Consider the following 437964-nt stretch of genomic DNA (forward strand, 5'->3'; position numbering starts at 1 on the left):
CGGCGATGTCGACGATCAGGTAGCGCAACGCACGCAGTCCCAGCAGGCATTGGCTTCCCACGGTTTCCAGCGCCGCGCGGGGGTGGCGGTCGACGTAGCCGCGCGTCCACTGCGTGATCTCACCGACTGGTGAGATCACCGCCTCGTGCCGCTGTGTCGCTTCGTGCCGCGTCATCGTCGAACTTCCCGCTCGGACCCGAACTGTTACTGCCAGGTGGGGCGGTCGGCGGGCGGCTGTACCGGTATCGCGCCGAAGCGGCGCCGGAACACCTCACCCGTGCGCTGTTCCCGCCCGTACCGCTCCACGCTCGCACGCAGCACCTCGATCCTCTGCTCGCACGCCTCGATGCGGGCGGCGTCGTCGTCGCGGCGCGCCTGTGCGAGCAACTCCTGCTCCTCGGCGACGCGTTCGGAGAGCCGGGCCGCGACTTCGCCGAAGGTCAGCAGGTCGTAGTCGTCGGTGTCCGGGCGTTCGGTCATCTGTCCGCGCCGAAGTGGAGCAACTCGCGGGCGTTGAGTTCGACGATGCGGTGCGCATCGTGGTCGTCGACCTCGCGCAGGTTCTCGGCGATGCGTTTGCGGCTGTTGGGCCAGTTCGAGTCCGAGTGCGGGTAGTCCACCTCGATCAGGATGTTCTCGACACCGATCACGTCCCGCGCCCCGACACCGTGCACATCGTCGATGAAACATCCCCAGATGTGTTTGCGGAACAGGTCGGACGGGCGGTCGGTGCGGCTGATGTTCTGATACCAGCGGTGCCGCTCCCACGTGTAGTCCAGCCGTTCCAGGATGTACGGGATCCAGCCGATCCCGCCCTCGGAGAGCATGAACTTGATGTTCGGGTGGCGCTGCAGCATCCCGGAGAACACGAGGTCGGCGGTGGTCCACATCAGGTTCGTCGAGAACGTCGCGATCGCGACCGCGAACGGCGCCATGTCGGCCGGATTCGGGTTGGCGAACGAGAAGCCGGGGACGTAGCCGCCCGCGCCGAAGTGCAGGCAGATCGGCATGTCGGCGCGTTCCACCGCGTCCCAGAGCACCTCCCAGTGGCTGGGGTGGTGAAAGGACTGCAGCCCCAACGGAACCGGGCTGTCCGGGAAGGACACCGCGCGGGTGCCGAGCTGCGCGAGCCGGTCCACCTCGTCGGCTGCCAGCTGCGCATCCCAGGTCGGCAGGATCCCGAGCGGGATCAACCGGTCCGGCGCCGCGGCGCACCACTCGTCGACCTGAAAGTCGTTCCAGGCGCGCACGCACGCGAGCGCGAGGTCCTTGTCCTTGGCCCGGTGGAAGACCCCACCACCGAATCCGGGGAACGACGGGAAGGACAGCGCGGCGTGCACACCGTCGATGTCCATGTCCTTGACGCGCTCGACCGGGTCGTAGCAGCCCGGGATCATCTGGTCGTAGCGCACGGGTTCCATCCCGTACTCCGACGGCGGCTTGCCCGCCACCGCGTTCAATCCGATCTGCGGGTACAGCTGACCTTCGTAGCGCCAGACATGATGGCCCTCAGCGGTTTCGATGATCTGGGGGCCGTCGGCGCGCATCCGTTCCGGAAGTCTGTCCTGCCACACCTGCGGGTGCTCGATGACGTGGTCGTCCACCGAGATGATCTTCATCCAGTCCTGTAACGGCACTGCATCCTCCGGATCTTCGTGGGGTTCAGGTCAGGTCAACCGCGGGGAAGACCGAGTGCGCGTTCGGCGATCATGTTGCGCAGTACCTCGTTGGTGCCGCCCGCGATCGTGAACGCGCGCGCGTACAGGAACCCGTCCTGCCACCAGCCGTCGTCGGCGACCTCGGGGTCACCTTCGACGCGGATACCGTCCTGGCCCTGCAGACTGAAGCCGAACTCGTGCAAGCCGAGATTGACCTCGCTGAACATGATCTTCGAGGCCGGGGCGTCGGCGATGTCACCGGAGCCGTGCAGAGCGCGGCTTTCCCCGTACGCCGACACCAGCGCGTTGACATGGACTTCGGCGGCCAGGCGGCCGATCGTCTGGCGGATGTCGTCGCAGTCGATGGCGGGCACACCGTCGCGGTCGACATCGCAGGCGAGGCGGACCAGGCGGTCCAGCGCGGCGAACAGCGACGCGCCGCCACCCGCACCCGCCCGTTCCTGCGCCAGGCTGGCGGTGGTCACCGCCCAGCCCCGGTTCACTTCACCGATCACCCGCTCGGCCGGGATCCGCACTCCGTCGAAGAAGACCTCGTTGAAGTCGGAGGTCCCGGTGATCTCGCGCAACGGGCGCACGGTCACCCCCGGGGTGGACATGTCGAGGGCGAACGCGGTGATACCCGCGTGCTTGGGCGCCTCGGAATCGGTGCGCGCCAGCAGATATCCCCAATCGGCGTGCTGGCCGTTGGTGGTCCACACCTTCTGACCGTCGACGACGAACTCGTCGCCGTCGCGCCGCGCCCTGGTCCGTAGGCTCGCCAGGTCGCTGCCCGCGTCGGGTTCGCTGAACAGCTGGCACCAGATGTGCTCGCCGGACCGGATGCGCGGAAGGAAGTACTCCTTCTGCTCGGCGGTCCCCGATGAGATGATCGCCGCGGCGGCCAGCAGGCCACCGCCGACCGGACCCGGTGCGCCCGCCCGAACGAGTTCGGTGAGCACCACCGACTCGTGCAGCGGGTGCGGATCGACCAGGCCGCCGAACTCGACCGGCCAGTTCACGCCCAGCAACTGTTCAGCGAACAACAGCCCGGTCCATCTCCGCAGCGCGGGGATGTCCTCGGCCTCGGGCGCGCGCACGCCGGTGCGCGCCTGCCGCGGCGGTGCGTGACGGGCTGCGAGGTCGCGAACACGCTGCCGCAGTTCGTCGAGTCCCGCGTCCTGCCTGAGTTGCAAAGCACCCTCCGCATCCGATCCACCAAGCGCAATTTAGCTTAATCAGTATCCTGTATGTTTGGGAAGGTTTTCGAGTATCTCCCGCGAGCAATCCCCCTCAGCTAAGGAGCAGGCGTGGACTTCGAGCTCACCGACGAACAACGGGGCCTGATCGACTCCACCCGGTCGCTTCTGACGCGGCGGGCATCGGTCGAGCGCGCACGCCAACTCGTCGACGCCACCGAAGGTTTCGATGCCGACCTGTGGAAGGATGGAACACATTTGGGGTGGCCCGCACTCGGGATCGCCGAACGCGACGGCGGGCTGGGCCAACAGGTCGTCGACCTCGCATTGGTCTGCGCCGAACTCGCACACGGCCTGGCCGCCACCCCGTTCATCCCGGTCTCGGTGGCCGCCGATGCAATCGCCACGTCTGCGGCGGAGGACAAATCCAAACTGCTGCAGTTGATCTCCGAAGGATCGCTGATCGCGGGATGGGCTTTCGCCGAATTCGGCAGGCCCTGGGGGACGGCGGGCATCGGCACGGTCGCGGCGCGTCAGGGCGACGGCTACCGGCTGTCCGGCACCAAGGTCAACGTCCAGGACGCCGACGCGGCCCAGCTCCTCGTCGTCGACGCGCTACTCGACGGCGCACCGGCACGTTTCCTCGTGCCCACCGACACCCCCGGCGTGCAGATCGCGCGCCAGCAGACCCTCGACGTGACCCGCAGTTACTGCGACGTCCGGTTCGACCACGTCCGCATCGACGGGTCCGCGCTGGGCGCGACCGGCGCCGACGCGGCCGCGGCGATCACACGGTCCATGCACCTGCACACCGTGCTGGTGTGCGCCGAGCTGGTAGGTGTCGGGCAGCGTCTGCTGGCGATGACGGTCGACTACGTCACGGAGAGGGTCCAGTTCGGCCGACCGGTCGGCAGCTTCCAGGCCGTGAAACACAAATGCGCGGACATGCGGATCTGGTTACAGGGCAGCACCGCCGCCACGTACCACGCGGCGATGGTGCTCGACGCCGACCCCGCGGACGCCGAGCGGGCGGTCAGTGTCGCGAAGGCATACGCCTCAGACGCCGCGGGCCGGATCGCGGGCGAAGCACTGCAGCTCCACGGCGGCATCGGCTTCACCTGGGAGCACGACCTGCACCTGTACCTGCGGCGCGCACGCTGCGGCGCGCTGCTGTCCGGCGACGCCCGTTTCCACCGCGAGACGCTGTGTCGTCTGATGGAGTCCGCGTCGGTCTGACCGCGCGCTACTTGGGCGCGTTGAGTTCGTCGAGGGCGAGTTCGGCGCCGCGGTTCAGCGGTACCGGCGCGGTCTCGCGCGCGTGCTCAAGGCTGATGCCCTTGGCGGCGCTGACCACGTCGGCGAGCTCGGGCTGCTTCTCGAACAGCGTCTTGGTCAGCACGCACGCGAGGTTCGCGTCGAGGTCGTCACGGACCAGCAGCACGTTGGGCACGACGATGGTCGGCACCGCAGAGGGCAGACCGTAGGTCTCGGCGGGGATGAGGCCCTGTTCGTAGGCGATGCTGATCTCGGCCAGCGGACCGAGCTGCGGCGTCACGTCGATGAACCTGACGTTGTCACGCTCGGAGGTGAACAGGTCGGTGATTCCCGGCGTCGGCAACCCGCCGGACCAGAACATCGCGTCGATGGCACCGTCCTTCATGCCGTCGACGGTCTTGGTCAGGTCGAGACGCTGTGCGGCGACGTCGGTTTGGGGATTCAAACCGGCGGCCTCCAGCAGCCGGTTGGCGATCACCTCGGTTCCGGAACCCGGCGATCCGGTCGACACCCGTTTGCCCCGCATGTCGCCGACGGAGGCGATACCGCTGTCGGCGCGCACGATCACCTGCGTGTAGTTCGGATAGATCCGGGACAGCGCCTGGATCGGTTGCTCGTCGCCGTCGAAGCTGCCCTTCCCGTCGACCGCGTCGGCGGCGGTGTCGGCGAGGGAGAACGCGACCTGGTAGCTGCCGCCGACGAGCTGCTGGATGTTCTGCACCGACGCACCCGTCTCCGCGGCGGTGGCCTTGAGCTTTCCACCGGTGGCGGCCGAAAGTTGTTCGGCGAAGGCGTTTCCGAGCGAAAAGTACACCCCCGTCGAATTCCCGGTCGCGATGCTGACCCGGGTGTCGGAGCCGATCTCGCAGGTGATCTCGCCTCCGGAGTCCGCGGCAGGCGCATCCTGGCGCCCGCCGCATCCCGATATCGCGGCCGCGGCGAGCATCAGCGTCGCGAACGTCGTCACCGTGCGCTTCATGTCCGACTCCTCATGTTGGTGGTGAAGGTGAGCGCGACTGCGCCGAGCAGACACGCCGATCCCGCCGCGATCGAGACGGGATGCAGGAACAACAGCAGCAGCGCCGCGATCGCGCTGAGTATCCGTGCCGGGCGCCGCATCGGCCCGGCGCCGAGCGCCCACCCGCCCGCGGCGAACGACAGGGCGACGATGCCGAGGCACGCGACCGCGAACACCCACGCCACGCCGCCCACCGGACCACGGCCCAGCAGGTACTCCCCCGGGTCGGTCAGCACGAACGCGATGGGCACCAAGAAGGCGGGCGCGGCGTAGCGCAGCGCCTGCCACATCGTCGGGATGGCGCGGCCGCCGGTTACCGCGGACGCGCCGACCGCCGCCAGCGCGGTCGGCGGCGTCACCTCGGACAGCACCGAGTAGTAGAAGACGAACATCGCCGCCGCGGGGGCGGGAACGCCGAGTGCGAGTAGGGCGGGCCCAATGATGACCCAGCCGATGACGAACGACGCGGTGACCGGGATCGCCAGGCCCAGCAGCGCCAGCGCGATCGCGGCGAACACCGCCGTCAGCGCCAGCATCACGGTGCGGTTGTCGGTGACCGCGTCCACGCCACCCACCAGTACGGACGAGAACTGGGCGCCCAGACCGGTTTTGGTGGTCGTCGCGGTGATCACCCCCGCCGCCGCGCACACCGCGACGACGGGCAGCACCCCGCGCACGCCGGCGCTCAACGCGTCGTAGAGTCGGCGCGGCGTGAGCCGGTGGCGCCGGTCGGCGAACGACAGCACGAACGCCAGCGCGGTCGCGTAGACCACCGCCCTGGTCGCCGACATCCCGACGGCCAGGAACACCACGATCGCGATCAGCGACGAGAAGTGATAGCCGAAGCGGCCCAGCAGTTTCCACGGCGACACCGCGTCGAAGTGTGCGGCTTTCATCCCGAACCGGCGGGCATCGATCTCCACGGCCAGCAGGATGCCCAGGTAGTACAGGACGGTCGGGATCATCGCCCAGCCCAACACCGTCAGGTAGGACACCTCGAGGTACTCGGCGACGATGAACGCGGCGGCCCCGAGCGTCGGCGGCGACAGCAGCGCACCGACGCCCGCGGCCGCCAGCACCCCGCCCGCACGTTCGGGGGTGTAGCCCGCCCGCCGCATGATGGGCCATGTCACCGCACCCACCGTGACCGCGGTGGCCGTCCCCGATCCCGACACGGTGCCGAGCAGGAACCCCGACGCGACCGCGGTACGCCCCGCGGCACTCCGCGAGCGTCGGAACGCGGCGACCGACAGGTCGACGAAGAACCGGGCACCGCCGGAGAGCTCGAGGACCGCGCCGTAGATGGTGAACAGCACGATGTAGGTGGCCGCGACGTCCAGCGGCGTGCCGAAGAAACCGCTTCCCGAGTTGTACAGCGCATCGATGATCTGGGCGAAATCGAGCCCGGCATGCCCGATCGCCCAGCCCTGAGGCAGCAAGCCCCCGTAATAGCCGTAGGCCAGGAACACCGCGCACACCACCGGCAACGCCCAACCGGTGGTGCGCCTGCACGCCTCGATGATGAGCACCAGCAGCAGCGCACCCATCACCACGTCGAGCGGTGCGAGCATGCCTTGGCGATCCAGGAACGCGTTGTATCCGCCGCCGGCCTGCCCGACGCGCAGCGGCAGCACCGGATACAGGCAGACCACCAACGTCACGGCCGCCAGCACCCAGTCCAGGACGGCGGGCCGGTCCGGGTGGTCCAGCCGGCCCCAGCCCGACCGATAAACCAGGTAGACCAGCGGCAGCGTGCCGGCCAGGAACACGATCAGGTAGTACTGGCTGCCCTGTGACAGCGGCCGGAACACCTGCCAGATGGTCAGCACCGCGACGGCGAACGCGACACCGGTGACCAGATTCCGGGTCCAGCCGGTCAGTTCGCGGCCCGGCTTCTCCTGATCGTCGGTCTGCGGGAGGGCGGTGGATCCGGCCGGGGCCTCCGCCATCGACGGTGATGCGGGCGCGGCGGCGACCGCCGACGGGGCGTCGCCCGGCTGGTCCGATGGGCTCCGGTCCATAGGGCGTCCCACGTTAGGCGGCGCGGGTGCTGCTCGCGGCGGAATCCGCACTTCGTTACCGAGCCGATGGCACGGACGACGGCGCAGGGTGGCAGCGCCATCCCCCGCGTGTCCTGAGCCGCCGTGCCTACGCTGGTGCGGTGGGGAGCAGCGAACAGCGCGCCGGCGTCGATCTGACCAACCTCGATGCGCTGCTGTTCGAGGACGCGGCCGCCACCAAGCGCGATCTGCTCGACTACCTCGAGGCGGTCGCCGACCGGTTCGTGCCGGTGCTGGCGGGACGACCGCTCACCGTGCTGCGGGTGTTGCGCGGACGCGCCCCGTTCATGCAGAAGAACGTGCCCAAGTACACCCCGGAATGGGTACGCACCGTGCCGATCTGGGCTGACGCGTCCAAACGCGAGATCCACTACGCCGTCTGCGACGACCTCCGCACCCTGCTGTGGCTGGGCAACCAGCGCGCCATCGAATTCCACCCGGCGCTGGGCCCGGCCACCGACATCTACCGCCCCACCCACCTGATCCTCGACCTCGATCCGCCCGACGGCGCCGACTTCGCCGCGGTCGTCGCGGTCGCACGGCTGGTGCGTCAAGCTCTGCAGGACTGCGGACTCTCGGGCGCGGTGAAGACCAGCGGCTCCCGCGGCCTGCACATCTTCGTGCCGATCGACGACAGCGCCCCGGTCGACGACGTCGCTGCCGCGACCCGCGCGCTGGCGGCCCGGGCGGCGGCGCTCGACCCCGGCATCGCGACCACCGCGTTCATCGTCGAGGACCGTGCGGGCAAGGTGTTCGTCGACGCCACGCGGGCCGGAGGCGCCACGGTCGCCGCGGCCTACAGCCCGCGGTTGCGCCCCGGAACCCCGGTTTCGTTCCCGGTGGCCTGGTCCGACCTCGACCGGGTGCGGCCGTCCGATTTCACGGTGCGCACCGCGATCGACGTGCTGGCGGGTCGGGATCCGTGGGCGGAGGCGATGCCGGCGCCCCAGCAGCTGCCTGCCGAGGTCATCGAACACGGCCGCACCATCCCGGTCGCGCGGGTGGCGGCGATGCACGAGGGAAAGCGCCGGGCCCGCCAAAGGCGCGAGCAATCGGGCGACCGCGAGCAATCGGACTAGAGCGCAGGTGCCGGCTTCACCGTCACGACGTCGGTCAGGCCGCTGATCGTCAGGACGGGTAACAGCAGCGGGTTGACCACGAGGTCGATGGAATCGGCATGCTCGAAGAGCACGTTGATCGTTCCGCTGTCCAGGTACTCGATCGCGCTGAGGTCGACGTGCAATACGGCGCCGTCGCCCGTGGGGGCGGCCTCTCGGATCGCCGCGGCGAACAGGTGCACATTGCTCAGGTCGAGCTCACCGGCGGCGACCAGCACCGGCTCACCGTCATCACGACGGTCGGTGCGCAACTGCAACCGGGTGGGCATCAGGCGATCCTTGCGTTCATGTGCACGGTGGTGCCGGTGGGGGCCGATTCGATGGACACATCCTGCATCAGCGCTCGCATCAGAGCGATGCCGCGTCCCCGGTGCGGCGGCGGTACCTCGTCGGGTGTCTTCCAGGATCCGGAGTCGATCACCGTCAGGTGCAGCTGGTCGGCCGTCGCGACCGCGCGCAACCGCACGCGTCCCCCCGGATCGTCGCGGTGACCGTGCTCGATCGCGTTGGCGAGGGCTTCGCCAGCGGCGATGAGGATGTCGAGCGCCTGGTCGGCGGGCACCCCGGCGCTGTCGAGCCAGCCCCGCAGGGCCGTGCGGCTGCCCGCGAGCTGTGCGACGTCGGCCGGGAAGTCAAGGTCCAGCGGGGCTGGTTGGCGGTAGAGAAGTAAAGCCACGTCGTCGTGATACCCATCTGCCGGGGCCAACCGCGCCATGATGATGTCGGCCAGTTCGTCCAGTCCTGTCATCCGGTTGTCCTGCACGACATCGGTGGCGCGCGCGATGCCGTCGTCGATCGATTCCCGCCGGCGTTCCACCAGGCCGTCGGTGTAGAGCAGCAGCGTCGACCGCGGCGGCATCGTCAGACGGGCCTCGACCCGGTGTGGTGTGTCCCTGAGCCCGAGCGGAGTGGCCCGCGCCTCGGCGAGCAGCCGCGTCGAGCGGTCCGCGAGCACCAGGATCGGTGGCGGATGCCCGGCGCACGAGTAGACGAGGTCGCCGGTGCCGGGGTCGAGTACCGCGCAGAACGCCGTGGTGCAGCGCGCGCCGGGCAGGTGCGCGGCGAACCTGTCGAGCGCCGACAGCGCGGCCGCGGGGCTGGGATGTTCGAGCAGCAATGCCCGGCACGCGCTTCGCAGCTGCCCCATCACCGTGGCCGCGTCCAGCCCGTGCCCGACGCAGTCGCCGACCACCAGTCCGATGCGGCCACCGTCGAGATCGACGACGTCATACCAGTCGCCGCCGACCTGCAGCGGTTTGGTGGCCGGCTGGTAGCGCACGGCGAACCCGTTGGACAGCGACGGGCCGAGGATCGCGTGCTGCAGCGCCAACGCCGTCTCCCGCTGCTGGTCGATCTGGTGCACCCGCTGCAACCCCTGACCGAGGCGTCCCGCGAGCACCGCGAGCAGCGTGTTGTCCTCGGCGGTGAACAGGCGCTCCTCGAACAGCTCGATGCAGAACACCAGCACGCCGCGCGGGTGGCGCAGCGCGATCCCCGCGGTGCCCGGGATCGACGTGTGCGGATCCAGCAGCACGTCGTCGCGCACCGTGACGATGAACTGCCGAGTGACCGGCGGCAGTTCCTCCCAGCGGTGGACCGGCTCGCCGACGGCGCTGATCTCCGGTCCGGCGGATTCGTCCTCGGCGTCCTGGGGCCACGTCACCGCGACGACGCGGCGGGCCTGCCAGATGGACCAGAACTCGTGCGCGGCGGCCAGCACCGCATCGTCGAGAGTGTCGGCCTGACCCAGCTTCTCGTTCAGTGCCGCCAGCGCGGATTCGCGCTGCACGATATAGCGCTCGGCGGTGACGTCGCGCAGTGTGCCGACGACGATGTCGCGGCCGGAGTCCGGATCGGCGACGTGGCTGAAGGTCACCGTCACATAGAGCCGGTGACCGTCGGCGTGGGTGACCGGCAGCTCCGGGATCGTGCCGTGCGGTTCGTGGAGCAACGCGCTGAACGCCTCGCCGACGCGGCGGTGCGCGTCAGCGTCGCTGTCGGCCGACGGCCACCACGGGTGCAGCACCCGGTACGGCAACCCGGTGGCGGCGTAGCCGAGGATGTCGGTGAACGCCTGGTTGATCTCGACGACGGCGCCGTCCTCGTCGCAGACGAAGAACGCCTCCTGCAGCGAGTCGAGAAGCGCGGTGCGCCACCGCGCGTGGCCGTCCCGCAACCGCGCGAGCTCGACGTTGGCACGCACCCGGGCGAGCAGTTCGGCGGCGGCGAACGGTTTGACGAGGTAGTCGTCGGCGCCCGCACGCAGCCCGCTGATCGACGCCTCCTGCCCCGCACGCGCCGACAGCAACAGCACCGGCACCGCCGCGGTGCGCCGATCGGCCCGCAGTTCGGCGACCAGTTCGAGGCCGTCGAGACCCGGCATCATCACGTCGCTGATGACGATGTCGGGTGCGTCGGCGCGGATCGACTCCAGCGCCTGTCTGCCGTCGACGACCGCCTCCACCTGGTAGCCGTCCGACCGCAGCAGCCTGGTGAGGTACTCCCGCATATCGGCGTTGTCGTCGGCGACGAGCACCCGCGCCGCCGTCGTGGCTCCCGTCGCGGATCCTTCGGTAATGCCGGACATGCCCACGCTCTGGGCCACGTACTCGCCGAGGTCGGCGGGGATCCACCGAAGCACCTCTTCGACATAGGCGTCCGCCGATCCGCCCGCCGGCCTGCCCGAGCCGCCGTCGGTGACGACCGCATCGGCGGGCAGGTGTGCCGACCCGAGTGGCAACCGAATCGTGAACGTCGTGCCGCGGCCCTCGGCGCTGTCCGCGTCGATCGTGCCGCCGTGCAGCCCGACGAGTTCCTTGACCAGTGCCAACCCGATACCGCTGCCCTCGTGGGATCGGGCCCTGGCGTTTTCGACTCTGCGGAATCGTTCGAACAGGTGCGGCATCTCGGCCGCGGGCACGCCGGTACCGGTGTCCGCGATCAGCACCACCGCATCCGTTCCGTCGCGGTGCACCCGGACCGAGATGCTGCCCTCGAAGGTGAACTTCAGTGCGTTCGACAGCAGGTTGAAGACGACCTTCTCCCACATGTCGCCGTCGACGTAGACGTCCTCGCCCAGTGATTTGCAGTCGACGAGGAACGTCAGACCCGCCCGTTCCACCGCGGAGCGGAACACACTGGCCAGCTCCGCGGTCAGCCCGCCGAGGTCCACCGGCCGGTATTGGGCCTGCGCGCGCCCGGCCTCTATCCGGGAGAAGTCCAGCAGCGTGTTGACGAGCTTGGTCAGACGTAAGCCGTTGCGCCACACCACATCGAGCTCACGACGCGCGTCGTCGCCGACGCTGCCGTCGCGGCGCAACTCCGAGACGGGGTCGAGGATCAGCGTGAGCGGGGTGCGGAACTCGTGGCTGATGTTGGAGAAGAACGTGGTCTTGGCGCGGTCGAGCTCGGCGAGTTCCTCGGCGCGCCGTTCCTGCGCGCGGTAACTGCGCGACAGCCCGATGCCCGCGGCGATGTGGCCGGCGACCAGCGTGACGAATCCTCGGTAGGCGTCGTCGAGCAACCGGTACCGGTTGAGTCCGGCGACCAGGAAACCGACCGGCGACGCACCCTGTTGCAGCAGCGGAACGATCAGGGCCTGCCGCGGAGGTTCACGCCAATCCCCGTGCGGCAGATCGGGATACGCCGGGTTGTCCAGGTCGACGAGCAGCGATTCACTTTCGGCGGGGGCGGCCGGCGGCCACACCTCGCCGTCGGCGCCGGTCAGCAGCGCGGGCGCCAGCGGATGTCCGGCCCGGAAACCGCTGCGGCCCACCAGATGTGCCGCACCGTCGTCGTCGAACAGGTAGGTCAGCGTGAAGGGCAGATCCCGAAGGTTGTGGCCGAGTTGCTGATCGACGAAGCGCAGGATCTCCGCCTCGGTGCGCACGACGCTCGGATCGGATCCGAGGTCTCGCAGCGTCGCCATCCGGCGCTCGCCGATGACCTGGAGGGTGTCCTCACTGACCACGCACAGCATGCCGACCACGGTGCCGTCGTCGTCGCGCAGCGGACTGTAGGAGAAGGTGTGGTAGGACTCCTCGGTGTAGCCCGCGCGCTCCAGGAACAGCAGCAGCGAGGTGTCCCAGGTGGCCTCGCCGGTGGACAGCACCCGTTCGATCCTGGGGCCGATGTCGTCCCAGATCTCCGCCCACACCTCGCCGGCCGGCCGGCCCAGCGCCCACGGGTACTTGCGGCCCAGCGTGACCCGCCGGTACGCGTCATTGCAGAAGAACGTCAGCTGCGGACCCCACGCCATCCACATCGGGAACCGCGACGACAGCAGGATGCTCACCGCCGTCTGCAGGCTCTGCGGCCAGTGCTGCGGCGGGCCCAGCGGGGTGGACGCCCAGTCGACCCGGGAGTGGTCTCGGCCGACCTCGCCGCCGTCGGCGAACACCTCTGCCGGGAATGCGCCACCCACCGCGGTCACCGTCGCTCTTCCGGGGCCGCGACGGCGTCGTCCAGGCTCGGGTACGGCCGCAGCACCGAGTCCAGCCGGGTGACCTCGATCGGCCGCAGCACCTCGGGGGTGGTGGCCACCAGGCGCACCGCGACTCCCTTGGCGTCGCCGAGCTCACAGCACGTGAGCAGCGCGTTGAGCCCCGCGCTGCCGAAGTAGACGATGCCGTCCAGCTCCAGTACGACGAGTCGGGCGGGATGCGCGGCCGCCTCGACCACGGCGTTCTCCAATGCGCCGGTGAGGTCGCCGGCGGTGCTGGTGTCGACTTCCCCGTGGGCGCGCACGACGACAGCGGCGTCGCGAACGTCCTGCTCGATGTCCAAGAGTCCCATGCGTTCCGGGGCCGTCACCGGGCGCGCTGATGAGCGGTCAGCAGGAGGTGGTCGAACTGCCGGCGCAGATCTCCGCGCGGCGCCTGCACGGTGTGGAAGTCCGCGACGATCCTCTCGGCCAGTGTGCGCAGCTTGGTGTTGGTCTGCTGCGAGCGCCACTGCAGAAGCTCGAACGCCTGATCCGCCTCGATGCCGTACACGAGCATCAGTGCGCCCTTGGCCTGTTCGATCGCGGCACGCGCGGCGAACAGATCGGGAAGCGTCTGATTGAGCACGTCGCGGCGGGCCTCGTCGAGCGTGTCGGTCAGCTCGACGTAATAGCCCTCCGTTCCCACCACGGCGCCGCTGCCGTCTTCCATCCGGTCGGCGACGACGAGGACGGTGTGTTCGCGCCCGGCGGTGTCGAGGAAGCGGTGCCTGCTGGAGAACGAACCGCCCGAGTGCAGCGCCTGATCGAGGAGTTCCTGGACGTGCCGCCGATCCTCGGGATGCTTGTGGGCGAGCAGCAGCTCGGTGGTCGGGGTGACGCTGCCCGGTTCGTAGCCATGCATGCGCGCGACCTCGTCCGACCACTCCCACCGCTGCCCGACGAACCAGAAGCGGAAGGTTCCTACGCGGAGGTTGCCATTCGACCGGAGCAGTGTGGCCAACTCGGGTCCCGGCGCCCGGTCAGTGTGCGGCATTTCCGCATTATTCCACCTGACAGGGCGGTGCAAACCGGTTCACACGCGGAGGCGCGCGGTGTGCGGCCCGAACTCGTTGGCGACGACCGACACCACGGTTGCTGGGAAACCCCCGCGCCGGGCGTGCTCGCGGATCGCGTCTTCGTCGTCGGCCTCGTGCACGCAGTACACCTTGTCGCCGGCGACATAGCTGGTGATCCAGCGGTACGGCACGCCGAGCGATTCCATTGCCGCGATCGACTTCTCGGCGATCTCGGCGAGCTGGGTCTCGGTCAGCCCGGACGCGCCGGGGATGTCTCGTTCGATGAGGAAACGGGGCATGACGCCCTCCTGTTCGGCGATGGGTCGATGGCCGGTTCGGCCATCGACCGACAGTGCGCCTGCCGCGCCGCCGCGGTCATCGGCAATAGTCACCCAGATACCGCCGACCACCCGAAAGAACCCTCGTTTCCGCTGGTGAGAGCATCCGCGCGGAGATACGATTCGGCCGTGACGCTCACCGGGCGCGACCACGAGCTGAGCGAGCTCGCAAGGTGGGAGACCGACGCGCGCGCCGGCCGGGGTGGCGCGGTGCTGGTGTGCGGCGAGTCCGGGGCAGGCAAGACCTCGTTCGTCGAGTCGTTCGTCGCCGGCCTGCCCGAAGGCACCGCCGTGCTGTGGGGCGCATGCGACCCGCTGTCCACGCCGCGGCCTCTCGGCCCGCTGCACGACCTGGCGGGCAGGTTCGGCGACCGGACCCGGCGACACCTGAGCGCAGGCGGGCAGCCACACGACATCTTCGTGTCGGTGTTCGCCGACCTGCGGGACCGACCGTCGGTCCTCGTCCTCGACGATCTGCACTGGGCCGATCAGGGCACCATCGACCTGTTCCGGTTCCTGGTGCGGCGCGCCCGCCAGTCGCACCTGCTGGCCGTCGGGATCATGCGCGAGGACGAGGTCGGTGTCACGCATCCGCTCCGTGCCCTGCTCGGCGACATCGCACGATCCCCGCACGCTCAGCTGATGACGCTGCCGCCGCTGACCCTGGAGGCGATCGCGACGCTGATCGGTGACCGCGACGTCGACGCGCACCGGCTGCACGAAGTGACCGGCGGCAACGCGTTCTTCGTCTGCGAGATGCTCGACCACCACAGCACGGACCTGCCCGCGACGGTGCGCGACGCGATCCTGGCGCGCACGGCCGAGCTGGACGCCCAAGCGTGGGATCTGCTGCACCTGCTGAGTTGCGCACCCGGCGCCATCGGCGACAACCTGCTGGCCCCGCTGGGAGTGAGCCTGCCTGCCCTGCGCGCCCTGCATCAGGCCAAGCTGATCCGCCGGGACACCCGCGGGGTCGCCTTCCGCCACGACCTGTGCAGGCGCGCGATCGCCGGGGTGATCCCGCCGGGCGCTGAGCCCGGGCTGCACCGCCGGTTCCTCGAAGCTCATCGCGCCGCCGCCGACCTGGACCCGGCGGTGCTGACCCACCACGCCCTCGGCGGCGGCGACAAGGCGCTCATCACCGCGGCCTCGGCCGATGCCGGTCGCACGGCCGCGCGTTCGGGGGCGCATACGCAGGCGTGCGAGTTCTTCGAGATCGCGCTGGAGCGCGGCGGACTGCTCGATGCCGTAGAGGAAGCCGAACTGCTCGAGCACCTGGCCGACGAGTACTACCTGACCGACCGCCTCGACGACGCGATCGGTGCCTGCCGGCGGGCGATGCGGATCCGGCAGGATCTCGCGGATCCGGTGGCCGTCAGCGCCGACCACCACGCCCTGGCCGTCTACGAGTGGTACAACGGCAACCGAGCCCAGGCCGACGAGCACGTCGCCGCCGCAATCGCGGCACTGGACACCGAAGCGGCGCAACACTATCCGGGCCATCTCAGCCGGCTGGGCCACGCGTTGGCGATGCAGGCATTCCTCGCCATGCAGTCCAGCCGCCTCGGCACCGCCGCCGAGACGCTCACCCGGGTGCGCCAGATCGCCACCGACGCAGACGATCCGCATCTGGCGGTGCGGCTGAGGCTCGTCGGTTACTACTGCGACATCCTGTCCGGCAGCACCGCGGTCCGCGATGACCTGCTGTCGGAGCTGGCGTCGGGACCGCGGCACATCGACGAAACCTATTCAGGCGGCTACACGAACCTCACCTACTTCGATGTGGAGCAGCGGCGGCTGCCCGCCGCGGCAGCACTGCTGGACGCCAGCATCCCGCTGATGATCGAACACGATCTTCCGATCTGCCGGATGGTGCAACTCGGCTCACGCAGCCGGATGAACCTGCTGATCGGCGATTGGGACGACGCGCTCGCCGACGCCGCCTCGGTGCTGGAGAACCCGAGCGCACCGCTGGCACGGACCTGGCCGCTGCTGATCCGCGGCCTGGTCGCGCTGCGGCGCGACGGCGACGATTGCGGCTTCATCGACCAGGCATGGGAATTGGCCTGCCGCTACGGCGAACTCGTCCGGATGCTGCCCGCGGCGTCGGCCATCGTCGAGCGCGCCTGGCTGACCGGCCGACCCGATCCGCGCGTGCAGGCGTGTCTGCCGCTGCTGCGCACGGCGCCGGCGGCGGGGCTGGAGTGGGCGCGCGGCGAGCTGGGGATGTGGCTGCGCCGCATTCACCTGACACCCGACCTGGATCCGGCCGAGGTCGCCGAGCCGTATGCGGTGCTGCTGCGGGGCCGATTCGACGATGCCGCCGTGGCGTTCCACCGACTGTCGACCCCGTACGACGCGGCGCTGGCGCTGGCCGACTCCGGTGAGCCCGACGCGATCCGGCGCGCCCTCGACATCCTCGACCGCCTCGGCGCCGACGCCGTCGCGGGGAAAGTCCGCGCCGACCTGCGCGCGACCGGCGTGTCGACGGTGCCGGGGCCGCGCCGCGCGTCAACGCTGGCCAATCCCGCGGGGCTGACCACCCGGCAGGTGGAGGTACTGCGCCTGATCGGGGACGGGCTGACCAACGCCGAACTCGCCGAACGGCTGTTCCTGTCGGTCAAGACCGTCGACCATCACGTGTCGGCGATCCTCACCAAGCTCGACGTCACCAGGCGTCGCGATGCCGTGCGCCGAGCCAGGGAGGTCGGGATCCTGTCCTGAGGGCGCCGAAAATAGGTAGCCATCACCGATACGCCGCGCATCCGCCGACGGTCATCGTTGCGGTACCACCTCAACGGACCGACAGGGAACGACATGACTTCAGCGAAGACCGCTGCGGAATCCACCACCGACGCGGACGCCGACCGCCTGCTCAAGGCCAAACACCGGGCGCTGTGGGCGTCGGGCGACTATGCGGCGGTGGCCGCCGACCTGATTCCCGAATTGGGGCCGCGTTTGGTCGACGCGTGCGGGATCCGGCCGGGGCAGCGCGTACTCGACGTCGCGGCGGGCACCGGCAACGCGGCGATCCCGGCCGCCGCCGCGGGTGCGAGCGTCGTCGCCGGCGACCTGACCCCGGAACTGTTCGACGCCGGACGATCGAGCGCCGACCGGCACGGTGTGCACGTGACGTGGGTGGAGGCCGACGCCGAGGCGATGCCCTTCGGGGACGGCGAATTCGACGTCACCATGTCGTGCGTCGGAGCGATGTTCGCCCCGCACCACCAGGCCGCCGCCGATGAGATCGTGCGCGTGACGCGCCCCGGCGGGACGATCGGGATGATCAACTGGACGCCAGAGGGATTCATCGGCCGTCTCTTCGCGACGATGAAGCCCTACGCTCCCCCGCCACCGCCGGGCGCCTCACCCGCACCGCTGTGGGGCAGCGAGGAGCACGTGCGAGAGTTGTTCGGCGACAGGGTCAGCGGACTGACGATGAGCCGTCAGACCGTGACGTTCGACGTGTGCGCGACTCCGTTGGAGTTCCGCGAGTTCTGGAAGACCAACTACGGACCGACCATCGCGGCCTACCGGTTCAACGCCGGGGACCCGGATCGGGTGGCAGCGCTCGACCGTGACTTCCTGGCCTTCCTGGAGCAGACCGACGAGTCACCGGAGCCGGGCCGGACCGCCTACCACGCCGAGTACCTGTTGGTGACCGCGACCAAGAGGTGACAGCGCGGCGCGCGCCGGCCCGTGTCTACTCGGAGGTGTGCGCGCCGACCGAATCCTCGGTATCCCCAGGCGTTCCCGGGCTTTCGGTGGTTTCGGAGCCGAATCGCCTCGCCAGCAGGTAGAGCACCACCCCGACGGCGAGCAGCGCCCCGGCCAGCAGCCACACCTGCGCGCTCTGCTGGCTGAGCAACAGCACGCAGGAGGCGATGCCGAGCACCGGCACGAACGTCCACACCCGGAAGTGGTCGTGCTCGACCCGATCCCGGCGCAGCACCAGCACCGACACGTTCGCCGACAAGAACACGAACAACAGCAGCAACACCACGGTTTCGGCGAGCATCGACAGGTCACCGATCAGGGTCAGCGCCATCGCGACCGCGGTGGTGGCCAGGATCGCCACCCACGGGGTGCGGCGCTTCGGCAGCACGCGCGCGAAAACGCCCGGCAGCAGCCCCTGTTCGGACATGCCGAACGTGAGCCGGCTCGACATGATCATCGTCAGCAGCGCGCCGTTGGCGACCGCGATCAGCGCGACGAGGCTGAACAGCCAGTCGGGCACGCCCACCCCGGATGCGGCGACGACGTCGAGCAGCGGCCCGGAGGACTGGGACAGTTCCTCGGTGGGCAGCGCGATCGCACTCGCCAGACCGACCAGTGCGTACACCACGCCTGCGGTGATGAGCGCGCCGAACAGCGCGCTCGGATACACCCGGCGCGGATCCTTGATCTCCTCGACCACGTTGGCCGAGGTCTCGAAGCCGACGAACGAGTAGTACGCCAGGATCGCGCCGGCGAGGATCGCCAGGCCCGGTGCGGTGCCGTCCGGGAACTCGGTGACTCGCCCGATGTCACCGTCGCCGCGGCCCATCATCACCGCGACGACGGCCACGACGAGGATCAGACCCGACAGCTCGATCGCGGTCATCACGACGTTCGTCTTGAGCGACTCGCTGATCCCGCGTGCGTTCAGGCACGCCACCAGCGCCAGGAACACCAGCGCGGCCACCGTGGTCGGCACGTCGATGAACGTCGCGAGGTAGTCGCCCGAAAAGGCCAGCGCCAGACCGGCGGCGCTCGTCACGCCCGCGGCGAGCATGCTGAACCCGACCAGGAACGAGATCACCGGCTTGCCGAACGCGCGCTCAGCGAACACGGCCGCGCCGCCGGCGCGGGGATATTTCGTCACCAGCTCGGCGTAGGAGCCCGCCGTGAGCAAGGCGAGCAGCAGGGCCACCAACAGCGGCGCCCACAGCACCCCGCCGGCCTCGGCGGACAACTCGCCCATCAGTGCGTACACCCCGGCGCCGAGAACATCGCCGAGGATGAACAGGAACAGCAGCGGGCCGGTGATCCGCCGCGCCAGTTTCGTCGGCGCGGACGTCGAGGAGGCGGCGTCTACGGGCATGCCGCGCAGATACCCCGATCCGGGCGGGTCGATACCTGTGATCAGGCCCCGGTTGACGACCGGGACAGGGCTTTCAGCTCGGCGAACGCGTCGCGCACCGTGTCCCCGAAACCCCCTCCGTCGGTGCGGGCGACCCAGGTGCCGAATGCCACCTTGAAGACCGCGAGCCCGGCCTCGGCGGTCAGCCGCGCGGTCACCGGTTCGACACCGTGGGCACGCAGGGCCTGTGCGAGAACAGCCGAGGTGGTGGCGAGCTTGCCGAGTTCGCGCTCACGCAGGGCGGGGGTCGCGTCGATGACGTGCTGGCGTCGGCGGGCGCGATCTGCGCGGTGGTCGAAGAACGACCCGAGCGCGGCGAACCCGGCGGCGACGGCGTCGAGCGGATTCATCCGAGAACCCGCCCCCTGCGTCAGTGTCGCGTCGAGGGCGGTGGTGATCGTCTCGACGAACTCGTCCTGCCCGGAGAACAGCACCTCCCTTTTATCGGCGAAGTATCGGAAGAAGGTCCGCTCGGTCAGTCCCGCGCGCCGGGCGATGTCGTCGACCGTCGTGTCGTCGAAACCCCGCTCGGCGTAGAGCTGCAGCGCCGCATCTTCGAGGCGTTCCCGGGCGTTCGGCTGCCACCGGCTCATCGGCTGATGGTAACGGGAATGTCAGCGACTGACATCAGCGTTACCTCCGATGACAGTCACTGACATGGAAAGGAACTGCCATGAAGATCTTCGTCACCGGAGCCTCGGGTTTCATCGGATCGGCCGTCGTCGCCGAGTTGCTCGCGCACGGTCATGAGGTCACCGGCCTGGCCCGCTCCGAGTCCGCCGCGCACCGCATCACCTCGGCGGGGGCCCGGGCGGTCCCGGGCGATCTCGGCGACCCAGCGAGCCTCTCCCGCGCCGCATCGGAGGCCGACGCCGTCATCCACCTGGCCTTTCATCACGACTTCACCGATTACGCGCGCGGTGCGCACTGGGATCGGCAGGCGATCGAGACCATCGGCGACGCACTCGCCGGCTCCGACCGGGCCTTCGTGGTCGCCTCGGGTATGGCCGGAATCGGGCAGGGCCGCGTACTGACCGAAGACGACGTGGTCGCACCGGACTCGCCGCGCGTCTCCGAGCCGACGTTGTTCGCCCTGGCCGATCGCGGTATTCGCGCATCGGCCGTGCGGCTCGCACCGACCGTGCACGGCGACGGTGACCACGCGTTCATCCCGGCGCTCATCGCCGACGCCCGCGCCGCGGGTATCTCGGCGTATCCGGGCGACGGCACCAACCGCTGGCCGGCCGTGCACCGCCTCGATGCCGCGGCGCTCTTCCGGCTCGCGGTCGAGCAAGCGCCGTCAGGCACCGTCCTGCACGGCGTCGACGAGGAAGGGATCCCGGTCCGCACCATCGCCGACGCCATCGGCAAGGGGCTGGGAGTTCCCACCGAGTCCGCCACCGCGGAGGAACTCGCCGCGCGCTCCGGGTTCATCGGTGCCGTGTTCGCGATGGACATCCCGGCGTCGAGTGCGCTGACCCGGCAGCGATTCGGCTGGCGACCCACCCACCCCGGGCTGCTCGCCGATCTCGCCCAGGGCCACTACTTCACTCCGGTGGCGGCCTGAGCGAAACCGTCCTGCGGGACCCCGGTGCCACGCAGAATGGCCAGATGCGCTTCGGAAATTTCATGGCCCCGTTCCACCCCGCCGGCCAGAACCCGACTCTGGCCCTGGAACGCGATCTCGACCTGATCGTGGCCATGGACCGGCTCGGATTCCACGAGGCGTGGGTCGGCGAGCACCACTCGGCCGGCTTCGAGATCATCGCCTCACCGGAGGTGTTCCTCGGGATCGCGGCCGAACGCACCAAGCACATCAAGCTCGGCACCGGGGTCAGCTCGCTGCCGTATCACCACCCGCTGATGCTCGCGGACCGGATGGTGCTGCTCGATCACCTGACCCGCGGGCGCGTGATGCTCGGCTGCGGCCCCGGCCAGCTGACCTCCGACGCCCACATGCTCGGCATTCCCGCCGACCAGCAGCGGCCCCGGATGGAGGAATGTCTGGACGCGATCGTGCGGCTGCTGCGCGGCGAAACCGTCACCATGCACACCGACGGGTTCACCCTGCAGGACGCCCGCCTGCAACTCGCGCCCTACAGCGACCCGTGCTTCGACATCGCCGTCGCCGCGTCGTTCTCCCCGACCGGTCCCCGCGGGGCGGGAAAGCACGGGATCGGCATGCTGTCGATCGCCGCCACCGCCAAGCAGGGCATGGATCTTCTTGCCCAGCACTGGGATACGTGGGAGGAGGTGGCACGCGAGCACGGGCACGTCGCCGACCGGTCGAAATGGCGGCTGGTCGGACCGATGCACCTGGCCGAGACGCGAGAACAGGCCGAGCGTGACGTCGAATACGGCATCGCGGAGTTCTCCCGCTACTTCAGCCACATCCTGCCCGCCGGCCCGGTGCAGGGTGACACCCCGGCCGAGATCATCGCGAACAACCGGCAGTCCGGATTCGCGGTGATCGGCACCCCCGAGGACGCGATCGCCAAGATCGAGGAGTTGGTCGAGGCCAGCGACGGCGGTTTCGGTGCGTTCCTGTTGTTCGACCACGACTGGGCCCCGCCCGCGGCGAAACTGCGCAGCTACGAACTGTTCGCGCAGTACGTGATCCCGCATTTCACCGGGCAGCTCGCGGGACCCATCGCCTCGCGCGACTGGGTCACCGGAGCCGGACGCACCTTCGTCGACCAGGCCGTCCACGCGATCGGCAAGGCCATCGAGGACCACGCGGCCGAGCAGCAGTCGAAGCAGGCGGCGGCCCCCAATTGAGCTGTGCGCGAACCTGACTCGATGAAGGCCGTCCAGGAGCTGGTCGACGCGTGGGCGCTGCGACCCGACGGCGAGCCCCACCGCAGTCCCCGCGCCGATGTGCTCCCGGTGCGGACCGCCGACGGGGTGGCCGCGGTGCTGAAGGTCGCCGCACCTGACGAGGCGGGCGAGCACGCCCACCTCGTGCTGCGCCGCTGGGGCGGTGACGGTGCGGTGCGCCTGCTGCGCGCCGATCCGCACCGCCACGCGGTGCTGCTGGAACGCGCCTGCACCGCCGACCTGTCCACCGTGTCGGACGAGGCCGCATGCGGGGTCGTCGCCGACCTGTTCCGGCGCCTGCATGTGCCGGCGATGCCGCAGTTGCGTTCGCTCACCGCCGATGTCGCGGCATCGGCGCGTGAGCTCGACATGCTGCCGCGGGGCAGCGCGATCCCGCACCGGCTGGTCGAACACGCGGCGGCGCTGGCCCGGGAACTGAGCGCCGACGCCCCCCACGAGGTGGTGTTGCACGGCAACCTGCATCACGCGAACGTGCTGGCCGCCCGACGCGTCCCATGGCTGGCGATCTCCCCGCAGCCGTGCAACGGGGATCCGCATTACGAACTGGCCCCGATGTTGTGGCACGGGTGGGACGCGTTTGCGGGCAACATCCGCGACGGGATCCGCGGCCGGCTCTGGATGCTGGTGGAACACACCGGTCTCGACGAGGACCGCGCGCGGGCGTGGACCCTGGTGCGGGTGGTGCTCGCCGCGGTCCGCGAATTATCGGGTGGCGGCGAGGAACTCACCCGATATGTGGCGCTCGCCAAGGCGATCCAGGACTGAAGGACGGTATTGCGATGACCCCACCCGAGGAACTGCTGCAGGAGATGCTCGACGAACATCAGCTGCGCCGGCTCGTCCACCGCTACTGCCGCGCGGTCGACCGCGGTGACGTCGAGGAACTTCGGCGGTTGTACCACCCCGACGCCGCCGACAACCACGGCGGCTTCTCCTCCGGATCCGCGCACACCTTCATCGACCAGATCGCGGCGACCCGACCGTATCTGCGCTCGATGCAACACCACGTGACCACCGTCGAGTTCGCGATCCGCGGGGAAGCGGCCGAGGGCGAGGTCTACACGATCGCCACCCACACCTTCAGCGCCGGTGGCCGCGACGTGGACGTCATCGTCGGCGGCCGGTATCTGGACAGATACGAAAAGCGATCCGGGGAGTGGAGATTCACCGAGCGCGCCATCGTCACCGACACCGCGTTCGTCAACAACCCGTCCGCGGCGACCTTCGAGCACCCGGTCACCAAGGGCACGCCGGCCGGCTCCCCCGGCGACGACGACCCGTCGCACCGGTTCTTCACGCTGCTGCGCACCGGCCGGGATCAGTAACCCAATTCGCGCAGCCTCGCGTGGTAGGCCTCGACGTTGGCGAGTTTGATGCCCTCGTATCCGCGCACCATGTCCGCCAGACCGGCCACCTCGACCGCGCGGTCGTAGGTGTGCGTGTCGAGTTCGGCGGCCAGCCTGCTCACCAGCGCGGCGTACTCGGCGAGTAGGTCACGCTCCACCCTGCGCACATGGGCATAACCGAACGGGTCGAACTTGGTCCCCCGCAACCGCTTACCCGCTGCGAGCGCGCGCAGTACGACGTGACTGCGCGGACCCAGACCGATCTTCTTCGTGCGGCCCAGCGACCGCAGCGTCGGCGGATGCAGCTTGTAGGTCAGCTTCTCGCCGTCCGGGAACTCCTGTGCCACCTGAGCCAGGAACTCCGGATCGGTCAGCAGCCGGGCGACCTCGTACTCGTCCTTGTACGCGGTGAACTTGTACAGCCCCTTGGCGACCGCCGCACTGAACTCGGTGCGCGGTCCCACGGCCCGCTCGGCCGTCCAGACCGACTGCATCACCGTCACGTAGTTCTGTGCGACCTTCTCACTCTGGTAGGCGACCAGATCGGCGGCGCGGCGGATGATCAGGTCACCCACCTGCCCGGAGAACGTGGCACCGGCCAGGACCCGGTCCGGAACTGCCGGCGCCGGGCGGGCCCGCATCGGCGCGACGACGTCGTGGAAGCGGGTGGGGTCGGCGATCGCGACCCGGCCCCACCGGAAGGCGGCGATGTTGGCCTTGACCGCGACACCGTTGATCTCGATGGCCTCTTCGATCGCCGCGGCCGGAATACCCAGCGCCCCCGCCTGATACGCGGCGCCGATCACCAGGAAGTTGGCCGCGGCGGTGTCGCCGAACAGCGCGTGCGCGGCGGCCAGCGCGTCGAAGGACTGCACGCTGCGCGACACCTGACCCAGCCGGTGCAGCAGGTACGCGGTCTCCGGGTACTCGACGGTCTTGTCGTAGACCATGTCCCCGGTCGGCGTCTTGCTCGTCGACGCGACCGTGACGGTCTTGGTGGGGTCCCCGTAGCCGAGGTTCTTGGTGTCGGCAGCCGCCAGCAGATCGAACGCGACGATGCAGTCCGCGCTGCCCGGGGTCAGCCGGTTGGCGGGGTCGAGCCGGCCGGCCGCGAAGCGCAGGTGCGACACCACCGGACCGGCCTTCTGGCTCAGCCCGATCTGGTCCAGGCTCTCGACGTCGTAGCCGGCCCGCAGCGCCGCCGTCGCGATGACCTGGTTGACGGTGACGATGCCGGTGCCGCCGATCCCGGCGAGGAACACGTTGTGCGTCGCGGTGATCGGTGGGGTCGGGAGGTCGGGCAGCACCGGCGGGACCGGCGCCGTCCGGGGCGCGCGTTTCCTGCCCGGGGCCACCTCGACGGTCACGAACGACGGGCAGTCCCCGTCGAGGCAGCTGTAGTCGGTGTTGCACGACGTCTGGTCGATACGGGTCTTGCGGCCGAATTCGGTGTCCACCGGTTGTACGGACAGGCAGTTCGACTTGACGCCGCAGTCGCCGCAGCCCTCGCAGACAGCCTCGTTGATCAGCACCCGGGTGGTCCGGACCGGCAGGGTGCCGCGCTTGCGCTGTCGGCGGGCATCGGCCGCGCAGTGCTGGTCGTAGATCAGCACGGTCACGCCGGACACGTCGCGCAGTCGTTTCTGGGCCTCGTCGAGGCGGTCGCGGTGCCACAGCAACGTCCCGTCGGCCAGCGCCCGCTTGCGGTACTTGCCGGGTTCGTCGGCGCAGATGATGATCTGCCGGACGCCTTCGGCTTTCAGCTTGTGGGTCAATGTGGTGACGGTGATCGCGCCTTCGGCGTGCTGGGCGCCCGTCATCGCCACGACGTCGTTGTAGAGCAGTTTGAACGTGATGTTCACCCCGGCGGCGACGCATGCCTGCACGGCGAGCTGGCCGGAGTGGAAGAACGTCCCGTCACCGATGTTCTGGAACAGGTGCTCGACGTCGGTGAAGGGCGCCTGGCCGATCCACTGACTGCCTTCGCCGCCCATCTGGGTCAGGCCGGTGACCGCGCTGTCCTTGCGGCCCGACATCGTCACCATCGTGTGGCAGCCGATGCCTCCGCCGGCCAGCGAGCCCTCGGGCACCGCCGTCGAGCGGTTGTGTGGGCAGCCGCTGCAGAAGTACGCCTTGCGTTGGGCGGGAAGCACTTCCAGTGTCAGGGCCGGCGGCGGTGGCTTGCGCAGCGGCACTCGGTCAGCGAGCGCGCGGCGCAGCGGTGCGAGCAGCCGGCCCGCGGTCAGTTCGCCGTCGGCAGGGATCAGCGGCCGTCCGGCGGCGTCTTTCTTACCGAGGATGCGCGGCGCATCCGGGCTGCCGTAGAGGATCTCGCGGATCTGGGTCTCGACGAACGCGGTCTTGTCCTCGACGACGAGCACCTCGTCGAGGCCGTCGGCGAACCGGAGCACGTTGTCCGCGCACAACGGGGTCGGCATCCCGATGCGCAACAGCCGCACCCCGGCACTGCGCAACGCGTCGTCGTCGGCGCCGAGATCGGCCAGCGCTTGGCGCATCGCATCGAACGCCGTTCCGGGCGCGGCGATCCCGATCCGTGCGCTCGGCGGGTCGATCTCGGTGACGTCGAGACGGTTGACGCCGGCGTACGCGCGGACGACCTCCGCACGAGGTCCGTACAGGTCGGCCTCGGCCAGCAGGCTGTCCGCCGGCGCGGCCATCGGCCGCTGTGTGTAGACGAAGGGCTTTCCGTCCCAGATGATCTCGGGGACCGAGATGTCGATGTCGACATCTCCGGCGTCGACCGACCATGCGCCGTCGGCGACGTCGGCGACGATCTTAAGCGCCACAACACATCCGGACGCGCGGGACAGCGCGATGCCGTGCTGGGCCATCGTGACGATTTCGCGCGCGTTGCGCGGGAACAACACCGGGATTCCGAGCGCGGCCAGGGACCGCTCGCTGACGGCGGGGACGGTGGACGATTTCGACGCCGGGTCGTCGCCGACCAGCAGCAGCATCCCGCCCCGGGCATTGGCCCCGTACATGTTGGCGTGCCGCAGCGCATCGGTGGCCCGGTCCAGGCCGGGCCCCTTGCCGTACCAGACCCCGACGACGCCGTCGTGGGTCCTGCCGCCCGGCAGGTCGGCCTGGCTGCCCCACACCGACGTCGCGGCCAGTTCCTCGTTGAGCCCCGGCACGAACACGATGTCGTGTGCGGCCAGCACGTCGGGCATGCCGGAGAGCATCCTGTCGACGCCGCCGAGCGGGCTGCCCTGATATCCGGAGACGAAGGTCGCGACCCGTCTGCCGGCGCGCGCATCGCGCTCGTGCTGTTCGACCAGCGCCCGCGCGATCGCCTGCACCCCGGTCAGCAGAACCGCCGCCGCACCGGACCGATACCGGTCGGAGAGGTCGTACGGACGCCGGTCCGGCCGGACGTCGAGTTCTGTCATCGGTGCTCACCACCTCGGCGATTGCTGGGCGTACTGCTGACCCAAGAGTGTCAGCGGTCACCAGAGTGAGCAAGCAATGCCACAGCTCTTGAGCATGTTGCCCAGAATTTGCGAAGTGTGACGTGGGATACTGCGCGACATGACGAAGTTGGACCGCACCGACGCCCGGTTGCTGCTGGCGTTGTGTGACGCACCGCGCGCCACCGGGGTGCAGTTGGCGGCCATGCTCAAACTGGCCCGCAACACCGTGCAGGCTCGGCTGGCGCGCTGGGACCAGGACAAGGTGCTCGCCCCGATCGACCGCTGTGTGTCGCCGCGCGACCTCGGCTATCCGCTGAAGGCGTTCATCACCGTGGTCGTCGACCAGCACCAGCTCGAAGACGTCATCGCCGAACTGGAGAAGGTCACCCAGGTCACCCAGGTGACCGGGCTGTCGGGGGCCGCCGACCTGCTGGTCGCGGTGGTGGCGACCGACGCCGACGACCTGTACCGCGTGGCCGGGCTGATCCTGGCCGTACCCGGCGTGCAGCGCACCACGATGTCGGTCGCGATGCACGAGGTGATCGCCTACCGCACGAGACCTCTGATCGAGAAGCTGGCGCGCGGCGAGTGAGCCGTCACAGCCGCGCGAAGCAGCGGTTGGTCTGCTCGTTCGGGATCGATGCGTCGCGGCTGGAGAACGTGCCGACCACCCCGGTTCCGGTCACCTCGACACTGTCGGCCTGAATGCCGAGCGGATAGTTGTCGTTCAGCTTCTTGGTCAGGTCGTTGAGCGCCGACTGCACGGTGTCCTTCGGGAACGGTCCGCTGACGTCGAGCACCTCGAGGTTCAGGTCACCGTCGGTGACGACCGGTCTGGCGGTGACGGCGGCACTGCCGGCGTCCAGCACGATCGTCCCGGCCGTGGGATCGGTGCGCACCGCGGTGATCAGTGCGCCCACCCCGGGCAGGTTCGCCGCGACGGTCTCCTTGATGCCGTCGGCGGTCCAGGTCAGGGTCGCGTCGAGTTTCCCGATGGTGCCCTTGGCATCCCCGGAGTCGTGCAGTCGCACGTCCTGGAGGGTGACCTCGGCGGTCATGCCGTCGGCCGACTGGACGCGGTCGCCGGCGGTGCGCACCGAGATGTTCGTGTAGTGGCCGGTGAGGTGCTGCCACAGGAACGGCGGGTTGACCCCGTAGGAGATCGACGCGCTGTCTTCGACGACGCATTCGGCGACGTCGACGAGGATGTCGTCGGCGCGGTGCCTGGCGTACAACTCCGCACCGGCCAGCCCACCCGCGAGTGCGGCGATCACGATCACGGCCAACAGCACGGTGGTCTGGCGGGTGAAAAACCCTGAGCGGCGGGGCTTGTCACCGGCCGGCGGCGGGGGCTGCGGTGGCGGGTTCTGCCGCGGGGTCTGCGGTGGCGGCCCGGCCGGCGGACGGCCGACGGGCGCAGCCCTGCGCAGCTTCTCGGTCGGTGCGGCGTCGGGCTGCCGGGCGCGGATCCGCTCGGTGCGCGCGTCCGGTCCGCCCGCCCGGGGTATCCGCCGGGTCGCGGGGTCCGGCGGCGGCGTTCCCCGACCGTGCCACCCTGGCGGCGGGCCCGGGCGGTGCGGCGGGTTGGTCATCTGCGCGATTCTGCCCCATCGCCGGGTTGCGGGGTCGAGTTAGGCGGCCGGCGTCGGCGAACTCAGCGTGTCGATGCCGGGCAGCGGGAGCCGGCAGATCCGGCGCGCTTCCTCTGGCGCCATTCCGAGCATCGTCAGAACCTTTTCGGTGACCTCGTCGGCCGCCTCGTCGGCGTCGCGGTCGGGCTCGTCTTTGAGCAGTTGGCCCAGTCCGAGCAGCGAGCCGCCCACGATGGCCAACGCCAGACCGAGGTCGTCGACGTGGAACCGGCCGGCCTCGACGGCGGCGGCGATGTCGCGGCGCGCCCTCGGCGCCACGCCGCGATCCGCCGACAGCAGGTTGAGCCCGTTGGTCAACAACACCCGACTCTCCTGCGGCCGGTGCCGAAACATCCGGCACGTCAGGCGGAAGCTACGCGCGAACGTCTCTGCCGGGTCATCCGTCGACCGGTTGAGTTCGTCGAGCAGCGCCCCGTGGCTGTCCAGCACCTCCGCAATGGCGGCGTCGAAAAGCTCTTCCTTGGTTGCGAAGTGGTTGTAGAACGACCCCATACCCACGTCGGCGGCCTGCGTGATCTCGAGGACCGGAACGTTGAGTCTGCCGTCGGCGATGAGCGATTGGGCGGCGGCGATCAGCGCAGCACGCGTCTTCTGTTTACGGCGCGCGAGGCGGTTCTGCGGCTCGGCGGCATGTGCCATCTGCACCAGCTCCTTCTCGGACGCGCATATCGTAGCCGATCCGTCACTGCTGAGGATTTCGTCAGAAACCCTTGACTGAGGATTACGTCGTATGTGACGATTTCGTCAGCAACTTAGGAGGCGGTAGATGGGCGGTCTCACCGACGCGCACCAAGGTCTGCACAGCGACCGCGCAGCCCGCCGCGGCGAGCACCCCGGTCGATCGCGGAATCCTCTGATCAAGGTCCATGACATCGCGTGGTTGGAGTTCGAGAAACCCGACCTGCGGCGCGCCGAGGCCTTCGCGCAGGCATTCGGGTTCTCCACTGCGCTACGCACCGACGACGAACTGCACCTGCGGGGAACCGATCCAGGTGCGCCGTGCCTGCTGGTGCGGCAGGGCCCACGGTCGAGGTTCGTCGGGGTGGCATTCACCGCACAGGACACGGTCGATGTCACGCGCCTGGCCGTCGGGGTCGGCGCCGCCACCACGAGACTCCCTGAAAGCATCGGCGGAATAGCAGTCGACCTCGCCGACCCGAGTGGAACGCCGGTACGGATCGTTGCCGACACCCGGGCCCTGCCCCCTCTGCCGCCGCATGAGCCGCTCGTTCTCAATGTCGGCCATCACGTGTTGCGCACCAATGCAACCCAGCGCCCGCCGAAGGCCCCCGCACGGGTGCAACGCCTCGGCCACGTTGTGCTCCAGAGCACCAGGTACCTCGAAGCGCTGAACTGGTACCTGGACCACCTCGGCATGATCGTCAGCGACTTCCTCTACTTCCCCGGCCAGCGGGACCTGGGGCCGACGATGAGCTTCATCCGGTGCGACCGCGGCGACACCCCCGCCGACCACCACACCCTCGCGCTGGCGCTCGGTCCGAGCAACCGCTACGTGCACTCGGCCTATCAGGTCTGCGATCTCGACGCGCTGGCCGCCGGTGGTGAGTACCTCCGGGAACGCGGCTACTACCGATCCTGGGGTATCGGCCGGCACATCCAGGGCAGTCAACTCTTCGACTACTGGCGCGATCCGGACGGTTTCCTTGTCGAGCACTATGCCGATGGCGACATGTTCGACAGCAGCCTGGAACCCGGATGGGCCCCGTTCACCGCGACCGGTCTGGCCCAGTGGGGACCGCCGGTCACCAAGGACTTCCTCGGCCTCGCCCCCGGCCGCGAATCACTGGAAGAGCTGCGCTCGATGCTGCGCGCGGTGCGCGACCACGACAACGAATTCACCCCCACCCGCCTGCGCGGCCTGCTGAAAGTTGCGAACTCATGACCACCACCGTCTTGCGAACCGCCGACGACTGGTTCGTCCGTACCGCCGCAGGCGCCGTGCGGATCGAGACCGCGGCCACCACCACCGCCGAACTGCTCCGCGACCGCTCCGCAGTCCACGCCGCACTCACCGGCACCGACACCGTCCCCGTGGAGTCGCTCACCCTGGTCTCTCCCGTGACGGCGCCGTGCCGCGTAGTGGCCCAGATGACGAACTTCGCGTCGCACGTCAAGGATGCCGGGATGGATCCGGCGACGGTGCCGCTGACGTTCTTTCGCAAAGCCTCTGGATCGATCACCGGACCAACCGCCGACATCGTCAAGCCCGGGCATGTCCGGTTCCTGGACTACGAGGTCGAAATCGGGCTCGTCATCGGCCGGGAGCTGCCCGTGGGCACCCCCCTCGGTGAGGCTGACCTGGCCCGGTACGTCGCCGGCCTCGTGGTCACCAACGATGTGTCGGCACGCGACATCCAGCTGCCGAAAACCCAGTTCTACGAGGCCAAGTCGTATCCGAGCTTCACCCCCGTCGGCCCGGCGCTGGTGCTGCTCGACGCCGATGAGCTGAAACGTTTCGACGATCTGCGCCTGCGACTTCGCGTCAACGGCGAACTACGTCAGGACTCGGTGGTCGGCGGGGACATGATCTACCGGCCGATCCGAGCCCTCCAGGAGCTGACTCGCTTCCAGCGCCTCGATGCCGGTGATCTGGTCCTCACCGGCACCCCGGCAGGAACCGCGCTCAGCGCCCCGCCGAAGCCGATCGAGATCCTCGGTAACCTGCTGCCGCCCGCGCTGAAATGGAAGGCGTTCTTCAAGAGTCAGTCGAAGAACTCGAAGTACCTCAAACCGGGCGACGTCATCGAGGCGGGCGTCCGGACCGACGACGGTGCTATCGAGCTGGGGACGCAGCGCACAGTGGTCCGATTCGCGTGAGCGTCGAGCACGTTCCGGTCGTCGTGATCGGAGCGGGGCCCACCGGCGTCACGGCGGCCACACTGCTGGCACAGTACGGCGTGGATTGCCTGATCCTGGACCGGTGGCCGCAGGTCTTCTCGCAACCCCGCGCCGTCCACCTCGATGACGAGGTCTTCCGCATCGTCGCCCGGCTCGGTGTCGCCGACCGTGTCGCCGAGATCTCCCGTCCGGCGCTCGGGCTGCGCCTCGTTGAGCGAAACATGAATGTCCTGGCCGAATTCCGCCGCGCCACTACGCTGAGCCGCAACGGCTTTCCCCAGGCGAACATGTTCGATCAGCCCGAGCTCGAGACGGTGCTGCGTGACAACCTTTCCCGCTTCCCCAGCATCACGCTGCGCAGCGGGGTCGAGGTCACCGACATCGACACCGACACCGAGTCCGTTGCCTTGACGTACTCCGACGACACCGGCGAGCACCTGGTGCGCGCCGCCTACCTCCTCGGATGCGACGGCGCGAACAGCCTGACCCGCAGGCGGATCGGCTCGACCATGGAGGACCTCGGCTTCCAGCAGCGTTGGCTCGTCGTCGACATCGCCACGGCGGCCGACCTCGGGCAGTGGGATGGCGTGCACCAGGTGTGCGACCCGGACCGGGCGGCCACCTACATGCGCATCGGCGACACCCGCCACCGGTGGGAGTTCCAGCTAGGGGACACCGAGACCGCCGAGCACTACTCGACCCTCGAGACGCTCGCACCCCTGCTGCGTCCGTGGCTCGGCGGGATATCCACGGATGCGCTGACGTTGGTGCGCGTCGCGGAGTACACGTTCAAGGCACAGATGGCCGACCGTTGGCGTGTGGGCCGGGTGTTCCTGCTGGGCGACGCGGCACACCTCACTCCCCCGTTCATCGGCCAGGGTATGGGCGCCGGCTTGCGCGACGCGATGAACCTGACCTGGAAGCTGGCAGGTGTTCTGCGGGGCGCACTGCCAGACGAGGTGCTGGACACCTACGTGCAGGAACGAAAACCGCACACCCGCAGCATGATCCGGCTCGCACTGGTTGTCGGCCGAGCCATGACCGCGGGCGGAGAGCTCGGCAGCCTGGCCCGCAGAGTCGGTCTTCCCGCGCTGCGCCGGGCTCCGGGTTTCTCCGCCAAGGTGGTCGGCGGAGAGACGCCGCCGCTGCGTCGTTCCTCGCTGGTGAAGCGGTCCGGTAAACCCCGGCAGCTCGCCGGGAGGCTATGCCCGAACCCGTTGGTGAGCGCGGGACGCCGGCTTGACACCGAACTGGGCAGTGGGTTCGCGATCGTCACCACCGACACTCCCAGCGCGGATCAGAGATCGCGGATCGCCCGGCGCGGTGTGACCCTCCATGTCACCGCAGCGGATTCCGCCCTCGGACAGTGGTTGCGCCGCGGCCGCGCCACCGCGGCACTGATCCGGCCCGACCGGACCGTCATGCACGCTTGCCGGGACCTCGATGCGCTGTGTGACTCGATACCGTGCCACCGGCCCCTCACTGAGACGAGTCGGCTCCGCCGATAGTTTGACCGCATGGATTCCGGACCGAACCCGTTCGTCAGCACCGTGCCGCGGCCGCACCCGGCGCGCCTGGATGCGGCGACCTATCCGGTGCACCGCCCCGTCGACACCCGCTTCGGCGACATGGACGCCAACGGGCACCTGAACAACGTCGCGCTGGAGTCGCTGCACGAAACCACCAGGGCCACACTGAACCGCCAGGTCTTCCCGGACGTCTACGACTGGACCGCGCGGGCGCTGCGCATCGTGACCTCCACGATCGTCGTGCATTACCTCCGGGAGGCGCCATGGCCGTCGGTGATCGACACCGCGATCGGCATCGGACACCTCGGCCGCACCTCATACGTCGCGTCGACGGCGCTGTTCCACGACGGCGCCTGCGTCAGCCTCTGCGACACCGTATTGGTGGTGCTCGGCGACGACGGCCCGATACCGATCCCCGACGACGCCCGCGAACACCTGAACTCGCTGGCACTGCACACCCCCGGCTGACGGACTACCTGCCAGCCGGTAGTGCGAATCAGGGGCACCTTCGATGACCGCGCTGCCCTGACGGAGCAGAGTCGGCTGCACAACCACCCGATCCGTCAGGAGATGCCCATGACGACGTCCGTCCGCCGCTCCAGCCACACCATGTCCCTGCACCACGGGGAGATCGTCGAGGAATCCGAGCTCGGGTCGATGCGCCGGGTCACCGCGGACAATCTGCCGATCCTTGCGAGGCTCTCGATCAAACGGGTGCTGCTCAATCCCGGTGCCATGCGAACCCCGCATTGGCATGCCAACGCCAACGAGCTGACCTACTGCGTGTCCGGCACCGCGCTCGTGTGCATCCTGGACGACCACAGCCGCTTCTCCGCGTTCATCGTCACCGCGGGCCAGATGTTCCATGCCGCGTCGGGGTCGCTGCACCACATCGAGAACATCGGTGACGACGTCGCCGAGTTCATCATCGCGTTCCGTCACGAGCGGCCAGAGGATTTCGGATTCGGCGCCACGATGGGCGCGTTCTCCGACGCGGTGCTGGGCAACACCTATGACCTGCCCGCCGCCGATCTCGCCCGGATCCGCCGCGACACCACCGACCGCAAGCTCGCCGCGCGCACCGGCACCCCCGACATCCCCCGGTCGGCGTACTTCGACGACCCCCACAAGTTCGACGTCGAAGCCCAGGCGCCTGGCCTGAACTACGTCAGCGGCAACGCCCGGTTCGCCCGCGATCAATTCTGGCCTGTGCTCAAAGACATCTCGATGTACTCACTGCGCGTCAGCGAGGACGGGATGCGCGAACCGCACTGGCACCCGGCGACCGCGGAGATGGGGTATGTGCGGCACGGCGACGCGCGGATGACGGTGATGAATCCCGACGGCACACTCGACACCTGGACGATGACCACCGGCGACATGTACTTCATCCCGCGCGCCTATCCGCACCACATCGAGAACATCGGCACCGACGAGTGGCATTTCCTGATCTTCTTCGACCAGCCTTTCCCGGCCGACATCGGTTACCGCGCATCCGCGAGCGCCTACTCACGCAAGGTCCTGGCCGCCGCATTCGACACCCACATCGAGGATCTGCCGCAGTTCCCGTTCACCCCGGCCGACCCGCTGATCGTGGCCCGCACCAACCCGGTCGATTGAAAGTTGGGATCGGTGGCGGCGCAGCACCGACAGGAATCGTTGCCGCGGGATCGATGGCCGGCGGAATCACGGTCGGCGGAAACGCATTCGGTCCGGCAAGCTCCCACGCCATCGACTGCCATCCCGTTCCGCGGATCGACGCTACACCCCGGCTGAGCAATTCGCTGGGAGATTTCGGGCAAACGACGACGGTGGATTGCCCGGATCCGGCGACCCCGGTGCCGGAGGCACCCGTGACGTTCACAGGTTCGTGACACGGCCGTTTCGGGCGTGCTCGACGCCGCCATCTGTGCCACCATCGAGGCGTGGGACTGACCGCTTCGCTGACCCGTGTCGGACGCCCCGCAGTGGCTCTGGCTTTCGCACTGTCGTATATCTCGACGGCAATTGCCCCGAATGCCGTTGCGCAACCACCGAACCCACCCGCGGTACCGCCCGCTCCGGGTCCCGTCGCTGTCGGACCCTCACCCGGTCCCCCGGCGGAGGTTCCGCTGGCGGCTCCCGCACCGGCCTGCCCCGATGTCGAGGTGGTGTTCGCCCGCGGCACGACGGAGGCGCCCGGACTCGGGGTGATGGGCCAGCAGTTCGTCGACGACCTGCAGTCCAAGCTCGCCGGTAAGTCGGTACGGGTCTATCCGGTCGACTATCCGGCCAGCCCCGATTTCCCGACCGCCGTCGCGGGCATCGCCGATGCGAGCACCCGCGTGCAGCAGACCGCGATGAACTGCCCGGACACCAAGCTGGTGCTCGGCGGCTACTCCCAGGGCGCGGCCGTGATGGGTTTTGTGACAACGGAATTGATTCCCGACGGAGTGTCGGCGTCCGAGGTGCCCGCACCGATGCCCGCCGACATCGCCGACCATGTCGCCGCGGTGACACTGCTCGGAACCCCGTCGGCACGGTTCATGGACGTGATCCAGCAACCTCCGGTGACGATCGGCGAGTTGTACCGGCCCAAGACACTCGACCTGTGCGTGCCGAACGACTTCGTCTGCTCCCCCGGCAACGACCTCGGCGCCCACGCCCGCTACATCTCCGACGGGCTGGTGCTGCAGGCCGCCGACTTCGCCGCGGCTCAGGTGGCGGCGGCCCCTGCCGAGGAGGACACCGAGAGCTGACCGGGCCGGCTCAGCCGATCGGCGGCGGCGTCGCCGCGGGCCCGAGCAGATCGGCGGCGGAGTTCGACGACGTCCGCCGCCACCGCCCGTAGAGCCGCAGCTCGCGCAGCGATGTCGCACCCGGCACCCACCCCCGCCGTGCGGCGAACCGCGCCACGGTGCGTAGGTAGCGATACGTCTCGGAGTACCAACGCCATTCGTACAGCCGGTCCGCCGACAGCACCCGCGCCAGTGCCTCGGATTCCACGCCCTGCAGATACGGCCGCACCCACGTCACCATCACCCAGGCCCGCTCGGCGGTGGCGGGCAGCGTCCACTCCAGGGCGGGGTCACCGGCGGTCATCGTGTGCCGCACCTCGGGTTGCGCCACAACGGATTCCGGCGACCCGAGCAGTTGCAGGGTGACGTTGTGGAAGATCCCGGGGCCGCCGACCTCGAACCGGATGCGGTGGCCGCCGTCGGCGAGTGCGTCGGCGCTGAACGCGACCAGCCCACCGACGGCGACGTAGCGGTGGAACACCCACTCGCTTCCCAGCGCGACGAGGTGGCGCACCGCGAGCAACACCGTGAACGTCGCGATCGTCACCGCGACGACGCTCCAAATCAGATCCACCCGCACAGACTGCCAGATACCGCCCCGGCATTCGGCGCCGAAAGCATCCGGAGCAGCGGCTACGCCCCGCGCTCGACCGGCAACCTGCCGCGCTCGACCGCGGCGACCAGCGCGGCGTGGTCGGCTTCGGTCTGATCGGCATAGCGGCGGGCGAACTTGCTGAACGCGTCGTCCACCTTCTCGGAGCGGCCCAGGTATCCGGCGATCATCGACGCACCGCTGGTGCGGGCATGCCCCTTGGCGAGCAACTGGCCGACGACACCGGTGTAGTCGATCAACGCCTTCGGGTCCATCGCGTCCAACGGGATCGTGCCCTTCATATTGCGGAACTGCCGCACGTAGAACTGCAACCCGTTGACCGTCGTCCAGCCCAGCAGCGGATCACTGACCGTCTGCAGCGCCTGCTGGTACTCGACCACCCGCTGGCCCTGGTGGGCGTGCCAGGCGGATTCGCCGTGCACGTAGCGGGCCAGCACCGAGCGGCGGGCCTGCTTGAGTTGCAGGAACACCACATCCTCGGGCGAGGAGCCTTCCAGCAGAGCCACATACGCGCGCAGGCCCACGCTGCCGACCCCGACCACCTTGTGCGCGACGTCGAGCAGGGTGTAGCCGCCGAGCACGCGTCGCCAGTGTGAGGCGAGCGTCGGCAGATATGCGTCGAGCGCCTCGGACAGCGCCTCGGCCTCGTCACCCGGTAACCGGGTGATCAGTGGCGGCTCCTCGACGATCCGGCGGACCCCGTCGACCTCCTCGGTGAAACGCGGCAGTGCGCGGTCACTGGTGCGGTTGCGGGCGCGCGCCGCCGACCGCCGCACCTCGTCGGCCAGCGGACCGGCCGTCTCCCCGGCGAGGCGGTCCACGTCCAGGCGGGTGAACGACCGGGAGAACAACGGCTCCTCAGCCAGCCGGCGGATCTCGGCGCGGTAGGCGGAGGTGCACGAGCGCACCGCCTCCTCGCAGTCCTGCTCGGACGCGCCGTTGTGACGGCCGGCGACCCAGATGCTGGCGACCAGTCGGCGCAGATCCCACTCCCAGCAGCCGGGGTGGGCCTCGTCGAAGTCGTTCAGGTCGATCACCAGGTCGCGTTCAGGGGACGCGTAGAACCCGAAGTTGCCCAGGTGCGAGTCACCACAGACGACCGGCATGATCCCGGTGGACGGCAGCCGGGCCACGTCGTCGGCCATCACCACCGCTGTGCCGCGCAGAAAACCATACGGCGAGGCGATCATCCGGCCCACCCGCACCGGGATCAGCCAGTCCAGCCGTCCGCGGTGGTTGGCCTCGATGAGCCGGATCGGGTCCGGTCGGTCCGGCGGCGGGGTCCAGTCGGCCAGCGAGCGCCGCGGTACGCGCTTGCGCAGGCTCTTGCCCAGTGCGTAGCGCTCGGCGCGGGTGACCGGCCGCCGGCGTAGCGAGTGGTAGGCCGAGCTGTCCGTCTCGGCCAGGACGGTATGTCGGATCGGTTCGTGACCCGGTGCGGCACTCATCGGTTCCATCGTGCGTGATGTGCGCCGTGGTGTGCGGGACCTCGGCGAATTCGCCGCGATACCGCGGGTGGACCGGCGGTCGGCTTAACTGAAGCCATGACGGATTCCGGTGCGGCCCGCGTCGCGGTATATCTCGACTTCGACAACATCGTGATCTCGCGGTACGACCAAGTCAACGGCCGTAACTCGTTTCAGCGCGACAAGGCCAAGGGGTTCGACGAGGTCCGCGACAAGCTGGACCGGGCCACCGTCGACGTCGGCGCCGTCATCGATTTCGCGTCGTCGTTCGGCACCTTGGTGCTCACCCGCGCGTACGCCGACTGGTCTGCGGAGATCAACGCCCGGTACCGCGGACAACTGGTCGGGCGCGCGGTGGACCTGGTGCAGTTGTTCCCCGCGGCGGCGTACGGCAAGAACGGAGCCGACATCCGGCTGGCCGTCGACGCCGTCGAGGACATGTTCCGCCTGCCCGACCTGACACACGTGGTGATCGTCGCCGGCGACTCGGACTACATCGCGCTGGCGCAGCGCTGCAAACGCCTCGGCCGCTACGTGGTCGGGATCGGGGTGGCCGGCTCTTCGAGCCGGATGCTGGCCGCGGCGTGCGATGAGTTCGTCACCTACGACGCACTACCCGGCGTGCCCGCACTGGAGCCGGCGCCGGTCACCGACGACAAGCCCGCGCCGAAGCGGCGGTCGACGCGCGCCAAGGCCGCCGCGGCGGACCCCGCCGAGGACCCGGAGCCGCCGGACCCGCAGGCCAGCGCGACCGGGTTGCTGACCCGCGCGCTGCGCATCGGGCTGGAGAAGGACGACGTGGAGTGGCTGCACAACTCGGCGGTGAAGGCCCAGATGAAGCGCATGGACCCGTCGTTCAGCGAGAAATCGTTGGGATTCCGGTCGTTCAGCGATTTCCTGCGCTCACGCTCCGACATCGTCGAACTCGACGAGAGCTCAACGATCCGGATGGTGCGCCTGCGCGACGGGGTGTGAACGTTGCGGCGACGAGTTCCCGATGAGTTCCGTGGGGCGGCGGGGTCTAGATGGTGACGATGAGGAGGCCCGATGAGCAGAACCAACCTGTCGATGTCCATCTCCGCCGACGGATACGTCGCCGGACCGCAGCAGAGTGAGCAACACCCGCTGGGCATCGGCGGCGAGCGGCTGCATCAGTGGCATATCGGGGCAGGTAGGGATCACCCGGTGAACCGTCAGGTCGCCGACGAGATGCTGGCCGGGATGAAGGCAACGATCATGGGGCGCAACATGTTCGGCCCGGTCCGCGGCGAGTGGGGTGACTCGGCGTGGCAGGGCTGGTGGGGTGACGAGCCGCCGTACCACTGCCCGGTATTCGTGCTCACCCACCATCGGCACGAGCCGATCGAACTCAAGGGCGGGACGACGTTCCACTTCGTCACCGACGGCATCATGGCCGCCTACGAGCAGGCCGCCGCGGTCGCCGATGGGGGCCCGATCTCGATCGCCGGCGGTGCGTTGTGTGCCCGCCAGGCGCTGGCGGCCGGCATCGTCGACGAGATCGACCTGCAGCTGAGTCCTGAGATCCTCGGCGCGGGTGAGCGGCTGTTCGACGGCTTCGAACCGGGTGCGCTGAACCTCGAGCTCGCCCGCGTGCTGGAGGCACCCGGCGTGGTGCACCTGCGCTACGACGTGCTCCGTTGAGGGCGCTGGATTCCATGAAAAAGGCCCCCCATTTCTGGGGGGCCTTTCTCTATCCGGTGGAGCTGCCGGGAATCGAACCCGGGTCCTACGGCATTCCCTCAAGGCTTCTCCGTGCGCAGTTCGCTATGTCTCTACTCGGATCTCCTGATCACGCGAACAAGTCAGGATGACGATCCCAGTCGCTGTTTGGTGTCCCGAGCAGTCCCGCGACCGGACTTCTCGGTTGATCCCTCTAGATGACGCCAGGATCCGGGTCGAGGGCTTTCCCGGGCTGACGGACCAGCTGTCGCTTAGGCAGCGAGAGCGTAGTCGCGCTGATTGGAATCGGCGCTTAATTGGTTACAACGACGCTTACGGTGGTCAGTTGTCTGCACCGGCACGCTTCCCTTGAATCGATGCGCGAAGTCGAAACCGTTCAGCCCCTCGCACACCCACCGACCGTCGGTGGGAGGTCCATACTACCGGCGATATCAACATCGGCCACCCGGTATTTACTCCCGCCGGTCAGCCCGGCTGCCCGACACCGCTGGTGTCGTTGCCGCGGCGATCCTCGGAGGTGTATTTGTCCCGGTCCAGCTCCTCGACCGGAACCGGCTTGCCGAACAGATGGCCTTGGGCGAACCTGCAGCCGGCCGCATAGACGGTATCGGCCTGCAATTTCGTCTCGATGCCTTCGGCGACGACGTCCATGCCGAGGTCGGTGCACAACCCGACGACGGAGCGGTACATCGCCAGATCCCGCTTCGGGTCCGCCCCGACGGCCAAGCTGCGGTCCAGCTTCACGATGTCCACCGGAAGCGCATGTAGGTAGGTCAACGTGTTGTAGCCCGCGCCGAAGTCGTCCAGCGCGATGCGCACCCCGATGTCGTTGAACCGCTCGATCTGGGCGGCGGCATAGGACAGGTCGACGATCGGGACGGTCTCGGTGATCTCCAGCACCAGCCGACTCGGCGCCATGCCGCATTCGTCGAACGTGCGGCGCACCTGTTCCTCGAAGGTCGGATTGCCGAGCCGTGCGGCGCCGACGTTGACGTGGATGTCGACGTCGAGGCCGGCGTCGCTGATCTCACGGCACGCAAGCCCGAGCACCATCGCATCGAGCGTCGCACCAAGCCCGGCCGCCTCGGCGACGGCGACGAACGTCTCCGGGGACACCACGATCCCGTTCGGCGCGGTCCACCGCGCCAGCGCCTCCAAAGCCACCGGTGTCTGACCGGGGAGTCGGACCACCGGCTGGTAGGCCATGCTGAACCCGGCGGGCACACCGCCCTTGGCTTCCCGCAGCACGGCCGGGAATTCGGCGCGCACCCCCGACGACGGCTGGTACACCACCGCGGTGTCCTTACCGATGCGCTTGCCCGCATACATCGAGACGTCGGCCTGCCGCAGCAGGTCGTCCGGGGTCTGCGCGCTGGCCCGTCCACCGGATCTGACCAGCCCCATGCTGGCGCTGACCCGCACCGAGGAGCCGTGGATCGGGAACGGCGCGCGCAGCGCCACCCGCAGCCGATCGGCGACCAGCTCGGGGATGTCGCGTACGCCGTCGACCAGAATGGCGAACTCGTCCCCGCCGATGCGGGCGAGGGTGTCGTTGCTGCGCACGTACCGGCTGAGCCGTTCCCCTACCGCGCACAGCAGCTCATCGCCACCCGCGTGCCCGAACCGGTCGTTGACCTCCTTGAAGTCGTCGAGGTCGACGAAGATCAGCACGAAGTCGCCGTGTTTGATCGCCTCGTCCAGCCGCTGTGCGAACATCACGCGGTTCGGCAGGCCGGTGAGCGGGTCGTGCAGCACCTGGTACCCGAGCCGCCGCTGCGCGTCGTACAACCTGTTGGTCAACTGACGCTGGGCGCCCATCGCGACGATCTGGCGGGCCGCCACCAGGATCACCATCACCAGGGTGGTCGCCACCACCAGCCGCCCCAGGACATGTCCGGTGAGCACGTGGTAGGACAACAGGTTCGTGATGCCGACGAATCCGGCGTAGGGCAGCGTCAGCTGGGCCCAGTCCATCGGTTGGAACCGACCGGTGCGTCGCACGAAGTCGTTTCGTTCACGGAACGACAACGCGATGAACAGGGGTCCGAGCACCACCCCGACACCTGCCCAGATGTGGGCCCCGGGCTCGTCGATGGAGTCGAAGTAGGCGACCACCCGGTCGGAGGCGATCACGACCACCAGACCGCACGCGAGCTGAAGGTAGTTCGGGCGGAACGGCCGGTCGGCGGGATACATAGTCGCGATCACCGCCGCCAGCACCACGACGACCAGCTCGGACACCGCGTAGGCGACGTCGACTGCGAAGACATCCGAGCGCGGCCAGGAGTACGCAGACGATGTGCCGTAGCTCCCCATCGCGACCAGGATCGCGAACGCGGCCGCCGCCACACCGCCGTCGAGCACCGTCACGACCGCGGCGTGACGCAGCGACCCATCGGCAGCCACCGCCATCCCCCGCCCGGCGATCGCGAGCACCACCACCGACGCCAGCCCGAAGACCAGGAACATCCAGTACGGGATCACCCACGACCACGCAGGCACGGCAGAGTTGTTCCACCATGCGGTCTCACCGGCGAGCAGGCTGACGAGGGCCGCGACGGCCAGCAGCCGCCACAGCCGGGATAAGCCGTAGACGCGGCGCGCCACCCACAGTCCGTAACCGATCGCACCGACGGTGATGCAGACCTGAAGGACTGCCTCCAGCCGCAGGGCCGCCGCCTCGCCCCACAGTGCGAACCCGTTGACGGTCACCAGCAGCGTGGCTGCGACCACCAGAGCCGCGCGAATGCGATAGCCCGTGACGATCCCCCACCCCCTCATCCCCGGTTGGCGCGATACGCCTGTCCTGTGCCCCGTCGAGATGGGGACTAACCGGACGCGATCATCGCGACGGCGGCGAGCGCGAGCACCATCCCGACGGCCTGCGACCTGGACACCCTCTCCCGCAGCACCGCGATCGCAAGGACCACCGTGGCCGCCGGATACAGCGCTATCAGCACGCCCGCCAGGGACAATAATGACGACTGCAGGGCCAGCAGCGTGGCGATATTGGCAACGGTGTCCAGCACACCGGCGAGGACGGCCAGCCGCATCGGTACGCCCCGCTCGATCACCAGGTTGGCGGTGAAGAAGGCCGCGAGCAGCACGATGACCACCGCCGCGAACCGCCCGAAGACCAGCGGCCACAGCTGCGCCTCCCGCGGGACCTGATGCAGGATCACGAAGTTCATCCCGAACGCGACGCCGGACCCGATGGTGAGCCAGGCGACCTTGGCGGTGAACCGGTGCGGCTTGACGTCTTCGTCGGAGGCCTCGCGACTGACCAGCACCACGGCCACCAACGCCAGCACGACCCCGATGCCGGCGATCACGCCCGGGCGTTCGCCCAGGATCAGGCCGGCCAGCACCGGGATGCCCGCGACCAGCACCGCGGTCAGCGGCGACACCACCGCGATCGGTCCCGATCCCAGCGCCGCGTAGAACCACCACACCCCGAACGCCTGCACCACCCCGGCCAGCAGGCCCCAGGCCAGCGCCGGCGTGCTGAACTGCCCGCCCAGCGGGACCGCCGCGGCGATGAGCAGGACCAGCGCGATCGGATAGGAGATGACGACGACCCGCAGCGCGGCGACCCGGCGCGACGCGACACCGCCCACGAAATCGCTGACGCCGTAGCCGAACGCGGCGACGAGTGCGCTGAGGATCCCCGTCAGGAGGGCATGCCTTTGACCCGGCGGCCGAGCTCGCGGGTGACCTCTCGCTGGGCGTCACGGCGCGCGATGTCCTGGCGCTTGTCGTGCGCCTGCTTGCCGCGCGCGAGCGCCAGCTCGACCTTGACCTTGCCGCCGGTGAAGTACAGCGACAGCGGGACCAGCGTGAGGTTGCCGTCGCGGATGCGGCCGACCAGGTTGTCGATCTGCTTGCGGTGCAGCAGAAGTTTGCGGTTGCGCCGCGGCGCGTGGTTGGTCCACGTGCCGTGGTGATACTCGGGGATGTGCAGGTTGCGCAGCCAGATCTCGCCGTCGTCGACGGTGGCGAACGCGTCCGCCAGCGACGCGGTGCCGTCGCGCAGGCTCTTGACCTCGGTACCCATCAACGCGACCCCGGCCTCGTAGGTCTCCAGGATCGAGTAGTTGTGCCGAGCCTTCCTGTTGGTCGCCACGACCTGGTTGTTGGTGTCCTTCGTGGTCTTGGCTTTCTTGGCCACCGCTACCTTCGTACGTAGAGCCGCAGCGTGACGTAGGCCGTGAGTCCGGACATCGCCAAGCCGAGGAACAGCATCCACGGCGCGCTGTAATAGAGAACGTCAGCGTAGTCGACCTTGGCAATCAAATTCGCCTGATAAAACTGGTCGAGCGCGTTCTCCAGGAACAGTGCCCGCACGGTGATCAGACCGACGATCGCTATCAGAACGCCGATCAGCGCGGCCAGCATCGCCTCCACCAGGAACGGCAACTGGGTGTACCACCGGGTCGCACCGACCAGGCGCATGATCCCGATCTCGGTGCGCCGGGTGTACGCCGCGACTTGGACCATGTTCGCGATCAACAGGACCGCGCCTATCGCCTGGACCAGAGCGACCGCGAACGCGGCCTTGCTGATGCCGTCGAGCACCGCGAAGAGTCTGTCTATCAGCTCTTTCTGGTTGAGCACGCTGAGTACGCCGGGTTGCCCGACCATCGCTTCGTCGAAGCTCTGGTGTTGTTCGGGGTCGGTGAGCTTGACGACGAACGACGCCGGGAACGCGTCCTTGCCCGCGACGTCCTTGTACTGCGGGAACTTCCGGATGGCGTCCTCGTAGGCCTCGTCACGGTTGAGGAAGCGCACCGACCGGACGTCGTCGCGGTCCTCGATCGTCTGGCGCAGCGCCTTGCACGGATCGTCGTCGCACGTCGGATCGTTGGCCGACACGTCTTCGGTCACGAAGACCTGGCTCTCGACGCGGTCGAGGTAGATGGCGCGCGACTGATCGGCGAGGCGGACCACCAGCAGCCCGCCACCGAACAGGCCGATGGAGATCGCGGTGGTCAGGATCATCGCGACCGTCATGGTCACGTTGCGGCGAAGCCCGGTGAGGACCTCGTTGACGAGAAAGCCGAAGCGCACTTAGCGATCCATTCCGTAGACGCCGCGCTGTTCGTCGCGAATCAGGCGGCCGAGTTCGAGTTCGACGACCCGTTGGCGCATCGAGTCGACGATGTGGTGGTCGTGGGTGGCCATGACCACCGTGGTACCCGTGCGGTTGATCCGCTCGAGCAGGTCCATGATGTCCTTGCTGGTGTCGGGGTCCAGGTTGCCGGTGGGCTCGTCGGCCAGCAACACCAGCGGCCGGTTCACGAATGCCCGCGCGATCGCGACGCGCTGCTGCTCCCCGCCGGACAACTCGGCGGGCAGCCGGTTGGCTTTGCCGGACAGGCCGACCATCTCGAGCACGTCAGGCACGACCCGGTTGATGGTGTCGGCCCGCTTGCCGATGACCTCCAGCGCGAAGGCCACGTTCTCGAACACCGTCTTCTGCTGCAGCAGCCGGAAGTCCTGGAACACGCATCCGATGACCTGCCGCAGACCGGGGATGTGCCGGCCCGACAGCTTGTTCACATGGAACTTGGAGACCCGGATGTCCCCGGACGAAGGGTGCTCCTCGGCGAGCAGCAGCCGCATGAACGTGGATTTGCCGGAACCCGATGGCCCGATGAGGAAGACGAACTCACCCTTGTCGATTTTGACCGAGACATTGTCGAGCGCCGGGCGGGCGGACGACTTGTACTGCTTTGACACACGGTCGAGGGTGATCATCACGGCACGCCAGTGTAGCGGTGCGAGGTGTTATCGCCCCGGCACTAGGGCGCCGGTGGCGTCGGCGTCGGAGCCTCGTCCGGCGGCGCGACGGTCGTCGGCGTCGGCGCCGCCGGTGCCTGGGTGAAGGTCTGCGGCGGCTGCGGACCGAACCCGTCGGGGTCGATGACGGTCGTGGACGGGCCGAACGGGATCAGCGGTCCCGGCGGGCCCTCGGTCGTCGTCTCCGACGGCGACGTCGTCGTCGGAGTCGTGGTCGGCGGGGGTGTCGTCGTGGTGGTCGTGGTCGTCGTGGTGGGCGGTGTGGTCGTCGTGTACTCCGGCACGCGGGTCTGGACGTTGGTGCGCGGCACCCAGGTGTAGTTCGGGTCGGGCACGAATCCCGGGGGCACCACCTGCTGTGCGGGGTCGACGGCCGGCGCCTGCGGCTCGGGCTGATAGTTCTGGTTCACCCAGAAAAGTGCGACGAACACCACGATCAGTCCCGCCGTGGAGGTCCGCATCCGTCCGCCGAACAGATAGTTCGGCCAACCTCGGTCCTCGGCGACCCTCTTGAACGAGAACCTCACGCGTCGGTCTCCGCCCGCTCGCCCTTGGGTTCGTGCTCGGCGGCCCTGGCGGGATGCGGAATCGCGGCCACCACCGGCGGCGCGAGCTCACCCGGGGCGACGATGCCGGCGACGCGCAGCGCGCGGACCACCAGCACCCGCATCCGACGGCCCACCTCGAACTGCTTGCCCGGCAGCGTGCGGGCCACCATCCGCAGGTTCACGGTGTCGAGTTCGATGCTCTCCACGCCCATCAGCTGTGGCGGGTCGAGCAGCAGATCCTTGAGCTGCGGGTCGTCGATGGCGTTGCTCGCGACCTCGTGCAGCACATCGTTGACCGCGTTGAGGTCCGCCGAGGTCGGCACCGGGATGTCGATGACGGCGCGGGCCCAATCCTTGGAGAGGTTGACCGTCTTGACGATCTGGCCGTTGGGGATGGTGAACATCTCGCCCTCCGACGAGCGCAGCTTGGTCACGCGCAGCGTGACGTCCTCGACGGTGCCCTCGGCGGGCAGCGCGATCCCGGAGACGGTGAGCGCGACGAGGTCACCGAACCCGTACTGCTTCTCGGTGATGATGAAGAATCCCGACAGCAGGTCCTGGACGAGGCGCTGCGCACCGAAACCGAGCGCGGCGCCGATCACCGCGGCCGGGGCGACCAGGGAGCCGATGGGGATCGCGAGGATGTCGGTGATCTGCACCGCGACCATCACGAACAGCAGCGCGACCGCCAGCCACGAGATCACCGATGCGACGGCCTGCCGGTGCTTGGCGCTCTCGGAGCGCACCAGCTGGTCGCTCTCCTGGTATTCGGCGTCGATGCGGCGCGTGACGCGCTGGGCCGCCCAGTTGATGAAGCGGGCCGCGAGCAGTCCGCCGATCATCAGCAGGGCGATCCGGACACCGCGGTCGAGGATCCAGACCCCGATGTCACCGCGCCAGAAGCCGTGCCAGCGCGAGGCCAGGTCGAATGCGAGCACGGTGGTGTTCAAGGTTATTCGTCGTCGTCTTTCTGGTTGCGCCACCGGATCCCTGCCTCCAGGAACCCGTCGATGTCGCCGTCCAGCACCGCGGCTGGGTTTCCGACCTCGTACTCGGTGCGCAGATCCTTGACCATCTGATAGGGGTGCAGAACGTAGGACCGCATCTGGTTACCCCAGGAACTGCCGCCGTCACCTTTCAGCGCGTCCATCTCGGCACGTTCCTCTAACCGCTTGCGTTCCAACAGCTTTGCCTGCAGCACGCGCATCGCGGAGACCTTGTTCTGCAGCTGACTCTTCTCGTTCTGGCACGTGACGACGATCCCGGTCGGGATGTGGGTCAGGCGCACCGCCGAGTCGGTGGTGTTCACCGACTGGCCACCGGGCCCACTGGAACGGTAGACGTCGACGCGGACGTCACCCTCGGGAATGTCGATGTGGTCGGTGGTCTCGGTGACCGGGAGGACCTCGACCTCGGCGAACGAGGTCTGACGCCGGCCCTGGTTGTCGAACGGGCTGATCCGCACCAGCCGGTGGGTGCCCTGTTCGACCGACAGCGTGCCGTAGGCGAACGGGGCGTGCACCGCGAAGGTGGCGCTCTTGATGCCGGCCTCTTCGGCGTAGGAGGTGTCGTAGACCTCCACGGGGTAGTCGTGCTGTTCGGCCCAGCGGATGTACATCCGCATCAGCATCTCGGCCCAGTCCGCGGCGTCCACTCCCCCGGCGCCGGAACGGATGTTGACCAGCGCCTCGCGCTCGTCGTACTCGCCCGACAGCAGGGTGCGGACCTCCATGGCCTCGATGTCCTCGCGCAGCTTCGCCAGTTCCGCGTCGGCCTCGGCGACCTCTTCCGGCCCGCCCTCTTCGGCGGCGAGCTCGTAGAGCACCGGCAGGTCGTTGAGCCGGCCGCGCAGGCCCTCGATGCGGCGCAGCTCGTTCTGGGCGTGCGACAGGTCGCTGGTCACCTTCTGGGCGCGCGCCTGGTCGTCCCACAGGTTGGGGTCGGACGCGTCGCTTTCGAGCTGTTTGATGCGACCGCGGAGGCCGTCGACGTCAACGACGCGCTCCACAGTGGTGAGCGTCGTGTCGAGGGCGGCGATGTCGGCTTGGCGGTCGGGATCCACGGGAGAACAGGTTACTCACTCCGGCGACGCTGCTGGCTGTCGATGCCCGGACCTGGAATTTCACACCCGCCGTCCCAGAATCCCGTCGAGGTCGATCTTGGCGTTCTAAAGTCGGGTTCGGACCCTCGCCCGGCCGCGTCGCGACAGCCCCTTGCGCGCGCCCGGGCAGCGACAGAAAGCGTGTGCATGCCCGAATTGCGGCCGTACTACGTGGCCATCGTCGGCTCGGGACCCTCCGGGTTCTTCGCCGCCGCCTCATTGTTGAAACACGGTGCCTCCGAAGGGAACCGCGACGTGCGCGTCGACATGCTGGAGATGCTGCCCACCCCGTGGGGGCTGGTGCGCTCCGGCGTCGCCCCCGACCACCCGAAGATCAAATCCATCAGCGCCCAGTTCGACAAGATCGCGCTCGACCCGCGATTCCGGTTCTTCGGCAACCTCGTCGTCGGCGACCATGTGCACCCGGCCGAGCTGGCCGAACGCTACGACGCGGTGGTCTACGCGATCGGCGCGCAGTCCGACCGCGCGCTCGGCATCCCGGGCGAGGATCTGCCGGGCAGCGTGGCCGCCGTCGACTTCGTCGGGTGGTACAACGCGCATCCGCACTTCCAGGAGATGTCGCCGGACGTCTCCGGCGGCCGCGCGGTGGTGGTCGGCAACGGCAACGTCGCCATCGATGTGGCGCGCATTCTGGTCAGCGATCCGGACATCCTCGGCGAGACCGACATCTCCGACCATGCGCTGGAGTCGCTGCAGACCCGTGGTGTGGAGGAAGTGCTGCTCATCGGCAGGCGCGGTCCGCTGCAGGCGCCGTTCACCACCCTGGAACTGCGTGAGCTCGGTGATCTGGAGGCGCTCGGCGACGTCGACGTGATCGTCGACCCGGCGGACTTCGCCGACATCACCGAGGAGGATCTGGAGGCGGCGGGCAAGACGGTCCGCAACAACATCAAGGTGTTACGCGGGTACGCCGAGACCACCCCGAAGGGAGCACGCCGGCGGATCGTGTTCCGGTTCTGCACCTCCCCGATCGAGATCAAGGGCGACGGCAAGGTCGAATCGATCGTGCTGGGCCGCAACGAGCTGGTCCGGGATGCCGACGGGCGGGTCAGCGCCAAGGACACCGGCGAGCGCGAGGAGGTGCCGGCGCAGCTGGTGGTGCGCGCCGTCGGCTACCGCGGCCTGCCGACGCCCGGGCTGCCGTTCGACGAGCGCTCCGGGACGATCCCGCACACCGACGGCCGGGTCGAGGGCAGCCGCAACGAGTACGTCGTGGGCTGGATCAAGCGCGGCCCCACCGGTGTGATCGGCAGCAACAAGAAGGACTCGGCGGACACGGTCGAGACGCTGCTGGCCGACCTCAGCGCCGGCGAGGTCGCCGAGCTCGGTGACGGACACCTGGAGCAGGTGGAGCGTTGGCTACTGGAGCGCCAGCCCAAGCTGGTGACGACCGAGCACTGGAAGCTGATCGACGAGCACGAACGCACGACCGGTCAGGGATCGGGCCGGCCGCGGGTGAAGTTGACGAGCGTGGCGGACCTGCTCCGGATCGGGCACGGCTGACGACGAAGCGGGCGAGGGACGAGCCCGTGAGGAGTCGGCCCATCCAGCACGGCTGACGATCGAGCACGCCTGACGACGAAGCGGGCGAGGGACGAGCCCGTCAGCTGTACGGCGCGGGCGGCGGCGGATCGGCCGGCGGCATCGGCTCGGGTCGCGAACCGAACGCCCACTTCTCCGGGTTGCGCGGGTTGTACATCACGTCGATGAGCTGACCCATCGTCGGCCAGGCGTTCACGTCGACGGCGAGCCGCGCGTAGACGGTGTACTCGTTGACGGTCGGTCCGTTGATCACGCCGGTGATGGTGACGAACTGCTCGCCGCTGACCCCGTCGGGGCGCGGGCTGACCCCGGTGACCAGCAGCGTGCCGGGCGCCCAGTCGGCGCCGGCGCCCCGTCCTCGTCGCAGCAGCGGCCGCGCCAGGAGCACCAGCGCGCCGACGAGCAGCAGGATCATTGCGAGTTCGAACACACGGCCATGGTAGGCATGCGCCTATGAGCACCATCGCCGACGACGTCGCCCTCGCGCTCCGACTGGCCGATCAGGCCGACACGTTGACCATGAACCGCTTCGGCGCGGTCGACCTTCGGGTCGAGACGAAACCGGACCTGACGCCGGCCACCGACGCCGATCTGGACACCGAGAAACTGCTGCGCGCGCAGCTGTCCGATCACCGTCCCGCGGATTCGGTCTTCGGCGAGGAGTTCGGCGGCACCAAGGAGTTCACCGGCAGGCAGTGGGTCCTCGATCCGATCGACGGCACCAAGAACTTCGTCCGCGGCGTGCCGGTGTGGTCGACGCTGATCGCGCTGCTCGACGATGGCGTGCCGGTGGTCGGCGTGGTCAGCGCCCCGGCGCTCGGGCGGCGATGGTGGGCCGGACACGGGCAGGGCGCGTTCACGTCGTTCGGCGACAGCACGCGGCAGATCTCGGTGTCCGGAGTCGGCGATCTCGACTCGGCGAGCCTGTCGTACTCGGATCTGACAACCGGCTGGGACGACAAACGGCCTCGGTTCGTTGAGTTGCTCGACACGGTGTGGCGAGTCCGGGGCTACGGCGACTTCTGGTCCTACTGCCTGGTCGCCGAAGGCGCGGTGGACGTGGCGGTGGAGCCGGAGGTGAAGCTCTGGGACCTCGCGCCGCTCGACATCCTGGTCCGCGAGGCCGGTGGCCGGTTCACGGATCTGTCGAACAACGTGGGCCCGCACGGCGGAAGCGCGGTGGCCACCAACGGATTGCTGCACGACGCGGTGCTCGCCGCGCTGGCGGACTGAGGCTGTTGCCCGCGGCCTTGTGAGTTCGGTAACAGAACGGCCTACCTTACTCATCAGTCAGTTCGCTTACCTTACTCTGGAGTCAGTTGCGCGATCGCGCATCACCGACTCACACGAGGGCCGTTGACAATGACGAACACCAGTCCGTCCAAACGGACCGACCGCGAGAGCGCCGTCGGCCTCCACAAGCACCGCCGGACCGCGGTCGACATCGGGATCGCGCTGCTCACCCCGCTCGTCGGGCAGGAGTTTCTGGACAAGCACAACCTGCGCGATCCGCTCAACCGCGGCATCAAGTACGGCGTCAAGCACGCGTTCTCCGCGGCTGGGGCCGCGACGCGCCAGTTCAAGCGGGTCCAGGGTCTCGGCAAGGCCCCGGTCCGGCTCAAGTCCAGCGGCGCCGACTACTTCGACCTGACCCCCGACGACGACCAGAAGATGATCGTCGAGACGGTCAGCGAGTTCGCCGAGGAGGTGCTGCGGCCCGCCGCCCACGACGCCGACGCCGCCGCGACCTATCCGGCGGACCTCATCGCCAAGGCCGCCGAACTCGGCATCACCGCGATCAACGTCCCCGAGGACTTCGAGGGCATCGCCGAGCATCGCGCCACCGTCACGAACGCACTCGTCGCCGAGGCGCTGGCGTACGGCGACATGGGTCTGGCGCTGCCCATCCTCGCGCCCGCCGGCGTCGCGTCGGCGCTGACGCACTGGGGCAGCGCCGACCAGCAGGCGACCTATCTGAGTGAGTTCGCCGGCGAACACGTCCCGCAGGCCAGCGTCGCGATCGCCGAACCGCATCCGCTGTTCGATCCGACGATGCTCAAGACGACCGCGGTCCGCACCCCCAGCGGGTACCGCCTCGACGGAGTGAAGTCGCTGGTGCCCGCGGCTGCCGATGCCGAGATGTTCATCGTCGGCGCGCAGCTCAACGGCAGGCCCACACTGTTCGTCGTCGAGGCGTCGACCTCCGGCGTGACGATCACGGCGGACCCCAGCATGGGCATCCGTGCGGCCGCGCTGGGCAAGGTCGAACTCCACAACGTCACCGTCCCGCTGAGCGCACGGCTCGGCGAGGACGTTTCCGAAGCCGAGCACGCCCAGACCTATTCGGAGGCCATCGCACTGTCCCGGCTCGGCTGGGCCGCGCTGGCGGTGGGCACCTCGCACGCGATGCTCGACTACGTCATCCCGTACATCAAGGAGCGCACCGCGTTCGGCGAACCCATCGCGCACCGGCAGTCGGTGGCGTTCATGGCCGCCAACATGGCCATCGAACTCGACGGCCTGCGGTTGATCACCTGGCGCGGCGCCGCCCGCGCCGAGCAGGGGCTGTCGTTCGCCCGCGAGGCCGCGCTGGCCAAGAAGCTGGGCACCGACAAGGGCATGCAGATCGGTCTCGACGGCGTGCAGTTGCTCGGCGGCCACGGCTACACCAAGGAACACCCGGTCGAGCGCTGGTACCGCGATCTGCGGGCCATCGGCGTCGCCGAGGGTGTCGTCGTTCTCTAGGAAGGTCTTTCGGACATGGCTATCAACTTGGAAATGCCCAAGAAGCTGCAGGCGGTCATCGAGAAGGGCCACCAGGGTGCCGCAGAGATGCTGCGGCCGATCTCGCGCAAGTACGACCTCGCCGAGCACGCCTACCCGGTCGAACTCGACACGCTGGCCGCGCTGTTCGAGGGCATCACGGACGCCAAGACGATCTCGTTCGCCGGCACCGACGCGTTCCGCGCCGGCGACGGCCCGAAGGAGAACGTCAACGGCGCCAACATGTCCGCGCTGCTGAACGCACTGGAGGTCAGCTGGGGTGACGTCGCCCTGCTGCTGTCGGTGCCGTATCAGGGGCTGGGCAACGCGGCGATGTCCGGGGTCGCCACCGAGGAACAGCTCGAGCGGCTCGGCAAGGTGTGGGCGGCGATGGCCATCACTGAGCCCAGCTTCGGCTCCGACTCGGCGGCGGTGTCGACCACCGCGACCCTCGACGGCGACGAGTACGTCATCAACGGCGAGAAGATCTTCGTCACCGCCGGTTCGCGGGCCAGCCATATCGTGGTGTGGGCGACGCTGGACAAGTCGAAGGGACGCGCGGCGATCAAGTCGTTCATCGTCCCGCGGGAGCATCCCGGCGTCACCGTCGAGCGCCTCGAGCACAAGCTCGGCATCAAGGCCTCCGACACCGCGGTGATCCGGTTCGACAACGCGCGCATCCCGAAGGACAACCTGCTGGGCAGCCCGGACATCGAGGTGGAGAAGGGCTTCGCCGGGGTCATGGAGACGTTCGACGCGACCCGTCCGGTGGTCGCCGCGATGGCCGTCGGAGTGGCCCGGGCAGCGCTCGAGGAGCTCCGCAAGATCCTCACCGACGCCGGCATCGAGATCGACTACGACAAGCCGGCACACGCCCAGAGCGCCGCCGCCGCCGAGTTCCTCCGGATGGAAGCCGACTGGGAGGCCGGTTACCTGCTGACCGTGCGCTCGGCGTGGCAGGCCGACAACCGCATCCCGAACTCCAAGGAAGCGTCGATGGGCAAGGCCAAGGCCGCCCGGGTCGGCAGCGACATCACGTTGAAAGCCGTCGAAATGGCCGGAACCACCGGTTATTCGGAGCAGACACTGTTGGAGAAGTGGGCGCGCGACTCGAAGATCCTCGACATCTTCGAGGGCACCCAGCAGATCCAGCAGCTGGTCGTCGCGCGGCGACTGCTTGGCCTGTCCTCGGCCGAACTGAAATAGACCCGCGTCGCCCCGTCGCCCGCACCGATGTGGGAGGATCGCCGGACGCCGACGTGTGAGGCGGTGCCGCTGGACGAATGAACGCCCGCCCGCCTCAGACGTGGTCGAGGGGGCACCATGGCCGGACCCAGCGGATTCGCCGTCGATCCCGCGCTGAGCGATCTGTACAAGGACCTGCACCGGCATCCCGAACTCGGATTCGGCGAGCACCGGACCGCGGCGATCGTGGCGGATCGGCTGCAGGCGGCCGGCGCCGAGGTGACCACCGGTGTCGGCGGCACCGGTGTCGTGGGTGTCCTCAAGAACGGGGACGGCCCGACGGCGCTGTTGCGGGCGGACATGGATGCACTGCCGATCAGGGAGCAGACCGGCCTCGACTACGCCAGCACCGCCACGGCCACCACAGCCGACGGCGCGACGGTGCCGGTGGCACACGCGTGCGGCCACGACATGCACACCACCTGCCTTCTCGGCGCCGCGACAGCTCTGGCCGCCGACCGGTCGCGCTGGTCGGGCACCGCCCTGCTGGTGTTCCAGCCCGCCGAGGAGCTGGGTGCCGGCGCCCAGGCCATGGTCGACGACGGACTGTTCGACCGGTTCGGACGGCCCGACGTGATCCTGGGCCAGCACGTCGCCCCGCTTCCGGCCGGCAAGATCGCCGGCCACCCCGGTCCGGCGTACGCGGCGTCGGACTCGTTGCGGGTGCGGTTCATCGGCCGCGGGGCGCACGGTTCGATGCCCGAGGCCTCGGTGGACCCGGTCGTGATGGCGTCGGCGGCGGTGATGCGCCTGCAGACGGTGATCTCCCGAGAGGTTCCCAGCATCGCGGTCGCCGTGCTCACGGTCGGGTCGATCCACGCCGGCGATGCCGCCAACGTGATTCCCGGGCACGCCGAGATCCAACTCAACATTCGCAGCTACGACACCGCGGTGCGGCAGCGCATCCTCGACGCCGTCCACCGCATCGTGCGCGCCGAAGCCGCCGCCGCAGGGGCACCCGAGGACCCCGAGATCACGTCGACCGAACACTTCCCCATCGTCACCAACAGCCCCGAGGCGTTGCACCGGACTCTCGACGCCTTCGCGCTGTGGCTGGGCAGGGACAACATCCTGGATCCCGGCGCGGGGGCGGGCAGTGAGGACGTCGGCGTGCTGGCCACCAGTTCCGGTGCGCCGCTGTCGTTCTGGCTTCTCGGTGGCGCCGACCCGGCCCTGTTCACCACCGGCGACCTGAGCGACCCGGCGTTGCTCCGCGTTCCGTCGAACCACTCACCCAAGTACGCGCCCGATCTGCCGCAGACCCTCCCGGTCGGGGTGGGAGCGCTGGTGACCGCGGCGCGGACCTGGTTGCCCGCGGCAGGCTGACAGCGCCGAACGGACCAAAAACCCGGGCAGCGCTTGTTACGGTGCGCTCGTGGAGCATCGCATCACGTGCCCCCTGTGTGAGGCGATGTGCGGCCTTCGGGTCACAGTCGAGCACGGCATCGCGACGTCCGTCCGAGGTAACGCCGACGACGTGTGGTCACGCGGACACCTGTGCCCCAAAGGCGCGTCCCTGCAACAGATCCACCACGATCCGAACCGGCTCCGGCAGCCGTTGGTGCGTACCGCCTCCGGCGAGCACGTGCCGGTGTCGTGGGAGGACGCATTCGCCGAGACCGAGCGGGTGCTGCGTCCTGTCCTCAACCGATACGGCGCCCGTGCGGTCACGGTGTACATCGGCAACCCGGTCGCGCACAACCTCGCATTGGAGACCTATGTCGGCGCGCTGATCGGCATGGCCGACGCTGCCGGGATGCCGGCCTACTACACGCCGGGCACCGTCGACCAGTGGCCGCTGAACGTGGTGAGCGCGCTGCTGTTCGGCGGGATGTGGAATTCGCCGGTTCCCGACCTGGACCGTACCGACCACCTGATGATGCTGGGCGCCAATCCATCTGCGTCGCAGGGATCGATGCTCTCGGCACCCGACATCATGGGACGCCTGGCCGCGATCGGTGCGCGCGGCGGCCGGGTGGTCGTCGTCGACCCGCGCCGGACCCAGACCGCACGACGCGCCTCGGAATGGGTTCCGGTGCGCCCCGGCACCGACGCGCTGCTGTTGTTCGCGATCCTGCACACGCTGGCCGAGCGCGGTGATATCCGCCGCCCGCCACACCTGCGGGGCATGGTCGACGGTCTCGACGACGTGATCGCGTTCGCGGCGGAGTTCTCCCCCGAGCGTGTCGCGGACACCACCGGGATCCCCGCGCCGACGATCCGGCGGCTGGCGGCGGACCTGTCCGCGGCCGAGCGTCCCGTGGTGTACAGCCGGATCGGCGCGTGCACGCAGGAATTCGGCACGCTGGCCACCTGGCTGGTCTTCGTCCTCAACGTGGCACTGGGCAGCGTGGACGCCCCCGGCGGCGCATTGTTCCCGAAAGCCGCGGTGTGGTCGCCGATGTTCATGAAACCGCCGGACCAGGACGGGCCCGGCTGGCGGTTCGGCCGCTTCCACAGCCGGGTGCGCCAGGCGCCCGAGGTGTTGGGCCAGTTCCCGATCAGCGCGCTGGCCGAGGAGATCGACACCCCAGGCGACGGGCAGATCCGTGGCCTGATCACCGTCGCGGGCAACCCGGCGGTCTCGGCACCCGGTGCCGGCCGCCTCGACGCGGCGCTCGGCGGGCTGGACGCGATGGTCTCCGTGGACAACTGGCTCAACGAGACGACCCGGCACGCCCACGTGATCCTGCCGGGCCTGTCCCCGTTGGAACGCCCGCACTGCGACGACCTGTACTGGATGTATTCCCTTGCGTCGTGCGTGAAGTGGTCGGATCCGGTGCTGCCCCCAGCACCGGATCGGCCCGCCGAGTGGGAGCTGATGCTGCGCCTGGCCGGTGCGATGCTCGGCACCCCGGTGCCGGTCGTGGACGTCGCCGCGATGGATGACCTGTACACCCAGGGCATCATCTACACCGCGTGTCAGGCCGCCGACACCCCGCTGTTCGGCCGCGACCCCGCCGAGGTGTTCGGATCACTGAAAGGTGTTGGGCCCGAACGGTTGATCGATCTGGGTATCCGGGTCGGACCGTGGGGCGACGACCTCGGCACCAAGCCTGACGGGCTGACACTCGAAGGCGTGCGCCGTCACCCCGACGGGCTGCGGCTCGGCGAACTCGAACCGGGCCGGCTCGCCGAGGCGCTGACCACGCCGTCGGGACGCATCGAGTTGATGCACTCTCTGCTCGCCGCCGACATCCCGCGGCTGGCAGCCCGGATCGACCGTGGCAGCGACGATCTGGTGTTGACCAGCCGCCGCCATCTGCGCTCCAACAACTCCTGGCTGCACAACGTGTCGTCGCTGATGCGGGGAAAAGACCGTTGCACATTGCTGATCCATCCCGGCGACGCCGAGCGTCTCGACGTCGCCGACGGCCAACCGGTGGAGGTCAGCACCAGCGAGGGGTCGCTCGTCGTCACGGCCGAGGTGAGCGACGAGATGATGCCCGGTGTCGTCTCGCTACCTCACGGATGGGGGCACGGGGTCGCAGGCACTCGGCTCGACGTCGCCAACGCCCACCCCGGGGTTAACAGCAACCTGCTCAATCCCGCTGAGTTGATCGATGTTCCGAGCAACACCCAGGTGGTCAACGGTGTCCCGTGCCGCCTCAGAAGCCGTCGTGCACAACCACCCGGGTCCGCCCGGTGACCCCGCCGCCGAGGATGGTGCCCAGTACGTCGTCGACCTCGCGCACCGACACGTCGCGGGTGATCCGCGCCAGATGCTTCGGCAGCAGCTCGGTTTCGATCTGCGCCCAGGTCTCCCGGCGCGCACCGATCGGCAGCAGAACCGAGTCGATGCCGGCCAGCGTGACGCCGCGCAGGATGAACGGCATGACGGTCGTCGGCAGGTCCGGCGAACCGGCCAGTCCGGAAATGGCCGCGACGCCACCGTATTTCAGCGTGCTCAGCGCATAGGCGAGGGTCTTGCCGCCGACGCAGTCCACGACACCGGCCCAGTGCGCCTTACCGAGCGGACGCAGCTTGTCGTCGGGATCGGGCACCCGGTCGATCACCTCGGCGGCACCGAGCTCACGGAGCAGGTCACGCTCCTGCGACTTGCCGGTGGACGCGACGACCTCGTAGCCCAGCGCGGCGAGCAGGTCCACGCTGATGGAGCCGACTCCGCCGGTCGCCCCAGTCACCAGCACCGGGCCATCTGACGGCGTGACGTCGTGGGTCCGCAGCGCGTTGACGCTCATCGCCGCGGTGAATCCGGCGGTGCCGATCGCGGCGGCGTCGGCCGTGCTCAGGGTCGAGAGCTTGACGAGATAGTCCGCCGGATATCGGGCGGTCTGCGCGTACCCGCCGGCCCGGCCGGTGCCGATGTCCTGCCCGTGCGCCACGACACGGTCACCGACCGTGAAATCCGGTGAGGAGCTCGCCGTCACCGTGCCGGCCACGTCGATCCCGGGAATCAGCGGATATGACCGTGCCACGCCGCCCTTCGGGGTGACCGCCAGCGCGTCTTTGTAGTTCACGCTGGAGTACTCGACGTGGATCTCGACGTCACCGTCGGGCAGCGCGGATTCGTCGAGGACTTCGTGGCGCAGCACGATGCCGCCCTCGGCGTCCTCGTGGGCCACCATCGCATTGAATTGCGTCATGACGGCCACAGTAGCGATCCGAAGCGCCCGCGGTGGCCGCCTGCACAGGACACAACCCTGACCAGGACACGACCCTGAACAAGACACAACAAAGCCCCCGACCGATTCGGCCGGGGGCTTCGTTGGTTCAGCTGTGTCAGCCGAGCAGGTGCGCCTGCAGGTCAGGCTTCATGGCCTGCAGCTCCCGGCCCCAGTACGCCCAGTTGTGCGTACCGTTGTTGGGGAAGTTGAACACACCGTTGCGGCCACCGGCGGCGATGTAGTTGTCCTGGAAGGTCCGGTTGGTGCGGATCGTCAGGCCTTCGAGGAAGGTCGCGGGCAGGTCGCCGCCACCGAGCTCGTTGGGCGTGCCGTTACCGCAGTAGACCCAGATCCGGCTGTTGTTGGCGACCAGGTTCGGGATCTGCACCATCGGGTCGTTGTACTGCCAGGCCGGGTCGGTCTCGGCCGGGCCCCACATGTCGTTGGCCTTGTAGCCGCCGGCGTCACCCATGGAGATGTTGATCAGGCCGGGCCACCAGCCTTCGGACGGGTTCAGGAAGCCCGACATCGAACCGGCGTAGGTGAACTGGCCGGGGTGGTGGGCAGCGAGCACGAGCGCGGAGCCACCGGCCATCGACAGGCCGACGGCGGCGTTGTTGGTGGAGCGGACCTCACGGTTGGCCGCCAGCCACCCGGGCAGCTCCTGGGTCAGGAAGGTCTCCCAGTTGTAGGTGAGGCAGCCGTTCTTGCCGCAGGCGGGCTTGTACCAGTTCGAGTAGAAGCTGGACTGACCGCCGACCGGCATGACCACCGAGATGCCGGAGTCGAGGTACCACTCGAAGGCCTGGGTGTTGATGTCCCAGCCGTTGAAGTCGTCCTGCGCGCGCAGGCCGTCGAGCAGGTACAGCGCCGGCGAGTTCGGGCCGCCGCTCTGGAACTGCACCTTGATGTCGCGCCCCATCGACGGGGACGGGACCATCAGGTACTCGACCGGCAGGCCCGGCCGCGAGAATGCTCCGGCGGTGACCGTTCCTCCGGTGAGGCCGACCAGACCTGGCAGCAGCACCGCGGCGAAGGCGGCGATGCCGAGTCGGCGCGCCCAAGGCCCGCGAATCCTGTCAAGAAGTCTCATACCGTCAATCCATCCATCTTCCGGTACCGCCTGGCGCGGCTTGTCCCTGCGAGCTCCCCGGGGCGACATCCACGCCACGACATCACAGCGATGTCTTCACCGCGCTGTCTCACCACTCCGAATCTGTCATATAGGTACGGAGAGGCCCGAGAAACTTCAGTTGTAGCGGTTGCAGTAAAGCACGCGACCACGTCCTGAGAAAGCCCGGCCACGCCAGAAAGTGCGTTTTCGTACCGAGAAGTTAATTTGACGATCCCGACGAACAACGCCGCGATCTGGCGAAAGAACAGGGCCTTCGAGCCCGGTCCGGGGGCGCACCGGACGCGGTGACGGGGGTCACGTCCACCTCCGGTTCAGTAGGCTCCGCGAATGGCGAAGGGGCGCGCGAGCGCAGGTCGGCTGTCGGTGGACGACTGGATTCAGGCTGGTTACGCGATCCTGGCCGACGACGGCCTGGAGGCCCTCAAGCTCGACCGACTGTGCGCCCGGTTGGGCGTGACGAAAGGCAGCTTCTACTGGCATTTCCGCGATATGGCCGGTTATCGCGCCGCCCTGGTGCAGGCCTGGGGTGAACTTCGCGATCGGGATCGCCGCGATTTCGGTGTGTTGGATCATTTGCCGCCACGGGACCGATTGGCGCGAATGATGTCTTCTTTGCTCGGGGAAAAACAATGGACGCTGGAACGTGCAATGCGTGAATGGGCGCGCACCGATCCGGCGGTGGCCGCAAGCGTGCACGCGGCCGATCTGCTGGTGTTGCGCGCGGTGCGCGAAGCGTTTCTGGCCGCCGGGTTCGACGAGGACGACGCCGAGGTCCGCGCCAATGCCACCTTCGCTGCCGGCATCGGCTTTCTGCATCTGTCCGACGGCCCGCCCGACGCACGGTTGACGGCCCAGCGAGAGCGATTCCTCGAGCTGATGCTCGCGCACTGACCTTTCCATACCAAAAGGTATGGTAATTTCCGGCCATGACCGTGACCTCGACATCGCCGTCCTCCGTCACCCCCGAGTTCGTCCGCCGCCTGGCCGAGCGGGCCGCCGAAGCCGAACATCTGCGCCGGCTCCCGGAGGACACCCTCACCGACGCGACCGCGGCGGGGTTGTTCGACCTGCTCGTGCCGAGCCGCTACGGCGGGCAGCAGGCGCCGTTTCCGGCTCTGCTCGATCCGGTGCGGCAGATGGCCCACGGATGCCCCTCGAGCGCCTGGACGCTGGGTTTCTACATCCTTCACAACTGGATGCTCGCGCTGTTCAGCGAACAGGCACAGGCTGAGGGCTTCGCGGACCGGCCGTTCTTGGCCCCCGCCCCGCTGGCCCCGACCGGCCACGGCGTGAACTGCGACGGCGGGATCCGGCTGACGGGGCGCTGGTCCTGGGCCACCGGTGTCATGCACGGCAACTGGATCATGGTCGGGGCGCTCTGTGAGCGCACGCCGGGCGATCCGAGTTCGATCTACCCTCTGCTGGCGCTGCTGCCGATCGGCGACGTGCGTGTCGAGGACGTCTGGCACACCGACGGGATGCGGGCCACGGGTTCCAACGACGTCGTCATCGAGGATGCGTTCGTCCCGGCACACCGACTGGTCGAGGTCGCTGACATCTATACCGGCACCGCGCCCGGTTCGGCGCTGCACGATGCGGACACCTACCGCTGGCCGATGGTTCCCGCACTCGCGCTGCTGGCCGCGATGCCGGCGCTCGGCGCCGCCGAACGCGCCACCGAGATCTTCACCGAACGGCTGTCGCAGCGGTTCCTCGCCTACGAGGGAGTGATGCAGAAGGACAAGCCGGCCGCGTCGATCCACCTGGGCGGCGCATCGGTGCGGCTGCGCGCGCTCAGCGGTCTGCTCGCCGACACGGTCGGGGAGATCGAGGGCATCATCGCCGCCGGCGATCCCGTCGAGCGTCCGGTGCGCGCCCGCGCGCGTCTGGCCGCGGCGCACATCGTGCACGAGTCGCGCGCGGTGATCGGCGACCTCCTCGGCGCCTCGGGGGCCAGCGCCCACTTCCTCGACAATCCGCTGCAGCGGCTCAAGCGCGACGTCGACGTGATCGTCGGGCACGTCGTCTTCGACTACGACACCGGACGGGAAGTTGCCGGGGCGCTGACAATAGGGGCGAAGATCCCGCGCACCGCCATGGTGTGAACCCGGAAGGACGATGATGGCTGACACCGCACGCGACCGGCTCACGAAGTTCTTCCAGAAGAACATCGCGAACCGGGTCACGCGACAGCTGCCGTTTCAGACGCTGCTGGAGACGACAGGACGGAAGTCCGGTCAGCCACGCACCACTCCCCTGGGCGGCCGCCGCGTCGGTGACGAGTTCTGGTTCGTGTCCGAGTTCGGCGACAGGTCTCAGTACGTCCGCAACATCATGGCCGACCCGAACGTCCGGCTGCGGTTGCACGGGCGCTGGCATCGAGGTGTCGCGCACCTTTTGCCCGACGACGACGCCCAGGCGCGGATGCGCATGCTGCCGCGCTACAACAACGTCGGCGTGCGCACCTTCGGCACCAACCTGCTGACGATCCGGGTCGATCTGATCGACTGAGCCGCACCGCCAGGCTGCCGACCGGCCCCGAGTGCACGCTCTCTGACGCGTTTTCGCGCGAATCGACGCAGAAGGCGTGCATTCGGGCGTCCCCAGTCTGTCCGAGTATGCCTGTCCTCAAACCGCCGACAGACCATTGACCGCCCCCAGAACTAAAAGTAATGTCAGTTTCACTTCTGACTGAGGAGATGACAGTGGAGTCTTTCGTCCATCTGCGAAAAGGCAAGACCCCGAAGCGGATTCACGCTGACCTTGACGGACTCAAGGACGACGAACTGGGCCGGGGCGGTTTCGTCGGACGCACCGCGAACATGTACCGACGCAACGATCCGACGGCCTTCCGCACCGTCGGGCCGCTGCGTCCCACCGACGTGCTGAGCTCCGAACTCAAACCCGGTGACGCCACCGACGCCCGCGGCGGTCCCCTGTTGATGTTCCACAACGACGACTGCCAGGTGCTGCTGTCGCGACGCAGCGAGGAGATGCCGTTCTTCGTCCGCTACGTCGACGGCGACCTGCTGTCGTTCGTGCATCGTGGATCCGGTTCGCTGGAAACCGAACTCGGCCCGCTGAACTACCGCCAGGGCGACTGGATCTACATCCCGAAGGCCTGCACCTGGCGGCAAATCCCCGATCCTGGCCCCGACGGGACCACGACGCTGCTGATGGTCCAGGCCACCGACGAGTTCCGCGTCCCGCCCGCAGGCACCCTGGGCCGGCATTTCCCGTTCGACCCGTCGCAGGCCGTGATCCCGGAGCCACTGCCCATCGACACCGGCGAGGGTCCGCAGGTCGACGGCGAGTACGAGGTCCGGCTGATCCACCGCGAGATAGCCGGAGTCGGGTCGACGTCGCTGTTCTACCAACACCATCCGCTCGACGTCGAAGGCTGGCGCGGCGACAACTTCCCGTTCACGTTCAACATCGACGACTACACGGTGATCACCTCGGACAGCGTCCACCTGCCCCCGACCGTGCACCTGTTCATGCAGGCGACCGGCGTCTACATCATGAACTTCCTGCCCAAGCCCGCCGAATCGGTCCCGGGCACCGAACGCACCCCGTGGTACCACCGCAACGTCGACTACGACGAGATCGCGTTCTTCCACGGCGGCTCGCTCTACGGAATCCCGATGCCGCCGGGATTGGTGTCGCACGCACCGCAGGGTGTGCACCACGGCGCGCCGGAGAAAGCGCGCGAGCGGGCCCGGCGCAAGTTCGACGAGTACGACCGGGTGGACTGGTCGGTGATCGCCGTCGACACCCGCAAGCGGCTCATCCCGTCTCCCGAAATTCTGGCCAACGATCTGGGGCAGCACTAAGTTGACCAAGTACGAGTACGACCGCATCCCGTATCTGGTTGCCTACCAGAACAACTCGGCCGTCCGCGACGTCTACGGCGGCGTCGCCGAGCTCGTCGTGCTGGAGAGCTACCTGCTCAAGCCCAAGGCCGTCGAATCCGATACCGTGCTGGTGTTCATGCACCCGATCGGCGGCGGCGCCTACCTGCCGATGATCAACGCGCTGGCCCGCGCCGGCCACCACGTCATCTACTGCAACAGCCGCTTCCGCGGTACCGACTCGGCGCTGCTGATGGAGAAGGTCGTCGAGGATCTCGGCGAGTGCATCAAGGACGCGAAGAACCGACTCGGCTACCAGAAGGTCGTCCTCGCCGGATGGAGCGGTGGCGGCTCACTGTCGGTGTTCTACCAACAGCAGGCCCAGAGGCCGACGGTCACGGCCAGCCCGTCCGGCGACGGCCCCGACCTGACCAAGCTGGACCTGATCCCCGCCGACGGCATCATGCTGCTCGCCGCCCACATCAGCAGGCACGGCACCATGACCGAGTGGATGGACGCGTCGATCCTCGATGAGTCCGACCCGACCAAACGCGACCCGGAACTGGATCTGTACAACCCGGACAATCCGAATCAGCCGCCGTACACACCGGAGTTCCTGGAGCGCTACCACCAGGCGCAGATCGCCCGGAACCGGCGGATCACCAAGTGGGTCAAGGACAAGCTGGCCGAGCTGAAGGCCGCGGGCCGCCCCGAGGACGAGTTCGCGTTCGTCGTCCACGGCACCATGGCCGACCCGCGCTGGCTCGATCCGACAGTCGATCCGAACGAACGCACCCCGGGCACGTGCTACCTGGGCGACCCCCAGGTCGTGAACATGAGCCCGGTCGGTCTCGCCCGGTTCTGCACGCTGCGCAGCTGGCTGTCGCAGTGGAGCTACGACGACGCCAACGGTGACGCCGTCAAGGCCGGACCGGACATCGCGATCCCCGCGCTGGTGATCGGCAACCTCGCCGACGATGCGTGCACACCGAGCCACACCCGCCGTATCTTCGAGGCCATCGGGTACGAAGATAAGGAGATGCACGAGATCGCCGGGGCGAACCACTACTACGCGGGACCGGATCAGCGCGACAAGCTGCGGCAAGCGGTCGGCATCGTGACCGACTGGCTGCAGCGCCACGACTTCGCGGGCGCGCTGTGACCACCGGTCCGCTCGACGGAATCCGGGTCATCGAGGTCGGCACGCTGATCTCGGGCCCGTTCGCCGGCCGCCTGCTCGGCGACATGGGCGCCGAGGTCGTCAAGATCGAACCGCCGGGCGCCCCGGATCCGCTGCGCACGTGGGGGCAGGCCGAACTCGACGGCCACCACTTCTTCTGGACCGTGCACGCGCGCAACAAGAAGGCGGTGACGCTGAACCTGCGGGTGCCCCAGGGCCGCGAACTGTTCCTCGACCTCGTCGAACGCAGCGACATCATCGTCGAGAACTTCCGGCCCGGCACGCTGGAGAAGTGGAACCTCGGTTATGACGTTCTGCGCGAACGCAACCGGGGCATCATTCTGGTGCGCGTCTCCGGATACGGCCAGACCGGGCCCGAGGCGCACAAGGCCGGCTACGCGTCGGTCGCCGAGGCCGCCAGCGGGCTTCGGCACATGAACGGCTTCCCCGGCGGACCTCCCCCGCGGCTGGCGCTCTCCCTCGGCGACAGCCTGGCGGGCATGTTCGCCGCCCAGGGAGCCCTCGCGGCGTTGTATCGGCGCACCGTCACCGGTGAGGGGCAGATCGTCGATGCCGCACTCACCGAGTCCTGCCTGGCGGTGCAGGAATCCACCATTCCCGACTACGACATCGGCGGGGTGGTGCGTGGCCCGTCCGGCACGCGTCTGGAAGGCATCGCGCCGTCGAACATCTACCCGACCGCCGACGGCAGCTGGGTGGTGATCGCGGCCAACCAGGACACGGTGTTCCGCCGATTGTGCGCCGCGATGGGACAGCCCGAGCTGGCCACCGACGAGAGATTCGTCGATCATCGTGCCCGCGGACGCAACCAGGATGAGCTGGACAAGATCATCGGCGACTGGGCGGCACAGCGTCAGCCCGCCGACATCATCGAAACCCTGTCGGAGGCGGGGGTGATCAGCGGTCCGATCAACACCGTCGCCGAGGTGGTCGAGGATGCCCAGCTGCAGGCTCGCGGGATGATCGCCGACCACTGGGATGAGCGGATCGGCCGCAATGTCAAGGGCCCCGGCGTGGTTCCGGTGCTCTCCGAGACGCCCGGCACCATCCGCAGCGCCGGGTCCGCGCGGCCCGGACAACACAACGACGAGATCTACGGTGAGCTGCTCGGGCGCAGCGCTGCCGAACTCGATGAGTTACGCGCGGAGGGTGTGCTGTGACCGAACTGCCGACCCACGTGGACATCCGGGACGTCACGTTGCGCGACGGACTGCAGATCGAGGATCCGATCCCGTTGTCGGCCAAGCTCGATCTACTCGCCGCCATCGCCGCGACCGGTGTCCGCGAGATGGAGGCGACGGCGTTCGTATCGCCGTCGAAGGTCCCCGCGCTTGCCGACGCCGCCGAACTCGCCGCAGAACTGCACAACTTTGCAGACATCGAGTTCTCGGCGCTGATCGCCAGTCCGAACGGGGCGAAGCGCGCCATCGCGGCCGGTCTGCACTCGATCGAATACGTGGTGTCGGCCGCCGACAGCCATAGCCGGGCCAACGTGGGCCGGTCCTCGGCCGAGTCGACGACGCTGATCCCCGAGATCGTCGCCATCGCCCACGACAGCGACGTCACCGTCGAAGTCATCATCGCGACCGCGTGGGACTGCCCGTTCGACGGACCCACCGATCCGCAGCGTGTGCTCGACATCGCCACTGCGGCAATCGATGCCGGCGTCGACAGGCTTGCCATCGCCGACACCATCGGCACCACCACCCCGCGGCGCGTGACCGACCTGATCGCGGCGGTCCGTCCGCTGATCGGCGACACGCCGCTGGGGGCTCACTTCCACAACACCCGCGGCGCCGGACTGGCCAGCGCGTACGCCGCGGTCAGCGCCGGGGTGACACGTCTGGACGCATCGGTCGGCGGGCTCGGCGGATGCCCGTTCGCCCCCGGCGCCAGCGGCAACATCGCCACCGAGGACCTGGTGTACCTGTTGCGCGACAGCGGCGTTCATACCGACGTCGATCTCGCGGCAGCCATCGCGGCGGCACGGGTGGCCCAGGACGCGGTGGGACACGAACTCCCCAGCTCCCTGCTGCGCGCCGGCGACCGGATCCTGGGGTAGCCGACCGTGCCCCCCGGACCGTCGGAGACACTGAGCGCCAAGGGCCGTCAAACCCGTGACGCCCTCGCCCAGGCGGCCCGGAAACTGTTCGCCGAGCGCGGATTCCACGGCACCACCCTCGGTGACATCACCGCAGCCGCGGGAAAATCACCGGCGGCGTTCTACCGGTACTTCACCGACAAAGAGGACCTGCTGGCCGCGCTGGCCGAGTCCTTCCTGCACGAGGTCGTCGCTCCGTCCGGGCTCAGCGTGCCGCTGCCGGAATCCCCCGACGACGACGCGTTCTTCACCTCGGTGGTCACCGGCTACTGGACGATGTTCAAACAGAACATCGGCATCATGATCGCGGTGGCGCAGCTCGCCGCCACCCAGCCACGATTTGCGCTCGTGCAGAACGAATTCCGTCGCTTCGGCATGGACATCGTGGCAGCATCGGTGCGCCGGGCCCAGGAACAGGGGTTCGGCACCGAGCTGAACCCGGAGCACACCGCGGCGGCGATCGCGCTGCTGTTCGAGAACTTCACCACCGTGTTCGTCGGGTCGTCGAGCCTCGGGGTGCAGATGACCGACCAGGACGCGATTGCGACACTGTCGCGGATCTGGAAGAAAACGCTGTACGGGTACTGATCGTTCAAAGGAGAACACGTGGATTTCACCCTGCCCGACCACCTGCCGGGTCTGCTCGCCGAGATGGACGCGTTCATCGAGGCGGAGATCAAGCCACTGGAGCGGGAGAACATTCAGTACTTCGACCACCGGCGTGAGCACGCACGCACCGACTGGGACAACGGCGGCGTCCCGCGGCGCGAGTGGGAGGAACTGCTCGACGAGATGCGCAGGCGCGCGGATGCGGCGGGGTGGCTGCGCTACGGCCTGCCGTCCCAGTTCGGCGGCCGGGACGGCACCAACCTGGACATGGCGGTGATCCGCGAGCACCTGGCGGCCAAGGGTCTGGGGCTGCACAACGACCTGCAGGACGAGTCGTCCATCGTCGGCAACTTCCCGCAGGTGATCATGATGGACCGGTTCGGCACCGAAGAGCAGAAGCGGGAGTGGACCGACGCGCTGATCACCGGGAAGCGCTCGATGGCGTTCGGGCTGACCGAACCCAACCACGGCTCGGATGCCACCTGGTTGGAGACCACCGCAGTCCAGGACGGCGACGAGTGGGTCATCAACGGCGCCAAGCGCTTCAACACCGGCGTGCACCGCGCCACGCACGACCTGGTGTTCGCCCGGACCTCCGGCGAGGCAGGTCAGGCCCGCGGCATCACCGCGTTCCTGGTGCCCTGCGACGCGCCCGGGTTCACGGTCCCGTACTACTGGTGGACGTTCAACATGCCCACCGACCACGGCGAGGTCCTGTTGGAGAACGTCCGCGTGCCGTCCGAGGCCATCCTCGGCGAGATCGACCGCGGCCTGGAGGTGGGCCAGACCTTCCTGCACGAGAACAGGATTCGGCAGGCGGCCAGCAGTCTCGGCGCGGCGCAGTACTGCATCGACCGGGCCGTCGTCTACGCCAACGAGCGCAAGGTGTTCGGCAAGCCGCTGGCCACTCATCAGGCTGTGCAGTGGCCGCTGGTGGAACTGCAGACCGAAGCCCAGATGGTGCGGCTGCTGGTGCGCTACGCGGCATCCGAACTGGACCGCAACCACCACATGGAGGTTTCGGACAAGGTGTCGATGGCCAACTACCGCGCCAACCGGCTGGTGTGCGAGGCGGCCGACCGCGCGATGCAGGTGTTCGGCGGCGTCGGGTACAGCAGGCACGAGCCGTTCGAGCACATCTACCGGCACCACCGTCGGTACCGCATCACCGAGGGCGCCGAGGAGATCCAGATCAGAAGGGTTGCGCAGCGGCTGTTCGGGTTCGGGCGGCGATGAGCGCTTGCGCGAAGAGCAGAAAGCGCATGAGCGCTTGCGCGAAGAGCAGAAAGCAGCGCAAGTGAGCGCCGACCTCGCGCACGCGCTGGAGGAGGTGCTGCGCCCAGTTCTCGGTGACACCACGGTCGAGGATCTGCAACGGTTGACCGGCGGCGCGAGCCGCACCACCTGGGCGTTCACCGCGACCGACGACGGGCGTGCGCGCAAGCTGATCCTGCGCACCGGCGCCCGCGACGACGTCCACGCGAGCATGGAACTCGAAGCCGCGGTGCAGCAGCGCGCCGCTGCCGCTGGCGCCCCGGTGCCGCACATCCTGGCGGCCGACAATTCGCCTGAGGCCGTGGGCAATCCGTATCTGATCTGCGATGAGATCGCGGGTGAGACCATTGTGCGGCGTATCTTCCGGGGGCTCGACGACGCGGGGCGCGCCCGTTTGCTGCAGCAGTGCGCGGAGGCGCTGGCCGCGATCCACCGCGCCGATCCCGACGGCGTCGGGCTCACCGCCCCGGACGATCTGGCGGAGTGGCGGGCCCGCCTCGACGAAATCGGGGACACCACACCGACGTTCGAGTGGACCTTTCGACGGCTCGCCGATCAGCGACCCGACCCGTCTCCGATGCGGCTGATCCACGGCGACTTCCGGATGGGCAATCTGATCGTCGACGATTCCGGGCTGGCGGCCGTGTTGGACTGGGAGCTGACCCATATCGGGGAGGTCTACGAAGATCTGGCCTGGTTCTGTATCCGGGCTTGGCGCTTCGGCGCGCCCGAAGCACTCGGCGCCGGAGGCCTCGGCAGTGTGGAGACGTTCCTGCAGGCGTACGAACAGGCCGCGGGCACCCCGTTGGACCGGGCGGCGTTCCGGTGGTGGCTGACGGTGGCGACGCTGCGCTGGGGAGTGATCTGCCGGTATCAGGCCGAGCGGCACCTGTCGGGTGAGAACCCGTCGGTCGAACTCGCCGCCATCGGACGCCGCGTCAGCGAGACGGAGTGGGATCTGTTGGACCTGCTGTCCGGGAAGGGACCGCGATGAGCGCTTGCGCGAAGAGCCGAGGACACCAATGAGTGCACGACCCACCGCCGCCGAACTGGTCGCCGCGGTCGCCGATTTCCTGGACAACGACGTACGCACCGTCGGCGGGCAGGTCGGGTTTCACGCCCGGGTCGCCACCAACGTGTTGCGGATCGTCGAACGCGAACTGCTCGACGACACCCCCGCCGCGGTGCGTGACGCGCTGGATGGCCTCGGGTGCTCCGATGAGGATGCGCTCGCCCGAGGGATCCGGGACGGCCGCCTCGACGACCGGCCGGACGAAGTGATGGCGTCGCTGCGCACGCTGGTTCGTCACCGTTTGGCCATCGATCACCCGGGTTATGCCGACGGTCCATGACCGTCACCTCGACCACGACGTTCGACCTCACCGAGCAACCCGATCCGTACGGCGTCGCCGCGACATCCGACGGCGCGGTATGGGTGACGCTGGTGCACAGCGGCGCGGTGGTGCGGCTGGGCCCCGACGGCAGGCGCGATCACCACCCCGTCGGACGGGACGACTGCCGGCCCTCGGTGCTGGCCGCCGACGGTGCCACGGCCTGGTTCACCCGCACCGGGGACGACGGCGTCACCGCGATCGACCGCCACGGCACGATGCGGACCCTCGAGCTGGAAACCGGCAGCGGACCGTACGGCATCTGTGTCGGTGGCGACGGCGCGGTGTGGTTCACCGAATCCAGCGCGGACCGGATCGGACGCCTCGATCGCGGCGGCGGCATCAGCCATGTGCCCTTGCCTTCCGGCTGTTTCCCGGCCGCGCTCACCTGCGACCCGGACGGCACGGTCTGGGCCACGCTGAATCGGGCCGATGCGGTGGCTCGGGTCGGTTCCGGCGGCGAGCTCACGATCGTCGAGCTGTCCGCGGGATCGGCCCCGGTCGGGATCACCTCCGGCGCCGACGCGGTCTGGCTGGTCGAGATCGGCGCCGGAAAGGTGGCCCGGCTGTCCGGCGACGGCCGGATCACCGAGTACCCGTTACCGGACCCCTCCTGCCGCCCGCACGCCATCGCCGCAGGCCCTGACGGCTGCTGGTTCACCGAGTGGGCGGCCGACAGGGTCGGGCACATCACCCGGGACGGCACCATCACCGAGTACGACCTGCCCGGCTCGGTCGCCGAACCGCACGGGATCGCCGTCGCCGCCGACGGCGCGGTCTGGGTGGCCGCCGAGAGCGGCGCTGTGGTCCGGCTCGCCCGCTACTGACCTCAGAGCCGCCGGATCCGCGCGAGCCACGCCGGCTCGTCGACGACCGTCCCGGCGTCGACCCCCATGGCCTGCGCCTGCGCTTCCAGGACGATGCCGCGGTAGATGGTGGTGGTCAGGACCTCGATGTCCCATCCCTGCCTGAACGCGCCGCGGATCGTCTGCTCGCTGACCTGCGGGCCGAATCCACGTCCGGCATCGGAGAGCGCCAGCAGGTGCACGACCGATCCGGGGTGGGTGGCGCCGTGCAGACTGCGCACGTAGCGGGCGCGGTCATCGTCGGCGAAGATGTGGAACAGCGCGCTGTCGATGATCGTGTCGTAGGTGTCCTCCCCGAGCGCCAGTGCGTCGGCGACCTCGAACCGGGCGGCTACGCCCCGCGCCTCAGCGGTCTGCCGGGCCTGCTCGACCGCGGTCGGCGCCCCGTCGACGCCGAGCACGTCGTATCCCGCGGCGGCCAGCAGCAGGGTGTGCTCGCCGGCACCGCAGCCGATGTCGAGGACCCGGCCGGAGATGAGCCCGGCGCGTTCCAGTTCGACCACCGCCGGCTGCGGTTCGCCGATCACCCAGGGCGGGTTCTCGTTCTCGTTGTTGTAGAACTCCTCGAACAGGGACAGTGCGGGGGTGGTATCCATGCAACCAGTGTTCAACCTGAACCCGAGTTGAGGTCAAGAGATGCCTGACGCACTGGCCGCGGCCGCCGACCGGCTGTTCGACGCGATCACCCGCGGCGACATCGATGCGGTGTCGCCGATGTTCAGCCCCGGGGTCGCGGTGTGGCACAGCGGCGACTCCCGCGACAGCGACCACCGCCGCGCCGTGAAGATCATCGACTGGTTCATCGCTGCCACGGTCGAGCGCAGGTACGAGGTGCTGGACCGGCGGTTCTTCGACGGCGGCTTCGTCCAGCAACACGTCCTGCATGCGCGCGCCCGCGCCGGGGAGACGATCGCGATGCGGGTGTGCATCGTGATCGTCGTCGGAGCGGACGGCCTGATCACCCGTATCGACGAGTACTTCGACCCGGCGGAGATGCAGCCGCTGCTGGCCGGCGGCTAGGCCACCGAGTTCGGCCTCACCGCAACAAATTCCGGTGACCGAAGGACACATCAACGGCTCCCCGCTACCATCGCGCCCATGGCTGTGCCGTCCCCTGAGTCGCGCGCGGCGCTGCGGATCCTGGTGTACAGCGACGACCCGCGAACCAGGGAGCAGGTGCAGCTGGCGCTGGGCCGGCGAATCCATCCCGAGCTGCCCGAGCTGACATATGACGAGGTCGCCACCGGAGCGATGGTGATCCGCCGGATGGACGAGGGCGGGTTCGATCTGGTGATCCTCGACGGTGAGGCCGCCCCGGTCGGCGGAATGGGAATCGCCAAGCAGCTCAAGGATGAGATCGCCGACTGTCCGCCGATCCTGGTCCTGACCGGGCGCCCGGACGACGCGTGGTTGGCGAGCTGGTCACGCGCCGAGGCCGCCGTGCCGCACCCGATCGACCCGATCCGACTCGCCGACGCGGTCGTGTCGCTGTTGCGCCCCGGCGCCTAGCGCCTATCGGACCCGAAAAACACTGCTGCGCTTGGCTGTTGAGCCCTGCCTGAGGCAGCGGGGCATCGCCGGACGGCGCCAGTAGCGATACTAACCAAAATGTGTGGCGCACATCCAAAACAGGGCTACGCTGTGGGATAGCTCACATCGACAGCCCCGAGGAGCTACTGCGCAGAATGAATCTGTACACGCCAATTCTGGTGCTCGGTGCGATAGCTGCTGTATTCGCCGTCGGATCGGTCGGCATCGCCCTCCTGATCGGCCCCCGCCGGTACAACCGCGCCAAGCTCGAGGCCTACGAGTGCGGGATCGAGCCGATGGACCCGGCCGATCCGGCGGTCGCGGCCACCGGCCAGCGGTTCCCGATTCGGTACTACCTGACGGCGATGTTGTTCATCGTCTTCGACATCGAGATCGTCTTCCTCTATCCGTGGGCGGTCGCGTTCGACAGCCTCGGCCTGTTCGCGCTGGTCGAGATGCTGCTGTTCATGGTCGTCGTGTTCGTGGCCTACACCTACGTGTGGCGCCGGGGAGGCCTGCAATGGGACTAGAGGAGAAGCTGCCCGGCGGCATCCTGCTGTCGACGGTCGAGAAGGTCGCCGGATACGTCCGTAAGGGCTCCCTGTGGCCGGCGACGTTCGGCCTGGCGTGCTGCGCGATCGAGATGATGGCCACGGCCGGGCCGCGTTTCGACATCTCGCGGTTCGGTATGGAGCGTTTCTCGGCGACCCCGCGCCAGGCGGACCTGATGATCGTCGCCGGCCGGGTCAGCCAGAAAATGGCGCCGGTGCTGCGCCAGATCTACGACCAGATGGCCGAACCGAAGTGGGTTCTGGCGATGGGGGTTTGTGCATCCTCGGGCGGCATGTTCAACAACTACGCGGTGGTGCAAGGCGTCGATCACGTCGTGCCGGTCGACATCTATCTGCCCGGCTGCCCACCCCGTCCGGAGATGCTGCTGCACGCAATCCTGAAACTGCACGACAAGATTCAGCAAATGCCGCTCGGGGTGAATCGCGAGGAAGCCATCCGTGAAGCCGAGCAGGCCGCACTCGCGGCAACCCCGACGATCGAGCTGAAGGGGCTGCTGCGGTGACCACAGACGACGCGGCCGATGCGGCCCCCGACGTCATCGGGGTACGCCGGGGCATGTTCGGCGCCAAGGGCTCTGGCGACACCTCCGGCTACGGACGGCTGGTACGGCCCGTCACGCTGCCCGGCGGCACCCCGCCGCCCTACGGTGGGTATTTCGACGACGTCGTCGCCGCATTGTCCGCTGCGCTCGGCGAGGACGGGTACGCCGAGTCGATCGAGCGGGTGGTGGTCTACCGCGACGAACTCACGCTGGAAGTGCACCGCGACCGGCTGGTCGACGTCGCGCTCACGCTGCGCAACGGCGCGGACCTGCGATTCGAGCTGTGCCTCGGGGTCAGCGGCGTGCACTACCCCGAGGACACCGGCCGTGAATTGCACGCCGTGTATCCACTGATGTCGATCACCCACAACCGCCGCATCCGCGTGGAAGTGGCCGTCCCGGACGGTGATCCGCACATCCCGTCACTGTTCGGCGTCTATCCGACCACCGACTGGCACGAACGCGAGACCTACGACTTCTTCGGCATCATCTTCGACGGACACCCGGCGCTGACGCGTATCGAGATGCCCGACGACTGGGTCGGGCATCCGCAGCGCAAGGACTATCCCCTGGGCGGGATCCCCGTCGAGTACCACGGAGCAGAGATCCCGCCGCCTGACCAGCGGAGGGCGTACAACTGATGACCGCATCGCAGGAACGCCCCGAGCGGGTGGTCGTCGTCGGCGGCCAGGATTGGGACCAGGTGGTCAGTGCGGCGCGGGAGAATGCCGCCGAGCACGCAGGCGAACGCATCGTGGTCAACATGGGCCCGCAGCATCCGTCCACCCACGGCGTGCTCCGGCTCATCCTCGAGATCGAGGGCGAGACCATCGTGGAGGCCCGATGCGGGATCGGCTATCTGCACACCGGCATCGAGAAGAACCTCGAGTACCGCACCTGGACTCAGGGCGTGACGTTCGTGACCCGGATGGACTACCTGTCACCGTTTTTCAACGAGACGGTGTACTGCCTCGGGGTCGAGAAGCTGCTCGGCGTCACCGACGACATCCCGGAGCGGGCATCGGTGATCCGGGTGATGATGATGGAGCTCAACCGGATCTCCAGCCATCTGGTGGCGTTGGCCACCGGTGGTATGGAACTGGGGGCGATGACGGCCATGTTCCTCGGTTTCCGGGAACGCGAGCTGATCCTGTCGGTCTTCGAGACCATCACCGGGCTGCGGATGAACAACGCCTACATCCGGCCCGGCGGGGTGGCCGCCGACCTCCCCGAGGAAGGCCTGCCGCAGGTGCGCGACCTGCTCACACTGCTTCCGAACCGGCTGCGCGACTTGGAGAATCTGCTCAACGAAAACTACATCTGGAAGGCCCGCACCGAAGGCGTCGGGTATCTGGACCTCACCGGGTGCATGGCGCTGGGGATCACCGGCCCCGTGCTGCGCTCCACCGGCCTACCGCACGACCTGCGCAAGGCGCAGCCGTACTGCGGTTACGAGACATACGATTTCGACGTCATCACCGACGACCAGTGCGATTCGTACGGCAGGTATCTGATCCGGGTCAAGGAGATGCGCGAATCGATCAGGATCGTCGAACAGTGCGTGGAGAGGCTGGAGCGCAGCACCGGCGAGCCGGTGATGATCACCGACAAGAAGCTGGCCTGGCCCGCCGATCTGAAGGTCGGGCCCGACGGGCTGGGCAACTCCCCCGAGCACATCGCCAAGATCATGGGCCATTCGATGGAAGGGCTGATCCACCACTTCAAGCTCGTGACCGAGGGGATCCGGGTCCCCCCGGGTCAGGTCTACGTCGCGGTCGAGTCGCCGCGCGGCGAGCTCGGGGTGCACATGGTCTCCGACGGCGGCACCCGCCCGTACCGGGTGCACTACCGGGACCCGTCGTTCACGAATCTGCAAGCGGTGGCCGCGATGTGCGAGGGCGGCATGGTCGCCGACGCGATCACCGCGGTGGCGTCGATCGATCCGGTGATGGGCGGGGTGGACAGGTGATGAGCGCTTGCGCGAAGAACAGAGCACTATGACTGTTTTCTTGGATCTCGGGCAGCGACCGGACGAACCGGGGCCACCGATCCACGGACCCGCGACCTATCCCGACGATGTCGTCGAGCGGTTGGCCGCCGACGCCGCGACGATCATCGCCCGCTACCCGCAGTCCAGGTCGGCATTGCTTCCGCTGCTGCACCTCGTGCAGGCCGAGGACGGCTGCCTGACCCCCGCCGGAATCGGCTTCTGTGCACGGCAATTGGATCTCACCGATGCCGAGGTCACCGCTGTCGCGACGTTCTACTCGATGTACCGGCGCAGCCCGACCGGGGACTATCTGGTCGGCGTGTGCACCAACACGCTGTGCGCGATCATGGGCGGCGACGCGATCCTGGAGAGCCTGCAAGCCCACCTCGACATCGCACCCGGACAGACGACCGCCGACGGCGCGATCACCCTGGAACACGTCGAATGCAATGCCGCCTGCGATTACGCCCCGGTGGTGATGGTCAACTGGGACTTCTTCGACAACCAGACGCCGACGTCGGCGCGTGACCTCGTCGACGCGCTGCGCTCCGGCGCGCCGCCGACCCCGTCGCGCAGCGGCGCTCTGTGCACGTTCAGGCAGACCGCGAGAACGCTTGCCGGACTGCCGGACCCGGACTCCCCCGGCGCGGGCCCGGTGGGTCCTGCCACCCTCGCCGGGCTGCGGTTCGCCCACGAACACGACATGGCCGCCCCGCGACCCGGCGCGCCGACCGACTCCACGTCAGGTGAGACACCGGAGCAGGCCGTCGCCGCGGAATCGGTCAAAGACGAACCGGCCCCGGCTCCGGAAGCACATGTGCCGACGCGGTCGTCGACAACCGAGACCGATCCGAGAGCGACCGACCCGGACACGGCGGACGAGTCATGACCGCACTGGCCCCCGTGCTCAGCCGGTTCTGGGACAACCCGCAGCCATGGACGCTGGACACCTACGTCCGGCACGGCGGTTACCAGGCGCTGGAGCGGGCTTTGGCGATGAGCCCGGACGACGTGATCGCCACCGTCAAGGACTCCGGGCTGCGCGGTCGCGGCGGCGCCGGCTTCCCGACGGGCACCAAGTGGTCGTTCATCCCGCAGGGCGACGAGGGCGCGGCGGCCAAACCGCACTACCTGGTCATCAACGCCGACGAGTCCGAACCCGGGACGTGCAAAGACATTCCGCTGATGCTGACCACGCCGCACTTCCTGGTCGAAGGCGCGATCATCGCGGCGTACGCGATCCGGGCCCACCACGCGTTCATCTACGTCCGCGGCGAGGTGGTGCCGGTGCTGAGGAGGCTGCAGGCCGCGGTTGCCGAGGCCTATGCGGCCGGGCATCTCGGCACGGACATCCACGGCACCGGATTCGATCTGGAGCTCATCGTGCACGCCGGTGCGGGCGCCTACATCTGCGGCGAGGAGACCGCGCTGCTGGATTCGCTGGAGGGCAGGCGGGGCCAGCCCCGGCTGCGGCCGCCGTTTCCCGCGGTCGCCGGCCTGTATGCCTGCCCGACGGTGGTCAACAACGTCGAGTCGATCGCCAGCGTGCCGCCGGTCCTGCTCCACGGTGTGGACTGGTTCCGCTCGATGGGTTCGGAGAAATCGCCGGGCTTCACGCTGTACTCGCTGTCGGGTCACGTCACCACCCCCGGGCAGTACGAGGCGCCGCTGGGCATCACGCTGCGCGAACTCCTCGACTACGCCGGCGGGGTGCGCGCCGGGCACGAACTGAAGTTCTGGACCCCCGGCGGCTCGTCGACCCCACTGCTGACCGCCGAACATCTCGACGTGCCACTGGATTACGAGGGCATGGCCGGGGTCGGGTCGATGCTGGGCACCAAGGCGCTGCAGATCTTCGACGAGACCACGTGCGTGGTGCGCGCGGTGCGGCGTTGGACGCAGTTCTACGCCCACGAATCCTGCGGTAAGTGCACGCCGTGCCGGGAGGGCACGTACTGGCTGGCGCAGATCTATGCGCGGCTGGAGACCGGCGCGGGTACCGAAGCTGACCTCGACAAGCTGCTCGACATCTCCGACAACATCTTCGGAAAGTCGTTCTGTGCGCTCGGCGACGGCGCGGCCAGCCCGATCGTGTCCTCGCTCAAGTACTTCCGCGACGAGTACGAGGCCCACCTGGCCGGTCCGTGCCCGTTCGACCCGTACGCCTCGATGCTGGCCGCACCGGAAGGAGTGGGGGCATGACGCTTGCCGAACGCGGACAGGACGCGCCGCCGGTCGAGATGGTGACGCTGACCATCGACGACCACCAGATCACAGTGCCGAAGGGCACTCTGGTGATCCGGGCGGCCGAATTGATGGGTGTGCAGATCCCCCGCTTCTGCGATCACCCGCTGCTCGACCCGGTCGGCGCCTGCAGGCAGTGCCTGGTCGAGGTCGAGGGTCAGCGCAAACCGCTGGCGTCGTGCACCACCACGGTGGCCGCCGACATGGTGGTGCGGACCCAGCACACGTCCGCGTCGGCCGACAAGGCCCAGCACGGGGTGATGGAACTGCTGCTGATCAACCACCCGCTGGACTGCCCGATCTGCGACAAGGGCGGCGAATGCCCGCTGCAGAACCAGGCGATGTCCCACGGCCGCACCGAAACCCGGTTCGAGGACGTCAAGCGCACGTTCCCGAAGCCGATCCACATCTCGTCTCAGGTGCTGCTGGACCGCGAGCGGTGTGTGCTGTGCGCGCGCTGCACCCGGTTCTCCGACCAGATCGCCGGTGACCGGTTCATCGACCTGCTGGAACGCGGTGCGCGCCAGCAGGTCGGCATCGCCCCGGGAGAGCCGTTCCAGTCGTACTTCTCGGGCAACACCGTGCAGATCTGCCCGGTCGGGGCGTTGACCGGGACGGCCTACCGGTTCCGGGCCCGGCCCTTCGACCTGGTGTCCAGTCCCAGCGTGTGTGAGCACTGCGCGTCGGGATGCGCCCAGCGCACCGACCACCGGCGCGGAAAGGTGATGCGCCGCCTGGCCGGTGACGACCCCGAGGTCAACGAGGAGTGGAACTGCGACAAGGGGCGCTGGGCGTTCACCTATGCGACGGTCGGCGACCGGATCACCACCCCGCTGGTCCGTGACGGCGACGCGTTGCGGCCGGCGTCGTGGTCGGAGGCACTCACCGTCGCGGCAGCCGGCCTGGCAGGCGCGGTCGGACGGGCCGGTGTGCTGGTCGGGGGCCGGTCGACCGTCGAGGAGGCCTACGCATACGCGAAGTTCGCCCGGATCGTGCTGTCCACCAACGACGTCGACTTCCGGTCCCGGCCGCACAGCCGCGAAGAGGCCGACTTCCTCGCCGCGCACGTCGCGGGGCGGCCGATGCACGTGACGTACTCCGATCTGGAGAACGCGCCCGCCGTGTTGCTGGCGGGGCTGGAACCCGAAGAGGAATCACCGATCGTCTTCCTTCGCCTGCGCAAGGCGGTCCGCAAGCGGGGCCTGCAGGTGCGCGCGGTCGCGCCGCTGGCGTCCCGCGGGCTCGACAAACTGTCCGGCCGGCTGATCAACACCGCGCCGGGTGGCGAGGCAGCCGCGCTGGACGACCTCGCCGGCGACGACCTGTTGACCATGCCGGGGGCGTTGATCCTCGTCGGCGAGCGGCTCGCGACGTCGCCGGGGGCGTTGTCGGCCGCGGGCCGGCTCGCCGAGGTTACGGGTGCGCGGCTGGCGTGGATCCCGCGCCGGGCCGGGGACCGCGGCGCGGTGGAGGCCGGTGCCCTGCCGAATCTGTTGCCGGGCGGGCGGCCGGTCGGCGACGACGCGGCCCGGACCCAGACCGCGCGCGACTGGCACGTCGACGAACTGCCCGATATCGCGGGGCGCGACACCGACGGCATCCTCGACGCGGCGCGTAGCGGCGCCCTCGGCGCGCTGCTGATCGGCGGCGTCGACCCCGCCGACCTGCCGGACCCCGACGCAGCCGTGGCCGCGATCGAGGCGGCACCGTTCGTCGTCAGCCTGGAGATCCGGCACAGCGCCGTGACCGAGCGGGCCGATGTGGTGTTCCCGGTCGCGCCGGTGGTGGAAAAGGGTGGCTCATACCTGAACTGGGAGGGCCGCGGCCGGCCCTTCGAGCCGTCGCTGCGCACCAACGCCGTCACCGATCTGCGCGTGTTGACGATGCTGGCCGACGAGATCGGCGTCGATCTGGGGTTGCCGTCGGTCCCGGCGGCCGCCGACGAGCGCGGCCGGCTCGGATTGTGGTCCGGCGGCCGCACCGCGGCTCCGGGGATCGACGCCGACCCGCCCGCCCTGGAAGCGGGACAGGCGGTGCTGGCCGGCTGGCGCATGCTCCTGGACGCGGGCCGCCTCCAGGACGGCGAACCGTATCTCGCCGGGACGGCCAAGACGCCGACCCTGCGGCTCTCCGCGGCCACCGCGGCCGAGATCGGCGCCCGCGACGGGGACCCGGTCACCGTGCGCAGTGCGCGGGGCGCGCTGACGCTGCCGCTGACCGTCACCGCGATGGCCGACCGGGTGGCGTGGTTGCCGCTGAACTCCCCCGGGTGCCACGTCCATCAGAGCCTCGGTGTGACCGCCGGGGCCCTGGTGTCGATCGAACCCGAGCAGGGGGTGCCGGCATGACCTATCCCGACCCGACCCTGTTCGGTCACGATCCGCTGTGGCTGATCATCGCGAAGGCCGTCGGGGTCTTCGGGTTCCTCGTGCTGACGGTGCTCACCGCGATCCTGCTCGAACGAAAGATCCTGGGCCGCATGCAGTTGCGGTTCGGTCCCAACCGCGTCGGGCCGCGCGGCCTGCTGCAGTCGCTGGCCGACGGCATCAAGCTCGCACTCAAGGAGGGACTGGTGCCGGCCGGGGTGGACAAGTGGATCTACCTGGCCGCACCGGTGATCTCGGTGATCCCGGCGTTCATGGCGTTCGCGGTGATTCCACTCGGCGGCGAGGTCTCGGTGTTCGGGCACCGCACCGCGCTGCAGTTGACCGACCTTCCGGTCGCGGTGCTCTACATCCTGGCGGTCACCTCGATCGGAGTGTACGGCATCGTGCTGGCCGGTTGGGCGTCGGGGTCGGTGTACCCGCTGCTCGGTGGTCTGCGATCGTCGGCGCAGGTGATCTCGTACGAGATCGCGATGGCCTTGTCGTTCGTGGCGGTGTTCATCTACGCGGGCACGATGTCCACCTCCGCCATCGTCGCCGCGCAGAACGACGTCTGGTACATCTTCCTGCTGCTGCCGTCGTTCCTGGTGTACGTGACCTCGATGGTCGGCGAAACCAACCGGGCGCCTTTCGATCTGCCCGAGGCCGAAGGCGAACTGGTCGGTGGTTTCCACACCGAGTACTCGTCGCTGAAGTTCGCGATGTTCATGCTCGCCGAGTACGTGAACATGACGACCGTATCGGCGCTGGCGACGACGCTGTTCCTCGGCGGCTGGCACGCCCCGTGGCCGATCTCGCTGTGGGAGGGCGCCAACAGCGGGTGGTGGCCGCTTCTGTGGTTCACCGCCAAGGTGTGGATGTTCCTGTTCGTCTTCATGTGGCTGCGCGCCACCCTGCCGCGGATGCGCTACGACCAGTTCATGGCGCTGGGCTGGAAGATCCTGATCCCGGTGTCGCTGGGCTGGATCGCGATCGTCGCGGTGACGCACTCGCTGCAGGAGCGGGGCCTGCAGGCGTGGGCGACCGCGACGCTCGGGTTGTTGATCGCGGCGGTCGTGCTGGCCGCACTGCTGATGTGGCGACGGTTGCGCAGCAGGAACACTCGCCGGACAACGCCGCCACCACCCACACCGCCCGCGGGCGACGGAGCGTTCCCGGTGCCGCCACTACCGGTGAAGGAGCATGCCGATGTCTAGGTTCCTGGACGCCATCGCGGGATTCGGCGTCACGTTCGGGTCGATGTTCAAAAAGCCGGTGACCGAGCAGTATCCGGAGAAGCCCGGCCCGGTCGCCAAGCGCTATCACGGCCGCCACCAGCTCAACCGGTACGCCGACGGGCTGGAGAAGTGCATCGGGTGCGAACTGTGCGCCTGGGCGTGCCCGGCCGACGCGATCTACGTCGAGGGCGCCGACAACACCGAAGCCGAGCGCTACTCGCCGGGTGAGCGGTACGGACGGGTGTATCAGATCAACTATCTGCGCTGCATCGGCTGCGGTCTGTGCATCGAGGCGTGCCCGACGCGGGCACTGACCATGACCAACGACTACGAGATGGCCGACGACAACCGCGCCGATCTGATCTACGACAAGGACAAACTGCTGGCCCCGCTGCAGCCCGGGATGCAACCACCCCCGCACGCGATGGCGCCCGGCAGCACCGACGAAGACTACTACCTCGGGAATGTGCTGGGCGGCATCAAATGACGGAGACCATCCTGTTCTGGGTCATGGCGGTGATCGCGGTCGCCGGCGCGCTCGGGGTGGTCGCCGCACCGAAGGCCGTCTACTCGGCGATGGCGTTGGCGACCACGATGATCTCGCTGGCCGTGCTCTACATCGCCCAGGGTGCCCCGTTCCTGGGGGTGGTGCAGATCGTGGTCTACACCGGCGCGGTGATGATGCTGTTCCTGTTCGTGCTGATGCTGATCGGCGTCGACTCGTCGGAGTCCCTGGTGGAAACCCTTCGCGGGCAACGGGTCGCGGCGATCGCCGTCGGTATCGGGTTCGGCGTCCTGCTGATCGCCGGAATCGGCACGGTGTCGGTGCACGGTTTCACCGGGATCGAGCAGGCCAACGCCGGCGGCAACGTCGAGGGACTGGCCGCGCTGATCTTCACCCGGTATCTGTGGGCGTTCGAGCTGACCGGCGCGCTGCTGATCACCGCGGCGCTCGGGGCGATGGTGCTCGCGCACCGAGAGCGTTTCCAGCGCCGCAAGACCCAGCGCGAACTCGCCGTGGAACGGTTCGCCCCCGGGATGCACGCGACGACTCTGCCCAACCCCGGCGTGTATGCCCGGCACAACGCCGTCGACGTGCCGGCCCGGCTGCCCGACGGGTCGGCCTCGGAGCTGTCGGTCAGCGCGATCCTGCAGGTCCGCACCATGCCGGAAGGTGCTGACGGGGGTGAGCATGAACCCCGATAACTACCTCTACCTGTCGGCGCTGCTGTTCACCATCGGAGCCGCCGGAGTTCTGCTGCGGCGCAACGCGATCGTGATGTTCATGTGTGTCGAGCTGATGCTCAACGCGGCGAACCTGGCGTTCGTCGCGTTCTCCCGCATCCAGGGCAACCTGGACGGCCAGATGGTCGCGTTCTTCACGATGGTCGTCGCCGCCTGCGAAGTGGTGATCGGCCTGGCCATCATCATGACGGTGTTCCGGACCCGGCGCTCGGCGAGCGTCGACGCGGCAAGCCTGCTGAAACACTAGGGGTTTCATGACACTACCGGTGTGGCTCTTGATCGCGCTCCCACTGGCGGGCGCGGCGGTCCTGCTGCTGGCGGGCCGGCGCACCGACCGGTGGGGTCACCTGGTCGGGACGTTGGCGGCGCTGGCCTCCTTCGCCTGCGCGGCGGTGCTGTTCGTGGACATGACCGGCCGCGACGCCGAGCACCGGGCCATCGGCGAGACGCTGTTCAGCTGGGTTCCGGTCGGCGAACTGCGCGTCGACTTCGGCCTGCAACTCGACCAGCTGTCCATGTGTTTCGTGTTGCTGATCACCGGTGTCGGATCGCTGATCCACATCTACTCGATCGGGTACATGGCGCACGATCCCGATCGGCGGCGGTTCTTCGGTTACCTCAACCTGTTCCTGGCGGCGATGCTGCTGCTGGTGCTCGCCGACAACTACCTCGGCCTTTACATGGGTTGGGAGGGCGTGGGTCTGGCGTCGTATCTGCTGATCGGTTTCTGGTCGTACAAGCCGTCGGCGGCGACGGCGGCCAAGAAGGCGTTCGTGGTCAACCGGGTCGGCGACATCGGGTTGGCGGTCGCGCTGATGGTGATGTTCGCCGCAGTCGGGGCGGTCGGATTCGGCGACATGTTCAGCGCCGCACCACAGCTCGGCGAGGGCACGCTGACCGCCATCGGGCTCGCACTGCTGCTGGCCGCGTGCGGGAAGTCCGCGCAGGTGCCACTGCAGTCCTGGCTCGGTGACGCGATGGAGGGCCCGACCCCGGTGTCGGCACTCATCCACGCCGCGACGATGGTCACCGCCGGGGTCTACCTGATCGTGCGGTCGGGCCCGGTGTTCGATCTGGCCCCGCACGCGCAGACCGCCGTCGTGGTGGTCGGCGCCGTCACGCTGCTGTTCGGCGCCGTGATCGGATGCGCGAAAGACGACATCAAGAAGGCATTGGCCGCATCGACGATGAGCCAGATCGGCTACATGGTGCTCGCCGCCGGTCTCGGACCGGCCGGATACGCGTTCGCGATCATGCACCTGCTCACCCACGGCTTCTTCAAGGCGGGGCTGTTCCTCGGGGCCGGGTCTGTGATGCACGCGATGGACGACGAGGTGAACATGCGCCGCTACGGCGGCCTGCGTCGCGCGCTGCCCGTCACGTTCGTCACGTTCGGCCTCGGTTACCTGGCGATCATCGGCATTCCGCCGCTGGCCGGGTTCTTCTCCAAGGACGGCATCATCGAGGCCGCGCTGGGCGCCGGCGGGCTCAAAGGTGTGGTGCTCGGCGGCGCAACGATTCTCGGCGCCGGGATCACCGCGTTCTACATGACGCGGGTGATGCTGATGACGTTCTTCGGCGAGAAGCGCTGGGCTTCCGGGGCGAGCGAAGCGACGGGGGAAAATTCAGGCGCGCATCCCCATGAGGCGCCCGCGGTGATGACGTGGCCGATGATCCTGCTCGCGATCGGCTCGGTCACCGCAGGCGGCGCGCTGGCCATCGGCGGCACGCTGGAGCACTGGCTCGAACCGGTGGTCGGCGCCCACGAGATCCACCACGTGCTGCCGGTGTGGGTGGTGACCGTCATCGTGTTGTCCGTCGTCGCGGTCGGTATCGCCGTCGCGTACCGCATGTACGGCAGTCGCGCGGTGCCCGAGGACGTGCCGGACGGATCGGCGCTGACCGTCGCCGCGCGGCGGGACCTCTACGGTGACGCGTTCAACGAAAGGGTGCTGATGCGGCCGGGTCTGGCATTCACCCGAGGTCTGGTCGAGATCGACGACGACGCGGTCGACGGAGCGGCCGGTGGGCTCGCGGCCGCGGTGTCGCGTCTTTCGGAAGGGTTGCGGCGGATGCAGACCGGGTTCGCCCGCTCGTACGCACTGTCCATGCTGGCGGGCGCGGCGGCCGTCGTCGCGATGATCCTGGCGGTGAACCTGTGGTGACCTCGATACCGGTGCTGACCGTACTGTGGGCGATCCCGATGCTCGGCGCGGTCCTGGTGCTGGTGCTGCCCGCCGCGGCGCGCCACCTCGCGAAATGGGTGGCGCTGGCGGTGTCCCTGGCCGTGCTGGTGGTGGCCGCTGTCATCGCGGTGAACTTCGATCCGGGCGGCGAACAGTTCCAGTTCGTCGAGAACTACCGGTGGATACCGTCTTTCGGCACCGGATACATCCTGGGTGTCGACGGGATCGCGCTGGCGTTGGTGGTGCTGACCGCGGTGCTGCTGCCGCTGCTGATCGTCGCCGGGTGGAACGACGCCCGTGACCGGGTCAGCTGGGGTGGCCGGTCCACCCACATCTATTTCGCGCTGACGCTGGCCGTCGAGGGCATGGTGCTGATCTCGCTGGTGTCGCTCGACATCCTGCTGTTCTACGTGTTCTTCGAGGCGATGCTGATCCCGATGTACTTCCTGATCGGCGGCTTCGGCGGTGAGCACCGCAGCAGAGCCGCGGTGAAGTTCCTGCTGTACAACCTTTTCGGCGGTCTGATCATGCTGGCCGCGGTGGTCGGGCTCTACGTCGCGACCGCCACCAGCGACGCGTTCACCGCGGGCACGTTCGACTTCCGCGCCATCGTCGCCGCGGTCACCTCCGGCGAGTTCGTCGTCAATCCCGCGGTGATGCACCTGCTGTTCGGGGGCTTCATGTTCGCGTTCGCGGTGAAGGCGCCATTGTGGCCGTTCCATCGCTGGCTGCCCGACGCGGCGGTCGAGGCCACCCCGGCCAGTGCGGTGCTGATGATGGCGATCATGGACAAGGTGGGCACGTTCGGCATGATCCGCTACTGCCTTCCGCTGTTCCCGGATTCGGCGGTCTGGTTCAGCCCGGCGATCATCACGCTGGCCGTGATCGGCATCGTGTACGGCGCCGTCGTCGCGATCGGCCAGACCGATGTGATGCGGTTGATCGCCTACACCTCGATCTCGCATTTCGGGTTCATCATCCTGGGCATCTTCGTGATGACCACCCAGGGCCAGTCCGGATCCACGCTTTACATGGTCAACCACGGCATCTCGACCGCGGCGCTGTTCCTGATCGCCGGCTTCCTGGTGTCTCAGCGCGGATCCCGGCTCATCAGCGCCTACGGCGGTGTGCAGAAGGTCGCGCCGATACTGGCCGGAACCTTCCTGGTCGCCGGCCTGGCCACGCTTTCGCTGCCCGGGCTGGCACCGTTCATCAGTGAATTCCTGGTCCTGATCGGCACATTCACCCGCTACCCGGTGCTGGCGGTGCTCGCGGCAAGCGCCCTGGTGCTGTCGGCGATCTACATCCTGTGGATGTACCAGCGGATGATGACCGGACCCGTCCCGGCGGCGCTGGAGCACGGCGAGCACAAGATCCGTGATCTGCTGCCCCGAGAACTCGCGGTCGTCGTCCCGCTGATCGCACTGCTGCTGGTGCTCGGCATCTATCCGAAACCGGCTCTCGACATCATCAACCCGGCGGTCACCCACACATTGACCACCGTCGACCAGAGCGACCCCGCACCCCGGATGGCGGAAGGCCCGGCCCGATGAACCTTTCGTTACCGACGCCGTCGGTCGAGTACTTCTTCCTGTCCCCGATGCTCATCGTGCTGGGCGCCGCGGTCCTCGGGGTACTCGTCGAGGCGTTCCTGCCACGCAATCGCCGCTACGGCGCACAGGTCTGGCTGAGCCTGGTCGCGTTGGTCGCCGCACTGGTCGCCGTCGTGCTGGTGGGCCGCGATCTGCGCGGCGGGGCGGGGGTGTCGGCGGTGATGGGGGCGGTCGCCGTCGACGGCCCCGCACTGCTCCTCCAGGGCACCATCCTGGTGGTCGGCGTGCTTGGCGTGCTGTTGATCGGCGAGCGCCAGCCCACCGCCGACGTCGAGGCCGACGGCATCCGGGGGCTGGACGCATTCACCCCGCAAGCGTCCGCGGTGGCCGGCAGCGTCGCCGAGAAGGTCGCCACCAGAATGGGTGTCGTCCAGACCGAGGTGTTCCCGCTGACCATGTTCGCCGTCGCCGGGATGTTGCTGTTCCCGGCCGCCGACGATCTGCTGACGATGTTCATCGCGCTGGAGGTGCTGTCGCTGCCGCTGTACCTGTTGTGCGGGCTGGCCCGGCGGCGCCGGTTGCTGTCGCAGGAGTCGTCGCTGAAATACTTTCTGCTGGGTGCGTTCTCGTCGGCGTTCTTCCTGTACGGCGCGGCCATGATGTACGGGTACGCGGGGACGCTGAAGCTGCAGGGCATCGCCGACGCGATCGCGGCGGGCGAGGGGCGCTCATCGCTGGCGCTGATCGGGATCGCGCTTCTGCTCGTCGGTGTGCTGTTCAAAGTCGGTGCGGTGCCGTTCCATTCGTGGATCCCGGACGTCTATCAGGGCGCTCCTACGCCGATCACCGCGTTCATGGCGGCCGCCACCAAGATCGCCGCGTTCGGCGCGATGCTGCGCCTGTTCTACGTCGCGCTGCCGGAACTGCGCGACGACTGGCGGCCGGTGCTGTGGGCGATCGCGATCCTGACGATGATCGTCGGCACCGTGACGGCGGTGACCCAGAACGACGTCAAACGCATGCTCGGATACTCGGCGGTGGCCCACAGCGGGTTCATCCTGACCGGCGTGATCGCCGGCAACGACGCGGGCGTGTCGTCGACGCTGTTCTATCTGTTCGCCTATGGCTTCTCCACCGTCGGCGCGTTCGCGGTGGTCGGGATGGTGCGCGACGCCGACGGGCACGAGGACAGCACGCTGGCGCGCTGGGCCGGGTTGGGCAGGCGGTATCCGTTGACCGGCATCGTGTTCTCGCTGTTCCTGCTCGCATTCGCCGGAATTCCGCTGACGAGCGGTTTCGTCAGCAAGTTCGCGGTGTTCAAGGCCGCCGGCGAGGGCGGGGCGATCCCGCTGGTCGTGGTCGGTGTCATCGCCAGCGCGATCGCGGCGTACTTCTACGTGCGGGTGATCGTGTTGATGTTCTTCACCGACCGGCCCGACGACGCGCCGACGGTCGTGGTGCCCAGCGCGCTGACGACGGCCGTGGTCACCGTCACCGCGGCGGTCACGTTCGCGCTCGGTGCGCTGCCGCAGCCGTTGCTGGACCTGGCCGACTCGGCCGACCGGTTCTTCTGATAGCAAGATAGCCATGTCCGCAGAGCCGGTGTTGACCGCCGATCACGACGACGTCCGGGTGATCACGCTGAACCGGCCGTCGGCCCGCAATGCGCTCGGCCGCGACCTGATCAGGGCCACGTACGCGGCACTGACCGCCGCCGACTCCGACGAGTCGGTGCGCGCCGTCGTGCTCACCGGCGCCGATCCGGCGTTCTGTGCCGGCGTCGACCTGAAAGAGGCTGCCCGCGACGGGCTGTCGTACTTCGAGGAGTTCCGCTCGCAGAGCTGCATCACCGCGGTGGCGAACATGCGCACCCCGGTGGTCGGCGCGATCAACGGCGCCACCTTCACCGGCGGGCTGGAGATGGCGCTCGGCTGCGACTTCATGATCGCATCGGAGCGTGCGGTGTTCGCCGACACGCATGCGCGGGTGGGCATCCTGCCGGGTGGCGGGATGACAGCGCGGCTGCCACAGCTCGTCGGCGCCGCGATGGCTCGGCGGCTGTCGATGACCGGTGAAGTGGTCGACGCCGCCCGCGCCGAACGCATCGGGCTGGTGACCGAGGTGGTGGCCCACGAGCGGTTGGTGGAGCGGGCGATCGAGCTGGCTCGCCAGATCGCCGAGGTGCCGCGCGCGACGATGCGCGGCCTGAAGGAGATCTACACGACCGGCGCGGCGGCGGTCGTCGACCCGGCGCTGGCCGCCGAGGAGACGATCGCGTTCGCCGCGCACCGTGACCTCGACGCCCTCGGCGACCGGTTCAGTGAGGTGTCGCAGCGCAACAAGGATCAGATCGCCCGGGGCTGAGTCGGCCTGCCGAGCGCGCGGTTCTGCACGCCGACACGCCGCACAGCACGGCAGCCACCGCGCGCTCGTCATCGCCGAACGCGCGTAGACGCCCACGGCAGGCGGTGTGTCGCCGGGCAGACACGCGCGCTCGCGGTGCAGGTGTCACGTCGCGACGCCGTGCAGCAGGATGTCGGTCGTCGTGTCCACCCACGACGGGTTCTCCAGCGCGCCGGGGGTCTGCAGCAGGGCCAGCAGCGTCGCGCCGCCGACCAGGCTGACCAGCCGGTCGGGATCGACGCCCTCCCGGACCTCGCCGCGTTCGACCGCGTCGTGCAGCCGGGCCCGCACGGCGGCGAACAGATCGGTGAACCTGGCCCCGATCCGGCCGGTGAGTTCGGCATTGGCCGACATGTCGGAGATCAGGCCGGGCAACGCGGCGCGCACGACTGGACTCAGGAACACCTCGCGGGTCACCTCGATCATCGCCCGCAGATCGGCGGCGATGTCCCCCGGCGGCAACTGCATCACCGTCGGCGTCGCCGGGAACGCGGCCTCGTGGACCAGTTCGGCCTTGCTCGACCATCGCCGGTACAACGCCGTCTTGGTCGTCCCGGCGCGCTCGGCGACGGCCGCCATCGTCACATTCGAATAGCCGATTTCGACAAGTAGATCCGCCGTCGCCGCCAATATGGCAGCGTCGATGCGCGGGTCCCGCGGGCGCCCGGCGCCCGTGGCCTTTACACCCGTGGACGGGTCTGTTTTCATATCGCTACTCACGGTATCGTATTAGCGGGCTGTGGGGTCCGAATCTCGACCGGAAGGACCAGTGCGGTGACCAGCGAACCAGCTGTCGACAACGTGGAGCGACTGCAGCGCTCCAGCCGGGACCTGACCGACGTGCCCGCGACGCTGTCGCGGTGGCTGTCGACGCTGATCCCGGACGTCACCCCGGACATCACTGTCGAAAGTGGTATCGACGCCAACGGAATGTCCTCCGAAACGATCCTGTTGAACGGGCGCTGGGCGCAGGGCGGCGAAGCCGTCGAGCACCGATGGGTCGCCCGGGTGGCGCCCACCGTGGCGGACATCCCCGTATTCGAACACTACCGTCTCGACCACCAGCACGAGGTGATGCGCAAGGTCGCCGAGCAGACCGATATCGCGGTACCACCGGTGCGCTGGCTGGAAACCTCCGGCGACGTGCTGGGCCGGCCCTTCTTCCTGATGGACCGCGTGGACGGCTTGGTCCCGCCCGACGTGATGCCCTACACCTTCGGCGACAACTGGCTCTTCGACGCGACCGCCGATCAGCAGCGCCTGCTGCAGGACCGCACCCTCGAGGTGCTGGCCGCGCTGCACTCGATCCCGGATGCGGCGCGCACCTTCGGCTTCCTGCAGGACATCGACCCGCCCGGCGAGACCGCGCTGCACCGCCACTTCGGCTGGCTCAAGGGCTGGTACGCGTTCTGCGTCCCCGGCATCGGTGCCTCGCCGCTCGTCGAACGTGCCCTGGCCTGGCTCGAGGACCACTTCCCCGACGACGTCGCGGCCACCGAACCCGTGCTGGTGTGGGGTGATTCGCGCATCGGCAACGTCATCTACCAAGACTTCACCCCGGTCGCCGTGCTGGACTGGGAGATGGCGACGGTCGGCCCGCGTGAGTTCGACGTGTCGTGGATCATCTTCGCCCACATGGTTTTCCAGGAACTGACGAAGCTGGCCGGCCTGCCCGGTATGCCGGACTTCCTGCGGGAGGACGACGTCCGCGCCACCTACCGGGAGCTGACCGGCGTCGAAATCGGCGATCTGAAGTGGTTCTATGTGTATTCGGCGGTGGTGTGGTGCTGCGTGTTCATGCGCACCGGGGCGCGCCGCGTGCACTTCGGCGAGATCGAGAAGCCCGCCGACATCGAAACGCTGTTCTACCACGCGTCACTGCTCAAACGACTGATCGGAGAGGCCGACTGATGCTCGGACCGATGGACGAATACCCGGTACACCAAATCCCGCAGCCGATCGCGTGGCCCGGTTCCTCGGATCGCAACTTCTACGACAGGTCGTACTTCAACGCCCACGACCGCACGGGCGACATCTTTGTCATCACCGGCCTCGGCTACTACCCGAACCTCGGTGTGAAGGACGCCTTCTTCCTGGTCTCCCGCCGCGGCAGCGGTAGATTCGGCGGAAGCGGTGACACGCAGACCGCGGTGCACCTGTCCGACGCGATCGACCAGGACCGGCTCAACCAGCACATCGGCAACTACCGCGTGGAGGTCATCGAGCCGCTGCGCAAGCTGCGCATCGTGCTCGACGAAACCGAGGGCATCGCAGCAGATCTCACCTGGGAGGGGCTCTTCGATGCCGTCCAGGAGCAGCCGCACATCATGCGGCGCGGCACCCGGGTGACCCTGGACGCACAGCGCTTCGCACAGGTCGGCTCGTGGAGCGGCCAGTTGTCCATCGACGGCACCGACATCGCCGTCGACCCCGACCGCTGGATCGGCACCCGCGACCGGTCGTGGGGTATCCGGCCGATCGGTGAGGCCGAACCGGCCGGGCGGCCCGACGATCCGCCGTTCGAGGGCATGTGGTGGCTCTACGTGCCGATGGCCTTCGACGATTTCGGCATCGTGATCATCATCCAGGAGGACCCGCAGGGATTCCGCTCCCTCAACGACTGCACCCGGATCTGGAAGGACGGCCGCGTCGAGCAGTTGGGTTGGCCGCGGGTCAAGATCCACTACCGCTCGGGCACGCGCATCCCGACCGGCGCGACGATCGAGGCGACGGCGCTGGACGGTAGCCCGGTCAGGTTCGACGTGGAATCCAAGCTGCCCGTCCCGATTCACGTCGGCGGCGGATACGGCGGTGACACGGACTGGCTGCACGGGGTGTGGAAGGGCGAGAACTTCACCGAACGCCTCACCTACGACATGACCGATCCCGCGATCACCGGCCGCGCCGGCTTCGGCGTCATCGACCACGTCGGCCGTGCCGTGTGCCGCGATGCGGACGGCACCGAGCGCGAGGGATGGGGCCTGTTCGAGCACGGGGCGCTGGGCCGTCACGACCCGTCCGGTTTCGCCGACTGGTTGACCGTCGCGCCGTGAGCTCCGGCGCGCCTCACGATCCGTCGCGGTAACGGATCGCCCACGACGCCGAGAAGACCTCGCCGGGGGCCAGCCACCGTAGCCCGTGCCCGCTGTTGAGCGCGTTCGCCTCGGCGGTCATGGGTTCGAGCGCGACGGCGGTCACGTCACCGTCGGCGGTCGGGAATGCCCGGGTGACGAACACGTGCGCGTACGCGAATCGCGGATCGGCCCACAGCGATACGGACCGTCCGTCGCCGGCGCGCAGCGTATGCGTGCTGCCGTCGGGGCCCGGCCGAACCACCCAGCAGTCATCGAGGTCGAGGTCGGCGACGGGCCGGCCGGCGCGCAGGTCCCACCGGGTGCCGTCCACCGCGCTCGTGCCGACCGGGATCAGCCGGTCGTCGACGTCGACGTGCTGTTCGCCCTCGACCGTGAGGATCAGGCGCTCGGCCGGGACGTCGCCGACGGTCAGGAACGGGTGTGCGCCGATCCCCACCGGCGCGTGCCGCTCCCCCGTGTTGCGGACCGCGTGCGTGGTGTGCAGGCCGTCGCGGGTCAGCCGGTAGGTGACCGAGGTGTCGAGCGAGAACGGGTAGCCGTCGCACGGAGTTACCGGCGCGGCAAGGGTTATCGACGACGAGGACCGCTGCGCGGTCCCGTAGGCGGTGGTGCACAGCAGGCCGTGCAGCGCGGTGTGGTGGACGGGGTCGGTGATCGGTAGCCGCTGCGTACGCCCGTCGAGGGACCACCGCCCGTCGGCGACCCGGTTGGGCCACGGCACCAACACCTTTCCGCAGAAGTACGGTGCCGCACCGGCGAGCGGTGCGGGCGTGACGGAGACACCGCCCACCGAGAGGCCGCGCAGTGCGGCCCCGACGCGCCCGATCACCGCGCGCACCGACCGGTCTGCGGTCTGCAGGACCAGGTCGTGGTCGACGTCGCCGCTCAGTTTCGTCGTCATCCGCCGGCACCCCGGCCCGGGTAGGTGCGCGAGATCGACGGCTCGGGATGACCGGCGCGCCGCGTCGCGGTGCGGACGGCGTCGGTGACCGTGTCGACGTCGACGGCGTCGACGAGGGCGATCACACAGCCACCGAATCCGCCGCCGGTCATGCGCGCACCCAGCGCACCGGCCCGCACCGCGGTGTCGGCGATCAGGTCGAGATGTTCTGTGGTGATCTCGAAATCGTCGCGCATCGACGCATGCGATTCGCTCAACAGCGCGCCGACGTCGTCCAGCCGGGACCGTTCGAGCGCGCGCACGGTGTCGAGCACCCGTCGGTTCTCGGTGAGGATGTGCCGGGCGCGCCGCCGGTCCGTGGCATCCGGCACGGCGTCGAGCACGGCGACCTCGGGGCCCTGCACGTCGCGCAGGGAGGACACCCCGAGCGCGGCGGCAGCCCGTTCGCACGACGCGCGCCGCGCCGCGTACTCGCCGCCGGCGTGGCGGTGCGGGGCGTGTGAGTTGATCAGCAGCAGCGCCGCACCGTGCGCGTCCGGGTCGAACACCACCGGCGCGGTGCTCAGATGCCGGAAATCGATCAGCTGCGCGCATCCCGGTTCGGCGAACAGGATCGCCAGTTGATCGAGCAGACCGGTTGGGGCACCGACGTATTCGTTCTCCGCGCGCCGGGCCAGGTGCGCCTGTTCCATCCGGTCCAGTGGCGGGCCGCCCGCGCCGAGGATCGCTCCGAGGACCGCGCACTCCAGCGCGGCCGAGGACGCCAGCCCCGAGCCCATCTCGACGCCGCCGGAGATCAGCAGCGTTCCGCCGGGCACCGGATGGCCGGCGGTGCGCAGCGCCCACACCACCCCGGCGACGTAGGCGGCCCACCCGGTGAGGTCCCCGGGTTGCGTCGTGACGGGGAAGGACACGGAGTTCTCGGCGCGGTCGCTGCGCACCACCAGCGTGTCGCCGCCGGCCGGATGGAACACCACGATGGTGCGCTCGGGCAGGGCGATCGGCAGCGCGAATCCGGCGTTGTAGTCGGTGTGTTCGCCGATCAGGTTGATCCGCCCCGGCGCCGAGTAGCGGACGATGTTCGCGGTCACGGTCACCGTCACAGCCGCCTGAGTGTCGCGGCGAGGGCCTCCGGGCTGACGTCGTTGATGAACGCGCCCATCACCGATTCCGAACTCGCCAGGTACTTCGTCTTCGCCGCGCTGCGCCGGGTCGAGATCACCTGCGCGTGGAAATATCCTTCCCGCTGCGCGTCGGTGTCGGCGTACTGATGCAACGCCGCCATGTACGGCAGCGGCGCGTCGTACATGCGGTCGAGCCGTCCCAGGACGTCCCGGTACAGGTCGGCGAAGTCGTCCAGCTCGGCGTCGTCGAGGTCGGCGAGGCTGTGCACGAACCGGTTCGGATAGATGTGCACTTCCACCGGCCAGCGCGCCGCGAACGGCACCAACGCGGTGAAAGCGCCGGTGCGGGCGACGATACGGCTTCCGTCGCGGATCTCGTGACCCAGGATGTCGCCGAACATGTTGGTGCCGGTCTTCGCGCGATACGTGTCGGCCTGCCGCAGCATCGTCGTGGTGCGCGGTGTCGTGAACGGATAGCCGTAGATCTGGCCGTGCGGATGGGTCAGGGTCACCCCGATCTCCTCGCCGCGGTTCTCGAAACAGAACACCTGCTCGATGGCGTCCTGGGCGAGCAGATCCCGTGTGCGATGCCGCCAGACGTCGACGACCAGGCGGGCGTGGGCCGGCGGGAGCGCCGCGAAGGATCCGCTGTGGTCGCTGGTGAAGCAGACGACCTCACAGCGGCCCCGGCCCGGCGCCGACACGAATTCCGTGGCGACCTCGTCGGCCGGCGCGGGCGTTCCGGCACCGGACAGGCTGGCGAACCGGTTCTCGAAGACCACGACGTCGTAGGCGGACGCCGGGATCTCGCTGGTCTGCCCGCTCGGTCCGGGGCACAGCGGGCACCGGTCGGCCGGCGGTTTGTAGGTGCGCTCCTGGCGGGCGGGGGCGATGATGACCCACTCCCCGGTGGTGTGGTCGAAACGCAGCTGCGACGGCGGCTGGGCGTCCGGTGTCAACGCCCGCCGGTCGGTGACAGGTTCGCTGTGGCGCCCCGGGAGGTCGAAGAACAACATCTCGCGTCCGTCGGCGAGCTGCCAGCGGGTGGGGGTCGTCGTCGGTATCACTGGGCGGATGCGCTGCGGCGCAACGCCAGCCACGGATGGCGCCGCTCGTATTCACGCTGGGCGATCTCGGCATCGATGATCTGGCGGTAGCGCTGGATCAACTGGTCCCGGGTCATCCCGAACTCCGGGAGCACCTCGTCGTCCGGTGGCCCGCCGTACGGGGCCCAACTGCGCATGAACGCGACGATGTCGTGCGCGAACCGGTCCGCCATCTCGCCCTCGGGCATCAGGAGCCGCCCTTCTTCTTGTTGTAGACGTCGAAGCCCACGGCCGCCAGCAGTACCAGCCCCTTGATCAGCTGCTGGACGTCGCTGCCGATGCCGATCAACGACATGCCGTTGTTGAGCACGCCGAGCACGAATCCCCCGATGATCGCACCGAACACGGTGCCGACACCGCCGTTGGCCGACGCGCCGCCGATGAATGCCGCGGCGATCGCTTCGAGCTCCATGCCGATACCGGCCTGCGGCGTCGCGGAGTTGAGCCGCGCGGCGAACAGCAGGCCGGCCAGCGCGGACAACAGCCCCATGTTGACGAACACCAGGAACGTGACCCGCTTGGTCTTCACCCCGGAAAGCCGGGCCGCCGCCCCGTTGCCGCCGACCGCGTAGACCTGCCTGCCGATCACGGTGGAGCGCATCACGAACGCGTACACCACGAACGCCAGCGCCAGGATGATGCCGACGACGGGGACGCCGCGGTAGCTGGCCAGCAGCAGGGTGAACGCCGCCAGGGCCGCGACGATCGCGGCGCACTTGGCGACGAACCAGCCGGTCGGAAGCACGTCGAACCCGTACTGCGCCTGGGCTCGTCGCTGCCGCAGTTGCTGCCAGACGGCGGCGACCATGACCAGCGCACCGAGGATGATGGTGGGCCAGTGGTAGATCGCGCCTTCGCCGATCTCGGGCAGGAACCCGCTGCTGACCTGACTGAAGGTGCGCGGGAACGGTGCGATGGACTGGCCCTCCAGCAGGTACTGGGTGGCGCCGCGGAACACCAGCATGCCGGCCAGCGTCACGATGAACGACGGGATCCCGACGTAGGCGATCCAGAAGCCCTGCCACGCACCGATCGCCGCGCCCAGCACGAGACACACCGTCACCGCGATCGGCCACGGCATCGAGTGGGAGATCATCAGCACCGCGGACATCGCCCCGATGAACCCGGCGATGGATCCGACCGACAGGTCGATGTGGCCGGAGATGATCACGATGACCATGCCGATGGCCAGGATCAGGATGTAGCCGTTCTGCTGGACGATGTTGGTGACGTTGAGGGGTTTGAGCAGGATCCCGTCGGTGAGCAACTGGAACAGCACGACGATCAGCACCAGGGCGACCACCATGCCGTACTGCCGGAAGTTGCCCCGCACCAGTGCCTTCAGCCGGCCTGTCGGGGTGTCCGGTGGCGAGGGCGGCGACGCGTCCGGCGTCGTGTCCACCGTGGGAGAGGCAGTCATTCGGTTCGTCCCTTCATCATGTAGCGCATCAACGTCTCCTGCGCGGCGTTCTCACGCGCGACCTCACCGGTCAGCCGCCCCTCGTTCAGCGTGTAGATGCGGTCGCACAACCCGATCAGCTCGGGAAGCTCGGAGGAGATCACGATCACCGCTTTGCCCTGGGCGGCAAGCGAGTTGATGATCGTGTAGATCTCGTACTTGGCACCGACGTCGATGCCTCTGGTGGGTTCGTCGAGGATCAGCACGTCGGGATCGGCGAAGATCCACTTGCTCAGCACCACCTTCTGCTGGTTGCCGCCGGACAGGTTGCCGGTGGTGGCCTTCACCGACTGGGCCTTGATGTGCATGTCCTTGCGGAAGCGTTCGCCGACCACCGATTCCAGGTGTTCGTTGATCACCGACATCTTGCTGACCTTCGGCAGCGATGCCAGCGTCACGCTCCTGGCGATGTCGTCCATCAGGTTCAGCCCGTAGTGCTTGCGGTCCTCGGTGGCGTACGCGATCTTGTGGGCGATCGCCTCGGCCACGGTTCGCGTCTGGATCTCCTTGCCGTCCTTGATGACCCGCCCGCCCGCCTTCTTGCCGTAGCTGCGGCCGAACACGCTCATCGCCAGTTCGGTGCGTCCGGCGCCCATGAGCCCGGCCAGGCCCACGACTTCGCCGCGGCGCACGTGCAGCGACACATCGTCGACGACCTTGCGGTGCTGATCCAGCGGGTGGTAGACGGTCCAGCCCTCGATCTCGAAGGTCACGTCGCCGATGGGATGCGGTTGCCTGGCGGGGAATCGGTCGACCATGTCGCGGCCGACCATGCCGCGGATGATGTGTTCCTCGGTGACGGTGTCGTCGACCGCGAGCGTCTCGATGGTCTGCCCGTCGCGCAGGATGGTGATGTTGTCGGCCACCCGCATCACCTCGTTGAGCTTGTGCGAGATGATGATGCACGTCAGCCCCTGCGCCCTGAGCTCACCGATGAGGTCGAGCAGGTGGCGGCTGTCCTCGTCGTTGAGCGCGGCGGTCGGCTCGTCGAGGATCAGCAGCTTCACCTTCTTCGACAGCGCTTTCGCGATCTCGACAAGCTGCTGTTTCCCGACCCCGATGTCGGAGATCCGGGTGCCGGGGCTCTCCCGCAGTCCGACGCGATCGAGGAGCCGCTGGGCGTGCCGGGTGGTCTCGTGCCAGCTGATCACCCCGGCGGACGCATGCTCGTTGCCCAGGAAGATGTTCTCGGCGATGGACAACACGGGCACCAGCGCGAGCTCCTGGTGGATGATCGCGATGCCGCGGCGTTCGCTGGACCTGATGTCCTTGAAATCGCCGGGGCGCCCGTCGAAGGTGATCTCACCGGAATACGTCCCGTGCGGATAGATGCCGCTGAGGACCTTCATCAGGGTCGACTTGCCCGCGCCGTTCTCCCCGCAGATCGCATGGATCTCGCCGGGGTACACCGTCAGGTTGACCTGGTGGAGCGCCGTGACGGGCCCGAATCGCTTGGTGATGTCGCGCATCTCGAGCAACGGCGCGGGGCGGCCCGTCATCAGGCCAGCTGCGCGGAGGTGTAGTAGCCGGAGTCGATGAGCGCCTGCTGGTAGTTGCTCTTGTCGACACTGACCGGCTCGAGCAGGTACGCGGGCACGACCTTGACACCGTTGTCGTAGGTGCTGGTGTCGTTGACCTCGGGCTCGCCGCCGGTCAGCAGCGAATCCGCCATCTGCACCGCGGATTTCGCCAGTTCGCGGGTGTCCTTGAACACGGTCTGGGTCTGCTCGCCGGCGATGATCGACTTGACCGACGCGAGCTCGGCGTCCTGACCGGTGACGATCGGCAGCGGGTTGACCGGTGTGCCGTAGCCGGCGCTCTTGAGCGCGGAGATGATGCCCAGCGACATTCCGTCATACGGCGAGAGCACCGCGTCGACGCGCCCGCTGGTGTAGGCCCGGCTGAGCAGGTTGTCCATCCGGGACTGAGCGAGCCCGCCGTCCCAGCGCAGGGTGGCCACCTGGTCGAACGAGGTCTGCCCGCTACGGACGATCAGCTTGCCGCTGTCGATGTAGGGCTGCAGCACGCTCATCGCGCCGTCGAAGAAGAAGGTGGCGTTGTTGTCGTCGGGCGAGCCGGCGAACAGTTCGATGTTGTACGGGCCGGCGTTCTGCTCCACGCCGAGTTTGTCGACGATGTACGTGGCCTGCTGCACACCGACCTTGAAATTGTCGAATGTCGCGTAGTAGTCCACGTTTTCGGATCCGCGGATCAGCCGGTCGTAGCTGACGACGGGGATGTCGGCGTCGGCGGCGCGCTGCAGGATGTCGGTCAGCGACGAACCGTCGATCGGTGCGATGACCAGAACCTTGACCCCCTTGGTGATCATGTTCTCGATCTGCGACACCTGGTTCTGCACGACGTCGTCGCCGTACTGCAGATCGGTGTCGTAGCCGAGCGACTGGAACTGCTCGGCCATGTTGTTCCCGTCGGCAACCCACCGTTCCGAGGATTTCGTCGGCATCGCGATGCCGACGGTGCCGGCCCCCTCGCCGCCGCCGGCGCTGTCGTCGCTCGTCGTGGACCGACCGCAACCGACACTCGCGAACATGGTGACCGCGGCGAGCGCGCCCACCATGCGAACAACATTTTTACGCATGGGAAGTCCTTCGATTGGCCGTGCTCAACACCGGGGCCGGGCAGTCCGGCGCCCACGATGTGAGCGTTCACACGCTGATCTTGTGACGGGGCTCACGCTTTGTCAAGGCTTCGAACCTGAGAATGTGAACGCTCACATTGACCGTCCGAAAGTATTGACGGCCGCTCGATGTGAGCGTTAACATCCCGTCAGAATGTAACGCCGGTCACGTTCGACGCGGACCGCTCTTCCCTCTCGAATCCACCCTGAGCTGGACAAACAGCATCCACACCGAGGAGTTGTCATGAAGAGTTTGCTCACCACGCTGCTGAGCGTCGCGTCGGCAGGCGTGCTGGCCGCGTGCGGCAGCGGGCCGGCCCAGGACGTCGGACCCGCGGGCGGTTCGACAGGCGGCGCGATCACCATGGGCTTCTCCCAGGTCGGCGCGGAAAGCGGATGGCGTACCGCCAACACCGTCTCCATCCAGGACGCGGCCAAGGCCGCCGACGTCGACCTCAAGTTCTCCGACGCCAACGGCGAGCAGGAGAACCAGATCGCCGCGATCCGGTCCTTCGTGCAACAGGGAGTCGACGTGATCGCGTTCAGCCCGGTGGTGCGCACCGGGTGGGACGCGGTGCTGCTGGAAGCCAAGAACGCGGGCATCCCGGTGATCCTGACCGACCGCGCCGTCGACACCGAGGAACCCGACGTCTACAAGACCTTCCTCGGCGCCGACTTCGTCCGGGAAGGTCAGTGGGCAGGCGAATGGGCCGTCAAGGAGTTCGCCGCGGCCCCGGCGCCGGTGAACATCGTCCAATTGGAGGGAACCACGGGGTCCGACCCCGCGCTGGAGCGCACGACGGGCTTCGCCGAGGCCATCGCCGCCGATCCGAAGCTCACCGTGATCGCCTCGCAGACAGGGGATTTCACCCGCTCCGGAGGCAAGCAGGTGATGGAGGCGTTCCTCAAGGCACACCCGAAGATCGACCTGGTGTTCGCCCAGAACGACGATATGGCACTCGGCGCTGTGGAGGCCATCGAAGCAGCGGGCAAGAAACCGGGACAGGACATCAAGATCGTCGCGATCGACGCCACCCGCGACGGGATGCAGGCACTGGCCGACGGCAAGTTCAACTATCTGGTCGAATGCAATCCTCTGCTGGGTCCCGAGCTGATGGACCTGGCGAAGAAGGTCGTCGCCGGTGAATCGGTGCCGGCGCGTGTGGTCACCGAGGACCAGACGTTCGATCAGCAGCAGGCCGCCGCGATCCTGCCCGAGCGCAAGTACTGATGACCTCCCCCGTCTCCGGGCCGGTCTCCGAGACCCCGGCCGCGGACCCAGCCGCACCCGTGGTCGAAATACGCGGGGCCACGATCGATTTCCCCGGCGTACGGGCGCTGGACGGGGTCGACTTCCGGCTGCTGCCCGGTGAGATCCACGCGCTGATGGGCGAGAACGGCGCCGGGAAGTCCACCTTGATCAAGGCGCTCACCGGGGTCTACGACATCGACGCGGGCGAGATCTGCGTGGCAGGCGCGCCCCGGCGGTTCACCAGCCCTCGGCACGCCCAGGATGCCGGCATCAGCACCGTGTATCAGGAGGTCAACCTCTGCACGAACCTGACCGTGGCGGAGAACATCCTGCTCGGCCGGGAGCCCCGCAGGCTCGGCCGCATCGACTACCGGGCGATGAACCGACGAGCGGCAGAGCTGCTCGGCGATCTCGACCTGTCCGTCGATCCCCGCTCGATGCTCGGCTCCCATCCGATCGCCCTGCAGCAGCTGGTGGCTATCGCGCGTGCGACGGCGGTGTCGGCGCAGGTGCTGATCCTCGACGAGCCGACGTCGAGTCTGGACGCCGACGAGGTGACCGAGCTGTTCCGGGTCATGCGCCGGCTGCGCGACGGCGGTACCGCGATCCTGTTCGTGACGCATTTCCTCGACCAGGTCTATGCGGTGTCGGATCGGATCACGGTGCTGCGCAACGGTCGTCGCGTCGCCGAACACCGCACCTGTGAACTCGACCGGGTCCGGCTGGTCGCCGAGATGCTCGGCCACGAACTCGACCTGCTGGAGGAGATCGCCGAGACCGCCACGGATCACCGCGCGGAGCGCGACACCGTGGTCAGCGCGCGCGATCTCGGACGCCTCCCCCGTGTGCACCCCACCGACATCGACGTCCGCCGCGGCGAGGTCGTCGGCCTGGCCGGGCTGTTGGGTTCGGGGCGAACGGAACTGGCCCGCCTGCTCTTCGGTGCCGACCGGGCCACCAGCGGCCGGATCATGGTCGGCGGCAAGCCGACCGGTGTGCGGTCGCCGCGCGCGGCGATCGCGAACAGGTTCGCGTTCAGCTCGGAGGACCGCAAGGCCGAGGGCATCATCGGGGACCTGACGGTGCGCGACAACCTCGTGCTGGCCCTGCAGGCCAAACGGGGGTTCGCGCGGCCACTGTCGGCCAAGGCCAAGGCCGACCTCGTCGACCGCTACATCCGCGCGCTGGACATCCGCCCGCCGAACCCGGACACGCTGGTGAAGAACCTCAGCGGCGGCAACCAGCAGAAGGTGCTGCTGGCCCGCTGGCTGATCACCGAGCCACAGCTGTTCATCCTCGACGAGCCGACCCGGGGCATCGACGTCGGCGCCAAGACGCAGATCCAGAAGCTGATCACGGACCTGGCCACCGACGGGATGGGCGTGCTCTTCATCTCCGCCGAACTCGACGAGGTGGCCCGCATCAGCGACCGGATCGCGGTGCTGCGCGACGGGCACTGCATCGCCCAGGTCGGATCGGATTGCACCGTAAGCGAACTCACGGCGCTGATCGCCGGGGGTGTCCAGTGAACACCAACAGGCTGGTCAACTCCCCGCTGCTGTGGCCGGTGTTGTCACTGGCCGCGCTGCTGGCCGTCAACGTGATGCTGACACCGGGGTTTCTGAGCATCCGGGTCCAGGACGGACACCTGTTCGGCAGCGTGATCGACATCCTGCGCAACGGCGCCCCGACGATGCTGGTCGCGCTCGGGATGACGCTGGTGATCGCCTCGCGGGGCATCGACCTGTCGGTCGGTGCCGTGGTCGCGGTCAGCGGTGCACTGGCCTGCGCGCACATCGCCGCATCCGCCGACCCGACCTCGGCGGGCACCGTGATCACCGCGATGGGCATCGCCCTCGGGGTGGCCGTGGGCCTCGGCCTGTGGAACGGCGTGCTGGTGTCGGTGTTCGGGGTGCAGCCGATCATCGCGACGCTGGTCCTGATGACCGCGGGCCGCGGCGTGGCGCTGTTCATCACCGACGGGCAGATCGTCACCGTCGGCAGCCCCGCGTTCCGCGAACTCGGTGCCGGATACCTGTTCGGGCTGCCGGTGGCGATCCTGGTGAGCCTGGCGATGTTCGTCGTCGTCGGGCTCGTGGTGCGCCGCACCGCGCTCGGCATGCTGCTGGAGTCGGTCGGTGTCAACCCCGAGGCGAGCCGGCTGGCCGGGGTCCGGCACCGGTCGATCGTGCTCGCCGTCTACGTGTTCAGCGCGGTGTGCGCCGGGGTCGCCGGCCTGATGATCGCCTCCAACATCTCGGCCGCCGACGCCAACAACGCCGGCCTGTGGATCGAGATGGACGCGATCCTGGCCGTGGTGATCGGCGGCACGTCGCTGCTGGGCGGGCGGTTCAGCCTGACCGGCACGATCCTGGGCGCGCTGATCATCCAGACGCTGACGACCACCGTCTACACCGCGGGGATCACGCCCGAGACCACGCTGGTGTTCAAGGCGCTCGTCGTGATCGCGGTGTGTCTGCTGCAGGCCCCGAAATTCCGCGCGCTGGCGCGGGGAGCCTTCCGGCCCCGCCGGCATGCGCCGAAATCCGTTGCCGCCACCGCGGCACCGCAGGTCCCGGACACCGTGGTGGGTACCGCCGAGGTCGACGAGATGAGCCGGCTGTGAGCGCGACGACGCCGGCGCTCGGCGCCCCGCGCCAGGACCGGTGGCAGGCGCTCACCGGCGAGGTGCTGGCCCGTGTCCGCGGCCGCTACCTGTCCCCTCTGGCCTCGCTGGGGCTGCTCGCGCTGATGTTCGGCGCGATCGTGGTGCGCTACGACTTCGCCAGTCCCGCCCAGGTGTTCCTGAATCTGTTCGTCGACAACGCCTACCTGATCGTGCTGGCCGTCGGGATGACCTTCGTGATCCTCAGCGGCGGAATCGATCTGTCCGTCGGGTCGACGGTGGCGCTGGCGACGGTCATCGTCGCCACCGCGCTGCAGCAGGGTTGGCCGATGCCGCTGGCGGTCGGCACCGTGCTGGTGGTCGGCCCGCTGCTGGGATGGCTGATGGGCCTGGTGATCGAGTACTTCGATGTGCAGCCCTTCATCGTGACCCTGGCCGGGATGTTCCTGGCCCGCGGGCTGTGTTACGTGATCAGCGTCGACACGTTGCCGATCAAGGATCCGGTGCTGCGCCGGATCGGGCTGAACTACGTGTACCTCTACGAGGACAAGTTCATCCGGTGGACGGTGGTGATCGCGGTCGCCGTCGTCGTGATCGCCGCGTTCACCCTGCACCAGACCCGGTACGGCCGAACCGTGTACGCGGTCGGCGGCAACCGGCAGTCGGCTCAGCTGATGGGGCTGGCCGCGGCCCGCGCCCGGGTGTCGGTGTACGCGGTCAGCGGTTTCTGCGCGGCCCTGGCCGGACTGCTGCTGGCGGTACAGAAGCTGTCGGGCTACAGCCTCAACGGCATCGGCATGGAGCTCGACGCCATCGCCGCCGCGGTGATCGGGGGCGTACTACTGTCCGGAGGAACAGGTTTCGTGTTCGGTTCGGTGATCGGCGTCCTGGTGCTCGGCACCATCCAGACGTTCGTCACCGCCGAGAACCTCGACTCGTACTGGACCCGCATCATGACCGGTGTCCTGCTACTGGTCTTCGTTCTCGTCCAGCGACTAGTGGTGAGGAAGCCCCGATGAACAGCCGCGTAACACCCACCAGCACAGCCAAACCGGTGATGGCCGATGTCGCGCGGCTGGCCGGCGTCAGCCACCAGACCGTGTCGCGGGTGATCAACGGCTCCCCCAGCATCCGGCCCGCGACCAAGGCCCGTGTGCAGCAGGCGATCGAGGAGCTCGGCTACCGGCCCAACACCGCCGCCCGGGCGCTGGTGACCCGCCGGTCCGGGATCATCGGGATCATCGGCACCAGCAGCGCGCTGTTCGGGCCCTCCAGCGTGCAGCGCTCGGTGCAGGAAGCCGCGCGCGCCGCGGGCTACTTCACCAGCATGGTGCCGCTGCCCGACGTCACCCCTGACGCGCTGCGCGACGCGCTGGAGCACCTCACCCGGCAATCCGTCGAGGCGATCGTGATGATCGCCGCCCAGGAGGACGCGCTCGCCGTCGCGCACGCCGCGGAGACGGGTGTGCCGATGATCGTCGTCGAAGGGGACCTGTCCGGCAGCGGCCTCAGCGTGGGGGTGGACCAGATCGCCGGGGCACGCCAGGCCACCACGCATCTGATCGACCTGGGCCACCGCGCGATCGACCACATCGCCGGCCCCACCACGTGGACCGAAGCCAAAGGTCGCCAGACGGGCTACGAGGAGGCGATGCGTGCCGCGGGCCTCACCCCGCGCGATCCGTGGCAGGGTGACTGGACCCCGGCCCGCGGCTACGACATCGGGCGCGAGATCGTGCGTCGCGGCACCACCACCGCGGTGTTCGTCGCCAACGACCAGATGGCCATCGGCTTCCTGCACGCGGTCGCCGAGGCGGGGCTGTCGGTTCCGCGCGACCTCAGCGTCGTCGGGTTCGACGACATCCCCGAGGCCCGCTACCTGATCCCGGCGCTGACCACGGTCCGTCAGGATTTCCACGCCGTCGGCAGGCAGGCCATCGAGCTGGTCGCCGCTGCGCTCGACGGGTCCGCCACCGACATCCCTTTGATCGCACCGGAATTGATCGTCCGGGACAGTACCGCCAGACGCGAGGAGCGTTGATGAGCAACGAGAAGTACACCGTCGGAGTCGACTTCGGGACCCTGTCGGCCCGCGCACTGGTGGTGCGGGTGTCCGACGGGCACGAGATGGCCGCCGCCGAGCATGCCTACGAACACCGCGTCGTCACCGACACGCTGCCCGGCACGGACATCGAGCTGCCCGCACTGTGGGCGCTTCAGGTACCCGCCGACTACGTCGATGCGCTGCGTCACACGGTTCCCGCCGCCGTCGCCGCCTCAGGGGTCGACCCGGCCGACATCGTCGGGATCGGTACGGATTTCACCTCCTGCACGATGGTGCCGGTGCGCGCCGATGGCACCCCGCTGTGCGAGTTGGCCGAGTTCGCCGACCGCCCGCACGCGTACGCGAAGCTGTGGCGCCACCATTCCCCGCAGCGGCAGGCCGACCGCATCAACGCGGTCGCGGCCCGGCGCGGAGAATCGTGGTTACCCCGGTACGGCGGGTTGATCTCCAGTGAGTGGGAGTTCGCCAAGGCGCTGGAGATTCTCGACGAGGACCCCGAGGTGTACGGGGCGATCGACAAGTTCGTGGAGGCCGCCGACTGGATCGTCTGGCAGCTCTGCGGAACCTATGTCAGGAACGCGTGCAGCGCCGGGTACAAGGGCATCCTGCAGGACGGCCGTTACCCGTCGCGCGAGTTCCTCGCCGACGTGCGGCCGGGATTCGAGGGATTCGTCACCGACAAGCTCGACCACCCGATCGGCCGGCTCGGCGACGCCGCCGGAGTCCTGACCGATCGTGCCGCGCAGTGGATCGGGCTGCCGCCGGGCATCCCGGTCGCCGTGGGCAACGTCGACGCCCACGTGACCGTGGCGGCTGCCGACGCGCTCGCGCCGGGACAGCTCGTCGCGATCATGGGTACCTCGACCTGCCATGTGATGAATTCCGATGTGCTGCGCGAAGTTCCGGGAATGTGCGGCGTCGTCGACGGCGGGATCTCCGACGGCAGCTGGGGATACGAGGCGGGCCAGTCCGGCGTCGGGGACATCTTCGGCTGGTTCGTCGACAACTGCGTCCCGGAGGGCTACCACGTCGAGGCGCGCCGCCGCGGTCAGACCCTGCACGAGCACCTGTCGGAGCTGGCGGCCGGCCAGCGCGTCGGCCAGCACGGCCTGATCGCACTGGACTGGCACAGCGGAAACCGGTCGGTGCTCGTCGATCACGAGCTGTCCGGGGTGATGATCGGCCAGACCCTGCACACCACGTGTGTGGACATGTACCGGGCATTGCTGGAGGCGACGGCATTCGGCACCCGGATGATCGTGCAGACGTTCGTCGACAGCGGGGTCCCGGTCGACGAGATCGTCGTCGCAGGCGGCCTGTTGAAGAACTCGCTGCTGATGCAGATCTACGCCGACGCGGTGGGACTGCCGCTGTCGGTGGTGCCGTCGACGCAGGCGCCCGCACTGGGCGCGGCCATCCACGCCGCCGCGGCCGCAGGCGTGTTCACCGACGTCGAGGCCGCCGCCAAACAGATGGGTGGCCGAAAGCGCAACGCCTACCGCCCGATTCCGGAGAACGTCGAGGTGTACGACGAGCTCTACCGCGAGTACGTCACCGCCCACGACTGGTTCGGGCGGACCGAGGACATGATGCACCGGCTGCGCCACATCGCGGCCGGGCAGCGACTGGGAGTTCCCGCATGACGATCACCTCCGACCTCAACCGTGTGATCACCGATCTACGTGCGCAGGTCTGTGAGTTGCACGCCCACCTGACCCGCTACGAGCTGGTGATCTGGACCGCCGGCAATGTGTCCGCGCGGGTCCCGGGACGCGATCTGATGGTGATCAAACCGTCCGGGGCCGACTACGCGACGATGACCGCCGACGAGATGGTGGTGTGTGACCTGCACGGCAACCTCGTCGACGGTGAGCTCAGCCCGTCGTCGGACACCGCCGCGCACGCCTACGTGTACCGCCACATGCCCGAGGTCGGCGGAGTGGTGCACACCCACTCGACCTATGCGACGGCGTGGGCCGCTCGCGGTGAACCGATACCGTGTGTGCTGACCATGATCGCCGACGAGTTCGGCGGCGACATCCCCGTCGGCCCGTTCGCGCTCATCGGCGACGACTCCATCGGCCGCGGCATCGTCGAGGTGCTGCGGGAGAGCCGATCCCCCGCGGTGCTGATGCGCAACCACGGTCCGTTCACCATCGGGCGCACAGCCCGCGACGCCGTCAAGGCGGCGGTGATGGTCGAGGACGTCGCGCGCACCGTCCACATCGCGCGCCAACTCGGCGTCCCCCCTCAATTGGACGCGGCCGACGTGGCCGCTCTGTTCGAGCGCTACCAGAACGTGTACGGCCAGTCCGGCCCGCACGCCGAGACCTCCGAGGAGATTCATCGATGATCGCGTCCCGCCTCGTCACCAGCCAGGTGTGGCTGATCACCGGCAGCCAGTCGCTGTACGGCCAGGACATCCTCGATCAGGTCGTCGACCATTCCCGCCAGATCGCCGAACGTCTCGACCGCAGCAGCGAGATCCCGGTGGAGGTGCGCTGCCTGCCGGTGGTGACCGACGCCGACGCGGTGGCCCGAGTCCTCAGCGAGGCGAACACCAGCGACGAATGCGTCGGTGTCATCGCCTGGATGCACACGTTCTCGCCGGCGAAGATGTGGATCCGAGGCCTGAAGAACCTGCGAAAGCCGTTGCTGCACCTGCACACCCAGTTCGACGTGGAGCTGCCGTGGCACAGCATCGACATGGACTACATGAACCTCAACCAGGCCGCGCACGGCGACCGCGAGTTCGGCTACATCCAGTCGCGGCTGTCGACGCCGCGCAAGACGGTCGCCGGACACACCGGTGAGCCGGAGACCCGCAGGCGCATCGGGTCCTGGGTGCGGGCCGCGCTCGGGCGCGCCGAGCTGTCGACGTTGAAGGTGGCCCGGTTCGGCGACAACATGCGCGGGGTGGCGGTCACCGAGGGCGACAAGGTGGAGGCCGAGGCACACTTCGGCGCCGCGGTGAACACCTACGGGGTCAACGACCTGGTGGACGCCGTCGAGCGGGTCCAGCCCGCCGACGTCGACAAACTGATCCAGGAATACCTGAACACCTACTCCGTCGCACCCGAATTGCACCCGGGCGCGACCCGGCATATGTCGCTGCGACACGGCGCCCAGATCGAGCTCGGACTGCGTAAGTTCCTGCAGGACGGTGGCTTCCACGCCTTCACCACGAACTTCGAGGATCTGGGCCGGCTGCGCCAGCTGCCGGGGCTGGCCGTCCAGCGCCTGATGGCCGACGGTTACGGGTTCGGCGCCGAGGGCGACTGGAAGACGGCGGTGATGTTGCGCGCGGTCAAGGTGATGGCCGACGGGCTGCCGGGCGGCACGTCGTTCATGGAGGACTACACCTACGATCTGACGCCCGGGCGGGAACGGATCCTCGGCGCACACATGCTGGAGGTGTGTCCCAGCATCGCTGCCGAGACGCCGTCGCTGGAGGTGCATCCGCTGGCCATCGGCGACCGCGACGACCCGGTGCGCCTGCGGTTCACCGCCGCCCCGGCCGACGCGGTGATCCTCGGCATCAGCGACATGGGTTCGCGGTTTCGGCTGGTCGCCAACGCGGTACGCGTCGTCGAGCCGACCGCCCCGCTGCCGAACCTTCCGGTGGCCTGCGCGGTTTGGGAGCCCATGCCGTCATGGGCCACCTCCACCGAGGCGTGGCTGATGGCCGGCGCACCCCATCACACGGTGATGACCACCGCGGTCGGTGTCGACACGATCGACGACTTCGCGGAGATGACGGGCACCGAGCTGCTCGTCATCGACGAGGACACCACGGTGCGCCAGTTCCGGAACGCGTTGCGGTGGAACGACGTCTACCACCACATCGCCGCGGGCCTGTAGAGGGTCAGCTCCCGACGTTGCGTTCAAGCAGCGGGGCGCCCGCGGCCTCGGTGGCGACCTGGGGCCGCGGCGCGACCCGCCCGAACACCATGGACTCGTCGATGCGGTCCAGCCGGGCGTCGATCGCGTCGAGGACGTAGTTGTGGCGCACGTTCCACGGTCGGTGTGTGCCGGACTTCGGCAGCACATGCGGGGAACGGTGCACGTACCCGGCGTTGATGTTCCAGGCCGGCTTCTCTTCCATCGGCGCCCCACCCAGATGCGGGTAGGCATGGGTGTAGCCGTGAGAATCCATGTACGCCAACAACTTCGCGACTGCACGCGCAGTCAGGTCGGCCCGCAGCGTCCACGACGCATTGATGTATCCGACGCACCAGGCCAGATTCGGCACGTCCTCGAGCAGGTGCTCCTTGTACACGAACCGGTCGGCCGGGCGCACCTGTTGACCGTCGACACTGATCGCGATGCCGCCCAGCGCCTGCAACTGCAGTCCGGTCGCGGTGACCAGCACGTCGGCGTCGATTCTGTTGCCCGACTTGAGCACGACACCGCGGGCGTCGACGTGGTCGATCTCGTCGGTCACCACCTCGGCGCGACCCTGGGCGATCGCCTCGTAGAAATCACCGGACAGGATCAGGCACAGCCGCTGATCCCACGGGTCGTACCGCGGCTTGAAATGGGTGTCCACCGGATAGCCCTTGGGCAGGTAGCCCTTGGCGACCGCGCGGATGAGCTTGCGGCTCAACCGCGGCGCTTTGCGGGCCACCGCGTAGGCGGTCACGATGAACAACACGTTGTAGAGCCACGCCAGCCGGTAGCCGAGCTTGCGCGGCGGCACCCGGCGCAGCAGGTTCACCACCGGGTTGATGCGCTGTCCCGACAGCAGGTAGGTCGGTGAGCGCTGCAGCATCGTGACGTGCCCGGCGTCGCGCGACAGTGCCGGGATCATGCTGATCGCGGTGGCGCCGCTACCGATGACCACGACTCTCTTGCCGGTGTAGTCCAGGTCCTCGGGCCAGTGCTGCGGGTGCACCACCGGGCCGTCGAAGGTGTCCAGGCCGGGGAACTCGGGACGGTACGGGTGGTCGTAGTCGTAGTAGCCGGTGCCGAAGAACAGGAACCGGGCTCGATAGGTGCGCGGCGTGCCGTTGTGTTCGGCCCTCACCGTCCAGGTGTCGGTGCCCGAATCCCAGTCCGCGGACGCCACCCGGGTGTCGAACACGATGTGCCGGTCGATGCCGTGCTTGCGCGCGGTCTCGGTCAGGTAGGTGCGGATGTCCTCGCCGTCGGCGACGTTCTCCGGGCGGTCCCACGGCTCCCACGGAAACGACAGCGTGAAGATGTCGCTGTCGGAACGGATTCCGGGGTATCGGTGCAGATCCCACGTCCCGCCGATGCGCGAGCGGCGCTCCAGCACCGTGTATTTGAGCTGCGGGTTGCGCTCCTGGATGCGGTAGGCGGCCCCGATCCCCGAGATCCCCGCGCCGATGATCAGTACGTCGGAGAACGCCGTCTCCGGATAGGGCTGCTCCACTCGCAACCTCCTTTGGTCCGCGTACGTACCACCCTAGACTCAGCCCCTCAGCGCGTCGACGATCTCGGCCAGCGAGTTCACCGCGATCGGCCCCGGCTGGTACAGGCAGACCCGGTCCGAGACGCCCTCGACCCGGTCCCGGATGTGTTTGGCGATATCGGCGGGGGTGCCACAGGCTGCGATGGTGTGCAGCACGTCGTCGTCGATGAGCCGGCCCATCTCCTCCCAGCGGCCCTGCTTGGACAGTGCGTTGAGCTCCGGCTGCAGATCACCCCAGCCGTGCACCTCCAGCACCGGCCGGTAGGCCGGTGTGGACCCGTAGAACGCGAGCAACCGGCGCGCCGACAGGTGGCCGGGGTCCTCGTCGGCGACCGACACGATGATCTCCGGCACGATGGCCAGCTGATCCCGGGTGCGCCCCGCGGCGGCCAGCCCGGCGGCGACATTCGGCAGCGTGACCTCGTCGAGAAAGCGTTTCGAACCGAACGGCATCACCAGCAGTCCGTCGGCGACCTCGGCGGTCATCCGCGTCAGCTTCGGGCCCAGCGCCCCGACGTAGATCGGGATCGGGTCGAACGGGGCGCGCGGGCGGAACGTCGGCGTCATCAACGTGTGCCGGTAGAAGTCGCCCTGGAAATTCAGCCGCTCGCCGGTGCTCCACGTCTGGAAGATCGCCCGCAGCGCGCCGACCAGCTCGCGCATCCGCGCCACCGGCTGGTCGAAGTCCGCGCCGAACCGTTTCTCGATCTGCGTGCGGATCTGGGTGCCCAACCCGAGGGTGAACCGCCCTCCGGACAGCAGCTGATGGTCCACGGCCTGGTGTGCCAGGTGAATCGGGTTGCGTGGAAACGCGATCGCGACGTTGGTCATCAGGTCCAGCCCGCCGACGGTGGTCGCCAGCGTCAACGGTGTGAACACGTCGTGGGGGCCTTCGAAGGTGAACACACCATCGGCACCGGCGTCGCGCAGCGCGCGCGCCCGATCGACGGCGTCCACGGGACTGAACAGCGCTGTCATCACCTGCACGAGGGGTGAGCCTAATGCGATTGCCGCGGGATAATCGTCGCTATCCGCACGTTTTCGCGCCAGAATCGCAACATGGCCGACGTCGTTGTCGTGGGAGCGGGTTTCGCCGGGCTGGCGGCGGCACGAGAGTTGACCGAGCTCGGGCACGACGTCCTCGTCGTCGAGGGCCGCGACCGGGTCGGCGGGCGCGCGTACACCGGCGCGGTGGCCGGGGTGCCGGTCGACTTCGGCGCGACGTTCGTCGGGCCGACCCAGGACGCGGTGCTGGCGCTGGCCGCCGAGCTCGGGGTCGACTCGACACCGACCTACGGGCGCGGCAAGAACCTGATCCGGTGGCGCGGACGGGTGCGTTCCTACCGCAGCACCGTCCCGCGGCTGTCGATCATCGAGCTGCTCGACGTGTCCCGGATCCAGTGGCGGTTCGACCGGCTGACCCGGCGCGTACCGATAGACCAGCCGTGGACCGCGCCGATCGCCGACGACCTCGACGCGATCTCCCTCGACGGGTGGCTGCGCTCGGTGCACGCCGGCGCGTCCACCCGCGATCTGATGGCGATCATGGCGCGGGTGACCTGGGGCGCCGAACCGGATGCGGTCTCGATGCTGCACGCGGTCCGCTACGTCAACGCGGCGGGCGGGCTGAACCGCATGCTCGACGTCGAGGGCGGAGCGCAGCAGGACCGCTTCCTGACCGGGACCCAGGAGATCGCCGTCCGGATGGCGGCCGAACTCGGCGATCGGGTGGTCCTGGGGAGCCCGGTGCGGCGCATCAGCAGGCAGCCGGACCGGACGCTGACCGTGTCCACCGCCGGCGCGAACCACACCGCCGCCGCGGTGATCGTGGCGGTGCCGCCCGAGCACCGCGAGGCGATCGAGTTCGATCCCCCGCTACCGCCGGAATACGGTGAGCTGAACCGGCATTGGCCGCAGGGACACCTGAGCAAGGCCTACGCCGCCTACGAATCCCCGTTCTGGCGCGCCGACGGCTACTCCGGCGAGGCGCTGTCGGACGAGGGTCCGGTGTTCATCACGTTCGACTGCAGCCCGGGTGACGGCGGCCCGGGGGTGCTGCTCGGGTTCACCGATGCGCGCACGTTCGATCCGCTGCCCGCCGCGCGGCGACGCGAGGTCGCGCTGAACGGATTCACCGCGCTGTTCGGCCCGGCCGCGGCGCGGCCGCTGGACTACGTCGACCACCGTTGGGGCGCCGAGACATTCGCTCCGGGCGGCCCGACAGCCGCGGTGCCACCGGGGGCGTGGACGACGCACGGCCGGTGGCTGCGCGCACCGGTGGACGGCATCTTCTGGGCAGGCACCGAGACCGCCGACCGCTGGACCGGCTTCCTCGACGGCGCGGTGCGCTCAGGTCTGCGTGCGGCCGAGCAGGTCCATCAGGAGCTCTCCCGGCGGGCATAGCCCCCGGTCGAGCGGGACGTCTCGATGAGCCAGCGCAGCTGCTGGTTGACCTCATCGGGCCGCTCCAGGATCGCGCAGTGTCCGCCGGCGAGTTCGACGAACCGCGCCAGGTTGGGCGCCGTCGACGCGATCCGCCGCGCCGAGGTCATCGGCAGCAGCCGGTCGTGGGTGCTGCCGATCACCAGCGCCGGCACGGTCAGGTTGTCCAAACTGATGTGGCGCGGCCCCATGTTGTCGACGAGCACCCGCGCCCAACCGCCGCGCCCCGCCGGCGGGGTGGCGTTGAACAGCTCGAACACGAAGTCGGTGATCTCCGGATCGGCGTCGCGGCCGACCGCGATCAATTTCACGAACCGCCGGCTCGGCGCGTCCGCGGCGCGCACCAGCGGCGCCCCGCCGAAGCGCCGGATCACCCCGCCCGCCGCGCGCACCCGGGCGTCGGCCAGTCGGGCCGGCACGGGCAGCAGGTTCACGTTGCGCAGCAGGTCCCCGGTGGTGGTGTTGATCAGCGCGACCGCCGCGGCACGCTGCGGCACCCGGTGCGGCAGGCGCTCCGACCAGGACGAGATCGCGATGCCGCCCATCGAGTGGCCGGCGATGACCGCCCGCTCCCCCGGCGCCAGTGTCGCGTCCAGCACCGCGTCGAGGTCGGCGGCGAGGTAGTCGAGGCTGTATCCGCCGCGCAGCGGGGGTACCGCGCTGCGGCCGTGGCCACGGTGGTCGTAGGCGATCACCCGGTAGTCGCGGGACAGGTCGGCGATCTGGTGGGCCCACACCCTGACCGCGCAGGTGATGCCGTGCGCCAGCACGACCGGGTAGCCGTCCTCGGGCCCGAACACCTCGGCGTGCAGCCGCACACCGTCGCGGGATCGGACGTCGACCACCCGTCCCGGAGGCAGGGCACGCGCCGGGGCAAATCCACTGCCGCGAGTTCTGGTGTAGGTGCCTCGTGCCATCGTGAGCGCTCCTCGGGGTCGGCAACGTCGCCGGGTACGTGACTGTACTCGCCGGCCACCACCGCCGGATCCCGGATCCGCCGGAGGGTTGAATGGGTGGGCGACCACTCCATCGACTTAGCGAGGCGACATATGCGTGCGATCCAGATAGCCGAGCTCGACGGTCCCCGGGCAGCGAAGCTCGTCGAGATCGACGAACCCGCGGCGGACGGGAACTCGGTGCTCGTCGAGGTCCACGCCGCGGGTGTCGCCTTCCCCGATGCGCTGCAGTCCCGCGGGCTCTATCAGTACAAGCCCGAGATGCCCTACACCCCGGGCGCCGAGGTCGCCGGCGTGGTGCGCTCGGCACCCGACGGCGCGCACGTACGGCCCGGCGACCGGGTGGCGGGGCTGACGATGCTGTGCGGCGCGATGGCCGAAGTGGTTGCGCTGCAACCGGAGCGGGTTTTCCCGCTACCCGACTCGGTGTCGTTCGAGGCGGGCGCGGGGATCCTGTTCAACGACCTCACGGTGCAGTTCGCGTTGTGCGAACGGGGCCGGCTCGCACCGGGCGAGACCGTGCTGGTGCACGGCGCCGCGGGCGGCATCGGAACCTCCACGTTGCGGCTGGCGCCCGCCTTCGGCGCCGGCCGGACGATCGCGGTGGTCAGCACCGAGGACAAGGCCGACGTGGCCCGCGCGGCCGGGGCGACCGACGTGGTGCTCGCCGACGGTTTCAAGGACGCGGTCAAGGAGCTCACGGGTGGGCGCGGCGTGGACATCGTCGTCGACCCGGTCGGTGGAGACCGGTTCACCGACTCGCTGCGATCACTGGCACCCGGCGGGCGATTGCTCGTCGTCGGCTTCACCGGTGGCGATATCCCGACGGTGAAAGTCAACCGGTTGCTGTTGAACAACGTCGACGCCGTCGGCGTCGGCTGGGGCGCCTGGACGATGACCCACCCCGGCTATCTGCAGCAGCAATGGGCCGAACTGGAGCCGCTGCTGGCCACGGGTAAGGTCGCGGCCCCTGAACCGGTCGTCTACCCGCTGGAACGCGCCGCCGAGGCGATCGCTTCGCTGGAGGACAGGTCGGCGCGGGGCAAGGTGGTCGTCGCGATCCGCTGAACGAGCAAAACTGTCGTTTTTCGGACCGGGAACGCCGGAAGTACTGCAGGACAGTTTGCCCGCTGCGATGATGTAGCGCGTGCCGAGGGCCAGCCGGGATGCCACCGCCGATGCGCGGATCGCCGGTTTCCTGCCCGCGGCAGCCGCCGAACCCACCGTGCTCGTCATCGAGGGCGAGGCCGGCATCGGCAAGACCACGTTGTGGCTGTCCCAGCTCCAGCGTGCGCGCGACGCCGGGTTCGAGGTCTTGACGGCACGCGTCGGGCAGGCCGAATCGGTGATGGCGTTCGCCGCGCTGGCCGACCTGCTCGGTGACATCGGAGACGAACATTTCGCGTCCCTGCCCGACCTGCAGCGCCTCGCGCTGGACCGGGTGTTGTTGCGCGCCGGCGACGGCGGTCCGGCCACCGACCAGCGTGCGGTGGCCGCCGCGTTCGTGGCGGTGCTGCAGGCACTCGAGAAGGCGGCGCCGGTGCTGCTTGCCGTCGACGACGCGCAGTGGCTCGACACGTCGAGTCGCACCGCGATCGAGTTCGCCGTGCGCCGGCTCCGGGGCCGGTTCGGAGTGCTCGCGACCGAGCGGTGCGCCCCCGGCGCGGGGACCGCGGCGCAATGGCTGAGGCCTACCCGGCCGGACGGGTTCGACCGGGTCAGCGTCGCACCGATGGACTCCGGCCGGCTACATACGCTGATCGCGGACCGGCTGGGGCGAAAGCTGCCCCGGCCCACCGTGTTACGCATCTCCGAGATCTCCGGCGGTAACCCGTTTTTCGCACTCGAGCTGGCCCGCGCCCACCTCGACGGCGGCTCGGGCACCGGTTCGCCGCTGCCCGCCACCCTCACCGACGTCGTGCGCCGCCGGATCGGCTCGCTCGACGAACCGGACCGCACGCTGCTGCTGAGCATCGCCTGCGTGGCCGACCCTTCGGTGGACCTGCTGGCCGCTGCCCACGTGGTGGACGCCGAAGCCCTGATGGCGCGCCTCGAACACCTTGACGGCGCGGGCATTCTCACCATCGACGGCAACCACGTCCGGTTCGCCCATCCCCTGTTGGCCGGGGGTGTCTACACCGACGCGACGCCCACCGCACGACGCGCGATGCACCGCACCATGGCGGCGCTGGAAACCCAGCCCGAGCTGCGGGCGCGACACCTGGCGCTGGCGTCGGCCGGCGGTGACGACGAGATCTTCACCGCATTGGACCGGGCCGCGGACTCCGCGCGGGCCCGTGGCGCTCCGGCGGCCGCCGCCGAACTGCTGGATCTGGCGATCTCCCTCGGCGGCAACGATCCGTGGCGGCGGATGAAGACCGCCGAGAACCATTTCCTGGCCGGGGACACGGCGAAGGCGGCGGCGGCACTCGGCGCCATCGACACGATCGAACCGGCGATCCTGCGTGCGATGGCCGCGATCCTGCTCGCGACCGTGCTGATGTACGACAACGAGCACATCCGCGCGGTGGAACTCTTGCGCAGCGCACTCGACGACGCCGCGGGCAATGTTCCCGTGCAGATCCAGGTGCTGCTGCGGCTGTCGTTCGCGCTGAACAACAGTGGCGAGCTCGACGATGCCCGCAGGCACGCCCGGGACGCGGTGAAGCTGTCCGAGGAGTTCGGTGTGCCCGGCGTCATCAGCGCCGCGCTGGCCTGGTCGGTGAACATCAATTTCCAGTGCGGGCGCGGTGTCGACGAGGATGCGCTGGCGCGGGCGATGAAGCTCTACGACAGCACCCTCGACGTGCCGATCATCTTCCGCGCACCGTTCGTGCACGCGCTCACGTTGTCGTGGACCGGCCGGCTGGAGCAGGCGCACCGCGAACTCACCGCGGTGCGCACCGTGTGCGTCGAACGCGGCGCGGAGAGCGACATGATGGCCGTCGCCGGCTTCCTCGCGATCAACCATCTGTGGCGGGGCCAGATCGCCGAGGCCGAGGCAGAGGCCGCCGAAACCGTGGAGCGCGCAGAACAACTCGGTGGCGACGACGTCCTGATCCTGCCGATGACGGTTCGCGCCGCGATCGCCGCGTACGCGGGCCGCATCGACGAAGCGCGCTCCGATGCCCGCTGGGTGCTCGGGGCGATCAGGAACCGGCAGGCCTCCCACATCGCGGACTGGCCGGGGATGACCCTGTGCTTTCTCGAGGAGTCGCTGGGCAACCATCGCGAAGCCCTCGACGCCCTGGATACATCGTTTCTGGAGGCCGGCCAGGCTCCGCCGACCGAGCTGATCCACGCCTGGCATCTGCCCGATGTGATCGAGGCGATGGTCGGGGTCGGACGCGTCGACGACGCCGAGATGCTGACCGGTGCCCTCGAACGCAACGGTGCCGAACACGACCGACGCTGGATGCGGGCCGTCGGTGCGCGCTGCCGGGCGATGCTGCTGGCCGCGCACGGCGATGTCGCCGCGGCCAAGGCGTCCGCGGATCGGGCGATGACCGAGCACGATCGTCTCCCGATGCCGTTCGAGCGGGCCAGAACTCAGCTGTTGCTGGGCCAGCTGCAACGCCGGTTACGTCAGAAGACCACGGCAGCAACGAATCTGACCGAGGCATTGGAGACGTTCGAGCGGCTGGGCGTGCCGCTGTGGGCGCAGCGCGCCCGCACCGAACTGTCCCGCGCGGTCATCACCCCGTCCGACAGCCTCAGCGGGCTCACCCCGTCCGAGCAGCGCGTCGCCGAGATGGCGGCCTCGGGGGCGACCAACAAGGACATCGCCGCGGCGATGTTCATCAGCGCCAAGACCGTCGAGCACAACCTGACCAGGATCTACCGCAAGCTCGGCATCAGCTCGCGTGCCGAACTGGGCAGGCGGATAGACCGGCCGGCCGGCCCTAGGTGATCCAGTCCGGCTGCTGGTCGACGTCGACGGCCGAGAAGTCCTTGTGCGCCAATCCCGCGATGGTTCCGCCGTCGACGACGAACTCGGCGCCGGTCGAGTAGCTCGACTCGTCACTGGCCAGGTACACCACCAGGTTGCTGACCTCGTGCGGTTGGGCGATCCGGCCCAGTGCGGACTGGAAGATGTCCTCGGGGACCCAGTCGGCCATCGGGGTTTTCACCAGGCCGGGATGCACCGAGTTGACCCGGATCCCGAATGGGCCCAGTTCCAGTGCGGTGGATTTGGTCAGGCCCCGGACGGCGAACTTCGTCGCGGTGTAGCCGTGGCAGCCGACGGTGCCGGCCATGCCCTCGATCGACGAGATGTTGATGATCGACCCGTGCCCGGCGGCCTTCATCGTCGGTGTGACAGCCCGGATGCCGAGGAACACCCCGGTCAGGTTGATGTCGAGGATGCGGTGCCATTCGGAGAGCTCGTAGTCCTCGACGGTGCCGATGTTCAGGATGCCCGCGTTGTTGACCAGGATGTCGACACCGCCGAACTCGGTGACGGCGGTGGTCACCGCGTGCTGCCAGTCCTCGGGGCGGGTGACGTCGAGACGGACGTAGCGCGCGGCGTCGCCGAGTTCGGCGGCCACCGCCTGCCCCTCGTCGTCGAGGATGTCACCGCATACCACCGTCGCGCCGTGGGCGACCATCGCTTTCGCATGCGAGGCGCCCATCCCCCTGGCGCCACCGCTGACCAGCGCGACCTTGCCGGCCAGCCGTCCCGTCATGAATCCTCCTGCAGCCGTGGCCCGCTGGAGGGCCGGGTGAAGTCGTAGTCGGCCGGATCGGGCCGGCGCGTCCATTTCCAGTAGTCCGCGATCCGCCACGCGAACAGCGTGGGCAGCTCGCCCGCCGAGTTCTTGTAGTAGCTGCTGACCGACGGGTGGGCGTACACCATCGTCTGCAACCGGGCCTGGCTGCGCCGGTCGTAGTCCCGGCACACCGCGGCCCGCGGCGCGGCGGCCCCGGCGCCGGAGGCGAGCACCATGTCGATGCAGCCGAGGATGTAGCGCATCTGGCACTCGGAGTTGTAGATGAGGCTGGCGCCGTTGACGGCATTGGTGCCCGGACCGAACATGCAGTAGAAGTTCGGGAAGTCGGACACCGTCACCCCGAGGTACGCGTACGCGGCGTCACCCCAGGTTTCGTTCAGGCCGGCACCGCCGACGCCGCGGATGTCGATCGGCCCGAGCTGGTGGTTGACGTCGAAACCGGTGGCCCACACCAGCACATCGGCGCGCCGGTGCACGCCGTCGGCGCCGGTGACACCGTCGGCGGTGATCGCGATGATGCCCCCGGTGATCAGTTCGACGTCGTCACGTTGCAGAGTGGTCAGCCAGGTCCCGTCGTCCTGCAGGGTGCGTTTGGCCATCGGCGGGTAGTTCGGCGTGACCTTCGCGAGCAGGTCCTCGTCGTCGGTGAACGCGCGCATCCACGCGGTGAACATGTCGCGGATGCCCTGGTTGCCCGCGCTGACCGACAACCCGCCGGTGTCCCATTCCGGATCGATGGTGATCTGCTCGTCGAGCGCATCGGCGATCGGCCACCACGACACGAAGCGCAGCCACCGGCCGTAGTACGGCAGATGCCGGGTCGCCCAGCGGGCGCCGTCGCCGACCCGCTCGTGGTAGTGGATGTTGGGCGCCATCCACTGCGGGGTGCGCTGATAGACGTCGACGTGCGCGGCGGTGCCCGCGATCGCCGGGACGAGCTGGAATCCGCTGGCGCCCGCACCGATCACCGCGACCCGCTTGCCCGTCAGGTCGAGGGTGTCGTCCCAATCCGCCGTGTGGCACATCGGACCGCGGAAGTCGTCGACGCCGGGCACGTCCGGGATGACCGGGGTGCTGAACTGGCCGACCGCGCAGATCAGGCCGCGGGCGCTGAGTTCCTCGACCGGTCCGTCGGCGGTGCCACCGGCGGGCCGCACCCGCACCCGCCACAGGCAGGCCGCATCGTCCCAGTCGGCGCCGAGCACCTCGGTGCCGAAGCGGGTGTGCTCGGCGATACCGTGCCGTGCCATCACGTCGTTCAGGTACGTCAGGATCTCCGGCTGGGTGGCGTAGTGGTGTTCCCAATGGTCGGTCGGTTCGAAGGAGTACGTGTAGTACTGGCTGGCGATGTCGACGCGGCAGCCCGGGTAGCGGTTGGCCAGCCAGGTGCCGCCGGCCCCGGACTGGCGTTCGACGATGGTGAACGGCACCCCGGCCTGTTTGAGCTTGATCCCGGCCAGGATCCCGGCCTCACCGCAGCCGATCACGACGACGGGGAACGCGGCGCGTTGCTCGCGGGTCGAGGACAGCGCGGGCCCGTCCTGGTCGGCGCCGGTGATCCGCAGGTCGGCGGCGATGTAGTCGACGAGATCGCCGCTGACCTGGCCGGCGGAGATCACGTCGAGCATCACCCGCAGTTGGTGTTCGTCGGGCACGAACGGCGGCGGGCAGCCGCGGTCGCGATAATCCCGGGCGATCTGGAATGCCCTGTCCCGCACCGTTTGTTTGTCGGGTTCGCTCATCGCGCCCTGCAGGTCCATCGCGATCAGCAGGAACGGCCGCGGCAGTTCGTCGAGGATGCTCAGATCCCCGGTCATGTGCACCATCGACATCAGCAGCGCGGGCACGCTGGCGTCGTCGATCGCCGCGCGCAGCACCTCGTCGCCATCGTCGAAGGGAAGTCCGGTCAACCGCATCAGCTCAGGACTGCGTACATCCGCGCCGGTCAGGTGAGGCACAGGCCGACCATACGCCGACGGGTCAGTGGATGGTCAGGGTTTCGCGACTTCGCGTTGCGAAAGGAAGTCGAGCACCGCGTCGGCGAAAAGGTCGTTGCGGTCGCCCGCGACCATGTGGCCGGCGCCCTCGACGTCGACGAAACCGACCTGCGGGAAACGCGCCAGGAACTGCGACGCGCGATCCTGGCTGACCAGATCGCTGACCTGACCGCGCACCAGCAGCATCGGCACGCCGTCGGCGACGATCCGGCCGACCGCGTCGTGCAGCCGCTCGGTGTCGGTGACCTCCAGCGGCGGGTTGGTCGCGGTACCGTCGATGAACTGCGGATCCCAATGCCAGTACCAGCGATCCCCCCTGCGGCGCAGGTTCTTTCGTAACCCGTCCAGGTCGGCCGGCCGCGGCCGGTGCGGGTTGTAGTCGGCGATCATGTCGGCGACCTCGTCGAGGGAGGCGAATCCGTCCGCCATCTTGTCTGCCATGAACGCGTGGATGCGCTCGGCCCCCGTCGGGTCCATATCGGGCACGATGTCGACGAGCACCACCGCCGCGGCGATCCCCCGGGCCAGTTCCCCGGCGAGCAGCATCGCGGTGATGCCGCCGAGCGAGGCGCCGACGAGCACCGGCCGCGGTGGCAGGTGCGCGAGGATCTCGCCGACGTCGGCGGCGAAGCTCGCGACGCGGTAGTCGCCGTCGGGCGACCAGTCGGATTCGCCGTGGCCGCGCAGGTCGACGGTGACGGCCTGCCACCCGCGCCGGGCCACCGCCGCCGCGGCCCGGTCCCAGGACCGGCGGGTCTGTCCGCCGCCATGCAGGAAGACCACCGCACGCGACGCGGGATCGCCGCGCCGGTCGGCGACGATGCGCACACCGCCGTACCCGTCGGCGACGAAGGGCTCCGGTGCCCCGATCGTCTCGGTCACCCCCGGATGGTAAGCCCCTCCCCCCACTCCGCGAGCGCGCATGTCTGTACCCGCCCGCGCGGCGTGTCGCGTGCTCCGGCGTGCACTCGCCGCCGCCGACTGCCGCCATACTGACCGCGTGAAAGGTCTGACCGGCAGAGGCGTTCTGGTGACCGGCGCGGCATCGGGGATCGGGGCGGCCACCGCGCGCCGACTGATCGACGAGGGCGCCACCGTCGTCGGCCTCGACCTCGCGCCGGAACCCCCCGGCGAATTCCCCTATCTGCAAGGCGATGTGCTCGACGCGGAGACGGTCGGGCGTGCGGCCGCCGCTGTCGTCGAACGGGCGGGTCGCCTCGACGGTGTCGTGCACTCGGCCGGGGTCGGCGGCGGCGGGCCGATCCACCTGGTGCCCGACGACGAGTGGGACCGCGTCGTCGACATCAACCTCAAAGGCACGTTCGTGGTGATGCGGGCCGCGCTGACCCAGATGCTCGACCAGCAGCGGGTCGACGGGCAACGCGGTTCGATCGTGACGCTGTCCAGCGTCGAGGGACTCGAGGGCACCGCGGGCGGCAGCGCCTACAACGCATCCAAGGGCGGCGTCGTGCTGTTGACCAAGAACGCCGCGATCGACTACGGCCCCAGTGGAATCCGCGCCAACGCGATCTGCCCCGGCTTCGTCGAGACGCCGCTGTTCGATTCGGTGATGGGCCTGCCCGGGATGGAGGGTCCGCGCGGCGAGCTGCGCCACGAGCACAAGCTGCGCCGGTTCGGCCGCCCCGAGGAGGTGGCCGCGGTCGCCGCGTTCCTGGTCTCTCCGGATGCGAGTTTCGTCAGCGGCCAGGCGATCGCGGTGGACGGCGGCTACACGGCAGGCCGCGACCACCACGTCACCGACCTGATGGGCCTCGGCGGGGACTGACTACCAGATGACGGCCAGCGCGGCCGCCGTGAACGCGAGCACCCCGGCCGCGACGAACATCGGCCGCGGCACCGCCTCGCCGGTGCGCTTCTGCCGCGCGCTGCCCATGCCGAGCAACGCACCGATGACGACCAGGATCACCAGCTTGATCCCGATCTTCGGGTAGTTGAGCTCGATGCCGGCCGGCCAGGGCGCCGCCAGCGCGAGACCGGTCAGCAGTGACACCAGCAGCCCGTAGTCCATCACCCGCGTCATGCGGAAGCGCCGCGCGGCCGCCTCGGCGACCCAAGCCCCGAACATCACGGCGAAGCCGACGATGTGCAGCAAGACAACTACAGACCGTAGTACTTCCATGCCGTGAGGTTACAACACCCGCGGCCGGAAACCGCGGATCAGTGTCAGATCGGCGGCGTGCCCGCGGGCACCTGATAGCAGTTGGTGCTGCCGATGCCGAACACGTAGATGGTGTCGCACCGGGTGAACGAGCCGTCCGGGCCCGGCGGGCTGTCGCAGCGCCCGCCGCCGTGTCCGGCGATCACGGTGCTGGGCCCGACGCACGGCTGGGCCGTTGCGGGGGCCGCGACCACCAGTGCCGCTGCCGGAAGCGCGATCGCGGCGCCCAGTCCGAAAATCTGTCGTGTTGTCATCTCGTCACTCCTTCCCCGCGTCCGCGGCCGGCGGACGCACCCCCGGGAGGCCAGATGAGCTGGAGACGGCACACCGGCCTCCGCTGGATACGGTTACCCGTTTCGGGTTCAGGGCAGGCAGTCGGTGGACGCCGACAGCTCGGCCTTCATGTTGCGTTCCATCATCGCCAGCGCGGCCTTGCCGAGATCGGCGTCGATGTGCGCGACCGCGTCCGGCGGCACCACCACGTCGTAATGGCGGACGTAGCCGTCGAGCGCGGAGTAGAGAATGCACTGCTCGGTGACCTGGCCGACCAGGATGATCCGCCGCGTCTCCAGGCGGGTGAGCAGATAGTCCAGCGACGTCGCGTAGAACGCGCTGTGCCGGACCTTGGTCAGGAAGCGTGCGTCGGGCCCCGGGACGACCGGCCGCACCAGATCCGGGCGGGCGCCTTCGACAGCGGCCTTGACGATGTCGGACGGTTCGGCGGCGAAGTCGCCGTAGTTGTCGTTGACGTAGACGACCGCGACATCGTCGCGCGCGGAGGCACGCGAGATCAGGTCGCTGACCGGCTCGACGATGCCGGCGACGTTGGTGGCGAGTTGCTCGGCGTCGGGATGGTCGTAGGTGTTGAACATATCGATGACAAGCAGCGCGGTCTCAGTCGTGGCGGTCTCACTCATGGGCTATTGATATCCACGCCGCGGCTGCTTAATCCACGACAGGACGATCCACGACGTCGCCATCGCGTACACCATCAGCCCGCGCGTTGTCCCGATCGGACATATGCGCCGGCGCCCGGCGTCCATACCCTTTTCCCATGACGACCTCCCTGGTCGGCGGTCCCGCGCTCGCGCAGACCCGCCGCATAGTCACCGAGATCCCCGGCCCGCGCTCTGTCGAGCTCGCGCAGCGCCGCGCCGCGGCCCTGCCCGCCGGGCTCAACAGCGCCGCCGGCGTGTTCCTCGCCGCCGCGGGCGGTGGCGTCGTGGTCGACGTGGACGGAAACTCGTTCATCGACCTCGGCAGCGGTATCGCCGTCACCACGGTGGGCAACTCCGCGCCATCGGTGGTCGGCCGTGCGGCCGAGCAGCTGGCCCGGTACACGCACACCTGCTACCTGAACATCCCCTACGAGCCGTACATCGAGGTCGCCGAGCGGCTCAACGCGCTGACACCGGGTGACCACGAGAAACGCACGGTGCTGTTCAGCACCGGCGCCGAGGCCGTCGAGAACGCCGTCAAGTACGCCCGCATCGCCACCGGGCGCGACGCGGTCGTGGTGTTCGACCACGCGTTCCACGGCCGGTCGCTGCTGACGATGACGATGACCGCCAAGGACCAGCCCTACAAGCACGGCTTCGGTCCGTTCGCGCCCGAGGTGTACCGGGCGCCGATGGCCTACCCGTTCCGCTGGCCGTCGGGCCCGCAGAACTGTGCTGCCGAGGCCTTCAGTCACTTCCAGACCCTGATCGACGCGCAACTCGGGGCCGACCAGGTCGCCTGCGTCGTCGTCGAACCGATCCAGGGTGAGGGCGGATTCATCGTCCCCGCCGAGGGCTTCCTGCGCTCGGTCGCCGACTTCTGCCGGGACCGGGGCATCCTGCTGGTCGCCGACGAGGTGCAGACCGGGATCGCCCGAACCGGCGCGTGGTTCGCATCCGAGCACGAAGGCCTGGTGCCCGACCTGATCACCACGGCCAAGGGCCTCGGCGGCGGATTGCCGCTGGCCGCGGTGACGGGCCGCGCCGACATCATGGACCGCGCGCACTCCGGCGGCATCGGCGGCACGTACGCGGGCAACCCCGTCGCATGTGCGGCCGCGCTCGGCGTGTTCGACGAGATCGCGCAGCACGATCTGATCGGGCGGGCCCGCGCCATCGGCGAGTTGATCACCCGCGAACTGCGCGGCATCGCCGCGAGCACCGACATCGTCGGGGAGATCCGCGGCCGCGGCGCCATGATCGCGGTCGAACTGGTCAAGCCGGGCAGCCGCGAACCCCATAAGGAGGCGGTGGCCGCCCTGGCCAAGCACTGCCACGACAACGGTGTGCTGGTGCTGACCGCGGGTACTTTCGGCAATGTGCTGCGCTTCCTGCCCCCGCTGGCGATCTCCGATGAGCTGCTCACCGAAGCCTTCGATGTCCTCCGCGACGGATTCGCGTCGCTGTAACCCACCTCGCTTGTAACCACGCCGCTCGTAACCATCAGGAGTAGACCCGATGTCGACCACCTCCGCCCCCGCCAAGAAATCCGTCTACGAACCGCTCGAGTTGTTCGACACGGCGCGGCTGCTCGATCAGGACGAGCGCGAAATCGCCGCCACCGTACGTAAATTCGTGGACAGCGAACTGAAGCCCAATGTCGAGGGCTGGTTCGAGTCGGCCACCCTGCCCAAGGAGCTCGGCAAGCGGTTCGGCGAACTCGGCCTGCTGGGCATGCACCTGCAGGGCTACGGCTGCGCGGGCACCAACGCGGTCAGCTACGGACTGGCGTGCATGGAACTCGAGGCCGGAGACAGCGGGTTCCGCAGCTTCGTCTCCGTGCAGGGCTCGCTGTCGATGTTCTCCATCTACCGGTACGGCTCCGAGGAGCAGAAGAACGAGTGGCTGCCGAGGCTGGCGTCCGGCGACGCGATCGGCTGCTTCGGCCTGACCGAACCCGATTTCGGGTCCAACCCCGCCGGCATGCGCACCCGCGCGAAGCGCGACGGTTCAGGAGAGAACGCCGACTGGGTGCTCAACGGCACCAAGATGTGGATCACCAACGGCAACCTGGCCGACGTCGCGACGGTGTGGGCGCAGACCGATGACGGTATCCGCGGGTTCCTGGTGCCCACCGACACACCGGGGTTCACCGCCAACGCGATCCACCGCAAGCTCTCGCTGCGGGCGTCGATCACCTCGGAACTCGTTCTCGACAACGTCCGGCTGCCCGCATCGGCGCAGCTCCCGGAGGCCGTCGGGTTGAGCGCCCCGCTGTCGTGCCTCAACGAGGCCCGGTTCGGCATCGTGTTCGGTGCGCTGGGCGCCGCGCGCGACAGCCTGGAGACGACGATCGCCTACACCCAGACCCGCGATGTGTTCGACCGTCCGCTGGCGAGCTATCAGCTGACACAGGAGAAGCTCGCGAACATGACCGTCGAGCTCGGCAAGGGCATGCTGCTGGCGATCCACCTCGGCCGCATCAAGGACGCCGAGGGTGTGCGTCCCGAACAGGTCAGCCTCGGCAAGCTCAACAACGTGCGGGAGGCCATCGCCATCGCACGCGAATGCCGAACCCTGTTGGGCGGCAGCGGGATCACGCTGGAGTACTCGCCGCTGCGACACGCCAACAACCTGGAGTCGGTGCTGACCTACGAGGGCACCTCCGAGATGCACCTGCTCTCCATCGGGAAGGCGCTCACCGGCCACGCGGCGTTCCGCGCATGACCGCGCCCGCACCGGTCCGGCACCTGATCGCCGGCCAGTGGCGGCAAGGCGCCGGTGACGCGCTGCGCAGCGTCAACCCGGCCCGCCCTGCCGTCGTGGTCGCCGAAGGATCCGCGGCGCTCGCCGCGGACGTCGACACGGCCGTCGGTGCGGCCGCCGCGGCCGCTCGGTCGTGGGCCGCGCTGGGCGTGCATCAGCGCGGCGCGCTGCTGACCGCCGCCGCGGCGATCGTCGAGCGCAACGCCGAGACTTGGGGCCGCGAGCTCGCGACCGAGGAGGGCAAGACCCGCGCGGAGGGCGTCGGGGAGGTTCGCCGCGCCGCGCAGATCCTGCGCTACTACGGCAACGAGGGCGACCGGCAGGCCGGCGAGATCTACGCCTCACCCCGCGCCGGTGAGCAGATCCTGATCACCCGCAAACCGCTCGGTGTCGTCGGCGTGATCACGCCGTTCAATTTCCCGATCGCGATTCCGGCCTGGAAGATCGCCCCCGCGCTGGTCTACGGCAACACCGTGGTGTGGAAGCCGGCCAGCACCGTTCCGCTGCTGGCGATCCGGCTCGCCGAGGCGCTGACCGAGGCGGGGCTGCCGCCGGGAGTGCTGAACCTGTTGATCGGCGGCTCCGACGTCGGCGACGCGCTGGTGAACCACCCGGGGCTGGACGGGATCACGTTCACCGGGTCGACGACCGTGGGCCGCCGCATCGCGGCCGCGGCGGCCGCACGAGGGGTGCCCGCACAAGCCGAGATGGGCGGCAAGAACGCCGCGGTGGTGCTCGACGACGCCGATCTCGAGCTCGCCGTCGAACAGGTGATGCTCGGCGCGTTCCGGTCCACCGGCCAGAAGTGCACCGCCACTTCCCGGTTGATCGTCACCGCCGGGATCGCCGACGCGTTCTGCGATGCGCTGCTCGCGCAGGCGCAGGCGTTGCGGGTGGGCGACCCGGTCGACGACGCGACCCAGATGGGTCCTGTGGTCAGCGATTCCGCGCAGCGGTCGATCACCGCGGGCATCGACACCGCGATGAGCCAGGGCGCCACGGTGCTGGCAGGGGGCCGGCCCTATCAGGACGGCCCGCTGGCGGACGGATACTTCGTCGCGCCGACGGTGCTGCAACTCGGGGCCGCACCGGCCGACGTGTGGACCGACGAACTGTTCGGCCCCGTGCTCGCGATCCGCCGCGCCGCCGACGCCGAGGAGGCCTTCGCGCTGGCCAACGACAGCGAATTCGGGCTGTCGGCAGCGGTTTTCACCCAGGACATGACCCGCGCACTGGAGGCGGTGGAGCGCATCGACGTCGGCGTGCTGCATGTCAACTCGGAGTCCGCCGGGGCCGATCCGCACGTGCCGTTCGGCGGTGCGAAGAAGAGCGGACTGGGCCCCAAGGAGCAGGGCGGCGCCGCGCGGGAATTCTTCACCCACACCACCACGGTGTATCTGCGCGGCGGGAGGCCGGGGGCGTGACCGGCGCGCTCGACGGGGTGGTGGTCGTCGACTTCAGCCGGGTGCTGGCCGGGCCGTACGCGACGATGATGCTGGGAGACTTCGGCGCCGAGGTCATCAAGGTCGAGCGTCCCGGCACCGGCGACGACACGCGTGCGTGGGGCCCGCCCTACGACGCGTCCGGCGTCGCGACCTATTTCAACGCCGTCAACCGCAACAAGCGCTCGGTGGTACTGGACCTGGCGGATCCCGACGGACGTCGACAGGCCCGCGAATTGGTCGCGGGCGCCGACGTCGTCGTCGAGAACTTCCGGCCGGGCACGATGGAGAGGCTCGGCCTCGGCTACGACGACCTGCGCGCGGTTCGTCCCGACCTGATCTACTGTGCGATCACCGGTTTCGGGCGCGGCGGCGGTGCGGCCCTGCCCGGCTACGACCTGCTGGTGCAGGCCGTCGGAGGGCTGATGAGCGTGACCGGCAGCGAACCCGGTGACCCGACCAAGGCCGGCGTCGCACTGGTGGACGTGCTGGCCGGACTGCATGCACTGTCCGGCATCTTGGCCGCACTGCATCATCGTGACCGCACCGGCGAGGGTCAGCGCGTCGACACCGATCTGATGTCGGTGCTGCTGTCCTCGATGGTCAATCAGGCGTCCGGCTTTCTCGGCGCGGGCGTGATTCCGGGCATGATGGGTAACCGTCATCCCAGTATCGCGCCGTATCAGACGTTCGACACCGCCGACCGGCCGATCGCCGTCGCGGTGGGCAACGACAAGCAGTTCCGGGCCTTCACCGCCGCGCTCGGGTTGGCCGAACTCGCCGACGACCCGCGGTTCGTCACCAATCCCGCCCGCGTTGCTCATCGAGATGACCTGTGCGCGTTGCTGATACCGGCTTTGAAAGCCCACGGCGCAGATCACTGGTATGCGCGGCTGAGCGCGGTCGGGGTGCCCGCCGGCCCGATCAACGATCTGGCGGAGGCGTTCGCGTTCGCCCGTGGACTGGGCATCGAGGCGACGGTGGCCGTGCCGGGCAGTCCCGCTCCGCAGGTCGCCAACCCCGTCACGATGTCGGCGACCCCGGTCAGCTATCGCTGTGGCCCGCCGCCGCTCGGCGGCTGCGCAACAGACGAAAAGCCCTGACCGCCAACCACAGTTGCGTCCGCGAATCCACCGAGGCCAGATCGTCGCCGAGCAGCTGACCGATGCGGCGCATCCGGCTGCGCAGCGTGTGGCGGTGGATCCGCAACTCGGCCGCGGCCGCCTCCATCTGGCCGTTGTGCCGCAGGAACGCCGTAAGCGTGCCGACGAGATCCTCGTCGGCGTCCGCCAGCGGGTCCAATACCGAGGCAAGCAACCGCAATTCACCGGTGGTGCGGCCGTCGAGCAGTGCGGCCAGCGGTCCGAGATCGGCGTACTCGGCGAACTGTCCGGCAGCCGTTTCCGCGGCGACCCGCGCCTGTTCCAGCCCTATGCCGATGTCGCCGATCGGTACCGGCCGGCTCGCTCCCCCACCGGGCGCATCCGGTCCACCGACCAGGGCGCGGATCTTGGCCCGGCTTCCGTCGGCGGGCAGCACGATGACGATCTCCCGGCCGGCCGCCGTCATCAGGTACGGTCCGGCGTCGGACAGCGGTCGGCCCAACTCCTCCTCGGCGGCCAGCAGCGGCCCGGTCCCGTGCAGGACGAGCACCACGACCTGTGCGCCGGGGGCGAAGCCGAAGTACCGGAGCAGGCTGTCGTCGACGGTCGCGCGGCCGCCGAGCAGTTCCCGCGTCACCGCCGCCCGCAGCCGCTGTTCGGCGTCCTGCACGCGCGCGGGTTTCTCCAGCGCGATCGAGATCAACGACACCGCGTGCGAGACAAGCAATCGCCCGGCGTCCGACAGCGGCCCCGTGGTGCGCACCACCAGGTGACCGCGTAGCGCCTGAGCGGCGCGGAGCCGCTGGATCGTCAGCAGCGAGTCACCGGCGGGTGTGACCGCCGCGCCGCGTTCGCGCGCCGCCCCGGCCGCCTCCGACAGCGCCGAGATGACGTCGCCGTCTGCCGTTCCGCCCGCGGCGAGCTCGCGGCCGTCGGCGGCGACGGCCACCACCACCGCATCCAGGCAGTCGGCCAGCGCCGTGACCACCCCGGGGATGCCGCCTCGCAGCGTCGCGCGGGTCAATACCTCCTGCTGATCGACGACGCGCTGCACCGAACGCAGCTGATCGGCCTTGACCGCGTCGATGACGACACGCGAGATCGCGATGAACGGCGTCGCCGCCGGCACCCGCAGGATCGGCACGCCGTGCTCGTCGCCGGCGGTGAGCACACCGGCGGGCACGGCGCTCAGCGTGGTACCGGTGTCGACAGCCAGCGCGGCCGTCCCGGCATCGGCGAGGCGGGCGACGTACGCCGCCTGCGCGGCCGCGTCGGGACCGATGTTGATCCCGGTGGTCATGACCAGTTCCCCGCCGGCCAGATACGGTGTCGGATCGGCTAATTCGATCGCGTGCGCCCACGCGATCGGGCGGTCGGCGGCCTGAGTGCCTGCGACCAGTGCCAGACCGAGATCCTCGACCTGGCACAGCCGACGGGCGGTGATCACCCCTGTGACGCTACCGCGCCGGCTTGCTCCCGCGCGCGCTCCGCGGCCGTCACAAACGCGTCGAACAGCCTCATCCGGTCGTCTACCGGGCCGTCCTCGTCCTCGGGATGCCACTGCACACCGAGATAGAACTTCTCGGGATCCTCGATGCCCTCGGTGATCCCGTCGAGCGCCCGCGCCGCGACCACCAGGCCCTCGCCCAGTCGGTCGACAGCCTGATGATGCCCGTTGCGGCCGGTCACCCGATCGGTGCCCAGGATCGACGCCAGCCGCGTCCCTGGAATGACGTCGATCGGTTCGTCGACGAACACCGGCTCCCCCGGTCCGCCGTGATGCAGCGTGAAGTCGGCGATGTCGGGGATCAGGGTGCCGCCGCGGGCGACGTTGAGCAGCTGCGAGCCGCGGCAGATACCGAAGACGGGTCGGCCGGCGGCCTCGGCCGCGGCGATCGCGGCGAACGCATCGTGGTCGGCGCGCATATCGACGCCGTATGCATTCGGGATGGGGGCGCCCAGGTTGTAGCAGGAGCCGTCGACGTCTCCACCCCCGAGCAACAGCAGACCGTCGAAATCCGCTGCGGCAGAGGGATCCTGCAGCGCGGTGGTGGTGTCCCACAGCTCATAGGTGGCGCCGAGCTCGGTCAGCGTCGCCAGCGCGACCCGGGTGAACCGCGTGACCAGCCCCGCGTCGTGTTCGTCGATGCCGGGGAAGTTCAGCGACGCCAGCACACACACGTGAGCACGCGGTGACGGCGGCGCGGGCAGGTTCGGGATGACGTCGTCACGACGTACCCGAATGGTCATCGCGATTCCTTTCTCTTGCGGGCCCTGTCGACCAGATCGGCGAACAGCGCGGCATCGGTGTCGGAGGTGGCATGCCTGTCCTCGGGGTGCCACTGGACCGCCACGAGGTCGGCATGGCGGTGTTCGACCGCCTCGATGACCCCGTCCGCGGCCAGCCCGCACACGACCAGGCCGGGGGCCAGCCTATCGATGGCCTGGTGATGGTAGGACGACACGTCGATGGTCTGGACGCCGACGATCGCGTGCAGCCGGGATCCGCGCTTGACGTGCACCGGGTGCACGGCGTTGTGATGCGCGGTGTCCGTCTCGACGACGTGTTGGACCAGGGTGCCGCCGAGCGCGACGTTGAGGATCTGCATACCCCGGCAGATCACCAGCGCGGGCAGGTCCTGGTCGATCACCGCGCGGGTGACCCCGAGGTCGAACTCGTCCTGGAACTCGACGACCCCGGAGGTCTCCGGCACCGGTGTCGCGCCGTAGCGGCCCGGATCGACGTCGGCGCCGCCGGGCAGCAGCACACCATCGAAACGGGCGATTCTGCCCGGCATCTCTGCCAGCGGATCGGCAGCGGGCCCGTGCAGGACCACCGGCTCGCCGCCGGCGGCCCACACGGCCTCGCAGATCGCCTCGGCGGCCAGCGTCGCCGAGAAGCGCAGGATCGGCACCTGCTCCGCCCGGCGTCCGATCACCGCGACCAGCGGTCTGACCACTCAGTCCCCCGCGAACGGGTAGTCGAGGGTCGGCAGCCACTGCTCCCACACCTTGCGCAGGCGCCCCGATTTGATCAGCCGGCCCAGCGCCCCGTCGATCTCGGCAAGAGTGTCGGGCCGGTCCTTGGACACCGCGATACCCCAACGGTTTCCGGTCTGCACCGTGAAGGCCAACTCGTAGTCCGGATGGGTGGCGCCCAGCGGCACGAACACGACGTCATCGTCGACCACCGCGTCGACCTCGCCGGCCAGCAGCGCCGCCAGCATGTCGGCGTACACGTCGTCGGAGCCGGCGCCGAACGCCACCGGCTGCGCACCGGTGAACGTCTGCGCCAGCGCCATATTGGTGCTGTTCTCGATCGCGGCGACCTTGCGGCCGACGAGATCCTCGGGTGACGAGATCCCGGACCCGCGGCGCACCAGCACACCTTCGTGGAAGATCGCATACGGCCGGGTGAAGTCGACCTGCGCCTGCCGTTCGGCGGTGATCCCCTGCCCGCACAGCACCGCGTCCGCGTCGCCGCGCTGGACCGCCGGGATCATGTCGACCCACGGCACCCTCACCCACTCGACGGGCCGGCCGAGCTCGGCTCCCAGGATCTCGGCGACGCCGGGTTCATAGCCCTGCCGACCGTCCTCCGGGGTCCACAGCGTGAACAGCGGCGGTGCCTCGGCGTCCAGGCAGGCCAGCCGCAGCGGGTCCGATGCCCCGGTCACGGCGTGTCGTTCCAATACATCTCGCGCTCCCATTCGGTGACGTGTCCACAGAAACGAGCCCACTCGTCGGCGTGATAGTCGACGAGTAGCGACGACAGTTCCGGTCCCAGAGCCTGATTGAGCACCTCGTCGGCACGGAACGCCCCGATCGCCTCGCCGAGGGTCAGCGGCAACGCCGGGAAGCGCCCGTCGATCGGAGCGTCGTAGGACGACCCCTGCGTCGGCTGACCGGGATCGGTCGCATTCTTCATCCCGTCCTCGCAGGCGGCGAGGATCACCGCGTGCGACAGATACGGGTTCACCGCGGCGTCGGGCAGCTTGTACTCCAGTCGCCCGACCGTCGACAGCCGGACGGTGCAGGTCTTGTTGTCCAGGCCCCAGTTGATCCGCGACGGCGCGAACTGGCCTGCGTCCCAATACCGTTTGTACGAGTTCACGGTGGAGCCGTTGATCAGCATGGCACCGGCGGAGTGGGCGAGCAGCCCGCCGAGCGCGTGCTTGCCCAGTTCGGACAGGTGCAGTTCGGTGCGGCCGGGTTCTGCCAGCACGTTGACGTCGTCGCGCCACAGGCTGAAGTTGTGATGGCAGCCGTTGCCCATCATCCCGGTGGCCGGTTTGGGCATGAAACTGGCCTCGATGCCGAGTTCGCGGGCGACCTGCCTGCAGATCTGCCGGTAGGTGGTCAGCCGGTCTGCGGTCAGGTCGGCCCGGTCGTACATGAAGTTCAGTTCGACCTGGAACTCGTCCTCGTAGTCGCCTTCGATCATGTCGAGGCCGAGCGCCTGCGCGTACTCGATGACCTTCTTGACGATCGGGCGATTCCGCTCGAGATGCTCGATGTGATAGGCCGGGCTGGATCCGGGACGGAACTGGGCTTCGAGTCCCTCGCCCCGCCAGGTCATCTCGGGTTCGCAGCCGGTGCGCAACTCCAGGCCCGTGCGGTCGGCGAATCCGGTCAGCATCCGGCGCAGCAATCCACGTGTGTCACATGCGAATTCGGCGCCGGCCCGCTCCAGAAGGTGGTCGGGCTCGTAGAGCCGGCAGAACACCCGCGCGAAGCTGGTGTCCCACGGCAGAACCGCGAACGTGTCGAGATCCGGGACCGCTGTGTATTCCGGAGCGTTCACCCCTCCGGCCAGAAGCACACCTTCCCGGGTCCCCTGCAGGTTCGCGACCGCGGTCTGGTGCTGCTGCACTCCGCGGATCGCCAGACGCTCGAAGTGTTTCGCGGGTGCGACCTTGCCGACCACCCGGCCGGTGATGGTGATCGCCTGGAAGTACACGTATTCGACGCCGCGCTCGGCGATCACCGACAGTGCTTCGGCGAGCTCCGGGCTGGATGCGTTGGCCTCGCGGTGCAGGTCGAGGGGTGTGATGGTCATCGCCGCTCAGTCCTTGATGAAGATGGCCTGGGCGGGGCAGACGTCGGCGGCGTCCTCGATGTAGCCGCGCTCCGAATCATCGGGATTCCCGTCGTATTCCAGATGTCCGTCGTCGTTGAGCCAGAAGACGGCGGGGGCGGCGATGGCACACTGGCCGTGGTCCTGACATTTCGTGAGATCTACGGTGACGTGCATGTTCGGCGTTCCTTTCAGGGGGCGGGCGTGAAGCCGATGGGCAGCGTGATCGGACCTGTGTTGCCCGAATCGGGCAACCAGGTCGCACCGGGCAGTTGGTGAGGGTCGCGCAGTCGGCGAGCCAGCAGTGGCAGTGCCTCGCTCATGTCCGAGCGGGCCACGAAGTGACCGAGGCAGTGATGCGCTCCGCCACCGAATCCGAAGTGCGGCTTGCGTTCCGCGGTGATGTCGAAGCCCGGTTCGAACACCCGGGGGTCGGTGCCCGCGGACTCGCTGTAGAGATGAACCGTGGTGCCCGCGGTCAGCATGACGCCCTCGTACTCGAAGTCCTCCAGCACCTCGCGGGTCACCCACCGCACCGTCGGGTTCACCCGCATCACCTCCTCGACGGCCTTGCCGCCGAGGTCGGGCCGCTCGGCGAGCAGGCGCCACTGATCGGGATGCTTCATGAAGCTCTGCATCGCCAGGCCGAGCTGGTTTCGGGTGGTGTCGAAACCGCCGAAGATCAACAGCACCATGGCATCTCGCAGTTCGGTGTCCGACAGCCGTCCATCCTCGGGGCGCGATGCGTTGACCAGCGTCGTGACGAAGTCGTCGCGCGGGTTGGCCTGACGGTCAGCGATCAGCTCGTCGCAGTACGCGTACAGCGTGGCCAGCGCCGCCTCGATCTTGGGCAGGTCCTCCTTGATCGTGATCCCGAGCGCGAGCCCGATCGTCGAGGACTCGGTGGAGATCACCTTCCACTCACTCTCGGGGATACCGAGCATGATCGCGATGACGCGGGCCGCATACGGTTCGGCGAACTCGCTGACGAACTCGCAGCGGTCCGGTTCGGCGAAATTGTCGATCAACTCCGTGGCCAGCGCCTGGAACCGCGGCACCAGGCCACCGATCAGCTTGTTGGAGAAGGCCGGATTCATGAGCCTGCGCAGCCGGTGGTGCTCCTCGCCCTCCTTGTTGAGGATCCAGCTGGCGAACCACTGGGCGAACGGCCCCTCGGTGACGCCGTTGTGTGCCGGCCACGCCGCGCTGCCCTGGCGCAGCTTCGGATGCTTGAGCAGCCGGTTGACCTGCTCGTACCGCAGCACCGCCAGGCCGTATTCGGTGGTCGCGTACCAGCTGAGCTCCCTCGCCGCATGCACCTGCTCCGAGGTGATCGAAAACGACGGATCCGACACCCGGAAGCTCGGAACAGAGCCGAGCGTGGTCGACGTCATCAGTGCTACCTCCGAGAGAGCGACCTAACAGTGCCTAAATACTCTAGAAGTAGATGCTTAATGTCAACAGCTGGAACGAGGTTCCTCGTTAACAGTCCGTAACGGCGCGCTAAGCCGGCGAATCCGGTGACGCCTGAGCGCTTTCGGGCCAGCCGATCGCTACCACCCAGCCCGTTCCGAGCGGCATCTCCGCGACCTGGCGGAAGGCGTGCGGGTCCGGCTGCGCGCTGACCGCGGGCACCGCGGCCAGGCGGGAGCCGACGACCCAGCGGGCGGTGTTGGCGGCGATGACGCGCCGCTCGGTGTTGACCACCACCGCGTCATCGTCGGTCTGGCGCAACACCTCCAGCAACGTGCGCTCGATTTCGCCGACCACCAGATCGGCGCCCGCCACCCCGAGGAAGGCGCCGTCGGCGACGACCGGGATCGTCGCGGTGATGGTGTACATGTCGGACCCGCTGTAGTCGACGTAGGGTCCGTAGGCGACCCGCGCCTGCCCCCGCTTCGCCAGCTGATACCAGTCCATCTGGAGGTAGTCGTAGACGTCGATGCTGGTCGGGTCGAAGTTCAGCCGCAGCCGGGCGACCCGGTCGTTGTTGTTGCGCTGCCACCACGCCAGATAGCGCTCCTGGTCTTCGACGACGAACGGCGCGGCGATGAATCCCATCCCCCAGACCGCGTGTTCGTCGTGTAGCCGGTCGGCGAGCCTGCGGTGCAGCCCGCTGAAGTGCGCCTCGGTCAGCGCCGCCCGCGGCGGCCGGATGCGCAGCACCTCGTCGGCGATCTCGCGGAGCATCTCGTACAGCGGCTCCAACTGCCGCGACGCTTCTTCGGCCAGATCGACGGCCGACGTGGTCGGGATCATGACGCCTCCCCCGTCGCGGTGAGATCGAGGTTCACCTGGGTCAAGCGGGCGAGTTGACCCATCACGTGGGCCTCCGCGAGCCGGCGCGCCTCCTCGGCGTTCTCGGCCGCGACCGCCGCGGCGATCGCATGCTGCTCCTCGACGTGAGCGGCGACGTCGATCTGCTGGCCGATCGGCAGCCAGACCAGGCCGGCGACCTCGGCCTGCAGGTTCGCCTCCCGGCGCGCGAGCCGTGCGGACTGCGACGCGATCGCGACCTGGATGTGGAAGCGGCTGTCGGCGCGGATCCGGTCACCTAGCGTCGCGGCGGCGCCGAGTTGGTCGGTCAGCGCGAACAACCGGCGCACGGCATAGGGTGCCGCTCGTTCGGCGGCGAGACGGGCCGCCTGCCCGGACACCGCGGTGTGCTCGTCGAACAGGTCCCTGATGTCCGAGGCACTCATCGCCGCGAGGCGAGCGGTCAGTTTGTCCACCGGCGGTCCCGCGGGACGCCGGACGAACGATCCGCCACTGCGTCCGCGGCGGGTTTCGACCAGCCCCTGTTCACGAAGCGTCGCCAGCGCCTCGCGCACCGTCATCGGCGCGACACCGAACTGCGCGGCGAGGTCGACCTCGACCGGGAGCCGCTCACCGTCGTCGAGAAGCCCGAGGTGGATCGCCTCGTTGATGCGCTGGACGATCTCGTCGGCGCGACCGACGGGCGCCTCGGCGGCCACGAGCGGCGACAACGACGACACCCGCGCTCCTTCCGCCATCCCGCGATGGACCCTGACCTGCCCTGCCGTCGGGGAATCTACCCGATTTTCGACCAATTCTTCCGTTCCTGTTGCCGGTTAAACAATAGGACTGTAGTTTTTCGCTCCATCGGATTCCTGCGTCCCTAACCACCGGCAGAAAGCAGGCCCATGTCCACCACACATTCCGGCGCCACCGGCAGCGACGCCGAGGGCTATTACGACTTCCACGACCAGAGCGATGCGGCGCACCTGCACGCGCTGGGCTACAAATCGGAGTTCAAACGGGACATGAGCCCGTGGGCGAACTTCTCGCTGGGCTTCACCTACCTGTCCCCCGTCGTCGGCATCTACACGCTGTTCGCGTTCGCACTGGCCACCGGCGGGCCGCCGATGATCTGGAGCCTGCTCATCGTCGGCGTCGGCCAGCTGCTGGTCGCGCTGGTGTTCTCCGAGATCGTCGCGCAGTACCCCGTCGCGGGAGGCGTCTATCCCTGGGCGCGTCGGCTGTGGGGACGCAAATACGCGTGGATGACCGGATGGGTGTATCTGGTGGCGCTGCTGGTCACCATCGCGTCGGTGACCTATGGCTCGGGGCCCTTTATCGCCGCCACCTTCGGTATCGAGGCCACCGTCAACAACGTCATCGTGTTCTCCCTGGTGCTGCTGGCACTGGCCACCGTGATCAACTTCATGGGCACGAAAGTGCTTGCCAAAGCAGCGATCATCGGCTTCAGCGCCGAGATCATCGGCGCGCTCGTCGTCGGCGGCTGGCTGCTGATCGCCCACCGCGAGCAGAACTTCGGCGTCATCTTCGACAGCATGGGCGCCGGCGGCGACGGAAACTACATGTGGGCGTTCGCCGCGGCGGCCCTGATCGGCCTGTACCAGTATTACGGCTTCGAAGCGTGCGGCGACGTCGCCGAGGAGGTCCGGGATCCGGGTCGGCTGATCCCGAAGGCCATGCGCCGCACCATCTATATCGGCGGTGCCGCAGCCACTTTCGTATGCCTGTCGCTGGTCCTCGCCGTCGCGGACATCCCCGCGGTGATCGCCGGAGAAGACACCGACCCGGTCAGCACCGTGCTCGGCGAGGCGTTCGGCCCGGTCGGCTCCAAGATCATCCTGGTGATCGTGCTGCTGTCGTTCCTGTCCTGCGCGATGAGCCTGCAGGCCGCTGCGAGCCGACTGGCCTACTCCTACGGCCGCGACGAGATGATCATGGGCCACACGCTTCTGAAGAAGTTCTCGGCGACCCGCCATGTTCCGCCATACGCGTTGCTGCTCGCCGCCGCCGTTCCCGCGGTGATCATCATCGGCTCGAAGTTCTCCACCGACGCGATCACGAAGATCATCAGCTTCGCCGCCCTCGGCATCTACATCGGATTCCAGATGGTGGTGCTGGCGGCACTGCGGGCCCGACTGAAGGGCTGGGTGCCCAGCGGCAAGTACTCGCTCGGCACGTGGGGTGTGCCCGTCAACATCGCCGCGCTGGTGTACGGCGTGATCGCGATGATCAACATGGCCTGGCCCCGCACGCCGGACGCCCCGTGGTACGACAATTGGATCGTGCCGCTGTCGGCTGCCGTGGTGATCGGAATCGGATTGATATACATGACGATCCACCCGCTGCACGACAAGAGCACGGCACCCTACGCCGATGCCATCCCCGCCGAGAAGTAGTAAGGACGCTCCGTGAGCCCCACGCAACCGCCGTACGCGACCGTCGACCCCGCCACCGGCCAGGTACTGAAGACGTTCGACACCGCGACCGACGACCAGATCGCCGCGGCCGTCGCGAAGGCCGACGATGCCTACCGGTCCTGGCGGGATCGACCGCTCAAAGACAGGGCCGAGGTCGTCCGTAACGTCGGTGAGCTGTTCCGTAAACGCGCAACGGATCTCGGGGAGCTGACCCGCACCGAGATGGGCAAGAAGCTCGACGAGGGCACCGGCGAGGTCGAGTTCTCGGCATCGATCTTCGAGTTCTACGCAGAACAGGCCGAGGCGCTGCTCGCCGATCAGCGGATCCCGTCCTTCTCCGGCGGGACCGCGGTGGTGCAGCGCCGCCCGGTCGGCGTGCTGCTCGGGGTGATGCCGTGGAACTTCCCGACGTATCAGGTGGCCCGCTTCGCGGCGCCGAATATCGTTCTCGGCAACACGATTCTGCTCAAACACGCCGAGTCGGTGCCGCAGTGCGCGCTCGCGATCGCCGACCTGATGCGTGACGCAGGCGTGCCGGAAGGCGTCTACACCAACCTGTTCGCATCCTTCGACCAGGTCGAGACCATCATCAACGACCCACGGGTGCAGGGGGTTTCGGTGACCGGCTCCGAGCGGGCCGGCGCCACGGTCGCCGCGACGGCCGGCCGCGCGTTGAAGAAGTGCCTGCTCGAGTTGGGCGGCTCCGACCCGTTCATCGTGCTCGACGGGGATGCGAGGGAACTCGCCCGCACGGCATGGGATTTCCGCACCTACAACATGGGGCAGGCCTGCAACTCCAACAAGCGGATGATCGTCGCCGACGATCTCTACGACGACTTCGTCGCCGAACTGGTGACACTGGCGAGCGGTCTCACCGCGGAGGACATCGCGCCGCTGTCGTCGCGGCGTGCGGCCGAGACCCTGGCCGCCCAGGTCTCCGACGCCGTCGACAAGGGCGCGACCCTGCACGTCGGCGGTGACCTCAGCGAGGCTCCGGCGGCGTTCTACACCCCGGCCGTGCTCACCGGCATCACACCGGAGATGCGCGCTTACACCGAGGAACTGTTCGGCCCGGTCGCCGTCGTCTACCGCGTCCGGGACGAGGACGAGGCCGTCGCACTGGCGAACTCGTCGGCCTACGGGCTCGGCGCATCGGTGTTCAGCACCGACACCGCACGCGCCGAGAAGGTGGCCCAGCGGCTCGAGGCCGGCATGGTCAACGTCAACACGCCCGCCGGTGAAGGGCCTGACATCCCGTTCGGCGGGGTGAAGCGCTCCGGCTTCGGCCGCGAGTTGGGCGCGCTCGGAATCGATGAGTTCGTCAACAAGCAGGTCTACTGCGTCGCGGACTGACGCGACCGGCGTCACGGCTGTGACGAAGGCAACGACTCGAAGGGCCTTCACCTGGACTGATGTCGCGTCAGGTCGGCTGCGCCGGTGTAATCTCTGCCCAGGTTCGTCGAGAAGCGGCGTCCGCTGGTGATGGAGGTTCGCTATGCGCACCACACCAGTTGCCTTGCTTTCCGAGGGCATGGCCGCGGATACACCCGACACCGAGTACGTCAATGGGATGGCCCGGCTCCTGCAGGCGGTCCAAGAGCTGTCCCTGGCCCGCAGCCTTCCCGAGATCCAGGAGATCGTCCGCCGATCCGCACGCGAACTGACCGGTTGCGACGGTGCGACGTTCGTCCTGCGCACCGACGATGAGTGCCTCTACCTCGACGAGGACGCCATCACGCCGCTGTGGAAGGGCAGCCGATTCCCGATCGAGGCCTGCATCAGCGGGTGGGCGATGCTCAACCGCAAGGCCGTTGTCGTCCCCGACATCTACGTCGACGACCGCATCCCGCGTGAGGCGTACCGCCCGACGTTCGTCAAGAGCCTGGTCATGGTGCCGATCCGCACGCTGGACCCGGTCGGTGCAATCGGCAACTACTGGGCGCAGCAACGCCAGCCCACGGCGCGGGAGGTGTCGCTGCTGCAGGCCCTGGCCGACGCGACGTCGATCGCGATGGAGAACGTGCGGCTCTACGCGGAGCTCGAAGAGCGGGTGCACGAGCGCACCGCCGCGCTGGAACGAGCCAACGAGGAGATCCGCCAGCTCTCGCTGACCGACGATCTGACCGGGCTCCACAATCGCCGGGGGTTCCACGTTCTCGCCAACGCGGCGCTGCTCACCGCGCGCACCCACGGCCACCACTGCGTGCTGGCATTCCTGGATGTCGACGGTCTCAAGAAGGTCAACGACGGTTCCGGGCACGACGCCGGAGACCGCCTCCTCGTCGACGTCGCCCACGTGCTCCGCACGACCACACAGGCCTCCGACATCGTCGCACGACTCGGCGGTGACGAGTTCTGTGTGCTGGTGCCCGAATCCCCGGACAGCGCCGTTGCGCTGAAGGCGCGCCTGAGGGATGTGTTCGGGCGGTTCAACGGCGAGGGCGCACGGCCGTATCAGGTGGCGGCGAGCATCGGTGCACTCGACATCCCGCCCACCGACATCCGCCCGCTGGACGCACTCATCGCGTGCGCAGACGAACTCATGTACACCGACAAGAAGACCAAGGCCGCGACCGAGATCGCCTGACCGGGATGCTCCCTCCCGCCGTCACCGCGCCGAGCTCACCGCACCGAGGTCACCGCCCGCTCACCCGGCGTGCCCCACGCAGAACCTCATCGACGAGATCGACTGCCCGCGAAGCGCTCTGCGCAGCACCTTCCATCGTGGTGGGCCAGTCGTTGTGCGTCCAGTCGCCGGCCAGCGCGAGGTTCGGCAACGCGGTGCGGTTGCCCGGCCTGATCGTCGACATCCCCACCCGCGAGGAGAACGTGGCTTTCGGCCACGGGATCACCGTGACATCGAGGACCTTCGCGTCGGCCGCCGCCGGATAACTGGCCCGCAGCGCGGCGACCAGCCGGTCGGCCACCTCCGAGTTCTTGAGCCCCATCAAGTCGTAGGCCGCGCAGGTCGTCAGCGCATACAGGTGGTTGCCGTCGGAGCGCGGCCCATGCATGTGATCCCGGTCGAACACCCAGCCGATATCGCTGTCGAGCAACGACTCCCACGGCGCCACCGTGCCCAGTGGGCGGTCCAGCAGCACGTAGGCGTTCATGATCGGGATCGGTTCGAGCTTCTTGGCCGACAACCGCGCATCCTCCGAATTGGGCACCTCGTCGAGCAACGACCGCAGATTCCACGATGGGACGGCGAGCACCACCGCATCGGCCTCGACGGCCGAACCGTCGCCGAGCGTGACACCGGTCGCGCGCGTCCCGTCGGTCGTCACCGTCACCGCGCGGGTGCGCAGCCGCACATCCACTCCGCGTTCGGCCATCACCCGCCGCGCGCCGGCGAGATAGAGGGTGTCGAGATCGACTGTCGGATAACCGATCCGCACCGCGCCGCTGCCGGACCGTCGGACCCGGTCGGCCCCGGTGCGCAGCAGCGCGGCAAACGCGTGCGCCGAGGCAAGATGCGGAAGCTCGTTGAGCAGACCGATCACCATCGAGTTCAGCAGGATGCGACGCACCTCTGGCGGGAAGCCCACCCGGTCGAACCACTCGTCGACGGTGATGTCGTCGAGGTCGTCGTCGAACCTGATCACGTCGCGCATCAACCGGGCCCAGGCGGGGGTGGCGCGCAACAGGATCGGGATCGACAGACCCCGCACCCGGCCCAGCAGCATGCGTCGCAGATTCCCCGGCCGGATCCCGAACCGCTCGACGTGCCCGCCGGGGTAGCGGACACCGAACTGGTCGGGGAACTCCAGAAGATCGCGGGTGCCAATGGAATCCAGATAGCGCAAGATGCACTCGTACGAGCCCGCCAGCACGTGCTGCCCGTTCTCGACGGCATCGCCGTGCCCGCTGGTCAAGCCGATGGTGCGCCCGCCCAGCGAACCGTTGCTCTCCAGCAGCGTCACCCGGTAGCCGAGTTCGGTCAGCCACACCGTCGACGCCAGCCCGGCCAGACCTGCGCCGACCACCACGACATGCTGTACCGGGGATGCGGTCATGCCGGAATCGTAGAGCGCGCCGCCAACCAGGGCGTTGCGCGCCGCCGCATCCCCAGTTACGTTACTCCTCGTAGCGTATTCACGGCCGGAAGGACAGCCATGCGCACCGTGGTCGTCGACAGCGCGCGCACCATCTCCGTCGTCAACCGTCCCGATCCGTGCCTTCCCGGGCCCGACGGGGCGATAGTCGAGGTCACGGCCACCGCGATCTGCGGATCCGACCTGCATTTCCTCGACGGCCACTACCCCATCGGCGAGCCCGTGTCGATCGGCCACGAAGCGGTCGGCATCGTCGCCGAGACAGGTCCGGAGGTCACCCGGTTCAAGAAGGGTGACGCGGTCCTGGTGTCCTCGGTGACCGGCTGCGGGCGCTGCCCGGGATGCGCGACGACGGATCCGATCCGCTGCGTCCACGGCCCGCAGATCTTCGGTTCCGGACTGCTCGGCGGAGCGCAGGCGGAGCTACTCGCGGTGCCCGCGGCCGATTTCCAGCTCCTCGCGATCCCCGACGGTCTGAACACCGAACAGGCGCTGCTGCTGACCGACAACCTCGCCACCGGGTGGGCCGCGGCCAAGCGCGCCGACATTCCGGTCGGCGGCACCGTCGCGGTCCTCGGCGCGGGCGCAGTTGGCCAGTGCGCCATCCGCAGCGCGTTCGTCCTGGGCGCCGCGACGGTGTTCGCGGTCGATCCGGTCGCCGCTCGCCGGGACCGCGCCGCGGCGGTCGGCGCGTCACCGCTGGATGCACCGGCGGCGCAGGCCATCCTGGAGGTCACCGGTGGTCTCGGTGCCGATTCGGTGATCGACGCCGTGGGCACCGACACCTCGATCGACGACGCGCTGGCTGGCGTCCGCACCGGAGGCACCGTGTCGGTCGTCGGAGTTCACGATCTCGCGCCGTACCCCCTGCCGGCACTCGTCTGCCTGTTGCGCAGCCTGACGATCCGGATGACCACCGCCCCCGTGCAGCAGACCTGGCCCGAGCTCATCCCGCTGCTGCGGGCAGGCCGGCTCGACGTCGACGGCATCTTCACCGGCACCATGCCGTTGGACGACGCCGCGCAGGCGTATGCGGCGGCATTCGCCCGGTCCGGCGAGCACCTCAAAGTGCAACTGCTGCCCTGATCTCGGCGACGACACCACAACGCCCCGGCCGAGAGGCCGGGCGTCAGGTCGATCAGAGCCCGGGGAGGTTACTCCGAAGCTCCTGGGGAGTCGGACGACGTCGCGTCCTTCGCCGCACCGGAATCCGCGGATCCGGAGGCGTCCCTGACGGGCTTGCCGGCCTTGCGCTCCGTGGAGCTGTCGGCGTCCTCGGCACCCTTGGTGTCAGCATCGGTCGCGTCGGCGGCTTCGTCCGCGGCGGCTTCGTCCGCGGCGGCTTTGCCCTCGGCGACTTTGTCCGCGACGGCTTCGTCCTCGACGACTTTGTCCTCGGCGACTTTGTCCGCGACGGCTTCGTCCTCGACGACTTTGTCCTCGGCGGCTTCGCTCGTGGAATCGGTCACGACATCGTCACCCGCGGTGTCGACGACGCTGTCCTCGGCAGCCTCAACCGCGGCGGTGTCCTCCACCGCGACAGCGGCTTTCGGGGTACGCAGCGACGCGGTGACGCTGCTGGGCATCTCCGCGACCGGTGCCGCGAGCGCGACAGGAGCAGCGGCGGCGACCAGCGCGTTCGGAGTCGCTTGCGCCACAACGTCGTTACGGCTGTAGCCCGCGTCGATCTTGGCCCTGAGCTCGGCCTCCCGCTTGGCCAGGGACGGGAACATCCGCACCAACGGCAACTTCTCGGTCGGAACCAGGTAGTGGGTGGTGGTTCCGCCCACGGAGTTGGTGTCGACCGAGATGTTCTGCGCCGGAACCTTCGACAGATCCGCATACATCACCGGGACGTGGACGTAGATCCCTCCGGCGATGGCGTTGGCGATGGCCAGCACGTTCCACCAGCGGTCCGGGAAGTCGGCCATGCCGTCGTACTCACCGGTCACGACGATGACGTCGTACTTGGTCTCCGGCGCCGGCTGGTAGGTGTAGTCGAAGTTGCTGTTGTAGCGCGCCTGGCTGATCACCTTCTGACGACTGGAGTCGGCGACGACCACGAATGTGATCTTGTCCTTGCCCGGCGCGTCGGCGCTGGCTTCGAGTTCGCGGAGCACCTCGTTCACGACGAGGGAGCCGGCCGACAGGCCGACCACGGTCACCTTCTCACCGTTGGCGACCTGACCGAGGGCGTTGTTGATCTGCGCGGTGAGGTTCGTCTTACCCTGCGCGATGGACGCACCGAGGGTCAGATCGCCCCGGCCCGTCATCGGGCCGGCCTGTGCGGGCCACTTGACGCTGACGCGCTGCTGATCCTTGAACTTGCCGCCGAGCAGTGGCGCCATCAGCGGATCGGTCAGGGACGGCGTCGAGATGCCGCCGATGATGAGGGCCGTGTTGGCCGCCATGCCCGGCGTGGCGGCGGACAGCGCCAGCGCAGCTGAGGCAAAGACCGTGCCGCATACGACACCTGATTTGCGCAGGCTGATTCCCATGAGTTCTCCCCGGAAAAGTAACGATGAAATGGTCGCCGAACGCCGGCGCCAGGGAAGCATATGAGCTACGAAGTCCTCCGGCACAGCAAAATCGGCAAAATTCTCATGACCGCAGTTTCGGCGAAACCTTTGCAATTCGCTGGCAATCGCTATAAGCCAACTTATTGACGTGATTACAGAATTATCGGCGCAATACCCGCCGCAATATACGTGCACTATAACCGCGAAGGAGTGCATCAATAATCACTCGAACCTCACCAATAACAATCTCGAACATATGCTTTAATCAATTGCCAGCATCGTGATTGCTAATAAAAGTTCGCGGATCCAAACGAGCGTCATGGCACACCATCGAGCCGCCTCGGACAAGCCGACGAGCTACCACCTCACCGACGCAGGCGGGGCGCCAGACGGCACCGCCACCCCCACCCGCCTTATTTACTTATAAGTGAATTTATGTGACATCGCAGCAAACCAACACGGGCGAATCGCGATGCGCGCCGGATCCAGCACGGCCTCGCGCGGAGAACGCACTCCGTCGATGGCTTTCCCGCCGCGGGGCGCGGAATGCCTGCGGAAGTGATTCCAAATGCCCTGTGGGACAAAGCTTGCCGGGCACTGCTTGGGGACGAACACGATCGACAGCGCGGCCGCCGGCCGGGACGGTCAGTGTCTGCGCAACGCGACGACGGTGACGTCGTCGTCGGTGAACGCGGAGGCCATCGTCATCCAGATCGCGTACGCCGACAGATCCGCATCGCCGCCGAGCGTTTCGGCCAGCCGGTCCATACCCTCGTCGATCACCTGACCGCGCCGCTCGACGAGGCCGTCGGAGTACAGCACCAGCCCGTGGCCGGGTTCGATGACGAAGGTCCCCTGTGTGTACGAGGCGCTGCTGACGCCGATCGGCGGGGACAGCGGTATCGGCGCGGCCACCGCCGTCGGCGCGGAGTTGGTCATATACGGCATCAGATGGCCGGCCGAGGTCGCCTCGACCACTCCCGAGTCGAGATCGATCCGCGCGACCAGCACGGTGGCGAACGCCGCGTCGAGCATGTGCAGACAGAAGTCGTTGAGCTGTTGCACCGCCTCGGCGGGTGATGCTCCGGCGAACAGGTGCGCCCGTAACGCATTGCGCAACTGTGCCATCGTGCCCGCCACGGTGACCCCGTGGCCCGCCACGTCACCGACCACGGTGATCAGTCGGCCGTCGCGCAACTCGAACGCGTCGTACCAGTCGCCGCCGACCCGGTCACCGGCCGCCGGCTCGTAGTGCGCTGTCAGCTGCCAGTTCTGCAGCTGCGGAATGGAATCGGGAATCAGGCTGCGCTGCACCATTTCCGCGACACGTAACGCGCCGCGGGTGCGGCGATACAGCGACTCGACGAGGTGGCGGCGCAGCGCATCGGCGGATTCGACCTCGGTCGGTGTCCAGGGTTCGCCACGGTCGCGGACCACCTCGCGCCACCGCTCGAACGACTTGCGGGGACTGAGCCTGACCTCGTCACTCTCACTGACGGCGATCGCCTTGTTCTCCGGGTCACCGCCCCAATCCACCGAGCGGAGCGCCTCCCGGCGGAACCAGGCGGCGAACTGGCCGTCGGGCAGATTGAGTACCAGCGCGCCCGCCGCCACCTGCGGATCGATGCCGGCCTCGGGCAACGTGCGGGGCAGGCTGTCGGTCCGCGCGACCTCGTCGTCGGCGCCACGCGCCCAGGCCACCACCGCAGCCACCACCTCAGCGGGCGGCACCGACCCGAGAGTCCGGCGGTGTCCTGCGATGTCGACGACGACACCGTCGGCGGCCACCAGGTCGAACAGGTCCGGGGCGCCGAGCAGCGCCGACACCATGGGTTTGGTGTCGTCCATCGTCGCGGCGGTGAGCTTCGTCAGCACCGCCTGTGCGTCGAGCCGCTTGTGCAGTTGGTCCTCTTCGAACTGGTCGACCAGCCGCAGCGACAGTGTCGAGCCGAGGAACTCCGCGGCGGCCCGGGTGCCGAACGGAGGCAGATGCGGTCCGGCGTAGTGATGGCAGGCGATCAGTCCCCACAGCCGGCCGTGCCGCAGCAGCGAAATGGACATCGACGCGTACACGCCCATGTTCTGCAGATACTCGATGTGGATCGGTGACACGCTGCGCAACGTCGCATGGGTCAGGTCCAGCGGCGTCCCGCTCGCGGGATCCTGTGCGGGGACCAGGGGCGCCGGGGTGTAACCGACATCGGAGATCAGGCGCAACCAGCTCTTCTCGTACAGTGCCCGCGCCTGGGCCGGGATGTCGGTCGCCGGATAGTGCAGCCCGAGAAACGAATTGAGGTCGTCACGCTTCGCCTCGGCGACCACCTCGCCGTTGTATTCGTCGTCGTACCGGTAGACCATCACGCGGTCGAAGCCGGTGAGGTTGCGGACCGCGCGGGCTGCGGTGTCGTACAGGTCGGTCATCGTCGCCGCGTGGTTGAGTTCCTCGACCCAGCCACGCACCGATTGGTAGGTGTTCGGGAAGGAGTACGGCCGCTCGCCGTAGGCGATCTCCAGTTCGACCAGCAGCACACCGGGGCCGCGATGCAGGATCGCGTCGAAATCGCGCGCCACCCCCGCGACGTCGAGGACGCATTCGACCGGATTGCGCCGGTGCAGATCCCCGACGATCGACGCGGCCTTCTCGACCAGGGCGGCCTGATCGGGCCCCATCAGCACGGACAGATGCTGCCCCAGCACCTCCTCGGCGGGCCGGCCGAGCATTTCGCCGACATTGGCGCTGATCTGGCGGATGTCGAAGTCCGGCTCGCCGACCACGACGAGCACACCTCGGGGCTGGATGCTGCCCGGGATGTGGATCGGTTCCCTGGCGCAGTTGTCGAGGTCGATCGGCGTTCCGGCGGGCAGCAGGTCGGCATCGGCCTCACCGCGCGCAGCCGGGCTCGGGGGCTGCCCAGGGGTTTCCCTGGATGGCTCACTTCGTCGCGCCCCGTGCATATGCCGTCAGTTGACTTTCTCGCCCCGCGGCACGCGTGCCGCTCCCCCGCCTCGACCATGCCAACCCCCGATGGCATTCATCCGAGCTCTACCGACACCCATCCAACCAGCCGCGCGGTCCGCGCACACGCCCGGCTCGCGCCGGGGCGGCACGGCGCGGGGGGTCACCGCTGCACCGCGTCGACGGTGACGAGCTCGGTGACCCCGCTGACGCGCATCGTGGAGAGCAGATAGGGATGGACGACGATCCTGTGGATCGCATCGGCATATGCGGACAGCACGTTGATGGCCGCGCTGTCCACATACTCGACCTCGGCCAGATCAACGACGAGTTCCGCACCGCTGCCGCCGATTTCGGCGACGGCATCTGCCAGCGCGGATTTCAGCTCGTCGACATTGCTCAGATCGATCTCGCCGCTGGCCTCCAGCCGCAGCCCCTCCCCGTGACCGGGACGGGCGGTGCGCAGACGCAGCTGGGTGGGCATCAGGCGATCCTCGCGTAGAGATGGATGGTGGTGCCGCCGGAGTCATGGGCGATGGTCACGTCCTCCATCAGCCCGCGCATGATGCCGATGCCGCGGCCGCGGTAGGTGTCCGGTGGCTGCGCCGGGGGTTTCCAGGTGCCGGTGTCGGTGATGATCAGTTCGACAAGATCGACCAGGGCGGTCGCTCGGACACTGACGGTGCCGGGCATGCCGTCTCGGTGGCCGTGTTCGATCGCGTTGGCGACTGCCTCACCCGCGGCGACCAACACCTCCATCACCCGGTCGGGTTCCACCCGGGCGCCGGAGAGCCAGCTCCGCAGCGCCGATCGGGTCGACGCCAGGTAGCTGGCGTCGGCCGGGAAGCTCAGTTCCAGCGGGGCGGGATGGCGGTAGAGCAGCAGCGCCACGTCGTCCTGGTATCCGTCGTCGGGAGCGAGCCCCGTCATGATGCCGTTGGCGAGCTCGTCCAGCGGCGCAGCGCGAAGCTCCTGGATCAGCGCGCTCGCCCGAGATATGCCTTGCTCCAACGGAACCCGGCGGCGCTCCACCAACCCGTCGGTGTAGAGCACCAGGGTCGAGCCGATCGGGATCCTCATGTGCGCTTCCGGGCGGGGCCAATCTTGGCGCAGGCCCAGTGCGATGGTGTGGGCGTCGTCGAGTTGCTGGGCGCTGCCGTCGGCGTGCACGAGCAACGGCGGTGGGTGTCCGGCGCTGGAGTACGAGATCTCCCCGGTGGCGGGGTCGAGCACCATCACCACCGCGGTGGTGCACTGCGCACCGGGCAGCCGGGCCGCGAAGCGGTCCATCCCGGCCAGGGCCGCGCCGGGGCTGGCGTTCTCCAGCAGCAGTGCCCGGCACGCGCTGCGGACCTGACCCATCACGGTGGCCGCGGCCAGGCCGTGCCCGACGCAGTCGCCGACGACAAGCGCGATGCGCCCGTCGTCGAGGTCCGCGACGTCGTACCAGTCGCCGCCGACCTGCAGCGGCCGGCTCGCGGCCTGATAGCGCACGGTGAATCCCGGCGGAAGGTCGGCCGGGCCGAGGATCGAGTGCTGCAGTGCGAGCGCGGTCTCGCGTTGTTGGTCGACTTGATACACCCGCTGTAGGCCTGCGCTGAGGCGGCCGGCAAGGACCGTCAGCAGCGTCTGGTCCTCCAGCGTGAACGACCGCTGATCGGTGAGCTCGATCCAGACCACCAGGATCCCCTCGGGGTGCTGGATGGCGATCCCCGCGGTTCCGGGCTGCGCGGTGTTCGGGGTGAGCAGGTCGTCGTCGGACAACGCGGCCAGGATCCGGCGCAGGTCGGCGGGAAGGTCGGTCCACTTCACGCTTTCGCCGGCGGCGACCAGGCTCGGCAGACCGTCGGCGGCGCCGGCGTGACGCGGGAAGGTCACCGCCAACACCCGGCGTGCCCGCCACAGCCTGCGCAACTCGTCGGCAGCACCCTGCAACGCATCGTCAAACGAATCTGCCTGCGCCAGTTGACGGTTCAGAGCATGCTCACGTCCAGCCGCGAGCGCCAGGGCGATCGCGGCGTGCCGGGCGAAGTCGGCGACGAGCTCGAGATAGGCCTCGTCGAACGGTGGCTGATGGGGACGCCGGGCCACCGCGATGACGCCGAGCACCGCACCGTCGGCGATCAACGGCATCACGATCGCGGAACGCTCACCGACGTCGGTGAACCCTTCGATCGGGTACTGGAACGAATCCGTGATCATCGGCAGGCCGCGACGGGCCACACCGCCGGTGGTGGAGCCGTCCATGGGCACCTGTCGGCCGATCACCTCGGAGGCATACTTACCCGCCGTCGCGGCGACGATCAGCGTGTCGACGTCCTCGGCGGCCACTTCGGATTCGCCCGGTACCAGCAGGATGGCCTGCTCCGCGTCGGCGAGCTCGAGCGCGCGGTTCACGATGAGCTGCAACGGGCCGGTCTGCGGATCCCCGGACAGCAGCGCCGTGGTGATCTCGCGGCTGGCCTTCGTCCATTTGGCGGACTCACGTTCACGCTCGAACAACCGGGCGTTGTCGATCGCGGCCGCCGCCGCGGTCGCCAGCGCGCGCACCGCGCTCTCCTGAGCATCGGTGAACACCCGGCCCGGACGGTCGTCGGCGAGGAACAGCGAGCCGAAGCGCGACGCGCGCACCGTGAGCGGGATCGCGAGCAGCGCCCGGATGGGCAGATTCAAGTCCCGCGACCCGGTGATGTCCGGATGCTGCTGCAGATCGTCGACGCGAAGACCGTCGCCGATGTCCATGTCGGCCAGACCCGACGCGTCGAACGCGTCGCCGGCGTCGACGAAGACGAGGCTGTTGTCGGCGGCGCGGATCCCGAGTCCCGCGTAGCGGGCGCCGCTCAGCTCCCGCGCCGCGGTGACGATGCGTTCCAGCGTGACGTCGAAGTGGAGATCCGAGCCGATCGCGACGATGGCCCGCACGAGGTGCTCCATCTGGTCGCGCGCGGCGACCAGCTCGTCGAAGTCGGCGCTCGTGTGACCGTCTCCTTCCGGGGAGCGACGACGAGGTGAGGACTCGTCGGGGTCGTCGGCCATTCCCCTACGCTAAACCGTCAGACCTGCAGATTCGCGCGGCCTGCCCTACGAATGCCCAGAGTGTCCCGCCGCGGTCCCGTCAAACCTGCGCCACTGGACCGCAAACGAAACCGAACTTCGCGTTTCGGCTCTCCGAGCCGCTTTTAGCCCACTTCCGGAAACCCCAAGCCGCCTTTTCCCTCGGCGGGATGAATGCGCACACGTCGGCGGGTTCGACCGGGCAGAGGACAACCGGAAGGAGCGACCATGACCGTAGACCGCATCGCCGCAGAAGGACTCGACGAGCTGGTGCCGTCGCGTTACGCCGTCCAGGTGGGCGACATCGAAGTGCTGGTGATCAGCGACGGGATACTCCCGATCACCGCGGGGACGTTGGCCACCAATGCCGACGCCGCCGAGTTCGGGCACTGGCTCGACGATCGGTTCCTGCCGCGCGATGTGCTCGACTGGCCGCTGAACGTGGTCGTGGTGCGCACCGGTGGGCGGACGATTCTCGTCGACGCCGGACTCGGGCTGGAGTTCCCCGATTTCCCGCGCTCGGGCCAGACGGTGCGCCGGCTGGAGGCGGCGGGAATCGACCTCGGCGCGGTGACCGACGTGGTGCTCACCCATCTGCACATGGACCATGTCGGCGGGCTGCTCACCGGAGGCGTGAAGGAGCGGTTGCGTCCAGACCTGCGCGTGCATGTGTCGGCCGCCGAGGCCGAATTCTGGGAGGCGCCGGACTTTTCGCACACCGAGATGCCCGCGCCGGTGCCTGACGCCCTGCGTTCGATCGCGGCGCGGTTCCTCGACGAGTACCGCGGCCGGATCCGCACCTTCGAATCCGAGTACGAGCCGGCTCCCGGGGTTCAGGTGGTCCGCACCGGTGGCCACACCCCGGGGCACAGCATCGTGCGGTTGGCCTCCGGCGGGCACGGTTTGACGTTCGCCGGGGACGCCGTGTTCGCACCGGGCTTCGACAACCCGCAGTGGCACAACGGGTTCGAGCACGACCCCGAGGAGTCCGTCCGAGTCCGGGTCCAGCTGCTGCGCGAGCTCGCGGCCACCGGAGAGTCACTGGTCGCCACCCACCTGCCGTTCCCGTCGGTCTGCCATGTGGCCACCGCCGGTGACGCGTTCCGCAGTGTCCCGGTGGACTGGGACTACTGATAGCGGCGGGGCACCGTCCAGCGGCTTCCGAATTCGGTGTCGAAGTACTCGGGATCGAACGGGCTGTTGCCGCCGGCAGGGAAGCTCGTCAGCTCACCGAAGACGATGCGACCGTCCACGTCGTACAGGTCGACCCTCACGAAATCGGTTCCCGCACCTAGTTTTTCGGCGACGGAGATCATCTCGTCCAGAGTGACGGGGTGGGCCGGAGCAGGGTCGGCCCACGGATATCCCCCACTCAGCGGAAGGTGTCGCCAGGTGGCGGTGAAGAAGTCCTGGGTGCGGCGGCCGAAGCGGGCGGCGTCGACCTCGATGTAGGCGCACCGCCCGTGGAACACGAACAGTTTGTAGTCGTCGGGGATCGTGCCGTCGGCGCGAAGCAGTAATTCCTCGACGAGGATTCGGCGCGGCACCTGTCCGTACACCCATTCGGCGTTCGGTCCCTCGCCGTACAGGTGCGCCAGCCAGGCCCGGCCGATCTCGACGATGTGCGCGCGGTCGGCGAACTCGGGGCGGATGTGGGTGTAGGACCAACTCCGTGCGACGGGCGGCAGCCGCGCGTCCGGCGGGGCGGTCGGCGACACGATGATCGCCGCACCGCTGCCGTGCGTCGGCTTGACGACGAACGTCTCGGGTAGCTCCGGCAGCACGGACGGGTCGTCGGACACGGCGTAGGCACGCGGCAGGTAGTGCGGCCCGACTGTCGCCGCCACGTACTCGCGCACGGCGGCCTTGTCGGCGAACGTGACCACCAACGGGCGACGGTCGCGCAGCATCTTGTACCGCACCTTCTGCCGGAAGGTCTGCGGGTCGCGGGTGCGCCACAGCCGCAGCGCGCGGACCAGTCTGCTCCGCTGCCGCCACACCGGCCGGGCGGGTTCCGGCGGGCGGTGCTCTAGCGGGGATCGGTCGGACACGCCGAACCTCGCCCGGTCGGCCACTCGTACTCGTCGGCCACCTGCCGCAACGCCTCGAGCTGCTCGCAGTAATGGCTGATCGACCGGGACGTGACCCCGCAGGTGACTGCCGAGGCGCCGAGATCGGCAACCTTGCCGAGCTGTACGGCGGTGCGTTCCGGCGCGCCGATGGGGTCGAGTCCACCGACGGGCAGCACGATGTCGAATCCGTCCGGAATCTCCTGGCGGGCAATCATTTCGGTGATCTCGCCGTACCGAAGGCCGAACGGCATCCACCCGTCGGCGAGCGTGACCGCCCGCCGCAGCGAGCGGCCCGTACGCCCCCCGACCCAGATCGGCACGCGGGGTTGGACGGCGCACGGCTCGACTACGACGTCGTCGAACCGGTAGAACGGGCCGTCGTAGCGAGGCCGGGTGGTCGACAGGCAGGCGCGCAGGGCGGCGATGGCGTCATCGGCGCGCGCACCCCGGTCCTCCCACCGGGCCTGCAGCATGTCGAACTCGGGGCGAAGTGACCCGACCCCGACGCCGAGGATCAACCGTCCGCCACTGAGTCGGTCGAGCGTCCCGTACCGCTTGGCCAGCTCCAGCGGGTGGTGGTAGCCGAGCACCACCACCGAGGTGGCCAGCCTGATGCGGGCGGTGCACGCCGCCAGATAGGACAGGGTGGCCACCGGGTCCCAGTAGGTGCCGCCGCGGGTCTCGGCGTCCTCGACGGGCACAAGCACGTGTTCGGAGCAGGTAAGGAAGTCGAAGCCGAGGCGATCCGCGGCCGCGGCGACCGCACGGAGGTCCTCGGCGTCGGCGGTCCGTTCCCACTCGGCGGCGACGCCGGGCATGTGGATGACCACCGGGGTCGAAAGTCCCAGACGCATGCTTAGGTCATAGCGCACCGGGTCCGGCGGTCACCGCGCGGCCTCGCCGATCGCCGCGCCTGCGGCTCCGGTTCTCGGAGCGGCACCGACGGTGGTGAGGTCGATGCCCCGGGTCTCCCGCACCCGCCAGACGGCGAGCACGGTGATCGCTCCGCAGCCCGCGGCCAACACCACCAGCGGGAGGTTGGTCACGTCGCCGACGAGCAGGCTGCTCGCGATCATCGGGGTGAACCCGGCACCGAGCAGCGCCGCCAGCTGGTATCCCATCGAGGCGCCGGTGTATCGCACCGTGGTGCCGAACATCTCGGAGTACAGCGCGCCCAGTGGCGCGTACATCGCCGACTGCACGATCTGCGCGAGCATCATCGCGATCGTCAGCCAGGCCACCGATCCGAGGTCCACCAGCGTGTAGAACGGCCATGCGTAACAGATGATCCCGAGCGCTCCGGCGAGTATGACGGGGCGCCGGCCGACCCGGTCGGACACCGCGGAGAACAGCGGGATCGCGATCAGGGCGGTGGCGGAGGTGAACACGAGTGCGGTCATCACGTCGGTGCGGTGATAGCCGATCGAGGTCGCGTAGCTGATCATGTGGGTGCTGATCAGCGCGGTGAGAGCGAACGGGCCGATGCCGACGGCGCACGCCAGGATCAGCGGGCGGGGCCGGCGCACCACCTCGACGAGCGGGATGCGGGCTGCCGCGGCCGCCTGCGGTTTCGCCTGCTCGAAGACCGGGCTCTCGGTGATCGACATCCGCACGTAGATGCCGATCGCCAGCAGCAGTACGCTCACCAGGAACGGGACCCGCCAGCCCCACGACAGGAACGCATCGTCGGGCAGCAGCGTGACGAGCGTGACGACGGTGACCGACAGCAACGATCCGATCGGTGAGCCCATCTGCATCACGCCGTTCCAGAAGCCGCGCCGGTGCGGCTCGGCGTGCTCGGTCACCATCAGCGTCGCGCCGCCCCACTCCCCTCCGATCGCGACGCCCTGGATCACGCGCAGCGCGACCAGCAGCAGCGGCGCGGCGACCCCGACCGCGGCGAATGTCGGGAGCAGCCCGATCAGGAAGCTCGCCGCCCCCATCAGCGACATGGTCAGCACGAGCATCTTCTTGCGACCGATGCGGTCGCCGAAGTGGCCGAACAGGATTCCGCCGAGCGGCCGGGCGACGTAGCCGGCCGCCAGGGTTCCGAACGCGGCGATGGTCGCGAGCGCGGGGTCCGAATCGGGGAAGAACACCCGCCCGAACACCAGAGCGCTCATGGTGCCGTAGACCAGAAAGTCGTAGTACTCGATGGCGGTGCCGAGCAGGCTGGACACCGCGACCCGGCGTAGCACGCCTGGGTCGGGCGGTGAGGGTCTGTCCACGGGTCTCCTCCCACTCAGCGAGTACGCCGAGTGTGGGGCGCGGGCCCCGGTGCGCAAGGGCGGGGTCTCGCCCACCGGAACGGTTTTTGCGGGGATTGTTCTTGAGGGATGTCGGTGTGTCGTCCCGCTGACCGGTGCGCCGGTTGCGATGGTGTGACGCCGTATGGGATCACAGAGTGTCGACGCAGGAGGGCCACCGCAGATGAACACCATCGATTACCACGACTCGTTGCGTGAGGTCGCGACACCGGCGGGGGTGCTGCGCTATCACGAGGCCGGTGACGGACCGCCGCTGCTGCTGTTGCACGGCTCGGGTCCCGGCGTGACCGGGTGGCGCAACTTCCGCGGCAACCTCGCCGTCTTCGCCGAGCACTTCCGGTGTCTCGTGCTGGAATTCCCGGGGTTCGGCGTCAGCGACGACTTCGGCGGTCATCCCATGCTGGACGCGCAGGGCTCGGTGGTCGCGTTCGTCGACGCGCTGGGCCTCGACCGCGTCGACATCGTCGGCAACTCGATGGGCGGCGGCGTCGGGATCAACTTCGCGGTCAATCACGGCGCCCGGATCGGGAAGCTGATCACCATCGGCGGGATCGGGACGAACATCTTCACCCCCGGGCCCAGCGAGGGCATCCGGCTGCTGCAGGAGTTCACCGAGGACCCGACGCGCCAGCGGCTCGTCGACTGGCTGCACTCGATGGTGTACGACCCGGCGCTGGTGACCGAGCAATTGATCGAGGAGCGTTGGCAACTCGCCACCGACCCAGAGACCCTGGCTGCCGCACGGCGGATGTACGGCAAGGCCGCGTTCGCGGCGATGATGGAGATGATGCGCAACGCCGACTTCCCGCTGCCGTGGGCGACCATGCACAAGGTGAAGGCGCCGACGCTGCTGACGTGGGGTCGCGACGACCGGGTCAGCCCGCTGGATATGGCGCTGGTGCCGATGCGCACGATCCCGAACGCGGAGTTCCACGTGTTCCCGAACTGCGGGCACTGGGTGATGATCGAAGCGAAGGCCGCGTTCGAGCGCACAGCGCTGTCGTTCCTGACCGACGGGAAGGTTGCCCGATGACCACAGTGCCCGCGATCGACGGGTGGTTTGCGACTGATGAGTCCGGTGCGACGCATTTGATCGGTGGTAAGTGCACCGGGTGTGGGACGTTTGTGTTCCCGCCACGGGAGAACAACTGCCCCAACCCCGGGTGTGCCAGTGACGAGTTGGCGTTGGTGCCGCTCTCGCGGCAGGGCACCCTGTGGTCCTACACCGAAAACCGCTACGCCCCACCCCCGCCGTACCCGTCCCCGGACCCGTTCGAACCGTTCGCCGTCGCGGCCGTGGAACTGGCCGACGAAGGCCTGATCGTGCTGGGCAAGGTCGTCGACGGCACCCTGGCCGCCGACCTGACCATCGGCATGACCATGGAACTGACCACCATGACCCTCTACACCGACGACAACGGTGTCGAACGCACCACCCACGCCTGGAGGATCGCCCAATGAGCCCGGACCCGGTCTACATCCTCGGCGCGGGCATGCACCCCTGGGGCAAATGGGGCCGCGACTTCACCGAATACGGCGTCGTGGCAGCCCGGGCCGCCCTGACCGAGGCCAACCTCGACTGGCAACAAATCCAACTCGTCGCCGGTGCCGACACCATCCGCAACGGCTACCCCGGCTTCGTCGCCGGAGCCACCTTCGCCCAAAAACTCGGCTGGAACGGCATCCCCGTCACCTCCAGTTACGCCGCCTGCGCCTCCGGCTCCCAAGCCCTGCAATCCGCACGCGCCCACATCCTGGCCGGCCTGTGCGACGTCGCCCTGGTCATCGGCGCCGACACCACCCCCAAAGGCTTCTTCGCCCCCGTCGGCGGCGAACGCCGCAACGACCCCGACTGGCAACGCTTCCACCTCATCGGGGCCACCAACACCGTCTACTTCGCCCTCCTCGCCCGCCGCCGCATGGACCTCTACGGCGCCACCGTCGACGACTTCGCCGCCGTCAAAGTCAAAAACGCCCGCCACGGCATCAACAACCCGTACGCCCGCTACCGCAAAGAAGCCACCATCGACGACGTCCTGGCCTCCCCCGTCGTCTCCGACCCCCTACGCCTGCTCGACATCTGCGCCACCAGCGATGGCGCCGCCGCACTCATCGTCGCCTCCAAAGACTTCACCGAAAAACACCTCGGCACCACCGCCGGAGTCCCCTCGGTGCGCGCAATCAGCCTGCAATCACCCCAATACCCCCAACACCTACCCGAACTACCCGACATCGCCACCGACTCCACCGCCGTCGTACCCGGCCCCGACCGCGTCTTCAAAGACCAAATCCTCGACGCCGCCTACACCGAAGCCGGCATCGGCCCCGAAGACCTGTCGATAGCCGAGGTCTACGACCTATCCACCGCCCTCGAACTCGACTGGTACGAACACCTCGGCCTCTGCGCCCGCGGCGAGGCCGAACACCTCCTACGCTCCGGAGCCACCACCCTCGGCGGCCGCATCCCCGTCAACCCCTCCGGCGGCCTCGCCAGCTTCGGCGAAGCCATCCCCGCCCAAGCCATCGCCCAAATCTGCGAACTCACCTGGCAACTCAAAGGCCAAGCCACCGGCCGCCAAGTCGAGGGCGCCACCGTCGGCATCACCGCCAACCAAGGACTCTTCGGCCACGGCAGCTCCGTCATCATCGCCCGCTGACTCCACACGCCGCACCCCAGCACCGCGAACGCGCGCGTCTGCACACCAACACACCGCACTTTTTGGCATGCACCGCGCGCTCGTCGCCGACTCAGCCGGGCATCACCGCCGATCGACAACGGCCCAGCGGCTCACTCACGTTGGCACAGTGGGCAATTGCGCACAATCGACAGCACCGAGCGCGCGTAGACCGCCAGAAGGAGCGGCGTGTCGGTGAGCAGACGCGCGCGCTCGCGGTGCTAACTCGCGGTGCCTCAGATCGGGTCGAAGGCAGAGACGAGCCAGGAATCGCCGACCTTGGACACGGTCACGACCACACTGTTGGCGGTCACCGCAGGCTCGGGCCGTTCGCGGCTGGCGGTCTGCTGTTTCAGGAACACCAGCACCTTGGCCTGATCTCGATGCAGCTCCATCAGCGCGGAGTCGATCACGTGGGCCTGCGCCTGGACCCCGCGGTCGCGCGCCGCCGGGGCCACCACGTCGGCGGTGAATTTCCCGTAGTAGGTGGCGAATTCGCCGGTCATCATCGACCGGGCGGCCTCCAGGTCGGAGTCGATGGTCTCCGGCGCGTACGACAACAGCGCCGTGGTCGCATTCGATGCGGCGGCGACCACCGCCTCCTGTGCGGCCGGTCCGGTCTGGCGGTCGGCACGGTACTGCGTGATGTACAGCGTCGTCAGGACCGCAGCCGACGCGATCAGCAGCACCGCAGCGGCGATCAGACCCCACCGGTGCACACGGCGACCGGACACACCGGCGTGCTCGACTGTCATTGCACGAAGTCCACTTCCGCCATCTTGATCCGGTCCCCGTCGCGGCGCAGGTCGAGCCTCAGCTGCCAGGTGCGCGGCGGTTCGGCCACCCCCTCGGCATCGGTCACCGTCGTGGTCGCGGCGACCAGGACCATCGCCGCATCCGCGGTCGCCGACTGCACCGCCGCGGCGTCGACCACGGCTTTGGTGGAGACCTTCGCGTCGGCGGTCAGCTTGACGAAATCGTCGCTGCTGTTCTGGAATTCGGTGCGGAACGGGTCGACCGCGTTATCCAGGATGCGCTGCATACCGGTCTGCGGGTCGGTGAAGTCGATCGACAACAAGGTGACGGCGACCTGTTTGGCGGCCGCGGCGAACTCGGCCCGGTTCTGCTGGTCCCGGACGGTGTCGCGGTGCCCCGACCAGATGAGCACGCTGAAAACCGCCATCGCGAGCGCGCACAGCACGGTGACGATGCCGACGACCGTCTGCCATCGCGGACCGCGTCGAAGACGGCGACGGGCAGCGGCGGCGCGCGACCGCGCCTGCGCCGCGGCGGTCTCCGCCGCGGCAGCCTCGGCCTCGGCCTGTTCGAGGACCCGGTCCACCTCCTGCGGCGTCAGTCCGGACAGGTCCTCGACACCGTCCGGCGGAGCCGTTGCGGGCTTCGACATCTACACAGTCCCTTCGTCGCCCGGTTGTGACGGCGACCAGCGCAACGGTAGGCGGTCGGCCACGGTCACGACGGGTGCTTTCCCGCCCAGTGGGCAGCGACTACCAGTGCCGCAGCGAGCACAACGCGCCGCGCGGCCCCTCGCCGGTCGCGACGACGACGCCGTCGACGGCCAGTTCACAGCGGAACCCCGGTTCGGCCGGCAGGCGCCCGCGCGTCGCCGACACCATCGCCCAGCGGTCCGGGTCGGCCAGCGCCACGGTGAGCACCCAGGGCTGTTGCGGTCCGATGTCGACAGTGGCCTTCGGGCTGAACTGGTACGGGTTGTGGCTGTAGTCCGCCCAGGTCGGCGGATCGACGTCGCGGTAGTAGATGTCGGCGCTGACCGGCTGCTGCGCGGTCACGGTATAGGTCACCTGATGTGCGGCCGCCGGTGCCGCCGCCGCGACCGGAGCCGGGATCACCGCCGCGACAAGGACTCCGGCGGCGAACAACCTACTTGTCATCGCCACGCCTCCACAGGGGTGCGCCGTCCTTGGACTGGCACGCCAGGAACAGCCCGTCGGGGCTCTGAGCGACCCAGTTCTCGTATCCCGCGCAGTTCGCCCCGAACTCCTTCACCCCGGCCATCGACGGGGACCGGAAGTAGCGCGGCTCGTAGCGGCGCGGCGATCCGCAGAACACCAGCCGGCCCCAGGACGTGGTGCCGAACACGAAGTTCGCGGTATCCGCGCACGGCGCGCCCAGGACGACACCGGGTCTGATCCCTGGCGTGCAGAACGGGTCGTCGCACGGCGCGGGTTGCGGGACCGCAGGCGCGGGTTGCGCGACCGCAGGCGCGGCACCGCACAGCCCGGCAACCAATGCCGACACGATCACGACGATTCCCCTGTGCACGGGGCCAGCATCCCAGCGGCTACGCCGCGGCGGTTGCGGAACGTCCGCTCAGCGGACACTCCCCCGAAGGCAGGGCGGTTCTCGGTGTTAGCCTCGTGCGCCGCCGACGCATGCCCGGCGGTCGCGTGAGGAGCAGGCGATGACCCGTGTATCCGCCCTGGCGAACACTGTTGCGGCGACCGCGATCTGCGGCGCGGCGTGGGGTGCACCCAGCGCAGCAGCCGAGAACCCGGACTGGGGACTCAACGGCACCTACATCGCCACCTCCAACGGTGAATGGGCCAGGAAGAACGAGGTCTTCACCGACCTTCCCAGCCTGCGCAGCACCTGGACGGTCCGCACCCAGTGCAGCTACCCCGGCGAGTGCACCGGCACCGTCGACAGCGAATGGGGCTGGAGCGCACCGATCTACGCCAAGAGCAGCGTGTGGTACGTCAAGCACACCATCGAGGACTGGGTGCCGTGCCCCGACGGCACCACCGCACCCGGGCTGCAGGTGTTCCGGTTCAAGGCGATGAACGCCGAAGGCGCGGTGGCCGATCCGACGTCGACCACGCTGGTCGGCGAGGACGTCACCACCAGCCCCAGCGGTGCCTGCGGGGTGAGCCGGCCGGTCTACATCAACATGCCGTTCAAACTCGTCAAGGTCGGCTGAGCGGGCTCTCCCGCACGGTCGCCCCACGCTCACCGCACACTTACCGCGGCAGCAGGTCCTGCCAGCTCTCCGGTTGTCCGGCAGCGATATCCGACTGGGTGAACACCGTTCCGTCCGGGGCCGCGACCTGACCGGTCTCCGGGTTGTACGTCGCGACCGCGACCGGCGCATCGCCTGTCACAGCGGCCGGTGCGGACGCCGGGGCGGCGGGGGCCGGGGCTGCGGGCGCGGGCGGGGCTGCGGGCGCGGGCGGCGGGGTGCCCTCGACCGGCCCGAAGATCTGATCGTTGAAGCTGACGCGGTCATCCGGGGCCACGCCCTGGGCGATCAGCGCCGGGTCGATCGGGTACGGGCCCAGCACGTGCTGGCGCATCGCGAGCGGCTCGAAAGGCCGGTCGCTCTCGCAGATCTCGACGGTCGGCGCCCGCTTGCCCGGGTTCTCCATGCACGGGAAGTTCCTGGTGCCGCGCACGCCGATCGGCGAATCCTGGGGCAGCTTGCAGTACAGGCCGTCCGGGGTGTCCACATCGGTCAGGTCGGCCGGTGAGCGCCACGACGACGGCGGCAGGAAGCCGACCGTGCACGCGGGCGGGTCACCGAGGGTGAGGCTGAACTCGGACAGCGCCATCCCGGTCGGGTTGTTCAACGACGATCCGTAGGACTGGGTGGCGGCCAGGTACGGCGGCAGCAGAACCAGCAGCTGCTCGAGTGACGGGTGGTAGGCGACCCCGACCTGACCGACGGTGGTCAGATTGGCCAGCAGCACGGGCAGCGTCGGCTTGAGGTCGGTGAGCAGCCGGGACGCCTCATCGGCCGCCCCGGGCCCGCTCTGCAGGATGGTCCGCACGGCGGGGTCGTCGTCGGCGATCTGGCCGCTGATCCCGGCCAGGCTGCGCGCCCATGTGGTGATCGCGTCGGACTTCTCGGCCTGCCCGTCGAGAAGGGGCCTGCCGTCCTCGATCAGGGTCCGGAACTTCTCGCCCGAGGCGTTGGCGTCGGCGGCCAGCTGCGACGACGCGTCGAACAACGCGCCGAGCTCGTAGCCGCTGCCGTTGAGCGCGTCGAAGGATTCGTCGAGCAGACCGCTGAGCGTGCCGGTGGGGATGCTGTCCACCAGCGCGCTCATCTGGTCGAGCATCGGACCGACCGGCTGCGGGATCGACGAGCCGTCGGCCACGATGACCGAGCCGTTCTGCAGGTAGGGCCCGTCGTCGGTGCGCGGTTCCAGGTCGACGTACTGCTCCCCCACCGCGGAGACGCTGCGCACGTGGGCCTTCAGGTCGGCGGGGATCTTCGACGCCGATTTCAGCGACATGGTGACGGTGACGCCGTCACGGTCGGGCGTGATGCCGGTGACCTTGCCGACCTCGATCCCGCGGTAGGTGACATTCGAGAACTGATAGAGCCCACCGGTATTCGGCAGTTTCAGGGTGACCGTCATCCGGCCTATGCCGAGCAGCACCGGGGCCTGCAGGTACACGAACACCATCGCACCCAACCCGACCACCGACGCGATGGTGAAGATGATCAGCTGGATCCGGACGAAGCGTGTCAGCATCAGTTGCCGCCTTCGATGGGTTGGTCGTTCGCCCCCGGCGCCGGGTCGATCAGTGGCGGCATCGTGGCCACGTCGGCGGGCACCGGTGTGATCGGCGCCTGCAGCGGGTCCAGCGTGTAGGACGAGTACCACGGGTCGCCCGGAGCGGGCACCAGCGACGCGCCGGGTTCGCCCCATCGGGTGCCGAGGAAGATGCCGCTCTTGAGGCGCGAGATCGTGAAGTCGAACACGATGAACTGGTTCATGTAGTCGCCGCGGATGCCGCGGTCGATGAACTCCTGAGTGTACGGATAGGTGGGCAGGTACGACAACGCCGTGGCCAGGTCGGGTCCGACGTCGGCCAGCGCCCGCACCGCCGGTTCCAGGTTGCTCAGGTTGCGGACGATGTCGTCGTGTGACTCGTCGATCAGATCGGTTGCGGTGTCGCTGAACTCGCCGAGTTTCTGCAACGCGGTCACGATCCGCGGGCGCTGCTGGTTGAGCACCTCGAGGGCCGCCGGGATCCGTTTCAGCGCGCCGGCGAGCACGTCGCGCTGGCCGGCGAAGGTCTCGCTGAGGCGGTTCAGCGCGTCGATGGTGGCGTTGATGTTGTCGCGCTGGTTGTCGAGGATGCCGATCACGTCGTTCATCCGGGTCAGCAGGCTCCGCACCTGGTCCTGCCTGCCGTCCAGCGCGGCGCTGAAATTGCCGATGATGTCGCCGATCTGGGTCAGCCCGCCGCCGTTGACGACGACCGACAGCGACGACAGGGTCTGCTCGGTGGACGGGTAGGTGGAGCTGCGGTTCAGCGGGATGTTCGCCCCAGGGTGCAGCCGCCCCGTCGGCTCTTCCCCGACGGGCGGATCCAGGGCCACGTGCATCGACCCGAGCAGGCTCGTCTGGCCGACGGTGGCGACCGCGTTCGCGGGCACCACCACGTCGGGCCGGACCGACACCGCCACGTTGGCGTGCCAGTTGTCGAACGTCATCTCGCGGACCGCGCCGATCACGACGTCGTTGAGCATCACCGGCGAATTGGATTCCAGGGTGCCGACATTGGCCAGCTGGAGGTGGAAGGTGTGCGCGTCGGCGCCGGTGCCGACGGTGCCGGGCAGCGGCAGGGAGTTCAGCCCGCGGAACTCGACGGCCGAACATCCCGTGGCGGTGACCGCGACGCAGCACGCCATCACCGTCCATCGGCGGGCCTGCCCGAGGAACGGACGTCCCATCACGGGTTCCCTCCTGAGGTCGGCGCTGCCTCGGCGGGCAGCAGCATGTCGGCGATGGTGGCGGGTTGCGCCGCGGGCGGCGCGGGCGGCAGGGGCGCCGCGGGCGGTGCGGGCGGCAGGGGCGCGCCCGGATACAGCGCCTGCGACGGATTCGCGGGCAGCCCGTGCGGAGCGAACGCTCCCGGCGGTTGCGGCGGATTCGACCATCCCGGTGGGGGCGGTACGTCGCCGGCCCCGGTGTAGGCCGAGACGGCGGGCGGGATCTCGGCGGGGGCGGGCGCGGTGCCGCCTCCGCCGGGGGCCAAGCCCGGATCGGAATAGATCACGTTCTGCGGCGCCGGCCCGAGGTAGGCGTTGAACGGCAGCGGCAGGTAGTTGAAGTTCATCAGCCGCAGTGCGGGTCCGAGGTATTCGGCGCACGCCTTACCGGACTGTTCGGCGGTGACGTTCTCCACCGCGGCGATCGCCGAGCAGATCAGAGACACCGGGTTGGCGAAGCCGTTCATCGCGAACGAGCCGCGCGGGCCGCCGGTGTCGGGGTTGTAGATGTTGTAGCCGTTGACGAGGGCGTTCGGCGCGGCGTGCAGGATGTTCTTGAGCACCATGCTGTCGTCGGCCAGCACCTGCGTCACCGAGGCGAGTCGCTGCACCTGTTCTGCGGTCTGGTTTCTCGACCCTTCGACGAATCGCCGGACCTCGCCGACCGCCTCGGAGAGTGTGGTGATCGCCGAGCCCAGCTCCGAGCGGCTGCCGTCGACGACCTGGGTGACGTCGGCGAGCCGGTCCTGGAACTGCACGATCTGCACGTTGCTGTCGCGCAGCGCGGTGACGAAAGTCTGCAGGTGCGTGAGGATCTCGACGATGTCGCCGCTGCCCTCGCCGAGGATGCGGCCGACACCGGACAGCTGGGCGATGGTCTCACGCAGCTTCTCACCGTTACCGTCCATCGCCGCGGCGGTGGTGTCGATGAACCGGCCCAGCGAGGTCTCCGAAACCCCGCCGCGCGGTCCGAGTTCGGTGGCCAACCGGGTGAGCTGGGTCTTGATCTCGTCCCATTCGACCGGCACCGCGGTGCGGTCCTGGTCGATCACGCCGCCGTCGGCCATGGTGGGTCCACTGGTCTCGGGGGTGGCGCCCCATGCCGGGGTCAATTGCACGTAGCGGGCCGACACCAGGTTCGGTGCGACGATGATCGCGTCGGCGTCGACGGGGATCGGGACATCGCGGTCGATGGCCATCGTCATCTTGGCCTGGGTGCCCACCGGTTCGATGGACTCGATCGTGCCGACCCGCACGCCGGCGACCCGCACCTCGTCGCCCGCGTAGATCGCCGTGGCGGTCCGGAAGTACGCGGTGATCCGATAGGGGCTGAAGAAGTGCTGGTAGGCCAGGATCCCGGCGCCGGCGAGCGCGAGCACCGCAAGGCCCGCCGCGAGCAGGGTCCGCGCCGACGTCTTGATTCGTTTCGTCATCGCGACCCTCCGGGGATGCCGTTGTACGGCCACGGGAACTCGGCGCGCGGCCCGGCGTTGTCCGGCGGCTGCCCGGCGTTCACGCCGCGGCGGAAGCCGAGCGCGTAGTCCAGGAACGGCTGAATCGCCGGTCCGGGAAGCAGATTCGATGCGAAGCCGTTGTAGAAGAACCCGTTGTTGACCGCCTCGCCCTGGGTGACCTGGTACTTCGCCAGACCCTTCAGTGACTCGGTGATGTTGTCCCGGTTGCGTTCGAGCATCTCCGAGACCGTGTTCAGCTTCTCCAGGGTGGGCGCGAGTTCGGCCTCGTTGTCGGCCACCATGCCGGTCAACTGTCGCGCGACCGCGGTGGTGCTGGAGAGCAGGTTCACGATCGCGTAGCGACGGTCCCGCAGCACCGCCAGCAGGTCGTTGGCGTTGAGCAGCAGCGTATTGACCTGGGCACTGCGCTCGGAGAGCACGCCGGTGACATCGGACGCGGCGTCGAGCAGCGCGCTCAGCGACTCGTTGCGGTTGTTCAGCGACTTCGACAGCCGGGACACCCCGTCGAAGGTCGGCGCGAGCTGCGGCGCGAGGCGTTCGATGGTGTCGGACAACGTGTCCAACGACTGGTTGATCGCGGCGGTGTCGGTGTCGGCGGTGTTGGTGGTGAAGTCCCCGACCGCGTCGGTCAGCGAGTACGGCGAGCCGGTGCGACTCAGCGGGATGACGCCCATCGAGCCGAGCCCCCGGCTGCCTGCCGGCTTGAGTACCAGCACGCGTTCGCCGAGCACCGTCGAGATCCCGACGGTGGCGGTGGTGTCGCTGCCCACCCGCACCCCGCTGTCGACGGAGAAGGTGACCAGCGCGGTGCCGCGGGCGAGTTCGACGTCGGAGACCGAGCCGACGGTCACCCCCGACACCTTCACGTCGTTGCCCGGTGCCAGCCCGCCGGCCTCGGCGAACACCGCCTGGTAGCGCACCGAGGTCGCCATCGCCCACAGCTGCTGTGGCTGCAGGCCCACCACGATCACCAGCGCGATGAGCACGGCGCCGATGAACCCGGCCCGCACGAGGGAGGATCCGCGATATTTCTGCATCAGGGCTCACCGCACCTTCCGGTGTTCTGGATGACCCACGGGAAGTGGGCGGTACGCCCCTGCAGGTCGGTGACCCGGATCGACACACCGCAGATGTACAGGTTCAGCCAGCTGCCGTATGAGCCGAGCCGCACCAGCTTCCGGTAGTTCTTCGGCGTCTTCTGCAGCGCGAGATCCAGCCGGGCCAGGTCGGTTTCGTTCGACAGCAGCGGGGCCAGCCGGTTGAGTTCGTCGACGGTTCCGGCCAGCGGCGGTCGGGCGTCGGTGAGCAGGCCGGCCAGCGACGCGGTGCCGGCGTCCAGCGCGGTGATCGCGTCACCGATCGGATCACGGTCGGCGGCAAGGCCGGTCGCGAGCCGCTCGAGTTGGTCGATGGCAGTCGAGAAGTTCTCGCCGTCGTCGGCGACCGTGGTGATGGTGTCGTTGAGGGTGTCGATGAGCCGCTCCACCGTCTCGCCGTTGTCCGCCAGCGCGTTGGTGAACGACGCCGTCCTGCTGAACAGCGACTCCAGGTTTCCGTCCTGACCCTGCAGGATCTGGATCAGTGAGCTCGTCAGCGCGTTGACGTCGTCGGGATTCAGTCCCCGGATGACGGGTTTGAGGCCGCCGAGCAGCAGGTCGAGGTTCAGCGCCGGCTCGGTGCGGTCGGTGCCGATGCGGGAACCCGCCGGCTGGATCGTCGCCGGACCCGGCTCGTCGAGCAGCTCGAGGTAGCGGTCGCCGACGAGATTGAGGTAGCGCACCGCCACCCGGGTGCTCTCGGTGAGCCTGACGTTGTCGTCGGCGTCGAAGTCGACGACGACGGTGGTGTCGTCGGCGAGCTTCACCGACCGGACTGTGCCGACCCGGATTCCGGCCGCCCGCACCGAATCTCCCGGCTGCAGGCTGGAGGAATCCTCGAACACCGCGGAGTACCTGTTGGCCGAACCCGACCGGTACTCACCGAAGATCATGAACAGCGCCGCTGTCAGCAGCACCATGACCGATCCGAACACGCCGAACTTCGTCGCGGCCCTTCCCACGTCCGTCATCCCGGCTGTCCGATCTGGCCGCCGTTGCGCGGCGGTCCGTCGATCGGGCCGAACAACATCTGTTTGAGTCCGTCGGAGTTCAAGATGATGCCCTGGTTTCCGTACTGCGCCGGGTTGGCGTTCACATCGGTGATCACGAACGGCGGGTGCTTCTGGAACGGCACCTTCGGCAGATCCGTGCACTGCGGGCCGCCCTTGGCCGCGACCTTCGGCAGGTTCTGCGGGTAGCGGTAGCGCTCCTGGCCCAGCACGATGGTCTGCAGCAACAGCCCGCCGGGGACCGGGGTGCCGGGCGCCTTGGCCAGATGCACCGCGCCGCCGAGGCCGCAGTTGAGCGCCTCGTGGTACTGGTTGAGCAGATCGGTGGTCGGCACCAGCAGATCCATCACCGTGCTGATCGCCTGCCGGTTACCGCCGATCACGTCGGTCCCGACATCGGACAGACCGATCACACTGACCAGCAGGGTGTCCAGATTGCCCTGTTCGGCGACGACGGTCTCGCTGATGGTGGTGGCGGCACCCATGGTGTCGACGAGGTCCTGCGCGACGTCGGCGTAGGTGCCGATGACCGTCGGTGCGACCGCCAGTTCGTGTTCCATCGTCGGCAGGCTCGGTTCGATGGTGCCGAGGAACGCGTCGAAATCGGCCATGGTCTGCCCGATCTGGTCACCACGGCCGTCCAGTGCGGTGGCCAGCGCACCCAGCGTCTGGTTCAGTTTGGCGGGCTCCACCTTTGCCAGCACCGCCGACAGCTGCTCGAACACCGTGTTGATCTCGACGGTGACGTGCTCGACGTCGAGGACCTGCCCCGGCCGCAGCGAATCCGCCGACGGCTGCGCGGGCGGCACCAGTTCGATGTACTTGGAGCCGAACACCGTCGAAGACGCGATGTCGACTCCGACGTCGGACGGGATGATGTCCATGTAGGCGGGGTCCATCGCCAGGTGGATCGCGGCCTTGCCGTCGGGCAGGGACTCGATGGCGTGCACCGAACCAACCTGTGCGCCATGCAGTTTCACCTTGGCATCGGGGTCCATCACCAGCCCGGCGCGCTGCGACACCACGGTCACCGGGACGGTGGTGGTGAAGCTTCCGCGGAACAGACCCACCGCGAGCGCGACCACCGCGGCCAGGACCACCACGGTGGCCAGACCGACCAGCGGCCGCCGGGCCGGCGTGTTCGTCGACATCGTTGCTCCCGCTATCCCGACAGATTGAAGTTGCCGTTGGCGCCATAGACCGCCAGTGAGACCAGCAGCGTCACCGAGATGACGACGATCAGCGACGTCCGCACCGCGTTGCCCACGGCAACCCCGACCCCCGACGGACCGCCGGTGGCGAAGTAGCCGAAGTAGGTGTGCACCAGCAGGATCGCGATCGCCATCAGGATCGCCTGCAGGAAGGACCACAGCAGGTCCTTCGGGTTCAGGAACGTGTTGAAGTAGTGGTTGTACAGGCCGGCCGACTGCCCGAACAGCACCACGGTGGTGAGCTTGCTCGCCGCGAACGACAGCATCACCGCGATCGAGTACAGCGGCGTGATCGCGACCATGCCGGCCACGATGCGCGTCGAGACCAGGTATTCGACCGGGCGGATCCCCATCGTCTCCAGCGCGTCGATCTCCTCGTTGATCCGCATCGCGCCCAGTTGCGCGGTGACCCCGGCGCCGAACGTCGCGGCCAGCCCGATCCCGGCGACCACCGGTGCGGAGATCCGCACGTTGATGAACGCGGCCAAGAACCCGGTCAGGGCCTCGATACCGATGTCACCGAGGGAGCTGTAGCCCTGCACCGCGAGCGTGCCGCCCGCCGCCAGGGTCAGGAATCCGACGATCACCACGGTGCCGCCGATCATCGCGAGAGTTCCCGCGCCCATGCTGATCTCGGCGACCAGACGGATGATCTCGCGCCGGTAGTGCACGGCCGCGTGCGGGACGCCGGCGATCGCCCGTCCGTAGAACGCGGTGTGGTCACCGATGCGTCCGAGAAGCTCGACGGGACGCCCGGCGTGCTCGACCAGGCGTGGGTGTAGTGCGCGTATCGCAGCCATCGCCGTCCCTAGCCCGACGTCATCTGGATGCCGATGGCCGTGACGACCACGTTGATCACGAACAGCGCCATGAACGCATACACCACCGTCTCGTTGACCGCGTTCCCGACCGCCTTGGCGCCGCCGCCGGTGATGCACAGCCCGCGATAGCACGCCACCAGCCCGGCGATCAGCCCGAACAACGCGGCCTTGATGCACGAGATGATCACCTCGGGCACCCCGGTCAGCAGCGTGATGCCCGCGGCGAACGCACCGGGGTTCACGCCCTGGACGAACACCGAGAAGAAGTAGCCGCCCAGGATGCCGATGATCACCACCAGGCTGTTGAGCAACAGCGCGACCAGACCCGAGGCCAGCATGCGTGGGGTGACCAGACGCTGGACGGGGTTGACGCCGAGCACCTCGAGGGCGTCGATCTCCTCCCGGATGGTCCGCGACCCCAGATCGGCGCACATCGCCGTGGCGCCCGCGCCGGCGACGATCAACACCGTCACCATCGGCCCCACCTGGGTCACCGCGCCGAACGCCGCACCCGCACCCGACAGATCCGCCGCACCGAGCTCACGCAGCAGGATGTTCAGCGTGAACGACACCAGCACCGTGAACGGGATCGCCACCAGCAGCGTCGGGGCCAGCGACACCCGCGCGACGAACCAGGACTGCAGCAGGAACTCCCTGGTCTGAAAAGGCCGACGGAACAGGAACTTCACCGCGTCGGCCGACATCGACAGCAGGCCGCCGACGCCCTGCATCGGGCCCGAGATCCCGCCGCGCAACGCAGGCAACGCGATGGACCCACGGTCCGCGGCCTTGTCCGCCATATGCCGCCGAACCCTTCTCGAAACCAACTGTAAGCGCCGCCACAGCAGCGAGACACACGTTGACAGCTGCGCTCGGCGCGATACACACGTCGTCCCATCCACCGGGAAGCACCCGGGCTCATCGCCGGGATCGGCCGTGAACGTGGAGAACCGGTGTCACACTCGACACCGACGTCTCGATCTGACAGGAGTTCTCCGTGTCCACCACCCCCGCCGGGTTGTCACCCCTGTTTCGTTACGCCGACCGCCGAGTGCTCATCACCGGTGGCGGTTCGGGCATCGGGCAGGCGTGTGTGCTGCGGGTGCTCGCCGAGGGCGGCCGGGTGGTCGCCGCCGACATCAGCGCCGACGGCCTGGCCGACACCGTGGGCAGGGCCGGTGACGCCGGCGCACGGCTGTCGACAGTGGTGATCGACGTCGGAGACGAGACGTCGGTGCGCACCGGGGTGGCCGAGGCGATCAGCACGCTCGGCGGGTTGGACACCCTGGTCAACGCCGCCGGGATCCTGCGCTCGGCCCATCTGACGGAGACCTCGCTGGCCGACTTCGAGCAGGTGCTGCGCATCAATCTGACCGGGACGTTCCTGATGACCCGGGAGGCGATCCCCGCGCTGCGCGACGGCAACGGCCCCGCGGTGGTCAATTTCAGCTCCACGTCGGCACACTTCGCCCACCCGTACATGTCGGCCTACGCCGCGTCCAAGGGCGGGGTGCTGTCGATGACCCATGCGTGGGCGCTGGAATTCGCCAAGGCCGGCATCCGGTTCAATTGCGTTCAGCCCGGGTCGATCTCGTCGGGGATGACCGATGGGACCGGCGCGTCGAAGCAGAGCGTCGGGCCCGGCCTGCCCGAGGACGCCGACTATGCGCTGTTCGGTAAGGTCGCACCGATGCTGCCGCTCGACGGCGGCGCGATCTTCGCCGCGCCGGACGCGGTCGCCGGGGTGGTCGCGATGCTCGGCAGCAACGATGCGTACTTCATCACCGGCACCGAGGTCCGCATCGACGGCGGCTCACACATGTAGTTCACCCGCGCCCTGTCAGGCCCAGGTCCCACCTTCCCGGAGCTCACCGATGAAAATGCGTACCGTCGCGACCGGCCTCCTGCTGGCCGCAGGCACTGTCGCGCCCGCCGCACCGGCACAGGCCGCCCCGTTCTTCGCGAACTACTCGCTGAACGTCGAAGGCCGCTACGACTTCCACACCTGGACGTGGGCGGTGACCTACTGCATCCCGGCCGCCCCGGACTGCGCGCACATCAAGGCGATCCCGATGCCGATCGCGAAGGCGTTCGAGTACAGCGGCGACGCCCGCCTGGCCGACGGCAGGTACACCATGACGGTGGATGTTCCCGACGGATTACGTTGCGGGAACGTGTATTACGGACCGATCATCCCGACCCGGGATGTGTACGAATGGGATGCCGAGACCCTGCGGGGGACGTTGACGTCCTCGTTCGCGGCGGGTTGTGACGGCGCACCGGGCGGAGCGTTCAGCTATCCGTTCTCGCTGGTGCGGCTGTAGACCACTTCTCCGGCGATCCCCACCCTGAGCAGTTCGTGTGCGTGCGCGTTGCCGTCGAGCACCCGGCTCATGCGCTCTACGATCTGCCAGCGGCCGTCGATCCGACCCAACCGGAAGTGGTTGGCGGCGGCTCGCCAGACGACGTAGCCCGGCGCTGGGAGATGATCACGCGTCGCGCCGCTTTCGCGTTCGGCGTATCCGTCCGCCGCGCGCAGCACGACCAGTGACTCACACACCGCGACTGCGTCGTCGCCTCTGACGGTCACCACGGCGGGGCCGAGGAAGTGCGAGCAGCCGTTCTCGACCAACCGTCGATGTCCGCCCGACCGCACCATCGCCGCGACCTCGTCGCGGCCCGACATCCGCCAACCCTCGACGTCGTAAACACCGTCGGCACTCCACAGTGCCGCGGCCGCAACCGCATCCGCGGCATCCACGCTCGGCCCATACGTCGCGATCAGGCGCGCGATGTCGCGTTCGTCCTCGACGACGCGTAGCCGGTTCTCCAGCTGCTCAAGACGCGTTTCGAGGTTGTCATGGTCACCCATCGGGTCTCCCTCCACCAGTAATGGTCTGCCCATCTGGTCGGCGGTCTCCGCGATCCGGACGATGAGCACCACACCGTTATAGCGCCAGGGATGTCGTGACCTGTCACGTCACGACGACGAGGACGCTTCGATCAGCTGGAAACCCTTGTAGCCGGCCGCGGCCACCTCGGCGCAGATGTCCAGGTAGGCGGCGAACCCGCCGATGAACAACATGAAAACCCGCGGTTTCCCAGGGACGTTCGCACCCATGTACCAGGAGTTCGCCCGCGGGAACAGAGTGGCTTCGGCGCGCCGATTGCATTCGGCGATCCAGTTGTCGACCGACTCGGGGGTGGCTTCCAGCGCCGCGTAACCGTGGTCGTCGAGGAAGCCGATCGCGTCGGCGATCCAGTCGATGTGGGCTTCGGCGTGCAGCACCATGTTCGCCAGCACCGCAGGGGCTCCGGGGCCGGACACCAGGAAAAGGTTCGGGAACCCGTCGACACCGAGCCCGAGATAGGTGCGAGGTCCGTCGGCCCAGTCCTCACGCAGACGCCGGCCGTCGCGGCCGACGATGTCGATCTTGTCCAGGGCACCCGTCATCGCGTCGAACCCGGTGGCCAGCACCAGCGCGTCGATGTCGTAGTGCGCCTCGGAGGTGGTGATACCGGTCGGGTCGATCGATTCGATCGGGGTGTTGCGGACACTGACCAGGGTCACGTTCGACCGGTTGAACGTCTGGAAGTAGTTGGTGTCGGTGCAGATTCGCTTCGTCCCGATCGGATGGTCGTTCGGGATGAGCAGATCGGCCAGCGCGGGGTCGTCGATGACGGCGCGCACCTTCTCCTCGTAGAACTTGCGGGCCTCCTCGTTGGCGGCCTCGTCGATCATCTGGTCGCTGAACGTCTTCGAGAACAGCACCCCGCCGAGATCCCAGCGCCGCTCGAAGGCCGCGCGGCGCTCCTCGGCGGACACCTCCATCGTCAGCTTCGGGTGCGCGATGTGCGGGGATCCGCCGCCGCTGCGCCAGGACAGCCTGCGCCGCTCGGCGTAGTTCGCCTTGATCTCGGCGACCTCCTCGGCCGTGAGCGGCCGATTACCCGCGGGCACACTGAAATTCGGTGTCCGCTGGAACACGTAGAGGTGCTCGGCCTGTTCGGCGATCAACGGGATGGACTGGATGCCCGAGGAGCCGGTGCCGATCACGGCGACGCGCTTGCCGGTGAAGTCGACGGGCTCGTGCGGCCAGTGGGCGGTGTGGTAGACCTCGCCGGCGAAGGTGTCCAGGCCGGGGAACGCGGGGGTCAGCGCCGCCGACAGCGGCCCGGTGGCCATCACCACGAACCGCGCCGTCACCGTCTCGCCGGTGTCGGTGACGACGGTCCAGCGCAGGGACTGCTCGTCGAGGGTCGCCGAGGTGACCCTGGTGTTGAACGTGATGCCGCCGCGCAGGTCCAGCCTGTCGGCGACCCAGTTCATGTAGCGCAGGATCTCGGCCTGCGTGGCGTACTTCTCGGTCCAGGTCCACTCCTGCTGGAGTTCCTCGGAAAACGAGTAGCAGTAGTCGACGCTCTCCACGTCGCAGCGGGCGCCCGGATAGCGGTTGAAGTACCAGGTGCCGCCGATCTCGGGGGCGGCCTCGAACACCCGCACCGACAGGCCCTGCGACCGGAATTTGTGGAGGGCGTACAGGCCGGCGAAACCGGCTCCGACCACGACCGCGTCGACGACGTCCACCTCTGCCGAATTGCTCACGGCGCCAACCGTAGAGGTTGGGCGTCTGGCCATCGCCCGGTTTCCCGGTGACCGGACGCCGGGTATCGGCGGCCATGCGGGCCCGGCACACTCGGACCCATGTCGTCTGCCGAACCCTTCCGCGATGCCGCCACCGTCCGCATCGACCTGGACGGTGCCGTGCACCGGTTGAGCTGGCCGCAGGACAAGACCCTGGTCGAGATCATGCTCGACGCGGGTATCGACGTTCCGTACTCGTGCCAGGAGGGCCGGTGCGGTTCCTGTGTGGTCACCGTGACCGATGGCCAGGTCTCGATGGACAGCTGCGAGATCCTCGACGAGGGCGATCTGGCGGACGGGCTCGTGCTGGGCTGCCAGGCCCGGCCGGTCACCGAAGACATCAGCGTCGAGTACTGAGCGACCCGCTGATCGGGACAATCCCGGGACTGCGGACCGCTCGGAGATAGACGATGGTCACACCCACACAGTGAGGACATCAAGAAGATGAGTGAGCGCGTACTCGACCGGCTGGCGGATCTGGCCGACCAGTTCAAGGAACAGGCCGTAGAGGCCGAGAAGATCGGCAAACTGCCCGACGCGACGGTCAAGAGCATGAAGGCGATCGGGTCGATCCGGCTGCTCCAGCCCAAGAAACACGGCGGCATGGAGGTCCATCCCCGGGAGTTCGCCGAGACGGTGATGGCCACCGCGGCACTCGACCCGGCCGCCGGCTGGATCAACGGCGTCGTCGGGGTGCATCCGTACCAGCTGGCGTACGCCGATCCGAAGGTGGGCGAGGAGATCTGGGCCGACGACATCGACACCTGGGTGGCTTCGCCGTACGCCCCGCAGGGCGTCGCGGTGCCCACCGACGGCGGTTACATCTTCACCGGCCGCTGGCAGTTCAGCTCCGGAACCGACGCGTGCGACTGGATCATCCTGGGCGCCATGGTCGGTGACAGTTCCGGCGCCCCCCTCATGCCGCCGCAGATGCTGCACATGATCCTGCCCCGGTCGGACTACCAGATCGTCGACGACTCCTGGGATGTCGTCGGGTTGCGCGGCACGGGTTCCAAGGACGTCATCGTCGACGGCGCGTTCGTGCCGTCCTACCGCACGATGGACGGCACAAAGGTGATGGACGGCACCGCCCAGCGCGAGGCCGGCATGACCGAGCCGCTGTACCTGATGCCGTGGTCGTCGATGTTCCCGCTCGGCATCAGCTCGGCCACCATCGGTATCGCCGAGGGGGCGCTGGCCGCCGCGCTCGACTACCAGCGCCAGCGCGTCGCCGCCAGCGGCGTCGCGGTCAAGGACGACCCGTACGTGATGTACGCGATCGGCGAGGCCGCCGCCGACATCAACGCCGCACGCCAGGAACTGCTGGCCAACGCCGACCGCATCTACGACATGGTGGCCGCGGGCAAGGAGGTGTCGTTCGAGGACCGCGCCGCCGGGCGGCGCACCCAGATCCGTGCGGTGTGGCGCGCGGTGTCGGCGGTCGACGAGATCTTCGCGCGCTGTGGCGGCAACGCCGCGCGCATGGACAAACCGCTGCAACGCTACTGGCGGGATGTGCACGTCGGGCAGGCGCACGCCATCCACGTTCCCGGCACCGTCTACCACGCCTCGGCGCTGAGCTCGCTGGGCGTCGACCCACAGGGCCCGCTGCGGGCGATGATCTAGGAGATTCGCACATGGCTGACATCAAGGGCCTCGGCTACGTCAAGGTGCAGGCCACCGATATGCCCCGGTGGCGCCGATTCGCGTTCGACGTACTGGGTTTCGCACAGGGCTCCGGCCCCGAGAACGATGCGTTGTATCTGCGGATGGACGAACGCGCGGCGCGCATCATCGTGGTGCCCGGCGATGTGGACCGCATCGTCACCGCGGGCTGGGAGGTCCGCGACCATCAGGGGCTGGAGGCGGTCAAGCGGGCGCTCGAGGTCGTCGGCACCCCGTACAAGGAACTCTCCCTGGCCGAGGCCGACGCCCGCCGCGTCGAAGAGGTGATCGCATTCACCGATCCCGCCGGAAACTCGCTGGAGGTGTTCCACGGCGCGGTGCTCGACCACTCCCCTGTCGTCACCCCGCACGGCGCCCGGTTCGTCACCGGCGCACAGGGTCTGGGCCATGTGGTGATCCCGGCCGTGGACGTCAACGGGCTGTTCGACTTCTACACCACGGTGCTGGGATTCCGGTCGCGTGGCGCGTTCCGGGTCCCCGCCCCGCCGGAGTTCGGACCGATCCGGGTGCGCTTCCTCGGGATCAACCAACGCCACCACAGCCTGGCCATCTGCCCGGCGGCGACCGTCCGCGACCCGAAGCTGATCCATCTGATGGTCGAGGTCGACTCGCTCGACGCGGTCGGCCAGGCGCTGGACCGGGTCAACAAGGACGGCTTCCAGCTGTCCTCGACGCTGGGCAGGCACACCAACGACAAGATGGTGTCGTTCTACGTGCGCGCCCCCGGCGACTGGGACATCGAGTTCGGCACCGCGGGCATGTTGGTCGACGACACGTACTACACCGCCGAGGAGATCACCGCCGACAGCTACTGGGGCCACGAGTGGGTCAGCGATCTGCCCAAGGCCATGAAGCCGTGACGGTGACGCCCGTTCCGGTGTCGTCGGTCCCGGCCTGGGACGACGAGGCCGACGTGGTGATCGCCGGCTACGGCATCGCCGGCGCCGCGGCGGCGGTCGAGGCGGCGCACAACGGTGCCGACGTGTTGGTGCTCGAACGCACCGGATCCTGGGGCGGGGCGGCCGCGATGGCCGGCGGCTTCATCTACCTGGGCGGCGGCACCGCGATCCAGAAGGCTTGCGGCTTCTCCGATTCCGTCGAGAACATGGCCGCGTTCCTGAACGCGGCCATGGGTCCGGGTGCCGACGAGAAACGCATCGCCGACTACTGCGAGCACAGCGTCGCGCACTTCGACTGGCTGGTCGAGTGCGGAGTGGTGTTCAAACCGGAGTTCTTCGCCGAGCCCGGCTGGGAACCGATGGGCGACCAGGGGCTGATGTACAGCGGCGGGGAGAACTCCTACCCGTTCAACACCATCGCGACCCCGGCCCCGCGCGGCCACGTCCCGCAGATGCAGGACAAGAAGCAGGGCGAGGCCAGCGCCGGCTTCATGTTGATGAAGCCGCTCGTCGACACGGCCACCGCCGCCGGCGCGCGGGCCCGCTACGACGTGCGGGCGCAGGCACTCGTCGTCGACGAGGGCCGGGTGGTCGGGATCCGCGCCCGCCAGTACGGCGCCGAGGTCTACATCAGAGCCCGTCGAGGAGTGGTGCTCGCGATGGGCAGCTTCGCCTACAACGAGGCGATGGTGGCCCAGTACGCACCGCGCATCGCCGGCAGACCCGCGGCGTCGGTGGAACAGCACGACGGCCAGGCGATCCGGATGGCGCAGTCGCTCGGCGCCGACCTGGCCCACATGGACGCCACCGAGGTCGCGATCTTCGTCGATCCCCAGCAACTGGTCCGCGGCATCCTGGTCAACGAGCGCGGGCAGCGCTACGTCGCCGAGGACACCTATCCCGGCCGGGTCGGGCAACTGACGCTGTATCACCAGAACAACACCGCGTACCTGATCATCGACGGCGACGCCCAGGACGAGGCGATGGCGTCGCTGTCGCCGCGGCTGATGATGCGGCCGGCGACGTGGGTGGCCGACAGCGTCGCGGACCTGGAGTCGGAGATCGGCCTGCCATCCGGCTCGTTGCAGTCCACCGTCGCGGCGTACAACGACGCCGCCGCTCGCGGCGAGGATCCGCTGCTGCACAAGAAGGCGCAGTGGATCAAACCCATCGGCACCCCGGTGGGGGCGATCGACCTACGCGAAAGCACCGGCGGCTTCACCTTGGGCGGCCTGCTGACCACGCTGGACGGCGAGGTCCTGCACGTCAGCGGCGAGCCGATCCCCGGCCTGTTCGCCGCCGGCCGCTGCACCGCCGGGCTGGCCGCCTGGGGTTACGCCAGTGGCGTCTCCCTCGGCGACGGCAGCTTCTACGGCCGCCGCGCGGGGCGTAGCGCGGCCCGCTAACTCGCCCGAGTCACCCGTCCCACCCAGCCCCGCCGGCCCTGCCGGTGGGGCCATCGGGCGTTGCGTGTCAGAAATGACGTTCCGGCGGTTCGTGTGACAGCGCGCACAAGCGTGTGATACAAACAGTCATATTACTAATAGTCATATAGCTGTTAGTACGAGTGCAGTCCGGAGGAACCAATGACGACAGCCGAAACCCCCAGCGCGGTCATCGATCGCGTGTCCCTTGTCCTGGATGCCTTCGACGGCCCCGGCCGCCTGACCCTCGCCCAGATCGTCCGGCGCACCGGACTGCCGCGTTCCTCGGCGCACCGCATCCTGGAGCGCCTGGTGCAGCTGCGCTGGTTGCGCCGCACCGGACGGGACTACGAGCTGGGGATGCGGCTGGTCGAGCTCGGTTCGCTTGCCGTGCACCAGGATCGGCTGCACCGCGCCGCCACCCCGCTGCTGCACGACCTGCATCGCGCGACCGGACTGGTTGTGCACCTCGCGGTGCTCGACGGTGCGGATGTGGTGTTCCTGGAGAAGATCGGCGACAGCATGACCGCGGCCATCCCGACCCGCGTCGGCGGCAGGCAGCCCGCGCACTGTACGGCGGTGGGCAAGGCGATGCTCGCCTTCAACGACGACGTCGACGTGGATCTGCAGATCCGCAAGACCAAGTACTCGGTCGGCACCGCGGCACAGCTGGCCACCCAGCTGGCGAAGGTGCGCGCGCACGGCGTGGCCTACGAGCGGGAGGAATCACTGCTCGGTTTCGGCTGTGTCGCCGCAGCCATCGGGCGCCCCGGCGAGGCGGTTGCCGCGGTCTCGGTGTGCGGACCGATGAACCGGATGGCGTTCGAGCGCCTGGCCGCCCCGGTGCGGGTGACCGCGATGGGAATCTGGCGCAACGCCGAGGACGGTCCCGCTCGGGTCACCCCGACCCTGCAACCGCTGCGCCCGCTGCGCGGTGGCCCCGCCGCACGCCCCGCCGCCCGCGAGAACGCCCTCCAGTACGCATGACGCTCGACCCCCAGATCGCCGGGCTGATCGACGCGCTCGACGGAGGCTTCCCCGCGGTGCACACGATGACGGGCGCGCAGGCGCGCGCGGCGATCCGGTCCCGGTTCGCCCCGGCGCCGCGGCCCGAACCGGTCGCCGCGGTGCAGGAGTTGCGGGTGCCCGTCGACGGCGCGTCGATCCGGGTCCGGTTGTACCGGCCCGCCGGTGAGGGGCCCGCTGCCGCTCTGGTGTTCGCCCACGGTGGCGGGTTCGTGTTCTGCGACCTGGAAAGCCACGACGGGCTGTGCCGCAACCTGACGAATCGGCTTGGCGCCGTGGTGGTCTCGGTGGACTACCGGCGCGCACCCGAGGACCGCTGGCCCACCGCGGCCGAGGACATGTACGCCGCCGTCCGGTGGGTGGCCGACAACGCGGCCGAACTCGGCATCGATGCCGACCGCATCGCGGTGGGCGGCGACAGCGCGGGCGGCAACCTCGCCGCGGTCACCGCACTGATGGCGCGCGACCGCGGCGGACCGTCGCTGCGCGCCCAGTTGCTGCTGTACCCGGTGATCGCCGCCGACTTCGACACCGAGTCCTACCGGCTGTTCGGCACGGGGTTCTACAATCCGGAACCCGCGCTGCGCTGGTACTGGGACCAGTACGTGCCTGAGCTTCCGGACCGCAGCCACCCCTATGCCGTCCCGCTGCACGGCGACCTGGCCGGCCTGCCGCCGGCGGTGCTGGTCACCACCGGCCACGATCCGCTACGCGACGAGGCGTTCGCCTACGCGCAGGCGCTCACCGATGCCGGCGTCGCGGCGACCCGATGCGACTTCGACGGCGCCGTACACGGTTTCATGACGATGCCGATGCTCGACATCTGTCACGAGGCGCGCCGCCGCTCAACCGAGGAGCTGGCCGCGCTGCTGCGCGGGTAGCGGCGGTGCGGGTAGCGGCTGAGCCGCGCCGTAACGCTGGTCCGGGTCGAGCACGCAATGCGTGCGGCCGAACACCGTGACCATGCACTTGTTGTTGTGGGTGCAGCGGCTGCGGGTCTGCGGATCGGCGGCGATCTTGTTGACCAGATCGGGTTCGCGCAGCAGTGCGCGGCCCATCGCGACGAAGTCGAACCCCTCCCGCAGGCCGGTGTCGATGTGGCTGCGGTCGGTGATGCCGCCCAGCAGGACGAGTTTGGTGTTGCGCATGACCGGGACGAACTGCCGTGCCGCGTCGAGCATGTACAGGTCCCGGTACGGATACACCCCCATCGTCTGCTTGCCGAACAGACGCACCGCGGGCCGCAGCGCCGGCGGCATCACGGTCGCGAACTCCCGCACCGGGACATCACCGCGGAACAGGTACATCGGCTTGTACACCGACGACCCCTGGGTCAACTCCAGCGCGTCGAGGGCACCGTCGGCGTCGAGCAGCGCCGCGGTGCGCAGCGCCTCGTCGATCCAGATGCTTCCCGGCAGGCCGTCGTCCATGTCGAGCTTGGCGATGACGGCGATCTGGTCACCGACGGTGGCGCGCACCCGTTCGGCGATCTCCCGGACCAGCCGGGACCGGTTGTCGATGGAGCCGCCGTAGGAATCCTTGCGGCGGTTGATCAGCGGGCTCAGGAACGAGCTCGGCAGGTACAGATGACCGAAATGCAGTTCCACCGCGTCGAATCCGGCGTCGACGGCGATCTGCGCCGCGGCGGCGAACTGGTCGATCACCGCGCTGATCTCCGCACGGGTGATCTCTCGGCAGTACGCGAACGACGTCGGGTTCACGAACCGGCTAGGCGCCAGCGCCGTGGCCCCGGTGAGCTTCTTGGGCGCCACCACTCCCGCGTGGCCGAGTTGCGCCGAGATCGCCGCACCGGCGTCGTGGACGGCGCCGGTGAGCCGTCGCAGCCCCGGCAGCGCGGCCTCGTTCATCACGATCTGGCCGGGGGCGCTGGCACCCTGCGGCGAGACGCAGCAGTAGGCCACCGTGGTCATCCCGACGCCGCCCTCGGCGAACGTCCGGTGGAAGTCGATCAGGTCGTCGGTGACCAGGCCCTGCGGGGAGCGGCCCTCCGAGGTGGCGGCCTTGATCACCCGATTCCGCAGGGTCACCGGGCCCAGTGAGACCGGCTGGAACGGATCGGGAAGATTCTGCGTCACCTCACCAGGCTGGTCCTGTCCCGCGGTCGGCGTCAATGGCGGTCTCCCGATGTCCGGGAACGCCGCCGCGGACGCCGCCGCGCTGCCCCTAACCTCGCGCCATGGCAGAGGTTTACGTCGTCGACCGGGTGGTGACCCGCCCCGGTTGTGCACGCAGTTTCGTCGACCGGTACCTGGCCGAGTACGCCCCGGGCGCCGTCACCCGCGGGATGCGGCTGCGCGACGTCCTCGTCAGTCCCCCGATCTGGTTCGAGGATCAGCCCAACACCGTGACGATCACCTGGGTGCTGCCCAGCCCGCAGGCGTGGTGGCAGATGACGTGGCAGGGACGCCCCGATCCGACGCTGGCCCAGTGGTGGGACAGCGTCGGCACGCTGGTCACCGACCGCACCCGCAACGTGGCCGCGGCCGCGGGCGACGTCGACGGGCTCTGCGATGTTTAGCGTCGTGCGCCTGCTCGACGTCGACGAGTGCGCGCGCGAACGCGTGCTGGCCGACGTCGACGCGGCGGCCGCCCGCACCGGGGCGCACCGCAGGCTGGTGGCGCCGACGCTGTCCGGATCCCGCAACGGCGGCGACATCCTGGTGCACCTGCGCTTCCCCGACGAAGACGGATGGCGCACTCACGCCGCAGCTTTCGAGGACACCCTGCGCGACGAGGCGATCACCCGGGTCAACGGCGCGGCGTATCCGGGACAGCCGCGCCAGGGCCACCCGGGACCGTCCGGCGTGTACCGGGCGTTGCTGCTGCGCGTGGCGCCGGGCACCGACGCGGAGTCGGTGAGCCGATTCGAGGACGAGCTGCGGCTGATGACGCGCTACGTCCGCACGATCACCGCGTGGCAGCTCAGCCGTGCGCTCGATCCGGTCGGCGATGTCGGCTGGACGCATGTGTTCGAGCAGCAGTTCACCGACGAGGCCGGGCTGATGGGCCCGTACCTGATGCACCCGATCCACTGGGCCGTGGTGGACCGGTGGTTCGATCCCGAGACCACCGACGTGATCATCCGGGACCGGGTCTGCCACAGCTTCTGCGAGCTGCCCGCCCCGATCCTGGACTGACCCGGCTACATCCCGGCGGGAAGGATGTTCGGGTTGGCGGCGGCCGGCGGCTCCAGCGGCGGCAGCACCGTGGTGCCGTCGAGCGAGTGCACCGGAAGCTTCTGCGACCACGGGTAGTGCAAGCTGAACGCGACCAGACCGGTGCGCTCGGCCGCCGGGCGGTGACACATCGCCAGCACCGTCTCGGCGAGGTACTCCACCGGCTCGGTCGGGAACGTGTCCGGGATCAGCGCCGACGCACCGGGGGTGCGTACCGCGCTGGACGGCCCCACCGCGTTCACCGCGATGTCGGCGTCGAGAAGTTCGGCGGCCACCCCTTGGGTGAAGCGGTGCAGCGCGGCCTTGCACGACGCGTAGATCACGTCGCCCGAGGACTTGTTGTATTCGCGGTAGGGCCGCGCCGGCGCCAGCCCGGTGACCGATCCGATGTTGACGATCCAGCCCTGCCCCTGGGCCCGCATGTGCGGGATCGCGGCCTGGGTCAGCACGAACGGGGTGCGCAGATAGTGCTCGACGGTGCGGTCGAAGGTCTGCATCGACATATCGGCCACCACCGAGTAATCCGCGAATCCGGCGTTGTTGACCAGGATGTCGATCCGCCCGGTGCGCTCGACGACCTGCTCGACGAGCGCGGCGCGCTGCTCGGCGTCCTCCAGATCGGCGGCCAGCCCGAAGGCTTTGCCCCCGGCCTGTTCGATCAGCGCGATCGTCTCGTCGATGGTGCCGGGCAGTGCCGTCGAGACCCCGGCCCGCACCGATGCGGACGGCTCGTACGCACGCGCGGTCACCGCGACGGTCGCACCCTCGGCGGCCAGCCGCTGGGCGATCGCCCGCCCGATCCCGCGGCTGCTGCCGGTCACCAGTGCGGTTCTGCCGTTCAGTTTTCCGGTCATCGCAGTACTCCGGTCATCTCAGTACTCCGGTCATCTCAGTACGAAGTCTTCCTCGATCGGTGCCCGGTGCTGCTGCCAGAGGTCGACCAGCCGGAACGGGGTGGCCACCACGACGCGGCCCGAGCCGGACCGGTAGTAGGTGTGGGCGTTCGGGGTGTGGCACCACACGGTGCGGCTCATCGCGTCGTCGATGCCCTCCACGTAGGACTCGAAGGCCTCGCGGGTCACCTCGATCGTCGTCGCATCCCGCAGCGCCATCAGCTGCAGGCACTCGATGATGTAGTGCGCCAGCACCTCCATCGAGAAGTTCGCTCCCGCACCGTGTCCCGGGCTGTAGTTCGGAGCGGACGTGATGAACAGGTTCGGGAACCCCGGCACGGTGCCGCCGCGGTATGCGCGGGGGCTGTCGCCCCACTCCTCGGCGAGCTTGCGGCCGTCGCGGCCGCGGATGTCCACGGTGGACAGAAAGTCGAGGTGGTAGCCGGTGGCGTAGATGATCACGTCGAGGTCGATCTGGCGTCCGTCGGCGGTGACGATGCCGCGGGCGTTGATCTCGGCCGGCTCGGCGGCCTCGACGTCGACATGATCGCGGGTCAGCGCCGCGTAGTAGCCGCCCGGATCACGGATGATCCGCTTGCCGTACGGGGCGAAGTCCGGCGTCACCTTCTTCGCCAGTTCGCTTCCGGCGCCGAACATCCGGTCGATGTAGCCCAGGCACAACTGCAGCAGCACGTCGTTGGCGGCAGAGATCGACAGGTGCTCGGCCGCCCACTCCGGATCCTGCAGGATCACCTTGTAGTTGTTGTCGGCGGTCCCCCAGTACGACTTCAGCCGGTGCCATTTCGCGTAGTACGGCAGGTGCGTGCCCAGGTAGCGGCGGTGGTCGGGGACATCGTCGGACAGCCGTTTGCGCGGCGCCACCCAGTGCGGCTGGCGCTGGAACACCGTCAGATGCTCGACCTCGTCGACGCAGGCGTCGACGATCTGCACCGCGGTGCAGCCCGCGCCGATCACCGCCACCTTCTTGCCCGCCAGATCCAGCGACGAATCCCATTGCGCGGAATGCACACTGACCCCGGCGAAGGTGTCGCGGCCCTTGACGTCGGGCCACCGGGGCCGGTTCAGGTAACCGGCCGCGGTGACGACGACACTGGCATGGCTGACCTCGCGCACGCCGTCACCGTCGACGGTGTGGATCTCCCACTGGTTGCGCGCCTCGTCCCACCACAGCGCCTCGACCTCGGTACGAAAGCGGATGTGGTCGCGCAGCCGGTGTTTGTCGGCCAGCGCGACGAGGTAGGACTGATATTCGGCGCCCTGCGGGTAGTAGTTCGTCCAGCCCGGGTTCACCTCACGGGACAGCGAGTAGTACGCCGACGGGGTGTCGACCCCGATCCCCGGATACGTCGTCGTCAGCCAGGTACCACCGACCTCGTCGTTGCGGTCGAAGATCTGAAACTTCACACCGGCCTCGGCGGCCGCCAGCGCGACCGCGATCCCGGCGATGCCCGCGCCGATGATCGCCATCGACGTGGTCTGCGGGATCGCCACGGTGCGCGGCAGTGTCGGCTGCGACGGGCGGAAGCCGCCCTGCTCCAGCAGCAGGTCGACCTGTTCGTCGTCGACCTCCGAACCGAGTCCCCAACGCAGCAGCTGCGCGAAGAAGTCGCGGTTCACCGCCTTTTCGGCGGCATCGGGCGACGGCGCGGCGAGTGCGGCGACGATCTCCTCGGCCAGCGCGGCGAGGGTTTCCGGATCGGTGACACCGACCTGCTCGGGCGGATCGGCGACGAACTCGATCTTGCGCCCGAACCGCTCGAGCACACCGGCGTCGCCGGTGAGCTGTGCCAGCACGCAGAGCAACACCCCCGCATCGGCCAGCATCAGGTTGGCGCGCAGTTCGGCCGGGTCGTAGCCCGGCCCGGAGGCCGTTTCGGTGACAGCGGTCATGGCACCGAGTATCGCCAGCGCACCACCGGGGCGGACATCGCGCTGTCTACTGAGCGGGAGAACACCGGCGCCGCGGGCACCGGCGGCCCCTACTCTTCGGGCATGCAGTCCGCAGAGCTCGCCGCTGTCGTCGCGCGCGCCCGCAGCCACAGCATCGGGGACATCCCCCGCCGGTCCGCCCGGCGCCAGCCGGACAAGACCGCGATCATCGATCAGGCCAACGGTGTCGAGCTGACCTTCGCCGAATTCGACCGGATGGTCGATCGTGCTGCTGCGGCGTTGGCCGACAAGGGCTTTCAGCCCGGTCACCGCATCGCGCTGTTGTCGCGCAACTGCTGGCAGTACGCGGTGCTGGCGTTCGCGACCGCACGCGCGGGAGTGGTCCTGGTACCGGTGAACTTCATGCTGACCGCCGAGGAGATCGCGTACATCCTGGGCCACAGCAAGGTCACCGGGTTCATCGTCGAGGACGAGCTGACGCCGACCGCCGAGGCGGCGATGCGCTCCGCGGGACCGCTGTCCGCGAAGGCGGCGCTGATCGCGCCGGGGGGCACCGCCCCCACCGGCTGGGACGACTTCGCCGCGTGGCTGGACACCGACTCCCCCGCCCCGCGGCCCGACATCGCCGATGATCAACTGCTGCGGCTGATGTACACCAGCGGGACAGAATCCCGGCCCAAGGGCGTGATGCACACCAGCCGCAGCCTGATGTGGCAGTACATCAGCACGATCGTCGCCGGGTCGATGTCCGGCGACGACGTCGAGATCCATTCCCTGCCGCTGTATCACTGCGCACAGCTCGACAACTTCCTGGCCACTGACATCTATCTCGGCGCCACCAGCATCATCCTGCCGCGCCCGGAACCCGAGCTGGTGCTGCGCACCATCGAGCGCTACTCGGTGACCAACTACTTCGCGCCGCCGACGGTGTGGATCAGCCTGCTGCGCAGCCCGGTGTTCGACACCGTCGACCTGTCCAGCCTCGGCAAGGGCTACTACGGGGCGTCCCCGATGCCCACCGAGATCCTGCTCGAGATGCGCGAGCGGCTCCCGAACCTGCGGCTGTGGAACTTCTACGGCCAGACCGAAATGGCTCCGCTGGCCTCGGCGCTGGCACCCGCCGAGCAGGACGCCCACGCCGGGGCGGCGGGGCGACCGGTCGTCAACGTCGAGACGGCGATCCTCGACGAGAACGACCTGCCGGTACCCACCGGGGTGGTCGGTGAGATCGCGCACCGCAGCCCACATCTGATGCTCGGCTACCTCGACGACCCGGACAAGACGGCGGAGGCGTTCCGCGGCGGCTGGTTCCATTCCGGTGATCTGGGCTTCTACGACGAGCACGGGTTATTGCACGTCGTCGACCGCAAGAAGGACATGATCAAGACCGGCGGCGAGAACGTCGCGAGCCGCGAGGTCGAGGAAGTCCTCTACCGCCACAACCGAATCCAAGAAGCAGCGGTGTTCGCGCTGACCGACCCGGTGTGGGTGGAGGCGGTCACCGCGGCCGTGGTGCTGCGCGACGGCGCCACCGTCACCGACACGGTCACCGAAGAAGACGTGCTGCGCCACTGCCGCGAGCACCTCGCCGGATTCAAGGTTCCCAAGCGGGTGTACTTCGTCGACTCGCTGCCGAAGAACCCCAGCGGAAAGCTCCTCAAACGCGATCTGCGTGAGCAGTTCAGCACCCCGGCTACCGAACACTGAAGGGAACACCTGTGTACACAGGCCGTATCGCGCGTTTCGACGCGCCCGGCACACCGTTTCAGATCGACACCGTCACCCTGCCCGAGATGGGGCCCGGTGAGATCCTGATCCGGGTCACCCGCACCAACATCTGCGGGTCCGACCTGCACGCGTGGCACGGCACGTTCGCCACCCGGGGTCTCGGCGGGCAACTGCCGACCGTGCTCGGTCACGAGATGGTCGGGTCGGTCGAGGCGCTCGGCGACGGAGTGTCCGCCGACTCCAACGGTGCCCCGCTGCAACACGGCACCCGGGTGGTGTTTCCGTACTTCTTCGCCTGCCACACCTGCCGCAACTGCCTGGCCGGGCGACGCAACGCGTGCCTGAAGCTGAAGATGGCGATGCTGGGCCGCGCCGACGAACCGCCGTACTTCGTCGGCGGCTACGGCGACTTCTTCCTGTTGCCCGCCGGTGCCGTCGTCTACACCGTGCCCGACAGCGTGTCCGATGCGATTGCCGCGGGCGCCAATTGTGCTCTCTCCCAGGTGATGTACGGCCTCGACCGCGTCCAGCAGAGCCTCGGCGAGACCGTGGTGGTCCAGGGTGCCGGCGCGCTGGGCCTCTACGCGATCGCCGTCGCCAAGGCGCGCGGTGCCGCCCAGGTGATCGCCGTCGACGGTGTCGCCGACCGCCTCGAGCTCGCGACCGCGTTCGGTGCCGACGCCGTCATCGACATCAACGAGGTCGGCACCGCGAAGGACCGCACCAAGGCGGTGCGCAAGCTGACCGGCGGCCACGGCGCCGACGTCGTCGTCGAGGTCGTCGGGCATCCGTCGGCGATCGACGAGGGTCTGCAGATGCTCGGCCAATTCGGCCGCTACGTCGAGATCGGCAACATCAACATCGGCAAGACCTTCGAGTTCGACCCGTCGCGGTTCGTGTTCTCGAACAAGACGATGGTCGGTGTCTCGCTCTACGATCCGGCGGTGCTGTCGCATGCGCTGAACTTCCTTGCCCAGCATCAGCATTCACTACCGCTGGACCGGCTGGCCGCCGCCCAGTACCGGCTGGAGGACATCAACGACGCGTTCGCCGCCGCCGAGGACAAACGCGACGTGCGCGCCAGCATCCTGCCCTGACGAAAGCAGACTCTCATGCACAACTATGACCGCACCGAACTGTTCATCGACGGGCAGTGGATCACCCCGAACGGGACCGGCACCGTCGAGGTGATCGACCCGGCCACCGAAGAGGTCTTCGGCGCAGTGCCGAGCGGAACCGCCGAGGACGTCGACGCGGCGGTCGCCGCGGCACGCCGGGCCTTCGATCCGCTCGTCTCGGTCGCCGAGCGCCGGGACCGACTAGCCAGGGTGATCGACGCGATGGCCAAGCGACTCCCCGACATCGCCGAAACCATCACCCGCGAGATGGGCGCGCCGGTGCGGATCGCCGGCAGCGTGCAGACCCAGGTCCCGATGGCCGTCGCCCGCGGCATCGCCGACGTGCTGGAGAAGTTCGAATTCGAAGAGCGCGTGGGCAATTCCCTGGTGGTCCGCGAGCCGTACGGTGTGGTCGCCGCGATCACGCCGTGGAACTACCCGCTCTATCAGGTGGTGGCCAAGGTCATCCCCGCGATCGCGGCCGGATGCCCGGTGGTGCTCAAGCCCAGTAACGAGGCACCGCTGTCGACGTTCGAGTTCGTCGAGGCGATCCAGGCCGCCGGCCTACCGCCCGGGTCGGTGAACCTGGTGACCGGTCCGGGCCGGGTGATCGGCGAGCACATGGCCGCCCATCCCGACGTCGACCTGGTGTCGTTCACCGGCTCCACCGACGTCGGCGCCCGGGTCGGCGAACTGGCAGGCAAGACCGTCAAGAAGGTCGCCCTGGAACTGGGCGGCAAGTCGGCCAACGTGATCCTCGACGGCGCCGATCTGGCGACCGCGGTCAAGGTCGGGGTCGGCAACGCGTTCCTCAACGGCGGCCAGACCTGCATGGCGTGGACCCGGATGCTGGTGCCGCAGTCACGCTACGCCGAGGCGTTGGAGATCGCGGCCGCCGCCGCGGCGCGTTACACCGTCGGCGACCCCTGGGATCCGGGCACCCGGATCGGCCCGTCGGCCTCCCGGTCGCAGTTCGAGACCGTGCTCGGCTACATCGAGCGCGCCCAACGCGACGGAGCCCGGCTGCTCACCGGCGGCGCCGAGAAGATCCGCGACACCGGCTATTTCGTCGCGCCGACGATCTTCGCCGACGCCGACCCGCTCTCCGAGCTCGGTCAGGAGGAGGTGTTCGGACCGGTGCTGGCGATCATCCCGTTCACCGACACCGACGACGCCCTGCGCATCGCCAATGCCACCCCATACGGGCTGTCGGGTGCGGTGTGGGCCGCCGACGACGACACCGCGATCGCGTTCGCCCGCAGGGTGCAGACCGGTCAGCTCGACATCAACGGCGGGCCCTACAACCCCCTCGCGCCGTTCGGCGGGTACAAGAAGTCCGGCATCGGGCGCGAACTCGGCCGGTACGGCTTCGAGGAGTATCTGCAGACGAAGGCGCTGCAGCTGCCGACGCCGAAGGCCTCGGCGTGAGCGGGCCCCTGGTCGTCACCGCGAACGGCCACATCCAGGTCTGGACCATCGACGTCCCGCATGCCGGCAACGCGATCACCGGATCCGACGTCATCACCGCGTTCGAGGACGCCGTCCGGGCCGCCAACGCCGCGTTCGACGGTCCCGACGGAGTCCGCGCGGTCATCCTCACCGGTGCGGGCAAGATCTTCTCCGCGGGCGGCAACGTCAAGGAGATGGCCGACGGCGCAGGCATGTTCGGGGTGGGTCCGCTCGCCCAGCGGCACGCCTACGCCGACGGCATCCAGCGCATCCCCCGGGCCCTGGGTCGGCTCGAAGTGCCGTTGATCGGTGCGATCAACGGTGCCGCGATCGGCGCCGGCTGTGACCTCGCGACGATGTGCGACATCCGGATCGCCTCCGAGAAGGCCTCGTTCGCCGAGAGTTTCGTCCAACTCGGGCTCATCCCGGGTGACGGCGGCAGCTGGTTCCTGCCCCGCGCGGTCGGCTACGAGCGCGCCGCCGAGATGACGTTCACCGGCGACCGCATCGACGCCGCGACCGCCGCCGAGTGGGGTCTGGTCAGCCGCGTCGTGCCGCACGAGGAGCTGCTGCCGGCGGCGCACGCGCTGGGCGAACGGATCGTCAAGAATCCGCCGCACGCGCTGCGGATGGCCAAACGGCTGCTGCAGGAATCCCGCACCGCGGCGCTGGAGACCACGCTGGCGATGGCCGCGGCGATGCAGCCGCTGGCGCACGGCGACCCTGAACACCAGGACCGCATCAGCCGGTGGCGCACCGCATGAGCGCGCCCCGTCTGGTGCCGCCCGCCAGCGTCGACCCCGAGGCGACCGCCGCCCTGCGCGACGAGGTGCGCGCGTTTCTCGCCGATCAGCGCGCCCGCGGCGCGTTCGAGCCGGCCGTGGATTCGTGGCTGACGGGCTGGGACGAGGAGTTCACCGCGGCACTGGCCGCGCGCGGCTGGCTGGGCATGACGGTTCCGGTGGAGTACGGCGGGCACGGCCGGTCGTTCCTGGAACGCTTCGTCGTCACCGAGGAACTGCTCGCCGCGGGCGCCCCCGTGGCCGCGCACTGGATCGCCGACCGCCAGATCGTGCCGTCGCTGTTGAAATACGGCACCGAAGCCCAGAAGCGGCGTTTCCTGCCGCGCATCGCCGCCGGTGAGTGCTTCTTCGGTATCGGGATGAGCGAACCCGACTCGGGCTCCGATCTGGCCAGTGTCCGCACCCGCGCCACCCAGAGCGACGGCGGCTGGACGCTGACCGGGACGAAGGTGTGGACCTCGGGGGCCCACCACTGCCATGCGTTCATCGTGCTGGCCCGGACCGCGCCGGTCGATCCTGCCCACCGGCACGCCGGCCTGAGCCAGTTCATCGTCGACCTGACGGCGCCGGGCGTGGACATCCGGCCCATCGTGTCGATGAACGGTTCGCACCACTTCAACGAGGTCATCCTCGACGACGTGTTCGTCCCCGACGACATGGTGTTCGGCACCATCGGGAACGGGTGGACACAGGTGACCTCGGAACTGAGTTTCGAACGCAGCGGTCCCGAACGCTTCCTGTCCACGTTTCCGCTGCTGCCGGCAGCCGTCGACGACAACGGCACGGCCGCAACGGATCCCGACCTCGGACGGTTGATCGGCCGGATCGCCGGCCTGCATCAGATGTCCAGTGCGGTCGCCGGGGCACTGGAACGGCACGAACCCGCCGATCTCCCGGCCGCCGTCGTGAAGGTGCTCGGCACCAGCACCGAGGGCGATGTCGCCGAGTTCGCCGACTATCACGCGGGCGGGCGCACCGATGCCGCAGAACTCGCCGCGCTGGCGGCCACCGCGGTCGATCAGCGGCCCGGTTTCACGCTGCGCGGCGGCACCAACGAAGTCCTGCGCGGCGTCATCGCGCGGGGATTGGGGATGCGATGACGAGCGCTGCTGGGATGAGCACGGTGGACGCCGATCTCGTCGAGATGATGGACGGCGTCTTCGCCGCGCACCGCGACACCCACCCACCGGCGGACGCCGCGCGGGTGGACCGCGCCTTGTGGTCGCGCCTCGACGACCTCGGGCTGGTGCGGCTCACCGGTGCCGAGCAGCACGGCGGCAGCGGAGCCGGCTGGTATGAAGCCGCGGCGTTGACCGCTGCCGCGGTCCACCACGCGGTGCGGATCCCGCTGGCCGAGCACGACCTGCTGGCGTGTTGGCTGTTGGAGGCGGTCGGCGTCGACCCCGCCCCGGGCGTGCGGACGGTCGCCGTGCTGGACGCCGACGGCGCCGCCGCGGCGGTCCCGTGGGCGAGCGAAGCGGACCGGATCACGGTGGTGTGGCCCACCGGCGACCATATCGGCCACCACATGGCCGCCGACGTCGAAGCCGCGGCGCTGCGAATCACGCCCGGTACCAATGCGATCGGTGAGCCGCGCGACACCGTGCACGCCGACGTCTCCACTCTGCGCGGCACCCCGGTGGCAGCGCACCTGGTCGAGGAGTTGCGACTCAAATCGGCATTGGTGCGGGCGATGCAGGTCAGCGCCGCGCTGGACCGTGTCCTCGGTCTGTCCGTCGAGCACACCCGCGACCGGGTGCAGTTCGGCCGCCCGCTGGCGAAGTTCCAGGCCATCCAGACCCTCGTCGCGGCCATCGCCGTCGAGGCCGCGCTGGCCCGCGCCACCGTCGAGAGCGCGGTCGCCGCGGCGAGCACGCACGGCTGGGCGGCACCGGAAGTCGCGTTCAAGGTGGCGGCGGCCCGCTCGACCGGCGGCCACGCCGCCGAAGTGGTGGTGCGCAACGCTCATCAGGTGCACGGCGCTATCGGCACCACCCGTGAGCACCGCCTGCACGAGTACACCCGCGCGGCTCTGGCGTGGCGGTCGGAGTTCGGGTCGGTGCGCTCCTGGGACGACGAACTGGCGCGGCTGGCCCGTGCCGCCGGCGGCGCGGGGCTGTGGGCACTGATCACCGGCTGAATCCCGGCGACCGGTGTTCCACTCATCGGACGCCGGTGTGTGCCAACCCACACCGGCACAGTTGACTCATCGTCATGAGCAACGAGATCACACTGTCGGAGGTTCAGGAGTTCATCGCCGCCTTCTGGTACCACTACGACCAGGGCCACTTCGCCGAACTCGCCACCCGCATCGGCGATGAGATGGAGTACCTGAGCCGGTCGGACTCGGGCAATTGCCCGTTCGAGGAGCTGCTGGCCGCCGAGCTGCACGGCGGTAAGGCCACCCTGGAGTGGCTGACCCAGCACCGCAACGAAAACCCGTACCCGCTGCGTCACCACGCCACCAACATCTTCCGCACCGGTGTCTCGGGTGAGGTCACCACCGCGCGCTTCTACCTCTACGTCAACCAGGTGACCAACAACGTGCCGTTCGACGTGTCCAGCGGTGTGGTCGACGTCGGTATCCGGCGCGGTGAGTCCGGTCTGGTGTTCACCTCCATGAGCGTGGTCCTCGACGCCGAGGACTCCATTCCGTTCGCCGAATACACCGCGAAGAACGCGGCGAACGCCTGACCACGGTGAGCGCACGCGACACCTTCGCAGGCGGCGTCGCCGTCATCACCGGGGCGGGCTCGGGCATCGGCGCCGGCCTGGCCCGGCACGCCGCCACGCTCGGTATGACGGTGGTGCTCGCCGACATCGACGCCACCGCGGCCGCGCGGCTTCGCGCAGAACTCGTCGCCGGCGGGGCCGAAGCGCTCGACGTGGTCTGCGACGTCCGCGATTCCGATGCGGTCGAGGCCCTCGCCCAGCGGGTCTACCGCGACGTGGGCCCGGTGCGGCTGCTGGTGAACAACGCCGGCATCGAACAGTTCGGATACCTGTGGGACACCCCGGTGGCGAATTGGAACCGCATCATGGACATCAACGTCGACGGTGTCTTCCACGGCGTCCGGGCGTTCCTGCCGCGGATGATCGCCGCGGGCACCCCGGCGTGGGTGTGGAACATGTCGTCGATCGGGGGGGTGGCCGTCGTGCCGCTGCAGGCGCCGTACATCGTCACCAAGCACGCGGTGCTGGCGTTGACCGAATGCCTGCGCCTGGAGGTCGACCACGCCGGCCACGATCACATCCGGGTACAGGCGGTGCTGCCCGGTGCGGTGGTGTCGAACATCTTCGAATCGGCGGGCGGCGTCGACCACCAGGACAGCGCGGCGCAGGCCGCCGCCGAGTCCCAGCGCAGCGCGATGCTCGACATCAAAGCCGCCGCAATGGATCCGGTCGAGGCGGCCGAGGTCGTGTTCGAGCAGGCGGTGGCCGGCGACGGCGACGCGTTCTATCTGCTGACCCAGCCCGAGTACGTCGGCTCCGCGATGACCGAACGTGCCCGGGTGCTCAGCAACCAGGAACCTCCGAGGCTGCGCACCAAACCACGTTTCGATCCGGCTAAGCATTGACAGGCACCGAAGTGTCTTCGCCTGCACTCGATCCCGACGCGGCCGCGCGGGCCGCGGCGTTCGGGGAGCTGCCACCGATGCGCACCCGCGGGTTGGCCGCGGTCCGTGCCGGCCTGGAGAGCGCACCGCTGCCCGAGCACATGCCGCCGATGGCGGCTGTCGACGACGCGACCGTCGGCGGTCCCGGCGGCCCGATCCCGGTCCGGATCTACCGCCCCACCCGTGCCGACGGCCCGGCACCGGTGTTGATGCACTTCCACGGCGGCGGTCTGGTGATGGGCTCGAACCACTCCTTCGAGCCGATGGCGCGCGAACTCGCGGCGGCCAGCGGTGCGGCGGTGGTGGCCGTCGACTACCGCCTCGCCCCGGAGTTTCCGCCGCCTGCGCAGTTCGACGACTGCTACGCGGCCACGGAGTGGGTGTCCCGCAACGCCTCCGAACTCGGTCTCGACGCAGGGCGGTTGGCCGTCGTCGGGGACAGCGCGGGCGGCTCCCTGGCCGCTGCCGTCGCGATCGCCGCCCGCGACCGCGGCGGCCCGCGGCTGACCGCACAGGTACTGCTCTATCCGGGGCTCGACCGTGACATGGCCGCCGAGTCGATCGTGTCCATGCCGGATGCGCCGATGCTGGCCCACGAGGACATTCTGTACATGCATGAGCTCGCCGACTGCGGTGCCGGGTCACCGCATCACCCGTATCAGGTGCCCGCCTACTGTGCGGATCTGCGCGGGCTGCCCCCGGCGATCGTCGCCACCGGAGGCTGCGACCCGATCCGGGACTGGGGTGAGCGTTATGCCGCACGCCTGCGCGACGCCGGTGTGCAGACCACGTTGACCCGCTATCCCGGTATCTATCACGGATTCATGATGCGGTCGGACACCACGGCGCGCGGCAGGCTGGCGATGGCCGAGACCGGCGCGCTGCTGCGTGCGAAATTCGCCTGTCCGCTGCCGTTCTGACTTTTCTCGGCGAGCAGACACGAACTCGCACGACACGCCCGCGCCGCGCCCGAGTATGCGTCTGCTCGTCGGGCGCACCGCGGTGCCTGCGCTCGGCGCGAAAGTTCGTCCCGATCAACGGTCATCGCCCCGTCGGGGTGCCGCCGCGGCTGCGACCATCGCCGCAACGCCATGAGACGTGCCAGGAAAAGGAGAACCCAAGATGCTGACCGACGAACGCCGCAAGGCGCTGTCCGATGTTCTGCGGCCCGTGGCGCCGCCCCGCGAGATCGACAACGTCTACACCGCCGATCAGAAGCGGCGGATGCTCGACGTGGTGCACGACCGCGGACCGTGGAAGCTGATCATCGCGCAGCACTTCGCGTCGGCCGACGAGTTGATGGCGACGATGAGCGGCATGTTCCCCGAGGGTTTCGAACCGTCGATGGACCTGTTCCTGACCCCGACGTTCCGCGGCTACCTCGCCAACTACGGCGCGGTGCTCTACCCCGAACTGCACGACTGCTTCTACAACGAGACGTTCTTGAACCATGCCAAGGACTACTGGGGTGCGCAGTACGCCAAGCCGGAGATGATGCTGTTCAACATCAACGGCCCGTGCGCGAATCGCGATCCGGGACACCTGGATTCGCCGAGCTTCCGCGGTGTGCGGCACGAGAACGCGCCGACCTGGCTGTGCAGCGTGATGGGCAAGTCCGGGCTGTTCGACGACTACCTGGTCAAGATGGCGCAGGTGATCACCTGGTTCTCCCTCGACGAGGGCAGCGGTTTCACCTACTGGCCGGACGGACCGCTGGAGGCACCGCAGCGGGTGCTCCCTCCGATCAACAACCGCGGCGTGGTGGTGCAGAACGAGATGATGGTGCACCGCGGCGAGGCCAACGGCCCGCTGGAGCAGCAGATGCCGGCCGGGCTGGCGTTCGACACCGTGTTCACCGGTGATCCCGCCGACCGCGATCAGTGGGTACTCAAGAACGGCGACGACGTGATCGCCCGCCACCACACCGACGAGCTGCGGTTCCTGGTGCACTGGTCGGCCGAGGTGTTCTCCGACTTCGACGAGCTGAAGAAGAACATGGACGGCTCCGACGACCTGACCATCGACAAGGCCATCGACATGCTGGTCGACAACCTGAACAAGCAGGGTGTCAAGCTCGACATCCCCGCCGAGCCGCTGCACGACGCCGCGTTCATCGGTGCGCTCAACGCCGCCTACGACATCGGCGGGCCCACCACCTACCCCGAGGAAGCGCCGCTGAGCGCGTTCCAGCTGGCCTGAGTCACGTATGCACCATGGCAGGCAGGTCGTCCTCGGCCTGCCTGCCGTGGTGTTCGTGGTGGTGTTCTGACGATATGACCGATTCCCCTGCATACGACGTCATCGTGGTCGGCTTCGGTGCCGCCGGCGCCGCCGCCGCGATCGAAGCCGCCGACCGCGGCGCCCGAGTCCTCGTCCTCGACCGTGGGTACGGCGGCGGTGCGACCGCGCTGTCCGGCGGGATCATCTACGCCGGCGGCGGTACCCAGGAGCAGCGCGACGGCGGCTACACCGACACTGTCGAGAACCTCCGCGCCTACCTCAAGCGGGAAGTCGGTGACGCGGTCGGCGACGAGACGCTGGACCGGTTCTGCGCGCAGAGTCCCCACCTGATCGAGTGGCTTAAGGATCAGGGCGTCGAGTTCCGCGGCGGCACAGTGTCGTCGTACAAGACCTCCTACCCCACCGACGATTTCTACCTGTACTACTCGGGTAACGAGAAGGCCCACCCCTACGTCGAGCACGCGGCGCCGGCCCCGCGCGGGCACCGCGTCCTGGCACGCGGCATGAAATCCGGCAAGGTGCTCTTCGAACGGCTCAGCGCGTCGGCGAAGGCCAAGGGCGTCACCGTGGTTCCGCTGGCGCGGGTGCACGAGTTGATCAAAGACGACGGCCGGGTCGTCGGCGTCCGGTACCGGGTGCTGGACCGGGCCCACCCGCACGCCACACGGCACGCGGCGCTGACGAGGGCGACCGCGAAGCTGGGCACCTGGATGCCACAGATGGTCAAGCCTGTCGTCGGCGAAACCGAACGGCTCTGGGCCGCAGGCGCTGTGGACTCCGAAGCCCACGCACCGTCGGTGATCCTGGCCGCGGGCGGGTTCATCTACAACCGCGACTGGGTGGCCTCACACGCACCGCAGTTCGAGAAGATCTCCCCGCTGGGCACCGCCGGCGACGACGGCGCCGGGATCGCGCTGGGCCTGGCGGCAGGCGGGAAGACCGACAAGATGGGCAACGTCGCGGCATGGCGCTTCCTGGCGCCGCCGAGCGCATTCCTGGAAGGCCTGACCGTCGGCGCCGACGGACGCCGGATCGCCAACGAGGACCTCTACGGCGCCACCCACAGCAATGTGCTGATGCGCCAGTTCGGCGGCACCGGGTGGGCGATCTACGATGCGGCGACCTGGCGGAAGATCAAGAGCCAGATCGTCACGCAGACACAGCTTTTCCAGCGTCTCCAGTTGATCTACCTGTTCACCACCGGACACCGGCGAAGCGCCACCCTGGATGGGCTGGCCCGCACCAACGGCATCGACCCGGCCGGGCTGCGGCGCACCGTCGACGAGTACAACGACGGTCTGGCGCGTGGCACGGGCGACCCTGCCCACAAGGACCGCGACCTGTGCGCGCCGATGCGGACCGGGCCGTTCTACTCGATCGACATCTCGGCCGCGTCGTCGATGTTCTACCCGGTCCCCGGACTCACCCTGGGTGGGCTCGTCGTCGACGAAGCCACCGGCGAGGTCGTCCACCGCGACGGCGGCACCATCGCGGGTCTTTACGCCGCCGGTCGCACCGCGGTCGGGATCTGTTCGAACAGCTATGTCAGCGGATTGTCGTTGTCCGACTGCATCTTCAGTGGCCGGCGGGCCGGCGCCCACGCGGCCGGCGACCGGTAGTCAGGTCCGCGCGGGCGCGCTGTCCACGATCGGCACCTCACCGTTGAGCACGGCGTCGGTGACCGAGTCCCGCAGGGCCGAGCACGCGAGGAACAGACCCTGCGCACCGTGCCCGGCCAACTGCTGCGCGTCGTGGCGCTCCTCGCAGCGCGCCGTCGCCGCGGCGTTCCACTGCACGCTCGTCTGATCCCAGGTGCTCTTTCGCACCAGCACCGCGGCGGCGCAGCGGTGGCACGTCACCGGAACCATCGGCGCGTCGGCGAGCCTGTTGTCCGGGCGCACCGCCATCAGGACGTCCCGGTGGCCAGTTTCGGCACGCGACCGGCGGCGATGTTCTCCTCCACCTCGCGCATCCACGACTCCCGCGGCCTCGTGGTGTCGATCTCGAATTCGAACCGGTCGGTCATATCCGGTGTCACGTCCTCGACGTCGACGTAGAACTGCTCGTACCACCGGCGCAGCTGATACACCGGACCGTCTTCCTCGACCAGCAGCGGGTTGTCGATCCTGGCCTTGTTGCGCCAGATCTGCACATCCTGCTCGAAACCCATCTTGACGAAGTCGCCGAGCGCGATCGCCGACTGCATGGCGACGTCCTCGGGTAGGTCGGCCGACTTCTGCACGATGATTCCGTACTGCAGCACAAAGGAATTCTTGTCGATCGGGTAATGGCAGTTGATCAGTACGGTGCGGGTGTCGCCGTGCTCGTAGTGGTAGGTCAGGTCGTCGATCATGAAGGACGGCCCGTGATACGAGGCCAGCGACGAGGTTCCGAGCAGCGTGACGCCGCCCTCGACCGAGCCGAGATCGGGCCGGCCGCCGCTGGTCATGAACTGGGTGGCGACGTGCCCCTCGAAGATGTTCTTGAACTGGGTCGGCAGTGACCCGTGGATGTAGAAGAAGTGCGCCATGTCGACGACGTTGTCGATGATCTCGCGGCAGTTGGTGTTCACAACGGTGCTGTACCAGTGCCAGTCGGTCCAGTCGTCACTGGCCGCACCCTCGATGCGCGGGATGGTGACGTCGTCCGGCGGCGGTTTGCGCTGCGGGTCGTTCCAGACGAACAGCATCCCGTCCTGCTGCAGGGTCGGCCAGGTCTGGGTGCGCGCGAGCCGCGGGACGCGACGCGCGTACGGGACGTTCTTACATCGGCCGTCGCCGCCCCAGCGCCAGTCGTGGAACGGGCAGGCGATCTCGTTGCCTTTGACCTCACCCTGGGACAGATCGCCACCCATGTGCCGGCAGTAGCTGTCGAGGACGTTGATCGCGCCGTCCTCGGAGCTGAACACCACGAGCTTCTGCCCGAACGCGTTGATCTGGTGTGGCTTACCGTCCGCGAAATCCCGGATCAGGCCCAGGCAGTGCCATCCGCGGGCGAATCGGGTCGGTGCGGCTTCGGCCTCGATCAGACGGACCTCGTCGACAGGGGGCTGCACAGTCATAACCCCGATTAGAGCCCCGCACGCCGCGCCTGCACCCCCGCTGTTCCACTCATCAGGAGGCCGATTACCGCCGCACTGTGGCGCGTTCTAGCGTCGACGCCGTGACCGCTGTTTCTGCGACAATCCCCGCCGGCCTTCCCGTCTCGGACACCACCGTCGACCTGCTGGTGGTCGGGTCCGGCACCGGCATGGCCGCCGCGCTCGCGGCCCACGAGGCCGGCCTGTCGGTGCTGATCGTCGAGAAGTCCGAATACGTCGGCGGTTCGACGGCCCGCTCCGGTGGGGCGCTGTGGCTGCCCGCCAGCCAGGTGCTCGACGCCGCCGGCGCCAACGACAGCGCCGAACGCGCCCAGACCTACCTGGACTCGGTGGTCGACGGCACCGCACCCACCGCGCGGTCGGCGGGATTCGTCAAGAACCTGACCGCGACCGTCGACATGCTGCGCCGCACCACGCCGATGAAGCTGTTCTGGGCTCGCGAGTACTCCGACTACCACCCCGAACACCCCGGCGGCAGCGCCGCGGGCCGCACCTGCGAGTGCCGTCCGCTCAACACCTCGATCCTCGGGGAGTACCTCCCCCGGCTGCGGCCGGGCGTGATGGAGGTGACGATCCCGATGCCGACCACCGGTGCGGACTACCGGTGGCTGAACCTGATGACCCGCGTGCCGCGTAAGGGACTGCCCACCATCGCCAAGCGGCTAGGCCAAGGTGTCGGCGGGTTGCTGTTGGGCCGGCGCTACGCCGCGGGCGGCCAGGCGCTGGCCGCGGGCCTGTTCGCCGGTGTGCTGCGTGCCGGAATCCCGGTGTGGACGCAGACCGCGCTGGAAGAACTCACCGGCGAGGACGACCGGGTCACCGGCGCCGTGGTCTCGCACGGTGGCAGGCAGATCACCGTCACCGCACGGCGCGGCGTGGTGCTCGCCGCCGGCGGATTCGACCACAACATGGACATGCGCCGGAAGTTCCAGTCCGAGTCCCTGGACACCGGGGTCAGCCTCGGCGCCGACACCAACACCGGTGACGGCATCCGCATCGCGCAGGACCGCGGCGCGGCAATCGGTTTGATGGACCAGTCGTGGTGGTTCCCGGCCGTGGCCCCGCTGCCGGGTAAGGCGCCCGCGGTGATGCTCGCCGAGCGCTCGCTGCCCGGCTCGCTGATCGTCGACCAGAACGGTGCCAGGTTCGCCAACGAGTCGGCCGACTACATGTCGTTCGGTCAGCGGATCCTGGAGTTGGAGCGCACCGGGCACCCGGTCGAGTCGATGTGGATCGTGTTCGACCAGAAGTACCGCAACAGCTATGTCTTCGCCGCAGAACTGTTCCCGCGGATGCCGATTCCGCAGAGCTGGTACGACGCGGGGATCGCCTGCCGCGCCGACGATCTGGGCACTTTGGCCGACCGCATGGGGGTGCCTCGCGACACCTTCACCGCGACGATGCGACGGTTCAACGAATCGGCAAGCGCGGGAATCGATTCGGACTTCCACCGCGGCGAGAGTGCGTACAACCGCTACTACGGCGATCCGACCGTGACTCCGAATCCGAACCTGCGCCCGCTGATCGACGGGCCGTTCTACGCGGTGAAGATGGTGCTCAGCGACCTCGGAACCTGCGGCGGCCTGCGCGCCGACGAGCGCGCCCGGGTGCTGCGCGAGGACGGCGCGGCGATCGAGGGCCTGTACGCGATCGGCAACTGTGCCGCCAACGCGTTCGGCGCGACGTACCCGGGCGCGGGCGCGACGATCGCGCAGGGGCTGGTGTACGGCTACGTCGCGGCGATGGACGCCGCCGGGCGTCCCGGTTAGTTCCGCGGGGCCCTTGCGCCGAGACTGGTGCCACGGTCGCGATCAAGGCATTGACCACGACCGTCAGCCCAGTCTCGGCGGCACTTCGGCCCATGAACCCTAGGCGTCGGGCTCGGCTTCGGCCTGCTTCTCGACTTCGTACCAGTACTCCGGTTTCGGCCATGCGACGGCGGCCTGACCGTCGGCACCGCGCGGGAACTCGGCCTCGGCGTCGTCGAGTTCCTTGATCATCTTCAGCGCCAGCTCGCGTTCGTTGGCGTAGTAACGCTCCGCCCAGCGCAGCGCGATCCGGGCATACGCCCACGTCGGGTCCGCGCCCGCGAGCCTCGCGTCCTTGGCCGCCTCACGCTCCATCTCGTCGGCGTAGGCGATGTGCTCCTGCAGCAGCTCCTTCAGCCGCGCGGGGGTGGACAGGTGCCCGAACGTCATCCGCAGCAACGGTCCGTGCTTCAGCGACGGCGGATCGAAGGACTCCTCGTTGGCCCAGCGAGTGACCTCCGCGAGCCCGGATGCGGTGATCTTGTACAGCCGTCTGCTGCGGGCGCCGCCGGTGTTCTCGACCCGGGAGGTCACCAGGCCCAGGTGCTCAAGTTTCTTGAGCTCGCTGTAGATCTGGCTGTAGGCGGGGCTTCCGTAATAGAACCGCATGGTCCAGCCGATCCACTTGCGGACGTCGTAGCCGGACAGCTCCTGCTCGTAGGACAGCAGGCCGAGAAGCGCATAACTGGTCGCAGCCAGGCCCGGCTTGCGCCCAGAATCGCTGTCGGTCACTGTCCAAGGTTAACAATGCGCAGGCCGGTGCACCGTGGCACCGACCGGTGGCCGGGACGGCGCCTTGTGCGCGGCCGGGCGGGGTCGGACGCTGAAGCGGACGCTGCGACCCACCTGGGAGACCCATGACCACCACTTCGGAACTGCTCCTGCCCGATCCCGCGACCATGCGCGCGGTGTTGGGACACTTCTGCACCGGGGTCGCGGTGATCACCGGCCATGACGGCACCCGGCCGCTGGGGTTCGCCTGCCAGTCGGTCACCTCGGTCTCGCTGGAGCCGCCGTATGTGTCGTTCTGCCCGGCGGCGACGTCGACCTCCTGGCCTCTGATCCGCAGCACCGGGCGGTTGGCGATCAACGTGCTGGCCGACGATCAGCGCGACGTCTGCATCCGGTTCGCCACCCGCGGCGGGGACAAGTTCGGAGACCTCGCATGGACTCCGGGACGCAACGGCTCCCCCGTTCTCGACGGGACGGTCGCCACCATCGAGGCCGAACTCGAATACGAGCACGGCGCCGGCGATCACACCATCGTGGTGGCCCACGTGACCGGACTGCGCGCGGACCGGGATGCCAAGCCGCTGCTGTTCTTTCAAGGCGGATACGGCGGATTCGACGCGGCGGACCGGTGAGCCACGATCCCGCCGCCGAGCTGGCCGAATCGGTGCGTCACCTCATCGACGCGACCATCCGCACCCTGGCCGACGAGCAGACGATCACCGCCGCGCGCCATGAGATCGACGCCATCACAACACGACTGACGGCGGATGCGATCCCGGGATCGTACGGCGTGCAGCACCGCGACGGCATGTCGCCGGCGGCGGGAAACGTGGTGATCGGCGCGCGGAACGCGATCGCGGTCCCGCTGACCGTCGAGCACCGCGAGGACGGCGGTGTGTTCACCGACTTCACGCTGGGCGCCGGATATGAGGGACCGGCCGGACACGTCCACGGTGGCATCTGCTCGCTGATTCTCGACCATGTTCTCGGTGCGGCCGTGCATCAGCCCGGCAGGCCGGCGGTGACGGGCACGTTGACGGTGCGGTACCGCCGCCCCACCCCGCTGGGCCGTCCACTTCACGCCGAGGCGAAGATCCGTGACAGCCAGGGCAGTAAGACCTTCGTCGAGGGGTCGATCTCCCACGGCGGCGACGTGACCGTCGAAGCCGACGGGATCTTCCTCTTCCCGAAGCGTTAGCCGCACCGGCATTTCCCGAACCCGTGACACAACGGAACGGACACGGTAAGCACTTAGCGTGGCTGCGGGGACGTATGTGGGTCGGGTCGGCGGGTTGGCGCTGGCCCTGGGTATCGGAGCGGGAATCCTGGCAGGTGCCGGCGCGGCGTTCGCCGACGACGGCGCGGGGTCCGGTCCGGGAACCGGTCCACAATCGTCGGCGTCGGACACCTCCGCGGCGAAACCGTCGAAGACCACCGAGGACGGCGATCGGGGCACCGGCGCCGACACGGAAACGGACACCGAGGTCGCCGACCGCGACCAGGACGACACCGGGGACGAGGCCGGCGAGGCTGAATCCGAGACCTCGCAGCGGCGGTCCGCGAAGCCGACCAGGATCTCGACGAGGATCTCCGACGACGCCGCGGCCGAGGCGGACCACGACACCGCCACCGAGAGCGACACCGACACCGAGGCGGCACCCTCGGACAGCGACGACAGCCCCGCTGTTCCCGGGGCGGTCGCGCTGTCCGCGGTGGCCACCGCGCGGGATAAGACCGACGACACCGTCGCCGCCGAGTACGAGATCCCTACCGACGTCGTGGTCACCGAGGTCACGGCGCCGCTGGAGTGGATGCAGTACGTCCCGGTGCTCGGGCGGTTCGTGGTGACCCCGATCGTGAACGTGATCCACGCGATCCCGTTCGTGTCCGAGATCCTGCACCCGCTGGTCGGATGGCCGGTTGACCACGACGCACCGCCGGGGGCGCCGCGGCCGCGCACCGTGCGGGTGAGGTCCTTCGATGGAGCCGAGATCTACGTGCACTTCATGCCCGCCACCGGGTTGCGGGACGGCGAGTCGGCCCCGACGGTGCTCAACGGTCCCGGCGTCGGGTTCCCCGGCTCGACGACACTCGGGCTCGACGTCGATCCGTTCCTGCCCGGCGACATCGTCGGGATCGGCATGTTGCGCAAGGCCGGCTACAACGTGGTCAGCTGGGATCCGCGCGGCGAATGGCGTTCGGGCGGGCGAATGCAACTGCAATCACCGGATTTCGAGGGCCGCGACGTCTCGCACATCATCAGCTGGCTGACGACGCTGGACGCGGTGGCCAAGGTCGACGGTGATCCGAAGATCGGCATGGTGGGCCTGTCCTACGGCGGCGGTATCCAGTTCTCGTCGGCGATCGTCGACCACCGTATCGACGCGATCGTGCCGACGATCGCGTGGAACAGCCTGGTGGACGCGATCTTCCCGCGCCAGGCGGTCAGCAGCGTGTGGGGGACGTTCCTCAGCGCGCTGCTCGTGATCACCGACGCGCGCCCGAACGAGCGGATCCTGCCCGCGGTGGTCGGCGCGGTGCTGACCGGTAAGGCCTCCCAGTCCGACATCGACCTGTTCAACAGCCGTATGTTCGCCGATCGGCTCGCCAAGATCACCGCACCGACGCTGCTGGTCCAGGGCACGGTCGACACACTGGTCCCGTTGTCGCACGCCGATCTGAACGCCCGCGCGCTGATCGAGGCGGGCACCACCACCAAGGTGGTGTGGTTCTGCGGCGGTCACGGCACCTGCCTGAGCAGTGTCAACGACGGGAAGGTGGTGTGGCGCGAAACGATGGAGTGGCTGGACCGCTACGTCAAGGGAGACGAATCCGTCGATCCCGGACCGCAATTCGAGTGGGTGGATCAGCACGGCGAGTGGCACTCCTCGCCGACCTATCCGGTCACCGCGGGCGAGTCGATCAGCGCAGAGCTGACGGGAACCGGCCAGGCGCTGGCGTTCGTGCCGTTCCTCGGTGGATCCGGACCGAACCCGCTGATCCTGACCCGCGGCCTCGTCCGCACCTTCGTCGGCATCCCGTCGGGGGCCAAGGCGTTCAACGCGGTAAACCTGCGCGTTCCGGATGCGACAGAGCTGACCCGTCTGGTCGGCGCCCCGGAGCTGACGCTGACCTACTCCGGTACGGGCAACGCGAAGCATGTGTACGCCCAGATCGTCGACGACGAGACCGGCCTGGTTCTGGGCAATCAGGTCACACCGATTCCCGTGGTACTGGACGGACAGTCACGCACCGTGACATTCACGATGGAGCAGATCGGCCATACCCTCAAGCCCGGGGAGTCGGTGACGGTGCAGCTGGTCACCTCCGCGTTCAGCTTCCTGAACTTCTACTCCTACGGGGGGATCAAGGTCGAGGGCATGTCGGTGAAGCTTCCGACACTTGCTGCCGCCCAGGTGATCACCACCGCCGCGTGACTCGTAGTGAAGGAGAACCGATGACCGACAACCGTGCCGAGGGCCTCAAAGTCTTCAAGGAGCTCCTTCCCGGGCTCGTCCCGGACGACGCGACCACGCTGCGCGACGACGGTTTCGCCGGCGAGATAGGCGAACTCGGCCTCGAGCATGTCTTCGGCGCGTTGTGGACCCGGCCGGGGCTGGATCGGCGCTCCCGCAGCCTCGTCACACTCGGTGCGCTGATCGCGCTGCGCGCGGACAACGAACTGAAGTTCCACTTCCCCATCGCGCTGCAGAACGGCCTGACCATCGAAGAGCTCGAGGAGGTGCTCTACCACCTCACCGGATACGTCGGGTATCCGGCGGTCAGCAGCGCACGAGCCGTCGGCCGCGAAGTGCTCCCGCCGCGCCGGCATCTGACGTGAGAGCCGGCCTACGGGCGCGCGAGTACGGAATCGCGTAACGCGGCGACGGACTGTGGACGGGCCAGGTGATACCCCTGCCCGTAGTGGATTCCGAGGTCGCGTAACAGCTGCATCTGCACATCGGTCTCGATGCCTTCGGCGACGGTCGCCGCGTCGATGTCGCCGGCGAAGTGCGACAGCGCCGCCGCCAACGCGCGCCTGGCCGGATCATTCTCGATGCCGATGGTCAGCTCGCGGTCGAGTTTGATGATGTCGGGCCGCAACCGCAGGATCGTGGTCAGCCCGGCGAACCCACTTCCGGCGTCGTCGATGGCCAATTTGATCCCGTGTCTGCGGACCGGCTCCAGGCTCACGCTGAGCAACTCGGGCGCGGGCTCGTGCTCGGTGAGTTCGACGACGAGCTTCTGCGGATAGGCCAGCATCACCTGCTGCACCTCGGCGTCGGCCAATGCCAGCGGGCTGAGGTTCACCGTGACCGAGTACCGGTCCGGGATCGCCAGCGCGGCGTCCAGCAGACCACGCAGTGCCTTCAACTCCATGTCGACTCCACGATTGACCTTGTGCGCCATCATCATCCACACATCGGGGGTCCGCACGGGTTCGCTGGCGAACCGGCTCAGGCCTTCGAAAGCCACGACCCGGCCGCTGGCGAGGTCGACGATCGGCTGGAACACCGGATCGATGCGCCCGTCCCGCAGAACCTCGTCGATGACCCGCTCCAGTTCGTCACGTTCGGAAAGCTCGGGAAGCACCACCGACGCGAGGAAATCGGCGGCCGCGCGGTTGTAGCTCGGCGCGGCCGTGGAGTGCAGCAGATTGTTCAGCAACGTGGCGAGCTGGGCGTTCGAGTTGATCAGCACTCCGAGGAACTCGGTGATCGACAAGATGGGTTCGACGTGGGCCAGATCGAACGCGTCGGGCATCGGAGCGACGACGGACAACGTGCCGATGGCCGCGCCGGCATTCATCAAAGGGATGGACAGACAACTGCGGACCCCGAGCCGCTCGCTGATCGCGCGCACCTGCGGGGTCAACCGGGGGTCGGTGGCGGTGTCGCCGATGATCTCGGACTTGCCCGACTCCAGGGGGTAGATCTGGAAGGTGTCCGCGACCGGCACCACCCGGCCCTGGATCGCACCCGTGTCGCCATGCGTGGCAAGGACTTCGAGGAACCCGCCTGACGTCCTCAGCGCGACCGAGGCGCCGGATGCGTTCGGGATCCGCGCGCACACCTGCTCGACGATCCGCTGCAGTAACGACTGCGGGTCTATGGAGGCGATGAGTTCGCGGACGAGGTCCCGCATGCGCTGGGACTCAGTCGCCGGCGCGTATCAGTGCGACATCGGACACCATGCGGATGTGGTCGGCCATCGCCTGGGCCGCACCGACGGAGTCCTGCCGGCGTACCGCCTCGGCGATGCGCTTGTGCCCTTCCAGCGATGCCCGCGGGCGGTCCTGTTGGGACAGCGATTCGATGCGCGTTTCCCTCACCAGACCGGAGATCTCGTGCATCAGCTTGGCCAGCAGCGACGAGTGCGCGGCCGCGGTGATCGCCTCGTGGAACATCTCGTCCCCGACCACCCCGCGGTCGCCGGCGTCGACCTCTTCCTCCATCTTCGCGATCGCCGCGTCGATGGCGGCCATTTCGGTGTCGCTGCGCCGCGCCGCAGCCAGGCCGGCCAGCTTGACCTCCAGTGCTTCGCGCGCCTCGATGATGTCCGGGATGCGGTCGGCGTGTTCGCGCAGCGCCTTGATCGCGCGCTTCTCGGTCGGCCTCCGGATCAGGATCGCGCCGTCGCCGTGGCGCACCGACAGCACCCCCTGGACCTCGAGCGCGACCAGCGCCTGACTCAGCGACGCCCGACTGACCCCGAGTTTCGCGGCGAGCTCACGCTCTGCGGGCAGCCGGTCGCCCGGATCCATCGCGTTGTCGGCGATGTACGCACACAGCTGCTCGACGATGACCTCGTAAAGGCGAGGCCGGGTCACCGGACGCAGTTGCTCAACCACTCACTCACCTACTCTCTGAGCCATTTTTGGTCAGCCTACCGCCGACCCCTGCGTAGGCCAGATCACACTCGCTGTTGACAGTGAGCCATCCCACTGGTGTACTGGCTAGGCCAGTAGTCCACTGGTGAGGACTCACGGATATCCGGAGACAGCCATGCCGCTTGAGCTCATACCAATCCTCGCCCTGATCGCGATGTTCATCTGCGCGACACTGCTGCCCATCAACATGGGCACCCTGGGCTTTGTCGCCGCCTTCCTGGTCGGCACCCTCGCCGTCGGGATGAGCACCGACGACATCATCGCCGGATTCCCCAGCGACCTGTTCCTGACCTTGGTCGGCGTCACGTACCTCTTCGCGATCGCGCAGAACAATGGCACGGTCGACCTGATGGTCCGCGGCGCCCTCCAGCTGGTCCGCGGACGGGTGGCGTTCATCCCGTGGGTGATGTTCGGCATCACCGCGGTACTGACCGCCCTGGGCGCACTCGGCCCGGCCGCGGTCGCGATCATCGCGCCCATCGCGCTGACCTTCGCCAAGCGATACAAGATCAACGCCCTGCTGATGGGCATGATGGTGATCCACGGCGCGCAGGCCGGCGGCTTCTCCCCGATCAGCATCTACGGCGTCACCGTCAACAACATCGCCGCCAAGGCGGGCCTGGTGAACAGTCCGTTGACCCTGTTCCTGGGCAGCCTGTTCTTCAACGCCGGGATCGGCATCCTGCTGTTCGCCTTCCTCGGCGGCCGCAAGCTGCTGGGGCGAACCACCCGAGACCACGTCGACGACGAGGGCGAGGACGGAGCCGACGGCGGCACCGGGCCCACTCCGCACGGCGCACACGGGCCGGGCGGAGCCCCGGTGTTCTCCGGCCACGGCACCGGCGCCTCGGCGGCCACCCTGGTGGCCCCGCCGAACACCGCACTGAGCCCGTTGCCCCGTCGCGCGGTGTCGTTCGACCAGGTCCTGACCCTCGTCGGACTTGCGGCGCTGGCACTGTTCTCCCTGATCCTCGACCTCGACATCGGCTTCGTGTCGATGACAGTGGCCGCGGTGCTGGCGCTGGCCTCCCCGAAGGCCCAGAAAGGTGCGGTCTCCCAAATCAGTTGGTCCACCGTCCTTCTCATCGGCGGGGTGCTCACATTCGTCGGGGTGCTACAGGAAGCGGGCAGCGTCGAGTGGGTCGGAAACGGGGTCGCCAGCATCGGCATGCCCCTGCTGGTCGCGCTGCTGCTGTGCTATCTCGGCGCGATCGTGTCGGCGTTCGCATCCTCGGTGGCCATCCTCGGTGCGACGATCCCGCTCGCGGTGCCGCTGCTGCTGGCCGGCGAAATCGGCCCGGTCGGTGTAATCGTCGCGCTCGCAATCGCTTCCACGATCGTCGACGTCAGCCCGTTCTCGACCAACGGGGCGCTGGTGCTGGCCAACGCCCAGGGGGTGGATCGCGACACGTTCTACAAACAGATCCTCAAGTACAGCGCGCTCGTCGTCGCCATCGGACCGCTGATCGCCTGGGCCGTGCTGGTGGCGCCCGGCTGGCTCTGACCACACTCGCACCTGTGGCACGCGCGGTCTGAGATCGCGCGTGCCACAGGCATTTTCACTCAAGTGCGCAGTGGCGTAGGTCACGCCTGAGAGATCGGTGTGAACCGTTGACATCCCCTCGGCCGTGCTGTTTTCCTAAATTGGCTAGGCCAGTAGTCCACCATTCCAATACGAGGTGATGACCATGACGATCCCGACGACGATCCCGACACACCACGTCCCTGCGCCCAACACCTCCGGCCCGCTCACGGGGCTGCTCGTGGTGGACCTGACCCGTGCTCTCGCCGGCCCGCACGCCGCGATGATGCTCGGCGACCTCGGCGCCGACGTGGTCAAGGTGGAGAACCCCGACGGCGGTGACGACACCCGCGGCTGGGGTCCGCCGTTCGTCGAACCCGACGACGGCGCAAGGGAGTCGACGTACTTTCTGTGCGCGAACCGCAACAAGAAGTCCGTCACACTCGACCTCAAGACCCTCGAGGGCAGAATCGCGCTGGCCCGTCTTCTCACGCGGGCGGACGTGCTGATGGAGAACTTCCGCCCGGGTGTCCTCGACCGGCTCGGGTTCTCCGCGTCGCGGCTGGAAGAACTGAACCCTCGGTTGGTGATGCTGTCGATCAGCGGGTTCGGCCACGACGGACCCGAGGCCGGACGCGCGGGATACGACCAGATCGCCCAAGGCGAAGCCGGGTTGATGTCGGTGACGGGCTCGGGTCCGCACGACATGCAGCGGGTCGGGGTGCCGATCGCCGATCTGCTCGCCGGGATGTACGGCGCGTTCGGCGTTCTGGCGGCGCTGCACGAACGGCAGCGCACCGGGCGCGGCCAGGTGGTCCGGGCGTCGCTGTTGGCCGCGGTCATCGGCGTGCACGCGTTCCAGGGCACCAAGTGGACGGTCGCCGGCCAGGTCGGTGAGCCCACCGGCAATCACCATCCGTCCATCAGCCCCTACGGCCTCTTCGACACCGCCGACGGCGCCGTGCAGATCGCGGTCGGCAGCGAGGGGTTGTGGCAGCGGTTCTGCACCGGCTTCGACCTCGACGCGACCGCGCCGGGGATGGCGACCAACCCGGACCGGGTCACGAATTCCAAGCAGGTCCGCGACCTCGTGCAGAGCGTCTTCAGCCTGTACAGCACCGAGGAACTGCTGTCCCGGCTCGACGAGATCGGGGTGCCGGCAGGCCGGATCCGTTCCGTCCGGGAGGTCTACGAGTGGGAGCAGACCCGGTCGCAGGGTCTGCTCATCCAGGTCGAGCACGACACCCTCGGACCGATCGAATTACCAGGTCCGCCTTTGCGGTTCTTCGACGCGGGCGGCACGGAACGTACCCGCACCGCGCATTCGGCTCCCCCGGTGCTGGGTGCCCACAACCACCTCCTCGCCGAGGCGGGGACGGTGCGGCGATGAGCGGCATCAGCGCTACGGCACTGCGGGAGGCGCTGATCGACCCGGGTTCGTGGGAGTCCTGGGACGCCCCTGTCGTCGATCCGGCCGGCGCCGGGCGCTACCACGAGGAACTCTGCAGGGCGCGCACGAGGACCGGATCCGACGAGGCGGTGCTGACCGGCGCCGCCGACATCCGCGGCCATCGGGCCGCTGTTCTGCTGTGCGACTTCGGTTTTCTCGGCGGCTCGATCGGCGTCGCGGCCGGCGACCGGATCGCCGCCGCGGTCCGGCGCGCGACCGCCGAGCGGCTGCCGCTGCTCGCGCTGCCGACCTCAGGTGGGACCCGGATGCAGGAGGGCACACCGGCGTTCCTGCAGATGGTCAAGATCACCGCGGCGGTGGTCGACCACAAGGCCGCTCATCTGCCCTACCTGGTGTACCTGCGCCATCCCACGACCGGCGGCGTGTTCGCATCGTGGGGATCCCTGGGCCACGTCACGTTCGCCGAACCCGGGGCACTCGTCGGCTTCCTCGGTCCGCGGGTGTATGAGGCGTTGTACGACAGCCCGTTCCCTTCCGAAGTGCAGACCGCGGAGAACCTGCACGACCACGGGATCGTTGATGCCGTGCTGGACGCGGCCGACCTCGCCGCCGCCGTCGATCGCGTCCTGGGCATCCTGGCTCCCGCGCCGCGGACGGACGACGCCGCGGGCGTCGCGGACGAAGCCCTCGACCTGCCGGCATGGCATTCGGTCGTCGCGTCGCGCCGCGCCGACCGGCCCGGTGTCCAGCAGCTGCTGCGGCACGCGACCGAGGATGCCGTGATGCTCAACGGAACCGGCCAGGGTGAGAAGGACGCGGGAATCGTGCTGGCAATGACGAGATTCGCCGGCCTGCCGTGCGTACTCGTCGGTCAGGACCGCGCCTGCCGCACCGGCCCACTCGGGCCCGCGGCGCTACGGCAGGCCCGCCGCGGGATGCGCCTGGCCGCCGGCCTGGCGGTGCCGCTGGTGACCGTCATCGACACGGCCGGCGCCGCACTGTCACGGGAGGCCGAGGAGGGTGCGCTCGCTGGAGAGATCGCCCGCTGCATCACCGACATGGTGGCGCTGGACGCACCGACCGTGTCGGTCCTTCTCGGTCAGGGCACCGGGGGCGGTGCGCTGGCTCTCCTTCCGGCCGACCGGATGCTCGCCGCCCAACACGGCTGGCTGTCCCCGCTGCCACCGGAGGGTGCCAGTGCGATCCTGTACCACGACACCGGACAAGCTCCGGAAATGGCTGCCGCACAGCAGATCCGCTCGACAGACCTGTACCGGTCCGGCGTCGTCGACCGGGTGATCCCCGAACTACCCGACGCGGCCGAAGAATCCGTGACGTTCTGCCACCGCGTCGGTGCGGCGCTGGGACAGACACTGCGCGAGTTGGCCGAACGCGACGATGCCGAGCGACGGATCGAACGCGCCCGCCGGTTCGACCGGTTGGGCGACGGCTCCCCGGTTCTCGCTCAGGCGGGATAGGCCGCACCTGGCCCGGGGCGCCCACGAATGTAGGCTTTCTGTACGCGAACTCGATAGATTCCGTACACAAGGCCCACACTCGCGCGTCCAGGGTTTCGGCGGATCACGGCCCGGGCGATCGCGGGTCAGTCCGTCAGGAAATCGGCGACCCGAGCGGCGATCTGCTGCGGGTACTCGCCGTTGATCGCATGCGATGCGTCGGGCCACACCTCGACCTGCCCGCGAGCCAACAGCCGCTCGGCCCGGGCCTTCGCATGCTGCGGGTCGAGCATCACGCTGCGTCCACCCAGCAAGGCCAGCACCGGCATCGACAGCGAGCGCAACTGGGCGTCGGTGAACATCCGGGGGACCGGGGTGCGCACCACGAAATCGCGCGCGGCGGCATCGATCAGGGTGGCCACCGCACCGTCCTTCTCGACGTCGACGCCGCCGGCGATCCAGCTCATCACGCCACGGCGCCACCTTTCCGGCGCACCGGGAGCCAGCATCACCACCGACGCCAGTACCGGGGCGAGCGTCAACCGCGCGAAGGTCTGCACCGGGTCCAACAGCGTAAGCGACGCGATCCGCCCGGGCCGGTGCACCGCGCAGTTCACCGCCGTCCACCCACCGAACGACACGCCCAGGAGATGCGCCGACTCCAGGCCCAGCCCCGCCAGCGCCTCGTCGAGCCACTGCGCCTGCTCGGCGGCGTTCGCGATCGGCGTGTGCTGCACCGACAGACCGGCCTCACCGAGCAGATCGATGCCGTACACGGTGCGCGACCGCAACAACGGTGCGAGGTTCGTCGCATACATCGGGGTGGTCGCACTGCGGCCCGGCAGCAGCACGACGGGCGGTCCGTGCCCGGGGCCGGCAAAGCGATAGGCCCGCACGCTACCGAAAGCGGTTGCTAGGTCGAAATACTCGAACGGAGGCAGCGCGGCCATCCCGTCGCGGTAGGCCGTCAGGAAGTGGTCGAATGCAGCCGCACCGACGAAGGCGCCGAGCCCGCCGCGGTCGAAGCGGCCGGCGATGTTGACACGCGGTACGGCAAGGTCCACCGCATCGAGGGTAACCAGAGCCTCACCAGCCAAGCGACGTCGATTCGGCGGCGCAGGGGTTGACGCGCATGACACCGTAGGAGCGTGCACGTCGAGAAGATGATTCGCCGAGGCGCCACGATCACCGCCGCCGTCGTGCTGACTTCGCTCTCCGGCGCAGTAGCCGGTGCCGAGCCGCCGCCCGGCGCAGACGTGATCGACGGCTACCCCGTCGCGGAAGGCTTCTTCCGCCCCGGCCCGCCGCCGAACTACCACGTGTACTTCCGCACGCCGGACGGCTTGTTTTGCGGTATCGGGCCCAACGGCGGGCCCATCGGCTGCGACGGCGTTCCGCTCGACGCGCCACCGGGCACCAACCAGACGTTCCTGACCAGTGGCGCCCCGGCCGAGTACCGCTACTCCCCCACGCCGACGTTCACCCAGGAGGGTGTCGACGTGCTGCCTGCCGGTCAACGGCTGGAGAACTGGGGCGCCAGTTGCGGTGTCGGGCATCAGGGCACCGTGATCTGCAAAACCTATGGCGGACACGGTTTCGCGATCTCCAGCGTCTACGGAGTTCTCTGGTAGTCGAAGCCAGGGACGCGCAGGCGCTCAGGCCCGGGCCAGGGGCAGCGCGGACGACGCGACCCAGTCCCGCACCGCCGGACCGAGCCAGCGCCGCAGATGCTGCCGTAATTCGTCGGGCGTGCGGGCCGGATCGCCCGGGTTGGTCAGGAACGACTGCACGATGCGCAATGCCCATTCCACGAGTTCGTCCAGGCCGGCCGGCTCGGTGGCGACCTGCGTCCAGTCGATCGAGGTGCTCTCCAACAGCATCCGGCGACCGATGTCGCGCGCGGCGTCGGAGGTGACGCTGCGCAGCAGGGTGTGGGACGGCTCCTCGAGCAGCAGCTGCAGATACGGCTCGTGTGGCACCGCGGCGACGGTTTGCACCACGCCCTCGATGATCGCGTCGGTGATGTCGTCGAAGGACTGCAACTCCTCACCCAGCCGGCCGAGGAAGCGTCGCGTCCCGTCTTCGGCTGCGGCTCGCAGCAGTGCGGTGGTGCTCGGAAAGTACCGGTAGACAGTGGCTCTGCTGACCCCGAGCGCGGTGGCGACATGCGCGATGCTGGTCTGGGCGCCGCGCTCGGCCACGCACCGGTGGGTGGCGGCGATGATGCGCGACACGGCTTCATCGTCTGTGGACGGCGGTTCGCCCTGCCAGCCGTGCGTGCGCATCCTGCGACTGTAGCGCCGTAACCCCTTTACCTCGGCGATACACCTCTGCTATGACTGTATTGTCGTTGTTTCGGTACGGCGTTCAGGCAAGGGGCGATCAGTGGATCCACGCACAGGCGAAACCCGATGACGGCGTTGCAGGTCCGGCGGATCCGATTCGACTTCGACGACGCCGTGCCGTTCAACTGGAACCCGGCCAACCCGGCATTCTCGACCTACATGAACATGGTGTCGATCATGGCGATCTGCTTCGAGAAGATGATCGTCGCGGCGGTGCGCGAGGCGATGCCGTTGATCACCGATCCGGCGGTCGCCGAGGAGGCCGAGGCGTTCCTGCGCCAGGAGGCCCAGCACGCCAATTCACACCGTCAGCATGTGCGCGCACTGATCCGCTCCTACCCCGGGCTCCAGGAGACGTTCGACGCGTCGAACGCCGCCTACGACCGGGTCACCGACACCACCCCGCTGCGCTACCGGTTGGCCTACATCGCCGACCTCGAGGCCACGTTCACACCGTTTTTCAAGATGCTGCTCGACTATGACGACACGCTGTTCCGCACCGGTGACGACCGGGTGGCCTCGCTGTTCGTGTGGCACTTCGTCGAGGAGGTCGAGCACCGCAGTTCGGCGCTGATCGTCTATGACGCGGTGGTGGGCAGCAAGAGCTATCGGATGCGGGCCCTGCCCGGGATCGTCAAACACCTGATCGAGGTCAGCTCGTTGATCATGGACGGCATCAACGAACATGTGCCGCTGGCCGAACGGGCGATCGACGTCAACACCATCAAACCGCTCAACGGCCTGATCGACGCGGTTCGCAGCCGGGCGACACGACAGCCCAGGGTGCCTGCGGCGTTTCACGCCATCCCGTGGAAACGTAAGATCCACACCGCATCTCGGGTACTGCTGAGTCAGACCCCGCTGCACAACCCAGCGCACGAGCCGACGCCGGAGTTCGCCGACCGGTGGTTCGCGCGTTTCGAACGCGGCGACGATGTCGCGCACTGGTACGCGAGCGCGCGTCAGCGTCGGTCGTCACGCGCCGTCGCGGATGACCAGTCCGGTGGCCAGCAGCCGGGTCGCGGACAGCCCGAACGTGGACTTGAACCGGTCCGCGAGGTGCGACGGGCTGGCGAACCCTGATTCGACTGCGGCGGTGGTGAGGTTCGCACCGGCGCCAACCATCCGGCCGGCGTGCAGCAGCCGACACCACTGCCGGTAGCGGCGCAGACTCGATCCCATCTGCTCGCGAAACAGGTGCAGGAAACGCGATTCGGATAAGCCGGCCGCGGCTGCCAAGTCGGCTGCCGACACCGCCGCCGCCGGATCATCCCGGATGCGTTTGGCGGCCAGCTCGATTCGCGGATCCATGCGGTGGACGTCCGACGGTGCCGCGGCGTCCAGCCAGCGCCGCGCTGCGGCGTCGTCAGCCGGGGGCTGCAGCAGATCCTGTTGCGCCGCATGGTCAAAGGCGATGCCGGATTCGATCTGTGCGAACTGCGCACGGCAGGTCGCCGCGCGCGCCGACGTCGGGTCCAGATAGCACGACATCAGCGGCCCCTTCATCCTCAGCTGGTGCACCAGCCGCGGCGGGACGAGGGCGCTACGCGCCGTGATCGTGCGTCCGTCGACGGAGATCGTCACCGGCGCGTCGACTCCCACCACCAGGCACCACACCGAACCCGAGTGTGCATTCAGCCCGAGCGCGGGACCGGAATACAGCGCCTGGCCCGGCCACAACCACACCGCCGGATAGCAGGTTTGCGGAAGCGGCGCAGTGCCCTTGCGCGACATGCTGAGCTCCTCATCGACGTGTTCAGGAGGCTACCGTGGTTCTGACCGTGATCGGCGTGATCGGGGTGTTCTTCCTCGGCATGGGGGTGTTCGCGCTGGCGGCGCCGGCGGTGATGCTGCGCCCGTTCGGATACGCGCTCACGACGGCGACCGCCCGCGCGGAGGCGCGCGGGGTCTATGGCGGTTTCGGGGTGGCGATCGCCGCGGTGTCGGGTTACGCGGCGTGGGCGCCGCCGGAGGTGCGCACCGGAATCCTGCTCACCGTCGCTGCCGTATTGGCCGGTATGGCGTTCGGGCGCGCGGTGTCCGCGCTGTTCGACGGACCGACGAAGTTCTACCCGAATTGGTTCTACTTCCTGGTGGAAGCCCTGGGCGCGGCGGCGTTGTTCTGGGCGGCGTTCTCCTAGCCTGGCGGGCGGGTCAGCTCGCGGAGGCGAGCGCCAGCACCTCGTCCACCGACCACTGGTCGTCCGCATGGCGTCCGTACTTGGCTGCCAGCACGGTGCCGTCCGGCGCGATCAGGAAATCGGCGGGCAATCCGAGTCGCCCGCCGGGCTGCCGTAGCGACGGCGCACGGAATCGGCCGGCGCTGGTCAGCGCGATACCGCGCACGATCGCTCTCCAACTCCGGGGATCCAGCAGGGCCCGCGCGCCCGCTTCGACGCCGAATCTGCGGTAGACGACCTTGTCCGGGTCGGCCACGGCCGCGAACGGCAGACCGGCGGTGTGCTCGGCCAATTCGTCGGCCGGCGAGTGGAAGAACACGACCTCCCGGATGGATGCGTTGTCGATCTCGTCGTGCCGGGATACGAACGACTGCAGGTGCAGGTTGCAGATGGGGCACCCGGCGAACCGGCGGAACTGAAGGTGGACCAGCCGCTGCGGGTCTGGGACCGCAATGAGTTCACCTGTGACGCTGCGGAACTCTGTCCTGTCGATGGCGGTTGGTGGCGACATGGCGACTCCTCCGGGGCACATAAGCGTGCGCTGTACGCTAACAACCACGGTAGGGAGTACGGCGTACGCTGTCAACCGTCATGCCTCGCCCACGCTCGCTGAACCTGCCGCAGATCGCCGCCGCCGCGCTGGACGTCGTCGACTCCGACGGCCTTGCCGCGCTGTCGATGCGCACGGTGGCGCGCCGGCTGGGTATCGGCACCATGTCGCTGTACCGCTACGTCGCCGACCGCGACGAGCTCGAGGCGATGGTGGTCGACCTGGTGCTGGACAAGGTCGACCTGCGGGTGCCGGAGGGTTCGGCACGGCAACGGGTTTCGGTGTTGGTCGAACGGGTGCGCGAGGCCGCCGCACAGCACCCCGCCGTGGTTCCGCTGGTCCTGGCCCACCGGCACCGCACGCCCGCGTCGATGCGCTGGGGTGAGGCGATGCTCGGAGTGCTCGCCGAGGCCGGCTTCGCGGGGACACGCCGGGTGTACGCGTTCCGCGCGTTGCTCGCCTACGTCTTCGGGGCGTTGGAGGTCGAGCACTACAGCGCGTTGACGGGGCCGGGTACGCGAGCGCTGGCCGAACTACCGGCCGGCGAGTTCCCGGTGCTGTCGGAGACCGCGACCGTCGCGCGCGGGATCACCGGCGCCGACGAGTTCGCGCAGGGCCTGCAGATCATGTTGCGAGGCCTCGAACTCTGACCCGCACCGCGGTTTCGGTCTTTTCCGCACCGTGCGCGTCGTACCGTGAGCAAACGCAACGGCGCGAGGAACGGAGTGGTGATGCGAGATCCACTGACACGTCGAGTTCGGACAGTCCTGATCGCGGCGCTGTCCGCCGTCCTCCTGGTTTTGATCTCGGCGATTCCGTCGTGGGCCATGACACTGACGTTCGTGCGTCACGCCGAATCACTGGCCAACGCGGCGGGGATCATCGACACCGAGGTGCCCGGCCCCGGACTGAGCGAAAAGGGTTGGGCGCAGGCCGATGCGGTCGCGCCCGTGCTGGCCGGCATGGGCTTCGACGGCGTCTACGTGTCGTCGATGCTGCGCACCCAGCAGACCGCCCAACCGATGCTCGCGCTGCTGCCCGGGTCCAGCTATCAGATCCTGCCCGGCCTGCGGGAGATTTCGGCGGGCATCTTCGAAGGCGCGTCCGAGGACGAGGGCCTGGGCCGGTTGGGCTACGCCCTGGCCCCGGTCACCTGGATGCTGGGCGCCCGCTTTCTGCCCGTGCCCGGCGGAGAGGACGGCAACGCGTTCGACGCCAGGGTCGACGATGCGGTCCGGCAGATCGCCGACAACGGCGATGAGAACGCGGTGGCCTTCGCGCACGGCGCCACGATCATGTTCTGGGTGATGATGAACGTCGACAATCCCGATCTCGGCCTGATGCTCCGCCATCAGCTGGACAACACCGAATCGGTGGTGATCGACGGCAGCCCCGAGGAGGGCTGGACGCTGGTCAGCTGGGCGGGTCAGCAGGTCTCCGCGGATCCGTCGCTGGCCACCAAACTGCTCGTCAATGTGCGGGACCTCGTGGTCGCGCCGCAGACCGCGCTGTACAACATCGGCAAGGCGTTCCAGTCGGGTGACTTCGAGGCGCTGGTGCGCGCGGTCCGCGACGGCGTGGTCGAGGTGACCCGCGCGGTGGTCAACTTCATCCCAGACACCGTGCGCGACATCGTCGACGAGTTCCGCCCGGCCGACGACACCGCCGACGCCGCCGTGACTCAACGTGTCGCCGCCACCGTCGCGCCGCAGCAGGGCGCCGAGGCGACGGAACCGGAGCGCATCACAGTCGCCGACACGAGCGAGGAGGCACCCGCTCCGAGCAAGGGCCGCGCGGACGCGCGCCGGGACGGGGCCACCGACGAGGACGACGCGGCGGAGGTCGCCGACGACGCGGTCGAGGCGGTCGAGGGCGACGCAGAGGACGTCAAGGAGGACGCCAAGGAATCCGACGAGGCGTCCGATGCCGGAACCGCGACGGACGCCGGGGCCGAAGACTCGGGTACCGCAGCGGACGACTCGCGGGACGCCGACAGGGAGTCGTCGAAGCCGGCGGCAGCGTAGCTCGTCGCTTCGGTCGGCATTGCCGACCGATGGTCACTTACTCAGCGAACGGACCCGGAGCGGCTTCCGGCCGACGGCGCCGGCCGTGGCGCGGATGCTTCAGGGCGGCTCCCCCGAACCGATGACTTTCGGCCCTGTTTGCGGCGCGCCTCGAAGACATAGCGTCGGTGCACGGAGATCGGAGATTCTCATGATCGAAGCACTTCAGGACCTGCCTGCCGGCGTCGTCGGCATCCGGGTGTCGGGCCGGGTCACCGCCGACGACTTCCATCAGTTCAAATCCACACTCGACACCATGCTCGACTCCGACGAGATCCGGTTCATCGAGGTAGTCGACGCCGATTACCAAGGTTTCGGGCCCGGCGGTCTGCTCGCCGACATCAAGCAGGGGTTCAGCACCGTCAGACACCTGGGCGCGTTCAAACGGACCGCGGTCGTCACCGACAAGGAATGGATCGGCCACGCCCTGCACGCGCTGGGCTGGATGATCCCCGGCGACGTGGCCTTGTTCGGTCTCGACCAACTCGACGACGCCAAACAATGGGTCGCGGCATGACACCCGAGCAGTGAGCCTCGGGGCGGTGCGTCGCTAGCCGGCGCAGTGGTCGCAGCTCTGCGGCTGATCCGGTGCTGCTTGTGGACCGTATGTGTCGTGCCAGGACCACCATTCGTAAGCCGCTGACTGCGGGTATCCGTGCGGCGAGTCCTCCCAGGTCTCCTGCCGGCCCAACGCCGTCATGTCCAGGAAGCTCCAGGTGTTGACGAACGCCTCGTCGCCGCGGTTGTCGATGAAATAGGTGCGGTACACGCGGTCACCGTCCTCACCCGGTCGGCGGATGAACGCGTTGGTGCCATGCCACTGGTCGACACCGAAATCGGTGTCGAACGCGCCTAACTCGTCGGGAACCATGGTGTACCACGGGTGGTGCCAGCCCATCCGCTCCTTGATGCGCGCGATCTCGGCCTGCGGCCCGCGGGACGCGTAGACCAGAGTGGTGTCCCTGGCGTTGAGGTGCGCCAGATTGCCGATGTGGTCGGCCATCAGGGAGCAGCCGACGCAGCCGTGATCGGGCCAGCCGTCCACGTCGGGATCCATGAACGCCCGGTACACGATCAACTGCTGACGGCCCGCGAAGAGGTCGAGCAGGCTCACCCTGCCCTCGGGTCCGTCGAACTGGTAGTCGGTGCGCACCGGGGTCCACGGCATTCGGCGGCGCATCGCGGCGAGCGCGTCGCGAGCCCGGGTCAGTTCCTTCTCTCTGACCAGCATGTCGGCCAGCGCGGCCTGCCATTCCTGCGCGGACACGATCGCGGGTGCCTGCATGGTCTCCCACCCTCCATAATGTTCAACCGACTTGTTGAATGTCTGGTCTCACCACACCATGCGGGCGCGTTATAGTCAACAAGATGGTTGAAGATTCGGTGCTGGATCGCGCCTACGCCGCGCTCGCCGATCCGACCCGCCGGCGCCTGCTCGAGGCACTGCGTGACGGTGACGCCCGGATCACGGATCTGGCCGAGCCATTGCCGATGTCGTTCGCCGGGGTGTCGCGCCACGTCGCCGTGCTGGAGGCTGCGGGCCTGGTCCAGCGCGAGGTGCGGGGCCGGGAGCACTGGTTGTCGCTGAGACCGGACGGGTTGACCGGCGCCCAGCGCTGGATCGACGAACAGGCTGAGTTCTGGTCCGCGCGCGCCGACGCACTCGCGGCGCGGTTGGCGAAGAAGCGCGCCCGGTGACCGCCGACCCTGTCGTTCGTGTCCGGCGACGGTTGCCCGCGCCGCCGCCGGAGGTCTTCGACGAGTGGCTCGATCCCGACGCCCTGATGGACTGGATGTGCCCGCGCCCGTCGCACTGCGTGGCGGTGCACGTGGACCCGCGCGTCGGAGGTCGCGTCCGCTTCGACGTCGACGACGCCGACGGAAAGCCCCTCACGATCATCACCGGCCAAATTCTCACCCTCGAACGGCCAAACCTGTTGCGGTTCACCTGGAGTCACTCGGGCTGGGTCGACCCGACGGCGACGAGCATCGTGGCGGTCACGTTCGAGCCCGTCGGCGACGCCGAGACGCTGATGTCCATCGAGCACACCCTGCTGCCGGCCGAGGCGTTCGACGACCACGATCACGGCTGGGCGGTGACCGCCGACCAGTTGGCGGCGCTGCTGCCGCGGCGATCGGAAGGGTTGCCGGGCAAGTGATTTCACAAGAAGTCCCTTTCTGATCGCTGGTTCGTCTCGGCGATGTGGGCCCTCTCAGCGTGAGAGGGGCCAGGTGTGTGGGGCAGCTCTTCGAAACCTGCTTGACGCATTCTCTGTGACCTGCGTAATGTCGGCGGGAGCGCCGAGTTCTTCGAGATAGGCTGCCGTGTCCTGCATCTCATGCGCGCGTCGCTCGGCATGAGTGCGGGTGCCGCTGTGCAGACGCTCCTGGTCAGTCCACAATTGCTCGCACTGCGCAGCGTCGAGGTAGCGGGACTCGGGCAGGCCGGCCGGCGCCGAGTAGCCGCGAGCAGTGGTCGACACGACGACCTAGCCGGACTCCTGGAACGTCGGCACGTCCGGCTGGAACGTGGACCGGATGACGCAGGGTTCAGAGTTGCGGATGCCGCTTGTTCCACGGCGTCGCAGCCTGGAAGGCGCCGACGATATCGACGAGCCGACGCTCGGTGAACGCGCTGCCGACCATCTGCAGGCCCACCGGGAACGGCAGGCCGGACTCTGTCGTCGTGAATCCGCCGGGGAAGGTGATGGTGGGCAGCTGCGAGAGGGTGAACGGCACGGTGAAGCGGTGCACGCCCGCGGTGGTCTCCTCGTCCATCCGGATCATCTTCTCCACCGGTGGCGCGATGAACGACATGGCCGGAATCAGCACCCCGTCCAGGGGAGCCAGTGCGGCTTCCATCTCGCCCTTGAACCTCAGGCGACGCTGCAGAAGCTCGTCGTATTCGATACCGGACATCGCGATGCCGCGCTCGATCAGCTCACGCAATGCGGGACCATAGGTATCCCGATGCTCGGGGAACACCGCCTGGTGCGCCCGCGCGGTCTGCACCGCACAGACCCCGAACCAGTCGGTGATGGCCTGGGCGGGATCAGGTAGATCGGTGTGCACCAGCTCGGCACCCAACTCCCGCAACATCTCTTCGGCGCCGCGGTGTGCCTGTTCCACATCGGAACTGACGTCTCGATAGCTCCATGACGGATCGACGCCGATTCGCACACCCCGCAACGACGCCGGCATCTCGGTACCGAACTCCGGTACCGGCTGCAGCGAAGCGGTCGGATCACGCGGATCGGCCCCGGCGATCGCCGCGAGGATCAACCCGGCGTCCCGCGCAGAACGGCAGATCGGCCCGACGTGGTCGAGCGTGGCGGCCAACTCGACGACACCGGCACGGCTGACCCGTGACCAGGTGGGCTTCAGACCGGTGGCGCCGTTGGAGGCCGACGGCATGCGGATGGAGCCGCCGGTATCCGAACCCAATGCGCCGTAGCATAATCCGGCAACCGGGGCTACTCCACTGCCACTCGAGGAGACCCCGACCCAGCGACTGGGGTCCCACGGATTCAGCGGCGCCCGGAATGGGGGCGTGTGCTCGGTGTACACCCCTTCGGTGGTGTGCACCTTGCCCACGATCACGGCGCCGGCCTCTTCGAGCCTGGTCACCACCGTAGCCGTGTCATTGGCCACCTGACCGGCGCGCAACGCCATACCGGCTTCGGTGCGCCACCCGGCTTTGTCGTAGATGTCCTTGATGGCCAACGGAATACCGTCCAATGGACCACGCGTGCCGCCGGCTCTGCGGCGCTCGTCGGATTCCTTCGCGCGCAGCAGGGCCTCGTCGGCGGCGACGAACGCAAACGACCCCAGGCGCTGGTCGACGGCGCCGATCCGTTCCAGTGTCATCTCGGTCAACTGCAAAGAGGTGACATCTCCGGCGGACAACAGCGGCACGAGTTCGCTGATCTCCCGGTAGTGCAGTGCCGGATCCGCCGTGTCGCTAACCCGGGTGTCGGTGTCGCTGTCGGTCATTTCTTCAATCCTTTTCAACACTTCTAGGCTCGCTCGCCGGCATCGACGGTCGTCGACGTCCGCTGGTCGGCCATGGGATCCTCGGACTCGGCGGCCGGCAGCCCGTATTGGGAACCCTTGCTCAGGATAGTCAACGGGACGTACACGATGGGCCCCACCAGCATCGCTGCGAACGAGGCGAAGTACAGCGGGTACACGCCGGCCACTCCGAGTGCACCGACCGCGATACCGGTTGCAAGAGCGGTCATTCCACAGTAGTTCCAGTTCTTCACCCTACCCTCGCGGAACTCGACCAGCGTGCTCGGGGCGAGTTTGAGCAACTTGCGGCAGATGAAGTAGTCGCTGAGAAGGATGAAAATCCAGGTGTTGGTCATGATGCCGGTGACTGCGAGGAACTTGTCGGTGTACTGCAACACGTTGATCGGGTACAGCGCGATTCCGAGGACGACCAGCAGCACCATCCACCACTGCCGTCCGACGCGCTTCGGCGAGAGCACATCCCAGGCATTCGACAGTGCCAGTGATCCCGAGTAGAGATTCATCACGTTGATCCGGACCTGGGTCAGGATCGCGAAGACGACGCCGAGCACTCCCATCACCACCGCGAAGATCAGCCCGGGGTCGGTGGCGGCCAGCTCGCGGGCAGAGCGCTCACCGTCGAAGTACTCGATCATCGTGAACCCGAGGAAAACGCCGAGCACCATGACGACCGAGATCATCAACAGTTCGATCAGCATGACCCCACCGGTGCCGACGTAGGACACCGAGCGCTTCACGAAACGTCCGTAGTCGGTGGCGATGAGCGCCTGGAACACCACCTGGCCATTGGCCAGGCTCAGGGCCTGCCACATCGCGGTTGCCGTCACACCGTCTTCGACAACCCATTCGCCCGGCCCGGCGAGCACATAACCGTTGGCCAGCATCACCATTCCGATGACGAAGAGGATCAGGAATATCGGCATACCGAAGCGCTGCAGGACATTCATCGAATGCATACCCCGCCACGAGTAGTACAGCGCGATCAACGCGACGACGGCGAAGACCACGCTGGCCGCTGCGGAATCGATGGATATCCCGAGGATCTCACTGAGCCCGTGGGAGACGATGCTGCCCTCGAAGATGAAGTAGAAGACGTAGTTCACGGCGTAGACGAAGGAGGCGATAGCCGAACCCCGTGCGCCGAAACCCAAGCCGCGGGAAAGCAGTGGCAGCGAGAGGCCCTGCTGGCTGGCGATCCGCATGATCAGCGCACCGACCACCGTCGCACCGATGACCATATAGGCGATAGGGACGAGCACTCCCGGCCAGCCGACCAGAAATCCCATCTGGCCGCCCAACGCAAACCAGAACATCGCGGTCACGTTGCCGGTGAGCACGAGCAGGATGGCAGGTCGACGCCAGCGCTGGCTGTCCGGCACCCGGGTGGTCGCATAACTTTCCACCTGGTCGTCCAAACTGGTGGCCGGACCGTGGAAGTAGCTTCTCAAACTCAAGGCGTGAGTCCTTTCCGACTCGAGATCTGCGCGGGGTTCGGGCGCGTTCGGTGACATCACGTGGGCGGGACCGACGCCGGAGTCGTTTACCCGTGATGTGAACTACATCTCATCGGCGGTGCGGGCCGAAGTCAATGGACATTACTGCACCTCGCCGTGCATAAATGCAGCTGATTCAGCAGGCCGCCGCTACTCTTCAATTAAATTGCAGCGCAACATTTTTCAAGTTCGCGGCGGTTAGGCCTGACGCTTGCCGAGGCTGAGGTCGGGATGCGCCTCGACCGTGTCGCGCAGGAATGCACACACCGTACGCACCCGCTCAAGACGCTCCAGCTCGCGCGGTACGACCAACCAGTACAACCTGCGCACACTGAAGGCATCCGGTAGCACCCGGACCAGGCGTTCATCACCGTTGGCGATGTAGGCGGGCAACGGGGCGACACCGAGTCCGCTTCGGGCCGCGAGCCAATGCCCGGTGATGTTCGATATCTGCGCGTCGACATTCTGGACATGGGGTAGCTCGTCGAGAATCCTGAGCGGTTCCACGTCCATCAACGCGTTGACGTACCAGATGAGGGTATGCGCCCGCAGATCGGCAACTTTCGCGATGGGCGGGTGGGAGTCCAGGTACTCGGCGGTCGCGTAGAGGCCGAGGTGATAGTGGCACAGCACCTCGGAGCGAACCGCGCGCGACGTCGGCCGCTCCAACGTGACGGCCACGTCGAAGTGCCGCTCGGACACAGCGTTGTGCACGGTGGCCGTAACAAGCTCGACGGTCAGACGCGGGTGCGCATCCTTCAACTCGACGAGGTGTGGCGCGATGATGAACGCACCGAAACCATCGGTTGCCGTGATACGGATCGACCCGGTGAGGACATCGGGCGTCGCACCCTGGACATCGTAGGCGGCCATCACCGCCGACTCGACGGCCTCCGCGCGGGGCATCATCCGCTTACCCGCCTCGGTCAGTCGCCATCCGCTCGGAGCCCGGTCGAACAGCCTCTCCCCCACCGAGCGCTCGAGCGCGGTGATGCGTCGCCCCACCGTGGTGTGGTCGACCTCCAATACGCGGGAGGCGTCGCTCAGCCGACCGGCCCGGGCCACTTCGAGAAAGTAGCGAAGATTGTCCGCGCTGAGCATGGGACCTCCGATCGTGCATTTTTGCAGTACCCGGAGCGTATTTACTCGTTGACTCGTGCGCAAATCTCACTTCCCATGGTGGGGTGACTCAGACCGCACCTCAGCCCTCGACCATCAGCCACTGGTCGAACAACCAACTCTTTCAAGGCTCTTCGGGTCAGACCGCTCCGGTGACGAATCCGGCCTCCGGCGCGGTGACCGGTCGGGTCGCGTTGGCCTCGGTCGCCGATGCCCAGGCCGTCATCGACGCCGCCGCCGCGGCGTTCCCGGCCTGGCGGGACACCTCGCTGGCCAAGCGCACCCAGATCCTGTTCCGCTTCCGCGAACTGCTCAACTCCCGCAAAGGCGAGCTGGCCGAAATCATCACCAGCGAGCACGGCAAGGTCGTCTCCGACGCCCTCGGCGAGGTCGCCCGCGGCCAGGAGGTCGTCGAGTTCGCCTGCGGCATCCCGCATCTGCTCAAGGGCGGCTTCACCGAGAACGCGTCGACCAAAATCGACGTCTACTCGGTACGCCAGCCGCTGGGCCCGGTCGCGATCATCTCGCCGTTCAACTTCCCCGCCATGGTCCCGATGTGGTTCTTCCCGGTCGCCATCGCCGCGGGCAACACCGTCGTGCTGAAGCCCTCGGAGAAGGACCCGTCGGCGTCGCTGTGGCTGGCCGAACTGTGGAAGGAAGCCGGCCTGCCCGAAGGCGTCTTCAACGTGCTCCAGGGCGACAAGACCGCCGTCGACGAGCTGCTCACCAACCCCAAGATCAAGAGCGTCAGCTTCGTCGGGTCCACCCCGATCGCGCAGTACGTGTACTCCACCGGCACCGCCGCGGGCAAGCGGGTCCAGGCCCTCGGTGGCGCCAAGAACCACGCCGTGATCCTGCCCGACGCCGACCTCGATCTGGCCGCCGACGCGATGGTCAACGCCGGCTTCGGTAGCGCCGGCGAGCGCTGCATGGCCATCAGCGCGTGTGTAGCCGTCGGACCCATCGCCGACGACCTGGTCGCCAAGATCCGCGAACGCACCACCGGCCTCAAGATCGGCGACGGCACCAAGAACACCGACATGGGTCCTCTGGTCACCAAGGCCCACCGCGACAAGGTCGCCTCCTACATCGACGCCGGCGAGGCTGCCGGCGCCAAGGTCGTCGTCGACGGACGCACCGTGCAGGCCGACGGTTCCGCTGACGGGTTCTGGCTGGGCCCCACCCTGCTCGACAACGTCACCCCCGACATGACCGTCTACACCGACGAGATCTTCGGCCCCGTCCTGTCGGTGGTCCGGGTGGACACCTACGACCAGGCGCTGGAACTGATCAACAGCAACCCCTACGGCAACGGCACCGCGATCTTCACCAACGACGGCGGCGCGGCCCGGCGGTTCCAGAACGAGGTCGAGGTCGGCATGGTCGGCATCAACGTGCCCATCCCCGTGCCGATGGCCTACTACAGCTTCGGCGGCTGGAAGGCCTCGCTGTTCGGTGACTCCCACGCCCACGGGATGGACGGCGTGCAGTTCTTCACCCGCCAGAAGGCCATCACGCAGCGCTGGCTGGACCCCTCGCACGGCGGCATCAACCTCGGCTTCCCCGAGAACGGATAATCCCATGTCTTACAACGTGACTCTTCCTCGACACAGCAAGATCGGCGCCGGTGCCGCGGCCGACCTCGGGACGCTGTGCGCACAGGTCGGCATCGCGCGTCCGGTCCTCGTGACCGACGGGTACCTCACCCAGACCGGCCAGGCGGACCGGTTGATGAGCATCCTGCGCCAGGCCGGTTGCGAGCCGGCACTGTTCTCCGAGACGGTGCCCGATCCGACATCGTCATCCCTGGCGCCCGGACTCGAGACCGTGCGGCGGCATCGGGCCGACGGTGTCATCGGATTCGGTGGCGGTAGCCCCATGGACACCGCGAAGGCGCTCGCCGTGCTGGCAGTCGCCGACGGCGACATCGCCTCCTTCAAGGCGCCGAACCTCTACGCCGGACCGGCACTGCCCATCATCGCGGTACCGACCACCGCCGGAAGTGGTTCGGAGGCCACACAGTTCACGGTGATCACCGATGACGACACCGATGAGAAAATGCTGTGCCCCGGCCTGTCGTTCCTTCCGGTCGCCACGGTCATCGACTTCGAGTTGACGATATCGATGCCGGCACGCCTGACCGCCGACACCGGTGTCGACGCGCTGACGCATGCCATCGAGGCCTTTGTGAGCCGTCGGGCGAATCCGTTCAGCGACGGGTTGGCGCTGGTGGCGATGCGCACCATCAGCGGCAACCTCAGGCGCGCGTACGCCGACGGCGAGGATCGTGCCGCGCGGGAAGCGATGATGCTGGCCTCCACGCAGGCCGGAATGGCGTTCTCCAATGCCAGCGTGGCCCTGGTGCACGGAATGAGCCGTCCCATCGGCGGGCATTTTCATGTCGCACATGGCCTGTCGAACGCGATGCTGCTGCCGGCCGTGACCAGATTCTCGGCACAGGCAGCCACGGCCCGGTATGCCGAGTGTGCGCGCGCGATGCGCCTCGCCGACGATTCCGCCAGTGATGCCGTGGCCGCGGGTGCGCTGGTCGATGAACTCGACGCACTGTGCGCCGATGTCTCGGTGCCATCGCCCGCGCAGTACGGCATCGACGCGACGGAGTGGGATTCGCGCCTTGAGGTGATGGCTACGCAGGCGCTGGCCTCCGGATCCCCGGGCAACAACCCGCGGGTTCCCGACGCCGACGAGGTGATCGAGCTGTATCAGGCGATCTACCAGTAAAACCGGGCCGGTTCCCGGTCCGTATCGTGGCCCGCGCAGGGCCGCCAGTGGGCAGTCCACCGGCATGACGCTGCCCGCGGTGGACCGGCTCAGTGGTGACCTCGCAGTCGCGACCGCGCTGACCTGTCCTGGCAGTCGCTGGTACTGACGGAGTCTCGTGGTGACACCGGTGCGGCTCGCGTCGTGCCGGTGTCGCCGACGGCTGTGCACATCGCCCGGGTTGCGGCCGTCATGCGACTGGCCGACACCGCCGAGGACGGCCCCGAGGGTCTGGATGCGTTATGCGGCGCACGCACCGAGGCGGTCTTGTCGCTTGTTGTCCCACCCGCGTTGATCGCCGGCCTATGCCATCGGGCCCGGTGCGCTTGCCGTCCTCTTCGTGCCGGCAGCCCCGTGGTCTGCCGGCGCCAACGAAGGCGCTGATTTCCGCTGACGATGACGTCGTCGAGGCCTACGGATCCGGTGCTGTTGGCTTAGGCGGTCACGGTCCGCCGTTTCATCGGTGCGGGATCGTCCCACTCGCCGTCGTGAACCATCGCACCGAGCCGAGACGGCATACTCACTTGCACTCGCCAAGCGCTGACATCGTCAGTCAGAAAGCCTGACATACACAAAACCCATGGAAACGGCCCCCGGAGTGTCCTCCGAGGGCCGTTTCACCTAGTAGCGGGGACAGGATTCGAACCTGCGACCTCTGGGTTATGAGCCCAGCGAGCTACCGAGCTGCTCCACCCCGCGACGGGCAGAAGCTAGGTTACCGGCGTGTAGCTGCGGCTCCAAATCGCCTGTTCAGGGCAGCGATCACCGCGATAACGGCCACCCCTGCCGGCGCACCCGGTCGCCTCCACGATGGGCTGCCGGATGTCCCGCTTCCGGCCGCCGCAGCGCGCCGCCGACTCGTTCGTCGCCTGGGCCGCCGATGCGTCGGACCGGCAGATGGAAGCGGACTTCTATTCGCGGGTGGACAAAACCCGACTGTTCGCCGACGGCTACATCGCCGGACGGTCGCGCCACGACTTGCCGCGTCGCGCGGCGACGTGCGCGGCCATGCGGACCGGGGCATCGGCGAGCGGACGGCCCCGGTAGTTGCCTCGCCGCTCGACGATCTCGAAGTACACCTGCGAGCCGATGACCGCGGTATAGGCATGCAGGTACTCGCCGTCGGCGCTGCGGTCGTAAAGGACGTTCAGCCGGCGGATCCGATCCACGAACTCGTCGGTGAGATCCAGCCGAGCCTGCAGATCGACGTAGTAGTTATCCGGGATACGCAAGATCGGGGCGTCCGCGGGTAACGCGCCCAAGGTGGACACGATGTCCTCGGTGAGGAACGCGATGTGCTGGGGTGTCTGGACACCCGGGGTCCACTTCCCCCGGCGGAGCAGTGGACCGTCCAGCGCCACACCGAATCCGGACGGCTGCCGCGCGCGGAGCAGATGACTGCGCACCAGCCCGTAGGGTCCCGGATACTCCGCCACCTCCTCGGTGCGCATTCCGAGTACGGAACGATAGAACAACACGCTTTCGTCGTACCGATCGAAGGGGGCGGTGACCGAGACGTGGTCGATATCGGTGATGCCGGCGTCTGCGACCGCACCGGTCGCAGATTCGACGTCGAAGTCGCGGCGCCAATCCCGTTCGGGCTCACCCGAAACGAAGAACACCGATACACCGTCCGGCGCCGCGACGGCAGGCAGATCTGCCTCTCCCGGATGCACCACGCGGGGAAGGGCAGCCACGTTGAGACCCTCAGCCGTGGCGGCGAAGCTCGCGGGATCCTCGGTGTCGAAACCGATCGCGGCGATCGCGGTGGAATCGTCCTCGGCTGCATCGGTGACCACGGTCACCAGGATGGTGACATCGTGTTGCGTCCACGCCGTCACCTTCTTCGTGCGGTGCGTCGCCGACTGCGTGAATCCCAGTGCGGACAACGCGTGTTCAGCGGTGGCGAGGCTGGTCGGCGTGACGCTCAGTTCGACGAACGCCACGTCGAACCGCTGCCGCGGCAGCGCGTCGTCGAGGCCGGCTTCGAGCGCGCCGAGCGACCGCACCGCGTCGATCGCCGTACGGACCGGCGAGGACTGCCGGAACACGTCGTTGAACACCTCCAACGACAGCGGACCCCGGTATCCGACGTCCAGTACGGCCGCGGTGAACGCGACGAGGTCGAACGCCCCCTCCCCCGGAAACAACCGGTAGTGCCTGCTCCACTGCAACACGTCCATGTCCTTGTGCGGTGCGTCAGCGAGCTGGAGGAAGAAGATCTTGTCGCCGGGCACGTCGGCGAGTTCGGACATCGTCGACGATCTCGACAGGATGTGGAAGCTGTCCAGACACAGGCCGACGGCGGGGTGGTCAGCACGGCGGACCGCATCCCAGGATTGCTGCCAGAGATCGACCGTGCGTCCCCAGGCCAAAGCCTCGTAGGCGATTCGCATGCCTCGGCGTGCGGCGGCCTCCCCTGCCGCACGCAATTGCGTTGCCAGCTCGTCGATGTCGGCCACAGCATCGCCTGAGGCATTGGAACAGACCAGAATCAAGTCGACGCCGAGCTCGGCCATGACGTCGAATTTTCGGTCAAGACGGATGAGGTTGCGCTCGAACTGCTCGCGGTCGGTGCTGTCGAGGTCCCGGAACGGTTGATACAGGACGATGGCCAACCCGAGTTCTTCACACCGCTTCCGAACCTCCGCCGGGCTGGATGTCGATGCGACGAGGTCGGGTTCGAACAGTTCGATCCCGTCGAACCCGGCATGGGCGGCGGCGACGAGCTTGTCGTCGAGCGTCCCGGACAGGCAGACCGTCGCGATGGTCTTGAGGTGCCGGTTGGAGGTGAGAGTCATGGTGAATCGCCTTCTTTCGGAACGAGGGTTGTCGGCACCGGTCACTCCTGCACGCGTTTGAGCGTGGGGTCCAGCTGCTTCTGGAGTTCGGCGAACGAGGTTCCGTAGGTCGCGATCACGCGGATCCCGTCCTTGCCGAGGGCGAACGTCGCCAGTTCGGTGTACACCCGGCTGACGCACGCCAAGCCCGTCAGCGGATACGTGCACTGCGGCACCAGTTTCGGTGTGCCGTCCTTGGCGAACAGAGTCATCATGACGAAGACGTCCTTGGCGCCGATCGCCAGGTCCATGGCGCCGCCGACCGCCGGGATCGCCCCGGGCGCCCCGGTGTGCCAGTTCGCCAGGTCCCCGCGTTCAGACACTTGGAACGCGCCGAGAACGCACACGTCGAGATGGCCGCCCCGCATCATCGCGAACGAGTCGGCATGGTGGAAGTACGCCGCGCCGGGCAGCTCGGTGACCGGGATCTTGCCGGCGTTGATCAGATCCGGGTCGATCTCGTCACCGACGGCCTCGCGCCCCATCCCCAGCATGCCGTTCTCGGTGTGCAGCACGATCCCGCTGTCGGGGGCCAGGTAGTCCGAGACTTTCGTGGGCTGTCCGATGCCGAGGTTGACGAACGACCCGGGTGGGATGTCGGCGGCGACGGCCCGCGCCATCTCGTCGCGCCCGAGCGGTGCCCGGTCGACGTTCTCGACGGTCTCCGACACGGTGAGGGCGATGGTCACGAGGCCTCCGATACCGAGGTGGTCGCCGCGCTGAGGTCCAGCACCCGATCGACGTAGATGGACGGCGTCACCACCACTTCCGGGTCGATGTCGCCGGTCTCGACGACCGCCGACACCTCGACGATGGTCAGGGCGGCGGCCGTCGCCATGACCGGTCCGAAGTTGCGTGCGGTCTTGCGGTAGACGAGGTTGCCCATCCGGTCGCTGCGATAGGCGCCGATGAGGGCCACGTCGCCGCGAATCGGATACTCCAGGACGTAGTCGCGGCCGTCGATCGTGCGCGTCTCACGCCCCTTCGCCAGGTCGGTGCCGAACCCGGTGGGACAGAAGAACGCGCCGATTCCGGCACCCGCGGCCCGCATCCGTTCGGCGAGGTTGCCCTGCGGCACCACCTCGAGATCGATCCGGCCCGCACGGTAGAGCTCGTCGAACACATGCGAATCGCTTTGCCGCGGAAACGAACAGATGATCCGGCGCACCCGCCCGGCGGCCAGCAGCGCGGCCAGACCGGTGTCGCCGTTGCCGGCGTTGTTGCTGACGATGGTCAGGTCGGTGGCGCCGTTGTCGATGAGCGCGTCGATCAGCACGGTGGGCATGCCGGCCATGCCGAAGCCGCCGACCAGAACGGTCGACCCGTCGCCGATGCCGGCCACCGCCTCCTGCGGGTCGCCGGTGATGAGCGTCATCGGGCATCGCCGCGGGTGTCGTAATCGGACAGCACGTCGGCGGCGATGCGGAACGCGGAGTTGGCGTCGGGGACACCGCAGTAGATCGCGGTCTGCATGATCAGCTCCTTGATGTCGTCGTTGGTCAGTCCGTTGCGGCGAGCGGCACGCAGGTGCATCGCGAATTCCTCGTGGTGGCCCCGCGCGATCAGGGCGGTCAACGTGATCATCGAGCGGCTGCGGCGGTCCAGCCCGGGTCGGGTCCAGATGCCGCCCCACGCGTACTCGGTGATCATGCGCTGGAAGTCCGCGGTCAGGTCGGTGGTGGCGGCGACGGCGCGGTCGACGTGGGAGTCGCCGAGCACCTCGCGACGGACGGCCATGCCGGCCCGGTAGACGTCGTCGACGGTGCCGGCGACCGGAGACGGCGACAGTCCGACGTGCTGCGCGATCAGTGCCGCGATCCGGTCGGGCGCCTCGGCGGGTGCGAGGTGGCCGACCCCGTCCAGCACGACAAGCTCGCCGTTCGATACGTCGGTCACGATGCGCTGCAACGACTCCGGTGGGGTGGGCACGTCGTCGCGGCCCGCGATCGCGAGGACGGGTAGGGCGATCTCAGGCAACTGTCGCGTGACGTCGAAGTCGGCCAGCGCCTCGCAAGTCGACGCGTAGGACTGCGGATCGGTGTGGCTCAGGCTGTCCATCAGTGCCGCCGCGACGCCGGGGCGGCGCTCGACGAAACCGGCTGCGAACCAGCGCTGCGGCGAGGCGGCAACCATCGGGGCGATGCCGTCGGCGCGTACGGTGGCGGCGCGCTCGCGCCAGCCATCTGGGGTGCCGATCACCGCGCCGGTGCACATCAGCGTCGCGGTGCTCATCCGGTTCGGCGCGTCGAGGGCCAACTGCAGGCCCACGGCACCACCCACGGAATCGCCTGCGTAGTGGAAACTCTGGGCACCGAGTCGGTCCGCGAGCGCGAGTACCGCAGCGGCGAGGTCGGCGATGGTGAATGCCGCGGCGGGGGCGCTGCGGCCGTGGCCGGGCAGGTCCCAGCCGACGAGACGGGCGCGGGTGACGAGCCGGTCGACGACCAAACCCCACAGCGTGGCCGCCGAGGTCCCCAGCGATGGACCGAGCAGGATGAGCGGCCCGTCGACAGGTCCGCCGAAGTCGACGGCGGCCAGCGTGGGAACGGTCACGAGGACTCCTCGAGGAAGCGGCGGGCACGGCTCAGCGTCGCGTCGACGATGCGATCCGCCGCACCGGTGTAGTCGGAAAATGCGGGCCGACCGGTCAATTCGGTCATCGTCCACTGTTCGGAAAGCACGCCCTCGACGGCGGCAAGGTTGGCGGCGGCGCGGGTCTCGTCGATTCGCAGCCCGCACACCAGGTCGGAGGTGTGCGCGGCGGCGACGACGGTACGCCGCGCGAGTGTCCGCAGCGTAGCCCATTCCGCGTGCCAGGCGCCGTCGGAACGTTCGTCGACGCTCTCAGCGGATGCGGCGTGCAGAATGGCGCCCAGCGGTCCCGCCGTGAGCGCCGCGCGCCGGATCAGCACGGCGCGCACGGGATTGTTCTTGTGCGGCATGGTCGACGATCCGCCTCCGCTGCCCTCGGCCAGCTCGCCGATTTCGGGACGACTGCCCGTCGTCACGTCGGCGGCGATGTGTCCCCATGCGTCGCAGCACGTCACCAGCGCGTCACCGATCCGGGTGAGCGGCGAACGTGTGGTGTGCCACGGCAGCGCGGGCGCCAGCATCAACTCATCGGCCAACGCATCGCTCAAGGCCAGTGCTGCGTCGACCGACCCGGCGAGTTCGGTGGTGGCGGCGAGCGTGCCCGCCGCGCCGCCGACCTGGACGGGCAGCGCTGTGCGCAGGCCGGTCAGCGGCTCGGCCGCGTCGAGCACGCCCCCGAGCCAGCGGGCGATCTTCACACCGAGGGTGCTCGGCAGCGCCGCCTGGGTCAGGGTGTGCGCCAACACCGGTGCACCACGGTGGGTTTCAATGAGATCGGACAGCGCGCGAACCTGCGCGGTGCACTCGGCGCCGACCCTGATGAGGACGTCACGCAGGCAGATGACCAGCGCCGTGTCGAGCACGTCCTGGCTGGTCAGGCCGCGGTGCAGCCACCGCGCCGTCTCCCCGTCCGAGCGGTCCCGGAGCAACGCGACCAGGGCGCTGACGGGGTTGCCGTCGACGTCGGCGCGCCGTGCGATCGTCTCGACGTCGCCGTCGGCGACGCGCAGATCCGCCCGGGCGTCCGACGGTGCGATGCCGGCGTCGACCAGACAGCCGAGCCATGCCTGCTCCACGCCGACCATCGCGGCGAGGAACGCGTCGTCGCTCATCAGGTCACCCGCGAGATGATCCCCCGGCCAGAAGAGATCGGTCACCGTCGCTGCCCGGGATAACGCAGGAAGACGGTCTCGGGCGCCCCTGGTGCGTCCTGCAATTGGACGTCGAAGTGCAGGCCGGCACGGTCGCGCCTGGCGATCAGGGTTCGACGGCGTTCAGGCGGCAGCGAGGCCAGTAGCGCATCGTCGGCCAGGTGGTCCCCCGGGACGTAGACGCGGGTGAACAGCCGGTTGAGCAGTCCGCGCGCGAACACGGTCATCAGGATGAACGGCGCCGCCCCTGGCCGGGCCGGGCCGGGGATCACGGTGGAGAACGAGTACCGGCCGTCGTCGCCGGTGCTCGCCCGACCCCATCCGGTGAAGGTGAAGCCGTCCCGGTGCAGTGACCCGGCGGACGTGGGAACCGCGCCGTCGGCGTCGGCCTGCCAGATCTCCAGCAGCGCGTCGGGTACCGGGCGACCGTCACCCGCGGCGACGATGCCCGACAGTTGAACGGCATTCGGCGAACCGGGGGGCACGAGTTCGTGGCACCGGTCGAACGGCAGAGCGTATCCGAAGAACGGGCCGACGGTCTGTCCCGGAGTCGCGGTCAGCAATGCACCCATCAGTGGTCGCCTCCCTGGTCGGCGCTCTCGGTCGGGGTGGATGTCGCGCCGCTGAGCACGATGTCCCAGCGGTACCCCGTCGCCCACTCGTGGGTGGTGACACCGTGGTCGTAGGTGGCAACCAACCGCTCCCGCGCCTTGCGGTCGGTGATGGCCTGATAAATCGGGTCCAGGCCGAACAGCGGATCATTGGGAAAGTACATCTGGGTGACCATCCGCTGCGTGAATTCCGTTCCGAACAGCGAGAAGTGGATGTGCGCGGGGCGCCAGGCATTGCGGTGGTTCTTCCACGGGTACGGTCCCGGCTTGATGGTGGTGAACCGGTAGGTGCCGTCGTCGTCGGTCAGGCAGCGGCCGACGCCCGTGAAGTTGGGGTCGATCGCCGCCGGATGCTGGTCACGCTTGTGGACGTAGCGCCCACCCGCATTGGCCTGCCAGATCTCGACGAGCTGGCGCCGCACGGGCCGCCCGTCGCCGTCGAGTACCCGACCGGTCACCACCATCCGCTCACCGATCGGTTCACCTCCGTGCTGGATGGTGAGATCGGCTTCGAGCGGGTCGACATCGCGTTCGGAGAAACACGGTGTCCACAGTTCGACTCCCTCGGGGTCCGCGTGGTGGAGGTCCTTGGTGGGATGGCGCAGCAGGCTACTGCGGTACGGCGGGTAGTCGAGCCGGGGCTGCGTCTCCTCGACCCCGGCGCGCTCGTAAGCCGTTGCGATCGCTGCCATCTGCGCGCTGATCGCCTGCTGGCTGGCGGTGGCGCTGTCGGAGTCGGCCGCGATCGGCATCGTGGCGTTCTGCACGGTCGTGTTCTGCACCGCTGCTCCTCAGTGGTCGACGAGTTCCCGCGCGGAGCCGGGCGCCCTGCCCAGCAACGCGGTCGGGACGTCCTTGGTTTCCTTCGCCGTCAGCGCGGCGCCGGCCGCGATGAGGCAGACCACTGCGGTGAAGATGGTGATGACCACCCAGCCACCCTCCTCTACGCCACCGAGTGCCGTCACGATCGCCGGCGCGAAGCCCGCGACGAGGAAGCCCAGCTGGGTTCCGATCGCCAACCCGGAGAATCGAACTCGGGTGGAGAACATCTCGCCGTAGAACGACGGCCACACCGCGTTCGCGGCGGCATAGCCGAACGAGAACGTGGCGATCGCCAACGCGAACATCAGCAGCGTGTTTCCACTACTCATCGAGAGCAGATAGAACGGCATGAGCACTGCCGAGGACAGCGCACCGTAGATGTAGACCGGCTTGCGGCCGATGCGATCGGCCAGCTTTCCGAAGAGTGGCTGTGTCCCCAGTGCCACGATGTTCGCGACCACGACCAGCCACAGCGTCACGTCCGAGTCCAGCCCCATCTTCTTGCCGTAGGCGATGGCCAGGTTGGCGAACACCGTTGACACCGCAGCGATGAAGGCGCACAAAATCACCCGCAAGACGTCGCGCCAGTGATTGCGCATCAGGGGCTTCAGCGGCATCCGGGCGATGGTTCCCTTGCTCTTGGCATCCTCGAATTCGGGTGTCTCGTGCAGCCGACGCCGGATGAAGTAGGCGACCACAACGACGAAGGCGCTCAGCCAGAACGGAACTCGCCAGCCCCAGGAGTACAGGTCTTCATCGGGCAGCGCGACGATCGGGATGACGACGAGCGAGGCCAGGATCAGCCCGCCCTGCGTTCCGGTCAGCGTCCACGACGTGAAGAAGGCGCGCTGGTTGTCGGGAGAATGTTCCAAGGTCAGCGAGCTGGCGCCGGCCTGCTCTCCGGCGGCCGAGAAGCCCTGCAACAGACGGCAAGTGACCAGCAGGATGGGCGCGAGCACCCCGGCCGTGTCGTACGTCGGAAGGCAACCGATCGCGAAGGTCGAGACACCCATGAGGATGAGAGTGAACATCAGCACGTTGCGGCGCCCGATCCGGTCACCGAAGTGACCGATCACGAAGGCGCCGACGGGCCTGGCGATGTAGGCGACGCCGAGTGTGGCGAACGACTGCGCCAACGCGACCGTGTCGTTGCCCTCGGGGAAGAAGACTTTCGGGAAAACCAGCGCGGCAACGAAACCGAAGACGAAGAAGTCGTAATACTCGACGGCGCTGCCCATGAAGCTGGCCAGCGCGGCCTTCTTCGGCGTCCGTTCGGGTGTGCCGGCGGGGCCGCTGTCTGACGGCCCGTGGTCCGGCGGGCCGCTGCCGGGTGGATTGCTGTCGATGATGCTCATGGGTTCCTCCTACATCCTCGGTGAAGTCACGGAGTGGCGAATTGCATTGCGAGCGTCCGGAAATGGCGTGACATGCGGTCGGGGTCCGGGACGATCCCGGTGATCAGCTCGAAGGCGATGGCCGCCTGATGTACCGCCATGTAGCCTCCGTCGAGCGTCCGGCAACCGGCCCGGCGAGCGGCGGTGAGCAGCGCGGTGTCCAAGGGCCGGTAGACGATGTCGGCCACCCACAGCCCGGGATGCAGCAGACCGACGTCGAACGGCAGTCCAGGGTGGTCGGCCATGCCCGTGGGCGTGCAGTGCACCACGCCATTGCTGGACGGCAGCAGGATCGCGAGCTTGTCGAACGGCGACGCGTCGACGTGCGCGTCGCGGTGGCGCGCGGCGAGTTCGCCGGCCAGGACGGTGGCGCGCTCGACGTCGAGGTCGACGATGGTCAGATGCGCGGCGCCCAGGTCGAGGAGCGCGTGCCCGACCGCTGCACCTGCTCCCCCGGCGCCGAGCAGCACCACGTGAGAGGTGGCGGCGCCGGGCAGACCTTCGGCGAATCCCCTGGCGAAGCCAGGAGCGTCGGTGTTGTAACCGACCGTGCTGCCATCGGTGACATCGCCGCCTCGTTCGACCGCTCGCCGGTCGAACACCACCGTGTTGACCGCACCGAGCGCAGCGGCACCTGCGTCAAGCCGGTCGAGGTGCGGAATCACCGACCGTTTGCACGGATACGTGACGTTGAGAGCGTCGAAGCCGAGGGCACGCGCCCAAGTGAGGATCTCACCGATCCGCTCGGGAGTGAGTCCGGCCGCATTCAGATCGATGGTGCGGTAGACGTAGTCGAGTCCGTGGGCCCGCGCCTCGGCCATGTGCAACGCCGGCGTGAGAGACGGTCCGACGCCTTGTCCGACGAGACCGACCAGGTACGGGCTGGGTGCCACTGCTTCACCGTTCTACTTAATGTACTAACTAGTACGTACGTTAAGTACAGCACTGTGGCGTGCGTCTCGTCAAGGATGGGCTGTGAGCTAAGTCGCTTCTCAGCGGGCGGTGAGCCAGCCGACCACGATGTCGCCGATCATCCGACGCAGGTGGGCGCGCTGCGCAGCCTCGGTGAAGTCCACGTCGAACAGGAACCCGAAGGTGTAGCGGTTTGCCACCTGGAACACGCAGTAGGAGCTGATCAGCAGATGCACGTCGAGCGCTTCGACGTCGGCACGGAACACCCCCTGCTCGTGACCGCGGGCGAGAATCTCGTCCAGCAGCGACGTCGCCGGCTTAGCCAGACTCCGCAGCGAGTCGAGGCGCCCGATGTACTCACCACGGTGGATGTTCTCGATCGCCACCAAGCGGATGAAGGCCTGATGGTCGAGATGGTGGTCGAAGGTGAGCTCGGCCAGCTTGCGCATCGCATCCACCGGATCGACGTGATCGACCTGCAGCCGCTGCTCCGCCTCACGGATCCCTCGGTAGGCGTTCTCCAGCACGGCCATGTACAGGCCCTCTTTGCCGCCGAAGTAGTAATAGATCATTCGCTTGGTGGTGCGGGTGCGCTCGGCGATCTCGTCGACCCGCGCGCCGGAATAGCCGGACTCCGCGAACACCTCGGTCGCGACGGCGAGAAGTTCGGCGCGGGTTCGCTCGGCATCGCGCTGAAGTTCGGGGCGTTGAAGTTCAGCGCGCTGCAGCTCAGGGCGGGGCTCGCCGGTCACGTCGCGAGCTTAACTGTCGACCGTGCCCGCCCCTGGCGCAGACATTCCCACGGCGAGCAACAGAGGGCTCGCCTGTGCCGTCTGACCGGTTCTCCAGCCGGCGACGGCCCGCGGACCGCTCTGCCCGCGGGCTTCCACGACGACTCCGCTCACCACGCGAGCTCCGACTCGATGTGAGATCGCGGTGGCGTCCGTCCCGCCTAGAACTGTTCCCCGATCGTGCGTGTCAGCCGGTCGGCGAGCAGACCGGCGAACCGCGCCGGATCCTCCAGCGCTCCACCCTCGGCGAGCAGTGCTGTGCCGTAGAGCAATTCGGCAGTACCGGCCAGTTCGTCGTCCGCGCCGCGGCTCTTGTGCGCATCCCTGAGACCGACGATCAGCGGATGGTTCGGATTGAGCTCCAGAATCCGCTTCTCGACCGGGACCGGCTGACCCGATGCCCGGTACATGCGGGCCAGCGCGGGAGTGATGCCGAAGGTATCGGTGATCAGGCACGCCGGGGAATCGGTCAGGCGGGTCGACAACCGCACCTCCTTGACGTGATCACCGAGCGTGTCCTTCAGCCAGGCGATCACGTCGGCGAACTCCTGCTCCCGCTCCTGACGTTCGGCTTCCTTGGCCTCCTTGTCGGCCTCGGAGTCGAGGTCCACCTCGCCCTTGGCCACCGACTGCAGCGGCTTACCGTCGAACTCGTGGACCGACTCCACCCAGACTTCGTCCACCGGATCGGTGAGCAGGAGCACCTCGTAGCCCTTGGCCTTGAACGCCTCCAGGTGCGGTGAGTTCAGCAGCTGCTGACGGGATTCGCCTGCGGCGTAGAAGATCTGAGTCTGCCCCTCCGGCATGCGGGCGATGTAGCCGGCCAGCGTCGTCGGCTCGTCGTCGCTGAACGTCGACGCGAACGAACACAGGCGCAGCAACGTGTCCTGGTTGTCGGTATCGGTCAGCAGACCCTCTTTGACGACCCTGCCGAACTGCGTCCAGAACGTGCGGTACTTCTCCGGCCGCTCCGTCTGCATCTCGGTGATCGTCGAGAGCACCTTCTTGGTGAGCCTGCGCCGGATCGCCCTGATCTGGCGGTCCTGCTGAAGAATCTCACGGGAGACGTTGAGCGACATGTCCTGCGCATCGACCACACCCTTGACGAAGCGCAGATAGGGCGGCATCAGCTGATCGCAGTCGCCCATGATGAAGACCCGCTTGACGTACAGCTGCACCCCGACCGCGGCGTTCTGATTGAACAGGTCGAACGGCGCGTGCGACGGGATGAACAGCAGCGCCTGGTATTCGAACGTGCCCTCGGCCTTCATCGCGATGATTTCCAGCGGCTCATCCCACGCATGCGCGATGTGCTTGTAGAACTCCGTGTACTCCTCGTCGGAGACCTCGTCGCGGGGCCTGGCCCACAGCGCCTTCATCGAGTTCAGCGTCTGGGTCTCGACGGTGACCGTGTCCTCGCCGCCCTCCTCGGCCGCCGGGGTGCGGCGCTCCACGTCCATCCGGACCGGCCAGGCGATGAAGTCCGAGTACTGCTTGACGAGCTCGCGGATCTTCCACTCCGACGTGTAGTCGTACAGCGCGTCCTCGCGGTCCTCGGGTTTGAGGTGCAGCGTGACCGAAGTCCCCACGGGCACTTCACCACCGGCCTGGTCCACGGTCTCGATGGTGTAGCTACCCTCGCCGGTGGACTCCCACCGGGTCGCCTCGCTCTCGCCCGCCTTGCGGGTGAGCAGCTCGACGCGGTCGGCCACCATGAAGCTGGCGTAGAAGCCGATGCCGAACTGGCCGATCAGTTCCTCGGAGGCGTTCGCGTCCTTGGCCTCCCGCAGCTGCTGGCGCAGCTCGGCGGTGCCCGACTTCGCCAGCGTGCCGATCAGGCGCACCACCTCGTCGCGCGACATGCCGATACCGTTGTCGCGCACGGTCAGCGTGCGCGCGTCCTTGTCGACGTCGATCTCGATGTGCAGATCCGAGGTGTCGACGTCGAGGTCCTTGTTGCGGAACGCTTCGAGCCGCAGCTTGTCCAGTGCGTCGGAGGCGTTCGAGATGAGCTCGCGCAGGAACGAGTCCTTGTTGCTGTAGACGGAGTGGATCATCAGGTCCAGCAGTTGCCGTGCCTCCGCCTGGAATTCGAGCTGCTCGAACTGCGGTGCCATGTGCCCTCTCCTTCGACAAAGCGATCTCAAATGCCGGGAGACAAATATTAGCGAGGCCGCCCTGCAGCGCTGATGGCCACCGAGGCGTCGTCAGATCAGCGTCCGGATCACCTGCCCGGTGGCCAGCACCCGGGCCGGGTCGTAGCGGTCGGCCAGGGCGGCCAGCCAGTGCAGCGTGTCCTCGCTGTACACCCGTGCCGGACGTGCCGGGTCGTAGGACGGCGCGAAGTTCGGCCACTGCCCGCCCGTGGACCACGCGGAAACGGCCTGGGTGACCGCGTGGGCGTGCTCGACGACGGCGCCGGCGACCTCGGGGGCGAGCGCACCGATGACCGTCATCGCGTAGGCGGCGTCACGATGGCAGAACGCGCTGCGGTGTTCGGGTTCGCGCGCCAGCGCACCGCCGAGCATCCGCAGCTCGACCAACGCCTGCGGCGACCCGGACTCCGGGCCGGCGGCCGCCAGTATTGCGTCGATCGCCTCGGCGGGCAGCTCCGACAGCAGGGCGTGGGCCTCGTTGCACGGCATCGGATCGACCGGGTCGGCGTGCACCGCACCGATCGCCGCGTACGGCATCACCGCGACCGCATCGATCAACGGCGTCGCCGGTGCGCGCATCGGGGCCAGCAGCCGCTCCCCCTCCGCGAGGTCGCCGACGGCCGTGTACCGCACCGCCACCGTCATCCGGCCGGCCAGCGGTTCGGGCACGCCGGGCAGCGGGGGCAGCTGCTGGATCGCGATCGAGGTGTTGGCCGTCTCCGGTAGCGTCGCGCTCCAGGCGCGCCAGGCATGCAGCACCGTCGCGGCCTCGGTCCCGTCGAAATACAGTGCACCGCCGTAGAACTCGGCGATGGTGGGCATCTCGATCTCGACCGCGGTGACGATGCCCAGCGTCGCCTTGCCCCCGCGAAGACCCCAGAACAGGTCCGCGTTCTCGTCGGGGGCGGCACGCAGCAACCGGCCGTCCCCGGTCACCAGCTCGAACGAGCGCACATGGTCCGAGGACAGCCCGACGGTGCGCACCAGCGGGCCGATCCCTCCCCCGGTCAGGTAGCCGACCACGCCGACGCCCGGCGACGATCCGCACAGCGGCGCGAGTCCGTGCGGGGTGGCGGCGTCGAGGACGTCCTGCCAGCGCGCCCCGGCCTGCACCCGCGCCGTGCCGTTGAGAGGGTCGACGCAGACGCGCTTCATCGCCGACGTCTGCACCAGGATGGTGTTCGGTCCGATCCCGACCGCGCCATGACCGGTCGCCTGCACCGTCACCGTGAACCCGTGGGCGGCGGCGAAGCGCACCGTTGCCGCGACGTCCTGCGGCGACGTCGCCAGCACCACGGCCGCCGGATTGACAGGTGCCGCCACGTTCCACGGCGCGCAGCGCTCGTAGCCGGGCTCACCGGGCAGCGCGACATGGGTGGTGACCTGATCGCGCAGGGTGCGCAGCGCCTCGTCGCGGCTCAGATCCGTCGGTGCGGTCATCGATAGGGTCCTTTCTCGGCTTCCTGGTGTTGCGCAGCAGCATCGCCGAGCGGTCTTGGCGGCCGCTTGGCGCCGGACACCAAGAAAAATCCAAGCGGAACCTACCGCGTGACCTGCGATTTTGCGCGCGCTCGGTGGCGACGAGCGCGCGCGGGAAGCCACACGGGGCGGCGTGTCGGCGGTCAGACACGCGCGCTCGCGGTGCAAACCCGGGGCGGCTACACCAGTTCGGGGACGCGCAGGTGGGCCAGTACCAGGTCGCAGTCGCAGGAGTCGAGTACCTCGGCGCCGGCGTCGCGCACGGTGATCAGCTCCAGTTCGTCGAGGGCCTCCCGGTTGTGGCGCAGCGCGTCGACGCTGTCGAACGTCACCGACGCGACGCCGAAGCCCGAATCGCGGTCCGCCATCAGGCTGGCGCTGCAGAAGCCGTCCAACTCCTCCAGCGCAGGGATCGTCCCCAGCCGGAACCCGTCGATGGCGTGGTCGACGTTCTCGGTCGCCACCCGCGCCCACGTGACCCGCACACAGGCCCCGGGGGACGACCGGTGGTCGCGATGCAGCGCCGCGATCTCCCACTCGTCGACGGTGGGGCTGCCGCCGAGGATCTGCGCCGCGCGGTCGCGATGCTGATCGGCGACGGGCCTGCTGGCGTGCATGGCCCGCTCCGATTCCCAGGCGGTCGTCGCGATGCAGCGGCCGGTCTGCCGGTCGACCAACAGCGACAGGCCGATGTAGCCGTCCAGTTCGGTCAGCGCCGGCCACACCGTGTCGTGGATGTAGGCGATCCCGCTCTCGACAGCCGAGGACCGCGCGTGGATGGTCGAACTACGCGCATACATATCTGCCTCCGTAGTACGTGGCAGCGTCCCAGCGGCGCCGCCCGGACGTCCTCATCGTCCTCCGCGGGACACCTCAGGGCAATGGCCGAACCGGCCGTTGCGGGCCGCTCAGGCCGCGCCGCCTCGCGAAACCGCCACCACGGTAGTGGCGACCGCGTGACTACTACCGTGGTGGCGGTCTCGCGAGACAGTAGGTCAGGTCAGCCGGGTCGCGGCGGCCGCGACCGCGGCCATCCCGACGTGGGCGGCCTCAGACGCCAGCGCGGCGGCGTCCGCGGAGCGCTGCGCCGACGGCCCCGCCAGCTCGCAGTCCAGCAGCCGGCACCGCAGCAGCGCCGGCACGCCGTCGGTTCGTTCGGCGATCGCGCGGGCGGTCGCGAGGTCCGCCCTCGCCCGTTCGGCATCGCCGCGCAGCGCATGCAGCCGGGCGGTCGCCAGCGCCACCGGTCCCGCCATCCCGACCTGCCCGATCACCGCGATCCGGTCGCGATACGGGTCCAGGTGCGCCAACAAGAGATCGGTGAACTCGGTGAGGCCGTGATCGGCGGCCAGATGCGCCAGCAGGGTGTGATGCCCCAGCGTCGTCCAGATATGGGAGCGGTCGGTGTCCTGTGCCCACCGCCGCAACGTCGCCAGCGCCTCGTCGTGCGCCTTCGGGCCGGTCAGCAGTGTCAGCACCCCGGTTCGCACCACGCCGACCATGCCGAGACCGCCGGACCCCTGCGCGTCCAGCGCCTCCCAGCTCGGCTCCACCGGTCCGCCGCGCTCACGCAGCAGCGTGGCCCGCGCCAGCAGGCCGCTGCCCGCCTCGTACAACTCGGTCTGCTCGTGGACGTGCGCGGCGATCGCGTGATGCCGCTCGGCTTCGGCGAAATCGCCGTGCCACACCGCCAGCACGGCCTCCATCCAGCGCAACTGTGCGCGCAGCACCGGCAACCGCAGTTCCTCGCTGCCCGCGATACCGGCCTGCACGTGACGGCCGGTGGCGGCGACATCGGCGAGGTTCATCGCGGCCATCGTCGCAACCGAATGCGCGATCACCGAGTCCTCACGAGACCTGCTGTGTCCCAACGAGTTCAGCCGGTCGACCCACTCCAGCGACTGTGCGCTCAGCGCCGCGACTCCGGAGAACGTGATCAGCCGGCCCACCAGGACGTCGGCGATCACGTCCGGATCCCCGCTGTCCTCGGCGAGCCGCTGCGCGCGGTCGAGCAGCCCGGGCGCGATCGCCGGATCCGGGTGGTAGCAATGCCCGACGGCCAACGCCGACAGCACCCGGGCCGCCGACGCCGGTTCCCCTTCCGAAAGCGTCGCCGCCCGCGTCAGCAGGGTCAGCAACTCCCCCGGATCGTTGCCCGGCGCCAGCCACGGCCATCCGCCGCTGGCCCGCAACAGCGCGCTGGCCACCCGGCCTGCACTCGCGGCCCGCCCGGTGCGCAGCGCCTCCCCGAGGTAGCGCTGCACGCTGTCGAGCACCAGTTGCCCGCGTCCGGCCCGCGAATGTGCTTCCAGCAGTTCGACGGTCAACGCATCCCGGACGGCGTCGTCGCGTTCGGACGCCGGCAGCCGGTCGTAGGCGTCCAGCGCGGCCTGCCACCAGCGCGCGGCGATGTCCGAACTCCATTGCTGCGTCGCCTCTTCGGCCGCCAGCCGGCAGGCCTGCACCACCACCGTCGGCTCCACCAACGGCTGCGCGGCGACGAGGTGCTGTGCACGCCAGGTCGGCGCGTCCGGCAGCGCGCTGTCGGCGAGCACATCGGCGACCTTGGCGTGCACGCGTTGCCTGCGCAGCGCGGGCATCCCGGTGAGCACCTGCTCACGCAGCAGCCCGTGGGCGAACACGTAGCCCTCACCGGTGTGCGAGGAGACGATGATGCGTTCGTCGGCTGCCTCGTCCAGATAGTCGGCCAAGGTGTCCAGATCCAGCGCCGTGGTCTTGGCCAGCAGCGGAATCGTGATCGAGTCGAGGACATCGGCGATCACCGCCGCGGCGCGCAGCACCTGCATCACCGCCGGATCCAGCGCGGCCAGGCGGCGGTCCAGCACCGAACGCACCGCGTGCGGGATCTCGTTGCCGGCGCGCTCTTCTCGGGGCAGCCGGGCGTATTCGGAGACGAAGAACGGGTTGCCGCCGGTGCGGTCGGCCAACTGGGCCGCCTCGTCGGCGGTGACGACCTCCTCGGCCACCTCGTTCGCCAGCACCGCGACGTCCTCCGACGACAGCGCGGGCACCTCGATGAGCCGGTTGTCCTTGCCGCGCGCCACCGTACTGAGCAGCCGCGCGACCTCGGGCGTGTGCTCCCCGTCGCGCACCGTGACGATCACCAGCACCGGGTGGTCGCGCAGCGCTCCGGCGATGTAGGCCAGGCACGCCGCGGAGGTGGTGTCCGACCACTGCACGTCGTCGACGATCACCGCGCGCAACCGCGGTGCGGACTCCAGCAGTCGCTGAATCCGTTCGTAGACGAGGAATCTCGCGGTGTCCGGGTCCGCGTGCGGCGGGATCGCGAGCACCTCGTCGGCGTCGGCGCCCAGCGCCCGGACCAGCTGCCGCATCGGCCACCACGGCGGGGTGCCGCGCTCATCGGGACAGTTGACCCAGACGACGTCGCCGCCCCCGCCGGTGACCAGCCCGGCGATCTCCTCGGCGAGCCGGGTCTTGCCGATACCCGGCGGCCCCGACAGCACCAGCCAGCGCGTCGCGCCTGCCCTGGTCCGCTCCAACAGCTCTGCCGCCGTGGCGAGTTCGCGCCTGCGGCCGATCAACGGCGCGCGGTGCGACGCCGGCTCGGGCGTCTCGGTCCGGACGGCGGCCACCTCGGCGGACACCACCGGCGCGGCGCCGGTCCACTCCGGCGAGCGGGGCCACCCCGACAGCTCGGGCGCCTGCCGCAACACGGCGGTCTGCAGATCGCGCAGCTCCGGTCCCGGTTCGAGGCCGAGTTCGTCGTCGAGCCGGCGCGCATACCGGCTGTAGGCCTCCAGCGCGTCGGCGGCGCGTCCGGCCCGGTAGAGCGCGAGCATCTGCAGTCGGCAACCCCGGTCGGCGAGCGGATCGAGTGCGCACAGCTGTGACACCGTCGTCAACGCCGCCGGGATCCTTCCCAGCGCCAGCAGCGAGATCACCTTGTCGGCAACGCATTCGGTGCGCATCTCGGCGATACGCGCCGCGTCCTCGCGGACCCAGTCGGCGTCGCCCATGTCTTCGAGCAGCTCGCCGCGGATCAGTCCGAGCGCCGCCTCGGACTCGGCGAGGGCCTCCGCCCAGCGTTCGGCCTCGATCGCCGCGGCCGCCCGCCCGCAGGCCGCGCCGAACACCGTGATGTCGAGGTCGTCGGGGCCGAGGTCGATGAAATACCCCGGCGGCCGGCGCACGATCGGTTGCGCCACCGACGCCGTCGGATCACCGGCACCGGTGCGCAGCGCCCGGCGCAGGTTGGAGATGTAGACCTGCAGGCTCGCCGTCGCGCTGGCCGGGACATCGTCGCCCCACACCGCGTCGACGAGCCGATCGGTCGACACCACCCGGCCCTGCGCCAGCAGCAACGCCGCCAGCACCGCCCGCTGCTTGCGCGGGCCGACATCGATCACACCCTCCCCGTGGACCACCTGCAGTGGCCCGAGCAACCGATATCGCACCGGCGGGGGTGACTACTCGGCGTCCTGGTACTTCGTCACCGCATCGTCGAGGCGTTGCAGCGCCTCGCCGAACTCCGCGAAGTTGCCGCCCTCCTGCGCACTGCGCAAGGCATCGAGCGCGGAGTTGACGTCCTGCAGCGCAGCGGCTTTCGCTGCCGACAGCTGCGTCGGACCCGACGGCGGCACCGCACCCGGAACCTCCGCCTGCTGCGGCGGCGGGGCCTGGCCGGGCCTGCCCGGCGGTTGCGCGGTGGGCGGCCGCTGCTGGGACTGACCCGCGGCGGGCGGTTCGGTCGTCGCGGGACCGGTCGCGGTCGCGTCGGCGCCGGGACCGAACAGATCGGTCAGCGCGTCCCGCACCGTCGGGCCGTAACCGATCTGGTCGTTGTACATCATCGCCACGCGGATCAGACGCGGGTACGTCGATGCGGCGTCGGTGTTACCCGGTGACGCGTAGATCGGTGCGACATAGAGCAATCCACCATCGCCCAGCGGCAGGGTCAGCAGGTTGCCCCACCTGATCCGGTTCTGGCCGTCGCGGCCGATCTGTCCCAGCTCGGTCGAGACCGCGGTGTCGGTGCTGATCGCGTTGAACGCCAGCTTCGGACCGTTGACCTGACCCGGAATCGTCAACACCGTGAGCCGGCCGTACGTCTCGGGATCGGAGCTGGCACTGATGTAGGCGGCCAGGAAGTCACGCCGGAACCGGTTCATCGCACTGGTCAGCTGGAACGACGTCGAACCGTTGTTCTCGGCGAGGTCCTTGGCCACGATGTAGTACGGCGGCTGGTAGCTGCTGGCCGTCGGGTTCGGGTCCAGCGGCACGTCCCAGAAGTCCGACGTCGAGAAGAACGTCACCGGATCGTCGACGTGATACTTGGCCAGCAGCGCGCGCTGCACCTTGAACAGGTCCTCGGGGTAGCGCAGATGCTCCTGCAGTTCCGGGGTGATGTCGCTCTTGGGCTTCACGCTGTCGGGGAACACCTTCATCCAGGCCTGCAGCACCGGATCCTGCTCGTCCTGGGCGTACAGCGTCACGGTGCCGTCGTAGGCATCGACGGTGGCCTTGACCGAGTTGCGGATGTAGGACACCTGCTTGTCGAGCTGCAGACGGTTCTGCGCCACCTCGTTCGAGTCGGTGGTCGCCGACGACAGCGACATCGAGTACGGGTAGTTGTCCAAGGTGGTGTAGCCGTCGACGATCCAGACGATCCGCTCGTTGACGATCGCCGGGTAGACCGTGGTGTCCGTGGTCAGCCACGGCGCCACCGCCTCGACACGCTTGGCCGGATCCCGGTTGAACAGGATCTTGCTGTTCTCACCGATCACGTTGGAGAACAAGAAGTTCCGTTCGGCGTACTTGGCCGCGAAGACGCTGCGGGTCAGCCAGTTGCCGATCGGCACGCCGCCACGGCCCGTGTAGGTGTAGTTGCGGGTGTCGGTGTTGGTCTCGTAGTCGTACTCGCGGGGCGGGCCGTTCTCGCCGACGATCGCGTAGTCGTCGGCGGTGCTGGCGATCACCGGGCCGTAGTAGATGCGGGGCTGCGCCAGCGGAGCGGGCCCGGGTGAAGTCACCTCACCGTTGGCGCCGACGACGCTGGCCAGGAACTCCGGATAGCCGCCGTTCTGGTTCGGGTCGTTGGCGATCCCGCGCACCGTGTTCGCCGGCGAGGCGATGAACCCGTTGCCGTGGGTGAACACGGAGTGCCGGTTGATCCAATCGCGCTGGTTGTCGATCAGCCGGTCGGGGTTGAGTTCACGGGCGGCGACGACGTAGTCGCGCAGGTTGCCGTCCTCGTCCCGGTACCGGTCCATGTTGAGCTGGTCGGGGAAGAAGTAGAAGTTTTTGCCCTGCTGGAACTGGGTGAACGCGGGGCTGACGATGTTCGGGTCGAGCACCCGGATGTTGGACGTCGTGGCCCGGTCGGCGGCCACCTGCTGCGCCGTCGCGGTCGCGTTGCCCGGGTAGTCGCGGTAGTTCACCACCTCGTCGGTGATGCCGTAGGCCTGCCGGGTCGCCGTGATGCTGCGGCTGATGTACTCGCTTTCCTTCTGCGCGGCGTTGGGGCGCACGCTGATCTGCTCGACCACCAGCGGCCAGCCCGCGCCGACCACCAGCGACGACAACAGCAGCAACACCACGCCGATCGCCGGGATCCGCAGGTCGCGCAGGAAGATCGCGGAGAACACCGCGACCGCGCAGATCACCGCGATCGCCATCAGGATGAGCTTGGCGGGCAGCACCGCGTTGATGTCGGTGTAGCCGGCGCCGGTGAACGGCTTGCCGCTGCGGGTGTGACTGAGCAATTCGTAGCGGTCGAGCCAGTACGCGACGGCCTTGAGTAGCATCAGGACGCCGACCAGCGTGATCAGCTGGATCCGCGCCGCGCGGCTCAGCGCGCCGTTGCGTCCGGCCAGCCGGATCCCGCCGAACAGGTAGTGGCCCAACAGGTTCGCGATGAAGCCCAGAAACGCCGCGACGAACAGATACGACAGCACGAGCCGGTAGAACGGCAGATCGAAGGCGTAAAAGCCGAGGTCGATCCCGAACTGCGGGTCGGTGACGCCGAAGTCGCCGCCGTGGAGGAACAGCTGCACCTGCTGCCAGTAACTCTGGGCGACGAACCCGGCGAGCACGCCGACGGCGACGGGCACGCCGATGCCGATCAGCCGCAGCCGGGTCATGACCGCGGTGCGGTACCGCGCGATCGGGTCGTTGGGCCCCGCCGTCGGGACGAACACCGGCCGGGTGCGGTAGGCCAGCGTCAGCGCCGCGAACACCACCGCGCCGAGCAGGATCGCCACCACGAAGAAGATGACCAGCCGGGTCACGATCTGGGTGGTGAACACCGACCGGTATCCCAGCTCGCCGAACCACAGCCAGTCGACATAGGTGTCGATGAACCGCGGTCCGAGCAGCAGTAACAGCACGGCCACCCCGGCGACTGCGATCAGAAACCGGCTTCGTTGCGTCAGCGTCGGCATTTTCGCCGCGGGGCGCATTCCCACTCGACTACTCCACTCTCGGAAATTCCCAGCAGATGTCCAGGAACGACTACTCCGCCCTAACTTTACGCACCCGCCCTAGCAAGCCCGCTCAGCAGCGTGGAGGTTCGCCACCAGCGGAAAGCGTCCGAAGGCCGTCGACCGCGTGCTCCAGGGTGTCCACCTTCAGCAGTTCGATGCCGTCCACGTCCGCGGTCTTGGCCTCGGCGCAGTTGTCGGCGGGCACCAGAAACGCCGTCGCGCCTGCTTCCTGGGCGGCCAGGATCTTGTGCGTGATGCCGCCGATGGAGCCGACCTTGCCGTCGCCGGAGATGGTGCCGGTGCCCGCGACGAACTTCCCGCCGTTGAGGTCGCCGGTGGTCAGCTTGTCCACCACGGCCAGGCTGAACATCAGACCGGCCGACGGCCCGCCGATGTTGGCGAGGTTGAACTCGATGGTGAACGGCGCCCACGGGGCGTCGAGCACGTTCACCCCGAGGATGCCCTGGTCGCGGTCCGGGTGCTTGCCGAGGGTGATCTCGGCCGAACCCATCGGCGCGTTCTTGCGGCGATAGTCGACGACGATGGTGTCGCCGGGCTTGTAGGCCTTGAGCAGCTCCTGGAACTGCTCAAGGTTGGCCACCGGGGTGTTGTTCACTCCGTCGATGGCGTCGCCGGCCTGCAGCTTGCCCTTCGACGGGCCCTCCTCGTCGATGCTCTCGATGGTGACGGCCATCGGATACTTCAGGTACTGCAGCGCGGCGTACTCGGCGCTGTCCTCCGATCGCCGGAAGTCCTGCGTGTTCGCCTCGTCGATCTCCTCGCGCGACTTGTCGGGGGGATACACCAGATCGCGCGGCAGCAACTGGTCGCGACCCGACGCCCAGAAGATCAGCGCCTGCCCGAGGGTCAGCCCGTCGCGCTGGGACACCGTGGTCATGTTCAGATGCCCGGAGGTCGGGTGAACGTCGGCGCCCTCGATCGCCACGACCTGCTTGCCGTCGACCTCTCCGAGCGTGTCGAAGGTCGGCCCGGGCCCCAGCGCGACATAGGGCACCGTCACCACCGACGCCAGGATCCCGAAGATCAGGATCGGCACCAGAGCGACGACCAAGGTGGAAATCCGCCTGTTCACGCCGCCCACAGTAAAGGTGTGAGCGGAGTTCACTGTCAGCGTGACCCGCGCACGCGCATGTCATCCCCACGGTGAGTACGGTTGAGGCATGGCTGACCTGCCTTTCGGCTTCTCTGCCGGGGACGACCCCGACCGCGACAAGCACAAGAAGGACAACCCCGGCCCGGGCTCGGGCGGGGATCCGTTCGGTGCCGGCTTCCCGGGTGGCGGCGAGTTCGACATGTCGCAGCTCGGGCAGATCTTCTCCAAGCTGGGCGAGATGTTCAGCGGCGCCGGGACCTCGATGGCCGGCGGCCAGTCGTCGGGACCGGTGAACTACGACCTGGCCCGCCAGCTCGCGTCGAGCTCGATCGGGTTCGTCGCGCCGGTGCCCGAACAGACCGCGACGGCGATCGCCGATGCGGTGCGGCTGGCCGAGACCTGGCTCGACGGGGTGACCCCGCTGCCGGCCGGCACCGTCCGGACCGCGGCGTGGACGCCGACCGACTGGATCGACAACACGATGGCCACCTGGAAGCGGTTGTGCGACCCGGTCGCAGAGCAGATCTCCACGGTGTGGGCGCAGGCGCTGCCCGAGGAGGCCAAGGCCATGGCCGGCCCGCTGCTGGCGATGATGTCGCAGATGGGCGGCATGGCGTTCGGCTCACAGCTCGGGCAGGCGCTGGGCACGCTGTCCAAGGAGGTGCTCACCTCCACCGACATCGGGCTTCCGTTGGGGCCCAAGGGTGTCGCGGCGCTGATGCCCGAGGCGGTCGAGTCGCTGTCCGAGGGGCTGGAGCAGCCGCGCAGCGAGGTCCTCACCTTCCTGGCCGCGCGCGAGGCCGCCCACCACCGACTGTTCAGCCATGTGCCGTGGCTGGCCAGCCAGCTGCTCAACGCCGTCGAGGCGTTCGCCCGCGGCACCAAGATCGACATGAGCGGCATCGAGGAGTTCGCCCGCGGCTTCAACCCGGCCTCGCTGACCGATCCGTCGGAGATGGAGCAGCTGCTCAACCAGGGCATCTTCGAGCCCAAGGCCACCCCGGAGCAGACCGCGGCCCTGGAGCGGCTGGAGACGCTGCTCGCGCTGATCGAGGGCTGGGTGCAGACCGTCGTCGTCGACGCGCTCGGTGACCGCATCCCCGGCACCATGGCGCTGGCCGAGATGCTGCGCAGGCGCCGCGCCACCGGAGGCCCCGCCGAGCAGACCTTCGCGACGCTCGTCGGCCTCGAACTGCGCCCCCGCAAGATGCGCGAAGCGGCCGACCTGTGGCGCAAGCTCACCGACGCCGTCGGCGCCGACGCCCGCGACGGGGTGTGGCAACACCCGGACCTGCTGCCCAGTGCTGCCGACCTCGACGAGCCGGCCGCGTTCATCGACCGGATGATCGGCGGGGACACCAGCGACCTCGACAGCGCGATCGCCGACCTCGAACGCGAGATCCAGCGCGGCGACACCGGACCGGACGAACCCCGCGCCTGACCCCCTGTGGATAACCCGGCTCGGCGCCGGCACCGCGTGACAGGGTCTATTCATGACGCGGTACGCGCTCAGCCCCACCACCCCGGTGCTGTCCCGACCTGACGGCACCGTGCAGGTCGGCTGGGATCCGCGGCGCGCCGTCGTGGTCCGCCCGCCCGACGGGTTGCCCGGCTCGGTGCTGGCCGAACTGCTGCGCTCGCTGCAGGGTGTCGCCACCACCCCACAACTGCGGGCACTGGCCGCCACCCACGGCGTCGACGCACCCGTCGTCGACGGGCTGGTCACCCACCTCGTACAGCGCGGCGTGGTCACCGCGGCACCGCGGGCGCATGTGCGGGCAGCCGTCATCCGGGTGCACGGGGACGGCCCGCTGACCGACCTGCTGATCGCGTCGCTGTGCAACGCGAACGTCCGCGTCAGCCGCACCACCAGAACCAACGCGTGCACCGCACGCCCCGACCTGGTGGTCCTGACCGACTATCTGGTCGCCGATCCCCGGCTGGTCCGCGATCTGTGCGACGCGCGGGTTCCGCACCTTCCGGTGCGGGTGCGCGACGGCACCGGGTTGGTCGGTCCGTTGGTGGTGCCCGGGGTGACGAGCTGTCTGCGGTGCGCCGACCTCCACCGCAGCGACCGGGACGCCTCCTGGCCGGCCATCGCGGCGCAACTGTGCCGCACCGTCGGCAGCGCCGACCGGGCCACCGTGCTGGCCACCGCGGCGCTGGCGCTCAAAGAGATCGACCAGATCGTGCAGACGTTGCGACACGCCGATCCCGGCGCCGCGCCGCCGCCGGCAACGTTGGACACCACCTTGGAATTCGATGTCTCGACCGGGTCGATCGATGCGCGGCGATGGTCGCGCCACCCCGACTGCGCATGCTGACAGCACCGGTCTCCCACTAGTTGGTTGAAGTCACCGCGGGTCGTGGATGATGGAGAACGTGAGTGAGATCAAGCGGGGCAGCGTTGCGCGGAACGCCAAGCTGGCGTCGTTACCGGTCGGCATGGCGGGACGCGCCGCACTCGGCTTGGGCAAACGGCTGACCGGCAAGTCGAAGGACGAGGTCAACGCCGAACTCATGGACAAGGCCGCCCAGCAGCTGTTCACCGTGCTCGGTGAGCTCAAGGGTGGCGCGATGAAGGTCGGTCAGGCCCTGTCGGTGATGGAGGCCGCGATCCCCGAGCAGTACGGCAAGCCGTACCGCGAGGCGCTGACCAAGCTGCAGCGCGAGGCGCCGCCGATGCCGGCCAACCGGGTGCACCGGGTGCTCGACCAGCAGCTCGGCACGAAGTGGCGGGACCGCTTCCAGTCCTTCGACGACAAGGCCGTCGCCTCGGCGAGCATCGGCCAGGTCCACAAGGCCGTGTGGTCCGACGGCCGCGAGGTCGCGGTCAAGATCCAGTACCCCGGCGCCGACGAGGCGCTGCGCGCCGACCTGAAAACCATGCAGCGCATGGTCGGCATCCTCAAACAGCTCGCCCCCGGCGCCGACGTGCAGGGCGTGGTCGACGAGCTGATCGAACGCACCGAGATGGAACTCGACTACCGCCTCGAAGCCGACAACCAGCGCGCCTTCGCCAAGGCGTACGACGGCCATCCGGACTTCGTCGTCCCGCACGTGGTTGCCAGCGCGCCCAAGGTCGTGATCCAGGAATGGATCGAAGGCGTGCCGCTGTCGCAGATCATCCGGGAAGGCACCCAGGAGCAGCGCGACCTGATGGCCACGCGGATGTTCGAGTTCTGCGACGACGCCCCCACCCGGTTGGAGATGGTGCACGGCGACGCCCATCCCGGGAACTTCATGCTGCTGCCCGACAACAAGATGGGTGTCATCGACTTCGGTGCGGTGGCCCCGATGCCCGGCGGCTGGCCGGTGGAGCTCGGCCAGATCCTGCGGTACGCGGTCGACAAGAACTACGACAAGCTGCTGCCCACCATGGAGAAGGTCGGATTCATCCAGAAGGGCCAGCAGGTCTCCACCCGCGAGATCGACGAAATGCTCAAGCAGTACGTCGAACCGCTGGAGGTGCCGGTGTTCCACTACACCCGTAAATGGCTGCAGCGAATGACGACACTGGAACTCGACCGGGCCGCCGGTCAGCTCAAAACCGCTCGGCAGATGGACATTCCGCCGAAGCTGGTGATCCCGATGCGGGTGATCGCGTCGATCGTCGCGATCTCCTGTCAGCTCGACGCCCACGTCGACACGCGTCGCATCGCGATGGAGAAAGTGCCGGGATTCGCCGATCCCGACGCGGTGTGAGCGTCGGGACCGGCTGAATCTCAAGCGGCGACAGGGTCTTTCGCGTCCTTACGCGGACGGCCCCGCGGCCGCTTGCGGGCGATGACGATGCCGCGCTCGAGGATCTCGCCACCCCAGACGCCCCACGGTTCCTGGCGTTCCAACGCCGCGTTCAGGCAGGCCCTCCGGATCGGGCATTCCGCGCACAGCGCCTTGGCGCGTTCGAGGTCACGCGGATCCTCGGCGAACCACAGGTCGGGGTCCTCGACATGGCACGGCACCGCCGGCTCTCGCATTTCGGATGTCGGCGTCTTCTCGCATGTCGGCGAAGACATGTCCGGTCCTCTGCTTTCTGGTCGTTGATTCTCGTCGGTTGTCTTGTCTCTGAACTCTTTTCGATGGATCTGTGACCAGGACTTCGTTGTCGGAAAAACAAGAAGGCCACGGATCCGTGATTGCGGGTCCGTGGCCTGAAGGTGGCGGGTGGGCTAATACCTAGGGATAGCCCCTCACGGACGCGGCAATCGCGCCGGCGGCGGCACGACGCTTACGCGGCGCGGCAGCAGCGGCGGGAACGGGATGCGCGGGATGTACCTGGACAGAGGCACGGAGGGTCCACGACTTGCCGGCAACGCTGACACCGGTGAACTTCTGATTGCTGTTCATGTCTGGCACCCTCCTTTCGCACATGGCACGCGTCTGTGTGCTACGAGGCTAAACCGTACCAGCGAAATCGCACAACATATTTTTGACCAGCGCTTTTGGCGGAATTTTTACGTTTTTTGGCGGCCTTTGACCAACGCGAGAACGTCGGCGCCGAACTGTTCGAGCTTGCGTGCGCCGATGCCGGGGATCGCGACCAGCGCCGCGTCGTCGGTGGGCAGCGACTCGGCGATCGCGATCAGGGTGTTGTCGCTGAACACCACATACGCGGGCACGCTCATCTCCTTGGAGATCCGCAGCCGCCATTCCTTGAGTTCGGCGAGCAGTTCGTCGTCGATGTCCGACGGACACGTCTCACAGCGGCGCAGCATGATGGCCGGTGGAGTTGTCAACTGCGCGTTGCAGATTCGGCACCTCGGTGCGGGGCCGCGCGCCCGGCGCGGCTTGCTGGGGCTGTCGTCGCGCTGGGACTGCGGCGCGATGCCGTTGAGGAAGCGCGACGGGCGCCGGCCCTGCCGACCGCCCGGGTTACGCGCCAGCGCCCAGCTCAGCGTCAGATGAACCCGCGCCCGGGTCACCCCGACGTACAGCAGCCTGCGCTCCTCCTCGACCGGCTCACTGTCGGGGCCGTGCGACAGCGCGTGCGAGATCGGCAGCGTGCCGTCGGCCAGGCCGACGAGGAACACCGCATCCCACTCCAGGCCTTTCGCCGCGTGTAGCGACGCCAGCGTCACGCCCTGCACCACCGGTGGGTGGCGGGAATCGGCGCGTTGGCGCAGCTCGGTCAGCAGGGCGCGCAGGTCCAGTCCGGGCCGCTGCGCGACCTCGTCGTCGACGAGCTGGGCCAGCGCGACCAACGCCTCCCACCGGTCCCGCGCGCGGGTGCCCGCGGGCGCTTCGGCCGTCAACCCGAGCGGTTCGAGGATGGTGCGCACGATCTCGGGCAGCGGACCGTCGAGATCCGGTTGGCGCTCGGCGGTGCGCTGCATCGCCAGCAGAGCCTGGCGGATCTCCTGGCGGCTGAAGAACCCCTCCCCGCCGCGCACCTGGAACGCCACCCCGGCTTCGGTGAGCGCCTCCTCGTAAACCTCGGACTGGGCGTTGATGCGGTAGAGCACCGCGATCTCGGACGCGGCGGTACCGGAGTCGATGAGCGTCTTGATGCTCTTGGCGACCGCGGTGGCCTCGGCGACTTCGTCCGGGTAACCCTTGAACACCGGGTTGGGGCCCGGCGGGCGCTGCCCGACGAGGTGCAGCTTGCTACCCGCCATCCGGCCGCGGGCGGCGGCGATGACCCGGTTGGCCAGCGAGACCACCTGCGGGGTGGACCGGTAGTCGCGTTCGAGCCGGACCACGGCCGCTTCGGGGAAGCGCCGCGAGAAGTCCAGCAGGTAGCGCGGTGAGGCGCCGGTGAACGAGTAGATGGTCTGGTTCGCGTCACCGACGACGGTCAGGTCGTCGCGGCCGCCGAGCCACGCGTCGAGCACGCGCTGCTGCAGCGGGGTGACGTCTTGATATTCGTCGACGACGAAACAGCGATACCGGTCGCGGAACTCCTGCGCGACCGCAGGGTCGTTCTCGATCGCCGCGGCGGTGTGCAGCAGCAGGTCGTCGAAATCCAGCAGCGCGACCCCTTCACGCCGGGTCTTGAGCGTCTCGTAGTGGTCGTAGACCGCGGCGACCTTGGCAGCGTCGAACGGGATGTCGCGTCCGACGTCGGCGACCGCGGCGGCGTAGCCCTCCGGGCTGATCAGCGACGCCTTCGCCCACTCGATCTCGCCGGCCAGATCGCGCACGTTGTCGGTGCCGGTCGGCAGGCCGGCGCGGTTGGCGGCCTGCGCGACCACGGCGAACTTGCTGTCCATCAACTGCCAGTCGGTGTTGCCGACCACCCGGGGCCAGAAATACGACAGCTGCCGGCGAGCCGCCGCGTGGAACGTCTGCGCCTGCACCGCACCGGTGCCGGTGCCGTCGTCGAGCGCGCGCAGCCGGCCGCGCATCTCCCCGGCGGCGCGCTGGGTGAACGTCACCGCCAGCACCTGGCTCGGGGCGACGTGGCCGGCCGTCACCAGATGGGCGATGCGGCGGGTGATGGTGCGGGTCTTGCCGGTGCCGGCACCGGCAAGCACACAGACCGGGCCGCGCGGCGCCAGCACCGCCTCACGCTGCTCTTCGTCGAGATCGCCCAGCAGCAGATCGCGCGACGCCGTGGGAGACATGGCGACCATCATGTCAGCGCAGCCCGACAACCGCGGGCCTCGGGCGGGCATGTCCGGGCCGTCGACTACGTTGAAGCACTTATGAGCACTGACGACGCTGCATTGACCATGTACACGACGACGTGGTGTGGCTACTGCTCGCGCCTCAAGATCGCGCTGAAATCCGCGGGCATCACCTGGACCGAGGTCGACATCGAGGCCGACCCGGCCGCGGCGGAATTCGTCGGCTCGGTCAACGGCGGCAACCACGTGGTGCCGACGGTCAAGTTCGCCGACGGTTCGACGCTGACCAACCCGACCATCCAGCAGGTCAAGGCCAAGCTCGCCGCCTGATTTCTTCGCGAGCAGACGCAAACTCGCCCTTTTCGCGGTGATTTCGCGCGAGTTTGTGTCTGCTCGCGCTCAGTCCTGGGCGGCCCAGGATTCGATGATCTCGCGCGCGATGGAGATCGAGCCGGGCAGCAACAGCCGTGACGTGCCGCCCGAACCCCAGTCTCCCTGATCGAGGGCCTCGCGGACCTCGGCGCGGGTGAACCACTGCGCCTCGGCGATCTCACCGTCGTTGAACGAGAACGGCTGCTCGGGGTCGCCGACCGCGTGGAAGCCGACCATCAGCGAGCGCGGGAACGGCCACGGCTGAGAGCCGAGATACTGCACATCGGTCACCGTGAGGCCGACCTCCTCGGCGATCTCGCGCACCACGCACGACTCGAACGACTCCCCCGCCTCGACGAAACCCGCCAGGATCGAGAACAGCCGCGGCGGCCACACGGTCTGGCGGGCGAGCACCGCGCGGTCGTGGCCGTCGTGCACCAAGCAGATCACCGCCGGGTCGATGCGCGGGAACTCCTCGTGGCCGGTGACCGGATTGATCCGCGCCCAACCGCTCTTGATCACCTTGGTCGGGGTGCCGTCGACCGGGCTGAATCGCGCGCTGTCATGCCAGTTCAGCAGCGCGGTCGCGGTCGCGACCAGCTGAGCGCTGACGTCGTCGAACACGTCGCCGGCGCGGCGCAGGTCGAGCACCTCGACCGGGCCATCGGAATCCTGCGGCGGTTTCAGGTCCGACCGCAGCGCCCATACGTGTCTGCCGTCGTCGAGCCTGCCGAGAAACACCGCGTTCTCGGGCGGGGAGGCACCGGCATCGGAGGCGCGGTTGAGCACCGCACGGCCGCCGGAGATGAGCACCTGGCTGCGCCGGTCCACGCGCAGCAGCAGCGCATCGGCCCAGCCGGCCACGGCGGCGTCGATGTCGGTGCGCAGCGTGTCGGCGCGGTCGGCGCCGACACGCGACAACAGCGGCACGTTGCGGAGCCGGAAACCCGGGCTGTTGACCGGGTTGGTGGCGTGGTCGCTCATCGGGGCACTTTCCTCTTCATCGATGGCTCCTCGCGCAAGCGCTCGTCGCGGCGCAAGCGCTCATCGCTGCCTTCTGCTCTTCATCGATGGCTCCTCGCGCAAGCGCTCGTCGCGGCGCAAGCGCTCATCGGTCCTCGTCTGCGGAACGGATGTACAACAACCGGTCCCCCAACTCCAGCGCGTCGACGTCGGGTTCGTCGACGCGGTACAGCTTGCTGCCGCGCACCACGCCCAGCACGATGTCGCTCTGGTGGCGCGGCGATCCGCCGGCCTCCTTCGGAGTGACCTCGCGCTCGGAGATCGCGAAACCGCGGTCCGGCGTCAGCAGGTCCTCCATCATTTCGACGACGCTGGGGGTCTGGACGGCGATGCCGAGCAGCCGGCCCGCCGTCTCGGAGGTGACCACAGTCGAATCCGCGCCGGACTGCTTGAGGAGATGTTCGTTGTCGCTCTCGCGCACCGCGGCGATGATCTTCGCGTTCGGCGCGAGCTCGCGGGCGGTGAGTGTGACCAGCACCGCGGTGTCGTCACGGTTGGCCGCGACGATGATCGTCTTCGCGTGTTGAGCGCCCGCCAGGCGCAGCACCTCGGAGTCGGTGGCAGTCCCGCGCACCGTCACCAGGCCCGCGCTCTTGGCGCGCTCCAGCGCGGCGTTGTCCTCGTCGACCACGACGATGTCCCCGGGGGCGATCTCGTCGCCGACCATCGCCGCGGCCGCCGTCCGGCCCTTGGTGCCGTATCCGACGATGATGATGTGGTTGCGCAACCTGCTCCTCCATCGCTGGATTTGGTAGACCTGACGCGATTGCGTGGTGAGGGTTTCGACGGTCGTACCGATCAGCACGATCAGGAACGCCACCCGTAGCGGGGTGATCACCAGGACGTTGACCAGTCGCGCTTCGGGAGTGATCGGCGTGATGTCGCCGTAGCCGGTCGTCGACAGCGACACCGTCGCGTAGTACAGGCAGTCCAGGAACGACAGGGGGTTGTCCTGGGCGTCGCGATAGCCGTCGCGGTCGAGGTAGACGATCAGCACCGCGGCGAACAACGCCCCCAGCGCATAGATGACGCGGACCGTGATGCGTCGCGCCGGGCTGACCATCTCGGTCGGGATCTGCACCCGGTCGGTCAGCGCGTGGACCGGCATATCGGCCAACGACTGATCGAACCGGCGCACCCGCCGGCGGAGGCGTCCCTTAGCCATGAGGGCCGATCAGGGAGTGAGGCAGCCGCACCCGCACAATGTAATCATGTCCACCTCCTCATCCGCGCTGCAGCGGATCACCACTTCTTCGCGCGGCGCCAAGATGGGCGCCTGGCTGGTCGGGATGGGGGTTCTGCATTTCGCGGCCCCGAAGCCCTTCGACTCCATCGTTCCGGAGGAACTTCCGGGCACCGCCCGCTTCTACACCTACGCCTCCGGGGTGGCCGAGATCGGCGTCGGGGGCCTGCTGCTCGCACCGCAGACCCGCAGACTGGGTGCGTTGTCGGCGATCGCGCTGTTCCTCGGCGTGTTCCCCGGCAACGTGAACATGGTGCGGCTGTGGTTCCAGGACCCCAGCAAGTCGCTGCCGATGCGGATCGGGGCGATCGCCCGGCTGCCGCTGCAGATCCCGATGATCACGCGGGCCTGGAAGATCTACAAGGAGAGCTGACCGGTTCCCCTCAGGCGACCTCCTCCTCGCCGGCCTCGGTCAACAGCGCGACCAGTTCGTCCTCGTCGGGCAGTGTGCCGGGCATCAGCGTGCGACCGCACCGCACATAGTGGAACGCGGCCCGTACCGCCGACGGCGGGCAGCCGTGCAGCCGCGCCCACGCCAGCCGGTACACCGCCAACTGAAGACCGTTGCGCTGCAACTCTTCTGGGTCCGACGGCATCTCGCCGGTCTTCCAGTCCACAATCGTGACGGCACCGTCGTCGTCGGCGAACACGGCGTCGATGCGGCCACGCACCACCCGGCCTGCGAGCATCATGTCGAACGGCACCTCCACATCCACCGGGGTACGCGCCGCCCACGGCGACACCGCGAACGCCGCCTGCAACTCCTCCAGCTCTCCGCGGTCCTGCCGGTCCGCGTCGACGGCACCGGGCAGATCATCGAGGTCGAACAGTTTTTCGGCCTGGAAATATCGCTGCACCCATTCGTGAAACGCCGTACCCAGCAGGGCCTGCGAATCGGGGCGGCGCGGAAGCCGCCGTTGCAGCCGCTGCGCCACCGCCTCCGGGTCGCGGCCCAGTTCGACCATCGCGCTGACCGACAGCTGCGCGGGCAGCACCGGGACCGGCGGGCGCGCAGCCGATTCCCGTTCGGCCAGCAGGGCGTCCACATCGGCGGCCCAGCCGTGCACATCGGGCAGACCCTGCGGATCACTCTTGGCCGTCATGGTCACCAGGGTCGCCCCGCGGTCGACGTCGCTCCGGCGGGTGCCTGCCGGGTCGACCGGCCACACGGCTTCGACGACACGGTCCCGCAGCGGGTTCGGGGAGCCGTCGGCGGGAGCATCAGCCCACACGTCGACGGCGCCGCACGGCTGTCCCACCTCGATCGAGCGGTCGATGACGTCCTTGAGTTCGGTCAGGAACGTCGACGGCCCCCGCGGCTTGGATTCGGTGGCGCCCCAGTGATGGCCCGACACCAGCAGCATCTGCTCGGCCCGGGTGATCGCCACGTACAACAGCCGACGCTCCTCGTCGGTGCGACGCTGCTCCAGGTTGCGCTTGTGGTCGTTGATCTTGTCCGACAACCCTTTCCGATCACTGACATCGGAGGTGTCGAGCACCGGGACACCGTGGTCGGACACCGTCGCGCAGTCCCCGCGCAGCAGCGGCGGTAGATCGGCGGCGTCGGTGAGCCAGGTGCGCGGTGACGCGGTCGACGGGAACACCCGCCCGGACAGGTGCGGCACCGCGACGATCTGCCATTCCAGGCCTTTGGCGGCGTGCACGGTCAAGATCTGCACCCGCTCGGACGACACCGCAACCTCTGCCGGGGCCAGTCCGTTCTCCACCTCCTCCGCGGTGTCCAGGTAGGCCAGCAGCCCTGAGACCGTCGGATGTCCCCGCGACGCGAAGTCGGCGACCACGTCACCGAACGCGTCGAGATGTTCGGTTCCCGACCAGCCCGCCGAGACCGGTTGCGCGGCACGGACTTCGGCGTCGATACCGAGGGTCCGGCGTACCTCGGCCACCAGATCGGGAAGCGGGCTGTCGAGGTGTGCCCGCAGCATGGTCAGCTCACGGGCCAGCGCGACGATGCGGGCGTGACCGGCCGCGGAGTACGCGTCGGCGGGACCTGGGTCGCAGATCGCATCGGCCAGGCATGCGCCGTCGGCGTCGGAGTCGAGCTGCGCGACGATCTCGTCGGTCGCCGCCATCGAGTCCGGCTTCGGTGCGCCGCCGACGAGCGTCACCGCGCGCCGCCACAGCGCCGCGACGTCGCGCGCCCCGAGGCGCCACCGCGGCCCGGTCAGCACCCGCACCGCCGCGGCACCGGCGGTCGGGTCGGCGCACAGCCGCAGCATCGCCACCACGTCGGCGACCTCGGGCACCGCGAGCAACCCGGCCAGCCCGACCACCTCGACCGGCACCCCGCGCCGGGTCAGCGCATCGGCCATCGGTGCGGCATCGGCGTTGCGGCGCACCAGCACTGCCGCCGTCGGTGGGGCGCCCGACGCCGAGACCTCCCCGTGCCACTGCGCGGCGAGCCGGTCAGCCACCCAGTCGCGTTCGGCCTCGACGTCGGGCAGCAGCGCCGCGCGCACCGTGCCGGGCTCGGCGCCGGGCCGGGGCTGCAACGCCCGCACCGCCACCGACCGGTGGCGCGCATCCAGAGACACCTCGTTGGCCAGGTGCAACACCTCCGGCGGATTGCGCCAGCTGGTACGCAGCTCCAGCGTCGGCGCCGGGGTGCCGTCGGAAAGCGGAAAGTCCGTGGTGAAGCGCGGCAGATTGGTCGCCGACGCACCCCGCCAACCGTAAATGGACTGGATCGGGTCGCCCACAGCGGTCAGGGCCAGACCGTCGTCGGCGCCGCCACCGAACAGCGACGACAGCGCGACCCGCTGCGCGTGCCCGGTGTCCTGGTATTCGTCGAGCAGCACCACCCGATAGCGTTGGCGCAGTTGCTCGCCCACCTCCGGATGGGTGGAGGCCAGCCGGGCGGCCGAGGCCATCTGCATCCCGAAGTCCATCACGCGCTCCTCACGCATCCGGCGGTGCAGCGCGTCGATCAGCGGCACCAGCATGGTGCGTTCGGTCTGGGTGCCCAGCATCCGCAGCAACCACTGGCTCGGACCCTTGTCGCGCTGATATCGGCCCGCGGGCAGATGGTGCACGAGCCGGTCCAGCTCGACGTGGGTGTCGCGTAGTTGCGCGGTGTCGACGAGGTGTTCGGAGAGCTGGCCGGCCAACCGCAGCACCATCGCGGTGATCGACGCCGGCGACTTGTCGGTGTCAAGGGCATCCGGATGCTCGCAGACCACGCGGAACGCCAACTGCCACAGTTCGGTTTCGCCGAGCAGCCGGGTGTCGGGTTCCACCGGCAACATCAGCCCGAACTCGCGCAGCAGGTTCCCGGCGAACGCGTGGTAGGTGCCGATGGTGACCGGGTCGTCGGCAAAGTCCGTACCCGGGATCGTCAGGCCGGCCCCGGCCAGCCGCGCCAGCCGGGACCGCACGCGGCGGAGCAACTGTCCGGCGGCCTTGCGGGTGAACGTCAGCCCCAGCACCTCGCCGGGTGTCGCGTACCCGTTGGCGACCAGCCACACCACCCGCGCGGCCATCGTCTCGGTCTTGCCCGCCCCGGCACCGGCGATGACGACGAGGGGGCCGGGCGGCGCGGCGATCACGGCGGCCTGCTCGTCAGTCGGCTCGAAAAGTCCCAATGCCCTGGACAGTTCGGCCGGGCTGTAGCGCGGTGTGCTCATGTGTCGCTCCTGGTGTCCTGCGCCGGGCACATCGCCCGTACCGGGCAATGGGCGCAACCGTCGTTGACCCGGGCGACGAACTCGGGGCCCTGCGTCGCGGCCGCGGCCTGATGGATCTCGGTCTGCCAGTGTTCCCGCCCCTGTGCGGTCATCGGGTCCTGGTGGCGTTCGGTCGCGGCGCCGCCGGTGGTCTTGCCGAGATAGACCAACCGTCCCCCACCGGGCTGGTCACCGTCGGAGACAAGGCCGGCGGCGACGGCCAGCTGGTACAGCGCCAGCTGGGCGTGCTCTTGGGCGTCGCCCTTGGTGACCGGGCTCTTCCCGGTCTTGATGTCGACGACGACGAGGCGGCCCTCGCTGTCGCGCTCCAGCCGGTCCAGCCGGCCCCGGATCCGCACCGCGGGCCCGTCACCGTCGGCATCACCGACCACCCCGTCGACGTCGATCTCGGTGCCGACCTCGGTGAGCTGCGCCCGGCTGTCAGTGCGCCACCGCAGGAAGGTCTCCAGCATCTCCAGATGCCGGGACAGCTCGTTGTCGGAGTGCCACTGGGCATCGAAAGGCAGTTTTTTCCAGACCTTTTCGAGATCATTGAGCAGTACCGACTCCGGCTTCGCCGACTCCGACACCAGCGCGTGCACCAGCGACCCCAGCGTCGAGCGCACATCGCGGCTCCGCGCACCGCCGTGGCGTTCCAACAGCCAGCGCAGCGGACAATCGGACAGCATCTGCAGCGTCGACGGTGACAGCGTGACCACATGGTCGTCGCCGTCCCACAGTGGCTCCTGCGTGGACAGTTCGCGGGCCCCGTACCAGGACGCCGGATGGGCACCGTGCACGCCGGCCTCGGCGAGCCTCGCCAACTGTGCCGCGGCACAGGCTCGCTCACTGTCGGTGACGGCGTCGGGTGCGGCGCACACCACCGACCGCAGCCGGCCGACCAGCGCTGCGGGCGCGAGCACGCGGGGCGCGCGGATCGGCAGCGCCGGCTCAGGGACGGGTTCGGTGGCCACCGCGGTGAGCTCGGCGCAGAACGACGACGGCAGCATCGCGTCGTCGCCGGAGTCGCTGTCGACCGCGGTGACGAGCAGCCGGCTGCGGGCCCGGCCCATCGCGGCGATCAGCAGCCTGCGTTCCTCGGCCAGCAGCGGTGCGCGGCTGGACAGCCGCTGCCCCTCGGCGGCCACCCCGTCGATGACGTCGACCAGATGCTGGGTGGCCAGCACCCCGCCGCGCGGAGAGACGTTGGGCCACAGCCCTTCCTGCATGCCGGCGAGGACCACGAACTCCCATTCGCGGCCCAGCGCGGAGTGCGCGCTGACCAGTGCGACCCCGTCACCGTCGCGCTCGTCGCCACGGCCCGGGGGTAGCGACAACCCGGTGATGTGGTCGACCAGCCCGCGCAGCGATGCGCCCGCGGTGCGATCGACGTACTGCTCGGCGACGTCGAACAGCGCGGTGACCGCATCAAGGTCACGGTCGGCCTGCGCGGCAGCGGGCCCGCCCCGTTCGGCCGCGGCCAGCCAGCGCTTCTGCAGCCCGGAACGGTTCCACGCCTGCCACAGCGTGTGCCGCGGATCGCAGCCGTCCTGGGCGCTGCGCCGGGCGGCGGTCAGCACGGCGCGGACCCGGCGCAACGCGCGGGCCTGCTCGTCGGGCAGCTGCCCGGCATCGCGCCGCAGCGCGTCGACCAGCAGCTCGCCGAAACTACTGTCGCTGTCGGGTGTCGCACGCCGCAGCGACCGGCGCAGCTGCCGCAGCGACACCGGATCGACCCGCCCGATCGGGCCCGTCACCAACGCCAGCGCGCGCTCCCCGTCGAGCCGATCCTCGGTGGCCTCCAGCACCGTCAGCAGCGCGCGGACCGCCGGCTGATTCGCCAGCGGCACATCGGTGTGCGGTTCGTCGACGGGCACCCCCGCCGCGGTCAGCGCCCGCCCCAGCGAATCCCCCATCCGCGGCACGGAGCGCACGATCACCGCCATCTGCGCCCACGGCACGCCGTCGACGAGGTGGGCGCGCCGCAGCGCGTCGGCGATCAGCGTCGCCTCGGCGTGCGGCGACGCCGCGATACGCACGGCCACCGAACCCGGTCCGTCGCACCCGGTGTAGTCGCGCGTGGCGTCGGGTCCGGGCAGTCGCCGCGCGACCGCGGCGATCGCGTCGGCCACCGGTGCCACGCACCGATGCGAGCGGGTCAGCGTCAGCGCGGCACCGTCTCCGCGCAGCAGCGCAGGATCGGCGCCGCGGTACCCGAACACCGTCTGCTGTGGATCGCCGGCGATCACCGTCAGCTCCGCGCCCGCCGCGAGCACCTGCACCAGGCGCGCGGCCTGCGGATCCAGGTGCTGGGCGTCGTCGACGAGCAGCAGTTGCACCCGCGCGCGTTCGGCGGCCAGCAGCTCGGCGTCCATCGCGAAGGCCTCCAGCGCGGCGCCGACGAGCTCGGCGGCACCGAGAGCGGGCACCGTCGCCTGCGGCGCCGCCATGCCCACCGCCGAACGCAGCAGCATGATCTGCTCGTAGGCCTGCGCGAAACGGCCCGCGGCCTGCCATTCCGGGCGACCGGCCTGACGTCCGATGCGTTGCAACGCAACCGGATCGATGCCGCGCTCACTGCACCGCGCCATCAGGTCACGCAACTCGGTGGCGAAGCCGACTGTGGTCAACGCCGGACGCAGCCGCTGCGGCCACCGCACCGGGGACGCGTCGCCGTCCTCGACGTCACCGGCGAGCAGCTCACGGATGATGCCGTCCTGTTCGGCGCTGGTGATCAACCGCGGCGGCGGGCTGCCGTTGCGCTGTGCGGCCAGCCGCAGCACCGCGAAGGCATAGGAGTGCACGGTCCGTACCAGCGGCTCACGAACCGCCTCCCGCCCCCCAGCACCCAGCAGCGCCGACGTGATCGACGCCCGCACCCGCGCGCTCAGCCGGGATGAACCCGTCAGCAGCAGAACCGATTCCGGATCACGGCCCGCCGCGATCTGGGCGACCGCAGTGTCGACGAGCAGGCTGCTCTTGCCGGTGCCCGGCCCGCCCAGCACGCGAACGGTGCCCCGCATGTCCCGTCGGCCGAGGGCATCGGGCGTCAGTTCGGTGTGTGGCGCGGACATGCACGCATGACATCACGGCGGTACGACAAGTCCCCCTCACCTGGCCTCCGCACAGCGGGCCTGGCAGCATCGGCGTGGTGACCGACGTGTTGTGCACCTACTGCTTCGGCCCGCCCGGACCCGCCCGCGTGCTGGCGATCCACGGGCTGACCGGACACGGCAAGCGGTGGGAGACGCTGTTCGCCGACCACCTGCCCGACGTCGCGGCGCTGGCACCGGACCTGCTCGGGCACGGCCGGTCGTCGTGGGATGCGCCGTGGACGATCGACGCGAACGTGGCAGCGCTGGGCGCCCTCCTGGACGCCGAGGGCGGCGGCCCGGTGGTGGTGGCGGGGCATTCGTTCGGAGGCGCGATCGCGCTGAACCTCGCTGCGGCACGGCCGGATCTGGTCGCCGGACTGGTGCTGCTCGATCCCGCCGTCGGCCTGGACGGACGCTGGATGCGCGAGGTCGCCGAGGACATGTACAGCTCGCCGGACTACACCGACCGCGAGGAGGCCCGCGACGAGAAGCTGCATGGCTCGTGGGGCGAGGTCGATGAGTCCGAACTCGACCGCGAACTCGACGAACACCTCGTCGACTACCCCGGCGGCCGGGTGGGCTGGCGCATCAGCATCCCCGCGATGCTGTGCTACTGGAGCGAACTGACCCGTCCGGCGGTCGTGCCCCGCGACGGCACCCGCACGACCTTGGTGCGCGCCACCCACACCGATCCGCCGTATGCCGGCGCCGACCTGATCGCCGCGCTCGACGCAGGCCTCGGCGACGATTTCACGCTGCTGGAATGGGAGTGCGACCACATGGTGCCGCTGGCCCGGCCCGCCGAGACCGCAGCGGTGATTCGCGACCACCTCGGCTGACATGGCCGCGATCACCGAGGAACAGGTCGAGACGGTACGCACGCTGGTCGCGGCGATCCCGCCGGGGCGTGTCGCGACCTACGGTGACATCGCCGCCGCCGCAGGGCTTTCCAGCCCCCGCATCGTCGCGTGGATCATGCGCACGGACTCCGCGGATCTGCCCTGGCACCGGGTGATCCCGGCGTCGGGCCGTCCCGCGCCGCACCTGGCGACCCGTCAACTCGAACGGCTGCGCGCCGAAGCCGTGTTGGCCGTGGACGGCCGTATTCCGCTGCGGGAGTATCGGCACGCCTTCTGACGCGCCGAGCCCGGCGTCATGGTCGTGGATCTGGCCCAAACCACAGCCGGGAACCTCAGTTCGGCGAAACCCGGGCGTCAGAGCGCCAACCGGACCAGCGACGCCGTACGCGCCAGACCCGGGAACGCCGCGGCCGTCGACCGCGGATGCAGCGCGTGCACCGCCAACCGGAAGATCAACGCCCGCAACAGCATCTGCGGCCACTCCGGTAGCGCCGACCAGCGTTCGATCAGCGCGTCGTCGGCCTCACCCCAGGACAGCGAGTCCACCACGACCACCCCTGCCGCCCACGCCGGCGGACGCCAGTACGGGGTGATGTCGGTGATGCCCGGGGCCGCGGTGCCCGCGAAAAGCACTGTGCCGTAGAGATCCCCGTGCACGAGCTGGCTGGGGCTCTTGGTCGGCCGACGCAGGGTGGCGAGCTGGTTGATCAGCTCGATCGACTTCTGGCCGTCGGCCGCACCGGGACCGACGCGGGCGCCCGGCGGCAGCGCGTGCAGCGGCCGTTCCTCCCACGCCGCGCGGTCGGCGGCGATGAACACGTCGACGTCGCCCCACGGCGCGATGGGCGGTTGGGTCAGAAACCGCGGACGCTCCAGTTTGGCCATCGCCTCGTGCAGGCGCACCGCCGCCGAGACGACCTCGTCGTGGCGGGGTTCCGGGGTGCCCGCGACGTAGGTGTCGGCGCGCCAGCCGGCGACGACGTACCGGCCGTCGGTAGAGCGCACCGGGCGGGCCAGCCGCACCCCGTCGACGAACAACGTCTCACGGACCTTCGCCGACCAGGCGGCGCGGGCATGGTCGGCGACCATCGACAGCACCACCTCACCGCAGCGCCAGCCACCCTCCCAGTTCGAGCCCAACGGTGCGGGTTGCACGCCGGACAGCCCGAACGCTGCGAGTACATGCTGTGGCGGGCGCTCTGCAGTCACCGCCACAGCCTAAGCGCCGCGACCGCGAACCCCGCGTTAGTACATCACCATGTCGGGTTCGAGTTGTTTGCCCCAGGCCACGATCCCGCCCTGCACGTGCAGCGCGTCGGAGAATCCGGCCTTCTTGACGATGGCCAGCACCTCGGCCGAGCGGATGCCGGTCTTGCAGTAGAACACCGGGGTGCGGTCGGTCTTCAGCTTCGACAGCGCCGCACCGGATTCGAAGGCACCCTTCGGGATCAACTCCGCGCCCTCGATGTGGTTGATGTCCCACTCGACGGGTTCCCGGACATCGATCAGCGCCAACGGTTTACCGGAGTCCATCAGCTCGCGCAGCTCGCGCGGCGTGATGGTGGATTCGGCAGCGGCCTCGGCGGCGGCGTCGGAGACCACACCGCAGAACGCCTCGTAGTCGATCAGCTCGGTGATCTTCGGCGTCGACGGGTCCTTGCGGATCTTGATGGTCCGGTAGCTCATGTCGAGGGCGTCGTAGACCATGAGCCGGCCCAGCAGCGGATCGCCGATACCGGTGATGAGCTTGATCGCCTCGGTGCCCATGACCGACGCGATCGACGCGCACAGGATGCCGAGCACGCCGCCCTCGGCGCACGACGGGACCATCCCCGGTGGCGGCGGCTCCGGGTAGAGGTCGCGGTAGTTCAGGCCCAGCCCGTTCGGGGCGTCCTCCCAGAAGATCGACACCTGACCTTCGAAGCGGAAGATCGAGCCCCACACATACGGCTTGCCCGCCAGCACGGCCGCGTCGTTGACGAGATAGCGCGTCGCGAAGTTGTCCGTGCCGTCCAGGATCAGGTCGTACTGGCTGAACAGGTCGACGGCGTTGTCCGGTTCGAGCCGGAACTCGTGCAGGTTCACGGTGACCAGCGGATTGACCTCGAGGACGGATTCCTTGGCGCTCTGCGCCTTGGACCTGCCGATGTCGGACTGGCCGTGGATGATCTGGCGCTGCAGATTGGATTCGTCGACGACGTCGAACTCGACGATGCCGATCGTGCCGACACCCGCGGCGGCCAGGTAGAGCAGTGTCGGCGAGCCGAGCCCGCCCGCGCCGATGACGAGGACGCGCGCGTTCTTCAGGCGTTTCTGCCCGTCCAGACCGAGATCGGGAATGATCAGGTGGCGGCTGTAGCGCGCGACCTCTTCGCGGGTGAGTTCAGCCGCTGGTTCTACCAGCGGCGGCAACGGTGTCGACACCGACTATCTCCTTGGTTGGCTGTATGACCCATCTCAGCAGGTACGGAATTCAACAGCAACGAGGGCCCGACGCTTCCCGCACGCTCGGGCCCGGTCAGCGCGCGGGCCGGCACGAGAATCGCGGCGCGGCGGCGCGCAGACACGCACGCTCGCGGTGCGAGGCGAGGTGGCTCGAGCCGCCGGTGGTACTGCCCGCTGATCAGGCGATCGGGTACGGCCAGGGGTTGAAGCGGCAGGTCAGGTTGTCCGGGGTGACCGTGCCCGGGTCGAAGCGGGCCGCGTCGGTGTTGTTGGTCGAGAACGTCTGCTGCATCATGATCGGCGCCAGCGCCCCGTTCTCGGCGCACTGCTCGTGTCGTTGGTAACCGATCGCGTGACCGACCTCATGGTTGATCACGTACTGCCGGTAGGACCCGATGTCGCCCTGGAACGGCACCGCGCCGCGCACCCAGCGCGCCTCGTTGATGAACACCCGCGGCTGGCCGTCGAAGGCGGGGTTGTAGCAGGACGCCTCGAGCTGGATGTCGTAGCCGCAGCCGTCGCGGATCGTCATCGGGGAGGTCAGCGAGACCCGGAAGTCGGGCTCCACCCCGGAGGCGCCGTCGACACGGGTGAACGCGAACTGCGGATTGTGCGTCCAGCTCTTCGGATTTGCCAGCGTCTCGCTGACCATGCGGGCGAAGCCCTCGTCGCCACCGAAGCTGGTGGTGTCCACTCCGTCCTCGACCTCGACGGTGTAGGTGAAGACCTTCGTGGTGCCCTGGCCGACCTGGGGCAGCGCGCCCGGCACGATATGCCAGGTGCGGGCGCCGGCCTCGGTGAACGGGCCACCCTGCGGCAGGATTCCGGTGGGCAGATTCGCGTCGAATTGGGTCAGCCCCTTCGGCGGGGCGCCGACGATGGAGGTGCTCGGCACGCCGATCGTCGGCGGTCCCTGCACCGGGCCTTCCTCTTCGAGCGCCTGCGGCGCACTGGTTCCGGTGATGGTCTGGTAGATCACGACCGCGGTCAGGAGCACCAGAAACGGCAGCGCATAGGCCCGCCAGCCGTAGGTGGAGACGAACCGGCCGATCCAGGTCTGCTTGCGCCAGCGCTTGTGCTCGTCACGGTTGGACCGGACCCGGCCCGGCTGTTCGGCCAGGGGATCGCGCTGGGCGCGCAGTGGCTCGCGCCACTCGTCGCGCAGCACCGGCACGCGACCGCCCCCGTGACGCTCTGGACCCATTTCGCCCCCTGGCGTGCGGGAGTCGTAGGTCACCGAAACAGGATGACACAGGTCAGCGCCGTTGCTGATCCGGCGCGCCACCGAAGTACATGCCCAAGTGCCGCTTTCGCGGCTCGCGGCGTTGCTGTGTGCGCCCTGACGCGCACGCTGCGCAGACGGTAGTAGTGTCAGTCGCAACGTAAAGAAGCCGCCGTTCGCGCCGGCTGTAGATGTCGAGGTTCTGATGAGCGAACTCGCCAAGACGGCGCCGCGGCGAGGGGGCCAGCCGGCAAACGGCACCGGTGCCCCGACCGTTGCCCGGCGTGGCAACCGTCTGCCGCGCGATGAGCGCCGGGGTCAACTACTGGCCGCGGCCAGCGAGGTGTTCGTCGACCGCGGCTATCACGCCGCCGGAATGGACGAAATCGCCGAACGCGCCGGGGTGAGCAAGCCCGTTCTCTACCAACACTTCTCGTCGAAGGTGGAGCTCTACCTGGCGGTACTACAGCGGCACGTCGACAACCTTGTCTCGGGCGTCCGGCAGGCGTTGCGCACCACCACCGACAACCGTCAGCGGGTGCGCGCGGCGGTGCAGGCGTTCTTCGACTTCATCGACCACGACAGCCAGGGCTACCGGCTGATCTTCGAGAACGACTACGTCACCGAACCGCAGGTCGCGGCCCAGGTGAAGGTCGCCACCGAGTCGTGCACCGACGCGGTGTTCGACCTGATCAGCCACGACTCCGGTCTCGAACCCCACCGGGCCCGCATGATCGCGGTCGGGCTGGTGAGCATCAGCGTCGACTCGGCGCGCTATTGGCTCAACAACGACCGCCCGATCGACAAGGACGACGCCGTCGAGGGCACCGTGCAGTTCATCTGGGGCGGGCTGTCCCACGTCCCGCTGACGCGGTCCTAGCCCCGAACCCAGCCCCGAAAGGCATTCCGCGCGGCGCCCCCTGCGACGCTCCACGCGGAATGCGCGTTCGGTGGACTCAGCGGGTGGCTTCCGAGCCGACGACGCCGAATCCGACGCGGCGGGAGTCGGCGGCACCGATCTCGACGTAGGCGATGCGGGCCGACTGCACCAGGTACCTGCGGCCCTTCTCGTCGGTGAGACTCAGCACGGCCGGCTCACCGCTGAGTGCATCGGCGACCAACTTCTCCACCTCAGCCGGCGTCTGCGCGCTGGCGAAAACCAGTTCGCGCGGGCTGTCGGTGACACCGATCTTGACCTCCACGGTGGGGCCCCTTCTGTTCGAGTGCTCGTCTACTCCAAGGAGGCTAGTGGACGTCGGCCCGGCACGGCGGAGCCGCCACCCCGCCCTCGCCCAGGGCGAACATCGGTCGTCCGCGCGATCGGCCGGAGCCGGCATAACAGCGGGGCGATCGAACCGAGTCCCGACCGTGACCGCCCAGGGCGCGCGTCAGCCTCATCCGTCACTTCTGCCTCAGTAGCATCGGGCGCGAAACCGGATAAAGGATGACTGGAAAGCTTCATGAACAGGCCTTATACCGCGCAATCCCCGTACTCGCTGACGCCGACGGAGCGCCTCCGCAGCAGCCGCGGCAGTGGACGGCGAGGCAGCCGATACGGCGGCCATGGCAGTGATGTCGACGAGCTGGACCGCTACGGCGATCTGGACACCGACGCGCTCCCGCCCTACCCCGGGGACGACTACACGGCCGACTATGAGGACGCCGAGAACTACGACGACTACCTCGACGAGGCCCGCATCGACCGGCGCTGGATGTGGATCGCCGGGGTGGCCGGGGCGATCCTGTTCGTCGCGGTGATCACCGCGAGCATGATCCTCGGCGGCGGCGACAGCGGTTCGGTGTCGGCGACGGTGGCGTCCCCGCTGCCGACCTCCAGCGCGCCGGAGCCGTCCGCGGCGCCCGCCCCGCGCGTCGCGGTGCCCGCCCCGTCACTGCCCGCCGAGACCGTCACGACCGTGACCCCGTCCGCCGAGACACCGGCGCCGGTTCCGGAAGCTCCCGCACCCGTGCTGCCCGCCCCGCAGGCCGCGCCGCCGCCGGCCCCGCCCGCGGGCACCGTGACCTACCGGATCACCGGCAACCGGGCGCTGCTCGACCTGGTCACGGTGATCTACACCGACGCCCAGGGAGCCCTGCAGACCGACGTGAACGTGGCGCTGCCGTGGACCAAGACCATCGTGCTGGATCCCGGAGTGACGCTGAGCTCGGTGACCGCGACCAGCGTGTCCGGTCAGCTCAACTGCGCGATCCTCGACGCCAACGGCTCGGCGCTGGCCGTGCAGAACAGCAACTCGATCATCACCAACTGCACCCGGTAGCGGTTCAGGCCAGGCCGAGCTCGGCCATCCGGCGGTTGTGGGTGTTCTGCAGCGTGTCGAAGAATTCCGACATCTGCGACAGCCCGCCGCCGGCCATCACCAGGTCGACGAGCTCGTCGTGGTCGGCCATCACGAACTGAGCCTGGGTGATCGCCTCGCCGAGCAGCCGCCGCGACCACAGCGCCAGCCGGTGCCGTTGCCGATCGCTCGCGGTGACCGCCGACTGCACCTCGGCGACGACGAACTGCGAGTGCCCGGTCTCCGACAGCACCGAGCGCACCACCTCGGCGGCCTCGGGAGGCATCACGTCGGCGATCTGCAGGTAGAAATCAGCGGCCAGCGCGTCCCCGATGTAGGTCTTGACGAGCGCTTCCAGCCAGGTGCTCGGGGTGGTCAGCCGGTGATAGTTCTCCAGCGCGGGTGCGTACCGGGTCATCGCCGGGACGACGTCGACGCCACGGCGTTCCAGCGCGTCGCGCAGCACTTCGTAGTGCTGCATCTCGGCGGCGGCCATGCTGGCCATGTTGATGCGGCCGCTGAGGTTCGGCGCCATCCTGGCCTCTTCGGTGAGCCGGTAGAACGCGGCCACCTCACCGTAGGCGAGCAGCGCGAACAGCTCGTTGATGCCGGCGTGGTCGAGTGAAATCGGTGCCGCGTCGGCATGGCCCGGCTCGTCCCCCGGGCTACCCGTCGGGGCGGAGGCAGCGGCCGCAGACGGCGTCGAATTCATGCCCCAACCTTAGACTCCGGCACCGGCGATGCGGCTTCTGAGCAGTCGACCGGCTACCATGGTCGTGGTGTCGGCGTTCGTGCCGACGGATCGAACCAGGTCACGCCGGCAAATTCGCCGCAGACACCTAGGTAATGTGCGTGCACGCGGTGGCCCGCCTCCTCAGCGCAGGGCCCGCGAAGTTCTCTTCACAACTCGTGCGCGCGTGGACACGCATGAGGAACCAGTGAAAGGCTTCGTCTACCGAGCATGACTCCAGTGACAACGCACCCGAACCCCACATTCGCCCAGCTCGGAGTGCGCGACGAGATCGTCCGCGCCCTCGCCGAGAACGGCATCGAACACGCCTTCGCGATCCAGGAGCTGACGCTTCCGCTGGCGCTGGCCGGCGATGACCTGATCGGTCAGGCCCGCACCGGCATGGGCAAGACCTTCGCCTTCGGCGTCCCGCTGCTGCACCGCATCACCTCCGACCCGGAGCGGCCGCTGACCGGCATCCCGCGCGCGCTCGTCGTCGTCCCGACCCGTGAGCTGTGCATCCAGGTCTACGAAGACCTCGTCGGCGCCTCCAAGTACCTCAAGGCCGACGAATCCCGCAAGCTGACGGTTACCGCGATCTACGGCGGACGTCCCTACGAGCCGCAGATCGAGGCGTTGCAGAAGGGCGTTGACGTCGTCGTCGGCACCCCGGGCCGCCTGCTCGACCTGGCCCAGCAGGGCCACCTGCAGCTCGGCGGACTCAGCGTGCTGGTCCTCGACGAGGCCGACGAGATGCTCGACCTGGGCTTCCTGCCCGACATCGAGCGCATCCTCAAGCAGATCCCGGCCAAGCGCCAGGCCATGCTGTTCTCGGCCACCATGCCGGACCCGATCATCACCCTGGCCCGCACGTTCATGACCCAGCCGACGCACATCCGCGCCGAGGCGCCGCATTCGTCGGCCACCCACGACAGCACCGAGCAGTTCGCCTACCGTGCGCACGCCCTCGACAAGGTCGAGATGGTCGCCCGCATCCTGCAGGCCGAGGGCCGCGGCGCGACGATGATCTTCACCCGCACCAAGCGCACCGCGCAGAAGGTCGCCGACGAACTGGCCGAACGCGGCTTCAAGGTCGGCGCCGTGCACGGTGACCTCGGGCAGGGCGCGCGTGAGAAGGCGCTGAAGTCGTTCCGCACCGGCGAGGTCGACGTGCTGGTCGCCACCGACGTCGCCGCCCGCGGCATCGACATCGACGACATCACCCACGTCATCAACTTCCAGATCCCCGAGGACGAGCAGGCCTACGTGCACCGCATCGGCCGCACCGGCCGCGCGGGCAAGACCGGCATCGCCGTCACCCTGGTCGACTGGGACGAGCTCCCCCGCTGGACGATGATCGACAAGGCACTGGGTCTGGACACCCCCGACCCCGCCGAGACGTACTCGAATTCCCCGCACCTGTACGAGGAACTCAACATCCCCGCCGATGCCGGCGGCTCCATCGGCAAGGCGAAGCAGGCCGACAAGCCCAAGCGGGAGCCGCGCGAACCGCGGGCCGAAAAGCCGGCGCGCAACCGCAACCGTCGCCGCACCCGCGGCGGCAAGCCCGTCAGCGGTCACCCCGAGGGCACCTCGGAGCAGCCGGAAGCGTCCGCCGCACCGGATCAGGACGGCGAGGCCGGCGACGGCGCGGCCCGCCCCGCTCGCCGGCGTCGCCGCCGTCGTCCCAGCAAGGCCTCGACCGCAGGGACGGCTGCCGGTACCGCCGCAGGCACCAACTGACCGACTGCATTGGTCAAACCCGAACGCCGCACTCGGGCGGACCTCGTCGCTGCGGCAGTGATCGCCGTCGTCGTGGTGGTGGTCGCCGCCGTGGTGTGGTGGACCAGCGATGCCAGGGCCACCATCAGCCGACCCGCGGCGGAACCGGTACCCGCACTGAAACCGGCTGTCGCCGTTCCCGATTCGTTGACCGAGCAGTGGTCGGCGCGCAGCGGTAAGACCATCCAGCCGCTGGTGGTCGCCGGTGCCGTCGTCACCGGGGACGACCGAACGATGGCGGGCCGCGACCCCGGTACCGGCGACGTGGTGTGGACCTATGCCCGCGATCTCGAGTTGTGCGGGGTCACCTGGGTCTACAACTACGCGGTCGCGGTGTATCCGGATTCCCGGGGCTGCGGGCAGGTCAGCACGGTGGACGCGAAGACGGGCCAGCGCGGTCCGGCGCGCACCAGCTACGCCGACCGTCACGTGACCCTGTCCGGTGACGGCAGCACCGTACTCTCCGCCGGGGACACCCGGCTGGAGATGTGGCGCTCGGACATGGTGCGCATGCTCAGCTACGGCGCACTCGACGCCCCGATCAAACCCGGTGTCCCGGCGACGCCGTTGTGCCGCTTCGTCTCCGCGGGCGCGAGTTCGGGGTCGGTGGCGGTGCTGGAGGCCTGTGAGCGCCAGGATCTGCGCCTGACGCTGCTGCGACCGTCCGACGAGGAGGACGTCCCCGAGACGAAGTACGTCCAGCAGAAGGGCGTCGAAGACGGCACCGGGGCCCGCGTCGTCGCGGTCACCGATACCTACACCGCGCTCTATGTTCCGACGCCGAAGCCGCGCCTGGACCTGATCGACGACACCGGCGCGACGGTCGACACGACGATCGTCGACGCGCCACCATCCGAGGACGCGACGATGTCGCGAGCCGGCGAGGTGATCACCTGGTGGACCGGTGACGCGCTGATGGTGTTCTCCGCCAACGATCTTCGCTACAAGTACACGGTCGCGGCATCGGGCCCGAACGCCCCGATAGGCCCGGGCACGGTGATGGCGGGCAAGCTGCTGGTGCCGGTCACCACGGGCTATGACGTGTTCGATCCCGACACGGGAAAGGGCGAAAGACACATCCCGGTGCAGCGCCCGTCCGTCGACGGCCCGGTGGTGCCGGCCGTGGCCGGCACGGTGGTGCTGGAGCAGAGGGGCGACGAGCTGGTGGCTCTCGCCGGAGGGTGACGATCAAGCGGCGAGGCACGAGCCGCGTTGAGGAACCCGACCAGAGAACCGGAGGGTGACGATCAAGCGGCGAGGCACGAGCCGCGTTGAGGAACCCGACCAGAGAACCGGAGGGTGACGATCAAGCGGCGAGGCACGAGCCGCGTTGAGGAACCCGACCCGACGCCTAGACGTCCGGTGTGTACGTCTGCAGCGGCTTGCCGGTCTTCCAGTGCTTCATCAGCGCGGCGGCGAACTCGCGGTAGGCCACCGCCCCCTTGTTCTTGCGCCCGGTCAGCACCGAGGCACCAGATGCGCTGGCCTCGGCGAAACGGACGGTGCGCGGGATCGGCGGCGAAAGCACCGGAAGGTTGTAGCGGTCGACGACGTCGAACAGCACGTCGCGGCTGTGCGTGGTGCGCGAGTCGTACAGCGTCGGCAGCGCCCCCAGCAGCGTGAGGTTCGGGTTGGTGATGGCCTGCACGTCCGCCACGGTGCGCAGGAACTGGCCGACGCCGCGGTGCGCGAGGGTCTCGCACTGCAGCGGAACCACCACCTCGTCGGCGGCGGTCAACCCGTTGAGCGTCAGCACCCCCAGCGATGGCGGACAGTCGATGATCACGACGTCGAAATCGGCGCTGACCTTGTCGAGCGCACGTTTGAGCGCGTGTTCGCGCCCGGCGCGCATCAACAGCATCGCCTCGGCGCCGGCCAGGTCGATGTTGGCGGGCAGCAACGTCATGCCCTCCTGGGTCTGCACCAGCGCGACATCCGGTTCGACGTCGCCGAGCAGCACCTCGTGCACCGAGACCGGCAGTTTGTCGGGATCATGACCGAGCGAGAAGGTCAGCGACCCTTGCGGATCGAGGTCGACGAGCAACACCTTCTTGCCCTGCTCGGTCATCGCCGCACCCAACGACGCAACCGTCGTCGTCTTGGCGACCCCACCCTTTTGATTGGCGACCGCAAGTACCCGCGTCACTGTTCCCATCCTGCCGCCTATTCTGACATTTGTCGTGCTCTCGCGTTCATGTTCACCTCTGGGCCCCGGTGGTAAACCGCCGGTACGGCAGAATCGGTTCCCGTGGGCGTTCTGCAGCACCGTCTGATCCTGCTTCGGCACGGCGAGACGGAATGGTCGAAATCGGGCAAGCACACGAGCCGCACCGAGCTCGAGCTCACCGAACACGGCCGCGCCCAGGCCCAGTCCGCGGCCCACACCCTCGAACAACTCGACCTGCACGACCCGTATGTCATCAGCAGTCCGCGGGTACGGGCGAGGACCACCGCCGAACTCGCCGGGCTCGCCGTCGACGAGGTGAACCCGTTGATCAGCGAATGGGACTACGGCGACTTCGAGGGCACCACCACCGTGCAGATCCGCGAGATGGTGCCCAACTGGCTGGTGTGGACGCACGGCTGTCCCGGCGGTGAGACCTCGGCGCAGGTGTGTGCGCGCGCCGACAGTGCCATCGCGGTCGCGCTCGGCCACATGGAGTCCCGCGACGTCGTGTTCGTCGGACACGGGCATTTCTCCCGCGCGGTGATCACCCGGTGGATCGAGCAGCCGGTGTACGAGGGCGTCCGGTTCGCGATGCCGGCGGCGTCGATGGCGGTGTGCGGCTTCGAGCACGGGGTCCGCCAGCTCAGCGCGCTGGCTCAGACCGGTGTCCCCAACCCGGCCGTGTCGACATGACCCGCGAACCCGCATTCGTGTTCGCCGGGCCCGACGGCGTCGTCATCGGCGAGGGCGTCCACACCGCGTTCCCCCACATCGCCGACGCCCGCGCCGCGCTCGCCTCGCACAGTTCTCCGATCATCGTGGGCGCGTTGCCTTTCGACCTCGACCAACCTGCCGCGTTGATCAGGCCGCAGTCGGTGCGGTTCACCGACTCACTGCCGGACTGGCCCGCGCGCGATCTGGCCGCCGCGGAGATCACCGCGACCAGCCCGGACGCCGACGAGCACCGCAGGCGCATCGAGGTCGCACTGCGGCGGCTTCGCGATCCCGCCGACGGACTGCACAAGGTGGTGCTGGCCCGCGCGCTGCAGCTGAGCGCGCACGGACGCCTGGACGCCAGGACCGTGCTCGCCCGGCTGGCCGCCGCGGACGCGCAGGCAACCAAGTTCCTCGTCGACCTTTCGGCTGCGGGCGAAGGCTATTCGGGCACCGCGCTGGTGGGCGCCAGCCCGGAGTTGCTGGTGGCCCGCCACGGGCAGCAGGTGTTCTGCCGGCCGTTCGCCGGTTCCGCACCGCGGCGCGCCGATCCCGAGGCAGACGCGGCGAGCGGGGCCGCGCTCGCCGAATCCGACAAGAACCACCATGAACATCAGCTCGTCGTCGACGCACTGCGCACCGCGCTGGAACCGCTGTGCATCGATCTGCAGATCGCCGAACGCCCGCAGCTGACCAAAACCGCCGCGGTGTGGCACCTGTACACACCCATCACCGGGACCCTGCGCGAAAGATCAACGACGGCTTTGGATCTCGCTGTCGCACTGCATCCCACACCGGCGGTCGGCGGCTCCCCCACCGAGGAGGCCACCGCGTTGATCGCCGCCGTCGAGGGTGACCGCGGCTTCTACGCGGGCACCGTGGGCTGGTGCGACCGGCGCGGTGACGGCCGCTGGGTGGTGTCGATCCGGTGCGCGCAGCTGTCGGCCGACCGCCGCACCGCGGTCGCGCACTCCGGTGGCGGGATCGTCGCCGAATCCGACCCCGACGACGAAGTCGACGAGACCACAACGAAATTCCGCACCATCCTGTCAGCGCTGGGAGTCCAGACATGAGCGAGAACATCCGCAGGGTCCGCCGCGGCGACGAGGTCGAACTGGTGGCGATGATCGGTGAACTCGCCGAGTTCGAGCACGCCTCCGACCAGTGCACGGTGACCGAGACGCAGCTCGCCGACGCGCTTTTCGGGCCCGACCCGACGCTGTACGGCCACATCGCCGAGGTGGACGGTCAGGCCGCGGCGATGGCGTTGTGGTTCCGCAACTTCTCGACATGGGACGGGGCCGCCGGGATCTATCTGGAAGACCTGTTCGTCCGTGCGCGATTCCGCCGCCGCGGGTTGGCCCGCAAGCTGCTCGCGACGCTGGCCCGTGAGTGCGTCGAGCACGGCTACTCGCGGCTGAGCTGGGCGGTGCTCGACTGGAACGTCAACGCGATCGCGCTCTACGACGGCGTGGGTGGAAAACCGCAGAGCGAATGGATCACCTACCGCGTATCGGGTCCGGAACTGTCGGCGTTGGCATCCCGGGAGAACTCGGAATCCGGCTCCTGAGTGAGCCAGTGCAGGCCCGTGGGGCCGAACAGTGCGGCCAGCACCGTGACCGCCGCGGCCGCGACGACGACCGCGTAGCCCGGTCGCCCCGAGCTGAAGACGTAGTAGGCCACGGGAAGCAGCACCAGGTTCGCGAACACCGCGATCCCGCGGCCCCAGCGCCGCCCGGTCCACAGCGCCCACCCGGCTGCGGCGACCCCGGACCCCATGATCGCGAACCAGCCTGCGGTGCCGTATCCGCTGATCCCGACCTCGTGGTGGCCACCTGCCTCGCGCACGACGAGCACCACCGCGGTCACGATCGCCAGCAGACCTTCGAGAGCGGCGATCGCACCGGCCAGGCGCACCGGACGGGGTGTCAACATGCCGGAGGCGCGAGGCGTCACTGCCCCAGCCTGTCGGCGAGGTACTGCACCGCCATCTCGTAGCCCAGCGGCCCGGCGCCGGCGACCACCATCTCCGCGACGGCCGACACATACGAGTGGTGGCGGAACTCCTCGCGGGCGTGGATGTTGCTCAGGTGTACCTCGGCGACGGGCAACCCGACCGAACGCAGCGCGTCGGCGATCGCGATCGAGGTGTGGCTGTAGGCGGCCGGGTTGATCACGATGGCGGCGCAGTCGCTGCGTGCGGCGTGGATCGCGTCGATCAGTTCACCCTCGTGGTTGCTCTGGACGGCACGGACGGCCAGGCCGGCCTCCTTGGCCACCTGCGCCACCCTCGCCTCGATCTCGGCGAGCGTCGTCGAACCGTAGACCTCGGGCTGCCGGGTGCCCAGCAGGTTCAGGTTCGGCCCGTTGACGAGTAGTAATCGGCGTTCGGTCACCGTTGTACGGTACCGGCGCCGGTCGCCGTGCGGCCTCGATGCGCGCCGGACGGTTAGGCTCGGGCCCCGTGCGCGCCGTGCTGATCGTGAACCCGAATGCCACCTCGACGACGCCGGCGGGCAGAGACCTGCTGGCCCATGCGCTGGAGAGCCGCGTCCGGCTGACAGTGACCCACACCGACCACCGCGGTCATGCGATCGAGATCGCCCGCGACGCGGCCCGCGACGGTGTCGACGTGGTGATCGTGCACGGCGGCGACGGCACGGTCAACGAGGTCGTCAACGGCGTCGTCGGACAGTGCGGCGCAGGTCAACCGGGTCCCGCCGTGGGTGTGGTGCCCGGCGGCTCGGCGAATGTGTTCGCCCGTGCGCTGGGTATCAGCCCGGACCCGATCGAGGCCACCAACCAGCTCGTCGACCTGCTGGGCGACTTCCGGCGCGGCCGGCAGTGGCGGCGCATCGGCCTGATGGACTGCGGTGAGCGCTGGGGCGTCTTCACCGCGGGAATGGGCGTCGACGGCGACGTGGTGGCCGCGGTCGAGGCGCAGCGGGCCAAGGGCCGCAAGGTCACCGCGTCGCGCTACATCCGCGTCGCGGTGCGCGAGGTGCTGGCGGCCGCCCGCAAGGAACCGAACCTGACGCTGCGGCTGCCCGACCGCGAGCCCGTCTCCGGGGTGCATTTCGCGTTCGTGTCGAACGCCAGCCCGTGGACCTACGCCAACACCCGGCCGGTGTGGACCAACCCGGACACCACGTTCGAGACGGGGCTGGGGGTGTTCGCGACGACCAGCATGAACATCTGGGCGAATCTGCGGTTGGCGCGGCAGATGAACTCGCGCAAACCCCGGCTGGAAGCCAAGCATCTGATCCGCGACGACGACCTGCCGTGGCTGGAAGTGAGCAGCGCCACCCCGGTCGCCTGCCAGATTGACGGAGATTACATCGGGGAGCGCGAAATGATGCGCTTCACTGCGGTGGCCGGTGCGCTGCAGGTGGTCGCGCCCCCGCCGAAGATGGGCCGTTAATGGCCCTGAGCTGGGAAAACGCCCTCAGCCGGAAAAATACCGAGCATGTTTTAGGGCGCAGATGGGTAGAGCCTAGTACAGGAGATCGCGGGTTCGGAAAACGGACCCCGGTAGTGAGATAGCCCACGAGTTAACGAACTTCTATTGACATCTGTTCAGCCTGTGAAAGCATCGATGCAACAGCGCGGAAACATTTGGTGCGCTTGCGTTAACAGCCGAAGTGAAACTCGTGCGTCTCTCTGCGCGCACACATGACATTGACGAGGAGTTTGATCAATATGGATTGGCGCCACAAGGCGGTCTGTCGCGACGAAGATCCGGAGCTGTTCTTCCCGGTCGGAAACAGCGGCCCGGCGCTTGCCCAGATCGCGGACGCGAAGCTGGTCTGCAACCGCTGCCCGGTCACCGCGGAGTGCCTGAGCTGGGCTTTGGAGTCCGGACAGGACGCCGGCGTGTGGGGCGGCATGAGCGAGGACGAGCGTCGCGCGCTCAAGCGTCGCAACGCCAGGACGAAGGCCCGCACCGGAGTCTGAGCCTCCTTCGGCATACAAAACAAGGGCCCCGACTAATGTCGGGGCCCTTCTTTTGTGCAATGAATTCAATTGATTTCCGCCGCTTAACAAAAATGGCATAAACCGTCAGTATTGCGGCACCCGAACGCGTCTGCCGATGGGCACTCGCAGAACTACGTCGGTGCCCCCGTCGTCGCTGGCATGCATCCCCAGCGACCCGTCGAGTTCGGCCGACACCAGGGTCCGCACGATCTGCAGACCGAGCCGGTCGGACTTCTCCAGACTGAATCCGGCGGGCAGTCCGCGCCCGTCGTCGTGCACCACCACATCGAGCCAGCGCGCCGACCGCTGGGAGCGGATGGTCACGCAACCCTGGCGGGTGGTGGTGTCGAACGCGTGCTCGATCGCGTTCTGGACCAGCTCGGTGATCACCATGATCAGCGCGGTGGCACGATCGGCGTCGAGCACCCCGAGCTCCCCGATGCGGTTGATCCGGATCGGAGAGTCAACGGCCGCAACGTCGTTCATGATCGGCAGGATGCGGTCGATCACCTCGTCGAGGTTGACCTCCTCGTCCACCGACATCGACAGCGCGTCGTGCACCAGCGCGATGGACGACACCCGCCGCACCGACTCCATCAGCGCCTCTCGGCCCTCGGGGTTGGTGGTCCGGCGGGCCTGTAGGCGCAGCAGCGCGGCGACGGTCTGCAGGTTGTTCTTCACCCGGTGGTGGATCTCGCGGATCGTCGCGTCCTTCGACAGCAGGGCGCGGTCGCGGCGCTTCACCTCGGTGACGTCCCGAATCAGGACGACCGCGCCCACGGGCACCCCATGCACCTCCAGCGGCAACGTACGCAGCAGAACCGTCGCTCCCCCGGCATCGACCTCCATCCGCATGCTCGACCCGCCTGCGAGCGAATCACGGATGTGGTTGGCCAGTTCCTGGGCCTCGAAGGTGTCCGCGATCAACGGACGCGTGACGCTGACCAGATTGTGGCCCTCAAGCTCGGCGGTGAGCCCCATCCGGTGGTACGCCGAGATCGCGTTCGGGCTGGCGAAGGTCACCACGCCCGCCTCGTCCAGGCGGATGAACCCGTCACCGGCGCGCGGACTCGACCGCGACATCGCGAGGTCGCCGACGTTGGGCCAGGTGCCCTCGGAGAGCATGTGCAGCAGATCGCCCGCGCAGTCGACGTAGGCGGCCTCCAGCGGGCTGACCTGGCGCGGCGCGAGCGAGGTCTGATGGGTCAGCACCGCGACGACCTCGTTGCGGTACCGCACCGGCACGGCCTCGACGTTGAGTCCGGGGTCACCCGACTCGCCCGCAACGGTGGCCCGGCCGATCGTGCCGGACCGGAACGCCTCGGCGACGATCGGGATGCCCCGGGCGCCGGCGAGGGTACCGACGGCGTCGGTGAGCAGCACCGTCGGCGCGGTGTTGGGACGCACCTGGGCGACGCAGACGAACCTGTCGTCGTCGCGTTTCACCCACATCAGGTAGTCGGCGAAGGACAGGTCTGCGAGCAGCTGCCACTCGCCGACCACCGCGTGCAGGTGGTCGACGGCGTTGCCGGGCAGCACGGTGTGCTCGGCGAGGAGGTCACCGAGGGTGGACATGGCCTACGAGATGCCTGGCGAAACCGACGAGGCGGCTAGCTGATGACCGCGATCAGGTCGCCGGCCTGGATCACGTCACCGACCGACACACTGACCTTGCTGACGGTGCCCGCGACCTCGGCGAGGACCGGGATCTCCATCTTCATCGACTCGAGCAGCACCAGGGTGTCGCCTTCACCGATCTGATCGCCTTCGTGAACCACGACCTCAAGCACACTGGCCACGATTTCCGCGCGAACATCCTCGGCCATCTTCACCCCACTCACTCAACTCTGGTGCCGGACGCGTCCATCGAACCACACCGCCGTCGTCGATGTCGCCGCCCACAGCACGCGCGGGCAAAGGAGTCGGCGGAGCATGCGACAATATCTGGCAGGCGCCCGCCGCCCGCGGGACGAATTCACCGACTCTTGGAGGTACACCATGGCCAAGCGTGGCCGTAAGAAGCGCGACCGTAAGCACTCGAAGGCCAACCACGGCAAGCGACCCAACTGCGGTTCGAAGTCCGTTCGCTGACCTCCGGCTGACAACAGCCCACCGCCCGGCACTCAGACGAGTGGCCGGGCGGTTTCGCGTTCCAGGGCAGGCTTTGGCTGACCCTGGGGTTAGCCCTGGCGGATGATCGTGGTCTGGCTGATCTGGATGCGCAGCCGCTCGCGCAGCCCCTCGGGGGCACGCTCTCCGCTGCACTTGCTGGCGATGAGGTTCTTGATCTTCTCCTCGACGCCGTAATACCGCAGGCAGGCCGGGCATTCGTCGAGGTGCTGCTTGAGCTTGTCGCGGGTCTCCACGGTGCACTCACCGTCGAGCAGCGTCCACACCTCGGCGATCACGGCGGCGCATTCGGGATGCTCCGGGTCGACGGGCCCGACCGGCGGGCTCCAGCGGTCCTCCGGCTTGTCCATGCCGCTCATGACGTGACCTCCTCCGGCTCCTGCCCGCGAATGAATCCACGGTCGCGGGCCACACCGGCCAACAACTCGCGAAGTTGGCGCCTGCCGCGGTGCAGCCGCGACATCACCGTTCCGATCGGGGTGTCCATGATCTCGGCGATCTCCTTGTACGGGAAGCCCTCGACGTCGGCGTAGTACACCGCCATCCTGAACTCTTCCGGCAGCGCCTGCAGAGCTTCCTTGATCTCACTGTCGGGCAGCAGCTCCAGCGCCTCGACCTCCGCCGACCGCAGACCGGTCGATGAATGTTCGGCGTTGGCGGCCAGCTGCCAATCGGTGATCTCCTCGGTGGGGTACTCGGCGGGCTGGCGCTGCTTCTTGCGGTAGCTGTTGATGTAGGTGTTGGTCAGGATGCGGTACAGCCAGGCCTTCAGGTTGGTCCCCTCGCGGAACGAGCGGAAGCCCGAGTAGGCCTTGACCATCGTCTCCTGCAGCAGGTCCTCGGCGTCGGCAGGATTGCGCGTCATCCGCAACGCACCGCCGTAGAGCTGGTCGAGCAGCGGAATGGCATCGCGTTCGAACCGGGCGGTCAGCTCCGCATCGGTCTCGTCGCGGGCCGGGACCGCGTCGGTGTCCGGGGTGACCTCTGCAGCCAACCCGTTGGTGTCGGTCATCGTGGGGAACACCGTCCCTTCTGTAGCGGCGCCGCCGATCACGTCCAATACGAGCACAGAACGTGATGGGGCGCTCGTGGCCATCACTGGCACCATCAATCCCCTCTCCAGATCCTAGAGGTTGACACCGACTACCGAAGGTGACCGACCGTGCTGGTCCATCACAGCTGTGCAGAACAACAGCGCAGATGTCGCAGGTTGTTCCCACCTGCGGCGTCGCCTGCGCGCAGGCGGGGAATCTAGGCTGGCGCGGTGGCGAAAGCAGCGACACCGGCGATCGCGGCACTGGTGGCCGCGGGCGTACCGCACGAGGTGGTGCAGTACCGGCACGATCCGCGCACCGAGTCGTTCGGTGAGGAGGCGGTCAACGAACTCGCCCGCGCCGGCGGGCTGGCGCCCGAACAGATCTTCAAGACGCTGGTCGTCGCGCTACCGAAGGGGCTCGGCGTCGCGGTGCTGCCCGTCCCGTCGAAGCTGTCGCTGAAGGCCGCGGCCGCGGCGCTCGGCGCGCCCAAGGCCACGATGGCCGACCCGGCCGACGCGCAGCGTTCGTCGGGCTACGTCGTCGGCGGCATCTCACCGCTCGGACAGCGCAAGGCCCTGCCGACCGTCGTCGACGAGTCGGCGCTGGGCTGGGACCGGGTGTTGTGCAGCGCGGGCAAGCGCGGATTGGACATCGCGCTGGATCCGCGGGACCTGGTGCGACTGACCAATGGCGTCACCGCCGACATCTGCGCGTCCTAGGGTGGGGCGCATGTCTCTTGCCGGAAAGACCATGTTCATCTCGGGCGCCAGCCGAGGAATCGGACTGGCCATCGCCAAACGGGTCGCGGCCGACGGCGCCAACGTCGCGCTGGTGGCCAAGACGGCCGAGCCGCACCCGAAGCTGCCGGGCACCGTCTACACCGCGGCCAAGGAGATCGAGGAGGTCGGTGGCCAGGCGTTGCCGATCGTCGGGGACGTGCGTGACGGCGAGTCGGTGGCCGCGGCCGTCGCGGAAGCAGTCGAGCAGTTCGGCGGTATCGACATCTGCGTGAACAACGCGTCGGCGATCAATCTCGGGTCGATCGAAGAGGTGCCGCTCAAGCGCTTCGACCTGATGAACGGCATCCAGGTGCGCGGCACGTACGCGGTGTCGCAGGCCTGTATCCCGCACATGAAGGGCCGCGAGAATCCGCACATCCTGACGCTGTCGCCGCCCATCCTGCTGGAATCCAAGTGGCTTCGCCCCACGCCGTACATGATGGCGAAGTTCGGGATGACGTTGTGCGCGTTGGGCATTGCTGAAGAACTGCGGGAGGCGGGCGTTGCTTCCAACACGCTGTGGCCGCGCACCATGGTCGCCACCGCCGCGGTGCAGAACCTCCTCGGCGGCGACGAGTCGATGGCGCGCTCGCGCAAGCCCGAGGTGTATTCCGATGCGGCATACGCCGTCCTGACCAAGCCGTCGAGCTTCACCGGCAACACGCTGTTGTGTGAGGACGTGCTGCTGGAGGCCGGCGTCACCGACCTCTCGGTGTACGACTGCGTCCCGGGTTCCGATCTCGGCGTGGACTTCTGGGTCGACTCGGCCAACCCGCCTGGCTACACCGGGCCCTAACTCGCCGCCAGTCCGCCGCGAAATATCATTCCGGGTTGCGCATTCGGCGCAACCCACGACCCGGAATGATATTTCGCGGGGGCTCAGGCGGGTGGGGCGTCGCTCGGGTGGAGCGCACCGTTCACGTCGCGATCGTGGCACGCTGAACCCGTGGCTAACCCGACATTCTGGTCCTCCGGCCGCTATGACGCGGTCGGTGAGCGCATCGCCCCGATCGCCGAGCAGGTCGTCGATGCCGCCGGCTCACGGCGTCCGCTGCGCGACGCCGCGGTGGTCGACCTGGCCTGCGGGACCGGCAGCGCGGCGCTGACGGCCGCGGCCAGGGGCGCGCAGGTGACCGGCGTCGACCTGACACCCGAGCTCCTCGAGATCGCAGCGGGACGCGACGGCGCCTCCTCGGTGCGGTGGCACACCGCCGACGCCTCCGACACCGGCCTGCCCGCCGCGTCCTTCGACGTGGCGGTGTCGAACATGGGCATCGTGTTCGTCGACCCCGAGAAGCAGGTCGCCGAGCTGATCCGCCTTCTCAAACCCGGTGGCGTGCTCGCCTTCTCGTCGTGGGTGCGCGACACCCACAATCCCCTGTTCGATCCGGTGATCGCCGTACTCGGCCCGCCCGCGGCGTCGGCGTTCTCCCCCGATCAGTGGGGCCAGGCCGACATCGTCACCGAACGGTTGAGCGCCTTCGACGACGTCGACATCGCGCGGGGGCTGCACCGCTGGGAGTTCGAGTCGATGGCCGCGGCGATGCGTTTCCTGACCGCCGAGTCACCGATGCACGTCGAGACCTTCCGCCGCGCCGAACCGCGGCAACGCGACCGTCTCGCAGCCGAATTCGAGCAGGCGATGCGACCGCACCTGGACGCGTCCGGGGCCGTCGCGTTCACGTCGCCCTACGCGGTCATCACCGCGGTGCTGCGGGGCTGACGGGTCACCGCGCCTGGTAGAGGATGCCGCGGCTGATCGCCTCGCGGATCACTGGCATCGCCGCCTCGGCCAGCGCCGCGCTGTCCACCCCGTGGTAGCCGGCCAGCAGGTCGATCAGGGTGCCCAGCGGCACCTCGCCGCGACAGCCCGCGAACAACGCCCGCGACACCTCGTCGACCCCGATGACCGCGGCGGGCCCGCCAGGGCGGCGCACCGCGGCGCCGACGACCTGCCAGCCGTCCGGCCCCGGCAGGGACTGTTCCTCCAGGAACACCGGCGCGGTGGACAGCTTGGTGCCCAGCAGCGCGTCGTCGGTCATGTCGTGCAGGTACTCGCGGCGGGCGAAGAACGCGTCGACCTCGGGCCCGGTCAGCGCCTCGTCGGCGCCGGTGATCTCTTCGATGACCTGATCCGGTGCGCGGCGCTCGCCGGGGCGCGGCGCCCGCAGCGTGATCATGCCCATGCCGATCCCGGCGATGGCTTCGGCGTCGAACCAGTCGAGCCACTGCCCGCCGCGGCGGGCCGCCTGCTCCGGTGACTCCCCGGCATCGGTCGTCCACAGCGACACGTAGCTGACCGGATCGGCGAACTCGCGTTGCACCACCCAGGCGTGCAGCCCGGTATCGGCCAGCCAGCCATGCACCCGCTGCTGCCAGTTCTCGGGGTCACGCACGATCCAGTTCGCCATGATCTGGGCGGTGCCGCCCGGCGCGAGATGGTCGGCGGCCTGTTCGATCAGATTCTGGCACAGCGCATCTCCGGCCATCCCCGAGTCCCGGTAGATGTAGTCGAGCGCACCGGTGCCGACCACGAACGGCGGGTTGGACACGATCAGGTCGAAGCGTTCACCGGCGACGGGTTCGAACATGCTGCCGCAGCGCAGATCCCACGACATGCCGTTGAGCCGCGCGGTGGCGGCAGCCAGTGCCAGGGCGCGCGGATTGGTGTCGGTGGCGACGATCTGCTCGCAGTGGGCGTCGAGGTGCAGCGCCTGGATGCCGCATCCGGTGCCGAGGTCGAGCGCCCGCGCGACCGGGTTGCGGACGACGGCGTGGGCCAGCGACACCGACGCGCCGCCGATGCCGAGCACATGGTCGCGACGCAGCGGCCCGGTGCGCATCGCCGCGTCCTGGTCGGAGACCACGAGGAAGTCGCGGGCGCCGTCGCTGGTCGGGCGGATATCGAGCGCGGCGCGCAGCGCACCGCCGGCGGTCGGCTCGACCACACCGTTGTCGGTCAGCGCGGCGATCCCGGCGGTGGGCAGGGCCTGTGCGACGCGGTCGGCGGGTTCGTCGACGCCGAGCAGGAACAGCCGCACCAGCGTCGCGAGCCGCTGCCGGTCGGCGGCGGCGCGCTCGGTGACGCGCAGCGCCGACCACCACTGTCCGCGGCTGAACGCGGCGCCGGCGTCGGCTCCGAGCAGGTCGGCGACACCGTCGGTGGTGTAGTCGGCGGCGCGCATATCGGTGGCCACGGCGTCGACGACGGCGCCGGAGTGCAGTGGGTCGGTCAAAGCAGGGTGCCTTGCTCAGCCTGCGGGGCGGCCGGCTCGATCAGCTCGGGGCCGTTGTTGCGGACGTTGTTGACCAGCGTGGACACCTCGCGGATCTCGATGCGGTCCAGGTCGCCGTGGCCACGCAGCAGCCCCTCGTCGATCGGGGCGTCGGGGTCCAGCCAGCGGTCCCAGTCGTCGGCGCTGATCGTCAGCGGCATCCGGTCATGGATGTCGGCGAGCTGCGCGGCGGCGTCGGTGGTGATGATGGTGCAGCTCAGCAGAGGTTTGGCGTCCTTGGGTGCGCCCTTGGGCCGCCAGGTCGTCCACAACCCCGCCATGAACAGCGGCTCGCCATCGCCGGCGTACATGTAGAAGGGGGTTTTCGACCCCTTCTCCCCGCGCCATTCGTACCACCCGTCCATCGGGACCAGGCACCGCTTCGCCTTCGCCGAGCTGCGGAACGCCGGGGACGACGTCACCTTGTCGGCTCGGGCGTTGATCAGCAGCGGACCGCTCTTGGTGTCGGGCCCGCCGTCGTCGCCGGACTTCGCCCACGGCGGCACCAGGCCCCAGCGCATCAGCCGCACCCGCCGGGTCGACTCGTCGTCGGGATCGGTATGACGTTTCACCACGGTGGCCACCGTGGTCGTCGGCGCCACGTTGTAGTTCGGTGACGACGGTCCGGCCTTCTCGGAGGTCGCCTCGTCGATTGCCTTGATCTTCTCCGCCAGCAGTGCCGGATCAGTGGTCACCGCGAATCGCCCGCACATGACCCCATGGTGGCAGAAAGTCCCGACAGGCCAGAATGGACAACTGTGAGCAACTGGCCGGCCCCGTCGACGTCCACCCCCGTCCACGCGACCGTGACCGTGCCCGGCTCGAAGTCGCAGACCAACCGCGCGTTGGTGCTGGCCGCGCTCGCCGTCGCCGACGGCCCTTCGACAGTCAGCGGGGCACTGCGGAGCCGCGACACCGACCTGATGATCGGCGCTCTGGAGGCGCTCGGCGTCACGGTCGAGGTGTCCGACACCGACGCCACGGAACTGACCATCAGCGGCGCGCTCGCCCCCCGCCCCGACACCACGATCGACTGCGGCCTGGCCGGTACCGTGCTGCGGTTCGTACCGCCGGTCGCCGCGCTGAGCGCCGAGGCGGTCACCTTCGACGGTGACGAGCAGGCCCGCTCCCGCCCGATCGCCCCGCTGCTGGACGCGCTGCGCGGGCTCGGCGTGGACATCGACGGCGACGGCCTCCCGTTCGTCGTGCGGGGCCGCGGGTCGGTGCGCGGCGGGACCGTCGAGATCGACGCGTCGGGATCGTCGCAGTTCGTCTCCGGTCTGCTGCTGTCCGGCGCCGGGTTCACCGACGGGTTGACGATCGTGCACACCGGCGAGTCCGTGCCGTCGGCGCCGCACATCGCGATGACGGTGACGATGCTGCGCGAGGCCGGCGTCGACGTCGACGACCGCACTCCCGCCCGCTGGCAGGTGGCGCCCGGGACCGTCGGGGCGCGGCACTGGACCATCGAACCCGACCTGTCGAACTCCGTGCCGTTCCTGGCCGCCGCCGTGGTCAGCGGTGGCGCGGTGCGCATCACCGGCTGGCCGACGGTCAGCATCCAGCCCGCCGAGACCATCCTGTCGATCCTGTCCAGCCTGGAATGCGAAGTGCACCAGGGCAATTCGTTCCTCGAGGTGAAGGGCGCGACGACGTACGGCGGCATCGACGTCGACCTGCGCGACGTCGGGGAGCTGGCACCGTCGGTCGCGGCGATGGCCGCACTCGCGGCACCGGGGTCGGTGTCGCGGCTGCGCGGGATCGCGCATCTGCGCGGGCACGAGACCGACCGGCTGGCCGCGCTCAGCGCCGAGCTCAACGGCGTCGGCGGGCAGTGCGAGGAAACCGAGGACGGCCTGGTCATCACGGCCCGGCAGATGCACGGCGGGACATGGAGGTCCTACGCCGACCACCGGATGGCCACCGCCGGCGCGATCGTCGGGCTGCGGGTGCCCGGCATCGAGGTCGAGGACATCGGCACCACCGGCAAGACACTGCCCGACTTCCCGAAGATGTGGGCGGACATGCTCGGCGGCCAGACCGACCAGGTCAACGCTTGAGCCGACGCGAGTACGACGAATCCGACGTCCGGGTACGTCCCGGACGCGGTTCGCGGCCGCGCACCAAGACCCGTCCCGAGCACGCCGACGCCGAGCACGCGATGGTGGTGACGGTCGACCGCGGACGGTGGGGTTGTGTGCTCGGCGGTGACCCGCAGCGGCGGGTGACGGCGATGCGGGCGCGGGAGCTGGGCCGCACCCCGATCGTGGTCGGCGACGAGGTGGACGTCGTCGGCGACCTGTCCGGCCGCACCGACACGCTGGCCCGTATCGTGCGCCGCGGCGAACGCCGAACGGTGTTGCGCCGCACCGCCGATGACACCGATCCGACCGAACGCGTCGTCGTCGCCAACGCCGACCAGTTGTTGATCGTGGTGGCGCTGGCCGACCCTCCCCCGCGCACCGGGCTGGTGGAGCGCGCGCTGATCGCGGCGTACGCCGGCGGGCTGACCCCGATCCTGTGCCTGACCAAGACCGATCTGGCGCCCGCCGAACCGTTCGCCGAGCAGTTCCGCGATCTGGACCTGACGATCACCACGGCCGGCCGCGACGACCCGCTGGAGAACGTCGGCGCGCTGCTGGCAGGCAAGGTCACCGCGCTGCTCGGACATTCCGGGGTGGGCAAGTCGACCCTGGTGAACCGCCTTGTGCCGCAGGCGGATCGGGCCACCGGCGCGGTGACCGATATCGGCAGGGGCCGCCACACGTCCACCCAGTCGGTGGCGTTGCCGTTGCAGTTCGGCGGCTGGGTGATCGACACCCCGGGGATCCGGTCGTTCGGGCTGGCCCACATCGAACCCGACGACGTGGTGATGGCGTTCTCCGACCTCGCAGACGCGATCGACGACTGCCCGCGCGGCTGCGGCCATATGGGCCCGCCGGCCGACCCGGAGTGCGCTCTGGACGCGCTGACCGGCGCGGCCGAAGGCCGCGTCCAGGCCGCACGCAGGTTGCTCGCAGCGCTGCGCGAGGGCTCCTGAGGTCCGCGCCCGGCTCGGCACCGCGAGCGCGCGGGTCTGTACGCCGACACGCCGCGCCCGATGGCATTACGCGCACTCTCAGCGCCCTCGAAAGCGCGCCGCACCCACGCGCGGAACAATGGTCCGCGGCGGGGTTTGCAGCACTGCCCGACAGGGCACGCTGTCCGGGCGAACAAGGAGGAAGAAGTTGACAAACGTTCCATCGATCGAGTTGAACGACGGCGCGAGCATCCCGCAGCTGGGGTTCGGCGTGTACCAGGTGCCGCCCGAGGACACCGCCGCGACGGTCCAGCAGGCCCTCGAGGTCGGTTACCGCCACATCGACACCGCCGAGATGTATCAGAACGAGAAGGGTGTCGGTGAGGGCATCCGAAACTCCGGCATCGCCCGCGAGGACGTCTTCGTCACCAGCAAGCTGAACAACGGGTTCCACAAGCCCGACGACGCACGCCGCGCCTTCGACCAGACCCTCACGGCGCTCGGCTTCGACTACGTCGACCTGTTCCTGATCCACTGGCCGCTGCCGACCCTGTACGACGGTGACTTCGTCTCGACGTGGAAGACGTTGGAGGAGTTCAAGAAAGACGGCCGCGCCCGCAGCATCGGGGTGTCGAACTTTCAGGTCGCGCATTTGGAGAAGCTGGCGCAGGAGACGGACACCGTCCCCGCGGTGAATCAGATCGAGGTGCATCCGTACTTCGCCAACAACGAGGTCCGCGCCTACGGCACAGAGCACGGCATCGCAACCGAGGCCTGGTCACCGATCGCGCAGGGCAAGGTGCTCGACGACCCGGTGATCACCCGGATCGCGGAGGCCACCGGCAAAACCCCGGCGCAGGTCGTGCTGCGTTGGCACATCCAGCGCGGCGACATCGTCTTCCCGAAATCGGTGACGCTGCAACGGATCAAGGACAACTTCGCGCTGTTCGACTTCGAACTCGGTGGCGAGGACGTCGAGGCGATCTCGGCGCTGGACAACGGCGAGTCCGGCCGCATCGGACCGAACCCGGACACGTTCGACTACGTGCCGTAACGCGCCGTGCCCTAAAGCGCCGCCGTAAAGCGCCGTCGCGGCCCGTGAGCGCGCGGAGAATGCCACCGCGCGGCGCGTGTCGGTGTGCAGACACGCGCGCTCGCGGTGCAAGGCGACCACCGAAAAGAGGTGAGGCTGCGTCGAAGGTCGGAAAGCGGAACCGACCCTCGACGCAGCCTCAGAGCACTTAAGCGGCGAGTTCCTGCCGCTTGATGGCGGCCTTCTGCGCGCGCTTGTCGCGGCGACGAGCTCGTGCGGCGGCGATCGCCGACCGCAGGCCGGTGCGCTCCGCCGGATCGAGTTCGACGAACATCCGCTCGCTGCGCGTCTCGGGCGCATCGTCGGCGGTGTCCTTCAGGAACCGGTCCGGCAGCGACAGTTTCGCGATCGTGCGCCACGACTTGCCGTACTGCACCAGGAAGTTTCCGGTGGTGTAGGGCAGGTCGTACTTGTCGCAGATCTCGCGAACCCGCAGCGAGATCTCGTGATAGCGGTTGCTGGGCAGATCCGGGAACAGGTGATGCTCGATCTGGTAGCACAGGTTGCCACTCATGAACCGCAGCACCGGACCGTTGTCGAAGTTTGCGCTGCCGAGCATCTGCCGCAGATACCACTGGCCACGGCTCTCACCGACCATGTCGGTTTTGGTGAACTTCTCTGCGCCATCGGGGAAGTGGCCGCAGAAGATCACCGCGTTGGACCAGACGTTGCGGATCACGTTGGCGACCGCGTTGGCCGTCATCGTCGACTTGTAGGTCGCACCGGGCGACAGGGACGTGATCGCAGGGAACGCGACGTAGTCCTTGAACACCTGCTGGCCGGCCTTGACACCGAACTCGCGGATCCGGACCAGCGTCGCGTTGCGATCGTCGCGGCCCTTGAAGATCTTGCCGAGCTCCAGGTGTTGCAGGCCCACACCCCACTCGAACGCGACGCAGAGCAGCGAGTTGAAGAACAGGTTGAGCATGTTCATCGGGCGCCAGCGCTGATCGCGCGTCACACGGATGACGCCGTAGCCCACGTCGTCGTCCATGCCGAGGATGTTCGTGTACTTGTGATGCATGAAGTTGTGCGTGAAACGCCAGTGCTTGGACGCGCCGCTCATGTCCCATTCCCACGACGAGGAATGGATCTCGGGATCGTTCATCCAATCCCACTGACCGTGCATGACGTTGTGGCCGATCTCCATGTTCTCGATGATCTTGGCCACGCCCAGCGTGGAGGCGCCCGCCCACCAGAACTTGCGCTTCGAGCTGCCCGCCAGCATCAACCGGCCGGCCACCTCCAGAGCGCGTTGCAAAGCGATGGTGCGCCGGATGTAGCGCGCATCGCGCGCACCGCGGGAGTCCTCGATGTCCTGGCGGATCGCATCCAGTTCCCGGCCGAGGTTCTCGATGTCGGCCTCGGTCAAGTGTGTGAACTCGGGGACGTCGGTAATCGCCAAAGTCAGCCTCCTCTCAAATCCCTACGCTACCGTAACCTACGTATCCGTAGGTTACTACCCAGTAAACCTCAGACGTCGAGAACACAATCTCCCGATGCCGCGGAGACGCAGGTCTGCACGCGGCTGCCCGGATCGTGTTCGGCGCCGGTGCGCAGATCCCGAACATGGCCCTCGACCAGCCCGACCACACAGGACTGGCAGATGCCCATCCGGCATCCGAACGGCATCTGCACCCCGGCCTGCTCGCCGGCGTCCATCAGCGACGTCGCCGCGTCGACGGTCGCCGACTTGTCCGAGCGCGCGAACGTGACGGTGCCGCCGCGGCCGTGCACGGGGGCCCGCGACACCGCGAACCGCTCCTGATGCAGACGCTCACCGACACCGGCGGCCTTCCAGACCCGTTCGGCCGACTCCAGCATCGCCTCCGGACCGCAGGCCCAGGTCTGGCGTTCACGCCAGTCGGGCACCACCTCGTCGAGACGGTCCAGATCGAGCCGGCCCTCGGTGCGGGTGGCGCGCAGCTGCAGCCGGTAGCCCGGATGCCGGTCGCCGAGGGCGGCCAGCTCGGAGGCGAACATCACGTCGGCCTCGGTGGGCGCCGAATGCAGATGCACGACGTGGCCGGGGGCGCCGATCGCGCCGCGCCGTTCCATCGTGCGCAGCATCGACATCACCGGGGTGACGCCCGATCCGGCGGTCAGGAACAGCACCGACTCCGGCACCGGGTTCGGCATGACGAAGTTGCCCTGCGGGGCGGCCAGCCTGACGATGGTGCCGGGCTCGACCCCGCCGACGAGGTGCGTCGACAGGAAGCCCTCGGGCATCGCCTTGACGGTGATGGTGATCGTGCGAGAGCCCTTGCTGGAGACCGGGCTGCTGGTCAGCGAGTACGACCGCCAGCGCCAACGCCCCTCCACCAGCAGGCCGATGCCGATGTACTGGCCCGCCTCGTAGTCGAACGAGAAGCCCCAGCCGGGCTTGATGACGAGCGTGGCCGAATCCTCGGTCTCGCGGCGCACCTCGACGACGCGCCCGCGCAGTTCGCGCGCCGACCACAGCGGATTGGCCAGCTGCAGGTAGTCGTCGGGCAGCAGCGGGGTGGTGATGCGCCCGGCGATGGTGCGCAGCGCGTGCCAGACGGGGCGCTCTTTGGCGCCGGCGACGGTGGGGCGAACGGTGTCGGCGACTTTGGCGGTGTTCTTGATTGTGCTCTTGGCCATGGGGCTCCTGCCCGAAGTTACGCGTGCTCTAGACGAGTACCCGAAGCCGGTCGGGACCCAACCTACGGTACCGTAACTTACGGTACCGTATCCAGCCCTCAGAGCAGGTCGAGCAGGAACGGCAGCTCCTGCGGCGCGTACCAGGCGAGCTCGTGGTCCTGGGCGTCCCCGACGGTCAGCTCGGCGTCCTCATCCCCCAGGTCGGCATCGTCGATCGCGTCGACAGCGGCCTCGACGGCCGACTCGGCGGCCTGGTTGTCGACGTACGCGGCGATCACCGTGCTGAGCGTGAGGTCCCCCGCGACCCGCACCACGGCGTCGTCGAGGTCGGGCCGCAGCGTGGTGGCCGCGTCGTCGACCTCGGCTTCGACCACCACCCGCCGCGGCGGCAGTTCCCCGTCGGCCTCGTGGCCGAGCAGCCGCAGCGACGCCAGCGCGGCTTCGCGCCGCGCGACCTCGGCGAGTTCCTCGTCGTCGCCTTCGGCGTAGCCCTCGCGCAGCGTCGGCGTGACCGCGAACACGGTGCCGTTGGCGGGGCGCAGCGATCCGTCGGCGACCAGACGCTGCAGCATGGCCAGGGTTGCGGGGGCATAGACGCGCACGGTTGGAGGGTAGTCGCTACGGGCGGACCCGCCCGTCAACTGTCGACATCACCGAGCAGCGTCGCGACGTGGTCGTCGACGTAGGTCGACAGATCCCGCGGGGGTCGCTGGTAGCCGCCGCTGCGCACCGGACGCTTCGGCAGCTTCACCGGGGGATGCCCGACGTCGTGATAGTCGACGGTCGAGAGCAGGTGCGCGATCATGTTGATGCGGGCGTGCTTCTTGCTGTCGGACTCCACGACGTACCACGGGCTCAGCGCGGTGTCGGTGTGCAGCATCATCTCGTCCTTGGCGCGCGAGTAGTCCTCCCAGCGGTACACCGATTCCAGGTCCATCGGCGAGAGCTTCCAGCGCCGGACGGGGTCGTCGCGCCGGGACTTGAACCGGCGCAACTGTTCTTCCTCGGACACCGAGAACCAGTACTTGCGCAGCAGGATGCCGTCCTCGATCAGCATCTGCTCGAAAAGCGGCGCCTGGTGCAGGAACAACGCGTGCTCGGCCGGGGTGCAGAACCCCATCACCTTCTCCACACCGGCCCGGTTGTACCAGGACCGGTCGAACAGCACGATCTCCCCCTTGGCCGGCAGGTGGGCGATGTAGCGCTGGAAATACCACTGTCCCCGTTCACGATCCGACGGTGCGGGCAGCGCCGCGATCGTCGCGACCCGCGGGCTGAGGTACTCGGTGATCCGTTTGATCGCCCCGCCCTTGCCCGCAGCGTCGCGGCCCTCGAAGACCACGACGATGCGGGTTCCGGTGGCGCGGACCCATTCCTGCAGCTTCACCAATTCCGTTTGGAGCCGGAACAGTTCGGCTTCGTAGACGTCGTTGGGCAGTTTCGGCTTCTTGCCGGCCTTCTTCTCAGCCACGGGTGGGGTCGCCGTCGTTACTGCGCGGGTCCTTCTCCACCGAGATGACGAAATCGTCGCCGTGCTGGGTGACACCGGAGATCACCGCGCTGTTGATCGCCTCGGCGGCGTACTTGCGCCGCACCACCAGCGGATCCCGGCGCAGATCCCTGACCAGGGACACCGCCAGGCCAACCATAACCAGGACGAACGGCAGCGCGGCGATGATCGTGATGGTCTGCAGGCCGGTCAGCGCGTCCTCACCACCGACGAGCAACATCACCGCCGCGACCGCTCCGGTCGCCACACCCCAGAACACCACCGTGCTCCGACTGGGTTTGATGGTGCCCTTCTCCGACAGCGAGCCCATCACCACCGACGCGGCGTCGGCACCGGAGACGAAGAAGATCGCGACCAGCACCATCACCAGCACGCTCGCGATCGTCGCGATCGGGTACTGCTCCAGCAGCGAGAACAACTGGGCCTCGACCCCGCCCTCGCCGGCGAGGTCGGTGCCGTTCTGTTGCACGTTGATCGCCGAACCGCCGAACACCGCGAACCAGACCAGCGACACCAGGCTCGGCACCACCAGCACCCCGCCGACGAACTGACGGATGGTGCGGCCGCGTGAGATCCGCGCGATGAACATGCCGACGAACGGTGTCCAGGACACCCACCAGGCCCAGTAGAAGATCGTCCAGGACTGCAGCCATGTGTTGACGTCGGCGCCCTCGGCACCGGTGCGCGCCGACATCATGTTCAGCTCGGCGAAATAGCTGCCCAGCGTGGTCGGGAGCAGGTTGAGGATGAAAACCGTTGGGCCGACCACGAACACGAACAGGGCCAGCGCGAGCGCCAGCACCATGTTGATGTTCGACAGCCACTGGATGCCGCGGGCCACCCCGGACACCGCGGACATTACGAAGCACACGGTGAGCACGGTGATGATCACCACCAGGATCGCGTTGCCGGTCTCACCGATACCGGCGACGATCTGCAGTCCGCTGCGAATCTGCAACGCGCCCAAGCCCAGCGAGGCCGCCGAGCCGAACAGCGTGGCGAAGATCGCCAGCATGTCGATGACCTTGCCCCAGGCGCCGTTCGCGCGTGAGCCGATCAGCGGCTCGAACGCCGAGCTGATCAGCTGCAGCCGGCCTTTCCGGTACACGCCGTAGGCGATCGCCAAGCCGACGACGGCGTAGATGGCCCACGGGTGCAGGCTCCAGTGGAACAGCGTGGTCGCCATCGCGTGCTGCACCGCTTCGGGATTGCCTTCGGGTCCGGTGCCCGGCGGCGGTGTGACGAAGTGCGACAACGGTTCGGCGACACCGAAGAACATCAGGCCGATGCCCATACCCGCACTGAACATCATCGCCACCCACGAGATCCCGTTGAACTCGGGCGGCTCGTCGTCGCGGCCGAGCGGGATGGTGCCGTAACGGCCGAGGGCCAGGTAGAGCACGAAGACGACGAACCCGGTGCTGGTGAGCACGAACAGCCAGCCGGTGTTGTCCATCACCCAGGTCAGCGCGGCACCCGACGCGCTGGCCAGCGTGTCGGTGCTGACGAAGCCCCACACCAGGAACGCGACCGCGATGACGGCGGTGACACCGAACACCACCCAGTCGACGCCTCGCGACTTGGTGATCTCGGCCTCCACGACGGGGACGTCGAGTACCGGATGGGGCTTGGGCTCGTCGGCGGACCCGTCTGGGGCGGCGGACCCGTTCGGCACGGCCGTTTCGTTCGGCGGGACAGAAGCCTCGTGTTCAGAAATGCCAGCCATCCGACCAATTCGACCCTGGTGGCGTGCCCCCGTCAACTCTCAAAGTCGCCACAACGTGGTCACCGGGCGGCTTCGACCAGCTCGTCGAGGGCCTCCCGCAGCAGGCTGGGCAGCATTTCGACGTCGCTCATCGCGTCCCGGTCGGCATTGATTCCGAAGTACAACATGCCGTTGTAGGACGTGACGCCGATCGCCAGCGTCTGGTTGTGCAGCAGTGGCGGCACCGCGTAGGTCTCCAGCAGTTTGGTGCCCGCGATGTACATCTGGTTCTGCGCCCCGGGCACATTGGTGATCAGCAGGTTGAACTGCCGGGCCGAGAAACTGGTCGCCACCCGGATCCCCATGGCGTGCAGGGTGGGTGGCGCGAACCCCGACAGCGTGACGATGGTGCGGGCGTCGACGAGGCTGGGCGCGGTCGGGTGCGATTCGGTGGCGTGCGAGATCTGGGTGAGCCTGACCACCGGATTGGCTTCTCCGACAGGAAGATCCACCAGAAACGGGGTCACCTCGCTGATGGCCTGGCCGGGGCTGGACGAGTCGATCTCGGCGTCGGAGTACACCGACATCGGCGCCATCGCGCGCACCGTCGTCGTCGCGGTCACCGGTTCGCCACGCGAGAGCAACCAGTTGCGCAGCGCGCCGGCCACCATGGCCAGCACGACGTCGTTGACGTCGCAGTCGTAGCGGGCGCGCACGATGCGGAACTCGTCGAGGCTGCCCGAGGCCACCGAGAAGCGGCGGTTGCGCGACACCGTGGTGTTCAGCGGGCTGCTCGGCGCGGTACCGCGGGCGACGGTGCGGGCCAGATCGGCGACGCGGCGGCCGAGGTCGGCGATCTGGGTGGTGCTCGACACCGTGTCGGCCACGGCGGTGCGCACCGCGGCGGCCTGGGCGGTGGGCCGCATGATCCACTCCCCGATCGCTCCGATCAGCAGCTGACGGTCGCTGGGTTCGCGACCGGGGATCCAGATGTCCTCCCCGAATTCGGGCGGCTTCTGGGTGCGGTCGGCGATCACGTGCCCGATCTCCAGCGCGGTCATCCCGTTGACGAGGGCCTGATGCGATTTGGTGTAGATCGCGACGCGGTTCTTGGCCAGCCCCTCGACGAGGTACATCTCCCACAGCGGCCGGGACTTGTCCAGCGGGCGGGAGCCGAGCCGGGCGACCAGGTCGTGCAGTTGGGCGTCGCTGCCCGGGGACGGCAGCGCGGAGCGCCGGACGTGGTAGGTGATGTCGAAGTCACGGTCGTCGACCCACACCGGGCGGGCCAGGCCGAACGACACCTCCCGCACCTTCTGGCGGTAGCGCGGGATCTGCGGCAACCGTTGTTCGACGGTGGCCAGCAGGGTTTCGTAGCTCAGCCCGTTGCGCGGCTTGCGCAGGATCTGCAGCGAGCCCACGTACATGGGCGTCGACGAGTTCTCCAACCGGTAGAAGGAGGCGTCCGACGCCGACAACCTGGTCACCATCCGCGGCGCCGCCTCCTTCGATCCGTCGGTGAAAACGTCAGACGCTGTCACGTTATCCGGAGATTCTGTATTTCCGCCCAGCAGGTGCGTCAGGGGTGCCTGACACCGTGGGATCATGGTGGGGTCTGCGACTCTCCAGCAGCGGCCCGTCGAACGCTGGAGAACACGCATGCCCTCATCACCCCACCCCCTGGTCCGCCCCGCCGAAACGTCGCCAGCGCTGTCCCCGCAGGGATGGGTGACCGCCCCGGTCATCGACTGTGAACCGGTCCCCCAGCCGATCTCGGTGAGCCCGTGCCCGACACCGTCGGCCATCGCGCTGCACCGCCGCACGCCGCGCCCGAGGAGAACGCCGCGGGTGCGGGAGGCGCCGCCGCCACGCTCGGCCGTGGTGTTCGCCGAGGCGGCGCTGCGCAGCGTGATCGAGGTGATCGACCGGCGCCGCCCGATCGCGCAGCTGCGTCCGTTGATGACACCGTTTCTGATCGACTGCGTCATCGCCTGCGCGTCGGCGCCGCGCACCGGGAGCGCGACGCTGCGCCGGGTCCGGGTGCGTCCCGTCGACACCGGCGGCGCCGAGGTCGACGCCGCGGAGGTCTTCGCGACGTTCGCCCGCGGCGGACGCGTCCACGCCGTCGCCGGGCGGATCGAACGTCACCGCGAGAGCTGGCGGCTGGTCGCGTTGCAGATCGGTTGAGTCAGCCGCGCTTGGCGTGCCTGCCGGCCTTCTGGGCCTGCCGGGCCGCTTCGCGGCGCTCCTTGCGCGTCCCGCCGGTCGACGGGGCGTTACCGGAGCGCTTGACCTCCACCGAACCGTCCTCCGACGGGCCCGAGTAGGTCAGCGGCCGCTGCTGGTCGTCGATGCCCTTGGCGCGCACCGCCGGGGCGGGGCGCTCCTGGGTGGCGACAGAGCCCTGTTGCGCGGCCGCGGCCGCGAACTCGGCCAGGCCGGTCGGGGCCGCCTGCGCGGCGACCGTCGGCGCTTGCACCGGCTCGACCTGCACGTTGAACAGGAACCCGACGGACTCCTCCTTCATGCCGTCGAGCATCGCGATGAACATGTCGTAGCCCTCGCGCGCGTACTCGACCTCGGGGCGCTGCTGGGCCAGCCCGCGCAGCCCGATGCCCTCACGCAGGTAGTCCATCTCGTAGAGATGCTCACGCCACTTGCGGTCGAGCACGTTGAGCAGCACGTTGCGCTCCAGCTGACGCATCGCGCCCTCGCCGGCGATCTCCTCGATCTCACGCTCCCGCTCGGAGTAGGCCCGCTTGGCGTCGTCGACCAGCGCGTCGAGCAGTTCCTTGCGGTCCAGCTCGCCTGGCTCACCGACGGCGTCGGAGTCGAGCAGGTCGTTGTGGTCGATGCCGACCGGATAGAGCTGGCGCAGGCCCTCCCACAGCTTCTCCAGGTCCCAGTCCTCGGAGTAGCCCTCGGCGGTGGCGCCGTCGACGTAGGCGGTCACCACGTCGACGAGCATCTGCTCGGCCTGATCGCGCAGGTTCTCGCCCTCGAGGATGCGGCGGCGCTCGGCGTAGATGACCTTGCGCTGCTGGTTCATCACCTCGTCGTACTTGAGGACTTCTTTGCGGATGTCGAAGTTCTGCTGCTCGACCTGCGTCTGGGCGCTCTTGATCGCCCGCGACACCATCTTGGCCTCGATCGGCACGTCGTCGGGCAGGTTGAGCCGCGTCAGCAGCGTCTCCAGGGTTGCCCCGTTGAACCGGCGCATCAGCTCGTCGGCCAGCGACAGGTAGAAGCGGGACTCACCCGGATCGCCCTGACGGCCGGAGCGGCCGCGCAGCTGGTTGTCGATACGGCGGGACTCGTGCCGTTCGGTGCCGAGCACGTACAGGCCGCCGACGGCGCGCACGTCCTTGGCCTCGTCGGCGACCTGCGCCTTGATGGTCGGCAGCTCCTCGTGCCAGGCCTGGTCGTACTCCTCCGGCGTCTCCACCGGGTCGAGGCCGCGCTGCCGCAGTTTGCGGTCGAGCAGGTAGTCGACGTTGCCGCCGAGCACGATGTCGGTGCCGCGGCCGGCCATGTTGGTGGCCACGGTGATCGCGCCGAGCCGGCCGGCCTCGGCGATGATGCCGGCTTCCTGCTCGTGGTACTTGGCGTTGAGCACGTTGTGCGGGATGCGCCGCTTCTCGAACTGCCGGGACAGGAACTCGGAGCGCTCGACGCTGGTGGTGCCGATCAGCACCGGCTGGCCCTTCTCGTACCGCTCGGCGACGTCGTCGACGACGGCGATGAACTTGGCCTCTTCGGTCTTGTAGATCAGGTCGGACTGGTCGACGCGGATCATCGGCCGGTTCGTCGGGATCGGGACCACGCCGAGCTTGTAGATCTCGTGCAGCTCGGCGGCCTCGGTCTCGGCGGTACCCGTCATCCCCGCGAGCTTGTTGTACATGCGGAAGTAGTTCTGCAGCGTCACCGTGGCGACGGTCTGGTTCTCGGCCTTGATCTCGACGTGTTCCTTGGCCTCGATCGCCTGGTGCAGACCCTCGTTGTAGCGGCGGCCCACCAGCATGCGGCCGGTGAACTCGTCGACGATGTAAACCTCGCCGTTGCGGACGATGTAGTGCTTGTCGCGCTCGAAGAGTTCCTTGGCCTTGATCGCGTTGTTCAGGTAGCTGATCAGCGGCGAGTTCGCGGCCTCGTACAGGTTCTCGATGCCGAGCTGGTCTTCGACGAATTCGACGCCGATCTCGTTGATGCCGACGACGCGCTTCTTGATGTCGACCTCGTAGTGGACGTCCTTCTCCATCATCGGGGCCAGCCGGGCGAACTCGGTGTACCAGTTCGAGCCGCCGTCGGCGGGGCCGGAGATGATCAGCGGGGTGCGGGCCTCGTCGATCAGGATGGAGTCGACCTCGTCGACGATGGCGAAGTTGTGGCCGCGCTGCACACAGTCCTCGAGGCGCAGCGCCATGTTGTCGCGCAGGTAGTCGAAGCCGAGCTCCCAGTTGGTGCCGTAGGTGATGTCGGCGTTGTAGGCCGCGCGGCGCTGGTCGGGCGTCAGGGTGCCGAGGATGACGTCGACGTCGAGGCCGAGGAAGCGGTGCACGCGGCCCATCTGCTCGGCGTCGCGCTTGGCGAGGTATTCGTTGACCGTGACGATGTGGACGCCCTTGCCCTCCAGCGCGTTGAGGTAGGCGGGCAGCACCGAGGTCAGGGTCTTGCCCTCACCGGTCTTCATCTCCGCGACGTTGCCGAAGTGCAGCGCCGCGCCGCCCATGACCTGCACGTCGAAGTGCTTCTGGTCGAGCACCCGCCAGGCCGCCTCGCGGGCCACGGCGAACGCCTCGGGCATCAGGTCGTCGAGGTCTTCCTTGCCGGATTCGAGGCGGCGGCGGAACTCGTCGGTCTTGGCCCGCAGTTCGGCGTCGGAGAGCTTCTCCATGTCGTCGGACAGGGTGTTGACATAGTCAGCCACCCCCTTGAGGCGCTTGACCATGCGGCCTTCACCGATACGGAGCAACTTCGACAGCACGCTGTAACCCTTTTTCCTCGTCGGATCGTGTCGGATGCGGGATCGCGACAGACGGAGACCATCGTAGGCGACGGAACGAATTCCCTGGTTAGGCGACGGTACCGGGCCGCGTCAAATACAGAAATCCCCCGGAGTACGCGTCTCCGGGGGACTTCTGCCTGCTCAGGCCATCAGGCGAGTTTGATCAATCCGTAGTCGAACGCATGGCGGCGGTACACCACGCAGGGGCGATCGCTCTCCTTGTCGTGGAACAGGAAGAAATCGTGGCCGACGAGTTCCATCTCGTAGAGCGCGTCGTCGACCGTCATCGGGGTCGCGGGATGCTCCTTGACGCGCACGATCCGTCCCGGCTCGTGGTCGTCGACCACCGCCTCGTGGGCGTCCGGCGACGTGTCGGCGGCCACGGCCGCGAAAGCGTCCTCGAGATGCTGGGGCGTGGTGGCCTCGTGGAGGGCCATCGGCGTCTTGTCGCCGTAGTGGATCTTGCGTCGGTCCTTCGCCTTGCGCAGGCGTGCTTCGAGTTTGCTCACCGCGGCTTCGAAGGCGGCGTAGAAGCTGTCGGCGCAGGCTTCGCCGCGCACGACCGGCCCGCGGCCGCGTGCGGTGATCTCGACGTGCTGGCAGTTCTTGCGCTGACGGCGGTTCTTCTCGTGATCGAGCTCGACGTCGAACAGCTGGATCGAACGGTCGAACCGCTCGATGCGGGAGAGCTTCTCGGCGACATACGTGCGGAAGTGGTCGGGCACTTCGACATTGCGTCCCTTGACCACCACCTCGGCGTTGGGCATGCCCGCTGGTGTATCCGCACTGTCGGCGTCCATCAGCATCGCGCTGTCGGTTTTCACGGAATGACTTGTCATACTTGGCAACTCGATTCTCTCGCGTACGCACGCTCAACGCGTGCCGGCCGGGAAGTAATCGCGCCGACGGGGCATACCTGGTCGCGCCGCTCGCCGGTGCAAGGTGTCTACAGATCACCTCCCATCGCTGCCGCGACACCGGCGCTCTCATCCGGAGCGCCGTCCGTGACCGTTCACGGTTGGTTGGTGCCGACGGTAGTCGCTGTTCACCTTCCGTGCCACTAATTGGCCAGACCTGTTTTCACATCTTCACCCGCAGATGATCTGCCGGTAATGGCCGTCACACGGTCACGCGTTCGCCAAAGTCAGGACCGCGAGGACAACGGCGCCACCGGTTTGCAGGACACGGACCGACTCGGTGGCGGTGGCCCCCGTGGTCACGACGTCGTCGACCATGATCACCGGGCCGGCGACCGGCGCCGTCAGGCGCACCCGGCCCGCCACGTTGCGTTGCCGTGCCGCGCTGGACAGCCCGACGGAGTCTCTGGTGAACGCCCTCATCCGCAGGACCGGGGCGACAGCCTCGTCGCGCGCGGCCAGGGCGGCGATGCGGGCGACCGGGTCGCCGCCGCGGCGCCGGGCCGACGAGCGGCGGGTGGGTGCGGGGACGAGAGTGACGGGCGCGTCGACGACGCCCCAGCTGAGCAGGTGGTCGAGGCCGGTGCGCAGCGCCGCGGCCAGCGGGGCGCGCAGGTCGGCGCGGCCGTGCTCCTTGAGCGCGACGATCGCGCTGCGCCGCGCCCCGGCGTAGCGGCCCAGCGACAGCACCGGCACGCCGGGGTCGAGCCGCGGTGAGACGACGTGCGGCTCGTCGGGTTTGACCGTGAGCTCGCGGTCGCAGGCCGCACACCACGCGGTGCCCGCGGTGTCGCAGCCCCCGCACTGCAGCGGCAGCATCAGGTCGAGCATGACGCCAGTGTCGGGCGCGGGTCCGACACCGGTGGCCGGGGCTTCGCGAAACCGCTACCACGGTAGCGATCTGCCGCGGCTGACGACCGTGGTGGCGGTTTCGCGAGAGCGGCGGCGCTAGGCCGTGACGATCGAATCCCCTTGCACCCGAACCGCCACCGGGTTCAGCGGCTTGGACGCCGGGCCGTCGAGCACCGCGCCGTCGAGCCCGAACCGGCTGCCGTGGCACGGGCAGTCGATGGACCCGTCGGCGACCTTGTTCACCAGGCATCCGGTGTGGGTGCACACCGCGGAGAACGCCTTGAAGTCGCCGGCCGCCGGCTGGGTCAGCACGACGTCGCCGACGATCACGCCGGACCCGACGGGCACGTCGGCCGTCGGGGCCAGCGCCTTGCCCGACGGCGGCGCCTCCGGCGAGGAGGACTCCGACCCGCTCGAGCACGCCGCGACCGCGGCGGCGGCCAGGCCGATTCCCGCGCCGGCGATCACCGTCTTGCGGGGAACCCGCACGTCCTCGATGCCCATGGACTCACCTTCCCGTCGAGCTGGACCACCGGAGGGCTGTTCCGGCGGCAGGCCTGTGTCAGCCCGGCAGTACGGGTAGCGCACCCGCGGTCATCAGTGGGCGCACCTCGACCCAGCCCGGGTCTTCGGCCGCCGAACCGGACAACTGCAACACGCCACGGCTGTCGGACACATAGACCGCCGACGGGTTGGCCGCCACCGACCGCACCGGCATCAGCAGGTTGCGGCTCGGGCCGTCGGAGTTGACGCCGTCGAGGTTGACGTAGGACACCGGGTGCTGGGGATCGGTGCGGGTCACCACGATGTCGTCGCCGGTGCGCCACGACAACGACACCACGGTCTCGCCGAGCCCGTAGCCCAGCCGGCGCGGGTAGGTCAGCGCGTACCCTCCCCCGGGCGTCTGCTGCACCCCGGCGAGGATCACCTTTCCGTCGACGACCATCGCCGCGCGGGTGCCGTCGCGGGACAGCTGCAGTTCGGTGATGCCGCCGCCGAAGCGGGTCTGCACCGCGGTGGCGTCGACGGGGATGCGCGCCGGCTGCCCGGACGCGTCCTGGATGACGCGGACCACGGTGTTGCCGTCGACGACGACCCAGATCGCGTCGTCGAGCGACCAGCTCGGCCGGGTCAGGCTGCGGCCGTCCATCACCTGCGCGGCGTTGCCGCCCACCGGCCCGACCCACAGCGACGACGCCATATCGGGGGCGCCGGGCCGCAGCGTCACGATCGAGGCGACCTCCTGGCCCGAGCGGGACAGGGCCGCGGCGACCTGGCCGGGGATCTGCCCGAACGAGCCGGGCACCCGCGGCGCGCGGTCACCGTCGAGGCGTACCAGGGAGCCGCCGACCAGCGCGTGCAGTCCGGCGGCGGCGCCGTCGGCCGCGCCGGGGTCGGTGGCGGCGACGTCACCGGTGTCCCAGCCTTCGGCGAACCGGTCGTCGAGGGCGGCGCCGTCGGCGTTGATCACATACGGGCCGTTGATCCCGGACCGTGACAGCGTCCAGATGACCTGTGCGGCAAGCAACTGCCTGCTGTGCGGGTCGGTGGTCGACAGGTTCTCCAGGTCGATCCGCGCGCCACCGTAGCCGCGCCCGACACCGGTCTTTCCGCCGTCGGCGCGAGTCACGGGGCCGCGCAGCCGCAGCGGCGGGCCGAGCAGGTTGCGCACCGTCTTGTCCATCTCCGGCCGCGGGCCCGCGATCAGCTTGCTCACCAATTCGGTTGCCAGCTGGTCGGGTTCGGATACCGCGACGTAGCGCGGGTCCGGTACCACGGTCTTGCCTGTGGGGTCGGCGAAGTACAGCGTGTGCCGCTTGTAGGTGGCCTGGAACTGCTGCCAGTCCAGGAAGACGCCGTTGGGCAGCTTGTCGATCCGCCACCCGTCCCGGGTCTTGGCGAGTTCGATCGGGCCGGGGTCGGGCAGCGCGCCCGCGCCGGTCTCGAAAACGCCCATGTCCGAAAGAGATCCGAGGATGTCGGCGCGCATCGCGACGGTGACACGCTCGGGGGTGCGGGTCTCGACGAACACCACATTGTCGATCAGCAGCGCGCTGCCCGCGTCATCCCATGCCGCCGAGGCGGATTCGGTGAGGAACTGCCGTGCGGCCAGGTGCCGGTTGGCCGGATCGGCGGTGGCCTTGAGGAATTCGCGCAGCAGCACGTCGGGGTCCATGCCGGGGGTCGGCTTGGGCAGGCTGGGCGGGGCGGGCCGGTCGACGGTGCCGATCGCCTGCGGCGACGACGAGCTCGGCACCCCGGCGCAGCCGGTCACGATCAGCAGCAGCGCCGCCACCAACGCCACCAGGCGCATCCGCGTCACACGCCTTCTCCTGCCGGTTCCCGCACCCGCCGGTTCGGTGCGCCGGCGGGCCGTTCGATCGGTTTCACCGGAAGCGGACTGCTGGTGACCTTGTGGCCGCGCACCAGCGGGAGGGTGAGCCGGAAGCAGGCACCCTTGCCGGGTTCGCCCCAGGCTTCGAGCCGGCCCTGGTGCAGGCGGGCGTCCTCGATGCTGATCGCCAGGCCCAGGCCGGTGCCGCCGGAGCGGCGCACCCGGGACGGATCGGCGCGCCAGAACCGGCTGAACACCAGCTTCTCCTCGCCGGGGCGCAGGCCGACGCCGTAGTCGCGCACGGTGACCGCGACGGTGTCGGCGTCGGCGGCCATCCGGATGCGCACCGGCTTGTGCTCGGCGTGGTCGATCGCGTTGGCGATCAGGTTGCGCAGGATGCGTTCCACCCGGCGGGGATCCACTTCGGCGATGACGTCCTCGGTGGGCATGTCGACGATCATCTCGACGCTGGCGCCCTCGGCCAGGTGCCCGACGTTGTCGAGGGCGCGCTGCACGATGGACCGCAGATCGACGGCCTCGACCGCGAGCTCGGCGACACCGGCGTCGTGGCGGGAGATCTCCAGCAGGTCGTTGAGCAGCGACTCGAACCGATCGAGTTCGCTGACCATCAGCTCGGTGGAGCGCCGCAGCGCCGGGTCCAGGTCCTCGGCGTGGTCGTGGATCAGATCTGCGGCCATCCGCACCGTGGTCAGCGGGGTGCGTAGTTCGTGGCTGACGTCGGAGGTGAACCGGCGCTGCAGGTTTCCGAACTCTTCGAGCTGGGTGATCTGGCGGTGCAGGCTCTCGGCCATGTCGTTGAACGACACCGCCAGCCGCGCCATGTCGTCCTCGCCGCGCACCGGCATGCGTTCGGTCAGATGTCCTTCGGCGAACCGTTCGGCGATCCGCGACGCCGACCGCACCGGCAGCACGATCTGGCGCGCCACCAGCAGCGCGATCGCGGCCAGCAGGCCGAGCAACACGACGCCGCCGGTGGCCATGGTTCCGCGCACCAGCGCGATGGTGGAGTCCTCGTTGTTCAGCGGGAAGATCAGGTAGAGCTCGAGGTTGGTCACCGGTGAGGACGTCGGGCTGCCGACGATCAGCGCCGGCCCGGAGAACCCGTCGGTGTGCACCGTGGAGTACTGGTAGCTGACCTGTCCGGCCTTCACGAAATCGCGCAGAGTGGCCGGAATCTGGTCGACCGGGCCGGCGGCGGTCGCCGCGCGCGGGCCGTCACCCGGCACGACGAGGACGGCGTCGAAGGTGCCCGCCAGACCCGCGCCGGCGTCGGCCTTGCGGTCGATCAGGGTGTTGCGGGCCAACTGCAGGCTGCTGTCGAGCGAGCGGGTCTCCTCACCGCCGACGATGCCGCTGACGGTGGTGCGGGCGCGCTCGATCTCCTCGGTCGCGGCGCCGACCTTGACCTCCAGGATCCGGTCGGTGATCTGGCTGGTCAGCACGAAGCCGAGCACCATGATGACGGCCAGCGACAACCCGAGCGTCAAGGTGACGACGCGCAGTTGCAGGGACCGCCGCCACACCAGGCTCAGCGCGCGGCCCAGCGCGGCAAGGCCGCGCAGCAACGGGGCCGACCGGCGGTGGATCCGTCGGCGCGAGCCGAAGATCACGGCTGCCGCTTCACGACTGCAGCCTCAAGACGAGCCGTCCGATCACGGAGGTCCGGCCTTGTATCCCACTCCTCGAACGGTCAGCACCACCTGCGGGTTCTCCGGGTCCTTCTCGACCTTGGCCCGCAAGCGCTGGACATGCACGTTCACCAAACGGGTGTCCGCGGGGTGACGGTAACCCCACACCTGTTCGAGCAGCACATCACGAGTAAACACCTGGCGTGGTTTGCGTGCCAGCGCCACCAGCAGGTCGAACTCCAGGGGGGTCAGCGAGATCTGCTCACCCTGGCGCGTGACCTTGTGCGCGGGCACGTCGATGTCGACGTCGGCGATGGACAGCAGCTCGGCGGGCTCGTCCTCGTTGCGCCGCAGCCGGGCGCGCACGCGCGCGACCAGTTCCTTGGGCTTGAACGGCTTCATCACGTAGTCGTCGGCGCCGGACTCCAGGCCGAGCACCACGTCCACGGTGTCGGTCTTGGCGGTCAGCATCACGATCGGCACACCGGAATCGGCCCGCAACACCCGGCACACGTCGATGCCGTTCATGCCCGGCAGCATGAGATCCAGCAGGACCAGGTCGGGTCGCAATTCGCGGACGGCGGTCAACGCCTGGGTGCCGTCACCGATGACCGCGGTGTCGAAACCCTCCCCCCGCAGCACGATGGTGAGCATCTCGGCGAGCGAAGGGTCGTCGTCGACTACCAGGATCCTTTGCCTCATGGTGTCCATGGTGTCACCAGAAAGCGATAAACCGCGGCTACCACGCGGGGTGTTTTGCGAGTTGAGCGTGGTTTAAGCGAGATGCTCAGGCGGCGGCTTCGAGCAGATGCCGTTGTTCGGCCAGCGATTGCAGCACCTCGTGGCCGATTTGGCGGATGCTGGCGGTCACCGGGCTCTCGCACAACCGGTGGGCGGGCAGGTCGCCCAGCACCGCACGCAGCGCCTTGCTGCGCGACAGCGCGCGCCGCGCCGCGCGGGCCTCGCGGTCGTCACCGGGTGCCAGCGCGAGCATGAGCTGCTTGCGGGAGAACTGCAGGCCGTCGGCGTCCTGGAGCACCGGGTTGGTCCACCAGTGGTCGAACGGGATGCGGGAGCCGCTGAGGATCTGGTCGCCGTCGCGGGTGCGGATCGGTGCCGGCGGGTACATCGCGAGCTTCGGGACGAATTCGCCGCAGCCTCCGCGCCTGCTGCGGATTCGCATCAGCGTCAGCGCGGCGGCCGCGCTCGTCGTCTTCGGGTTGATGACCCCGGCGGTGTCGACCCAGGTCAGGGTGTCACGGTGACCGTTGAGCGCATCGGAGCCGTCGCGGCGGAACAGCACCGCGCGCAGGTGTCCGGCCAGCTCCTTGGCCTCGCTGTAGCGCCCTTGGTCGTACCGCTGCACGGCAGACTCGACACAGGCCAGCAGGTGGTCCAGCGTGGGCAGAGCAGTGGTGTGGATTCGCGATTCGATGAGCAACGGTCCCCCTGGTGTCGTTACCGAAGCGTTATCCCCGGGACTTGATCTTATCCACTGGTGTCACAACGCGCGCGGTAACCGGAGGTCAACCCGAAATCAGCCGGGCAGCGAGGTCGGCGGCGTCGACGTCGGGCGGGACCACCGCCCATCGCCCGCCCCATTGCGCGGTCGCCAGCTCGGCGTAGACGGCCCCGGTGCGGCGTTGCAGTCCGCCGTCGCGTTCGTAGGCGTCGCGTGCCCGGTCGGCTTCCTCGGCTTCGCGGCCGGCCGCCCGCGCTGCGGCGAGTTCGGTCGGAACGTCAAGCAGCACTTGCCACGTCGGCGCCGGCAGCCGCAGTCGGCCGAACTCCAGATCGCGCACCCACTCGACGACCTCGCCGTCGGCACCCTGATGCAGGCGGGCCGCGCTGTAGGCGGCGTTGGACGCGACGTAGCGGTCCAGGATCACCACCGAGTAGGCCGAGGTGAGGTGGTCGATCTCGTCGCGCGCGCCGGCGCGGTCCATCGCGAACAGCATCGCCATGCCGTACACCGAGTCCGCGAGGTCGCCGTGGCGGCCGTGCAGGGCCTCGGCGGCGACGTCGGCGGGCACCGACACCCCGTAGCGCGGGAATGCCAGGGTTGCCACGGACCGGCCGCCGGATTCGAACGCGGCGCGCAGGCCGTTGGTCAGGGTCCGTTTGCCCGCGCCGTCGACGCCTTCGATCACGATGAGCACTGCGCGAGCCTAACGTCCGCGACAACCAACAGATTTCGGCGGGACGCGCGTCGGCTCACTGGGCGCGGCCCGCGATGCTGGACTGCAGCACGACGGTGTCGGCCGCCGGGTCCAGGAACACCCGGGTGCTGCGGCGCGGGCCGCCGAAGTACATGTTCAGCTCCACCCCGGTCAGAAACGGCCCGGGCGGCAGTTCGGGCTCGAGGACCTTCTGCACGGCCGGCCGGTTCCCGTGATCCTCGGCGCCGTACCGGTCCACCAGGCCCGCCATCGTCTCCGGGGTGACCTCGACGACGGCGTCGATCCATTGCAGCGACAGCCGCGACGGTTCGGTGGATCCGCTGTTGTCCCACGTGATCCACGACGCCGCGACCGGGGCCCCCAGCGCCGGGAAGGTCGTGGCCAGTTCCTCGGTGTCGTGCCGGATCTCGGGGGCGGGCCGGGTCGCGGTGACGCTCGTATCGGTGGCCTCCTCGGAGGCCGGCTGGCCCTGACATCCGGTCAGGGCCAGCGCGATTCCGAGCGTCACCGCGCTCAGCAGTTTTGCCACGTCAGTAGCGGTAGTGCTCCGGCTTGTACGGGCCTTCGACGTCGACGCCGATGTACTCCGCCTGCTCCTTGGTGAGCCGGGTCAGCGTGCCGCCGAGGGCCTCGACGTGGATCTTGGCGACCTTCTCGTCGAGGTGCTTGGCCAGCCGGTAGACCTCGTTGTCGTACTCGTCGTTCTTGGTCCACAGCTCGATCTGTGCGATCACCTGGTTGGAGAAGCTGTTGCTCATCACGAACGACGGGTGGCCGGTGGCGTTGCCCAGGTTCAGCAGGCGGCCCTCGGACAGCAGGATGATCGACTTGCCGGTGTCACCGAAGGTCCACTCGTCGACCTGCGGCTTGATGTTGATGCGGGTCGCGCCCGAGCGCTCCAGGGCGGCGATGTCGATCTCGTTGTCGAAGTGGCCGATGTTGCCCAGGATGGCGTGATCCTTCATCGCCTTCATGTGCTCGAGGGTGATGATGTCCTTGTTGCCGGTCGAGGTGATGACGATGTCGGCGTCGCCGATCGCCTGCTCGACGGTGACCACGTCGTAGCCGTCCATCAGCGCCTGCAGCGCGTTGATCGGGTCGATCTCGGTGACCTGGACGCGCGCACCCTGGCCGGCCATCGACTCGGCGCAGCCCTTGCCGACGTCGCCGTAGCCACAGATCAGCACCTTCTTGCCGCCGATGAGGGCGTCGGTGCCGCGGTTGATGCCGTCGATCAGCGAGTGCCGGGTGCCGTACTTGTTGTCGAACTTGCTCTTGGTGACCGAGTCGTTGACGTTGATCGCCGGGAACGAGAGCTCACCGGCGGCGGCGAACTGGTACAGGCGCAGCACGCCGGTGGTGGTCTCCTCGGTGACACCCTTGACCGACTCCGCGATCTTGGTCCACTTGGTCTTGTCCTTCTCGAAGCCCTCGCGGACCAGCGCCAGGAAGACCTTCCATTCGGCCGGGTCGTCGTCCTCGGCGGGCGGCACCACGCCGGCCTTCTCGTACTGCGCACCGCGCAGCACCAGCATGGTGGCGTCGCCACCGTCATCGAGGATCATGTTGGCCGGCTCGCCTTCCCAGGTGAGCATCTGCTCGGCGGCCCACCAGTACTCCTCCAGCGTCTCGCCCTTCCAGGCGAAGACCGGGGTGCCCTTGGGCTCCTCCGGGGTGCCGTTGGGGCCGACGACGACGGCCGCGGCCGCGTGGTCCTGGGTGGAGAAGATGTTGCAGCTCGCCCATCGAACTTCAGCACCGAGCGCGGTCAGCGTCTCGATCAGCACGGCGGTCTGCACGGTCATGTGCAGCGAACCGGAGATGCGCGCGCCCTTGAGCGGCTGGACGTCGTGGTATTCGCGACGCAGCGCCATCAGGCCGGGCATCTCGTGCTCGGCGAGACGGATCTCCTTGCGGCCGAACTCGGCCAGCGAGAGGTCGGCGACCTTGTAGTCGATGCCGTTGCGGACATCGGCGGTCAGAGCAGTCATGTAGTAGAGCCCCTTATGGTTCGTCAGTTACCTGTGAGAGCGCACGCGTGTAGACGACAACGCCTGCGCGGACACCCAGGCCTGCGGGCTCGCGGGACAGGCGGTTGAAGCGCTCTGCCGGCCAGGGGCGTCTATGACACCGTAGCGCCTCGGGTCCGCGGGCCGGGCATGGCCGTCCCGTCACCTGGCTTTTCAGCGCCGGGTCAGCCGCCGAATCAGTCCTCGACGACGCCGTAGCGTTCGGCGAACGGCGTCATCAGGCGGGCCAGGTCGCGCGCCACGTCGTGTCCGCGGGCGGACGATGTGCCGGAGTTGGCTTCCGGCGGCATCGAGATGTAGCTCATCGCCAGCCGCACGATCGCGCGGGCCAGCACCCCGGCGTCCTCTTCGCTGCACCGCACCCAGCTGCTCATGAACGATTCGGTGAGCCGGGTCGAGCAGTGGTTGATGATCGGCGCGCTGTCGGTGGTGATGAGCTGCAGCAGGTCCGGTTTGGAGGTGCCGGTCAGCAGCGAGATCACCAGCGGATCGGCCGCGGACTCGACGAAGAAGTCGCGGAAGCCCTGCAGGAACGCGGCGTACACGTCGCCGATGTTGCCGTTGATCGCGGTGTGGATCTGGTCGACGAGCCGGTCGGCCAGGCGCATCGCGTAGCCCTGGGCCAGGCCCTGCCGGGATCCGAACTCGTTGTAGATGGTCTGGCGGCTGATGCCGGCGGCCTTGGCGACGTCGGACAGCGTGATCTGGGACCAGTCGCGGGCCAACAGCATCTCGCGCATGCCGTCGAGGATCGAGTCGCGCAGCAGCACCCGCGACGCCTCGGCGTAACTGATGCGCTTGTCGCTGACCCCGCCCACAGGCGCGACAATAACGGTTGCGCCCACCGGTCCGGGACTTGCACCGCGAGCGCGCGTGTCTGCGCGCTCCTGCTCAGCGTGTCGCGGCGCATCACGCACGCTCGCGGCCACCGACTGCGCACTCACGGCCGCGACACCTCGACCATGTCGAAGTCCGACTTCGCCGCGCCGCAGTCCGGGCAACTCCAGTCGTCGGGGATGTCGTCCCAGCGCGTGCCCGGGGCGATGCCGTCCTCGGGCCAGCCCTTGGCCTCGTCGTACTCGAAGCCGCACTGCACGCACACGTACACCTTGTAGTCGGTTGATTGCTCTTCGCGCGAGCGCTCATCGGCCATTGCTCACTCCTGTTTCTCGAAGTCGATCTTTTCGCGCACCGCGCAGTCCGGGCAGCACCAGTCGTCGGGCACCTCGCTCCACGGCGTCCCGGCCGGAAAGCCTTCTCGCGGTTCGCCTTTGGCTTCGTCGTAGACGTAATCGCAGCCGGGGCAGCGGTAGGTGGTCACGCCTGCCCTCCGTGGCGGGCGAGCACCTTGTCGCGGACGCGGGGGTGGATGTTCACCCGGGTGAGGTCGCCGTCGTAGTGGTCCAGGACGCGGTGGTCCATCACCTTGCGCCACACCGGCGGCAGGTACGTCAGCGCGATCATCGACGCGTATCCACTCGGCAGGTTCGGTGCGCCTTCCATGCTGCGCAGCGTCTGGTAGCGGCGGGTCGGGTTGGCGTGATGGTCGCTGTGCCGCTGCAGGTGGTACAGGAACAGATTGGTCACGATGTGGTCGGAGTTCCAGCTGTGCACCGGTGCGCAGCGCTCGTAGCGGCCGCTGTCGAGCTTCTGCCGCAGCAGCCCGTAATGCTCGAGGTAGTTCACCGTTTCGAGCAGCGTGAAGCCGAAGACCGCCGAGATCAGGATGTACGGGATCAGCGCCCAGCCGAAGACCGCGATCAGCACGCCGTAGAGCACCAGCGACATCGCCCAGGCGTTGAGCACGTCATTCGACCAGTGCCACTTACTCTTGCCGGCACGCTCCAGCCGTTTGGCCTCCAACTCCCACGCGGACTTGAGGCTGCCGAACACGCTGCGCGGCAGGAACTCCCAGAACGTCTCACCGAAGCGGGCCGACGCGGGATCCTCGGGCGTCGCGACGCGCACGTGGTGGCCGCGGTTGTGCTCGATGTAGAAGTGACCGTAAAGCGTCTGCGCAAGAGTGATTTTCGCCAGCCAGCGCTCCAGAGATTCCTTCTTGTGCCCCATTTCGTGCGCGGTGTTGATGCCGACGCCGCCGAGTAGCCCGACCGACAATGCCAGGCCGATCTTGGCCGGCCACGGCAGCGCGCCGTCGAAGCCGAGCCAGCTCAGGTCCGACGCGGTGAACAGGTACGCGCCGAGGATGACGCTGGCGTACTGGAACGGGATGTAGGCGTAGGTGCAGTAGCGGTAGTACTTGTCGTTCTCCAGTCGCTGCATCACCTCGTCGGGCGGGTTCTGCCCGTCGGGGCCGAAGAACCGGTCGAGGACCGGCAGCAGGATGTACAGCAGGATCGGTCCGATCCACAGCGGCACCTGTGCCGCGGCGTGCCAGCCGATCGCGTTCAATGCCCACACCACCGGCAGCACGACGAACAACGCCGTCGGCGCGATAAGCCCCATCAGCCATAGGTAGCGCTTCTTGTCGCGCCACTGCTCGACGTTTCTGGGCTCGGTCATTTCCTGGGTGGTCATCTCAGTGCCTCCTCGCTGTGAGTGCCATCACCGATCGATCTTGACTATATAGCTCATTTTGTCGGGTGTCTAGACATAGAACCGTTCTTTGTAAAGCACACTGGCTCCGCGAGCGCGCGCGTTTGCTCGCCGACGCGCCATGGAATTCGTGCGGGACCGCGCGTTCGGCGGCCGACGAACGCGCCCGGAAGGCCGAAACGAATCCACCGGACAGCACAAACGTCGCGCTCGCGGCGGGCGAGCGCGACGTGTGCGTCAGGGATTACGGCGTGGCGGCGTACAGAAACGCGCGCTCGCCAGGCGAACGGACCACCTACTTGACCAGGCGTTTACCGACCAGCGAGTGCCGGCGGCCGTAGAGGAAGTACACCACCACGCCGATCAGCATCCACAGCCCGAACCGGATCCACGTCAGCCCGGTCAGGTTCAGCATCAGCCACACGCACGCGATGATCGACAAGATCGGCAGCACCGGCACCCACGGCGTCCGGAAGCCGCGGTCCAGGTCGGGACGGGACCGGCGCAGCACGATCACGCCGGCCGACACCAGCACGAACGCGAACAGCGTGCCGATGTTGACCATCTCTTCGAGCTTGTCGATCGGGAACACCGTGGCCGTCACCGCGACGACGGCGCCGACGATCAGCGTGATGCGCACCGGCGTGCCGCGCGAGCCGGTCTTGGCCAGCTGGGTGGGCAGCAGCCCGTCCCGCGACATCGCGAACAGCACCCGCGTCTGCCCCAGCACCAGCACGATCACCACCGTGGTCAGGCCCGCCAGCGCGCCGATCGAGATGACCTTGGCGGCCCAGTCCACACCGTTGAGCGCGAATGCCGTCGCCAGGTTCTGCGTCTCGGCCTCGCGCAGTTCGGTGTAGCTGACCATCCCGGTCAGCACCACCGACACGGCCACGTAGAGCACGGTGACGATCGCCAGCGAAGCCAGGATGCCGCGCGGCACGTTGCGCTGCGGGATCTTGGTCTCCTCGGCGGTGGTGGCGACGATGTCGAAGCCGATGAACGCGAAGAACACGATGGACGCACCCGCGAGCAGGCCGTACCAGCCGTAACTGCTCCCCTCGGCGCCGGTGATCAGCGAGAACAGCGACTGCTCAGTGCCCGACCCGCCGTGGCCCGGCTCCGGCGCCGGCACGAACGGCGAGAAGTTCGCGACCTTGACGTAGAACGCGCCGACGATCACCACCAGCAGCACCACCGCGACCTTGAGCGCGGTGATGACGAGGCTGACGCCCGCCGACAGCTTGGTCCCCATCGCCAGGATCAGGGTGACGAACGCGATGATGATCAGCGCGCCCCAATCCAGTTGCAGCCCCGCCACTTCCGCGGTGCCGCCGGCAAACCCGAAGACGGTGCCGAGATAGCTTGACCAGCCCTTCGCGACAACCGCTGCAGCGACGGCGAACTCGAGGATCAGGTCCCACCCGATGATCCACGCGACGAACTCGCCGAACGTCGCATAGGAGAAGGTGTAGGCACTACCGGCGACGGGCACCGTGGACGCGAACTCGGCGTAGCACAGCGCGGCCAGCCCGCACGCGATCGCGGCGATGATGAACGACACCGAGATCGCGGGCCCGGTCAGGTTCGCCGCGGTCGACGCGGTGATGGTGAAGATGCCCGCGCCGATCACCACCGAGACACCGAAGACGGTCAGGTCCCACCAGTTCAGGTCTTTGCGGAGTTTGGTGTCCGGCTCGTCGGTGTCGGCAATCGACTGTTCAACCGACTTGAGCCGCAGCCTGCCCGCCGGTTGGGTGTCGGGTTCGTTCGCCATCGACCGTCCTCTTTTCGTATCGGCTCAGCGGAATGTACCCACTCCCGCGGGACTCAATGGGCCAAAAGGACGCGATCGTGATCGGTGCGCGGTGGACTACAGCCCGACGGTCACCCGGAACAGTCGTGTCGGTTCCTGCGCGCTGAGCCTGATCGGGCCGTCGTCCGCCGAAACCCACGCCGCCGCACCTCGGGCCAGGTCGACCGCCGACGCCTTGGCGTGCACCGTCACCGCACCCTCGGTGCACAACAGCACCTGCGGCCCGTCGTAGCGGATCGGCGCGTCGATCTCGTGGCCGACGGCGTCGCCGTCGATGTTGACCACCGACACCGCGAACTCGGGTGCCGGTGTGGGGTAGACGATCTCAGCGCCGTCGCGGATCGTCTCCGGGGTCACCAGCACGTCCTCGGCCGGGGTGAAGTCCAGCACGCGCAGCAGTTCGGGGACGTCGACGTGCTTGGGGGTGAGTCCACCGCGAAGCACGTTGTCGGAGTTGGCCATCACCTCGACCCCGACGCCGTGCAGGTAGGCGTGCAGGTTGCCGGCAGGCAGGTACAACGCCTCCCCCGGTGCCAGCGACAGCCTGTTGAGCAGCAGCGAGGCCAGCACTCCCGCGTCTCCGGGGTAGCGCTCCCCCAGCTCGAGCACGGTCTTGGCTTCGCGGGCGAATTCCCGCTCGCCGGACCGGACGTAGTCGATCGCGCCGTCGAGCACGGCGGGCACCAGCACGTCGAGATCGGGCTGCGGGCAGGTGATCCACGTTGTGAAGAGCGCGCGCAGCCCGTCCTCGTCGCGTTGGCCCAGCAGCAGGTTGATGTACGGGTCGAGGTCGGCGACCCCGAGCGCCTGCATCAAGTCGACCGATCGGGCGGCGGGACGGAAACCCGCCAGCGCCTCGAATTGGCTGAGGGCGACGATGATTTCGGGTTTGTGGCTGCGGTCGCGGTAGTTGCGGTCCGGGGCGTTGACCGGGATGCCCAGCCGGTCCTCGCGGGCGAATCCCTCGATCGCCTGCTCGGTGCTCGGGTGCGCCTGCAGCGACAGCGGCTCGTCGGCGGCGAGGACCTTGACCAGGAACGGCAGCGTGTCGCCGAACCGGGCACGCACCGCGGCGCCGAGTTCCCCTTCCGGGTCCTCGCGCAGCGCGTCGAGCAGCGAACGTTCCCCGTCGTCGGTCTGCAGCCAGGCCGGGTCGCCCGGGTGGGCGCCGAACCACAGCTCGGCCTCGGGATGGGCAGTGGGACTTGGTGCTCCGACGAACTCGGCGATCGCGGTCCGCGAACCCCATGCATAGGTCCGCACCGCACCTCTGAGCAGATGCACTCGTTTCAACCTCGAACCAGCCGCTGGTAGACCGCCGCCATCTCGAGGCGGACCGCCAACAGCGCCAATTGTTGTTCGGGACGCGTGGCTCCGAGCGTCGTGGCTGAGCCCGGCTCGCTGTTCCCCCCTGGCACCGCGACGTCCGGGACGTCGTCGGCGTTGACGACGTGCACGTCGTCGAAACCCCTCAATCGCGCTGATACGGCGGGCCGTTCGGCGTCGGTGGTCAGCACGAAGGTGCGGGTCCGCCGCGGCACCGGCCCGTCGAGTTCTTCGTCGTGAAAGATCGAGGCCTCCCCGGCGGCGGCGTCACGCCCCCAGCCGGTGGCGATCGCCGCCAGTGCGTCGGCGAGCCCGGCGGCGGCCATCACACGGTGGGCGATCCGCAGCGACACGGTGCACACGTGCCGGGCCAACGCGACGGTGGCCGCGGAGTCACCGGCGAACACCACCTCGCGGTCGCGCATGCGGTCGGCCAGCGCCTTGGCCGGGTTGGTGAAAAGCTCACGGGCGGCGCTGTTTCGGATCGCCTCGGCATCCAGGGCGTCGGCCAGTGCGGCCAGGTCCAGGGAGAACCCGGGCAGGATCGCGTCCAGCACGGCCAGGCCGGCGGCGAGGTAGCGCGCCAACGTGAAGTCGTCGGGAACGGGCAGCCGCGGCGGCACCGCCACGGATCGTCCGGCCGTCGCGTCGCGCAGCGGTCCTTCGTACGGGGCGACGACCACGACCCGCGCCCCGCGGCGCACCGCAGTCGCGGCGGCGCTGACCAACGCCGGCTGAGCGGGGTCGTCGCCGGCGACGACGAGCACGTCGAGCGCGCCGATCCACGGCGGCGCTTCGGCGGCGACGACGATCGGCGCACCGACCGAGCCGGCGAGCACCGCGGCCAGTATCGAGCCCGCGGCCTCGGCGGTGCCGGGGCCGGCCACCCACACGACGGTGCGCGGCGGCGCGTCGGACCGCAGGCCGTCGAGGTCACCCTCGTCGAGTGCGGCCGCGGTGGCACGGACCTGCGCACCCGCCATCGACGCCGCCCGGAGCAGCCCGTGGCGGTCGGCGGCCAGCAGGCCGTCGGTGTCGTCGAGGTCGACCTCAGCCGCCGACAGAGGGCTGGTGCTCACGTCGATTCCCTTGCACCTGAGGTGATGTACCCACCGATCTCGTCGACAAGCTCCTCGACCTCCGCGGCGTCGCGGGCCTCCACGTTGAGCCGCAGCAGCGGTTCGGTGTTCGACATCCGCAGGTTGAACCACCGACCGTCGCCGAGGTCGACGGTCACCCCGTCGAGGTGGTCGATCGCCTGCACGCGGCCGCCGAAGGCCTGCAGTACCGAGTCCACGATCGCGGGCGCGTCGGTGACGGTGTAGTTGATCTCGCCGGAGGCCTCGTAGCGTTGGTAGTCGGCCATCATCTCCGACAGCGGCCGATCCTGTTCGCCGAGTGCGGCCAGCACGTGCAGCGCGGCGAGCATGCCCGAGTCGGCGCCCCAGAAGTCGCGGAAGTAGTAGTGCGCGGAGTGCTCCCCGCCGAAGATCGCGCCGGTCTCGGCCATCAGGGCCTTGATATAGGAGTGGCCGACGCGCGAGCGCACCGGGGTGCCGCCGCGTTCGGTGACCAGTTCGGGCACCGCCCGCGAGGTGATCAGGTTGTAGATGATCGTCGCGCCGATCTCGCGGCCCAGCTCGCGGGCAGCGACCAGCGCGGTGACCGCCGACGGTGAGACGGCTTGGCCGCGTTCGTCGACGACGAAGCAGCGGTCGGCGTCGCCGTCGAACGCGAGCCCGATGTCGGCGCCGACCTCGACGACGTACTTCTGCAGGTCCACCAGATTGGCCGGGTCCAGCGGGTTGGCTTCGTGGTTCGGGAAATCGCCGTCGAGCTCGAAGTACAGCGGCTCCACCGTGACCGATTTGATCGGTCCCAACACCGCGGGGGCGGTGTGCCCGGCCATCCCGTTGCCGGCGTCGACGGCGACGCGCAGCGGACGCGCACCGCCGATGTCGACCAGGGAACGCAGGAAGTCTCCGTAGTCGGCGAGGACGTCGCGTTCGGACACCGATCCGCGCGGGCCGTCGTAGCCGGGAATCCCGGCGATCACCTCGTCGCTGATCACCGACAACCCGGTGTCCTTACCGACCGGCTTGGCGCCGGCGCGGCACAGCTTGATGCCGTTGTAGGCGGCCGGGTTGTGGCTGGCGGTGAACATCGCGCCCGGACAATCGAGGAAACCCGACGCGAAGTACAGCTGGTCGGTCGAGGCGAGGCCGATGTGGACGACGTCGAGGCCCTGGGCCAACACACCTTTGGCGAACGCCTTCGCCAATGCCGGCGAGCTGGCGCGCATGTCGTGGCCGATGACGACCTGGGTGGCGGGCTGGTCTGCGCTGTCGCGGACCAGCCGCGCGAACGCGGCGCCGACGTCGGCGACGAACGGCTCGTCGATCTCGTCGCCGACCAGTCCACGCACGTCATATGCCTTGATGACGCGCTGCACGGCCTCGGCGGGACGAGACATGGGACTCCTTGGACGAAGAGACTGTTCGGTGCTCCAGCCTAGCCGTCGCGGGTTGGCTGTACGCGGTGTCGTCGCGGGGTCCGGGTTCCGGTCAGTCCGTGGGGTCGGGCAACACGCGGAGGTGACCGCGGCGTCGGCCGTTGGTCTCGGGCCGCCGCGCCGGGGGCGCCATCAGCGCGCCGCCCTGCGCTCCGGTGACCGGGTCGGTGAAGCCTGTGGTGAAGCCGGCTGTCACACCGCCGGATGGGACGGGGCCTTCGCGACCTTCTCGAACTGCGTCAGCCAACGCCACCAAGTCATCATCATCGGGGTGTGAGGGCAACGGACCGGCGTGGCGAACGAGCTCCCACCCGCGCGGGGCGGTGATGCGACCGGCGTGCATGACACACAGATCCCACGAGTGCGGCTCGGACACGGTGGCCAGCGGGCCGACGACAGCCGTCGAATCTGCATAGACGAAGGTGAGCGTCGCGACCGCATAGTGCGGGCACCCAGGCCGGCAGCAGCGACGGGGAACATTCACAGCAGGAGGTTATCGTGCAGGAACGTCCCCGTGCCGCCGGACACGCGCGGTTGTGAGGCGGCCGAAGCCCAACCGTTACGATCTTGTCCGTGACCAGGCGCCAGCATCGGGGGTCGCGGCGGGGCCGGGAGATGCGCGGACCGCTGCTCCCACCGACCGTTCCGGGATGGCGCAGCCGCGCCGAACGTTTCGACATGGCGGTGCTGGAGGCTTACGAGCCGATCGAGCGGCGCTGGCACGACCGGGTGGCCGCGCTCGACGTCGCGGTCGACGAGATTCCGCGGCTGGCCCCGAAAGATCCGGAGAGTGTGCAGTGGCCGCCGGAGGTGGTGGCGGACGGCCCGATCGCCCTGGCCCGGCTGATCCCGGCGGGGGTGGACGTCCGCGGGAACTCCACACGAGCGCGAATTGTGTTGTTCCGCAAGCCGATCGAGCGCCGGGCCAAAGACACCGACGAGCTGACCGACCTTCTGCATGAATTGCTGGTGGCTCAGGTAGCCACGTATCTGGGCGTGGAACCGTCTGTCATCGACCCGACTCTGGACGACGACTAGCGCGGCTCGTTAGATGATGCCGCGCTTGAGGCGACGGCGCTCCCGCTCCGAGAGACCGCCCCAGATACCGAAGCGCTCGTCGTTGGCGAGGGCGTACTCCAGGCACGCGTCCTTGACCTCGCAGCCCTGACAGATCCGCTTGGCCTCGCGGGTGGAGCCGCCCTTCTCGGGGAAGAACGCTTCCGGATCGGTCTGGGCGCACAGGGCGCGTTCCTGCCACTGGTCTTCGTCCAGCGGGTCGAAGTCGTCGCTGAAGTGATCGACGTGTTCGGGCACCAGACTGAGTTGGGGACGTCCGTTCGCCCCCGACTGCACCGGACCGGTCTGGATGTGCGGCGCACTCCCTACCGAGCCGAGGAGCCTGTTCTCGAACGCTGCCGAATCGTCGAAATCCGCCTGTTCAAATGCCATTTCCCCTCCTCCACGGGTCTCGTAGTTCCGTATCTGCCAGCCTCGCGAAATCCGCGAGACCATCCCCATTCGAACAAGTGATCGAATCTCGGTCTGCGACACCGGAACCGGCCGGAGAACCGCGAAATGACACTGGTGTGATTACACACGCGTTAGCTGCCCCGGTCAAGCGCTGGAACAGGAATTCATACCATTCCGTGACTTGTTTTCGGCGCGTCGCGCTGTGGCGTGTCTATCACCCTCCCCACCGGCCGCCCCTCGACGGGGTTGGACCGCCTAGTCTCGTTCGTTGTGAAGGTCACGGTTCTGGTCGGCGGTGTCGGCGGTGCACGGTTCCTGCTCGGTGTCCAACATCTATTGGGCTTGGGGCAGTACAGCACTCAAGATACCAATGATCATGAAGTGACCGCTGTGGTCAATGTTGGTGATGATGCATGGATGTTCGGGGTCCGCATCTGCCCTGACCTGGACACCTGCATGTACACCCTCGGTGGTGGCATCGACCCCGAGCGTGGTTGGGGTCACAAGAACGAAACCTGGAACGCCAAAGAGGAACTCGCGGCCTACGGGGTACAGCCGGACTGGTTCGGGCTCGGTGACCGCGACCTCGCCACCCATCTGGTGCGCACCCAGATGTTGCGTGCGGGCTACCCGCTCTCGGACATCACCGAAGCGCTGTGCCGGCGCTGGTCCCCCGGCGCGCGGCTGCTGCCCGCCAGTGACGACCGCTGCGAAACGCACGTGGTGATCACCGATCCCGGCCCCGGCGAGTCGGCCGGGGAGAAACGCGCCGTCCACTTCCAGGAATGGTGGGTGCGTTACCGCGCCCAGGTGCCGACCGACAGCTTCGCGTTCATCGGGGCCGACAAGGCCACTGCCGCACCCGGTGTCACCGACGCGATCGAGAACGCCGACATCGTGTTGATCGCGCCGTCGAACCCGGTGGTCAGCGTCGGGGCGATCCTCAACATCGGCGGCATCCGCGCCGCGCTGCGCTCGACGAAAGCGCCGGTGATCGGCTACTCCCCGATCATCGCCGGAAAGCCGTTGCGCGGCATGGCCGACGCGTGCCTGTCCGTGATCGGGGTGCCCAGCACCTCCGAGGCGGTCGGCAACTACTATGGCGCGCGTTCGTCGACGGGCATCCTGGACGGCTGGCTGGTCCACGAGGGTGACCACGCCGAGATCGACGGTGTGAAGGTCAAGGCCGTACCGCTGTTGATGACCGAGCCCGCCGTCACCGCCGAGATGGTGCGCGCCGGAATGGAACTGGGCGGGGTCACATTGTGAGCGATCACGGCACCTCGGCGCCCGTCGAGATCCTGCCGGTGGCGGGGCTGCCGGAGTTCCGTCCGGGTGACGATCTCGCCGCGGCGATCGCGGCCGCGGCCCCGTGGCTGCGCGATGACGACGTGGTCGTGGTCACCAGCAAGGTGCTGTCCAAGACCGAGGGCCGGATGGTCGCCGCCCCGTCGGACCCCGAAGAACGGGATGCGCTGCGACGCAAGCTGATCGACGGTGAGGCGGTGCGGGTGCTGGCCCGCAAGGGGCGCACGCTGATCACCGAGAACGCGTTGGGCCTGGTGCAGGCCGCCGCCGGCGTGGACGGGTCGAACGTCGACTCGAACGAACTGGCGCTGCTGCCGGTCGATCCGGACGGCAGTGCGGCGGCTCTGGTCGCGGCGCTGCACGAGCGGCTCGGGGTCCGGGTCGCGGTCGTTGTCACCGACACGATGGGGCGGGCCTGGCGGACCGGGCAGACCGACGTCGCAATCGGGTCGGCCGGGCTGGCGGTGCTGCACGCCTACGCCGGCGAACACGACGAGCACGGCAACGAGCTGATCGTCACCGAGATCGCGGTGGCCGACGAGATCGCCGCCGCGGCAGATCTGGTGAAGGGCAAGCTGACCGCGGTGCCGGTCGCGGTGGTGCGCGGACTGGCGGTGCGGGACGACGGGTCCTCGGCGCGCAATCTGGTGCGCGCCGGCGAGGAGGACCTGTTCTGGCTGGGCACCGACGAGGCGCTGGCGCTGGGCCGCTCGCAGGCGCAGCTGCTGCGGCGCTCGGTGCGCCAGTTTTCGTCCGAGCCGGTGGACGGCGCGCTCATCGAGGCCGCGGTCGGTGAGGCGCTGACCGCGCCCGCGCCGCACCACACCCGCCCGGTGCGGTTCGTGTGGGTGCAAGACGGTGCGGTGCGGGTGGCGCTGCTGGACGAGATGAAGCAGCGCTGGCGCGCCGACCTGCTCGGCGACGGCCGCGACCCCGAATCCGTCGAGCGGCGAGTCGGCCGCGGACAGATCCTCTACGACGCACCGGAATTGGTGATCCCGTTCATGGTTCCCGACGGCGCGCACAGCTATCCGGACGTGCAGCGGACCGCGGCCGAACACACGATGTTCACGGTGGCCGCCGGAGCGGCGGTGCAGGGCCTGCTGGTCGCCCTCGCGGTGCGCGGCGTCGGCAGCTGCTGGATCGGGTCGACGATCTTCGCGCCGGATCTGGTGCGTACGTCATTGGATTTGCCGGACGATTGGGAGCCGTTGGGCGCCATCGCGATCGGATACGGGCAGGAACCTCCCACGCCGCGCGATCCGGTTCCGACCGACGGCCTGCTGGTTCGGCGATGACTTCGTCGATGAGCCTGCACCAGTCCACCGTCGACGTCCTCACGGCGTGGGATGCGCCGGACCCGGCGCAGGATTCGCTGCGGTACGCGTATCTGGCGTTCCTGGCCGCGCGTGAGGACGCCTGTCTGCGCGAGTGCGTGCCCGGCCACATCACCGGCTCGGCGCTGGTGGTGGACCACCGCGGCGAGCAGGCACTGCTGACGCTGCACCCGCGGTTCGGGCGGTGGCTGCAACTCGGCGGGCATTGCGAACCCGAGGACGAGACGATCGTGGCCGCGGCGCTGCGCGAAGCGACCGAGGAGTCGGGCATCGAAGGGCTGGCGATCACGCCGGAACCGGCCGCGCTGCATGTACATCCGGTGACCTGCTCGCTGGGCGTGCCCACGCGTCACCTCGACGTGCAGTTCGTGGTGCATGCCCCCGAAGGCGCGGAGATCGTGCGCAGTGACGAGTCGCTCGACTTGAAGTGGTGGCCGCTCGACAAGCTGCCCGATGACTCCGATTTCGGCCTCACCCAACTCGCGGCGGCCGCCGCGCGCCTCGCGCGCCCCGCGAAACCGCCAACACGGTAGTCACGACGCCCGCTTGGCTACCGTGATGCCGTTCTCGCGAGACGCCCAGGCGTGCCGGACCCGCGCTCTGATCTCTTCAGGCCTGTCCTCCTTGATTACCTTGATGTACAGCCAGTCCCGAGCTTGGATCAGTCGGCGGCGCTTCTCATCGCGGACATATTGCGCGCGATCCTCTTGATGGTGGGCACCGTCGTACTCAACCGCGATTCGTGCCTGTTCCCAACCCATATCGAGATAGATGACGGGTTCGCCCCATTCGTTCACGAGGGGTATCTGCGTCCGAGGTCGCGGGAACTCTTGCATCAGAAGCAGTCGTAGCCAGGTTTCCCGGGGAGACTGCGCGCCGCCGTCCATCAGTTCCAAGGCCCGGCGCAGGTTCTTCATCCCCCGCGCACCGCTGTAGCGGTCGACCAGTGGGCGCATCATCTCCGGCGTCAAGGGCGTGGCGTTGGCGAGTGCATCCAGTTGCGCCACGGCCTGGCCCAGCGGCAGATGCCTACCCAGGTCGAGCGCAGCCCGCTGTACGGTGACGCAATTCAAGTCACCCTTCTGCTGGACCTCGTCCCAATCGATTCTCTCGTTGCGGGCAATAATTCCTGCGGGGCGTCGCCTGCAGCCGTAGATCAATTCGATCGGCGCCCCGTTGCTGATCCATCGCGCGCCGTGAAGTGCGGCCGCGGCCCTGCCGGTGACGATTCCGCGGCGGCCGGACCACAGAAACGCGCCGACGGCGCGGTCTGCCAGGGTCTCCGGCTGTGACCGCGGCACATATACGTCGGGATACAGCCTGCGATACGCATACCGCAACTGACCCGGGGTGACGAGGCCGCTTGCGACTGCTTCGGTGCCGAGAATGACGGTGCCCATGTGCCGACCCTGCGCCGTTGCGCCGACAGATCACCGCCGCGTCGCCAAGTTATCCACAGGCAGGGTTTCGCGAAACCGCCGCTACGGTAGTGCAAAGCCCACGCAAGCTACCGTGGTGGCGGTCTCGCGAGAAGGCGCCGGGCCTCAGATGTCCGTCGAAAAACGGATCCCGCCGTCCGGGATCGTGATGCCCGGCCACACACGCGCGCCACGCAGCAATTCGCAGCGGGCGCCGATGTCGGCGCCGTCGCCGATGACGCCGTCGCGGATCAACGCCCGCGGCCCGATACGCGCCCCGAACCCGATGATCGAGCGCTCGATCACCGCTCCCGCACCGATTTTCACGCCGTCGAAGATCACCGCGCCGTCGAGCCGCGCACCGCCGGCGACCTCGGCGCCGCGGCCGACGACGGTGCCGCCGATCAGCAGTGCGCCCGGGGCCACCGACGCCCCGTCGTGCACCAGCTTCTCGCCGCGCTGATGCGTCAGGGCCGGTGACGGCGCGATGCCGCGCACCAGGTCGGCCGATCCGCGGACGAAGTCCTCCGGCGTTCCCATGTCGCGCCAGTAGCTGGAGTCGACGTAGCCGCACACCTTCTTGCCCGCCGACAGCAGCCCCGGGAACACCTCACGTTCCACCGAAAGCGCACGCCCCTTGGGGATTTCGTCGATGATCGACCGCTTGAACACGTAGCAGCCGGCGTTGATCTGGTCGGTCGGCGGGTCTTGGGTCTTCTCCAGGAATGCCGTCACCACGCCGTCGGAATCGGTTGGCACGCAACCGAATGCGCGCGGATCACCGACACGCACCAGGTGCAGGGTGACATCGGCGTCGCGCTCGACGTGCGAATCCAGCAGCGCCCGAAGATCGCAACCGGACAGCACGTCGCCGTTGAACACCACCGCGTTGTCGTACCGCAGCTTCGACGCGACATTGGCGATGCCGCCGCCGGTGCCCAGCGCCTCTTCCTCGACGACGTATTCGATCTGCAGACCGAGCTTCGAGCCGTCACCGAACTCCGACTCGAACACCCCGGCCTTGTACGAGGTGCCGAGCACGACATGCTCGATGCCCGCCTCCGCGATCCGCGACAGCAGGTGTGTCAGGAACGGCAATCCGGCGGTCGGCAGCATCGGCTTCGGTGCCGACAGCGTCAACGGACGCAGCCGCGTGCCCATCCCCCCGACGAGAATGACCGCATCGACTTCAGCTGGATTCACCACCGCTGTCCCCTTCACCTAGAACGACGAGCCTGACGGCGGGAACTGCGAACCACCAGGCTCGCCCGCGCCCCAAGTGCCCCCCGGAATGCCCAGCGTAGCGGCGCCTGCCACCACTTCGGATATCGATCTGCCAAGAAAGTGTAGGTACTGACGTGGTGCGCGGCGAGGTTGCGTGCCGGGTCCCGGCCGGTGGCATGCCCCTTGGCGTGCAACACCTCCGCCGAGGGCACGTAGACGTTCTGCCAGCCCGCGGTTTCGAGGCGGTCGCCGAGGTCGACGTCCTCCATGTACATGAAGTAGCGCTCGTTGAATCCGCCGATCTGCCGGAACGCGTCGGTGCGCAGCAGCAGGCAGGAGCCGGACAGCCATCCGACGGTGCGTTCGCTGGGTTCGGCGCGGTCCTGCCGGTAGGCCGCGGTCCACGGATTCGACGGCCACACCGGCGAGACGACGGCGTGCATCCCGCCGCGGATGATCGACGGCTGGTGGCGCGCCGACGGGTAGACCGCGCCGTCGGGGTCGCGGATCAGCGGTCCGAGCGATCCGGCCTGCGGCCAGCGCTGTGCGGCGTCGAAGAGCAGGTCGATGCTGTGCGGTCCCCATTGCACGTCGGGGTTGGCGACGATGAAAAAGTCTGTGCGGTCGGCCAATCCGTACTCGGCGACGGCGCGGTTGACGGCGGTCCCGTAGCCGAGGTTGCCGCCGGTGCGGTACAGCTTCGCGTTGGGGTGGCGTTCGACGGCCTCTTCGGGGGCGCCGTCGGTGGAGCCGTTGTCGGCCATGATGACGGTCACCGGGCGGTCGGTCGCGTGGGCCAGGGTGGCCAGGAACCGATCCAGGTGCGAACCCGGCGAGTACGTCACCGTCACGACAAAAAGTTCGTCGCTCACGCAGCGCCTGCCCATCTCACGGCGTAGAGCCTAACTACCCGCGGTGTGTGGCCAGCGCCTCAGCCAGTGCTTCGCGCCACGGCCGCAGCGGCGTCAGGCCCGCAGCGGCCGATTTCGCCGAGAACAACGCGGAGTACGACGGGCGTGGCGCCGGGCGGGGATGGCGGTCGCTGCCGACCGGCCGCACCCGGCCGGGGTCGGCGCCGAGCTCGGCGAACACCGCCTGCGCCTGGTCGAAGCGGCTGGCGGGCCCGGCGTTGGCGGCGTGCAGGACCGGGCCGCGGACCCCGCCGTCGGCGATCTGCAGCAGCGCGGCGCACAGGTCGCCGACGTAGGTCGGTGAGCCGATCTGGTCGGCGACGACCTCGACCTCACCGGAGCCGGTGGCCGCGCGGCGCATCACCGCGGCGAAGTCCGAGCCGTCGCCGCCTTCGAAGACCCACGCGGTGCGCACGACGTAGGCCTCGGGCAGCGCGGCGAGCACCGCCTGCTCACCGGCGAGCTTGGTGCGGCCGTACACCGACAGCGGTCCGGTCTCGTCGTCGATTTCGTAGGGGCGGCCCGCGTTGCCGCTGAACACGTAGTCGGTGGACAGGTGGATCAGGGATGCGCCGGCCTGCGCGCAGGCGCGGGCGATGTTCTCGGCGCCGACGGTGTTGACGGCGTGCGCGCGCTCGGGTTCGGCTTCGGCGACGTCGACGTTGGTCAGGGCGGCGCAGTTGACGACGACGTCGCCGGCCGCGGTGTGACGTCGGGCGGCCGCCGCATCGGTGATGTCCCATTGCCCCGATGTGAGCGCCACCACGTCGCGTCCCTGGCTGCGGGCCTGACCTGCCAACACGCGTCCGACCAGGCCCGCTGCCCCGGAAATGACGATTCGGCCGCTCATATGACGAGTTTGGCACGCCGGTCCCGGCTGCTCGGATTGCGACCGGTCCGCAAGTAGCCTGGGCCAATGCCTGCTGCTCACGTGGTCCGCGCCGTCTCCGTGGCGTTGGCAGTGGCCATCGTCATCGGCACCGGGGTCGCCTGGGGCAAGATCCGCTCGTTCGAGGCCGGCATCAACCACATCAACCCGATCGCGCTCGGCGGTGAGGGTGAGGACGGCGCGATCGACATCCTGCTGGTCGGCTCGGACAGCCGCACCGATGCGCACGGCAATCCGTTGTCCGACGAGGAGCGTGCGATGCTGCGCGCCGGCGACGAGGTCGCCACCAACACCGACACGATCATCTTGATCCGCATCCCGAACAACGGGGAGTCGGCGACGGCCATCTCGATCCCCCGCGACTCCTACGTGGAGGCGCCGGGCATCGGGAAGATGAAGATCAACGGCGTGTACGGCTCGGTGCACTTCGAGGAGATGAAGAAGCTCGTCGAGCAGCAGGGCGTCGACCCGGCCGAGGCGGAGCCGGAGGCGCAGGCGGCCGGCCGCGAGGAGCTGATCAAGACCGTCGCGAATCTGACCGGCGTCACCGTCGACCACTACGCCGAGATCGGCCTGCTGGGCTTCGCATTGATCACCGATGCGCTCGGCGGCGTCGACGTCTGCCTCAACGAGCCGGTGTACGAACCCCTTTCGGGTGCCGACTTCCCCGCCGGCTGGCAGAAACTCAACGGCACGCAGGCGCTGAGCTTCGTGCGGCAGCGGCACGACCTGCCGCGCGGTGACCTGGACCGGGTGGCGCGTCAGCAGGCGGTGATGGCGTCGATGGCCCACGAGGTGATCTCGGGCAAGACGCTGTCGAGCCCGACGACGTTGAGCAACCTGGAGTCGGCGGTGCAGCGTTCGGTGGTGCTGTCCGAGGGCTGGGACATCATGGATTTCGTCAAGCAGCTGCAGAGTCTGGCGGCCGGCAACGTCGCGTTCGCGACCATCCCGATCCTCGAGGAAGCCGGGTGGAGCGACGACGGTATGCAGAGCGTGGTCCGGGTCGACCCGACAGAGGTCAAGGACTGGGTCACCAGCCTGCTCAACGATCAGGATCAGGGCAAGACCGAGGAGCTGACCTACAGCAACGACCAGACCACGGTCGAGGTGTTCAACGATTCGGACGTCAACGGCCTGGCCGCCGCGGTCGCCCATGTGGTGACCTCCAAGGGGTTCACGCAGGGCAATGTCGGCAACAACGAGGGCCCGAAGGTCACCAGCAGCCAGGTGCAGGCCGCCAAGGCCGACGATCCCGGGGCGCAGGCGGTCGCTCTGGAGCTGGGCGGGCTGCAGGTCGTCGAGGATTCGTCGGTGCCGCCCAACACCGTGCGGGTGGTGCTGGCCGCCGATTACACCGGCCCGGGCTCCGGGCTGGACGGATCGGATGTCACGTTGATGGGCGCCGGCCCGACGACGTCGGGCGCGGTGTCCGACACCGGGGGCACGGTGCCGCCGCCGGCGCCGATCATCACGGCCGGCTCCGACGATCCGAAGTGCGTCAACTGACGTGACGAACGTCAGCTCGGCGATCCTGGATCCGTTGATGGCCGCCAACCCGGCCGGCCCGCGCATCACCTACTACGACGACGCCACCGGTGAGCGCATCGAGTTGTCCACCGCGACGCTGGCCAACTGGGCGGCCAAGACCGGCAATCTGCTGCGTGACGAGCTCGGGGCGACGCCGGGCAGCCGGGTCGCGGTGCTGCTGCCCGCGCACTGGCAGACGGCGGCGGTGTTGTTCGGGATCTGGTGGATCGGTGCGGAGGTGGTGTTCTCCGGCGAGGCGGACATCGCGCTGTGCATCGCCGACCGGATCGACGACGCGGACGCCGCGGCCGGGATGGGCGAGATCGCGGTGCTGTCGCTGGATCCGTTCGGCAAGCCGGTGCCGGATCTGGCGGTGGGGCTGACGGATTACGCGACCGCGGTGCGGGTGCACGGCGATCAGATCGTGCCGGAGCGTGCGCCGGGGGCCGCGTTGGAGGGCAGGTCGGCCGACGACGTGCTGGCGGCGGCTCGGGAGTCGGCGGCCGCACAGCAGATCGCGAGCACCGACCGGGTGCTGTCGACGGCGCCGTGGGATTCGGCGGACGGCGTGATCGAACGACTGCTCGCGCTGTACGTCGTCGGCGCGTCCCTGGTTCAGGTGGCAAATCCGGATGCGTCCCTGATGGAGCGCCGGGCCGAGACGGAGAAGATCACGCGCACGACGCCGTGACTTTCGGGCTGAACCACTCCGATATTTCTGCTATCTCGTCTCGAGGTCACACGGATGCGCCGCAGGCCGTTGACCTGCAGATACCGAGACCTTTATCGCATGGCCGCTCGATGCCGCCTTTCGCTCAGTGGATATTTGCTGAAACGCATTCTGGATACACACAGGTAGCTGACATGTAATTCCAAGACCCGATGGGCAAGTCAATTGTATTACCCCTTGTACTGCGCAGATGCCGAGGTTTCCCGATGAACTTCGGGCAAATCAGCTTGCGATCGACACAAGATTGATTTACTCACGCATGTGAAAATAAGTAGCTGGGCAGCGACTGCCCTCGCAACCCCCGCAATCGCAACCGGCGTCTGCATGTGGACTGCCACGACGGCACAGGCAGCGCCTGACGACTCGAACGCCAGTGCCAGCACCCGGCAGGCAAGCAAGCCGGACGCCGCCGATTCCCGAAGGTCCTCGTCGACCTCCGGTGCAACCAAGTCGTCCGCCGACCGTGGCAGCGCGGGCGACAGTTCCAAGGGCTCCAAGAGCAGTAAAGGCGCCACAAAGGAATCCGACGCCGACGGCACGATCGCCAAAGACGGCGACGGCGACGGCGACGAAACGACCACCGTGGTGATTGATGACGAAGCCGAGGACGACGCCCCGGTTGCCCAGGACGCTGACGTCGAAGGTCCGGCCTCAGTTCCGGTCAGCACCAAGAACGCCGTCGCGACCAACCTCGTGACCGTCGACGCCGTCGCCGAAGCCGACGACGAGGTCCAGTCCGACACCGTCGATCTGGCCAAGGAGCAGATTATTCGGGCCCGTGACGATCTGAAGGAAGCAACCTGGGACAGCGGCAACTTCCTGGCCGGGTTGGCCGCGATGTTGCCCCAGATGTGGCTGGGCGGCGCCCACGCCTCGCTGGAGCGCTGGCAGCTCAATCACGCTCTGCTGCAGGAACAGTACGCCGCGACCGTGGGCAACTCGTTCGCCCACTGGATCGCCGGGCAACGTATCGAGGCAAGCATCCAGCGCACGATTCGGGTCCAGGATCAGCTCGAAGCCGCAGAGAAGTTCCTGCCCCTCGTCGGCCTGTTCGGACCGCGCGAAGAGATGACCGTCCTCGCGAAGTTGATCTCGCAGGCCGCCGACAACGGACTGGTCTACCAAATCCTCGATGTCTACCTGGAGGAGTACAACGGCGTGCGCCGGGTCAGCCCCATCTTCGCCATGTCCATCAACGGAGGTGAGTCAGTCAACGTCCTTCTCGACACAGGATCGTTCGGACTGGTCATCAACCCGCAGGTGATCGGGCTCAAGGATCTCGGCACCCCGATCGACCACGGCGAAAGCTGCTATGGCGATTGCTCGACGAAGTACGAATACGACGTCTACAACATTCCGGTTTCGGTCTACGAAGGGGTGGACAGCACTCCCACGCCTGTACTGGTGGTGACACTGGATACCTGGTTCGGGCTGTCGCAGTCGAACGGTAATTACGAGGGCATCCTCGGTATCGGGCCGAATGCGTACGGACCCGGTCGGACCACCCCGCTCTGGGCTCTTCCCGGACTCCTCAGCCAGGGCATCCTGATGGATTACCGGCGTAACCGGGCCATCCTTGGCCCCAATCCCTACGCCGCCCGGGTCACCCTCGACGGGTCTCCGCGAAATGATCTGTTCATCAAGGTCGGCGACAACGAGGGGCAGGTCATCGAAACCCTGCTCGACACAGGAGGACTGGTCGGCGTCATACCGAGCTCCCTGGTGGGCGGGGCCAGCAGCGTGCCCGACGGGACACTGATCTCGGTCTACACCGCCGACCGCGAAACACTGCTGTTCTCGTACCGAACCCGCGGAAACAACACGCCCGAAGTCAACGACGACTTTGAGTTCGTGCTGATGGGATCAGCGCCTTTCAGCCAGATGCCTATCTACACGGATTTCTACACCGGCGAGATGGCTCTCAATTACACCTGAGCCCTGAGGGCGCGGCGCCAAACCGGCGTCGCGCCCTCTTTATCCTTTCCCAGTCGCCGCCTCATCCTTGCGTGAGCACGGACGATTACGCGACCGCCGTGCAGGTGCGTGGCGACCAAATCATTCCGGCGCGCGCCGGGTCCCCGCGCTGGAGGGCCGGTCAGCGGACGACGTGATCGAACGACTGCTCGCGTTGTACGTCGTCGGCGCGTCCCTGGTTCAGGTGGCAAATCCGGATGCGTCCCTGATGGAGCGCCGGGCCGAGACGGAGAAGATCACGCGTTCCATACCGTGACCATTTCGTTTCCGTGGCCTAACGCTGATCTAAGGAAACGCCGCCACACTGGTACCGACGGGTAATCGCCGTTATGGCGAAACCTGAGGACTCCCCCATGGAGGCTCAGGGTGAGGAGGTCCCGATGTCGTCGACTGTTGTCGCCGTAGCCCTCGTTCTCTGTTCAGTCGCGCTGCACAGTCGTATTCGGCGTCACGCCGGATGGACGGCCAGCAGTCGGGGGCGCTTCCTTGTGTTCCTGGGTTATCCGATGGCGGCGCTGGCCGCGTACTGGTGGTACGCATCGTCGACGGCGTGGGAGTGGCCGCTCGCCGGCGGGTGGTCGGTGGCCTCGCTCGCGTGCGTCCTATCGGGCGTCGATGCGCTCAGGCGAATCACCGCCGAACATGCGGTGAAGGCGGTCGCGATGGAAACGATCACGCCCGCGGTGTCCCGATAGAACCTCCAGTCACCTCACAGGCACCACCGATCTCATCATCCCCAACCAAATGAAAACTGAGCCGTTCAGCGAACTTTTGATTTCGCAAGCAATGACACGCCACGTTTCGGCAATGTTGACGAAAGATTAATTCTGACCTTATCGTTTACCTGACCAAACCGCTTATCGACGGACACGGGCTCCGATTCTCGTCACGCCGACTGGAAGTTTGGCAAAGCAGAGTCTCCGGGATTCAGGCACCGGAGGCCTGTCGGCAGGGAGCGTCAATGGGGTCGTCCATCGGGGCACTTTCGATCGTCGTCACACTCGGTCTGTGGCACCTGCACATCCGACGGCACCCGGCATGGTCCGTCAGCACCGAGGGCAGGTTTCTCGTCTACGTCGGATACTCGTTCGTCGCGTTCAGCGCGTATTGGCTGGCGGTCGCGCCGTCGACCGCGGCGTGGGAGTGCGCTCTGGGTAGCGTCTCCGCACTGGTCGCGGTCGCGGCCTTGTTGTTCGGGCACGACCGGCTCGGCCATGTGATTCCCGCCGTCGCCGAGCAGATCCTCGATTCGGACGACTCTGCGCAACCCAGACCGTCGTTGTGACGGAGGACAGCAGCCGTTCGAACGAGAAGCGCACCACTAGTGTCGACGTGTGACCACCTCCGCACGCACCCCACTCGACGTCAACGAATTGCGTTCCGCCACCACGGGAACCGCGTGGCATCGCGTCGACGTCGTCGATGAGACGGGATCGACCAACGCCGACCTGATCGCGCGTGCCGCCGCCGGTGAGGACATCGTCGGGGCGGTGCTGTTCACCGAGCATCAGACCGCGGGCCGCGGCCGCCACGGTCGCAGCTGGTCGGCCCCGCCGCGGTCGCAGATCGCGGTGTCGGTCGGGGTCGACACCACGGGGGTGCCGGCCGAGGGTTGGGGCTGGGTGCCGCTGCTCACCGGTGTCGCGGTCGCGCATGTGATGCGCGAGTTCGTCGGGGTCGACGCCGGGTTGAAGTGGCCCAACGACGTGTTGGTCGGCACCGGCAAATTGGCCGGCATCCTCGCCGAGGTGTCCGGGTCGGCGATCGTGGTGGGTCTCGGACTCAACGTGAGCCTGACGGCCGACGAGCTGCCGGACCCGAACGCGGTGTCGTTGACCATGCTGGGCCACGACGTCGACCGCACCGAGCTGGCGACCGCGCTGTTGCAGGAACTCGGCTCCCGGCTCCGCCGGTGGCGCCTGGGCGCGGGCGCCGACGCCGCCCTGACCGAGGATTACCGCCGGCTGAGCACGACGATCGGCACCCGGGTGCGCGCGCTCCTGCCGGGTGATTCCGAAATCGTCGGTACCGCAACGGGTATCGACGAGGCCGGCCGTCTGCTGATCGACGCTGACGGGTCGACGGTCACCATCTCGGCCGGGGACATCACGCACCTGCGCCCCGCGCAGAGCTAGCGGGCGTACCTCACTTCAGCAGCGCGCGGCTCATCACCACACGCTGAATCTGGTTGGTGCCCTCGTAGATCTGGGTGATCTTGGCGTCGCGCATCATCCGCTCGACCGGGAAGTCGACGGTGTAGCCGGCCCCGCCGAACAGCTGCACGGCGTCGGTGGTGACCTCCATCGCGATGTCGGAGGCCAGGCACTTCGACGCCGCGGAGATGAAGCCGAGGTTGCCCTCGCCACGCTCGGCGCGGGCCGCGGCGTGGTAGACCATCAGGCGCGCGGCCTCGACCTTCATCGCCATGTCGGCGAGCATGAACTGCACAGCCTGGAAGTCGCTGATCGACTTGCCGAACTGCTTGCGGTCCTTGGTGTATTCGATCGCGGCGTCCAGTGCGCCCTGCGCGATGCCGACCGCCTGCGCCCCGATCGTCGGACGGGTGTGGTCCAGGGTGGCCAGCGCGGTCTTGAAGCCGGTGCCCGGCTCACCGATGATGCGGTCACCCGGGATGCGGCAGTTCTCGAAGTACAGCTCGGTGGTCGGTGAGCCCTTGATCCCGAGCTTGCGCTCCTTGGGTCCGATGGTGAAGCCCTCGTCGTCGATATGGACCATGAACGCTGAGATCCCGTTGGCGCCCTTGTCGGGATCGGTCACGGCCATCACGGTGTACCAGGACGACTTGCCGCCGTTGGTGATCCAGCACTTGGCGCCGTTGAGGATCCAGTCGTCGCCGTCGGCCTTGGCGCGGGTGCGCATGGCGGCGGCGTCGCTGCCCGCTTCGCGCTCGGACAGCGCGTAGGACGCCATCGCCTCACCGGAGGCGATGGACGGGAGCACTTTCTGCTTGAGCTCGTCGGAGCCGCGCAGGATCAGGCCCATCGTGCCGAGCTTGTTGACCGCAGGGATCAGCGACGCGGACGCGTCGACGCGCGCGACCTCCTCGATGACGATGCACGCGGCGACCGAGTCGGCGCCCTGGCCGTCGAACTCCTCGGGGACGTGCACCGCATGGAAGCCGTTGGAGACGAGCGCGTCCAGGGCTTCCTGCGGGAAGCGCGCGTTCTCGTCGACGTCGGCGGCGTGCGGGGCGATCTCTTTCTCGCACAATGCGCGGATCGCCGCGCGCAGTTCCTGATGCTCTTCCGGCAACTGGAAGAGATCAAACGACGGATTCCCGGCCCAACTAGCCATCATCATCTCCTTGCTACTCGTCGGTAACTTTAGCGCGGCACGGGCGAGAAGCGAATTCCGGGCGGGTCACTTCTCAGGGTGCGCTCAGTGCCGGAAACGGTTCGCTCTCAGCCTTCGTGGGTAGTTTCAGCAACATGCAGGTGTACATCGATGGCAAGGCCTTCCGCCGTACCGCGCATTGTGAATGTGGTTGGAACGGTACTCCCCGGTTGACGCGGAGCTCGGCGGTAGTCGACGCGGGCATCCACGCCGCCCAGACCGGCCACATCCAGGCGGCCGCGCCCGTCCAGCACACCGCGCCCGTCGTGGTTTTGCGCGCCTCCTGATTGTCGCGACGGCGCCCCGATAGGGGTTCGCTCGGCAGCGGTGTGACTGAGGTCACGCCGCTGTTTTTATGTCTGCACTTCGCTGATTTGCCCACGGCGTCAATCGGTTAGCCAAGCAACCATGGCGCCACCGGCGACCGGCGATCCTGATTCAACATTCTTTCGGCCAATTCGAAGCCATTGTCCAGAAATGGTGGACGAGGCTGGGAATCCGATCGCTCGGTTCACAGAAACATGCCCTTGAGCAGGGCTTATACGCCCATACTCGGGAGTTTCCCACGGATGTGGATAAATTCACGAACGCTCCGAATGACGAACTACTGCCGCGCCTATGCCGTTTATCGGGGCATGACTGATACCTCGTTTTTCGCCCCCACCCAACCGTCGCGCCTCCGCGATCCTCGCGCCCCGCATATCGCGGGGACGGCGGCGGCTTTCACCGAGCACGCCTATGACCAAGACCAGGTCGCGCAAGCTCTGTCCGAGTTCACCGATCCCGCCTTCAGCCGCTTCGCGGACTCCAGCGGCGTCAAGTACCGCAATCTCGCGTTGCCCGTCGACCGCTATCCGAACCTGTCCGGCTTCACCGAGGCCAATACGGCCTATATCGACGTGGCGACCGACCTCGGCGAGCGCGCGGTCCGGCAGGCCCTGTCCGCGGCACACCGCGACCCGTCGGAGGTCGACGCGATCATCACCGTGTCCAGCACCGGTGTCGCGGTGCCCACGATCGACGCGCGCATCGCCGGCCGCCTCGGCCTGCGCCCCGATGTGAAGCGCATCCCGCTGTTCGGCCTCGGTTGCGTGGCCGGGGCCGCGGGGCTGGCGCGGGTTCACGACTATCTGCGTGGTTTCCCCAACCACGTCGCCGTGCTGCTGTCGGTCGAGTTGTGTTCGCTGACCCTGCAGCGCGACGATTTCTCGATTCCCGCGCTCATCGGGTTGTGCTTGTTCGGCGACGGTGCCGCCGCGGTGGTCGCCGTCGGGGCGGAGCGCAGCCCCGCGACACCGCAGCCGGGCCCGCGCGTCATCGACACCCGCAGCATCCTGTTCCCCGACACCGTCGGCGTCATGGGCTGGAACGTCGGCTCGGACGGGTTCCAGCTCGTGATGTCGAAGGATGTCCCCCGGATGGCCGAAGATCATCTCGCCGACGCGGTCGGCCACTTCCTCGCCGACCATGGTCTCGGTACCCAGGACATCTCGACGTGGATCTGCCATCCCGGCGGACCGAAGGTGCTCGAGGCCATCGGCTCGGCAATGCATCTGCCGCAGAACACCTTCCGGCACAGCTGGGAATCGATGAGCGAGCACGGCAACATCTCGTCGGCGTCGGTGCTCGACGTGCTGTCCCGGACGTTGAACGATCCGCCGGCGCCGGGATCGCTGGGTCTGATGCTGGCGATGGGGCCGGGCTTCAGCTTCGAACTGCTTCTGCTGAGCTGGTAGGAGAAGCCATGTACTACCTGTTCATCCTCGCCATCGGCGTGGAGCGCCTAGTCGAGTTGGTGGTCTCGCGCCGCAATGCCCGCTGGTCCTTCGCGCACGGCGGCCAGGAATTCGGCCGCGGGCACTATCCGGCGATGGTGAGTATGCATGCGCTGCTGCTGATTTCGTGCATCGTCGAGGTCGCCGTCGGGCACCGCCCGTTCATCCCATGGCTCGGGTGGCCGATGGTGGCGCTGGTCGCGGCGAGCACGGGCCTGCGGTGGTGGTGCGTCGCGACGCTGGGCAAACGGTGGAATCCGCGCCTGATCGTGATCCCGGATGCCCCGTTGGTGACCGGTGGCCCGTACCGGTGGCTGCACCACCCGAACTACACCGCGGTGGCGGTGGAGGTGGCCGCGCTGCCGCTCGTGCACTCGGCGTGGGTGACCGCGATCGTGTTCAGCCTGGCCAATGCCGCGGTGCTGACGGTCCGGATCGGTGCGGAGAACCGGGCGTTGGGCTATGCGACGTAACGCCTACTCCCCCAACAGTTTCTGACGCAACGCCGCGTCCTTCTGTAGCACCATCTCCTCCAGGGAAGCCTGGAACGCCGCCATCCGGTCCTGCAGCGCCTTGTCCGAAGCGCCGAGAATGCGCACCGCCAGCAGGCCGGCGTTGCGAGCACCGCCGATCGACACCGTCGCGACCGGCACACCGGCAGGCATCTGCACGATCGACAGCAACGAGTCCATGCCGTCGAGCCGCGCGAGCGGCACCGGCACCCCGATCACCGGCAGCGGGGTGGCCGAGGCGACCATCCCCGGCAGGTGCGCCGCGCCGCCGGCGCCGGCGATGATCACCTCGATACCGCGCCCGGCGGCCTCCTGGGCGTAGGTGAGCATCCGGCCCGGTGTCCGATGCGCGGACACGACGCCGACCTCGAAGGGAATCTCGAACTCGGCCAGCGCCTCGGCGGCCTCGGACATCACCGGCCAGTCGCTGTCACTGCCCATGATCAGCCCAACCCGGGGAGAACTCATGCGTGGGGATCCCATCCGTCGGTCCACTGTGCGTGCGACAACCAGTGTGCCGCCCGCTCGGCGCGCTCCCGCAGGGACGTCATCGTTTCGGCCGGCCCGCCGACGATGTTGACGTGCCCGATCTTGCGGCCCGGCCGTTCCTCCTTGCCGTAGAGATGCACTTTGGCATCTGGCATGCGGGCGAACAGGTGATGCACCCGTTCGTCCATCGACATCTTCGGTGTCTCGGGAGCACCGAGCACGTTGCCCATCACGGTGGGCGCCAGCGCGGAGGTGTCCCCGAGCGGGTAGTCAAGCACCGCACGCAGGTGCTGTTCGAACTGGCTGGTGCGCGCACCGTCCATCGTCCAGTGCCCCGAGTTGTGTGGGCGCATCGCCAGCTCGTTCACCAGCAGCTTCCCGTCGACGGTCTCGAACAGCTCGACGGCGAGTACGCCGACGACGCCGAGCGACGACGCGATGCGCAGCGCCAGTTCCGACGCGGCGGAACCCAGCTCCTCGGACAGGTCCGGCGCCGGGGCCAGCACGGTGACGCAGATGCCGTCGCGCTGCACGGTCTCGACCACCGGCCACACCGCACCCTGCCCGAACGGCGAGCGGGCCACCAGCGCGGCCAGCTCGCGGCGCATCGCGACCCGTTCCTCGATCATCACCGGAACACCGTCGGCGAGGTAGCGCTCCACTGCCGAGCGCACTTCGGCGGTGTCGGCCGCGATGACGACGCCGCGCCCGTCGTAGCCGCCGCGCACCGTCTTGATCACCACCGGGCCGCCGGCCTGCTCACTGAATGCGACCGCGTCCTGCACGGAGGTCACCTCGGCGAACCGCGGCACCGGCGCCCCGAGCTCGGAGAGCCGGCGGCGCATCAGCAGCTTGTCCTGCGCGTGAACCAGCGCACCGGGCGGCGGTGCGACGTTCACCCCGTCGGCGACGAGGGCCTCGAGGTGCTCGGTCGGGACATGCTCGTGGTCGAAGGTGAACGCCGTCGCGCCCTTCGCGACGCGGCGCAGCGCGTCGAGGTCGGTGTGGGATCCGAGCACCACATCCGGGGTGACCTGAGCGGCGGATTCATCGCTGCGGACGGCCAGCACGCGCAGGGTCTGACCGAGCGCAATTGCCGCCTGGGCCGTCATCCGGGCGAGTTGGCCGCCGCCGATCATTGCTACGACGGGCGGGGACGCGGGACTTCTCGACACGGCATACATGGTGTCATGGCCGGCACCACACCGGTGACCTGCGGTTACCGAGCGATGCGGCATTGCCGACGTCGGTTCCGTAAACTGGCTCCTTGTGTCCTTTGCCGATGCGACGATCCGCCGCCTGCCGCGTGCGGTCCGTCCCTACGCCGAACGGCACCATGAGCTGATCAAGTTCGCCATTGTCGGCGCCACCACGTTCGTCATCGACTCGGCGATCTTCTTCACGCTGAAGCTGACGATCCTGGAGCCCAAGCCGGTCACGGCGAAGATCATCGCGGGCATCGTCGCGGTGATCGCGTCCTACATCCTGAACCGGGAATGGAGCTTCCGCGACCGGGGCGGCCGAGAGCGCCATCACGAAGCCCTGCTGTTCTTCGGGGTCAGCGGCGTCGGCGTGCTGCTGAGCATGGCGCCGCTGTGGGTGTCCAGCTACGTCCTGATGCTGCGGGTGCCGATGGTGTCACTGGCCACCGAGAACGTCGCTGACTTCATCTCGGCGTACATCATCGGCAACCTGCTGCAGATGGCGTTCCGGTTCTGGGCGTTCCGCCGGTTCGTGTTCCCCGACGAGTTCGCCCGCAACCCGGAGAAGGCGCTGGAATCCACGCTGACCGGTGGCGGTATCGCCGAGGCGCTCGAAGACGAGTACGAGCTCAGGCACCCGCCCGCACCTGCCGACGACGTTCCACAAACCGGCAACGTGACCCCGATGCGCGTGCCCCGGCGTCGGCGCGGGCAACGGCAGAGCCGTAATTCCGACGAGCCGAGGGTGTCGAAGACCTCATAAGCCGGCGCTGCCGGACAGACGGTCTTTGCATAGCGTTATCACGTGCCGGGTCGCCATCGCCGTTCGCCAGTGCGACCGTTGGCGTTGATCGTGGGCGGAACTGTTGGTGCCCTGGTCCGCTATGCGGTGTTGCTGCTGCCGAGTCACGCTGCCGCCCGGAGGACCTCGGCCTACGCTAGGGCACACTCCGCGCAGGGGCCGACTCAGCTTGGCGACTCCTCCGAACCCAGCGTGTCGAAGACTTCGTGATACAGCAGCGAATGCACGTATTCGACGCGGGGAATGTCCTGGAACTCCAACGGATCCTGGGCCGCCGACTCAATGATCAAGGTCCCGGTGCGAAAGATCCGGTCGACGAGTCCGTGCCGGAACTCCACGCTGTTGATGCGCGCCAGCGGGATATCGATGCCGGACCGTGTGATCAGCCCGTGCCGGTACATGACGCGGCGGTCGGTGATCACGAAATGGGTGGTCCACCAGTTCAGAAACGGCCACACCGAGAGCCATCCGATGAGGATGAGCCAGATGCCGGCGATGACGCCGAACACGATGGTTTTCGCCGTCTGCTCCCAGTTCAGGGTGTTGACGTAGCCCGCCAGGAACGCTGCCGCCGCCGACGCCAGGATGAGCACTATCGCGGGGAACGTCAGCCGTCCCCAGTGCGGGTGGCGGTGCAGGACGACCTGTTCGTCCTTGGCCAACACGTTCTCCGGATAGCCCACGGCAGCACTGTACTGGGGATTAGGCGCGTCGGCGGCTTTTCCCTGTCGGCTTAGCTCCTACCGTCGCGTAGCAGCGTCCTTCGAGAGGCTCGACGCCTCAGCTTCTGAGCAACCCGGTCTCGTGGTAGCCAGGATCGGTATTGACCAGCCAAGGGTCGACATTTTCACCGAAGTATCGCCCGACGCTGCGCAGCGCACTCAGCATCGCGTGGTCCTGGTTGTCGTAGCGGTGCATACCGTTCCGGCCGATCGGGTGCAGTCCGGGCTGATTCTGCCGCAGGTAGTCACGGACCCGGACCACGTTGCGTTCCCGGCCGGATTCGTAGATCGGGTACGCGAACTGCGATCTGATGATCATCAGCTGCTCGATCGACGAGTTTCCGGCGCCGAGCACCTGCAGGTCTCTCTCGACGATCGCGCGCAGGGTCTGGTCATCGGCGCGCCACAGGTCGTCGTGGGGCACCGTGAAGTATTCGAGCCCCAGATAGGTTCCGGTGAATTCTTCGGGGGCGAGTGCCGGTGACCACCGCAGGTAGTTCTGCACCCGGCCGACGCGGCAGTCGGCGCCGGGGGTGTACACCCAGTTGAACGGGATGTCGCGGTGTTCGGATAGCGCCACGGCGACGGTGATCAGGGATCGGTGCCGCAGCGTGGCGGCGATCGCGCGAATGTGCTTGGGCGGGGCCGGTTTCAACATGTGCACCAGCAGCTGCAAGGGCATGCTGGAGAACACGGCGTCCCCTGTGGCGGTCTCCCCGTTCTGCAGTTCGATCGTCCACTGGCGTCCGTCGTGGTGGAGCCCTACCACCGGGGAGTTCAGCGACGGTGGGGCGCCGGCGTCGGCGAGGGTGGCCGCTGCGGCGTCCCAGAGTTGCCCGGGACCGAGCCGCGGATAGCGGAACACATCGTCATCGGTGTCGCCGCGCTTGCCCGCACGGCGCCAGTCGATCGGCCTGATGCGCTGGTTGGCCCAGTCGCTGGACAAATTGTTCGGGTCGGAGAGCCAGGTCTTGCGCACGTAGCCGTCGAAGAACATCCGGTACCAGTGCTTGCCGAACTCTTCGATCCCCCACTCCCGGAACGTCTGTTCCTTTTCAACGGCTCGCATGCCGCGCCGGAACCGCGACCACATCAAGTCGCCGGCGCCGCGGATACCGCTGCGAAAACCCAGGCGTGTCAACAGCTCCCGGCCGACGAGCGGGTACGGCACCAGATGGCCGTCTACGAGCATCGCCGAGCGGCGCGGCACTGCCAGCCATTCGTCGTGTGGAAGTAACTGTTTCCACACATCGAGGATCTCTTCGTGCTGGGTGAAGAAGCGATGCCCGCCGGGGTCTGCGCGCCACTGGCCGGCGGTTGGGGTGCGGGCCAGACCGCCGACGTGGTCCGAGGACTCGTAGACCCGCGGGATTACGCCCCGGTGCACGAGATCGAGCGCTGCGGTGAGTCCGGCGGGCCCGGCCCCGATGACCAGAGGGTTGCGTTGCGTAGCCATCCGCTACTGTCCGCGCCGCTGCGGGAACCGACGGTGCTCGGCGATGAGATCGTCGATGTGTTCGGGGGTCAGTTCATTGAGAGGTGTGCTTAGGAAGACCAGCTCGGCGTACTGGCTCTGCAGCGGCAGGAACCCGCTGAGCAGGGGTTCTGCGGTGGTGCGAATGACCAGGTCGAGGTCGGGGATGTCGAACGCGGCCGCGATGTCGCAGCCGTGCTGTTGTGCACGCTGGTGGGCGGCGCGCAGCTCGTCGTGGGCGTCGTAGGCGGCGAGGATGTTGATGTGAAAGTCGCCGCTGGCGGCGTGCTCGAGGGCTTCGGCCGCGTCGACGTAGCGGCGCGGGAGCAAACTCCGGTCCCCATGCAGCCGCACGGTGTATTCGTCAGCGTCGAAGCTGGCGGGGAGAACCGTGGAGAAGAAGTACACGGAGGCGTCGAATACGGCGTCTAGCTCTGCGGCGGGTCTGGCGAGGTTGGCGCGGCTGAGGTTATACACCGAAACGGTCTGCACGTGGTTACGCCGCAGCGCGAGCAGGATGGCGACGACTTTCTCCGAGCCGCGCCGGTAGGACTCCGCGAGTGTGACACCGTTTATGTCGGCCCAACGGCGCATGCCGTCAGGTATCAAGCCGACGTGAGTTGGCTTCATGCTTACCGACAACCCCCGCTAGTGTCCGCCCCGCCATAGCAAACCTAAGTGCAACGCCCGCTTCCCGTGGTCGAAATACCATAACGGCCATGACCCTGACCACGGCACGGAGGTGCATCCGGCTGGCACGACACCTATGGCGACGAAACAAGATCGCCAGGGCAAGAACCCGCGGATTACCGCCCTTCCGAACGGGGCAGTACTCGACGATGGATCTCGGTCAGCTCGCAGGAATAGGCCATGTCTCAGTAAGCGCCTGAATGGGTGAAGACAGCTTTAACTGTTTTCACCGCAATCAAAAGGTCCGAGACCATCGACCAATTTTCGACATAGAACAGATCTAGGCGGACTGAGTCCTCCCAGGATAAATCCGAGCGTCCGCTGACCTGCCACAATCCGGTGATTCCCGGGCGGACAAGCAACCTCCGCTTGGCGTAGTCGTCGTAGGTTTTCACTTCTCGCGCGAGGGGTGGTCGCGGACCAACGACACTCATATCTCGCTTAAGCACATTGATGAATTGCGGCAATTCATCAATACTGTACTTCCGCAGTAGCCGTCCGAACGGCGTTACGCGCGGATCTTCGCGAATCTTGAAAAGCACCCCGCCTTGACTCTCATTACGAGCGGCAAGATCTTTCACCATTTGATCTGCGCCATCGACCATCGTTCTGAACTTGATCATTTCGAATGGGTTGCCGTCCAACCCGATTCGCTCTGACCGATAAAACACGGGACCGCGGCTAGTAAGTTTGATGACAATCGCGATCGGGATCAGGAGTGGGAGTCCAAAAACAAGCACTGCGCTCGAAAATACGATATCAAATAATCGCTTCTGAAAGCGTTTCGCCCCGTGATACTGCGGCTTCTCCACATGAATGAGCGGCAATCCAGCCACCGGGCGCATTTGAAGACGCGGACCCGCGATGTCGACCACGCCGGGCGCAACTAACAAATCAATGTCAAGCTTCTCAAGCTCCCAGGAGAGGTCACGGATACCACGTCCATTGAGTCGCTCGGTAGCGGTGACTGCTACGGCGTGGCTGTTGGTCGCTGTCACAGCCCCGACAACGTTCGACTCGTCGCCGAAGGTCGGGATCGGACCGAAACCGGGGACGTCGATTCGAGCTCTTTGCGCAGGGCCTGGTGTACACGCACCAACTACTTCATATTCAGAACCCGCATCCCGCACAAGAGAGGTCGTCAGATCGCGTACCGCGGACGGGCTGCCGACCACTAATAACCGAGTGATGCAGCGGCCGTGCTTCTCGCGGGCGCGAATCACAGCCTTGCGGGCTAGCCATCGAAGTAGGCCCAAGAACAGTAAACCAGCAGGCAGAGCTATCATTAGATAACCCCGGGCGATCTCCAGCTTAAACAACATCGACAGGATCGCTACCCCGCCGAACACGGACAAAGTCGCAAGCCACACCCGCCGGTACTCTTCAGCACCAGATCCGATAATCCTTGTGGACCGAGAGTTATTAATCGATAAGGCGGCCATCCACAGAAGGGCGATTCCTGCCGACACGAACGCGTAGTCGAGGCTGCGGAAGGTCGACACCTCGCCCCCAAGGCCACCGAACCGCATCCACTGAGCTAGGCCAACAGCGGCGACGACTGCTACAAAATCAATCGCCACCAGACGACGCGAGTAACTACGCTGCCACGAGGGAACCTTGTTCGGGATCGGAACAATGTTTGCTGAGACGTCGAGCCGATCGTTTACCGCAGTCATACGCCCCCCATTTGTAGTCCCCCTTGCGCTGCAAACTTTATCCCAACCCATGCAGCCATCTCAATACCGAAGCAGAGTTCGCTCAGCAATGTAACAGCGCAGACACAACGTCACCGCTCACTACGTCGAGAGGCTGGCACGCCACGTCGTCGGCCAGGAGATCGGCAGGAACGCGCCGGCACCGTGCCGCTCCCGCAGGCTCACGGCGGACCCGTGGGCCTCTGGACACGGGGCGTCGTGACGCCAAGCATCAGACCGTTACGTGACGTCTACAGAAGTCCAGGACTGGAAGCAGTAGTTCAGCGATTTGCACGCCGACCGCCTCGAAAACATCGACCGACTGCCCAATTGGATCGTGGATATCGCCGCGTTCGTCGGGCGCCAGCCGTGGTCGGCGTACCGCCAAATCCGCCACGGTCTCGGCGCGATGGGCCGAGACCAAGTTGGACGCTTCACTAAGCGTAAAGGTCCTGTTCAGACGCTGCGGGACAAGCTCGAGGACGCGGTCCCTGTGCGCGGCTGTCATCGTGAGGATCAAGTCGGCGCTCACGGCAATCTTCGGCGTAAGTTGCCGCGCTTCGAACGCACGGGGGTTCCCGCCTAGCCCCATAAGTACTAGCGCAGCCTGCTCGTGCATTGGGTGTCCGACGACCGCACGAGTGCCGGCGCTGGATGCAGACAAGACGGGTAAATCCCAATGTCCGCTGTACGCCAGGGCTAAGCGCTCGGCTATCGGCGACCGACAGATGTTGCCTGTGCAAACAAACAAAAGGTGCAGAAGGTCCTCCGTGACATCGGTCTGAGCGTTTGCCCTGGCTTACACTCACCGCACCGATCAAGCTCCGGCGCAAACCGCAGGCCTGGGAAGCATACGTCCCCCACCGCAGTAGCGCTCACAGCTCGGAGCGACCGGTTGCCGATTGCGAGCCGCGCACTTGGCTATGGACGTCATATATGGTGGCGGCATGAAGCCGCTCGCTGCCGCGGAGCGCGTTGCTCGGCGCTCCATGTTCATTCGATCTGCGCATTCAATTATGAGAGGAGCCCTGGATAAGGCACGCGGGCATGGCGTCGTCAATAAAAATGGCGAAGGCGTTGTAGGCCTAATCGACGTAGGCTCAGTAGGCCCGCTCCCCCGCCCTTGGCATCAACGCTGCGAGCTTGTCAGCCACGTCCTGAAATTCGAACCACGGGATGCGAGCGATGAGAAGCCACACGTGGTCACCATTGACGCCGCTCTGTGGAGTAGTCCAGCCACGCTGCCTTTCTACGTCTATAGGGGTGCGGCGGGCCAGGGTTCGTCCCTTTACCAACAGAATGTCGAATATGTCCGCGAGAACTTCGAGACACTGCGCAATATCGGCCCCGCCCACTTCGCCGATACGTGGTTCGAGCGAGCCCATCTAGATCACATTGAAGAAATAGAGTGCACAACTCTTGATGCTGTGCTCAAGGAACGCCCGGAGACTTACCACGTACTCAAGATCGATGCCCGAGGCGCTGAACGCCAGATTCTTGAAGGTGCACGCGATTACCTGTCTAGCGGGAACTGCGTGGCCCTTCACCTTGAATTGTTCAAGCTTCCGCTTTACATCGGGATTTCGTTAAGGCCGGATGTAGAGGATTTCGTCGACAGCTTTGGGTTCAGTCTAGTGAAGGAATACCCAGCTCACGGCTCCTTTGACTCACAAAACGACTGCATTTTCCTCCGAAGAGGAGCCTCTGGCCCGGTTGCTGACGCCATCCGCGACGCTTATGGCTTGAGTTGAGCGGTAGACGATGCCCATCCGGCCCCTTCAGCATCGAGTTGCGGTTCGCACGCTCGACGGGGTCAAATACCCAACGGACAACTATTTTACGGCACACCGCACGCCCGAGGTAACTCTCTCGTCATGTGCGACGAACCGGATTTCGATGACCACACTGCGGTCGCTTGGCAATAGGGGGAATGTGAACCGTTCAGGACGAGCCACGCTCTCGTCGAGTTGGGAGACTTCAGAAGACGTAGTCTGGCACCGACCCGCCGGCAACCGGCTTTCGGGATACGGCGTTGGACTTCCGCACGTCCGATTCGATATGTGTTAACACGATGAGCAACGAACGCCAGCGTCGAATATCGGCCGTCATTCGAGCGTACAACGAAGACAAACACATAGGCCGCCTGCTCAAAGGTCTCGAACAGCAGACAGTCAAACTGGACGAGATTATTCTCGTCGATTCGGGCTCGACAGACGATACCGTCGCCATCGCACGCGCTGCCGGTTGCACTATCGTACCAATTGCGAAAGAAGAGTTTTCCTTCGGCCGTGCACTTAACCGAGGTTGCGAGGCTGCCAGTGGCGATGTCCTATTGATCCTATCTGCACACGTGTACCCTTTGTACGACACATATATCGAACAAATGGTCGGGGCGTTTGACCGCAACCGAACTGCGATTGCGTACGGACGTCAAGTTGGCGATGAACGGACAAAATTCTCGGAGTCGCGGGTGATGTTGAAATGGTTTCCCACGCAAAATATATGGGACCAGGAGCATCCTTTCAGCAACAACGCCAACGCTGCCATCTTAAGATCAACGTGGGCAGAGTCTCCCTACGATGAATCATTAACGGGGCTGGAGGACTTAGACTTCGCCAAAAAGGCAATCCAGCGGGGCCACCGGATTGCTTACATCGCCGACGCACCTGTCGTCCATGTTCATGAAGAGACTTGGAACATCACCCGGAATCGATATAGGCGGGAGGCCATCGCTTACGCGCGCATTATGGACGATTCGAAATTATCGCTTGCTAAGGCATTGGCCTTGGCGCTTTCGAACATCGTTGGAGACTATGTTGACGCCGCCAAGGCAAATCGGCTTCGCGGTAATTTGGCGAGCATACCACTGTTCAGATCAGCTCAGTTTATTGGCGCCTGGGAGGGCTTTCGACAACCCACCAACATCTCCACTCAATTATTGGAGCGCTTTTACTATCCAGCCGACCGCCAGAGCGGCGAACTGCCGCCGGCGCCAGGTCGCAAAATTTTATACTCCGACGACGTCCCGCTAATTCACGGTAGAGAGTGATGACAACAACCGTCGCCATCGTCCCGATGCGCCATAACAGCGAACGTGTTCCAGGCAAGAATTACCGGCTTTTAGCGGGACTGCCTCTGTACCACCATGTGGTCCGCACACTCATGGCAGTACCTGAAATAGACCGAGTCATCATCGATACTGATAGTGAGATCATTATTGAAGACTGCGCAAGGAGCTTTTCAGACGCACAGGTTTTGATTCGCCCGGAACACTTACGGGACGGCGCCATACCGATGAACGATGTCTTGCTCAACACCCTAGAGCAAGTTGAAGCAGACGTCGTACTCCAAACGCATTCCACAAATCCATTTTTGAAGCCCGAGACTCTCTCGTCGGCGCTTCAGCAGTTCAGCTCGCCGGACCGAGCTTTCGATTCAATGTTCAGTGTCACGCGCTTACAGGCTCGCTTGTGGGACGAAAATGCGGTACCTGTTAATCATGATCCCTCTGTTTTATTGAGGACGCAGGATCTTGCTCCCTTATTTGTCGAGAATTCTTGCTTCTTTATTTTCACGCCAACACTTCTCCGCGAACGTCATAATAGAATTGGTTACCAGCCCCGTATGTTTGAGATGTCCGCGCTCGAAGCAGTAGACATAGATATCGAAGAAGACTTCGCGTTGGCCGTTGCTATCGCTCAGCAAAGTGAAATCGAAACCCGGCGATGAATGCAAATCGAATATTGGTAACGTGTCGACAGATGCAGGTAGAACTTCCGCATCACCTGGAACGCATTACTCAGCTAGGTTACGAGGTGATTGCACCCGAATTGGGAGACCGTCAACAATTCACCGCGACGGAACTGCTCGAATTTCGTCATGGCCTTGTAGGGATAATCGCAGGAGACGATGAACTCAGCCGCGAGTTTTTTGACGGCACGCCTAATCTCAGAACAGTGATCAGGTGGGGAATCGGGATGGACTCTGTCGACCGAGAGGCCGCCGCGATGCACGGTGTAACTATACGAAACACCCCAGGTGTTTTTGGTGCGGAAGTCGCCGACTCAGCCTTTGGCTATATCTTGAATCTGGCCCGCAGCTATATCACGGTTGACGCAGCGGTTCGACGCGGAGAGTGGCCGAAAGCTGAAGGGATCACCCTGGCGAAGTCACGGCTAGGAATTATAGGCTTCGGCGCGATTGGTCAAGAAATTGCCGCACGCGGCAGGGGCTTCAGTATGGACGTTGTCGCCTTCGACCCCTACGTACCTTCACCGGCGCCACCAGGTATCACGTTATTGGATCTCGACACTCTACTAACTACGAGTAAATTCGTCGTCCTTGCGTGTCCTCTGACAGCTGATACCTACCATCTCATAGATTCACAACGGCTTGGACTGATGCGCGCTGACGCGTACCTAATAAACGTTGCCCGAGGACCCGTCGTATCTGAAGTCGACCTAATCGCAGCCCTCGAGTGCGGATTGATTTCCGGAGCAGGACTTGACGTGTTCGAAGTGGAGCCCTTACCGCTCGACAGCAGGTTACGCGAGATGCCGAATGTAGTATTGGGATCCCATAACGGGTCTAATACGAGGGAGGGCGTTAGCCGGGCTAGTCGTGCCGCGGTTGACTTCCTAATTGAGGAACTTTCGCGGTGACTCACGCCGTCATCGTGACGGGCGCCGCGGGGGGCATAGGGGCTGCGGTGTGCGAACGCCTTCGCTCCGATGGATACCGCACAATAGGACTCGACATTGATCGGGTGCGGGCGGCCGACATCCCAATCCAGATAGACCTTCGCGACCTTGATGAATTAGCAGCGCTTGCCCGTCAACTATCCGACGTGCACGACGTATCTGCGATCGTGCACAATGCAGCCGTTCAACCCATAGCTGCCACTGGTCAGACATCCACATCTGACTGGCTAGATACTTTGCGGGTTAATGTAGTGGCGGTCGACGCTCTGGTATCGGGGGCCCGTCTGAGCTTGGACGCAAATCACGGCGCAATTGTTGTCGTGAGCAGCGTCCATGCTCACGCGACTACCGGCGGAATAGGTGCGTACGCAGCCAGTAAGGCAGCGCTTGAAGGCTGGGTACGGTCGGCCGCACTGGATCTGGGACCGAACATACGCGTTAATGCGGTGTCTCCCGGGGCCATAGACACCCCCAAATTGCGTCAGGGATTCTCTCGATGGGGTCAGGAATCAGCCGAACAGCGGAGGGCGATCCTCCTCCGCCGCACCGCCCTCGCACGCATCGGAGAACCCAGCGAGGTAGCTGCTGCCATCTCATTCCTACTGAATCAAGAGGCTAGCTTCATTACAGGTAGTGTCCTATTGGTCGATGGCGGCGCTTCTGCTCGGCTGGGCACGGAATGAGGCACGTCGTTCGACAAGGAGTCGCCGTACTGGTTTCACCACCGGTCGGTGTGCGACGCGCGCGGTGGGTATCGCAACAATCCTACAAGCTGGGATTTAGCTAGTGCCGTTTGGGAAGCAAGGTCGCGCCGCCGCCGTCTACATCGTACTTGCAGGTTTACAGCGGGGAATGCCGCTGATCATTCTGCCTTTCGTCTCACAAGTCATGGAGCCGGCTGAATTCGGGGCGGCGTCGATGCTGACAGCCTCTGCATTGTTGCTAGTGACGATTGTGGCGGCTCCTTTAGACTCGCTCGTATTTCGCGTAGCCGCGAGGGGGGATGAGGACGGGCCGGCTCTCCTTCGGGCCGCAGGATTGTATTGCTATGTCGTAATGCCATGCATTGGCGCACTCGTGGCCGCTATCTTCGCCGTATGCGTTCCATCGCTACTCGGCGTGAGCGGCTACATTTGGGGTCTCGAATTGCTCGCCATCGGTTTTCAGCCCGCGATGGCATATTTTGCACTCCCCGTAGTACAGGCGAGACAGGAACTCGCAAAGTTCACGGCTATGGCCTCGATTGCGATCATTCTAATGGCCGCCACCAAGCTCGGTTTGCTTCTGATTTGGCAGCTTGGAGTGCTTGGGTGGGTCATCTCTGATTTAATTACGGCTGCGCTATCGGCGGTAGCGGCAACGTTATTGGTGCGTTTACCGCGCACAAAAGTTACCCGTGATCACTTGCGATCTGTGTGGAGTTTCGCAGCGCCGCTTATCCCCCACAAGGCGTCGCTTTGGGCAATGGCATCGATGAGCCGACCGGCGATGGCCTTGGTCGCGTCGCTGACGCAAGTTGGCTTACTTTCGCTCGGCTGGAGCGTTGCGTCAGTCGCAAACCTCATTCTCTCCGAGATCAACCGAGCTGCTCTCCCCCGCTATTCCCGCGAAACCTTCCCCGCCCCGACCCAGCAGACCCTTAGTGTCGTACGGCTCCAGGTCATTCTGGCCTTCGCAATTCCAACCCTGGTAGGCTCAACACTCGCGATAGCCGGCCAATGGGTGTTTGCCGAATCGTATTGGCCCGCCTTCAGCGTTGCGGGCGTACTGCTCATCGGGCAAGCAGCGTATGGTCTGTATCTTATCCCCACCAATTATCAAGTGCAGACTGCCGGCATGACTAAGCCAGTCGCATTCGCATCGAGTGCCGGCGCGTCGTTGATGCTAGTCCTGCTACTGACTTTGGGACACGCACATGGAGCACTAGGCGGCGCCTACGCCGTCGCGGCAGGCATCTTACTCATGCTACTGATATCCGCTTGCCTCACTCGCGTTCTTCGTCTGCACATTGCGGTGCGCACATGGGCGGGAATGTGGCCTGAGGTCGCCCTTGCGGCGAGTGGTCTTACCTGCAGCGTATGGGCGTTGATGTGGCCCGTGGGATCAATGCCCAGCAAGATCGTAGGCATCCTGTGCCTAGCTCCTACGATCTGCGCAGTTCTTGTCTCATATCGCCGAGCAGGCGTTCGGCATAAGCTACGTAAGTGTTGACGCACGACACGACGGTCCGGCGGTCTCGGTCCGTGGGGAGGGGTTCAAAGTGACCGAAAGCGGTGGGCAAGAGATCGCAATCGACGATCAGTGGCGAAGATTTGATTGGAAGCGTCGCGCGGTTCTCCGCTTGATGGGCGAGTCCAATGCCCGGCGGTTGGCGCACCCCTTAACACTCGCACGAGCGCGATTATCAACGACTCTGACGCCGTCAGGGCGCGCCAATCGAAACTACATCCGCAGTTTTAGGGGAATTCACGCAGGCGAAAGATGCGTCATCATTGGTAACGGACCTAGCCTTCGCCGAACCAATATGGATTTGCTTCGGACCGAACACACCTTCGGCCTCAACCGGATCTATTTGATGTTCGAAGAAATAGGCTTCGAAACTACATATCATGTAGTTATAAACCGCTTTGTAGTCGAACAATGCGCGGCCGACTTTAAGCGAATCAGCTCCCCGCTTTTCACCACGGACAAAAACCATGACTTGCTCGCAGGCGCGGACGGCACCGCTTATCTCAATACTGTTGTTGGCCCGTGGTTTTCCCCGGACGCTAGCGTAGGAGTATGCGAGGGATATACGGTAACCTACGTCGCAATGCAGCTCGCGTATTTTATGGGGTTTTCAGAAGTGCTGCTTGTCGGCGTTGACCACAGATTTGCCGCGCAGGGAAAAGCAAATCAGCTCGTCGAGTCGACAGGCGAGGATAAAAGCCATTTCGACCCGCGCTATTTCGACAAGGGCTTTAAATGGCAATTACCGGATCTCTTGAATTCTGAGCTCGCCTACCGCGACGCGCGTTCCGCATTCGAAAGCGCGGGCAGACGGATAGTTGATTGCACCGTCGATGGCGCCCTGGAGGTCTTCGAAAAAATGCCACTCGAACAGGCGCTGCGCTCATGACAATGACGCGTCGAGGGCACATGTCCAAGCCCTGGTCACCGGCTGCTCCCGGCCACGCGAGCATTGATCGTCAATCCGAGGCGCACCAGCCGATATACAGCATCCCGAGCCAGGCGGAACCTCGAAGCGCAAAACCGGATTGGATTCTACTTCTGCTGCCCTCGGCGCTCTCGATAAAGAACTTTTATGCAGGTGCGACGGAGACCGGCGGACTACTCATCATGGCTGCCTTCGCCGGCATAAACGGAGTATTACTATTGGCGGCTTTCCTACGTACGAGTGACGCTCGCTACCACAATCGGTGGGGTCCGCTACTCGTGATGTTCGCTTCTATGGCGATCGTGCTGTCAAGGCCGTCGGGTATCAATAACTTATTGGTGTTTCTACTTGTAGGGGCCCTCGCGTTCCAGCTCACTAGGACTGTAGACGCGCGCAGGATAATTTCGTCCCTTGTTGACGGCCTTGGTTTCTACGCCTTGCTCAATGTAGTTAGCTATATGCTTGGATTGCGGTCGCCGACAGAAGCCGAGGGGTGGCGTCTCTATCTGATGGCCGATGGAGCCAGTAGGATAATTTTCCCGCTCGATCAAAGGCTGAATTTACCACCAGTGCTTGCCGCTATGTACATAGCAGCATTGATCTTTCTAATCCGAGAACCCGGACGAGCGCGAAAAATATTCCGCTGCATCTACTTAATCGCCGCCGTCGCGATTCTTGTAGGGTCGGGCACGCGAGTACCAGCGGTCTTAGCCCTTGCCCTGCCTATCATGGCATTACTGATACCGGCATTTTCTCGTTGGGTGCCAGTAGTTGCTGTCGCGTTCGCGTCGGTATCGGCAGCTATCTTACCAACGATAGTCGCTGCAATAGGCTTCCTCCTGAATCCCTTGGTGTCTGCAGTTTCGGGTCGTCGAGATTCGTACGAATCACTTGGAGCGCTCAATGGCCGGGACTACGTTTGGCAAAAGGCGATCTCCTACTGGCAGTCCGAAGTTACTGATCTTCTGCATACGCTGTTCGGCTTCGGCTTATACGGCCACTACTCGTCGGGTGTTTCGCTTACCTATTACAAGCTGCTATCTCATGCCATAGTGCGCGACCCAGAAAAGACCATCACCGTGCACAACTCATTTCTTCAGCAGCTTTACGACGGAGGTATTGCCGGCTGGGTGCTACTCACGGTCGCACTTGCTTGGACGGCCGTCCGATTATCGTCACACTTTCGCGATTGGGGCAATTACGCTGCAGCCGCAGGCATGGCATTCACCGTCGTTATCCTGTGCTCAATGACAGAAGTGCTCTTGCATGGGACCGTGATTACGTCTTTTGTCCTGCTAGTGATCGTTGCAGCAGCCTGTCAGGCTAGACCTCAAGTTATGGCGAATGCAAATTCACGCCGGCGACCGCTATTCGAGACCAGGAACAGTGCAGAAAGCACAACAGACGGCAACCGACCTAGGTAGTTGCGCACTGCCTTTTCATTGCGTCGGTGATCGGATTGGTTAATCCGCCACTAGGGAGCTAACCCTCTTTGGCACTATCGATGCCCGAACCTCTGTACACAGATAGCTGCGTCAGATTCATCGCGGAAACACAGTACGTTGCCCCAGCACTGCGCTATGTCTGACGGCGGCTCGCGGAAGAGACCTCGCCACCGATGCCGCGAGCCGTACTCAACAATGGGTTCCCACACCGAATACAGGAGACTGTAGCCATGCCCCGCCATAAAGGCTGAGCTGTCCCGCAGTGTATAGCCTAACGGCTGCGTCTTGCGATCCTCAAACTCATACAAAACAAACCTGGGTGCATATGACCAGTCAAACCCTTTCAGGGCGAAAAAATCGAATCCTTCGATATCCACTTTTAGGAAGTCGACTTGGCTGATCCCCCTGGATGGGAGATCTTCGGAAAGGCAAACTACATCAACAACCGCCGTCGGCTCATGCGATTCATGAAAGGCAGCTAACGTGCTGATGCCCGACGAGAGTGGTGAGGTATATAAGGAACGTGAACTTGATCCCTGATCGGAAACGGCCGCGCTAGATAACTGGACCCGCGAATTCACGCCGATACGTCGTTGAAACTCGTGCCGATTAACCGGATCTGGCTCATACGCAACGACTGACCAGCCTTTGTTGACGAATAATTCGGTTACGGCACCGTGATGTGCGCCGACATCTACCAGTATCCTGTCGAGGGTATCGCCATTTGCTAAAGCCGCCACAATTTCGGTTTCATCCACGTAATCCCGCATCACCGACCGTTTGACAGCCCGCAACCGACTGGCTAGTGGGCGCGGAAGACGGGAAACCAAAGCCGAGCGAAGCGAGGACACAGTCCGACTTTACACCGTTCTATTGGAAGTAGTGCGAGTCAACCCGAGCCCCAGTGTTCCGCACTTCTCTGGCGGTCTTTTGCATGGGAGTCACTAAAGTTGACATCATGGCACGCGCAGAACAGCTGACCGCTCCTTGTTCCTACCACGGAGAGGGCCCCTTTTGGGACAACTATTCAGCACGGCTGATGTGCGTAGACGTCCTCGCTAGCGCTGTTATCTCCATCGATGAGCATGGGCGCACCGAGCGACATCAAGTGCCGAGCCGAGCCGCCACGCTAATCAGGCGACGGCGATCGGGTGGGTTCGTGATTGGTACCGACCACGGGATCCTCCTTGCCGACTCGGAGCTGTCTGCATTCACTCCGTTCGCAGACATCGTTTGCGATCCCAGCGTGCGAACAAATGATGGTGGCTGCGACCCGTTGGGCGCCCTCGTGATTGGGACCATGGCCTATGACGAGACACCGGGTCGTGGTGCTGTCTATCGAGTGACAGCCGATACGCGCTCAACGGTAATTCTCGCGCCGGTATCAATATCTAACGGTGTTCAATGGTCGGCTGACGGTAGAAGAGCTTTCTATATCGATTCGCCGACACAACGTGTTGATGTATTCGACGTGGATTCTAAGACTGGTGAATGGTCGAATCGCCGAACACACATCGATCTGGGGAACGTCGAGGGGATCCCGGACGGGATGACAATCGACTGCGACGACGGGCTATGGGTGGCATTTTGGGGTGGCGGCGCCGTCCTTCATTTCGATGAGATGGGACTCTTGAATGAGAGAATCGAGGTTCCAGGTGCTTCACAGGTAAGTTCCTGCACATTCGGAGGCCGAGATTTGAGCACCCTCTTCATTACCACTTCGCGGCAAGGACTGCCTAGTTCAGTCGAGCCTGAAGCGGGCGCTGTTTTTTCTATCTCGACAGCAACACGGGGCGCCGTACAGGCAGAATTTGCAGGCTGACGGGGTTTCAAATAGGCAGCTGCATCAAACCGGACATCTACGTTCTTGGATCGCGAGTAGAGCGCATGCGATTGGGCTACCGTTTGCAGATAAATACCATGTTTAACGGTTGTAGTCGATCCGGGAGATGCTTGTGTATCCAGTTGGTAAGTCGGTACAGGATGACGTTGCCGAAGTAATAAGCCGGCTCACCAGCAATGTACGAAACGTAGATATCGGCTTGGGCGCCGAAGGCTGCGTTTAAAGCGCGCGGTGTATTGAGCAGATACGTCGTTGGAAATACATCGACCGATTTACGGTTTGGCTGTATTGCCCGCAACCATTTGACATGCAAACGATTTGGTACAGATCGCCCCGCCAATGCGATATAGCCATATTTATTGGGAGTGAGCGCCGCAATTATGCCGCCCGGCTTCACAACGCGCAATAATTCCGCTGCAATGTAGTCAGGATCATCAATATGCTCGAACACAAATCGAGATACCACAATATCGAAGCTATTATCCGCGTAGGGAAGTGGGTCTCCTTTTCTCATGACAGCCGCATGGTCCAAGTACGGGTTGCTCAGTACTGCCGCATCTAGATCTACCCCTTCTACATGCGCACACCGACCTTGCAGATTAAAGAGGTTCCGTCGAAACTTTACCTGCTCGTCTACGATATGCTCACCTCTGCCAGCGCCAAAATCGAGCACTCGATCCTCTGGCCGCAAGATTGCATTTATTTGTGTATAGAATGCAACGCCCGAGTCTACGTGGCTGACACCCCCGATATTGGCTTCCGGGAAGAACCGTCGGCGGAGCGTTAGCGCGTCTCCGGTGGAACGACTAATTTCGAACTCCAATCCTTTGTCCGTCAGAAGTTTGGCTAGAAGCGGTTAGGAGGCGTACTTGGTCATTTGCTCTGCAGATTTCCCCGTAAACTACGCGACATCCCCGGTCGGCGATCTTATCAATTTTGCATCGTTCACGCGACTCAACACATTATGCATTCGGCTGCGCGGTAACTCAGCCCAGTCGGGGGCTTGGTTCCGATAAGTGAAGACGTCTCGTGCCATTACTTGGGCGTCTAGGCCGATAGACAACGGAAGTCGCTCATGGTCTGGACGATACGCTGCCGCCGCACAGGGGACTGTCCCCAGTTTTGGTTGACTCCTGACCTGTGAGGATTCGTCCTTACTGGAAGCATCAATCTCGTGCTGACGCCGGTTCCCGCCGAGTTCCGAACCGATGTCGTCGCTGGCTCGAGGTCGCTGACCGTGAGATGGCCGCGGCCAATCGGCCTCACCCGCTACCGACGACATGGCCGCTCAGTTGCGAGAGGCGCACAAGCGAATCAAACTCCTCGCACAGGGGGCCGAGGTGATGCGGCGTGCGGTCGGAAATCTGTCCGGGACACCAACCCAAAATGATGCACCCGCTGATCCTCGACCTCGCTGCTGACGGCGTGCCCGTCACGGTGACCTCCCAGGGCCTGGGTTTCTCCACCCAGGCGTTCTACAAATGGCACAAAGCGCCGGTGTCTCAGCGTGATTGGGACGATGCCCACCTCATCAACGCAGCCCGCGGCATCCACGCTGACGACCCCGCCGCCACCGGCTCATTGCCGACGAACTTCCCGGGCGCGGATCACCGCAGGCGAGAACCGTGTCGCACGGCTGTGCCCCAGGAGTGGATCTGGCCAATCTTCGCCGGAAGGCGCGGCCTGAACCGCCGATCCGGACCACCGGTGCATGACGATCTCGTCAAGCGTCGGTTCAGCGCCTAGGCCCCCGACCAGGTCTGGCTTGCCGACATCACCGTGCACCGCACCCGAAGGCAAGCTCTACCTCTGCGCCATCAAAGGCGTCTACTCCAACTCCGATCGTGGGCTACTCCATCGACTCCCAGATGAAGTCCACCTTGGCCCCGGCTACCCTGGATCACGCCGTGCCGCCGCGCTCACCGGTGGCGACAATTGTCCACTCCGACAAGGGAGGTCGGTTTCGATCACAAAGTTCGCCCAGGCACTGTCGCGCAAACGGCTTACACGGATCGACGGGCCGCGTCGGTGCATTCGGAGACAATCCCGCCATGGAGTCGTTCTTCGCCCTGCTGCAACGCAACGTCCTCGACCGGCAACGCTGGACACCTCGAGCCGAACTCCGCCTGGCAATCGTGACCTGGGATGGAGCGGACCTACCACCGACGCCGGCCCCAACGCGCGCTTGGCAGGCTCACCCCGACAGAATTCGAACTGCAACCAACGCCCCGAACCGGCACGTGGACCCCCACGGCCACGCGAGAACTGGGCCCGACCTACAGCCAGCTAGCGCACAGTCCGTCAACTGTGTCCGTCCGGGTGAGGGACGGGAGCGGTTCGCTCCCCATCAACTCGTGCCCACACAGTCTCGAAGTGGAACAGTTCTCCAGCTGGCGCCTTTCCCTTTTTGAACTGGCCCCAGACCCCGCGATCGCCAACGAGACCAGCTGCACGTGGCGCCTCAACGGTTTCGAAGGTGTTAGCGACGCGAACGTCTACGAACCGTCCCCTGACCTCCAACTCGAAGACGTAGCTGCGGTCGAGTTCCAAGGGCGGGATTATCTCTCGCTTTGCCTCGTACTTGAGTTGGCCGTCCAGACCGCGGACAGCCAAATTCCATGTGCGACGGTTGGCCGCGAAGTGCACTACATTCACGACAATGCGGTCGTTGGGCGTCAGCATGAGAAGCAGCGCACTTTCGGCCCCATGGCGAGTTTTCGTGAACCGTCCCCATGCTCCAATGGCTCGGACTCTTCCCGCGAATTGGCGTGCGGCGTAAACACTGCGGTCTCCTGCATATGTGAACGCACTGTTACGAAGGAATCCGTCCTCTGCCGGCGGCGGCGTGTGTTGGCGACTATCCATCACTCCGCGGAGATCCCATCCATCGCCGATCCATAAGGCGCTATCAGGCCTATCGAACTCGTCGATAAATGATCCCCGAGGATCAGCCAGCAGTGCGGGCTTCGCTGCGGGCCGAGACGAACTCGCAGGAGTCACGTACTTCGATTCGTATTCCGGAGGCTCCTGACTACACGCCGATAGCAGCGAAACAGCAATAGCGACAACAACTCCGCGGCGAATCATGACGAGGAGTGTATTGTTCACCCGCCCCCACACTTGGGAACGTGGACTTGGTGCGCGAGTCGCAACGAGTCCCGTCGGATTCTTGTGCAGGGGAAACCAGCGAGATGCCTCACTCCTGCCGGTTTCGATCGCTGCGTTCAACGTCAATTAGGTTGCTGGACAATAGATCTATATAGACGCAATCCTGTGTTGCAACTACCTAGTCGCGGTGTCGCGACATCAACTGACATTCAGCCGGCCTGCCAGCAGCACGAAGTGCCGTATCCCCTGACCGGCATGCCTCCCAGTCGTCGTCGACGGGGTACCACAATCAACCACCTGATTTCGGAGCCAGCATTGAGCCAGGCTGGAGATCCACTCACAGAAGCTTTGGATGGTGCGGCGCCCCACTAGCAATGACGTCAACGATCCGTCGATCACGCTTCGGAACGTCGTGGTGGACGGCCTCCCGCTCACGAGGAAACGGTTCCTGGCTAGGCTGAAACCATGGCGCCGCGTCCAGATGTTGCAATCTTCAGTCTTAATTACCCTCCGGAACCCACGGGCATCGCCCCATACACTGGTTCGCTTGCAACAGGCCTACGGCGGCGTGGACTTGCTGTGACCGCGCACGTCGCACACCCCCATTATCCAGAGTGGAGCATCCGAAATGGATATGGCGAGTGGTGCAGACGCGAAGAGACGGACGGGGTGGAGGTGTACCGACGCCTACACTACGTCCCAAGATCCCCTCGCGGCGTCCGAAGACTGCTATCGGAACTGAGCTTTGGTGTGCGCTTAGCATTTACTCGATGGCATCGTCCGAACGCGATAATCGCCGTGTCCCCATCTTTGTTTTCCACCGTGGTCGCGGTTTGCAGATGGCGACTGAATCCGTGGAGACCCCCACTGATCGTTTGGGTGCAGGATCTGTACACGCTCGGTTTAGCCGAGACCGGCGAAGGGGGCGGCCTAGTGCAGCGTGCAACCCGGTGGGTTGAATCGCTCACGTTGAGGGCCGCGGACACGGTAGCAGTCATCCACGACCGATTCGCCGCCTACGTCACTGACGAGCTTGGCGTGAATTCATCAAAGGTCGTTGTGGTGCGCAACTGGACACATCTCAAGCCTTCCAAGGCGATCGATCCACGAACGGCGAAGAAAGCACTCGGCTGGCCCACCGACGTCACGCTGGCTGTGCACACCGGGAATATGGGAGCAAAGCAGGGCCTACATAATGTCGTTGAAGCTGCGCGGCTCGCTGACGAAATCCAAGCTCCAGTCCACTTTTTTCTGATCGGTGACGGTAGCGAGCGCAAGGAACTAGAGCAACAGGCACTCGGGATCGGGCGCCTCAGCTTCACCGATCCCCTCAGTGACAGCGACTATCTTCTAGCTCTAAGTGCCGCCGACATCCTGGTGTTGAATGAGAAGCCAGGCGTCGCAGCAATGGCCGTACCTAGCAAGCTCACGTCCTACTTTGACGCCGGAAAGCCCGTGGTTGCGGCAACTGACGGCGGTGGCATAACTGCTGCAGAGATCAAGTCCTCGGAAGCTGGCGTAGTGGTTCCGGCTGGCAATCCGGACGAGTTACTACGCGTCATAATCAAGCTAGGCTCGGATTCGGCGGCATGTGCACAGTACGGCAGGAATGGACGTCATTATCGCGAAACGGTCCTCGATGAGTCAGCCGCCATCAGTCAATGGGCTGACATCGTAGCGAACGCCCAGGCGCATAAGCGGCTGAGAACTGCCCGAGGAGCCATTGACACACTAGGGCAGATACCTCCGCCAACACGGACCTGAGCACGCCGCGGGACCTGAGCCCAGGTCCCTTCGACTACGCGCCGCATGTACGCCTCGTGCAGGTGAGATAAACGTGCTTAGACTAGGGCGCACAACTGCCGAAGGGGGAAGATTGCAGGCCGCAAAGGTTTACGACGTCGGGATAATCGGGTTGGGCTATGTTGGCTTAACCTTGGGCACGGTTCTTGCTGAGACCGGCAGTACCGTGATCGGAGTCGAAAAGCGCACAGAGATCGTCGATTTGACCAACCGCGGCATACCGCATTTTTCCGAAGCCGGGCTCACCGACGCATTGCATCGGGTGACCTCGTCGGGGCGACTCGTCGCCGCAGCCGAGTTTGACGCGAACGTTTCGTGCAAGGCGTACATCATCACTGTCGGAACTCCGCTGTCCGCCGACGGTACCGTTCGTCTCGACATGATTGAAGCCGCAACGCGGCAGGTCGCGGAGAATATGCAGGACGGCGCACTAGTGATCCTACGGTCCACAGTGAAAATCGAAACCACATCACGCGTTGTCGAACCGATCCTCGCATCCACTGGTAAGGAGTTCGATATCGCTATGTGCCCTGAGCGGACGCTTGAAGGCCGCGCTTTACAGGAACTACGCGAGCTTCCCCAGATAATCGGCGCAACAGAACCCGCAGCGTCGGACCGAGCAGCAGGGTTATTTCAAAGACTCACGAGTACAATTGTTAAAGTGTCAAGCGCCGAAGCGGCCGAGATCATCAAACTTGTAGATAACACTTACCGCGATGTGCAATTCGCTTTTGCAAACGAGGTAGCTCGGGTGTGCGATGCGTTTGGTGTAAATGCTCACGAAGTAATATCCTCTGGACGCCTCGGCTATCCAAGAACATCGGTTGCGTTGCCTGGACTCGTTGGCGGACCCTGCCTGGAGAAAGATCCGCATATACTCTTGCAGAGCGCTCGAACGAAAGGCCTCACCCTGGAGATTACCGCTGCAGGACGTCTCGTGAACGAACGCCAACCTATAGAGACCGTCGAGTTCATCACGAAGGAAATATCGCGGCGTAAACTTGGCACCCCCCTCAGGATACGGATCATCGGCATGGCATTTAAGGGCGTCCCAGCTACCGATGACCTTCGGGGTTCTATGTCGATCAAAGTGCTAGAAGCTCTCAAAACTGCGCATCCGGATGCTGAGATAGGCATATACGACCCTGTGATCAGTTCCGAAGTGCTTTCTAAATCGTTTCCCGATGAAGTTGTATTCAGCCGTTTTGGCGACGCAGTAAGCGGAGCATCAGTCGTCGTAATTTCGAATAATCATCCGGCACTTGGAGCAGTCTCGCCCCGGACAATGGCAGAGTTCATTTCGCCGAGTGGATTCGTATTCGACTATTGGAACCATTTTAGCCACTTGCCGCCGTCGGAGCTCGGCGATTCGTACTTCGCAGTTGGCCACACGGAAACGGCCGCGTGATGAGTCGCCGAGTTGTAGTTACCGGTGGCGGCGGATTCATAGGCGCCTACCTAGTAAAGCGTTTAGTCCACGACGACTGGGATGTCGCCGTCGTGGACACGATGGTTCGCGGGGACGCTAGCCGATTCGCAGAGGTTGCTGACCAAGTAGAGCTGTTTTCATGTGATGTCCGCGATCAATCGGCTTTGGAAACTGCATTCGCTGGAGCGGAAGTGGTGATGCACTTAGCAGCGATCAATGGCACCGAGAACTTCTACAGGCACCCAGAACTCGTACTTGACGTGGGCATACGGGGAGCGATCGCCGTTGTCAACGCCGGCCGCGCTGCTGGCGTGCCCGATCTGGTGTTCGCTTCGACTGCAGAGGTCTATCAGACACCTTCAACGGTACCGACTCCTGAAACCGTCCCTTTGACGCTTCCCAACAGTCTAAACCCTAGATACTCTTACGGCGGTTCCAAAATAGCGAGTGAATTGATTGCCTTCAATTACGCGCAGGAACACTATCGGAAAGTTCAGGTATTCCGGCCCCATAACGTATACGGACCAGATATGGGATGGAAGCATGTGATTCCGCAATTTATCACTAGAGCCCTACAGGAATCAGCGCGCTGCCACTCAGATAGCGTGCCATTCCCAATTCAAGGCGACGGATCCGAAACACGTGCATTCTGTTTCGTCGACGACATTGTAGACGGCATTCTCACTATGTATGAACAGGGCGGACACCGCGAGATTTATCATATCGGAAATGATGAAGAAATCACGATTAGGGAGCTAGCGGCTCGAATCGGTGACGCTCTCGGCATATCGCTTCACGTCGAATCAGGCCCCGCTCCGGAGGGCGGCACGCCGCGCCGTTGCCCCGACCTCACTAAGATGCGAGGCCTTGGATACCGACCAGCGATCGATCTCCAGTCAGGTCTTCGCAAAACGGCAGCGTGGTATCGCGATCGAGATAGGGGCCTGGTCGGAAACGACTTGCTTTGATCACCGCAGCAGACCCACCCCTGCAACACGAGGAGATTTGTGGAGAAGAATTCTCGCATCTATGTAGCTGGCCATCGCGGTATGGTGGGTTCGGCGATCTTACGACGGTTAACCGACCTGGGCTACTCGAACGTAGTTGTTCGCAACCATAGCGACCTACCGCTAGATGATTCAGGTGCAGTTGCGCAGTTCTTCACTAGCGAACGTCCTGAGTATGTGGTTCTCGCCGCGGCGAAAGTCGGTGGCATCGTCGCCAACGCCACGCAGGGCGCCGATTTCATCAGAGAGAATTTACTAATACAAACCAATGTCATAGATGCCGCCTATCGACACGGCGCGCGAAAGCTGCTTTTCTTGGGGTCAAGTTGTATTTATCCCAAGCTCGCACAACAGCCTATCGCTGAAGAGGCACTCCTTACGGGCCCTTTAGAGGAGACCAATCTCCCGTATGCGGTTGCGAAGATTGCTGGCAAGACTATGTGCGACGCGTATGCACATCAATTCGGGTTCGATGCTTTTACGGTAATGCCGTCTAACGTGTATGGAGTCGGCGACAATTTTCATCCTGAGCACTCCCACGTTGTGGCAGGGATGCTCCGGCGGTTTCATGAAGCGAAATTGAACGATTCGGACAAAGTGGTCGTCTGGGGTACTGGTTCTCCGTTGCGCGAGCTTATCGATGCCGATGACCTAGCGGACGCCTGTGTCTTTCTACTTGAGAATTATAGTGACGGTGGAATGATCAATGTTGGCACTGGTGAAGAAATATCCATCCGCGATCTCGCTTTTCTGATCAAAACCATCGTGGGATTCGATGGGGAAATCGAGTTTGATTCCACCCGACCTGACGGGACGCCGAGAAAAATCATGGATAACAGTAAAATATCGAAACTCGGCTGGCGTCCAAACCACACGATAGAGACCGGACTCCGAAAAATGTACGATTGGTTCGTCCACACGCAGGAGGTCCGTGAACCGCACTCGGCATAACCTGCCGCGCCGCGCAACTGGTTTTCGATACCTGCCGGGATTAACGTGCCGGAGACTCTTCATCATGGAGCGCGAGGCACGGGCCAGAATGTGCGAGTTCTCGTCACCTATCCGCGCGGCTTCAACCGACAAACCTTTACCCTACCCAGTGGCGCGATAGCGCGGAAGTACTAACGGACCATCGGCCTGACCGGACACGACACGCCACGACACATTCTTAGCCCATTTAATCTGAGCTTTCACGACGTCGCCGCCGGCCGCTCGATGACGTCGTGGGATCTTGATCCTCCACTTCGACTTCCTTGACGGAATCCGAGCTGCTGGACTCTTGGACAGCAACGTCAGGTGCCCGTAGCACCTTGGGGGCTATCACTCCACTGTCGGACCCGTAATAGCTGTAGTTATAGCTATATGAAGAGCCCCCGCGAGTCGGCATCAGCGTGAACACTGCACCAAGCAGAGGCGCACCCACACTTTCAAGATTTCCAACCGCGTGCGCCAACTGCTCCCGCTTAGTACTTCCAAATCGAGCCATAATCAAGACACCGTCCGCAGCCGCCGCAAGTATCGCCGCATCCGTTACGGCGAGCAACGGAGACGAGTCGATGATTACGTAATCAAATTGTGTCCGCAGCTCTCGCAATAACTTCCGCGCAGCCTGCGATCCAACAAGCTCACTCGGGTTTGGGGGTATCGCTCCAGAAGTTAACAGTGTAAGGCCGGGGAATCGGGTCTTTTGAAGTGCGTCGTCCACCGAGGCGGCGCCGCTGAGAACTGTGCTGAAACCGACCCCGCCGACCAGGTCAAGGTACTGATGCAAGCTCGGCCGACGCATATCTCCGTCTATTAGAAGCACATTGTGCTCTGCCTCAGCAAGCGCGAGAGCGATATTAATAGCAGTCGTCGACTTGCCTTCATTCGGCACGGAACTGGTCACGATAATTACTCGTGGGGGGTTGTCGACCGCGAGAAACTGCAGGTTCGTTCGGACTTTACGGAACGCCTCCGCGATGAGTGAATTATCCGCATCAAAGGATATGGCAGGCTGCTTTCGACGGTCTTTATCCAGAGGAATGCTCCCGACCAGCCCAGTGCCTGTAATGCTTTCAAGGGTCTCGCGATCCTTCACCGTATTATCGAGGAGATCGCGGACCACGGCTAGCGCGACGCCGAAGGCGAGACCCAACACAAGTCCTATTCCGATGTTTCGCGCAGTCTTTGGCACAACGGGTGAATCTGGAATCGAAGCACGCTGCTCGACCACCACCCGCGAATCCGGAGTCGAACCATCCTCTGGCGTCTCCAGCTCGCGCACCATTGCAACGAACTCGTCCGAAAGAGTGTTCGCAATATCCCGTGCACGCACCGGAGATTCGTCTAGCACGTCCACATTGATCAAGACAGTGTCGACTTTCGAGCTCGCTTTAACATGCGCCTGCAAATCCTCGGCGCTCATATCGAGACCTAATTTGTCGATTGTTCGCTGAGCTAAAGTCTGCCCCATAATCAACTCGGCGTATGAGACCACTCTTTCTTGGGAGAAGCGATTTCCTTGGTAAGTTTCGGCGAGCGAGGAACCTGAGGTGGTCGAAACAAACAAGCGGGTGGAAGCCTGATAGAGCGGCGTAGTTATAAGGCTATATGCTGCCGCAGCTAAAACTCCGATCAAAGCCGTTACGCAGATAGTTACCCAACGACTCCGTAGAAGTTTTATGAAATCCTGGAGATTCAAAGCGACCCCTTATCGCTATACGTGGATACTCGCCGAGAATGAGAATGATGGGCTTTATCGATCGCGGAATCTTGCGCGGCTCCTTCGCAAACGCTCCGCGATACTACGGCTTGCATACCGGCACCGACGGTGAGCGCCACCCAAAATTCGCCGCGCTTCTTATCCGGTGCATTCGGGCACCATAACTCGGGGCGTCACCGTCTCAACTAACGGCAGAACCGGAGCACGGGGCTTTCCCGGCACTGAGGGCTCTGACAACTGAAACATGACATCAGCAGTCTGTCCAGGGGTGATAATAAGCTGAACCTCAAAGACGGGGTGTCCACGCTCGGTATATAGGATCGCCGGCACACGCTCTCCGTTGAGAAGCACGCTAGAAAGTTCCGCCCCTCTTGTAGCGACGAGACGGACAGATGTCACATTTGTACCGGGAGGTACTGCTAGTCCTAAATCGGGAGAAAGCCCCTCAGCACCAACTACGTAAGAGGGCAAACCTTCTGGCACCTCATTGGTCAGCTTGACCGTAACCGTGGATGCGCGCGTTTCACCTTGGCATTTATCCGCAGCGTATTCGATTTCACTTCTCAAATAGTAGTCGAGCTTATTTCCACCTAGATTGTTGATAACCACTTGAGCGTAGGGGGTCGGGTCCTCTGGCACAGCAAGAGCCAAAGGTGTCTCCTCAAGTAGCTGCTGTTCCTCCGGCACGGCGCTCCAGACGGCAATTCTGCGTTCGCTGACCGCGCGACCCAAGGCTTCCAACAGCTGCCGCGGCGACTTGACCGACCCCGTCATTTTCGAAACGACGGCGCTGGCGATGTCCTCAAGATACTGCTTGCGCTCTGCTCGCTGATCAGCCGTGAAACGGCTATATGCAGTCGCCTCCGTAAGTTCCACGACGTTATCCCGCGATACAATTTCGCCATCAGGCATCGTTATAGGCCCGATGGCCCCCAGGATGTAACTTAGTGCGACTGGGTCGATCGCAATGGCCCCGTCAACTTTCATGCCCGTTTGTTGGAGCCACATCCCCTGCCATATTTGAGCGGCATAAGGAAAGTGCGGACTGATGTTGCTATTGCGAATATCGAAGAAAGGCTGGTTATAGCCGTATTGCTGGTCATACTCGAAGCCAAAATCCACGGGAGCTACCGCACCCGTTAGATCCGTATTCGGGGCCAGGGTGTCGACCACCGGCACGCCATTGTCGAATCGGAGAATTCCGTAGCCGCCCAGGAGGCCGCCCGTTCCTCTTACTTCAGCGTTGGTCTGGAAGCCCATGAAATAGGAGCGGGGCCCGTCGGCCCCCATCATCGCTGGTGCCAGCCGTGCCGCCAACGCGGTGTTCTCAATGATCGAGGTGACACCGGAGATCTGACTCTGGAGCTGGGTCCGGGCATCGCTCAACAGGGATACATAACGCGGATCCGTGATGGCGGCGGCATCGGCATTAAGGCGCTTGGCACTTTCCGCCAACTTGCTTAGTTCCGGTTCCTGGCTCCGTAGGAGCCCAACGTCCACCCGGCCGTCCTGATAGAGGCGGTCCGGGGAAATGGTCAGTCCCACATCTGCGGCCGGCCGCAAGACATCCGAGGCAAGGCCGAGGACGACCTCGGTTACCTGCTGGCCCGTCTTGAACGGGCTGCCGACCCACGGAAGTGCTGAAGCAACGTTCCACGCAAGCGAATGGGTCGCGTCGCGGGCATCCCGGGCACTGACCAGTGCTTCGTCCGCGGCGCTCGACGCTGCCTCGGTGTTCCCGTCGAGCAGCGCATCTTTCGCGGCTTGGGCGTGACTGCGTGCTTGTTCGAGATTCGATTTCGCCTGGAAGGCGCCGACGGCTACCCAGATCCCCAAACCGAGGACGACCAGCACGACCACGGCCGTCCCCCAGAGGAGACCGCGTCGCCGGGCGAAGTCGCGCCGCTCGTCGTCGTAATCCGTGTATTCGTCACCGTTATCGGCGTTGTCATGGTCAGGCCGGCGTCGCGGGAAAAATTGCACTCAGAATGTCCTGTACATAGTTGAAGCCTGCACGTCAGCTGAGCGACGTGCAGGCTTCAACACCTGGCATTTATTTGGTGATGTCCGACTAGCTCGTGCAAGTGCCCGTCGTGACACCGCCGTACGAACCCGCGACGATCGAGTACGACCGTCCTCCGAAGCAGGACGACAGCTCGACCTCGCCGTAGCTGGCCAGCTGTGCATTCAGCCGATCAACGCGGGCCTCCCAGAACGGGGCGAAGATCGAGTCTGGGTTCGCCTCCAGCAGGGACTCGTAGTTCAGGATCGTGAGCCGAGTCCAGTAGGTCGAGGTCCGGGTCACCGCACCGGTGAACTGAACCACGAACACACCGAACAGGCCCTGAGGCTGCTGAGCGAGATCGCTCATCACCGGAGCGGCCGGAAGCTGCACGGCCGGAGCAGCATTCGCGGCGATCGGAGCGAGAGTGGCGGCGCCGGCGACGGCAACGGCCGCAGCCCCGACCTTGAACTTCGTAGCGATGGCGTTCATTCGTGTCCCCCCATAAAGGTTCGAGAGCCCTTGTTTGTTGCTCGAAGCATCCCAGATGCCATAGGGCGTGTCAACCGGAACGCCAACCCTCCTGAACGGCCCACGCAATCCCCTACGGGACCCCGACCTGCATCGGAATGCCCTCAGCAAACTATCGCTTTCAAGATCGTATATCGGTGTCGCAAACCTGGCGGCGGCGCGGATCTTTGTTTGCGCTGCGCTACCTCACGTTTGATTGATCAATTAACCGTCGCGTAACCACTTCGGTGCGGGGGCCGGATCGCCAGCGGGGCGATTGAGCAACGTCACAGATATTCCCGTCAGGGTTGTGGCGCGAGAATCTGACGAAATCGGCGGGCCGAAGCGGCGTATGGGATCGTCGCCCGCAGAAGTTAAGGGCTTAGTAAGACCCACCCGTGACCCTGCTCGACTGCGCCGTTAGCATCAGGTCCATGACCAGCGTGACGGATTCTGCTTCGACGCCAGCCGCCTCCCACGACATCGACATCCACACCACCGCCGGAAAGCTGGCCGATCTGCGCAAACGCGCGAAAGAAGCCCAGCACCCGGTCGGCGAGGCCGCCGTGGAAAAGGTGCACGCCAAAGGCAAGCTGACCGCGCGCGAACGCATTCTGGCGCTGCTGGACGAGGGCTCCTTCGTCGAGCTCGACGCGCTGGCCAAGCACCGCTCCAAGAACTTCGGTCTGGAGAACAACCGCCCCACCGGTGACGGTGTGGTCACCGGCTACGGCACCATCGACGGCCGCGACGTCTGCGTGTTCAGCCAGGACGCCACCGTGTTCGGCGGCAGCCTCGGCGAGGTCTACGGCGAGAAGATCGTCAAGGTCCAGGAACTGGCCATCAAGACCGGCCGCCCTCTGATCGGCATCAACGACGGCGCCGGCGCCCGCATCCAGGAAGGCGTGGTCTCCCTCGGCCTCTACAGCCGCATCTTCCACAACAACATCAAGGCCTCCGGCGTCATCCCGCAGATCTCGCTGATCATGGGTGCCGCCGCCGGCGGGCACGTCTACTCCCCCGCGCTGACCGACTTCGTCATCATGGTCGACCAGACCAGCCAGATGTTCATCACCGGACCCGACGTCATCAAGACCGTCACCGGTGAAGACGTCACCATGGAACAGCTCGGCGGCGCCCAGACCCACATGGCCAAGTCCGGCACCGTGCACTACGTCGCCTCGGGCGAGCAGGACGCCCTGGACTACGTCCGCGACCTGCTGTCCTACCTGCCGCCGAACAACTACGCCGAGCCGCCGCGCTATCCGGCCCCGCACGCCGACGCGGCCATCGAAGACAGCCTCACCGACGAAGACCTCGAACTCGACACGCTGATCCCGGACTCCCCGAACCAGCCCTACGACATGCACGAGGTCATCACCCGCATCCTCGACGACGACGAATTCCTCGAAGTCCAAGCGGGTTACGCCGGCAACATCATCGTCGGCTTCGGCCGCGTCGACGGCCGCCCGGTCGGCATCGTGGCCAACCAGCCCACCAACTTCGCCGGCTGCCTCGACATCAACGCCTCGGAGAAGGCCGCCCGGTTCATCCGGACCTGCGACTGCTTCAACATCCCGATCGTGCTGCTCGTCGACGTGCCCGGCTTCCTGCCCGGCACCGACCAGGAATACAACGGCATCATCCGCCGCGGCGCCAAACTGCTCTACGCCTACGGCGAGGCCACCGTCGCCAAGGTCACCGTCATCACCCGCAAGTCCTACGGCGGCGCCTACTGCGTGATGGGCTCCAAGGACATGGGCGCCGACGTCGTCGTCGCCTGGCCCACCGCCCAGATCGCCGTGATGGGCGCCTCCGGCGCCGTCGGGTTCGTCTACCGCCAGCAGATCAAGGAAGCCGCCGCCAACGGCGAAGACGTTGACGCGCTGCGCCTGCAGCTGCAGCAGGAGTACGAGGACACCCTCGTCAACCCCTACATCGCCGCCGAACGCGGATACGTCGACGCGGTCATCCCGCCGTCGCACACCCGCGGCTACGTCGCCACCGCGCTGAAGCTGCTGGAGCGCAAGGTCGTTCAGACCCCGCCGAAGAAGCACGGCAACATTCCCCTGTGATCTGACCTAACGAGAAAGGCTCTCCGTCATGAACCATGACGCCGACATCGTCGAGGTCTCCGATCCACGGGACATGACCATCGACGACCCGCCCGCCCCCACCCCGCACTTCCAGGTACTCAAGGGCGAACCCACCCTCGAAGAACTCGCCGCACTCGTCACCGTGCTGGCCGGCGCCGGCGGCGGCGCACCCGCCGACCCCGGACCCCAGGAACTCAACCTCTGGGGCCACCCGGTCGACAAACTGCGCTACGACGTCACCAGCTGGCAACGCACCACCCTGTGGGAACGCACCCACATGCGGCACTGACCTCGCCGATGACGCGTTTCGTCCTCGGCTCGGCGTCGCAGGGCCGGCTCAAGGTGCTCAGACAGGCCGGCATCGACCCTGTCGTGGTCGTCTCCGACGTCGACGAGGACGCGCTGATCGGTTCACTCGACCCGGAAACACCACCGGAAGCCGTGGTCGCGAAACTGGCCAATGCCAAGGCGCTCAGTGTCGCCGCGGCACTCCCCCAAGAGCTGTTGGCCGATTGCGTTGTGCTGGGCTGTGATTCGATGCTGCACCTGGATGGCCGACTCACGGGTAAGCCCGGCTCGGCGGATGCGGCACGAAGGCAATGGGAGTCGATGGCCGGTACCGTCGGGCATCTGCTCACCGGACACGCGCTGCTACGGCTGACCGACGGCGTGATCACCCACACCGAGGGCGATACCGGCAGCACCGCCATTCATTTCGGATCGCCGAGCGCAGCCGACCTCGACCGCTACGTGGACACTGGTGAACCGATCCACGTCGCGGGGGCGTTCACCCTGGACGGCCTCGGCGGCTGGTTTATCGATCGGATCGACGGCGACCCGTCGAACGTGATCGGGGTCAGTCTGCCCGTGATCCGACAGCTGCTCGGCCGCGCGGAGCTGTCGGTCACCGACTTCTGGACGCGCTGACTAGCAGCCCGGGTAACGCCGTTTGAGCGCGAACGTCACGCGCTGAGGCTTCGCACCGACCTTCACCGTCGAGTCGGCGCGCGGCGACTGACCGCACACGACCCAGTTGGTGTAGTTGTAGACCACCTGGTTGTTGACCGAGTCATAGATGTTGAACCGCACGTTGTCTTCTCCGGCGGCTCCGATGACGCTGTTCACGGCGCGCTCCAGGACCTCGCCACGCAGCGCCGGCATCGTCCACGTCGACGACTGAGCACCGGCGATCGGCGCAGCCGCGATTCCCGCGGCCACTATTCCGACAGATGCCGCCAATGCCGCGATGTTCCGCCCTTGCCTCGTGAAACCCTTGCGCTCCATGGCAAGAACCCTAGCGTTGGCTGTGGGTTCACTGCCAACGCTTCGATAACGATTTGCTAAAGGCGACCCGCGCCTAGGCCCCGCAGTGCTCCGCGCCGGGTCGCTCGACCAGCAGCGTCACCGACTTCGTCTTCTGCGTCAGCTTGCTGCCCGCCTTCGGCGATTCCCCGCAGACGACCCAGTTCTCCAGGTTGTAGACCGGGGCGTGGTTCGGTGCGACGACCTTGAACGTCAACGGCATCTGCTCGACGTCGGCCTCGACTTCCTGCTCGGCCGAGAACAGGAGCTTGTCCTTCAGGTCCGGCATCACCCACATCGCGTCGGGTTCCTTGTACTGGATCAGGCCGTCGTCCGCATGCGCGCCCGCAGGGCCGGCCGCACCGATCGCGCCAACGAACAACGCACCCGCCGCGATAGTTGCTGAGACAAATTTCTTCTGCACTGCACACCCCTTGAGTAGGTATCAGCCAGCCCGATGGAGGCCGACTCCCCAGTGAATGCTCGATAGGGCCGGACACGAAGCGTCGTCGCTCCGCCATGCGCTGCTGTCCAGGCAACTCTAAGCGAGCCCGCCCCGTGGTGCCGCCGTCCCCAGCAAACTGACAGGAATCCTCAAGCGCCCCTGCAGCCAGCCCGGCCCACACACCGGTCGACCCAAAAGAAAAACGGGCGGTGATCTGAACCACGTTTCAGTTGCGAGCGCGCATGTACGTGGGTAAATAGCGAAGAAGTGACGGGCATGATCATTCGTCCGGTGGGGGGCACCGCATGGTTACACGCTTCGATCAATGGCGGGAATCGTCTGCGCGTCGGCGTCGACGTGCAGAACGAGCAAATATCAGGCTGGACGTCCAAGGGTTGCGCATGGTCGCGGTCCTTGCGGTGCTGGCCCATCATCTGACCGGCTGGCCGCAGGGCGGCTTCGTCGGCATCGACATCTTCTTCGTGATTGCCGGCTACTTCGCTACTGAGAGTTTGCTGACGACCGCCGCGGACACGGGCAGGCCGGAGCTCCGCAACTTCTACCTCGGGCGGCTGCGCCGCATCGTGCCCGCCGCGACCGTCGTCCTGATCCTGACGATCGCCGCGTCGGCCCTTGCCTTTTCGGCATCGCGGGCCCGGGACGTCGGCATCGACGCGCTGTACGCGTTCTTCTTCGTGGCGAACTGGCACTTCGCGGCCGACGGCGTCGATCCCGTCACCACCACCGACACCGCGTCCCCGTTGCTGCACTATTGGCCGCTGGCGGTCGAGGAGCAGGTCTTCATCGCGTGGCCGCTGCTGATCCTGGCCGTCACCGCGATCGCCGTGCGCAAAGCGTGCAGCGACGAACGGTGGCGCGCCCACCTCGGCGCCGCGGTCGGCGGCGTCGCCGTCGCGTCCCTGGCCTGGGCGGCCTACCAGACCATGACCTCGCCGACCGTAGCGTTCCTCAGCACCTTCACCCGCGTCTGGGAACTCGGCGTCGGCGCACTACTGGCGGTGGCCGCCGGCAGCCTTGCGCGTCTCCCCGATCCGCTGCGCCCGATCCTGTCGTGGCTCGGCCTGGCGCTCATCGGCGCCGCGTTCGTCCTGATCGACGGCACGTCCGGATTCCCGGCACCGTGGGCGCTGCTGCCGGTCGCCGGCGCGGCCCTGGTGATCGGCGCGGGCATCGGGCGTGAACCCAACCTGCAGGGCTTCCTGCGCAATCGCGCCAGCACCTACCTCGGCGACCTCTCCTACTCGCTGTACCTGGTGCACTGGCCGGTGATCGTGCTACTGGCGACCGTGATGGACCGCGACGCGTACTACTACGCCAGCGCGGTCACGCTGACCCTCGGGCTCGCCGTCGCGCTGCACCACTTCGTCGAGAACCCGATGCGCTACGCCGACCGGGGCGCCCTGCGGCAGGCCCGCGAGGACCGCAGGCACGGCCTGCACCACACCAGCCCGGCCACCAAGCTCGCCGGGGTGGGCGCGCTGATCCTGATCACCCTCAGCGTCATCAGTTACGCGATGAGCCCCGAGGCGATCGACGCACCCGCACCGGTGGCACCCGCGGTCCCCGCCCCCTGATCTGGACACGATTGAGGCCAGATCCGAGCCGGCCCGCCCGGTAGGCTCTGTGACGTGCCACTACCTGCCGATCCCAGCCCTGCCCTGCAGTCCTACGCCCACCCCGAGCGACTGGTCACCGCCGACTGGCTGTCCGGCAATCTCGGCAGGCCCGGCCTGGCCATCGTCGAGTCCGACGAGGACGTACTGCTCTACGACACCGGCCACATCCCCGGCGCCGTCAAGATCGACTGGCACACCGACCTCAACGACCCGAACGTGCGTGACTACATCACCGGCGAGCAATTCGCCGACCTGATGAACCGCAAGGGCATCTCCCGCGACGACACCGTGGTGATCTACGGCGACAAGAGCAACTGGTGGGCCGCCTACGCGCTGTGGGTCTTCACCCTGTTCGGCCACCCCGATGTGCGACTGCTCGACGGCGGCCGCAACCTGTGGATCTCCGACGGCCGCGACACCACCCTGGACGTGCCGAACAAGCAGACCACCGGCTACCCCGTCGTCGAGCGCAACGACGCTCCGATCCGCGCGTTCAAGGACGACGTGCTCGCCATTCTCGGCAAGCAGCCGCTGATCGACGTGCGCTCCCCGCAGGAGTACACCGGCGAGCGCACCCACATGCCGGACTACCCCGAAGAGGGAGCGCTGCGCGGCGGCCACATCCCGACCGCGGTGTCCATCCCGTGGGCGAAGGCCGCGCTGGACAACGGAAAGTTCCGCAGCAGAGCCGAACTCGACGAGCTCTACGGCTTCCTGACCCCCGACGACGAGACGGTGGTGTACTGCCGCATCGGTGAGCGCTCCAGCCACACCTGGTTCGTGCTGACCCACCTGCTCGGCCTGCCCGGCGTGCGCAACTACGACGGCTCCTGGACTGAGTGGGGCAACGCGGTGCGGGTCCCGGTGGCCGTCGGGGAACAGCCGGGCGAAGCGCCGGGCGCCAAATGACCATGCCGGCCGCGCTGGCCGAGGTGGTGTCGGACTTCAAAGACGTTGAGGGACAAGACAAACTGGCCCTGCTGCTGGAGTTCGCCGACGAGCTACCCCCGCTGCCCGCCGAACTCGAAGAGGCGGCGATGGAACCGGTGCCGGAATGCCAGTCGCCGCTGTTCCTGCACGTCGACGCCGGCGACCGCGACCACGTCCGGCTGTACTTCAGCGCCCCCGCCGAGGCGCCGACCACCCGCGGCTTCGCCGCGATCCTGGCCACCGGGCTCGACGGGCAGTCCGCCGGCGATATCCTCGCCGTCCCCGACGACTTCTACACCGACCTCGGCCTGGCCAAGCTGATCAGCCCGCTACGGCTGCGCGGCATGTCGGCGATGCTGACCCGGATCAAGAACCGCCTCAAGTAACACCGGCGGCCATCCGCGGCGATAAGACAGTGACCGCGAACGACCATGCGCATCCCCGGTGGGGATGCCCAGAAGGGGAGACGGATGACGACCACGGGATGGGATCGGGCGCGCAAGATCGCCGCATGGAGCGCGGTACTGGCCGCACCGACGGCGCTGCTGGTGCTCTCGGCCGGGACCGCGTCGGCAGACCGGATCAGCCCCAACCGGACCGTCAACAGCGGCCAGGGCACCGTGTCCAAGGACGCGACGTTCGGCGAGGTGCGTGGCGCCGATGACGCGCTGCACGCCCAGGGCGAGATCCGCGACTCGATGATCGCTGTCCCCGGACGCATCGACGGCACCCGCGCCCGCGGCTTCCGGCCCAGCTGGTCCGGCGGACCCGCCATGGGTCGCTGGTGAGCTGACCCGGCTCCCCTCTCAGCCCGCCTCTTGGCGGACATGGCTGCGGGCATGCGCGATCGCGTCGTCGAGCGAATCGAGTAAGTGGTTCTCGTGGCGCAGCGCGTCGATGACCCCGACGTTGTCCAGCAGCGCCCGATGTTCGGGCTGCACGCCCTTGATGATCACGGTGATGCCCCGGGACTCGAGATCCTCGACGATCTCGGCCAGCGTGTTGGCGCCGGTGGCATCGAGCATGCCCAGCTGGGACATCCGGATGATCACCACCGCCACATCGCGGTGATGCTCGTCGACGATCGCCGATGAGATGCGTTCGGCGGCTCCGAAGAACATCGCGCCGTCGAGCCGCAGCAGCACGATGCGGTCGTCGCCCGGGCACGGCGGGCCCGGAAGCTCCTCGCGGGTGACGCTGCTGCGCCGGGCCAGCGCCCGCAACGCGAACACCGCGGCGACGATGACACCGATCTCGACCGCCTCGATCAGATCGAACACGATCGTGATCGACGCCGTGACCACGAACGTCACCGCGTCCGAGCGCGTCGACGTCACGATCCGCATCACCGTGCGCGCCGAAACCATCCGCACCGACGTCACCATCAGCACCGCCGCCAGCGACGCCAGCGGGATCGCCGCGACCGGCCCACTGGCCAGATAGACCACCCCGAGCAGCACCAGCGAGTGCACGATCGCCGACAGCCGGGTGCGGGCACCGGAACGCACGTTGACCGCGGTGCGCGCGATCGCCCCGGTGGCCGGCATGCCGCCGAACAGCCCGGAGGCCACCGACGCCAGCCCCTGCCCGACCAATTCCCGGTTCGGGTCGTAGCTGCCGGTGCGCGACATCGTCGCCGCGACCCGCGCGGACAACAGCGATTCGATCGCCGCCAGCGCCGCGATCGCCAACGCCGCACCAGAGAGCGCCCGCAACGCGGCCAGATCCGTATGCGGCAGCACCGGCGCGGGCAGATGCGCGGGCAACTCCCCGATGCGCGCGACCGTCAGCGAGAACGCGATCGCCACCCCGGTCGCGGCCACGACCGCGACCAGCGACGCCGGGATCGCGCGGTGCAGCCGCGGCAGCCCGACCATCAGGACCACCACCAGCGCCACGATCGCCAGCGCCGGCGCGGCCGCCGACCACTCGATCGCGCGCAGCGACTGCCACGCCGCGGCCAGCGGCCGCTCCCCCTGCGGTGTCGACTGGCCGAGGGCGGCCGGGATCTGCTGCAGGAAGATGATCGCGGCGATCCCGAGGGTGAAGCCCTCGATCACCGGCCACGGGATGAACGTCACCGCCCGGCCCAGACCCGCGACGCCGGCCGCCAGCACGATCAGCCCGGCCAGCACCGTCACCAACGCCAGGCTCGGCAGTCCGTACTGCGCGACGATCGGCGCCAGCACCACCGCCATCGCACCCGTCGGACCGGACACCTGGACGTGCGACCCACCGAAGACCGCGGCGACCAGACCGGCCACCACCGCGGTGATCAACCCGGCGGCCGCGCCGGTTCCCGAGCTGATCCCGAACGCCAACGCCAGCGGCAGCGCCACCACCCCGACCGTCACCCCGGCCAGCACGTCGCGGCGCCAGCTGCGCGGCACCTCGGCGTAGTCGGCGCGCCGGGGCATCAACGATGCGATGTTCACGATCCGGCCACCGGCGGTAGCGACGACAGCGCGTCGATCTGCTCTCTGTTGGCGGCCAGCGTGTCGGCCAGGAACGCCCGCGCGATCACCAGCAACTCGGAGATCTTCGGATGGGCGAGTTGGTAATACACCGCGTTGCCGACCCGCTGGGCCTCGACGACCCGGTGCCGCTTGAGGACGGCCAGATGCTGCGACAGCAGCGTCGCCTCCAGCCCGGTCTGCTCCAAGATGTCGCTGACCGGGGCCGGGCCGTCGGCGACCGACAGGATCTCCAGCACCCTGATCCGGGCCGGATGCGCCAGCGCCTTGAAGAGGTTGGCCTTGATCTCGTACAGCGGCCGCTCACCGCCCGCGAGGAATCCCTGCATACTCACGCACTCACACTTGATGGATTGAACAAACTCTCAATCCAGCGTACGCGCGCGACGGCACCTTTTATTACCGGCGGGTAGGGGACCGCCTCGCGGGGAGTCGAATTGGGTTCCTTAAACTGCCCGAGATATCTTCTTTTACGAATCTCTTAAAGAACATGCCAACAGGAGGCGCAGTGGCCAGTCACGCCAGCTCGAAGATCTCCAAGGTGCTCGTCGCCAACCGTGGAGAAATCGCCGTCCGAGTGATCCGCGCTGCCAAGGACGCCGGGCTTACGAGCGTGGCGGTGTACGCCGAGCCCGACGCCGACGCACCTCACGTCCGTCTCGCCGACGAGGCGTTCGCCCTCGGCGGCCAGACGTCCGCCGAGTCGTACCTGGTGTTCGAGAAGCTGCTCGACGCCGCGGCGAAATCCGGCGCCAACGCGATCCACCCCGGCTACGGCTTCCTGAGCGAGAACGCCGACTTCGCCCAGGCCGTCCTCGACGCCGGGCTGATCTGGATCGGCCCCAGCCCGCAGTCGATCCGCGACCTCGGCGACAAGGTCACCGCGCGCCACATCGCCGCCCGGGCCAACGCACCGCTGGTGCCCGGCACCCCGGATCCGGTCAAGGACGCCGACGAGATCCTGGCCTTCGCCAAGGAGCACGGCCTGCCCATCGCGATCAAGGCCGCGTTCGGCGGCGGCGGCCGCGGCATGAAGGTCGCCCGCACCCTCGAAGAGATCCCCGAGCTGTTCGACTCGGCCACCCGCGAGGCCATCGCGGCCTTCGGGCGCGGCGAGTGCTTCGTCGAGCGCTACCTCGATAAGCCGCGCCACGTCGAGGCCCAGGTCATCGCCGACACGCACGGCAACGTCGTCGTCGCCGGCACCCGCGACTGCTCGCTGCAGCGCCGCTTCCAGAAGCTCGTCGAAGAAGCCCCCGCCCCGTTCCTGACCGACGCGCAGCGCAAGGAGATCCACGAGTCCGCCAAGCGAATCTGCAAGGAGGCCGGCTACTACGGCGCCGGCACCGTCGAGTACCTGGTCGGCCAGGACGGCCTGATCAGCTTCCTCGAGGTCAACACCCGCCTGCAGGTCGAGCACCCCGTCACCGAGGAGACCTCCGGGATCGACCTCGTGCTGCAGCAGTTCAAGATCGCCAACGGCGAACCGCTGGACATCACCGAGGATCCGACCCCGCGCGGTCACTCGTTCGAGTTCCGCATCAACGGTGAGGACGCCGGCCGCGGCTTCCTGCCCGCCCCCGGCCCGGTGACCAAGTTCGTCGCACCGACCGGCCCGGGCGTGCGCATGGACTCCGGCGTGGAGAGCGGCTCGGTCATCGGCGGCCAGTTCGACTCGATGCTGGCCAAGCTGATCGTCACGGGTGCCACCCGCGACGAGGCGCTGGCCCGCTCGCGGCGCGCGCTGGAGGAGTTCACCGTTGAGGGCCTGGCCACCGTCATCCCGTTCCACCGTGCGGTGGTGTCCGACCCCGCCTTCATCGGCGACGGCACCAAGTTCGACGTCCATACCCGCTGGATCGAGACCGAGTGGGACAACACCGTCGAGCCGTTCACCGGCGGTGACCCGATCGACGAGGAAGACACCATCCCCCGCCAGACCGTCGTGGTCGAGGTCGGCGGCCGTCGCCTCGAGGTCTCGCTGCCCGGCGATCTCGCCATCGGCAACGGCGGTGGCGGCGCCGCGCACGGCGCGCTGCGCAAGAAGCCCAAGCCGCGCAAGCGTGGTGGCGGCGGCGGGGCGGCCGCGTCCGGCGACGCCGTGACCGCACCGATGCAGGGCACCGTCGTCAAGGTCGCGGTCGAAGAAGGCCAGACCGTGTCGGCCGGCGACCTGGTGGTGGTGCTCGAAGCCATGAAGATGGAGAACCCGGTCACCGCCCACAAGGACGGCGTGGTCACCGGCCTGGCCGTCGAGGCCGGCGCGGCGATCACCCAGGGCACCGTGATCGCGGAGCTCAAAGACGCCGAATAGGCACAGCTCGAACGAACGGGGCGCCACCGCGTTGTGGCGCCCCGTTCGTCATTCGTGGGGAGGCTGAATCCGTGGAGCCCGTCGAGATCAATGCCGGCGCGTGGTACCTGCGGGCGCTGCGTGCCGACGACCGCGTCGACGACCGGCCCGCGCTCGCCGATCTCGGTGAGCATCGCGCCGACCACGTCGATCGCCGTGCCGCGCAATGGGATTCCGACGAGGTCTATTCGTGGGCGGTGTGTGAGCCGACGACCGGCGAACTGCTGGCCGAGGTCACGCTGACCCCGGCCACCGGCGAGGTCGCGACGCGCACCCGGCCCGGCCACGAGGACGCCGCGTATACCGGCGCCGAGGCGGTGCGGCGGTTCGCCGCCGCGATCCTCGACCAGACGTGACGCGACCCGCCCCGGGCGGAGGTCGGGACTCCGACCGGGGCGGGCCGACGGCTGCGGAACAGGGATACGCCGCACCTTTCTCGACGGCGTCAGATCCCCCTGACCCAGGCAGCCGGGGCTAGAAGCCGTACCGGGATTCGGTGAGCATCTGGTAGTAGACGCGCGAATGCGTGTCCGGTGCCATGTTGCTCTCGTTGATCCCGGTGGCCGCGGCGGCGGTGCCGGCCATGCCGAGGGTCGCGCCGAAGATCGCGGCGGACAGCAGCGGGGTGGCGAAGAAGCGGCTTAAGCGGGTCATGTCGGGCCTCCGTGAGTCCTGGCCGGTGCCGGTGTGTTCCGGCGATGGGATAACTCTCGCGCACCGGCGCCGCCCCGTCTGTCGGGTGATCAGCCCCTGGACCGGTGGAATCTGCTGTCCCCTGATCGGAGGACAGTCAGCGGCTGTCGATGTCGCGTCCGGTACCCAGGTCCCCGCACTCGACGGCGACGACGTCGTAGCGGCCCCGCAGGAACGGTCCGGCGCCGTCGTCGCCGGCAAGGGTGTCGAGCAGCTGCGGCAGGTGGGCGCGGGCGATGACGACCGGGTGGCCGGGCCGTCCGCCGTAGCGCGCCCGGGCCAGCCCCGACGCCGAGTCGCGCGCGGCGTACAGCACGCGCCGCACGGCGGCGGCCCCGACGTCCGGGGTGTCCACCGTCGTCAGGACGACGAAGTCCGCACCCTCGGCAGCCCGGATGCCGGCCCGCACGGAGGCACTCAGGCCGTCGCGCCAGTCCTCGGCGACCACCGCGCGGGCCGGCGCGTGCACGTCGACGATCGCCGCGCCGAGCACCACCACGACCTCGTCGCACCCCCCGCCGTGCAGCGCGGCGACGCCGCGCCGCAGCCACTCCCCGTCCTCGGCGAGCACCTTCGGCATCCCGAACCGGGTCCCCGCACCCGCGGCCAGGACCACGCCGGTGGACGAAAGACGCTGTGCCATAGTTCTTTTCACCTCTCCACGCCGGGTGGGCGACGTCGCAGCCCGCAGCCAAGCTGAGCGTTTGTTAACAACCTCTCACAATCGTTGTCCAACATCGCCACCCCGGCGTAGGGTTCGGCACAGGGTTGAGCGCAACAGCCTTCTGGAAACGTCATCGACCCGCGGGACGCAGAAGCTCTCGCGCAGGCTTTGAGAATCTAGGGCCACCCTTGACGTGACACCGCAGCACGAATCTCGCACTCTCGATCGGAGTCACCGTGCCTCACGTCCCAGAACATCCCCCGGCCCCGCCGGAGCGCTTCGTGTGCCGAACCGCGCTCTTCGACACCGACTGGCCGCAGCCTGACACCGCCGTCGTCGCCGGCCGCGGTGAACTCGATGCCGCCAACGGCCATCTGTTCGTCGATTACGCGCTGCGCCACCCCGACAGAACCCGATGGCTCATCGTCGACTTCTCGGGTCTGTCGTTCTTCTCCACCGCCGGGTTCTCGGCGCTGCACACCCTCAACGTGCGCTGCGCGGGCGACGACATTCGCTGGGTGCTGGTCCCCGGCCGGGCCGTCACCCGGGTACTGCGGCTGTGCGATCCGGATGCGGCGCTACCGGTGAGCCCCGACGTGCCGAGCGCGCTGGTGGCCGTCCACGACGCGCCGCGTCAGTCATTCGAGCTGGTCACGGAGCCGCGTTAGCGACTTCGCGAGCAGCCGCGACACGTGCATCTGCGAGATGCCGACGCGTTCGGCGATCTGAGTCTGCGTCATCGACTCGAAGAAACGCAGCACGAGCACCGTCCGCTCCCGCTCCGGCAGGGCCGCCAGCAGCGGGCGCAGCGCCTCGCGGTTCTCGATCTGATCGAGCGTCAGGTCGACGTCGCCGAGGGTGTCGGCGATCGCGGGGGCTTCCTCGTTCCCGCTGCCGCCGCCGCTGTCGATCGACAGCGTGTTGTACGAGCTACCGGCGACCAGGCCTTCGATGACCTCGTCGCGGTCCATCTCCAGCTCGGCGGCCAGCTCGGTCGCGGTCGGGGCGCGGCCCAGGCGTTGGCTCAGTTCGGCCGTCGCGGCGCCGAGCCGAAGATGCAGTTCCTTGAGGCGTCGCGGCACCTTGACCGACCAGCTGTTGTCGCGGAAGTGCCTGCGGACCTCCCCCATGATCGTCGGCACCGCGAAGGACACGAAGTCCGACCCGGCGTTGACGTCGAAGCGGATGACGGCGTTGACAAGGCCGACGCGGGCCACCTGGACCAGGTCGTCGCGCGGCTCACCGCGGCCGTCGAAGCGGCGGGCGATGTGATCGGCGAGCGGCAGGCAGCGCTCGACGATGCGGTCGCGCTGACGCTGAAACTGTGCCGAGCCTTCCTCGAGTTGGGCCAACTCTCGGAACATGTCGGCAACGTCGGAGTATTCAGAGTTCGACCGCGGTGATGAACCCTTGGGCGACGGCCGGGTCACTGCAACGAACTCGCTCGCCTCGTCGTCATCGAGATGCCGAATACCTCGGCGTTGTCCACCTGCCCGTCATTGAACGTGGTGACCTCGTCGGTCAGCGAGCTCAGCACATGCCAGCTGAAGCTGCCCGGGGCCAGGATGTCGGTGCTGTCGCACGTCGTCGACGCGTGCACCACCAGCGCGTCGGGCTGCGGATCGACGACGACCAGCAGCGTCGAGTTCGGCACCGCCGAGCGGATCAGTCGCGTACACGCCTCGTCGACCGCCAGCCGGAGGTCGGCGACGGCGTCGAAATCGAGGTCCTCGAAGGTGCCGATCGCGGCGACCAGTGTGCGCAGCACCGCCAAATTCTCCAGCGCCGCCGCAACTCGGAGTTCTACCGATTGCGGGCTGAGACGCTGTCCATTGCTGTGGCTCGCAACATCGGCCATCTGACCTCCCGGAAACTTGCCAGCGAGATTACCCCAGGCTGAAGCGCCGTTATCCATGGGCGCTCCGGGCATTCACCAGCGCATCGGTTAGCGGCCATCCGGCACCGGGTATCCGGTGCGGATGGACCAGAATGCCAAACCCCTGCGCCGCATCCTGGTGATCGTCGGCACCGTACTGGCGGTGATCATCCTGATCGGAGTGGCCATCTATGCGGGCGCGTTTCTGATGCTGGCGCCGATGATGCAGTGATGCGGTTGAGTTCATGGTGGCGCTCCCATACCCGTCGGTCGGTGACAGCCAAACCATGCGTGCGTTCGGCATGACAGCCACTTACCCCGGCGCGCTCGCCACTAATCCAGCAAAACCGTTGCTGCTGAATGACGTTCGTTGAGACACCGGTCACCCGTTTAGCCGCCGGAACGCCCGGGAAGCCTCGGAGTGACTCCAGAGGGGCGCGCACCGGCCCCGGTCACCCACGAACGAAAGGCACACCATGAGCGACAAGAACAGCGGACCCGAAGAGGGCATCAAGGGCGTCGTCGAGGACGTCAAGGGCAAGGCCAAGGAAACCATCGGCACCGTCGCCGGCCGTGACGACATGGTCCAAGAGGGCAAGGCCCAGCAGGACAAGGCCGACGCACAGCGCGAGGTCGCGCAGAAGGAAGCCGAAGCCGAGTCGGCGCGCGCCGGCGCCAAGGCCGCGGAGAAGCGCCAGGAAGCCAACCAGTAATCGTCGGCTCCGCGAAAGGGCCCGACCGGGTGACCGGCCGGGCCCTTTCGTTTGGGCGGTTGGCGCGGTTCAGCGCCGAAACTGCGCTCACGGTCGTGCCCGACGGCGTTTCCGCGGCCGTGGCCGCAATCTCGGCGGGTAACCGCGACGCGCGAACGCCTCTCGGACCCTGGACTTGATGAACTCCGCCGAGTGCTCCTTGACCACCTTGAGCACGATCCAGCCCTGCCGCTCGATGAACTCGCCGCGGCCGATGTCGTAGACATACGTTCCGCGATCCGCGCTGTGGTGCGCGCCCTCGTATTCCAGGCCGATCATCGGTTCGTCATAGCCGAGGTCCACATGCGCGGTGCGCCGGCCGTCGCTGACGACAATCTGCGTACTGACCGGGTCCAGCCACTCGTCGATCAACAACAACCGCAGCCAGGTCTCTCGGGGGGACTGCGCGCCGCCGTCCATCATGTTCAGCGCGGTGACCGCCCGGCGGATGTGACGCGCGGCGGGGTAACGCCGGGCCAGCGCCAGCACGTCCACGGACTTGAGGTCGACGGCGTTCGCGAGCGCATCCAGCCGGGCCACCGCCTGGTTGCGCGGGAGGTGCCGGGCCAGGTCGAGTGCCGTCCGCTCCGGCGTCGTCACCAACAGCCCGCCGATGTCGCAGATTTCGTCGTCGTCGATGCGCTCGTTGCGCACGACGATGCCGGGCGGAGGGCGGCCGTTGCGCCAGATGATCTCGATCGGCACCGATGTCGGGACCCAGCGCGCGCCGTGTAAGGCCGATGCCGCCGCGCCGGCGATGATGCCTCGGCCGCCGGTCCACATCGACGCCGCGAGAGCGAGATCGGGCACCGACATCTCCGCGTTGGCGGGTGCATAGATGTCGGGGAAAATCCGGCGGTAGTTCCATCGCAGCGCCGAGCGTGTCAGCGCACCGGCCGCCAACGCATCGCTGCCCACGAACACTCGTCGCATGCGGCGATGCTCGGTCCCGCCGCCGACACATTCGGCCGTTGCACGCCGAGATCGCCGTCAGGGCTGTGGATAACGCCGTCCCTACAACCCTGAGCGCAGTTTCGGCCTGTTCAGCTGTTGGGTCGTTGCCGCCAGGCGCCGGGATGCTCGGCATACCAGCGCTGTTCGAGTCGGCGGACCCGATGGTGCTCGACCATCAGCCACGCTCCCCCGACCAGGAATCCGGCGAGGGCGATACCGCCCAGCAGGATTCCGGACTCGTGGTGGGCGGTCGCGAACGCCGAGAGCATCGCGACGAAACTGACCATCGACAACCCGATCACCACCAGCGCGGGCATGATCTTGTTGTCTTTCATCGATTCCCCGGCGTGCGGACGCGTGGTGCGCACGTGGTCCACTGGATCGTTGGGACCCTTCATGGGTAACTCCTTAGAACTACCCCTTCAGTGTGCTACCGCCCGGGCAGCGACGGAAGACTCAAAACGGTGCACACCAGCGCCAGCGCCAACAGGGCGAGCGCGCTCGCCTGCCAGGCCCGCTCGGCGCGCGTCCGGAAGCCACGCACCAATGACCACAACGCGCCGGCGAGCATGATCGCCGGCGCGCCCAGCGCCAGCATCGCCTGCTCGGCGGCGCCGCAGCCGAGCGCCTGCGCAAGCGAACCGGTGCACGTGCTGTTCCACATATCGGCGACGAACAGGAAGACCAGCCCCGTCACCACCACACCGAGCCCGGTGCGGATCGCGTCGCGGACCCCGGGCTGGGCGAGCACGGCACCGCGCCGCAGTCCGCGGGTGTGCTGCGAAAGGTCGGCCATCTCGGTCTCCGTTCTGGGTTTGCGGGGAGTTCCCGTGGCCCGATCGTGATAAACCTGTGATGTCGTTATCGCCGTTTACGATGCGGCCGTGACAACGCTGAGGTGGCGGCTCTATGCGGCCCTGTCGATCGCCGCGGCCGCCACCAGCTGGCTGGCCGGCGGCGGGTGGCTGCTTACGGTGCTCTGCGGGTTGCTGGCCCCGATGGTCGTGATCGCCGGCCCGAAGTTCGTCACGGCGGTCGTCACCGGGGCGGCCACCCCGGGGGAACGTGAACGGCCCGAGAACTCGGCAATGTCGGGGACCGAGTTCGAGGACTACGTCGCGCGGATCGCCCGGACGTGTGGGGTGCCGGTGATCATGACGTCGCTGTCCGGCGACTGGGGTGTCGACCTGATCGTCGGCCACCGCCCCAATCGGCTGGCCGTGCAGTGCAAGAGGCTGTCCCGTCCGGTCGGCGCGGGCGCGGTGCAGGAAGTCGTGGCCGGCGCCCCGATGCAGGACTGCACGCAGACGATGGTCGTCACCAACCACGAGTTCACGCCGGCGGCGCGCAAGCTCGCCGAGCGGCACGGCTGCGTGCTGGTGAGCGGCGCGGAACTGCCGCGGTTGGCGTCGACGATCCGCCGGCTCACCCAGCCGTCGACGTGAGCACGGCGCGCACCGCGGCGAGTGCACGGTCGATCTCGTCGTCGCTGACCGTCAGCGCGGGACGGAACCGCACGCTGTCGGTGCCGCAGCCGAGCATGATCACGCCGCGGTCCCACAGCCGCGCCAGCAGTTCGTCGCGCTGACCCGCCGTCGGCATGCTGAACGCGCACATCAGGCCGCGGCCGCGGACGTCGCGCACCAACTCGGGGAATTCGGCGGCCAGCGCGTCGAGTCCGTCGAGCAGATGCCGTCCGCGCGCGGCGGCGTTGTCGAGGAGTCCGTCGGCCTCGATGACCTCGAGGATGCGGCGGGCGCGGACCATGTCGGTCAGGTTGCCGCCCCAGGTGGAGTTGATCCGCGAACTGACGTGGAAGACGTTGTCGTCGATCTCGTCGACGCGGCCGCCGGCCATCACCCCGCACACCTGGGTCTTCTTGCCGAACGCGACCACATCGGGCCGGACCCCCAATTGCTGGTAGGCCCACGGGGTTCCGGTGATCCCGCAGCCGGTCTGGACCTCGTCGAAGATCAGCAGCGCGTCGAACTCGTCGCACAGTTCCCGCATCGCGGCGAAGAACTCGGGCCGCATGTGCCGGTCCCCGCCCTCGCCCTGGATCGGTTCGGCGATGAAGCACGCGATGTCGTGGGGGTCGGCTTCGAACGCCGCACGCGCCTGGCGCAGCGAATCCGCTTCCAGCTCTTGGATATCGGCGCCGGCACGCAGGTACGGCGCGTCGATGCGCGGCCAGTCGAACTTCGGGAACCGGGCGACCTTGTTCGGGTCGGTGTTGGTCAGCGACATCGTGTATCCGCTGCGGCCGTGGAACGCGCCCTTGAGGTGCAGCACCTTGGTGCCCAGCCGCGGGTCGCGCCCGTTGGCCTCGTTGAACCGGCTCTTCCAGTCGAAGGCGACCTTGAGGGCGTTCTCGACCGCCAGCGCGCCGCCGTCGACGAAGAACAGGTGCGGTAGCGCCGGATCGCCGAGGACGCGGGCGAAGGTCGCGACAAAGCGGGCCATCGGGACCGTGTAGACGTCGGAGTTGCTGGGCTTGTTCAGCGCGGCCGCGGCCAGTTCGGCACGGAACGCTTCGTCGTCGGCCAACGCGGGATGGTTCATGCCGAGCGCGGAGGACGCGAAGAACGTGAACATGTCCAGGTAGGCGCGGCCGGTGCGGGCGTCGACGAGGTACGCGCCGCGGGACCGCTCCAGGTCGAGGACAAGATCAAGACCGTCGGCCAGGATGCTGCGCGCCAGCACGGTGCGCACGTCGGCGGGTGTCAACGCGGTGGCCGAGACACGACTGAACGGAATAGTGGCGGTCATGCGACGATCCTAACGGATTATTTATGGTCTAACCCGAGTGGAGCAGTATTTTTGCCTATCCGGCGGGTGCCTGGCTGATCGGAGCGCCGACACAGTTCGTTTTGCGCGCCTACTATCGGACTTCTGAAGCCAGACCAACCCGGCAGTGATCCGATCTGGTCTAACGGTGGGGTGGTCGAGATGACGCGATGCAGGCGGGCGGGGCGGCCGTGATGGGGCTGCTGCGAACCTCCCTCCGAACGTCACTCCGAGCAGCGCAATTGGCAACCGGCGCTGCCCTTTTGGCCGGCGATGCCGCCGTCGGCACCGGCCGCACCATCGCGGGCGGGGCCGCCTCCATGGTCAGCGACGCCGCCGCGGGCGCGGCCTCGACCGTGCGCGCCGCCGCCGGCCTCGTCCAGGACGCCGCAGCCGTCGCCCCTGAGGCGGTGCAGGCGGCGGCGGCGATCACCGTCGAGGCCCTCGGTGGCCACCCGGCCAAGCGCTCGAGTCGGCTCAACTCGCACCACTGGATCGAGATCTGCGGCCTGTCCGGCCCCGACGCCGACGCGATCGCCGACGAGGTCCTCGCCGCGGTGCAGGCCGTCGAAGGCGTCAAGTCCGCCGAGATCAACCGGTCGGTCGCGCGCATCGTCGTCACCACCGAGCCGGACGGGCCGGCCGAGGATCTGCCCAAGGTGGTCGCCGCCGCGGAACGACGTGTCCGGACCGTGCCCTGCGGCGACCGGCACAGGCCTCTGACGCTGCCCGGCGACGACGTACTGCTGGCCGCACGCACGCTGGGCGCGCTCGCCGCCGCGGTCGGATTCGGTCTGTCGGTGTCCGGAAACGCGCTGCACGTACCCAAAGGCCCCGAACTGTTGTCGGTGGTGCCGACGATGGCCGCCAACGTTCCCCTGCTGCGCCGGCAGCTCGAACGCCGACTCGGCCGCGACAGCACAGATCTGCTGTTGAGTCTGCTCAATGCCGCGGCCTCGGCGTTGACCGCCTCGCCGACGTCGGCGGCCGCCGAAACCGCGACCCGCACCCTGCTCTGCGCCGAGGCCTGGGATGCCCGGCTGGCCTGGCGCCGCCACGAGCCGCGGCTGGCCACCCATCCCCCCGACGGCGGCCTCCCCGACCGCGGCACCCTGGAGTGGGATTACGGCCCGGCAGAACGCTATTCGGAGCGCATCGGGGAGGTGGGCCTGGCCGCGGCGGCGGTCATCGGTGCGCTGACCCGCAACCCCACGATCGCCGGCAGCGCCGCGCTGGTCACCGCGCCGAAGCCGTCTCGCGCGGTCCGTGAGGCCTTCGGCGCGGCGATGACCCGCGGCCTGACCGGCCGGCACGACGCCGTGGTCGTCCACCCGCGGGCGCTTCGGCACCTGGACCGACTCGACGCGATCGTCATCGACCCCCGGGTCCTTCACACCGGCGATCTGACGGTGAGCCGCATTGTCGGAGTAGAGAATTCGCGACGCACCAAGGCCTGGTCGGCGGTGCGCGCCGCACTGGGCGACGGCGGTCTGAGCGCCGGCTGGCACAAGCTCTCCACCATCCCCGGCGCGGGCAGGACGGGTAGGGCCTTGGTAAGCCCGGTCCGCGATCCTTTCGCCAGTGCCGTGGTGGCCGAGGCACGGCGCACCAGACCGCGGGTGGTCTCGGTCGCCGACGACGGCCTGCGCTCGCTGGCCCAGGGCTTCGATCGGCTTTACCCCGTGGACGGCTCGCTCGACGACGCTCTCGCCGCGGCGGTCGCCGGACTGAAGGCCGACGGAGCCACCGTCGCGCTGGTGACGACCGCGGACATGTCGGCGAACCAGGACACGGATCTGACCATCGGGTTGGAACGACCCGGATCCGCGCCGCCGTGGGGCGCCGACGTGTTCGTGCCCGACCTGCTGTCCATCTGGCGCATCCTGCATTCCCTGCCCGCCGCGCGTGCCGTCAGCGCCAAGGGTGTCCGGCTTTCGGTGTCCGCCACCGCACTCGGTGCGCTGATGCTGGTCCCCGGCGTTCCGGGCAGCGGCCCGGAATCGGTGAACGTCGGCGTGGTCGCGGCGCTGTGGTCGGGGTTCACCACGGGCACCAAGGTGTTCCGAGATCCGCCGCCGGAACCGGACGCGACGCACGATTGGCACGCCATGCCGGTCGCGGAGGTGCAGCGCCTGCTACCGCGCCCGCCGGACGAACTACCCTCCACCACAACCGGTTTGACCGATATCGCCGCGGTTCGCGCGCTCGGGCACGCGGGCACGTGGACGTGGCAGGTGGCGCGCGACTTCGTCGCCGAGATGCGGGCGAATCTGGCCGACCCGATCACCCCGCTGCTGGCCACCGGAGCGGTGGCCAGCGCGCTGCTCGGGTCACCGCTGGACGCCGTATTGGTCGGTGGCGTGTTGCTGGCCAACGCCGCGCTGTCGGCGGAGCAGCAGCTGCACGCCGAGCGGACTCTGCGGCGACTGATGGCCGTCGACGAGCCGCTCGCGCGACGCCGGATTTGTCCGTCCGGCCAGGGCGGACGCGAGGAGGTCCCCGCGAACCGACTGCGCCCCGGTGACGTCATCGAGGTCCACGCCGACGAGGTCGTGCCCGCCGATGCGCGGCTGATCGAGGCCGTCAACATCGAGGTCGACGAATCGACGCTGACCGGCGAGTCCCTGCCGGTGCCCAAGCAGGTCGAACCCACACCGGGCGCTCCGCTTGCCGAGCGGGCGTGCATGCTCTACGAGGGCACCACTCTGGTTGCCGGGACCGCGATCGCGGTGGTCACCACGGTCGGGCCGCGGACCGAGATGCGCCGTGCGCTGGCGATGGCCCCGGAGATGTCACGCGAGGTCGGGTTGCAGCGCCAGCTGAGCCGACTCACCAAGCGCGCTCTGCCGTTCAGCGTCGGCAGTGGCGCGTTGGTGGGACTGCTGAGCCTGGCCCGCGGCACACCGGTGCGGGAGGCGATCGCCAGTGCGGTGGCGTTGACCGTCGCTGCGGTGCCCGAAGGCTTGCCGCTGGTCGCCACGCTGGCCCAGTTGGCCGCCGCGCGTCGGCTCACCAGCGAGTCGGTGCTGGTGCGCAATGCGAACTCCATCGAAGCGCTGGCCCGCCTCGACGTGGTGTGCTTCGACAAGACCGGGACACTCAGCGAGAACAGATTGCGGATCAAGGCCGTCGCGCCGGTGGACGGATTCTCCGAGGAGCAGACCCTCGACGCGGCACTGAGCACGATCTTCGTCCAGCCCGGCCATCGCGCCCACCACGCCACCGACGACGCGATCCGCCGCGCCGTCCACCCGGACGAGGACGGCGCGGACACCACCGCGGTCGAGCGCGACGCATTCCTGCCGTTTCAGGCGGGTCGGCCGTTCGCGGCCGCGATCGTCGGCACCCGACTCACCATCAAGGGCGCACCCGAGGTGCTCGCGTCCGCGCTGACCCGGGCCAACGGGCCGGTGGTCGCCGCCATCGACGCGATGGCGGCCAAGGGGCTGCGGGTCATCGCCGTCGCCGAACGCGACCTCACTCCGAAGCAGGCCGCGGCCGCGGCCGCCGATGCCGCGGCCTTCGAAGAGCTGTGCCGGACCGACCTGACCCTCATCGGCCTGCTCGGGCTGGCCGACACCGCCCGCGAGAGCGCTCGCCACGTCCTCACCGAACTCGACCGCCGCGGTATCGGGGTCCGGCTGATCACCGGCGACCATCCGCTGACCGCGACGGTGATCGCCGGCGAGCTCGGCCTCGACGTCTCCGCCGAGCAGGTGATGACCGGCACCGAGTGGGAGAACCTGTCGGCGGAGGAACGCGCCGACGCGGTGGCCTCGCACATCGTCTACGCCCGGATGTCACCAGAGCACAAGATCGACGTCGTCCAGACCCTGGAGCGCATCGGGTTGGTGACAGCGATGGTGGGCGACGGCGCCAACGACGCGGCCGCGATCCGGGCGGCCAGCGTCGGCGTCGGGGTCGCCGCCCGGGGCAGCGACCCGGCCCGCACCGCCGCGGACGTGGTGTTGCTGGACGGGCGGATCGAGGCCTTGCTCGACGCCCTCGACGAAGGAAAACAGTTGTGGCGCCGCGTCCAGTCGGCGGTGTCGCTGCTGCTGGGCGGCAATACCGGAGAGATCGCGTTCGCCCTCATCACCAGCGTGCTCACCGGGCGGTCGGTCCTCAACGCCCGGCAGATGCTGTTGGTCAACATGCTCACCGATGCGTTGCCGGCCGCGGCGCTGGCCGTCAGCCCGCAGACCGACACCACCGGCGAGGTGGATCTCGACGAGGCCGCCATGTGGCGGGCGATCGGTGTCCGCGGCGCCGCCACCACGGCGGGCGCCAGTGCGGCCTGGGTCATGGCGAGCGTGACCGGCACCCGACAGCGCGCGTCGACCGTCGCGCTCATCGGATTGGTGTCGACACAACTGGCCCAGACCCTGGTCGACTCCCGCAGCCCGCTGATCGTCGTCACCGCCGTCGGATCATTCGCCACGTTGGCCGGGATCATCAGCGTCCCCGGCGTCAGCCAGGTCTTCGGCTGCACCCCGGTGGGTCCCGTCGGATGGGGTCAGGCGTTCGCGGCCACGGCCGGGGCGACGCTGCTGGCGAAAGCGGCTCCGGAACTGCTCAGCCGCGCCACCGACACGGTGCGGCAACGCCTCGCCGAGTTCGGCGACTCAGCCGTCGAGGACGACGCAGTTTCAGTCGTCGAGGACGACGCAGTTTCAATCGTCGAGGACGACGCAGTTTCAATCGTCGAGGACGACGAAGCCGGCCTGGACGAGGACGGCATAAACGGAACGGATCGGCGGGGTCAGCAGCCAGACCCCGGCCGAGATTAACGCCTCAGGACCGGAGCTGCGAGAAACGTCGGACACACCCGAAAGGTAGCGCCGGAAGTGGGACAATCCGAAGACCTTCAGTTGAACGGGGTGCGAAATGTTCGATAAGGCACGATCTTTTGCCGCGTCCCATCGGGACGCCTCGGACGCGGTCAAACAGGCGCAGAGATTCGCGGTCCGGCTCCCGGTGGTGGGGCGAATCGCGGTTCCGCCACCGGACCAGCTCGCGTTCTACGGCGTGCTCGGCGGACTGGCCGTGCTCGGCGCGATCGAGTGGCCCGTCGCCGCGGCCATCGGCGTCGGGCAGGCGGTGGTTTCGCGCCACTTCGGTGAGAAGCCCGCCGTCGAGGAGCAACGGCCGGCTGTCGAGACGACCCCGGCGAAGGCCGCGGTCAGCCGGGCCCCGGCGAAGAAGGCCGCCGCGAAGAAGGCGCCGGCCAAGAAAGCTCCCGCCAAGAAATCGGCGGCCAAGAAGGCGCCGGCCAAAAAAGCATCGAGCTGACGGGTCCGCGAACTTTCCGGCCTAGCGCTGTGGCGCAGTAATTAGTCCGGTATGTGGCGTCTGTCGCCGTAAAATTTCTGTAGGATGATCGTGCTGCGCGTCTTGACGTTCGCGGCGGTGCGGATCTTCTGGAGCAGGTGTTCCAGCGCCCGCGCCGACTCGACGTGGACGAGCAGCATGTAGTTGTCCTCGCCTGCCACCGAATAGCACGCCTCGATTTCGGGGATCTGTTCCAGCCGCGCGGGGGCATCATCGGGTTGAGAGGGGTCGAGAGGGGTGATCGCGACGAACGCGGACAGCATGCTGCCGACGGCTTCGGGGTCGATACGCGCCGTGTATCCCCGGACCACTCCCCGCGATTCCAGCCGCCGCACCCGCGTCTGCACCGCCGACACCGACAGCCCGGCCGTCGCCGCCAGGTGCGCCAGCGTGGCGCGACCGTCGGCGACGAGTTCACGCGCCAGCACGCGGTCGATCTCGTCGAGCGGCACGTGCCCGCGGGCGGGCGCGCGTTGGGGGTCGTCCGGAACTGTCATGGCCGAACTGTATCGGAGCGCCGATGAGTAGCCGCATCGAAATATGGCAGTTACGCGCACAATTCGCCTCAGGCCTGTCCCAGATGTACGGCGCCGAGGTGCCGGCGTATCACACCCTGGTCGAGGTCAGCTCCGAGGTGAACCGCGCCCACACCGGCGAGCTGCGGCTCGGTTCGCTGGAGCGGGTGACCGCCGAGCGCCACGGCGCCATCCGCGTCGGCAGCCCCGCCGAACTCGCCCAGGTCGCCACGCTGTTCTCGGCGTTCGGCATGTACCCCGTCGGCTTCTACGATCTGCGCGAGGCCGCCTCCCCGATCCCGGTGGTGTCCACCGCGTTCCGCCCCGTCGAGCCGGATGAGCTGGCCCGCAACCCGTTTCGGGTCTTCACCTCGATGCTGACCGCTGCCGACGACCGCTTCTTCAGCGCGGAGCTGCGCGGGCGGGTCCAGCGCTTCGTCGAGGATCGGCACCTGTTCGATCCGGCACTGATCGCGACGGCCCGCCGGATCGCCGCCACGGGCGAATGCAGGGCCGACGAGGCCGCAGAGTTCGTCGCCGCCGCGGTATCGGCGTTCGCGTTGTCCCGCGAACCGATCGATCGGGCCTGGTACGACGAGCTCTCGGCGGTGTCAGCGGTCGCGGCCGACATCGCCGGGGTGACGTCGACGCACATCAACCACCTGACCCCCCGCGTCCTCGACATCGACGAACTGCAACGCGCGATGACCGCGCGCGGGATCACGATGATCGACCACATCCAAGGCCCGCCGCCGGTCGATGGTCCGCAGGTGTTGTTGCGGCAGACGTCGTTTCGGGCGCTGGCCGAACCTCGGCGGTTCCGCTCCCCCACCGGCGAGGTGTCCGACGGCACGCTGCGGGTGCGCTTCGGCGAGGTGGAACAGCGCGGGGTGGCGCTCACCCCCGCCGGGCGGGCCCGCTTCGACGCGGCGATGGCCGCACCGGACCCGGCCGCGGTGTGGCACGACCACTTCCCGGCGACCGACGCCGAGATGGCCGCCGCCGGGCTGGCCTACTACGTCGACGACGACCCCGCCAGACCCGTTGTCTACGAGGACTTCCTGCCGGCCTCGGCGGCCGGGATCTTCCGGTCGAATCTCGACTCCGACGCGTCGGCGGTGCAAGGTGGAGACACCACCGACTACTCCCAGGACTGGATGGCCGGCCAGATCGACCACTACATCCACGACCCTTACGACCTCTACGAGAAAGTCGCGCGCTCATGACCACCGTTGTGTCCGAACTGCCCACCGCCGATGCCCTTCGCGCGCAGGTACGCGACGCACTCGCCGCCGTCGGCTCCACCGTCGCGCTGGGTGAGCCCGGCGCGGGTGGGTTGGCGGCCAGCACCCCGATCACCGGGGATGTGCTGTTCACCGTCGCGCCGTCGTCGGTCGCGGAGGTGGACGCCGCGATCGGTGAGGCGGCGCAAGCGTTCTCGCAGTGGCGGGTGACGCCGGCACCGGTGCGCGGAGCACTGGTGGGCCGGCTGGGACAACTGCTCGTCGAGCACAAGGCCGCGCTGGCGTCGCTGGTGACGATCGAGGCCGGCAAGATCACCTCCGAGGCCCTCGGTGAGGTGCAGGAGATGATCGACATCTGCGAGTTCGCGGTCGGGCTGTCCCGGCAGCTCTACGGTCGCACCATCGCCTCCGAGCGGCCCGGCCACCGGCTCATGGAGACGTGGCATCCGCTCGGGGTGGTCGGCGTGATCACCGCGTTCAACTTCCCGGTCGCGGTGTGGGCGTGGAACACCGCGGTGGCGCTGGTGTGCGGGGACACCGTGGTGTGGAAGCCCTCGGAGCTGACTCCGCTGACGGCACTGGCGTGCCAGGCGCTGCTGGAGCGCGCGGCCGCGGACGTCGGCGCCCCGGCGGCGGTGGGCCGGCTGGTGCTCGGCGAACGCGAGGTCGGCGAGAAGCTGGTCGACGATCCCCGGGTCGCGCTGGTGTCGGCGACCGGCTCGGTGCGGATGGGCCGTGAGGTCGGGCCGCGGGTGGCGTCCCGGTTCGGCCGGGTGCTGCTCGAACTCGGCGGCAACAACGCGGCGATCGTGACACCGGCCGCGGATCTGGATCTCGCGGTGCGCGGCATCGTGTTCTCGGCGGCCGGCACCGCCGGCCAGCGGTGCACCACGCTGCGGCGGTTGATCGTGCACTCGTCGATCGCCGACGAGCTGGTCTCGCGGATCACCGCGGCCTATCGGCAGTTGCCGGTCGGCGACCCGTTCGACGAGCGCACACTGGTCGGGCCGCTCATCCACACCGCGTCCTACCGGGACATGGTCGGCGCGCTGCAGCAGGCCCAAGCCGAAGGCGGAGAGGTGATCGGCGGTGAGCGCGTCGACGTCGGCCCGGACGTCGAAGAGGGCGCGTTCTACGTGACGCCCGCGGTGGTGCGGATGCCGTCGCAGAGCGCGGTGGTGCATCAGGAGACGTTCGCGCCGATCCTCTACGTGCTGACCTACGAAACCCTCGACGAGGCGATCGCGTTGAACAACGCGGTGCCGCAGGGTCTTTCGTCGTCGATCTTCACGCTGGACATGCGGGAAGCCGAGCGCTTCCTGGCCGCCGACGGCTCGGACTGCGGTATCGCCAACGTGAACATCGGGACCTCTGGCGCCGAGATCGGTGGCGCGTTCGGCGGCGAGAAGGAGACCGGCGGCGGCCGCGAGTCCGGTTCGGATGCGTGGAAGGCCTATATGCGCCGCGCGACCAACACGGTGAACTACTCGACCGAGCTGCCGCTGGCGCAGGGCGTCCACTTCGGCTGAGCCCGACCCCCGCCTCGCGAGCGCGCGCGTCTGCCCGCCGACACGCCGCCACCCGCGTGCATTCCGCGCACGCTCGCGGCCCAGAATCGGGGCATGGACCTAGCCAACAAGACAGCGATCGTCACCGGCGCGGCATCGGGAATCGGGGCCGCCGTCGCGACCGAGCTCGCATCGCGCGGGGTCAGCGTCGTCGTCGGCGACCTCGACGAAGCCGGCGCCCAGTCGACGGCCGCGGCGATCCGCGATGCCGGGGGCTCCGCCGCCGCACTGCGTGCCGACGCGTCGGACGTCGCCGACATCGAGGCGCTGATCGCGCTCGCCGACCGCGAGTTCACGCCGGTGGACATCTACGTCGCCAACGCCGGGGTGATCGGAAAGCCCGGCCTCGGAACGGAATCCGACTGGGACGTCATCCTCGACGTCAACCTGCGGGCCCATATCAGGGCGGCGCGGCTGCTGGTACCGGGTTGGCAGGCAAGGGGTTTCGGCTACTTCGTCTCCGTCGCATCGGCGGCCGGACTGCTGACCCAGCTGGGCGCCGCCGGATACGCGGTGAGCAAGCATGCCGCGGTCGGCTTTGCCGAGTGGCTGGCGATCACCTACGGCGACGACGGCATCGGTGTCAGCTGCGTATGCCCGCTCGGCGTGGAAACCCCTCTGCTGCAGACGATCCGGGGTATCGACGAGCCGCAGGCGAAGCTCAGCACCGCCTCGATCGAGCAGTCGGCGAAGGTGATCAGCGCCTCCGATGTCGCGACGGTGACCGTCGACGCGATCCGCGACGGCCGGTTCCTGGTGCTGCCGCATGCCGAACTGCTGGAGATGTACCGACGCAAAGGCGGTGACTACGACCGCTGGATCGTCGGGATGCGCCGTTACCAGCGGACACTACGGTCACACTGAGCCGCGGCGAGGGCGCGGCGAGTGCACGGACGACGCGGCGAGTTACCGTACAGACACGCGCGCTCGCCAGGTCGACGTCAGGCCCGCGGCCACTGTTGTACATGTGTTGAGTAGAATGCGCAGCATGGCTGAAGCACGTCGGCGCCTATCCCCCGACGATCGCCGCAACGAACTGCTGGCGCTCGGGGCCGAGGTGTTCGGGCAGCGGCCGTACGACGAGGTCCGCATCGACGAGATCGCCGAGCGCGCCGGGGTGTCCCGGGCGCTGATGTATCACTACTTCCCGGACAAGCGGGCGTTCTTCGCCGCGGTCGTGCGCGCCGAGGGTGAGCGGCTCTTCGAGGCCACAAACACCCCGGCCGTACCCGGCGAGTCGCTGTTCGACCAGGTCCGCGCCGGCGTGCTCGCCTACCTGCACTACGACGAGCAGCACCCGCACGGTGCGTGGGCGGCCTACATGAGCATGGCCCGGGTCGATCCGGTGTTGCGCGGGATCGAGGACATCGACAACGACCGGCAGGCCAACCGCATCATCGACCGGGTCACCGCAGGCATCGACGGACTCGACGGCAAGGTCGAGCGGGATCTGCGTGCTGCCGTGTACGGCTGGCTGGCATTCACGTTCGAGATGTGCCGTCAGCGTCTGGTCGACACGTCACTGGACGCGGACTTCATCGCCGACCTGTGCGCGCACACGCTGATGGACGCGCTCGGGAGGGTGCCGGGGATTCCGGCGACCCTCGCCGACGCGCTGGCCCCGCAGCGGCGCTGAGCTCAGCTCCCGGGCTCGCGGTGCTCCTGCTGCGGGCCGTGGCCGTAGCCGCAGCGGTGCCGGAAGTCCTTCATCGGCTGACGGATGCCGCGCAGTTCGGCCGCGACCTGCGGGTTGGCGTCCATGAACGCGATCACCTCGGCCTTCTTCTGTTCGCGGTCCTTGCCGAACAGGGATGTGAAGAAGTCGTTGACCGGCGGGTGGGTGAACAGATACGCCGAGGTGGCTGCGGAGACGCCGGTGGCGACGCCGGCCAGGTCGGCGGCCGTGCAGTTCGGCGCCGTCGGCTGGGCCTGGGCAGGGACGACGGCGGCCAGCAGGACACCCGCGGCACCGACGGCGGCGGCGAGTGCGCGACGCATGGTTGGAGGACGCATGGTTGGAGTAGGCACCCGCCGATCCTAAGCCGCTCACCGGCGCCGATGCCGAAATTCGGGCTCCCCGCGGCGCCCGGCCGAAACCCCTCGTCAAAACTTTGCTGCAAACGGCTTGCGGGGCGCGCGGCGCGAGTAGTGTCGGCCTCGCCTGGGGTCAGGCCGGCCTCGGCTGTCCCTAGCAGCCACGCCGTCCGGCGTGACCCCAGGCCTCATTCCCGGGTCATCCCCGGATCCCGTTTCTGGCTGCCCCGACCGACTTGTCGGGGGTTGCAGGCACCATGGACAGATGCCCGCGAAGACCGATCCGCTGTCACGCTTCAGTGCGCTGACGCGTGAATGGTTCGCGGGCACGTTCGTCGAACCGACCCCGGCTCAGGCGCAGGCCTGGAACGCCATCGCGGCCGCGGAGAACGCGCTGGTCATCGCGCCCACCGGGTCGGGTAAGACGCTCGCGGCGTTCCTGTGGGCGATCGACGGGCTGGCCCGCGAGCCGCGCGAGAAACCCGCAACCCGGGTGCTGTACGTGTCCCCGCTGAAGGCACTGGCCGTCGACGTGGAGCGCAATCTGCGCACCCCGCTGACCGGGATCTCGCGCATCGCCGAACGCAACGGTGAGGCGCCACCGACGATCAGCGTCGGGGTGCGCTCCGGCGACACCACGCCGGCCAAGCGGCGCGAGCTGATCAGCAAGCCGCCCGACATCCTGATCACCACGCCGGAGTCGCTGTTCCTGATGCTCACCTCGGCCGCGCGCGACAGCCTCGCCGACGTGCAGACGGTGATCGTCGACGAGGTGCACGCCGTCGCGGGGACCAAGCGCGGCGCGCACCTGGCGGTGTCGCTGGAACGGCTCGACGCGATGCTGGCCAAACCGGCGCAGCGGATCGGGCTGTCGGCCACGGTGCGCCCGCCCGAGGAGGTGGCGCGCTTCCTGTCCGGGGCCGCCCCGACCACGATCGTCGCGCCGCCGGCGGCCAAGACGTTCGACCTGACGGTCCAGGTCCCGGTGCCCGACATGGCCAATCTGGAGAACAACTCGATCTGGCCCGACGTCGAGGAACGCATCGTCGACCTGATCGAGGCGCACAACTCCTCGATCGTGTTCGCCAACTCGCGCCGCCTCGCGGAACGGTTGACCGCCCGTATCAACGAGATCCACGCCGAACGCACCGGGATCGAGTTGGGCACCCACAACCCGGGGGTGGCCGGCGGTGCGCCCGCGCATCTGATGGGCAGCGGTCAGACCTTCGGCGCCGAACCGGTGCTCGCCCGCGCCCACCACGGGTCGGTCAGCAAGGAGGCTCGCGCCGACGTCGAGGACGCGCTGAAAAGCGGGCGGCTCAAGGCGGTGGTCGCGACCTCCAGCCTGGAACTCGGCATCGACATGGGCGCGGTCGATCTGGTCATCCAGGTCGAGACACCGCCCTCGGTGGCCAGCGGCCTGCAGCGGGTGGGCCGGGCGGGTCACCAGGTCGGTGAGATCAGCCAGGGCGTGCTGTTCCCGAAACACCGCACCGACCTGATCGGGTGCGCGGTGAGTGTGCAGCGCATGCTGGCCGGCCAGATCGAGACGATGCGGGTGCCGGCCAATCCGCTCGACGTGCTCGCCCAGCACACGGTCGCGGCCGCGGCGCTGGAGCCGATCAACGCCGACGCGTGGTTCGACACGGTGCGCCGCAGCGCACCGTTCGCGACGCTGCCGCGCAGCGCGTTCGAGGCGACGCTGGATCTGCTGTCGGGCAAGTACCCGTCGACCGAGTTCGCCGAGTTGCGGCCACGCATCGTCTACGACCGCGACAACGGTACGCTGACGGCCCGCCCCGGCGCGCAGCGGCTGGCCGTCACCTCCGGCGGCGCGATCCCGGACCGGGGCCTGTTCACGGTGTTCCTGGCGTCCAGCGCGGATTCCGAAAAGCCCTCGCGGGTCGGCGAACTCGACGAGGAGATGGTCTACGAGTCCCGCCCCGGCGACGTCATCTCCCTCGGGGCGACCAGCTGGCGGATCACCGAGATCACCCACGACCGGGTGCTGGTGATCCCCGCCCCGGGCGAGCCCGCACGGCTGCCGTTCTGGCGCGGCGACGGGGTCGGGCGTCCCGCCGAGCTGGGTGCGGCTATCGGCGCGTTCAACGGCGAGCTGGCCCGGCTGGATCGCCCGGCATTCGAATCCCGTTGCAAAGAAGTCGGATTCGACGACTTCGCGACCGACAATCTGTGGCAGCTGATCTCCGAACAGCGCGAGGCCACCTCGGCGGTGCCGTCGGACACCACGCTGGTGGTGGAGCGGTTCCGCGACGAACTCGGCGACTGGCGGGTGATCCTGCACTCCCCGTACGGGCTTCGGGTGCACGGGCCGCTGGCGCTCGCGGTGGGCAAGCGGCTCTACGAGCGCTACGGCATCGACGAGAAACCGACCGCATCCGACGACGGCATCATCGTGCGGCTGCCCGACACCGACGACGTCGCCCCCGGCGCGGACATCTTCGTGTTCGACGCCGACGAGATCGAACCGCTGGTTACCACCGAGGTCAGCGGCTCGGCGCTGTTCGCGTCCCGATTCCGCGAGTGCGCGGCCCGCGCGCTGCTGCTGCCCCGCCGGCATCCGGGCAAACGCTCCCCGCTGTGGCATCAGCGTCAGCGAGCCGCCCAACTGCTCGACGTCGCGCGCAACTATCCCGACTTCCCGATCGTGCTCGAGGCGGTCCGGGAATGCCTGCAGGACGTCTACGACGTGCCGACGCTGACCGCGTTGATGGGTCGGATCGCCCAGCGCCGGGTACGTCTGCTGGAGGTCGAGACCCCGACCCCGTCACCGTTCGCGGCATCGCTGCTGTTCGGCTACGTTGGCGCGTTCATGTACGAGGGTGACAGTCCGCTGGCCGAACGCCGCGCCGCCGCACTGGCTTTGGACCCGACGCTGCTCGCCGAACTGCTGGGCCGGGTCGAGCTGCGCGAACTGCTCGACGCGGACGTCATCGCGAACACCACCCGCCAGCTGCAGCATCTGACCCCCGAGCGCGCCGTGCGCGACGCCGAAGGGGTGGCGGACCTGTTGCGGCTGCTCGGTCCGCTGACCGCCGACGAGATCGGCGAGCGCTGCGCGCAATCCGACGTCGGCGGCTGGCTCGAAGGCCTGTTGACGGCCAAACGGGTGCTCACGGTGTCCTATGCCGGGACGACGTGGTGGGCGGCGATCGAGGACATCGGGCGGCTGCGCGACGGGGTCGGGGTGGCGGTGCCGGTCGGGGTGCCGATCGCGTTCCTGGAGCCGGTCGTCGACCCGCTCGGGGAGTTGCTGTCCCGGTTCGCGCGCACCCGAGGGCCGTTCACCACCGCCGACGCCGCCACCCGGTTCGGGCTGGGGCTGCGGGTCGCCGCAGACGTGCTGGGCCGGCTGGCCGCCGACGGGAAACTGGTGCGCGGCGAATTCACCGACGTGCCCACCGATTCCGGCGGTGTCGAGCAGTGGTGCGACGCCGAGGTGCTGCGCATTCTGCGGCGCAGGTCGCTGGCGGCGCTGCGCGCCCAGATCGAGCCCGTCAGCACCGCAGCGTTCGGGCGGTTCCTGCCGTCGTGGCAGATGGTCGGTGCGGATGCGGTGTCCGGCGTCGACGGACTCGCCGCGGTGATCGACCAGCTGGCCGGTGTGCCGGTGCCCGCCTCGGCGGTCGAGCCGCTGATCTTCGGGCAGCGGGTGCGCGACTACCAGCCGGGCATGCTCGACGAGCTCCTCGCCTCCGGTGAGGTGCTGTGGTCGGGCGCTGGGTCGTTGTCCGGCGCCGACGGCTGGGTGTCGTTCCATCCCGCCGACACCGCCGCGCTGTCACTGGCCCCACCTGGTGATCTCGAACTGACCGACGTTCATCACCAGATCCTCGCGGCACTGTCCGGCGGTGGTGCGTACTTCTTCCGCCAGCTCAGCGTCGACGGGGTGTCCGCCGAGTCGTTGAAAGAGGCTCTGTGGCAGTTGATCTGGGCCGGATACGTCGGCGGCGACACCTTCGCCCCGGTGCGGGCGCTGCTCGCCGGATCGAAGGGCCCTGGCAGCAGGCGCGCGGCCGCGCCGGCGCACCGGCATCGGCGCGCCCCACGGCTGAGCCGCTACAGCCTGAGCACCACCAGCCTCAGCGCGCACCGCGACACCGATCCCACGGTGGCCGGGCGGTGGGCGGCGCTGCCGGTCGCCGAGGTGGACACCACGGTGCGGGCGCACTACCAGGCCGACCAGCTGCTGGCCCGCCACGGCGTGCTGACCAAGGGCGCGGTGGCGGCAGAGAACATCCCGGGCGGGTTCGCGTCGATGTACAAGGTGCTGACCACGATGGAGGAGGCGGGGCGCTGTCAGCGCGGGTATTTCGTCGAATCCCTCGGCGGCGCTCAGTTCGCGACCGCCAGCACCGTCGACCGGTTGCGCAGCCACGCCGACAGCATCGACGACAAGCAGCAGACGCTGCGCGCGCTGGCGTTGGCGGCGACCGACCCCGCGAACCCGTACGGTGCGGCGCTGCCGTGGCCGTCCCGAGGTGCCGACGGTGACACCGCGCACCGGCCCGGACGCAAGGCAGGTGCGCTGGTGGTGCTCGTCGACGGTGCACTGGTGTGGTTCGTCGAGCGGGGTGGGCGGTCGCTGCTGAGCTTCACCACCGACCCGGAGACGTCGAACGCCGCCGCGGCTGCGCTGGCCGAAATGGTGCCGCGGCAACGGGTTCCGGCGCTGCTGGTGGAACGCGTCGACGGCGTCCCGGTGCTGGAGGCGCGGGAGTCGGTGACGGTCGACGCGCTGGTCACGGCCGGGTTCTCGCGTACGCCGCGCGGGCTGCGGTTGCGCTGATGCCCGAGGGCGACACCGTCTACCGGACGGCGGCCAAGCTGCGCGAGGCGCTGGCCGGCCGGGAGCTGACGCGCTGCGATATCCGCGTCCCGCGCTATGCGGCGGTGGATCTGAGCGGGCAGGTGGTCGACGAGGTGCTCAGCCGCGGTAAGCATCTGTTCATCCGGGTCGGGCAGGCCAGTATCCATTCGCATCTGAAGATGGACGGTGCGTGGGTGATCGGTCGTGTCCGGGTACCGGCCTACAAGATCCGAATCGTGTTGGAGACGGCGACGTCCCGGGCCTCCGGGGTCGACCTGGGCGTGCTGGAGGTCTTGGACCGGGCGACCGATATGGATGCGGTGGCCCACCTCGGTCCGGATCTGCTCGGCGAGGACTGGTCGGCGGAGGTCGCGGCAGTCAACCTGATGGCCGACCCCGACCGCCCGCTGGCCGAGACGCTGCTCGATCAGCGGGTGATGGCCGGGGTCGGCAACGTGTTCGCCAACGAGCTGAGCTTCGTGTTCGGGCTGCGACCGGGTACCCCGGTGCGCGAGCTGACCGATCCGCTGCGGGTCGCCCACCGGGCCCAGCAGATGTTGTGGCTCAACCGGTTACGGGTGAACCGCACCACCACCGGCAACACCCGGCCCGGCCAGGACGTCTGGGTGTACGGCCGCGCAGGACTCCCCTGCCGCCGCTGCGGCACCCGGATCGAGACGGACAAGTTCACCGAGCGGGTCACCTACTGGTGCCCGACCTGCCAGCGCTGATCCGTTTGGCGCCGAAATTGCATTCCAGCAGAAGAAGTTCGAGTAGATCTCTGCACAGACGCAATCTCGACGGTGGGGTTGGGGATAACTCCTTATCCAGCCGCTGATCCGTCGGAGCCCGCGCCGACGATTCGGCCATGGGAGACATCATCATCGGCACCGAAGCCGTCGCCAACGGCGTCGTCACGCGCTACGAACTGCAGCGTTTCTACCGTCCGATCTTCACCAACGTCCACGCGCCACGACTCGCAGCGCCGACATTGCGTGATCGCACCGAGGCAGCCTGGCTCTACTCGAAGCGCGCCGGGATCGTCACCGGACTGACGGCCGCGGCACTTCACGGGTCGAAGTGGATCAACGCCGATATCGACATCGAACTGATCTACAACTGTCCGCGCGCGCCGAAGGGCATCATCGCCCGCAACGAGCGCATCGCACCCGACGAATGGCAGCACGTGGGCGGAATCCCGGTCACGACGCCGGCGCGCACCGCATTCGATCTCGGCCGATATCGGCCCGAGCACGACGCGTTGGCACGCCTTGACGCGCTGATGGCGAGTCGTCCCTATTCGATCGAAGACGTGCTGCTGCTGGCCAAGCGCTACAAGGGCGCCCGAGGTGCCGCCCGGCTCAAGGCCGTCCTGCCGTACGTCGACGGCGGCGCCGAGTCGCCCCGCGAATCCTGGTGGCGCAAGGTGATCCTCGACGCGGGCTTCCCGACGCCGCGTACCCAGATCCCCGTCGCGGACCATGACGGGCGCCACGTCCGGTTTCTCGATTTCGGCTGGGAGACGTTCAAGGTCGCGCTGGAGTACGACGGCGACCAGCACCAGACCGACCGTCGGCAGTACCTCAAGGACCGCCGCGTCATGCCGGTGCTTCGCCGGCTGGGCTGGCATGTCACGGCGGTCGTCAAGGAGGACGACCCCGTCGCCGTCATCCAGACACTGAGCCAGGCCATGCGAACGCGCGGTTGGCATGGCCCGATTCAGATCCCGCGGTACGCGTTCTCAGCGAGATTGCGCGCCGCGACTGCAGCCAGGCAGCAAAAGTGCGAGTAGCGCCCTGCTGGAATGCAATTTCGGCGCGGCGCCGCGGCGCCGAACTAGACGGTGCAGTCCACACCGGCGACGTCACGGGCGATCACGCACGCCGACGGGTTCGACAGCTTCCAGGTGCCGCCCTGGTCGACCCAGTAGATGTTGTGCGTCTTGGTTCCCCAGATCGGGATGGTCACCGCGATCTGGGCGTCGAGCTGGTCGCCGTTGAGCACCGGGTTCTCCACCCGCCAGTTGATCATGCCGCTGTAGGTGTTGAGGCGGTTGGCGATGTTGTCCGCGGTCGGCACCGCGGCCTCGCCGCCGGCCAGCTTGGACGCGCGCACCTCGGTGGGGGCCCCGGTGTTGAGGACCTGTTGCAGCTCGGCGGTCAACTCCGCCGCGCTGGGCACCGGGGGCTGCGCCCACGCCACACCCATCCCACTCAGGGCACCAGCCGCCACCACTGAAATCGCCGCCAACGCAGCACGCATGAACGCTTTCCTTCCGCACAGAGGTCCCAACCTCGGACACCTCACCATGCGGCGGGTCGCGCCACAAGACCTACGTCCCGGCTCAGGCCACCGATCGCGCCGCGGATTCGATGACGTCCGTCACAGCCTCCGGATGACTGATCAGGGTCAGGTGGGATCCACCGGGGAACTCGGTGACGTGGGATCCGGCGCGGTCGGCCATCGCGCGCTCCGACATCGGGGTGATGATCTGGTCGCCGCTGCTGATGAAGTACCACGACGGGATGTCGTGCCAGGCCGCCGCGGTGGCCGGGGTGTCGAACGCCGCGGTGGCCGCGGCACGCTGCGATGCCCAGAGCTCGGTGGCCTGCTCTGCAGGCAGGTCGTCGGCGAAGTGGTGGACGAACACGTCCTGGCGCAGATAGAGGTCGGTTCCGCCGTCGGCGGTTCTCACCGTGTCGAACAATGCGCTGTCCGGTAGGTGCTTGAGCACCGAATCCGCGCCGGACAGCGAGCCGTTGGTCTCCCCGACCTCGGGTGCGGCCGCGTCGACGTACACCAGCGCCTTGACATTGGTCAGGCCGGCGGCGGCCTCGGTGATCACCGCCCCGCCGTAGGAATGCCCGACCAGGACGACGGGACCGTCGACGGTGCGGACGAACGACGCCACTTCGGCGGCGTCGGTGGTGAGGTTGCGTAGCGGGTTGGCGATGGCGCGTACCGGATAGCCGTCCGCCCGCAATGCCGACGCCTCACCGTCCCAGCTCGACGTGCCTGCCCAGGCGCCGTGCACCAGCACGACGGTGGGCTTGGGCTGCACCCCGGGATCGGCGTGGGACGTGGCACCGTGGGCGATCACTGCGACCGACGCCAGCACCGCGGCCGCCGTCATCGTCGCGATGCCGGTCGCCATCGGCCTGAACAACACGTGCATGACGGTCCTCCCTCGCGCCTGCTGCGATGTCTATCGCCAGGGAGAGCCTTCCGCGCCGGCCCCGGTGGCGTCATTGCCGATGACGAGAAACCTCGCCTACCGGGTAGCCGGTATCGGCGTCAGAACGGCAGCGCGAACTTGAAGATCTTGCGCACCACGGTCGCGAACTGATGCGGCAGCGGGCCGGTGTTGTAGGGCACACCGTAGCGCTCGCAGATCTCACGGACCTTCGGTGCGATCTCCGCGTGCCGGAACGCCGGGATGTCCGGGAACAGGTGGTGTTCGATCTGGAAGGACAGGTTGCCGCTCAGGATGTGGAACAGCTTGCCGCCGTTCAGATTCGCCGATCCGAGCACCTGACGGAAGTACCACTGTCCGCGGGTCTCGGCTTTGGTCTCCTCGATCGAGAACTCCTGCACGTCTTCGGGGAAGTGCCCGCAGAAGATGATCATGTACGACCACACGTTGCGCATCAGGTTCGCGGTCAGGTTGCCGGCGGCCACCCACGGTGCGAACGGCCCGGCCAGCAGCGGGAACGCGACGTAGTCCTTGAGCGTCTGCCGTTTGGTCTTGGCCCAGATCTCGCGCAGAATCTCGCGCTTGTCGGTGAGTGTGATCTCGCCCGCGGCGATCTTCTCGCTCTCCATCTCGTGCAGCGCGACGCCGTATTGGAACAGCACCATCAGCAGGAACGCATAGATCGGGTTGCCCAGGTAGTACGGCCGCCATTTCTGGTCGGAGCTCATCCGCAGGATGCCGTAGCCGATGTCGCGGTCCAGGCCGACGATGTTGGTGTAGGTGTGGTGCATGTAGTTGTGCGAGTGCCGCCACTGGTCGGCCGGGCACGCGGTGTCCCATTCGAAGCCCTTGCTGGAGATGGCCGGGTCACCCATCCAGTCGTACTGACCGTGCATGACGTTGTGGCCGATCTCCATGTTGTCGATGATCTTCGACAGGCCCAGCATGATGGTGCCCGCGAGCCAGAACGGCGGGATGATGCCGCCGAAAAGCAGCGCGCGGCCGCCGATCTCGAGTCCGCGCTGCGCCTTGATCATCCGGCGGATGTAGGTGGCGTCGCGCTCACCGAGATCGGCGATGACGCTGTCCTTCAGCGCGTCGAGTTCACGGCCGAACGCGTCGAGCTGCTCGGCGGCCAGGGTGACGGTCTTTCCCGCAACGGTCTTCGAGATGCCCTGCTGCGTTGTGGTTTCCAGTACTTGCGTCATGGTGTCCTCTCTGTGTCGAGATTGCAGCTACTCAGAGTTCTTCTCGAACTTCCTCTGCTGGAATGCAATTTCGGCGGGAGTTGAGCGGTTACAGGTCGATGTCGACATCACCGACGGGCGCGGACACGCAGATCTGCACGTCCTCGGCTTCGGTGGACGACACGGCACCGGTGACGACGTTGCGGACGGCGCCACTGGTCTTGCGGCGGGTGCAGGAGAAACAGATGCCCATCCGGCACCCACTCTCCGGGCTCAGGCCCGCACCCTCGGCCTGTTCGAGCAGTGGCCGCCCGTCGTCGACGACCTCGACGCCGGCGGCGGCGAATCGCACTGTGCCGCCGCTGGACTCGCCGGCGGTGAACACCGGCGGGACGAAACTTTCGGACTCGGCGTCCGGGCGGACCTCACGCACCGCGTCGACGAGCGACGGCGGTCCGCAGACATAGACCGCGTCGGCGGCGGCCGCGAGGTCGCCGGTGAATCGGGCAGGCACGTCGGACCCGCGGGAATCGCGGGTATAGCCGTGCAGCACGGTCACGTTCGGCATCGTCGCGGCGATCTCGCGCAGTTCGTCGCGATAGCAGGCCTCCTGCTGCGATCGCGCGTAGTGCACGAAGGTGACCTCGCCGGTGTGCCGTCGCGACCGCAGGGTCCGCAGCATCGACATGACCGGCGTGATGCCGCTGCCGCCGGAGACCAGCAGGATGCGGCGGGCAGGCTGCTCGGGCAGCGTGAAGTCGCCGGCCACGGAGTCCAGCCCGACGACCATGCCGCGGCGGGCGTGCTCGAACAGGTAGGTCGACACCAGTCCGCCGTCGTGGCGGCCGACGGTCAGCTCCAGGAGCCGATCGTCCTCCGCCCCGGCGGGCGAGTACGGCCGGGTGCGACGCCGGCCGTCGATCTCGACGGACAGGTTGATGTGCTGGCCGGCCCGGAAGCCGGTGAAGGCCCGGTTGGGCGCCAGCGTCAGGGTCACACTGCGCGGCGTCATCCGCCGCACCGCGACGATCTTGGCGCGGGCCTGCGCTCGCGTCCAGGTGGGGTCGACCAGCTCGGTGTAGCGGTCGACGCCGTGCGGACCGGTCAGCAGGTCCAGCAGCGCCGAGCGCCGCGAGCGCCTGGTCAACGTTTCAGTGAACATGTGTACACCGTGCGCGCCTCCGGCACGTACCGTCAAGAGATCTCTGCAGCTTGTGGTATGTTTCACACAGTGAACAGTCGTACGCCGAGCTCACGATCGGGCCGTTCCAGGTCCCGGGAGAAGGGTCGGGAGACGCTGTCTCGGGAGGAGCGCAAGGAGGCCACCCGGCGCGCGATCGTCGAGGCCGCGCTGCATCTGCTCGCCGAGCGCGGGTTCAGCGCGCTGAGCCTTCGTGAGGTCACCCGCGAGGCCGGCATCGTGCCCGCAGCGTTCTACCGCCACTTCGATTCGATGGAGGCACTCGGCCTCGTCCTGATCGACGAGTCGTTCCGCAGCCTCCGCGACATGCTGCGCGGCGCGCGTGCCGGCCGTCTCGACCCCAACCGGGTGATCGAGTCCTCGGTGGACATCCTCATCGACGGGGTGCAGGAGCGCCGCGAGCACTGGCGGTTCATCGGTCGGGAACGCTCCACCGGCGTCACCGTGCTGCGTTACGCGATCCGCACCGAAATCCGGTTGATCACCTCGGAATTGGCGATCGACCTGGCCCGCTTCCCGAACCTGAACACCTGGAGCAGCGAGGACCTCAACATCCTGGCCAGCGTGTTCGTCAACTCGATGATCGCGATCGCCGAGCAGCTCGAAGACGTCACCGATCCGCCTGCGGTCGAGGAGATCCGGCGCGTCGCGGTCAAGCAGCTGCGAATGATCACCATCGGCGTGGCGGGCTGGCGCAGCGGTTAACGTGACGGGCATGTCGCCCGTACTCGAAGTCGCCCGTCCCACGCCCGAGATCGTCGTCCTGACGATAACCGCCCCGACAAGCTCAACGCGCTGAACTACGAACTGGTCGAGGCGCTGCACACCGAACTCGACGCGCTGGCCGACGACAACGACTGCCGCGTCGTGGTGCTCACCGGGGCGGGCCGCGGCTTCTGCTCGGGTCTGGACCTCGGCGCCCCGAATCCGAACGAGTCCGGTGGCGGCACCGAGTTTCCGCGGTCCGGGATGCGCTGGCAGGAACGCATCGCGGACCTGACCGCGAAGATCCACCGGCTGCGCCAGCCCGTGATCGCCGCGGTCAACGGGGTCGCCTACGGCGGCGGACTCGGCATCGCGGCCGCATGCGACCTCCGCGTCGCGGAGCCGTCGGCGAAGTTCTGCACGCAGTTCATCAAGCTCGGGCTCGGCGGCTGCGACATCGGGGTCAGCTACACGCTGCCCCGCATCATCGGCGCGGGGCCGGCGTTCGACCTGATCCTGACCGCGCGCGCCGTCGACGCCGAGGAGGCGCTGCGGCTCGGACTGGTGTCCCGGGTGAACGAGAACTGTCTCTTCGAGGCCACCACCATCGCCGAAACACTGTGCGTCTACGGAAAATTCGGGGTCGAATCGACCAAGCAGGTGCTGTGGGCGAACCTCGACGCGTCCAGCCTGGAATCCGCGCTGCACCTGGAGAACCGCAGTCAGATCCTCGCCTCGACCAGCGGGGAGATGCGCGAGGCGGCCTCGAAGATCCTGCGCAAAAACTGACCCGGCGAAACTGCATTCCGGCAGAAGAAGTGCGAGTGCGGGCCTGCCGGAATGCAATTTCGCCGTGGAAGGGAAGACGGCTAGCGCGGGGTTCCGCCGCCGTCGGCGATGAGGACCTGACCGGTGATGTAGCTACCCGCATCCGAGGTCAGCAGCAGTGCGGCGCCGACCATCTCGTCGGGCGAGGCGAGCCGGCCCATCAGGGTGCCGGCGACCATGCCGTCGATGGCCTCCTTCGGGTTCTTGCGCATCATGTCGGTGTCCACCGGTCCTGGGGCCAGCGCGTTGACGCGGATGCCGTGGTGGACGAACTCGGCGGCCATCGATCGGGTGAACGACATCATCGCGGCCTTCATCGACGCGTAGATGGACAGCATCGGCGCGAAGATGAACGCGCCGACCGACACCATGTTCAGCACCGCGGCGTGCTCACTGGCCTTCAGATGCGGCAACGCCTCCTGGGTCAGCATCACCGGGCCCTGCAGGTTCACCTCGAAGGACTTGGTCAGCGCGTCGACGGTCATCGTCCCGAACGGCTGCGCGAGCGGGTTGGCGGCGTTGTTGACCAGCACGTCGATGCCACCGAACTCGGCGACCGTGCGTTCGACGAGCGCCCCGAGGCCGTCGACCTCGCCCAGGTGTGTCGGCACGCCGAGGGCCTGCCCGCCCGACTCCCGAAGATGCTGGGCCGCCTGCTCACACGCGTCGGCCTTACGGCTGGCCACCACGACATTGGCACCGGCGAGCACATAGCCCTCCGCCAGCGCCAGACCGATCCCCCGGGTGCCACCGGTGACGATCACCGTCCGGCCCGTCATGTCGAACAACCGGTCAAAGGCCGCGCGGTCCATCGAACTCCTTCAGTCTCCGGGAGCGGTCGCCCCCGACATCATCGCGATTGTGGCAGCCAGTGCGGTCTCGCGTGGCTCGACGCGCTCAACCGAGACCGCGTCCCCGCACCGGACCACGCCAGGGGTGACGACCTCGGCGTACGAACCGGCACAGGCGAACTGCCCGAGGGCGCCGATCTGGCGAAGCCCGATCGCGGCGATCGCCTTGAGCACCCGCGGGTCCCGCGCCAGCCCCGGCTGGGCCACCGTCGTCATCACACACCGCGGCGTCGGGCCCACCACGTGGATCACCGCCTCGGCACCCAGGTGCAGGTCGCAGCCGAACCAGTCGTCCTCGTCGGCCAGGGCGTCGGCGTCGAGGAGGATGTTGGGCCGCATCCGGCGGGGATCCCACTGCGCCTGCGGGTCGGTCTCCACCAGGCGCGCCAACGTGCTGGTGGTGAGGATGTGCAGGGCGGCCAGGTCGACCAGCGAGCCGGGCGCGGCCAGACCGATGGGGACCTGCAGGACCTGCTCGGCGGCCGCGGGATCGCCGTCCACCTCGGGGACGACCTCGTCGATGCAGAGACCGTCCTCGACCGTGGTGATCAGCCGGACCTCGCGCCCGAGCAGCGCGCCGACCCGGCGGGCCAACTCGTCGTCGTCATCGGAGACGACCGAACCGTCTGGGAAGGTCACCTCGATCGGCGGGGTCGGCGCACCCGGGGCAGGGTCGTGCAGGTACCGCGCCGAGCAGCCGAGCAGGGCGCCGAAGCGCTTCGGATGCTTGGCGCTGACCAGGCGCTGCGAGTCGATGTCGAAGAAGCCGTAGCCCCGGTCGGCGATCACCCCGGACGGTCCCAGCACGATCTCATCTGCTTCCTCGCCCTGCATGGACTTGACGGGGTAGCGCCAGAGGCGAGCCACCTGAATCCCGGCCATCGAACGATCCTGGACACCTCGGCTGCCGGCGTCAACGGCATTTGCTGGAAGACACTTCGCACCGTGGCTCGGCAAGTCATCTGTACAGCATGTGGGCCTTTCGGGGTATTTCGTTTTACGGACAAAGTTCGTAGCCGTCACGCGCAAATTTCCCATACATTTGACTTGCCAGCTACATACCACGTCAGAGCACTGATTGACGTCAGGGGTGAATAACTCAGCGAACTCTGGCTTGGTAAAGTAACCTCGCGGTTGTGCGGCGCCGGAGCTGCGCAGACAGCGGATATGGTCAAGCCGCACGACGCGCTTCCGCTGTGCGCTCAGATCGCGGTGAGCGATCATCGAGGGGAATCGCGATCTGAGCGCACACCAGCGTCAGAGCAATCTGCGCCTGGTGCTGAACTTCCGGATCCGGCCGGTCAGCGGGTCTGGGAACTCCAGGGTGTGCGCGAGCAGTCGCAGCGGTGTGGAGAAGTCCGCCGGCGCGACGTCGACGATGTCCGGGTAGAGCGGATCGCCGGTGATGGGCAATCCCAGGGTCGCCATGTGCAGCCGCAGCTGGTGGGTGCGCCCGGTGCGCGGCCGCAGCCGATAGTGGCCGTTCCCCAGGTCCTCGATGACCGTCTCGGCATTCGGTTCGCCCGGTTCCTCGACGGCTTGCAGACTCCCCCGCTGCTTGACGATGCGGCTGCGGACCGTGAGGGGGAACTCGTGGGCGCTCGGCGCCGACGAATGCGCCAGATAGGTCTTGGCGACCTCGCCGCGGGCGAACATCGTCTGATAGGCGCCGCGCACCTGGCGGCGCACGGTGAACAGCAACACCCCGGCGGTGAGCCGGTCCAGCCGGTGCGCCGGGCTCAACTCGGGAAGGCCCAATTCTCGACGCAGACGCACCAGCGCCGTCTGTGCGACGTGGCGTCCGCGGGGCATCGTCGCCAGGAAGTGCGGCTTGTCGACCACGACGATGTCGTCGTCGCGGTAGAGGACCGGGATGTCGAACGGGACGGGAACCTCGTCGGGCAGTTCGCGATACAGGTAGACGACAGCACCGGCGGGCAGCACGGTCTGCGCGTCGGCGACGGATCCGTCGGCGCAGAAGACTTCCCCGGCAACGACTTTGGCGCCGGTACCCCAACGGCGTTCGAACTCGTCGACGAGCAGTCCGCCATGCACCCGAACCCGCGCGGGGCCGAGGCCGTCGCGAACGGGCAACGGGGGCGGTCTCAAGTCAGCGGTACCGGCTCGAGGATCTCGGCGCGCGCCTCCGGTGCGGCGGCACGCAGCGCATCGGCGGACTCGTCGTCGGGCTGGGTCTGCGACAGCACCTCCGCCTCCACCCGGGCCAGATAGGTCGACACCTCGCGGTCGATGTCGTCGGCACTCCAACCCAGAATGGGCGCAACGACTTCGGCGACCTCGCGGGCGCAGTCGACCCCGCGGTGCGGGTATTCGATGGAGATCCGCATGCGCCGCGCCAGGATGTCCTCCAGGTGCAGGGCGCCTTCGGCCGCCGCGGCGTAGGCGGCTTCGACCTTCAGGTAGACCGGGGCCTCGGTGATCGGGTTCAGCAACTCGGGGTCGTTCTCGGCGAGCTTGAGCACCTCACCGATCAGCGAGCCGTAACGGTCGAGCAGGTGCCGCACCCGGTACGGGTGCAATCCGTAATGCGCTCCGACACTGCCGGTTTGGTTGATCAGCGCGAAGTATCCGTCGGCGCCCATCAGCGGGACCTTCTCGGTGATCGACGGGGCCACCCGCGTCGGGATGAATTCGGCGGCGGCGTCGATGGCGTCCTCGGCCATCACCCGGTAGGTGGTGTACTTGCCGCCGGCGATGGCCACCAGGCCCGGAGACGGCACCGCGACAGCGTGCTCGCGCGACAGTTTCGACGTCTCCTCGCTTTCGCCCGCCAGCAGCGGACGCAGTCCGGCATAGACCCCGTCGATGTCGTCGTGAGTCAGTGGTGTGGCCAGCACTTTGTTGACGTGGCCGAGGATGTAGTCGATGTCGGCTTTCGTCGCGGCCGGGTGGGCGAGATCGAGGTTCCAGTCGGTGTCGGTGGTGCCGATGATCCAGTGGGTGCCCCACGGGATGACGAACAGCACCGACTTCTCGGTACGCAGGATGATCGCGACCTCGCTGACGATGCGGTCTCGGGGCACCACGATGTGCACGCCCTTGGACGCGCGCACCCGAAAACGGCCGCGTTCCTTGGACAGTGCCTGGATCTCGTCGGTCCACACCCCGGTGGCGTTGACGACGACGTGGCCGTGCACCTCGGTGACCTGGCCGTCCTCGGAGTCGCGCACCTGCACGCCGGTGACCCGGTCGCCTTCGCGCAGCAGGGCGACGACCTGGGAGGAGGTGCGCACAACGGCGCCGTAGTGCGCGGCGGTGCGGGCGACGGTCATGGTGTGGCGGGCGTCGTCGACGACGGTGTCGTAGTAGCGGATTCCGCCGATCAGCGAGCTGCGCTTGAGGCCGGGCGACAGCCGCAGCGCACCGGCGCGGGTCAGATGCTTCTGCGGCGGAACAGATTTGGCGCCACCGAGCTGGTCGTAGAGGAAGATGCCCGCGGCGATGTAGGGCCGCTCCCACCACCGGTTGGTCAGCGGGAACAGGAACGGCAGCGGTTTGACCAGGTGCGGCGCCAGCGTCGTCAGGGACAGCTCGCGCTCGTGCAGGGCCTCGCGCACCAGACCGAACTCCAGCTGTTCGAGGTAGCGCAGCCCGCCGTGGAACATCTTGCTGCTGCGGCTGGAGGTGCCCGAGGCGAAATCACGGGCCTCCACCAGCGCCACCTTCAGGCCGCGGGTGGCGGCGTCCAGGGCGGCGCCCGCGCCGACGATGCCGCCGCCGATGACGATCACATCGAATTGCTCGCTGCCGAGTTGCTGCCACGCGCGGACACGCTCGTCGGGGCCCAGGAACGTCTGCCCGTTGCCCGGCGCGAAGATCGGGTCGCTCACGTGGCCGACTCCTTGGTTACTTGTCAGTACGGGTGGTCCCGTCCCAGGTTAGCCGGACGACGATCAAGCGGCGAGGAACGAGCCGCGTTGAGAAGTCCGGCCATCGCCCCCAGCCGGACGACGATCAAGCGGCGAGGAGCGAGCCGCGTTGAGAAGTCCGGCCATCGCCCCCAGCCGGACGACGATCAAGCGGCGAGGAGCGAGCCGCGAGCCTCATACCCGCGGGAGCCCGGATCAATCCAGGTCGTCGTGCGCCATCAGGCGTCGCGCGGCCTCCACGATCGAGCCCGACAGCGACGGATACACCGACAGCGTCTGCGCCAGGTCGGTCACCGAGATGCGGTTCTGCACCGCCAGCGCGATCGGCAGGATCAGCTCGGATGCGATCGGCGCGACCACCACCCCGCCGATCACGACGCCGGTGGCGGGACGGCAGAAAATCTTCACGAAACCGTGCCGTAGCAGCGACATCTTCGCGCGGGCGTTGGTGTTCAGCGGCAGCATCAGGGTCCGCGCCGGGACGCTGCCGTCGTCGATGGCGGTCTGCGGGATCCCGACCGCGGCGATCTCGGGCCGGGTGAACGTCGCCGACGCGACGGTGCGCAGCCGGATCGGCGACACGCCTTCGCCGAGCGCGTGGTACATCGCGATGCGGCCCTGCATCGCCGCGACCGAGGCCAGCGGCAGCAGACCGGTGCAGTCCCCGGCGGCGTAGATGCCTGCGGCGGGGGTGCGCGACACGCGGTCGACGGGGATGTAGCCGCCCGGGTTGAGTTCGATGCCGACCCGCTCCAGCCCGAGGCCCGCGGTGTTGGGCACCGAGCCGACCGTCATCAGCGCGTGGCTGCCCTCGACGACGCGCCCGTCGGCGATCTTGACGGTGACGCCGTCGCCGGTGCGGGTGACCGACTCGGCACGCGCGTTCTTGACCAGCGTGACGCCGCGTTCGTTGAAGACCTCCTCGAGCACCGCGGCGGCGTCGGAGTCCTCGTGCGGCAAGATCTGGTCGCGGCTCGCGACGACGGTGACGGTGACGCCGAGTTCGGTGTAGGCGTTGCAGAACTCCGCACCCGTCACCCCCGATCCGACGATGATCAGGTGTGTCGGCAGTTCCTCGAGTTCGTAGAGCTGCCGCCAGGTCAGGATGCGTTCGCCGTCGGGCACCGCATTGGGCAGCACCCGCGGGCTCGCGCCGGTTGCGATCAAGACCACGTCGGCCTTGAGTACGCCGACCTTGCCGTCGTGGGTGGTCACCTTGACGCGGTGGCTGGCCATACCGGCGATGTCGTCGACGAGTTCGCCGCGGCCGCCGATGATGGTGACACCCTGGTGGAGCAGCTGGCTGCCGATATCGGCCGACTGCGATGCGGCCAGCGTCTTGGCGCGGTTGTTGATCTGCGGCAGCGAGATCTTCGCGTCCTCGATGTCGATGTCGAAGCCCATGCCGCCGGCGCGGCGCAGCTCGGTGCGCACCCCGGTGGAGGCGATCAGCGTCTTCGACGGCACGCAGTCGTAGAGCACGCACGCCCCGCCCAGCCCCTCGTCGTCGACGACGGTGACCTGTGCGACGTCGCGTCCCCGTGCGGCAGCTACCAGTGCCGCTTCGTAGCCCGCCGGTCCTCCCCCGATGATCACGATGCGCGTTACCACGACTCCAACCTAGGGCACCGGCGCGACGGCGGTTGGCAGCCGTCTCAACACGATGCGTTTAAGCTTCTCGCGTGCCGATCTACGCCGCCTACGGATCGAATATGCATCCGGAGCAGATGCTGCAGCGCGCTCCGCATTCCCCGATGGCCGGGACGGGCTGGTTGCACGGCTGGCGGCTGACGTTCGGCGGCGCGGACATCACCTGGGAGGGTGCGCTGGCCACCATCGTCGAGGACCCGACCTCGAAGGTGTTCGTCGTGCTCTACGACGTCACCAAGGAGGACGAGGAGAACCTCGACCGCTGGGAGGGCTCCGAGCTCGGCTTCCACAAGAAGATCCGGTGCCGGGTGGAGCGCACGTCGTCGGACACCGACACCGAGCCGGTGCTGGCGTGGCTGTATGTGCTCGACGCATGGGAGGGCGGAATCCCGTCGGCGCGCTACCTCGGGGTGATGGCCGATGCCGCCGAGATCGCCGGTGCGCCACCGGAATACGTGCACAATCTGCGTACCCGTCCGGCCGGCAACGTAGGCCCGGGCTCCTCGACGTAGCGTCGTCCCGCCGAGCGCGCGGGTCTGCCCGCCGACGCGCCGCCGCTACCGGCACGGCACGCACCCTCACGCCGCCCGAGCGCGCGTCAACTGCTCGCCGATCCGCGCCACGATCGCGCGGCCGCCGTCCCTGAGGTCGTCGGCGACGATCGGAATCACCGTCAGCCCGACGGCCATCAGCGCCAGCTGACGCTGCCGGTCGCGGCGCAACGCGTCCGGGTCGGAGTGCCAGTCGAACCCGTCGTACTCCGCGACCACACCTGCTTCCGGCCAGGCGAAGTCGACGCGCCGCAGGTCCCCGTTACCGTCGACGATCTCGTACTGCAGCTGCGGCGCCGGCAGGCCGCCGTCGAGCATGGCCAACCGCGCGACGCTCTCGCCGGGTGACTCGGCGCGCCCGTCGGCGACCGGCAGCAGGTTGCGCACCGCGACGATGCCGCGGCGCCCCTTCTGTTCCAGTGCCGCGCGCCACAGGTCGGCGCGGGTGCAGGTGCCGCTGCGCAGGGCTGCGTCGAGCGTGGCCAGCGCGCGGGGGCGACGCAGGCTGCGGGCCACCTCGACCGCCGTCCACGCCGGCGAGGTGACCCGTCGCCCGTCGACGACCACCAACGGCGCGCCTTCGCGGCGGTGCACCACGAGGCCGTCGGCATCCCGCAGTCCGCATCCGGGCGGGTTGAGCACGTGCAGGTCCCGCGGCTGCTCGGTATCGAAGCCGTGCACCGCGGCAGCGGTCCCGAGACACACCGCGACCCGCGTGCCGGTCGCGAGGTCCAGCCCGTGCAGCCGCAGGCCGTCGTCGGGCTCACCGAGGCAGTAGATGCCCTGCCAGATCCGTTCCAGCACACCGGTGTTGACGAACTTCTCGAAGCGGCGGCGCGGCAGGTGGGCGAGGATCTGGCCGCTGGTCGCGACGCCGTGCTGTGCGTCGATGAGTGCCAGGAGTTCGTCGTTCATGACGCCGATGCTGGGACGTCAACGGTCGGCCGCGACAGCCCTCATCGGCGAACTGGGGATGGGTTCGGGTTTGGGGATGACGCGCTCAGGACGAGCGCGCGCTCAGCGCCAGCCGGGGCGGCGTGTCACTGTTCAGACCCGCGCGCTCGCGGTGCGACCGCAGCCGGTGCGGCCGGAGTCGGCCACGGCGACGGGACCGGTCGGGTGCGGATCCGCTGCGGCCACCAGAACCAGCGGCCCAGCAGCGCCGCGATCGACGGCGTCATGAACGACCGGATCACCAGCGTGTCGAAGATCAGGCCCATGCCGATGGTGGTGCCGACCTGACCGATGATCGTCAGGTCGCTGACCGCCATCGTCATCATCGTCAGCGCGAACACCATGCCCGCCGCCGTCACCACCGAACCGCTGCCGCCCATGGTGCGGATCAGGCCGGTGTGCACGCCGGCGTGCACCTCTTCCTTCAGGCGCGACACCACCAGCAGGTTGTAGTCCGCCCCGACCGCCAACAGGATGATCACCGCCATCGGCAACACCATCCAGTGCAGCTCGATGCCGACGAGGTGCTGCCACACCAGCACCGACAGCCCGAACGACGCGCCCAGGGACAGCACCACGGTGCCGACGATCACCGCCGCGGCGATGATCGCGCGCGTCAGGATCAGCATGATGATGAAAATCAGTCCGATGGCGGCGATTCCGGCGATCAGCAGGTCATAGCGGGTGCCGTCGGCCATGTCCTTGAACGTGGCGGCGGTGCCGCCGAGATAGATCGTCGACCCCTCCAGCGGGGTGCCCTTGATCGCCTCCTTGGCCGCGGTCTTGAGCTTGTCGATCTTGTCCACACCCGCCGGTGACAGCGGGTCGCCCTCGTGGGCGATGATGAATCGCACCGCCTTGCCGTTGGGTGAGATGAACTGCTCGATGCCGCTTTGGAAGTCGGCGTTGTTGAACGCCTCCGGGGGCAGATAGAACGTGTCGGCGTTCCACGCGTCGTTGAAGGCATCGCCCATCGCCCCGGAGTCGACCTGCATCTCGGCGGCGGCGTCGAGCTGACCCTTGTTGGTCTGCATCTGCGTCAGCATCATGTCGCGCTGCGACTTCATGGTCTCGATCTGCGACGGCATCAGCTTGACCAGCTCCGGCATGATCGCGGCCATCCGCTCCAGGTCCGGAACCAGCTCCTGGGTGTTCTCGGTGAGCAGGTTCGTGCCGTCGATCAGTTCGAACAGCGAGCGCATCGACCAGCACACCGGGATGTTGTAGCAGTGCGGTTCCCAGTGGAAGTAGTTGCGGATCGGGCGGATGAAGTCCTCGAGATCGGCGATGTGGTCGCGCAACTCGGTGATGTCGGCCGCCATGATCTTCGTCTTGGCGACCATGCTGTTGGTGATCTCCGACATCTGACCCATCAGGCTGTGCATCCGCTCCATCACGTTGATGGTGGTCTGCAGTTCCTCGGCCTGGGCCTTCATATCGTCCATGCGGTCGAGCATGTACTTCTCGTTGAGCTGTGACGTGGTGCTCTGCCGGCTCATGATGTACGGGATCGACGTGCTCTTGATCGGCTTACCGTCGGGACGGGTGATCGTCTGCACCCGACCGATGCCCTCGACCGCGAACAGCGCCTTGGCGATCTTCTCGATCACGATGAAGTCGGCCGAGTTGCGCAGGTCGTGGTCGCTCTCGACCATCAACACCTCGGGGTTGAGCCGCGCGGGTGAGAAATGCCGTTCGGCTGCGGCGTAGCCGACGTTGGACTGGATGTCGTCGGGCAGGTAGTTCCGGTCGTTGTAGCTGGTCTGGTAGCCGGGCAAGGCCAGGAGCCCGATCAGTGACACGGCGACGCTGGCCACCAGGATGGCGCCGGGCCAGCGCACCGTGACCGCGCCGATCTTGCGCCAACCCCGCACGCGCATGGCCCGTTTGGGGTCCAGCAGACCGAACTTGCTCGCGACGGTGACCAGGCCCGGACCGAACGTCATCGCCACCGCGATGAGCACCAGCATGCCCAGCGCCAGCGGCACCCCGAGGCTCTGGAAGTACGGCAGCCGGGTGAAGCTCAGACAGAACGTCGCCCCGGCGATGGTCAGGCCCGACCCGACGATGACGTGCGCGGTGCCGCCGAACATCGTGTAGTAGGCCTCTTCGGTGGTCGCGCCGCTGCCTCTGGCCTCCTGATAGCGGCCGACCAGGAAGATCGCGTAGTCCACCGCGATCGCGATCGCGAGGGTGACCAGCAGGCTGGTCGCGAAGGTGGACAGCCCGATGATGTCGTGGAAGCCGAGGAACGCGACCGCGCCGCGCACGGTCATCAGGCTCAGCCCGACCATCACCAGGATCAGCAGCGTCGTGACGATCGACCGGAAGAACAGCACCAGCATGATCGTGATGACCAGGAACGTCAGCGCCTCGACGAACCGCATGCTGGAGTGCCCGGCGTCCTCCTGCTCGGCCGCCAGTGCCGAGGCCCCGGTGACGTACGCCGCGACGCCGTCTGGCGGTTGGCTCGCGTTGACCAGGTCCTGTACGGCGCGCACCGACTCGTTGGCCAGCGCCTCACCCTGGTTACCCGCGAGGTAGACCTGGAAGTAGGTGGCCTTGCCGTCCGCGCTCTGGGCGCCGGCTGCGGTCAGCGGATCGCTCCAGAGGTCCTGGACGTGTTCGACGTGCCTGGTGTCGGCTTCGAGACTTTCGATCAGATCCGCGTAGTAGGCGCGCGCGTCGTCGCCGAGCGTGTCCTGTCCTTCGAGGACGATCATCACCGAGCTGTTGGACTCGTATTCCTCGAAGACCTTGCCGATGTGCTCCATCGAGATGACGGCGGGCGCTTCGTCCGGGCTCATCGAGACCGAGCGCAGCTTGCCGACCTCTTCGAGCTGCGGCACCGAGACATTCAGGAATGCGGCGATGGCCACCCAGATCAGGATGATCGGAACCGACGCCCGCCGAATTAATTTGGCGATGCCATAAAAATGCGGCTTCGCGGGTCCGTCTTCGCGCAAGCGGCTCATCGGGACTCATGCTCTTCGCGCAAGCGGCTCATCGGGACTCATTCTCTTCGCGCAAGCGGCTCATCGACGCCCGTCCACCTACGACTCCTCCACAGCGCTCACACGAAATCGTTACGGCACGGCCGTATTGCGACCCGAAGAATGCGATTAGTAGAGCTAACCTATCCCACCGGTGGGTGTGTGGCCAACCCTTGCGAACCTCGTGTGGTGCGCCCCGCGATTGGACGCCGACGTGACGTGAGGCACACCTCATCGGCCGACGAACGCGCGGCCGCTGCCAGATTACGCGGCGCGTCGGTGCGCAGACGCGCGCGCTCGCGGGGCAAGCGAACGTCCCCTACTGAACGGCCGCGCTCTGCTCGACCAGGTTCACCATCAGCCGCACCCCGACGCCGAGCGCGCGCTCGTCGAGATCGAACGTCGGCTGGTGCAGGTCGAGCTGCGGGCCCTGCCCGCTCCACACCCCGAGCCGGGCCATGGCGCCCGGGACCTCTTCGAGATACCAGGAGAAGTCCTCGCCGCCGCCGGACTGATGGGTGTCGGCGAGCACGCCCGGCCCGATCGCCTCGATCGCGTGGGTCAGGATGCGGGTGGAGACCTCCTCGTTGACCACCGGCGGCACGCCGCGGCGGTACTGCAGCACGTGCTCCACGCCCAGCGGCGCGAGCAGCGAGGACACGGCGTCGGTGACGATGTCTTCCAAGGTCAACCAGGTCTCGCGGCTGGCCGTGCGGATGGTGCCGGACATGGTCCCGGTCTGCGGGATCGCGTTGGCCGCGATGCCGGCATGCACCGAGCCCCACACCATCACCGTGCTGTTGCGGGGGTCGATGCGCCGCGACAGGATCCCCGGTACCCCGGTGATCAGCGTGCCCATCCCGTAGACGAGATCGCCGGTCAGGTGCGGGCGCGAGGTGTGCCCACCGGGCGAATGCAACGTGACCTCGATGTGGTCGGCCGCCGACGTGATCGGTCCCGGTTTGGTGGCGACCTGCCCGACCGCCAGGTGCGGGTCGCAGTGCAGCGCGAAGATCCGCGACACCCCGTTGAGCGCGCCGGCCGCGATCGCGTCGAGCGCACCGCCGGGCATCAACTCCTCGGCGGCCTGGAACAGCAGCCGTACCCCGACGGGCAGTTCGGGGGCCGACGCCAGCGCCATCGCCGCGCCGAGCAGCACCGAGGTGTGCGCGTCGTGTCCGCACGCGTGCGCGACGCCGGCCACCTCCGACGAGAACGGCAGACCGGTGCGCTCGGCCATCGGCAGTGCGTCCATGTCGGCGCGCAACGCCACCCGCGGGGCGTCGTCGGGCCCGAAATCGCACGTCAGGCCCGTCCCGCCGGGCAGCACCTTCGGGTTCAGGCCGGCGTCGGCCAGCACCGACGCGACGAACTGCGTCGTCGTGAACTCCTGCCGTCCCAGCTCCGGGTGCCGGTGGATGTGTCGGCGCCACCCGACGAGGTCGTCGTAGTGGTCGCTCAGCCAGCGGGCGGCGGCGTGCTTCAACACGCTCATGACGCCCGCCTCTGCCACAGCTCCAGCACCCTGCCCCTTTCGACATCCGACTCCGCCAGCGCCACCACCGTGCGCGCCAGCATCGTCGCTCCTTCGATCACCGCGGTGTCCGCGCTGGCGTTGACCGCCGCGGCCGTGAACTGTGGCTGATGGATCGACGCGCCGCCCGCGTCGATACCGACGACCGGGTGGATGCCCGGCATCACCTGCGTCACGTTGCCCATGTCGGTGCTCCCCAGCGGGAAGGACGCCTCCAGCTCGGGCGGCACCGGCGTGCGGCCCAGCCGCACCATCTCGGCGCGGACCGTCTCGGACAGCCACGGGTCCGGCGTCAGTTCGGCGTAGGCGGGGGCGGTCTCGGTGACGACGTGCTCGCAGCCGGTACCGACCGCACCGGCGGCGAAGCAGCCGGCCATCCGGGTTTCCAACTCCCGCAACGACTCCGAGTTCGTCGCACGCATCGTGTAGCGCAGTTCGGCGTGCGCCGGGATCACGTTGGAGGCCTGTCCCCCGTCGGTGACGATGCCGTGCACCATCTGCCCGGGTGCGAGTTGCTGACGCAGCAGCCCGATCGCGACCTGGGTCACGGTGACGGCGTCGGCGGCGTTGACCCCGAGGTGCGGTGCGACCGCGGCGTGCGATTCGCGGCCGGTGTAGGTGATCGTCGCCTCCGACAGCGCCAGCGACCGGGCCGCCGCGATGTCGATCGGCCCGGGGTGCAGCATCACCGCCGCGGCGATGTCGTCGAACGCGCCCGCGTCGAGCATCAGGGCCTTGCCGCCGCCGAGTTCCTCGGCCGGCGTCCCGAGCAGCACGACGGTCAGCCCCAGCGAATCGGCGACCTCGGCCAGCGCGAGCGCGGTGCCGACCGCGGACGCGGCGATGATGTTGTGGCCGCACGCGTGCCCGATCCCGGGCAGCGCGTCGTATTCGGCGCACACCCCGATGACCAGCTCGCCGCTGCCGAACACGGCGCGGAACGCGGTGTCCAGGCCTGCGACCTCGGCGATCTCGAATCCGCGCTCGGCGACCAGGGCCTGGGTCTTGGCGCGGCTGCGGTGTTCGTCGAACGCCAATTCGGGTTCGGCGTGGATGGAATGGGACAGCTCGAGCAGATCACCGCGCCGACGGGTCACCGCGTCCTCGACGGATCGCGACGCGGCGGGGCTGGGCATGCAGGCAAGTATCCCACTGTGCAAAACCCGCACTAAGCTGCCGCCTGTGGACGATCCGGCAGCGCACGCCCGACAGGCCGCGGACACGCTGGCCCGGCGCACCGGCGTCGACTCCCACGACGTCGCCGTGGTCCTCGGCTCCGGCTGGGCGCCGGCCGCTACGCGGCTCGGCGAGCCGACGGCGTCGGTCCCGATGGCCGAGCTTCCGGGGTTCACCCCGCCCAGCGCGCAGGGCCACGGCGGGCAGGTGCTGTCGGTGCGGGTCGGTGCGCATCGGGTTCTGGTGCTGCTGGGGCGAATTCATGCCTATGAGGGCCACGATCTGCGCCACGTCGTGCATCCGGTGCGCACGGCGTGCGCGGCCGGTGTGCACACGGTGGTGCTGACCAACGCCGCGGGCGGATTGCGTCCGGAGTTCACCGTCGGCCAGCCGGTGCTGATCAGCGACCACCTCAACCTGACCGGACGATCGCCGCTGGTGGGAGCCCAGTTCGTGGACTTGGTCGATGCGTACTCGCCGCGGCTGCGTGACCTGGCCCGCAGCATCGACCCGTCGCTGCCCGAAGGCGTCTACGCCGGGTTGCCGGGCCCGCACTACGAGACGCCCGCCGAGATCCGGATGCTGCGGACGCTGGGCGCCGACCTGGTCGGGATGTCGACGGTGCACGAGACCATCGCCGCCCGCGCATGCGGCGCGCAGGTGCTCGGGGTGTCGCTGGTAACCAACCTTGCCGCCGGCATGACGGGGCAACCGTTGAACCACGAGGAAGTCCTGGAGGCCGGCCGTCAATCCGCGACGCGGATGGGTTCGCTGCTGTCCGCGGTGATCGCCGGGCTCTGATCTCGCCGACCGAACCGGCGGCCGGCCCACACCACGGCGCGGGCCAGCAGCGGTGCGGCGAAGAGCATCAGCAGGATCCGCACCACCTGCGCGGCGATGATGAAGGTGACGTTGGACCCGGTTTCGGCGGCGGTGGCCAGTACCGCGTAAACCCCGCCGGGGCTGGTGGCCAGATAACCCTCCAGCAGCGTCAGCCCGGTGACCCGGGACAGCAGGATGCCCAGCCCCGCCGTCGCGACCCCGATCACGACGATCAGCGCGACCGCGGCGGGCAGCAGACGCCCGACACTGCGCAGCGATTCGCGGGTGAACGCCAGCCCGGCCTGCCACCCGATCAGCATGTAACCGGCCTGCACCAGCAGCAGCGGCACCGACAGCCCGAACGACAGCCCGCTGAGCTCCAGCACCACGGTCAGCGCGAGCGGACCCAGCAGTCCCGCACCGGGCAGCCGGATCAGCCTTCCACCGATCGAGCCCACCACGATCAGGGCCATCATCAACGGGATGCTCAAATACCATGGCAACGAATGATTTTCGGCCACCTGCGGTGCCGCCTGGGACCGGTCGGCGTGGTAGATCAGCGTCACCACCACAGGCATCGAAGCCGTCACCAGCCCCACCCGCAGGTACTGCACGACGGCCACCACGCGGTCGTCGCCGCCAAGTTCCCGGGCGATCGCGACCAGCCCGGAGGCGCCCCCGGCGACGAGCGCCAGCGACCCGGTCAGCGGGGTCACGTCCCGGCGCAGACCGAGCAGCGCACCGGCCACGATGCTGAGACCCAGGGTCGCGACGGCGACCGCGAGGACGATGCCCCAGTCACCTCGGAGGGTGGCCACCGCGTCCTGCTGCACCATGGTGCCGATGTAGACGCCGAGCACTCCCTGCGCGGTCACCCCGAGCTTGCGCGGGACCCCGCGCGGCCCGGCGGCGATCAGCGCCCACGCGATGCCCACCACGAGTGCGGCGAACAGCGCCGCCGACGGCACGCCGATCAGCGTCAGCGGGACGGTGACCGCGACCGTCGCCGCGAGCAGGGTCGTCCAGTTCAGTATCAGCCGCCAATTCATCTTGATGCCAAGTATGCTCTTGGCAATTCAAGATCTCAACGAGGAGAAATGTTCCATGAGGCACAGTCAATACCAAGTTTGGACTTGGTAATGGAGGGTGAGCCGACTCCAGGCGCGGCCACTGAGCTGCGGGAGTCGCTGATGGCGGTGGCGCGGCAGCTGCGGCGGCACCGCCCCGACAACGGGCTCACGCTGAGCCAGATGCAACTGCTCGGAGAGATCAACCGCGCCGGGGTGACGACCCCGGCCGAGCTCGCGACGCGCATGCATGTGCGCGTGCAGTCGCTGACCGATTCACTCAACGAACTGGAGAGCCGAGACCTGATCGCGCGCCGCCCCGACGAGGCGGACCGGCGCAGACAGCTCGTCGAGACCACCGATGACGGGGCGGCGCTGCTGGCCGCCGACCGGGCCGAGCGCGACACCTGGCTGCACCAGACCATGCGCGACAACCTGTCCGAGTTGGAGTGCGACCTGCTGATGCTGGTGGCGCCGATCCTGCGTAAGCTCGCCGAATCCGAACCGCGGTAACGGTGGGCGCCACCGCCGCGCTGAGTGCCGCCGCGCTGAGTGCACGCATTGTGATCGGTTTCCGGCGGATTTCGGACAACAACCGTGCACTCGGTCACCGCCGCGCGCACCCTGGCCGGGCACAATGACGGGATGAGGTCGCCGTGGTCAACCGCAGTGCAGGAGTGGCTGTCCCACGATCCGGATCCGGCGTCGGCCGCCGAACTGGCCGGATGCGACGACGACGAGCTCGCCGACCGGTTCGCGCAGCCGTTGACGTTCGGCACCGCCGGCCTGCGCGGGCCACTGCGGGCAGGACCGAACGGAATGAACCTGGCGGTGGTGATGCGGGCGACGTGGGCGGTGGCCCGGGTGCTCGCCGACCGGTCACTGGCCGGATCACCGGTGGTGGTCGGCTACGACGCGCGACACCGCTCGGCGGAGTTCAGCCGTGCTGCCGCTGAAGTCTTTGCCGCGCAGGGCTTTTCGGTGATGCTGATGCCCTGTGCGGTGCCGACGCCCGCAGTGGCGTTCGCGGTGCGTAACACGGGTGCCGCGGCCGGGGTGCAGATCACGGCGTCGCACAATCCGCCGCAGGACAACGGCTACAAGGTGTACTTTGCGGGCGGTCTGCAGATCGCCTCACCCACCGACCGTGACATCGAGCGGGTGATCGCCTCGGCGCCGCCGGCCGACGAGATTGCGCGCGTGCCCGTCGAACCGTCGGGAGCCGAGGTGTTGCGCGCCTATGTCGAACGCGCCGCGACGGTGCGCCGAGGCGCCGGAGCGGCCCGGATCGCGTTGACCCCGATGCACGGAGTGGGCGGCGAGTTCGCCCTGGACGCCTTGGCGCTGGCCGGGTTCGACGACGTGCATGTCGTCGAATCGCAGTTCGCCCCGGACCCCGACTTCCCGACCGTCGCGTTCCCGAACCCGGAGGAGCCCGGCGCATCGGATCGGTTGACGGCGCTGGCCGCCGAGGTCGGCGCCGACCTCGCGATCGCGCTGGATCCCGACGCCGACCGCTGCGCCATCGGGGTGCCGACCCCGGATGGCTGGCGGATGTTGTCCGGCGACGAAACAGGCTGGCTGCTCGGCGATTATCTGCTGTCGGGGCGGGACTGCAGTGACGCTGTGGTCGCGAGCACCGTGGTGTCCTCGCGCATGTTGGCCGCGATCGCCGCCGCGCACGGGGCCCGGCACGTCGAAACCCTGACCGGCTTCAAGTGGCTGGCCCGCGCCGACGACGGCCTCGACGCGACACTGGTGTACGCGTACGAGGAAGCGATCGGGCACTGCGTGGATCCTGACGCGGTTCGGGACAAGGACGGCATCAGCGCGGCGGTACTGGCCGCGGATCTGGTTGTGGCGCTTGGCCACCGCGGTGTGACGGTGCTCGATGCCCTCGACGAACTGGCACGCCGGCACGGTGTGCACAGCACCACCGCCGTCACCCGGAGGGTCGGTTCACCGCGCGAGGCCGCGCAGTTGATGGAGCGGTTGCGCAAGACCCCGCCGCGGGAGGTCGCCGGGTTCGCGGTGACCGTCGAGGATCTGGCGCCGCGCACGGATGCGTTGGTGTTCTCCGGTGACGACGACACCACCACGGTGCGGGTGGTGATCCGGCCGTCGGGGACCGAGCCGAAACTGAAGTGCTACATCGAGATCCGCTGCTCCGGTGATCTGGCGCCGGCCCGCGACCGCGCCGCCCGAGTCCAGGACGCGGTGGCCGCCGCGGTGCGCGACTGGGCCTGAGGTCAGCGCGGGCCGAACTGGCGATCGCCGGCGTCGCCGAGGCCGGGGACGATATAAGCGATGTCGTTGAGGCCGGAGTCGATCGCCGCGGTGTACAGCCGCAGTTCGGGGGCGACCTTCTCCAGCGTCCTGAGCCCCTCCGGGGCGACCACCACGCAGATCGCCGTGACATCGACCGCGTCGCGCGCATAGAGCAGCTCCAGCGTGTGCGCCATCGAGCCGCCGGTGGCCAGCATCGGGTCGAGCACGATGACCGGTTGACGACTCAGATCGTCGGGCAGCGACTCCAGGTACGGCGTCGGCTGGTGGGTCTCCTCGTTACGGGCCACCCCCACGAAGCCGACCCGGGCTTCCGGAATCAGCGCATGTGCCTGGTCGACCATGCCCAGACCGGCCCGCAGCACGGGGACCAGCAGCGGCGGGGTGGAAAGCTTGGTCCCGGCGGTCTCGCACAGCGGGGTGCGCACGGGGATGGTGTCGATCGCGAGCTCGCGGGTGGCCTCGTAGACCAGCATCATCGTCAGGTCCCGCAGCGCGGCGCGGAACCCGGAGTTCTCGGTGCGCTCGTCACGCAGGGTCGTCAACCGTGCCGCGGCCAGCGGGTGATCCACAACGCGCACATCCATGGCTGTCGACCTTAGTGGGAACCGTCGCGCGGTTCGCGACGTCATAACGATATGTACGCGCGCCTGTCGGTCGACACCGATCTGGTCCATGGCTACGGCGATGCCTGCGAGCTGCACGCATCCGCTCTCGACGCGGTCTCCGTGCGGCTGCGTGCAGCCGGCAGCGGCTCGGTGCAGACGTTCGGTCCGGTGGGGGCGTCGTTCCTGGCATCGCTGGCCCGCGCGACGGCGGCGGAGGCTTCGGCCCTCGCCCGGTTGCGCGGCGTGCTCGTGGCGGGCACCGCTGCGGCGGCATCCTCGGCTCGGGACTACGACGCGGCCGACGTCTCCGTGGCGGCGCGACTCCCCGGTGGGCGCTGATGCCGGGGGCGACGGTCGAGGCGCTGGCCGCACCGATCCGCAGGCTGCAGACATTGGTCGGGCCCGGGTTCGCGGGCGACCCGTCCGCCGATCCGGTATCGGCGCTGCGCGGGGTGCGCCAGATGCTGGACGACATCGTGGGCTCGTCGGGGCAGGCGTGGCGGACGGTGGAGGCGGGCTGGGCGGGCGCGGGCGCCGACGCGGCCGCGGACTTCGCCGCGAGCACCTCGCGGGCGATCGACGACGCCGCGCAGCGGGCGAGCACGCTCGGGGTGGCCGCCGAGGACGCCGCCGCCGCGGTGGCGAGGGCACATCAGCGGCTGCAGGCGATCGTCGACGAGTTCGAGGCGAAGGCAACCGCATTGGAGCCGCACCTGGATTCCCCGGGGGTCGCTCGCGAACTGCTGACCACGGCCAGGAACGCCTTGAACGACGCGATCAGGGTCGTCGAGGAACTGCAGGGTGAGTTGGACAGGCAGGCTCGGGTCGTCGACGCCACCACGGCGGGGGCGGCGCCGGCGACGACGGTGCCGGCGTCCTCGGTGCCGGCGTCTGCGGCGGGCTATGGGCCGGGTGGGGCGGCGCCGGGCGCCGGCCTCGGCGGTGCCGGGATGCCCGCCGGCTTGGGTGGCTTCGGGGATACCGGCGCCGTCGGCGAGATGGCTGCGTTCACCCGTCCGGACGGCACGGAGGTCGCGGATGCGGCGGAGTTCGGCGAGGGTGTCGCCGTGCGACTCCCGGACGGCACCGTGGTGACCGCGCCCAATCCGGTCGCCGCCGACGCCGTCCGGCACGCACTGACCCAGCTGGGCGTCCCGTACCAGTGGGGCGGGACGACACCGGGGGTCGGGTTGGACTGCAGCGGTCTGACGCAATGGGCGTATCAGGAAGCGGGACTGGGCCTTCCACGGCTCGCGCAGGAACAGGATGTCGGCGCCTCGGTGGCCGGGAACGCGGTGTTGCCCGGAGACCTCGCGGTGTGGGACGGACACGTAGCGATGGTCGTGGGCGACGGACTGATGGTAGAAGCCGGCGATCCGGTCAAATTGTCGCCGATCCGGACGGTCAATGCCGGGCAGGGTTTTCAGGGTTTTTGGCGACCCACGGCGTGAGAAGACGGTGCCAGAACACAGTAGGAATTGTTGCCTTGTGAAAGGCATCAGAGCACCTCGCTCACAGCCAACTGCCAGGTTCAATTTCCGTTCGCGCACACTACTTTTGCGCACATTCAGAGCGACTCTCTAATTCGTGAGAATGCTGGACTGCGCGTTCGCGGTGCGATAAATTCCGCAGGTAATTGCACGATTGGGCCTGCACGCGGTCGGGGGCAAGAAATGCCATTTCAGAAGTGCGTGATCGGACCCGACGATGAATCGCATCCGTGGAGATCGGCCGCATCCCTCGCTGTGAGCACTGCGTGGGCTGCGGCCGGCCTTGTGGGGCTGGGCCTCACCTGGGCGACGATGACGGTGGAGCCGGCGGCTCCGCATGTGGCGCTGATGAGCTACACCACCGAGTCTCCCGACGACGACGGAACGGACGGGCAGGACAGCGACCCCATCGACTCCGCTCCGCCTCAGGATGAGGAGGATCCGGAGCCCGAGGAAACCAACACCGACGACCTCGACGACGAGCTCAACGAAGACGGCGACGCGCCGGGTGACGACCCGCCCGACGATTCCGGCGTCGAGACTCCGGATCAGGACACCGACGGCGACGGGTACCCCGACAGCGATGAGGCCGCGGCGGGCAGCGATCCCGGTGACCCGTCGAACTTCCCAGATTCGGGCGCGGGGGACTCCGATGGTGACGGGTTCAGCGACGACGACGAGAACGCCGCCGGCACCGACCCCTGGAACTCCGGCAACTACCCCGGCTCAGCCGACTGGTACTACGGCGACTCCGACGGCGACGGCTACACCGACGGCGACGAGAGCATCGCCGGCACCAACCCCAACGACTCCTCCGACTACCCCGGCTCCGCCAACATCGACTCCGACGGCGACGGCTACACCGACGCCGACGAAAACGCCGCCGGCACAAGCCCAAACGACGCATCAAGCTACCCAGGGGCACTCGACTACACCGACAGCGACGGCGACGGCCACACCGACGCCGACGAATACGCCAACGGCACCGACCCCTGGAACTCCGGCAACTACCCCGGTTCCGGCGCCAACGACACCGACGGCGACGGCTACACCGACGACCAGGAATACCTCGCCGGCACCGACCCCAACAACTCCTGGAACTACCCCGGCTCAGGCGGAGCCAACTACACCGACTCCGACAACGACGGCTACACCGACGCCGAGGAAAACACCGCCGGCACCAACCCCTACGACAACACCAACTACCCCGGATCCACCCCACCCGACAACGACGGCGACGGCTACAGCGACACCGACGAGAACCTCGCCGGAACCGACCCCAACGACGCCAACAGCCACCCCGGCACACCCCCCACCGACTCCGATGGTGACGGCTACAGCGACGGCGACGAGAACGCCGCCGGCACCGACCCCTGGAACTCCGGCAACTACCCCGGCTCCGCCAACGACACCGACGGCGACGGCTACACCGACGACCAGGAATACCTCGCCGGCACCGACCCCAACAACTCCTGGAACTACCCCGGCTCAGGCGGACCCAACTACACCGACTCCGACAACGACGGCTACACCGACGCCGAGGAAAACACCGCCGGCACCAACCCCTACGACAACACCAACTACCCCGGATCCACCCCACCCGACAACGACGGCGACGGCTACAGCGACACCGACGAAACCCTCGCCGGAACCGACCCCAACGACGCCAACAGCCACCCCGGCACACCCCCCACCGACTCCGATGGTGACGGCTACAGCGACGGCGACGAAAACGCCAACGGCACCGACCCCTACAACCCCTCCCACTACCCCGGTTCCGGCGCCAACGACTCCGACGGCGACGGCTACACCGACGACCAGGAATACCTCGCCGGCACCGACCCCAACAACTCCTGGAACTACCCCGGCTCAGGCGGACCCAACTACACCGACTCCGACAACGACGGCTACACCGACGCCGAGGAAAACACCGCCGGCACCAACCCCTACGACAACACCAACTACCCCGGATCCACCCCACCCGACAACGACGGCGACGGCGCGACACCGCCGGAACCGACCCCAACGACGCCAACAGCCACCCCGGCACACCCCCCACCGACTCCGATGGTGACGGCTACAGCGACGACGACGAGAACGCCGCCGGCACCGACCCCTGGAACTCCGGCAACTACCCCGGTTCCGGCGCCACCGCCAACGACACCGACGGCGACGGCTACACCGACGACCAGGAATACCTCGCCGGCACCGACCCCAACAACTCCTGGAACTACCCCGGCTCAGGCGGAGCCAACTACACCGACTCCGACAACGACGGCTACACCGACGCCGAGGAAAACACCGCCGGCACCAACCCCTACGACAACACCAACTACCCCGGATCCACCCCACCCGACAACGACGGCGACGGCTACAGCGACACCGACGAAACCCTCGCCGGAACCGACCCCAACGACTCCGGCAGCTATCCGGGCGCTCCCGACTACACGGATACCGACGGCGACGGCTACACCGACAGCGACGAGAACGGGACCGGCACCGACCCCACCGACGCGTCCAACTATCCCGGCTCTCCCCCACCCGGAAGTGACGACAACCCGACCGGCCCGGTGGCGGAAGAGCCATTGCCTGGCCCCGATCCGACGGACGGATCGAGCGATCCACCCCCGCCTGGTCCAGCCGATCCCACCAGTGCGGACCCGAGCGATAACGACGGCGTTGACGAGGTCCCGGACGGCCCAGCACCGCAGGATCCGACGGACACCCCGGCCGACCCGTCAGAGGATCCGGTCACGGCGCCGGAAGACTCCGAGGAGTCCCCGCCCAGCTTCTTCGAAAGCCTTGCCGCCTCGTTCCGGGAGGCCGTGACGCGCACCGTCGCGTGGGTTTCGAGCCTGG

General features: G+C 68.0%; 402 protein-coding genes, 1 tRNA gene, 1 other RNA gene and 5 pseudogenes (1 of these 409 only partly in view). 202 read left to right on the forward strand and 207 right to left on the reverse strand.

From position 1 onward, the window contains the following. The 4 genes in view from NTM_RS26460 to NTM_RS26475 are tightly spaced (at most 35 nt apart) and all read right to left on the reverse strand, a layout consistent with a single transcriptional unit that may run on beyond the window. Nucleotides 1–175, reverse strand: the 5' portion of a protein-coding gene (locus NTM_RS26460) for an MlaE family ABC transporter permease (RefSeq protein ID WP_104863708.1). Its footprint begins 692 nt before the window's first position; the window shows 175 of its 867 coding nt (coding positions 1–175); its start codon is at nucleotides 173–175; the stop codon falls past the left edge of the window. Between the two features lie 29 nt (nucleotides 176–204). Then, the gene (locus tag NTM_RS26465) at nucleotides 205–480 is read right to left on the reverse strand and encodes an acyl-CoA synthase (protein ID WP_104863707.1); all 276 of its coding nucleotides are present in this window, start codon (nucleotides 478–480) and stop codon (nucleotides 205–207) included. After that, a complete protein-coding gene (locus NTM_RS26470) occupies nucleotides 477–1637 on the reverse strand; it encodes an amidohydrolase family protein (protein WP_163769083.1) in 1161 nt (386 codons plus the stop codon). The genes NTM_RS26465 and NTM_RS26470 overlap by 4 nt, the downstream gene beginning before the upstream one ends. A 35-nt stretch (nucleotides 1638–1672) precedes the next feature. Next, nucleotides 1673–2851, reverse strand: a complete 1179-nt coding sequence (locus tag NTM_RS26475; RefSeq protein WP_104863705.1) for an acyl-CoA dehydrogenase family protein — start codon at nucleotides 2849–2851, stop codon at nucleotides 1673–1675. A gap of 114 nt (nucleotides 2852–2965) precedes the next feature. On the opposite strand from NTM_RS26475, the gene NTM_RS26480 reads away from it, so the two are divergent. Beyond that, entirely contained in the window at nucleotides 2966–4090 is a 1125-nt protein-coding gene (locus NTM_RS26480; RefSeq protein WP_104863704.1) for an acyl-CoA dehydrogenase family protein, read from the forward strand. A gap of 7 nt (nucleotides 4091–4097) precedes the next feature. Here NTM_RS26480 and NTM_RS26485 read toward each other — a convergent pair whose 3' ends face one another. Together NTM_RS26485 and NTM_RS26490 are read right to left on the reverse strand one after the other, a co-directional pair. Next, complete coding sequence (locus NTM_RS26485) at nucleotides 4098–5108, reverse strand: TAXI family TRAP transporter solute-binding subunit (RefSeq protein WP_104863703.1); 1011 nt, start codon at nucleotides 5106–5108, stop codon at nucleotides 4098–4100. Next, on the reverse strand, nucleotides 5105–7168 hold the full coding sequence (locus NTM_RS26490) for a TRAP transporter permease (protein WP_163769084.1): 2064 nt from the start codon (nucleotides 7166–7168) through the stop codon (nucleotides 5105–5107). The genes NTM_RS26485 and NTM_RS26490 overlap by 4 nt, the downstream gene beginning before the upstream one ends. Before the next feature lie 140 nt (nucleotides 7169–7308). On the opposite strand from NTM_RS26490, the gene NTM_RS26495 reads away from it, so the two are divergent. Beyond that, nucleotides 7309–8286 (forward strand): DNA polymerase domain-containing protein, encoded by a 978-nt coding sequence (locus NTM_RS26495; protein ID WP_163769085.1) that lies wholly within the window; start codon nucleotides 7309–7311, stop codon nucleotides 8284–8286. Here NTM_RS26495 and NTM_RS26500 read toward each other — a convergent pair. Genes NTM_RS26500 through NTM_RS26520 form a run of 5 tightly spaced genes read right to left on the reverse strand, consistent with a single transcriptional unit; the run spans nucleotide 8283 to nucleotide 14123 of the window. Then, a complete protein-coding gene (locus NTM_RS26500; RefSeq protein WP_104863700.1) occupies nucleotides 8283–8594 on the reverse strand; it encodes an STAS domain-containing protein in 312 nt (103 codons plus the stop codon). The two genes, NTM_RS26495 and NTM_RS26500, sit on opposite strands and share 4 nt — an antisense overlap. Further along, the gene (locus tag NTM_RS26505) at nucleotides 8594–12757 is read right to left on the reverse strand and encodes a SpoIIE family protein phosphatase (protein WP_163769086.1); all 4164 of its coding nucleotides are present in this window, start codon (nucleotides 12755–12757) and stop codon (nucleotides 8594–8596) included. The genes NTM_RS26500 and NTM_RS26505 overlap by 1 nt, the downstream gene beginning before the upstream one ends. Then, nucleotides 12754–13119, reverse strand: coding sequence for an STAS domain-containing protein (locus NTM_RS26510; RefSeq protein WP_104863897.1), 366 nt, complete (start codon nucleotides 13117–13119; stop codon nucleotides 12754–12756). Before NTM_RS26510 ends, NTM_RS26505 begins: the two co-directional genes overlap by 4 nt. Before the next feature lie 14 nt (nucleotides 13120–13133). Continuing rightward, nucleotides 13134–13802 carry a PAS and ANTAR domain-containing protein gene (locus NTM_RS26515; protein WP_104863698.1) on the reverse strand — a complete coding sequence of 223 codons (669 nt, stop codon included), beginning with the start codon at nucleotides 13800–13802 and terminating at the stop codon, nucleotides 13134–13136. A gap of 39 nt (nucleotides 13803–13841) precedes the next feature. Then, entirely contained in the window at nucleotides 13842–14123 is a 282-nt protein-coding gene (locus NTM_RS26520) for a DUF4242 domain-containing protein (RefSeq protein ID WP_104863896.1), read from the reverse strand. Nucleotides 14124–14291: 168 nt separating this feature from the next. On the opposite strand from NTM_RS26520, the gene NTM_RS26525 reads away from it, so the two are divergent. Beyond that, nucleotides 14292–16886 carry an AAA family ATPase gene (locus tag NTM_RS26525; RefSeq protein WP_163769087.1) on the forward strand — a complete coding sequence of 865 codons (2595 nt, stop codon included), beginning with the start codon at nucleotides 14292–14294 and terminating at the stop codon, nucleotides 16884–16886. Nucleotides 16887–16979: 93 nt separating this feature from the next. Beyond that, the gene (locus NTM_RS26530) at nucleotides 16980–17840 is read left to right on the forward strand and encodes a class I SAM-dependent methyltransferase (RefSeq protein WP_163769088.1); all 861 of its coding nucleotides are present in this window, start codon (nucleotides 16980–16982) and stop codon (nucleotides 17838–17840) included. Nucleotides 17841–17865: 25 nt separating this feature from the next. Here NTM_RS26530 and NTM_RS26535 read toward each other — a convergent pair whose 3' ends face one another. Both NTM_RS26535 and NTM_RS26540 read right to left on the reverse strand, forming a co-directional pair. After that, nucleotides 17866–19245, reverse strand: a complete 1380-nt coding sequence (locus NTM_RS26535; protein WP_163769089.1) for an APC family permease — start codon at nucleotides 19243–19245, stop codon at nucleotides 17866–17868. 41 nt (nucleotides 19246–19286) lie between these two features. Further along, entirely contained in the window at nucleotides 19287–19877 is a 591-nt protein-coding gene (locus NTM_RS26540) for a TetR family transcriptional regulator (RefSeq protein WP_104863694.1), read from the reverse strand. A gap of 80 nt (nucleotides 19878–19957) precedes the next feature. Between NTM_RS26540 and NTM_RS26545 the strand changes: the two genes are divergently transcribed. The 4 genes from NTM_RS26545 to NTM_RS26560 are packed head-to-tail and all read left to right on the forward strand — an operon-like array spanning nucleotide 19958 to nucleotide 23447. Next, a complete protein-coding gene (locus tag NTM_RS26545; RefSeq protein WP_163769090.1) occupies nucleotides 19958–20851 on the forward strand; it encodes an SDR family oxidoreductase in 894 nt (297 codons plus the stop codon). 44 nt (nucleotides 20852–20895) lie between these two features. After that, a complete protein-coding gene (locus tag NTM_RS26550; RefSeq protein WP_104863692.1) occupies nucleotides 20896–22062 on the forward strand; it encodes an LLM class flavin-dependent oxidoreductase in 1167 nt (388 codons plus the stop codon). A gap of 3 nt (nucleotides 22063–22065) precedes the next feature. Continuing rightward, nucleotides 22066–22887 carry an aminoglycoside phosphotransferase family protein gene (locus tag NTM_RS26555; protein ID WP_337781402.1) on the forward strand — a complete coding sequence of 274 codons (822 nt, stop codon included), beginning with the start codon at nucleotides 22066–22068 and terminating at the stop codon, nucleotides 22885–22887. A gap of 14 nt (nucleotides 22888–22901) precedes the next feature. Further along, complete coding sequence (locus NTM_RS26560) at nucleotides 22902–23447, forward strand: nuclear transport factor 2 family protein (protein WP_163769091.1); 546 nt, start codon at nucleotides 22902–22904, stop codon at nucleotides 23445–23447. Here the strand turns inward: NTM_RS26560 and NTM_RS26565 are convergent. Then, entirely contained in the window at nucleotides 23441–26881 is a 3441-nt protein-coding gene (locus NTM_RS26565; protein ID WP_104863690.1) for an indolepyruvate ferredoxin oxidoreductase family protein, read from the reverse strand. The genes NTM_RS26560 and NTM_RS26565 overlap by 7 nt on opposite strands. 139 nt (nucleotides 26882–27020) lie before the next feature. Here NTM_RS26565 and NTM_RS26570 point away from each other — a divergent pair, with 139 nt between their 5' ends. Beyond that, a complete protein-coding gene (locus NTM_RS26570; protein ID WP_104863689.1) occupies nucleotides 27021–27494 on the forward strand; it encodes an Lrp/AsnC family transcriptional regulator in 474 nt (157 codons plus the stop codon). A 4-nt stretch (nucleotides 27495–27498) separates the two neighbouring features. On the opposite strand, the gene NTM_RS26575 is transcribed toward NTM_RS26570, so the two are convergent. Both NTM_RS26575 and NTM_RS26580 read right to left on the reverse strand, forming a co-directional pair. Next, on the reverse strand, nucleotides 27499–28494 hold the full coding sequence (locus tag NTM_RS26575; RefSeq protein ID WP_104863688.1) for an LmeA family phospholipid-binding protein: 996 nt from the start codon (nucleotides 28492–28494) through the stop codon (nucleotides 27499–27501). Between the two features lie 39 nt (nucleotides 28495–28533). Further along, a complete protein-coding gene (locus NTM_RS26580; protein ID WP_104863894.1) occupies nucleotides 28534–29193 on the reverse strand; it encodes a TetR/AcrR family transcriptional regulator in 660 nt (219 codons plus the stop codon). 127 nt (nucleotides 29194–29320) lie between these two features. Here NTM_RS26580 and NTM_RS26585 point away from each other — a divergent pair, with 127 nt between their 5' ends. From NTM_RS26585 to NTM_RS26610, 6 genes are all read left to right on the forward strand, one after another. After that, nucleotides 29321–30457 (forward strand): VOC family protein, encoded by a 1137-nt coding sequence (locus tag NTM_RS26585; RefSeq protein ID WP_163769092.1) that lies wholly within the window; start codon nucleotides 29321–29323, stop codon nucleotides 30455–30457. Beyond that, entirely contained in the window at nucleotides 30454–31392 is a 939-nt protein-coding gene (locus NTM_RS28935; RefSeq protein ID WP_163769093.1) for a fumarylacetoacetate hydrolase family protein, read from the forward strand. The genes NTM_RS26585 and NTM_RS28935 overlap by 4 nt, the downstream gene beginning before the upstream one ends. Next, entirely contained in the window at nucleotides 31389–32921 is a 1533-nt protein-coding gene (mhpA, locus tag NTM_RS26595; protein ID WP_232079849.1) for a bifunctional 3-(3-hydroxy-phenyl)propionate/3-hydroxycinnamic acid hydroxylase MhpA, read from the forward strand. Before NTM_RS28935 ends, mhpA begins: the two co-directional genes overlap by 4 nt. 9 nt (nucleotides 32922–32930) lie before the next feature. Further along, complete coding sequence (locus NTM_RS26600; RefSeq protein WP_163769095.1) at nucleotides 32931–33410, forward strand: acyl-CoA thioesterase; 480 nt, start codon at nucleotides 32931–32933, stop codon at nucleotides 33408–33410. Nucleotides 33411–33518: 108 nt separating this feature from the next. After that, a complete protein-coding gene (locus NTM_RS26605; RefSeq protein ID WP_163769096.1) occupies nucleotides 33519–34562 on the forward strand; it encodes a cupin domain-containing protein in 1044 nt (347 codons plus the stop codon). A gap of 386 nt (nucleotides 34563–34948) precedes the next feature. Continuing rightward, nucleotides 34949–35680 carry a cutinase family protein gene (locus NTM_RS26610; protein ID WP_435405138.1) on the forward strand — a complete coding sequence of 244 codons (732 nt, stop codon included), beginning with the start codon at nucleotides 34949–34951 and terminating at the stop codon, nucleotides 35678–35680. A gap of 10 nt (nucleotides 35681–35690) precedes the next feature. Here NTM_RS26610 and NTM_RS26615 read toward each other — a convergent pair whose 3' ends face one another. Beyond that, nucleotides 35691–36293 carry a hypothetical protein gene (locus NTM_RS26615; RefSeq protein ID WP_163769097.1) on the reverse strand — a complete coding sequence of 201 codons (603 nt, stop codon included), beginning with the start codon at nucleotides 36291–36293 and terminating at the stop codon, nucleotides 35691–35693. A 59-nt stretch (nucleotides 36294–36352) separates the two neighbouring features. Next, on the reverse strand, nucleotides 36353–37780 hold the full coding sequence (locus NTM_RS26620) for a DUF2252 domain-containing protein (RefSeq protein ID WP_435405112.1): 1428 nt from the start codon (nucleotides 37778–37780) through the stop codon (nucleotides 36353–36355). A gap of 96 nt (nucleotides 37781–37876) precedes the next feature. On the opposite strand from NTM_RS26620, the gene NTM_RS26625 reads away from it, so the two are divergent. Beyond that, nucleotides 37877–38773 (forward strand): NYN domain-containing protein, encoded by an 897-nt coding sequence (locus tag NTM_RS26625; RefSeq protein ID WP_163769099.1) that lies wholly within the window; start codon nucleotides 37877–37879, stop codon nucleotides 38771–38773. Nucleotides 38774–38845: 72 nt separating this feature from the next. Further along, nucleotides 38846–39460, forward strand: coding sequence for a dihydrofolate reductase family protein (locus tag NTM_RS26630; RefSeq protein WP_163769100.1), 615 nt, complete (start codon nucleotides 38846–38848; stop codon nucleotides 39458–39460). Nucleotides 39461–39514: 54 nt separating this feature from the next. On the opposite strand, the gene ssrA is transcribed toward NTM_RS26630, so the two are convergent. The 9 genes from ssrA to prfB form a co-directional block, all read right to left on the reverse strand. Further along, nucleotides 39515–39883: a transfer-messenger RNA gene (gene ssrA, locus NTM_RS26635) on the reverse strand. Between the two features lie 81 nt (nucleotides 39884–39964). Beyond that, nucleotides 39965–42280: a putative bifunctional diguanylate cyclase/phosphodiesterase gene (locus NTM_RS26640; protein ID WP_163769101.1), complete on the reverse strand. Its 2316-nt coding sequence runs from the start codon at nucleotides 42278–42280 to the stop codon at nucleotides 39965–39967. 47 nt (nucleotides 42281–42327) lie between these two features. After that, nucleotides 42328–43173, reverse strand: coding sequence for an EamA family transporter (locus tag NTM_RS26645; RefSeq protein WP_179964094.1), 846 nt, complete (start codon nucleotides 43171–43173; stop codon nucleotides 42328–42330). Continuing rightward, nucleotides 43170–43667, reverse strand: a complete 498-nt coding sequence (smpB, locus tag NTM_RS26650) for an SsrA-binding protein SmpB (RefSeq protein ID WP_083141278.1) — start codon at nucleotides 43665–43667, stop codon at nucleotides 43170–43172. The genes NTM_RS26645 and smpB overlap by 4 nt, the downstream gene beginning before the upstream one ends. 2 nt (nucleotides 43668–43669) lie before the next feature. Next, nucleotides 43670–44566 carry a permease-like cell division protein FtsX gene (gene ftsX, locus NTM_RS26655; protein WP_104863676.1) on the reverse strand — a complete coding sequence of 299 codons (897 nt, stop codon included), beginning with the start codon at nucleotides 44564–44566 and terminating at the stop codon, nucleotides 43670–43672. Then, nucleotides 44567–45256, reverse strand: a complete 690-nt coding sequence (gene ftsE / locus NTM_RS26660; protein ID WP_083141276.1) for a cell division ATP-binding protein FtsE — start codon at nucleotides 45254–45256, stop codon at nucleotides 44567–44569. 44 nt (nucleotides 45257–45300) lie between these two features. Beyond that, nucleotides 45301–45825, reverse strand: a complete 525-nt coding sequence (locus NTM_RS26665) for an Rv3103c family proline-rich protein (RefSeq protein ID WP_104863675.1) — start codon at nucleotides 45823–45825, stop codon at nucleotides 45301–45303. Further along, the gene (locus tag NTM_RS26670) at nucleotides 45822–46796 is read right to left on the reverse strand and encodes a mechanosensitive ion channel family protein (RefSeq protein WP_435405113.1); all 975 of its coding nucleotides are present in this window, start codon (nucleotides 46794–46796) and stop codon (nucleotides 45822–45824) included. Before NTM_RS26670 ends, NTM_RS26665 begins: the two co-directional genes overlap by 4 nt. A 2-nt stretch (nucleotides 46797–46798) precedes the next feature. Continuing rightward, nucleotides 46799–47908 carry a peptide chain release factor 2 gene (gene prfB, locus NTM_RS26675; RefSeq protein ID WP_104863674.1) on the reverse strand — a complete coding sequence of 370 codons (1110 nt, stop codon included), beginning with the start codon at nucleotides 47906–47908 and terminating at the stop codon, nucleotides 46799–46801. A gap of 186 nt (nucleotides 47909–48094) precedes the next feature. Here prfB and NTM_RS26680 point away from each other — a divergent pair, with 186 nt between their 5' ends. Continuing rightward, entirely contained in the window at nucleotides 48095–49471 is a 1377-nt protein-coding gene (locus NTM_RS26680) for an FAD-dependent oxidoreductase (protein WP_163769102.1), read from the forward strand. 100 nt (nucleotides 49472–49571) lie between these two features. On the opposite strand, the gene NTM_RS26685 is transcribed toward NTM_RS26680, so the two are convergent. Beyond that, nucleotides 49572–49940, reverse strand: a complete 369-nt coding sequence (locus tag NTM_RS26685; RefSeq protein WP_104863672.1) for a hypothetical protein — start codon at nucleotides 49938–49940, stop codon at nucleotides 49572–49574. 23 nt (nucleotides 49941–49963) lie between these two features. On the opposite strand from NTM_RS26685, the gene NTM_RS26690 reads away from it, so the two are divergent. The 5 genes from NTM_RS26690 (at nucleotide 49964) to NTM_RS26710 (ending at nucleotide 57167) form a co-directional block, all read left to right on the forward strand. Further along, nucleotides 49964–50743, forward strand: coding sequence for an inositol monophosphatase family protein (locus NTM_RS26690; protein WP_104863671.1), 780 nt, complete (start codon nucleotides 49964–49966; stop codon nucleotides 50741–50743). A 129-nt stretch (nucleotides 50744–50872) separates the two neighbouring features. Next, complete coding sequence (locus NTM_RS26695) at nucleotides 50873–52255, forward strand: acyl-CoA dehydrogenase family protein (RefSeq protein ID WP_163769103.1); 1383 nt, start codon at nucleotides 50873–50875, stop codon at nucleotides 52253–52255. A 15-nt stretch (nucleotides 52256–52270) separates the two neighbouring features. Next, nucleotides 52271–53479: an acyl-CoA dehydrogenase family protein gene (locus tag NTM_RS26700; protein ID WP_163769104.1), complete on the forward strand. Its 1209-nt coding sequence runs from the start codon at nucleotides 52271–52273 to the stop codon at nucleotides 53477–53479. A 117-nt stretch (nucleotides 53480–53596) separates the two neighbouring features. Then, nucleotides 53597–54844 carry an amidohydrolase gene (locus tag NTM_RS26705; RefSeq protein ID WP_163769105.1) on the forward strand — a complete coding sequence of 416 codons (1248 nt, stop codon included), beginning with the start codon at nucleotides 53597–53599 and terminating at the stop codon, nucleotides 54842–54844. A 49-nt stretch (nucleotides 54845–54893) separates the two neighbouring features. After that, complete coding sequence (locus NTM_RS26710; protein WP_163769106.1) at nucleotides 54894–57167, forward strand: molybdopterin-dependent oxidoreductase; 2274 nt, start codon at nucleotides 54894–54896, stop codon at nucleotides 57165–57167. On the opposite strand, the gene NTM_RS26715 is transcribed toward NTM_RS26710, so the two are convergent. Then, entirely contained in the window at nucleotides 57127–58125 is a 999-nt protein-coding gene (locus tag NTM_RS26715) for an MDR family oxidoreductase (protein ID WP_163769107.1), read from the reverse strand. The two genes, NTM_RS26710 and NTM_RS26715, sit on opposite strands and share 41 nt — an antisense overlap. 136 nt (nucleotides 58126–58261) lie before the next feature. After that, the gene (locus NTM_RS26720; RefSeq protein WP_104863666.1) at nucleotides 58262–59239 is read right to left on the reverse strand and encodes an esterase family protein; all 978 of its coding nucleotides are present in this window, start codon (nucleotides 59237–59239) and stop codon (nucleotides 58262–58264) included. Nucleotides 59240–59608: 369 nt separating this feature from the next. On the opposite strand from NTM_RS26720, the gene NTM_RS26725 reads away from it, so the two are divergent. From NTM_RS26725 to NTM_RS26780, 12 genes are all read left to right on the forward strand, one after another. Continuing rightward, the gene (locus tag NTM_RS26725; RefSeq protein ID WP_104863665.1) at nucleotides 59609–60172 is read left to right on the forward strand and encodes a TetR/AcrR family transcriptional regulator; all 564 of its coding nucleotides are present in this window, start codon (nucleotides 59609–59611) and stop codon (nucleotides 60170–60172) included. A gap of 35 nt (nucleotides 60173–60207) precedes the next feature. Continuing rightward, nucleotides 60208–61386, forward strand: a complete 1179-nt coding sequence (locus NTM_RS26730) for an acyl-CoA dehydrogenase family protein (protein ID WP_163769108.1) — start codon at nucleotides 60208–60210, stop codon at nucleotides 61384–61386. A gap of 16 nt (nucleotides 61387–61402) precedes the next feature. After that, on the forward strand, nucleotides 61403–61792 hold the full coding sequence (locus NTM_RS26735; RefSeq protein WP_163769109.1) for a nitroreductase/quinone reductase family protein: 390 nt from the start codon (nucleotides 61403–61405) through the stop codon (nucleotides 61790–61792). A 194-nt stretch (nucleotides 61793–61986) separates the two neighbouring features. Next, on the forward strand, nucleotides 61987–63114 hold the full coding sequence (locus tag NTM_RS26740; protein ID WP_104863889.1) for a homogentisate 1,2-dioxygenase: 1128 nt from the start codon (nucleotides 61987–61989) through the stop codon (nucleotides 63112–63114). Between the two features lies 1 nt (nucleotide 63115). Next, nucleotides 63116–64294, forward strand: a complete 1179-nt coding sequence (locus tag NTM_RS26745; RefSeq protein WP_163769110.1) for an alpha/beta hydrolase — start codon at nucleotides 63116–63118, stop codon at nucleotides 64292–64294. Continuing rightward, nucleotides 64291–65493, forward strand: a complete 1203-nt coding sequence (locus tag NTM_RS26750; RefSeq protein WP_163769111.1) for a CaiB/BaiF CoA transferase family protein — start codon at nucleotides 64291–64293, stop codon at nucleotides 65491–65493. Before NTM_RS26745 ends, NTM_RS26750 begins: the two co-directional genes overlap by 4 nt. Further along, nucleotides 65490–66395: a hydroxymethylglutaryl-CoA lyase gene (locus NTM_RS26755; protein WP_163769112.1), complete on the forward strand. Its 906-nt coding sequence runs from the start codon at nucleotides 65490–65492 to the stop codon at nucleotides 66393–66395. Before NTM_RS26750 ends, NTM_RS26755 begins: the two co-directional genes overlap by 4 nt. Before the next feature lie 6 nt (nucleotides 66396–66401). Next, a complete protein-coding gene (locus tag NTM_RS26760; RefSeq protein ID WP_163769113.1) occupies nucleotides 66402–67022 on the forward strand; it encodes a TetR/AcrR family transcriptional regulator in 621 nt (206 codons plus the stop codon). An 18-nt stretch (nucleotides 67023–67040) separates the two neighbouring features. Next, complete coding sequence (locus tag NTM_RS26765; RefSeq protein ID WP_104863659.1) at nucleotides 67041–68279, forward strand: acyl-CoA dehydrogenase family protein; 1239 nt, start codon at nucleotides 67041–67043, stop codon at nucleotides 68277–68279. Between the two features lie 61 nt (nucleotides 68280–68340). Next, nucleotides 68341–69312: a phosphotransferase family protein gene (locus NTM_RS26770; protein ID WP_163769114.1), complete on the forward strand. Its 972-nt coding sequence runs from the start codon at nucleotides 68341–68343 to the stop codon at nucleotides 69310–69312. A 28-nt stretch (nucleotides 69313–69340) separates the two neighbouring features. Continuing rightward, nucleotides 69341–69670: a DUF6285 domain-containing protein gene (locus tag NTM_RS26775; RefSeq protein ID WP_163769115.1), complete on the forward strand. Its 330-nt coding sequence runs from the start codon at nucleotides 69341–69343 to the stop codon at nucleotides 69668–69670. Beyond that, nucleotides 69667–70536, forward strand: a complete 870-nt coding sequence (locus NTM_RS26780) for a Vgb family protein (protein WP_163769116.1) — start codon at nucleotides 69667–69669, stop codon at nucleotides 70534–70536. The genes NTM_RS26775 and NTM_RS26780 overlap by 4 nt, the downstream gene beginning before the upstream one ends. 2 nt (nucleotides 70537–70538) lie before the next feature. Here NTM_RS26780 and NTM_RS26785 read toward each other — a convergent pair whose 3' ends face one another. Next, the gene (locus NTM_RS26785; protein WP_163769117.1) at nucleotides 70539–71171 is read right to left on the reverse strand and encodes a class I SAM-dependent methyltransferase; all 633 of its coding nucleotides are present in this window, start codon (nucleotides 71169–71171) and stop codon (nucleotides 70539–70541) included. 40 nt (nucleotides 71172–71211) lie between these two features. Between NTM_RS26785 and NTM_RS26790 the strand changes: the two genes are divergently transcribed. The 17 genes from NTM_RS26790 to NTM_RS26870 all read left to right on the forward strand — a co-directional run bounded on the left by NTM_RS26790 (nucleotide 71212) and on the right by NTM_RS26870 (nucleotide 88402). Beyond that, nucleotides 71212–71595: a nuclear transport factor 2 family protein gene (locus NTM_RS26790; protein ID WP_163769118.1), complete on the forward strand. Its 384-nt coding sequence runs from the start codon at nucleotides 71212–71214 to the stop codon at nucleotides 71593–71595. A gap of 78 nt (nucleotides 71596–71673) precedes the next feature. Continuing rightward, nucleotides 71674–72084 (forward strand): Rv3143 family two-component system response regulator, encoded by a 411-nt coding sequence (locus NTM_RS26795; RefSeq protein ID WP_163769119.1) that lies wholly within the window; start codon nucleotides 71674–71676, stop codon nucleotides 72082–72084. A gap of 176 nt (nucleotides 72085–72260) precedes the next feature. Further along, on the forward strand, nucleotides 72261–72635 hold the full coding sequence (locus NTM_RS26800; protein ID WP_104863652.1) for an NADH-quinone oxidoreductase subunit A: 375 nt from the start codon (nucleotides 72261–72263) through the stop codon (nucleotides 72633–72635). Next, nucleotides 72626–73180 carry a NuoB/complex I 20 kDa subunit family protein gene (locus tag NTM_RS26805; RefSeq protein WP_083141248.1) on the forward strand — a complete coding sequence of 185 codons (555 nt, stop codon included), beginning with the start codon at nucleotides 72626–72628 and terminating at the stop codon, nucleotides 73178–73180. Before NTM_RS26800 ends, NTM_RS26805 begins: the two co-directional genes overlap by 10 nt. Then, a complete protein-coding gene (locus tag NTM_RS26810) occupies nucleotides 73177–73860 on the forward strand; it encodes an NADH-quinone oxidoreductase subunit C (RefSeq protein ID WP_163769120.1) in 684 nt (227 codons plus the stop codon). Before NTM_RS26805 ends, NTM_RS26810 begins: the two co-directional genes overlap by 4 nt. Further along, nucleotides 73860–75188, forward strand: a complete 1329-nt coding sequence (gene nuoD / locus NTM_RS26815) for an NADH dehydrogenase (quinone) subunit D (protein ID WP_163769121.1) — start codon at nucleotides 73860–73862, stop codon at nucleotides 75186–75188. The genes NTM_RS26810 and nuoD overlap by 1 nt, the downstream gene beginning before the upstream one ends. A gap of 28 nt (nucleotides 75189–75216) precedes the next feature. After that, nucleotides 75217–76098: an NADH-quinone oxidoreductase subunit NuoE gene (gene nuoE, locus NTM_RS26820; protein ID WP_163769122.1), complete on the forward strand. Its 882-nt coding sequence runs from the start codon at nucleotides 75217–75219 to the stop codon at nucleotides 76096–76098. Then, on the forward strand, nucleotides 76095–77411 hold the full coding sequence (gene nuoF / locus NTM_RS26825) for an NADH-quinone oxidoreductase subunit NuoF (RefSeq protein WP_163769123.1): 1317 nt from the start codon (nucleotides 76095–76097) through the stop codon (nucleotides 77409–77411). Before nuoE ends, nuoF begins: the two co-directional genes overlap by 4 nt. After that, complete coding sequence (locus tag NTM_RS26830; RefSeq protein ID WP_163769124.1) at nucleotides 77408–79801, forward strand: NADH-quinone oxidoreductase subunit G; 2394 nt, start codon at nucleotides 77408–77410, stop codon at nucleotides 79799–79801. The genes nuoF and NTM_RS26830 overlap by 4 nt, the downstream gene beginning before the upstream one ends. Further along, nucleotides 79798–81033 (forward strand): NADH-quinone oxidoreductase subunit NuoH, encoded by a 1236-nt coding sequence (nuoH, locus tag NTM_RS26835; protein WP_163769125.1) that lies wholly within the window; start codon nucleotides 79798–79800, stop codon nucleotides 81031–81033. The genes NTM_RS26830 and nuoH overlap by 4 nt, the downstream gene beginning before the upstream one ends. After that, nucleotides 81026–81541 carry an NADH-quinone oxidoreductase subunit NuoI gene (gene nuoI / locus NTM_RS26840; RefSeq protein ID WP_163769126.1) on the forward strand — a complete coding sequence of 172 codons (516 nt, stop codon included), beginning with the start codon at nucleotides 81026–81028 and terminating at the stop codon, nucleotides 81539–81541. The genes nuoH and nuoI overlap by 8 nt, the downstream gene beginning before the upstream one ends. After that, the gene (locus NTM_RS26845) at nucleotides 81538–82260 is read left to right on the forward strand and encodes an NADH-quinone oxidoreductase subunit J (protein ID WP_163769127.1); all 723 of its coding nucleotides are present in this window, start codon (nucleotides 81538–81540) and stop codon (nucleotides 82258–82260) included. Before nuoI ends, NTM_RS26845 begins: the two co-directional genes overlap by 4 nt. Continuing rightward, on the forward strand, nucleotides 82247–82546 hold the full coding sequence (gene nuoK / locus NTM_RS26850) for an NADH-quinone oxidoreductase subunit NuoK (RefSeq protein WP_104863644.1): 300 nt from the start codon (nucleotides 82247–82249) through the stop codon (nucleotides 82544–82546). The genes NTM_RS26845 and nuoK overlap by 14 nt, the downstream gene beginning before the upstream one ends. A 7-nt stretch (nucleotides 82547–82553) precedes the next feature. Then, nucleotides 82554–84464, forward strand: a complete 1911-nt coding sequence (gene nuoL, locus NTM_RS26855) for an NADH-quinone oxidoreductase subunit L (RefSeq protein ID WP_163769128.1) — start codon at nucleotides 82554–82556, stop codon at nucleotides 84462–84464. Beyond that, nucleotides 84458–86038: an NADH-quinone oxidoreductase subunit M gene (locus tag NTM_RS26860; RefSeq protein ID WP_104863642.1), complete on the forward strand. Its 1581-nt coding sequence runs from the start codon at nucleotides 84458–84460 to the stop codon at nucleotides 86036–86038. The genes nuoL and NTM_RS26860 overlap by 7 nt, the downstream gene beginning before the upstream one ends. Next, on the forward strand, nucleotides 86035–87612 hold the full coding sequence (gene nuoN, locus NTM_RS26865) for an NADH-quinone oxidoreductase subunit NuoN (protein ID WP_163769129.1): 1578 nt from the start codon (nucleotides 86035–86037) through the stop codon (nucleotides 87610–87612). Before NTM_RS26860 ends, nuoN begins: the two co-directional genes overlap by 4 nt. A 13-nt stretch (nucleotides 87613–87625) precedes the next feature. After that, the gene (locus NTM_RS26870) at nucleotides 87626–88402 is read left to right on the forward strand and encodes an enoyl-CoA hydratase (RefSeq protein WP_163769130.1); all 777 of its coding nucleotides are present in this window, start codon (nucleotides 87626–87628) and stop codon (nucleotides 88400–88402) included. A gap of 144 nt (nucleotides 88403–88546) precedes the next feature. Here the strand turns inward: NTM_RS26870 and NTM_RS26875 are convergent, their stop codons facing one another. Continuing rightward, entirely contained in the window at nucleotides 88547–89149 is a 603-nt protein-coding gene (locus tag NTM_RS26875; protein ID WP_104863639.1) for a TetR/AcrR family transcriptional regulator, read from the reverse strand. Nucleotides 89150–89215: 66 nt separating this feature from the next. Between NTM_RS26875 and NTM_RS26880 the strand changes: the two genes are divergently transcribed. Together NTM_RS26880 and NTM_RS26885 are read left to right on the forward strand one after the other, a co-directional pair. Then, nucleotides 89216–90352: a phosphotransferase family protein gene (locus tag NTM_RS26880; RefSeq protein ID WP_163769131.1), complete on the forward strand. Its 1137-nt coding sequence runs from the start codon at nucleotides 89216–89218 to the stop codon at nucleotides 90350–90352. Then, nucleotides 90352–91494: an Rv3169 family protein gene (locus NTM_RS26885; protein ID WP_163769132.1), complete on the forward strand. Its 1143-nt coding sequence runs from the start codon at nucleotides 90352–90354 to the stop codon at nucleotides 91492–91494. Before NTM_RS26880 ends, NTM_RS26885 begins: the two co-directional genes overlap by 1 nt. A gap of 13 nt (nucleotides 91495–91507) precedes the next feature. Here NTM_RS26885 and NTM_RS26890 read toward each other — a convergent pair whose 3' ends face one another. From NTM_RS26890 to chvE, 7 genes are read right to left on the reverse strand one after another with little or no spacing between them, the layout of a single operon-like run. Then, the gene (locus NTM_RS26890; protein ID WP_163769133.1) at nucleotides 91508–92437 is read right to left on the reverse strand and encodes an aldose 1-epimerase family protein; all 930 of its coding nucleotides are present in this window, start codon (nucleotides 92435–92437) and stop codon (nucleotides 91508–91510) included. Continuing rightward, nucleotides 92434–93534, reverse strand: coding sequence for a galactokinase (locus tag NTM_RS26895; RefSeq protein ID WP_232079851.1), 1101 nt, complete (start codon nucleotides 93532–93534; stop codon nucleotides 92434–92436). Before NTM_RS26895 ends, NTM_RS26890 begins: the two co-directional genes overlap by 4 nt. A gap of 2 nt (nucleotides 93535–93536) precedes the next feature. Continuing rightward, the gene (gene galT / locus NTM_RS26900) at nucleotides 93537–94577 is read right to left on the reverse strand and encodes a galactose-1-phosphate uridylyltransferase (RefSeq protein WP_104863886.1); all 1041 of its coding nucleotides are present in this window, start codon (nucleotides 94575–94577) and stop codon (nucleotides 93537–93539) included. A 47-nt stretch (nucleotides 94578–94624) separates the two neighbouring features. Beyond that, nucleotides 94625–94855, reverse strand: coding sequence for a hypothetical protein (locus NTM_RS26905; RefSeq protein WP_104863635.1), 231 nt, complete (start codon nucleotides 94853–94855; stop codon nucleotides 94625–94627). Then, nucleotides 94855–96087 carry a multiple monosaccharide ABC transporter permease gene (gene mmsB, locus NTM_RS26910; RefSeq protein ID WP_163769134.1) on the reverse strand — a complete coding sequence of 411 codons (1233 nt, stop codon included), beginning with the start codon at nucleotides 96085–96087 and terminating at the stop codon, nucleotides 94855–94857. The genes NTM_RS26905 and mmsB overlap by 1 nt, the downstream gene beginning before the upstream one ends. Then, nucleotides 96084–97625, reverse strand: coding sequence for a multiple monosaccharide ABC transporter ATP-binding protein (gene mmsA, locus NTM_RS26915; protein WP_104863633.1), 1542 nt, complete (start codon nucleotides 97623–97625; stop codon nucleotides 96084–96086). The genes mmsB and mmsA overlap by 4 nt, the downstream gene beginning before the upstream one ends. Next, nucleotides 97625–98725 (reverse strand): multiple monosaccharide ABC transporter substrate-binding protein, encoded by a 1101-nt coding sequence (gene chvE / locus NTM_RS26920; RefSeq protein ID WP_163769135.1) that lies wholly within the window; start codon nucleotides 98723–98725, stop codon nucleotides 97625–97627. Before chvE ends, mmsA begins: the two co-directional genes overlap by 1 nt. A gap of 283 nt (nucleotides 98726–99008) precedes the next feature. Between chvE and NTM_RS26925 the strand changes: the two genes are divergently transcribed. The 8 genes from NTM_RS26925 to araA are packed head-to-tail and all read left to right on the forward strand — an operon-like array spanning nucleotide 99009 to nucleotide 108568. Next, nucleotides 99009–99995, forward strand: coding sequence for an ABC transporter substrate-binding protein (locus tag NTM_RS26925; RefSeq protein WP_163769136.1), 987 nt, complete (start codon nucleotides 99009–99011; stop codon nucleotides 99993–99995). Further along, nucleotides 99995–101545, forward strand: coding sequence for a sugar ABC transporter ATP-binding protein (locus NTM_RS26930; RefSeq protein WP_163769137.1), 1551 nt, complete (start codon nucleotides 99995–99997; stop codon nucleotides 101543–101545). The genes NTM_RS26925 and NTM_RS26930 overlap by 1 nt, the downstream gene beginning before the upstream one ends. Next, on the forward strand, nucleotides 101542–102642 hold the full coding sequence (locus tag NTM_RS26935) for an ABC transporter permease (protein WP_232079852.1): 1101 nt from the start codon (nucleotides 101542–101544) through the stop codon (nucleotides 102640–102642). Before NTM_RS26930 ends, NTM_RS26935 begins: the two co-directional genes overlap by 4 nt. After that, entirely contained in the window at nucleotides 102639–103661 is a 1023-nt protein-coding gene (locus NTM_RS26940) for an ABC transporter permease subunit (RefSeq protein WP_232079853.1), read from the forward strand. Before NTM_RS26935 ends, NTM_RS26940 begins: the two co-directional genes overlap by 4 nt. Continuing rightward, on the forward strand, nucleotides 103658–104683 hold the full coding sequence (locus NTM_RS26945; RefSeq protein WP_197746370.1) for a LacI family DNA-binding transcriptional regulator: 1026 nt from the start codon (nucleotides 103658–103660) through the stop codon (nucleotides 104681–104683). The genes NTM_RS26940 and NTM_RS26945 overlap by 4 nt, the downstream gene beginning before the upstream one ends. Next, nucleotides 104683–106350: a ribulokinase gene (gene araB, locus NTM_RS26950; protein WP_104863629.1), complete on the forward strand. Its 1668-nt coding sequence runs from the start codon at nucleotides 104683–104685 to the stop codon at nucleotides 106348–106350. Before NTM_RS26945 ends, araB begins: the two co-directional genes overlap by 1 nt. Beyond that, nucleotides 106347–107060: an L-ribulose-5-phosphate 4-epimerase gene (locus tag NTM_RS26955; protein WP_104863628.1), complete on the forward strand. Its 714-nt coding sequence runs from the start codon at nucleotides 106347–106349 to the stop codon at nucleotides 107058–107060. Before araB ends, NTM_RS26955 begins: the two co-directional genes overlap by 4 nt. Further along, nucleotides 107057–108568 (forward strand): L-arabinose isomerase, encoded by a 1512-nt coding sequence (gene araA, locus NTM_RS26960; RefSeq protein ID WP_104863627.1) that lies wholly within the window; start codon nucleotides 107057–107059, stop codon nucleotides 108566–108568. The genes NTM_RS26955 and araA overlap by 4 nt, the downstream gene beginning before the upstream one ends. 4 nt (nucleotides 108569–108572) lie before the next feature. On the opposite strand, the gene NTM_RS26965 is transcribed toward araA, so the two are convergent. Together NTM_RS26965 and NTM_RS26970 are read right to left on the reverse strand one after the other, a co-directional pair. Further along, a complete protein-coding gene (locus NTM_RS26965; RefSeq protein WP_163769138.1) occupies nucleotides 108573–110102 on the reverse strand; it encodes a flavin-containing monooxygenase in 1530 nt (509 codons plus the stop codon). A gap of 39 nt (nucleotides 110103–110141) precedes the next feature. Next, nucleotides 110142–111119, reverse strand: a complete 978-nt coding sequence (locus NTM_RS26970; RefSeq protein ID WP_163769645.1) for a TIGR03617 family F420-dependent LLM class oxidoreductase — start codon at nucleotides 111117–111119, stop codon at nucleotides 110142–110144. Between the two features lie 81 nt (nucleotides 111120–111200). Between NTM_RS26970 and NTM_RS26975 the strand changes: the two genes are divergently transcribed. Next, a complete protein-coding gene (locus NTM_RS26975) occupies nucleotides 111201–112544 on the forward strand; it encodes a flavin monoamine oxidase family protein (RefSeq protein WP_163769139.1) in 1344 nt (447 codons plus the stop codon). On the opposite strand, the gene NTM_RS26980 is transcribed toward NTM_RS26975, so the two are convergent. Further along, on the reverse strand, nucleotides 112520–113500 hold the full coding sequence (locus tag NTM_RS26980) for an alpha/beta fold hydrolase (RefSeq protein ID WP_163769140.1): 981 nt from the start codon (nucleotides 113498–113500) through the stop codon (nucleotides 112520–112522). The two genes, NTM_RS26975 and NTM_RS26980, sit on opposite strands and share 25 nt — an antisense overlap. Nucleotides 113501–113632: 132 nt before the next feature. Here NTM_RS26980 and NTM_RS26985 point away from each other — a divergent pair, with 132 nt between their 5' ends. Then, nucleotides 113633–114607: an NADPH:quinone oxidoreductase family protein gene (locus NTM_RS26985; protein WP_104863622.1), complete on the forward strand. Its 975-nt coding sequence runs from the start codon at nucleotides 113633–113635 to the stop codon at nucleotides 114605–114607. A gap of 79 nt (nucleotides 114608–114686) precedes the next feature. Further along, nucleotides 114687–117449 (forward strand): helix-turn-helix transcriptional regulator, encoded by a 2763-nt coding sequence (locus NTM_RS26990; RefSeq protein ID WP_232079854.1) that lies wholly within the window; start codon nucleotides 114687–114689, stop codon nucleotides 117447–117449. Here the strand turns inward: NTM_RS26990 and NTM_RS26995 are convergent. Genes NTM_RS26995 through NTM_RS27005 form a run of 3 tightly spaced genes read right to left on the reverse strand, consistent with a single transcriptional unit; the run spans nucleotide 117442 to nucleotide 121190 of the window. Further along, nucleotides 117442–118224, reverse strand: coding sequence for a glucose 1-dehydrogenase (locus tag NTM_RS26995; protein WP_104863621.1), 783 nt, complete (start codon nucleotides 118222–118224; stop codon nucleotides 117442–117444). The genes NTM_RS26990 and NTM_RS26995 overlap by 8 nt on opposite strands. Continuing rightward, nucleotides 118221–120227 (reverse strand): flavin-containing monooxygenase, encoded by a 2007-nt coding sequence (locus tag NTM_RS27000; RefSeq protein WP_163769141.1) that lies wholly within the window; start codon nucleotides 120225–120227, stop codon nucleotides 118221–118223. Before NTM_RS27000 ends, NTM_RS26995 begins: the two co-directional genes overlap by 4 nt. A 33-nt stretch (nucleotides 120228–120260) precedes the next feature. Next, a complete protein-coding gene (locus tag NTM_RS27005) occupies nucleotides 120261–121190 on the reverse strand; it encodes an alpha/beta fold hydrolase (RefSeq protein ID WP_179964011.1) in 930 nt (309 codons plus the stop codon). Nucleotides 121191–121266: 76 nt separating this feature from the next. Between NTM_RS27005 and NTM_RS27010 the strand changes: the two genes are divergently transcribed. After that, nucleotides 121267–122052, forward strand: coding sequence for an SDR family NAD(P)-dependent oxidoreductase (locus NTM_RS27010; RefSeq protein WP_232079855.1), 786 nt, complete (start codon nucleotides 121267–121269; stop codon nucleotides 122050–122052). Here NTM_RS27010 and NTM_RS27015 read toward each other — a convergent pair whose 3' ends face one another. The 3 genes from NTM_RS27015 to NTM_RS27025 form a co-directional block, all read right to left on the reverse strand. Beyond that, entirely contained in the window at nucleotides 122053–122406 is a 354-nt protein-coding gene (locus NTM_RS27015; RefSeq protein ID WP_104863617.1) for a Fe-S protein, read from the reverse strand. A gap of 44 nt (nucleotides 122407–122450) precedes the next feature. After that, a complete protein-coding gene (locus NTM_RS27020) occupies nucleotides 122451–122699 on the reverse strand; it encodes a CDGP domain-containing protein (protein ID WP_163769143.1) in 249 nt (82 codons plus the stop codon). 108 nt (nucleotides 122700–122807) lie between these two features. After that, nucleotides 122808–123362, reverse strand: a complete 555-nt coding sequence (locus tag NTM_RS27025; RefSeq protein WP_163769144.1) for a cysteine hydrolase family protein — start codon at nucleotides 123360–123362, stop codon at nucleotides 122808–122810. Between the two features lie 137 nt (nucleotides 123363–123499). On the opposite strand from NTM_RS27025, the gene gabT reads away from it, so the two are divergent. The 4 genes from gabT to NTM_RS27045 are packed head-to-tail and all read left to right on the forward strand — an operon-like array spanning nucleotide 123500 to nucleotide 128694. After that, nucleotides 123500–124852: a 4-aminobutyrate--2-oxoglutarate transaminase gene (gabT, locus tag NTM_RS27030; RefSeq protein ID WP_163769145.1), complete on the forward strand. Its 1353-nt coding sequence runs from the start codon at nucleotides 123500–123502 to the stop codon at nucleotides 124850–124852. A 49-nt stretch (nucleotides 124853–124901) separates the two neighbouring features. Beyond that, on the forward strand, nucleotides 124902–126110 hold the full coding sequence (locus NTM_RS27035) for an acyl-CoA dehydrogenase family protein (protein ID WP_163769146.1): 1209 nt from the start codon (nucleotides 124902–124904) through the stop codon (nucleotides 126108–126110). Further along, a complete protein-coding gene (locus NTM_RS27040; protein ID WP_163769147.1) occupies nucleotides 126107–127573 on the forward strand; it encodes an aldehyde dehydrogenase family protein in 1467 nt (488 codons plus the stop codon). The genes NTM_RS27035 and NTM_RS27040 overlap by 4 nt, the downstream gene beginning before the upstream one ends. Continuing rightward, entirely contained in the window at nucleotides 127570–128694 is a 1125-nt protein-coding gene (locus NTM_RS27045) for a CaiB/BaiF CoA transferase family protein (RefSeq protein ID WP_163769148.1), read from the forward strand. Before NTM_RS27040 ends, NTM_RS27045 begins: the two co-directional genes overlap by 4 nt. Here the strand turns inward: NTM_RS27045 and NTM_RS27050 are convergent. The 9 genes from NTM_RS27050 to NTM_RS27090 form a co-directional block, all read right to left on the reverse strand. Beyond that, the gene (locus NTM_RS27050) at nucleotides 128636–130141 is read right to left on the reverse strand and encodes a PucR family transcriptional regulator (protein WP_163769149.1); all 1506 of its coding nucleotides are present in this window, start codon (nucleotides 130139–130141) and stop codon (nucleotides 128636–128638) included. The genes NTM_RS27045 and NTM_RS27050 overlap by 59 nt on opposite strands. Then, entirely contained in the window at nucleotides 130138–130944 is an 807-nt protein-coding gene (locus NTM_RS27055; RefSeq protein WP_163769150.1) for a gamma-glutamyl-gamma-aminobutyrate hydrolase family protein, read from the reverse strand. Before NTM_RS27055 ends, NTM_RS27050 begins: the two co-directional genes overlap by 4 nt. After that, the gene (locus NTM_RS27060) at nucleotides 130941–131654 is read right to left on the reverse strand and encodes a gamma-glutamyl-gamma-aminobutyrate hydrolase family protein (protein WP_104863609.1); all 714 of its coding nucleotides are present in this window, start codon (nucleotides 131652–131654) and stop codon (nucleotides 130941–130943) included. The genes NTM_RS27055 and NTM_RS27060 overlap by 4 nt, the downstream gene beginning before the upstream one ends. Next, complete coding sequence (locus NTM_RS27065; RefSeq protein ID WP_163769151.1) at nucleotides 131655–132404, reverse strand: transporter substrate-binding domain-containing protein; 750 nt, start codon at nucleotides 132402–132404, stop codon at nucleotides 131655–131657. Then, nucleotides 132368–133753, reverse strand: coding sequence for a glutamine synthetase family protein (locus NTM_RS27070; protein WP_104863607.1), 1386 nt, complete (start codon nucleotides 133751–133753; stop codon nucleotides 132368–132370). The genes NTM_RS27065 and NTM_RS27070 overlap by 37 nt, the downstream gene beginning before the upstream one ends. A 6-nt stretch (nucleotides 133754–133759) precedes the next feature. After that, a complete protein-coding gene (locus tag NTM_RS27075) occupies nucleotides 133760–133948 on the reverse strand; it encodes a ferredoxin (protein WP_083141199.1) in 189 nt (62 codons plus the stop codon). A 14-nt stretch (nucleotides 133949–133962) separates the two neighbouring features. After that, nucleotides 133963–135165, reverse strand: coding sequence for a cytochrome P450 (locus NTM_RS27080; RefSeq protein ID WP_163769152.1), 1203 nt, complete (start codon nucleotides 135163–135165; stop codon nucleotides 133963–133965). A 109-nt stretch (nucleotides 135166–135274) separates the two neighbouring features. Continuing rightward, the gene (locus NTM_RS27085) at nucleotides 135275–136030 is read right to left on the reverse strand and encodes a cache domain-containing protein (RefSeq protein ID WP_104863605.1); all 756 of its coding nucleotides are present in this window, start codon (nucleotides 136028–136030) and stop codon (nucleotides 135275–135277) included. Then, a complete protein-coding gene (locus tag NTM_RS27090; RefSeq protein WP_232079857.1) occupies nucleotides 136027–136767 on the reverse strand; it encodes a FadR/GntR family transcriptional regulator in 741 nt (246 codons plus the stop codon). Before NTM_RS27090 ends, NTM_RS27085 begins: the two co-directional genes overlap by 4 nt. A gap of 168 nt (nucleotides 136768–136935) precedes the next feature. Between NTM_RS27090 and NTM_RS27095 the strand changes: the two genes are divergently transcribed. The 3 genes from NTM_RS27095 to NTM_RS29035 all read left to right on the forward strand — a co-directional run bounded on the left by NTM_RS27095 (nucleotide 136936) and on the right by NTM_RS29035 (nucleotide 141055). Then, nucleotides 136936–138447, forward strand: a complete 1512-nt coding sequence (locus tag NTM_RS27095) for an APC family permease (RefSeq protein ID WP_163769154.1) — start codon at nucleotides 136936–136938, stop codon at nucleotides 138445–138447. Between the two features lie 12 nt (nucleotides 138448–138459). After that, the gene (locus tag NTM_RS27100; RefSeq protein ID WP_163769155.1) at nucleotides 138460–139821 is read left to right on the forward strand and encodes an NAD-dependent succinate-semialdehyde dehydrogenase; all 1362 of its coding nucleotides are present in this window, start codon (nucleotides 138460–138462) and stop codon (nucleotides 139819–139821) included. Nucleotides 139822–139963: 142 nt separating this feature from the next. Beyond that, nucleotides 139964–141055 carry a sensor domain-containing diguanylate cyclase gene (locus NTM_RS29035; protein WP_272955243.1) on the forward strand — a complete coding sequence of 364 codons (1092 nt, stop codon included), beginning with the start codon at nucleotides 139964–139966 and terminating at the stop codon, nucleotides 141053–141055. 49 nt (nucleotides 141056–141104) lie between these two features. Here NTM_RS29035 and hpnE read toward each other — a convergent pair whose 3' ends face one another. Next, nucleotides 141105–142484 carry a hydroxysqualene dehydroxylase HpnE gene (gene hpnE, locus NTM_RS27110; RefSeq protein ID WP_163769156.1) on the reverse strand — a complete coding sequence of 460 codons (1380 nt, stop codon included), beginning with the start codon at nucleotides 142482–142484 and terminating at the stop codon, nucleotides 141105–141107. 99 nt (nucleotides 142485–142583) lie between these two features. On the opposite strand from hpnE, the gene NTM_RS27115 reads away from it, so the two are divergent. Beyond that, entirely contained in the window at nucleotides 142584–143609 is a 1026-nt protein-coding gene (locus NTM_RS27115; RefSeq protein ID WP_104863599.1) for an alcohol dehydrogenase catalytic domain-containing protein, read from the forward strand. Nucleotides 143610–143677: 68 nt separating this feature from the next. Here NTM_RS27115 and NTM_RS27120 read toward each other — a convergent pair whose 3' ends face one another. From NTM_RS27120 to NTM_RS27135, 4 genes are all read right to left on the reverse strand, one after another. Beyond that, the gene (locus NTM_RS27120; protein ID WP_179964012.1) at nucleotides 143678–145021 is read right to left on the reverse strand and encodes a PE-PPE domain-containing protein; all 1344 of its coding nucleotides are present in this window, start codon (nucleotides 145019–145021) and stop codon (nucleotides 143678–143680) included. Between the two features lie 666 nt (nucleotides 145022–145687). Next, nucleotides 145688–147997, reverse strand: a complete 2310-nt coding sequence (locus tag NTM_RS27125; protein WP_163769157.1) for a SpoIIE family protein phosphatase — start codon at nucleotides 147995–147997, stop codon at nucleotides 145688–145690. 164 nt (nucleotides 147998–148161) lie between these two features. Further along, nucleotides 148162–148482 carry an STAS domain-containing protein gene (locus NTM_RS27130; protein ID WP_163769158.1) on the reverse strand — a complete coding sequence of 107 codons (321 nt, stop codon included), beginning with the start codon at nucleotides 148480–148482 and terminating at the stop codon, nucleotides 148162–148164. Then, nucleotides 148482–151034, reverse strand: a complete 2553-nt coding sequence (locus NTM_RS27135; protein WP_163769159.1) for a SpoIIE family protein phosphatase — start codon at nucleotides 151032–151034, stop codon at nucleotides 148482–148484. Before NTM_RS27135 ends, NTM_RS27130 begins: the two co-directional genes overlap by 1 nt. A gap of 246 nt (nucleotides 151035–151280) precedes the next feature. On the opposite strand from NTM_RS27135, the gene NTM_RS27140 reads away from it, so the two are divergent. Beyond that, nucleotides 151281–152186, forward strand: a complete 906-nt coding sequence (locus NTM_RS27140; protein WP_104863595.1) for an MBL fold metallo-hydrolase — start codon at nucleotides 151281–151283, stop codon at nucleotides 152184–152186. On the opposite strand, the gene NTM_RS27145 is transcribed toward NTM_RS27140, so the two are convergent. The 3 genes from NTM_RS27145 to NTM_RS27155 are packed head-to-tail and all read right to left on the reverse strand — an operon-like array spanning nucleotide 152180 to nucleotide 155352. Next, a complete protein-coding gene (locus NTM_RS27145; RefSeq protein WP_232079858.1) occupies nucleotides 152180–153103 on the reverse strand; it encodes an ATP-grasp fold amidoligase family protein in 924 nt (307 codons plus the stop codon). The genes NTM_RS27140 and NTM_RS27145 overlap by 7 nt on opposite strands. Continuing rightward, nucleotides 153082–153978 carry an LLM class F420-dependent oxidoreductase gene (locus NTM_RS27150; protein ID WP_163769160.1) on the reverse strand — a complete coding sequence of 299 codons (897 nt, stop codon included), beginning with the start codon at nucleotides 153976–153978 and terminating at the stop codon, nucleotides 153082–153084. Before NTM_RS27150 ends, NTM_RS27145 begins: the two co-directional genes overlap by 22 nt. A gap of 30 nt (nucleotides 153979–154008) precedes the next feature. After that, nucleotides 154009–155352 (reverse strand): MFS transporter, encoded by a 1344-nt coding sequence (locus tag NTM_RS27155; RefSeq protein ID WP_179964013.1) that lies wholly within the window; start codon nucleotides 155350–155352, stop codon nucleotides 154009–154011. 202 nt (nucleotides 155353–155554) lie between these two features. On the opposite strand from NTM_RS27155, the gene NTM_RS27160 reads away from it, so the two are divergent. Genes NTM_RS27160 through NTM_RS27170 form a run of 3 tightly spaced genes read left to right on the forward strand, consistent with a single transcriptional unit; the run spans nucleotide 155555 to nucleotide 158048 of the window. Continuing rightward, on the forward strand, nucleotides 155555–156424 hold the full coding sequence (locus NTM_RS27160) for an alpha/beta fold hydrolase (RefSeq protein ID WP_163769161.1): 870 nt from the start codon (nucleotides 155555–155557) through the stop codon (nucleotides 156422–156424). Next, nucleotides 156421–156852, forward strand: coding sequence for a Zn-ribbon domain-containing OB-fold protein (locus tag NTM_RS27165; RefSeq protein ID WP_163769162.1), 432 nt, complete (start codon nucleotides 156421–156423; stop codon nucleotides 156850–156852). The genes NTM_RS27160 and NTM_RS27165 overlap by 4 nt, the downstream gene beginning before the upstream one ends. Beyond that, nucleotides 156849–158048 carry a lipid-transfer protein gene (locus NTM_RS27170; RefSeq protein ID WP_163769163.1) on the forward strand — a complete coding sequence of 400 codons (1200 nt, stop codon included), beginning with the start codon at nucleotides 156849–156851 and terminating at the stop codon, nucleotides 158046–158048. The genes NTM_RS27165 and NTM_RS27170 overlap by 4 nt, the downstream gene beginning before the upstream one ends. Nucleotides 158049–158302: 254 nt before the next feature. Here the strand turns inward: NTM_RS27170 and NTM_RS27175 are convergent, their stop codons facing one another. The 4 genes from NTM_RS27175 to NTM_RS27190 all read right to left on the reverse strand — a co-directional run bounded on the left by NTM_RS27175 (nucleotide 158303) and on the right by NTM_RS27190 (nucleotide 160325). Next, complete coding sequence (locus tag NTM_RS27175) at nucleotides 158303–158821, reverse strand: hypothetical protein (protein ID WP_163769164.1); 519 nt, start codon at nucleotides 158819–158821, stop codon at nucleotides 158303–158305. Beyond that, entirely contained in the window at nucleotides 158818–159474 is a 657-nt protein-coding gene (locus NTM_RS27180) for an Rv1363c family protein (RefSeq protein WP_179964014.1), read from the reverse strand. Before NTM_RS27180 ends, NTM_RS27175 begins: the two co-directional genes overlap by 4 nt. Before the next feature lie 100 nt (nucleotides 159475–159574). Next, nucleotides 159575–159979 (reverse strand): Rv2576c family protein, encoded by a 405-nt coding sequence (locus tag NTM_RS27185; protein WP_104865829.1) that lies wholly within the window; start codon nucleotides 159977–159979, stop codon nucleotides 159575–159577. Continuing rightward, the gene (locus NTM_RS27190; protein WP_163769650.1) at nucleotides 159969–160325 is read right to left on the reverse strand and encodes a hypothetical protein; all 357 of its coding nucleotides are present in this window, start codon (nucleotides 160323–160325) and stop codon (nucleotides 159969–159971) included. Before NTM_RS27190 ends, NTM_RS27185 begins: the two co-directional genes overlap by 11 nt. Before the next feature lie 184 nt (nucleotides 160326–160509). On the opposite strand from NTM_RS27190, the gene NTM_RS27195 reads away from it, so the two are divergent. Continuing rightward, on the forward strand, nucleotides 160510–161025 hold the full coding sequence (locus tag NTM_RS27195; protein ID WP_163769165.1) for an Rv2253/PknI dimerization domain-containing protein: 516 nt from the start codon (nucleotides 160510–160512) through the stop codon (nucleotides 161023–161025). 40 nt (nucleotides 161026–161065) lie between these two features. Here the strand turns inward: NTM_RS27195 and NTM_RS27200 are convergent, their stop codons facing one another. The 8 genes from NTM_RS27200 to NTM_RS27235 are packed head-to-tail and all read right to left on the reverse strand — an operon-like array spanning nucleotide 161066 to nucleotide 170244. After that, a complete protein-coding gene (locus tag NTM_RS27200) occupies nucleotides 161066–162583 on the reverse strand; it encodes an MCE family protein (protein ID WP_104865826.1) in 1518 nt (505 codons plus the stop codon). Next, on the reverse strand, nucleotides 162583–163791 hold the full coding sequence (locus tag NTM_RS27205) for an MCE family protein (protein ID WP_104865825.1): 1209 nt from the start codon (nucleotides 163789–163791) through the stop codon (nucleotides 162583–162585). Before NTM_RS27205 ends, NTM_RS27200 begins: the two co-directional genes overlap by 1 nt. Further along, the gene (locus NTM_RS27210; RefSeq protein ID WP_163769166.1) at nucleotides 163791–165263 is read right to left on the reverse strand and encodes an MCE family protein; all 1473 of its coding nucleotides are present in this window, start codon (nucleotides 165261–165263) and stop codon (nucleotides 163791–163793) included. The genes NTM_RS27205 and NTM_RS27210 overlap by 1 nt, the downstream gene beginning before the upstream one ends. Further along, a complete protein-coding gene (locus NTM_RS27215) occupies nucleotides 165260–166342 on the reverse strand; it encodes an MCE family protein (protein ID WP_104865823.1) in 1083 nt (360 codons plus the stop codon). Before NTM_RS27215 ends, NTM_RS27210 begins: the two co-directional genes overlap by 4 nt. Next, nucleotides 166342–167373 carry an MCE family protein gene (locus NTM_RS27220; RefSeq protein WP_104865822.1) on the reverse strand — a complete coding sequence of 344 codons (1032 nt, stop codon included), beginning with the start codon at nucleotides 167371–167373 and terminating at the stop codon, nucleotides 166342–166344. The genes NTM_RS27215 and NTM_RS27220 overlap by 1 nt, the downstream gene beginning before the upstream one ends. Then, nucleotides 167370–168563: an MCE family protein gene (locus NTM_RS27225; RefSeq protein WP_163769167.1), complete on the reverse strand. Its 1194-nt coding sequence runs from the start codon at nucleotides 168561–168563 to the stop codon at nucleotides 167370–167372. The genes NTM_RS27220 and NTM_RS27225 overlap by 4 nt, the downstream gene beginning before the upstream one ends. 11 nt (nucleotides 168564–168574) lie before the next feature. Further along, nucleotides 168575–169423 carry an MlaE family ABC transporter permease gene (locus NTM_RS27230; protein ID WP_104865820.1) on the reverse strand — a complete coding sequence of 283 codons (849 nt, stop codon included), beginning with the start codon at nucleotides 169421–169423 and terminating at the stop codon, nucleotides 168575–168577. Between the two features lie 8 nt (nucleotides 169424–169431). Next, nucleotides 169432–170244, reverse strand: a complete 813-nt coding sequence (locus NTM_RS27235; protein WP_083146829.1) for an MlaE family ABC transporter permease — start codon at nucleotides 170242–170244, stop codon at nucleotides 169432–169434. Between the two features lie 197 nt (nucleotides 170245–170441). On the opposite strand from NTM_RS27235, the gene NTM_RS27240 reads away from it, so the two are divergent. Both NTM_RS27240 and NTM_RS27245 read left to right on the forward strand, forming a co-directional pair. After that, nucleotides 170442–171269, forward strand: coding sequence for an SDR family NAD(P)-dependent oxidoreductase (locus tag NTM_RS27240; protein WP_232079859.1), 828 nt, complete (start codon nucleotides 170442–170444; stop codon nucleotides 171267–171269). A 49-nt stretch (nucleotides 171270–171318) separates the two neighbouring features. Next, entirely contained in the window at nucleotides 171319–171768 is a 450-nt protein-coding gene (locus NTM_RS27245) for a hypothetical protein (protein ID WP_104865817.1), read from the forward strand. Here NTM_RS27245 and NTM_RS27250 read toward each other — a convergent pair. Together NTM_RS27250 and NTM_RS27255 are read right to left on the reverse strand one after the other, a co-directional pair. Further along, complete coding sequence (locus NTM_RS27250) at nucleotides 171741–172316, reverse strand: nuclear transport factor 2 family protein (RefSeq protein WP_163769651.1); 576 nt, start codon at nucleotides 172314–172316, stop codon at nucleotides 171741–171743. The genes NTM_RS27245 and NTM_RS27250 overlap by 28 nt on opposite strands. Before the next feature lie 108 nt (nucleotides 172317–172424). Then, on the reverse strand, nucleotides 172425–174083 hold the full coding sequence (locus NTM_RS27255) for a flavin-containing monooxygenase (RefSeq protein WP_104865816.1): 1659 nt from the start codon (nucleotides 174081–174083) through the stop codon (nucleotides 172425–172427). Nucleotides 174084–174149: 66 nt separating this feature from the next. Between NTM_RS27255 and NTM_RS27260 the strand changes: the two genes are divergently transcribed. The 6 genes from NTM_RS27260 to lipP1 all read left to right on the forward strand — a co-directional run bounded on the left by NTM_RS27260 (nucleotide 174150) and on the right by lipP1 (nucleotide 180005). After that, nucleotides 174150–174446 carry a 2Fe-2S iron-sulfur cluster-binding protein gene (locus NTM_RS27260; protein WP_163769168.1) on the forward strand — a complete coding sequence of 99 codons (297 nt, stop codon included), beginning with the start codon at nucleotides 174150–174152 and terminating at the stop codon, nucleotides 174444–174446. An 87-nt stretch (nucleotides 174447–174533) separates the two neighbouring features. After that, nucleotides 174534–175715 (forward strand): acyl-CoA dehydrogenase family protein, encoded by a 1182-nt coding sequence (locus NTM_RS27265; protein WP_104865814.1) that lies wholly within the window; start codon nucleotides 174534–174536, stop codon nucleotides 175713–175715. A gap of 11 nt (nucleotides 175716–175726) precedes the next feature. After that, on the forward strand, nucleotides 175727–176635 hold the full coding sequence (gene bphC, locus NTM_RS27270; RefSeq protein ID WP_104865813.1) for a biphenyl-2,3-diol 1,2-dioxygenase: 909 nt from the start codon (nucleotides 175727–175729) through the stop codon (nucleotides 176633–176635). After that, nucleotides 176632–178080 carry an FAD-dependent oxidoreductase gene (locus NTM_RS27275; RefSeq protein ID WP_163769169.1) on the forward strand — a complete coding sequence of 483 codons (1449 nt, stop codon included), beginning with the start codon at nucleotides 176632–176634 and terminating at the stop codon, nucleotides 178078–178080. The genes bphC and NTM_RS27275 overlap by 4 nt, the downstream gene beginning before the upstream one ends. Before the next feature lie 180 nt (nucleotides 178081–178260). Further along, on the forward strand, nucleotides 178261–179085 hold the full coding sequence (locus NTM_RS27280) for an IclR family transcriptional regulator (RefSeq protein WP_104865811.1): 825 nt from the start codon (nucleotides 178261–178263) through the stop codon (nucleotides 179083–179085). Then, nucleotides 179082–180005, forward strand: coding sequence for a LipP1 family hormone-sensitive lipase (lipP1, locus tag NTM_RS27285; RefSeq protein WP_163769170.1), 924 nt, complete (start codon nucleotides 179082–179084; stop codon nucleotides 180003–180005). Before NTM_RS27280 ends, lipP1 begins: the two co-directional genes overlap by 4 nt. Here the strand turns inward: lipP1 and NTM_RS27290 are convergent. After that, entirely contained in the window at nucleotides 179970–181220 is a 1251-nt protein-coding gene (locus tag NTM_RS27290) for an NADH:flavin oxidoreductase (protein ID WP_104865809.1), read from the reverse strand. The two genes, lipP1 and NTM_RS27290, sit on opposite strands and share 36 nt — an antisense overlap. Nucleotides 181221–181321: 101 nt before the next feature. Between NTM_RS27290 and NTM_RS27295 the strand changes: the two genes are divergently transcribed. Further along, nucleotides 181322–181663 carry a hypothetical protein gene (locus tag NTM_RS27295; protein WP_163769171.1) on the forward strand — a complete coding sequence of 114 codons (342 nt, stop codon included), beginning with the start codon at nucleotides 181322–181324 and terminating at the stop codon, nucleotides 181661–181663. After that, nucleotides 181656–182282 (forward strand): Dabb family protein, encoded by a 627-nt coding sequence (locus NTM_RS27300; RefSeq protein WP_163769172.1) that lies wholly within the window; start codon nucleotides 181656–181658, stop codon nucleotides 182280–182282. The genes NTM_RS27295 and NTM_RS27300 overlap by 8 nt, the downstream gene beginning before the upstream one ends. A 5-nt stretch (nucleotides 182283–182287) precedes the next feature. Here NTM_RS27300 and NTM_RS27305 read toward each other — a convergent pair whose 3' ends face one another. Both NTM_RS27305 and NTM_RS27310 read right to left on the reverse strand, forming a co-directional pair. Beyond that, nucleotides 182288–183175 carry an SDR family NAD(P)-dependent oxidoreductase gene (locus NTM_RS27305; RefSeq protein WP_163769173.1) on the reverse strand — a complete coding sequence of 296 codons (888 nt, stop codon included), beginning with the start codon at nucleotides 183173–183175 and terminating at the stop codon, nucleotides 182288–182290. Between the two features lie 30 nt (nucleotides 183176–183205). After that, the gene (locus NTM_RS27310; RefSeq protein ID WP_163769174.1) at nucleotides 183206–185125 is read right to left on the reverse strand and encodes a flavin-containing monooxygenase; all 1920 of its coding nucleotides are present in this window, start codon (nucleotides 185123–185125) and stop codon (nucleotides 183206–183208) included. 102 nt (nucleotides 185126–185227) lie between these two features. Here NTM_RS27310 and NTM_RS27315 point away from each other — a divergent pair, with 102 nt between their 5' ends. The 11 genes from NTM_RS27315 to NTM_RS27365 all read left to right on the forward strand — a co-directional run bounded on the left by NTM_RS27315 (nucleotide 185228) and on the right by NTM_RS27365 (nucleotide 197700). Then, nucleotides 185228–186832 (forward strand): acyl-CoA synthetase, encoded by a 1605-nt coding sequence (locus tag NTM_RS27315; protein ID WP_163769175.1) that lies wholly within the window; start codon nucleotides 185228–185230, stop codon nucleotides 186830–186832. An 11-nt stretch (nucleotides 186833–186843) separates the two neighbouring features. After that, nucleotides 186844–187950 (forward strand): zinc-binding dehydrogenase, encoded by a 1107-nt coding sequence (locus NTM_RS27320; RefSeq protein WP_163769176.1) that lies wholly within the window; start codon nucleotides 186844–186846, stop codon nucleotides 187948–187950. A 15-nt stretch (nucleotides 187951–187965) separates the two neighbouring features. Next, nucleotides 187966–189399 carry an aldehyde dehydrogenase family protein gene (locus tag NTM_RS27325; protein WP_163769177.1) on the forward strand — a complete coding sequence of 478 codons (1434 nt, stop codon included), beginning with the start codon at nucleotides 187966–187968 and terminating at the stop codon, nucleotides 189397–189399. Beyond that, complete coding sequence (locus tag NTM_RS27330) at nucleotides 189396–190184, forward strand: crotonase/enoyl-CoA hydratase family protein (protein WP_163769178.1); 789 nt, start codon at nucleotides 189396–189398, stop codon at nucleotides 190182–190184. Before NTM_RS27325 ends, NTM_RS27330 begins: the two co-directional genes overlap by 4 nt. Next, nucleotides 190181–191323 carry an acyl-CoA dehydrogenase family protein gene (locus NTM_RS27335; protein WP_163769179.1) on the forward strand — a complete coding sequence of 381 codons (1143 nt, stop codon included), beginning with the start codon at nucleotides 190181–190183 and terminating at the stop codon, nucleotides 191321–191323. Before NTM_RS27330 ends, NTM_RS27335 begins: the two co-directional genes overlap by 4 nt. Nucleotides 191324–191337: 14 nt before the next feature. Then, the gene (locus tag NTM_RS27340; protein ID WP_232079860.1) at nucleotides 191338–192363 is read left to right on the forward strand and encodes an acyl-CoA dehydrogenase family protein; all 1026 of its coding nucleotides are present in this window, start codon (nucleotides 191338–191340) and stop codon (nucleotides 192361–192363) included. A 74-nt stretch (nucleotides 192364–192437) separates the two neighbouring features. Beyond that, nucleotides 192438–192917, forward strand: coding sequence for a polyketide cyclase (locus tag NTM_RS27345; protein ID WP_163769181.1), 480 nt, complete (start codon nucleotides 192438–192440; stop codon nucleotides 192915–192917). A gap of 5 nt (nucleotides 192918–192922) precedes the next feature. After that, a complete protein-coding gene (locus NTM_RS27350; RefSeq protein ID WP_163769182.1) occupies nucleotides 192923–193801 on the forward strand; it encodes an SDR family NAD(P)-dependent oxidoreductase in 879 nt (292 codons plus the stop codon). A gap of 11 nt (nucleotides 193802–193812) precedes the next feature. Next, on the forward strand, nucleotides 193813–194760 hold the full coding sequence (locus NTM_RS27355) for an alpha/beta hydrolase (protein ID WP_163769183.1): 948 nt from the start codon (nucleotides 193813–193815) through the stop codon (nucleotides 194758–194760). A gap of 202 nt (nucleotides 194761–194962) precedes the next feature. Further along, on the forward strand, nucleotides 194963–196039 hold the full coding sequence (locus tag NTM_RS27360) for a hypothetical protein (RefSeq protein ID WP_104865798.1): 1077 nt from the start codon (nucleotides 194963–194965) through the stop codon (nucleotides 196037–196039). Nucleotides 196040–196113: 74 nt separating this feature from the next. Continuing rightward, nucleotides 196114–197700 carry an FAD-binding protein gene (locus tag NTM_RS27365; protein ID WP_163769184.1) on the forward strand — a complete coding sequence of 529 codons (1587 nt, stop codon included), beginning with the start codon at nucleotides 196114–196116 and terminating at the stop codon, nucleotides 197698–197700. Here NTM_RS27365 and NTM_RS27370 read toward each other — a convergent pair whose 3' ends face one another. Beyond that, entirely contained in the window at nucleotides 197701–197988 is a 288-nt protein-coding gene (locus tag NTM_RS27370; protein ID WP_104865796.1) for a ferredoxin, read from the reverse strand. It abuts the gene before it with no gap. Then, nucleotides 197988–199142 (reverse strand): 3-ketosteroid-9-alpha-monooxygenase, oxygenase component, encoded by a 1155-nt coding sequence (locus NTM_RS27375; RefSeq protein ID WP_170312001.1) that lies wholly within the window; start codon nucleotides 199140–199142, stop codon nucleotides 197988–197990. Before NTM_RS27375 ends, NTM_RS27370 begins: the two co-directional genes overlap by 1 nt. Before the next feature lie 101 nt (nucleotides 199143–199243). Between NTM_RS27375 and NTM_RS27380 the strand changes: the two genes are divergently transcribed. Further along, complete coding sequence (locus NTM_RS27380) at nucleotides 199244–200950, forward strand: 3-ketosteroid-delta-1-dehydrogenase (protein WP_104865795.1); 1707 nt, start codon at nucleotides 199244–199246, stop codon at nucleotides 200948–200950. 99 nt (nucleotides 200951–201049) lie between these two features. Here NTM_RS27380 and NTM_RS27385 read toward each other — a convergent pair whose 3' ends face one another. Next, on the reverse strand, nucleotides 201050–201721 hold the full coding sequence (locus NTM_RS27385) for a PadR family transcriptional regulator (protein ID WP_104865794.1): 672 nt from the start codon (nucleotides 201719–201721) through the stop codon (nucleotides 201050–201052). Nucleotides 201722–201846: 125 nt separating this feature from the next. Between NTM_RS27385 and NTM_RS27390 the strand changes: the two genes are divergently transcribed. From NTM_RS27390 to NTM_RS27405, 4 genes are read left to right on the forward strand one after another with little or no spacing between them, the layout of a single operon-like run. After that, entirely contained in the window at nucleotides 201847–202353 is a 507-nt protein-coding gene (locus NTM_RS27390) for a flavin reductase family protein (protein ID WP_104865793.1), read from the forward strand. After that, on the forward strand, nucleotides 202350–202919 hold the full coding sequence (locus NTM_RS27395) for a PaaI family thioesterase (RefSeq protein WP_104865792.1): 570 nt from the start codon (nucleotides 202350–202352) through the stop codon (nucleotides 202917–202919). Before NTM_RS27390 ends, NTM_RS27395 begins: the two co-directional genes overlap by 4 nt. A gap of 58 nt (nucleotides 202920–202977) precedes the next feature. Further along, the gene (locus tag NTM_RS27400; protein ID WP_232079861.1) at nucleotides 202978–205158 is read left to right on the forward strand and encodes a S15 peptidase family protein; all 2181 of its coding nucleotides are present in this window, start codon (nucleotides 202978–202980) and stop codon (nucleotides 205156–205158) included. Between the two features lie 20 nt (nucleotides 205159–205178). Beyond that, entirely contained in the window at nucleotides 205179–205562 is a 384-nt protein-coding gene (locus NTM_RS27405; protein WP_104865790.1) for a carboxymuconolactone decarboxylase family protein, read from the forward strand. Nucleotides 205563–205570: 8 nt separating this feature from the next. Here the strand turns inward: NTM_RS27405 and NTM_RS27410 are convergent, their stop codons facing one another. Both NTM_RS27410 and NTM_RS27415 read right to left on the reverse strand, forming a co-directional pair. Continuing rightward, nucleotides 205571–206866 carry an EAL domain-containing protein gene (locus tag NTM_RS27410; protein ID WP_163769185.1) on the reverse strand — a complete coding sequence of 432 codons (1296 nt, stop codon included), beginning with the start codon at nucleotides 206864–206866 and terminating at the stop codon, nucleotides 205571–205573. Between the two features lie 10 nt (nucleotides 206867–206876). After that, nucleotides 206877–207572 (reverse strand): FadR/GntR family transcriptional regulator, encoded by a 696-nt coding sequence (locus tag NTM_RS27415; RefSeq protein WP_163769186.1) that lies wholly within the window; start codon nucleotides 207570–207572, stop codon nucleotides 206877–206879. Nucleotides 207573–207726: 154 nt separating this feature from the next. Here NTM_RS27415 and NTM_RS27420 point away from each other — a divergent pair, with 154 nt between their 5' ends. From NTM_RS27420 to NTM_RS27430, 3 genes are all read left to right on the forward strand, one after another. Beyond that, the gene (locus NTM_RS27420; protein WP_104865788.1) at nucleotides 207727–209115 is read left to right on the forward strand and encodes an SLC13 family permease; all 1389 of its coding nucleotides are present in this window, start codon (nucleotides 207727–207729) and stop codon (nucleotides 209113–209115) included. A 184-nt stretch (nucleotides 209116–209299) separates the two neighbouring features. Then, complete coding sequence (locus NTM_RS27425; protein ID WP_163769187.1) at nucleotides 209300–210523, forward strand: CaiB/BaiF CoA transferase family protein; 1224 nt, start codon at nucleotides 209300–209302, stop codon at nucleotides 210521–210523. Next, complete coding sequence (locus NTM_RS27430) at nucleotides 210520–212022, forward strand: carboxyl transferase domain-containing protein (protein ID WP_163769188.1); 1503 nt, start codon at nucleotides 210520–210522, stop codon at nucleotides 212020–212022. The genes NTM_RS27425 and NTM_RS27430 overlap by 4 nt, the downstream gene beginning before the upstream one ends. A gap of 125 nt (nucleotides 212023–212147) precedes the next feature. Here NTM_RS27430 and NTM_RS27435 read toward each other — a convergent pair whose 3' ends face one another. Then, nucleotides 212148–213065, reverse strand: a complete 918-nt coding sequence (locus tag NTM_RS27435; protein ID WP_163769189.1) for an alpha/beta fold hydrolase — start codon at nucleotides 213063–213065, stop codon at nucleotides 212148–212150. A gap of 99 nt (nucleotides 213066–213164) precedes the next feature. Here NTM_RS27435 and NTM_RS27440 point away from each other — a divergent pair, with 99 nt between their 5' ends. Next, nucleotides 213165–213632: a hypothetical protein gene (locus NTM_RS27440; RefSeq protein ID WP_163769654.1), complete on the forward strand. Its 468-nt coding sequence runs from the start codon at nucleotides 213165–213167 to the stop codon at nucleotides 213630–213632. A gap of 24 nt (nucleotides 213633–213656) precedes the next feature. Here NTM_RS27440 and NTM_RS27445 read toward each other — a convergent pair whose 3' ends face one another. After that, the gene (locus NTM_RS27445; protein WP_163769190.1) at nucleotides 213657–214286 is read right to left on the reverse strand and encodes a TetR/AcrR family transcriptional regulator; all 630 of its coding nucleotides are present in this window, start codon (nucleotides 214284–214286) and stop codon (nucleotides 213657–213659) included. 126 nt (nucleotides 214287–214412) lie between these two features. Here NTM_RS27445 and NTM_RS27450 point away from each other — a divergent pair, with 126 nt between their 5' ends. Then, the gene (locus NTM_RS27450) at nucleotides 214413–215429 is read left to right on the forward strand and encodes a metal-dependent hydrolase (protein ID WP_104865784.1); all 1017 of its coding nucleotides are present in this window, start codon (nucleotides 214413–214415) and stop codon (nucleotides 215427–215429) included. Here the strand turns inward: NTM_RS27450 and NTM_RS27455 are convergent. Next, the gene (locus tag NTM_RS27455) at nucleotides 215322–216080 is read right to left on the reverse strand and encodes a helix-turn-helix domain-containing protein (protein WP_163769191.1); all 759 of its coding nucleotides are present in this window, start codon (nucleotides 216078–216080) and stop codon (nucleotides 215322–215324) included. The two genes, NTM_RS27450 and NTM_RS27455, sit on opposite strands and share 108 nt — an antisense overlap. Before the next feature lie 35 nt (nucleotides 216081–216115). Here NTM_RS27455 and NTM_RS27460 point away from each other — a divergent pair, with 35 nt between their 5' ends. Beyond that, entirely contained in the window at nucleotides 216116–216487 is a 372-nt protein-coding gene (locus NTM_RS27460; protein WP_179964015.1) for a DUF4345 domain-containing protein, read from the forward strand. 13 nt (nucleotides 216488–216500) lie between these two features. On the opposite strand, the gene NTM_RS27465 is transcribed toward NTM_RS27460, so the two are convergent. Next, a complete protein-coding gene (locus tag NTM_RS27465) occupies nucleotides 216501–217037 on the reverse strand; it encodes a peroxiredoxin-like family protein (protein WP_104865782.1) in 537 nt (178 codons plus the stop codon). 80 nt (nucleotides 217038–217117) lie between these two features. Between NTM_RS27465 and NTM_RS27470 the strand changes: the two genes are divergently transcribed. The 3 genes from NTM_RS27470 to NTM_RS27480 all read left to right on the forward strand — a co-directional run bounded on the left by NTM_RS27470 (nucleotide 217118) and on the right by NTM_RS27480 (nucleotide 219656). Beyond that, nucleotides 217118–217726 carry a TetR/AcrR family transcriptional regulator gene (locus tag NTM_RS27470; RefSeq protein ID WP_163769192.1) on the forward strand — a complete coding sequence of 203 codons (609 nt, stop codon included), beginning with the start codon at nucleotides 217118–217120 and terminating at the stop codon, nucleotides 217724–217726. A gap of 177 nt (nucleotides 217727–217903) precedes the next feature. After that, complete coding sequence (locus tag NTM_RS27475; protein WP_232079862.1) at nucleotides 217904–219100, forward strand: histidine phosphatase family protein; 1197 nt, start codon at nucleotides 217904–217906, stop codon at nucleotides 219098–219100. Nucleotides 219101–219290: 190 nt separating this feature from the next. Further along, on the forward strand, nucleotides 219291–219656 hold the full coding sequence (locus NTM_RS27480) for a SpoIIAA family protein (protein ID WP_170312002.1): 366 nt from the start codon (nucleotides 219291–219293) through the stop codon (nucleotides 219654–219656). A gap of 33 nt (nucleotides 219657–219689) precedes the next feature. On the opposite strand, the gene NTM_RS27485 is transcribed toward NTM_RS27480, so the two are convergent. Continuing rightward, nucleotides 219690–220424: a DUF899 domain-containing protein gene (locus NTM_RS27485; RefSeq protein WP_104865780.1), complete on the reverse strand. Its 735-nt coding sequence runs from the start codon at nucleotides 220422–220424 to the stop codon at nucleotides 219690–219692. 83 nt (nucleotides 220425–220507) lie between these two features. Between NTM_RS27485 and NTM_RS27490 the strand changes: the two genes are divergently transcribed. Then, on the forward strand, nucleotides 220508–220837 hold the full coding sequence (locus NTM_RS27490; RefSeq protein WP_104865779.1) for an ArsR/SmtB family transcription factor: 330 nt from the start codon (nucleotides 220508–220510) through the stop codon (nucleotides 220835–220837). Then, the gene (locus NTM_RS27495; RefSeq protein ID WP_163769194.1) at nucleotides 220834–221298 is read left to right on the forward strand and encodes an SRPBCC family protein; all 465 of its coding nucleotides are present in this window, start codon (nucleotides 220834–220836) and stop codon (nucleotides 221296–221298) included. The genes NTM_RS27490 and NTM_RS27495 overlap by 4 nt, the downstream gene beginning before the upstream one ends. A 54-nt stretch (nucleotides 221299–221352) precedes the next feature. Here the strand turns inward: NTM_RS27495 and NTM_RS29105 are convergent, their stop codons facing one another. The 4 genes from NTM_RS29105 to NTM_RS27515 all read right to left on the reverse strand — a co-directional run bounded on the left by NTM_RS29105 (nucleotide 221353) and on the right by NTM_RS27515 (nucleotide 225765). After that, a complete protein-coding gene (locus NTM_RS29105) occupies nucleotides 221353–221622 on the reverse strand; it encodes a DUF1932 domain-containing protein (RefSeq protein WP_142407195.1) in 270 nt (89 codons plus the stop codon). 67 nt (nucleotides 221623–221689) lie between these two features. Next, on the reverse strand, nucleotides 221690–223132 hold the full coding sequence (locus NTM_RS27505; RefSeq protein ID WP_163769195.1) for an amidase: 1443 nt from the start codon (nucleotides 223130–223132) through the stop codon (nucleotides 221690–221692). Between the two features lie 23 nt (nucleotides 223133–223155). Beyond that, a complete protein-coding gene (locus NTM_RS27510) occupies nucleotides 223156–224625 on the reverse strand; it encodes a purine-cytosine permease family protein (RefSeq protein WP_104865832.1) in 1470 nt (489 codons plus the stop codon). A 237-nt stretch (nucleotides 224626–224862) separates the two neighbouring features. Then, the gene (locus NTM_RS27515) at nucleotides 224863–225765 is read right to left on the reverse strand and encodes a LysR family transcriptional regulator (protein ID WP_104865776.1); all 903 of its coding nucleotides are present in this window, start codon (nucleotides 225763–225765) and stop codon (nucleotides 224863–224865) included. 83 nt (nucleotides 225766–225848) lie between these two features. On the opposite strand from NTM_RS27515, the gene NTM_RS27520 reads away from it, so the two are divergent. Continuing rightward, entirely contained in the window at nucleotides 225849–227360 is a 1512-nt protein-coding gene (locus NTM_RS27520; protein WP_163769196.1) for a CoA-acylating methylmalonate-semialdehyde dehydrogenase, read from the forward strand. A 4-nt stretch (nucleotides 227361–227364) separates the two neighbouring features. Continuing rightward, entirely contained in the window at nucleotides 227365–228525 is a 1161-nt protein-coding gene (locus tag NTM_RS27525; protein ID WP_104863211.1) for an iron-containing alcohol dehydrogenase, read from the forward strand. Nucleotides 228526–229189: 664 nt separating this feature from the next. On the opposite strand, the gene NTM_RS27530 is transcribed toward NTM_RS27525, so the two are convergent. From NTM_RS27530 to NTM_RS27610, 17 genes are all read right to left on the reverse strand, one after another. Continuing rightward, nucleotides 229190–229263 (reverse strand) — tRNA-Met (locus NTM_RS27530). A gap of 251 nt (nucleotides 229264–229514) precedes the next feature. Next, a complete protein-coding gene (locus tag NTM_RS27535) occupies nucleotides 229515–231365 on the reverse strand; it encodes a sugar phosphate isomerase/epimerase and 4-hydroxyphenylpyruvate domain-containing protein (protein WP_163769197.1) in 1851 nt (616 codons plus the stop codon). A gap of 41 nt (nucleotides 231366–231406) precedes the next feature. Continuing rightward, the gene (locus NTM_RS27540) at nucleotides 231407–232024 is read right to left on the reverse strand and encodes a 3-oxoacid CoA-transferase subunit B (protein WP_163769656.1); all 618 of its coding nucleotides are present in this window, start codon (nucleotides 232022–232024) and stop codon (nucleotides 231407–231409) included. A 65-nt stretch (nucleotides 232025–232089) separates the two neighbouring features. After that, nucleotides 232090–232779 carry a 3-oxoacid CoA-transferase subunit A gene (locus NTM_RS27545; protein ID WP_104863209.1) on the reverse strand — a complete coding sequence of 230 codons (690 nt, stop codon included), beginning with the start codon at nucleotides 232777–232779 and terminating at the stop codon, nucleotides 232090–232092. Then, nucleotides 232776–233957 carry a bifunctional 3-oxoadipate enol-lactonase/4-carboxymuconolactone decarboxylase PcaDC gene (gene pcaDC, locus NTM_RS27550; protein WP_163769198.1) on the reverse strand — a complete coding sequence of 394 codons (1182 nt, stop codon included), beginning with the start codon at nucleotides 233955–233957 and terminating at the stop codon, nucleotides 232776–232778. The genes NTM_RS27545 and pcaDC overlap by 4 nt, the downstream gene beginning before the upstream one ends. Next, nucleotides 233954–235153 carry a lyase family protein gene (locus tag NTM_RS27555; RefSeq protein WP_163769199.1) on the reverse strand — a complete coding sequence of 400 codons (1200 nt, stop codon included), beginning with the start codon at nucleotides 235151–235153 and terminating at the stop codon, nucleotides 233954–233956. The genes pcaDC and NTM_RS27555 overlap by 4 nt, the downstream gene beginning before the upstream one ends. After that, nucleotides 235150–235719 (reverse strand): protocatechuate 3,4-dioxygenase subunit alpha, encoded by a 570-nt coding sequence (gene pcaG / locus NTM_RS27560; protein WP_163769200.1) that lies wholly within the window; start codon nucleotides 235717–235719, stop codon nucleotides 235150–235152. Before pcaG ends, NTM_RS27555 begins: the two co-directional genes overlap by 4 nt. Beyond that, entirely contained in the window at nucleotides 235719–236510 is a 792-nt protein-coding gene (pcaH, locus tag NTM_RS27565) for a protocatechuate 3,4-dioxygenase subunit beta (protein WP_163769657.1), read from the reverse strand. The genes pcaG and pcaH overlap by 1 nt, the downstream gene beginning before the upstream one ends. A gap of 39 nt (nucleotides 236511–236549) precedes the next feature. Continuing rightward, nucleotides 236550–237935 (reverse strand): MFS transporter, encoded by a 1386-nt coding sequence (locus NTM_RS27570; protein WP_163769201.1) that lies wholly within the window; start codon nucleotides 237933–237935, stop codon nucleotides 236550–236552. A gap of 26 nt (nucleotides 237936–237961) precedes the next feature. Continuing rightward, nucleotides 237962–238867: a shikimate dehydrogenase gene (locus NTM_RS27575; protein WP_163769202.1), complete on the reverse strand. Its 906-nt coding sequence runs from the start codon at nucleotides 238865–238867 to the stop codon at nucleotides 237962–237964. A 99-nt stretch (nucleotides 238868–238966) separates the two neighbouring features. Further along, nucleotides 238967–239638, reverse strand: coding sequence for a TetR/AcrR family transcriptional regulator (locus tag NTM_RS27580; RefSeq protein ID WP_232079863.1), 672 nt, complete (start codon nucleotides 239636–239638; stop codon nucleotides 238967–238969). A 200-nt stretch (nucleotides 239639–239838) separates the two neighbouring features. Next, nucleotides 239839–241794: a molecular chaperone HtpG gene (gene htpG / locus NTM_RS27585; RefSeq protein ID WP_163769203.1), complete on the reverse strand. Its 1956-nt coding sequence runs from the start codon at nucleotides 241792–241794 to the stop codon at nucleotides 239839–239841. A gap of 90 nt (nucleotides 241795–241884) precedes the next feature. Continuing rightward, on the reverse strand, nucleotides 241885–243273 hold the full coding sequence (locus tag NTM_RS27590) for an FAD-binding oxidoreductase (protein ID WP_163769204.1): 1389 nt from the start codon (nucleotides 243271–243273) through the stop codon (nucleotides 241885–241887). A gap of 218 nt (nucleotides 243274–243491) precedes the next feature. Then, nucleotides 243492–244112 (reverse strand): hypothetical protein, encoded by a 621-nt coding sequence (locus NTM_RS27595; protein WP_104863201.1) that lies wholly within the window; start codon nucleotides 244110–244112, stop codon nucleotides 243492–243494. 195 nt (nucleotides 244113–244307) lie between these two features. Then, nucleotides 244308–247751: an ATP-binding protein gene (locus tag NTM_RS27600; protein ID WP_179964016.1), complete on the reverse strand. Its 3444-nt coding sequence runs from the start codon at nucleotides 247749–247751 to the stop codon at nucleotides 244308–244310. A 12-nt stretch (nucleotides 247752–247763) separates the two neighbouring features. Then, nucleotides 247764–250760, reverse strand: coding sequence for a UPF0182 family protein (locus tag NTM_RS27605; protein WP_163769205.1), 2997 nt, complete (start codon nucleotides 250758–250760; stop codon nucleotides 247764–247766). Between the two features lie 88 nt (nucleotides 250761–250848). Then, nucleotides 250849–251871 carry a YlbL family protein gene (locus NTM_RS27610; RefSeq protein WP_163769206.1) on the reverse strand — a complete coding sequence of 341 codons (1023 nt, stop codon included), beginning with the start codon at nucleotides 251869–251871 and terminating at the stop codon, nucleotides 250849–250851. A gap of 88 nt (nucleotides 251872–251959) precedes the next feature. Here NTM_RS27610 and NTM_RS27615 point away from each other — a divergent pair, with 88 nt between their 5' ends. From NTM_RS27615 to NTM_RS27625, 3 genes are read left to right on the forward strand one after another with little or no spacing between them, the layout of a single operon-like run. Further along, a complete protein-coding gene (locus tag NTM_RS27615; protein ID WP_163769207.1) occupies nucleotides 251960–253333 on the forward strand; it encodes a zinc-dependent metalloprotease in 1374 nt (457 codons plus the stop codon). 52 nt (nucleotides 253334–253385) lie between these two features. Next, nucleotides 253386–254216 (forward strand): TOMM precursor leader peptide-binding protein, encoded by an 831-nt coding sequence (locus NTM_RS27620; RefSeq protein WP_163769208.1) that lies wholly within the window; start codon nucleotides 253386–253388, stop codon nucleotides 254214–254216. Nucleotides 254217–254265: 49 nt separating this feature from the next. Further along, nucleotides 254266–255597, forward strand: a complete 1332-nt coding sequence (locus tag NTM_RS27625) for a macrolide-binding ATPase MABP-1 (RefSeq protein WP_163769209.1) — start codon at nucleotides 254266–254268, stop codon at nucleotides 255595–255597. Nucleotides 255598–255617: 20 nt separating this feature from the next. Here NTM_RS27625 and NTM_RS27630 read toward each other — a convergent pair whose 3' ends face one another. After that, nucleotides 255618–255911, reverse strand: coding sequence for a WhiB family transcriptional regulator (locus NTM_RS27630; RefSeq protein WP_163769210.1), 294 nt, complete (start codon nucleotides 255909–255911; stop codon nucleotides 255618–255620). Nucleotides 255912–256349: 438 nt separating this feature from the next. Further along, the gene (locus NTM_RS27635; RefSeq protein WP_163769211.1) at nucleotides 256350–258470 is read right to left on the reverse strand and encodes an ATP-dependent DNA helicase UvrD2; all 2121 of its coding nucleotides are present in this window, start codon (nucleotides 258468–258470) and stop codon (nucleotides 256350–256352) included. 69 nt (nucleotides 258471–258539) lie between these two features. On the opposite strand from NTM_RS27635, the gene mrx1 reads away from it, so the two are divergent. Then, the gene (gene mrx1, locus NTM_RS27640; protein ID WP_083143060.1) at nucleotides 258540–258791 is read left to right on the forward strand and encodes a mycoredoxin Mrx1; all 252 of its coding nucleotides are present in this window, start codon (nucleotides 258540–258542) and stop codon (nucleotides 258789–258791) included. Nucleotides 258792–258860: 69 nt separating this feature from the next. Here mrx1 and nudC read toward each other — a convergent pair whose 3' ends face one another. Together nudC and NTM_RS27650 are read right to left on the reverse strand one after the other, a co-directional pair. Further along, nucleotides 258861–259817: an NAD(+) diphosphatase gene (gene nudC / locus NTM_RS27645; RefSeq protein WP_163769212.1), complete on the reverse strand. Its 957-nt coding sequence runs from the start codon at nucleotides 259815–259817 to the stop codon at nucleotides 258861–258863. 124 nt (nucleotides 259818–259941) lie between these two features. Further along, on the reverse strand, nucleotides 259942–261021 hold the full coding sequence (locus tag NTM_RS27650; protein WP_104863193.1) for a potassium channel family protein: 1080 nt from the start codon (nucleotides 261019–261021) through the stop codon (nucleotides 259942–259944). Nucleotides 261022–261067: 46 nt separating this feature from the next. Here NTM_RS27650 and NTM_RS27655 point away from each other — a divergent pair, with 46 nt between their 5' ends. After that, nucleotides 261068–261472 carry a DoxX family protein gene (locus tag NTM_RS27655; RefSeq protein WP_163769213.1) on the forward strand — a complete coding sequence of 135 codons (405 nt, stop codon included), beginning with the start codon at nucleotides 261068–261070 and terminating at the stop codon, nucleotides 261470–261472. 10 nt (nucleotides 261473–261482) lie between these two features. Here NTM_RS27655 and NTM_RS27660 read toward each other — a convergent pair whose 3' ends face one another. Together NTM_RS27660 and NTM_RS27665 are read right to left on the reverse strand one after the other, a co-directional pair. After that, the gene (locus NTM_RS27660; RefSeq protein WP_163769214.1) at nucleotides 261483–264743 is read right to left on the reverse strand and encodes an ATP-dependent helicase; all 3261 of its coding nucleotides are present in this window, start codon (nucleotides 264741–264743) and stop codon (nucleotides 261483–261485) included. Beyond that, nucleotides 264740–267856, reverse strand: a complete 3117-nt coding sequence (locus NTM_RS27665; protein ID WP_163769215.1) for an ATP-dependent helicase — start codon at nucleotides 267854–267856, stop codon at nucleotides 264740–264742. The genes NTM_RS27660 and NTM_RS27665 overlap by 4 nt, the downstream gene beginning before the upstream one ends. A gap of 77 nt (nucleotides 267857–267933) precedes the next feature. Here NTM_RS27665 and NTM_RS27670 point away from each other — a divergent pair, with 77 nt between their 5' ends. Both NTM_RS27670 and NTM_RS27675 read left to right on the forward strand, forming a co-directional pair. Further along, complete coding sequence (locus NTM_RS27670) at nucleotides 267934–268716, forward strand: alpha/beta fold hydrolase (RefSeq protein WP_163769216.1); 783 nt, start codon at nucleotides 267934–267936, stop codon at nucleotides 268714–268716. 1 nt (nucleotide 268717) lies between these two features. Further along, nucleotides 268718–269014, forward strand: coding sequence for an MGMT family protein (locus NTM_RS27675; RefSeq protein ID WP_163769217.1), 297 nt, complete (start codon nucleotides 268718–268720; stop codon nucleotides 269012–269014). Nucleotides 269015–269091: 77 nt separating this feature from the next. Here the strand turns inward: NTM_RS27675 and NTM_RS27680 are convergent, their stop codons facing one another. The 3 genes from NTM_RS27680 to NTM_RS27690 all read right to left on the reverse strand — a co-directional run bounded on the left by NTM_RS27680 (nucleotide 269092) and on the right by NTM_RS27690 (nucleotide 272386). Continuing rightward, nucleotides 269092–269946, reverse strand: a complete 855-nt coding sequence (locus NTM_RS27680; protein WP_104863255.1) for a TIGR02569 family protein — start codon at nucleotides 269944–269946, stop codon at nucleotides 269092–269094. A 36-nt stretch (nucleotides 269947–269982) separates the two neighbouring features. Further along, nucleotides 269983–271161, reverse strand: a complete 1179-nt coding sequence (gene moeZ / locus NTM_RS27685; protein WP_163769218.1) for an adenylyltransferase/sulfurtransferase MoeZ — start codon at nucleotides 271159–271161, stop codon at nucleotides 269983–269985. A 199-nt stretch (nucleotides 271162–271360) separates the two neighbouring features. After that, entirely contained in the window at nucleotides 271361–272386 is a 1026-nt protein-coding gene (locus NTM_RS27690) for a DUF3152 domain-containing protein (protein WP_104863187.1), read from the reverse strand. A gap of 223 nt (nucleotides 272387–272609) precedes the next feature. Between NTM_RS27690 and fasR the strand changes: the two genes are divergently transcribed. Beyond that, a complete protein-coding gene (gene fasR, locus NTM_RS27695) occupies nucleotides 272610–273284 on the forward strand; it encodes an HTH-type transcriptional activator FasR (protein WP_104863186.1) in 675 nt (224 codons plus the stop codon). Nucleotides 273285–273360: 76 nt separating this feature from the next. Here the strand turns inward: fasR and NTM_RS27700 are convergent, their stop codons facing one another. After that, complete coding sequence (locus tag NTM_RS27700) at nucleotides 273361–273606, reverse strand: DUF3107 domain-containing protein (protein ID WP_083143071.1); 246 nt, start codon at nucleotides 273604–273606, stop codon at nucleotides 273361–273363. A 258-nt stretch (nucleotides 273607–273864) separates the two neighbouring features. Here NTM_RS27700 and NTM_RS27705 point away from each other — a divergent pair, with 258 nt between their 5' ends. Continuing rightward, on the forward strand, nucleotides 273865–274683 hold the full coding sequence (locus tag NTM_RS27705; protein WP_163769219.1) for a hypothetical protein: 819 nt from the start codon (nucleotides 273865–273867) through the stop codon (nucleotides 274681–274683). 4 nt (nucleotides 274684–274687) lie between these two features. Here NTM_RS27705 and NTM_RS27710 read toward each other — a convergent pair whose 3' ends face one another. Beyond that, nucleotides 274688–275413, reverse strand: coding sequence for a ferritin-like fold-containing protein (locus NTM_RS27710; RefSeq protein WP_163769220.1), 726 nt, complete (start codon nucleotides 275411–275413; stop codon nucleotides 274688–274690). 249 nt (nucleotides 275414–275662) lie between these two features. Here NTM_RS27710 and NTM_RS27715 point away from each other — a divergent pair, with 249 nt between their 5' ends. Then, on the forward strand, nucleotides 275663–277174 hold the full coding sequence (locus tag NTM_RS27715; protein WP_163769221.1) for a DEAD/DEAH box helicase: 1512 nt from the start codon (nucleotides 275663–275665) through the stop codon (nucleotides 277172–277174). 9 nt (nucleotides 277175–277183) lie between these two features. After that, nucleotides 277184–278398, forward strand: a complete 1215-nt coding sequence (locus tag NTM_RS27720; RefSeq protein WP_163769222.1) for an Rv3212 family protein — start codon at nucleotides 277184–277186, stop codon at nucleotides 278396–278398. A gap of 166 nt (nucleotides 278399–278564) precedes the next feature. Here the strand turns inward: NTM_RS27720 and NTM_RS27725 are convergent, their stop codons facing one another. Further along, the gene (locus NTM_RS27725) at nucleotides 278565–279368 is read right to left on the reverse strand and encodes a ParA family protein (RefSeq protein WP_179964017.1); all 804 of its coding nucleotides are present in this window, start codon (nucleotides 279366–279368) and stop codon (nucleotides 278565–278567) included. Nucleotides 279369–279461: 93 nt separating this feature from the next. On the opposite strand from NTM_RS27725, the gene NTM_RS27730 reads away from it, so the two are divergent. Genes NTM_RS27730 through NTM_RS27740 form a run of 3 tightly spaced genes read left to right on the forward strand, consistent with a single transcriptional unit; the run spans nucleotide 279462 to nucleotide 281664 of the window. After that, nucleotides 279462–280073, forward strand: coding sequence for an acid phosphatase (locus NTM_RS27730; RefSeq protein ID WP_104863180.1), 612 nt, complete (start codon nucleotides 279462–279464; stop codon nucleotides 280071–280073). Continuing rightward, entirely contained in the window at nucleotides 280070–281167 is a 1098-nt protein-coding gene (locus tag NTM_RS27735; RefSeq protein WP_163769223.1) for an isochorismate synthase, read from the forward strand. Before NTM_RS27730 ends, NTM_RS27735 begins: the two co-directional genes overlap by 4 nt. After that, complete coding sequence (locus NTM_RS27740) at nucleotides 281164–281664, forward strand: GNAT family N-acetyltransferase (RefSeq protein WP_163769224.1); 501 nt, start codon at nucleotides 281164–281166, stop codon at nucleotides 281662–281664. Before NTM_RS27735 ends, NTM_RS27740 begins: the two co-directional genes overlap by 4 nt. Here the strand turns inward: NTM_RS27740 and NTM_RS27745 are convergent. Further along, nucleotides 281598–282050 (reverse strand): DUF7144 family membrane protein, encoded by a 453-nt coding sequence (locus NTM_RS27745; RefSeq protein ID WP_163769225.1) that lies wholly within the window; start codon nucleotides 282048–282050, stop codon nucleotides 281598–281600. The genes NTM_RS27740 and NTM_RS27745 overlap by 67 nt on opposite strands. Continuing rightward, complete coding sequence (gene aroQ, locus NTM_RS27750) at nucleotides 282047–282490, reverse strand: type II 3-dehydroquinate dehydratase (RefSeq protein ID WP_104863176.1); 444 nt, start codon at nucleotides 282488–282490, stop codon at nucleotides 282047–282049. The genes NTM_RS27745 and aroQ overlap by 4 nt, the downstream gene beginning before the upstream one ends. A gap of 68 nt (nucleotides 282491–282558) precedes the next feature. On the opposite strand from aroQ, the gene NTM_RS27755 reads away from it, so the two are divergent. Both NTM_RS27755 and whiB1 read left to right on the forward strand, forming a co-directional pair. Then, a complete protein-coding gene (locus NTM_RS27755) occupies nucleotides 282559–283515 on the forward strand; it encodes a diacylglycerol/lipid kinase family protein (RefSeq protein WP_104863175.1) in 957 nt (318 codons plus the stop codon). Nucleotides 283516–283793: 278 nt separating this feature from the next. Next, the gene (gene whiB1, locus NTM_RS27760) at nucleotides 283794–284048 is read left to right on the forward strand and encodes a transcriptional regulator WhiB1 (protein ID WP_003929142.1); all 255 of its coding nucleotides are present in this window, start codon (nucleotides 283794–283796) and stop codon (nucleotides 284046–284048) included. Nucleotides 284049–284153: 105 nt separating this feature from the next. Here the strand turns inward: whiB1 and NTM_RS27765 are convergent, their stop codons facing one another. Together NTM_RS27765 and NTM_RS27770 are read right to left on the reverse strand one after the other, a co-directional pair. Beyond that, on the reverse strand, nucleotides 284154–285644 hold the full coding sequence (locus NTM_RS27765) for a two-component system sensor histidine kinase PdtaS (RefSeq protein ID WP_104863174.1): 1491 nt from the start codon (nucleotides 285642–285644) through the stop codon (nucleotides 284154–284156). A 35-nt stretch (nucleotides 285645–285679) separates the two neighbouring features. Further along, nucleotides 285680–285895: a biotin/lipoyl-binding carrier protein gene (locus NTM_RS27770; protein ID WP_006245864.1), complete on the reverse strand. Its 216-nt coding sequence runs from the start codon at nucleotides 285893–285895 to the stop codon at nucleotides 285680–285682. A 172-nt stretch (nucleotides 285896–286067) separates the two neighbouring features. Here NTM_RS27770 and NTM_RS29145 point away from each other — a divergent pair, with 172 nt between their 5' ends. Beyond that, nucleotides 286068–286160 carry a 50S ribosomal protein bL37 gene (locus NTM_RS29145; RefSeq protein WP_104863173.1) on the forward strand — a complete coding sequence of 31 codons (93 nt, stop codon included), beginning with the start codon at nucleotides 286068–286070 and terminating at the stop codon, nucleotides 286158–286160. An 89-nt stretch (nucleotides 286161–286249) separates the two neighbouring features. Here the strand turns inward: NTM_RS29145 and rsrA are convergent, their stop codons facing one another. Both rsrA and NTM_RS27780 read right to left on the reverse strand, forming a co-directional pair. Further along, nucleotides 286250–286558, reverse strand: a complete 309-nt coding sequence (rsrA, locus tag NTM_RS27775) for a mycothiol system anti-sigma-R factor (RefSeq protein ID WP_104863172.1) — start codon at nucleotides 286556–286558, stop codon at nucleotides 286250–286252. Next, nucleotides 286555–287211: a sigma-70 family RNA polymerase sigma factor gene (locus NTM_RS27780; protein WP_197746371.1), complete on the reverse strand. Its 657-nt coding sequence runs from the start codon at nucleotides 287209–287211 to the stop codon at nucleotides 286555–286557. Before NTM_RS27780 ends, rsrA begins: the two co-directional genes overlap by 4 nt. Nucleotides 287212–287463: 252 nt before the next feature. On the opposite strand from NTM_RS27780, the gene ybaK reads away from it, so the two are divergent. The 3 genes from ybaK to NTM_RS27795 all read left to right on the forward strand — a co-directional run bounded on the left by ybaK (nucleotide 287464) and on the right by NTM_RS27795 (nucleotide 289738). Beyond that, nucleotides 287464–287955, forward strand: coding sequence for a Cys-tRNA(Pro) deacylase (ybaK, locus tag NTM_RS27785; RefSeq protein ID WP_104863170.1), 492 nt, complete (start codon nucleotides 287464–287466; stop codon nucleotides 287953–287955). 10 nt (nucleotides 287956–287965) lie between these two features. Next, nucleotides 287966–288811, forward strand: a complete 846-nt coding sequence (locus NTM_RS27790; protein WP_104863254.1) for an SDR family oxidoreductase — start codon at nucleotides 287966–287968, stop codon at nucleotides 288809–288811. 150 nt (nucleotides 288812–288961) lie between these two features. Beyond that, nucleotides 288962–289738 carry a class I SAM-dependent methyltransferase gene (locus NTM_RS27795; protein WP_163769227.1) on the forward strand — a complete coding sequence of 259 codons (777 nt, stop codon included), beginning with the start codon at nucleotides 288962–288964 and terminating at the stop codon, nucleotides 289736–289738. 4 nt (nucleotides 289739–289742) lie between these two features. Here NTM_RS27795 and NTM_RS27800 read toward each other — a convergent pair whose 3' ends face one another. Together NTM_RS27800 and NTM_RS27805 are read right to left on the reverse strand one after the other, a co-directional pair. Next, complete coding sequence (locus NTM_RS27800; protein WP_163769660.1) at nucleotides 289743–291200, reverse strand: DUF7782 domain-containing protein; 1458 nt, start codon at nucleotides 291198–291200, stop codon at nucleotides 289743–289745. A 47-nt stretch (nucleotides 291201–291247) separates the two neighbouring features. Then, the gene (locus tag NTM_RS27805) at nucleotides 291248–292003 is read right to left on the reverse strand and encodes an SOS response-associated peptidase (protein WP_163769228.1); all 756 of its coding nucleotides are present in this window, start codon (nucleotides 292001–292003) and stop codon (nucleotides 291248–291250) included. 45 nt (nucleotides 292004–292048) lie between these two features. Between NTM_RS27805 and aroA the strand changes: the two genes are divergently transcribed. From aroA to NTM_RS27820, 3 genes are all read left to right on the forward strand, one after another. Further along, nucleotides 292049–293350, forward strand: a complete 1302-nt coding sequence (gene aroA, locus NTM_RS27810) for a 3-phosphoshikimate 1-carboxyvinyltransferase (protein ID WP_232079864.1) — start codon at nucleotides 292049–292051, stop codon at nucleotides 293348–293350. Continuing rightward, on the forward strand, nucleotides 293347–294330 hold the full coding sequence (gene rsgA, locus NTM_RS27815; protein WP_163769229.1) for a ribosome small subunit-dependent GTPase A: 984 nt from the start codon (nucleotides 293347–293349) through the stop codon (nucleotides 294328–294330). Before aroA ends, rsgA begins: the two co-directional genes overlap by 4 nt. Nucleotides 294331–294517: 187 nt before the next feature. Beyond that, nucleotides 294518–295363: an aldo/keto reductase gene (locus NTM_RS27820; RefSeq protein WP_104863164.1), complete on the forward strand. Its 846-nt coding sequence runs from the start codon at nucleotides 294518–294520 to the stop codon at nucleotides 295361–295363. A 187-nt stretch (nucleotides 295364–295550) separates the two neighbouring features. Here the strand turns inward: NTM_RS27820 and NTM_RS27825 are convergent, their stop codons facing one another. The 6 genes from NTM_RS27825 to NTM_RS27850 all read right to left on the reverse strand — a co-directional run bounded on the left by NTM_RS27825 (nucleotide 295551) and on the right by NTM_RS27850 (nucleotide 302732). Beyond that, the gene (locus NTM_RS27825) at nucleotides 295551–296807 is read right to left on the reverse strand and encodes a fatty acid desaturase family protein (RefSeq protein ID WP_163769230.1); all 1257 of its coding nucleotides are present in this window, start codon (nucleotides 296805–296807) and stop codon (nucleotides 295551–295553) included. Nucleotides 296808–296875: 68 nt separating this feature from the next. Beyond that, complete coding sequence (locus NTM_RS27830) at nucleotides 296876–298027, reverse strand: ferredoxin reductase (RefSeq protein WP_163769231.1); 1152 nt, start codon at nucleotides 298025–298027, stop codon at nucleotides 296876–296878. A 98-nt stretch (nucleotides 298028–298125) separates the two neighbouring features. Next, a complete protein-coding gene (locus NTM_RS27835) occupies nucleotides 298126–298629 on the reverse strand; it encodes a DUF6912 family protein (RefSeq protein ID WP_435405114.1) in 504 nt (167 codons plus the stop codon). Nucleotides 298630–298664: 35 nt separating this feature from the next. After that, nucleotides 298665–299498 (reverse strand): polyphosphate kinase 2, encoded by an 834-nt coding sequence (gene ppk2, locus NTM_RS27840; RefSeq protein ID WP_104863161.1) that lies wholly within the window; start codon nucleotides 299496–299498, stop codon nucleotides 298665–298667. Beyond that, on the reverse strand, nucleotides 299491–301263 hold the full coding sequence (locus tag NTM_RS27845) for a BCCT family transporter (RefSeq protein ID WP_163769232.1): 1773 nt from the start codon (nucleotides 301261–301263) through the stop codon (nucleotides 299491–299493). Before NTM_RS27845 ends, ppk2 begins: the two co-directional genes overlap by 8 nt. Before the next feature lie 59 nt (nucleotides 301264–301322). Continuing rightward, nucleotides 301323–302732, reverse strand: a complete 1410-nt coding sequence (locus NTM_RS27850; RefSeq protein ID WP_083143098.1) for a WS/DGAT/MGAT family O-acyltransferase — start codon at nucleotides 302730–302732, stop codon at nucleotides 301323–301325. 169 nt (nucleotides 302733–302901) lie between these two features. Here NTM_RS27850 and NTM_RS27855 point away from each other — a divergent pair, with 169 nt between their 5' ends. After that, nucleotides 302902–303429 carry an Rv3235 family protein gene (locus tag NTM_RS27855; protein WP_232079865.1) on the forward strand — a complete coding sequence of 176 codons (528 nt, stop codon included), beginning with the start codon at nucleotides 302902–302904 and terminating at the stop codon, nucleotides 303427–303429. Nucleotide 303430: 1 nt separating this feature from the next. Here the strand turns inward: NTM_RS27855 and secA are convergent, their stop codons facing one another. From secA to NTM_RS27955, 20 genes are all read right to left on the reverse strand, one after another. Next, complete coding sequence (secA, locus tag NTM_RS27860; RefSeq protein WP_104863158.1) at nucleotides 303431–306226, reverse strand: preprotein translocase subunit SecA; 2796 nt, start codon at nucleotides 306224–306226, stop codon at nucleotides 303431–303433. A 170-nt stretch (nucleotides 306227–306396) separates the two neighbouring features. Then, on the reverse strand, nucleotides 306397–307086 hold the full coding sequence (hpf, locus tag NTM_RS27865) for a ribosome hibernation-promoting factor, HPF/YfiA family (protein WP_104863157.1): 690 nt from the start codon (nucleotides 307084–307086) through the stop codon (nucleotides 306397–306399). Between the two features lie 288 nt (nucleotides 307087–307374). Beyond that, nucleotides 307375–307995: a ComF family protein gene (locus NTM_RS27870; RefSeq protein WP_163769233.1), complete on the reverse strand. Its 621-nt coding sequence runs from the start codon at nucleotides 307993–307995 to the stop codon at nucleotides 307375–307377. Between the two features lie 117 nt (nucleotides 307996–308112). Next, nucleotides 308113–308520, reverse strand: coding sequence for a QcrA and Rieske domain-containing protein (locus NTM_RS27875; RefSeq protein WP_170312004.1), 408 nt, complete (start codon nucleotides 308518–308520; stop codon nucleotides 308113–308115). 58 nt (nucleotides 308521–308578) lie between these two features. Continuing rightward, nucleotides 308579–310330, reverse strand: a complete 1752-nt coding sequence (lpqB, locus tag NTM_RS27880; RefSeq protein ID WP_163769663.1) for an MtrAB system accessory lipoprotein LpqB — start codon at nucleotides 310328–310330, stop codon at nucleotides 308579–308581. A 5-nt stretch (nucleotides 310331–310335) separates the two neighbouring features. After that, nucleotides 310336–311982 carry an MtrAB system histidine kinase MtrB gene (gene mtrB / locus NTM_RS27885; RefSeq protein ID WP_104863154.1) on the reverse strand — a complete coding sequence of 549 codons (1647 nt, stop codon included), beginning with the start codon at nucleotides 311980–311982 and terminating at the stop codon, nucleotides 310336–310338. A 42-nt stretch (nucleotides 311983–312024) separates the two neighbouring features. Then, a complete protein-coding gene (mtrA, locus tag NTM_RS27890) occupies nucleotides 312025–312711 on the reverse strand; it encodes a two-component system response regulator MtrA (RefSeq protein WP_024448556.1) in 687 nt (228 codons plus the stop codon). A gap of 76 nt (nucleotides 312712–312787) precedes the next feature. Beyond that, on the reverse strand, nucleotides 312788–313441 hold the full coding sequence (locus NTM_RS27895) for a hypothetical protein (protein WP_104863153.1): 654 nt from the start codon (nucleotides 313439–313441) through the stop codon (nucleotides 312788–312790). Between the two features lie 85 nt (nucleotides 313442–313526). After that, the gene (locus NTM_RS27900; protein ID WP_163769234.1) at nucleotides 313527–314159 is read right to left on the reverse strand and encodes a dTMP kinase; all 633 of its coding nucleotides are present in this window, start codon (nucleotides 314157–314159) and stop codon (nucleotides 313527–313529) included. 55 nt (nucleotides 314160–314214) lie between these two features. After that, a complete protein-coding gene (locus NTM_RS27905) occupies nucleotides 314215–314709 on the reverse strand; it encodes a hypothetical protein (protein WP_163769235.1) in 495 nt (164 codons plus the stop codon). A gap of 1 nt (nucleotide 314710) precedes the next feature. Next, on the reverse strand, nucleotides 314711–316171 hold the full coding sequence (gene ahcY, locus NTM_RS27910) for an adenosylhomocysteinase (protein ID WP_104863150.1): 1461 nt from the start codon (nucleotides 316169–316171) through the stop codon (nucleotides 314711–314713). A gap of 215 nt (nucleotides 316172–316386) precedes the next feature. After that, entirely contained in the window at nucleotides 316387–317028 is a 642-nt protein-coding gene (gene alkX / locus NTM_RS27915) for a TetR family transcriptional regulator AlkX (protein WP_163769236.1), read from the reverse strand. 122 nt (nucleotides 317029–317150) lie between these two features. Further along, the gene (locus tag NTM_RS27920; protein ID WP_104863148.1) at nucleotides 317151–317363 is read right to left on the reverse strand and encodes a rubredoxin; all 213 of its coding nucleotides are present in this window, start codon (nucleotides 317361–317363) and stop codon (nucleotides 317151–317153) included. A 3-nt stretch (nucleotides 317364–317366) separates the two neighbouring features. Beyond that, nucleotides 317367–317531: a rubredoxin gene (locus tag NTM_RS27925; protein ID WP_163769237.1), complete on the reverse strand. Its 165-nt coding sequence runs from the start codon at nucleotides 317529–317531 to the stop codon at nucleotides 317367–317369. Next, nucleotides 317528–318748, reverse strand: coding sequence for an alkane 1-monooxygenase (locus NTM_RS27930; RefSeq protein ID WP_163769238.1), 1221 nt, complete (start codon nucleotides 318746–318748; stop codon nucleotides 317528–317530). The genes NTM_RS27925 and NTM_RS27930 overlap by 4 nt, the downstream gene beginning before the upstream one ends. Nucleotides 318749–319061: 313 nt before the next feature. Then, nucleotides 319062–320543, reverse strand: coding sequence for an APC family permease (locus tag NTM_RS27935; protein ID WP_163769239.1), 1482 nt, complete (start codon nucleotides 320541–320543; stop codon nucleotides 319062–319064). Between the two features lie 96 nt (nucleotides 320544–320639). After that, the gene (manA, locus tag NTM_RS27940) at nucleotides 320640–321866 is read right to left on the reverse strand and encodes a mannose-6-phosphate isomerase, class I (RefSeq protein WP_163769240.1); all 1227 of its coding nucleotides are present in this window, start codon (nucleotides 321864–321866) and stop codon (nucleotides 320640–320642) included. 5 nt (nucleotides 321867–321871) lie between these two features. Continuing rightward, nucleotides 321872–322987, reverse strand: coding sequence for a TobH protein (locus NTM_RS27945; protein WP_232079866.1), 1116 nt, complete (start codon nucleotides 322985–322987; stop codon nucleotides 321872–321874). Beyond that, nucleotides 322984–324381: a phosphomannomutase/phosphoglucomutase gene (locus NTM_RS27950; protein WP_163769241.1), complete on the reverse strand. Its 1398-nt coding sequence runs from the start codon at nucleotides 324379–324381 to the stop codon at nucleotides 322984–322986. The genes NTM_RS27945 and NTM_RS27950 overlap by 4 nt, the downstream gene beginning before the upstream one ends. Before the next feature lie 91 nt (nucleotides 324382–324472). Continuing rightward, entirely contained in the window at nucleotides 324473–324904 is a 432-nt protein-coding gene (locus NTM_RS27955) for a DUF3499 domain-containing protein (RefSeq protein ID WP_083143115.1), read from the reverse strand. 131 nt (nucleotides 324905–325035) lie between these two features. Between NTM_RS27955 and NTM_RS27960 the strand changes: the two genes are divergently transcribed. After that, nucleotides 325036–325458, forward strand: coding sequence for a metallopeptidase family protein (locus tag NTM_RS27960; RefSeq protein ID WP_083143116.1), 423 nt, complete (start codon nucleotides 325036–325038; stop codon nucleotides 325456–325458). A 9-nt stretch (nucleotides 325459–325467) separates the two neighbouring features. Here the strand turns inward: NTM_RS27960 and NTM_RS27965 are convergent, their stop codons facing one another. Further along, a complete protein-coding gene (locus NTM_RS27965; RefSeq protein ID WP_179964101.1) occupies nucleotides 325468–325737 on the reverse strand; it encodes a WhiB family transcriptional regulator in 270 nt (89 codons plus the stop codon). A gap of 423 nt (nucleotides 325738–326160) precedes the next feature. On the opposite strand from NTM_RS27965, the gene cofD reads away from it, so the two are divergent. The 3 genes from cofD to NTM_RS27980 are packed head-to-tail and all read left to right on the forward strand — an operon-like array spanning nucleotide 326161 to nucleotide 329068. Then, a complete protein-coding gene (gene cofD / locus NTM_RS27970) occupies nucleotides 326161–327159 on the forward strand; it encodes a 2-phospho-L-lactate transferase (RefSeq protein ID WP_163769242.1) in 999 nt (332 codons plus the stop codon). Further along, nucleotides 327156–328496, forward strand: coding sequence for a coenzyme F420-0:L-glutamate ligase (locus tag NTM_RS27975; RefSeq protein WP_163769243.1), 1341 nt, complete (start codon nucleotides 327156–327158; stop codon nucleotides 328494–328496). Before cofD ends, NTM_RS27975 begins: the two co-directional genes overlap by 4 nt. A gap of 8 nt (nucleotides 328497–328504) precedes the next feature. Further along, complete coding sequence (locus tag NTM_RS27980) at nucleotides 328505–329068, forward strand: NUDIX hydrolase (protein WP_163769665.1); 564 nt, start codon at nucleotides 328505–328507, stop codon at nucleotides 329066–329068. Here the strand turns inward: NTM_RS27980 and NTM_RS27985 are convergent, their stop codons facing one another. The 4 genes from NTM_RS27985 to rfbD form a co-directional block, all read right to left on the reverse strand. After that, nucleotides 329069–329935, reverse strand: a complete 867-nt coding sequence (locus tag NTM_RS27985; protein ID WP_163769244.1) for a putative endonuclease domain-containing protein — start codon at nucleotides 329933–329935, stop codon at nucleotides 329069–329071. A 144-nt stretch (nucleotides 329936–330079) separates the two neighbouring features. Then, on the reverse strand, nucleotides 330080–331159 hold the full coding sequence (manB, locus tag NTM_RS27990; RefSeq protein WP_104863138.1) for a mannose-1-phosphate guanylyltransferase ManB: 1080 nt from the start codon (nucleotides 331157–331159) through the stop codon (nucleotides 330080–330082). 11 nt (nucleotides 331160–331170) lie between these two features. After that, complete coding sequence (locus NTM_RS27995) at nucleotides 331171–332049, reverse strand: glycosyltransferase family 2 protein (protein WP_163769245.1); 879 nt, start codon at nucleotides 332047–332049, stop codon at nucleotides 331171–331173. A gap of 34 nt (nucleotides 332050–332083) precedes the next feature. After that, nucleotides 332084–332938 (reverse strand): dTDP-4-dehydrorhamnose reductase, encoded by an 855-nt coding sequence (rfbD, locus tag NTM_RS28000; protein ID WP_163769246.1) that lies wholly within the window; start codon nucleotides 332936–332938, stop codon nucleotides 332084–332086. Between the two features lie 66 nt (nucleotides 332939–333004). Here rfbD and NTM_RS28005 point away from each other — a divergent pair, with 66 nt between their 5' ends. The 7 genes and pseudogenes from NTM_RS28005 (at nucleotide 333005) to NTM_RS28030 (ending at nucleotide 339346) form a co-directional block, all read left to right on the forward strand. Next, nucleotides 333005–334486 (forward strand): LCP family protein, encoded by a 1482-nt coding sequence (locus NTM_RS28005; RefSeq protein ID WP_163769247.1) that lies wholly within the window; start codon nucleotides 333005–333007, stop codon nucleotides 334484–334486. Nucleotide 334487: 1 nt separating this feature from the next. Continuing rightward, on the forward strand, nucleotides 334488–335198 hold the full coding sequence (locus tag NTM_RS28010) for a TIGR03089 family protein (RefSeq protein ID WP_197746372.1): 711 nt from the start codon (nucleotides 334488–334490) through the stop codon (nucleotides 335196–335198). A gap of 363 nt (nucleotides 335199–335561) precedes the next feature. After that, nucleotides 335562–337172, forward strand: a complete 1611-nt coding sequence (locus NTM_RS28015) for a PecA family PE domain-processing aspartic protease (protein WP_163769248.1) — start codon at nucleotides 335562–335564, stop codon at nucleotides 337170–337172. 71 nt (nucleotides 337173–337243) lie between these two features. After that, nucleotides 337244–337467, forward strand: a pseudogene (locus NTM_RS28950) (TIGR03089 family protein); the annotation flags it as partial. A 250-nt stretch (nucleotides 337468–337717) separates the two neighbouring features. Next, on the forward strand, nucleotides 337718–337906 hold the full coding sequence (locus NTM_RS28955) for a hypothetical protein (RefSeq protein ID WP_232079867.1): 189 nt from the start codon (nucleotides 337718–337720) through the stop codon (nucleotides 337904–337906). 266 nt (nucleotides 337907–338172) lie between these two features. After that, nucleotides 338173–338496: a hypothetical protein gene (locus NTM_RS28025; RefSeq protein ID WP_163769250.1), complete on the forward strand. Its 324-nt coding sequence runs from the start codon at nucleotides 338173–338175 to the stop codon at nucleotides 338494–338496. A 49-nt stretch (nucleotides 338497–338545) separates the two neighbouring features. Continuing rightward, nucleotides 338546–339346 (forward strand): biotin--[acetyl-CoA-carboxylase] ligase, encoded by an 801-nt coding sequence (locus NTM_RS28030; protein ID WP_163769251.1) that lies wholly within the window; start codon nucleotides 338546–338548, stop codon nucleotides 339344–339346. A gap of 10 nt (nucleotides 339347–339356) precedes the next feature. On the opposite strand, the gene NTM_RS28035 is transcribed toward NTM_RS28030, so the two are convergent. Next, nucleotides 339357–340526, reverse strand: a complete 1170-nt coding sequence (locus tag NTM_RS28035; RefSeq protein ID WP_104863247.1) for an acyl-CoA dehydrogenase — start codon at nucleotides 340524–340526, stop codon at nucleotides 339357–339359. Nucleotides 340527–341200: 674 nt separating this feature from the next. Here NTM_RS28035 and NTM_RS28040 point away from each other — a divergent pair. Both NTM_RS28040 and NTM_RS28045 read left to right on the forward strand, forming a co-directional pair. Further along, entirely contained in the window at nucleotides 341201–342301 is a 1101-nt protein-coding gene (locus NTM_RS28040; protein WP_163769252.1) for a type III polyketide synthase, read from the forward strand. Nucleotides 342302–342309: 8 nt separating this feature from the next. Next, complete coding sequence (locus tag NTM_RS28045; protein ID WP_163769253.1) at nucleotides 342310–342813, forward strand: isoprenylcysteine carboxyl methyltransferase family protein; 504 nt, start codon at nucleotides 342310–342312, stop codon at nucleotides 342811–342813. Between the two features lie 3 nt (nucleotides 342814–342816). Here the strand turns inward: NTM_RS28045 and purE are convergent, their stop codons facing one another. Both purE and NTM_RS28055 read right to left on the reverse strand, forming a co-directional pair. After that, nucleotides 342817–343320 (reverse strand): 5-(carboxyamino)imidazole ribonucleotide mutase, encoded by a 504-nt coding sequence (gene purE / locus NTM_RS28050; protein WP_163769254.1) that lies wholly within the window; start codon nucleotides 343318–343320, stop codon nucleotides 342817–342819. Further along, complete coding sequence (locus NTM_RS28055) at nucleotides 343317–344525, reverse strand: 5-(carboxyamino)imidazole ribonucleotide synthase (protein WP_163769255.1); 1209 nt, start codon at nucleotides 344523–344525, stop codon at nucleotides 343317–343319. Before NTM_RS28055 ends, purE begins: the two co-directional genes overlap by 4 nt. Before the next feature lie 85 nt (nucleotides 344526–344610). Between NTM_RS28055 and NTM_RS28060 the strand changes: the two genes are divergently transcribed. After that, complete coding sequence (locus NTM_RS28060; protein ID WP_163769256.1) at nucleotides 344611–345306, forward strand: GtrA family protein; 696 nt, start codon at nucleotides 344611–344613, stop codon at nucleotides 345304–345306. 203 nt (nucleotides 345307–345509) lie between these two features. On the opposite strand, the gene NTM_RS28065 is transcribed toward NTM_RS28060, so the two are convergent. From NTM_RS28065 to NTM_RS28085, 5 genes are all read right to left on the reverse strand, one after another. Then, the gene (locus NTM_RS28065) at nucleotides 345510–346028 is read right to left on the reverse strand and encodes a PH domain-containing protein (protein WP_163769257.1); all 519 of its coding nucleotides are present in this window, start codon (nucleotides 346026–346028) and stop codon (nucleotides 345510–345512) included. 97 nt (nucleotides 346029–346125) lie between these two features. Then, nucleotides 346126–347523, reverse strand: coding sequence for an NAD(P)/FAD-dependent oxidoreductase (locus NTM_RS28070; RefSeq protein WP_163769258.1), 1398 nt, complete (start codon nucleotides 347521–347523; stop codon nucleotides 346126–346128). A 3-nt stretch (nucleotides 347524–347526) separates the two neighbouring features. Further along, nucleotides 347527–348171, reverse strand: coding sequence for an undecaprenyl diphosphate synthase family protein (locus NTM_RS28075; protein WP_163769259.1), 645 nt, complete (start codon nucleotides 348169–348171; stop codon nucleotides 347527–347529). Between the two features lie 245 nt (nucleotides 348172–348416). After that, nucleotides 348417–349907 (reverse strand): sugar transferase, encoded by a 1491-nt coding sequence (locus tag NTM_RS28080; protein WP_163769260.1) that lies wholly within the window; start codon nucleotides 349905–349907, stop codon nucleotides 348417–348419. A gap of 250 nt (nucleotides 349908–350157) precedes the next feature. After that, nucleotides 350158–350676, reverse strand: coding sequence for an arsenate reductase/protein-tyrosine-phosphatase family protein (locus NTM_RS28085; RefSeq protein ID WP_337781404.1), 519 nt, complete (start codon nucleotides 350674–350676; stop codon nucleotides 350158–350160). Nucleotides 350677–350872: 196 nt separating this feature from the next. On the opposite strand from NTM_RS28085, the gene NTM_RS28090 reads away from it, so the two are divergent. The 8 genes from NTM_RS28090 (at nucleotide 350873) to NTM_RS28125 (ending at nucleotide 359206) form a co-directional block, all read left to right on the forward strand. Further along, on the forward strand, nucleotides 350873–351676 hold the full coding sequence (locus tag NTM_RS28090) for an FkbM family methyltransferase (protein ID WP_232079868.1): 804 nt from the start codon (nucleotides 350873–350875) through the stop codon (nucleotides 351674–351676). Nucleotides 351677–351996: 320 nt separating this feature from the next. After that, entirely contained in the window at nucleotides 351997–352974 is a 978-nt protein-coding gene (locus NTM_RS28095) for a glycosyltransferase family 2 protein (RefSeq protein ID WP_163769261.1), read from the forward strand. Beyond that, the gene (locus NTM_RS28100; RefSeq protein WP_163769262.1) at nucleotides 352974–353654 is read left to right on the forward strand and encodes an acylneuraminate cytidylyltransferase family protein; all 681 of its coding nucleotides are present in this window, start codon (nucleotides 352974–352976) and stop codon (nucleotides 353652–353654) included. The genes NTM_RS28095 and NTM_RS28100 overlap by 1 nt, the downstream gene beginning before the upstream one ends. Nucleotides 353655–353686: 32 nt before the next feature. Further along, nucleotides 353687–354586, forward strand: coding sequence for a phosphoglycerate dehydrogenase (locus tag NTM_RS28105; RefSeq protein WP_232079869.1), 900 nt, complete (start codon nucleotides 353687–353689; stop codon nucleotides 354584–354586). A gap of 14 nt (nucleotides 354587–354600) precedes the next feature. Continuing rightward, complete coding sequence (locus NTM_RS28110) at nucleotides 354601–355308, forward strand: SDR family NAD(P)-dependent oxidoreductase (RefSeq protein ID WP_272955252.1); 708 nt, start codon at nucleotides 354601–354603, stop codon at nucleotides 355306–355308. 103 nt (nucleotides 355309–355411) lie between these two features. Continuing rightward, nucleotides 355412–356836 carry a lipopolysaccharide biosynthesis protein gene (locus tag NTM_RS28115; RefSeq protein ID WP_163769265.1) on the forward strand — a complete coding sequence of 475 codons (1425 nt, stop codon included), beginning with the start codon at nucleotides 355412–355414 and terminating at the stop codon, nucleotides 356834–356836. A 49-nt stretch (nucleotides 356837–356885) separates the two neighbouring features. Continuing rightward, nucleotides 356886–357743, forward strand: a complete 858-nt coding sequence (locus tag NTM_RS28120) for a 6-hydroxymethylpterin diphosphokinase MptE-like protein (protein ID WP_232079870.1) — start codon at nucleotides 356886–356888, stop codon at nucleotides 357741–357743. Nucleotides 357744–358075: 332 nt separating this feature from the next. Next, nucleotides 358076–359206: an O-antigen ligase family protein gene (locus NTM_RS28125; protein ID WP_163769266.1), complete on the forward strand. Its 1131-nt coding sequence runs from the start codon at nucleotides 358076–358078 to the stop codon at nucleotides 359204–359206. Nucleotides 359207–359280: 74 nt separating this feature from the next. Here the strand turns inward: NTM_RS28125 and NTM_RS28130 are convergent, their stop codons facing one another. Next, nucleotides 359281–359985: an FkbM family methyltransferase gene (locus tag NTM_RS28130; RefSeq protein WP_163769267.1), complete on the reverse strand. Its 705-nt coding sequence runs from the start codon at nucleotides 359983–359985 to the stop codon at nucleotides 359281–359283. A 200-nt stretch (nucleotides 359986–360185) separates the two neighbouring features. Here NTM_RS28130 and NTM_RS28135 point away from each other — a divergent pair, with 200 nt between their 5' ends. Then, nucleotides 360186–361049, forward strand: coding sequence for an SMP-30/gluconolactonase/LRE family protein (locus NTM_RS28135; RefSeq protein ID WP_163769268.1), 864 nt, complete (start codon nucleotides 360186–360188; stop codon nucleotides 361047–361049). A gap of 76 nt (nucleotides 361050–361125) precedes the next feature. Here the strand turns inward: NTM_RS28135 and NTM_RS28140 are convergent, their stop codons facing one another. Further along, entirely contained in the window at nucleotides 361126–361893 is a 768-nt protein-coding gene (locus tag NTM_RS28140; protein WP_232079871.1) for a class I SAM-dependent methyltransferase, read from the reverse strand. Between the two features lie 392 nt (nucleotides 361894–362285). Between NTM_RS28140 and NTM_RS28145 the strand changes: the two are divergent. Further along, nucleotides 362286–363299: pseudogene (locus tag NTM_RS28145) on the forward strand (IS3 family transposase); the annotation flags it as partial. Between the two features lie 72 nt (nucleotides 363300–363371). Here NTM_RS28145 and NTM_RS28150 read toward each other — a convergent pair. Further along, complete coding sequence (locus NTM_RS28150; RefSeq protein WP_163764967.1) at nucleotides 363372–363752, reverse strand: hypothetical protein; 381 nt, start codon at nucleotides 363750–363752, stop codon at nucleotides 363372–363374. A gap of 891 nt (nucleotides 363753–364643) precedes the next feature. On the opposite strand from NTM_RS28150, the gene NTM_RS28155 reads away from it, so the two are divergent. From NTM_RS28155 to NTM_RS28170, 4 genes are all read left to right on the forward strand, one after another. Next, the gene (locus tag NTM_RS28155) at nucleotides 364644–365942 is read left to right on the forward strand and encodes a glycosyltransferase family 4 protein (RefSeq protein WP_163769269.1); all 1299 of its coding nucleotides are present in this window, start codon (nucleotides 364644–364646) and stop codon (nucleotides 365940–365942) included. 112 nt (nucleotides 365943–366054) lie between these two features. Then, the gene (locus tag NTM_RS28160; RefSeq protein WP_163769270.1) at nucleotides 366055–367389 is read left to right on the forward strand and encodes a nucleotide sugar dehydrogenase; all 1335 of its coding nucleotides are present in this window, start codon (nucleotides 366055–366057) and stop codon (nucleotides 367387–367389) included. Beyond that, a complete protein-coding gene (locus tag NTM_RS28165; protein ID WP_163769271.1) occupies nucleotides 367389–368378 on the forward strand; it encodes an NAD-dependent epimerase/dehydratase family protein in 990 nt (329 codons plus the stop codon). Before NTM_RS28160 ends, NTM_RS28165 begins: the two co-directional genes overlap by 1 nt. A 39-nt stretch (nucleotides 368379–368417) precedes the next feature. Further along, nucleotides 368418–369368, forward strand: a complete 951-nt coding sequence (locus tag NTM_RS28170; protein ID WP_163769272.1) for a GDP-L-fucose synthase family protein — start codon at nucleotides 368418–368420, stop codon at nucleotides 369366–369368. A gap of 226 nt (nucleotides 369369–369594) precedes the next feature. Here NTM_RS28170 and NTM_RS28175 read toward each other — a convergent pair whose 3' ends face one another. The 3 genes from NTM_RS28175 to NTM_RS28185 form a co-directional block, all read right to left on the reverse strand. Further along, complete coding sequence (locus NTM_RS28175) at nucleotides 369595–371100, reverse strand: tyrosine-protein kinase domain-containing protein (protein ID WP_163769273.1); 1506 nt, start codon at nucleotides 371098–371100, stop codon at nucleotides 369595–369597. A 159-nt stretch (nucleotides 371101–371259) separates the two neighbouring features. After that, nucleotides 371260–373104 carry a DUF4012 domain-containing protein gene (locus tag NTM_RS28180; protein WP_179964018.1) on the reverse strand — a complete coding sequence of 615 codons (1845 nt, stop codon included), beginning with the start codon at nucleotides 373102–373104 and terminating at the stop codon, nucleotides 371260–371262. An 88-nt stretch (nucleotides 373105–373192) separates the two neighbouring features. After that, entirely contained in the window at nucleotides 373193–373615 is a 423-nt protein-coding gene (locus tag NTM_RS28185) for a hypothetical protein (protein ID WP_163769274.1), read from the reverse strand. Between the two features lie 452 nt (nucleotides 373616–374067). Here NTM_RS28185 and NTM_RS28190 point away from each other — a divergent pair, with 452 nt between their 5' ends. From NTM_RS28190 to NTM_RS28200, 3 genes are read left to right on the forward strand one after another with little or no spacing between them, the layout of a single operon-like run. Further along, entirely contained in the window at nucleotides 374068–375708 is a 1641-nt protein-coding gene (locus NTM_RS28190; RefSeq protein WP_163769275.1) for an acyl-CoA carboxylase subunit beta, read from the forward strand. A 28-nt stretch (nucleotides 375709–375736) separates the two neighbouring features. Continuing rightward, on the forward strand, nucleotides 375737–376018 hold the full coding sequence (locus NTM_RS28195; protein WP_163769276.1) for an acyl-CoA carboxylase subunit epsilon: 282 nt from the start codon (nucleotides 375737–375739) through the stop codon (nucleotides 376016–376018). A gap of 8 nt (nucleotides 376019–376026) precedes the next feature. Continuing rightward, the gene (locus tag NTM_RS28200; RefSeq protein WP_163769277.1) at nucleotides 376027–376656 is read left to right on the forward strand and encodes a Maf family protein; all 630 of its coding nucleotides are present in this window, start codon (nucleotides 376027–376029) and stop codon (nucleotides 376654–376656) included. Here NTM_RS28200 and NTM_RS28205 read toward each other — a convergent pair whose 3' ends face one another. Then, nucleotides 376657–377013 (reverse strand): hypothetical protein, encoded by a 357-nt coding sequence (locus NTM_RS28205; protein ID WP_163769278.1) that lies wholly within the window; start codon nucleotides 377011–377013, stop codon nucleotides 376657–376659. It lies immediately after the preceding gene. Between the two features lie 73 nt (nucleotides 377014–377086). Further along, nucleotides 377087–377455 carry a hypothetical protein gene (locus NTM_RS28210; RefSeq protein ID WP_163769279.1) on the reverse strand — a complete coding sequence of 123 codons (369 nt, stop codon included), beginning with the start codon at nucleotides 377453–377455 and terminating at the stop codon, nucleotides 377087–377089. 326 nt (nucleotides 377456–377781) lie between these two features. On the opposite strand from NTM_RS28210, the gene NTM_RS28215 reads away from it, so the two are divergent. The 4 genes from NTM_RS28215 (at nucleotide 377782) to NTM_RS28230 (ending at nucleotide 380831) form a co-directional block, all read left to right on the forward strand. After that, nucleotides 377782–379071, forward strand: a complete 1290-nt coding sequence (locus tag NTM_RS28215) for an acyltransferase family protein (RefSeq protein WP_163769280.1) — start codon at nucleotides 377782–377784, stop codon at nucleotides 379069–379071. Nucleotides 379072–379125: 54 nt separating this feature from the next. After that, the gene (locus NTM_RS28220) at nucleotides 379126–380022 is read left to right on the forward strand and encodes a sulfurtransferase (RefSeq protein ID WP_163769281.1); all 897 of its coding nucleotides are present in this window, start codon (nucleotides 379126–379128) and stop codon (nucleotides 380020–380022) included. Continuing rightward, the gene (locus NTM_RS28225) at nucleotides 380019–380429 is read left to right on the forward strand and encodes a SufE family protein (protein ID WP_163769282.1); all 411 of its coding nucleotides are present in this window, start codon (nucleotides 380019–380021) and stop codon (nucleotides 380427–380429) included. The genes NTM_RS28220 and NTM_RS28225 overlap by 4 nt, the downstream gene beginning before the upstream one ends. An 84-nt stretch (nucleotides 380430–380513) precedes the next feature. Then, nucleotides 380514–380831 (forward strand): hypothetical protein, encoded by a 318-nt coding sequence (locus NTM_RS28230; protein ID WP_163769283.1) that lies wholly within the window; start codon nucleotides 380514–380516, stop codon nucleotides 380829–380831. A gap of 18 nt (nucleotides 380832–380849) precedes the next feature. Here NTM_RS28230 and NTM_RS28235 read toward each other — a convergent pair whose 3' ends face one another. Both NTM_RS28235 and NTM_RS28240 read right to left on the reverse strand, forming a co-directional pair. Then, the gene (locus tag NTM_RS28235) at nucleotides 380850–382460 is read right to left on the reverse strand and encodes a SulP family inorganic anion transporter (protein ID WP_104863241.1); all 1611 of its coding nucleotides are present in this window, start codon (nucleotides 382458–382460) and stop codon (nucleotides 380850–380852) included. A gap of 14 nt (nucleotides 382461–382474) precedes the next feature. Then, entirely contained in the window at nucleotides 382475–382846 is a 372-nt protein-coding gene (locus NTM_RS28240) for an ArsR/SmtB family transcription factor (RefSeq protein WP_104863101.1), read from the reverse strand. A 179-nt stretch (nucleotides 382847–383025) separates the two neighbouring features. Between NTM_RS28240 and NTM_RS28245 the strand changes: the two genes are divergently transcribed. Next, nucleotides 383026–384831 (forward strand): acetyl/propionyl/methylcrotonyl-CoA carboxylase subunit alpha, encoded by a 1806-nt coding sequence (locus NTM_RS28245; RefSeq protein WP_163769284.1) that lies wholly within the window; start codon nucleotides 383026–383028, stop codon nucleotides 384829–384831. A gap of 71 nt (nucleotides 384832–384902) precedes the next feature. Beyond that, nucleotides 384903–385226, forward strand: a complete 324-nt coding sequence (locus NTM_RS28250) for a hypothetical protein (RefSeq protein WP_163769285.1) — start codon at nucleotides 384903–384905, stop codon at nucleotides 385224–385226. Nucleotides 385227–385344: 118 nt separating this feature from the next. On the opposite strand, the gene NTM_RS28255 is transcribed toward NTM_RS28250, so the two are convergent. Beyond that, nucleotides 385345–385524, reverse strand: coding sequence for a hypothetical protein (locus tag NTM_RS28255; protein ID WP_104863098.1), 180 nt, complete (start codon nucleotides 385522–385524; stop codon nucleotides 385345–385347). Nucleotides 385525–385660: 136 nt separating this feature from the next. Further along, nucleotides 385661–386206, reverse strand: coding sequence for a nucleotidyltransferase family protein (locus tag NTM_RS28260; protein WP_163769286.1), 546 nt, complete (start codon nucleotides 386204–386206; stop codon nucleotides 385661–385663). 257 nt (nucleotides 386207–386463) lie between these two features. On the opposite strand from NTM_RS28260, the gene NTM_RS28265 reads away from it, so the two are divergent. Further along, nucleotides 386464–386895, forward strand: a complete 432-nt coding sequence (locus NTM_RS28265) for an STAS domain-containing protein (RefSeq protein ID WP_163769287.1) — start codon at nucleotides 386464–386466, stop codon at nucleotides 386893–386895. Here NTM_RS28265 and NTM_RS28270 read toward each other — a convergent pair. After that, nucleotides 386866–387591 (reverse strand): RNA polymerase sigma factor SigF, encoded by a 726-nt coding sequence (locus NTM_RS28270; RefSeq protein WP_232079873.1) that lies wholly within the window; start codon nucleotides 387589–387591, stop codon nucleotides 386866–386868. The two genes, NTM_RS28265 and NTM_RS28270, sit on opposite strands and share 30 nt — an antisense overlap. A gap of 62 nt (nucleotides 387592–387653) precedes the next feature. Continuing rightward, a complete protein-coding gene (locus tag NTM_RS28275) occupies nucleotides 387654–388085 on the reverse strand; it encodes an ATP-binding protein (RefSeq protein WP_104863094.1) in 432 nt (143 codons plus the stop codon). A gap of 121 nt (nucleotides 388086–388206) precedes the next feature. Between NTM_RS28275 and NTM_RS29040 the strand changes: the two genes are divergently transcribed. Next, nucleotides 388207–388335 (forward strand): hypothetical protein, encoded by a 129-nt coding sequence (locus NTM_RS29040; protein ID WP_272818844.1) that lies wholly within the window; start codon nucleotides 388207–388209, stop codon nucleotides 388333–388335. A 244-nt stretch (nucleotides 388336–388579) separates the two neighbouring features. Continuing rightward, nucleotides 388580–388816, forward strand: coding sequence for a microaggregate-binding protein 1 (gene mbp1 / locus NTM_RS28280; RefSeq protein ID WP_083143170.1), 237 nt, complete (start codon nucleotides 388580–388582; stop codon nucleotides 388814–388816). Between the two features lie 87 nt (nucleotides 388817–388903). Here the strand turns inward: mbp1 and NTM_RS28285 are convergent, their stop codons facing one another. The 3 genes from NTM_RS28285 to NTM_RS28295 all read right to left on the reverse strand — a co-directional run bounded on the left by NTM_RS28285 (nucleotide 388904) and on the right by NTM_RS28295 (nucleotide 390605). Continuing rightward, the gene (locus NTM_RS28285) at nucleotides 388904–389788 is read right to left on the reverse strand and encodes a type IV toxin-antitoxin system AbiEi family antitoxin (RefSeq protein WP_163769289.1); all 885 of its coding nucleotides are present in this window, start codon (nucleotides 389786–389788) and stop codon (nucleotides 388904–388906) included. 110 nt (nucleotides 389789–389898) lie between these two features. Next, the gene (gene usfY / locus NTM_RS28290) at nucleotides 389899–390207 is read right to left on the reverse strand and encodes a protein UsfY (protein ID WP_104863091.1); all 309 of its coding nucleotides are present in this window, start codon (nucleotides 390205–390207) and stop codon (nucleotides 389899–389901) included. Nucleotides 390208–390239: 32 nt separating this feature from the next. Next, nucleotides 390240–390605, reverse strand: coding sequence for a hypothetical protein (locus NTM_RS28295; protein ID WP_163769290.1), 366 nt, complete (start codon nucleotides 390603–390605; stop codon nucleotides 390240–390242). Nucleotides 390606–390693: 88 nt separating this feature from the next. On the opposite strand from NTM_RS28295, the gene NTM_RS28300 reads away from it, so the two are divergent. Next, a complete protein-coding gene (locus tag NTM_RS28300) occupies nucleotides 390694–391254 on the forward strand; it encodes a restriction endonuclease (RefSeq protein ID WP_163769291.1) in 561 nt (186 codons plus the stop codon). Here the strand turns inward: NTM_RS28300 and lat are convergent. Next, the gene (gene lat, locus NTM_RS28305; protein ID WP_163769292.1) at nucleotides 391235–392578 is read right to left on the reverse strand and encodes an L-lysine 6-transaminase; all 1344 of its coding nucleotides are present in this window, start codon (nucleotides 392576–392578) and stop codon (nucleotides 391235–391237) included. The genes NTM_RS28300 and lat overlap by 20 nt on opposite strands. 212 nt (nucleotides 392579–392790) lie before the next feature. On the opposite strand from lat, the gene NTM_RS28310 reads away from it, so the two are divergent. Further along, nucleotides 392791–397386: a cation-translocating P-type ATPase gene (locus NTM_RS28310; RefSeq protein ID WP_435405139.1), complete on the forward strand. Its 4596-nt coding sequence runs from the start codon at nucleotides 392791–392793 to the stop codon at nucleotides 397384–397386. Nucleotides 397387–397483: 97 nt separating this feature from the next. Beyond that, nucleotides 397484–397888: a hypothetical protein gene (locus NTM_RS28315; protein ID WP_163769293.1), complete on the forward strand. Its 405-nt coding sequence runs from the start codon at nucleotides 397484–397486 to the stop codon at nucleotides 397886–397888. A 41-nt stretch (nucleotides 397889–397929) separates the two neighbouring features. Here NTM_RS28315 and NTM_RS28320 read toward each other — a convergent pair whose 3' ends face one another. Continuing rightward, a complete protein-coding gene (locus NTM_RS28320; protein WP_163769294.1) occupies nucleotides 397930–398424 on the reverse strand; it encodes an Lrp/AsnC family transcriptional regulator in 495 nt (164 codons plus the stop codon). Between the two features lie 23 nt (nucleotides 398425–398447). Here NTM_RS28320 and hglS point away from each other — a divergent pair, with 23 nt between their 5' ends. From hglS to NTM_RS28340, 4 genes are all read left to right on the forward strand, one after another. Beyond that, nucleotides 398448–399668 (forward strand): 2-oxoadipate dioxygenase/decarboxylase, encoded by a 1221-nt coding sequence (gene hglS, locus NTM_RS28325; RefSeq protein WP_163769295.1) that lies wholly within the window; start codon nucleotides 398448–398450, stop codon nucleotides 399666–399668. Further along, complete coding sequence (gene amaB / locus NTM_RS28330; RefSeq protein WP_163769296.1) at nucleotides 399665–401215, forward strand: L-piperidine-6-carboxylate dehydrogenase; 1551 nt, start codon at nucleotides 399665–399667, stop codon at nucleotides 401213–401215. The genes hglS and amaB overlap by 4 nt, the downstream gene beginning before the upstream one ends. Before the next feature lie 93 nt (nucleotides 401216–401308). Beyond that, complete coding sequence (locus tag NTM_RS28335; protein ID WP_163769297.1) at nucleotides 401309–402118, forward strand: SDR family NAD(P)-dependent oxidoreductase; 810 nt, start codon at nucleotides 401309–401311, stop codon at nucleotides 402116–402118. 124 nt (nucleotides 402119–402242) lie between these two features. Continuing rightward, nucleotides 402243–402890 (forward strand): TetR/AcrR family transcriptional regulator, encoded by a 648-nt coding sequence (locus NTM_RS28340; RefSeq protein WP_083143216.1) that lies wholly within the window; start codon nucleotides 402243–402245, stop codon nucleotides 402888–402890. Between the two features lie 2 nt (nucleotides 402891–402892). On the opposite strand, the gene NTM_RS28345 is transcribed toward NTM_RS28340, so the two are convergent. After that, entirely contained in the window at nucleotides 402893–403252 is a 360-nt protein-coding gene (locus NTM_RS28345; RefSeq protein ID WP_110781715.1) for a heme-binding protein, read from the reverse strand. 301 nt (nucleotides 403253–403553) lie between these two features. Here NTM_RS28345 and NTM_RS28350 point away from each other — a divergent pair, with 301 nt between their 5' ends. The 3 genes from NTM_RS28350 to NTM_RS28360 all read left to right on the forward strand — a co-directional run bounded on the left by NTM_RS28350 (nucleotide 403554) and on the right by NTM_RS28360 (nucleotide 409911). Beyond that, complete coding sequence (locus tag NTM_RS28350) at nucleotides 403554–408098, forward strand: ATP-dependent helicase (RefSeq protein ID WP_163769298.1); 4545 nt, start codon at nucleotides 403554–403556, stop codon at nucleotides 408096–408098. Beyond that, nucleotides 408098–408850, forward strand: a complete 753-nt coding sequence (nei2, locus tag NTM_RS28355; protein ID WP_163769299.1) for an endonuclease VIII Nei2 — start codon at nucleotides 408098–408100, stop codon at nucleotides 408848–408850. Before NTM_RS28350 ends, nei2 begins: the two co-directional genes overlap by 1 nt. Nucleotides 408851–408987: 137 nt before the next feature. After that, the gene (locus tag NTM_RS28360; RefSeq protein ID WP_163769300.1) at nucleotides 408988–409911 is read left to right on the forward strand and encodes a type IV toxin-antitoxin system AbiEi family antitoxin; all 924 of its coding nucleotides are present in this window, start codon (nucleotides 408988–408990) and stop codon (nucleotides 409909–409911) included. A gap of 44 nt (nucleotides 409912–409955) precedes the next feature. Here the strand turns inward: NTM_RS28360 and NTM_RS28365 are convergent, their stop codons facing one another. The 4 genes from NTM_RS28365 to NTM_RS28380 form a co-directional block, all read right to left on the reverse strand. Continuing rightward, a complete protein-coding gene (locus tag NTM_RS28365) occupies nucleotides 409956–410381 on the reverse strand; it encodes an MTB12 C-terminal domain-containing protein (protein ID WP_163769301.1) in 426 nt (141 codons plus the stop codon). Nucleotides 410382–410463: 82 nt separating this feature from the next. Then, entirely contained in the window at nucleotides 410464–411294 is an 831-nt protein-coding gene (locus NTM_RS28370; protein ID WP_163769302.1) for an alpha/beta hydrolase, read from the reverse strand. Between the two features lie 119 nt (nucleotides 411295–411413). After that, a complete protein-coding gene (locus NTM_RS28375; protein WP_163769303.1) occupies nucleotides 411414–412520 on the reverse strand; it encodes a fatty acid desaturase family protein in 1107 nt (368 codons plus the stop codon). An 88-nt stretch (nucleotides 412521–412608) separates the two neighbouring features. Next, nucleotides 412609–413661, reverse strand: coding sequence for a ferredoxin reductase (locus tag NTM_RS28380; protein WP_104863075.1), 1053 nt, complete (start codon nucleotides 413659–413661; stop codon nucleotides 412609–412611). Between the two features lie 69 nt (nucleotides 413662–413730). Here NTM_RS28380 and NTM_RS28385 point away from each other — a divergent pair, with 69 nt between their 5' ends. Together NTM_RS28385 and NTM_RS28390 are read left to right on the forward strand one after the other, a co-directional pair. Continuing rightward, a complete protein-coding gene (locus NTM_RS28385; RefSeq protein WP_083143188.1) occupies nucleotides 413731–414405 on the forward strand; it encodes a TetR family transcriptional regulator in 675 nt (224 codons plus the stop codon). Nucleotides 414406–414415: 10 nt separating this feature from the next. After that, nucleotides 414416–415194: pseudogene (locus tag NTM_RS28390) on the forward strand (enoyl-CoA hydratase/isomerase family protein). Nucleotides 415195–415274: 80 nt separating this feature from the next. Here NTM_RS28390 and NTM_RS28395 read toward each other — a convergent pair. The 5 genes from NTM_RS28395 to NTM_RS28415 form a co-directional block, all read right to left on the reverse strand. Continuing rightward, the gene (locus NTM_RS28395; protein WP_163769304.1) at nucleotides 415275–416045 is read right to left on the reverse strand and encodes an SDR family NAD(P)-dependent oxidoreductase; all 771 of its coding nucleotides are present in this window, start codon (nucleotides 416043–416045) and stop codon (nucleotides 415275–415277) included. A gap of 9 nt (nucleotides 416046–416054) precedes the next feature. Next, nucleotides 416055–416966 carry an MOSC domain-containing protein gene (locus NTM_RS28400; RefSeq protein ID WP_104863073.1) on the reverse strand — a complete coding sequence of 304 codons (912 nt, stop codon included), beginning with the start codon at nucleotides 416964–416966 and terminating at the stop codon, nucleotides 416055–416057. 375 nt (nucleotides 416967–417341) lie between these two features. Further along, nucleotides 417342–418193 carry a pseudouridine synthase gene (locus tag NTM_RS28405; protein ID WP_163769305.1) on the reverse strand — a complete coding sequence of 284 codons (852 nt, stop codon included), beginning with the start codon at nucleotides 418191–418193 and terminating at the stop codon, nucleotides 417342–417344. Then, nucleotides 418190–419935 carry a glycerol-3-phosphate dehydrogenase/oxidase gene (locus tag NTM_RS28410; RefSeq protein ID WP_163769306.1) on the reverse strand — a complete coding sequence of 582 codons (1746 nt, stop codon included), beginning with the start codon at nucleotides 419933–419935 and terminating at the stop codon, nucleotides 418190–418192. Before NTM_RS28410 ends, NTM_RS28405 begins: the two co-directional genes overlap by 4 nt. Nucleotides 419936–420169: 234 nt before the next feature. Then, entirely contained in the window at nucleotides 420170–421585 is a 1416-nt protein-coding gene (locus tag NTM_RS28415) for an NAD(P)H-quinone dehydrogenase (RefSeq protein ID WP_104863070.1), read from the reverse strand. A 71-nt stretch (nucleotides 421586–421656) separates the two neighbouring features. Here NTM_RS28415 and NTM_RS28420 point away from each other — a divergent pair, with 71 nt between their 5' ends. Then, the gene (locus tag NTM_RS28420) at nucleotides 421657–422136 is read left to right on the forward strand and encodes a gamma-glutamylcyclotransferase family protein (protein ID WP_163769307.1); all 480 of its coding nucleotides are present in this window, start codon (nucleotides 421657–421659) and stop codon (nucleotides 422134–422136) included. Nucleotides 422137–422202: 66 nt separating this feature from the next. Here NTM_RS28420 and NTM_RS28425 read toward each other — a convergent pair whose 3' ends face one another. The 4 genes from NTM_RS28425 to NTM_RS28440 all read right to left on the reverse strand — a co-directional run bounded on the left by NTM_RS28425 (nucleotide 422203) and on the right by NTM_RS28440 (nucleotide 428792). Beyond that, a complete protein-coding gene (locus NTM_RS28425) occupies nucleotides 422203–423090 on the reverse strand; it encodes a type IV toxin-antitoxin system AbiEi family antitoxin domain-containing protein (RefSeq protein ID WP_163769308.1) in 888 nt (295 codons plus the stop codon). 125 nt (nucleotides 423091–423215) lie between these two features. Further along, nucleotides 423216–426104, reverse strand: a complete 2889-nt coding sequence (locus NTM_RS28430; protein ID WP_163769309.1) for an MMPL/RND family transporter — start codon at nucleotides 426102–426104, stop codon at nucleotides 423216–423218. 337 nt (nucleotides 426105–426441) lie between these two features. Beyond that, nucleotides 426442–427617: a M20 family metallopeptidase gene (locus NTM_RS28435; protein WP_163769310.1), complete on the reverse strand. Its 1176-nt coding sequence runs from the start codon at nucleotides 427615–427617 to the stop codon at nucleotides 426442–426444. After that, entirely contained in the window at nucleotides 427614–428792 is a 1179-nt protein-coding gene (locus NTM_RS28440) for a M20 family metallopeptidase (RefSeq protein WP_163769311.1), read from the reverse strand. The genes NTM_RS28435 and NTM_RS28440 overlap by 4 nt, the downstream gene beginning before the upstream one ends. A gap of 46 nt (nucleotides 428793–428838) precedes the next feature. On the opposite strand from NTM_RS28440, the gene NTM_RS28445 reads away from it, so the two are divergent. After that, nucleotides 428839–429633, forward strand: coding sequence for a purine-nucleoside phosphorylase (locus tag NTM_RS28445; RefSeq protein WP_163769312.1), 795 nt, complete (start codon nucleotides 428839–428841; stop codon nucleotides 429631–429633). Here NTM_RS28445 and NTM_RS28450 read toward each other — a convergent pair. Then, nucleotides 429579–430703 (reverse strand): AbrB family protein, encoded by a 1125-nt coding sequence (locus NTM_RS28450; RefSeq protein ID WP_163769313.1) that lies wholly within the window; start codon nucleotides 430701–430703, stop codon nucleotides 429579–429581. The two genes, NTM_RS28445 and NTM_RS28450, sit on opposite strands and share 55 nt — an antisense overlap. A 90-nt stretch (nucleotides 430704–430793) precedes the next feature. Between NTM_RS28450 and NTM_RS28455 the strand changes: the two genes are divergently transcribed. After that, a complete protein-coding gene (locus NTM_RS28455) occupies nucleotides 430794–431234 on the forward strand; it encodes a MarR family winged helix-turn-helix transcriptional regulator (RefSeq protein ID WP_083146794.1) in 441 nt (146 codons plus the stop codon). Nucleotides 431235–431366: 132 nt separating this feature from the next. After that, a complete protein-coding gene (locus NTM_RS28460) occupies nucleotides 431367–432968 on the forward strand; it encodes a phospho-sugar mutase (protein ID WP_163769314.1) in 1602 nt (533 codons plus the stop codon). A gap of 2 nt (nucleotides 432969–432970) precedes the next feature. Here the strand turns inward: NTM_RS28460 and upp are convergent, their stop codons facing one another. After that, nucleotides 432971–433594, reverse strand: coding sequence for a uracil phosphoribosyltransferase (gene upp, locus NTM_RS28465; RefSeq protein ID WP_083146795.1), 624 nt, complete (start codon nucleotides 433592–433594; stop codon nucleotides 432971–432973). A 51-nt stretch (nucleotides 433595–433645) separates the two neighbouring features. Between upp and NTM_RS28470 the strand changes: the two genes are divergently transcribed. From NTM_RS28470 to NTM_RS29115, 4 genes and pseudogenes are all read left to right on the forward strand, one after another. After that, a complete protein-coding gene (locus NTM_RS28470) occupies nucleotides 433646–433954 on the forward strand; it encodes a type VII secretion target (RefSeq protein WP_104863066.1) in 309 nt (102 codons plus the stop codon). Next, nucleotides 433954–435066: a C40 family peptidase gene (locus NTM_RS28475; RefSeq protein ID WP_163769315.1), complete on the forward strand. Its 1113-nt coding sequence runs from the start codon at nucleotides 433954–433956 to the stop codon at nucleotides 435064–435066. Before NTM_RS28470 ends, NTM_RS28475 begins: the two co-directional genes overlap by 1 nt. Before the next feature lie 387 nt (nucleotides 435067–435453). Next, a pseudogene (locus NTM_RS29110) lies at nucleotides 435454–437052 on the forward strand (hypothetical protein); the annotation flags it as partial. Between the two features lie 23 nt (nucleotides 437053–437075). Continuing rightward, nucleotides 437076–437964 (forward strand): annotated as a pseudogene (locus tag NTM_RS29115) (hypothetical protein); the annotation flags it as partial.

The sequence above is a fragment of the Mycolicibacterium parafortuitum genome, assembly GCF_010725485.1.
Classification (GTDB): domain Bacteria; phylum Actinomycetota; class Actinomycetes; order Mycobacteriales; family Mycobacteriaceae; genus Mycobacterium.

Bases quoted from the DNA above. Each gene is read 5' to 3' on its own strand.
- NTM_RS26465 (WP_104863707.1), bottom strand. From the start codon at position 480: ATGACCGAACGCCCGGACACCGACGACTACGACCTGCTGACCTTCGGC.
- NTM_RS26485 (WP_104863703.1), bottom strand. From the start codon at position 5,108: ATGAAGCGCACGGTGACGACGTTCGCGACGCTGATGCTCGCCGCGGCC.
- NTM_RS26490 (WP_163769084.1), bottom strand. From the start codon at position 7,168: ATGGACCGGAGCCCATCGGACCAGCCGGGCGACGCCCCGTCGGCGGTC.
- NTM_RS26500 (WP_104863700.1), bottom strand. From the start codon at position 8,594: ATGCCCACCCGGTTGCAGTTGCGCACCGACCGTCGTGATGACGGTGAG.
- NTM_RS26510 (WP_104863897.1), bottom strand. From the start codon at position 13,119: ATGGGACTCTTGGACATCGAGCAGGACGTTCGCGACGCCGCTGTCGTC.
- NTM_RS26515 (WP_104863698.1), bottom strand. From the start codon at position 13,802: ATGCCGCACACTGACCGGGCGCCGGGACCCGAGTTGGCCACACTGCTC.
- NTM_RS26520 (WP_104863896.1), bottom strand. From the start codon at position 14,123: ATGCCCCGTTTCCTCATCGAACGAGACATCCCCGGCGCGTCCGGGCTG.
- NTM_RS26530 (WP_163769088.1), top strand. From the start codon at position 16,980: ATGACTTCAGCGAAGACCGCTGCGGAATCCACCACCGACGCGGACGCC.
- NTM_RS26535 (WP_163769089.1), bottom strand. From the start codon at position 19,245: ATGCCCGTAGACGCCGCCTCCTCGACGTCCGCGCCGACGAAACTGGCG.
- NTM_RS26540 (WP_104863694.1), bottom strand. From the start codon at position 19,877: ATGAGCCGGTGGCAGCCGAACGCCCGGGAACGCCTCGAAGATGCGGCG.
- NTM_RS26545 (WP_163769090.1), top strand. From the start codon at position 19,958: ATGAAGATCTTCGTCACCGGAGCCTCGGGTTTCATCGGATCGGCCGTC.
- NTM_RS26550 (WP_104863692.1), top strand. From the start codon at position 20,896: ATGCGCTTCGGAAATTTCATGGCCCCGTTCCACCCCGCCGGCCAGAAC.
- NTM_RS26560 (WP_163769091.1), top strand. From the start codon at position 22,902: ATGACCCCACCCGAGGAACTGCTGCAGGAGATGCTCGACGAACATCAG.
- NTM_RS26565 (WP_104863690.1), bottom strand. From the start codon at position 26,881: ATGACAGAACTCGACGTCCGGCCGGACCGGCGTCCGTACGACCTCTCC.
- NTM_RS26570 (WP_104863689.1), top strand. From the start codon at position 27,021: ATGACGAAGTTGGACCGCACCGACGCCCGGTTGCTGCTGGCGTTGTGT.
- NTM_RS26575 (WP_104863688.1), bottom strand. From the start codon at position 28,494: ATGACCAACCCGCCGCACCGCCCGGGCCCGCCGCCAGGGTGGCACGGT.
- NTM_RS26580 (WP_104863894.1), bottom strand. From the start codon at position 29,193: ATGGCACATGCCGCCGAGCCGCAGAACCGCCTCGCGCGCCGTAAACAG.
- NTM_RS26585 (WP_163769092.1), top strand. From the start codon at position 29,321: ATGGGCGGTCTCACCGACGCGCACCAAGGTCTGCACAGCGACCGCGCA.
- NTM_RS28935 (WP_163769093.1), top strand. From the start codon at position 30,454: ATGACCACCACCGTCTTGCGAACCGCCGACGACTGGTTCGTCCGTACC.
- NTM_RS26600 (WP_163769095.1), top strand. From the start codon at position 32,931: ATGGATTCCGGACCGAACCCGTTCGTCAGCACCGTGCCGCGGCCGCAC.
- NTM_RS26605 (WP_163769096.1), top strand. From the start codon at position 33,519: ATGACGACGTCCGTCCGCCGCTCCAGCCACACCATGTCCCTGCACCAC.
- NTM_RS26620 (WP_435405112.1), bottom strand. From the start codon at position 37,780: ATGAGTGCCGCACCGGGTCACGAACCGATCCGACATACCGTCCTGGCC.
- NTM_RS26625 (WP_163769099.1), top strand. From the start codon at position 37,877: ATGACGGATTCCGGTGCGGCCCGCGTCGCGGTATATCTCGACTTCGAC.
- NTM_RS26630 (WP_163769100.1), top strand. From the start codon at position 38,846: ATGAGCAGAACCAACCTGTCGATGTCCATCTCCGCCGACGGATACGTC.
- NTM_RS26640 (WP_163769101.1), bottom strand. From the start codon at position 42,280: ATGAGGGGGTGGGGGATCGTCACGGGCTATCGCATTCGCGCGGCTCTG.
- ftsE (WP_083141276.1), bottom strand. From the start codon at position 45,256: ATGATCACCCTCGACCGTGTGTCAAAGCAGTACAAGTCGTCCGCCCGC.
- NTM_RS26680 (WP_163769102.1), top strand. From the start codon at position 48,095: ATGCCCGAATTGCGGCCGTACTACGTGGCCATCGTCGGCTCGGGACCC.
- NTM_RS26690 (WP_104863671.1), top strand. From the start codon at position 49,964: ATGAGCACCATCGCCGACGACGTCGCCCTCGCGCTCCGACTGGCCGAT.
- NTM_RS26695 (WP_163769103.1), top strand. From the start codon at position 50,873: ATGACGAACACCAGTCCGTCCAAACGGACCGACCGCGAGAGCGCCGTC.
- NTM_RS26700 (WP_163769104.1), top strand. From the start codon at position 52,271: ATGGCTATCAACTTGGAAATGCCCAAGAAGCTGCAGGCGGTCATCGAG.
- NTM_RS26705 (WP_163769105.1), top strand. From the start codon at position 53,597: ATGGCCGGACCCAGCGGATTCGCCGTCGATCCCGCGCTGAGCGATCTG.
- NTM_RS26715 (WP_163769107.1), bottom strand. From the start codon at position 58,125: ATGACGCAATTCAATGCGATGGTGGCCCACGAGGACGCCGAGGGCGGC.
- NTM_RS26720 (WP_104863666.1), bottom strand. From the start codon at position 59,239: ATGAGACTTCTTGACAGGATTCGCGGGCCTTGGGCGCGCCGACTCGGC.
- NTM_RS26725 (WP_104863665.1), top strand. From the start codon at position 59,609: ATGGCGAAGGGGCGCGCGAGCGCAGGTCGGCTGTCGGTGGACGACTGG.
- NTM_RS26730 (WP_163769108.1), top strand. From the start codon at position 60,208: ATGACCGTGACCTCGACATCGCCGTCCTCCGTCACCCCCGAGTTCGTC.
- NTM_RS26735 (WP_163769109.1), top strand. From the start codon at position 61,403: ATGGCTGACACCGCACGCGACCGGCTCACGAAGTTCTTCCAGAAGAAC.
- NTM_RS26775 (WP_163769115.1), top strand. From the start codon at position 69,341: ATGAGTGCACGACCCACCGCCGCCGAACTGGTCGCCGCGGTCGCCGAT.
- NTM_RS26780 (WP_163769116.1), top strand. From the start codon at position 69,667: ATGACCGTCACCTCGACCACGACGTTCGACCTCACCGAGCAACCCGAT.
- NTM_RS26785 (WP_163769117.1), bottom strand. From the start codon at position 71,171: ATGGATACCACCCCCGCACTGTCCCTGTTCGAGGAGTTCTACAACAAC.
- NTM_RS26790 (WP_163769118.1), top strand. From the start codon at position 71,212: ATGCCTGACGCACTGGCCGCGGCCGCCGACCGGCTGTTCGACGCGATC.
- NTM_RS26795 (WP_163769119.1), top strand. From the start codon at position 71,674: ATGGCTGTGCCGTCCCCTGAGTCGCGCGCGGCGCTGCGGATCCTGGTG.
- NTM_RS26800 (WP_104863652.1), top strand. From the start codon at position 72,261: ATGAATCTGTACACGCCAATTCTGGTGCTCGGTGCGATAGCTGCTGTA.
- NTM_RS26805 (WP_083141248.1), top strand. From the start codon at position 72,626: ATGGGACTAGAGGAGAAGCTGCCCGGCGGCATCCTGCTGTCGACGGTC.
- nuoD (WP_163769121.1), top strand. From the start codon at position 73,860: ATGACCGCATCGCAGGAACGCCCCGAGCGGGTGGTCGTCGTCGGCGGC.
- nuoE (WP_163769122.1), top strand. From the start codon at position 75,217: ATGACTGTTTTCTTGGATCTCGGGCAGCGACCGGACGAACCGGGGCCA.
- nuoF (WP_163769123.1), top strand. From the start codon at position 76,095: ATGACCGCACTGGCCCCCGTGCTCAGCCGGTTCTGGGACAACCCGCAG.
- NTM_RS26830 (WP_163769124.1), top strand. From the start codon at position 77,408: ATGACGCTTGCCGAACGCGGACAGGACGCGCCGCCGGTCGAGATGGTG.
- nuoH (WP_163769125.1), top strand. From the start codon at position 79,798: ATGACCTATCCCGACCCGACCCTGTTCGGTCACGATCCGCTGTGGCTG.
- nuoI (WP_163769126.1), top strand. From the start codon at position 81,026: ATGTCTAGGTTCCTGGACGCCATCGCGGGATTCGGCGTCACGTTCGGG.
- NTM_RS26845 (WP_163769127.1), top strand. From the start codon at position 81,538: ATGACGGAGACCATCCTGTTCTGGGTCATGGCGGTGATCGCGGTCGCC.
- nuoK (WP_104863644.1), top strand. From the start codon at position 82,247: ATGAACCCCGATAACTACCTCTACCTGTCGGCGCTGCTGTTCACCATC.
- nuoL (WP_163769128.1), top strand. From the start codon at position 82,554: ATGACACTACCGGTGTGGCTCTTGATCGCGCTCCCACTGGCGGGCGCG.
- nuoN (WP_163769129.1), top strand. From the start codon at position 86,035: ATGAACCTTTCGTTACCGACGCCGTCGGTCGAGTACTTCTTCCTGTCC.
- NTM_RS26870 (WP_163769130.1), top strand. From the start codon at position 87,626: ATGTCCGCAGAGCCGGTGTTGACCGCCGATCACGACGACGTCCGGGTG.
- NTM_RS26875 (WP_104863639.1), bottom strand. From the start codon at position 89,149: ATGAAAACAGACCCGTCCACGGGTGTAAAGGCCACGGGCGCCGGGCGC.
- NTM_RS26885 (WP_163769132.1), top strand. From the start codon at position 90,352: ATGCTCGGACCGATGGACGAATACCCGGTACACCAAATCCCGCAGCCG.
- NTM_RS26890 (WP_163769133.1), bottom strand. From the start codon at position 92,437: ATGACGACGAAACTGAGCGGCGACGTCGACCACGACCTGGTCCTGCAG.
- galT (WP_104863886.1), bottom strand. From the start codon at position 94,577: ATGTTGTTCTTCGACCTCCCGGGGCGCCACAGCGAACCTGTCACCGAC.
- NTM_RS26905 (WP_104863635.1), bottom strand. From the start codon at position 94,855: ATGCCCGAGGGCGAGATGGCGGACCGGTTCGCGCACGACATCGTCGCG.
- mmsB (WP_163769134.1), bottom strand. From the start codon at position 96,087: ATGACTGCCTCTCCCACGGTGGACACGACGCCGGACGCGTCGCCGCCC.
- mmsA (WP_104863633.1), bottom strand. From the start codon at position 97,625: ATGACGGGCCGCCCCGCGCCGTTGCTCGAGATGCGCGACATCACCAAG.
- chvE (WP_163769135.1), bottom strand. From the start codon at position 98,725: ATGCGTAAAAATGTTGTTCGCATGGTGGGCGCGCTCGCCGCGGTCACC.
- NTM_RS26925 (WP_163769136.1), top strand. From the start codon at position 99,009: ATGAAGAGTTTGCTCACCACGCTGCTGAGCGTCGCGTCGGCAGGCGTG.
- NTM_RS26930 (WP_163769137.1), top strand. From the start codon at position 99,995: ATGACCTCCCCCGTCTCCGGGCCGGTCTCCGAGACCCCGGCCGCGGAC.
- NTM_RS26945 (WP_197746370.1), top strand. From the start codon at position 103,658: ATGAACAGCCGCGTAACACCCACCAGCACAGCCAAACCGGTGATGGCC.
- araB (WP_104863629.1), top strand. From the start codon at position 104,683: ATGAGCAACGAGAAGTACACCGTCGGAGTCGACTTCGGGACCCTGTCG.
- NTM_RS26955 (WP_104863628.1), top strand. From the start codon at position 106,347: ATGACGATCACCTCCGACCTCAACCGTGTGATCACCGATCTACGTGCG.
- araA (WP_104863627.1), top strand. From the start codon at position 107,057: ATGATCGCGTCCCGCCTCGTCACCAGCCAGGTGTGGCTGATCACCGGC.
- NTM_RS26970 (WP_163769645.1), bottom strand. From the start codon at position 111,119: ATGACAGCGCTGTTCAGTCCCGTGGACGCCGTCGATCGGGCGCGCGCG.
- NTM_RS26975 (WP_163769139.1), top strand. From the start codon at position 111,201: ATGGCCGACGTCGTTGTCGTGGGAGCGGGTTTCGCCGGGCTGGCGGCG.
- NTM_RS26980 (WP_163769140.1), bottom strand. From the start codon at position 113,500: ATGGCACGAGGCACCTACACCAGAACTCGCGGCAGTGGATTTGCCCCG.
- NTM_RS26985 (WP_104863622.1), top strand. From the start codon at position 113,633: ATGCGTGCGATCCAGATAGCCGAGCTCGACGGTCCCCGGGCAGCGAAG.
- NTM_RS26995 (WP_104863621.1), bottom strand. From the start codon at position 118,224: ATGACGGGACGGCTGGCCGGCAAGGTCGCGCTGGTCAGCGGTGGCGCC.
- NTM_RS27005 (WP_179964011.1), bottom strand. From the start codon at position 121,190: ATGCGCGCTCGCGGAGTGGGGGGAGGGGCTTACCATCCGGGGGTGACC.
- NTM_RS27015 (WP_104863617.1), bottom strand. From the start codon at position 122,406: ATGGAAGTACTACGGTCTGTAGTTGTCTTGCTGCACATCGTCGGCTTC.
- NTM_RS27020 (WP_163769143.1), bottom strand. From the start codon at position 122,699: ATGACAACACGACAGATTTTCGGACTGGGCGCCGCGATCGCGCTTCCG.
- NTM_RS27025 (WP_163769144.1), bottom strand. From the start codon at position 123,362: ATGAGTGAGACCGCCACGACTGAGACCGCGCTGCTTGTCATCGATATG.
- gabT (WP_163769145.1), top strand. From the start codon at position 123,500: ATGACGACCTCCCTGGTCGGCGGTCCCGCGCTCGCGCAGACCCGCCGC.
- NTM_RS27035 (WP_163769146.1), top strand. From the start codon at position 124,902: ATGTCGACCACCTCCGCCCCCGCCAAGAAATCCGTCTACGAACCGCTC.
- NTM_RS27040 (WP_163769147.1), top strand. From the start codon at position 126,107: ATGACCGCGCCCGCACCGGTCCGGCACCTGATCGCCGGCCAGTGGCGG.
- NTM_RS27055 (WP_163769150.1), bottom strand. From the start codon at position 130,944: ATGACCATTCGGGTACGTCGTGACGACGTCATCCCGAACCTGCCCGCG.
- NTM_RS27065 (WP_163769151.1), bottom strand. From the start codon at position 132,404: ATGGGAGCGCGAGATGTATTGGAACGACACGCCGTGACCGGGGCATCG.
- NTM_RS27070 (WP_104863607.1), bottom strand. From the start codon at position 133,753: ATGACCATCACACCCCTCGACCTGCACCGCGAGGCCAACGCATCCAGC.
- NTM_RS27075 (WP_083141199.1), bottom strand. From the start codon at position 133,948: ATGCACGTCACCGTAGATCTCACGAAATGTCAGGACCACGGCCAGTGT.
- NTM_RS27080 (WP_163769152.1), bottom strand. From the start codon at position 135,165: ATGACGTCGACCACGCTCGGCTCTGTTCCGAGCTTCCGGGTGTCGGAT.
- NTM_RS27085 (WP_104863605.1), bottom strand. From the start codon at position 136,030: ATGATCCCGACCACGTCGGCCGTCGATCTGGCCGAAGAAGCGTCGCGG.
- NTM_RS27095 (WP_163769154.1), top strand. From the start codon at position 136,936: ATGTCCACCACACATTCCGGCGCCACCGGCAGCGACGCCGAGGGCTAT.
- NTM_RS29035 (WP_272955243.1), top strand. From the start codon at position 139,964: ATGCGCACCACACCAGTTGCCTTGCTTTCCGAGGGCATGGCCGCGGAT.
- hpnE (WP_163769156.1), bottom strand. From the start codon at position 142,484: ATGACCGCATCCCCGGTACAGCATGTCGTGGTGGTCGGCGCAGGTCTG.
- NTM_RS27115 (WP_104863599.1), top strand. From the start codon at position 142,584: ATGCGCACCGTGGTCGTCGACAGCGCGCGCACCATCTCCGTCGTCAAC.
- NTM_RS27120 (WP_179964012.1), bottom strand. From the start codon at position 145,021: ATGGGAATCAGCCTGCGCAAATCAGGTGTCGTATGCGGCACGGTCTTT.
- NTM_RS27125 (WP_163769157.1), bottom strand. From the start codon at position 147,997: ATGCACGGGGCGCGACGAAGTGAGCCATCCAGGGAAACCCCTGGGCAG.
- NTM_RS27130 (WP_163769158.1), bottom strand. From the start codon at position 148,482: ATGCCCACCCAGCTGCGTCTGCGCACCGCCCGTCCCGGTCACGGGGAG.
- NTM_RS27135 (WP_163769159.1), bottom strand. From the start codon at position 151,034: ATGGCCGACGACCCCGACGAGTCCTCACCTCGTCGTCGCTCCCCGGAA.
- NTM_RS27140 (WP_104863595.1), top strand. From the start codon at position 151,281: ATGACCGTAGACCGCATCGCCGCAGAAGGACTCGACGAGCTGGTGCCG.
- NTM_RS27150 (WP_163769160.1), bottom strand. From the start codon at position 153,978: ATGCGTCTGGGACTTTCGACCCCGGTGGTCATCCACATGCCCGGCGTC.
- NTM_RS27160 (WP_163769161.1), top strand. From the start codon at position 155,555: ATGAACACCATCGATTACCACGACTCGTTGCGTGAGGTCGCGACACCG.
- NTM_RS27165 (WP_163769162.1), top strand. From the start codon at position 156,421: ATGACCACAGTGCCCGCGATCGACGGGTGGTTTGCGACTGATGAGTCC.
- NTM_RS27170 (WP_163769163.1), top strand. From the start codon at position 156,849: ATGAGCCCGGACCCGGTCTACATCCTCGGCGCGGGCATGCACCCCTGG.
- NTM_RS27175 (WP_163769164.1), bottom strand. From the start codon at position 158,821: ATGACAGTCGAGCACGCCGGTGTGTCCGGTCGCCGTGTGCACCGGTGG.
- NTM_RS27180 (WP_179964014.1), bottom strand. From the start codon at position 159,474: ATGTCGAAGCCCGCAACGGCTCCGCCGGACGGTGTCGAGGACCTGTCC.
- NTM_RS27185 (WP_104865829.1), bottom strand. From the start codon at position 159,979: ATGACAAGTAGGTTGTTCGCCGCCGGAGTCCTTGTCGCGGCGGTGATC.
- NTM_RS27195 (WP_163769165.1), top strand. From the start codon at position 160,510: ATGACCCGTGTATCCGCCCTGGCGAACACTGTTGCGGCGACCGCGATC.
- NTM_RS27200 (WP_104865826.1), bottom strand. From the start codon at position 162,583: ATGCTGACACGCTTCGTCCGGATCCAGCTGATCATCTTCACCATCGCG.
- NTM_RS27205 (WP_104865825.1), bottom strand. From the start codon at position 163,791: ATGGGACGTCCGTTCCTCGGGCAGGCCCGCCGATGGACGGTGATGGCG.
- NTM_RS27210 (WP_163769166.1), bottom strand. From the start codon at position 165,263: ATGACGAAACGAATCAAGACGTCGGCGCGGACCCTGCTCGCGGCGGGC.
- NTM_RS27215 (WP_104865823.1), bottom strand. From the start codon at position 166,342: ATGCAGAAATATCGCGGATCCTCCCTCGTGCGGGCCGGGTTCATCGGC.
- NTM_RS27220 (WP_104865822.1), bottom strand. From the start codon at position 167,373: ATGACGGACGTGGGAAGGGCCGCGACGAAGTTCGGCGTGTTCGGATCG.
- NTM_RS27225 (WP_163769167.1), bottom strand. From the start codon at position 168,563: ATGTCGACGAACACGCCGGCCCGGCGGCCGCTGGTCGGTCTGGCCACC.
- NTM_RS27230 (WP_104865820.1), bottom strand. From the start codon at position 169,423: ATGGCTGCGATACGCGCACTACACCCACGCCTGGTCGAGCACGCCGGG.
- NTM_RS27235 (WP_083146829.1), bottom strand. From the start codon at position 170,244: ATGGCGGACAAGGCCGCGGACCGTGGGTCCATCGCGTTGCCTGCGTTG.
- NTM_RS27245 (WP_104865817.1), top strand. From the start codon at position 171,319: ATGAAAATGCGTACCGTCGCGACCGGCCTCCTGCTGGCCGCAGGCACT.
- NTM_RS27250 (WP_163769651.1), bottom strand. From the start codon at position 172,316: ATGGGTGACCATGACAACCTCGAAACGCGTCTTGAGCAGCTGGAGAAC.
- NTM_RS27255 (WP_104865816.1), bottom strand. From the start codon at position 174,083: ATGGCCAGACGCCCAACCTCTACGGTTGGCGCCGTGAGCAATTCGGCA.
- NTM_RS27260 (WP_163769168.1), top strand. From the start codon at position 174,150: ATGTCGTCTGCCGAACCCTTCCGCGATGCCGCCACCGTCCGCATCGAC.
- NTM_RS27265 (WP_104865814.1), top strand. From the start codon at position 174,534: ATGAGTGAGCGCGTACTCGACCGGCTGGCGGATCTGGCCGACCAGTTC.
- bphC (WP_104865813.1), top strand. From the start codon at position 175,727: ATGGCTGACATCAAGGGCCTCGGCTACGTCAAGGTGCAGGCCACCGAT.
- NTM_RS27280 (WP_104865811.1), top strand. From the start codon at position 178,261: ATGACGACAGCCGAAACCCCCAGCGCGGTCATCGATCGCGTGTCCCTT.
- lipP1 (WP_163769170.1), top strand. From the start codon at position 179,082: ATGACGCTCGACCCCCAGATCGCCGGGCTGATCGACGCGCTCGACGGA.
- NTM_RS27295 (WP_163769171.1), top strand. From the start codon at position 181,322: ATGGCAGAGGTTTACGTCGTCGACCGGGTGGTGACCCGCCCCGGTTGT.
- NTM_RS27300 (WP_163769172.1), top strand. From the start codon at position 181,656: ATGTTTAGCGTCGTGCGCCTGCTCGACGTCGACGAGTGCGCGCGCGAA.
- NTM_RS27305 (WP_163769173.1), bottom strand. From the start codon at position 183,175: ATGACCGGAAAACTGAACGGCAGAACCGCACTGGTGACCGGCAGCAGC.
- NTM_RS27310 (WP_163769174.1), bottom strand. From the start codon at position 185,125: ATGACCGCTGTCACCGAAACGGCCTCCGGGCCGGGCTACGACCCGGCC.
- NTM_RS27315 (WP_163769175.1), top strand. From the start codon at position 185,228: ATGCAGTCCGCAGAGCTCGCCGCTGTCGTCGCGCGCGCCCGCAGCCAC.
- NTM_RS27325 (WP_163769177.1), top strand. From the start codon at position 187,966: ATGCACAACTATGACCGCACCGAACTGTTCATCGACGGGCAGTGGATC.
- NTM_RS27335 (WP_163769179.1), top strand. From the start codon at position 190,181: ATGAGCGCGCCCCGTCTGGTGCCGCCCGCCAGCGTCGACCCCGAGGCG.
- NTM_RS27340 (WP_232079860.1), top strand. From the start codon at position 191,338: ATGAGCACGGTGGACGCCGATCTCGTCGAGATGATGGACGGCGTCTTC.
- NTM_RS27345 (WP_163769181.1), top strand. From the start codon at position 192,438: ATGAGCAACGAGATCACACTGTCGGAGGTTCAGGAGTTCATCGCCGCC.
- NTM_RS27360 (WP_104865798.1), top strand. From the start codon at position 194,963: ATGCTGACCGACGAACGCCGCAAGGCGCTGTCCGATGTTCTGCGGCCC.
- NTM_RS27365 (WP_163769184.1), top strand. From the start codon at position 196,114: ATGACCGATTCCCCTGCATACGACGTCATCGTGGTCGGCTTCGGTGCC.
- NTM_RS27370 (WP_104865796.1), bottom strand. From the start codon at position 197,988: ATGGCGGTGCGCCCGGACAACAGGCTCGCCGACGCGCCGATGGTTCCG.
- NTM_RS27375 (WP_170312001.1), bottom strand. From the start codon at position 199,142: ATGACTGTGCAGCCCCCTGTCGACGAGGTCCGTCTGATCGAGGCCGAA.
- NTM_RS27390 (WP_104865793.1), top strand. From the start codon at position 201,847: ATGACCACCACTTCGGAACTGCTCCTGCCCGATCCCGCGACCATGCGC.
- NTM_RS27405 (WP_104865790.1), top strand. From the start codon at position 205,179: ATGACCGACAACCGTGCCGAGGGCCTCAAAGTCTTCAAGGAGCTCCTT.
- NTM_RS27410 (WP_163769185.1), bottom strand. From the start codon at position 206,866: ATGCGGGACCTCGTCCGCGAACTCATCGCCTCCATAGACCCGCAGTCG.
- NTM_RS27420 (WP_104865788.1), top strand. From the start codon at position 207,727: ATGCCGCTTGAGCTCATACCAATCCTCGCCCTGATCGCGATGTTCATC.
- NTM_RS27425 (WP_163769187.1), top strand. From the start codon at position 209,300: ATGACGATCCCGACGACGATCCCGACACACCACGTCCCTGCGCCCAAC.
- NTM_RS27430 (WP_163769188.1), top strand. From the start codon at position 210,520: ATGAGCGGCATCAGCGCTACGGCACTGCGGGAGGCGCTGATCGACCCG.
- NTM_RS27440 (WP_163769654.1), top strand. From the start codon at position 213,165: ATGATTCGCCGAGGCGCCACGATCACCGCCGCCGTCGTGCTGACTTCG.
- NTM_RS27445 (WP_163769190.1), bottom strand. From the start codon at position 214,286: ATGCGCACGCACGGCTGGCAGGGCGAACCGCCGTCCACAGACGATGAA.
- NTM_RS27450 (WP_104865784.1), top strand. From the start codon at position 214,413: ATGACGGCGTTGCAGGTCCGGCGGATCCGATTCGACTTCGACGACGCC.
- NTM_RS27455 (WP_163769191.1), bottom strand. From the start codon at position 216,080: ATGTCGCGCAAGGGCACTGCGCCGCTTCCGCAAACCTGCTATCCGGCG.
- NTM_RS27465 (WP_104865782.1), bottom strand. From the start codon at position 217,037: ATGTCGCCACCAACCGCCATCGACAGGACAGAGTTCCGCAGCGTCACA.
- NTM_RS27470 (WP_163769192.1), top strand. From the start codon at position 217,118: ATGCCTCGCCCACGCTCGCTGAACCTGCCGCAGATCGCCGCCGCCGCG.
- NTM_RS27475 (WP_232079862.1), top strand. From the start codon at position 217,904: ATGACACTGACGTTCGTGCGTCACGCCGAATCACTGGCCAACGCGGCG.
- NTM_RS27480 (WP_170312002.1), top strand. From the start codon at position 219,291: ATGATCGAAGCACTTCAGGACCTGCCTGCCGGCGTCGTCGGCATCCGG.
- NTM_RS27485 (WP_104865780.1), bottom strand. From the start codon at position 220,424: ATGCAGGCACCCGCGATCGTGTCCGCGCAGGAATGGCAGGCCGCGCTG.
- NTM_RS27490 (WP_104865779.1), top strand. From the start codon at position 220,508: ATGGTTGAAGATTCGGTGCTGGATCGCGCCTACGCCGCGCTCGCCGAT.
- NTM_RS27505 (WP_163769195.1), bottom strand. From the start codon at position 223,132: ATGACCGACAGCGACACCGACACCCGGGTTAGCGACACGGCGGATCCG.
- NTM_RS27515 (WP_104865776.1), bottom strand. From the start codon at position 225,765: ATGCTCAGCGCGGACAATCTTCGCTACTTTCTCGAAGTGGCCCGGGCC.
- NTM_RS27525 (WP_104863211.1), top strand. From the start codon at position 227,365: ATGTCTTACAACGTGACTCTTCCTCGACACAGCAAGATCGGCGCCGGT.
- NTM_RS27535 (WP_163769197.1), bottom strand. From the start codon at position 231,365: ATGACTCTCACCTCCAACCGGCACCTCAAGACCATCGCGACGGTCTGC.
- NTM_RS27540 (WP_163769656.1), bottom strand. From the start codon at position 232,024: ATGGCGCGGGCCGTCGCCGCCGACATCCCACCCGGGTCGTTCGTCAAC.
- NTM_RS27545 (WP_104863209.1), bottom strand. From the start codon at position 232,779: ATGACGCTCATCACCGGCGACCCGCAGGAGGCGGTGGCCGGCATCGGC.
- pcaG (WP_163769200.1), bottom strand. From the start codon at position 235,719: ATGGGTGCATTGCTGACCGCGACTCCGGGACAGACCGTCGGCCCGTTC.
- pcaH (WP_163769657.1), bottom strand. From the start codon at position 236,510: ATGCCGATCGCGGCCGACTCCGACAGCGCCACCGCCAGCCAGCAGGCG.
- NTM_RS27570 (WP_163769201.1), bottom strand. From the start codon at position 237,935: ATGAGCATCATCGACAGCAATCCACCCGGCAGCGGCCCGCCGGACCAC.
- htpG (WP_163769203.1), bottom strand. From the start codon at position 241,794: ATGGCACCGCAGTTCGAGCAGCTCGAATTCCAGGCGGAGGCACGGCAA.
- NTM_RS27590 (WP_163769204.1), bottom strand. From the start codon at position 243,273: ATGACCGCACCGACGGATCTGAGCCGCGACGAGGCGCTGCGCACCCTG.
- NTM_RS27595 (WP_104863201.1), bottom strand. From the start codon at position 244,112: ATGTATGCGCGTAGTTCGACCATCCACGCGCGGTCCTCGGCTGTCGAG.
- NTM_RS27615 (WP_163769207.1), top strand. From the start codon at position 251,960: ATGGCTGACCTGCCTTTCGGCTTCTCTGCCGGGGACGACCCCGACCGC.
- NTM_RS27620 (WP_163769208.1), top strand. From the start codon at position 253,386: ATGACGCGGTACGCGCTCAGCCCCACCACCCCGGTGCTGTCCCGACCT.
- NTM_RS27625 (WP_163769209.1), top strand. From the start codon at position 254,266: ATGGAGAACGTGAGTGAGATCAAGCGGGGCAGCGTTGCGCGGAACGCC.
- NTM_RS27630 (WP_163769210.1), bottom strand. From the start codon at position 255,911: ATGTCTTCGCCGACATGCGAGAAGACGCCGACATCCGAAATGCGAGAG.
- NTM_RS27635 (WP_163769211.1), bottom strand. From the start codon at position 258,470: ATGATGGTCGCCATGTCTCCCACGGCGTCGCGCGATCTGCTGCTGGGC.
- mrx1 (WP_083143060.1), top strand. From the start codon at position 258,540: ATGAGCACTGACGACGCTGCATTGACCATGTACACGACGACGTGGTGT.
- nudC (WP_163769212.1), bottom strand. From the start codon at position 259,817: ATGAGCGACCACGCCACCAACCCGGTCAACAGCCCGGGTTTCCGGCTC.
- NTM_RS27650 (WP_104863193.1), bottom strand. From the start codon at position 261,021: ATGGCTAAGGGACGCCTCCGCCGGCGGGTGCGCCGGTTCGATCAGTCG.
- NTM_RS27655 (WP_163769213.1), top strand. From the start codon at position 261,068: ATGTCCACCTCCTCATCCGCGCTGCAGCGGATCACCACTTCTTCGCGC.
- NTM_RS27660 (WP_163769214.1), bottom strand. From the start codon at position 264,743: ATGAGCACACCGCGCTACAGCCCGGCCGAACTGTCCAGGGCATTGGGA.
- NTM_RS27665 (WP_163769215.1), bottom strand. From the start codon at position 267,856: ATGTCCGCGCCACACACCGAACTGACGCCCGATGCCCTCGGCCGACGG.
- NTM_RS27675 (WP_163769217.1), top strand. From the start codon at position 268,718: ATGGCCGCGATCACCGAGGAACAGGTCGAGACGGTACGCACGCTGGTC.
- NTM_RS27690 (WP_104863187.1), bottom strand. From the start codon at position 272,386: ATGGGTCCAGAGCGTCACGGGGGCGGTCGCGTGCCGGTGCTGCGCGAC.
- fasR (WP_104863186.1), top strand. From the start codon at position 272,610: ATGAGCGAACTCGCCAAGACGGCGCCGCGGCGAGGGGGCCAGCCGGCA.
- NTM_RS27705 (WP_163769219.1), top strand. From the start codon at position 273,865: ATGAACAGGCCTTATACCGCGCAATCCCCGTACTCGCTGACGCCGACG.
- NTM_RS27710 (WP_163769220.1), bottom strand. From the start codon at position 275,413: ATGAATTCGACGCCGTCTGCGGCCGCTGCCTCCGCCCCGACGGGTAGC.
- NTM_RS27715 (WP_163769221.1), top strand. From the start codon at position 275,663: ATGACTCCAGTGACAACGCACCCGAACCCCACATTCGCCCAGCTCGGA.
- NTM_RS27725 (WP_179964017.1), bottom strand. From the start codon at position 279,368: ATGGGAACAGTGACGCGGGTACTTGCGGTCGCCAATCAAAAGGGTGGG.
- NTM_RS27735 (WP_163769223.1), top strand. From the start codon at position 280,070: ATGACCCGCGAACCCGCATTCGTGTTCGCCGGGCCCGACGGCGTCGTC.
- NTM_RS27740 (WP_163769224.1), top strand. From the start codon at position 281,164: ATGAGCGAGAACATCCGCAGGGTCCGCCGCGGCGACGAGGTCGAACTG.
- whiB1 (WP_003929142.1), top strand. From the start codon at position 283,794: ATGGATTGGCGCCACAAGGCGGTCTGTCGCGACGAAGATCCGGAGCTG.
- NTM_RS27765 (WP_104863174.1), bottom strand. From the start codon at position 285,644: ATGTCCACCCTCGGTGACCTCCTCGCCGAGCACACCGTGCTGCCCGGC.
- NTM_RS27770 (WP_006245864.1), bottom strand. From the start codon at position 285,895: ATGGCCGAGGATGTTCGCGCGGAAATCGTGGCCAGTGTGCTTGAGGTC.
- NTM_RS29145 (WP_104863173.1), top strand. From the start codon at position 286,068: ATGGCCAAGCGTGGCCGTAAGAAGCGCGACCGTAAGCACTCGAAGGCC.
- rsrA (WP_104863172.1), bottom strand. From the start codon at position 286,558: ATGAGCGGCATGGACAAGCCGGAGGACCGCTGGAGCCCGCCGGTCGGG.
- NTM_RS27780 (WP_197746371.1), bottom strand. From the start codon at position 287,211: ATGACCGACACCAACGGGTTGGCTGCAGAGGTCACCCCGGACACCGAC.
- NTM_RS27790 (WP_104863254.1), top strand. From the start codon at position 287,966: ATGTCTCTTGCCGGAAAGACCATGTTCATCTCGGGCGCCAGCCGAGGA.
- NTM_RS27800 (WP_163769660.1), bottom strand. From the start codon at position 291,200: ATGCGCGCCGCCGACTACACCACCGACGGTGTCGCCGACCTGCTCGGA.
- NTM_RS27805 (WP_163769228.1), bottom strand. From the start codon at position 292,003: ATGTGCGGGCGATTCGCGGTGACCACTGATCCGGCACTGCTGGCGGAG.
- NTM_RS27830 (WP_163769231.1), bottom strand. From the start codon at position 298,027: ATGGCCAAGAGCACAATCAAGAACACCGCCAAAGTCGCCGACACCGTT.
- NTM_RS27845 (WP_163769232.1), bottom strand. From the start codon at position 301,263: ATGGCTGGCATTTCTGAACACGAGGCTTCTGTCCCGCCGAACGAAACG.
- NTM_RS27850 (WP_083143098.1), bottom strand. From the start codon at position 302,732: ATGGTGACCAGGTTGTCGGCGTCGGACGCCTCCTTCTACCGGTTGGAG.
- NTM_RS27855 (WP_232079865.1), top strand. From the start codon at position 302,902: ATGCCCTCATCACCCCACCCCCTGGTCCGCCCCGCCGAAACGTCGCCA.
- hpf (WP_104863157.1), bottom strand. From the start codon at position 307,086: ATGACAAGTCATTCCGTGAAAACCGACAGCGCGATGCTGATGGACGCC.
- NTM_RS27870 (WP_163769233.1), bottom strand. From the start codon at position 307,995: ATGCTCGACCTGATGCTGCCGCTGCAGTGCGGGGGCTGCGACACCGCG.
- NTM_RS27875 (WP_170312004.1), bottom strand. From the start codon at position 308,520: ATGGGCATCGAGGACGTGCGGGTTCCCCGCAAGACGGTGATCGCCGGC.
- lpqB (WP_163769663.1), bottom strand. From the start codon at position 310,330: ATGCGCCTGGTGGCGTTGGTGGCGGCGCTGCTGCTGATCGTGACCGGC.
- mtrA (WP_024448556.1), bottom strand. From the start codon at position 312,711: ATGGACACCATGAGGCAAAGGATCCTGGTAGTCGACGACGACCCTTCG.
- ahcY (WP_104863150.1), bottom strand. From the start codon at position 316,171: ATGACTGCTCTGACCGCCGATGTCCGCAACGGCATCGACTACAAGGTC.
- NTM_RS27920 (WP_104863148.1), bottom strand. From the start codon at position 317,363: ATGGCCGATGAGCGCTCGCGCGAAGAGCAATCAACCGACTACAAGGTG.
- NTM_RS27930 (WP_163769238.1), bottom strand. From the start codon at position 318,748: ATGACCACCCAGGAAATGACCGAGCCCAGAAACGTCGAGCAGTGGCGC.
- NTM_RS27935 (WP_163769239.1), bottom strand. From the start codon at position 320,543: ATGGCGAACGAACCCGACACCCAACCGGCGGGCAGGCTGCGGCTCAAG.
- NTM_RS27950 (WP_163769241.1), bottom strand. From the start codon at position 324,381: ATGTCTCGTCCCGCCGAGGCCGTGCAGCGCGTCATCAAGGCATATGAC.
- NTM_RS27960 (WP_083143116.1), top strand. From the start codon at position 325,036: ATGCGCGGACCGCTGCTCCCACCGACCGTTCCGGGATGGCGCAGCCGC.
- NTM_RS27980 (WP_163769665.1), top strand. From the start codon at position 328,505: ATGAGCCTGCACCAGTCCACCGTCGACGTCCTCACGGCGTGGGATGCG.
- NTM_RS27985 (WP_163769244.1), bottom strand. From the start codon at position 329,935: ATGGGCACCGTCATTCTCGGCACCGAAGCAGTCGCAAGCGGCCTCGTC.
- rfbD (WP_163769246.1), bottom strand. From the start codon at position 332,938: ATGAGCGGCCGAATCGTCATTTCCGGGGCAGCGGGCCTGGTCGGACGC.
- NTM_RS28005 (WP_163769247.1), top strand. From the start codon at position 333,005: ATGCCTGCTGCTCACGTGGTCCGCGCCGTCTCCGTGGCGTTGGCAGTG.
- NTM_RS28015 (WP_163769248.1), top strand. From the start codon at position 335,562: ATGTGGACTGCCACGACGGCACAGGCAGCGCCTGACGACTCGAACGCC.
- NTM_RS28955 (WP_232079867.1), top strand. From the start codon at position 337,718: ATGGCGGCGCTGGCCGCGTACTGGTGGTACGCATCGTCGACGGCGTGG.
- NTM_RS28025 (WP_163769250.1), top strand. From the start codon at position 338,173: ATGGGGTCGTCCATCGGGGCACTTTCGATCGTCGTCACACTCGGTCTG.
- NTM_RS28035 (WP_104863247.1), bottom strand. From the start codon at position 340,526: ATGGCTAGTTGGGCCGGGAATCCGTCGTTTGATCTCTTCCAGTTGCCG.
- NTM_RS28040 (WP_163769252.1), top strand. From the start codon at position 341,201: ATGACTGATACCTCGTTTTTCGCCCCCACCCAACCGTCGCGCCTCCGC.
- NTM_RS28045 (WP_163769253.1), top strand. From the start codon at position 342,310: ATGTACTACCTGTTCATCCTCGCCATCGGCGTGGAGCGCCTAGTCGAG.
- purE (WP_163769254.1), bottom strand. From the start codon at position 343,320: ATGAGTTCTCCCCGGGTTGGGCTGATCATGGGCAGTGACAGCGACTGG.
- NTM_RS28055 (WP_163769255.1), bottom strand. From the start codon at position 344,525: ATGTATGCCGTGTCGAGAAGTCCCGCGTCCCCGCCCGTCGTAGCAATG.
- NTM_RS28070 (WP_163769258.1), bottom strand. From the start codon at position 347,523: ATGGCTACGCAACGCAACCCTCTGGTCATCGGGGCCGGGCCCGCCGGA.
- NTM_RS28075 (WP_163769259.1), bottom strand. From the start codon at position 348,171: ATGAAGCCAACTCACGTCGGCTTGATACCTGACGGCATGCGCCGTTGG.
- NTM_RS28080 (WP_163769260.1), bottom strand. From the start codon at position 349,907: ATGACTGCGGTAAACGATCGGCTCGACGTCTCAGCAAACATTGTTCCG.
- NTM_RS28090 (WP_232079868.1), top strand. From the start codon at position 350,873: ATGAAGCCGCTCGCTGCCGCGGAGCGCGTTGCTCGGCGCTCCATGTTC.
- NTM_RS28095 (WP_163769261.1), top strand. From the start codon at position 351,997: ATGAGCAACGAACGCCAGCGTCGAATATCGGCCGTCATTCGAGCGTAC.
- NTM_RS28100 (WP_163769262.1), top strand. From the start codon at position 352,974: ATGACAACAACCGTCGCCATCGTCCCGATGCGCCATAACAGCGAACGT.
- NTM_RS28105 (WP_232079869.1), top strand. From the start codon at position 353,687: ATGCAGGTAGAACTTCCGCATCACCTGGAACGCATTACTCAGCTAGGT.
- NTM_RS28125 (WP_163769266.1), top strand. From the start codon at position 358,076: ATGGCGATCGTGCTGTCAAGGCCGTCGGGTATCAATAACTTATTGGTG.
- NTM_RS28135 (WP_163769268.1), top strand. From the start codon at position 360,186: ATGGCACGCGCAGAACAGCTGACCGCTCCTTGTTCCTACCACGGAGAG.
- NTM_RS28150 (WP_163764967.1), bottom strand. From the start codon at position 363,752: ATGCTGACGCCCAACGACCGCATTGTCGTGAATGTAGTGCACTTCGCG.
- NTM_RS28155 (WP_163769269.1), top strand. From the start codon at position 364,644: ATGGCGCCGCGTCCAGATGTTGCAATCTTCAGTCTTAATTACCCTCCG.
- NTM_RS28165 (WP_163769271.1), top strand. From the start codon at position 367,389: ATGAGTCGCCGAGTTGTAGTTACCGGTGGCGGCGGATTCATAGGCGCC.
- NTM_RS28185 (WP_163769274.1), bottom strand. From the start codon at position 373,615: ATGAACGCCATCGCTACGAAGTTCAAGGTCGGGGCTGCGGCCGTTGCC.
- NTM_RS28190 (WP_163769275.1), top strand. From the start codon at position 374,068: ATGACCAGCGTGACGGATTCTGCTTCGACGCCAGCCGCCTCCCACGAC.
- NTM_RS28195 (WP_163769276.1), top strand. From the start codon at position 375,737: ATGAACCATGACGCCGACATCGTCGAGGTCTCCGATCCACGGGACATG.
- NTM_RS28200 (WP_163769277.1), top strand. From the start codon at position 376,027: ATGACGCGTTTCGTCCTCGGCTCGGCGTCGCAGGGCCGGCTCAAGGTG.
- NTM_RS28205 (WP_163769278.1), bottom strand. From the start codon at position 377,013: ATGGAGCGCAAGGGTTTCACGAGGCAAGGGCGGAACATCGCGGCATTG.
- NTM_RS28215 (WP_163769280.1), top strand. From the start codon at position 377,782: ATGGTTACACGCTTCGATCAATGGCGGGAATCGTCTGCGCGTCGGCGT.
- NTM_RS28225 (WP_163769282.1), top strand. From the start codon at position 380,019: ATGACCATGCCGGCCGCGCTGGCCGAGGTGGTGTCGGACTTCAAAGAC.
- NTM_RS28230 (WP_163769283.1), top strand. From the start codon at position 380,514: ATGACGACCACGGGATGGGATCGGGCGCGCAAGATCGCCGCATGGAGC.
- NTM_RS28235 (WP_104863241.1), bottom strand. From the start codon at position 382,460: ATGCCCCGGCGCGCCGACTACGCCGAGGTGCCGCGCAGCTGGCGCCGC.
- NTM_RS28240 (WP_104863101.1), bottom strand. From the start codon at position 382,846: ATGCAGGGATTCCTCGCGGGCGGTGAGCGGCCGCTGTACGAGATCAAG.
- NTM_RS28255 (WP_104863098.1), bottom strand. From the start codon at position 385,524: ATGACCCGCTTAAGCCGCTTCTTCGCCACCCCGCTGCTGTCCGCCGCG.
- NTM_RS28260 (WP_163769286.1), bottom strand. From the start codon at position 386,206: ATGGCACAGCGTCTTTCGTCCACCGGCGTGGTCCTGGCCGCGGGTGCG.
- NTM_RS28270 (WP_232079873.1), bottom strand. From the start codon at position 387,591: ATGTTCCGAGAGTTGGCCCAACTCGAGGAAGGCTCGGCACAGTTTCAG.
- NTM_RS28275 (WP_104863094.1), bottom strand. From the start codon at position 388,085: ATGGCCGATGTTGCGAGCCACAGCAATGGACAGCGTCTCAGCCCGCAA.
- NTM_RS29040 (WP_272818844.1), top strand. From the start codon at position 388,207: ATGGACCAGAATGCCAAACCCCTGCGCCGCATCCTGGTGATCGTCGGC.
- mbp1 (WP_083143170.1), top strand. From the start codon at position 388,580: ATGAGCGACAAGAACAGCGGACCCGAAGAGGGCATCAAGGGCGTCGTC.
- NTM_RS28285 (WP_163769289.1), bottom strand. From the start codon at position 389,788: ATGCGACGAGTGTTCGTGGGCAGCGATGCGTTGGCGGCCGGTGCGCTG.
- usfY (WP_104863091.1), bottom strand. From the start codon at position 390,207: ATGAAGGGTCCCAACGATCCAGTGGACCACGTGCGCACCACGCGTCCG.
- NTM_RS28295 (WP_163769290.1), bottom strand. From the start codon at position 390,605: ATGGCCGACCTTTCGCAGCACACCCGCGGACTGCGGCGCGGTGCCGTG.
- lat (WP_163769292.1), bottom strand. From the start codon at position 392,578: ATGACCGCCACTATTCCGTTCAGTCGTGTCTCGGCCACCGCGTTGACA.
- NTM_RS28310 (WP_435405139.1), top strand. From the start codon at position 392,791: ATGGGGCTGCTGCGAACCTCCCTCCGAACGTCACTCCGAGCAGCGCAA.
- NTM_RS28315 (WP_163769293.1), top strand. From the start codon at position 397,484: ATGTTCGATAAGGCACGATCTTTTGCCGCGTCCCATCGGGACGCCTCG.
- NTM_RS28320 (WP_163769294.1), bottom strand. From the start codon at position 398,424: ATGACAGTTCCGGACGACCCCCAACGCGCGCCCGCCCGCGGGCACGTG.
- hglS (WP_163769295.1), top strand. From the start codon at position 398,448: ATGAGTAGCCGCATCGAAATATGGCAGTTACGCGCACAATTCGCCTCA.
- amaB (WP_163769296.1), top strand. From the start codon at position 399,665: ATGACCACCGTTGTGTCCGAACTGCCCACCGCCGATGCCCTTCGCGCG.
- NTM_RS28335 (WP_163769297.1), top strand. From the start codon at position 401,309: ATGGACCTAGCCAACAAGACAGCGATCGTCACCGGCGCGGCATCGGGA.
- NTM_RS28340 (WP_083143216.1), top strand. From the start codon at position 402,243: ATGGCTGAAGCACGTCGGCGCCTATCCCCCGACGATCGCCGCAACGAA.
- NTM_RS28345 (WP_110781715.1), bottom strand. From the start codon at position 403,252: ATGCGTCGCGCACTCGCCGCCGCCGTCGGTGCCGCGGGTGTCCTGCTG.
- NTM_RS28350 (WP_163769298.1), top strand. From the start codon at position 403,554: ATGCCCGCGAAGACCGATCCGCTGTCACGCTTCAGTGCGCTGACGCGT.
- nei2 (WP_163769299.1), top strand. From the start codon at position 408,098: ATGCCCGAGGGCGACACCGTCTACCGGACGGCGGCCAAGCTGCGCGAG.
- NTM_RS28360 (WP_163769300.1), top strand. From the start codon at position 408,988: ATGGGAGACATCATCATCGGCACCGAAGCCGTCGCCAACGGCGTCGTC.
- NTM_RS28365 (WP_163769301.1), bottom strand. From the start codon at position 410,381: ATGCGTGCTGCGTTGGCGGCGATTTCAGTGGTGGCGGCTGGTGCCCTG.
- NTM_RS28370 (WP_163769302.1), bottom strand. From the start codon at position 411,294: ATGCACGTGTTGTTCAGGCCGATGGCGACCGGCATCGCGACGATGACG.
- NTM_RS28375 (WP_163769303.1), bottom strand. From the start codon at position 412,520: ATGACGCAAGTACTGGAAACCACAACGCAGCAGGGCATCTCGAAGACC.
- NTM_RS28380 (WP_104863075.1), bottom strand. From the start codon at position 413,661: ATGTTCACTGAAACGTTGACCAGGCGCTCGCGGCGCTCGGCGCTGCTG.
- NTM_RS28395 (WP_163769304.1), bottom strand. From the start codon at position 416,045: ATGGACCGCGCGGCCTTTGACCGGTTGTTCGACATGACGGGCCGGACG.
- NTM_RS28400 (WP_104863073.1), bottom strand. From the start codon at position 416,966: ATGGCCGGGATTCAGGTGGCTCGCCTCTGGCGCTACCCCGTCAAGTCC.
- NTM_RS28425 (WP_163769308.1), bottom strand. From the start codon at position 423,090: ATGAACGACGAACTCCTGGCACTCATCGACGCACAGCACGGCGTCGCG.
- NTM_RS28430 (WP_163769309.1), bottom strand. From the start codon at position 426,104: ATGAGCCGCTTGCGCGAAGACGGACCCGCGAAGCCGCATTTTTATGGC.
- NTM_RS28435 (WP_163769310.1), bottom strand. From the start codon at position 427,617: ATGAGCGTGTTGAAGCACGCCGCCGCCCGCTGGCTGAGCGACCACTAC.
- NTM_RS28440 (WP_163769311.1), bottom strand. From the start codon at position 428,792: ATGCCCAGCCCCGCCGCGTCGCGATCCGTCGAGGACGCGGTGACCCGT.
- NTM_RS28450 (WP_163769313.1), bottom strand. From the start codon at position 430,703: ATGAATTGGCGGCTGATACTGAACTGGACGACCCTGCTCGCGGCGACG.
- NTM_RS28455 (WP_083146794.1), top strand. From the start codon at position 430,794: ATGGAGGGTGAGCCGACTCCAGGCGCGGCCACTGAGCTGCGGGAGTCG.
- NTM_RS28460 (WP_163769314.1), top strand. From the start codon at position 431,367: ATGAGGTCGCCGTGGTCAACCGCAGTGCAGGAGTGGCTGTCCCACGAT.
- upp (WP_083146795.1), bottom strand. From the start codon at position 433,594: ATGGATGTGCGCGTTGTGGATCACCCGCTGGCCGCGGCACGGTTGACG.
- NTM_RS28470 (WP_104863066.1), top strand. From the start codon at position 433,646: ATGTACGCGCGCCTGTCGGTCGACACCGATCTGGTCCATGGCTACGGC.
- NTM_RS28475 (WP_163769315.1), top strand. From the start codon at position 433,954: ATGCCGGGGGCGACGGTCGAGGCGCTGGCCGCACCGATCCGCAGGCTG.